This window comes from Ulvibacterium sp. (genome assembly GCF_965248315.1).
Lineage (GTDB): Bacteria > Bacteroidota > Bacteroidia > Flavobacteriales > Flavobacteriaceae > Ulvibacterium.
Genome location: NZ_CBDFIX010000002.1, coordinates 3709622 through 4170994 on the forward strand (window position 1 = coordinate 3709622; position 461373 = coordinate 4170994).

Consider the following 461373-nt stretch of genomic DNA (forward strand, 5'->3'; position numbering starts at 1 on the left):
GAGGACAACAGCCCGCCCCGTTTTTGATCCTTAATCTGTTGATAAATCTCCCCAAAGTACTCACCGGTTGCCGTGGGAAGGAACGATTCAAGAAAAGATAGAAACTCTGTATCAAAATCGGCATTTCCCAAACTGAGATAGGAAACCAAAAAAGGGACTAGCGTTACCATAAAAATCAAAAGGGGGAATAAGGCCATAAACAGACTAAATGCGATGGCGCTAGCACGGGTGGAAAGCGCTCCCTGAAAAATCCCGACAATGTACATTTCTATGAGATCGTAGGAAGAAAGCCCTTCAAAGCCCGGGAGCTTTATATGTTTTAAGAGGGTCGCCAATTTATTGATTATCGGAATCTTCTCGATTTTTTCTTCAATTTCCAACGACATCTAAACTGCTTTTAAGCTTAAATCCATATTATGGACCGAATGGGTCAACGCTCCCGAAGAAATGTAGTCGACCCCACATTCGGCATATTTACGAATGGTGCTTTCGTTTATGCCTCCGGAAGATTCGGTAAGGCAAGCATCTCCAATAGTAGCAACTGCCGTTCTCGTATCTTCATAATTAAAGTTGTCCAATAAAATTCGATACACTTCTGCGGATTCCAAAATTTGGTTTACTTCCTTCAAATTTCTGGCTTCCACAATGATTTTTAAATCTTTCCCCGTTTCTTTTAAATAGGCCTTGGTCTTTTGGATTGCCTGAGGAATACCACCGGCAAAATCAATATGGTTGTCCTTTAGCATAATCATATCATATAGGGCAAATCTGTGATTCTCGCCCCCTCCTATCTTTACAGCCCATTTTTCAAGGGCACGAATTCCAGGAGTAGTCTTTCGCGTATCCAAAATTTTGGTTTTTGTGCCTTCCAACAAATCGACATAAGATTTTGTTTTAGTGGCAATGGCACTCATACGTTGCATTGCATTGAGCACCAATCGTTCTGCCTTTAAAATATTTTGCGAACTTCCTGAAACATAAAATGCAATATCTCCATATTTTACTGCCGACCCGTCCTGTATTAAAACTTCTACTTCCATTTCCGTGTCCACAAGAGAAAAAACTTGTTTGGCAAAATCCACACCGGCCAAAATACCCGTGTCCTTTACTAAAAGTTTTGCTTTACCACTAGCTGAATCTGGAATACAGGCCAACGAACTATGGTCGCCATCGCCCACATCTTCTCGGATGGCATTCCGAATGATAATCTCCAACTCTTTTTGAAACTGTTCTTCTGAAATCATTAAGGAAAATTTGGTTCGGATAAAATTAGTGAAATGTTTTTTGGGTATTTTATTTAAATCCCAAAATGAATAAATGAGTTTTAAGTTATACTTTCAATCCTTAGCCATTACATTTGCAACGTGAAAATTAAAATGCTTGTCGTCGGGAAAACCGATAGTAAACCACTGTTCCAGCTAATTTCCGATTATGAAACTAGGTTGAAGCACTATATTAAATTTGAATTGGACATTGTTGCCGATGTTAAGAATGCTCAAAAGCTATCAGAGTCACAACAAAAGGACAAAGAAGGCGAGGCCATTCTAAAAAAACTAAGTTCCACGGATGTTTTGATTTTATTGGATGAAAAAGGGAAGGCCTACACTTCGGTCGAATTCTCCGAATTCCTGCAAAAAAAGATGAACTCCGGTATTAAACAATTGGTTTTTACCGTTGGTGGGCCTTATGGCTTTAGCGATGCACTCTATCAAAGAGCCCAAGGGAGTATTAGTCTTTCCAAAATGACATTTTCACATCAAATGGTACGTTTATTCTTTGTTGAGCAAATTTATCGTGCCTTTACGATTTTAAGGAACGAACCCTATCATCACAGATAAGTCCTTTAATACAGTACCCTAAATTTAATAGTATGTTCTACTTTCCGTAGCGCTTTCATCACATCTTTATTGTACTCCTTATCCAAATCGGTAATTACGTACCCCACCTCACTATCCGTAGAAAGATATTGCCCTACAATATTCATCTCATACTTGGCCAAAACTTCATTGATATGGGCCATGATACCCGGAATATTTTTATGTATGTGCAAAAAACGATGTGCATTGTTTTGTTTTGGCAAACGAATATTTGGGAAATTTACTGCATCCACACTATTACCCGAGTTGATGTAATCCATAATCTTGTTGGGTACAAAATCGGCGATATCACGTTGGGCCTCCTCCGTACTGCCCCCAACGTGAGGTGTAAGGATTACATTTGCAAGCCCCTGTAATTCAGTCTTGAATTCACCATTACTTCTGGGCTCCTCGGGATACACATCTACTGCAGCACCTGATAGCTTTCCACTTTTAAGTGCTTCGGTAAGTGCAGCAATATCAATAACAAATCCACGGGAAAGGTTAATTAGCATGGCCCCATCCCTCATCTGATTAATTTCCCGCTCACCTATGAAGTTTTTGTTCGCTTGATTGTCATCAATATGTACCGTAACTACATGGGAAACATTTAAAAGATCTTCCAGCGTTTCACATTTAACCGCATTGCCCAAAGCCAATTTATCCTCTATATCGTAATAGTACACACGCATACCAATGGCCTCGGCCAAAACGGACAATTGTTTTCCAATATTTCCGTACCCAACGATGCCCAAATTTTTTCCACGAACCTCCCGGGAATTTACAGCAGTCTTGTTCCATTGGCCTTGGTGTATCTCCGTACTACGTGGAAAAACATTCCGCATCAGCATAATAATTTCGCCAATGGCTAATTCCACCACTGAACGCGTATTGCTATAGGGTGCATTGAAGACAACTACGCCCTTCTTTTTGGCATAGTCTAATTCTATTTGCTTTGTCCCAATACAGAAAGCACCAACAACCAACAATTTATTGGCCGCATCCAGAACCCGTTTCGTAACCTGGGTCTTGGAACGGATTCCCAAAACATGGACGCCCTTTATCTTTTCTACCAATTCCTCCTCGCTAAGACTGTGTTTTACCAATTCTACGGAAAAACCATCTTCTGAAAGGTTATCGAAAGCTGCAGGATGAACATTCTCCAGCAATAGAATCTTGATGCGGTTTTTGGGATAGGATATATTCCTGGGTAAATCGTTTACAAATAAAAATTCGTCCAAATTAGGTGCAATATGATCGGCATTACTAGCCGCTTTCTCTCTGTGTACATTCTCCGTATATGCAAAGAATTTATGGGCTATTCCGGCCTCCCGCATTACATAATCGCTATATCCATCACCGATAACCTGTACCTCTCCATCCAGATCCAGTTCCTTTAGACATTCTATTTTTCCGTTATGGGAGGACAGCACGTTGGTTTCATCAAAACCGATGATACTTCCAGATTCGTCAAATTTGAAGGTATTGGCATATACCCGATCGGAAGGGATATTGTATTCCGCCACTATAGGATCTATAAATTCCTTAAAACCACAGGAAATTACATAAATATCGTCCGAAAACTTTTCAAAAAACTCTTTGTTCGATGCAATGGATTTAGAAATCTTTTGACGAAGTTCTACCACCAATCCATCCAAATCATCCTTTTTAGCATTTAGAAGCTTTATGCGACGTTCCAAGGACTCCGTAAAGGAAATATCCCCGTCTATTCCCAAATTGGTAATTTCCTGAATCTTATTAACGATTTCCTCCCGATCCGACCTTCCTTGCAAAGTCATTTCGGCAAGGACATCCAATGCCTCTACCCGTGTCAAGGTACTATCAAAATCGAAAACGTATTTTCGGCCCATTCGAAAACTTTTAAATAAATTAATGGGCAAAAATAAAGATTAATTTTGTCCTGTTGGGAAGAACCGGAAAATAAAACAAATTGCGCTTAGTTTTGTATAATTACAATATCGCATTCGCCTTCTAAAATACTACCTTTATTAAATTCTTAACCCATTCATAAAAACCAATCTAAGTCGTTTGGAACGATAGTTTTGGTTTATCAGCTTAATAAGAAAACCCAATACCTTTACTTACCAACTCTTTGTATTTGGCCTTATCAAAACGGTATAGGTAGGGCGCTTTATTTGCGGCACCGGTCAATTGCTTCTCCAAACGGATAAAAATTCCCAAACTCAACATTTTTCGTTGAAAATTGCTGCGTTCCAATTTTTTCCGCAGTAGGGCCTCATACAGTTTTTGAATATCTTGCATAGTGAATTTCTCGGGCAACAAAGAAAGGCCGATAGGCAAATAATTCAGTTGTATCCGAAGATGTTCCAAGGCTTTTTCAATAATTTGTCCGTGATCCAAGATCAATTCAGGTAAATCATCAAGAGCTTTCCACTCACATTTTTCACTGAGGAAGTCCGGTTGAGGACGGGTCTTTCCAATATTAGTGAGCGCAAAATAACCGGTTGTAATAAATCTACCCTGTATCCAACGGACAAAACTAGGGTTATCAATTTCCAATTCCCTAAGCATCTCTTGGGTTCGTTTTGCCTGTATAACTCCATTCATTTGCGAGCGCTCATTGCTTCCAAACGTATAAAACTGATTCAAAAAAATAGATTTTAAACCTGTTCGCTCCTCAAGGATGCGGTGAGCGGCCTGATCTATGTCCTCCTCTTTTAGAATAAACCCTCCTGGAAGGGACCAAACACCATTTTTCCATTGTAGCAACAAGGTCTTTAATTGTTGATTCTCATAACCTAAAATGACACAATCGATAGAATTTCCGGGAAGGCAATCATTTACCAATTGGGCAACGTGCTCTTTGAGTTTTAAATCCATGGGACAAATGTAAATTTTTATTGTGTCAAAATAGTACAATAATTCTTTTTTTAGTAATATTGTGTCATAATAACAAAATAAGAATAGAGATGAAAAAATTCCTCAAAATCCTGAAATATGCCTTGTTATCCATCATAGGTCTTCTGCTCATATCGGCATTAATCGTATACATCAACATGTCCAACTCATCAAAGAACAATATGGCTCTGTTAGGCGATGAAGCCCAGACACTAACGAAAAATGGTACTACTTTCCGGGATTTGAATAAAAATGGAAGATTGGATATCTATGAAAATCCTACTGCGAACCTGGAGGAGCGGGTAGACGATTTGGTTTCCCAAATGAACTTGGAAGAAAAAGCCGGTTCCATGTTCGTTACCATGATCGGCACTACTCCGGATGGTGAGCCCATGGAAACCCCTATTCTATCTACTGAACCACTAAATTTAATTATGTCCTTGGTGCTACCCTCAAATTCGGAGATGATTGCCAGAAAGAAAATGAACAGTTTTAATATTCTAGCATCATTGGATGCAGGTAAAATGGCCAAATACAATAATACCATTCAAAAAATGGCCGAGCGTACACGACTTGGTATTCCAATTACCATTGCAACCGACCCAAGACATGGTACTGAGAATAACCCGGGCGCTTCATTGTATACCCCCTCTTTTTCACAATGGCCAAGTTCCCTAGGATTGGCGGCGACTAGGGATACCCTATTGGTGAGGGAATTCGGTGATATTGCCCGGCAAGAATACAAGGCGGTAGGCATTAGAGTAGCATTGCATCCCATGGCCGATCTGGCTACGGAACCCCGTTGGGGAAGGTCCAACGGTACTTTTGGGGAAGATGCCCATTTGTCGGCGATAATGACCAAAGCTTATGTATTGGGATTTCAAGGTGATTCCCTGGACCAAAATAGCGTGGCCTGTATGACCAAACATTTCTCAGGGGGAGGTCCGCAAAAAGATGGAGAGGATCCGCATTTCCCTTATGGAAAGGAACAGGTGTACCCCGGTGATAATTTCGATTATCATATCATCCCCTTCACTGAAGGAGCCTTTAAAGCCAATACGGCCCAGATTATGCCATACTATGGAATTCCCGTAGACCAGACCAGCGAGAATGTGGCTTTTGGTTTTAACCGGGATATCATCACGGACCTGCTTAGAGATTCTTTAAACTTCCAAGGTGTGGTATGCACGGATTGGAACATCATTACCGATTCCAAATTGGGTGAGGGTCGCGCTTGGGGTGTGGAGGATTTAACCATAAAACAACGGGTAAAAAAAGTATTGGATGCGGGTTGTGACCAATTTGGAGGTGAGAACATACCTGAAGTAATAGTCGAATTGGTAAATGAAGGCCTTATACCGGAAAAACGATTGGACATATCTGTAAAACGCATTATGCTGGACAAGTTTCGTCTAGGGCTTTTTGACGATCCCTACGTAAATGAGAAAAAGGCAAGTGAAATTACCGGTAAAGCCGAATTTCGCAAAAGAGGACGTATTGCGCAAGGTAAGGCTACGGTTCTACTTAAGAATCAAGGATTGTTACCTTTAAAAGAGGGAACAAAAATATATGCCGAGGGTATGTTGACCCCTGAAGCTCTCAATACTTATGGAGCCTTGGTCAACAATCCGAACGATGCCGATATTATTCTCTCCCGGATACGAACCCCTTTTGATGAGCGTACTGAATACTTCCTTGAGAGCTTTTTTCACCAAGGTCGCTTGTACTATACGAACGAAGAGAAAAAGGAAATTCTAGATCTAATCTCCCAAAAACCATCTATAGTAGTGGCCAATTTGGAGCGCCCAGCTATATTAACGGAAATAGCGGAAGCCAGTAATGCCCTTTTGGCAGAATTCGGTACGAGTGATGAAGTCTTGGTCGATATTTTATTTGGGAAGAAAAGGCCTATGGGCAAACTTCCATTTGAACTGCCCTTGTCATGGGAGGCCGTAAAGAATCAAAAAGAAGATGTACCTTATGATTCCAAAAAACCGCTATATCCTTTTGGTCACGGTTTGAGCTATTGATTTTGGCCATATCTTTAGAAAGGACATCGGTTATTCATTTCCAAACGATTATCTATGGAATTTGACAGAACGGGGATTATACTTTTTACGATAAATTACGAAGAATGTGTACGTTTCTATAAGGACGTTCTCGGTTTACCAAAGCTTTTTGAAAAAGAAAAACTTACCTTTTTTGCATTTGGCGAATCCTATTTGCTAGTTGAAGTAGATGACGAATATGTAGGTCCGGAAAGTACGGATAACCGAGTAAAAACCTGTTTACGTATGAATGTTAAGAATGTCAAATCTTTGGTCGGGCGACTTGAAAAGGAAAATATTCAAGTGGACTATCAGGAGCATTCATGGGGCACTATTGCAAAATTCCATGACCCAGATGGCAATTTATGTGCATTCAAAGACTCCGAGAAGTTTGAACAACAAATTTTGGATTATAAAAATTGAGGCACCGTACGTCAATTCTTTGTTCCAATAATGTCCTTTATAAATTCAACTTCTTTTTGGGAATAGGGCGTGCCGTCTTGCCGTAAAATATCATGATGCCATATTTTAGGTTCTGATGTAAAGGTTGAATCCCAGCTCTTCCAGGGATAAATAGTATTACTTTTTCCTGAGACAAAACCCCAATTTATGGCCGCTATTTTGTTTTCCTTTAAAATGGGCATCACATTTTCAAAAGTATTTCCCGTTCCCCTTGCCACATATTCTGTACACAGAAGGGGCCTTTCATAGTTTTTCAATTGATCTATTTTTTTTTGAACGTTCCCCATATCACCATCATAAGCATGGAAAGACACCACATCCGAGTTTTCTATCATGTATCGATCTATGGCAGGCAAACTGTCCAAGTGACCCCAATGGTCAATATTTCCCCTCCAAATTCCGGTTGTCAAAGGCTGTTTTGGGTTTACCTCCCTGGTCCAGTGAAATACCTTTTTTAAAAGTGCCAAGGAGTAGTCATGCTTATTCTTCACTTCCAAAGAAGTTCGACCTGGTTGGCTGGCCACATTATCGGGCTCGTTGTATACATCCCAGACCAAGACCCTATCATCCGTTGCAAAATGCTTGGTTACGCCTTTTATGTAACCCTCTAGTTCCTTATGCCTTGTAGTATCCCCTAATATCTCCGCCCCAGGGGCCTGTACCCAACCTGAATTGTGAACATGGGGAACCGGTTCGGGCTGTTTGCCCAATTTAGGAACAGGGTGCCAAACATCATCCAAGAGTACAAACATCGTTTTAATCCCATATGAATCAGCGATTTTTAAGTAATCATCCAGTCGCTTCAAAAATCCTACGGAATCTTGTTCCCACAGTAAATTGTGTAGATATACTCTATGCAGGTTCATTCCCAAGTCTGCGGACCACTTCAACTCGCGATCAATAGTCTCGGGGTCAAAGGTGTCCTCTTGCCAAAATTCCAATTGGTTTATGGAAGTGCTTGGATTAAAATTGGTGCCGACCAACCAAGGTTGTTGGGCGTACCACGCCCAAGCTTTTTCTTTGGACCAGCGTTGGGCTATTTTTTGTTTTGTTGGCTCTGCTTTCGTTTCCTTCTTCTTCTCAGCACAGGACAAAATAAAAAGAGCTAATATGGCCAGGAGTATTCTTTTCATAATTCTAAAATTTTGTATAAATAATTCCGGTGACTATTGCGATACCGAAGCTTAATAGGGTACCTATCAAAATATACTCGGTAAGTTTTCGACTATTACTTTCCTTTAAGTCATTAAAACGAAAAACGGATTTTGCGGTTATCAGTAGGCCTATGACCTCCCATCGGCCTAGAATAATAAAAGCTAACACGAATAATCGCTCTATAATGCCAATATATTTCCCTGCACCAGGAAGGGATTTGTGATCCAGTTCAATCCTGTCCGACATTCCTTCCAGCAATTTGCCCATGATAATGGCCGCCGGATAGCTGACGAAAACTATGGCAGTGAGCAAGGCCCAGTCAATTTTTTCCAATAAAAAAATGGTTTGCCCGATTACATTTCCGGAGTAGGCACATATGTACAGAACTAGAATGTGCAATGCCTGATCCATAAAAAAAGGAATGCTCCTTAATTTAAAAAAGGGATTGGCGTACAACTTGGCCAGATCAATAAAATAATGGGATATAACAATGGCCAATACAAGTTTCCAGGATTGAAAATCCCATAATAATAGCATGGTAATTACAAAATGAACCAATACATGGAAATAAAGGTACTTGGAAGTCACTTTATTTACCTCCTTATGAATCACCCATCTATTGGGCTGCAATAAAAAATCCCCTATCAAATGGGCCAACACCAATTTTATAAAAAGAATCATGATCGTAACTCCTTTACAGTTTGGGCATAGTATTCCAAAAGTTCATACACCAAATCCAATCTGGCCCTTTTTTGGCGTTGGCTTACCGCAGATTGTTGAATTTTAAGTTGCTTGGCAATCTCTTGCTGTGAAGTTTGCGGGTTTTGCAAGGCCAAAGCCACGATTTCTGCCGAAACCGTACTCCAATCATCCATGAAATCCAAAGCTAGTTTCAGCATTAAGTTCAACGTACGGTCGTAAAATTCATGGCCAGTAGCAATAGTTAAATTGGTTTTGTCTTCCTTAAGGGATTCGAAAGTCCTGCCCGAGCGTTGATATGCTGGACCATTGGATTCACTTACTCGATTACTGGCATACGTTTCGGTACCCAAACCTATACCCATACGAACATCAAGGTTCTTTATAGCTTTAATCAATGCCTTTATGTGTATGGATATTTCCAGCGCCCGTTCTTCTGGAACCCTTAACTGAAACTCATCACCCCTGTAGATTTCCCAGTCATAGGGAGACTTGCCCAACTGTAATAGATAGTCTTTTAGAACACCCATCCACTCCGAGGCCTCATGCTCTTCCGAGTTTATGATGTCTCCTGTGATTATTGCAATCATATCTATATAAGCTAAAATGCTAATATATGAAAATATAAGTAAATTTGCTAATATTTAAAAATATAAGTGAAAAAGCTTATATTAAAGTGTTATAAGCGATATCGATTATATCAGAACCACCGCCGCACATCAATACAATACCGACTATACGCCTTACCAAAAATCTTGAGCAACGCTTGCTCCTCAGGTATGATTTGAAATCGGTTCATATAAGCTACAAATCCAGCAGCGACCAAAGTATTAAAAGCATTACCCAAAAGTAGGCCCAAAGCCAAGAGCAATAACAACATAGCCAAATACATTGGGTTTCTAGAATATTTGTAGAGTCCGGTCACCACCAAGGCAGAGGCCTTTTCAGGATTTGAGGGATCCACAGTGGTCCTTGCGCGATAAAACTGGAATATGGCCAAAACCGTAATAATGATAGCCATACCCAATAGGAAACTTATCAAGTACTCACGTCCAAAAAAATCAAAAGAACCAAAGGTCAGAAATTTGGTCACCAAATACATTAACAGTCCAAAGGATAAAAAGACAAGAACAGGAGGCACTTTCAACTTCACAACAAATAATTTTCAGATGGCTAAAATTAGTATTTTTGAACTTATGCGAATAGTATTTGCCACACATAATCCAAATAAAATAAGAGAAGTACTTCATTTACTGCCAAAACATATTGACCTATTGTCCCTCACCGACATAGGTTGTGTTGAAGAAATCCCGGAAACAGGACAGACCCTTGAGGAAAACGCCCTATTAAAAGCACAATATGTTGTTAGTAATTACGGATACCCATGTTTTGCGGACGATACAGGACTCATTGTAGATGCCTTGGACGGAGCCCCAGGGGTATACTCCGCCCGATATGCCGGAACAAATAAAAATTCCGATGCAAATATGGCCAAGCTTCTTTCGGAAATGGAGAAAAAATCAAACCGCTCGGCACGGTTCAAAACCGTTATTGCCTTATTCCTGGAAGGAAAACAAAAACTATTTACCGGAAAAGTAGAAGGTGAAATTATACATAAAAAAAAAGGCGGACAAGGTTTCGGCTATGACCCCATTTTCAAACCCCTAAATTTTGACAAAACCTTTGCAGAGCTGCCGCTCTCTTTAAAAAACCAAATTGGACATAGAGGAAAAGCCGTAAGAGAATTAATAGAATATCTAAAAAATACCAAGATATCGTCAAAGTAGAAGAAGTAGTTAAAAAAAGTCCAAGGCCTTCCAAAACTAGAGCCATCTTACAGAACCCAAAACAATATTTCTTCATCAAAAGCGATGTAATTCCCATATTAATAAATAGCTGTATCTTTGCCGCTTAATTAACGCCGCCGGTATGGCAGGTGTTGCGCTGAGTCCAATGGGTTATACACGATAATCGCTCTATGCAACACACATATTTGCGATTAAGTAAAACACATTATGACAACATTTGAAGCATTGGGGCTAGAACAGTCCCTATTAAATGCGGTTTCCGATATGGGTTTTGAGACCCCTTCGGAAGTACAGGAAAAAGCAATCCCTATTTTATTGGAAGGAGAAACCGATTTGGTAGCTCTGGCCCAGACGGGAACAGGAAAGACAGCAGCATTCGGATTTCCCCTGATACAAAAAATCGACAAGGAAAGTAGAACTACCCAAGGACTTATCCTATCCCCTACCCGAGAACTCTGTTTGCAAATAACCAATGAAATGCAATCGTATTCCAAATACGAAAAAAGCATAAACACGGTTGCCATCTACGGAGGAGCGAGCATTACTGATCAGGCCCGACAAATTAAGCGGGGGGCGCAGATTGTAGTGGCAACGCCAGGAAGAATGAAAGATATGATTGGCCGTGGTCTGGTGGACATTTCAAAAATTGATTATTGTATTCTGGACGAAGCGGATGAAATGCTCAATATGGGCTTTTATGAGGATATTAAGGATATCCTTTCCAATACGCCTAAAGAAAAATCCACATGGCTGTTTTCCGCAACCATGCCAAGAGAAGTGGCCCACATTGCCAAAAAGTTCATGCACCATCCACAGGAAATAACTGTTGGCGCCAAGAATTCCGGAGTGGATACCGTACAGCACGAATTCTATGTAGTTGGCGGAAGAGACCGTTACCCTGCCTTAAAACGATTGGCGGATGCCAATCCCGATATATTTTCGGTTGTTTTTTGTAGAACCAAAAGAGATACCCAGAAAGTAGCCGAAAAATTAATCGAGGACGGCTACAATGCAGGAGCGTTGCATGGTGACCTTAGTCAAAATCAACGTGACTTGGTGATGAACGCCTTTCGCAAAAAACAGATACAAATGCTAGTGGCAACGGACGTCGCTGCAAGAGGTATAGATGTTGATGATATTACCCATGTAATCAATTACCAACTTCCCGACGAAATTGAAACTTACACGCACCGAAGTGGGAGAACCGGGAGAGCTGGAAAATCAGGGGTTTCTATGGTAATTATTACCCGCAGTGAAATGCGTAAGATAAACGCCATCGAGAAAAAGATAAAGCAGCAGTTCATTTCCAAAAAAATACCTACAGGTATGGAAATCTGTGAAATACAACTATACCATTTGGCCAGTAAGATTAAAAATACGGAGATAAACAAGGATGTAGAAAACTATCTCCCTGCAATATATGATGTCCTTAACGGCATTGATCGGGAAGAGCTCATCAAAAAAATAGTCTCTGTAGAATTCACGCGCTTTTCCAATTATTATAATAAGACCAAAGACCTGAATTCATCCGATTCAGGGGAAAGAAGGGGAGGTAAGGATAAGAATGCTTCCTTTTCCTCAAATGGATCTGTTCGTTATTTCATAAATGTCGGCGAAAGAGATGGATACGATTGGATGTCCTTAAAAGATTTTTTACGCGATACTGTTGGTCTGGATAAAGAAGATGTATACAAGGTAGATGTAAAGGAAAGTTTTTCCTTTTTCAATACCGATACCGGTGTGTCCGAAAAAGTATTGTCCACCTTTACCGATTTTAAGGTAGACGGACGATTCGTGAACGTAGAAGTTTCCAACAACCCTGGAGGTGGTCGTGGCAATCGAGGCGGCAAGGACAAAGGTCGTAGAAGGGATAGGGACCGCGGACGTGGTAAAAGAAGAGATCGCGGTCAAGGCCAGGCCACGTATTCGGGCAAAAGAAGGAGTAAAAAGAGAAAAAGTGATTTCTTTTAGTTAATTGTATATTAAAAAATACGCCTAGGCGTATTTTTTTGTTTTGTTTCGTAGATTTATTTTGGAATTTTAAGGTTAATGCGGAAATATCAAATATTTATCTTCTTTGTCTTTTTAAGCCTTATGGGGATTTCCCAACAAGAGGAGGAACAGTTAGAAGATGGTAAAATATCCGCAACGGTCATTAATGCACAGACCAGTGTTCCTATGGAAAGTGTGCATGTAGTTAACCTTAACCAAGTTCGGGGTACCATAACCAATGAAAATGGGCAATTTTCCATTACTGCTGCGGTTAACGATACCCTGTATTTCTCTTTTTTGGGTTTTAAGTCACAGAAAATCCGGGTAACCAATGACATGTTCAAGTTCAAGGACACCAAAATTGCGCTTACGGAGTTGGCCTATGCATTGGAGGAGGTAATTGTTACACCTTACCAGCTCACGGGCTATCTGGAGATCGATGTGAAAAACCTTCCTATAAACAATGCGTATCAATATAGTATTTCAGGACTTTCCGTTAGCTACGAAGCGGGCAATAAAAACCCTAGCGCCGTTACCAAGGTATTAGGAGCCATATTAAATCCTGCCGATTTACTTCGAAACCTCTTTGGCAAAAAGCCCAACCAGATGCGAAAATTGCGGAAGATGAAGGAAGACGATGAAATACGGAATCTTTTGGCCTCCAAATTCGATAGGGAAACGTTGAGGGAATTCCTGCAATTGGAGAAGGTAGATATAGAGGATATCCTTAATAGTTGCAATTATTCCAAATCTTTTATAAGGACTGCAAACGATCTTCAGATACTAGATGCCATAAGCAGCTGTTACGAGGAATTTAAGGTCCTGAACAGAAAAAAATAATTTTTTTGATTTCCCCACTGCATTTTATAGCTTTAGACAAAATAGATGCCCATGAGAAAACTGCTTATTGCTAGTATCGTGCTCCCCATTTTTTTTGCCTGTAAAAACGAAAAAAAAGAATCCCCTCAAGAGACTATCGTTATGAGAGATTCCCTCCCCGAACCCAGGAGTGAAAAGCCCTTTGTTTGGGAGAGTGCCAATATTTATTTTTTATTGACCGATCGCTTTAACAATGGAAATCCAAAAAACGATATCAATTTTGAAAGAACCGATTCTACGGGTACGTTAAGAGGTTTTATGGGCGGTGACCTTGAAGGAATTACCCAGAAAATTGAAGAAAATTATTTTTCCGAGTTGGGTATAAATGCCATCTGGTTTACCCCAGTAATCGAACAAATTCATGGTGCTACGGATGAAAGTACAGGTAACACCTATGGGTATCATGGGTATTGGGCAAAGGATTGGACCGCTCTGGACCCTAATTTTGGGACAAAGGAAGATTTGGAAAATTTGGTCAAAACTGCACATAAGAAAGGTATTCGGGTCCTCATGGATGTTGTTTTGAACCACACAGGGCCGGTTACACCAAAGGATCCGGTTTGGCCCGAAGAATGGGTACGGACGGATCCCACCTGCGAATTTACTACGTATGAAAATACCACAGCTTGCACTTTAGTGGATAATTTACCCGATATACGAACAGAATCTAATGAACCGGTAGAACTTCCGGATGCCTTACTTGCAAAATGGAAAGAAGAAGGAAGATTGAGTCAGGAATTGGATGAATTACAATTGTTCTTTGAACGGACAGGATATCCCAGGGCTCCAAGATTCTACATTATAAAATGGCTTACGGATTACATACATGACCTGGGAATTGATGGATATAGAGTGGACACGGTGAAACATGTGAACGAAAGTGCTTGGGCCGATCTGTATAAAGAGGCTACGCATGCCTTTAATACTTGGAAGAAAAAACATCCGGATGATATTCTAGATGATGCCCCTTTTTATATGGTAGGTGAAGTTTACAACTATGGTATTTCGGGCGGAAGGGAGTTCGATTTTGGCGATAGGAAAGTGGACTTTTTTAACTATGGTTTTAAAAGTCTTATCAACTTTGAATTAAAAAAGGATGCCCTACAAGACTACGAAACAATTTTTAAAAAGTATAGCAGCCTCTTACATACCAAACTAAAGAATAAGAGCGTGGTAAATTACCTTACCTCGCACGATGATGGGGAACCGTATGACATGGAAAGGAAAGACCCCATTAGGGCGGCCAACGTACTTTTGCTTACTCCAGGCGCATCTCAAGTATATTATGGAGACGAAACTGCAAGAAGTCTTGTCATTGATGGAAGTGTGGGGGACGCTACCTTACGTTCATTTATGAACTGGGAAGAATTGGATAGTCTATCCACAACCCGAAACACTCTGGTTCATTGGCAAAAATTAGGGAAATTTAGACGAGATCATCCGGCAATTGGAGCGGGAAAACACAAAAGATTGGGCAAAAAACCATATGTTTTTAGCAGGACCTACATGGAAGGGGAATTCAAGGACAAGGTGGTAATAGGTTTGGATCTTCCCAAAGGGAAAAAATCGCTTTGGGTCAAAGGTTTCTTTGGCGATGGCACCAAACTTTACGACACCTATTCCGAAACAGAAGTTGAGGTACGGAATGGCAAAGTGCTTTTGGAAAATGACAATACTATTGCACTGCTCGAATTGGCAAACAATTAGGTGGAGTAGTCTTTTCCATTTATCCAAAAAAGAACCAAGTTGCTTAACTTATTTGCTAAAGTGCCTTTTCAGTCAATAAGTAACAAATGGACTATACGGGAACCGTTATAATTTTTGAATAAGGATTCGAAAATTTCTGCGGTGTCTCCTATTTCCAGAAAAGTTCAACTTCTGGAATGAAGGGCAATTCTATTGTTTTCAGTATCCTCTACAAGGGCCATAAAGCCATGACCGTCTCCTATTTCAGTTTTCGCCTTTAAAATTGTACCGCCTACCCCCTCTACCCTAGCGAGTTCTATATCAACATCTTTGCTCGAAAAATAAATCAAAGGGCCATGGGTAGGGCTGGCATTATACATTTCATGCTGGACCAAAGAACCTGTTGCACCAGGCTTGTTAGGTGCATTCGGAAACCATCCCATTATAAAACCATCCAGGTCATGGACGGAAATTGTGATATCAAAGACCGCCTCATAGAATTTCTTGGCCCGTTCCATGTTGGTCACCGGTATTTCAAACCACCCTACCATATTGTAATCCATACCTCTTATTTTTCCAGATTTGACTTCAGGGTAGCAAGCCCCTCTTCAAAATCCTTTCCTACCATTTTGTCCATACTCATAAATAACATCATGATACTCATTGGAAACTTGTTTTTACCAGTGAATCCCCAGGTAACTTTGGTTTGCCCATCTCCATCCTTAACCTCCATATAACAATCCGAGGTGGATTTCCATGGCTTTAAAAAACGTAATTCGGATTCTACTCGCTCACCTTCTACAATTTTGGTAATTTCCTGTTCTCCTTCCCCAACATCTTTATTACCGTTCCAATAACTCGTTGCTCCCACTTCTCCATCCGTTCCTGTGAATTTCTTCTCCATATTGGGGTCTTTCTTTGCCCATGGAGACCATTCATCCATCTTTTTCAATGATCTTAGGTATTCAAAAACTTCTCCTTTTGGTTTGGAAATATTGATTGATCTGGAAACATCATAGGTCTTTGGCGCCAAAAATGCCAATACTAAAAGTAATAAAATGATTCCCGCTAGAATGTACAGTACAATAGTCATTTGCTTAATTATTAGTTAGTTATTGGAACAATGTAAGAAAAAAATCAATTCTAGCTATGGTATCTTTTTAATATTTCCTCTACGCTTTTAATGGATTTTTTGGTCCAGTCCAACCGTTTTTCCAATTTTTCCTTTTCCGTCAATTGCCAGGAAAACTTTGATTTTCTTAACTTTTCGGTAAGGACTTGAAGCAATATCGCGGCGGATACCGAAACATTTAGGCTTTCGGTAAATCCGACCATAGGTATTTTTAAAAAACCATCTGCTGCCTGGACAACCTCATTGCTAAGTCCCTCCTTTTCGGTACCGAAGAATAGTGCGAGCTTAGTACTAATTTGGAAATTTTCCAATAAACAGGAATCTATATGTGGTGTCGTGGCAATAATTTGGTATCCGTCCTCCTTTAAACTCGCCAGGCAATCCTTGGAAACATCATAACGATGTACATCTACCCATTGCTGGGCTCCCATGGCAATATTCTTGTCCAATCGTTTTCCAAAACGATTTTCGATAACATGGGCCTCTTGTATCCCGAAAACCTCACAGCTACGAATTATTGCACTTGTATTGTGGAACTGAAATACGTCCTCAATGGCAACGGTTACAAATTTGGTGCGCTTTTCCAAAATTTCCAGGAATCGATTCTTGCGCTCAGGACTAATAAAACCCTCTAAATATGTCAAAAGTTTTGGGTCTGTCATATGTCGAATATAATAAAAACCTTATTTTTAAAATGATGAGGAAAAAAGTAGTCGTCCTGACCGGGGCAGGTGTAAGTGCTGAAAGCGGCATCAAAACATTCCGCGATGCCGATGGCCTATGGGAAGGACATGATGTTATGGAAGTGGCGTCCCCAAATGGCTTTGCCAGCAACCCGGAATTGGTACTGGATTTCTATAACCAAAGACGTAGACAACTTTTAGAAGTGTCCCCCAACCAGGCGCATATAGCACTGGCAAATTTAGAGGCACATTTTAAAACGACGATTATTACCCAGAATATAGACGATTTGCATGAAAGGGCGGGAAGCACTGATGTGGTTCATTTGCATGGAGAATTGTTTAAAGTACGAAGTACAGGAAATCAAAACCTGATTCTAGATTGGAAAAAGGATTTAAACTGGGGTGATGTTTGTGGGGATGGCCATCAATTGCGCCCCCATATCGTGTGGTTTGGGGAACAGGTGCCTATGATAGAAAAGGCCATCGAAATCACCCAAAATGCCGACGCATTGCTTATAATCGGAACTTCCATGCAAGTATATCCGGCAGCGGGGTTAATACAGTATGCTCCCAGCGGAATACCCATTTATTTCATCGATCCAAAGCCTAGCTTGGCCTCGAACAACTATGAAAATCTAGTAGTTTTAGCGGAAAAGGCTTCGGTAGGAGTGCCTATTGCGGTATCTCGTTTAATTGATAAAATAACCTAGTCTTTTTGGCCCATGCTACTATAGACTCCCGTTGCTCGTTGGTCAATCTGGCATTTTCATGGGTCCAGGTATATTCTTTTAACGGCATTTCGCCATTCTCTATCATCTCTATTACCTCCTCTAGTTTATGGTCCTTCTTTTTGACGGAATAACCATCCCAAGCAGAAAAATTCAAATGTTTTTTACCATCCTTCACATGGTTGGCCAACCAAAATGAAACCGGAGCTATGTTATTGTACCAAGGATATACGGTATTGTTACTATGGCAGTCATAGCAAGTTTCTTCCAATACAACCCTTAATTCTGTGGCCGGGTTGGTTTCGGCAAGAAAAATTTCGGTGTGATTTCCATTTGCCAAGTTCTTTTCTGGTCTAAAAAATTGAATGGCAATAAAAATCGCCAATAGTATTAAAGAAATTTTTTTTACTGTTTTCATGATTTTATATTTGAGGCAAGGTGAAAGTACAATTTTTGTGACCAAAACGGAATTATATCAATCTTTAAATTATGTGGATGCCACAAGAGAAAAACGTACCCAAATGGCTACACTTATTTCCGATGATCCGGATTTAATCCGTCCACTCCTCGAAATAATTTTTAAAGACGAGAATCCGATTTCCTGTAGAGGTTCTTGGGTATTGGAATTTACGCTCAAAAAGAGACTACATTACATTTATCCCCATCTCAACTTTTTAACTTCGAATATGAGTGGTGTCCGCTTGGACTCCTCGGTAAGGCCATTGGCCAAAATATGTGAATTCCTCGCAAAAGCCTACTTTTCAAAAACGAAAAACGAAGCGCAAAAAGCGCTACAGGAGAAGCATTTGGAAGCAATCGCCGCTGCTAGCTTTGATTGGCTCATAGGAGATTACAAAGTAGCCGCAAAGGCCTACTCAATGACTTCCTTGTTTTTACTAGGACGAAAATTTGATTGGGTACATCCTGAGTTAAAAATGGTGTTGGAGCAGAACTATGGGGAAGGCAGTGCGGCGTACAAGGCCCGAGCCAGAATGGTATTGGCCAAAATAAAATAGGAAGTCCCAAAAACTATTTCTTTAGAAAATGAACTTCCAAAATTCAACCCATCACAATTTAAAAGCATACACTTGGAAAGCTTAACTTATGGAGCATAAGCTTTTAAACTCCCTCGCTTATAAGTATCTTTGCAACTTGCTTTAACCCACCAATTTTAGAATACATGTCCTTGAATCCATTAAATGCAATTTCGCCCATAGACGGCAGGTATAGGGCCAAAACGGATGCTTTGGCCAACTTTTTTTCTGAAGAAGCCCTAATAAAGTATCGTGTTCGGGTAGAAATTGAATATTTTATTGCACTTTGTGAGATTCCTCTACCACAATTGCAATCGTTTGACCCTACAAAATTTGCTAGGCTCAGGGAAATCTATCAAAAATTTAACGCAGCACATGCGAACGATATTAAAGAGATAGAAAAAGTCACCAATCATGATGTAAAGGCTGTTGAATATTTCATCAAAAAAGAATTTGACGCGCTTGGATTGGAAAAATATAAGGAGTTCATCCATTTTGGTCTCACTTCCCAAGATATCAATAATACGGCCATTCCCTTATCCCTAAAGGAGGCTCTAAACGAAGTATATGTACCCCGGTACCTTGAGGTTTTTGAAAAGTTACAAGAACTGGCGAAAGAATGGAAGGCAATTCCAATGCTGGCCCGTACCCATGGGCAACCCGCCTCTCCTACCCGACTTGGAAAGGAGATAGCTGTTTATGTGGAACGATTAAAGGAACAGTTTAACCTTCTTAACGATATTCCCAGTGCTTCAAAATTTGGAGGAGCGACGGGAAATTATAACGCGCATAAGGTGGCATATCCAGATTTGGATTGGAAGCTATTCGGAAAGGAATTCGTTCAGGAAAAACTCGGACTACACCATTCCTTCCCCACCACACAAATAGAGCATTATGACCACATGGCCGCACTTTTTGATACTTTAAAACGAATCAATACCATTCTGTTGGATTTGGACCGGGATTTTTGGACGTATGTTTCCATGGACTACTTCAAACAGAAAATTAAGGCCGGGGAAGTTGGATCTTCAGCTATGCCCCATAAGGTAAATCCAATCGATTTTGAGAATTCAGAAGGCAACTTGGGCATTGCCAATGCTCTTTTTGAGCATCTGTCCGCAAAACTTCCCGTATCCAGATTACAGCGCGATTTAACGGACAGTACCGTTCTTAGAAACATTGGAGTGCCTTTTGCCCATACCGTCTTGGCTTTTCAATCCACTTTAAAGGGGTTGAACAAGTTACTGCTCAACGAGGACAAATTTAGGGAGGACCTAGAGAATAATTGGGCAGTTGTTGCGGAGGCCATTCAAACTATCTTGCGTCGAGAAGCCTATCCCAATCCCTATGAGGCGTTAAAAGGATTGACGCGGACCAATGAAAAAATCAATCAGGAATCCATTGCCAAATTCATAGATACGCTAGAAATCTCCAATGCCATTAAAGACGAATTAAAGGCCATTACCCCAAGTAATTATACAGGGATATAAAAAAATCTGCCCGCTTAAAACGGACAGATTTTGTGCAATAATAGTCTCCAAATAGGTGTCATCCTTCCTTATGAATCTCAACGGAATGTGGATATGGAATTTCAATACCTGCAGCATCAAGAGCCAATTTAGCGCCCTCATAAGTTGCGAAATATACATCCCAATAATCCTCTGGCTTGCAAAAAGGCCTAACTGCGAAATTGACAGAACTGTCCGCTAGTTCCATTACGTTTACCGAAGGGGCCGGTTCCGGCAACACCTTAGGGTTTGAGGTAAGCACTTCCATAAGAACCTCCTTGGTCTTTTTAATATCCTCGCCATAACCTACCCCAACAACGGTATCCACTCGAATCTTTCCTTCCTCGGTATAGTTAATGATGTTCCCATTGGCCATGGCCCCGTTAGGAACGATTGCTAGTTTGTTTTCTGGCGTAGTTAATTTTGTAGTGAAAATTTCTATTTCCTTTACCACCCCCAAAACACCTTGGGCCTCTATAAGATCGCCTATTCGGTATGGCTTAAATATCATAATCAGAACGCCCCCCGCAAAATTGGAAAGTGATCCTTGAAGTGCCAAACCTACCGCTAAACCGGCTGCTGCGATAACAGCAGCAAAGGTAGTAACATCGACACCAAGTGTAGAAATAACGATTATTATAAGCAGTACCTTCAATGCCCACAAAGCCATATTCAACAAAAAGCGTTGAAGGGACTCATCATAACTACTTTTGCTCATTACTTTACGGGCAGTACCAATAATCTTCTTGATAATCCAAGAACCGACAATGTAAATTAAAATAGCGCCCAATACTTTGGGGCCATATTCGATGACAAAGTCCATTCCCTTGTTCATCCAAACTTCAGCTTCTTCCATAATGGTATAATTTTAGTTAGTGTTAATAGTGCTCAATATAGCAATTTAGTCCTGAAAAGAAAACGCTTTTATTAACTACCAAATAGACTCAAGCCCGTACAAATAAAAACCGCTTTGGGAAATCCCAAAGCGGTTTTTATTCAGTGTTTTTAGTATTGATAATTAAATCAGTCTTTAAAAAAAGAGACGATATCTGCAAGGCCTTCGCCCCTGTAATCGGATTTTTCAAGAGCTTGTATAAACTGTACCAACTTCGCCGGATTCATATTTTTCCCCAAGATACGGACCAACATAAATCCTTTGTCATCACTATCCCCATAGATGACCACTTCATCAATGGCATCTTCGTCTCCAAGATACTGTACCGTACCCTTGCCATAACTCGTATTCACCTTCATTAATTCCGTGAACTTACCATTGCTGAGAATAGCCTTTACATTTGCCTTTTCCAAGGTGTAATCCGATGTGTTCTCAGGAGTCTTTTTGAATGCCAGAATATTCATCTTCCTCAAAGTTTCCAGTGCTTCCCGTTCCTCAGGGTTCAACTCCGCCTTTTCTACATTTAAAAGACTCACCGGAAGGTCTACTGATAAAAAATTAGGGTTATCCGCATTGTCCACATAATATTCCTGAAGGCTCTGATTGGACGAACAAGCAGCCAAACTCAAGAAAAGTGATAGTATAAAAATTGATTTTGTGATTTTCATATGTATTAGTTTAAATGGCCATAGCGTTGGCCTACGGTTCTTTGATATCTTTACTTATTACCTACTTTGTTCAATTCGTCCGGAAGATTCATTTTCTTGGTAAGGGCACTTACTTTGTTCAAATCAATATCACCTGTAAGTGACACCAAAATAGATTCAAATTTCCTGCCATCAATATTCATATGTGAATCATTGATTCCCTGGACAAACATTAACAGTTCATATACATGGTCATCATCCTTTCCATTTTTGATATAAAATTTCACATTGGCATCTTTATCCTTTACCCGCATCAATTCTTCCAGTGAGGAGGATTTTACATACTTTCCCATGGTTTTGTACATATCCTTTGAAACTCCTTTGTCCTCGGTAATAAAAACCTTTATGCCGTCCAGACCCCTGGCCACATCCAAAAAATCCTTGGCCTCCTGATCGCCATCGTCTATATCTATTGAACTTACAAGATTTATCAATCCCTTGTTGATGACCACGGACCCAACGTTGTCCATGTCCTCATACTTATCAAAAATCGATTGGGAAAAGCCTAACAAGGGCGCTACGGTCATTAAAAATACTACAACTACTTTTTTCATGATGATTGTTTTGATTGATGAATGATTCTATTAATTTCCTTTTTTTCCCGCCTTGTTCAATTCCTCGGGAAGGTTCATTTTATTGGTAAGGGAACCTATTTTGTTAAGATCTATATCGCCAGTCAAGGATAACAGCACGGTTTCTATCTGTCGCCCATTGATGTCTACACCTTTCATTTCTTCCCGGTTCTTTATACCGGTAACGAACATTAAAAGTTCTCGAACATGGTCGTCATCCTTTCCCGGTCTTATATAAAATTTCACATTGGTATCCTTATCTTTTACACGCATCAGTTCTTCCATGGAAGCTGATTTCAAATATTTATCCACCGATGACTTCATATCTGCAGAAACGCTATTATCTTCCGTAATAAAGACCTTAAGGTTATTCAAACTTTTGGCGATATCCATAAATTCCTGCGCTTCCGGGTCATCTACCTCTACGTCAATTTTAGCCAAGAGATTAAACATACTCTTGTTTACCACTACAGCGCTAACGTTGTCCAAATCCTCATATTTATCAAATAGGGATTGGGAAAATCCAATTAAGGGCAAAGCCGCTATTAAACTTGTTATAATTAACTTTTTACTATTCATGATCCTAATTTTAATTGTTGTTGAAAATTTTTTGTTTTGTTTCTTCAAACTGATTTAAATAGGCCATTTTTTCGGTGCCACGACCAAAGTTTTCGGCCAAGAGGTTCAATGCCTTCCTGGTTTCCTCGTAGGCAAATTCCGCTTCTTTTTGTTCTTGGTAATTCCGATAGCGATCGGGGCCAAAATAGATGCCAAAGGCAAGAACTGCTACCGCCGCAACGGAAATCCACTTGTAATAGTTTTTTCTAGGTTTTAGTGGAACCTGTCTCGTAAACCGTTCTTTTTTGGCATTGGAAAAATACTGGAACAAAGGGGCATACTGTTCAAGATGTGGTGCCACCTTATCTCCTGAAAAATAGATTTTTAGGGCCTCTTCCTCAGCTACCGTAGTGGAAGCCTCAAAGTATTTTTCCAATAACTTTTCTATATTATCCAATTCCATAACTATGTTTTTGCATCAATTTTTCCCTTACTGTTTTCCTAGCCCTGGATAAGGCCACCCTTACCGTACTGGGTTTCATATCAAGCATTTCGGCAATTTCGTCATAATCATATTCTTCCACATCCCTTAGCTGTAATACCATTTTTTGTTGTTCCGGCAATTCTTCCATTATTTTCTGTACCCATGAAGCACTGTCCTTTGCCTCTACCTGTTTTTGCAAGGGGGTACTAGTTTCTCCATAATTGCTATGGACCAGCTTCAAATTCCCTGCTTGTCTTGACTTTAATCGATCTAAACAGAAATTTTTTGTCATTGTCATAGCAAAGGCCTCTACATTATTATAACTCCCGATCTTTTCATTCTTTGACCATAGTTTCAAAAGGATTTCCTGTGTAGCATCCTCGGCCTCCTCGGTAGAGACCAACAAGCGCTTGGCAAGCCTATAAAGCTTATCCTTAAATGGCATTACCACATTTAAAAACTCCGATTGTCGCATTTTGGTTCGGTTATTGCTAATACTAGGCCATAACGGGTTACAATAGCAAGACGAAGCACATCTAGTTTTGTTACAAAAAAAGTTTTTTTGCCCAATATGTAAGTAATTTGGGCAACCGTAAACTAAATAACTACGTATATTATTCGTAAACGTACAATATAAATCCAATATTCTTTGTTATAATCATTGGAATGATTATTGGACGGGAATTTGTTTTAAAATATAGCTATGAAAAGAATATGGTTCCTGCTTTGGGCAGTGCTATTTGTATTTGCCTCCTGTAAAAAAAGTGATGATAACATTGTCCCCGAAAATATGGGGGAACAGGTGGAACAACCTCCAGAAAGTTCCAAGTCCTTGGCAGATTATCCAGCCCAAAATTTCATGTGGCAAACCATGAACGTCTATTATTTTTGGCAAGACGACGTTCCCGATCTTGCGGATACTAAAATCGATGATTTAGAGGCCTATGTGGAGTTCCTATCCTCGGAGGCAAATCCTGCAGATTTTTTTTACAACATATGCAACAATCACGAGGCGGTTGTGGGTGAGGATGCGGCCATAGACCGTTTCTCCGTTGCCGTGGAGAATTACAAGAATTTGGTAAATAGCCTACAGGGCGTTTCAAGAAGCAACGGCCTGGAGTTTCAGCTGTACCTATTCCAGGGTAGTAATGATATATATGGAGTAGTCACCTACGTAGCCTTGGATTCCGATGCTTCTACCAAGGATATTAAAAGAGGTGATATATTTGTAGGGGTAAATGGTCAAAACTTGAATCTCAACAACTATCTAGACCTTTTGTTCGGCAGCGAGGATACCTATACATTAAATATGGCAGATCTTGTTGATAATACCATAACCGATAACGGCAAGGAAGTAACATTGACGAAAATCGAGAATTTTGCCGAAAATCCAATTCTGGTCTCTACGGTAATTGAGCAAGCGGGCAACAAAATTGGCTATATCATGTACAATTCGTTTTTAGCTGCTTATGACGAACAATTGAACAATGTTTTTGGGGATTTTAAGAGCCAAGGGGTCAACGAACTTGTTCTAGACTTAAGGTATAATGGTGGTGGACGTGTTACCTCGGCCATTCAAATTGCCAGTTCTATTTATGGTGCAAGGACCGATGAAGTATTTATACGACCGCGTTTCAATAGCAAATTGCAACCGGGCAACGGTCAACCAAACAATTTTACCGCCACCACTTTGGAAGGGACAGCTATCAACGAACTAAATCTTTCCAGGGTATTTATCATCACCACTGGTGGCACGGCCTCTGCTAGTGAATTGGTTATCAATGGACTAGAACCTTATGTTGATGTTGTACAAATAGGTACAACTACCGTAGGCAAAAACGAGTTTTCCAATACCTTTGTGGATGACCCCGAAAATGGAAATTTCTACGATCCCAATCGGGAAGAATTTATAAATCCGGATAACCAATGGGGCATTCAACCCTTATTGGGCAGAAATGAAAATGCCGATGGTTTTTCCGATTATACGGCCGGTCTACTCCCTGATTTTGAGCTACAAGAAGATATTGCCAATTTGGGAACTTTGGGAAACCCTTCGGAACCGCTCTTGGCATTGGCATTGAGCCGTATTTCCGGCGAGAGTGCCAAAATAAGTTTACAACCCGCATTTACAGCGGAAGTATTTTCAAATTCTATTTGGTATAAACCTACAAACAACAAAGCATTAATGGATGGCTTACTGGAGCCTTTCAACTAAGACCCCAATAAATAACTGTATGATACATAATGCCCGCCCCTTGAGCAAGAAACTTAAACTACTTCTTTTTTTACTAACAGCCTTTTCCGGCGTTTCCTGTAACAATGACGATGGTAGTGGAGGATTTGTACTCCCCAAAACCGCCAAGGCAGACCAGAGTTTGGTGGAAACCAATATTACGGTACAGAACTTTATGTGGAAGGCTATGAATTTTTGGTATTTCTGGCAGGCCGAAGTACCTAATTTGGCCGATGATGCCTTTGCCTTGGATGCCGAAGGTTCACAAATGTATACTGAGTTTTTGGCCTCAGAAGACAACCCGGCCGATTTTTTCGATCAGCAATTACTTTTTAATCAGGATCGATTCAGTTTCTGGGCCGAGGATTACGAGACATTGACCAAATCCCTTGCAGGTGTATCACGAAGTAACGGCTTGGAGTTCGGCTTAATCAGTTTTTCGGATAATGATGATATTTTTGGATATGTCCGCTACATAGTACCCAATTCCGATGCCGCTACCAAAGATATTAGTCGCGGAGAACTCTTTACCGGGGTAGATGGCCAGACATTGAACAATGACAATTACGTTGACCTATTATTTGGGGACAATAATACGTACACCCTCAATATGGCCGATATAGATGGTGATGTAGTTACCCCAAATGACAAGGAGGTTACTTTGACCAAACAGGAAAACCTTGCCGAAAACCCGGTTTTTCTAACCCGTTCCTTCGATATAAACGGGGAAAAAATCGGATACCTTATGTACAATGGTTTCACCAATGAATACGATGAGGACTTGAACAATGCCGTGGGCGAACTTAAATCTGCAGGTATTACCAATCTGGTGCTCGATTTACGCTATAATCCGGGAGGATCGGTAAATACAGCCCGTTTGCTTTCCAGTATGGTTTACGGCTCAAACACAAGTGATTTGTTTTTGAGAGCCCGGTACAACGATAGGCTACAGCCATTATTCAATGCCGAAGACCTGGAACGCAATTTTACGGATAAGTCAAGTGATGGCTCGGCGCTTAATAGGTTGAATTTGACCAAGGTCTATATACTGACCACAGGAAGTACGGCATCTGCCAGCGAATTGGTCATTAACGGACTTGCCCCATACGTAGATGTGATACAAATTGGCGAGACAACCCGGGGAAAGAATGAGTTTTCCGTGACCATGGTCGATGACCCGGATCATACGGGAGCACCCTATGTGTATACTCCTGAGCGTGAAAATAAAATAAATCCAAGTAACCGATGGGCCATACAGCCCCTTATTGGTAGAAACGAAAATGCCGATGGTTTTTCGGACTATACCGCCGGACTTGTTCCGAATATTGCATTACAGGAAGACCTGGCAAATTTAGGAATACTTGGTGATTTGGACGAGCCGCTGCTGGCGAGGGCCATTCAGGATATAACGGGGTCCACATCAAAACGAAGTTTTGCCGTGAAAATGCCGGCAAATGTGATGACCAGCTCCAAAATGTTCACTCCCATTAAGGATAATATGTATGTGGATGATGTTCCAAAATTGGATTTGTCCCTTTTGGAGTAGTTTTGGGCTTGTAATAACAAAAAACGGCTTGTTTTTAACAAGCCGTTTTTTGTTTCGCAATTTTAACTCGATACCCCAATCCTTCCCGGGATACTTCTAAAGTTAAAAATCAAAATCCCCGTTGAAATAGACCCCGGTAGGAATTATGGAAACCTCCTCGGAGGTCAATAACGAATTGTCTCCAAGGTCATAAACTTCCAAGGAGCCATTGCTCAAAAAGTCCTTGGCATCCACTCCGAACAATTTACCTTCGTTAATGCTCATGTCATAAAAGTTCAAATCGGTGATATCAGCTGTAGTAGGAAGTGCCGTATCGGTTACGTCCATGGAAAAGATACTGTTGGACATGTAATAATACAGACTATCGTCGTCCTGGGATAAAAAACCAGGATGTTCCGTTTGGGCAAAAGTGAGGGTAGTTTCCACCGTATTGGAAGTGGTATTTACCTTATCCAACTGTCCTGCGGTTTCATTCCCCGTCCATGAGGGGTTCCCCCCGGAAAGCACCCAAAGTTCATCGTTTACCAATTGCATGGAGTTGGGACGATCGGCTACGGTAATGGTCGTTGTTACGGCATTGGTAACTGCGTCGATTACAGAAATAATATTGTTTTGGCCAAATCCCCCCTGATGAGCTACATACAATACATCATCTTTTGCCAATATCTTTTCTGGACCTTCAGCTACGGCAATAGTGGATTCTACAGTGTTGTTGTCCAAGTTCAGCACCGCCACAAAATCGTCATCTGGGTTGGATCCGTCCCCCCAGTTGGTTACGTAACCCTTGCCGTTGGCAACTGCCATGTAACGGGGATTCAAAAAGTCGGTCTCGCCAGGTCCGCCGATTGTACCCACCGATTCAAAGGTATATCGGTCGACAACCTCAATTTTTTGGGAATTGTTCACCACAATATAGGCCATATCAGCATTAAAGGTTATGCTTTGTGCCGTATCTCCCCAGGCGTCCACTTCATTGACCTCTTTGAAGATACCATTCTGAACCAAGGATAAATCATCGTTAACAAATGATACAGAAGCATTTCCGGCTCCAAAATTCCCTTCATGCAGAACCAGAATCCCATTTTCAAAAGGGAAGGAATCATTGTCTGTAAGTGTTAGGGTCAGAGAATTTGCAGAACCGATAAAATCCGTCCCTCCATCCACGGCGGTCAAGGTTATGACAATCGCCTCACTGGATTCCACCTCATCATCATCGTTCAGTGTTAATTCCAGGGTCGTAGAGGTCTCACCAGTGGCAAGGGTAAGCGTTCCTGGTAAGGCTCCAAAGTCTTCACCGGAAGTTGCACTACCGGCAACTTCATAAGTCAATACCACATCGGCGTCAAAGGCCTCGGTAGATGTAAAGGTAAGAGTAATGGGGCCTTCCGCTTCGGAAAACGTATCTCCGGAAACCGAAATTCCCACTCCAGGTGCAAAAGGTGTATCGTTGTCATCATCACTACATGAGGTAAACAACAATCCGGCCATGGCTGTAATCATAAAGAATCTGCTTTTTTTCATCATCAAAAGTTTACTATTAATTGGGTTTGAATGTTTCTATTGGGCATCGGTCGTAAGGCGATGTTCTCGTAATAGGTATTGAAAAGATTGTTTACGGTACATCCTATGCTATATTGTAATTTTCCTTTGGTGTTAGGAGAATAGGTAATTCCTGCATTGGCAACTTGATAACTCTCCAACGAGCCTCCAATGATGGATACCTCGCCGGTATACAAATGCTGGTAGAAAACGCCAAAATGTGCAATGCTGTAGGCAAGGGAAGCATTGCCGCGATGAAAAGGAACATAAATGAGTTGCTCCTTGGTTTCCCGGTCTTCGGAAACGGTATACGCATAGTTGACCTTAAAATCAATTTGCTGTTTTTTGTGGATGGGGTACGTTACACCGAGTTCTCCCTCAAAACCATAGATTCGCACTTGATCCACATTGGTAGGAGACCACAGCCCTTGACTATTGGGAAGCCAACGAATCATATCCTCGGTACGGATATAATAGCTGTTGAGATTAAATGAAAATCCGCCAAATTGTAGGCGATGTCCCAAGTCAATTTGATAGGAACGTTCCGGAACAAGGTTCAAATTACCCCCAGGCTGCCAGTATAAGTCATTAAAAGTAGGCATCCTGAAGTTTCTGGATGCGTTAATTTGTAGACCATAATGGTCGTTAAGCTTATAGATACCATCCAGGGAGAAAACTATAGGATTGGAAAAATCCGAAGAAAAGTCCTGTCGTAGGCTAAGATTATAGGTCATTTTTTTTGATACGGCATGCTTTAATACAGCGGTGACGGAAGCATCATTACGTTCGGGATTGCCGAAACTACTACCCTTGCCCTTGAAATGGTTATATTCCAAAAAGGAGTTTAATCGGAAAGCTTTTGAAAGTTCTACGTCCAAAGAATAACGGGCCAATAAAGTAGTAACCCTCCCGTCGGAAAAAATATCGGAATCCCTATTCTCAAAAAACTTGAACTCCTCATGCAAATGGGCCAATTTTACTTTTGAAGTCGCCTTTTCCCCAAAACGCCCCCACTCTACCTGTGTACGGTAATGATTATCCTTGTAGCGACTTCTGCCAGGAGCGACCAGCGTACCGGAAAGATTGCGATCCCCAATAAAGCTTTGGTGATACAAGCGCAAAACTTGTTTGTCGGAAAGAATATAACCTGAGTTAAAGTTTAGGTTGATATTTTCAAATTCACCGTTGCGATTGCGGTCATCGGTCTCCAAATACCTATAATCGTTGTCCGACCCGGCATAATTGATTCCAAAACTAGTGGACCATTTACCGGTTCCAAAACTCTGGTTATAATTGGCATTTCGAGTGTCAAAACTGCCGTAGCCCACAAACACCTGCTGGTCAAAATGCTTTTCAAAACGCAAATTATTATTTAAATGTACACTGCCGCCTATAGCACCGGTACCAAACTGGACACTACCTCCACCACTACGGATGCCCACGGAGCTATAGTTGAACGGATTTATGGTATTGAAATCCACTTGACCGTTCATTTGGGAGTTGATGTTTATCCCGTTCCAGATAACAGCGGTATGTGAGGCATTGGTGCCCCTAAATGCCGGGGAGGATACCATACCCAATCCGTTTTCCTTAAAATAAATATTGGAATTGAAGGCCAGCAGCGAGGTTAGAAAAGTACCGTTCCGTTGTATGGTACTATCCTTTAGCTCGGTCACCTTATGTCCTTCGGCATAACGTCTTATTCGAGTATCGGATACGACCACTTCCTCCAGTTCCCAAATAGGTGTTTCCTGGGCGGAAAGTTGTCCCGAATAGGACAATGCGAATAGTAATAGTATGAATACCTGCTTTTTCAATTTTTAAACCTTTATCCCGAAAGTTTAATACGACTTGTTTGAATTTGGCAGGTCTCCTGACTTGCTTCAAGTTGTTTGGCCTTCCCATTTGCACTGATTTTTTTTCAATGCGAACAGTGGCTTTGAAGAAACAACATCCTCTTTTTAGAGGTGCCGGAATACATTCGGCAGAAGCTTACAGTTGCGGGAACAGTTCCAGATTTTCACTGGATTCCCTTTTAATCCTATGGTCTTAAAAACCATAAGAACCAAAATTCAGGACGAAAGTAAACATTTTGTTTAATCTTTTAGGCAAAAAATTAAATAATACTACTTTTGAGGTGAACAAAAAATGATCCCTTTTGAGAAATATAACCCTTGGTGTGCTCTTAATTTTTGTACTCGCCTGTAAACCAGAAAAGAAAGAAACACTCCAACAAACCCCTCCCTCGGAACAAATTAAAATATCCCATGCCAAAGGTTTTTCAATCGAGAAAAGCCCTTCGGGAATTACGACCATACACATAACCTCGCCCTGGCCCAATGCAGAAACATCATATACCTATGCCTTGGTTCCTAAAGAAATATTGGCGCAAACAACCTTGAACAGGGACGAATATGATGCCATAGTCGCCATACCGGTAGAACGAATCATAGTAACATCCACTACACATATTCCGGCATTGGAAGCCCTAGGTTCTACGAATAAGTTGGTAGGGTTTCCAAACACGGACTATATATCCTCCAAAAATACGAGAGAACGAATCGATATGGGCCTTGTTAAAGAACTCGGAAACAATGAGGACATTAATACGGAAATGGCCATTGCCTTGGATCCGGAGGTTATAATCGGGTTTGGAATCAACAATCAAAATAGGGCCTATGAAACGATACAAAGGTCAAATATCCCTGTAGTATACAATGGGGATTGGACCGAAGAAACACCTTTGGGAAAAGCGGAATGGATCAAGTTCTTCGCTCCTTTTTTTCAAAAGGAAGCCAAGGCCGATAGCCTATTTAGGGCCATTGAAAAATCCTATAATAGCACCAAAACCTTGGCTAAAGAGGCCAAGGACAGACCTACGGTAGTAACGGGAGGTCTCTACAAGGATGTTTGGTACGTAGCCGGCGGGAATAGTTGGATGGCCCAATTTTTGAAAGATGCCCGGACCAACTATCTTTGGTCGGATACCAAGGAGACCGGAAGCCTTTCCTTAAGTATTGAGAGTGTGTTGGAAAAGGCTGACAATGCAGACTTCTGGCTGAACCCTTCAATGATCACATCCTATGAAGAACTGAAACAAGCCAACCGACATTACGAACAATTTGGTGCCTATAAAAACCGAAATGTCTATTCCAATACGATTACCAAGGGAGATACCGGAGGACTCATATATTATGAACTGGCCCCTCAGCGGCCCGATTTGGTTTTAAAGGACCTTATCCATATTTTTCATCCGGAACTCCTACCCGATCACGAACTTTTCTTTTTTAAGCCCTTAGAGTAATTGAAACGGAACAATTCATATTACATTTCATTCTTGATATTGATTCTGGCATTGATGCTATGTTTTGGGCTTAATATCAGTTTGGGTTCTGTATCCATTCCGTTTTCGGCGACTGTAAAATCGCTTCTAGGTTATCCGGTTCAAAATGATTCATGGAATTATATTATATGGAATTATAGGGTACCCAAAGCTTTTACCGCACTTTTGGTAGGTAGTGGACTTTCCTTAAGCGGATTGTTAATGCAGACACTTTTTAGGAATCCTCTGGCCGGCCCTTTTGTCCTGGGAATTAGTTCCGGTGCAAGCTTGGGAGCGGCCCTGTTGATTATGGGCATTTCGCTTTTTCCGGGATTGATAGCCTTCGGATTCGTTAACGATGTCTCTTTGGCCATTGCTGCCAGTTTGGGAAGTTTCTTGGTGTTGCTTATTGTTATGGTCGTTGCTTTGCGCGTTAAGGATACCCTAGCCTTGTTGATTATAGGTTTAATGTTCGGTAGCATCACAGCCGCTATAGTGAGTGTGCTGTCCTATTTTTCCGATGCGGAAAAGCTACAGCAATATATCTATTGGTCCTTTGGAAGCGTTGGAAATTTATCGTGGGCCCAGTTACTACTTTTATTTGGAATACTATTGATTGGAATCATCTTGAGCATAGCATCCATCAAGTCCTTGAACGCTTTATTGTTAGGTGAAAAATATGCCCAAAGCCTCGGAATCAATATGAAGAAATCCCGATATAGTATCATTATAGCAGCGGGATTATTGGCTGGAGGGGTAACCGCTTTTGCCGGGCCCATTGCCTTTATAGGTCTGGCCGTCCCTCATTTAACCCGACAAATCTTTAATACTACGGATCACAAGGTCCTCCTTCCCGCGGTTCTGGTATATGGGGGCATCCTGATGTTATTATGTGATACCGTGGCCCAAGTGCCAAACTCTGCCAGCGTACTGCCTATTAATGCCATCACAAGTATTTTAGGGGCACCAGTGGTAATTTGGTTGTTGGTACGAAAACGAAAAATGATTTTTTGAGAGCAAAGTTTGAAATCATGCCTTAACGAAAATATAAGCTTATGACCTCCAACTTTTTACCTTTACAAAACAAATTGTAAATTATTAAATCCGAAGTACAACATAGCGGCCTGGAAATCGAAAACCTATCTATTGGTTATCCGAACAAAAAAAAGGATATCCAAATAGCCAAAGACATAAGTTTTAGTCTGAATCCAGGCGAGTTATGTGCCATTATCGGTGTAAATGGTATTGGGAAATCTACCTTATTACGGACTATAGGGAAAGTACAACCCAAATTATCCGGTGAAATCCTGATGAAAGGAAAGCCCTTGAATACCTACAAAACCTTGGAATTGGCCGCTATGGTAAGCATAGTGCTTACGGAGCCTATCGCTTCAAAAAATTTATCGGTTCTGGAGTTGGTGGCTTTGGGAAGGCAACCCTACACCAATTGGATCGGCAAATTGACCCAAAAGGACAAGTCCAAGATTTTGGAAGCCTTAAATGTGTTGGAATTGATCGAACTTCAACATAAAAAATGCTATGAACTTAGCGATGGCCAGTTGCAAAGGGCCTTGATTGCCCGTGCCTTGGCCCAGGAAACTACTTTGATGCTATTGGACGAGCCCACTTCCCATTTGGACCTTTATCATAAGGTGCAGATTTTAAAACTGTTAAAATCCATTGCCTATAAAACCCAGACCACTGTTTTGTTCACGAGCCACGAGATTGAAATGGCCATCCAGTTGTGTGATAAAATACTTATTCTGGGAAAAGATGAAAACCATTTCGGAGATCCCTGTGAACTTATCGAGCAAAAAGCGTTCGAGAAATTATTCCCTACGGATACGGTTACTTTTGACGCCCGGTCCGGTTCATTTCGCATAGAAAAGTAAGGTATTGTATATTCCCATTTTAGCCTTCAAACCTGTATCTTTACTTTTAAGAACGAACAAAGGAAATGAATGAATCTTTGATATATCTTCTAATCGGACTCTTGTGTATGGGGCTTGGATACTTCCTGGGCCATTACATCCAAAACCTAAAAACAAAATCCAACCAAAGTGCTTTAGAGGAGCGTGAGCAGCAGTTGCGCAACAATGTATCGGTTCTTGAAGGGAGATTGAACAATGTGGAGGAACTTCGTACACAACTTCAATCCGAAAAGGAGGCCTTGGGGAACCAGATTGTGCGCTATCAGGCCGATTTGGAAAACCTGCAAGCAAAAAACGCCGAGCAAAAGGAAGAAGTAGAAAAGTTACAGGAGAAGTTCACCAAAGAATTTGAAAATCTAGCCAACAAGATCTTGGATGAGAAGAGCTTAAAATTTACGGAACAGAATCAAAAAAATATCAAGACCATCCTTAATCCCTTACAGGAAAAAATTCAGCTCTTCGAGAAAAAGGTAGAGGAAAGTCAAAAAGAGAATATCAGTATACATTCCGCCTTAAAAGAGCAATTGTTGAACCTACAAAATCAAAACCTGAAGATTACCCAGGAGGCCGAGAACTTGACCAAGGCCTTGAAGGGCGATAGCAAAATGCAGGGCAATTGGGGCGAATTGGTCTTGGAGCGGGTATTGGAAAAATCGGGCCTGGAAAAGGACAGGGAATATTCGGTTCAACAAAGTTTTACTTTAAACGATGGGACCCGGGTATTGCCCGACGTAATTATTCATCTTCCCGATGGAAAAAAGATGGTCGTGGATTCTAAGGTATCACTCACCGACTATGAAAGATATATTAATGCCGAGGATGACCTACAGGAAAAGTTTCTCAAAGATCATATTAATTCCCTCAGAAAGCACGTAGACCAATTATCGGCCAAGAAATACGAAGATCTCTATGAGATGGAAAGCCCGGATTTTGTATTGATGTTCGTACCCATCGAACCTGCATTTGCCATTGCAATAAACCGGGATAACTCTTTGTACAACAAGGCTTTTGAACAAAATATTGTCATTGTTACACCTTCTACGCTTTTGGCCACGCTACGTACCATTGACAGTATGTGGAACAATGAAAAGCAACAACGCAATGCCATAGAAATTGCAAGACAGGCCGGAGCCCTATATGACAAGTTTGAAGGTTTCGTATCCGACCTGACCAAAGTGGGCAAAAAAATGGATGATGCCAAAACGGAGTATAAAGGCGCAATGAATAAGCTGGTAGAGGGCCGGGGCAACATTATCACCAGCATAGAACGACTAAAGAAAATGGGGGCCAAGGCCAAAAAGTCCATTCCGGAACCGATATTAAAACGTGCCCAAGAAGACGATTTTGAAGAACCGAAATTAGAATTGTAAACCAATCTTCCCTAAACCTGTGCCATGAAAAAAGCATTGTTCATTACCCTAGGTACCATAGTAGCACTTTTTTTGATTGTGTATGCCTTTATCTATTTCGTTCCTTATAGTCAAGGCTATCGCTCCGGCGAACTGATCAAGTTTAGCAATAAGGGCGTATTGGTCAAAACTTGGGAGGGAGAGATAAGTCAGGGGATATCAGGAGCCCAAATTTTTTCTTTTTCGGTATTGGATAAGGAAAAGGAAGTAATCCAACAATTGAAGGACTACCAAGGCAGGTATGTTAAAGTTACCTATGTTGAGCGTTTCGCGACTTTCTTTTGGTTGGGTGACACCAAATACTTTATTACGGAAGTCCAGGAAGAGCAATCCCCACATTTTAGAAAATGAGTGGAACTAGGTACTGCGAACTTGGACTTGAACTTGATTTTGAACTTTAAATATGGAATCATTTAAAACCGCCCATGAATCCCAAGTATCCATTACAGAGTTGATGCTCCCCTCCCACTCCAATTTTGGAGGTAAAATACACGGTGGTCATATTTTGAACCTTATGGACCAAATTGCCTTTGCCTGTGCCTCAAAGCATTCGCAAACCTATTGTGTCACCGCTTCAGTAAACCGGGTAGATTTTTTAAACCCGATCGAGGTCGGTGAACTGGTTACTTTAAAAGCTTCTATTAATTATACAGGTCGTACCTCTATGGTCGTAGGGGTTCGGGTAGAATCCGAGAACATAACCACCGGGGAGCGAAAGCATTGCAATTCTTCTTATTTTACTATGGTGGCCAAGGATGAAAATGGAAAAAGTACACCCATACCAGGATTGATTGTACAGGGTGAACAAGGGATTAGGCGTTTTGCCCGAAGCAAAATCCGTAAAGAAGAGGCTTTTCAGCGTGATACCCACTTTGATGAAGCCACATTTGACCCGAAGGAACACCTAGGTTTATTGGAACAAGAAAATGTTAAGATTGATCTGGGCTAATGCCTTTTGCAGCGGCCTGATCCAAGAACCACCTAAGATTCCCTGAAATTGGGCCTACCAAGCTTGCCGGATACCTTTCATAATTTCCTTCTTTTTGGATGACCTCCCGTACCTTTTCGGCTTTGCTTTCACCCGTGACCAAGAAAGCCACTTCCTTGGCAATATTGATTACCTGGCCTGTAATCGTAATCCGCTTTTGCCCAGATTCTGGATGTGTCGCCACTACACAGTGTTCTTTGACATCCCAAAGGCCGATTTCATGAGGGAATATAGAAGCGGTATGCCCATCATCGCCCATTCCTAAAATAATCAAATCAAATTGAGGAGTACCATCTACCCGATCCAAATTGATTTCCAAGAGATTGGCATAGCGAAAGGCTTCCCGGGGTGGTTCGGCCTCGCCCAAAATCCGATGGATATTTTCCTCGGGGACTTCAATTTTCGAAAAGAGATGTTCCACGGTCATTTTGTAATTGCTCTGGTCATCCTCGGGAGGAACACAACGTTCATCTCCCCAGTAAAAATGTATCTTGGACCAATCGATTTTGTCTGCAAAATCCGATGCTAGCACATCAAAAACCACTTTTGGCGTACTGCCACCGGATAGAGCCACATGAAAAATCTCCTTTCCCTGTACCAAATCTGAAAAGAACTTCGAAAACTCTTGAGCCACTTCGTTCTTATCCTTATAAATATTCGTTTTCATATAAAACTCTATTCAAGTGTCATACCCCTTTTCCACGAACCATCGACCAACCTAACAAATCACACAGAACCCTGGATCATCGGCCAAATTTTCGCTTGGATTGCGCCACATACCTACGCCATCAATAAGCTCGTCCGCATTGGTCGGCCCCCACACCCCGGCGGAATACCCATAAGTACGCACATCCTTGCCATTCTTCCAATAGTTTAAAATAGGGTCCACAAATTCCCAGGCAGCCTCTACCTCATCCGCACGTGCATATAAAGTAGCATCTCCCTGCATGGCATCCAGCAAAAGGCGTTCATAAGCTTCCATCACGTGGTTTTCCACCAGACTGGAATAGTAAAAATCCAAGTTGGCCCGTTCTACCTTAAACCCTTGTCCAGGAACTTTTACCCCAAATTTTATCAACATGCCCTCATCAGGCTGGATGCGGATAATTAATTTGTTGTCCTTGTTGAATGCCCCGGAATCTTTAAAAATTTGATGATGTGGTGTCTTAAAATGAATGACCACTTCAGTAACCTTGGTAGGCATTCGTTTGGCCGTTCGGACATAAAAAGGCACACCGGACCAACGCCAATTATCCACAAAAAATTTGATGGCGGCGTAGGTCTCTGTAGTGGACTCTGGATCCACCCCTTCCTCTTCTCGATACCCCTTTACTTTTTCTCCATCAACCTCGGATGCCACATATTGGGCACGTATGGTGTTATTGTAGAGGGTCTCCTCGTCCTTCATGATACGCAAGGATTTAAGAGCCTTTACCTTTTCATTTCTGATTTCCTCCGCATCCGAACCTATAGGCGGCTCCATAATGACCAGGGAAACGATTTGCAACAAATGGTTCTGGAACATATCGCGTAATGCGCCGGATTTATCATAATATCCACCCCTCTTTTCCACCCCTACAGTTTCCGCATTGGTTATTTCAACATGATTGATGTAATTCCGGTTCCACAAAGGTTCAAAGATGCTATTGGCAAAGCGGGTAACCAATAGGTTTTGTACGGTCTCCTTGCCCAAATAATGGTCAATACGATATATCTGGGATTCCTTAAAGTATTTTTGAAGACCCTTGTTCAAATTCTGTGCACTACTTAAATCGTAGCCAAAGGGTTTTTCTACAATCAGCCGTTTCCAACCTTGAGATTCATCATTCAGGCCCTGTTCCGTTAGGTTCTTGGACACAATCTCGTATAGACTTGGAGGGGTGGAGAGATAAAAGATATAGTTGTTATCCGTTTTGAATGCTACATTCAAATCCGCTATCCGTTTTGCTAGGGCACCATAGTCTGTATCATAATCGCTACCCAGATCTTCATAAAACAATTGGTCTGCGAATGCATTGATAAAATCTTCCCCTTGGTTCCCTATCCGGTCGGCAAGATATTTGCTTTCGGTCACCACTTTTTTACGAAAAGCGTCATCAGAAAGATTACTACGACTTACGCCCAAAACCACAAAATTTTTGGGGAGATGTTTTCCCTTATAAAGATTGAAAAGGGCAGGCACCAATTTTCGGGCAGTCAAGTCCCCTGAGGCCCCAAAAATTATAAGCATTTGATTTTCTGTTCTGTTCATGGTTTAAAGCTCCATTTGGTTTTATTCTTTTCAGGCATAGTCGGAATTAATAAGGAATGCTAACCTTTGGTATGGGATCAGATGTCCTTCTTCCTTACTTTCGTTATCCGTCTAAATATAACTATCCTTTGGGAGTTTCCAAGAAGAATGCAAACAAAACCGGATAATTTCATTTATTTTTGAGTACATCCGATTTTCGGATGGATTTTCTTTGTAAAACACCAACAACTATACAACTTCATGGAAGATAAATACGATTTTGGATTGATAGGCCTTGGCGTTATGGGCCGTAATTTTATTCTCAATGTGGCCGATAATGGATTTACCGCCTTCGGGAACGATTTGGATGAAGTAAAGGTAAATGCCCTCAAGGAGGAAGGGGGGGATTTGGCCAAGGTTAATGCCACCTCGGATGTAAAGACCTTTGTAGCAGGATTATCAACGCCCAGAAAGATTATGATGCTTGTCCCTGCCGGAAAAATCGTGGATGCCGTTATCGAGGGAGTGCTTCCACATTTGGATAAGGGCGATATCTTGATCGATGGCGGCAATTCCTTTTTTACGGACACGGACCGTCGGGAGGCCTATCTACAGGAAAAAGGCATTCACTTTTTCGGTGCCGGGGTTTCGGGAGGGGCCAAGGGTGCGCGACTGGGGCCCAGCATTATGCCCGGAGGCTCAAAGGAGGGTTATGCTCCCGTACAGCCCATTTTTGAGGCTGTTGCCGCCAAATACGAGGGAGAGCCCTGTGTGGCCTATCTGGGGCCGAAGTCGGCCGGGAACTATGTGAAAATGGTCCATAATGGTATCGAATACGGCCTAATGCAGCTGACTTCCGAAATCTATGATGTACTCAAAAAAGGGGGCGATTTCAACAATGATGAATTGCATACCACCTTTGCCCAATGGAACGCAGGCCGATTACAATCCTTTTTAGTAGAGATTACGTCAGAGATTTTTGAAAAGGAAGATGATTTGGGCGAAGGCCGACTTGTAGATCAGATACTGGACAAGGCCAAGCAGAAGGGAACCGGTAAATGGACCTCCCAAAATGCTATGGATTTGGGCATTCCCGTGCCCTCCATTGATATTGCCGTCAGTATGCGGGAAATCTCGGCCCTAAAGGACGAACGCATAAAGGCGGATGCCCTATATGATCGACCCACAGTCGAAAAAATGGACAAGGTAACCTTGGAACGGATGGCCGAGGAAGCCCTATATTTTTCCTTTATCGTTACCTATGCCCAGGGGTTACATCAATTGGCGGATGCTTCCCGAGAATACGGCTATGATCTGGATATCGCCACCATCGCCAAAATCTGGCGGGCCGGTTGCATTATCAGAGCTGGACTTTTGGCAGATATTACCCAAGCCTTTAAAACGGATACTAAGCTGCCCAATCTGTTGCTCTCCCCCACCTTTGTGGAGAAAGTGCAAAGCACTGTGGGTGCAGCCCGGGAATTGGTGGCCTATGCGGCTAAAAACGGGATTCCCGTTCCGGGGCTTTCCAATTCCCTTACCTATTTTGATGCCTATACGGCTACCCAGCTCCCCTTAAACCTCATCCAGGCGCAACGTGATTATTTTGGCTCACATACCTATGAGCGGTTGGACCGGGAAGGTATCTTTCATACGGAATGGGAAGGGTAAATGGAGGAAGAGGTATAAACTAAATCCTGATATACATTTAACTTAACTAATATGAGTCCCTTAAAACTAGCTTTTTGTGTATTGTTTTTAATGTGTTGGAATGGCAATTCTCAAAAGTATAAGGTTGATAACCGTACTCAAGAACAAAAAGAGCATCCCTATGATACAGAAGACATAGGGTTAGCTGATCTGATTGAAATGTTGAAATTTCAAGGAATAGAAATTAATAAATTCAAGCTTGGTAAATTTGACAGACGTTATATAATATATATACTTGCTGACGAATACTTGGACGGAAAAATGATTTCAACCGACACCTTATTAAATACTAGCAATACCTATGTCTATTTTGAATCAGAAGAACCGTTGTACCACTATATTGATCAAATAACCATAATGTCCAGAGACTTTCCTGAAGAGAAAAAAAGTCAACTAATGATCAAGACCTATGGATTTTCAACGACTAGGTCCATAGAGATGAAGAACACAGAAAAAGAAAATGTACTTTACTGGAGAAAATACTTGGATACAGAATGGGAGTTAAATAAAAAAATTCCGCTATTGATATATGCCTCCTCATGGTTGGATAAGCGATACAACGTCAGAAGGTTTTGTGGTGTTCAATATCTAAAGGAAAATGATGAGGACACGAATGAGCTCCTTAATTCATCTCCAAACTATGTAAAAATTTCATATTTCGTAACCGAATAGAAATGTTCAACCACGAAGTCTATCTAATGTTTGGCACTTCATTCTAACTCGCCGTTATTACTGAATTTAAAAAAAGGTAAATAGATCTGTACATGCAGTTTTTTATTTAAAAACCCCTCCAATCAAGACCTCCACTCTTCAAACTAGTGATATCAAAGTGTACTTGTAAAGAATAAAGTCGGAGTTAAACCTCATAGGGAATGAAAACAAATCGAGAAATAATTTGTCTCCCAGAAAAAGACGACGAAAAACGATTTGTAATCGGAAAGTCAGGTAAACGGAATTTACTTTGCGTGGGTATCAATCCAAATAGCGCTGATGGGGAAAGGCTTGACCCGACTTCCCGGAATGTAGAAAAAATTGCACTAAACAATGGTTATGATGGCTGGATTCTGGTCAATCTATATCCCAGACGCGCAAAAAAAGTATCCTTTTTGGAAAGAGAGCCGGACAAAAAATTATTTGGGCAAAATCTGAAGCTAATCCAATCGATTGTAAGCAAAAACCAATTCGGATTTGACCAAGTTTGGCTCGCTTGGGGAAATGACATTGATGCTTTGCATCAACCCTATTTAAAAGAAGGTGCATACCATTTATGTACAATGTTACAGAGATTTAATCTGGATTTTATTTCGGCAGGAACCAATATTTCCGGGCATCCCACGCATCCAAGTCCACAGGCGATGGCCCAAAAGTTTGGAAAAAAATCACAAGATGTGAGGCTTACGTCTTTTGATGTTAAGAGCTATGTGACGAGAATAAGACAGGCAACGAAAATCGATTCGGCGACTATGATTGAATAAATTCTTTATCCCACAATCTGGATAGCGCAATATTCCTATGGGGTTCCAATAGCTTTCGAAATAAGGCAAAAGATCCCTTATCTTCGTTATACTTATAGAAGATATGTAGATTCTCTTGGTAATGCTGGACATCAATAAGAAAAGTAAAAAACTATTGCAATGACTAAAAAAGTAGCCTTGGTCACAGGAGTCAGTCGAGAAATGGGGCTTGGGTTTGAAACGGCCAAACAACTTCTGGATGTCGACTTCAATGTAATACTATCCGCACGAAATCTGGACAAAGCAACAAAACTTGCAGCGCGAATTGGAGCAACGGGAAGACAATTGGATGTAACCAATGAACAATCCGTTAATCAATTGTCATCTGAAATCGAGCAAAAGTTTGGAAAGTTGGATGTACTCGTTAATAATGCCGGTGCATATTTTGACCAAGGAGGACAGGCGCTGGAAGCCGATATGCAGTTTGTCAAGGATGCTTTGGATACCAACCTTTTAGGTGCATGGAGGGTATCAAAGGCTTTCATCGGTTTACTGCAAAAATCCGATAACGGTCGGATAGTAAATGTTTCAAGTGGTGCGGGGTCATTTACCGACCCGATTTTCGGAATGCAAAATCACCAAGGAAATGTTCCGGTCTATGCTATTACAAAACTAGCCTTAAACGGATTGACCGCAAAGTTGGCCAGAGAACTTAAGGAAACCAAAATAAAGGTCAATTCGGTTTGCCCAGGCTTCGTAGCAACCTATCCGGGTACTGAGCAATGGGGAGCTAGACCGGTAAGTGAAGGAGCCAAATCTATAGTATGGGCCGCAACATTACCGGAAAGCGGACCCAGTGGTGGATTCTTTAGGGATGGTAAAAGATTGAATTGGTAATGAATATAAAAGGATTCTTTTAATTATCAAATAGATAAACAGATCGATATTGAGCATTTTACAATGGTCACAGGTCTAAATAAAGCCCTTAAGGCCAGCGCATTGGCAAAGCACTATTATGAATGTTTCCCAAGCTCTTCAAAAATAAGTATTCCTGAATGGATAAAGAATGCCAAGCAAATACAGACATAATATGAAATTACAACTTGCCGTAGTCCTGGGTTTAGTGACAGTTTTATTGGTTTCCTGTAGCCCTAATCGCGAAGGAAAGCATCTTTTTATTCTTTCCGGACAATCCAATATGGTGGGGCTACTTCCCGAGGAATCCTTTACCCCTATCATCGAGACCCAATTTGGAACGGATAACGTGATTATTGTAAAAGATGCCCATGGGGGGCAACCCATCCGACGGTGGTACAGGGATTGGAAACCTTTGAAAGGAAACGAGCCCATAGCACAACCTGATTTATACGATTCCCTTTGGACCAAAACAAATACCGCAATTCAAAAAGGGAAAATAGAAACCGTTACGTTTATCTGGATGCAGGGCGAACGGGATGCACGGGAAAAACTGGGGGATGTCTACGAAAGAAGCTTGATCGGATTATACGATCAGCTCTCCGCAGACTTAAAACGAAATGACCTCAACTTCATCATTGGGCGGTTAAGCGATTTTGATATGCAGAACGAAAGGTATCCGCATTGGACGCTTATACGGGATATTCAGGTAAAGGTCGCAGAATCCAATCCGCGTTTTGGATGGATAAACACGGATGACCTTAATGACGGCTACAATAAAAATGGAAAGAAGATTAAGAACGATCTCCATATGTCCTCCGATGGTTATACGGAAATGGGGAAACGTTTTGCGGAACAGGCTATTCTACTTATGAGAGATGCAAAGAATCCATAGGAAGAAAGGCAGGACACCAAAATATTATGGATTTCAAATCCGTACTTAACCGATAAATTATTTTGGTGAATGATTAATCTAAAAAATGAAGTTGTCTGTAATTAAGTTATTGGGTTATTTTGTTGACACTTAATAATGCCCTAGTAACCCAATAACTCGGCAACTTTTGAAAATTGTACTATTAATAGAAACTGAAAGCCTTGCGGCCGTGTGCATACTTGCCTTTTCCAGGTAAGGTTTCAAATAACTATTTTTCCAATGAAAGCTGCCGTCCGCCGAAATTATGGTCCACCTGAAGGTATCCTTATCGAAGATTTGGAAAAACCGGTACCCAAGGATAATGAAGTTTTGGTTCGTGTAAAGGCTACCACGGTCAATCGAACCGATTGCGCCAATCTTAGGGCAAAACCTTTTATTATGCGCTTTGTCCTAGGGTTTTTAAAACCAAAAAAAATCATCTTGGGAACCGACTTTGCAGGCGATGTCGTCGCGACTGGAAAAAACATAAAATACTTTCATATCGGCGATAGGGTCTTCGGATTTAACGACACAGGGGTACAATCACAGGCCGAATATCTAACCTTGGCGGAAAATGGCAGTCTCTTCTCCATACCGGATGCGATAAGCTACGAGCAGGCGGCCGCCAGTTTGGAAGGGGCACATTATGCTTATACGTTTGTACACAAGGTGAATATCCAATCGGGCCAACGAATTCTGATCAATGGGGCTACCGGGGCTATAGGCTCGGCACTTTTACAGTTTGTTAGGCAGTATGATGTTCACATAACCGCTACTTGCAATACTAGAAATATCGAACTGGTTGAATCCCTGGGGGCAGATAAGACCTATGATTATACCCAAGAAGATTTCACAAAGGATACTGAAAAGTATGACTTTGTATTTGATGCGGTTGGCAAAAGTACCTATGGAAAATGCAAGCCCTTGTTAAAGCGCGAAGGCGTTTACATTTCCTCGGAACTGGGATCTTATTCCCAAAATGTGTTTTTTGCGCTCCTGACTTCCATTGCCGGAAAGAAGAAGGTTATTTTCCCTATACCCTACCCTACACAAGAAACCATACCCTATATCATAGACCTTTTGAAAACAAAAAAGTTCAGTCCGGTCATAGACCGGGAATATTCCTTACATGAAATCGCGCAAGCCTACGAATACGTCCTTACCGGAGAGAAAACGGGCAACGTTATCATTACCCCTTAAAAAAAGTAAAAACTACAAAGCACCAAATATGCCTAAAACCCAATATCGGATTTATGTGGTGGAACTATCCAAAAGGGTCTTTACCGAAAATAGACGGTTTCGAGAGGCCAATCCGCAATTCAATGGAGTATTGGAATGCCTGTACGTGGGCATGACCAGTAAGACCCCAAAGGAACGTTTTGCACAGCATAAAACGGGATACATCAATAAAAAAGGGCATAAACTTTCCTCCAACATCGTCCAGAAATACGGAAGCTATCTCCGCCCTAGCCTATACAATCATATCAAGCCTATGGAGAGTCGCGCTGAAGCACTAAAAATGGAAAGGCTATTGGCCATGGAGTTGCGACGAAAACGATATGCGGTTTGGTTCAATTGATATAATGAATGGAGTATCTTTATTCCGGAAAACCTCATATTTAAAGATAAAAATCCATGAACAAAAAGACTTCCGAAGAACCCTTCGAAACCTTGGACCCACAGGATTGGGAAAAATCAAAGGCCCTAATGCATCAAATGGTAGATGACGCCTTTGACTACATTTCTAAGGTCAGGGAGCGAAAGATTTGGCAGGATATGCCACCTGAAACCTTAGAAAGTTTTACCGCTTCGGTACCCCAACAACCCAATGATGCCAAATCTGTCTACGAGGATTTTGTACAACATGTACTACCCTATAACATGGGGAACCTTCATCCAAGATTCTGGGCATGGTATATGGGCAATGGAACCATTTCCGGGATTATGGGCGACTTCTGGGCCTCTGTAATGAACCCAAACCTGGGTGGGGGAAATCATGCAGCGCACAAAGTGGAGGGGCAGGTCATCAATTGGATGAAAGAAATCATCGGGTTTCCCGAAACGGCCAGCGGACTTTTGGTCAGTGGAGGTTCCATGGCCAATTTTACGGGATTGGCCATTGCCCGTAATGCGAAATGCGGCTACGATATCCGAAAAGAAGGCCTACGACCAGAGGATTCTGGAAAATTGAGGGTATACGCCTCAACCGAAATCCATAGCTGTAACCAGAAAGCCTTGGAACTTTTGGGATTGGGAGCGGACAGTCTTCAAAAAATTCCGGTCAATGCGGATTACACCATCAATTTGAAGGCACTGGAGTTGCAAATACAAAAGGATCGAGAAATCGGTTTACGGCCTTTTTGTATTATTGGAACTCCGGGTACGGTTAACACGGGAGCTATTGATGACCTAAATCGTCTTGCCGATATCTGCGAGACCGAAAATCTTTGGTTTCATGTAGATGGGGCCATTGGAGCCATTGCCATGTTATCACCACAGGTAAAACCCCTACTATCAGGTATAGAACGGGCACATTCCGTAGCATTGGATTTGCATAAATGGTTGCATATGCCTTTTGAATCGGGTTGTGTTCTGGTAAAAGATCAGAAAATGCATAAGGATACCTTTTCCCTGATTCCTGAATATTTGGCCAAGAATACCCGAGGAATCGCTTCGGGCGATAACTGGTTCAGCGAATACGGCCTACAATTATCCCGACGGTTTCGGGCGCTAAAGGTATGGATGTCCCTTAAGGAACATGGTACAGAACGCTTTGGGCGAATGATTACCCGAAATGTGGAACAGGCCCATTATCTGGGTGCGCTTATAGATTCCAACGAAAATTTGGAACTCATTGCACCGATTGGATTGGACATCGTGTGTTTTCGATACAACCCTGGAGGATTATCCTTGGAGGCTTTGAATGCCATCAATAAGGAAATTAAACTACAGTTGGAAGAAAGGGCCATCGCCTTGCCCGGGTACACCACTCTCGAAAACAGCTATTGCATCCGGGTAGCCATTGCCAACCATCGTTCTACAAAAGAAGATTTTGACGAATTGGCAAGAAGTGTTTTGGAATTGGGAAAGGAACTTCACCACTCCTATTGACCCTTCAAAATGCGATACTATTTTTCAATTTAAATTTTTTGCTTACATTTGTTGTGTACTAGTTAACTAATACACTAGATAATGTTACAGTTGGAAAACCTGTTTTACCACTATCCAAAATCCAAGACAATTTTGGAAAATGCTTCATTGACCTTTACCGAGGGCAATATTTATGGACTGTTCGGGAAAAACGGCGAGGGTAAAAGTACCTTGATGAAAATCATGGCGGGGCTGTTGTTTCCAAAATCAGGCCAGTGTACTATTCTGGGTCAGCAAACGGCCAAAAGATTCGCGAGCAGTCTACAACATTTGTTTTTAGTCCCTGAGGATTTTGAATTGCCTAACTTGACCATTGGGACCTATGAGAAAATATATTCTCCCTTTTATCCAGCGTTTTCCAAAAATCAGTTTTATAAACTTATACAACAGTTTAAACTCTATCCCCATGAAAGAATTACAAGGCTCTCGTTCGGACAAAAGAAAAAAGTACTTATTGCCTTTGGTATAGCTACACAGACCAAACTACTGCTTTTGGATGAACCTACCAACGGACTCGATATCCCTTCAAAAAGCCAATTCAGAAAGATAATGGCATCCGCAGTAGACCAAGGGAGGAGTATTATCATCTCTACCCATCAGGTTCGGGATCTGCACAGTTTGATCAATCACGTTGTAATCTTGGACAGTTGCAAGGTAGTTTTTGACCATTCCCTTTCCGAAGTCTCTGAAAACCTTTGGTTTGGACGAGCTTCGGAAATGGCCCAAGAAGCTATCCTTTATACTGAAACTTCTTTTGGAGGCAAGGCAGTAATGAGGCGTTCAGATCGTCCCGAAACCGAGGTAGATCTCGAGTTGTTGTTCAATGCCGTCCTCAATAATCCCAAAGGTGTCCAACTAGCCCTAGAACAAACATATCATGGAGTTTAATATCAAAAGAATAGGCTATGCGATACGAAAGGATGTGACCATCCTAAGGAATGCCGGTATCACAGCCTTGGCCGTAGCAGGTGGTATTCTTTTTATTGGTCTGTTTTTTATGACCCGAGGGGACGATTATCTATCCGCTGATGAATTTATGGGTCTATTTGGCCTCTGTTTTATTGTCTTGGGAGTGTTTTTCTGTTTTGCGGTTCTTAGGGAAAGTCATAATGTAAAATCCAACCATTTGTATTTCGCATTGCCCATTTCCCCATTGGAAAGGCTTACAGCCATCTGGTTGACCACCACTTTATTACACACCCTTGTTTTTACGGTGATGGCACTTTTGGTCGGGCAACTAGCGATCATTGCCGGAGGTATCGTTTTCGGTTCAGGTTTTCACTGGATATCCTTATTTTCTGATGGTTACGTAAAACTGGTCAAGGGATACTTCATCATACAACCTGTTTTTCTTTGTGGTGCTATGGCTTTTTCAAAAAATGGAATCGGAAAGACCCTTTTGACGCTCTTGTTGATTTTCATAGGAATGCTTTTTTATGGGCTCCTTCTTTTTTCGATACTCAACCATGGGCACGGGGTATATCCCGGGGATCTGATAGCGGACCAAGCCTTTGATAAGGCAAGCAAGGACTTTTCCGGAGTAGGCACTTGGTTTTTTATTCTCATTTTTGGCCCGTTGATGTTATTGGCCGCTTACTTTAAATTGGTTGAAAAGGAGGTGTAACCATGGATTTTGACAACGGCAAGCCCATTTATTTGCAAATCGTGGATTTTTTTTATGAGAATATCTTAATGAAAAAGTGGCTTGAAAATGAACGGATCCCTTCCGTACGGGAACTTGCCATGATGGTGGAAGTGAATCCCAATACGGCCATAAGGGCATTTAACCACCTGCAGGAGCTGGGGGTAATCCATAACAAAAGAGGTATCGGATATTTTGTTTCGGAGAATGGATATCAAAAAGTAATGGCCATTAAGAAGGGAGAGTTCATGGAGATAATCTTACCAGATGTCTTTAAAAAAATGAAAATGTTAGATGTGGAATTTGAAGAAGTAAAAAGCTCCTATACTAAATATAGAAACAAAACCGACCATGAAAACAAGTAATCTCATCGTATTGGGTGCATTGGGAGCCATCTTCGTTTTTATGACCGCTCTTCAGGTTAGAATGAGGGGTTATGTAAAAGAGGAAGTACTCCAGGATTATGGCAACTTCATCAAAAAAAACAGGGAAGTGTCCGAGTTTAAAAGAATTGTAATAAGGGATGGAATCCAAGTGGATTTTAAGCAAAGCCCTGAAACAACAATAAGCATTGAGGCACGTGAGGACTTAATGTCCTTTATAAAAACTGAGACTGTTGAGGAAACGCTGATTCTTGAAAAGACCAAGCAAATGCGGGGAAAGGATTCGGTAAAAGTGTTCGTTTCAAATGCTCGACTCAATTCTTTGAACGTAAGCTCGGGGGCATCATTTGTCACTCTGGGGATGGTCTCCGGCAATGATTTGAAGTTGGTCTTCCGAGGTGAAAGTGAAGGTAATCTAGAATTGAACTATGAATCGGTACAATGTACATTTTCCTCCGATTCCGAAGTAAGCCTAACAGGAAACAGCAAAAAAATAAATTTCTCAAAATAAAAATCAGAAAATGAACGGTTAGAGCCTGGACCCAACGGAACTATAAATCAGGCGAAATTGAAGTATCATCAATCATCAATCAAATTCATCAACCGATGCTGAGCGTAGGGAAAGCATCAAAAAACGAACAGTCATGATTTTAGCTAAAAACCAAAACCGCCCTTCGGAACAAGTATCAAAATTCCGATTGTATCTCATGCGCGGGCTTTATCTGCTCACATTTATCGGACTTGCCTTTCAAGCATGGGAAACCATTTTATTCCCTTCGGAGGCTTTGGATTACATTACTGGAGTCGCCTTTAGTTTTTGGGCAGCTTATGCAACGCTCATGGGACTTGGTATTAGGTATCCCATAAAGATGCTGCCTTTGCTATTTCTACAATTGTTTTATAAGGCGACATGGGCCTTAGGTGTGTATCTACCCATGAAAACAGCTTCCAAAGTTACGCCCGAAGCCGAATCGTTCTTCTGGATTTGTATTGTAGCCGTCATTCTTGATATAATAGTCATTCCATGGCCCTATGTATATAAAACTTATATCAAGAATTTTCTGAACCTAAAAATACATCTTGAATAAAGAAGGAAATCATTAATCATCAATCACATTCATCAACCCGTGCTGAGCGTAGTAGTCGAAGCATCAAAAAACGAACAATCATGAAAACAAATCAAAAAAAAGGTAGGATCATCGGGCTATTGCTTTTGTTAATTGTTGTAGCCGGGATTCCCTCGGTAAACCTTAGAGGGTTGTCCACTTCCATGGCGGCATCCCCGGAATTTTTAAATGAAGTTTTCCAAAAATCCATGCAGATGCGACTTGCAGTCTTATTGGATATTGTAGCAGGCGTCTTATGGCTTGTGGTAGCAGTCATACTTTTTCCTGTCATAAAGCAATATAAAAAAGGCATGGCCTTAGGCTTTTTTGGTATTTGGATAGTCTACTTCGCCGTTATTATATTCAGTAATATCAGTCATTTAACCCTGCTATCATTAAGTCAGGAATTTGTTAAAGCAGGAGCTACGGATATGAGTCATTTTGGTACATTGGGCCTTTTAAAAATTGAAGAATATTTCTGGGCACATTATATGGCCATAATGCTCTATGCCTCCGCAGCTTGGATATTCTATTACTTTTTATTCAGGACTAAGCTGATTCCAAGGTTTTTGTCGGCTTGGGGGCTTCTTGCCATTTCCCTAGCCTTTCTGGCATGCTGGCTGACTATTTTTGATGTCAGTATCAGCTTTTACTTCTTTCTGCAGAACGGACTACATATGATCGTTCTGTTGCTCTGGCTTCTGGTAAAAGGTTTCAATCCAACAGAAAAGGCCGTTCAATCGGCATAAATACAAATTCCATCATCAATCATCAATCATCAATCTAACTTGCCTTTGGCGAGTTCAAAAACGTACAGTCATGAATTCTAAACATCATTCCGTCCTGATTTCCCGAAGAAAAACTATATTTCCCAATAGGGCTTTAAGTTCAGCTGCTATTATTTGGTTTGTTACGGCAGTGCTAGGTCAGTGGATCTTTGCTTTTTATGTCGCCGCATTTTATGGCGGTGCCGCTATAAACGGAGACTTCATGAAATGGAACCGTGTGCTGCCACACGGTTATATTGAAGGTGATACAATCGGTAATACGGCTGTTGCGATACATCTTCTCTTCGCAATCGTCATTATGCTTGGGGGACCACTTCAATTTGTGCCTCAAATTAGAAACCGCTTTCCGTCATTTCATCGTTGGAATGGAAAATTGTATCTGGTTACTGCATTTATAGCCAGTTTTAGTGGTATTTATATGGTATTGACCAAAGGTACCATTACCGGGATCATAGGAGATATCAGCGTTAGTTTTAATGGGCTTTTAATTATGCTCTTCGCCCTGTTCGCATTGCGAATGGCGATGGTCAGAAAATTTAAGGAGCATGAGCGATGGGTACTTCGCTTGTTTTTGGTGGTCAATGGAGTTTGGTTTTTTAGGGTAGGCCTTATGCTATCCCTTTTTCTTAATGGAGGACCTTTTGGATTTGATCCCGAGACTTTTCGAGGTCCCTTCATTACTTTTCTGGGTATAGGCCAATATATGATTCCCCTTCTGATCTTGGAACTTTATTTTTTCACCAAGGACCGTACGGGTACATTCGGAAAGCTGACCATGGCCACCGCCCTATTTATAATGACCATTTTTATGGGACTTGGAATTTTTGCCGCGACCACGGGAATGTGGCTTCCACGTCTTTAGGCATTTACTAAATATTGTTTGTAACTAATTTGAAATTGCACCTACCAATAGTAGCCGTATTTCATTAAAAATTGAAAAAATGAACAACTCTGTTTTAGGAAGTAGACCGATTCAGGAAAAAGACGAATTGGAAAACGCTTATGAAAAACTCCTTGAAGTAGAAAAAGATAAAATGTATGAGCAGTTTTATGCTTTTCTAAGAACCACGAACCTACCTTACATCCCTTGTTTGGAGGATGATGTGGAGGTTGTATATCAAGAATGTTTCAAGACCTTACATAAATTGGGCGAGGTTTCAATTCCCGTTTCCGTCGCCTTATCCATGCATTATTATATTTTGGCATCCATTGCTACCTACCCATTCAAGAAAACAAGTCCACAATATTGGAAAAGGGAAATACTATTGAATAAAATTAAAAAGGAAAGGCTGCTTATAGCGAATACCGGTTCGGTCCGAACGTATGACAACCTATCTGGAAACAAGGGCATTTTGGCTATGAAAGAAAAGGATAATTATATTGTATATGGCCATGCACCCTTCATGTCCCTGGCCGGGATTGCAGATTATCTCGTCTTTACGGCAGAGTTATCCGATGGAGGCAAGGCCGTGTTTTTTGCTGCTTCGGACCATGCCCAAATCGAGTTTACCGATACTGTTTTTGGAGATACCATGCTAGGGTCGTTTACAAAATCCGTAAAATTTAAAAACTTACGGGTTCCGGTTTCAAATGTCATTAAATTAGATACCCAAACCAAGGATCGATCCGAGCTCTTAATATATCAAAGGTCATGGTTTCAGGCATTGGTATCGGCCCCATATCTAGGAGCTGCCAAATGCGTGATAAAGAACGTAAAGGGTTTTGGTGAACAAAAATTGAAAAAAGGGAAAAAACTATCGGAATCTGAACACTTTTTGAATAGCCTGGGAGAATTGGTCGTGAAATATAAAGGGGCGAGGCAACTATGCATGCAAGCGGGTCGCGCGCTATCAAAGTTCAAACAAGGAAACAAGGTCCTATTGGAAATGCTATTTGAAGCTTCCGTGCTGTCCAAATTCTTCGGTACGCATCATGCAGAAGAAATTGTGACCCAGGCCAGGTATATTATGGGGACCCAGTTTTTATCGCCCCAAACCATGACCCACAAAATTTACAAGGAGATTGTTTTTGGTCCTCTACAGCCTATGACCGATATTGATATTAAGGCCTATTTTAGCCAAAACCTATAAACCAGAACCATTTCATATGGGAGCCATAAATCATTCTAGTAATGGTTTGATTTGATAATAAAATCGTTTGTGGTTGTTGGATTATTAAGTTATTGGGTTGTTTTGTTGGTACTCGATAATAACTTTGTAACCCAATAACTGGACAACTCTTAAAAATCGAAATATTTCTAGATACTGAACCCGAAAATAAGGACGCACCAAAAGTATATAATTGCCTGCCGCAGGCAGGATTTCAACTAAAGATTGACTATGAAAGCCATGCGTAACGAAAAATATGGTTTACCCAACGTACTTCAATTGAAAGAAGTAGATAGACCTGTACCCAAAAACAATGAGGTCTTGGTAAAGGTAAATGCTTCGTCCATAAACTCCTGGGATTGGGACTACCTCACGGGGAAGCCCCTTGTATATCGGTTATTCTTTGGTCTGTTCAAGCCACGACACAAAATTTTAGGAGCCGATATCGCCGGACAGGTAATTTCAGTTGGTGGGGAGGCCAAACTGTACAAACCTGGGGATATGGTCTATGGAGACCTATCCGCATACCATTGGGGTGGTTTTGCCGAATTTGTGTGTGCCGATGAAAACCTTCTGTCCGCAAAGCCGGCCAACCTAACAGATGAAGAGGCCGCGGCCGTTCCCCAAGCTGGCGTACTCGCGCTCCAAGGATTACGTTACAATGGTGATATTAAGGAAGGGCAGAAAGTCTTGATCAATGGTGCCGGAGGTGGCGTAGGTACCTTTGCCTTACAACTGGCCAAGCTTTGGGGTGCAGAAGTAACTGCGGTGGATTGCCTTGAAAAACTGGAAACACTTCGCAATTTGGGGGCAGACCATGTAATTGATTACCAAAAAGAGGACTTTACGAAAACTGAAAAGAAGTATGATCTGGTACTGGATGTTATTGCTAAAAAACCGCTTTCGCGATACGAAAACACTTTAAATCACAATGGTGCGTTTGTCGTGGTGGGAGGCTCGGTAACATTGCTGTTGAAACTGGCTATCAAATCCATATTTTCCAAGAGTTTCAGTAAGAAAATGGGAATCCTTATGCACAAACCGAACCAACAGGATTTAAAAGTACTCCGAGAATTATTGGAATCGGAAAAACTAAAACCCATTGTAGACCAATGTTTTCCTTTGGCCAAAACCCGTGACGCTTTCACATACTATGGAAAAAACCTGGTAAAGGGAAAAATCGTTATTGCCGTTAGGTAGCCTTTAGGCTTAAAAAATATCATTTTCCAAAAAAACAAATAACCCTATATTCGTAAATAAGCTCGTCCTGTTTTGTCATTACCACAGTTGACCGAACCCCTAGACCATGACCATCTATATTGCCGATATCATTCCCCTCATCATCATTCTTCAAAGTATCCTTTTTGCATTGGTTCTCCTTACCGATAAAGGTTCCAAAAGAATAAGTAATGGTTATCTCGCTTCCTTTCTGATCATGCTTGCCTTACAGTTTACAGTGTTGTTAAATGAAACTTATGGAGCCCCCAATGCTTTTCTTAGTGCAACACTCTGTGTCTATGGATTTGCCTACGGCCCATTGTTATATTTATACTCCAGATCTTTGATGTATCGTAAGTTTCGTTTTTCTCTTCTACAATTGGCCCACTTCTTACCCTTTGTCATTTTGCTTTTGCTTGCAGCACTTGGCTATTCATTTTGCGGAAGATTTGGATTTTTGCTATATGTAAGTCTTCTTACCTATAGCACTTTGGCCATCCTAAAAGTTATCACCTACCGAAAAATTGTAAAAGAGACCCAATCATCATTGAGTCGCACCGACCTGGTATGGCTCCAATGGACGATTATTATTTTTTGCATCGCGCTGCTTTTGGATATGGTCGATCAGCTTTTTTGGAGCACCGATCTTAAAGCTGGTATTTCATCCATTCACGTAATGATCCTATTGCTTATCAATTGGATGTTCTACAAAGGACTTAAACAACCTCAGATTTTTTTGGGTGTTACGCCATTGGATGAAGCCGTCTTTATGGAAAAAAGCAAAACTCCTTCCAAAACAACTCCGGATACCTTCGAAAAACAAGATCTTGAACACATTCAAACTTTTATGAGGGAAAGCAATCCTTATACGGATCCGGACCTTAGTCTGAAGCAACTTTCAGAGCGGTTGCAAATACCGCCCAGAAGGCTGTCCTATTTGATCAATGCCTTTTTGGGGCAGAATTTCATGGGTTTCATTAATAATCATCGTATCGAAAAAGCAAAATCACGTTTGCAGTATCCAAAGGATAAAGGCGAAACTATATTGGAAGTAATGTACGAGGTGGGCTTTAACTCAAAATCCTCGTTCAACACCTTATTCAAACGAAAAACCGGTTTGACTCCTTCGGAATACAGGAAAAAATATCATTCTTCCTAGTTCATATTCCAGCGCACGAAAATCTAAATCCATTACCCGGTCAAAAATCGGTTCGAGTTCGTGAATGCGAACTTTTGGTACCTAAAAGTCTAATTTCTTTGTGTTTTATCATCAAACACATTTATGAAAAGAGTACGAAGATTTATAAGAAAACTTTTTAGGGTTATTGCCATTATTCTTCTAACCTTTTTACTAGGTCTGATTATCATTATTCTAGTCTCAAGGAAGGATTATGGCAATCTGGAATCAGGTATTGGACAAGAAAATAAGACATTGGCCCTTACCCAGGTTAACATCATCAGTATGGACCAAGGTCGCGAAATATTGGAAAAACACAAGACACTATTAATAGATAACGGCCTGATTACAGGTATTCTTCCAGATTCGGTTTCCATACCAAGTGGATATTCGGTCAAAAGCTTAGACGGGAAATACGTGATGCCGGGCCTAATTGACATGCATACCCATATCTTTGATCGATCCGATCTTGCCATGTACTTGGGGTACGGTGTAACCACAGTACGGAATATGATGGGTTTTCCCATGCATTTGAGGTGGCGGGAACAGGTAAACAATAGTACATATCCTGGAGCAACATTAATCACTGCTTCGCCGACCATAAACAGTGGAGCCAATACAGGTCCTTTCCATAAAAACATAAAAACACCTCAAGAAGGTATGGAAGCTGTGAATGCGTATAAAAAGAAAGGGTACGACTTCATCAAAATCTATGATGGGCTCGATCAACAACAATTTGAAAGTATTATGCAAGAAGCCGATCATTTGGATATGGACGTGGCCGGGCATCCGCCACATGCTATAGACCTGGATGTACTTTTACAATACCCCATTACCTCTTTTGAACATATTGAAGAAGTTATACAGGGGATGATGGATTACAAACTGGACACCGTTATGGGAAGGGAAATTGCAAAAAAATTAAAACAAAATGGTGCAAAGGTTACCGCTACCCTATCACCCTTTCACCATATTTATAAAACCACGGTTGAAGGGGAACCATTCATGAATTCAATCCCAAAAGTCCCGATAAATCCATTTATTGAATTTATAGGCAAGAAACAGCTTTCCCAATGGATCGACTCCAATGAAGGCACTTACAAATGGCATGTGGATAAATACCGTTGCATGCAAGACCTAGTCCGTATTTTAAATGAGGAAGGGGTAACCTTGTTACTTGGAACCGATACCGGACCGAATCTGACCGCTCCAGGACTTACCTTGCATGAGGAGATTGCATTGTTACACGAAAACAGCCTAAGCCCCTATGCCATAATAAAATCGGGCACCATAGATGCAGCCAATACCTTGGGTATGCAAAATGAAATAGGTTCCGTTACCAAGGGTAAAAAATCGCAATTGTTGATTTTGGATGATGATCCATTGACTAACTTGGATACCATGAGGAAGCCCTACGCTATAATCAACAATACCCAGTGGTACGATGAAGGGAAAATCGATGGCTTGAGAAAACTGGGAAGCAACAAATCCGGTATCCTAATGACCTTAGGCCGATTTCTTGACCATATACTTAGTAAGTAAACGTAATTCGGCATGAATCCTCCCATGTCCTGTTGCGCATCCTACTTGCTCAAATACATCTTTCTACGTCCATACAAATCGTAAAATTCGTCATCCTTTAAACTGTCTATGAATAGAATACTTTCGCCGGTACTTTTCATTTCAGGACCCAAATTCTTGTTGACATTGGGGAATTTATTGAAGGAGAACACGGGTTGCTTAATGGCAAATCCTTCCAATTGAGGATTGAATTTGAAATCCTTAACCTTATTTTCGCCTAACATCACTTTTGTAGCGTAGTTTACATAAGGCTCCTTGTAGGCTTTAGCAATAAAGGGTACCGTTCTGGATGCCCTAGGGTTGGCCTCTATGATGTAAACCATATCATCTTTGATAGCAAACTGGATGTTGATGAGCCCAACAGTCTTTAAAGCTAAGGCGATCTTCTTGGTATGATCCTTAATCTGCTGCATTACGAACTCTCCTAAATTAAAGGGAGGTAGGGTAGCATTGGAATCCCCGGAATGGATGCCGCAAGGCTCAATATGCTCCATAATCCCGATGATGTAAATCTCATCACCATCACAGATGGCATCCGCTTCAGCTTCAATAGCTCCATCCAGATAATGGTCCAAAAGCAGTTTGTTATTTGGGATTTTGCGCAATAGGTCCACTACGTGTGCTTCCAACTCCTCTTTATTGATGACAATTTTCATTCCTTGGCCACCCAATACGTACGAAGGTCGTACCAATAAGGGGAAGCCCAGTTCATCGGCCAATTGCAATGCTTCATCCGCCGTTTCGGCTACTCCAAACTTTGGATAGGGAATGTTATTCTCCTTGAGCAAAGTGGAAAAACTGCCCCGATCTTCGGCCAAATCCAAGGATTTAAAACTAGTGCCGATAATCTTTATTCCGTATTTATCCAATTTTTCCGCCAACTTCAAGGCAGTTTGGCCTCCTAATTGGACAATTACACCTTCTGGCTTCTCATGACGGATGATATCATAAATATGCTCCCAGAAAACAGGTTCAAAATAGAGCTTGTCCGCCGTATCAAAATCCGTGGAGACCGTTTCCGGATTGCAATTGATCATTATGGTTTCATATCCACATTCGGCAGCGGCCAACACCCCGTGTACACAACAGTAGTCAAATTCTATCCCTTGCCCTATCCTATTTGGACCCGAACCTAGAACTACTATTTTCTTTCGGTCCGTAACCACGCTATCATTTTCTACATACCGTTCCCCATCGGGTGTTTCTATCTCAGCCTCGAAAGTAGAATAGTAGTAAGGCGTCATTGCCTTAAATTCGGCGGCACAGGTATCTACCAATTTGTAGACGCGATTAACACCCATTTCCGCGCGCTTGTTATAAACTTCGCTCTCCCAACAATCCAGCATATGGGCAATCTGCCGATCGGCAAAACCTTTTTGCTTGGCCTCCAGCATCAATTCCTTACTTAAGGTTGCAATGGTATAGGTAGATATTTCTTTTTCTAGCTGATACAGTTCCTCGTATTGCTTAAGGAACCACATATCTATTCTAGTGATATCATGAATACGACTTAATGGAATTCCCATTTGAATGGCATCGTAGATTACGAATACCCTATCCCAGCTCGGAATGGTCAATTTGCTGATTATCTGATTATAATCCTTATACCCTTTTCCATCGGCACCTAATCCATTACGCTTAATTTCAAGGGATTGCGTAGCCTTATGTAACGCCTCTTGAAAGGAACGGCCAATGCCCATTACCTCGCCAACGGCCTTCATCTGCAAACCTAAAGTACGGTCTGAGCCTTCGAACTTGTCAAAATTCCATCGCGGTATTTTCACAATTACATAATCCAAAGTGGGTTCGAACAATGCCGAGGTAGATTTGGTAATCTGGTTTTCCAACTCATCCAAATGGTAACCGACGGCTAACTTGGCAGCTATCTTGGCAATAGGATAACCCGTGGCCTTGGAAGCCAAAGCAGATGATCTTGATACCCTGGGGTTGATCTCAATGGCAATAATATCCTCTTTTTCATCAGGGCTTACTGCAAACTGTACATTACAGCCTCCAGCAAAGTCACCGATACTGCGCATCATTTTTATCGCCATATCCCGCATGCGCTGGAAGGTCCTATCCGAAAGTGTCATGGCCGGGGCCACCGTTATGGAATCTCCGGTATGTATACCCATAGGATCCATATTCTCTATGGTACAGATAATGACCACATTATCATTCTTGTCCCGTAGAAGTTCAAGTTCATACTCCTTCCAACCCATCATGGCCTTGTCTATCATCACCTCATGGATAGGTGAAATCTCCAGACCCCGGCTTAGAAGTTCATCAAAATCTTCTGGTTTGTAAACAATTGCAGCGCCTGCTCCTCCTAGTGTGTACGATGCTCTTATAACCAAAGGAAAACCAAACTCCTGGGCAATTTCTTTTCCCTTTAGAAATGAGGTGGCCGTGGCCTGTGGCGCCATACCTATCCCTATCTCCATCATCAATGCCCTAAACCTTTCCCGGTCCTCGGTAATATCTATGGCATCAATATCTACACCTATAATCTCTACATCAAAATCTTTCCAAATACCCTTTTCATCTGCTTCAATACAAAGGTTTAATGCCGTCTGTCCGCCCATCGTCGGTAATACGGCATCTATTTGCGGGTGCTTTTTTAAGATTTCCAGAATCGATTTTGTGGTCAACGGTTTAAGGTAGATATGATCTGCCATAACCGGATCCGTCATAATAGTGGCCGGGTTACTATTGATCAATATGGTTTCAATTCCATCTTCCTTAAGGCTTCGTAAAGCCTGAGATCCGGAATAGTCGAACTCACAGGCCTGTCCGATGATTATAGGTCCAGAACCTATTATCAAAATCGATTTTAAATCTTTTCTTTTGGGCATTTTTTATGTTTAGGTTTTAATCAGTTGGCACCGAAAAAGGTTCGGTGTGGACAAAAAAAAGGTGCTACTTCCGAAAAAGTAACACCTTGGTATTGTTATAATGTTCAATCATTATTTTTTGTGTCTCGGCTCAGAGGATACGGATAATTTTTTTCTTCCCTTGGCCCTTCTTCTGGCAAGTACCTTTCTGCCATTGGCAGTAGCCATACGCTCCCTAAACCCATGTTTGTTCCTTCTCTTTCGCTTGGATGGCTGAAATGTTCTTTTCATTTTTGAGCCTTTAAATACTTATTATACGTTACCTTGGACATTTTGCCCATAAAATTCTGGGCGCAAATATACGAAGAGTTTTTGCTTTGCCAAATGGAAATATAAAAATGTTTCGGTTTGTTTTTATTACTTTTGCGGCATTGGATAATTTGGATTTTTTCCCACTATGAAAAAGGTTTTACTCCTATTATTTTTATTGTTTTTCGGGCCATGGGCCACGAGCCAAGTAAAATTGGAATACAAGCTGGAAAAGGATGATGTATTCACTATTAAGCAAGAGGCCAAACAGGTAATTACCCAAAAACTGGAAGGAGCAGAACATGAATTGACCAATGTAATCGATGGTGTTTTGGAATTTAAGGTCCTAGGTGAGGAAGATGATAATTACGAAATAGCGTTGACTTTTAAAGATCTTAATCTCAAAATGGTATCCAGCATACAGGGAGAATTGATGAATGTGGCCGCAAAGGAAATCGTAGAGGGTGATATGCAATCACACATTTTCAATAGCTTATTGGAGCATCCTATACAAATGACCCTTTCCAGGAATGGACATATCCTAAGGGTACGGGGCGGCGATAGTCTTGTGGCAAAAATGGCCCAAGCTTCTGGATTGGAAGATGAGTTTTCCCTTAATATGATGAAAAAATCCTTGGAAAAGGAATTTGGATCGGAAGCCTTATCCAACAGCTATGAACAAATGACCTATCTCTACCCCCAACAACAAGTTGGACCGGGAGATACTTGGGAAAATGAGTACACCGGAAAGCTAAGCACAAAAAATAAATGGACTTTAGAAACCATTGAGGACACCAGCGCAAAAATTACGGGAAAGGCCGAAGTAATTATGGACATTACCGAACCTGCCACCACAATGAATCTTTCCGGAACACAGGCCACCCATATCACCACGGATATATCATCTGGTTTTATAAAAAAAATGAAGGTAGAGGGCGAATCCAAAGGTACGGGCACTATGGCACAATTGGGAGATCAAAAGATTCCGACTACTATAACGTCCACAATTACATACGAACGAATCAATTAAAGTAAGAACATGTTCAACAAGAATATTAAGCTCGTTATTGCCGGACTAATTATAGCTTATGCCGTTTATCAGTTTACGGAAGGGTATATAGGCAACGGCATTGCATTGATTCTATTTTCGCTCATTTTCATCTTCCTATACTTTAGGAACGAGATGATTCTATTGGCCTTTTTGCGGATGCGGAAACAGGATATGGAAGGCACGCAAAAATGGTTGGACAAAATAAAGAACCCAGAGGCAGCCTTGATTACCAAACAGCAAGGGTATTACAATTATATGCACGGTATACTGCATTCACAAAAAAACTTGACCCAGGCCGAAAAATATTTTAGGAAAGCTTTAAAATTGGGACTTACCATGGATTATGATATAGCTATGGCCAAACTGAGCCTTGCCGGCATAGCCATGCAAAAACGTCGCAAAAGGGAAGCCACTACATTACTTCAAGAAGCTAAGAAGCTGGACAAGAACAACATGCTTACAGAACAGATTAAAATGATGCAGCAACAAATGAAGCGGATTTAAGGATTGCTGGATACCTTATAATAGCCTTTGTTGGGAATTTCTATGATATATTTTTTCTTGGAAGCATTATTTAGATGCGGTTCCCGAAGCCACGGATTATGGCGTTTTAGAATCTTGTAATTTATTTCATACTGTTGGGCAAAATCGGCAAAGCTAAAAACCGGTTCATCCACTTCTACACGAAATGTAGGTACGGTCGTATACATATCTTCCTTATCGATTTCAAAACCATACTTTTCCGGATGGGTAAGGATTTCCTTAATCGCCATAATACGAAATACATAACGTCCGGTTTCCTGGCCAAGTAAAAGGTCATAGTAATCTCCCACCTGCTGTATTCCCATAAATTTGTTGATGGCCCCAGGACCTGCGTTGTAAGCGGCCGCTGTTAAGGTCCAACTCCCATATTTCTCTTTCCACTTGTTCAAGTATTTGCAAGCAACCTCGGTGGATTTTTCCAAATGATAACGCTCATCAACATTCTTGTTCACTTCAAGTCCATACTCTTGTCCGGTTCCTTTCATTATCTGCCAAAAACCAGTGGCACCCGCATGCGAAACTACGTTCTGAAGTCCGCTTTCGGCAACGGCCAAATACTTAAAATCATCCGGAATACCATTCTTGGCCAGGATAGGTTCAATTATGGGAAAGTACTTATGGGCTCGCTTCATCAACAAAAGGGCATTGGACTGCCAATAGGTATTCACCAAAAACTCCCTATCTACGCGCTCCATCACTTCGGGATCATCTTGTGGTACGGGTTCCCCAGCAAAATTCAAATCTTCCGGGATATCTATTGCAGATATTTTATATTCCTTGGCAACGTTCTTGCCAGGGTCGTTTTCCGCTACATCCATAGCATCATCGCTTTGCTCTTCTACCCTATTTTGTACTGCAAATACTAATGTGCTCACTACGAAAAACACTCCTAAAAGCATTAAAACGTTCTTTATTATCTTCATTTTACCGGATTTGTTGTTATTCAAAGGTATTAATACAACTCTCTTATTCCAAAATAATTGTGGGCAGGTGTTCATTGAACCATTTGGCCCGATGTATGATCATAGTATGGGTCCCATTCTTTACGGTAATGCAATCTTTAATATTGCCGATAGGAAATACCGGGTCTTTTTCACCATGGATGTGCACGAGATGTTCTGGGCAATTTTGTTGATTCCAATTTATGATTTGATCTAGGGACCAATCTATATAATACTTGTCCCTAATGGAAAGATATTGTTCGTAAAGTTTTAGCCGTTTGGTGATGTTTTCTCCAAAGGCATACTTGGCCAGAAGTTCTACATTATTCACCAGACCCGTAGGCAGTAGTTTATGCGCTTTGGTGTACTTGGCAAAAATCATTTTTTTTGGTAATTCAGAAGTGCTTTTTACACTGGACACGATAATCGTTTTTTTTATTGGAATATACTTCGCCATTTCCTGAACCAGCATACCTCCAAAGGACACGCCCAAAAGCACAGGGTTTTCATGAACGATTTTTTTGTTCATTTCAACGGCATACTCGGATAACGTCATGTCCTTTTTAGGAACAAACCATTCCAACAAATGCTGTTCAAATTTTTCCTCGGGAAGTGCTATCTTTTCAAATATAGTTGGATTTGCGGCCATTCCCGGCATAAAATAAACATGGGTTTTATCATAGGGCATAATGGTCGGACTTTGTGTTTTACTAGGAAAACTCTATTTTTTTCCCTACTTTTGTACAATCATTGGAAGTTGACCCCAACATCTTAATCTCAAAGTAAAAATATAAAATTACGATTGTAGAACATCGTGATTTTTTTGTCTAAGACCAACATTAAAATCAAACTATATGAACGAAATGGAAATCAAGGACAATAGTTTCTTGCGCCAATTTGAAACTAGGCTTAATGGACATTTAGCTAAAATCGAATACTCCTCGCAGGAAAGAAAGGTCTTTTTGACCAAGCTGGTAGTGCCTGAAGAAATTACCAAAGAAGGCTTTAAGGAAGATTTTATAAAATCCGTCCTTCATCACATTCAGGAACAAAACCAAAGAGTTGTTCCAACCAGCCCACAAATAGCGGGTTTTCTACGGAAAAATAGACAATACAAGGAGATGTTGCCGGTAGGCATCAGAATTTAAAAAATGAAATCCCGCAATTAGCGGGATTTTTTATACCTCCACTTTACTTTCAATAAACTCAAATCGAACCAAACCGTCTTCATCGATTCGCGTCAGTTCAATTTCATGTAATGTATTTACCAATTTGGGATTCCAAGGGGCTTTAACCTTTACATAGTTTTCCGTAAACCCATGAATATATCCCTCCTTGTTCTCCCCTTCGAACAATACGGTTCTAACACTGCCCAACTGACCTTCATAAAAAGCCCTTCGTTTTTTGGCTGAAAGCCCGCGCAACATTTTACTACGTTTGTTTCTAATATTCTTGGAAACGGCACCTTTCATAACCGCGGCGGGCGTATTGTCCCTTTCTGAATAGGTAAACACATGTAGATAAGAAATATCCAATTCGTTAAGGAAATGGTAGGTTTCCAAAAAATGGGCATCGGTCTCTCCAGGAAACCCTACAATAACATCCACGCCAATGCAGGCATGGGGCATAATTTCCTTTATCCTTTGCACTCTTTCCACGTATAGGTTGCGTAGATAGCGCCGACGCATGAGTTTTAAGATCTCATCGCTGCCACTTTGTAATGGAATATGGAAATGAGGAACGAAGGAATTGCTGTTCGCCACAAAATCTATTGTCTCGTTTTTTAAAAGATTAGGCTCTATGGAAGATATCCGAAGCCGATGAATTCCCGCTACCCTATCCAAGGCCTTGATCAAATCCAAAAAAGTGTGTTCATGTTTTTTATTGCCAAACTCTCCCTTGCCATAATCCCCTATATTCACCCCTGTCAATACAATTTCCCGAATTCCCTTGGCAGCGATTTCAGCAGCATTGTCCAAAACGTTTTCAAGGGTATCACTTCTTGAAATCCCACGTGCCAGAGGAATGGTGCAATACGTGCACTTGTAATCACAGCCGTCCTGTACTTTTAAAAATGCACGTGTCCTATCCCCTATGGAATAACTACCAACATAAAAGTCGGCTTCCTCAATTTCACAGGAATGAATTTGGGCCATCCTTCCACTGCCTGCCCGACCATGCCATTCAGGCGGGCGCTCAGGGTGACTACTGAGAAGGTCGTTTATATAGTCCGTAATCTTGAATTTTTCAGTAGCTCCCAAAACCAAATCCACCCCATCCACGGCGGCCAACTCTTCTGGTTTTAATTGGGCGTAACAGCCAATGGCGGCTACAAATGCTTCGGGATTGGCTTTTTGTACCTGTCGCACAATGGTCTTAAAACGCTTGTCCGCATTCTCTGTAACCGAGCAGGTATTTATGACGTACATATCCGCCGGTTGCGAAAAATCTACCCGCTCAAATCCTTCCGATACAAAACCTCTTGCAATGGTAGAGGTCTCGGAGAAATTAAGCTTACAACCGAGTGTGTAAAAAGCGACTTTCTTTTTCATTTTAGGACTGCAAATATAGGGCAAAGTTGTTATAGATGCGTGAAGTTATAGGCTTTAAGTTCTTCAGAATCAACTTAAAATCGAAGAGTAAAACAGCCAAAACCATTCAATAGTTCCGCCACTTTTGGGTGAGTTCAAAAACATGGTTTAGGATATTGGCCTCCTTTTCATCAAACTCCACATGTCTTCTGGCCATCATTACTTTGGCCGCCTCAAACGCCTTTCTTGGAAGATAGGTGCTAAAACCGGAAGCCCCGCCCCAACTAAAACTGGGAACAAAATTACGGGGGAAGCCGGGTACATAAATATTGGAATTCACCCCGATTACAGTCCCTGTGTTGAACATGGTATTAATGGCCGTTTTACTATGATCACCCATCATTAAACCGCAAAATTGTAATCCCGTCCGTTCAAAGCTTTCCGTAGCATAGTTCCATAGTCGCACTTTGGCATAGTTGTTTTTTAAGTTGGAATTATTACTGTCGGCACCAATATTACACCACTCGCCCAATACGGCATTCCCGAGGTATCCTTCATGACCCTTGCTGGAATAGCCAAAGATTACCGAGTTGCTTATTTCACCACAAACTTTTCCATAAGGGCCAACTGTAGTAGGACCGTAAATCTTGGCTCCCATTTTCACCACGGCATTGTCACATAAAGCAAATGCCCCTCGAATAAGGTTACCTTCCCAAACCTCGGAATCCTTTCCCAAATAGATAGGCCCTTCCGAGGCGTTTAAGACACTATATTCCACTTTTGCCCCTTCTTCCAGGAATATCTTTTCTGGGCAGATCAATTGATTTGTATTGGGAATAGGCGCGCTTTTTCTTCCCCTGGTAAGAAAATCAAAATCGGCCTGTAGGGCTTCCCCATTTTTAGAAAAGATATCCCAGGTACGTTCCACCCGTAAAGCTTTCCCTGCATAAACCACTTGCTTGAAACTTGAAAAATCGGCTTCTTCCTTAACCTGGTTTGCACAATAGGCTATAACTTCATCCTTAAGATAAATCGCCTCATTTCGTTTTAGCCCTTTCACCAAGTTGGTCAATTCCATATTTGGCAAGAAGGAAGCATTGATGAAAGTATTCTCTTCCTCGAGCATCAAAGGAAACTTTTCTTGTAGATAGTCCTCGGTTTTGGAACTTGTAACTACACCTAGATGGCGTTCCCATTTCTCCCTAATGGTCAAAATTCCTATGCGGATATCAGCAACTGGCCTAGTATAGGTAAAGGGAAGCAAATGGTTTCTAACGTTTCCGTCAAAAAGGACATAATTCATCGTATGGGTGGTTTGGAACAAAATTAAAAAAATTACGCCCCCGATTTTGGTCGGAGGCGTTAACTATTTTTTGCAAGGGTGTATCCTTTATTCGCTTTTATCCTTTGAAGCGTCCTTTTGTGGAGCTGCCGGCTTCTTTTTGAACTTATCGTACTTGCTCTTAAACTTATCTATACGCCCTGCCGTATCCAAAAATTTAGCTTTGCCGGTATAAAATGGATGTGATGTTCTGGAAATCTCCAATTTCACCAATGGATATTCCACCCCGTCTACTTCCAAAGTTTCCTTGGTGTTGGCGGTGGATTTGGTGATGAACACATCGTCATTGGACATATCCTTAAAAGCGACCAATCTATAGTTTTCTGGGTGTATCCCTTTCTTCATCGGTATAGTACTTTAAATGCTTTTCCTAAAAGTGGTGCAAATTTAGACAATTTTCAGAAATCTGCAATTTTAATTCCCAAAAAAGAGAAACAAAATAGTGTATCTTTAAATGTAACAAAAATGTTAAAAAGCACACTAAACTAATAACAACCTAAAAACAAAATCAAATGGAAGAAAATCAACCGAAAACAGGGAAATATGCATTTCGATTTGGATTATTGCTAGGGCTCGTGTCCATTGTTTTTTCGATAATGCTCTTTACAATGGACATGCATTATGAACAAAATACTACTGTCCAAATTGTTTCCATCATTCTGGCGGCCGCGGCAATAACCTTGGGAGTTTCACAATTTAAAAAAGATAGCGGAGGGTTTTTAAAGCTTTCCGATGCCTTAAAAATAGGAACAGGAATAGCCTTGGTCGCGGGAATTTTAGGCTTGCTTTATTTTTTCATCCAATCTAACATCATAGAACCTGATTATTGGGACAAGGCGTATGAAATTGGAAAGCAAAAGGCGTTGCAGAACAATCCAGAACTTACGGAGGAACAAATAGATCAAGGGATAGAAATGCAGAAAAAATTCAAATGGCTGTTCTACCCTATTGGTCTTATTATTAACATCATCGTCGGGTTGGTATTGGGATTGATCGTTGGGTTGATCATGAAGAAGCAGAAACCTGCTTATTAATTGCAAAGTTGTATTTTTGGGCAGATGCTTAGCCATTTTATATGAATCTGTCCATTGTAATCCCCTTGCTCAACGAGGAAGAATCACTTCAAGAACTCCATGACTGGATTGTAAATGTCATGCAGAACCATGGTTTTTCCTATGAGGTCATCTTTATAGACGATGGCAGTACGGATAGATCATGGAAGGTTATATCAAGACTCTCGGACGATAACGACTATGTAAAGGGAATCCGCTTTTTAAGGAATTTTGGAAAGTCCCAAGCCCTGCATGCCGGCTTTAAGGCGGCTCAAGGAGACGTCATCATTACAATGGATGCAGACCTTCAGGATAACCCGGAGGAAATCCCTGAGTTATACCGTCTAATTACTTCGGAAGGATTCGATTTGATTTCTGGCTGGAAGAAAAAAAGGTATGACGCACTACTTTCAAAAAACCTGCCCTCCAAGCTTTTTAATTGGGCGGCAAGAAAGACCTCAGGAGTAAAATTGCACGATTTTAACTGTGGCTTAAAGGCTTTTCGAAAAGCCGTAGTAAAAACTATTGAGGTACGTGGGGAAATGCATAGATATATCCCAGTCTTGGCCAAGAATGCAGGTTTTTCGAATATCGGTGAAAAAGTAGTCAAGCATCAGGCCCGTAAATACGGTAAAACTAAATTTGGAATGGAGCGGTTCATCAATGGATTTCTGGATTTGATCACTATTTGGTTCGTATCCAAATTTGGCAAAAGACCCATGCACCTTTTTGGGGCACTTGGCGTATTGATGTTTATTGTCGGTTTTGGGTTTGCACTCTATTTGGGAGTAGACAAACTGTTTATAAACCCCTTCGGTCGTTTGATTACAGATCGCCCTCAATTTTTCATCGCCCTCACCGCTATGATTTTGGGAACCCAATTGTTTCTTGCCGGTTTTATAGGTGAAATTATGATTCGCTCCAAAAAAAATGAAGCGCGTTATACCGTTTCGGAAGAAATCAACTTCTCCAAGCAGGAAGAACAATATTCTTCTTAAATTTACCGCTTAAATACATATGCCTAAATGGACGCTATTTTAGAATCTGCCAAAAGCTGGTTGACCGATTTTTTTGACCCTTCCGTTAAAAAAGAAATCCAACACTTAATTGAAAACGATACCGACGAACTACAAGACCGTTTCTATAAGAATATGGAGTTCGGTACCGGCGGAATGCGTGGTGTTATGGGCGTCGGCACCAATCGCATTAATAAGTACACCTTAGGAAAAAGCACGCAGGGGCTGAGCAATTACCTCAAAAAAACATATGGTGATAGTGGTGTAAAAGTGGTCATAGCTTACGATTGCCGTCATAATAGCGATACCTTGGCCCGAACCGTGGCAGAGGTATTTTCTGCGAATGGTATTCAAGTATATTTGTTTTCAGCACTACGTACTACCCCGGAGCTCTCCTTTGCTGTTCGATACTTAGGTTGCCATGCGGGAATAGTATTGACCGCTTCGCATAACCCTCCGGAATATAATGGTTATAAGGTCTATTGGACGGATGGTGGACAAATTGTACCGCCCCAAGATGGAGAAATCATTGCCGAAATCAATACACTTTCTTTTGAAGATGTCAATTTTAAAGCCGATGAAAACTTGATCGAGCTTATCGATACCAAGGTGGATGAAGCATTTATTGAAGCTTCTGTTGCCAATGGGAATTTCAAAGCAGCTGGAAAGGACGATTTTAAAATTGTCTTTACCGCCTTGCACGGCACCTCCATTACGGCCATCCCGGAAGTCTTGGAGCGTTCTGGATACAAAAACGTGACCATCATTGAGGAACAGGCCAAACCGGATGGGGATTTCCCCACAGTGGAGTCACCCAATCCCGAAGAGCCGGAAGCACTTTCCATGGCCATCAAAAAGGCGAAGGAAATCCAAGCGGATATGGTCGTCGGCACAGATCCGGACAGTGACCGTTTGGGCATTGCCGTCCGAAACCTTGATGGGGAAATAGAATTGTTGAATGGGAACCAAACCATGGTCCTGATGACTAAATTTCTCTTGGAAAAACAAAAGGAAAAAGGTTTTAAGGGAAACGAGTTTGTCGCTACAACCATTGTATCCACCCCGATGTTGGAAAAAATGGCCACCGCCTATGAAGTGGACTTTAAGACAGCACTCACCGGATTCAAATGGATCGGTAAAATGATCAAGGATTTCCCGCAACAACAATTTGTTGGTGGTGGTGAAGAAAGTTTTGGTTATATGGTAGGTGATTTTGTTCGGGACAAGGATGCCGTAACCTCTACCCTACTAGCCTGTGAAATTGCCGCCGATGCCAAGGCCAAAGGAAGCTCTTTTTATAAGGATTTGATAGATTGCTATGTAGATTATGGTTTCTATAAGGAGAAACTGGTCTCCCTCACCAAAAAGGGAATGGACGGAGCTGCGGAAATCAAACAAATGATGGTCGATTTTAAGGAAAATCCAGTTAAGGAAATAGATGGTTCCAAGGTGATTATTGTGGATGACTATAACACCTCTACTTCCAAAAACCTGGTTACCGGGGAAGTATCAGAAATTGATATTCCAAAATCCAACGTATTGATCTATACCACCGAAGACGGTACACGGATGGCGGCCCGACCCAGTGGTACCGAACCTAAAATAAAGTTCTACTTCAGCATCAACGCTGCTTTGGACAAAGCGGAAAATTTCAAAAAAGTGAATCAGCAGTTGGATGCCAAAATAGGCCGTATCCTTAGTGAATTCAATTTGGGTTAATGGAGTATTTCAAAAAAATTCTTCGCTTTGCGAAGCCCTACAGGAAGTATGGTTTCCTGAACATTTTCTTCAATATCCTCTATGCTCTGTTCAGTGCACTCTCCTTTGCCGCCTTGATTCCCATGCTCAACGTTCTGTTCGATAAGACCAAGCAGCTTACCGAACCTCCTGTTTTTGAAGGAATCGGAAAGGCCAAAGACTATTTCATGGACTATATGAACTACCGGGTTACCCAATATTCCGGGGATGACCAGATGAAAGGATTGGTCCTGGTCATAGGTTTGGTATTGGCACTCTTTTTATTGAAAAATGTGTTCAACTACCTGGCCATGTATTTCATCACCTTTCTTAGAAATGGTGTTTTAAAGGATATCCGAAACAGGATGTATCAAAAAATTACGGAACTGCCCATCTCCTACTACTCTGAAAAACGAAAGGGCGATGTAATTGCACGGATTACTTCGGATGTCCTGGAAATTCAACATTCCTTCCTTTCGGTCTTGGAGCTTATCGTTCGGGAACCCTTGACCATTCTGTTCACCATTATTGTAATGTTCCTCATCAGCGTAAAGCTTACACTTTTTGTCTTTATTTTTATTCCCGTTGCAGGGGCCTTGATTTCACGAATAGGAAAATCCCTGAAAAAAAAATCGGATCGCGTGCAAAAAGAACAAGGCGAATTCCTGTCCATAGTGGAGGAGACCTTGGGAGGGCTTCGTGTAATAAAGGCCTTCAATGCAGAATCGCGATTTTATAAAACATTTAAATCATCCACCGATCGCTTTTTTAGATTTTCCAATACATTACTGAACCGCCAAAATTTGGCCTCGCCCACAGGTGAGTTTTTGGGTATTTTGGTCATCGGCGTGTTGCTCTGGTTTGGAGGAAAAATGGTTTTGGTAGATGAGACTTTAGACGCCGCTTCCTTCATTGCCTACATGGGGTTGGCCTATAATATACTAACTCCGGCCAAGGCTATTAGCAAAGCTTCCTACGGGGTAAAGAAAGGGAATGCCGCGGCGGAGCGCGTATTGGAAGTTCTAGAAACCGAAAATCCTATTTCGGATAAATCGGAAGCTCAGGAGAAAACAGATTTTGAAAAAGGAATCGTCCTAAAAAATATCTCCTTTAAATATGAGGACGAATATGTGCTGAAAAATTTTGACCTCGCCGTACCAAAGGGACATACAGTGGCCCTGGTCGGCCAGTCCGGCAGTGGAAAAAGTACCATTGCCAATCTCGTAACCCGTTTTTACGATGTAAACGAGGGCGAAATTTCCATAGACGGGACAAACATAAAGGACTTGACCAAAAAATCGCTCCGCAACCTAATGGGCTTGGTCACCCAGGATTCCATTTTGTTTAACGACACTGTAAAAAGCAACATTTCCCTAGGAAAGGAAAATGTCACGAATCAGGAAATCGTAGAAGCGGCAAAGATTGCTAATGCTCATGATTTCATTATGGAATTACCGGAGGGGTATGACACCAACATCGGTGATAGTGGCAATAAATTGAGTGGAGGGCAAAAACAGCGTTTGTCCATAGCCAGGGCGGTTCTTAAAAATCCACCTATTATGATTTTGGACGAGGCTACTTCCGCACTGGATACGGAAAGTGAACGTCTGGTACAGGATGCGCTGGAAAAAATGATGCGGAATCGTACTTCCATTGTCATTGCCCATAGGCTTTCCACTATTCAAAATGCGGACAGTATTGTGGTATTGCAAAAAGGGGAAATTGTTGAGCAAGGTTCCCATGCCGAATTACTTTCCAATAAGGGGGTTTACAAGAAATTGGTGGAAATGCAATCCTTGGCTTCTTAGAGCCATAGGGGAATAGGTTTTATTCCATGTTTTGTCTTTAGAAAGGCAGTTGATCGATAAGCTTAAACCTTTTCCTATTTTTATAGTCCAAAAGACATATCGAAGAAAATTAATTTGATTTCGGAAGAGACCTTAGTCCAGCAACTAAAACAAAAGGAAACCCAATCCCAGTCCTTTGAGGTGCTTATCAACACCTATAAGGAAAGGCTGTATTGGCATATCCGTAGGATTGTTTTAAATCATGACGATGCCGACGATGTGTTGCAAAATACCTTCATTAAGGTTTTTAAAAATATCGAAGGGTTTAAAGGTGACAGCAAATTGTATTCATGGATGTACCGTATCGCCACCAATGAAGCATTGACCTTTTTGAAGTCCAAATCGAGAAAATTAGGGCTGAGTGATGTTGAATTACAGGACAGAATGATAGGAAATCTAGAAGCCGATGTGTATTTTGAAGGCCATGAGATTCAACTGAAATTACAAAAGGCCATTGCCGCCTTACCGGAAAAACAGAAACTAGTCTTCAACATGAAGTATTTTCAGGAATTGAAATATGAGGAAATCTCCGAAATATTGGAAACCACCGTGGGCGGACTAAAGGCTTCCTACCACCTGGCGGTAAAAAAAATAGAGGCTTCCCTAAAGGAGGATTAAACTTTTTAAAGGGCTGAAAGTCAAAATAAAGGCATGGACAAAAAATATAAAAAACAAGATTTTAAGACCCCTGAGGGCTACTTTGACAGCTTCACCGATAAGATGAAGCAAAAGTTGTCCGAGGAAGAGATCCGGCTACCCATAAAGGATGGTTTTAAAGTGCCTAAAGACTATTTTGAAAATCTCAATGAGAAAATAACCCAAAAAATAGATGAGAAAGAGACAAAGGTCATAAAGCTGAATTCCTATAAAAAGTACTATTACGCGGCAGCTTCAATTGCCGCTGTGCTATTGGTCGTTTTCGGGTTGCGCTTAAATCAAGAGGATGAGTTTACCTTTGGGGACCTGGCCAATTCGGATTTGGAAACCTATTTGGAAAACAATGATATAGGATTAAGCTCTTATGAAATAGCCGAGGTCATTTCCGTGGAAGAATTGGAAATCAATGATATTTTGGAAAATCAAATCAACGATGAAAACATCATGGAGTATTTGGACGATACCGTGGATGATGTGGATGAACTAAACATAGAATTCGATGAATACGAACAATAGCATACGGATATTGATCTTGTTTCTGCTCACAACTACTTTCTTTTATGGGCAGAATAGACCCATTAGGGATAAGATCAAAACACTTAAAGTAGCTTTTATTACAGAGCGCTTAAGTCTGACTTCAGAGGAGGCGCAAGTTTTTTGGCCCATTTATAATGAACATGAAGCAAAAATTGAGGCCATAAAAAGAAAGGAAAGACAGGAGGTTCGCGCAAAGCTCATGAATTTTGACGAATTGTCCGAAAAGCAGGCCGATGCCCTTCTTAACGATTTGATCGCCTTGGAAAATGAAAAACATCAATTGAATGTAGACTTCATGGAGAAAATGAGTAAAGCAATTACTTCCAAAAAAACATTTCTCCTAATAAAGGCCGAGGAGGACTTTAAAAAACGATTGCTAAAAGAAATGCGGGACAGAAGGCGCAGTGGTGGCTAACGTGAGCAAAGAATTCGATGAAAAACATAAAAAGGGCGCTATATAGCGCCCTTTTCAATTAAACCATCCTATTCGGTAACAGTCAAAAAGATGTTAACCGGACTTGGGAAATTCATCCAAGTCGTAAAAATTTATGTTATGAAGAATCTAAAGTTAATTTTACTTATCATGGTATTGTTCGGAACCTTAACGACCGTAAATGCCCAAAGAAAAGTAGTTAAGGTATACCCTCGAATCGGTGCGGTGGTGACCACCGTTCATCAACCAAAACTTGTGGTACACAGAGGTGTTAATTTTCATGTTTCCAATGGAGTCTGGTATCGGTTTAGAGGCGGGAGGTATGTAGTCTGTGCAGCTCCAATAGGTGTTACCGTAAGGCATCTGCCAAGAGGGAACAAAGTTGTTCGCATCAATGGAAGGAAGTTGTACAAATACCGAGGTGTTTGGTACAAAAAACAGGGCAGGGGCTATACGATAGTGAATGTATAGTTGATACCCAATTCCGGGCAAAGTGAGGTTTGGTCAATGAAAAGACATCCTTATTTTGCCCGGAATGATAGTTTTGCCACTCTTCCCTTGCCTGCGGCATAGGCAATGGAATCATTAAAAAAACGAAAAGTGTAAAAAGGGGCATCGGATATCGTTTTCCAAGTTTCTCCTTGATCGTTGGAGTACGAAATTCCCGTAAAGCCAATCGCCACCATTTCCTTTCCACTAGAATTGGGGACAAATTGTACACAGCTTTTATATGGCGGATTTTGCCCATCGGCTATCAAGTACCAGGTTTCCCCACCATCTTTGGTCATGGCCTTATTCGCCTTGTTGCCTTCAGGGTTGGTGAAATCGCCACCAAAAACCACGCCTACGCTCTCATCATAAAAATCAATGGAATAGATTCCTTGGGTAGGTTCCTCACTCAACAATAGAGTTCCATGCACCTCCCAAGTCTTGCCCTTATCGGGTGAAAAATAAATACGCCCTTCCGTTGTGGCAATCCAAGTCTTATTTCCCACATTCGCTATATTGGAATTACTCGCAGCAAAGGCCCCTTCACCTTCAATACCTTCAGGCAAAAGGTCGCAAGGCAGCTTATTCCAGGTATTTCCTCCATCCCTGGTAATGATTATAGAAAGGCATCCCTCAACACTATCACCTATGGCAATCCCCTCCATATTATTCCAAAAGGTCATCGCATCATAGAAAACGCCTTCTCCTTTCTCTTGGTATACCAGCTCCATACGACCTTTATCACCTGTCTTGTAAAGCAAGGCCGGATCGGCAACGGAAAGCATAAAAAAATCCGTGGCCGTATGTGCTACGGCCCTAAATTCCGGGGTTATGGAATCAAAATGTTGTACGTTGGTCCGCACCGTTCCGGTACTTAAATCTATAGTCCCAAAAGTTCCCTTATTAGCTGCAAAGGCCAAGCTGTTGCCCATGATTTCGATTGCGCGAATACTCAAAGAATCCTCATAAATCACTTCAATACCGACAGATGTAAACGGCTTTCTTTCTTTTTCTGCGGAACAGGAAAACAACATTGGAAAAATCAAAGCAAATGTGAAGAATCGCATCATGATAAAGTTTCCCAAAAATAAAGGGAATACCCACTAAAACAATACCTTTGCAGCCTTATTTTTTAAGAATGAAATTGCATAGAAACTTGGTTTTTGCCGTAATCGATGCCCTTGATTTAATATTCACAAAAGGCCAGTACGCGGACAAGGCGATTGAAAAAACATTGAGGCGGGACAAAAGATGGGGCTCACGGGATAGAGGTTTTATTGCGGAGACCACCTATGAAATAGTACGCTATAAACGTCTTTATGCGGAAATTGCTGAGATAAAGGAACCCTACAGCAGAAGTAATTTGTTTCGAATGTGGGCCGTTTGGGCCGTATTACGCGGAATTGAACTGCCTGATTGGAAGCAAATCGCGCCTACTCCGGAACGCCGTATTAAGGGTAAATTTGATGAGCTCTCAAAAATCAGGAAGTACCGGGAATCCATTCCTGATTGGTTGGATGCTCTTGGGGAAAATGCATTAGGTGAAAAATTATGGACCGCGGAAATAGAGGCCCTAAACAAACAGGCTCATGTTGTTTTAAGGGTCAACACGCTTAAAACTACAAAAACCAAGTTGCAAAGAGAACTTCTAGATGCCGGTATTGCCACTGAGCCCGTAAAGGGATCTCCAGATGCCTTAAAGCTACAGGTACGCACCAATGTGTTTAGCTCGGAACCTTTTAAAAATGGATGGTTCGAAGTCCAAGATGCCTCTTCTCAATTGGTCGGAAATTTTTTGGATGTAAAACCGGGGATGCGTGTTGTAGATGCCTGTGCGGGCGCAGGGGGCAAAACCTTGCACTTGGCCGCATTGATGGAAAACAAAGGACAACTCATTGCGCTGGATATTTATGGCAACAAGCTAAAAGAATTGAAAAGGCGTGCTCGACGAAATGGTGCCCATAACATTGAACCAAGGGCGATAGATTCCACCAAGGTCATTAAGAAGCTTTATGGTAGTGCAGACCGCGTCCTTATAGATGCACCTTGTACAGGATTGGGTGTTCTGCGTCGCAATCCCGACGCAAAATGGAAATTACAACCAGAGTTTCTAAAAAAAATTACCAAGACCCAAAGAGAAATACTTTTTAGCTATAGCAAAATGGTGAGGCCAGGAGGCAAATTGGCCTATGTGACCTGCTCAATTCTTCCGGAGGAAAACGAAAAGCAAGTATTCGGTTTTTTAAAGTCGGAAGAAGGGAAAGGCTTTAACCTTATCGAAGAAAAGCATATCTACGCTTCCAAAAGTGGATTTGATGGGTTTTATATGGCCTTGATGGGCAAAGAATAAGGAGATTCTCCGGGTTTTAAAAACCCGGCCGGTCTCAAGAAAAAATAATCAACAATTCCCCTAAAACCTGTTAACTTTTCCCTGAAAAACTTAGCTTAAAAAGGTGTAAATTTGTGTTTTCTTAAATCAAACAACGTTTAAGTTCAATGGTTCACTTTTTCGGCGAGGTCAATGGCAAAGTTTTTGCGGTTCAGACCAAACGGGAGCTTTCTCCAAAGGATATAGAAAAATTAACCTGGTTGTTCGGGGACAAATCCAAGATAAACATGGCGTCGATTGACGCCTTTTTTGTTGGCCCCCGAGCGGCAATGGTAACTCCCTGGAGTACAAATGCCACGGAAATCACCCAAAATATGGGAATCTCCGGGATAGTCCGCATTGAGGAATTCCAATCGGTGGAAGCCGATTTCATGGATTATGACCCCATGCTTTCCCAAAAATTCAATGGACTGGAACAACATATTTTCGATATCGATATTGTGCCGGAACCCGTTTTGGAAATCGGTGATATTTCCAGTTATAATGAAAAGGAAGGGCTTGCATTGAATGATGAAGAAGTGGACTATTTGGAAAAGCTTTCTGAAAAAATGGGAAGAAAACTGACAGATTCCGAGGTGTTCGGATTCAGTCAAGTAAACTCGGAACATTGTAGACACAAAATATTCAACGGCACCTTCGTCATTGATGGAAAGGAGATGCCTTCATCCCTTTTTAAACTAATAAAAAAGACTTCAGAGGAAAATCCAAACGATATCGTTTCGGCCTACAAGGATAATGTCGCTTTTGTTAAGGGACCCAAAGTAGTACAATTTGCACCCAAAGTTGCGGACAGACCGGATTACTATAAAGAGGAAGAATTTGAGTCTGTCATTTCCCTTAAAGCGGAAACCCATAACTTTCCTACAACTGTAGAACCCTTTAATGGAGCGGCTACCGGATCTGGAGGTGAAATACGGGATCGGTTGGCAGGTGGTAAAGGTTCGCTCCCCTTGGCCGGAACCGCAGTTTATATGACGGCATACTCCAGATTGGAAGAAAATCGGCCTTGGGAGAAAGCATTTCCTGCACGTAAATGGCTCTACCAAACGCCTATCGATATTTTGATAAAGGCCTCTAATGGCGCTTCGGATTTCGGCAATAAATTTGGGCAACCCTTGATTTCCGGGTCTGTCCTAACTTTTGAACACCAGGAAGACAAAAGAAGACTAGGCTTTGATAAAGTAATTATGCTTGCCGGAGGCATCGGCTATGGAAAGGCAGATCAGGCCTTAAAAGAAACACCCAAAACAGGCGATAAAATTGTTATTCTTGGCGGTGATAATTACCGCATAGGCATGGGCGGTGCAGCTGTTTCCAGCGCGGATACGGGAGAATTCAGTTCGGCCATAGAACTCAATGCCGTACAACGCTCCAATCCGGAAATGCAAAAAAGGGCATCCAATGCTATCCGAGGCATGGTGGAGAGTAATCAAAACCCCATTGTTTCCATTCATGACCATGGTGCTGGAGGGCACTTAAACTGTCTTTCCGAGCTTGTGGAAGATACCGGCGGTAAAATTGACATGGACAAATTACCTATTGGCGACCCTACCCTCTCCTCCAAGGAAATTATCGGTAACGAATCCCAGGAACGAATGGGGTTGGTCATTGGCCAAAAGGATATCGATTTGTTACAACGCATAGCCGAACGGGAGCGCTCTCCCATGTATCAGGTAGGTGATGTTACCGGTGACCATCGATTCACTTTCGAATCCAATGTAAAAGGTGAAAAACCCATGGACGTGCAATTGACGGCCCTTTTTGGAAGTTCACCAAAGACTGTTATGGAAGATACAGTAATAAAAAGAAAATATACGAATCTTTCCTATACTTTGGAGAACTTTCATGATTATTTGGAACAAGTACTTCAATTGGAGGCGGTAGCCTGCAAGGACTGGTTGACCAACAAGGTGGATCGTTGTGTGGGCGGTAGAGTGGCCAAACAGCAGTGTGCCGGGCCTCTTCAATTGCCCTTGAACAACTGCGGGGTAATGGCACTGGATTTTAAGGGAACCGAAGGTATAGCAACAAGTATAGGCCACTCCCCTATTTCCGGATTAATAGATTCTGAGGCCGGAAGTAAAAACAGTATTTCGGAAGCCTTGACCAATATAATTTGGGCACCCTTAAAGGACGGGCTAGATTCCGTTTCTCTTTCCGCCAATTGGATGTGGCCCTGCAGAAATGAGGGCGAGGACGCTAGACTATATGAAGCCGTTGGGGCCGTCTCCAATTTTGCTATTGCGTTAGGGATTAATGTACCAACGGGAAAGGATTCCCTTTCTATGAAACAGAAATATCCGGATGGGGAAGTCATTGCCCCAGGAACGGTGATCATATCCGCAGCAGGACACTGCAATGCCATTACCAAAGTAGTAGAGCCCGTTTTGCAAAAAGATGGAGGTCCTATATATTATATTAATCTTTCAAAAGATGAATATAAGTTGGGTGGTTCCTCCTTTGGGCAGATACAGAATACTATTGGAACAGAGGCTCCGACCATTAAGGATGCATCCTATTTCAGATTAGTTTTTAATTCAATTCAAACTTTAATAAAAGAAGGTCAAATCCTTGCAGGCCATGATGTTGCCTCCGGAGGTTTGATAACCACACTTTTGGAAATGTGCTTTAGCGATACCGATTTGGGAGCAGAACTAGATTTAAAAGATTTGGATGAATCCGATACTATTAAACTCCTCTTTTCTGAGAATGGAGGGATCGTTTTCCAATTGGGTCCAGAGAATTCTAGCGCTATAGAACAACAACTAAGGGATGCTGGAATAACCTTCAGCAAAATTGGAAAGGTGGTTTCAGAAAGCAGACTATCCATTGAAAATGGAGTTGTGCAAATGGGATTGAACGTCAATTCCCTGCGGGATACCTGGTTCAAGACCTCCTATTTATTGGATGATAAACAGACGGCCAGCGGACTGGCAAAAGAGCGCTATGAAAATTATAAAAAGCAACCGTTGCATTATCAATTCCCGAATCAATTCACAGGGATTCTGCCAGAGCGCTCTGTTGCACAAGGCAGACCCAAAGCAGCCATCTTAAGGGAAAAAGGCAGTAACTCCGAGCGGGAAATGGCAAACGCCCTCTACTTGGCCGGGTTTGATGTAAAGGATGTGCACATGACGGATTTAATAAGCGGCAGGGAAACTTTAGAAGGTATCCAATTTATAGGAGCTGTGGGCGGTTTCTCCAATTCCGATGTGCTAGGCAGCGCAAAGGGATGGGCAGGGGCCTTTAAATACAACAACAAGGCCAATACCGTCCTTAAAGAATTCTTTGCTCGCCCTGACACACTTTCCATTGGGATTTGTAATGGCTGTCAGTTGTTTATGGAATTGGATCTGATCAACCCGGAACATGGGAAAAAACACGGTAAAATGACCTATAACGATTCCCACAAACATGAGAGCAATTTCACCTCCGTTAAAATCCAGGAAAACCGCTCCATAATGCTTTCCAATATGGAAGGTGCTACTTTGGGTGTGTGGATTTCCCATGGTGAAGGTAAATTTAGTCTACCCCTTCCAGAGGCGAGCTATGAAATCGTTGCAAAATATGGGTATGAGAATTATCCCGCCAATCCTAACGGAAGTGATTATAACACTGCTATGTTATGTGATAAAACGGGGCGGCATTTGGTTACCATGCCTCATATTGAGCGCTCTATCTTCCCCTGGAATTGGGCACATTACCCGAAGAAAAGGGAAGACATGGTTTCTCCATGGTTACAAGCTTTTATAAATGCCAAAAACTGGATCAAAGAATTTAATGCTTCTTGAATTAAAAACAGCCCTGTTAACCAGGGCTGTTATGTTCGTTCAAATAGTCTCACCATCACTATTTCACAAGTATTCTTCCACTCCAAATTCGTTTGCTACTACTTTCCAAACGATAAAGGTATAAACCAGCGTCCAATCCCTTTCTGCTAATTTGAATGTTATTTTGACCAGCTTGGACGTTTCCGGCCATCAGGTGCGAACCTATTGCCCTGCCATTCATGTCAAACAATTGGAATGTATAAGTACCCATCCCTTCATCATAGAAATATAAGGTGGTGTCGGTTATTACTGGATTTGGACTTACAATAGAACGGTTTAGGTTCTCGTCTATAAACTTCGCCGGTTTGCCGGCGTTGGTAAATTCCACAGCGGTAAGTTCCATTTGTTTTTGTTCGGCAATTCCCGAGCTGGCTTTTAAGTTAAACTGAATTACTTTCAAATTAGAAAAGTCTGTGCTTGCCCCGTTACTATTCCGGAACAACTCATGACCCAAGTAGAAAGTTTCTGTCTTTTCGCTCATAGAAACTTCATGGGTATACAAATCGCCATCAGCCTTGATCAATTGGATTTCCAATATTCCGGTACCAGTAGCATTAAAGACTAAGTTGTTATAACGAGAAAGATTCACGGCGGCAAATCTTGGACTCAAAGCTCTATAAACGCCCACATAGGAATTTGTAGTTGCCTTTAAATTAATGTTCCTTTCAACCGGATACCCTTCACCATAGTACCCTTGGGTACTGGCTACTACTTCGTATTGGGCAACCCGGGTTCCGGTTTGGCTATCATCCAATCCCCAAGGGGCATCAGCCACAAACAAATCGTCTGGAGTATCTCCATTTTCGTTCGAAATTCTGAAACCGAAATCGAAAATATTACCGGTTTCAACCACAACTTGGTAAATATAACCATCTATTTCAGATTCCAGACCAACAGACTCGGATTCACTTGTTTCACTTCGCTTTAATCCACCTTCCAAACGGATGTATTCAGTTTTATTGTTATTCACCACGTTCATATGTACCGCTCCGCGTTCATATTTCGCAGACTTTACGAATACCGGTGGAGGTGCAGAAGTTTTGTAATCAGAAATTGGCGCGTTAGCTTCCAAAAGGTTCAAAATTTCATCCGCCAGTTTTAATAGGTCATCCACCGAATTGGACCAAATTTGAAAGTTATAGTAGGATGAATTTGGGGAATACCTATCTATATTCCAGTGCGATTCCACAACAAATCTATCCTGTTCATTTAACCGTGCTGAGAAACTTAAGGCAAATTCTTTGGTTCCATCCGCTTGTTTGATGATAGATCTTATAAAATCTTTTTCTCTTAATTGCAACGTAGACACTGATAATAGTTGGGCTCCCAAAAAACGATCGCATATAAATTTGCTGTGCTCATATACTTGTTCTTCGGTCTTGATGATCATCAAGGCACTCATGGTCTCTGAACCATTTAGATAATCCACAGCATAAATATCCTTTGCATTGGTAAGGTCCAATAAATCCTCAGGGGCAGATTCTATGGTACTGCTTTCGCCAATTATGCCAAGTGGCACAAGGGCTTTTAGTTCAATTGCCGATGGGGCGTAGGCACCCTTTCGCAAGTAATTACTGGCTTTCTTTATCTTTTTTGCACTTAGTGCATCAAACTTGTAGTTATCCTTCGCTCTTTGATAGTTTCTTTTACTGATCAAGTTGGCCAAACGGTCATTGCTCTCCAATCCACCATCATTTCCGCTAGAAGTCAATTCAACTACCGGACAGGAAGCAACACCGGAACAGGAAGGGTCATCACAATCCACCAGACCATCACCATCATCATCCGAACCATTAATGCAATCTTCCTGTGGAACCGGGGCAGTGGGACAACGAGCTCCATCATTACTGGCGGAAGCTGGACCAAATGCAAAAACATTGGAGTTCATGGTTCCGTTTACAATATTTTGAACAGCCCTAATCACATACACCGTACCGGTTTGGTTAGCGGAAACATAGAAGTTACCATCCACATCAAAATAAACCGCACCGTAAGTATAGTTATTACCTGACAAAATAGGCACCACACCCAGATTTTCAACATTTCCAGTCTCTACATCAATTCGATACAAAATGTTGGTTTTCTTTTCCACAGTATACAACATGTTATCCGCCGCATTGAAGGCCCAATCATGTATACTAATACTATGGCTCAAATCCATGCTTCCGATATATTGCATATAGCTAGGGGAGTCTGGATTTAAATCCACATGATGGAATGTAGAAGTACCGGCCCTGAAGTAATATTGACCATAAAGGTCAATATCTCCGACATAGTTGTTGTTGGTGACGGGAATTTCCGGTATTGTATAAAGATCGGTTTCAAAATTCTTACCTATCCTTACGATAGTCTTTGCCGTTCCAGAAACATAACCCCACAGAAAACCATCTGCTGAATTATAGGCGGCTCCATTTATGGAACCCGAAACCACATTCTCCTTAACCAAATAAGAGCTACCTGATGCCAAGTCTATGGCATAAATATCATTATATTGGAAAAGATAGGCATTGTAAGTACAATCAAAGGGTTCTGACTGTGCATGGAGAAATCCTCCTAACTGCCGACTTCCGGAAAATAAAAAGAACATTACTAACGTAGCTAAGGTGTAAAAGTATTTCATAATTTATAATTTGAGACAGCTTAAAATTACAGCTATACCTAAGGTATTTTCCTACTTGAAATACAAATCCCAGAAATGTGTCGGTGAACGGGGAATTACCTTAGATGGATGGTTTTGAGCTAAATGGCCCGTTTTGAGTAACCGGATGAATATGAATTCTACATTCAAATTGCATCTTTGTTGCGGATATCATTTTAAAATACCGTTGGCTTTCACTATTTTGCAGTAACCTTGGAGAAACTAACTATGCAAAACATCACCAGACTATTCGATTTTCCATATTATCAATTGGAAAAATACAATATGGAAAAATGTTTGGTCACCAAATACGATGACCAGTGGGTGGCAACGTCCACTAAAGAATATATTGATAAGGCCAATGCTATTAGTCGGGGCCTGCTACGTTTGGGGGTTAAACCAAATGACAAGATTGCCCTGATTTCCATGTCCAACCGTACGGAGTGGAATGTAATGGATACGGGCATCTTGCAATTGGGCGCACAAAATGTACCCATCTATCCAACGATTTCCGAAGAAGATTACGCTTATGTCCTTAATCATTCCGAATCTTCTTATTGCTTCGTTTCCTGTACCGAGGTATTCCAAAAAGTAAAGTCCATAAAGGATAAAGTACCCGGCCTTAAAGAAGTCTACTCGTTTGATGAGCTAACGGATTGCAAAAACTGGAATGAAGTATTGGAATTAGGCAAGGACGATTCCAATCAGGAAGAGGTGCAGAAGCACATGGAGGCAGTAAAACCGGAGGATCTTGCCACCTTAATCTATACCTCTGGAACTACAGGAAAAGCTAAGGGGGTTATGTTGTCCCACGAAAATGTGGTAAGCAATGCGCTTGAAAGCTTTAAGCGATTGCCCTTGGATTATGGCAATGCAAAATCACTGAGTTTTTTGCCCGTATGCCATATTTATGAGCGTATGTTGATGTACCTCTATCAATATGCCGGGGTTACGGTTTATTTTGCCCCTATTGATCAAATCAGTGAATTTATTAAAGAGGTTGAGCCGCATGTCATGACAGCGGTGCCCAGATTGTTGGAAAAAGTGTATGATAAAATAATTGCCAAAGGGGCCGAATTGTCGGGTATTAAGAAAAGACTGTTTTTTTGGGCTGTGGACGTAGGTCTCAAATATGAGCCTTATGGGCAAAATGGATGGTGGTATGAACAGAAATTGGCTTTGGCACGAAAGCTAATATTTAGCAAATGGAAGGCAGGTCTAGGAGGTAACCTAAGTCTGATCGCTTCGGGAAGTGCTGCATTGCAACCCAGGTTGGCGCGGATATTCAATGCTGCCGAATTTGGGGTAATGGAAGGTTATGGGCTCACCGAAACCTCTCCGGTAATCTCGGTAAATGATATGCGCAATGGTGGATTTAGAATCGGCACAGTAGGCAAGTTATTGGATCGTACCGAGGTAAAAATAGCCGATGATGGCGAAATCTGTGTAAAAGGCCCCCAAGTGATGATAGGCTATTACAAAGACCAGGACCTAACGGATGAAGTGCTTAAAGATGGCTATTTTCATACAGGGGATATTGGTGAAATCGATTCAGACGGTTTTCTAAAAATAACGGATCGTAAAAAGGAGATGTTCAAAACCTCTGGTGGCAAATATGTTGCTCCCCAATTGTTGGAGAACAGGTTGAAGCAATCCCGGTTTATAGAACAGGTAATGGTAGTGGGCGAGGGAGAAAAAATGCCGGCCGCCCTCATTCAACCTGATTTCGAATTTTTGCACGAGTGGGCCAAAAGACATAACGTTACCGTTCCGGAAAATTCGGATATTGTGCTAAACAAAATGGTATTGGATCGATACGGGGAGGAAGTTAATCTGGCCAATGAGAACTTCGCAAAATGGGAAAAAGTAAAACAATTCCGACTAACCCCTGATGTATGGGGCATTGACAGTGGTCACCTTACCCCCACCATGAAGCTTAGAAGAAAAATTATCAAGGAAAAATATCTAGACCTATACAAAAACATTTATGGCCATGATTAATGGTCATCACATCATATATCACAAGATGTATACCCCAGTTCCTCAATAATACGTCTTCATATCAATGGTTCATCTGCCCGGATAACCAGTATCAACTTCTTTGGACAAGAAAAAACTCTATTTTTATTATGCATGCATAATAAATTTTTGTATCTTTGAAAACCCATAACCAATAACCATCCAATGAAAGAAATTACCATAGATTACGCGCTGCGAGCCACTTGGCAAGCAGTCGCGAGAATGTATAATGAAGAAGCCAAAAAATTCGGGTCCACCATGGCGGTAGGTTTTACCTTGTTGAGCATAGATCCCAAAACCGGTACTCCCTCCACGGCCCTAGGGCCCAAAATGGGTATGGAAGCCACAAGTTTATCCCGTATTTTAAAAAGTATGGAAGAAAAAGGATTGATCGAGCGTAGACCCAATCCCAATGATGGCAGGGGTGTTTTGATTCACCTAACAGATTTTGGACTTGAGAAAAGAAACGATTCAAAAAACGCCGTACTTCGATTCAACGAGGCAATACATGCGAGTGTTTCCGAAGAGAAATTGGGATGTTTTTTTGAAGTTATGGATACCATTAATCAAGTAATTATAGATAAGAAAATTTATCCTGAAGAATCTACCAATTAATACAGGGCGTAACCTATGAATAAACATATTAAGAAAGTAGCCGTTATTGGTTCGGGTATCATGGGAAGTGGAATTGCTTGCCACTTTGCCAATATCGGTGTTCAGGTACTGTTGTTGGATATTGTACCTCGTGAGCTCAACGAAAGGGAAAAGTCCAAAGGACTTACCCTTGAGGATAAGGTAGTGCGAAATCGTTTAGTAAACGATTCTTTGAACGCTGCTTTAAAATCCAAGCCTTCTCCTATTTATCGGAAGCAATTTGCCAAACGTATCGTTACGGGAAATTTAGAAGATGATATCTCCAAAGTTTCCGACGTCGATTGGATCATTGAGGTAGTTGTGGAACGTTTGGACATCAAAAAACAGGTATTTGAAAACCTCGAAAAACATCGTACCCAAGGCACTCTCATTTCTTCCAACACTTCGGGTATCCCTATCCAATTCATGAGTGAGGGTCGAAGTGATGATTTCCAAGCACATTTCTGCGGAACCCATTTCTTCAACCCTGCCCGTTATCTAAAGTTGTTCGAGATTATCCCTGGGCCCAAAACAAAACCTGAGGTACTGGATTTCTTAAATAGTTACGGTGAAAAGTTTTTGGGCAAGACCGCCGTAGTCGCCAAGGATACTCCTGCTTTTATAGGAAATCGTATTGGCATCTTTAGTATTATGAGCCTCTTCCATCTGGTAAAGGAATTGGGCATGACCGTTGAAGAAATCGATAAATTGACCGGTCCGGTAATCGGCCGTCCAAAATCTGCAACCTTCCGTACCGTAGATGTAGTAGGTCTGGACACTTTGGTCCATGTAGCCCAGGGTATCTATGAGAACTGTACCGATGACGAGCGACATGACCTTTTTAAGTTGCCTAGCTTTATTGACACTATGGTGCAAAACGAGTGGTTGGGCAGCAAATCCGGACAAGGGTTTTATAAAAAAATATCAGGGAAAGATGGAAAAAGTGAGATTCTTACCTTGGACTTGGATAAAATGGACTACCGTTCCAAGAAAAGTGCCAAGTTTGCCACTCTGGAACTTACAAAAACAGTTGATAAGGTCATAGATCGATTTTCAATTTTAGTAGATGGAAAGGACAAGGCGGGTGAGTTTTACCGAAAGAGTTTTGGACAGATATTCGCTTACGTATCCCATCGAATTCCCGAGATTACAAATGAGTTGTATAAAATCGATGATGCCATGAAGGCCGGTTTTGGTTGGGAACAAGGGCCCTTCCAAATTTGGGATGCTATCGGCATCGAAAAAGGGTTGGAATTCATCAAAGCCGAAGGACAACAAGCGGCGGATTGGGTTCATCAAATGTTGGCCTCAGGGCAAAAGTCCTTCTATACGGTCCAAGGAGGAGCTACCTATGCTTATGATATTCCCTCGCAATCCGCTAAAAAAGTTCCCGGGCAAGATGCCTTTATTATTCTGGATAACATCCGCAAATCCAATGAGGTCTTCAAAAATAGTGGTGTAGTAGTTGAGGACTTAGGCGATGGTATCCTAAATGTGGAGTTCCAGTCCAAGATGAATACCATTGGGGGAGATGTTATAGCCGGATTGAATAAAGCCATAGACCTTGCCGAAAAAGATTTTCAAGGATTGGTAGTAGGCAATCAGGCCGCTAATTTTTCGGTGGGTGCCAATATTGGAATGATATTCATGATGGCCGTGGAACAGGAATATGATGAATTGAACATGGCCATAAAATTGTTCCAAGACACCATGATGCGCATGCGATACTCTGCCATTCCCACAATTTCTGCACCACACGGGATGACCTTGGGTGGCGGTTGTGAACTTTCGCTCCATGCGGACAAAGTGGTGGCGGCGGCGGAAACCTATATCGGTTTGGTAGAATTTGGTGTTGGCGTTATTCCCGGAGGTGGCGGGAGCAAGGAGATGACGCTCAGGGCTTCGGATACCTTCCGGAAAAATGATGTGGAACTGAATGTTCTACAGGAATATTTCTTGACCATAGGAATGGCCAAGGTATCCACATCCGCTTATGAAGCTTATGACCTAGGTATTTTACAAAAAGGAAAGGACATTGTTGTTGTTAATAAGGATAGGCAAATCGCAACTGCAAAGACCTATGCCCAGTTAATGGCGGAACAGGGATACACCCAACCCATTCCAAGAAAAGATGTAAAGGTTTTGGGGAAACAGGCTTTGGGAATGTTCCTTGTGGGAACCGATTCCATGGAAGCGGGGCACTATATTTCGGAACACGATAAAAAAATAGCGAACAAATTGGCCTATGTAATGGCCGGTGGTGATTTATCCGAAGCTAGCTATGTAACCGAACAATACCTTTTGGAATTGGAAAGGGAAGCATTTTTATCCCTTTGTACCGAAAGAAAGACCTTGGAACGTATTCAGCACATGTTGAAGACGGGGAAACCGCTGAGGAATTAGAACTTGGGATGAAAAGAGGAAAGAACAAAGACTGGAGATGACCCACAATTTTCGAAAACTTAAAATTTGGACAGAAGGGATGTCAATGGTTAGTGAGACTTATAATCTGGCTAGGACCTTTCCCGACTTTAAAAGATACAACCTTTCTAGTCAAATGATTCGCTGTGCAGTCTCCATACCTTCCAACATTGCTGAAGGAAATAGTAAAAGTACGGACAAGCACTTTAGCAAATTTCTGGAAGTAAGCCTTGGTTCGGCATTTGAATGGGAAACACAACTTATCATTGCTTGCAATGAAACCTATATATCAGATAAAAAATTCAAGGAATTAGAGCTGAAAATTCAGCAATTACAAAAAATGATATCAGGATTTCAAGGAGGATTAGACAAGTAGTCTTTTGTCTTTGCTCTTTTAGTCCTTTATCTCAAAAGCAGCCTATGAACAAAACAGCGTACATCGTAAAAGCATATAGAACTGCAGTGGGCAAAGCGCCTCGAGGGGTATTCCGATTTAAACGGCCCGATGAATTGGCCGCGGAGACCATTGAACATATGATGAAGGAGGTTCCGCAATTGGACAAGAAAAGAATTGATGATGTAATTGTCGGTAACGCCATGCCGGAAGCCGAACAAGGTCTTAACGTCGCCCGATTGATTTCTTTAATGGGATTGGAAATTGAGGATGTTCCCGGCGTGACCGTAAACCGCTACTGTGCATCGGGAATAGAAACCATTGGAATCGCCACTGCTAAGATTCAGGCCGGAATGGCCGACTGTATCATTGCCGGTGGAGCGGAAAGCATGAGTTATATTCCTATGGGGGGATACAAGCCCGTACCGGATTATTCCGTAGCCAAAGAAGGAAATGAGGATTATTATTGGGGTATGGGATTAACTGCGGAAGCTGTTGCCGAGCAATTCAAAGTGTCCCGGGAAGATCAAGATGAGTTTGCTTTCAATTCGCACCAGAAGGCGTTAAGGGCTCAAGCAGAAGATCGTTTTCAAGATCAGATCGTACCCATTGAAGTAGAGCACACCTACGTTAATACTTCCGGTAAAAAGGAAACCAAAACCTATACCGTGAATAAGGATGAGGGGCCACGTGCAGATACTTCAAAGCAAGCACTGGCCAAATTACGACCTGTTTTTGCTGCTGGAGGAAGTGTTACTGCAGGAAACTCCTCCCAAATGAGTGATGGAGCGGCCTTTGTACTGATTATGAACGAGGATATGGTAAAGGAATTGAATTTGGAACCCATAGCTCGATTGGTTAATTATGCAGCTGCAGGCGTGGAACCTCGCATTATGGGTATTGGCCCCGTAAAAGCCATTCCAAAGGCACTGAAGCAAGCCGGATTGCAACAGGATGATATTGAATTAATTGAATTGAACGAAGCCTTTGCCTCACAATCACTTGCCGTTATTCGTGAATTGGATCTAAACCCAGAACTCGTAAATGTTAATGGAGGAGCTATTGCCCTTGGACATCCCTTAGGCTGTACCGGAGCAAAACTTTCCGTTCAATTGTTTGATGAAATGCGAAAACGAGACATGCAAGGAAAGTACGGTATGGTGACCATGTGCGTGGGTACAGGACAGGGAGCTGCGGGAATCTATGAGTTTCTTTCTTAAAAAGAAAAAGGAAAATAGAGTATAGACACGTATGGCCAGACGGCATAATTATAAGAATTTAAAGATATGGCAATTGGGCCTAGAAATAGCGAATGATGTTTCGGATATTCTAATACATTTTCCAAAACATGAAAGATATGACCTGAGTTCCCAGCTAAGTAGGTGCTCTGTTTCCATGCCAAGTAATATTGCGGAAGGTTCTGGAAGAACGGACAAAGGCTTTAAGAATTTTATTGATTATTCCTTAAGTTCTTCATACGAATTAGGAACACAATTACTGGTAGCATACCACAGAAATTATATAGACAATGAAACGTTAAAAAAATTGGAAAGTAAAATAGAAGAGTGGCAAAAAATGACGATGGGTTTTCAAAATAGATTGGACTAATTTTTCTTCTCTCTATTCTATTTTCTTTACTCTAAAGACGAAAAATTATGAGCACAAAAACACTAAATAAGGAAATTTTACGGGGCGGGCAATTTCTGGTAAAGGAGACCCAATATGAGGACATTTTTACCTTGGAAGATTTGAGCGAAGAGCAGCGAATGATGCGGGAAAGCACCAAAGAATTTGCGGATCGTGAGCTTTGGGCACATTGGGAACGTTTTGAGAAAAAGGATTACACCTATACCGAGGAATGTATGCGAAAGGCAGGAGAACTTGGCCTTCTAAGCGTAGCGGTACCGGAAAAATATGAAGGCCTGGGAATGGGATTCGTTTCTACCATGTTGGTCTGCGACTATATTTCAGGTGTAACGGGTTCCTTTAGTACGGCCTTTGGTGCGCATACCGGTATCGGAACCATGCCCATTACATTATATGGCACTGAGGAACAAAAGCAAAAATACGTACCAAAGCTGGCTTCGGGGGAATGGTTCGGGGCATATTGCCTTACAGAACCAGGGGCCGGATCGGATGCCAATTCTGGAAAGACCAAGGCAGTACTATCCGATGATGGAAAGTATTATACCATTAGTGGACAGAAAATGTGGATTTCCAATGCAGGCTTCTGTAATCTATTTATCGTTTTTGCCCGAATAGAGGATGATAAATACATTACGGGATTCATTGTAGAGAACGACCCAAAGAATGGGATTACCCTTGGTGATGAGGAAAAGAAATTGGGTATCCACTCCTCCTCTACCCGACAGGTCTTTTTCAACGATACCAAGGTTCCCATCGAGAATATGCTTTCTGAGAGGGGAAATGGATTTAAAATTGCAATGAACGCTCTAAATATTGGTCGTATTAAACTGGCTGCGGCCTGTTTGGATGCCCAACGCAGGGTACTTACCGAAGCTGTAAAATACGCCAATGAGCGTAGGCAATTTAAAACTCCGATAATCAATTTCGGGGCGATAAAGGCCAAAATAGCGAATATGGCGACGAATGCCTATGCTGGAGAATCGGCCAGTTATAGAGCGGCAAAAAACATAGAGGAAAGGATTGCATTGCGAGAGGCCAATGGTAATTCGCACCAGGAGGCGGAGTTAAAAGGGGTTGAGGAATATGCCATAGAGTGTTCTATTTTAAAGGTCGCGGTTTCCGAAGACCTACAGGAAACTACGGATGAAGGTCTCCAGATTTTTGGCGGTATGGGCTTCAGTGCCGATACTCCTATGGAATCGGCTTGGCGTGATGCCCGAATTTCGAGAATCTATGAAGGTACTAACGAAATTAACCGTATGTTGACTGTGGGAATGCTTGTAAAAAAGGCTATGAAGGGCCACGTAGACCTGCTTGGCCCGGCAACGGCAGTAGGTGAGGAATTAATGGGCATTCCATCTTTTGAGACACCAGACTTTTCAGAACTGCTTTCTGAAGAAAAGGATATGATTTCCCGACTAAAAAAAGTGTTTTTAATGGTTGCGGGAAGTGCCGTGCAAAAATTTGGTCCCGAATTGGAAAAACACCAACAACTGATGTTGGCCGCTGCCGATATTCTAATTGAAATTTATATGGCGGAATCCACCGTTTTGCGAACCGAAAAAAATGTCAGACGAACGGGGGAAGAGTCTCAGAAAACTCAAATTGCCATGTCAAAACTGTATTTGTACAATGCGGTCGAAACCATTATCAAAAAAGGCAAGGAGGCCATTATCTCTTTTGCCGAAGGCGATGAACAACGTATGATGCTTATGGGACTTAAGCGTTTTACAAAATATACCAATTATCCAAACATAACAACTCTACGCACGGAAATTGCCGATGTAGTGGCTGAGCATAATGGATATACCTTTGACTAATTCAGATTTAAATTCTGGTGAGACAGGAGGAAAGCCGTCCGCATAGTGCGGACGGCTTCAGTTTTGCTCAATAACGACATATTGTTTGCCGTTATTTCTGGTTTTTGGCCAAAAAACCAAACCTTTTCGTATAATCCAACATCTGATCCGTGAAGCTTTTGGGCTGTTTGACCTCAACATCTACTATTTCGCCTGAAGCATTGGTTTGCAGTTCCAATACCGGGTTTACAAATCCGCTATAAGGCGCGGACGTAAACTGTCTATTGCGCTCTAAAACTTGTGCATGCAAATCTTGATTTACTTTTACACCATATCCCTCTACCAAATCTTGGGCAGCCTTAAAATCACCTTCAGATTTTATGCGCTGTGCCTCTTTAAGCAACTCTCCAAAAAGATTACGCAATTTGGCATAGTCATTAATATTGTAAAACGTCTTACCATCCCGTTCCACTTTTTCGATGACGTTATCCGCTTGCCCTTTTTCAAAAGCCCAGGCAGAGACCCATTGTCTATTTACCATATGGTCCTCCTCAATATCATTACCGAGTTCAATCCGGATAAGCTGTGTAATCAAACCATTTCGGATGTAACCATCATAGGCGGCCTTGCCTACTTTTTCCCAATCCGCTACCAGACCCAATTCCTGTAGTTTGGGATCCATTAAAAAATAGAGCCCGACCAAATCAGCCCGACCCTCTTCCATAGTGGACGCGTAGTTCTTCAACGTTTCCTTGGGTTGACCGACCCCATCATTGATTTGTCCGGAAGCATGGCCTATCACTTCATGAAGTGCCGTATGTAGCTTGTCCGCCAGTTTTCCATGTTGCTCTTCCAGAGCAATTTCCTCTGCATCGTGTGCAAATTCCTTTAATCTACCACTCCCTCCGGCATTATTGTACGCATCAATGATATTACCCAAAGAGACCGATTTGCTACCATGCTTTTGGCGTATCCAATTGTTGTTCGGAAGGTTGACCCCAATGGGCGTACTTGGGGAAGCGTCACCCGCTTCTCCAGCTACGTTGACTGTTTTATAGGAAATACCTACTACATTATCCTTTTTATGTTCTTCGATTAAGGGAGAATTATCCTCGAACCATTGCGCATTTTCAGAAAGGACCGCCATTTGTTTGGACATCTCAAAATCCTTGATCTGAACAATGTTCTCATAAGAGCCCTTGTATCCTTTTGGATCGTTATATACCTCGACAAAACCATTGATCCAATCGATATTGCCATTTGTAGAGTTGACCCATGCAATGGCATATTCATCCCATGTACTTAGGTCCCCCGTTTTATAGTACTCGATCAACAACCCCAGTGTTGTGGCCTGTTGTTCATTTTCGGCGACGCCCTTGGCCTTTTCCAACCATTTTATGATTTCGTTAATAGCATCACCGTACATTCCACCGGACTTCCAGACCATTTCCATTAACTTTCCGTTTTCCTTTACCAGTTTGGAATTAAGACCTACTTCAATGGGCTCCCCCTTGGGTCCTTTGTCCATTTGGGCGTAAAAGGATTCCACATCGGCATCGGTTACTGTGGGGTCGTAAAAATTAATGGCCGAAGAGGCTACGTTGTCCACACCTTTTTTCTTATTGACCTTCTTGTTATCTTTTTCATTGAAGATTACATCAAAAGGCTCCCCAGTAAGTTCGGTATCCGTTTCCTTAAGTAAATAGGTCAAATACTCCGGAGTAAATTCCGGTTTAATCTTATCATTGGAATAATGGTGATGAATGCCGTTGGAAAACCAAACGCGTTTAAGATAGGTCTCAAAAGCCTTCCAGTCTACGGCATTCGTATCACCCTTATATAATGTGTAAATTCTTTCCAGCGCATTCCTAATTTGTAAATTATGCCGATAGTTTTGATCCCACATGATATCCCTGCCGGCCAAGCCGGCCTGTGTTAGATAATACACCAGTTGCTTTTCCTTTAAAGTTAGCTCATCAAAGCCGGGTATCTGGTAACGTAGAATTCGTAGATCCGCAAACTGATCGACAACATAATCAAATTCAGGGGTATCCACGGTCGTAGTTGGTTTTTCTTCTACTTTTTCAGCACATGACCATAGAACACCCACTATACAGAGACTGCTTGCGATAATTTTAAGTTTCATAATTAAGAGAAAGTTTAATTTATCTTTCAAATGTAACAAAACAAGTTATAATTGTTACAAATTCATACGGGAAGTTTCAAAGGAAGTAGAATGTTTTTTGTGCATTGTTTTGTTACCTTAAACCAAGACTTTATTTTTAAGGATGGACAAAAATCTTTTAAAAGCGGTCTACTCTACGGAGGATTTCAGGGAACTTGGTCATAAGCTTATCGATGAACTGACAAATCATTTAGAGGATAAAATCCAAGAAAAATCAGATAACGCTATAGCATGGAGTAATCCTGAGAACGAACTTGATTTTTGGGAAAACTTCCTCGTCAAAGAAGATGCGTCCCTGCTCTTTCCAGAGATTCTCAACCGCACCACCAATGTACACCACCCCAAATATATTGGACATCAGGTGAGCCCTACAGCTCCTATAACGGCATTATCCGGTATGCTAAGTGCTTTGTTGAACAACGGCATGGCCATTTACGAAATGGGAATGTCCCCATCAGCCATTGAGCGTGTCGTCATTGACAAACTTTGCAAAAAAATAGGTTATGATAAGGATTCGGGAGGGTTTTTGACTTCAGGGGGAACCTTAGCCAATTTAACAGCCCTACTTTCAGCCAGGAAAGCAAAGGTGTCCCATGATGTTTGGAATGAGGGACATCAGGATCAACTCGGTATTATGGTCAGTTCGGAAGCACATTATTGTATAGACCGTGCGGCCAAAATAATGGGATTGGGAGAAAAAGGAATTGTTAGAATCCCCACTACCCAAAACTTTCAAATGGATACTTCTTTACTTCAGTCCTATCTGGACAGAGCCAAACGGAAAGGAATAATTGTTTTTGCCATTATTGGAAGTGCTCCTTCCACAGCAACAGGGATTTATGATAACCTAGAAACCATTGGAAAATTTGCCCACACTAACCATTTGTGGTTTCATGTTGACGGCGCTCATGGAGCAGCGGCCATTTTTTCGGAAAAGTATGCGCACACGGTACGGGGTATACAACAGGCGGATTCGGTGGTCATAGACGGTCATAAAATGATGATGATGCCCACCATAACTACTGCCCTACTCTTTAAAAATGATAGGCACGCCACAGCTACTTTTAGCCAAAAGGCGGATTACCTGTTAACACCAACAGACCATGAGGATTGGTATAATTCCGGCAAGCGAACTTTTGAATGTACCAAGACCATGATGAGCATCCATTGGTATGTATTGTTAAAAACCTATGGAGAAGAAATTTTTGATGAATTCGTTACACGACTCTATGATATGGGACATCAATTTGGGAAAATCCTTCAAAATGATTCTCACTTTGAATTGGCGGTCCCACCCGAATCCAACATAGTATGTTTTCGTTATATAGATTCTAGTTTAGATACTATGGCACTAAACGAACTCAACAAAAACATCAGACAAAATCTTTTGGAGGATGGTGAGTTCTATATTGTACAGACCAAGCTAAGGGGTGTCCAATATCTGCGTACAACCATTATGAACCCTTTTACGACACGAGAACATTTGCGGCAATTATTGAGGAAAATCAAAGAATACTCCAAACAAAATAACGAACACTTGGACTAACCGATGGTAATCTTCAAAATTACCCAAATAGTGCGCTGCCTAATTTGCATTTGAATCTGGGAATACTTTTTAGGTCAAAAACTATTCCGTTAAATAGCGTAAAGAGGATTTCCATTTCCCGCCGGTCAACAAACTGGAATCATCGGTAGATGCATTCAAAAATACATTTTCGGAAAAATCCATTTCAAAGGATGCTACCTCACTATCCGCACTATAAAGTCGAATATTTATTGTCCGTTCCAGCTGCGTACTATTATTGGAAACTTCTTGCGCCATGAGGTTTGATTCCGATTTTCCATTTTTTGTCTTCTTTAGTGGAAAACTGATTTTGAACCTATTAAGGTTCTTAACATCAACGCAAGTTGTATTAATTACTGCAAGGACAGGAGGAGGAATAATACCACGTTAACCCATCCAACAGAGTTTTTGCACGAATTCTTTGTAGGTTGAAATACCTTGTTTAGGTATGTGGCAATAACAGGGAAGGTTCACCTTAACCCTACTCTCTCATAGATTCCAAAATACGTTCCTCGGTATTCTTTCTAGAAAAGTTGACTGCACATTCAATCATGGCCAAATGTGAATAGGCTTGGGGGAAATTCCCTAAAAGCCTTTTGGTCTTAAAATCAATGTCTTCGCTAAAGAGACCTAAATGGTTCCCATAAGTTAGGGTCTTTTCAAAAAGGGCTACCGCCTTTTCTTCTTCCCCTATTTTGAAAAGGCTATTGATAAACCAAAAGGTACAAATGGTAAAGGAGGATGAAGGGAGTCCAAAATCATCCTTGTTCTTATAGCGGTACAATAGGCCGTCATTGCTCAATTCCTTTTCAATAGCTTTGACCGTACTTACAAATTTGGGCGATTTGGCATGTATAAATCCATAAGACTCCATAAGCAGTACGGAAGCATCCAAATGTGTGGAACCGTAGGATTGAGTAAATGCGTTTACCTCGTCGTTCCAAGCATTTTCATGGATGTCGTTTTTAATTTCCTGCTCCAATTGTGTCCATTCCTCTAACTTTCGAGTCTTCTTCAATATGCGTGCAACCCTAACAGCCCTATCTATGGCCACCCAGCAGAGGACTTTGGAAAAGGTAAAATGTCGATCTTCGGTGCGCAATTCCCAAATCCCTTTGTCCGGCTCTTTCCAGTGCCTAGAAACAATCCATACAATCCCTTTGGTTATGCCCCACAGCTCTTCACCATTTTCGATGCCCGTACTGAACTTGGCCAATTGCGCATGAATGACATCCATTAAAATTCCGTAGATGTCATTTTGTTTTTGCTCGTACGCGGCATTGCCCACCCGAACAGGTTTGGAGTCTTTGTAACCGCTCAAATGATCCAAGGTTTTTTCCGTCAAGGTTTTCTCCTTGTTGATGCCGTACATGATCTGCAGTTTTTCATCCTTGTCCGGAATCAGGTCGATAATGAACTGAAGATATCTACGCGCTACATTCTTGTGGCCTAGATCGGCCATAACCTTGATGACCATAGAGGCATCCCTGATCCAACAAAAGCGGTAATCCCAATTCCGTACCTCCCCGATCGTCTCGGGCAAAGAGGTTGTGGCAGCCGCAAGTACGGCACCAGTACGGTCATAACTAAGCAACTTCAAAGTTATGGCGCTGCGCATAATCTGTTTGTTGTACTTGTTATAGGTAGGTGTCCTGTTTGTCCAATTAAGCCAATACACCTTGGTACGCTCTAAATCCAAGTAGATTTTTCGGGTGCTGGGCAGTAATATTTTTTCATTATACCCCACCAGAAAATAGCCATTCTGTTTTATTTCCAATTCCCTGCCTTCTACCACCGCATTCTTGTTAAAGGAGGTATAAAGGAAAATGGTGTCGAACTTTTCGGTTTGGGTAAGGCTAACCACAAAGTTTTTTTTCACGTACGTCTTCGTCTCTCCTAGGGCATATTCCAATTTGGGGTCATAGTGCACTCTAAATCTGGGCTTCCCCTTAATATGGCGCACATGTCTTGCTAATTCCGGAGGTGCGTGATAACCACCATTCTCGTTATAATAGCGTGGCATGAAATCATGAATCTCAAAAGTGTTTTCCCCATCGGAAAATCGGGTAATAAGTACTGCCGTGCTTTTTTTATAGCGTTGCTTTATGGCATATTCCTTAGCCACACGTATTTCAAAACTGCCGCCGATTTTGTCGTCCAACAACTTCGCGAAGACCGACGAAGAATCAAATTCGGGCAAACAGCACCAATCAACAGAACCTGTTTTTGAAATTAGGGCAGCACTCCTACAATTTCCTACTATTCCGTAGTCTAAATTATCCATTCAATAAAAATGTTGATGTAATCTGGTTTTGAATTGTTATTGCCATGCAATTTGACGAAATTTAGAAAAATTAAAAGTAAAACACGCTAAAAACATCCATTTCATGGGCAAAACTATCATAATCTCAAATAGACTACCCGTACAATTACAAATTAGCAATGGTGACATTACGGCCATACCAAGTGTTGGAGGGTTGGCCACGGGAATGAAATCTGTACATTCAGGCGGGGATAGCCTTTGGATTGGCTGGAGCGGACTTACCAATGAGGAAATTCCGGAAGAACTTGCCCCTAAAATTGACGAGGCACTTGCGAAACACGGTTCGTCCAAAGTAAAGTTGACCAAAAAAGAAGTAGACGGATTCTATTTCGGTTTTAGCAACCGTACCATCTGGCCTTTATTCCACTATTTTTTGGAATATTCCGAATTTGAACTGGACTACTGGAACGTTTACAAAGATGTGAATCAAAAATTTGCAGATACTATTCTGCAAAATGCAAGTGATGAGGATACCATTTGGATACATGATTATCAATTGATGCTTGTGCCCCAGATGGTAAGAAATGAGCGGCCGGATATATCCATTGGTTTCTTTCTGCATATCCCTTTCCCTTCGTTTGAAATTTTTAGGACATTACCTTGGCGTGAGGAAATTTTAGAGGGGCTTTTAGGTTCCGATCTTATTGGGTTTCATACCTACGACTATGAACGTCATTTTTTGAGCTCGGTCAGAAGGTTGCTTGGATTAGAAGTGAGCTTCAATGATATTTATTTGGACAATCGAATTATTAAGGTCGATTCCTTTCCCATGGGCATCGATTATAAAAAATTCAGCAGCGCGGCCCAAGAACATAGCCAAAAAAAGCCGGAGAGACAATCGGATCTGCAACAACGATTGGACAAGCATAAGAAGTCTACCCCTGATGGGAAGTTTCTTCTATCCATTGACCGTTTGGATTACTCCAAGGGAATTGCCAAACGCCTGAATGCCTTTGAATATTTTTTGAATAAATATCCCCAATACAAAGAAAAGGTCCGTCTTATTATTTTGGCGGTTCCTTCCCGATCTAACGTACCTCAATATCAGCTGCTTAAAAAGGAGGTAGATGAACTGGTTGGCCGTATTAATGGGGAGTTGGCTACAGTGAATTGGACACCGATATGGTACTTTTACCGATCGCTTCCCTTTGATAGTTTAATAGATCTGTATACTTCCTGTGACATCGCTTGGCTTACCCCCTTAAGGGACGGAATGAATCTGGTGGCCAAGGAATATATTGCTACGCGGACCGATCAGACTGGAGTGCTTATCCTCAGTGAAATGGCAGGATCTGCCAATGAAATGAATGAATCTCTTTTGATCAACCCTAACAACTTTGAGCAAATAGCGGACACATTGTATACAGCTATCAATATGCCCAAGGAAGAACAACAAGCCCGAAACAAAGTGCTTCAAAAACGTTTGGAGCGTTACAACGTGGAAAAATGGGCCAACAGTTTTATGAGCTCCTTAAAAGCTCAAAAAAATCGTGATGTCGCAAACATTTCCAAAAGGATGACGGATAATCTACTCAACGGAATTCTAAGCGATTATACGGCCGCGAAAAAACGACTTCTGTTCCTGGACTATGATGGAACCTTGGCGGGATTTCACAACGATCCCCAAAAGGCAAATCCCGATCAGGAGTTGTATCAACTTTTGGATCAGATACATGAGCAGGAAGATACCGAAATGTATTTGGTCAGCGGTCGTGACAAGGAAACTTTTACCCGTTGGTTCCTTCCCAAAAAATACAATATGATTGTGGAGCATGGGGTATGGATTTCCAAAGACGGGGAACCGTTCCGGATGCTCGAAAATGTAAAAAATGATTGGATGGAAAAAATCCGTCCTGTACTGGAGTCTTTTGTAGATCGCACTCCGGGAAGTTTCATAGAAGAAAAAAATTATTCCATGGCCTGGCATTATCGTAAGACCGATCCGGACTTTGGAAATCTTAGGGCTACCGAACTGAATACCGTGCTTACCAGTCTCATAGGCAATGATGACATTAGTGTACTTAACGGGAATAAGGTTATGGAAGTAAAGAGTAGCAATGTGAACAAAGGGAGAGCCACCGTGCGGGTTTTGGGTGAGGATGAATATGATTTTGTCTTTGCCATTGGGGATGATTGGACGGATGAGTTTATGTTTCAAGAACTTCCCAAAAGCACCATTACCGTAAAAGTGGGGCAACAAAAAACACAGGCTCGGTTTTTTGTAGAGAACACTAAAAAAGTACGGGAACTCTTAAGTAGGTTTGCGACTAAAAAGTAGGTTGAAGTCCAAATCTCATAGGCCCAAGTTGTTATGGCACATATTTTGGATTTAAAGCTTCCAAAGGAAATGAAAGAGCGAGTTGGGTATTCACAACGAATGATACAATAAATTCAAATACATTTGGAGCTCTAGTTGCATTAACACTCAAGATATATTATGAAAAATAGACATTTCCAGATATTTATAGTTGCATTGACATCAATGGCGACCTTTGGTCAGACTTTTACCGAACAAGATACGCTGCGTGGCAGTATTACACCTGAGCGAGCTTGGTGGGATCTCAACTATTACCATTTGGATGTAGAAGTACAACCGGACCACAAATATATTTCTGGCAGCAATACCATTCGTTACAAGGTTTTGGAGCCCAAGCAAACCCTACAGGTAGACCTACAACCCCCGCTCCACATTGAAAAAGTGACCCAGGACGGAAAAAAACTAAAAGTAGAATCTAATGGGAATGCCCATTTTGTACAGCTGGAAAAATCCCAGCAACCCGGTGAGTTCAATGAAATTGTCGTGCATTATTCAGGCTATCCCAAAGAAGCGGTCAACGCTCCTTGGGATGGCGGTTTTTCCTGGAAAAAGGATAGTAGGGGCAAGTATTTCGTAGCCACATCCAATCAAGGTCTGGGAGCGAGCGTTTGGTGGCCCAACAAAGACCATATGTACGATGAAGTAGACAGTATGGCCATTAGCATTACCGTACCCAAAAATCTTATGGACGTCTCCAATGGAAGGCTGCTTAAAATTGAGGAAGATGAAAGAACAAAAACCTATCATTGGTTTGTGGGCAACCCCATTAATAATTATGGAGTGAACATAAATATTGCCGATTATAAACATTTTGGAACTACATATCAAGGAGAGGCCGGGCCGTTAACTTTAGATTACTATGTACTACCACAAAACTTCGACAAGGCACAAAAGCAATTCCAACAGGCTCCCCAGATGATGAAAGCTTTTGAGCATTGGTTTGGCCCCTACCCTTTTTATAAGGATGGGTTTAAACTGGTGGAAGTCCCCTATTTGGGCATGGAACATCAGAGTTCGGTCACCTACGGCAATAAATATCAAAACGGGTATTTGGGACAAGATCTTTCGGGGACGGGATGGGGCCTAAAGTTCGATTTTATTATTATTCACGAGGCAGGACACGAATGGTTCGCCAATAATATTACCTATAAGGACATTGCGGACATGTGGATCCATGAGGGCTTTACGGCTTATTCCGAAAACTTGTTCCTGGACTATTATCATGGTAAGAAAGCCGCTGCCGATTACGTAATCGGGACCCGTTCCAACATTAAAAATGACCGTCCCATCATCGGTAAGTACGATGTCAACCATGAAGGTAGTGGTGATATGTACTACAAGGGGGCCAATATGCTGCATACACTCCGACAACTTGTGGAAGATGATGATGTATGGCGGAAAACCCTTCGTGGGCTAAACAGGGACTTTTATCATCAAACGGTCACTACGAAACAAATTGAGGATTATCTAAGTGAGAAAACGGAGAAAGACCTGTCCGCCTTTTTTGATCAATATCTGCGTACCACCATGATTCCAAAATTGGAATATACCATCGAGGGGGATACCATCAAATATAGATATACCGATATTGTTTCGGGCTTTGATATGCCCATTCGAATCTTGGTTGAAGACCAGCCTCATTGGCTTTTCCCAAACCAAGATTGGAAAACGGAAACTTTGGAAGGGGAACTATCGACTTTTAAAATCGACCGGAATTTTTATATAAGGGCTGAAAGAAAATAAAAGGTCTTGGCAAAGCTGGAACTTTACCAAAACCTGTTGTTAGTTTCTCTTGAAATTAAGGTGTTCCACTACCAAAAGTGACATTCATTAAAGCCACAGGTGCGGCGCCTCTGTCTTTACCATTGGGCTTATAGATAAAGTAGATTTCCTCAGCCTTAACATCAACTGCCCCATTGAAGGCAATAGGTACCATTCCACCAGGCTGTCCTGCCACTGGTGCAGGCATACTGCCCTTTCCTAGAAGTTTACCATCCGGAGTGTTTAGACGAAGTTCAAAATCGAGTCCGGCCTTAGGAGGTTCTTGCCATCCAGCCGTTAGGTTGGCGGAACGAACTCCCTTCAAATCAATATCCTCAAGGACAAACCATCCTTCCCCTTCCGGTAAAATGAGCATATCCATACCATTAAAGGCAATGGGTGTAAAACCGTCAGATTTTGTTTTATCGGAAAAAGGAACCGTACTTCCCTGTAAAGCTACCGACTTTACACCGGTAAGGGGAATAGTCCCATCCGCTCCATTGTCGGTATAACTAGCGGTCAAGACCATTACATTCGCCCCTTTTGTGGGTTTGGGGTTTAGCATTCCAGAAGTTGGCAGAGACTGCTCCTCGGCCTCATTTGCTGCCAAGGACATGATGTACTCCGTAATCTGACGGGCCTCGCTTTTTGTAACATTGGGGTGAGCAGGCATAACTACCTCTCCCCAAACACCGCCACCACCGGCAATGATTTTATTCTGCAAATAGGACATGGCATTAGGGTCTTTTAGATATTTCTTTGCCACATCCGTATAATTTGGACCGATGGAAGCTTCGGCTTCCTTATGACAGGTCTTACAGTCCATACCCTGGGTCAATGCCTTACCGGTTACCGCAGCCGAAACTTGTTGGTGCCCCAAAGACATATTAACCTCATCCAAACTTTCCATATAGTCCACCGAGACAAATATATTGGACTCGTCAATCGGGTCTCCATCCGCATCGCTTACGGACACTTCATAGCTTACGGGAACACCTTGAAGGAAAAATGAGGAATTGCCTCCCTTTAAATCGATAGCGACCTCTGGCCTGGAATTTCCAGCCACAACGGAGACTACTTCACTTTGGGCAGATTCCCCTTTGTCATCCTTTACTTCAACCGATACCTTATATTCCCCTGCTTCGGAATAGGTATGGTTTATTTCGGGCTCTTGGGTTTCCTTTTGTTCACCGTTGCCCAAATTCCAGATATAGGTGACCGAATCTTTTTCACGATCACGGGCTTCCACATTGGCCTTTATGCTAAGCGGTAATTTTCCGGATGTATGATCCACAATGAGATTATCGATAAGGGGAGGACGGTTTCCGCCATTGTATTCGATATAGCTCAGCCCAGAATCCTCATTCTGGCGGAACCATCCACTACCATATTCCAACAAATACATTCTACCGTCCGGGCCCATTTCCACGTCGATCAAGTTGTTCACTTCAATATCCGGGGCAAAAGGTTCCATTTTATTGAAAGTGCCGTCCTCAAAAAGTGTAACGGCCTTCATCCAGCCCCGCATCCAATCGTAAATAATTACCTTGCCATCATAATAATCGGGGAGTCCTCCTCCATTGGGATACATATCCGAATAGTAGGTCGGCCCTGCCATGGCGTTTCGGCCACCGGTACCTACCTGGGGAAAGTCATTGGTGTCCACATAGGGATAGAATACATAGGCGGGTTGAGCCGGCGGCAATTCCCTCAAACCAGTATTGTTCCTGGAATCGTTAATAGGCTTTTCGGGATCAAAGGTCATTCCACTATCCCCAGTCTCATAATCATAGTCCACATAGGGTTTGTTGTCCGCAATGAATAATGGCCATCCAAAATTCCCCGCCTCGCGGGCCTGGTTCATTTCATCATACCCTCTATGTCCACGGGTCTCCAGACTATCCGCTCTTGCATCCGGGCCCACATCGCCCCAATACAAATAACCATTCTTCTTATCCACGGAAATCCGGTAGGGGTTCCTATGACCCATGGTATAAATTTCGGGGCGAGTTTTTTCCATCCCGACCGGAAAAAGGTTTCCTTCTGGAATATCATAGCTACCATCTTCGTTAACCTTGATCCGTAAAATTTTCCCACGAAGGTCATTGGTGTTACCTGAAGAGCGACGAGCGTCGTATTGTTTATGCCCCGGAATATCATTTAAAGGCGCATAACCACTATTTACATATTTCACATCCTTTTCATTGAAAGGGGTGGAATTGTCTCCCGTGGAAAGATAGAGCAACCCATTTCCATCGAACGCAATGGATCCGCCGGTATGGCAGCAGATTTCCCGCTGACTTCCCACATCCAATATTTTTTGCTCCGAGGCCAAATCAAAAACCCCATCCTTGTATTTAAATCGGGACAGTCTATTTACTGACTCGTTACCTGTTGGGGCATAGAAAACATAAATCCAGTTATTCGCTGCATAGTTGGGATCTTTTTGTAATCCCATGAGGCCTTCTTCCGCATTTACCCCAGGTGTGTTCAAGGTCTTGTGATATACATCCAACTTTGCTACTTCCTTGAGTTCCTTTGTGGCATCGCTATACACCAATATTTCCCCTCTTCGCTGTCCTATTATCACATCATGGTTTGGAAGGATGGCCATTTCCGTGGGTTCAAAAAACTCCCCTACCGTTAAGGGAACCTTTGAAAAACGATCGATATCCGGTGGTATCTGAGTAGTTGCTTTACTATAATCCAATTGTGAGTTATCGCCAATAGCATATTGGATACCGCCTAAAACATGTTGCAGGAACTTTTCTTCGGAATAACTTTCCTCCGTATGACCGCCCCCAGTGTAGAATGCACGCCCCCCATCAAACTCATGGTGCCAGGCAATGGGGTGAAAATCACCATTAGTGCCCCCTTCATAGGTAGATTCATCCACGGTCATAAGAACATTGACTTCCGGGTTTATTTTTTTGTAATTATACAGTTCGTCCGTTCTACGCCAGATGGAATCCGTAAAATGTTGGGTAGCTATAAAACTCCTGTCCTTAATGATAAAATCGGCCTCTGGTGTCCCAGGCGGGTGACTTTGGAAATGAGCGCCGACCAATTTGTTGTACCAACCCCAATCATACTCGGTATCCGCAGCGGCATGTACGCCAACAAAGCCTCCACCTGCCTGGATGTAACGTTCAAAAGCGGCCTCTTGCTTATGGTCCAGAATATTACCGGTGGTACTTAAAAAAACTATGGCCGAGTATTGCTCCAAGTTTTCATCCGTAAATAAATCGGCATTCTTGGTACTGTCAACGGCAAAGCCGTTTTCCTCGCCCAGTTTTTGAATGGCCGCTATACCCGCAGGAATGGAGGCGTGCTTAAAGCCCATAGTCTTGGAGAATACCAGGACCTTTGGCTCTCCCTTGCGCTTGTTTCCACATCCCATAATCATAAGTCCCGCTAATGCCAGCATGGCCAAAAAAGAAGTTTTCTTCATCTTACTATAATTCGTTTCATTTTTTTATAATTTCTAAAAATAAGGATTACCGTTTCGATTTACCAAATTGATAAAGGATAATGTAGTATTTTTAAGAATAATGCCGCAGTTGGATAAAAATTATGAAAGATATTCAAGAGCACTATTTTAAGAACGATACCGAATGGCGGAATTGGTTGCATGAAAATCACTTAGTCTCAAATGGCATCTATCTGATTTTCTATACCGTGGCCCACGAGAAAGACAGTATGCGATGGGAGGAGGCCGTACGTGTTGCCTTGTGCTATGGTTGGATAGATAGTACCGTTAAAAGTCTGGGAAACGGCAAACGGCGACAGTATTTCTGCCCCAGAAAACCGAAAAGTGTTTGGAGCAAAATCAATAAGGATTACATAGAAGAACTGACCGGTAAGGGATTAATGCATGAGAGTGGTTTAAAAAAAATTGAAGCTGCCAAAAAGGATGGTTCATGGACTGCCCTGGATGATGTGGAAAACGGGATAGTGCCCCAAGATTTGCAAAAAGCCTTTAATAGAAACAAAAAAGCTTTTGAGAATTATCAAAACTTTACCCGGGGACAGCGAAAGAGTTATCTGTATTGGCTAAAACAGGCGAAAAGGGAAGAGACCCGAAAAATACGGATAGCGGAAATCATAAGACTTTGCAGAGCTAATATAAAATCAAGAAATCAAAATTCAAGGTCATGAAGAACATCAACTTCATTCTAGCCGCCCTACTTCTAGCGGCCTGTAATCAAGCACAGCAAACAACAAGTCCAACAGCGATCCTTGTATCGGATGTGAACATCGTAAACCTACGTAATGGCAAAATTTTGGAAAACCAACAAGTGGTCATTGATTCCGGTAAAATTCAAGGGATTTCCGGAAACATTGAAAATGCGGAGAGTTATCAAACCAAAATAGCCGGTAAAGGAAAATTTATGCTGCCGGGATTGGCCGAGATGCATGCCCATATCCCTTCTCCCCCAACCTCCAGCGAACGTACCGAAGATGTGCTTTTTCTCTATCTCTCTAACGGTATCACCACAATCCGTGGTATGTTGGGACATCCCTCCCATTTGGAGCTCCGGGAAAAAGCCAAAACTGGCGTAATAACTAGTCCCAGGATATTTACGTCGAGTCCGTCGTTAAATGGCAATACGGTCACCTCTAGGGAAGAGGCCATTTCCAAGGTTACGGCCTATCAAAAAGCGGGGTACGATTTTCTCAAAATCCATCCAGGTATCCAATTGGAGGTGTTCGATCAAATTGTCCGTACTTCAAATGAGGTAGGAATCCAATTTGCCGGACATGTTCCTGTAGATGTCGGTATCCGACATGCCCTAAAAAGCAAATATGCCTCCATAGACCATGTAGACGGATTTTTGGAAGGATTGGTCCCCGAAACGGCAAATGTCAAACCCGATCAAAACGGTTTTTTTGGTTACAATTTTACTCCTCTGGCCGATACCACCAGGATTGACCAACTGGTAAAGATGTCCAAGGAAAACAAGGTCTGGATCGTACCTACTCAAAGTCTGTTCACAAGATGGTTCGCCCCGACCAATGGTGAAGAACTTTTAGCGCAGCCAGAAATGCGATATATAACCGAAGAGACCTTGGATGAATGGAGAACGCGGAAAGAACAATCAACAGGACCGGACTCGGGATTTGATGCCGATCAATGGAAGCAATTTGATGCGATTCGCAGACAACTGATGAAGAAACTGCAGGATGGCGGCCACGGTATGTTGCTAGGTTCCGATGCTCCGCAATTGTTCAACGTACCCGGGTTCTCCATCCATCATGAAATCGATGCCATGGAAGATGCTGGGCTTACGCCTTTGGAAATTTTGCAATCCGGCACGATAAATCCGGCCATCTATTTTGGGATGGACGATCAATTTGGTGAAATCAAAGAAGGTTTGGACGCCGACGTAATTATCGTTGATGCCAATCCCTTGGAAAACTTGGATGCCTTACAGCAGATTTTCGGGGTAATGCGGCAAGGGAAATGGCATTCCAAAGAAGCTATTGACCAAAGGCTAGGGGAAATTGCGGAAAAAATGCGGAATAACTGAATATATACCTATCGGGTAGAATGCAATTTATTTTCCTTTTCTACCTCAAGTTTTTGAATCAATGATTTTATGCCACCGCCATTCAAAGGTTTAATACTCTTTTAATTACATAAACCCCATTCCTAGCAATGAAGTCGTACACGGCCCTTTTTGTAATTCTTTTGTCCCTGGTATTAAGTTGCAAGGGAAGTCCCGAAAACAAATCAATCGAACCCAATCATGTCCCAAAAGAACTGAATAGACCTAAAGTAAGTTTCACTTTCGACGATGGCATAACGACCGACATTTTGAATTATCCATTTAAGCAGTGGAACCAAATGATCTTATCCTCATTGGATAAGGCGGAAGTGAAATCTGTTTTTTTCGTTACCGGGGCCAACAAGTCCGATCAAAAAGGAAAATATTTGCTCCAGAGCTGGAATGACAAAGGCCATAGTATTGCGAACCATACGTTTAGCCACCCAAGTTTCCATTCGGAAGACCTTTCCATTGATGACTTTGAAAAAGAGCTTTTGGATACGGATGCTATTATATCCGGGTACAGCAACTATCAAAAGCTATTTAGATTCCCGTATCTAAAGGAAGGGGCTACATGGGAGAAAATAGATGGAATCCGAAATGTGCTTTCGAAACATGGTTACAGGAATGGACATGTAACCATAGATGCCTCCGACTGGTATATAAATGGGAGGCTTATTAGAAAAATTAAAAAGTTGGGAATCGATAAGGCCGAAGTATCAAAATTCAGGGAATATTATTTGGAACACATAATGGATAGGGCCAACTTTTACGAAACACTATCCTATGAACTCACCGGCAGAAATATAAACCACACCCTGCTTTTGCACCATAATCTTACTTCTGCCCTCTTCCTAGAGGATTTAATAGCCAGATTCAAGGAGGAAGGCTGGGAAATTATCGATGCCCCGGTAGCTTTCAAGGATAAAATTTTTGAAACACTTCCTTCCCGTGTTCCTGCGGGCGAAAGCCTGATATGGTCCTTAGCCAAGGAATCGGGCGGATATGAAAGTATGCTACGTTATCCTGCCGAGGACGGTAGGTATGAGGAATCAAAAATGGATAGTTTGGGGCTTTGATCTTATTAAAGCAAATGTATGCCAAGTAGCTTGTGCCCATCTTTTATACAATACATGGTCAAAAGCAAAGAAATCCTAAGCTAACCCATTCTGGCAGAGATTTTATTTTCGCTACCTTTTTGAAGTGATATTCTAAGATAAAGTGAATTCTGGTAGTTTAATTATCTCGCCGCCTTTTAAGGCCGATTCATGGGCCAATATCCCAACACAGGTTATATTTGCCGACTGTTTTGCATTGGGGTAAGGTGATTTATTCTCTAGCAAGGCATGTATAAATTCATGTACCAGATGCGGGTGTGAGCCACCATGTCCGGCACCTTGAGTAAAGGAAAGGTGCTGATGCTCATCCGAGTCATACACTCCTTGGGTGGTAAAGTGCTGTATTTCCGGCGGTAGCAATTTTGCGAAATCGGGACTCTCGATCTCTTCAGGTATTTCCGGTTCCGGTCTTTTCGCTGTGTGCACTACCAATGGCTTCCCCTCGATCAAAGGCCATTCAACGGACTTCTTGGAACCATATACTTCAAAACTTTCCCTATACTGGCGGGCCACATCGAACAATGAGCGATATACTTGTGCACTTAAATCGGAATTTCTAAACTTGATATGTGTAGTCTCCACTGCAAAAGGTGAGTTGTAATGTGCTATCAACTCTTCCCGGATCGTCCCCGAACCAAAACACGAAACGTATTCTGCCTCTCCCCTTGTAAGTGCCAAAACAGGTCCGACACAATGGGTTGCATAATGCATAGGCGGCAACCCGGGCCAATAATTGGGCCACCCGTCCATATCCTGTTGATGGCTTGCCTTTAAGAATTGTATCTTACCCAATTGCCCCTGCTCATAGAGTTCCTTCATATATAGAAACTCGCGCGCATATACCACCGTTTCCATCATCATATAAGTCAACCCCTTTTTTTGGGTCAGCTCTACAATTTCCATACACTCTTCAACAGTGGTGGCCATGGGTACCGTGCAGGCTACATGTTTTCCGGCTTTCAGGGCTTTTATGGATTGTAAACCGTGATCGGGAATAGGAGTATTGATATGTACGGCGTCGATTTCCATATCCAACAACAGATCATCGTAGGAAGTATATCTTTTTTTGATACCAAAGGTATCTCCCAATTCGTTCAACTTGGTTTCGTTGCGTTGGCAAATGGCCACCAGGTTTGCATTAGGGTGTTTTTGATAGATGGGGATGAACTCTGCCCCAAATCCTAGACCTATGATTGCTATGTTTACTTTTTTGGCATTCATAATTTTAAGAATTAAATATTTTTTTTAAAAATTGAAGGCCTTCTGATGCAAATTCGTCCTGATTGGCCGCTAAATTTTTCCAAATGCAGACAGCAGCTGCCAATTCCTTTATTTCAGGTGTAAAACTTTCTATTACAATGGCTCCTTCATAATCGATATCGACGAGGGCCATTTTAAAATCGTTCCAAGGTGTCAGACCGGTACCCGGAACTCCCCTGTGATTTTCGGAAACCTGCACATGGATCAGCCTATCACCTACCCTTTTTATGGCTTCTTTGATATTCTTTTCCTCGATGGTCATATGAAATCCATCCAACAACACTTTTGCATTGTTTTGATTGATATCCTTTATCAAATGCATTATATCCTCAGCGGTATTTATTAAATCGGATTCAAAACGATTCAGAGGTTCGAGTGCAATGGAAAGTCCATAACCATTAGCAATAGTGCATACCTTGTCGAGATTGGTCACTGCCCTCTCCCATTCAATTTTTCGCTGTTCCTTGGATATGTGTCTTGCCTTACCGACCGCTGCGTACATGGGGCCCGCCAAAAAATCCGTCTCCCATTGATTGCATAATCGAAAACACTTTTCTATGTACCTGAAGCAATTTTCATGAACACCAACGTCTTCATGGGTAAAATCCTTGGTCGGGCCAAAGACACCGCAAACAATTGCCTCCAATCCATTTGCCAGTAATGCCTCTTTCACCAAAACTCCATCTATTAATTCAGGGTCTTCCACTGGAATTTCTACCATATCAAAACCCATGGCCTTGATCTTTGGAAAAAGGGCCACAGATTCAGTTGTAAAAGGTGATTGCCATAGCCAGGTGCTTACACCATATCGAATTTTATTTATCATATTATTTGCTTGCCACAACTTTCATAACACCTTGCATAATCCGCCAATGTCCCGGAAATGTACAGATATATGGATAATTTCCTGGTTTGGTCGGAGCCATAAAGTGTAAGACCACTTTTTCTTCTGGATCCACGATGGCCGTTGCAAAAAGTACTTCGGGCATTTCAGGAATATAGTTTTTCTCCGCTCCGGAAGGGTGTGTCGCCAATTGGTCTGCTGCCTTCCCAACTTTTTCCTTATTCCCGGATTGAACAATGACCAAATTGTGTTGCATAAAATCAGTATTCTCAAAAATAAGCTCGACTGGTTTACCGGCTTCGACTACAAACTCGGTAATATCGAACTTCATTTCATTTTTTATGGTTCCAATAGTGATTTGAGTAGCTTTACTCAATGTATCTTCCGAAGTATTTCCTATTTTTTTGACCTTGTCAACATAGGTCTTTGCAAAAGTTTCCGCTAGCTCATCCCCCTTCAAAACTATTTTTTTCTGCTCATCAAGATTTTCCGAAGGGTTTTGAAAACCCGGATTATCGCTAAGATAGGCCGCTATAAAGCCCGAGGCATGTTTTGATGCCGCAACATATAAAGCTTCAGACAACCATTTGTCCTTCATAATAATTTCCTCCTGACTTAGCTCATAGAGCTTTCGTCCAATTTCTTCGGATGGGCTTCTTTCGGAAAAATAAAGTAGAGCGGCCATTTGAACCCCTGGATCTTTATCCCGTAAAACCATATACATCAACGAAGCCTCATCGACTTGTTCGCCTTTGGAAAGTATCTGAATTGCAGCCTTCCTAACTGCCGCCGCAGGATGTTCCAAAGCTCCCTGTACCACGGAAATAGCTTCTTGATCTGATTCCTTCACACCCAAACCTTGAATTGTCCATAGCGCATGTAACGCCCCATGGTTAAAGCCCTCCGAATCGACGCTGGTACTCTTTACCAATTTGTACAAATGGGGCAGAATATCCGTACTCCCGTTTTCGACCAACAGCCGTTGTGCGGTGAGCCGCCAGAACATATTGTCGCTAGAAAGGGCTTCCTTCAATTCCTCTAAATCATCCCCGTTCAAGGTTACGGGTTCTTTCTTTTTTCCTGTTTTGGAAACTACCCTCCATATACGTCCCCTTGACTTATCGCGCAGTGGGTTGACGTAGGCATTGCCTTTTCCATTTTCGGCATCGTATCCGCCCCTATCCACTTTTGGTGTTGGATTGTGCTGCACTATGAAATTGTACCAATCCGCCACCCAAACGACCCCGTCCGGACCAACTTTTGCTTCAACGGGAGATACCCATTCATCTGAGCTGGCAAACAAATTACCTCCATCCTCTTCGCTATATCCGGCACCGTCATTTTTAATTTTAGCAATATGTACCAACCCGCCTGTTGGTTCACAGACAAAGGCAACTTTATTCCAATAGGCCTCTGGATAATCACGTGCCGTGTAAAAATGATGTCCCGCAGCGGCTGTAAATCCACCAAAAACATCTACTTGCCTAACATTAGGGGTTATGGCTTGTATAGCATAGTGACCGTCTATTTTTGTACTTCCATGAATAGTAATTCCTTCTACATCCTTAAACAATTCATTGGGGATGCCCATGAATACGCTATGAGTATTATTGGCTGTTGAAGCGAAAATAGAGTTATCCTCCGTAATTCCCAATCCCCATGTATTGTTGCTTGTAGAGGTCAAAAATTCAAAATCTTTTAGGGAATGGCCAAAACGATAGATTCCTTGCCCAAATTCGTAATCTTCCCCAAAAATGGAGCCCTTGAACCCTGAATATCCTACAGCCCCATAAATCCTATTATCAATACCGTTTTGTAGGTTGGAAGGTCCTGCATGTGTATCGAAGGTGCCCCAACCATCAATTATAATTTCCCTTACGTCCGCCTTATCATCTCCATTTGTGTCCTTTAAGAACAAAAAATTAGGGGCTTGGGAAACAATTATACCGCCATTGGAAAAGGTAAAACTTGTGGGAATATTCAATTTGTCAGCAAAGATCGTGATCTTATCAGATTTTCCATCGCCATCAGTATCTTCCAAGATTTTTATTTTATCGTCGCCCAGTCCCTTATCGTCTCTAACCGTATTGGGATAATCGACCGTTTCAATGACCCAAAGCCTACCCCTTTCGTCCCAGTTCATAGCTATGGGGTTAATGATATCGGGTTCGGAGGCGAAGAGTTCAAGCCCAAACCCAGCGGGTACCTGAATCAACTTCATGGATTCTTCCGGAGATAATGGCATTTGATATTTGGGAACGGGATCGCGTTTTTCATAGTTAGGGATATTTGCCATTTCTTTATAGGTCAATTTTGGAATATCCTTTGAGAATTCTGCCCAATTTTTCTTGACGTTGGCATTTACGGACCATAGAATACCAGCTTTAATCAAATTTTGAAAACCAGGAGAATTCCATGTTCTTTCGTCATGGCCATAGGCGGTGTAAAAAACCTTTCCTTTACCATGCTCCTTTACCCAGGTCCACGGTTCATGGTGGTCTCCCTCCACTCTCTCCATTAAAACGGTAATGTCATCCACAATCTTATCATGCACATAAGTTTCGTCCCATGTTGAAAATTCATTTACCGATTGCATCGCCGGATGTGCCTTATCCTTTATGACGGCTGTAAAGGTTCCCGTTTTATGCTCTTTGAATTGGGCGCCGACCAAATTGATATACGCCTTCGAATTTTTAAAACAGAAACTAGCGGAATGTATGGGGATAAAGGCACGGCCCTTGGCCACAAACTCAAGAAGCGCATTTTCTTGGGATGGCGTTATACTTTCATGATTGGCATAAACAATCAGCCCATCGAACAGGTCCAAATTTTGCGGGTTAAGGTCGTCCACATTTTCGGTATACGTAATATTGATACCACTCTGCGTTAAGGCCGAGGCCAAAATCGGCATGTAGGCCCGGGAATTATGGTGTTCATGATTATGGCCAAGAAAAAGGATCTCGATCCTTCTAGGTGAATCGTCCGCTACTTTTTTCTTTGAAGAAGAATTACACCCAAAAAAGAAAAGTGTCAGTAGAAGAAATCGAAAAAGCCGTACAATAGAAGTAGTGACCATGGCCTAGATATTTTTATTCCAATTTTACCCATAAATCCATAAAAAAAAGAACCGTCTAATATCTCATCTTGACTGTATTATATCATATAATTGGTTTTATATCAAATTATCAGATAAATTAGTGGTTTATATGATAAAAAATCATCATCTATTTGAGGTCTGCTTTACAAAAATCACCGATTCCCCATACACATACCTTTGTGGCCAAAGTGTTAAAGGATCCTGTCTTTGATCCTAGCTGGCATTTTCATTCCGAGTATCAGCTTTTTGCTGTTCTAAAAGGAAGGGGCACCCGCTTTATAGGTGATAATATAAAACCCTTTAAAGAGGGTGATTTCACCTTTACCGGCCCCAATTTACCCCATCTATGGCGCAGTGAACATGAAGGTCCCCAGAAAGAGGGTTCCACTTGGTGCGAAGGTATCGTAGTGTACTTTCATTCGGGCTTTATTGGCGAAAACCTTTTACAAAAAGAGGAGGGCATTAAGTTAAGGCAACTCTTTAAAAAAAGCTTGCGTGGAATAGAGGTAAGTGGAAAAACGGCGGAAGTATCCAGAAAAATGCTTTTGAACCTTTTGACCCTGGATGGTTTTGATGGTGTTCTTGAACTGTTGAAACTACTCAATTGCATTGCCAACACTGATGAAATAGAGTTATTGGCGAGTCCGGGTTATACAAATTCCTTAAAGGAAGGTGATACCGAACGTATGAACAAGGTGTACGCGCACGTAATGAAACATTTCAAACGAAAGATAGCCGTATCCGAGCTAGCCGAACTGACCAATATGACACCTACGTCTTTCAGTAGGTATTTTAGGGTACACGCCAACAAGACATTTTCCGAGTTTATTAGTGAAATCCGCATCGGCCATGCCTGTAAGCTATTGATCGAAAAAAAAATGAACGCTTCCCAAGCTTGTTATGAAAGTGGGTTTCATACCTTATCCAATTTTAACAGACAGTTCAAGGCGATTACAAAAAGAACTCCTCTAGCCTATAAGAAAGAATATCTGGTTAAGTAAATCAATTACGGGCTATATGAAACTATTGCGGGCTTTACGTTTTAATTCGGACAGTGGACAAGAAATGTATTATTATTTTGAAAGTGTGGGGGTTAAAAACATTGTGCTTTGTGGGATGCATACCAATATGTGCATTTTGGGCCCAACCTTTGGTATTCGTGGCCAGGTAAAACTGGGACGTAATGTTGTCCTAGTACGGCACCTTACCAACGCCATGTACCACTCTGAGATGCCGCCATACGTATTCCATAATGCCGGCACGGCACTTGTAATCCGACATATTGAGAAGTACTGGCACCGAGTATTGAATGGAAAGACCTTTTTGATTAAGGATTTTATCCATTGTGCCAACTCCATCCATCGATAGAACTCCGTGGGTAGTTTATATTTGACCTTCTGAGCTTCCATAAACAATCCGAAACTTGACGACCTCAAAACAATTAACTAAAAATGCCCTATTTTTATAAGTGAACACTAGCATACAAAAAATGCGCCTTCGGCCTATACTTTTGGGGTTTCTTCTTATATTCTCAGCATGTTCGTCGGATATCCCAAGCGAAGTGGAAGTGGCATACACGGAACTTCCCGAGACCGTTGATTTCAATTTTCACGTAAAGCCCATACTTTCGGACCGTTGCTTTGCCTGCCACGGACCCGATGCAAATACCCGAAAGGCCGAATTGCGTTTAGACCTGGAGGAAGAAGCTTTTAGGAAATTGGGCAGTGGCAACCGGGCCTTTGTTTCTGGAAAACCAGGGAAAAGCGAAACCATTGTTCGTATTCTAAGCAATGATCCAGAATTCATGATGCCTCCACCGGAATCCCATCTCTCGTTGACGGCCAAAGAAAAAGCAATACTGTTTAAATGGGTGGAACAAGGAGCCGAATGGAAATCCCATTGGGCCTTTGACAAGCCGAAAAAACCTGATATACCTCAATCTACACCAACAGATTGGACAACTCATAATGAAATTGATTTGTTTGTTCAAAGTCGACTAAAACAAAACGGTTTTCAACCATCCCCCGCGGCGGACAAAGAACGCTTATTGAGAAGGGTGTCCGTTGATTTGACCGGATTGCCCCCTACCATTGCACAAATCGATTCTTTTCTGAAAGATGAAAGTCCCGAGGCATATGAAAAGGTAGTGGACCAATTGCTACTGACCGAAGCCCACGCCGAACGTTTAGCACTGGATTGGATGGATTTAGCCCGTTATGCGGATTCCCATGGAAAACATGCCGACGGATGGCGTATGATGTGGCCTTGGCGCGATTGGGTCATTAAAGCGTTTAAGGAAAACATGCCTTATGACCAATTTGTTACCTGGCAGCTCGCGGGCGACCTTTTACCCAGTGCTTCCCAAGAACAAAAATTGGCAACGGCATTTAATCGCAATCATCCGATAACCAGCGAGGGGGGTGCAATTGATGAGGAAAATCGCCTAGGTCATGTATGGGATAGAACGGAAACGGTGGGAACGGCATTTATGGGTCTAACCGTGGCCTGTGCACGATGCCATGATCATAAGTTCGACCCGATTTCGCAAAAAGACTATTTTCAGATGACCGCTTTTTTTGACAACATCAAAGAATTGGGTGTATCCGGTAATGATGTGAATTCTGGCCCTATGCTGCCCCTTATGGACACTGAAACGGAACAAACCCTGAAAAAACTAAAGACCAATATTATCAATGAGGAAGAAGTTCTATTAGCTACCAAAAAAGAACTGAGTGACCACAACAGTTTCACAAAACCATTGCCCAAAAGTTTTCAGGAAAATGGGCAAATTGGGCATTATAGGTTCAACAAAGTCTCCCAGAAAACCAATGCAAAAGGAAGGTTCATCATAGACGATAATCCTAAAGTTACCATTAAGGCAAAACCAGTCTTTATCGAAGGAAAGAAAGACAAAGCTTTTCAGTTTACCGGGGAATACGATGAAGTCTACATTGATGATGCCCGAAATTTTGAATGGACCGATCAATTTTCAACTAGCCTATGGATCAATACCTCCAAACGGGAGGCTGGAAAAACCCAAACCTTAGTAGGTACGGTGGGAGGTAAAAATAGCCTTTGGCGGGGATGGGATTTTTTTCTGGACAGTCTCAACCACTTAAATGCCAGATTAGTGAGTTCATTGCCCCACAACTACGTACATGTTAGATCGAAAGATTCAATACGAAAGCATAGATGGCACCATGTTGCCCTTAGCTATAATGGTTCGGGGAAGGCCGAGGGACTGAAACTATTTATAGACGGTCAAGAAGAATTGGTGGATGTTCCTTATGATCGCCTTTACAAAAGCATAAAAACGATTAAGGACAAGGAGCATACCTTATACACCCGTTCTATTAAAGTAGCTCAGAATTATAGTTTTTCAACAGGAGAGAATGGGCTTTTTCAAGGGAAGATCGACGATATTCGATTATATGACAGAGCCGTTACCCCTTTGGAGGTCAAATACATTTATAATCAAGATATGGGGTCGCCCATAAAAACAAATGAACCTGCAACGGACTACTGGCTTAACCAATCCGAGAAAGTAAAAACTGCTGAGCGGAGTCTTAAAAAGCTTAGAAATGAATGGTTGTCAATAATGAAAACCGTTCCAGAGGTCATGGTCATGGAGGAAATGCCAACAAAAAGACCTACTTATGCCTATAACCGTGGGGACTATGAACAGCCCACTTATCAAGTAGCTGCCGCTGTTCCTGAAGTGCTACCAGATTTTCCTGAAGGGTATCCTAAAAATAGGTTAGGATTGGCCCAATGGCTATTTTCAAAAGAAAATCCCCTCACGGCCAGAGTAGCGGTAAACAGATACTGGCAAATGCTTTTTGGTAAAGGACTCGTTAGTACCCCTGAGGATTTTGGGGTGCAAGGGGCTTTACCTTCCCATCCACAATTATTGGATTGGTTATCCCTATTTTTTGTTGAAAGTGGTTGGGACGTAAAAAAACTTTTAAAGACCATGGTCATGTCCCACACCTATCGACAATCCTCTTTTAAGACTCCTGAAATGATGGAAAAAGACCCGAACAACGAATACTTGGCCCGTAGTAACAGCTACCGTATGCCGGCCGAAATCATTCGTGACAATGCGTTGGTCGCTAGCGGGCTTTTGGTAAATCATGTTGGTGGGGAGAGTGTACGCCCCTACCAGCCCGGAAATCTGTGGATAGAGAAGAGTAATTTCTCCCATAAACTGTTGCGTTATAAGGAATCCACAGGTGATAGTCTTTACAGAAGGGGACTGTACACTTTTATAAGACGCTCCTCCCCGCACCCGGCCATGTTAGCTTTTGATGCTCCCTCTCGGGATATTTGTACGGTAAAAAGGGAAAATACGAACACTCCATTACAGGCTTTAGTGCTGTTAAACGACATACAGTTTGTAGAGGCATCCAAAGTTTTGGCCGAACGAATGCAAAAGGAAGGTGGGAATTCCTTGGACGAACAATTGGTTTACGGGTTTAGATTGGCAATAAGCCGATACCCAAAACAGGAAGAAACTGCAGTCTTAAAGGATTTGTTCAAAACCCAGTCCAAACGGTTTGAATTGAATCCTAACGAAGCTAAAGAGCTTTTGACCGTAGGAAAAAAACAAATTGATAAGTCTCTTGACCCCAATAAGACAGCCGCATTGACCATGGTTGCAAACACCATATTGAACCATAATGAAACCTATATGAAAAGGTGAGCCTACCGACCCAAAAGAAATGTGGTACACAAACTGAACCATTGGATTTTCTAAACCTTAAATTGCCCCAAATGATGATTAAGATGATAGATGGCCAAGCCCGTCCAACGCTTGTGGGTTAGTTTTCCAAAATAGGGATGTATAGCAAAATTATAGTCTTCTGGAAGTCTGGAAAATTCTAGGATGAAGTCCTTCAAGATCAGCTTGTCTTTTCCAAATTCAGTCGGTTTTGTTCCATTTCCCTCAACTTGTCCAAAACCTTTTGGTGCAGGTGCGGTCTTTCCTAATCTGGCCAACGATTTGATTTCCTCCGGATCTACCTTGCCATACTCCTCGGCTAGCTTTATGCCCTTTGCCATTCGGAAAAAATCAGCGCAATGGCAGACCATTTGATGTACGTTCATTTTCCCGAACAATGGTTTTTGATCCAAGGTCAATTTATCGATTCTTTGAAAAAAATGTAAGAGCTGTTCTTCGTTCAATTTTTATTGAATACGGTTTATGATACTACCAAAAATAGGGGTATCACTTCATTTATCACGATAAATTAAAACTGATTTTTAAAATCCGGGACAAACCTTTAGGACTATACCAATTCCTCTTTGTTTTTGATATCTTTGGCCGACAAATCTATAATCAAAAGCCGATGAAGAAATTACTTTTTTTATCTATACTTCTCGCATCATTTTCCCTTTTTGCCCAGAAATTTCCCATGGACCTGATCCAAGATCTAAAGCCCCGAAATATAGGGCCGGCCGGAATGAGCGGGCGGGTTACGGCTATTGATGTAATACATTCCAATCCAGATATTATGTACGTCGGTACTGCATCCGGCGGATTGTGGAAATCAACTAGCGGCGGTATCCGATGGGAACCTATTTTTGACAACGAGGTAACCGCTTCAATTGGTGCGGTCGCCATTCAGCAATCCAATCCTTCCGTTATCTGGGTAGGCACCGGGGAAGGCAATCCCAGAAACAGTCTTAATGGAGGATATGGGGTTTATAAATCCTTGGACGGCGGTAAAAGTTGGCAATCCATGGGATTGGAAAAAACCAGACATATCCATCGCATCAAAATCGACCCTATGGACCCAAATACAGTTTATGTCGGAGCTATCGGGTCACCTTGGGGCGAGCATCCGGAACGTGGTGTTTTTAAAACAACGGATGGCGGGGAAACTTGGGAAAACATTTTGTTCGTAAACAACAAGACCGGGGTGGCCGATTTGGTTATGGACCCCATAAACCCCAATAAGTTGATTGCCGCTATGTGGGAACACAAGCGAGACCCTTGGTTTTTTAAATCCGGCGGTGAAGGAAGCGGATTGTACATTACCCACGATGGGGGTAAAAACTGGAAAAGGCTCACGGAAAAGGATGGGTTGCCCAATGGTGAATTGGGCCGTATAGGTATTGCGATTGCGGCCAACAAACCAAATATTGTCTATGCCTTAGTAGAGGCTAAAAAGAATGCACTTTACAAATCCTTGGATGGTGGATTCAAATGGAAAAAAATCAACGACAAGCCGGATATTGGAAACCGACCTTTTTACTATTCCGAAATCTATGTAGATCCACAGAATGAAAATAGGGTATATTCTGTTTTCACCTATGTGAATGTTTCCGAGGATGGAGGAAAAAACTTCAAACAATTGATGCCTGCCTATCAGGTAGATAATGGCGTACATCCGGATCACCATGCTTGGTGGATACATCCCGAAAATGGCCAATTTATGTTAGATGGGAACGATGGCGGGGTAAACATTACCAAAGATGGCGGGAAGTCTTGGCGCTTCATCGGGAATCTTCCCGTAGCCCAGTTTTATCACATCAGCACGGACGATGAGTATCCATATAACGTATATGGCGGAATGCAGGATAATGGCTCTTGGCGTGGACCGGCCTATACATGGCGAAGGCAGGGCATCCGCAATAGTTATTGGCAAGAAATTGCCTTTGGCGATGGATTCGATGTGGTGCCAGATAAAGACGATTCCCAATTTGGCTACGCCATGAGTCAACAGGGTTATGTATCCAGATACGATTGGAAAACAGGGAATAACTATACCGTACGTCCTACGCCACCGGATCCAGAGACCAAATTACGTTTTAATTGGAATGCCGGAATAGGGCAAGATCCTTTTGATAATAGTACCGTCTATTTTGGCAGTCAATTTGTGCATAAAAGCACGGACAAAGGGCTTACATGGGAAATTATTTCGCCAGACTTGACGACCAATGACCCCGAAAAACAGAAACAGGATGAAAGTGGTGGGCTGACCATGGATGCGACCGGGGCCGAAAACCATTGTACCATTTTGGTGGTGGAACCTTCCCCGTTGGAAAAGGACATGCTGTGGGCCAGTACCGATGATGGAAGGCTACATTATACCCAAAATGGCGGCGAAAGCTGGACCGAGGTAACGGCCAATATCAAAGGACTGCCCAAAGGCAGTTGGATTCCCCAAATAAAGGCCTCCAATAAGAACAAAGGGGAAGCTTTGTTGATTGCCAATGACTACAGACGTTTTAACTATATACCTTACGCCTATCGTACCAAAGATTACGGCAAAACCTGGGAACGTATTGTGGATGCCAATGATGTGGAAAGCTATACCTTGTCCATTGTAGAGGATATTGAAAACCCTAACCTTTTGTTTCTTGGTACGGATGATGGCCTTTATATCTCACTGGACGCCGGTGCTAACTGGCAAAAATGGACCGAGGGTTACCCAACAGTTTCCACTAAGGATCTGGTCATTCATCCTCGGGAGCACGATCTGGTCATCGGTACTTTTGGACGTGCCGCCTGGGTGCTGGACGATATTCGCCCTTTACGTTCCTTAGCCTCCAATCAATCCATACTACAAAAGGATGCCAAATTGTTCCAACCGCCAGCGGCCTATCAGGCGGTCTATCAACAACCTACAGGGAGCCGGTTTGGAGGAGACGCACTTTACAACGCGGAAAACCGGAAAGAGGGTGCCATGATTACTTATTATTTGAAGGAAGGGAAAAAGAAGGATGAAAAAGAGAAAGCAAATGAAGATAAGAATAATGCCGGGGACGAAGAAGAGCAAATATCGACCACTGAAAATCAGACTGGAAACAAAACAAAATTGTCCGGGGTGCAGAAAAAGGATTCCATACAGTTTCAGTTCTATGACGGGGAACGGTTGATGCGAACCCTAAAATATAAGACGCCTGAAAAGGCCGGTTTCCATCGCATCTACTGGCAGATGGATGAAAAAGGGCCGGACGGCCCCTCACGTAAAATCAAAAAGGACAAAAATGAATCTGGTGGCATCTCCGTAAAACCTGGAGACTATCGAATACAAATGAGTTACGGCGATATTTCCGAAGAAACGACCATTACTGTTAAATCAGATCCCAGGTTGGACGTGTCCATGGCCTCAATCAATGAGGCATATGAGTCCTCTAAAAGCCTCGATAAAATGACGCAAGTTGCCGCAGACGCCGTACAACAATTGGTAGAAAGTAAAAATATCGCCAAGAAGTTTGAGAAGGAACTAAAGGAGATGGATAAGGAAAAATATAAGGAGGAAATAAAGGCCTCCAAAACCATTCAAAAACAAATAGATTCTACTATTGTCCTATATTTGGGAAAAGAAGACAAGCGACAAGGGATAACCCGAAATCCCGAGATTACGGTTGTACAACGCCTGAACACGGCACGAAACTATGTGGAGAGCCGAAAAACGGGAGTCACGGAAACCGAAAGAAAACTTATCCGATTTGCGGAGCAGGACCTAAAAAATGCCTTACAAAAGACCAATACCTTTTTTAATGATAAATGGAAGGCTTATAGAAATGAAATTCAACAATTGGAGGTGTCTCCATTTAAGGAAACTAAACGCTTTAGTTTTGAATAGATGAAAAAAGTTGTTCTCTTAATCGCCTTTATTTTTTCTTTTTCCCTTTTAGCCCAAGAAACAGGCGAGGACAATTGGGGCTCATGGCATATGTATTTCGGCACCAATAGAATATCCGAAAAATTAAGTATCCATTCCGAGGCCCAGGCCAGATATTACGAACAGCTAAGTAACTTTAATCAATTGTTGTTACGCACCGGGCTCAATTATCATATAAACCCAAATGCCATTGCTACATTTGGTTATGCCTATATCATAACGGACGGTACTTTTGATGAATTTCCAGGAGATAGGGATTCCAAGGAGCATCGGATTTTTCAACAATTCATATTAAAAAACAAAGTCGGGAAATTTGGATTTGAGCATCGTTACCGATTGGAGCAACGCTTTTTGGATTTTGGGGAGCAAACGGACACGCAACATAGGGCGAGATATCGTTTACAAGTAACCTTGCCGTTGACCAAGATTTTCTTTCTGAATTTTTACGATGAAGTATTTCTTAATCTACAAAACGAAATCTTTGGCCAAAATCGTTTATACGGTGCGTTGGGCTTTAATGTAACCAAAAATCTGAGTGTGCAGGCCGGTTATTTAAAAAACCATTTTCCCTCCGCCCATTTTGATCGACTTCAAATAGCACTTTTCTACAATCCGGATCTAAGAAAAAAAGGAGACTGACCTACCAACTATTTTTCATTTACAGTCCTCTAGATAGCCTTTTATTGTATGTATTAAAATGAACAAATGTACAAGACAGTAATCCTCCGTATTAGATATTACTATTTGTTGTATTTCCAATAGGATTTTTCGGTTGCTCCGCGTACATTTCCTATATCAATTCGTTGAAGGGTATGCGCTCGGTCTGTCTTTCATTGTCATGTATAGCACTTTTTCGGCCAAAAAATCCGTGGCCTGTTTTACATATTGTTTAGACATTAGTTATCGTAAAGGATGACCTTCTCCTATCCGAAAAATCTCTTTGCCATAAGGTCGATCAACGGCTTCATGACAAAGCCTACCACAATATATAGCGGTAGATATTTCCATGCCGATACGTGAAATCCGGCTAGGGCAACGAATACTATCAAAGCAATGTAACAGGATGTTTTAAATAAGGTCTGCATATTTGTATTAGACCCTTAAAACCGATTAAAGTAACTTTTTTCTTACATAAAATATGTATTTTCTATTTTATGGTCACCTATTGATATCCCCCTCTCCAAACAACAAGGTTTTTACTTCATATGTATTGGGGATAGGGATATCTTATGCTGTACCCAACCTAACCGCATGTGTCTCCATATTAGCCATAATTATGAAATCCCTAGTAGCAGAAATGGTTCTAAATTCAGGTATGGCCAAACTGTGTCATATACCACACAAAACATGACGGATGTCAGGCATTTGAGGCCACCGGTAGCGGTAATTTTGTCCTAATAAATAGTACCAGATGGCAACTCGATTACTTTGCCCAACAATTGCTCTTTTACTTGGCCTAAACATTTTTTCACAAAGAGAACGGGAAGAAATTCTTGGGACCTGGCTCGTGGCCTCGGGCAGTCATCAAGTTTCGGAGAAGGTTTCCATTCCCACAATTGGCATTTTACGGTATTATGAACCTTTTCATCATTACGAACTATCGTTTTTTCTAACCGGTGTGTGCTATGGTTTTAGTCCTAAGCTTTACGGTACCTTAGGTTATGCTTACCTAAATTCTGAACCTTTTATCCAAAGTAAGGAAGCCAAAGGTGCCTTTTATCAACATTGGCTCTACTCACAGCTTACTTTTAAGGATAAAATGGGCAACTTCAACATTTCGCATCGTTATCGGCTTGAAAACCGGTGGATCCACAGCACAACGGGAACCGATCTCAGACATCGAATACGCTACAGGCTAAAAGGTTCCCACCCCTTGGACAACAGGTTTTATCTTTGTGCTTCCAATGAGATTTTTATTGCACTACAAGAACCTCTATTCAATCAGAATAGATTGTATTTCGGAATGGGACATAAATTCAATTCCAGTTTAAAATTGGAAGTGGGGTTTATGAAGAATCACTTTTCTACGGCCAATTATGAATATTTGCGCATCGAATTCGTTTTTAAGACAGATTTTCGTAAAAGGCATAAGGCTTAATCGCATCTCTCTTCCAAACATTGGGGCCAAACTATTATCTTTAGGAAAGCTATGATCACTTAAGACGACTTAGCCCTAAAACGGACCCTATGAATCTTCAAAAAGTTACATTCCAGAATAAAAAAGGCCAAACATTGGTAGGTAGGCTGGAACTTCCCGTGGATCGACATCCTCATAATTTTGCCCTTTTTGCCCATTGTTTTACGTGTAACAAAAACCTTTTAGCCGTAAGGAATATTGGAAAAGCACTGACTTCCAATGGATTTGGTGTCCTGCGATTTGATTTTACTGGACTCGGGGAAAGCGATGGCGATTTTTCAGATACCAATTTTTCGGGAAATGTAGCTGATTTAGTGGCCGCTTCGGATTTTCTTGCACGGCAGTATCAGGCCCCTTCCCTACTCATTGGTCATTCCCTTGGCGGGGCGGCGGTTATTTTTGCCGCTGCGGAAATTTCATCGGTAAAGGCAATAGCTACCATTGGTGCACCTTCTAATCCCACTCATGTGAAACATCTGCTAAAAAGTAATCTTGAGGAAATTAAGTCCAATGGAAAGGCGGTGGTAAACCTTAGTGGAAGGGATTTCACAATCAAAAAACAATTCTTGGACGACCTGAATACCAAATCCTTACCGGAAACTGTGAAAAAACTTCGCAAACCTCTTTTGCTGCTGCACTCCCCCCAGGACGATACCGTGGGTATTAAAAATGCAGAGGAAATCTATGTAGCGGCCCATCACCCCAAGAGTTTTGTTTCACTGGACGGGGCCGATCACCTTTTATCCAACAAAACGGATTCACTTTATGTAGGCAAGGTCATTTCGGGATGGGCCCAACGTTATTTGGATATAGAAATTGAAATCGCACAACCAAAAACCAAGCATGATGTTGTCGCCAGCTTGGATGCCGATGATGGTTTTACCACTCAGATGAAAGTAGGCAGTCATTATATGACCGCTGACGAGCCGATAGACGTTGGAGGAAGTGATTTTGGCCCTTCGCCCTATGAACTGGTTTCCGCAGGACTTTCCGCCTGTACGGCAATGACCATTCAAATGTATGTCCGCAGAAAGGGCTGGAAGCTGGAAAATGTGGAAGTGCACACTTCCTATGGTAAGGAGCACGCCGTGGATTGCGAAAACTGTGAATCCGAGGTTTCTAAAATAGACACGTTCCAAAGGGAAATACGATTACAAGGAGATTTGGACGAAAAGCAGAAGGCCCGAATTATGGAAATTGCCGACAAATGTCCGGTACATAGAACCTTGCACAGCGAAACACAAATTATTACAAAACTGGTGGATTGATGCAAAGTAAAGTTTTTGAAATTTCGGTTACGGGAACGTATCATTCGTTGTTGCTTCCTGAGGAAATTGTTTTACCGTTTTTAGAAAAAAACTTGAAAAGGGTTAAGGCCAAGGCTACTTTTAAGGGAAAGGAGTTGACTTTTCACGGGGCCATCCAAAAGAGGAACGGCAAGTATTATATGATGTTCGGTAAGCGATACCAAAAGGAGTTGGGCGTTTTTCCCAACGATTATTTTCAGTTACAGTTTTTTGAGGATACGTCCAAATATGGTGTTGAAATGCCGGAAGAACTGGATGCCGTATTGAAGAGCGATTATGAGGCCAATGAAATATTCGAATCTTTTACCCCAGGAAAAAAACGAGGTATTATCTATATGATCTTGGGTTACAAAAATTCGCAGACCCGAATCGATAAATCCATTTTGGTCTGCGAAAATCTAAAAAGAGGTGTCAGAAACAATCCTGAACTCTTAAAATCATTTTAAATAGGGCTTGAAATGCCTTTTTTTATTGTGTAACTTTAGGGCCATTTAATAACTCATTTTTCGCTATCGCGGGAATACAAACAAAAAATACATCTATGAAAACAGTAAAATTGGCTATTCTGGGGCTTGTTCTTTTAGTGTCCTACCATTGCAAGGAGGCCAAAAAGGAAAGTGAGGAAAATGCCACCGAAGTAATGGCCGATTCCTCGGAAAAATTCAACTTAGTAAAGGATTCCACCAAAGTGGGTTTTACTGCCTATAAGACTTCCGAAAAATTGCCTGTTGGTGGAAAGTTCATGAAAATTGATATTACCAAAAGTGAATCTGGCAGCACGGCTATGGACGCCATGAACGGAACAGCCTTTACTATCCCCATAAGTAGCCTGTTCACCAACGATGCTACAGGGACCCGAGACCCCAAAATCATTGAATTCTTTTTTGGGGCAATGAAAAACACCACACTTATTTCAGGCATTTTTAAGGTATCCGAAGATGGGAAACCTTCCATTGATGTTACCTTGAACGGTGTAACCGAAAATATTCCCCTGGAATCCGAAAAAACATCAGATACCTCCTATGCCTTTAATGGGGTGATGAACCTCGAAAACTGGGATGCACTGGATGCCGTTGCTTCTATAAACAAAGCGTGCGAAGCTTTACATACCGGCAAGGACGGCATCAGTAAAACTTGGAGCGAGGTGGCCGTACAGGCAGAGGTATTGTTGGAGAAAAGTGAATAAAGACCGGTAAATCCGTTTTCGCTTCCTTACAGTATCTATGGGTTTTGCCTTTCTGGAACTGTAATTGCCTGTTTTACGGAGATATAAATGACCCTTCGGTTAAGCAAAACTTTCACCGAAGGGTTTTCTTATATGGATACCTTAAAGTTTAAGCCCTACTCCGAAGCCTATTATCCAAGGATTGATATCCACGTCGGCCACTACTGTAGCCCCCAAGGCGGTTGTGGCATTTACCGTAGCATCGGTGCCCAAGAATAATTTTTTAACATCCAGATTTAAAAACCATTTATCATTGAGCATAAAATCAAATCCTCCTTGTAACGCAAATCCGATTGCGGTATCATAATCTACATCATCAGCTGCTGGGCCCTCATCCACTCCATAAAATAAGGTTAAGTTGGGTCCCGCTCCGAGATAAGGAACAAAATCACCTCCGGTAAAATGGTATTGTGCCGTTAGTGTGGGGGGTAATAACCATACACGACCTAAGTCAATGTTTCCCGCTGTTGTTTCAATTGCTTCTACATCATGTTTCGCAGTCGCTAAAATCAATTCCGCCGACCAGTTTTCGGTAAAAAAATAAGTAATATCAAATTCTGGAACAAAGGCGGTCGCTATGGATACATCCCCGCCAATGGCTTCAATGCTTGCACTTTCATCCGGAGCGACAACTATACCCCTTAATCTAAATTGCCATTTGCTAAAATCATTGGTACCCGAATTTGCATCCTGTCCCATTGATACGTTTACAAAGCTCAATACCAGTGCCATCAAAGAAATTGTTGTTCTTATCATCATATCTAGTTTTAAATTTTGATCAAAACTATCCCACTGGTTCAGTAGAAAAAATGATCTTTATCATTGTAGAAAAGAATTTGGGGAAAGCCTGGATATGAAATGGTCCGGGCCAAGATAAAGAGGAAGCCTGTGCACAACGGTTTTATTGTATTCCTGTGAAAGCTATGGATGCATTTTTCGACCTAATCCATATCCACAATTCCGCGAACGTGTTTGAACCGTTAAGACATGACTATGAAACCAAATAGTATCGTATTGTTGCTTTTGGTACTGCTTTGCGGCTGTACGATACACAAGTCCAATGTTGAAAAAACTGCCATAACAACCTCGAATCTCAATACACTTTCAGAGGAATTTCTTCAAAACATAAAAACTGGAAAGAACACTAGGGCCATACAAAACAGGATTGCCAATCTTACCTTGAAAGAATTGAATAACTCATTGATTAGCGATGCACATAGGCTTGCCTTTTGGATAAATATCTACAATGCCTACATTCTAGCGATACTTTCAGAAAACCCAGAGTTATATGATGATAAAAAAGCCTTTTTTAAGCAAGAGCAAATACCTATTGCGGGAAGATTGCTTTCTTTTGAAAAAATAGAACACGGCATCATCCGAAAGTCGCAATGGTCATTAGGGCAGGGACGTATCCGAAAATGGCTCCCGAACAAACTTGAGCGTAAGCTAAGGGCGAGCAAACGTGATTACCGTGTTCATTTTGCCCTTAATTGTGGCGCCAAGGATTGCCCACCCGTAGCAATTTACAATCCAGAAAAACTGGATAGTCAATTGAACGAAGGCACCAAACTGTTCCTAAAGCAAAATTCCGATTATTATCCAGAGAAAAGTGAAGTTGCGGTAACCGCTCTTTTCAATTGGTTCAGGGGAGATTTTGGGGGTAAAAAGGGAATCAAGGAAATATTAAAAAAGTTTGAAATTATACCGACTACCAAGGATATCGATATTTCCTATAAAAACTACGATTGGACCCTGGATTTGGATAACTGGATAAACCTTTAAAGCTTTCCCTTAATTAAATTAGGTGGCCGTGATAGCGCCATTGTCCTAAAATTACATGTCAAAAATCTCCAATTGGGGAAGTACTACTTTCCAGTGAAGAATTACTCGTTGGGCTTTAGAATCTTTCGCAATGCCTTATGGGCTATTATCATTCTAAACACCAAAATGAACATAATTGTAATCCAAACAAAGAAGAGGAAATATTCCATAACATTCAGATATCATATAGGTTAATTATCTAGGTACATTCCGTAAGCTTGGGGCATCCAGAATTGTATTTTTTAAAATTGGGAGGATAAACATAATTAATTCGGTCTTAATTTCCTATAAAAAAGTTAATAAAATCACAGTACACCCTGGAAAATCAATCCGATAAAACATTAATCTAAGTACCTATGTATAAATAAAGTCCTATATTTTCCTTTAATTTGGGGTTCAAAATTCCCTGTCCATGAACCCATCCGCATCTGGTTGGATACAAAAATTCGGTTATCTCATTGAGGACAGACACTGGTACCCCGAAGATTTCCAGGTTCTTTACCAGGAAATGAAAAAAACCGGTTTTATCTACGGCATAAATGTCGGCACTATACCTTTAATAGAACTCGAGCATGTTCTTTCAGAAGATGAAAATGCCAAAATAAACCTTCTGGCGGCATTGTATTTTACGTATCACTTAGAGAAGCCGAACTCCAATTTCAAGGCCTTTACAGATTGTATCTTTGGTTTTTATAAGGTTTTGGATGTTGGCAGAATATCTTTTTTTAACAAAATCGTTACGGGTAAGAAAACATCGTCTCAACTGGAAAAACTTTTGAATTCCAGGATATACCTAGAAGACAATCTGATTAGCAAGACGTTTAACAGTATAATTACCAATTCACTCTTGTTCATTGATGTCCTCACCTTTAAGCGCTATTTGGAAAATAAGGATAGCATAAGGGATTATGCCCAGAACCTGGAGTATATAACCATCAATCTTACGTATCATACACTTAATTCCAAGGAAAAAAATGCCAAGGATGAAAAATTGGCGCAACTTTTTGCCTCATCCCTAACCTTTATTGATGGGGAACATCAAAACTTTGATGGATCTTATCGGGAAAAGTTGATGCGTGATTTTTCCATATTTGAGAACCAATACTTTTTAGATGTTGCCTGTTTGACAGTTTGGGAAGATCAATCCTTGGATTACAAGGAGTCTGATTTCATTTTTGGAATCGGAAAGGATATGGGAATCAAAGAACAACAGATTGCCCGATCTTTAGACGATGTGACCCGGTTTTTTGATGTCAATGCAAAAAAAATTCCCCATTTAAAAGACAATAATCTGGCGGTGCAATTTCATGATAGCATGTCTAAAATTGTGGACAAGCTTATTTTACGAAATAGCAAACGGCTTCAAAAAGAACTTTTTGAAAGTAAGGAACTTGTGTATTTATTATCCAAGTCCACTACACGGGAACTAAGCTCTGAAGAGAAGAAAAAAGTGCAAAATCAGCTGTTGGATATTTTCAAGAGCATACCTTCATTGGCTATTTTTATGTTGCCCGGTGGTGCTGTTTTGTTGCCAATTTTTATTAAATTGATTCCCAAATTATTACCTTCCTCATTTGACGAGAACAGAGTGGAAAAAAAACAGTGAATTTGATAAAATTATAACTATAAGAAAAATCTATTCCTCATTTTATAGTATTTATATTCAATGATTTAAATATTATTATTCCAACCATAACTTGAAATCTTTTACCCTTTCCCTGCTCACTATAATCTCTTGCCCATTATATCGTTTTAATTTAATTTTTAACCGCGAATTGGTATAGGAAACGATGTCCTGGATGTACTTTATATTGATGTAAAATTTTCTGCTTACCCGAAAGAAGGTCCGGGGTTCAAGTTCCGTTTCCAGATTTTCCAAGGTGGTCTCCAACAAATAATTCCTACCATCCGAGGTTGCAGCATAAGTTCCTTTGTTTTCACTATAAAAACATTCTACCTCATCTGCATTAATAATTTTAAGATGTTGCCCAACCTTTGTGGTAAATCTCTTTTTGTATTCCCGTTCCAAGGGGTCCATTAATAATTTTTTGATGTCCTCAAAATCCAAGGTCAGTTTTTGGGATTTCGGTTTTAGTGCCCTGAATTTTTTTACCGCTTGCTCCAATTCTTCATCATCAATAGGTTTCAACAAGTAGTCGATACTATTCAGCTTAAATGCCTGTAAGGCATATTCATCATACGCAGTTGTAAAAATAATGGCGCTTTGCACCTCAACATGTTCGAAAATCTCAAAGGAAAGTCCATCGGCAAGTTGAATGTCCAAAAAAATCAAATCCGGATGTTTATTGTCCTGAAACCACCGGATGGATTCTTCCACTGAGTGCAGCATCACTAATGCCTCAACGTCCAAGTCGTTTAAAAGTCGTGAAAGTCTTCTTGCTGCCGGTTTTTCGTCCTCAATGATGATTGCTTCCATAGATCTTATCTTCTCTGTTATTTTTCAGCATTGCAGTTCTTCTTTTCATTCATCTCCGGCATTCATATATTTTTGAATTTGACGTTCTTCCCAATCCCTTATGAACTTTGGTTTTAAGTTCTTTACAGAGAAAGGAGCAGATCTAAAGGCCAAAAACCCATGGAGAATGAGTCCCGACCCCCATAGTACAGGTGTTAAAATGATGTTTAATGTAAACCAATTCAAAACATCCTGATTCCCAATTCCCTGTAAGACCATATAATTAAATGCGTACCCCTTGAAAACAAACAACAGTACATTGGCAATAATATAAACACTTAGGTGTCCGTAAAAATCCTTTATTCTATCTACTCTTTTTTTTGCCTTAGCAAATTTTTCCGAAGGATATGCTTCCATAATTCTGGTTTTAAAATTCATCTATATTTTTCAGCTTCTCTTTTGTCTTCCTCCATGTACTTTTGTATCTGCCTTTCTTCCCATTCCTTGCTAAAAAACGGGTTGTATGAAAACACTTTCATGGCGTGGAACGCTAATCCTATCCCCCAGAAAAACCAAACAGCGAATGTACCAAAATCCCAAAAGGTTTCTCCAAAGGTCTCCCCATCGCCCATATCCCGAACGATTTTCATGGTACTTATAAATAGATTCACTACTACATACGATGCCAAATGCCAATAAAATCCCTTTAGCTCCTCGACCCTCTTTTTAGCCTTTATTTGTTTGTCCAGATATCTTGTGTCCATTGTAATTTATTGGTAAGTTTTTACTGATTTTCCTTGTATAGGCATTCTTCTATTCCCAGCGATCTCTATTCTCGTCTTCCTTCATAAATTCCTTAATCTTCCGTTCTTCCCAATCTCTTCCAAAAAATGGATTCAATCCAAAAGTTTTTGCCGCTTGAAATATAAGCCCGATGCCCCAACCAAAGGCGGCCCATAAAAACCACATATAATGCCATTGATCCAAGTAGTAGTTTATGGCAGCCAAAAGACTAATGACAATTACATATGACACCAAACTGGTATAGAATTTTTTAATTTCTTCTACCTTTTCCTTTGCTTTAAGATATTTATTCTCTTTATCCATCTCCCGTTTTGTTTTGATTTTTACTTGAACCAAATTTCCGGCAATCGTCTTAGTTTTGCAGATCTTATGTTCCGAATTGTATTTTTTTCAGGATGAATTGGGTTTTCCTTTGCCAGACACCTATTTCTGTGCTTACCGCCTGTAGTACTCCAATTAGGTAATCCCAAAAGGAACCCAGGTTAAAAATTGTCATCCTCCATAAACTTGCGCATTTTTTTCTCCTCCCAGCGTTTTCCCCAAATGGGATTGTATCCAAATGCTTCCATTCCATGGCCAACAACCCCTAATCCCCAAAAAACAAGAGGGAAAAACACCCAGGGGAAATCCGTGGTCCTATAATTAAGATAGGCTAGAAAGGGAAGTACTATGCAATAGGATATAAGATTACCATAGAAGCCTTTGATGGCCTCTACCCTTTCCTTGGCTTTTTTATATCTTTTATCCTCTATATAACTTTTTTGTGTTTCCATAACGGAAACTTGTCTAGTTAACATGGGTAGGCTAACACTAAAGTCCGAGGCCGATTTCTGAATATTCACTTCTTTGTCCGTAAGTATACCGTACCTCTGTTGAATATTTCGCAAGCCTACACCACTACTCTTTTTTACGACCTGTTTTTCTTGAAGGTTATTGCTAACTACCAATTTGTTATCTTTTTCGTACACCCGAATATGTAATGGTTTGGAAGCCGTAACCACGTTATGCTTGACGGCATTTTCCAATAGCAATTGCAACGATAATGGCACAATTTTGGCCTCCGGGTCATTTCCGGTTTCAGGAATATCAAAAATTATACTGTCTTCAAAACGCATCTTTAAAAGCCGTATATAGGTTCGAGCAAATTGAAGCTCTTCATCCACAGAAACGAGGTCTTTGTTCTTTTGTTCCAACACATAACGATAGACCTTGGAAAGGGAAGTGGTGAATTTCTGTGCCTGATCGGGATCTTCTTCAATTAAACTGGTCAACACGTTGAGGCTATTGAACAAAAAATGGGGATCCAATTGATTCTTAAGTGCATCGAATTTGGCCGATGCGGTACCTGCAATTACTTTTTGTTCCTTTACCTTCTTTTCCTGTAGTGCCTTGTAGAAATAAATGGCATGAAAAAAAACGGAGATCACTATGGTTATCAACAACGAAATTGCATAATAAATGGCCTTTTCCCCTGCTACAAAATTATTCCAGCTCTCACCTTCAAAGACCGTGAAAATAAGTACCCTCATGCCAAAAATACCTATCATGGTAAGTACTACACCTCCTGTTGCCCCAAGGACCAATCTATACCTTGCGTACTTTTTCCAAACTACTTTGCGGTTCAAATAATCAAAAAAGGCACCGTTCAATAGGGTAAGCGCAATGGCAAAAAGTAGATTATACCCTATTTCCTTAAAAAGTGCTCGGTCAAAATAAAGCTGTGTTCCGGCAAGTAAATCCAATCCTATTTGGATACCCGCCAGAACCATGCCTATTAATAATCCTACTGCTACTAATTTGCTCCAATACTTCATTTGGACCTATACATATTGCCGGAAATTCTATTTCCCGCAGTTTTCAAGGACAGTTTTTGCTCTATCCTCGCCCCAATTGGGATGAAATTCACTCTCTGGTTTAAAGTTAGCAAAAAGTTCCAACGAACGTTTTACGTCAACACAGTATGGGGCAGTATCCTGCCCAAAGTACTTGGCCGATCCCATGTCCCATTCCGCCTTGGAAAATACGACTCTTGGATTTTTAGGTGCCAATTGTAAGGCTTTTTCATAGAGTGCGGCAACTTTTCCGGACAACGTCATACCATAGGTAGCCCCGTCAAACGCAATCCAAGCCGTATGCACCATGGCCTGTTGTACCAATATTTCGGGGTTGTCGGGAGAAATAACCTTGGCCATATCTATGTACTCCTGGGCTTTTCCCAACAATTGACCCACTTTTTCTTTGTCCTTTTCCCCAAAAGCAGCTACCGTGTTTACCTGTGCCGCATAATAATGGGGTAACCAATTGTCCATTTCCACGGAAGCAATTCGCTCAAACATATTGGAAGCTTCCATTGTTTTTTGTTCGCCCCATAGTTGAAATGCCCTTTGCATTCCCTTGGTATATTGGTCTTGTGCCAAGGAATTTAGGGATACCATTAATGTTGCAATTACAATTACGTTTTTCATAATTTATAGTTTTAGAGTTTAATGACCCAAATCTGAGGTAAACCAACAATTCCGTAAAAAAAGAAGTGCCGAGTTGTTGTAACAAGGTGATAGGTTGTAAAAAATAACCCTACCTTCGCCGCTTATTCATTTTTATGACATTCAAAGACTTAGGTATTGCGCTACCTCTATTAAGGGCCGTAGAGGAAGAAGGTTATCACACCCCTACCCCCATTCAACAGCAAGCTATCCCTATTTTATTACGCGGAAAAGATTTATTGGGTGTGGCCCAGACAGGTACCGGTAAAACCGCGGCATTTGGCATACCGATCTTACATCACCTGTTCAATGCGCAAAACGGAGAACGTGGAAAACGTCGTATCAAGGCATTGATAGTAACCCCTACACGAGAATTGGCCATACAGATCGGAGAAAGTTTTACAGCTTATGGAAAGTTTACAAGCATCAGGAATACCGTCATCTTTGGAGGTGTAAAGCAAGGTAAGCAAACTCGGGAGCTACAGCGTGGTGTGGATATATTGGTCGCCACGCCAGGTCGGCTATTGGATCTTATGAACCAAGGATATATTTCCCTTCGTGATATCCAGTATGCCGTCTTGGACGAGGCAGATCAAATGCTGGATATGGGCTTCATCCACGATATCAAAAAAATAATCGCCAAACTCCCGTCAAAAAGGCAATCACTGTTCTTTTCGGCCACTATGCCCAAGGATATTGTAGAACTTTCACGAAAGATCTTAGGAGATTTTGAACGTGTAGCGGTAAAGCCAGAACAAGCCACCGCCGAAAAAGTAGAGCAAGGGGTCTTCTTCATTAGCAAAAGGCATAAGCCAAAACTATTGGTCCATCTTTTGAAGGAAAAGCCTACCGACTCAGTTTTAGTATTTTCCAGAACCAAACACGGAGCTAATAAAATTGTAAAAAAACTAGCTCAGGCCGATATCCCTTCAGCTGCCATACATGGAAACAAATCCCAGACCGCACGACAAAAGGCGCTGGGCGATTTTAAAGACGGTCGGTTAAAGGTATTGATCGCAACGGATATTGCCGCCCGAGGGATCGATGTAGATCAACTTTCGCTGGTCATCAACTACGATCTCCCAAACATTCCGGAAACCTACGTGCACCGTATTGGAAGAACAGGCCGAGCGAATGCAAGCGGCATAGCCCTGTCATTTTGTGATGTAGAAGAGCGGCCCTATTTAAAGGATATAGAAAAACTCATTAAACAAGCAGTTCCTAGGATGCCGGAACATCCCTTTGTTGACAATGAACCCGAAGAAGTGAAAAGGGAAAATAATCATCGATCACCAAAAAACAACAATCGGTCTAAAAATCGGAACAAAAGACGAAGACCTCTGCGGAGGTCAGGTCATAGAAGTGGTAATTCTCAAAATCACAGAAGAAATCATTCCAATAACAGCTCTAACCAAAAGAATTAGAAGTTCATATCCCTAATCGGAATAGTCCAGATAAATAGCTTTTTCAAGCGCTTCCCAGTGGGCGTCTGTCATTCTACCTGGTGTAAAGAGGCATATGCCCTTGGCTCCGTTTTCCATTGATTCTCGAATAGCGTCGCCCAACTCCTCCGGCAATAAGCCATGTCCTTCGGGATCCTCTTCATGAAACTTATCTTCGGGCCTAGGGCAAATAAACAATCCACTATAAACAGGTCGGTCCGGTACCGCAGCGGTTTCCTCCTTCACCACACTTCCGATCCATAAGGTATTGCCCATATAAAAGTCATTATAATTCATAGGGAAAAAGGCATCCAAATTCCATGTATTCCATTCTTGACGGACCAGTTTTTTGGCAATGGAAGGGCCCGGAAAAACAGCAGCATTGATTTTTTTGTTCTTTTTATGAACCATTTCGGCCAAACGATTGACCAATTTTGAGACAACATCATATCGATACTGCTTCCATTCCGCAATTTGGGAAGGGTCTTCCTCTTTTTTAATGTCAATGCCACTTTTCGACTTAAAATCTGAGGTACAGGTGTCGCAATAGCAAAAATCATACTGTGGAAATTCCCTGTCCTGGATAAGATCATATTTCTCCCATAGTCCACGGGCCAGAATAACATCGGGAAAGCGGATATAATCCAAATGAATACCATCCACTTCGGGGACATCGGCTATACTTCCATACAAATTCGCAAGGTATTGATATACCTCCTCTTTATTTGGGCAAAGAAATTTGTAGTAGGACACATACGGTTGTTTATCATATGCCGATTGGCCCAATCCGCTTACACCGTACCATTCGGGTTTTAATTTGGGATCTCCCTGTACCATGGTTGGAATCCAAGTGTGGAATTCCATTTGGGTCTCCTTCACCAGGCCACCGACCCTTTTATAGGTTTCCGGATCATGCCCCCCGTTATAAAGCAGTCCGTCTATTCCCTTTTTTTGCAGCCCTAAGAACATTTCCCGTAGTTCTGAATCTGTAGCGTTCCCAGGACCCCCCATCCATGCATATACCGGTATTTTGGATTTTTGGGCCATACTGAAAAAGGAAATTATGAGTAGGGATAGAATACAAAAGCGCCTCATTTGTTGCTATTTTGGAATGCGTACAAGTTAGGTAATTTCCTAAATGGTATGAAGACGTCCTAGCAAAAACTCACGTTGTGATTTGCTAAAGGGAATTACTATTCGACCAATTTCCAAATGGTTCTCGCCCACGACATCCAGTTTGGCTATGTTGACCATATAGGAACGGTGGACTCTTACAAATTTTGATGCTGGTAGACTTTCTTGCATAGTTTTAAGTGTGCTCGCCAAGACATAGTTGCTAATAGTTGTAACAATGGTGCAATAATTCCGGTCTGCCTCTATATAAAGAATATCATCAAGCAGCAATTTTGCCATCTTACCATTATGTCTAACAAAAATGCGGTCGTCCAAGATTTGAAGATCCATTTTCTCCCCAAATTCCTTTTTTCCTTCATTCTCCCTTAACCGTTCAACCGCCAAAGCAATAGTTCGTTGTAGGTTTAGTTTGATAAAAGGCTTGGTAATAAAAGCCAGGGGACGAGTCTCCTTAGCTCTTAAAAAAGAAGCCTCATCCGTATTTGCGGTAAGATATATGATCGGAATATCCGCTTTCTTTTGTATGGTCTGGGCCGTCTGCACGCCATCCAAGGTTCCTCTAAGGTTAATATCCATTAGTATGATGTCCGGGGGGTTAACGTTGGCATTCAGAATGGCCCCTTCACCCTTGGTCTCAATGCCGGTAACCTCATAACCTAGATTAGTTAATTGCAATGAAATATTGGCCGCTATGATCATATCGTCCTCCACCACTAAAATTCTGATTTTATCTGTCATGATTAAGCTGCTTTAACATATTGGAATTCAAAGGAAACAAGGGTTCCCTTATCTATAGTAACTTTTATTTTCCCGTCCAACTGTTGGGTCAACAATTGGATAAGTCTAGTTCCAAAACCTGTGTCCTGCATTTTTTCAAAACTTGTATTGCCTACACCGTTATCGGCCACTTTCATATATAATTGGGGGCCTTTTTTGTTTAATCCGATCCGTATGGTTCCTTCTTTTTTATTGGGAAATGCATGTTTTAGGGAATTTGTCAAAAGTTCATTTACAATAAGACCGATTGGAATTGCGGTGTCCACATCAAGTTCCAAACGATCCATTTCAAATAGCACCTTTACTTCACCCTCCACTCCGTAGGCATCCAAGACGTAATTAGCCAGATTCTCAAAATATCCTTTCATTTCAATTGAGGATAAACTCTTGCCCTGATACAGGTTTTGATGGATCATACTCATACTATGCACCCTATTTTGACTTTCCTGCATGGTCTCTACAATCTTGGGGTCATTGATTTCAGCGGATTGGAGAGCCAATAAACTGGATACAATTTCTAGATTGTTCTTAACCCGATGATGAATTTCTTTCAATAAAAATTCCTTTTCCCGATTCTGTTGCTGGAGCAACTTGTTTTTCTTCACATTGTTCTGAATGGCCTTATAGGACAAAAAGAGCAGCAACAGCAATAGACCGGAAATAATGATCACCATGGTCTGTCTGGAACGTTGTTTTTTAATTTCGGTTTCCTGTAGTTGAATGGTACCTTCCTTGGTCATTACGTCAAATTCCGTTTTGAGCAAGGAGATTCGCTGATCGGCCTCGGCGGTAAAAATTCTATTCTTCAAAATATCATATTCCGCAAATGCCTGATAAGCCTCCTTATAATTATGGTTCCCTGCATACGCCTTTCCCAATGTCTCGTAGGCTTGGCTTAAGTAATACTCATCCCCAAAATCCGAAGTGGCCACTTCAATGCATTTATTGAGGCTTTCGATAGCAGAAATATATTTCCCCTGTAAATTTTGCAATTTCCCAATAGAAAGCCATGAGCGCATGACCATAAAGTTGTTTTCAAGAAAATGGGCATATTTCAGGGCATTTTTACCCGCACGTTCTGCCTTATCAAATTGATTTAAGTAAGCGTACAGATCTACCAAGGAAATGTATACATCACTTAAATTATTGTAAAAACCGTAGCGTTCCCCAATGGTAATGGCGTGCTCATAGTAGGTTTTGGCCTTCTCATATTCCTTTAAGGCCAAATAATTGTTGCCAACAACATAAAGGGTAAAGTCATAATCCAGATCATTGAGGTTTCGCTCTTCAAATAGCCTCAAAGATTTGAGACCATACTCCAGTCCAGTGTCAAACTTGGATTGCTTCCAAAAAAGATTACTAAGGTCACTGTAAGCCAAGGCTATGGCTTTCTTGTCATTAAGACTTACCCCAAGGTTTAGCGAAGCTACGGCATAATCCGCTGCCCTATCCAACTGTCCCCTTCGCTCAAAAACATAGCCCAACTGGGTATTCAAAAAGGCCAAATCACTTTTGTGGACCTTAGTTTTTGCCACGTTCAATACTATCTCGGCACTATCCAACTTTTCCATGCGTAAAAGAATGGATCCTTCCGTAATTTGGAACCTTCCCTCCCAAAGTGTGTCTTTTACCTTTGAGGCCAACTGAAGTCCCACTTTGGTAAAGTCCAAAGCGGTAACAAGATTACGTGTATGCCAGTAGTAGGCCAAATCATTCAGTATTTCAAATTGAAGGGAATCCGGTTGGGCCTTTGGGTAGGTTTCCTCAAGAATATCCAGATAGGAAGGACCAAAGTTATCGGTGGCAACAAAAACCTTTTTGTAAGGGCTTTCGCGGTTGAGGTCAATTAATTGGGCAAAGAGTGGCCCGCAATTCAAAATAGAAAAGCCAAATACAAAAAATGCATTTAAAAAAAGGTCTCTCATTTCATGGGCTGGTCCTCACCGGGGGAAATGAGCAATGTTAAATATACAACAAAATCCACAAATCTTGTTCGGTAAATTGTACATGGGCTTGGGACAAAAAAAATGCCCATTCGTCCGGTAGTCCATGTTTAGCCTTTTGGAAGGAGTTATTTTGGTTATACCCATTCTTTATTTAAAACACTCATGTATCATGAAAATAGTGATTCTGTTACTAGCAGTTTTCTTTTTCTTTTTGTGCTCTTGCCATAAACTGGGAAAACGGGATCCACAATTTATGGATATGAATTTAAGGGATAGCACTATACGGGCGAATCTAAGTGTATTGGTGGATTCCTGTTGGAACAATCAGGACACTACTTTACTGACCGGGATTTCGGTGGAAAATTTTGTAAGACGCCTTAACGGAATACAGATTGCGGTCTCCAAAAGGGAGATGCAGGCCCATATGAATGTCTTTTTTACGGCCTTCCCGGACTTGAAGTTGACATTGGATACCTTGACTATCAACAACAACAAGGTATTTCTGGAATGGACATCTAAAGGTACCAATACTGGGGTTTACGGCGAAGTGGCTCCGACCGGTAAAAAAATCAAAATGAATGGTTTTTCACATTTATATTTTACGGATAACGGCGAATTGTCCAGAGAGGATGTCTATTACAACGAACTGGATTTTTTGCAGCAATTGGGCTATACGCTAAAACCTCCCATACTGGACTAAAACTCAAAACCCTTAAATAAAACAACTATGAGAACACTAAAAACCACCTTAATTATTGTATTGGCCTTAGTCGCCGCACCTTGTACTTCACAAGAGAATGACAAATCCCAAGCCTTTTGGGTCCATGAGGATGTCGTAAAACCTTCCATGGTATCGGAATACGAAACCGTCTGCAAGGAACTTACCGATAATATGAAAAAACATAATATCCAAGAAATGAACTCCATAGTGGCCAATCTTGCGGACAATCGCTATTTATGGGTCGGACCTATTGAAAACATGGCCCAATTGGATAAACCGCTTTTTGCCACCTTGGCCGAAAAAATGGGTGCCGAAAAAATGGGTGCTCTTTTTGACCGCATGGACAAGTGCTATGATATTGAACAGAACTATATAATACATTTGGACAAAGACCTTTCCTATATGCCCGGAGGAATTACACAAACTCCAGAAGGACAGGACTATAGAAAATTCCACTACTTCCACTATGCACCTGGTAATAGGGCTATCGTAAAGAAAAAAGTAGAGGCCATAAAGAATTTGTTCACAAGCAAGGGCTCTAAACTGGACTACAGGGTATACCGTAGTGGTTTTGGAACCAGAGGGGAGTTTTACATGGTAGCCATTGCCGCCAAGGATGCCGCCGACTACGCCAATAAAATATCCGCGAACAATGAATTAATGGGCGAAGAATGGTTGAAAACCTATACAGACTTTACATCAACTTTGGAGAAATATGAAGCTTTTGAGGGTAATATGAGGCCTGATATGGCCTATACGCCAGGAGAATAGATTTACAATAACCTCCTTTTAATACCAACAAAATACAAACTATGCCAAAAAAAGGACAAATTCTTGTAGATAAGTTTACCGGGGATTCATTCGAGTTTCTGGAAACAGGAAAAGATACGGATGGAAAAAGGGTTGTGATAAAGGTCATGCTTAAAAGCAAAGGTCAAACTGTAGATGATCATATCCATGTTTTACAGGATGAAACCTTCAAAGTAATTTCTGGGCGCATGACCTATTTTCTTAATGGAGAAAAGCACTTTGTAAAGCAGGGCGAGGAAGTTACGCTCCCAAAAAATGTGCCCCATAACCACTATAATACAGATGATGAACCCACAGAATATATACAGACCATTTCTCCGGCTATCGACGTAGATTATTTCATTGAAAATCTCTTTGGATTAATCAATGACGGTAAAGTAAAAAATGGAAAATTACCTCTTCTGCAGGCGATGGTGACCCTAAAATATTTAGAAAGTCCATCTTATTTGGCCAGTATGCCCAAAGGATTACAAAGAGGGCTTTCCAACCTCTTGTCACCTCTCGCAAGGGCAATGGGATATAGGGCCATTTATGAGAAGTATACAGGGGTAGAGAAATAACATTCACATATAATCCTAAAACTATTACAATTATGAGAAAACTCTTTTTATTCGGGCTTGCCTTAACCATGCTCACAGCTTGCAACACCAAACCGGTACGCTACACTCAAAATTCTCCTGAAATCGATGTGGTTAAAAAACACATCGCCAACTACAACAACAAAAATTATGATACCGGTATATATGCCGATAGCTCAAAAACATTCTTGAATACCAAAAAGAATGCGATGACACCCGGCGAGGCTATGGAATACCATAAACAAACCGACGCCAATTATTCCAATCGTGGCTTTATGGCTGAAGACCAGGAATATGAAATGGTGGTGACCGATGACGGGGAGACTTGGGTAAATTGTTGGTTGGACTGGAAAGGCACTTTGGCCGGAACAGGACAGGAAATTGAGATTCCCGTTCACCTTACGTATCGCTTCGTAGAGGGCAAGGTAGTCCGTGAATTGGGATATTGGGATCCCACCGAGATAGTACTGGCCCTTCAAAAAATTGAAGCTCAAAAGAATAGCTCTGAAGAAGAAAAACCATAAAACCTTCCTTGGATACCATTGTCAAAGCTTTTATAAAGAGGCAATGGTACCAGCAATGACATTATAAAACAGTTCAAATGGACACAGCCACTCTAAAACAAGTAAATCCTTCAAAAATCATGCAGCTCGGTACTGGGTTTTTTGCTACCAAGACCTTGCTCACTGCGGTAAATATGGAACTTTTTACCATCCTAGCAAAAAGAGAATTATCCGGTGATGAAATTCAGTCTAGACTTGGGCTCCACTCCCGAAACCTTTACGACTTTTTGGACGCCTTGGTGGCCTTGGGCTTTTTAAAAAGAACAGGCCTCCGAGAGACAGCATTGTATAGGAACGCAGAGGATGCCAATCTGTTCCTTGACAAGAACAAACCAAGTTATATTGGGGGCATCCTGGAAATGTGCAACAACCGGTTGTATCTTTTTTGGAACGATTTGGAAGAAGGCCTAAAAACTGGATTACCCCAAAATGAAACAAAAAACGGAGGGAAGTCAGTTTTTGAGGAAATATATGCCAATCCAGAAAAACTCCGGGAATTTGTGTCGGCCATGGCCGGGGTCCAAATGGGAAATTTTGTGGTATTTGCCAAGAGCTTTGATTTTTCAAACTACAAAACGCTATGTGATATAGGGGGTGCCGGGGGTTTCCTTGCGGCACAAGTAGCACTTCATAATCAACATATGCAATGTACATCTTTTGATTTGCCGCCCGTTGAGCCTATTGCGAAGGAAAACATTCAAAATATGGGTTTGGAAGATAAAGTAGCTATCGATTCCGGAGATTTTTTTACCGATGATTTTCCAAAAGCGGATGTGATTACCATGGGAAACGTATTGCACGATTGGGGAAAAGAGGATAAACTTATGCTCATAAAAAAGGCATATGAAGTATTGCCAAAAGGGGGTGCCCTTATTGTTATTGAAAGTATCATAGATGATAATAGAAGTGAGAACGCTTTTGGTCTCCTGATGTCAATGAATATGCTTATTGAAACCTCCGAAGGCTACGATTTTTCAATGTCGGATTTCAACGAATTGGTAAAAGAAGCAGGTTTTAGACAAACTTCGGTAATGCCGCTGACGGGCCCAACCAGTGCCGCGATTGCAATAAAATAATTGACCCTATAAAATTGTCTGCCGACCGCAATGGAAGTATTATAAGAGTATTAACCATAAAAACTATAAAAATGAGAAAACTAATGTATTTAACGTCCTTCCTGATTCCTTTCCTATTTGTAGCACAGGAGAGCCAACCCGCTCCCCTTTTCATGAACGTTATGATTACCCCGCAACCGGACAAAATTGAAGCATTTGAAGCCGGCGTAGCGGCACATAATAAAAAATATCATGCGGATGGAGCGGGTCAGATCAGTGTATTTTGGATAGCGAGCGGAAAAAATTCGGGCAAATATATATGGAGTATGGGACCAACAGCTTGGGCCGCTATGGACGAGGCAAACGACTATGGCGCAGAGCATACCAAAGACTGGAATACAAACGTTGCGGCCAATGCACATGCTGCAATGGAAACCACGTATTGGAAGGGCGATATGGCCCATTCCAACTTTTCCAAGGATTTTGCCTTAAAGAACCTTTCCATTTTTATGTTGGACATTAAGCGCTTTAAACGAATGGAATTCATGTCCGTTCTGGATAAGGTCTATAAGGTGTTTAAAACAAAGGATCCCGATCACCAGTGGGGAGTGTACTTCAACGAATTGAATAATTCCGATGGACAAGATATGGTTTGGGTCGATTTCTTTGACAAATCGGCTTGGATGGGCGAAGAAGATCAATTCCCACAATGGTATGAAGAAGTGCACGGTGCAGGAAGCTTTCCAGGGTTTTTAAAAGAGTTTGAGGCGACAACAGAGGCCGACACTCAAGAATTATGGGTGTTTAGGCCGGATCTTAGCAGCTCGGACGGGCAGGTCCAGTCTGCCGGTCAATGATTACATTGGGGATCTTCACTTCTTACACTAACCAATACTTTCAAGACCAGGGAGAATCTCCCTGGTCTTGTTCTTGGTTATAGTAAAAGATTAGCAATACATCTATTTTCTTATATTCATACATGCAACTAAAACGACCCATGAAACCGACCAAACGTACCCTTTTATTTGAAAAATCCGGCTACTATTTTATCGCCTTATTTGCTCTGGCCATAGCAGGCTTCTGGCCTTCCTATTTTTCTACCTTCTTTGATGGGTCTGCTGATTTTAATTTTTATTTCCATTTCCATGCCGTTTTGGCCGTGCTTTGGATTTTCATGCTCATCGCACAGCCTCTATTGATCCGGAGGAAACAGTTCGCTTTACATCGCACCATAGGCAAACTATCCTATGTTTTGGTACCTCTCATTTTTATCTCGATAATTTTGTTGGCACATAACAGAATAACTGGAGAAGAGGAAAACTTAGGTTTAAGTTTATGGATTCCTTTTAAAGATCTGCTCATCTTCGCGGTAGGTTACGGAATCGCTATCAAGTACCGTCATAGGATGCCCATTCACGCCCGTGGTATGATCGTAGCCGGTATTGTTTTGATAGAACCCGCCCTGGTTCGTTTAATCTTATATGTGTTTTTCCCTGATGCCGGTTTTGCTCCAGGCGGCTATATGGCCACACTAGTTATCCTATATGCATTGCTAATCGGATTAATTATAGCAGAACGCAACCAAAAACAGGGCAGATGGGTTTTTCCGCTCACATTAGGCCTATACCTGTTTGTCCATTCTGTCCTAATATTTGAGATAAGCATAGGGCCTTGGCAGACATTTTCGGAATGGTTTGCAACCTTGCCCTTGACCTGATAGAATAGGTTTAGAAAAATGTCCGTACATTTAAAACGCAACAAAACCAATATTATGAGAAAAAGTGTATGGGCCATATTGGGAATGGTCCTATTGTATTCCACACAAATTGCTGCTCAAGACCATGTGCTCAACTTTCTAAACTCCTTAAACAAAGAACAATTGACCAAAGCTCAATTGGAATTTGATGACCCTTTGCGTGAGAGCTGGCACTTTTTCCCTGCCTCCATGTGGCAACGTGAAGGTGTTTCCCTCAAAGAATTGAACGCCTCCCAAAAAACGCTGTTGCATGCCATGCTCAAAAAACACCTAAGTGAATCCGGTTATACCAAAGCCATGAAAATCATAGCTCTGGAAGATGTACTTTTGGAAATGGACGGGAACAGTACCATGAGGGATTCCGAGAAGTACTACGTAACCATTTATGGAAATCCAAAAAAGGACAAGTTATGGGGGTGGTCCTTTGAGGGGCATCATATATCGTTAAACTTTGCCTTAACCGAGGACAAGGTTTCTTTTACCCCACGTTTTTTTGGAGCTTCCCCGGCCATTATCAAACAAGGGAAAAGAAAAGGGGAGCGTACGCTTGAAAGAGAACAGGACATTGCACTGGAACTCATTAATGAATTAAGTCCTTCACAAAAAGAAGAGGCCATTTTTAATAAAACGGCACCGAACGAAATCATCACCTTTGTGGAAACATCCGTAGAACCTTTGGATCCCGTGGGCATTGTTTTTAATGATTTGGAAAAGAATCAAAAGAAACTGCTCCTGAGCCTTATCTATGAATATCTTTCTGCAATGCCCGAGGAATTGGCCAAGAAACGTATGGCCAACCTAAAGAAAGAGCAATTGGACGATATCCATTTTGGATGGGCCGGGGCCACAGTTTTAGGGCAACCACACTATTACCGGATACAAGGAAAGACATTTTTAATCGAATTCGACAATACCCAGAGCAATGCCAATCACATACATAGCGTTTGGCGAGACTTTGATGGTGACTTTGGAAAGAATTTAATCAAGGAACATTATGAGAATTCCAATCACCACTGATTGGTTTTGCACAGTTCCTTTGAAAATCAGACTATCCGAAATAACATATCCGATTAAATATCCCTATAAAAAGTCAACCCATTCTTAAACGGATCATAAAAGGCAAACTCTTTGGTGCCCCAGGCTGTCTCCCGTAGAAGTGTATGGGCATTAAAAACATCCTTTTCGGAATATTCCGCATAAAGCTGCTCTATATTTTCGGTAACAATGCGCAACATGGGCCGGTCTACCGCCAACTCCCATTCCGCAGCATCATGCCATTGCAAATGTATTTCTACGGCATCCTTTAAAATTCCTGCGTATTTTGGGTTTTTGGAATCATCGGCAAATGCAATTTTAAATCCCAATCGATTCACATAAAAATCCAAAGCTTCCACCACATCCTTTACAGGAAGTACAGGATGGATCTGATGTAAATATCCTTTTACTTTCACGAAATAAATTTACGGTATTATGACTAACTTACCATTCAATTTTTGGAAACATCCTTTGAAAAAATTAATTATTCTTTTCGCACTTCTCCTAGGCTTACCGGGTATCGCCCAATCCGTTCACCCTAAGCTGGTTTGGATACGTCCAGAAGGTGGGGAACGTAATGAATATGTATATTTCAGAAGGGAGTTCACCCTGGATGAAATGCCTCAAAAATCCGAATTTCATCTTTATGCCGACTCTCGGTACGCTCTTTATATCAATGGAAATTATATGGGTTTTGGCCCTGCACGTTCCTTTCATATTAACCCATATCATGACACTTACAACCTCCTGCCCTACCTAAAACAGGGCAAAAATGTAATTGCGGTAAAGGTACTTTCCAATGGAATGCTCACCTACCAGTTGTTTGATTACAAAGGTGGGTTTACAGCTTGGGGAAACATTGAATTGAAAAACAATAAAATAAATCTTTCCACCGACACCGGTTGGTTATGTAAAAAATCCAAAGGCTATGACCAAACCGCTCCCCGATTTTCCTTTGCCACCGGTGCCATAGAAAATTGGGACAGTCGTGAAGAATGGGATTGGAACCTGCCCCAAACCACTATTAAGGGCTGGACTGTTCCGGTTCCATTAAAAAATCAGACAATATGGGGAGCCTTTAAACCAAGGCCTATTCCAAAATTGACCAATACCCCCATAAACTCCTTACGGCTTAGGATGGCTTACCCCCTGTCCAACGAAGAGGATATTTATTCCTTTAGAATATCTACCCCTGACAGTGATATGAAAGAATACAATACTTCAAATCCTGCCATTGCCTGTACTTATATCCATTCCCCAACGGACCAAAACGTTTCCATAGGGCTTTGGTGGGGAGATCACTATCTAAATGGGCAAATATTAGAGAAAGATACCCTTCAAAAAAATGAAAGTCACCGCAGACAGTATACCCTAAATCTTAAAAAAGGATGGAATACTTATGTGGTTCGTTATGGTATTATTTGGGGGTCATGGGATTACTACATGGCCGTACCGAAAAATGCGGGATTAACACTTTCTTGCTCTAAGGAAAAAGGCTCTCAGGACCTTTTTAAGACCTACGGCCCCTTTTATGATGAAAAGGGAAAAAAGAGCATTGAACAGGCCAATCTTGCCGTTGCCATTCCCGAGTTGTTTCAAAATACGATTGCGGAAAAATGGAAGTTCCAAAATAGGGATAGTGATGCCGATCAACCGGCCCGGGATTTGGCATGGAAAGCCGTGGATACCCCTATGCTTTTTGTTCCTAAAACAACTATTGAAGGAAACCGTATCATTCCTATTTCCAAAAATGGAATCGCGCTTTTTTATGACATGTCGGAAACCCAATTGGGCAGGATTTTCATTGAGGGGGATTTCCCTACCGGAACACAAATAGATATTGGCTTTAGCGAGGAATTGGATAAAAATGGTTTCCCGTGGCTTTACAAACGTTTTCAGGTCGGTGCAGGTCTACGTTTCATTACTTCCGAATCCAAAAAAAGATATGAAAGCTTTAAGCCCTACGGATTAAAATATATGCATATTAATATCAGTGGACACGACCGACCGGTTATCCTGAACAAAGTAGGTGTAGTCCGGCAGGTATATCCTTTTGAAAAAATTGGTCATTTTGAATGTAGCGATCCCATACTCAATAAAATATGGGATGCCGGATGGCGCACGTTGCAACTCTGTGCTGAAGATACCTATACCGATACCCCTTTTCGGGAACGAGGACTATATGCTGGCGATATGTTGCCACAGACGGCTATAACCATGGCTGCCATTGGCGATTTACGTTTGGTAACGCATTCCTTAAAAGTGTTTCAGGATATGTACCGGGACGAAATGATGACCGGAAAGGAAAACCGTCACAACGATTTCCCCTTAATAACACAAGTGACTATGGATTACTATTGTAACTACACAAACGATTGGAACTTGGCCAAAAAGTATTACAACAATTACACCTCCCTCCTACGTAACCATATCCAAAAAAAGGACAAAAACGGATTGATTCCCGCTTCCAGGGTATTTCTGGAGTGGACAGATATCAACAGAGAGAACGCGGCAATGACGGCCTATCAGGCACTTTTAGCACATAGTATGCAGATTACCGCAAAATGGGCACAAAACTTTGGATTTACAGAGGATAAACTCTATTTTGAAAAAGAGGCCGGGCAATTAAAAAAAGACATAAATAAGGTGCTTTGGGATTCAGAGAAACAAGTGTATAGGGACGGTCTTAAATCCAATGTCCTCCTTACCGAAAGTCATCTCACTTCCAATATTTGGCCCCTACTTTATGATATTTCGGACAGTGAACAGGAGCAGTATGTGCTTGCTTTGCTGGAGCAGGAACTTACGGATATCGGGAACATTAGCAGAAAGCGTAAAATAACCCCTTATTCCTCATTCTATCTGTTCGCCCTACTTTATAAGAACGGGAAAGCCGATTTGGCCGAATACTTCATGAAAAAACATTGGGGACCCATGGCCCTACATTCGGCAAAACCAACGGTATGGGAAAATTTTGATATTTCCGGAAATCAGGGTACATCCAGTCATGCATGGAGTGGTCATCCCACGTATTTCCTTTCCACAGAAGTACTTGGGGTAAATCTAGGCTTCCAAACCCCTTTTGACCCAAATCGTATTGAAATAATGCCTCAATCCGCCACATTGGAATGGGCAGAGGGCACCGTGGCGCATCCACTTGGGCCGGTATATGTTAAATGGGAAATTGATGGTGAATTACTGCGGCTGAACTACAAAGCCCCTAAAGGGGCATTGGTAAAAGTATCCCCAAAAGGCAGATTGGGCAAGTTAAAATTGATTACTACCAAATTGAATTAAATATATGAAAACTAAAAAAGGACTACTTACTGTTTTTTCAATGTGCTTGCTATATGCCGTGGCAGCCCAAGATCTTAGATTAATAACATATAACATTAAATATGACAATACCCAGGATACTGTAAACAACTGGAACGATCGTAAGGAAGCTTTGGTTCAACTACTAAAACATTATGGGGCCTCTTTTATCGGCACGCAGGAGGTATTGCATAGGCAATTGACTTATATCGATAGCTCGCTTACCAATTTTGCCTATATCGGAGTTGGGCGGGATGACGGCAGGCAAAAGGGGGAGTACTCTCCTATTCTTTATGATTCTACCAGCTACAAGGTGCTGAAGAGCAATACCTTTTGGCTATCCGAAACCCCGGATAAAATTTCGGTGGGCTGGGACGCTGCCTTGGAACGTATCTGTACCTACGGACTATTCGAGGAAAAAGAGACCGGTAAGAGGCTTTATATCTTTAACACTCATTTTGATCATGTTGGGAAAGTGGCACGGGCAAAATCCGCCGAACTCCTAGTAAAAAAAATAGAGGATACAAACCAGGAAAAACTTCCGGTCGTAGTTATGGGCGATTTGAACCTTACTCCCGATACAGCGCCGATACAATATCTACAAAGTAAATTTTTGGATGGACAAGAGGTGGCTCAAAAGCCATTTTATGGCCCTACCGGAACTTCCAACGGATTTGATCCAGACAGGATTGTGGACAAACGTATCGATTACATTTTCGTAAAGGACCTCAAGGTCGAGAGATATATCCATATTGATGACCGTATGGAAAATAACAAGCACATTTCCGATCATTTACCCGTATTAATTTCCATAGAGACCCAATAATGTATATTCCGGAGCACAACAAAAAAGAAAATTGGGATGAAATCAAGGACTTCATCCGTCAAAACAGTTTTGGTATTTTGATAAATCGATACAAAGACAAACCCTGGGCAACGCATATTCCTTTGGAACTTGAGGTAAATGAACATGGAAAAGATATCCTAGTAGGTCATATAGCCAAAGCCAACCCTCAGTGGAAAACTTTTTCCGAGGACAAAGAGGTGCTCTGTATCTTTAATGGTCCACATGCCTATGTTTCCTCCTCCTGGTACAAGGAAGAGGAAGTACCCACTTGGAACTACATCGCCGTACATATCTATGGAAAACCAAAGATTTTGGACGAGGCAATGGTGATGGCCTCCTTGCACAGGCTAGTGGACAAATATGAACAAGGTTCAAAAAATCCCATTTCGTTACAAAATATGTCTCCCAAAACGTTAAGACAAGTTAAGGGCGTAGTAGGTTTTCAAATTGAGATTTCCGAGATACAGGCAAAGTACAAGCTATCCCAGAACAGGGAAAATGATCACGACCGAATCACTAAGGAACTTGGGGAACGACAAGATGCAGGAAGCAAGGCTATTTCGGAGCATATGAAAAAACCATAAGCCATTATTCTTTCATAAGCCTAAATTATTGACTACTTTGTAGTAATCAATACCAACTGAAATGAAAACTCGAAGAACATTTTTAAAACAAGCGGCCATGGGCGCCACGGCCATTTCCCTTCCCTCGGTCTCAGCTTTTGGCAATCCTCTATTACTTAACTCTACGGAAATGAAAGAACCTAAAATCTCCTTGGCACAATGGTCCTTGCACAGGGCTTTGGAAGAAGGAAATGTATTGGCCATAGACTTTGCCAGTATATCAAAAAATAGCTATGGCATCGATGCTGTGGAATATGTAAATCAATTTTATGTAGATCATGCAACCGATGAAGGGTTCTGGAATACTATGAAAGAAAGAGCCCATGATTCTGGGGTAAAAAGCTTGTTGATTATGGTGGACAACGAGGGAGACCTTGGAAATCCAAAGGAAGATGAGCGAAAGAAAGCAGTAGAAAATCACTACAAATGGATCCATGCCGCCAAGATCCTAGGCTGCCATTCCATTCGCGTTAACGCATTTGGCCAGGGAACAAAAACGGAATTAAAACAACCCTTAATATCCGGTCTCGGAGCATTGGCAGAATACGGGGCCATGGAAAACATCAACGTTCTCATTGAAAATCATGGACTTCATACCTCGGATGGAAAATACATGACCGATATCATCAAGGCTGTGGGCAATCCATATCTCGGAACATTACCGGACTTTGGCAACTGGTGTCTTAACAAGGAATGGGGAAGTACCCAGAACAATATGTGCGATCAGGTATATGATCGCTATCAAGGTCTAACGGATTTTTTGCCTTATGCGAAAGGTGTTAGTGCCAAATCCTATCATTTTGACGTGGCCGGTAACGAAACTATTATGGATTATAGTAGGTTACTCCAAAAAGTAAAGGATTCTGGTTTTGATGGTTATATCGGTATCGAATTCGAGGGTGAAACCATAAGTGAACCTGAAGGAATCAGGGCAACCAAGGCCTTGATAGAAAAGGTTTGGAAGGAACTGGAATAGGCAGTTACACATGTATGATCATCAGGAAAAATGGTATTGTTTAAGAATCGTTTACCATCCTTATGCTCCATTTGGTAAAGTAATTATCAAGCATCTAGACTGATGGACGTGCCCATACATATCGACTTTATAGCCATAATCATTATTCTCGGGATCTTTTTGGGGTTTTTTATTTCCTTTTTTATCATTAAGAAATCGTTAAGGAAAAACTTTCCCAATCTATTTATGGGTCTTTTTATTCTCTCCCTAGCGTTGGTTATGTTGGAGGGATGGTTAAACTATACTGGTTACATTTTCAAGTTTTTGTGGTTGTCCAATTTTTCCGAGCCCCTAAATTTTCTAATGGCCGCTTTACTTTATCTGTTTGTGGATGCGCAGCTAACTCCCAATAGAAAAAAAAGATATTGGCTACATTTCATTCCTTCAATACTTTGGTTTGGCATCTGTATGTTTTATTTCCTACAGCCAGAAGAAGTCAAATACAATGACTCTATTGAGGTCATGCAATTGAATATTCCCAAGATCAGGGAAAACCCTCCATTTTCCGATGACCCGTTGGGAATCCGATCCTATGTCAATGTTTTAACGGGAATCTATTTTACCATTTACATTGCCCTAGGGTCAAGGAAGCTTGTATTAAAAGCGAAAGCTATGGAAGAGTCCTTAGCAAGGACCACAAACAAAACGCTCAAATCCGTACGCAACATCTCTTATCACGCATTGATAGTAGTTGTAATCTTCATACTGGTTAAGCTTTTATTTAAAAATGATGCCGGGGATTATTTTATCTTCCTCTATTTATCCTTTATGATCTTTATTACCACGGTACAAATCATGAACCGGTCCAACTATTACGATGAAGTCTCTACTTTTTTGGAAGTGCCTATCCTGAAGTATAAAAAATCTTCTCTTGAGGAAGTCAAAAAAAATAATATCCTGGATGCCATTGTTTCCCAAATGGAAAATGAAAAGTACTATACTCGGAGTACCGCCTCGTTATCAGGATTGGCTAAGGCCATACATGAAACACCGCACCATGTTTCCCAAGTGATCAACGAGAAACTTGGGCAGTCTTTTTTTGAACTTTTGGCTACCTACAGGGTTAGGGAAGCCATGGCCATCCTCAAAACGGATATGGGCAAAAAATTGACTATTGAAGAAGTGGCCGAGCGGGTAGGATACAATTCCAAATCGGCCTTTAATTCCGCATTTAAAAAGATTACTTCAGAAACCCCCTCTTCCTTTCGAGATTCTTAACTAACTGATAATCAGTATTTTTTTGTGCTTCCCGATAAGGACGAACGCCGTACTTATAGGGGAAGTCGTTAGAAGGGTGGGTCGCATAATAGCTTTGTTACATAATTAAAAAAAAGACTATTATGGACACAAAAGTAACACCCAAAAAAACAAGAAAATATTTTGTTGATTGGCTGAGGATTGCCTTGATCATAAGTGTATTCTTTTTCCATGTGGGTATGATTTTTAGGCCTGAACAATGGCATGTGAATAGCACAGAATCTTTTGCTTTTTTAGACCCGATAATGTGGTGGTTACATATATGGCGAATGCCACTGTTGTTTTTGGTATCGGGTATCGGTACGTTCTACGCCATTGGTCATAGAACCAGTTGGCAGTATGTAAAAGAGCGACTTAGAAGATTGTACATTCCGTTTACTTTCGGCTTCTTTACCTTGGTTCCTCTTATGGTCTATGTAGAACGCATAGATAAGTATGGCTCTTTGTGGAACTTTATCCCCCATATGTTTGATGGTGGCCCTTACCCGGCTGGAAACATTTCATGGCATCACCTATGGTTTATTTTATATCTACTTTTGATATCCTTACTGATCGCCCCATTTTTAAACTATACCAGAAGCGGTCATTATAACATGATTAGAGGCAGGCTAATTCATATGGCATCTAAAAAAATGGGGTTGAACTTAGTCTTGCCGGTTATCATTTTGTCCCAAATCTATTTGAGACAGTATTTCCCAGATAGTACTCACGCTCTAGCAAACGACTGGGCCTATTTTGTCTACTATCTATTATTCTTTTTAAGTGGATTTATGCTGTTTACCAGTGACAAGGTAATTGAGACGTTGGCCCAGCAGCGGCGGTTATATTTAGCCCAGACCCTCATTAGTAGCGCCATCTACTTCCTTACCATTTATTTGATTGATAACGAAAGTGTTCGATATTACATATATATGGTGGGAAGTATTGTAACCGCTTGGTCCTGTGGGTTGACTGCCTTGGGATACTTCAAAAAGTACCTTGATCAGAACCATAGGTATAGAAAAGTATTAAATGAAGCCATTTATCCTTTTTATTTACTGCATCAACCCGCCCTGATTTTTGTGGGTTACGTTGTACTACAATGGGATATCTCCTATGGGGCACAGGCTGTTTTGATAACCCTACTCTCGTTGGTAGTCATCATTTTTTGTTATTGGTTCATCATAAGACGGTTTAATGTCCTCAGAGTTGTCTTTGGTATGAAAACAAGATCAAAAAGACAAGTGTCTGCAATCGGTCAAATTGTAAAACCTCACGTATTGAATAAATAACCGATCGCTCTGAAAATGCAAAAAAAGAAATTAACTGTTTAAAAGACCCTTCTAAAAGAAGGAAAATTGAACAGAAACGATTCGGTAATTCGTTCGATTCTATACAATGTAAAAATGTTAAAGGCTTTGGAAACAATCATAAAGGATCATTAATCATTTCAATGTTGGATTTATTTTGAAATTATTACTTTCATCCAATCAATGTAAAACCCTAAAGTCCTGTAAATGGAAGTCGGTCGACTCAATGAATCCATTGATAACTATAACAAGGGTTTAACCCAGAAATCTAGGGAAGGATTTGCCAAACTATGTGTTGAAAAGACCTTTTTGAAAGGCGACCTCTTGCTAAACCCCAACCAATCTGACAGCTGGGAATATATTCTGCTACAGGGTGTGGCCCGGACTTTTCTATTGAATACAGAAGGTGAAGATATTACACTTTCCTTTTTTGAGGATAAAGCCATTCTACCACCCTATGTAACCCGGACCAGGAATGGAAGGTCACTTTTGTATTGCGAAGCATTGACTCATTGTACTTTTGCACGTATGGACGCAAAAGCCTTTGAGGCCCTAATGGTGGAAAATCTAGAAATACGTGATTTTGGGAATATTGTATTACGCCAAGAGTTATTGCAAAAGGTAGATAAAGAGATTAGGATGGCCTCTTGGACCGCAAAAGCCCGTTTAGAGCAATTCCGAAAGGATTTTATCATGTTGGAAAACACTGTCCCCCACCCCATGATAGCCTCTTATCTAGGTATTACCAATGTTTCCCTAAGCCGGTTGCGAAAACAGCTCTAAATTGTTTTTTATCATTTGTTAATGGAAGCCTTAGGTTACTTTCATTCCTTTGTGAAAAGCAAGATTATGAAAAGCATACGAAGTATAATAAATACCAATCTGGTAGGGAAAAGAGTTTTGTTCATTTTTCTTCTTTCAACGCTGGTCTATATTTTCATGATCAGTGTAACCATTCCACATGTAACCCACTATGCACAAGGTATGCTACTATTGGATATGATGCCCATGGGCTATGATTTTGAATATGTTCAGGCTCTGTTCAATTCTCTGGGTAAATCGGGAAGGCAGGCCTATCTCTATCGCCAGATTCCCGTAGATATGGTTTACCCATTTCTTTTTGCCTATAGCTATAGCCTAGTACTTGCCTATTTTTTAAAAAAGCTGAACAAATTGGAAGGACCGTTTTTCTATTTCTGTTTACTGCCTTTTATTGCAGGATTGGCGGACTATGCGGAGAATTTCGGTGTAGTGGTGTTGTTAACAAATCATCCGGATTTTTCAATACTTTCCGTAACAATAACCCGTATTTTCAGTCTTATAAAAAGTTGTATTACCACAATATTTTTTTTAGTCTTAATCTGGATACTTATCCTAGTTGCATTTAAATTCATAAACAAAAAGAAATGAAAATACTTTTTACCTTATTTATAACAGCCGCATTGGTTTCTTGTGGGCCAAAATCAAAGAAAAAAGAAGCGGACAAACAAGGAACATTTAGCGGTGTTTTTACATATGGAAATTTTTCGGACATAATCTCTTTTGAAATTCAAAAAGATTCAGCTGATTGGAAAGTGTTTTTTACAAGTCTCGAACAAAATGCCGTTAGTATACCTGCGCGACAAGTAGAAATAAATGAAGATTCGATAAACTTCGTACTCCAGAGCGATCGATACACCTACAGTTTTAAAAACAAATGGACGGCTAATTTTGATGAACTTTCCGGAACACTGCTTGTAGATACCCTTAAAACAAAATATGCTCTAAAAAGAGACTCCAAAAATAATGGAAACGGATTAACGGCAGAAGAAACAATTTTCACATCAAATGGATTACAAATTGGTGGAACCCTATGGCAACCCGCCCAATCCAATGGGGAGGCCATAGTATTTATTTCTTCTTCAGGTGGGGCGGATCGCAGCGCTTCCAGGGCAGAGGCTATTCATTTTTCCAAAATAGGATATACCACATTTCATTATGACAAAAGGGGAACCGGGGTATCCGAAGGAAATTGGCAAGCTGCCACTATGGAGGAACTATTATCTGATGATATCCATGCCATCCAATACTTTTCAGAGCGAACAAGTATACCATTATCCAAAATCGGAATTAAGGGCAGTAGTCAAGGGAGCGCCAAAATACCTTATATTCTGAACGATGTTCCTGAGCTAAAGTATGGTATAGTGGTAAGCTGTCCCGGAAGTACGTTGCTTGAAAGTGATTTGAATTACTGGAAAAATAGAAATCATCAGGTTTTTGGAGAAGACTTGGAAAGTGCGGCCGAGCTACAAGGAAAGGTTTTTGAACACATTGCGGGCAAAATATCCAGAAAAGACTTGGAGAAAGCCCTGAAAAGTGAAAAAAATGAGTCATGGTCCGGTGATATCTGGGTGCCCAATTTAGACGAAGTCGAGGTAGATAAAAAGTTGCTATACAGCCCTGTTCCCCATTTTCAGAAAACACAACAACCCTTGCTAGTCATTCAAGGTACTGCAGATGAAATCATTCCCCTTAATAGTCATAAAATCATTGTAGAAGCTTTGGAAGAAGCCCAAAACGACCGCTATGAAATACTACTGCTGAAAGACGCCAACCATGCCGTGAACTATGTTGGACGAACAGATTTTCCATACTGGCCCAAATTACATCCGGAGTATCTACCGTCCGTTGAAAAATGGTTAAAAGCACGCTAAGGCAAATGCAGTCGAAAGAAAATTCTTGAGCTTCCTTCAAAGCTTCATAATAAATTTCCAACTTTATGTCCCATTCAAAGACATTGGATCGTCTCTCAAATAGATAACAAACAAAATTATAGGAATTATGAATGAATTTATGATGATTTTCAGAACCGAAAATGCCGACAATTCGGCCCGTACCCCTGAGGAAATGCAGGAGGTAATGCAAATCTGGCAAGATTGGATAGGAGGAATTGCCGCCCAGGGAAAATTTGTGGCCACCAATGCCTTGGGGACACAAGGAAAAACCGTAACCTCGGACGGTGTAGTAACGGATGGGCCTTATGCGGAACTTAAGGAAATAGTGGGAGGATATATCATTGTAAAGGCAAATGATCTGGATGAGGCCTTTAAACTATCCGAAGGATGTCCCATTCTTTCTATTCCGACAGGAAAAGTTGAAGTCCGTGATGTGATGGTTTTTAATACATAATTTTTAAGCGTCATTGCAAATGTTCTTTAGGGAACTGAACATGGGATATTTTTGTATACCGTGTTATGCCAATAGATTGCTCTTTCGAGCAGCCTAAAACTAGTTTTTTTGCAATGACGTTTTATGTTTTTTAATTCATGCCGACCAGAGAACTTATACCCCATTTGTTCCGTACCGAATTCAGTAAAATTGTTTCGGTGCTATGTAAGACCTTTGGTCTTTCAAATATCCAGCTTGCCGAGGATCTGGTCAGCGAGACCTTTCTAAAGGCTTCCGAAACTTGGGGAATGAAGGGAGTTCCCGATAATCCCACTGCATGGTTGTATACCGTTGCCAAAAACAAGGCACGTGATACCTTTAAGCGGGAGAAAATATTCCGGGAAAAAATAAAGCCTGAGTTATCACATAAAACCCATGTCTCCCAAGCTATTGAAATAGACCTGTCCGATTCCAACATTCAGGATAGCCAGCTCAAAATGATATTTGCCATTTGCAATCCGGTCATATCTTCCGAAGCCCAAATTGCCCTGGCCTTGCGGATATTATGCGGATTTGGGGTAGCGGAAATTGCGGGAGCCTTCTTAAGTAACCCGGAAACTATTAACAAGAGATTGTACAGGGCCAAGGAAAAAATTCGCCAACATCAGGTAGATCTGACCATGCCCGATTCCGGTCATTTAAAAAACCGATTACAAAATGTACTTTTGGTACTATATCTGCTTTTTAATGAAGGCTATTACTCCGTTAGTTCGGAGAAACGTCTTCGTAAGGAGCTTTGTTTGGAGGCAATGCGCTTAAATTACATGCTATTGAATTCCAAGTTGACCAACTTACCCCAGACCAATGCGCTGATGGCCTTGTTCTGTTTTCATTCCTCAAGGTTCGAGGCGCGGATGGACGAAAAGGGGGCACAAATTGTTTACGCAGACCAGAACGAATCCGTATGGGACAAGGAACTTGTTAAAAAAGGGGTTTTATTTTTAAGCCGTTCGAGAAATGGGGACGAAATAACCAAATATCATTTGGAGGCTATAATTGCTTATTGGCATACCCGAAGCAAAATGGATCCAAAAGAAAAATGGGAAAACATTTTGCGGATTTACAACAGATTGTTACAAATTGAATATTCTCCAATGGCGGCCCTAAATCGGACGTATGCCCTGGCCAGGGCCAGAAGCAAGAAAGAGGCTATTAAGGAGGCCCTAAAAATAGATTTGAAGCAAAACCATTTATACCATCTGTTGCTGGCCGAACTCTACTCAGGTTCCGATAAGGATAAGCAAAGGGATCACTTGCAAAGGGCGGCGGCTCTAAAAACTACGGAAAACGAACGGGAATGGATTCTTAAAAAATTAGAAAGTATTCGCAAGGGGTAAGATTAAGAAAATGGAATAACCTAAAATAGATAATATCATGGCTTATGACGAATTTTTAGCTGACCGCGCCCGACAGGTCCTAAAACAGAAATCTGTTCATTTTGAGGAAAAGAAAATGATGGGTGGCCTGTGTTTTATGGTCCATGAAAAAATGTGTTTCGGTCTGGACACGGACAAAAAAACCGATGCACCTCGATTGATGTGCCGGGTCGGAGACCTAAATTATGAAAGGGCTTTGCAAAGACCGCATTGCAGCCAGATGGACTTTACAGGGCGTGTTATGAAAGGCTATGTTTATGTTTCGGCAGAGGGCATCGATACCGATAAGGAATTGGACTATTGGATCCAACTATGTCTGGACTTCAATCCCTTGGCCAAAAGCAGTAAAAAAAGGGCTAAAAAGAAATAGGCAGTAGTTCATATTTTGTGATGGCCGTTTGGCTATTCATCATTTCAATGATGCTCCCATTGTAGCGAATAGCTATTTTTGAGTTCATTGAACGGTAAGAAAAGTGGTTTTTGTTTTTATATCTCATTAAAAATGAGTATATTATAATTCTACAACCCTGCCTTATCCGAGGGCAGACAACAACTTTTCGCCATGGGAACGATTAAAACCTTAAACAAATGGGCGAATGCCCATACCTATTATCCACTTGATCTTTTACGTGTTGCCTTGGGAGTTTTCCTTTTTATGAAAGGCATCGATTTTATGTCCAACCTGCAACAAATGGAAGAAGTTATTAAACCCTTTGAAAATATGCCCGGGGGTATGTTGATATTGCATTATGTGGCCCCGGCACATTTTGTCGGGGGATTCTTGATAGTCGTGGGACTACTCACCCGATGGGCGGTCATTGCCCAGTTGCCCATTTTGATCGGTGCCATATTGGTCAACTTTTTGGGAGAAATGAACGCAACAAACCTTATTCTGGCTTCCGTTGTGTTCTTGATTTGCCTATTTTTTGTGTTTTACGGTTCCGGTAAACATTCTGCCGATTACTACCTAAAAATGCAGAAGTAAATTGACTTTGCTTCCATTGAAGGCTATAAATTATCCAGTTGGTTGCTCTTTTTATCGGTGCTGATAGTCCAAAAGAAGCCGACAAAAAAGAAGGTGTCCGCGGGTGGACGAATGGTACGACGGTCAAAAACACCATCCATGTTCGGCGAGTCCGCATATTGGTATCCATTAATATTATTGAAACCCAATACATTGTTGACGGAGAAATACAGGATTTTCTGTTGTGAAATCAAATAGGCCCAATTGAAACTTAGATTATTGAATTCCTTGGTTTTTTCACCCATGAATTCTGGGGTATTAGGATTATCATACGGACGACCGGAGGCATGGGTATAAGAGAGTCCAACTTGAGAGCGCCATTTGTCCACCCAGTATTTAGTCACCACTGAGAAATTGTGTTTGGCCGCAAAATTTGGTGTTGCCCTTTCAGGGAAATTTTGAAAATCCCTTTCAGTATCCAAGTAAGAATAGGAAATCCAATAATCCAGATATTTTACGCTTTTGTTATCTCTCCAAAACACATCCAATCCTGCTGCGTATCCCTTCCCTTGGTTATTGAAACTGGAATTGAATTGGGCAAGCTCCGTATCAAACTTTACCAGATTATCATAATCCTTATAAAAAGCTTCGGCCCTAAAAGTCTTTCCATCACCCAAATATTGATAGTTTAAAATATAATGTGAGGTTTTTTCGCTCAAAAGTTCCTGGTCAAACCGTAAATAATCCGCTATTGGATTCTGATAAAAATCACCATAGGCCAATGAGAACTGACCTTTTTCGCTGCTTTTGTAGGCCAATGAAATACGTGGGGCCAGGTTAAAGTCGTTCAATACATCGGAATATTCCGCCCGCGCCCCCAGCTTCAGGGCAAAACGATTACTAAAGAAAATATCGGCCTCGGAGAATAGTGCTGCCAGATTATCGGAATAACCACTAGTAAAAACAAAACCATCCTGTCCGGTAAAGGTATCTTCATAGTCGGTCAAAAAGTACTCTGTTCCAAAATTCAATTGAAATTTTGAACTGAAGTTTTTATTCAATTTCAGTTTTATGTGAGAGGCCGTTTCCTTGGTATCGATAGCATCATCAATTATACCAATTGCATTGGTGTCCCATGAGATACTGGCACCTGTGGATAGCGTCCAGGCATTATCAAAAAAGTGTTTGTAGGTACTATTAAAATACAAGTTGTTGTTTCGAAGGCGAAAACGAACAAAATCCTCAAAATTGATATCTTCTTGATCTATGTCCAAATTGGCATGGTTAAACCCAGTGTAGAGCTTAAAAATGTTATTATCCCCCTTGCTCCTAAAAACGGCCTCCCCGGATAATGATGTGTACGGATCGTTCCATCGGACACCTTGATCGTCCGGAATAAGAGCCTGGTAGGGTGATAGGTTAATGTAAGAGGTGTTTATACTCAAGGATTCATTGCCCCAGATTTCGGTATGGCCCAATCCCCCACCGACCGACATCACTGCAATATCCGTCTTTTCTTGATCGGGGACATCGGTAGTATTCAGAAGCAGCACACTGGAAAGTGCCTGACCGTATTCAGCGGAGTATCCACCGGTACTAAACGTAATTCCCTTGAACAGAAACGGGGAAAATCGGCCTCTGGTAGGCACATTGTTTGCAGTCGCATTAAAGGGTTGAAACACGCGAAGTCCATCAATGAAGACCTGTGTCTCGTTTGCCGATCCTCCTCGGACGAACAAACGGCCATCCTCATTGACAGTGGATGTTCCCGGCAAAGTTTGCAAGGCTCCCACAAAATCCCCTGCAGCACCGGCCGTTGTAACGATATCCAAGGGTTTTAATACCGATACCTTGGAGTTGTCTCCTGCTTCAAAGGTGCCGGCTGTGAGGGTAACCCCGGTCAATTGGTTAATGGCCTCCTGTAATGTGATTTTTAGATCTTGAAAGTAGGAAACATCGGCTGCTTGCATAAAAGTTTCATAGCCCATTATGGAAATAATAAGATTATGGGTTCCTGTTTCGGTTGTCTCGAAATTGAATTCTCCACTTTCATTGGTGGAAGCACCATCATAGGTACCTTCCAAATACACATTGGCTCCAGTAATGGGTTGATCCCTGTTGTCCATAACTGTTCCAGAAACGATGGTCTGTGCCGGGAGTAGCGTAGAAAAAATAAACACGGTGCTTAGAATGAATTGTTTCATCATTTAGGATTTGATGAAACAAATTTGAGAAGGCACAACAGGCTTTCCCAAACCCTTTTACCGAACCGTTGGTTTTAAGGGGTGGAATGAAAATTAAAAAATAAGGAAACAATTCAGTAGTGGAAATCGACAATTCAGTAGTGCCGATTTTAAATTGAAGTATCCTGTAAAACCTCCCCTGTACAGAGGGGAGGTTCTATTGTTTTCGTTTTAACCTTTGGTTAGAAGATTCCGGATTTAGGTTATATTTCCTCTGCCAACCAGGCCTTCATCATCCAAACCGTTTTCTCTTGTTCGGTAATAAAATCACTCATCATGGCATTAGTGCCTTCATCATTGGCTTCGTCCGAAGCATCGAGAATCCTTCTTTCAATGATAAGCAATTCCTTAAGGGAGTCCACTATCAATCGAATGGCATTCTCATCCTTTGTAATATTTCTGCCAACAGGAACTTGGGAATTTTGAATATAGTCCTCAAAGGTATGTTGCGGAATTCCACCTAGGGTCAAAATCCGCTCCGCGACCATATCTACCTTTGCATTTGCATCCGTGTACAGTTCCTCGAATTTTACGTGAAGATCAAAAAAACCCTTTCCTTTTACGTTCCAATGTATCCCTCTAAGGTTTTGATAATATCGTTGAAAATTGGCTAATAAGGTGTTAAGGTCATTGCTCAACTCTTTTGATTTATCGGCATTTAGCCCAATACTATTTAGTTTCATATTTCTAGGTTTTTTAATTTAGTATAAAATTAATGTATAAAAAGAAGGCTTTAGTATAGATTTTATCAATAGTTTTTATAATTTTATATTATAAAATTATAGCTCATGACCATTACCCAATTACAATATGTTCTGGCAGTTGCCGAGTATCAGAATTTCACTTTGGCCGCAGAAAAAAGCTTTGTTACCCAACCCACTTTAAGTATGCAGGTACAGAAGTTGGAGGATGAACTGGATGTATTGATATTTGATCGCAAGAAAAAGCCCATCTCTATTACAGAGGTAGGTAAAAAAATCGTGGCCCAGGCTAAGAACATTGTAAACGAGGCCGAACGAATCAAGGATATCGTTGATCAAGAAAAAGGGTTTATCGGGGGAGATTTTACTTTGGGCATCATTCCTACCATTATGCCTACGCTTTTGCCTATGTTTTTAAAGACTTTCATAAATAAGTATTCCAAAGTGAATCTTATTATTCGGGAGCAAAGTACGGAACAACTTATCCAAAATATCCAAGATGGTCATTTGGATGCCGGAATCGCGGCAACACCATTGGCAACCGAGTTTATAAAAGAGCGACCCTTATATTATGAACCTTTTGTGGGCTACATACCCAAAAATCATAGATTGGCCAAGGCAAAAAAAATAAATCCCGAAGACCTGGATATTACGGATGTGCTTTTGTTAAAGGATGGTCATTGTTTTCGGGATGGGGTCATTAACCTATGTAATGCCCCAAAAAGTTTTACGGACGAACATTTTCAACTGCAAAGTGGTAGTTTTGAGACCTTAATAAACCTCTCCAATGAAGGGTTGGGAATGACGCTTCTACCCTATTTGAACACCTTGGAACTGGATGAAAAGAAAAAACAAAATCTTAAATATTTCGACAATCCGCCACCGGCAAGGGAGGTGAGTTTGATCTATCACAAAAATGAACTCAAAATCCAGATTACCGAAGCGATTCGCGATGTGATTTCCGGTATCGTTAGAGGGGCTATTGCGTTTCAGGATGTGAAAATTGTAAGTCCCTTGAACAAATAGCCTATTTATCCTTTAGACCTACCTGTACAAACAAGCACCTGTACAATGCGGAATTATCCTAACAAGAAAACTGTCTATAGCGCAAGAATCTTTTAATGGAGTTTTTTGTAGAAGATGAAAAATTACGGTAAGCTGAATAAAAAAACCACCTAAAGGTGGTTTTGAATTATGCTCTTAGATAAAGAAGCCCTTCTTGAAGCTCGGGCTTATCCGTTACAAATTGTTTTAACCAGAGTTTTAGTTCCTCAATTTCCTCGGGCAGTAATCTGGTGACTGCCTTTTTTAACTCCTTGAGGAAGAGTTTCGCATCAAAACTAACCTTTCTGAGTACAGTTTTAGAGTACTCCAGCATAGCTCTTGCCATATTCCTAAATGTTTTTAGAGATTAGATCGTATTCTCAAATTTAACAAGAAAAGTGAGGTTTTTATTGTACCGCGCAGTTAAAAATTAGATAATTTCTTGTTAAAACAGTATAGACGACCCATTTTGCATAATATCCTTATCTTGGATGGCTATGAAAAAGATAGTGTCTATAGGCCTCATTGTAATTGTTTTACTAGGCTGCACCAGTTCTCAAAAAATAGTTCAAAACAATGTTCGCCCAGTTCTTGACTCAGAGCTATTTGAAAATCACTTTACCGGATTCTTTGTTTTAGACCCCAAAAAAAGAGATACCATTTTTTCTCATAATAGTGCCAAATATTTTACCCCCGCAAGCAATACAAAAATTTATACGCTGTTTACCTCCTTACGGCTATTGCCGGATAGCATCCCTTCCCTAAAATATAATGTCAACAACGACACGCTGTTTGTGGAAGGCACAGGAGATCCTTCTTTTTTACATCCCTATTTTAAAGACAGTACGGCCCTAAATTTTCTTAAAAAATACGATATCATTTCCCTTTACCTAAACAATATCCTGGAAGAACGTTTTGGACCTGGTTGGGCCTGGGGCGATTATCAATGGTACTATTCCGCCGAACGTAGTTCACTCCCCATCTATGGTAATGTACTTACGGTTTACGAAAATGATGGTCTTCAGGTATCCCCTGCCCTTTTCATGGACAAGGTAATTCCAATTGATTATGCCCTGCAACGGGAAGAAAACGAAAACCTGTTTTATTTTAATCCCTCAAGAAGGGATACCGTAGAAATTCCATTGAAGTTGGATAGTACCCTGATTCGAAATCTTTTGGAGGATGCACTGAAGAGAAAGGTTTCCATTACCCATAATCCGATCAAAGGGAAAAAAAACATCCTATATAGTATGCCATCCGATTCCATTTATGCCAAAATGATGATGGACAGCGATAATTTTCTGGCCGAACAATTGCTTGTTCTAGCTTCCTCTACCTTATCCGACACGCTAAACACGGACAAGGTCCGTAACTTTGTTTTGGACAGCTTGTTGATCGACTTAAAACAACCCCCTAGATGGGTTGATGGATCAGGACTTTCCCGATACAACCTTTTTACGCCACAATCACTGGTACATGTACTTCACCTAATGTACCAGCGTGTCCCAAGGCAAAGATTGTTCAGTTTGTTCCCTGCCGGAGGCGTTTCCGGTACATTGGAAAACTGGTATCCAGGAGACCCCGAGCCCTATATCTATGCGAAAACCGGTAGTCTGGGAAACAACCATTGTGTAAGTGGGTACCTTTTGACCAAATCAGGCAAAACCTTGATTTTTAGCTTTATGAACAATCACTTTAGAGTTCCTTCTTCAGAAGTAAAAAAAAGAATGCAGTCTATTTTTGAAACTATCAGGGATACCTATTAAGGCATCCTTTCCGGAACCACCTGTCTTGAAAATTTTTCCCGAAGTAATCTCAATTTTGGGTCGATATATTTCTTACAAAAAGGTTTGGCTGGGTTCGAATAGTAATAGCTGCGAAACATTTCGTCCGAAGGATGGAAGGCCTTAAATGGAAGTATCTTTGTAATCAGCTTCTCTTTGAATTGGACCTGGAACTCGCTCCACATACTTTCCAGCTTCTCTTTATCTCCAGGATCTATCGTATAAATTGCAGATCGATATTTACTTCTAAAGGAATGGTTCGCCGTACTTTCATGGGTAAACAAATGGATAAGCACCAAGTCCTTTAACGCAATTTCGTCAGGGAAAAAAGAAACAATAACCGCCTCCGAAAAAGTTTCATTTCCGGCCTCCGAAGCTACAAATCCCTGTTCTACCTTTGCTACACCCTTTAATGACTGAAACACGGCCTCCGTGCACCAATGGCATCCGCCACCAAAAGCTATTTTTTTAATCGACCTCACCACACAATAGTCGGGAATTCCTTAGGAAAATAACGCATTGATCTGGGCATATTGCAACAGCATAATAGTCTTCGCATCCTTGATTTCCCCAGTCTGCATCATACGCAATGCTTTTTCAAAAGAATATTCCAGGACTTCAATATTTTCGGTCTCCTCATCTACACCACCACCATCACTTACCTTCATTCCATCCTCATATTCGGCAATAAAAAAATAAAGGATCTCGGTCACCGAACCGGGAGACATGTAGGATTCAAAAACCTTCCGTATATTATCCACTTTATACCCTGTTTCCTCCTGTACTTCTTTTTTAATGCAATCCTCCGGGTTTTCACCATCCAAAAGGCCGGCACAGACTTCGATCATCATCCCACTACTATTCCCATTTACATAAGTGGGCATACGAAATTGGCGTGTTAGGATTACGGTACCTTTCTTTTGGTTATACAACAATATAGCGGCACCATTGCCCCGGTCATAGGCTTCGCGATATTGGGTTTCCCAACTGCCGTCCGGTTTTTGGTATTCATAGGTAAATTTGTTGAGCGTATACCAATTGTCCGATAGCAGCTCTTTTTTAATATTGCGAATCCCGTCATTCTGCATCCGGTATGTCCTTTAAATTATAATAAATACGAAGTCCCAATTCTTTTGCGATTTCCACATCCTGGTCCGCTCCTTTTGATTCTCCTTGAATCCTTAGGACTGCGTCACATTTATGCAACAACCGATGTGCCGTTGGATATTGAATCTCCGTAAATATGGCATCCCCTATTTTGGTGGAACCCGCTAATCTCATTAGGGGGTTGGCTACCCATTCACCAATCATGGGAATATGTCCCTTTCGAAATATGGGCAATGCCATCGACTCTAGTTTGTCCATGTTTTTTTGGATCAACGCAGGGTCATTCCCCGTATTGCTTGCGTAAGGCCCCGCTATTAAGATCATCATCATTTTCTGTTTTGGTAAAGAAAATAAATTCCGATCAATAAAAGCTTAAGATAGTTTAAGAGACTCTTTATTTCTTTACACTACTTAAAAACTCTGGTGTAACACCAAGATAGGAGGCTATTTGTTTTTGGGTCACTTTTGAGGTAATTTGAGGATACTTTGTAACAAAACGGGCGTATCTATCCTCCGTGGTCCGCGATATCGCATCGAGTACCCTAAGTTGTTCCCTAACATAGGCTTTTTGGAACAGAATCCTAAAAAAGCGCTCCAGCTTGGGTATTTTCGTTAAAAGTTGCTCCAAAGCGAGGAAATCCAATGAATACAAACGACTATCCTCTAGCGTTTCCAGAGATAATAGGGCCGGTTTTTGATTTATGAAAGAATACATATCGGTAATCCACCAATCCCGTACTGCGAACATAATGGTAGATTCCTTGCCTTGTTTGTTTGAATTGTAAGCCCTTAGGCTTCCCGATTCCACAAAATACAGCTTTCTGCATATCCGGCCCTGCTCCACTACCCGTTCTTTCTTTGGAACGTCACTCAGTTCTAAAACAGCACTTATCCAATCCCTTTCCTCAGTTGTTAGGTCTATGTGTTTTTGAATGTTCAAAAAAATCTGGGAATCGTTCACAATAAACAATCTGGATTAAATAGTTCGGCATCGGAGCTCCTTTTCGATATTCTTAGGGAACTGCCCCAATGTCTACAAAAATAAATTTTAATGTCTTATCAGGTGCCGATTGCAAAAAATTATGCTCTTACCGAAGGTTTAGCCAATATTGCCACAATTTTATTTGAAGTTCTTGACATGCACATTAAACGAAAATCGTTCCATTTTAATATCTTCGAAAAGGCGTCATTTTTTGATAGACCTTAATTACCTTTTTGTCAAATCTTGACCAGATACTGGAATCGATTTACTCCTTATATGGTTTACATTTGTCCTATGTTCAACCAAAAAACGTAATCATGCATAGAAGAGTCGTATTTCTTTTTATTGGAATTGTACTTCTCCATACGATCGAACTCGAGGCGCAAAAACTGAAAGTAAGTGAAAATAACCGCTATTTGGTAACAGAGGATGGGGCACCCTTCTTTTGGTTGGCGGATACAGCCTGGGAACTATTCCACAGATGTGATCGGAAAGAGGCGAATATGTACCTGGAAAAAAGGGCGGAACAAGGTTTTAATGTAATACAGGCCGTAGCGCTAGCAGAAATTGATGGACTCAACGTACCCAATCCTTATGGCGAGACACCCTTGGTGAACAATGATCCAAAAACTCCCAATGACCAATATTTTCAACATGTGGATTACGTTATACGAAAAGCGGATTCTTTAGGAATTTACATCGCCTTATTACCTACCTGGGGCGACAAACTCTTTACGGAAAGTTGGGGCGTGGGACCAGAAGTCTTTACCACGGACAATGCTAAGATATTCGGTAAATGGATTGCGAATCGATATGAAGATTTTGATAATATCATTTGGATCGTAGGCGGTGATCGAAATCCGCGAAAGGGCTCCAATGATGTGATTGTTTGGCGGCAAATGGCGCAAGGCATTGTGGAAGCTGCCGGGGGCAATGAAAATGTGCTGATGAGCTTCCATCCGCAACCTACGGAGCTGGGTGGTTCTTCCACTTGGTTCCATCAAGATGCATGGTTGGATTTTAATATGCACCAAACCGGACATTGTGCCAATAAAGGTACCTATAAACATATAACACATGATTACAATCTGAGTCCAACCAAGCCTGTATTGGATGGAGAACCGCTTTACGAAGATCATCCCAATTGTTTTAACGCCAAAGAGTTAGGTTATAGCGCTGCCCGGGATATACGCCGAATAATGTATTGGAACGTTTTTGCCGGAGCCTTTGGACAGACCTATGGATGCCATGATGTTTGGCAAATGTTCAAATTGGATAAAGAAGGAATCAATGGTCCTCTGCGCCCCTGGCCCGAAGCACTGGACTTACCCATGGCCACCCAGGCCAAGCACTTAAAAAATTTAATGCTATCACGTCCCTTCCTTAGTCGTATCCCCGATCAAGAAATGGTGGTTGGGAACCAGGAGGAGACGGAAGACTACGTAATCGCCACTCGGGATAGTGATGGAACTTACGCAATGATCTATTTTCCAACGGGCAAGGAAACGGAGCTGAATTTTAGCAAGCTCAGTACGGATACTTTAAAAACTTGGTGGTATGATCCAAGAACCGGAAACGCATTTGAAGGTGAAATACTGGCAAGAAAGGAAAGCGTTGTAATTACTCCGCCAACTTCGGGGAAAGGAAATGACTGGGTACTTGTGGTGGATGCCAAGGAGACGAAATTCAAGGTCCCAGGGCAATAAATTTTTGAGATTCAAAAAAGCCTTTTTAGACGGTTACCGCTTTATTCAAATATCTTCGGAACGGTAACATTTCCTGATATGTCCCAATCACTTTTTGTTCAAAATCTTCCTGTAATACCTCAGAATTGGAAAACGAATGCATTACCGCAAAAGTCTTGTTTCGCAAAAGGTCTATATGGGGATGGTCATTGGAGAATCCCTTAGGGGCACTTTTTAGCTTTTCATCAAGGACCAAATCACCAAAGATTTCCTTAAACGACTTTTTATTGAGGATTTTTTTGAGTTCTTCCCCGTCATAATCAATAGCATCTCGAATACTTCGTAACGTCTTTGGGGCCGGTCGCCAAAATCCACCCGCTAACATGGATTCCTCAATGCCGATTTCTACGTAAAAATCCCCCGTGTAGGGGCGTTTATCCAGTCCCGCTCCAAAATGATCTTTATAAATTGGTTTATTGGGATGAAACATCAAATTGTTATTGATTCTATTGATGCCCTTCTTTCCTGGAGTGGAATAATACTGGTCATCTATTGCTGCAAGGGCCAAATCCATCTTGTCCAACCAGGATATGTAATCATCCCGTACTTCCTTGTACCATTTGCGATTGGCATCCATCCATTCCTTGGAATTGTTTTTGTTGAGCTCCGTTAAAAAATGGATAAGGTTTTTGAAGTTCATGGGCAGTTAGATGTCAGGTTTAAGGTTTAAAGTTTAAGGTTTAAGGTTCAGGTTAGTCTTAATACGCATGACACCTTGTTATTGTTCATTGCTCATTGTTCATTGTTCAAATCTCAAGTCTTATATCTTACATCTTTTGTCTTTCCGTCTCCCTAAAACCGATTATCCCCATCCAACAAATCTCCAATACCGCCTAAAAGACTACCTTCGCCCTTATCCTTTCCGCCTCTGGGAACCGAAGCCAAAACCCTTCCTGCCAATCGGCTGAACGGCAGAGACTGTATATAAACAGTTCCGGGACCGCGTAGGGTAGCAAAAAAAAGTCCCTCGCCACCAAATACCGTATTTTTGATCCCACCTACAAACTGAATGTCATAATCTACGTTTTGTGTAAAACCGACGATACAGCCTGTATCTACCTTTAAGACTTCACCGGCGGCCAACTCTTTTCGTGCCAAGGTTCCCCCAGCATGGACAAAGGCCATTCCGTCCCCTTCCAGTTTTTGCATAATGAAGCCCTCTCCTCCAAAAAGCCCCCTACCCAATCGTTTGGAGAATTCTATCCCAACGGATACCCCTTTAGCGGCACAGAGAAAAGCATCTTTTTGACAGATGAATTTCCCACCTTTTTCAGAAAGATCAATAGGCACAATCTTACCTGGATAAGGAGCCGCAAAGCTTACTTGCTTTTTACCTTGACCAACATTCAGAAAAGCGGTCATAAAAAGACTTTCGCCCGTTAGCAATCGCTTTCCGGCGGAAAACAATTTCCCCAAGACCCCGCTATCCTGATTGGAGCCATCCCCAAAAATGGTATCCATCTTAATATCTGAATCCATCATCATAAAGCTACCGGCCTCGGCCACTACCGCTTCTTGGGGATCTAATTCAATTTCTACATATTGCATTTCCTCCCCGTAAATGTCATAATCTATTTCGTGTGCGTTCATTTTTTGTTTTGAGTTTTGTTTTAGAGTTCATAGGCCATCTTTGGATAGACCGTTCCAGCAAATACTGCTGTTGCAATAATAGTCTGCGGTACCGTTCATTTGTTACAATTGGATAGTCTTGTAATGGGTGAACATGCCCAACTGAACTTCTACTTACAGTATTTCGAGACCAAAAATATCGAAAACAACAATACTCTAAAATAAATTTGGACTGGTATTACGAGATAAATCAGTATTACCATTATGGGAGTTAAGGGGGAAGGTAGATAAACTATAAATTCGGAAAGATAATTTCAGTGGATCAGACAAATGAGAAAAGGATTTGAGCTCCTAATCGGATTTCTGAAATGATTAATAAAAAAAGCGGGTTCCGCCTTTGTTATGTCCTAGCTTAATAAACTTCATGAAGATTACGCTAATAATTTTTCGAAGTGTTTTTTAGACATGGTCGTTAAGAACCCGCTTACCTTTATATGTCTTTAATAAATTCCCAAGCGCAATCTTTTATGGAACAAAATCTCTTTTCCCATAGAGACTCTTATGTGATACAAATCCTTTTTGGAATAGCCAAAATCAAAAATTTTGCCTACCACTACGGCATCTCCCAACACCTCCTTACGGATCAACTCATAATCAGACGAAAAAATCTCCACGGTATAGACCGCTTCTTCCTCATTGAAAAAGGTCATCATTACTTTATTGTTGCGTTGTTGCACCCTTGGATCTGAATTGTCATAAGGAAGGTCTGCAAAAGCTTCACTGGTAAACATGAAGATACTAATGGTGGTTATTATTCCGAAAATCTTTTTGATTTTTCCCATGGTCAAAGGATTTTAAGATTATACATTAGATTCACATCTAAATTAGAATCTTAATCCCCTCGACGGGATCTAAAATGCCCAATGGGCGTTTTTGCTATACGAACAGGTAGAACCAACATATCAAAATTATAGGCTGGTCGGGAAATAGAGCTAAATCCTGTTTTTATCCAATACTTCCAAAACGGCGTTTTTGTATACATTGCCCAACGGAAAGGATTTCCGGTCAATAACCACATAGGTGTTGGTATAGTTTTGAATATGGTTGAGATTGACCAAGAAAGACCTATGGATTCGAACAAAAAGATTTTTAGGCAATTTATTCTGCATTTCGCCAATGCTCACCATGGTGATGTGGTTTTTCTGGGAGGTAACGATTTTTACATGGTTTTTTAGGCTTTCTATATACCTAATATCCATCAAATTTATCTTTACGTTTTCCCGATCGCTCTTAACAAAGATGTAGGACAGCGGGTCAATTCCGTTGGGATGATACCCTTGGTCCGCCCGTAGCAAACGCCTCACCTTCCCTATCGCCTGCATCAAACGATCTAACGGAATGGGTTTTAACAGATAGTCCACCACATCCAGTTCAAACCCGTCCAAGGCAAAATTACGATGGGCCGTAGTTATCAAAACCAACGGGGGATCCTTAAGTGATTTTAGAAAGGAAAGGCCATCCAGTTTGGGCATCTCAATATCCAGGAAAATGAGGTCTATTTTTTCTTTACGGAGTACTTCAAAAGCCTCAGACGCATTTCTACAAGTTGCAACCACCTTAAGGTCTTTAAACTCCTTTAGGTGTGACTCGATAACCGTAATGGCAATGGGTTCATCATCCAAAATTAGGCAGCGTATGTTCTCCATTCACGTATAGTTTATACTAAGTTCAATTAAATAGGTCTCCCCTTGGGAAATCTGGAGTCCATAGTCCGATCCATAGATAAGATCTAGACGCTTACGTACATTGTTCAGCCCAATACCACTATTAACCTGGGACCTATTCCCCTCCCCTCCCTGATTTGGCAATGAAAGACTGTTCTCAACAATAAACAAAAACCTTTTCTCGGTTATTTCTGTCGAGATTCGTATCCAACTGGTCTCCAAATTGGAAGAGGGCCCATGTTTGAAGGCATTTTCAACAAAGGAAATCAAAACCAAAGGCGGGATTTTTTTATCTTTGGTTTCACCTGTTACTCTGTAATCTACTTGCAGTTCATCGCCGTACCGTATTTTTTCCAGGGCGATGTAATTCTTCAAATTGGCCAATTCGTCCTCTATGGGTACCAAGGTTTCATTAGATTCGTAGAGCATATAACTCATGATTTCTGATAACTTTACCACCATATCACCGGCCTTTTGGTTCTTGGTCAGGATTAAACCGTAAAGATTGTTTAAGGTATTAAAAAGAAAATGTGGCTGTAACTGGTGTTTTAAAAATTGCAGCTCGGTCTCCAGTTTTTGGGTAAGCAAGTTTTTGGTCTTCCGTTCATAGGCAATCTGCTGCTGGATAAATTTAATAATGGCCACCAAGGAGACCACAAACAATAAATCCAGGGCCTTATAGACCATTTTATAGACAAAAAAGGGTGCCTTCCCCCAAGCACAGCACAATTCTCCGGAAAGCAAAAGCCAAGAATGAAGGGAACATATTTCCATAGTCCTAAGTATCATGGCACCAAGAAAACAAAGTGTTAGGGTTAAGAACAAGAGCGAGAAATAGCGCCTCTTTGCAGAGAATCGCGGCAGCAGATAGTAGATAACAAAATAGGTAATGGTCAGTTTTACAGGAAGTACAAAAAGTTCTACTAAAAGCCAATCCGCATAACTGCCATCTGAATAGGAATTGGTGTTTACCAATGCATAAAACCCCCACCAACCACACCAGTACAGTACATGGCGAGATATGCGTTCCCATGTCCACTTTTCATATACCTTGGAAAACAAAAACATTGTACTAAAATACGCAACCTTAAATCATTCGCATTCCCAAAAGCTACCAACACGGATTTTATTCATATGAACGAAGCCTTTTTTAGTACAAAAATTTGGGGGCATCTCCTCCCCATTCATATTTTAAGCTTCACCGTCCATTCAAAACTAAAGGTAGATACCACCACACCATCTTCATTAACTCCTGTGGATTTCATCCAAAAGGTCTGGCCCTCACCGGTCTCGATGGTTTTTAGGAGGGCCTCCCCTATCAAATGACCGTCTTCACAAGTAAACGTAATCTTGCCCGTAGCCTTTTTTGAGAAGTTGGCCTTGTTACTGGCCACAAGCATGGAAATCCTTTGCCCGCTTTCCCGAATCTGGGTAATGACCATAGCACCGGTACTCAGTTCGGCCGCCATACCCTGAACGGCCCAAAACATACTTTTAAACGGGTTTTGGTTGAACCATCTATGCCGTACAGTAACAATTGCTTTATTTTTATCTATATACCGCAACCGAACCCCACACCACCAGGCAGATGGGAGTTTGAAGAACGTAAAAGTGTTGAATTTGCCTGTGGATACTGCCATTGTGCCCTAATTTTCCTTTAAAAGTATTGAAAATAATCAAGAATAAATTTGTTAATTTATTGTTAAATATTAGTACTATGTTTTGCAAAGTACCTTCTTTTGGCCATATATTTGCATAAGAAAATAATAGGTGATGGAAAATACTTTGAGCAAACACGAAAAAAATCTATCCGCAATTATACATGCGTCTACCTTCTCCAAGTTCTTTATTCCCTTTGGAAACTTCATATTGCCTTTGGTATTATGGACGGCCAATAAGAAGGAGCACGAATTTGTAGACTATAATGGAAAACAGGTCTTAAACTTTCAAATAAGCTTGCTTCTGTATTCCATTGTGGCCGGTTTAATAAGTATCCCCTTTTTCGTGGGCTTTCTTCCAGACCTTTTCAATTTTTCCCATTTCGGTTTTGATGGTCTCAATAGTCTCAACAACCTTAATTTCCATTTTGATAGTGATAATTTTAGGTTTGGAAGGTGGATCTGGCCCTTAGGTGCCGTTGGATTGTTACAGGGTGCCCTCTTTGTCGTCAATATTGTATATACCATCTTAGGGACTATTCGTACCAATGAAGGGCAGTCTTTTAAATACCCCATAACCATAAATTTCATAAAATGATATATCTCGTAAAATACATCATATTTTTTATCCTATTTCTTGTACACAGTTTGGTCGGTGCTCAAGTAAATCGCGAGTCGGAACTTTTCCAAGCGTTGAAGGAAAAGGATAGCATCTTATTTGATGCCGCCTTTAACCAATGTGATACGGAGACCATGGCTAGTTTGTTCAGCGAGGATTTTGAATTTTATCACGATAAGGTAGGAGTCACTTTTGGTAAAGGCAACTTCTTGAAACCCATGGAGGAAAATTGTACAAAGAGAAACTTTGATGATCCTCAACCGGCGAAGAGAATACTATTGGAAAACAGCTTAGAGGTTTTTCCGCTCTACAAGGAAGGTGAACTGTATGGTGCCATTCAACACGGTGTGCATCGGTTTGAATTTCTAAACGAAAACAAGGAGTACCAAAAAGGGGATATCGCAAAGTTTACCCATGTTTGGATCTTGGACCAGGACGCTTGGAAGATAAAGCGAGAATTAAGTTATGACCATCAATCAATGTAATAAGAATTACCAAAGGGTATTCATCACACCCTAAAAAAGGAGTTTAACCGTCAATCAAATCAATTAGGATGTTTATTCATCAGTCAAAAAACGAACAGTTAATCTATGCAGACTACAATTTCAAATACAGAAAAGAAAGCGTCGCATAAAAAGAAAAAAGAAATTATGAACGTAGAAAATACAAAAGCACAGATGCGCAAGGGGGTTTTGGAGTATTGCATACTGTCCATCCTCAATGGAAAGGACAAGTATGCCTCTGAAATTCTGGGGACGTTGAAGGATGCTAAAATGCTAGTCGTGGAAGGCACCATCTATCCCTTGCTCACCCGTCTAAAGAATGCGGGGCTGCTCAACTATCGTTGGGAGGAATCTACTTCCGGACCGCCACGAAAATACTATACGCTAACAGAAACCGGAAAAATGTTCTTAAAGGAGCTGGATACTACATGGGACGAATTGCGAAAGGCCACTAATCTGGTAACCAACAAAAAAAACAATTAAAAAATGAACAAGACAGTAAATATAAATCTCGCCAATATACTTTTTCATATTGATGAAGATGCGTACAACAAAATGCGACGTTATCTAGAGGCCATAAAACGTTCCTTTGCCAATACACCAGGAAGCGATGAAATTCTGGCCGATATCGAAGCAAGAATAGCCGAACTTTTCCAAGAAAAAATGGAAAATGAGCGCCAGGTCATTACTCAAACACAAGTAGACGAGGTCATTACCATCATGGGGCAGCCCGAAGACTACATGGTAGACGAGGATATCTTTGAGGACGAACCAAGGCCCAAGACCGAGCCCAGACGCGTAAAAAAGCTATATCGTGATACCGAACAGAAATATGTAGCAGGTGTTTCCTCTGGTCTGGGACATTATTTAGGGATTGATCCATTATGGATACGTCTCCTATGGATATTCCTTACCCTAGGTTCCGGTGGAGGTTTCATCCTTATCTATGGCTTGTTGTGGATATTGATACCCGAAGCTGCCAGTACCGCACAAAAATTGGATATGAGGGGCGAGGCTATCAATATCAGTAACATAGAACGAAAGGTAAAAGAGGGGTTTGAAGACGTTACGGAAAAGGTAAAAAGTGTGGATTATGAAAAGGTCGGGAACCAAGTAAAAAGTAGTGGGAAGACTTTTTTTGATACCCTTGGGGACATTGTTCTTTTCTTTTTTAAAATCATTGCGAAATTCATTGGGATCATCTTGATCATTGTGGGTGCGGCAACCATTATCGGATTGTTTATAGGCCTATTGACAGTTGGTATCGCCGATGTAGTGAATATACCTGGAATAGACTTTTACAACATTGTAAACTCTAGCAGTGTCCCTGTATGGCTCATGTCCCTGTTCGTGTTTTTTGCTATTGGCATTCCATTTTTCTTCTTGCTCTATTTGGGACTTAAGATTTTGGTTACCAATTTAAAATCCATTGGAAACGTTGCCAAATTTACCTTGTTGGGGCTGTGGTTGATTTCGATAATCATGCTTATCATATTTGGGATACGGCAGGCGGCAGCCCACGCCTATTCTGGCAGCACCACGGTAGAGGATACCTTTTATATGGAAAACCCCACGGATACTTTGAATATCGCCATTCTATCCTCAGAACTTATAGATCAAGGAAGGCATATTCGTATGGATGATATGCATCTCATCTATAATGATCAGGGCGAGGAAGTCTTACTTTCGGAGGATGTGCGTTTTACCATAAAAAAATCCAAGGACTCCGTTATACGACTAAAAATGCGTAAGGAGGCCAATGGGTCTTCCTTTAACGAGGCCAGGGAAACAGCCGAAAAAATACAATATAGCTATCGCATGGAGGGCAACAACCTTATTTTGGATAATTACCTGACCACCGCCCGAGATAACAAATTCATGGACCAGGAGGTAAGGGTGGAGCTTTTTCTTCCTGTTGGCACTGTCATCAATTACGAAAAGGATAACGGTCGTTGTTGGACCTTAAGGGCCGACAACGATCGTGATCTAAATGGATGTGACATGAGTGACTACACCTGGAAAATGCTACAAGACGGGGAGTTGACCTGTTTGGACTGCCCCGAAGAGCTAAACGAAGAAACCAGTGAAAATGGTGAAAATAAAATAATTATCAATGGGGATGGCATAGACATCAATATTGAGGAAGATGGGGAATCCTTCAAATTAAAAGTCAACGAGGACGGTGTAAAAATGAAGGCAAGTGATGGGGATAATGATAAGGTGGATATTAACATTGATGGTAATGGAGACAGTTTTGAAATGAAAATTGAGGAAGACGGGGTCACCACAAAAAAAACAATAACAAAGGATTAGTACAACCGTTATTAACGACAGTTTGGAACGCTAATAGCACAGTTCAGTAGAATAAATAGGTAACAATACATCATAAGAACGAATTTTACATCAATCTAAAGCAACAATCATGACAACACTAGTTAAAATTACAATCGCATTTTTAGTTACGCTCTTTTTATCATCCTGTGCCTTTGATATTAACCTTGGGGATTTTGGACCGGGGAAAAAAGGCAACGGAATTGTAGTGGAAGAAAGCCGTAAGGTAAAGGAGGATTTTACGGAAATTTCCGCATCCGAAGGTCTACATGTATATGTAACCCAAGCGGACGATTTTGAAATCACGGTAGAAGCCGATGAGAATGTAATAGACCTGATCGGTACGGATATCAAAAATGGAAGACTGCGGGTCCATGCCATAGAGAACATAGGCAGGGCCACAAAAAAAATATATGTTTCCCTTCCTGAAGTCACTGCTTTAAAAAGTTCTAGCGGAGCACATTTAAATACAAAAAACACTGTGGAAACAGATAAACTGGAAATAGATTCCAGCAGCGGATCCAATCTAAATGTGGAGTTTGTGGTCGGTGACGTGGATATAGATGCCAGTAGCGGAGCTAACCTCAATTTATTGGGAGAGGCTAATATTGCCTATATCGATGTTAGTAGTGGTGGTAATATTAATGCCAAGCAATTGGATACCAAAACCTGCCATGCAGATGCAAGTAGTGGTGGCAATCTAAGCGTCAGCGTGTCGGAATCCCTTACCGCGGATGCCAGTAGTGGTGGTAATATATCCTATTCCGGACAGGCTTCCGTGCAGAGCAAAAAAAACTTATCCGGTAGCATTACCAAACGGGACTAAATTTAACAACCTAGCGCAAACAACCCCGGTGATATCATCGGGGTTTTCATTTTATAGTAGGTCCTGTTTGTTTATCTTAGCAACAAAACTTTTGGATGCGATTGGAGCTAAAAAAATTCGTTCTACGATTGAAACATACATTTAGTATTTCCAGGGAATCCCATGATTTTCAGGATACTCTGATCGTTTCCTTAAACAAGGACGGAAAAATAGGTTACGGTGAGGCGACCTCCAATCCCTACTACCAAATTACGGTAGAGCGTATGATGATGGAAATTGAAGGGATAAAAAACGAAATCGAATCCTTTGATTTTACAATACCTCAGGAATTTCATCAATTCTTAACAGAAAAAGAATTAAGCAATTTTTCCATTTGCGCCTTGGATCTGGCCGCACACGACCTTTATGGAAAACTACTTGAAAAACCATTATATGAAATTTGGGGAACAAAACCCGAACCTTATCCCATTACCAATTATACCATAGGTATTGCGGAAATTGATACCATGGTAGCCAAAATGAAGGAACGGCCATGGCCTATTTATAAAATCAAATTAGGCACTGACAATGATGTGCATATTGTAAAGGAACTCCGCAAGCATACCGACGCCATTTTTAGAATCGATGCCAATTGCGCTTGGACAGCGGAAGAGACCATTTACAATGCTCCCCAGCTCAAGGATTTGGGTGTAGAATTTTTGGAACAACCCTTAAAGGCGGACGATTGGGAGGGTATGGAAAGGGTTATACACAAAAGTGTCCTGCCCGTGATAGCGGATGAAAGCTGTATTGTTGAAGCCGATGTGGAAAAGTGTGCGCTTCACTTCAATGGCATTAATATTAAATTGACCAAGTGCGGGGGCCTTACCCCTGCCCTACGGATGTTGAAAAAAGCTCGTGATATGGGGCTTAAGACTATGGTAGGCTGTATGACCGAATCTACTGTGGGCATTTCTGCCATAGCCCAACTATTACCACAATTGGATTATGTAGATATGGATGGTGCCCTGCTGCTTAAAGAGGATATTGCCGAGGGTATAAAAATTGAAGAAGGGGGAAACGTGGTTTTCCCAGACCTGCCCGGAAGCGGAATAACCCTGAGGTAATGGCACATTATATTGACAACTTCCCCGGGCGAGAAATAACCATAAAGGGCAAGAACTATCTCTATTTTGGAGGGACTTCCTATTTAGGTTTGCAAACGGATGAGAAATTCCAAGATACTTTAATTAAGAACATAAAAAAATATGGGACTAATTATGGTGCATCCCGTAATTCCAACATTCGTTTTTCTATTTATAAAAACGCAGAGGAACACCTAGCCTATCTTGCAGGCAGTGAGACCTGCGTTACTTTATCCTCAGGATATCTAGCAGGACAATTCGTAGCCCAATATTTCAATACTTCAAAATATAAACTCTTCTATGCACCCAACACCCACTCCGCTTTACATTTGGCTACCAACATCAAACAGGCGGTAACCTTCGCTTCGCTAAATATTGCCGTTCGTGAACATTTAGAAGGTAAAAGCAAAAGCACTCCTGTGGTTCTGTTGGATTCCATAGATTTTTCCGGAGCCCACTACCCAGATTTTGAAGGGTTAAAACAACTTCCTTTGGAACATGTAATATTAATAGCCGACGATTCCCATGGAATAGGTGTTGTAGGATCCAATGGCGGCGGCGTTTTCGGAATCCTAAAATCCTTGGAGCCCAAAGAACTGATTGTCTGTTGCTCCTTGGGAAAGGGGTTTGGCATACAGGCCGGGGCAATATTCGGCACGGACTACAGAATGGAACAATTAATGAAGACCCCATTTTTTGGTGGTGCCAGCCCGGCTGCCCCTGCCTACCTGGCAACCTTACTGGAAAGCAGCGGACTGTATTCCGCTAAGAGAAAATCCCTTGTAAAAAATAAAGCTTCTTTTTTAAATGTTTTAAAGGAAAAGAAACGCTTTAATTCCATGCAAGGACACCCGGCCTTTAGTTATTCTGATTCCACGTTCACGGACTATCTCTATGAACAAGGTGTTATTATAACCGATTTTAACTATCCAAACGAACATGCCGGGTTAAAGAGTAGGATCGTTTTAAGTGCCCATCATACCAAACAGGATGTTTTGAGCTTGGCGGCCCTGATCAATGCCTACAAATCCAGTTGATTTTCCATTCTTTAAAACGTTGATGATTTCGTATTATTAAGGTATTGATATTATGAATTTAACAAAAAAATTCGTAACTTTTGATACACTGAATAATCACTAACATTAAAGAACACAACCATGAAAAAGTTACTCACTTTAATTTTTTTGATGTTGTTCTTGGTATCCGCTACCCACATGACAACATCCGAACAAGAATCGGAACCCTCTTTGGAAGGAACTTGGGAACTCATTAACCGTTTTAATTATGATGGTATAAACGTATCCGACACCATTCCAAATGTAAATGGATATAGGCAGGTAAAAATCTATAGCAAAGGAAAAGTAATGTGGACACGCTTTTCTCCGGACGATCCAAACGAGTGGTTTGGGTTTGGCACCTATAGCAATAGCATGGATACATTACAAGAACGCCTGGAATATGGCTCCAAGATAATGATGGGTGTTGTGGATACTATTGAAGTGTTCAAGTTTGAACTTCAATTACATCCCAACTCCTATAGCCAGATATCCTTCGATGAAGACGGAAATCGTACGTTTTCAGAAAACTATCAACGCATTGATTGATTCCAAGTCCAAAAAAGTTGCAAAGGCCGCTGTTTATAACAGCGGCCTTTGCTTTATAATTACAAAATAGAACATTCCTAAACTACTTCTTCCGGAGTCTCGACGGTCGCCAGATAGCGCTCGGCATCCAAGGCTGCCATACAACCCGTACCTGCAGCAGTTACAGCCTGCCTATACTCCTTGTCCTGAGCATCACCACTAGCAAAAACCCCAGGTTTATTGGTTTTGGTAGATTTCCCTTTGGTAAGGATATAACCTGTTTCGTCCATATCCAATTGCCCTTTAAAAATACCCGTATTCGGTGTATGGCCTATGGCAATAAATAGACCTGTGATGGCTATTTCTTCCTTTCTTCCAGTCTGGTTGTTTACCATGCGAAGACCTTCCACAACCTGGTCGCCCAAAACCTCATCGATTTCCGTGTTATAACGAACATCAATATTCTTTAAACTATTTACCCGATGTTGCATGGCCTTGGAGGCCCTCATATGATCCTTTCGTATCAACATGGTAACCTTGTTACAGATATTGGCCAAATAGGAAGCCTCCTCGGCAGCGGTGTCACCTCCCCCAACAATGGCCACATCCTGCCCTTTATAAAAGAACCCATCACACACCGCGCAGGCGGAAACACCTCCACCTCGTAAACGCTGCTCGCTGGGAAGGTTAAGGTATTTGGCCGAAGCTCCTGTAGAAATGATTACGGTTTCCGCTTCAATTACCTTGTCGCTATCTATGGTTAATTTGTGAATGCCCCCTGTTTCGTCGCTCAATTCCACCGCAGTGACCATTCCAATGCGGACCTCCGTACCAAAGCGCTCGGCTTGTTGTTGCAATTGGACCATCATAGTTGGTCCATCTATACCCTCGGGATATCCCGGAAAATTGTCCACTTCGGTAGTGGTGGTCAATTGCCCTCCAGGTTCCATGCCTGTATACATTACTGGTTTTAAATCTGCCCTAGCCGCGTAAATAGCGGCGGTATAGCCCGCAGGCCCCGAACCTATTATTACCGTTTTTAATCTTTCTATTTTCTCCGACATAATCAAAAATCCTTATCTTAAATTTACCTAGGACAAAAGTAGGTTTTTTGCAAAAAACCTTACACTTAATTTATGAAAAGTTATTCTAGCCGATGTCGTCCCTAAAATGACTATAATCATAGGCATTAATGCGCGGCATTGTCTACCTTAACGCCTTCCAATTAGAGGTTTTATGTTTTTGACCGTACTAGTGGTATTATATCTTATTACAGCTATTGGTCTGGTTATGGGGTTATTGGTCAATGGTGCCAGGCCTACCAAGACCCTAGCCTGGTTATTGGCCATATTTACCATTCCTGTAGGCGGTATCCTATTCTACTTTGTCCTGGGAAGGAATAAAAGAAAAAATAAGTTTTTCGAATTAAAGAAGACTCCCGGAATATCCAAATATCTCAACAAAGTTGACAATTACTATCGGAAATTGGATGAGGAAAAGGTTCTCCCCGAGCATGTAAGAGAGCAGGTTAAATTGGTAAAACTTCTGACCAAAAGTTCAAAGTTCCTCCCGAGTGCTGGCAATGCCCTCTTTCCATTAAAGAATGGGCCTTCTACATATGCGGCCATTTTTGATGCTTTGGAAAATGCAAAAAAGTATATCCATATCCAATACTACATATTTGAAGAGGGTGAATTGGCAGATAATTTTCTGCAATTACTGAAGCGCAAGGTAAAGGAAGGAATCAAAGTACGCTTTCTATATGATGGTTTCGGAAGCTGGGAATTGAGCAGAGCCTTTATACAATCACTGGAAAGTTCAGGAATAGAAGTGGCCAGCTTTTTGCCTATGCGGTTCGGTAAATTTCTATCCTCCCTAAATTATAGAAATCATCGAAAAATTGTGGTAGTGGACGGTAAGATAGGTTTTACAGGCGGAATTAATATTTCGGATAAATACATAAAAGGCGACCCTGATCTAGGCATGTGGCTGGATACACATTTGATGATTAAAGGTCCCTTGGTCCGAAGTTTGCAAGCGGTCTTTGCCATGGACTGGTGTTTTGCTAGTGGGAAGGAGGACGTCTTTTCCGCAGAACATTTTTTAGAGGAAACTTCGGTAGGCCAGTCCTTTGCCCAAGTTGTTGCCAGTGGGCCCGATTCGGATTTTGCTTCCATTCGTCAGCTCTATTTTTCCATAGTCAATTCAGCTACGCAATATGTTTACATCATTAACCCGTACATTGTTCCTGGAGAAGCACTATTGGAGGCGTTACAGGTATGTGCCCTGGCCGGCGTAGATGTGCGTTTGCTTTTATCCAGTAAATCGGATAGTCTGTTGGTAAAATGGAGCGTACGCTCCTACTTTGAGGATATGTTAAGGGCGGGAGTAAAAATCTATCTCTACCCTGAGGGATTTCTACATAGCAAGGTCATTATTTCCGATGATCGGTTGACCTCCATAGGAACCGCAAATCTGGACGTTAGAAGTTTTGAGCAGAACTATGAAATCAATGTTTTGACGTATGGGAAGGCTATGGCATGTGAGCTAAAAAAGGATTTTATCCGGGACTGTGAAATAAGTAGTCAAATTGATTACAATGAATTTAAAAAAAGACCTCTGAACGAACGGCTTAAAGAGGGGGCTGCCAAAATTTTCAGTCCTCTATTATAATAAACTAAGGCTTTTAAGTGATAATGTATTAGTCCTTCAACCATTCGACCCCCCAAAAGTATAAGGGAAGGCCACTTACTAATTTTTACTTTCTATAAAAATTCCCGTTCAAAACTCCTGATATTAAAGACCGGTAACTTCATTCTTTGAACCTTTATAGAAAATGAGGTCCTGCTCTTCCATGGCCAGAATTACCAATTTTACATAATCATTGATTGTCTTTTCCATATTGGTAGGGTCTGTTATATCTATGGCTCCTCGCCAAATCAATTCCATTTCCTTATCAACACAAATGCAAAATAATGAGGTCTCCGCATGATATACGGTAAATCCATCGTAATAATCCTCGTCGTAATATATGTCCTGATGGCCCTTATAATCATCAGAAAAAGTTTGGAAAAGCTGGTTTATACCCTTTATCTTCTTTCTAAAGGTGTGTTTGTCCTGGGACCCTACTACCTTGTTGAACAATATGGCATCAAAGTCCTTATCCAGGAGCTGCTGCTCCACTCTTAAAATTTCTTCATCGGATCGTGCCGAAGCCGTGAACTCTACATCAAACAAATCTAGGCTCCGTACAGATTCTATCCCCCTTTTTTCAAATTCCTTTTGCATCCTGCTCTCGAAAGCTACCCTTGCTTCCTCACTGGGAGCCATACCCACAATAAGCACCTTATAGGCATGGAACAAAACAATATCCGGGTTTTTCCAATTACTGACCAACCGTGTTGACGAACAACCGATCAAAGCCAACAAAAAGAGTAGAAAAGTCCTTTTCATAGTTTAGTTGATTTATATGGGATTAATTAAGCAACCTTTTGCGTTTCTCTTTTTTCATTACTTGTGTGATAAGTTGGAACAGGTTACTTTTTAGGCTTCTGTATTCGTGTAAGTAGCCCTCTATTTCCGTTACCAAATCCCGATGTGTATCCCTATAAGCCTTTTCCATTTTAGGCTGATCTATATCGTCTACCATTATTTCCAACTGGTTCTCATGTGCCTGCACCTTCTTGAGCAAGACAACTACTTCTTTTTCGGCCTTTGAAATTGCAGAAATTATTCGCCTACTCTGCTCAAAGATATCCGTATCGGTTAACTGCAAGGTATAGGACTTCACCAAATCGTTCAGAAACAGTTGCTCATCCCGTACAAAACTTAACTCTGAAAACCAGGATAGTGAAACCTCGTGCATTTCCTGTGGACTGATCCACTTTATATATTTATATGTTCTTTGTTGTGCATTCATATCCGTAATCTTAAAAAGCGGCAAACAGGGACAGTTCTATTTACCGCTTTAAATAAGAGGTTAAATAACCTCAATCATTTTTTTGGGCTTCTGTTCGGTATCTTCCTTCTTTTGAAGATTTAACCTTAGAATTCCGCTTTTATATGAGGCCCTAATATCTTTGGACTCATCAATGGTTTTAGGTAATTGCAAAGCTCGTCTAAACGAACGGTAGTTGAACTCCTTACGGGCATACCCATTATCCTTCCCGGTTTCTTCTTTTTCCTTTTCGGCGGATATTTCCAAAACATGGTCTTTCAACGAAATCTCAAAGTCCTTTTTGTCAAATCCGGGAGAGGCCAATTCAATTTCAAAATTATTCTTGTGCTCCTTTACATTGATTGCGGGAGATGATTTTTCCAAATTGAAGAAATCATCATTAAAAAAATGTTCTCGTTCCAGGAAATCGGTTAAACCGTAGTTCCATGGCCATCGGTTTTTTGTGAATTCAATAAGTGACATAGCTTTTTGATTTTTTTGGGTTACTACTTATTCTGCTCCCTAAGTTATTGACATCCACAATTGTTTGAAATGATTTTGATCAGTTAAATCCGACTAATCTATTTAAATGCATAGCTCTGTAAAATTATGATTATCCTACAAAAAGCCCTAAACATCAATTAATCAGCTTTTCTTTCTTCAAACCTAAGATATCCGTGATTGTGGTTTTCGTTTTTTAAGAATACCTCCGGCATAATTAAAGATTTCTGACTTTAGGATTTGAAAATCGTTTACAAAATCCATAACCTCAAACCCTAATTTATCATGGCTTTGACAATATTCCTTATCGGCAATACCATCCTTGCATTCCAGCATTCCCCACAGATCGCCTTCGTGATTCAAAATGTTACGTTCAATCCGACTCTTTTTCGATTTTGATTTTTTCATCCGATTTAGATAGTTCTGTAACCGTTCAAAAAGATTAGGGGTATCCGGTTCAAAAACATAGGAGTGCAGCAATCGGTCTATAAAAATCATCTCGTCTTCTATGAATCGTAACATAGATTTCCATTGTTGGGAAGCTCTATGTAGTTCCTCCACTTTTGTATCCTTCTCCAGTGGATTGCTTTTAACCTTGGTTTTTCCCGTTTTCATAACAAGCTATTCTTAACCTTTGTCCTTATTAAAAAAATCCCGGATCAAAGCCTTTACCTGATTATTTGTCATGCTATCCGACCGGGTCACCGTTTTAACCTTCGAGGCTAACTTAGGATGCTTTTCCAAAAGTTCTTTTTCAAATTTTTCTCCTGTTTCGGCCGGACCAAAAATGGCCAGGGCATCTGCATCCGTTACCATTTTGACCAATTTTTTAAAGTAAGCCTTAAGCTGATGTTTTTCCCTTTCCAAGTATTTACTATCCTGTACTACGTCTTGAGGACCCCAACGGGTCTTGGACCTAGAGCCTCCTTTAGGGTTATAAAACTCCACATTGGACTGAAGTGTGCTCAATTTTTCACCATGTTCCGTACACACTACAATATGTGCCTTTTCCTTATCTATCCAAATTCCAATATTCTTCATATCCGCGCCAATTTTATGAGTAATCGTTCAAGGCCAGGACCGGAATACGGGAATGGTATCCCAACTGTTTCACTAAAGGTTTTGAGAGCATACTACCAAAAAAACGATGTTTTCTATTTACAAAGGCGATCATATCACTACCCCTACTTTCTATAAAAGCGGCAATTCCCTTATGCACCTTGATATCTTTGAGCATATGAAAACTGTGGTTTACGTCTTCCAATATAGCTTCCAATAGAATTTTATTGCTCTCTTGAATACGACTTAGCTCTGGATTTTCTTTTATGTGCAATACCCTAATAAAGGAACCATATAGCTTTGAAATTTCCTTAAGATGATTTAATTCCCTGCGCTTAAAACCAGTGGTATAATCTGTAGGGAAAACAATTTCTTTAGGTAAAATGAACGTAGTATGTTCCGGTATGGCCATCACAGGGCACTCCGTTATCTTCTCCATTACATCCACGGTGTTAGTACCAAATAAAATAGTGTCGGAGCCGGTGGATCCTTTTGTACCCATAATCACAATATCTATATCTTTTTTGGTAATGGTATTTTTTATGGCATAAAGCAGGGAATTATAGGTCGAAATCGTATGGTAGGTATGCTTTTCATTTTTTCCATGTAGTTTTAAGATTTCCATCAGTTTTTCAAATCCTTCTTCAGATTTTTTCCTTGCAGCTTCATAAAACTTTTCTCCAGGTTCTGGAACCATCATACTATCAATGGAGTAGCCATGCACTTGATAGGCATGTAAAAAATAAATATCGCAACGCTGATTCCCATACAGGTTTAAAGCATATCTGATGGCGTTCAGGGCATTCTTGGAAAAATCCGTTGGCAGCAAAATTCTTTTGTCCATGGCATTATTTTTATTGTTTCTATAAAATTAAAGCCAGGACAGGGAATATCCTATGATTTGAATCAGTCACCTGGGATTACCAAAAACGGAATCGTGATATGGAACGTCATTCTTTGAATGACCGGCTCTCGCAATAGAAGTTCCAAAAAACTATGTTCGTAGTTGACCATTGCCAACATTCCAATATTCAATTCGTCTAGAAACACCTGTATAGCCTTTGTTTTACTTGTGAAGTTAGGCATCCAATGTAAGGTATGCTCCATGGGTTTTAAATAAGCTATTAGTGTATTTAGATTTGATTCCTGAAACTTACTTAGGCGTTTCTCTTCGTTTATATGAACTATTCTTACGGCAGCACCGCATAGTGAAGTCATAAAACGTACCGGCGCCATAACCTCAGCGTCAAAAGTCCTTTTATAATTAGTGGCAAAGGCAATCTCAGAGGGAGTTGTAAATTCCTTATCGGCGGGAACGGCCAAAATGGGACATTCCTTGATACTGGTCATAACCTTAATAGTGGTGCTCCCCCAAAAAACAGAAACCAGACTGGTAGTTCCTTTATTTCCCAAAACCAACAAGTCTATCTTAAACTCCCGTATAGCTTTCTTTACGGCGGTCATCAAATCCATATTTTTAGAAAGCTTTTGGTATCGGTGTTTTGGATTGGGGTTGTCCAGGTTTATTTTGTGGAAGACATTCTCCAAACCTTCCTTTGACCTTCTTTTCTCCAAGGTAACTACTTCCTCTTCCCCATTTAAAAGTCTGCCTCCCCGGGATGATTCTTCTCCATAGGCATTCAATAGAAAAAAGTCACATCCATCTTGATCAAAAAGCTTGGACACATAAAACAATGCATTGTACGCATTATCCGAAAAGTCGGTAAGGACTAAGATATTTTTCATTTTTCATTTTTTTTGTAGGGTGGTATTACCATGAACGGAATGGTAACGTGAAAACCAATTTTTTTGATGATGGGCTCAACAAACAAACGTTCTAAAAAAGTGTGTTTGTTCTTGATCATCACCAAAAGATTCTTCCTCATTTTAAGCTGAAAATTGTTGATAGCCGTAATTATCTGTTGCTGTGGCAGGTCGTGGAACAAATGCTCAACATCCTTAAAAATAGCATCCAGCTTTTTTTTATGGGTCAGTTGTTCCTCGCTCAAATCCAAACCTTGCGATACGTGCAGCACTTCTATTCTACTTATATGCTCCCGGGCAATAGCTAATAGCTCCTCTAGATGTTCTTGCTGATAGTCCACTTCGTAATCCGTCGGGAATAAAACCTCTTTTGGCTTCTCATATTCAAAGCTTGAAGGTACAAGGATTACGGGACATGTCGCTTTCTTGATCACATGCACCGAATTGGTACCTATCAAGATTTCTTTGGCTCCTGTTGCGCCTTGTGTGCCCATGATGACCAAATCGGCATTTTCATTCTTAACAGTATCCAAAATCTCATCCACCAAAGTATTGAAGGCGGAATGTAGAAAAAAAGTATGCTTCGGATTTTTAAATTCCCTACAGATCCGGTCCCTTAATTCTTCCAACTGGGTCATGGTATCGGTCTGGTATAAATCCCCGAGACCGATCTGACCCGGACTATGCAACATATATTCCGAGTGATAAATTGCCGGAGTATAGGTGTGCAATAGATAAAAGGTACATTCCTTTTCCTTATATAGGTTAAGGGCATATTGTATGGCGTTATAGGCATTGTCCGAAAAATCCGTTGGCAATATAATTCGTTTCATTGTGGTATTCTTTAAATATTTAAATTCTTGGATTCCTTTTCACTTCTTTCCATAATCATGCCCATCTTTTCTGATGGTAAGGGTTACCTAAAAAGGTTTTGCATTACCATAAACGGAATTTTTATATGTAGTCCTATTCTATCTATGGTAGACTGGTACAACATATCCTCCAGATAAGAATGTCTGGAATTCACCAATACCAACATATCAATATCCTTATGTACAATGTATTTGGTAATGGCCATAGTTTTGTCCTTTTCGGAAACGGTCTCAAACATCAATTTGGCTTTGGAGAGACATCCTTCAAGAAATTGCTGGTTGTCCTCTTGACGTAGCGATAGCTTTTTAGCCGGATTAATGTATAGCAGATGTATCTTAGACCTAAAGGAGCCCGTGATTTCGCATAACAATTTGAGTTCCCTTCTTTTATAAGGGACCATATAATCGGTGGGAAAGAGTACTTCCTTAGGCGCCTGGTATTCATAATCCTCCGGAATCGCCAGAACAGGGCAATTGACATATTTGAGTACCTGTAGGGTATTTGTACCAAAGATTATTTTGCGATCATTGGTTTCCCCACGTGTCCCCATGACCACAATGTCCATGTTTTCACTATTTACAAGATCGTTGACTTCATCCGTTAACGAACCGAAAGCAGAAATGGTTTTATAACTGTGTTTGGGGTTGGGGAAATGGGTCTTTATCTTTAACAGAATGCTTTTTAAATGTTTTTCGGAATTCTTAAGGGTTGTTTCTTTCAGCTTCTCCAAAAAACTGCGCTTTACGGATGTTTCCTTTTCATAAACTTCATCCGCGTACGCGTGCACGATGAAAATTTCACTTTTTTCATACTTAAAAACGCTGCAGGCATACTTAAGTGCATTGAATGCGTTTTCGGAAAAATCCGTAGGAACCAAAATCTTTCTCATGATAACCGTTTGTTAACAAAAATAAGTTCGCCAACATCCAAAAACCATGATTTTGGTCAGTTTGGGATACACTAAAGCCTACTATTCATGTAATACCAAAAAAGGGATTTCTGTATGATAGCTGATTTCCTCAATTCTTGGTTTAAATAGAATTCGCTGAAAAAAGTTCAAGTTTTTGGCCACCATGGCAACAACATCCGTATCCCTGCTCTCGGAAAAACATTGTACGGCAGTTTCTAACTTTGTTCCCGTAAGCGAATGGAAGGTATGTTCTACATCATTCAGGTAATCGTCAAGAAACTCCTTGTTTTTAAGTTGCTCCTCGTTCAATTGCTCGCCCTTCTTGGAGATATGTAAGATTCGAAGGACTGATCCATGTGTATTCACCATCTCGATCAGAGTATTCAATACCTTTAAATCATAACCTAAGTGATAGTCCGTAGGAAAGACTATTTCCTTTGGGGTCCTATAGGTTGCATTCTCAGGCACGGCAAGCAAGGGACATTTTACCTTGGTGATCACATCCCCGGTATTACTTCCAACGGTCACCTTTTTTAGACCAGAGGCCCCTTTAGTTCCCATAACGATCAAGTCTATTTTTTTATCTTCTACTTGCCTTTTAATACTATCTACGAAAAAATCATACAACGCAATTGTGACAAAAGTATGTCCTTGATTTACAAAACGATTTTCAATGCGATTCAATAGCAATTGTAGATTCTTTCGGCTATCCTTTAATATGGTATCCTCAATAAGTTTAGGGGATACACGCACAGAGCTTCCGGCCCCGGAATAAGGGGGCACGGGATTAATATGCAAAAGGTAAAAAGTACATTTGGATTTTTTCAGTAATTCAAGGCCGTATACTATGGCATTCCAAGAATTCTCGGAAAAATCAGTGGGTAGTAAAACCTGTAACATGATTGGTCCGTTTTTGTAGTTTACCGTAAAACTACTTTAGCCCAACCTACCAAAAAATGATTTAGATCATGAAACCTCTAAAACTGTTTTTTTAAGAGATGCGACAAAGTCTTTCTTTATCGAGTATTCTAATGTTTCTATCCTCAATGGATATCAAACCTTCTTTTTTAAAATCGGAAAGCGTTCTAATTAGGGTTTCAGTGGCCATACCGGCTACTCCTGCAAGGTCGCTTCGTAAAATATGGATATTGCCCTTACCGTCCTTTTGAAGTTTTTCGTCAAACTTTAATATAGTGTGCGCGGTCTTCTTACGGACCGATCCGTAGGCCATTTGTAGCAATTGTTCCTTGATGTCAGAAAGACTCTCGGCCAGCAATCTAACCAACTCCAAGACCAGTTTATGGTTTTCCTCCAAGATTTGTTTCAACCGCTGTTTTGGAATACCGGCCACCATGGTGTTTTCTATCGCCGTAGCATACTCGTTATAAGGAATGTTGTCCGTAAAGCAGGTAAAACCAAAAAAATCATCCGGTTTATAGATTCCGGTTATAAGTTCCTTGCCGCGCTCGTCCAATTTATGGGTCTTCACAACCCCAGAAAGCACCAAATACACCCAGTTGGAGTTATTTCCTTCATTATAAATAGTCTCTCCTTGTGAATGTGAAAACTCCTCGCCTTCATCATAAATGTAATTCTTTAGTCCATTTAGGTTTCTAATGCCGTCCTCGAATAGTTGCATGTCCGCTTCAGCCTTTTTGCTGGACTCCCGAAGAATTTCAACCTTGGCCAATCTACTTTCGATTGCTCCAATCAGTTCGGACTCCTCATAAGGTTTGGTCAAATAGTCGTCAGCGCCCAATTCCATCCCTTGTCTTATATCCTTACGTTCTGTCTTGGCTGAAAGAAAAATGAAGGGAATGGACTTCGTAGTATCGTTTTCAAACAAAGTTTCCAGAACCCCGTAGCCATCCAATTCAGGCATCATGATGTCACAAATGATAACGTCCGGAAGATGTTTTTTGGCCATGGTCACTCCCTTTTTTCCATTGGAGGCGGTAATCACTTCATAATTGGACAGTTCTAGGAGCTCGGCCGTATTTTCCCTAAGAACGGTATCATCTTCTATTAAGAGTACTTTTTTTGACATCACGCGTTTTGGTTTTTAGGGTCTATATCTCATAAGGTCCAATAAAAATTTTATAGGTTGGTATTAGGTCTTTGCCAAAGGAAGTTCCATGGTAAAGACACTCCCGGCGTTCTCCTTACTTTTAAAGTAAATATTACCACCAAGATTTTCTATATGGGTTTTTATAATATTTAGGCCAATACCCGTACCTTGGGTCAACAGCACATTCTCTGCTCTGAAATATCTATCAAAAATGTGCTTTTGATCAGCTTTGGGAATGCCTATGCCTTGATCCTTGATATGAAACGTGATTTTGTTTTCCGAAAGGTTTACACGGAAGTCTATTTCGGTATCCTCAGGGGAATACTTTATGGCATTGTGCAAAAGATTGGTAAGTGCCAGCCCTACGATTCTTTCATCCTGGTTAATTATGGTATCATCGATATTTTGTGGATAGTTTATTTTTTGACCGTCCTTAAGGATCATATTGGCATCATAAATCACCTCATTAACTACCTTGCTTAAAGAAAAATCCGCCAATCGGTATACTTCCTTGCCCTGCTCCAGACGTTCTATGGAAAGAAAGTCGGTCAAAATGGTGTTGAGCCTTCGTACTTCCCCAATTATGGTTTTTAAATGTTTCTCCCTTTTTCCTTGTCCCTCTTCCGTATTGTATTTTCCGACCAAGGTGGCCGCTGTAAGGATACCACTTAAGGGCGTTTTGAATTCATGCGATACCAAGGAAAGGAATTTGGTCTTAAGGTCGTTCAATTCCCTTTCTCGCTGAAGGGCGTCCTTTATTTTGTTTTCGGCCTCTTTCCTTCTTTTCACTTCCCTTTTAAGTATGGCCACGGTATCCCGGAGCTCTTGGGTACGCAACCTTATTTTTTTTTCCAGTTGTGTATTGAGCTCATATATCTGGTTATCCTTTTCCTTGATCATGGAAAGATCTTCAATCAAAGTGAGCACATATTTATTTCCATAAAGTGAAAAAGGACTTAACCCCACTTGTAATGGAATTTGATCTCCGTTCTTATGAAGTCCCAATAAATTCCTTCCCTTCATTTCCCGCATTCCAACATCTTCCCAATAAACGCCTTCGGCCAATTTCCTATGCTTTTCCCTTTTCTCGTTGGGGATTAGAATAGATAATTGTTGGCCTAAAAGTTCATCCTTATCATATCCAAAAAGTTGATTGGAACGTTGGTTGGAAGCAACGATCTCCTGTCGTTCGTTTACCACAAGAATGCCTTGTGAGATTGATTCTGAAAGCAATCTAAAGATGTTGCTGTTTTTATCGAAGACCCGCATACTACAAAGTTAAATGTTTACTATTTGTGCAACGATATAAAGTCCTTTAAATCATACTACTTTTAACACATCTGCCAAAACTGCTTTTACCATTTAATCCGTGCCGTTGGTACCAATGTTGCCTCTATTTTTTGGAATGCAAAAGTTCAATAAAATAATATGAAAATGGTATGACGAAAATCATTTTTGAAACTTAAATTCCTACTTAATTTAGTTCATTATTTCACTACTAAAAATGGATCAAAACGATACTATGGATTGGCAAAAACTATACTGGGAGGCGGATAACTGGGTTAACCATCTGACATTTTATAAGGATGAGCTACTGTTTCTTCAAAGGCTTTTAGATCGTTATTTTGAAGATTTGATCCAATATCAGAATTTGGATGAAATTCGGGAAGAGGTCATGCGCTTTCAAGATTTAAAATACACTTGTAACAAACTCCTGGCCAATACCAGGGAACATAGGTACCAATTAGCTCTGGCCATAGATGAAAAGGATACTGAGCATGGTTTTACCCGGCGAACACATTTAGGGTTACAAGAAAAGCTTCAAGATTTTACTTTGGGTTTCAAGACCACAAAAAAGGAAATTCAAAGTATTACCCAGGAACTAATGGAAAGTTTAAAAGAATAGAGTGGTCCCTGAAATCCTTTGATCATATTTCTTTTTTCTTTTTACGCTCCTTATCCAACAAAAAGACCAAAAGACCCAAAAAGACAATATTCTTCATAATATATTGTCCTAAAAGTGTAAGACCAAAAGGAGCTTTGGTAAATGTAAGCTCCGGAAAAAATAGAAAGGGAGTAAAAGTGAGTATCATATGTACCAATGCCAGTGTTATGGCGAACCTATTCAATAAACCGAAAATCAAAAGAAGGCCCAGGCCTGTTTCCCATATCGCCAAAAGAATCAAGGAAATATCTGGGCGTATAAGACCCAAGGTAAGTTCATGGATGGTATCCATGGCTATGGTTTCGGCCGGACTCACTCCGGGAAAGAATTTTAACATCCCAAACCATAAATAAAGAATGCCTATACAGGCCAAAAGCACACTATTTTTAGATACCCTCTCCCTAAAGGTCAATACCAACTCCTTCATTGCATTCAGTTTTATAGGCTAATCTATACTTCCACAAAGATGTAAAAGATGACAAATATCATGTTTATTCACTTTTTATCACCGTATAATTCCGCTTTTAACAAATACACCCTCAAGTTTCGTAATTTTAAGCCCTTAAGGTATGTTATGCGAACACGAATTTCCATTCCTGTAATAGCTCTTCTCATTTTTTCTTGCAACCCTGATAACGAAGGGATTACTCCTGAAAAGACTACCTTGGTAGAATCAGTCTATGCCTCTGCACTGGTGCAACCGGACAGTCTATATGAAGTGTATTCCTCCGTAACCGGTATTTTGGACAAACAGTTGGTAGAAGAAGGAGATACCGTTTCCAAGGGGCAGGCCCTATTCCAAATCTTCAATAAGATGCCGGAACTCAACCGGGAAAATGCAAGGTTGAACCTGCAATTGGCACAAGAGGAGCTCAGTGGAAATGCAGCAATACTTGATGGGCTTGAAAAAGAACTGCATACGGCAAGACTAAAATTTTACAATGACTCCATAAATTTCATACGTCAAAAACGGCTTTGGGAACAAGGAATAGGCTCCAATGCCGAGTATGATACTAGGAAACTCCAGTATGAAAGTTCCCTGAACAATCTTCAGGCACTACAAAACAGTTTTGATCGTACCGAAAATGATTTACAGACACGGATGAAACAGGCCGAAAACAGTTTCCAAACTGCTATTGTCAATACCGCAGATTTTACCATAACCAGTAAGATCAATGGAAAGGTCTATGCCATTCATAAAAACGAGGGGGAAATCATTACGGCCCAGCAACCCCTGGCCAGCATGGGCAAGTCGTCCTTCTTCATTGTAGAGCTTTTGGTGGACGAGGTGGATATTGTAACGTTAAAAAAGGGGCAAAACGTGTTGATTACGTTAGACGCTTACTCGGATACGGTCTTTGAGGGCAAAATAGACAAGATTTATCCTCAAAAGGATGAGCGCACCCAAACCTTCAAGGTAGATGCAGTTTTTAACCAGATGCCCCAGGTACTGTACCCGGGGCTGGCAGGTGAGGCCAATATCATTGTTGCCCAAAAAGAAAATGTTCTAACCATCCCTCTGGAATATCTTACAGACGATAATATGGTTATGACGAATGATGGCCTACAAGAGGTAATCCTTGGTATTCGAAATTTAAAAAAGGTAGAAATTCTATCTGGTATTGATGAGCATACCAAAATCTATAAACCCGAACCATGATCAATTGGAGGGTCATATTGAGCATATCCCGGACGCATTTGCTTACCCGAATTAAACAAACGGCCATTGCTGCATTGGGAGTTACCTTTGGTATAGGGACATTTATCATTTTAGTCAGCTTCATGACCGGCCTTAATGGGCTTTTGGATGGTCTAATTTTGGACCGCACCCCACATGTACACATTTACAATGAGATAAAACCATCGGAAAAACAACCGGTAGATCTCTATGAAAAAATAAAAAACAGTTTTACCAAGGTGCGATCTATAAAACCCAAACTTACCCAAAGAAAAATCCATAATGCCCTACCCCTTATGGACCAGCTCAACAATGATTCCAGGGTAAAGGGAGCCATTCCTCAATTACAGGCCCAAATTTTCTATATCTCTGGTTCTATTGAATTGGGAGGAAATCTTGTGGGTATTGATGTTCTGGAGGAAGTACGTCTTTTTAACTTTGGGCAATATGTGGTAAAAGGAAGTCCGGAAGCCTTGGATAATTTGAACAACGGAATTCTCATTGGTGCCGGGGTGGCCAAAAAAATGTCCCTGGACGTTGGCAATACCGTTCAGATAAGTACGATCCAGGGCCATCTTTTCCCTTTAAAAATTGTAGGCATTTATCAAAGCGGCCTCGCTGAGCTGGATGATGTGCAGAGTTTTGCCAATCTTAAGACAACACAGCGCATTCTTGGGGAACCTAGAAATTATTTTACGGACATTAATGTAAAATTATATGACATTGAAGATGCGGTTCCCATGGCCAAGCAGATTGAAAAACAGTTTGATCTTACCGCGGTGGACATTAAAACGGCCAATGCCCAATTTGAAACAGGTACTTCTATTCGAAACCTTATTACCTACGCCGTCTCCATTACACTCCTCATCGTAGCGGGGTTTGGAATCTACAATATTCTGAATATGCTTATTTATGAGAAGATGAACGATATTGCCATCTTAAAGGCCACAGGCTTTTCCGGTAGGGACGTAAAATATATTTTTATCAGCCAAGCAATACTTATAGGTCTGGTAGGCGGTATTTTAGGACTCTTAATTGGCTATGGAATATCCGTGGTCATAGATAATTTACCATTTGAGACGGAGGCATTGCCTACCATAAAAACCTTTCCGGTAAATTATAATCCAGGGTACTACATCATCGGAATCACCTTTGCCATGGTATCCACATTCTTGGCTGGGTATCTTCCGGCAAGAAAAGCTCAAAAAATAGATCCCGTTGAAATTATAAGAGGGCAATAACTATGGGGACCAAGAATATATTGGAGGCGAGGGGGATCAATAAATATTTTAGGGAACCTGTCTTGTTCCATGTATTGAAGGACATTAGTTTTAGCATTAAAAATGGGGAGTTCGTCTCCATTATGGGAAAGTCTGGTTGTGGCAAATCCACCCTGCTCTACATCCTATCCACTATGGATACGGATTATGAAGGAGAACTTTTTTTGAACGGTGAAAAAATAACGGGCAAACATCATGAGGAATTGGCCAAGCTCCGGAATCAGAATATTGGTTTTGTTTTCCAGTTCCACTACCTCCTGTCCGAATTTACCGTTTTGGAGAATGTAATGTTGCCCGCCAAAAAGTTAGGGTTGAAATCCTTGCAGGAAATAGAGCATGATGCCATGGAAAAACTGAAACTATTACATATTGATGACCAGGCAAAAAAGTTGGCTTCCCGTATCTCAGGAGGACAAAAGCAACGTGTTGCAATAGCACGTGCCTTAATCAATGACCCGGCCATTATTATGGGCGATGAGCCCACAGGTAACCTGGATAGTCAAAATTCCGAGAATGTAATGGATATCTTTAAGGCATTGGCCCAAGAACGTAATTTGTCCTTGTTGATAGTAACACATGATACCGATTTTGCAGAGAAAACGGACAGAATCATTGAAATGGGAGATGGCCGGATTTTAAGTTGGTAAGGTTTACATGGACTATTGATATAGTTGTTCCCTAGCCCTTAGGGGATAAATTGAAATCCATTCGGAACAGTTGAATGGCCTTTGTTTTTCCTTTCAAAATTAAACTGCCGATTTTGGTAAACAAAAAAGTATCACTTTTGGGCAATACTTTTATCAAATCGTTTGAAACCAAGGTTTTTGCATTGTAGGTATTACATTCTTCCTGAATGCGTGCTGTTGTATTCAATATATCCCCAGTATAGATGATGTCCTTTTTTATAATCCCGATTTCCCCCACGGTAACCTCCCCAATATGATAGCCTGCTTTAAAACCAGGAACTACGCCAAACCGCCTTCTATAATACGCACTTCTTTTTTTGAATCTGTTATCTATTTTTCGAAAACACTCCAAACAATTGTTATTGTACAATCCGTTCTTTAATGACCAAGAGACGACTATTTCATCGCCGACATATTGATAGATTTCCCCTAGAGTTTCCAAAATGGGGTTTGTCATATCTGCATAGTACGTTTTTAGAAGGGTAAAATATTCCAGATGTCCCAACTGCTCCGCAATGAATGTAGAGGATTTCATATCCAAAAACATGAAGATCCTTTTTTCTTCTCTGGGTTTGTGATACTTCCCCAAGGAATAATTATAAATTGCTCCATTGCCCAAGTAGGCATTTACCTCTGAATAAAAAAGGGCAACATCCAAAGCCGCACCCGCATAGATGATTACGCTCCAAAATGCAAAATTCCCAACAAACTGAGATACATTTTCCAAAGCTATTGGGTCGTAAATAGGTATCCCAAGGCGGCGCGCATTGGTTATTAATGATAATAAAATCAAGAATAAAATTAGGAATAGAAGATAGAAAACACTTTTAAACAAGATCTTCACCCAAAACCTATTCTTTGCAAAACGTTTTCTTAACCAAGTAACCTCAATCCATCCCTGCACCAGGCCCGCTAAAAAACTGCCCACACCAATATAGATCAAAGCATTTTGAAAATCATACGCCACTCCTGTACTTGGATATTCGGTTAGTCTGCCCAAAATGCCCTTTTCCAAAAGAACATAAATCAGTCCAAAAGTCAACCATATGAGTCCAAAAGCCAAAGTTTGCCTAAAATATCGTTTGTACTTTGGGTGAACCATACGCTAAATGTAAAAAAATAAAGAGTAGGTCTAGGGAAATCACGATGTACATCCTGACAAAAGTCATATTAATCCTATACCATCTTCCCTACTTTTAAATAATTCAAAAAACAAGATCATGGGAAATTTTCGAAGCAGACCAAAAGGTGATTATATACAAAACACCAACTGGCAGGAACTCTATGTGTTAACGGAGCACTGGAAATCCGATCTACTTTTTTATAGGGACGATTTAAAATTTTTACATAAACTATTGCAGCGGTACTTCATCTGGATAACCAAAGAGGAAAATCTCGATGCCGTAAGGAATCTAGGACAAGGTATCCTGAGTGATTCAAAAACCTGCAATGACCTTTTAAGCAAGATCAAGGAACATCTTTCCCATTTGGCCAACATCATGGATGAGCCATTCAAGAATGACGCCCATGAGTTCCGCACCGAACACGAAGAATTGGAAGATCATATTTCCCAATTTATAAAAGGTGTACGGGAAAACAGAAAAAAAGTGTTTACATTAACGGAACATGTTCTGGATAGTGAACATTTAGAGCATTTGTTACAACGCTAATCTTTTGCTATTACTATAACAACGCCAGTGCTGCTGGTCCTAAAACGGAATGTGTACTGGGTGCATTGTAGATCAACACCTTTATTTTGTTTCGGTAGGCGTTAAAAAGGTTATGTTCCATGCTGGCAATGGTAGGATTTAATAGAATATCCCCTGCTTTGCTAAGTCCCCCGGATAGGATTATCGCCTCGGGATCCAGATGAGCGGCTATGTCCGCCATCTTATTGCCAAGGGTAAAGCCAGTCCGTTCAAAAGCCTCTAAGGCCACAGGATCCCCTTCCAGGGCGGCATCCGCGATCATTATACCGGTCATTTCGTCAAAACTGACCCCTCGTAATGGCGAATCCTCGGTCATATCGGCCAGAAGTTCAAAAACAGTTCGCTTTATCCCGGTTACCGAGGCGTAGGTCTCCAGGCAGCCCTGTAAACCGCAATTGCAATGTCTACCATTGGGATCTACATTTACATGGCCTAGTTCCGCTGCCATGGCATGTGATCCCAACAAAAGTTTGCCGTTTACGATAATACCGCTTCCTAACCCCGTCCCCAAGGTAAGCGCCACAAAATTCTTCATTCCCTTGGCCGGGCCAAATTGTAAATGGCCCAAGGCCGCAGCATTGGCGTCATTGGCGATGGTAACCGGCAATTCAAAAACCTCTTCTATAGACTTTGCCAAGGGGATTTTATCCCCCCATTTGAGGTTGGGTGGGTATTCTATATTTCCGGTAAGGGAATTGGCATTGGGTGCCCCTACCCCTATGGCCATGATTTCAGGTAATTCCTCAACTTGAGATTTTAGGCTTTCTATTTCCTGTTCCAAGTTTTCCATAAAAACAGAAAAAGGCTCCTTGGCACCCGTTCTAAACTCTTTGGAAGCCAAAATATCGCCTTCTTCGGTAATCAAGCCTACCTTGGTGTAGGTACCTCCAATATCTATGCCCCAAACCGCCTTACTTTTCCCTTTCTCCATCACAGTATATATTTACCGCAAATCAAAACAAATAAAAAATGAATCTGGCTGATATTTATCATTTCAAAAGAATTGTTTATCAAATAATTTAAACCTCATATATTCAAAAGTATGAAATGGCCTCCTTGAAAACTAAGGCTTGGGTACAAAAACTGAAATTGGAAAATTGCAAACATTTTTCTTTAATTTCAGCGAATTCTAAACAAAATAGTTACGACCATTACATTTATTTCTAAAATTGGATTCTATGTCATATCAAGAAAATATTCAGAACAAAATGTATCAAAACTTGGGTAAACTTTTCTATGCTGTCGCCATGGCAGATAAAAATGTAAGGCCCAGGGAGGTTAGCGCGCTACAGGAAGCCGTACGCGAACAATGGCTGGATGTAGACGATGCTGAGGATGAATTTGGAAGCGACGCCGCATATCAAATTGAAATCGTATTTGATTGGTTACAAAACGAAGAATCAGATGGTGATACCTACTTCAAGGAATTCAAATATTTCTTCAAGGAACATCGTTCCTTGTTTACAAAAAAAATTCGTGAACAAATCTATAAAACCGCCAGGGCCATTGCTATTTCCTTTGCAGGCGCCAATAAGTCCGAGCTTGTTCTCCTTTCTAAATTGAAAATGTTGCTGAAACAGGAATAAACCTTAAAGTACATTTTAGATTTTAAAGGTTACTACCGGTAAACTGGCACGATTGGCCAAATCCTCTCCAATACTCCCCTGAAAAAAATGCGACAGCCCCCTACGACCGTGGGTGGGAATAGCAATCAAGTCCGCACCACATTCCTCTGCGTAATTGTAAAGGCCTTCTTCCGTACTGTAGTCGTTCCTATGTTTTACATGTATATGGTTCGGAACATCCCCGTGATGTGCCACACGTAAAAACGAATCCTTTTCTTGGTCTATTTCCGCCGTACTCTTAAAATGGACATGGGGCAAGTTGATATATACCAAATAGACTTGTGTATTCCATGGCCCGAACATTTGTAGGGCCCTGTGATAAGCGGGCACTCCCTCTATCTTAAAATCGCAGGCAAAAACTACCTTGTTTACTTTAAAATCTGGAATGCGCTCTTTTATAACAAGAACGGGCACATTGGAAGTCCGTACTACCTTTTCCGTATTGGAACCTATAAAAAACTTTCCCAGACCACCTGTCCCATGTGAACCCATTACAATTAAATCGGCGCTTTGCTCAAGGGCAACCTTGTTCAACTCCTCAAAAATCTTATAGTTCTGCACCATCTCGGTCACCTTGAGACCCTTGAGATAGTCCTTGTCCAAAAACTCGGTAAACCTTTTTTTGGCAAGCATCATATAATACTTGGCTTCCATAAACTCCTGGGCCTCATTCTTGGTAAGGATAGCTTCCGATAATCCTAGCATATGTAACAAAAGGATACTCGCTCCCGAGTCCTTGGCCAAAGTGGCGGCCACCTCCAATGCATAGGAGGAACATTCCGAAAAATCTATAGGTACCAGAATCCTATTCATCTATTTTGAGTATTAAAAATACGGTGCCAAATTGCTAATGTTTCTGAAAAGTGGATTTTCTCTTGCTCAATTGCTTTTCCAATTCCTTAATGGTGGAAGCAGCTGCCTTTTCAAAGTCATCTTCATTGGATTTAGCAAAAATCCTTGGGCCAGGGACGCTCAGCTCCATTTCACAAATCTTTCCTTTTCCAGTAGGGTTTTTCTCTTGTTTAAACTGGACTTGGGCCCTAATGATCCAGTCATATTTTCGGGCAAGTGTATTTAACTTTTTGGAAACCAGTGCTTCCATGGCCTCACTAGTAGGCATTTGGATAAATTGAACATCAATAGTCATTACAAATCAAATTTATAGTTACCCTAAAGCTAGAGCTATGGCCCGGTTTAAATCATGATAAAAATCAGTATTTCAAATCCGGTCTAAATGAACCGTAGCAACCAGACCATATGTGGATATATAAAAAGAGCAATGAACTTCCATGGTATTCTTATAATACACCTTCATTGCATTTGCGCTTTAACAATAGAATCTATTCCCGGGCCAATAGATACATTCGTCAAAAGACCGGGGTACGGCAAGCATCCCGGTCTTTATTACAGTATCGTAAGTGTTCATGGACGCAGGTTGTAATACCGTACATACTTCCATCGCTGAAACGTATATGCTACTTACAAAACCTTGGAACACTCCCGATTCCTGCTTATTCTTTTGATTATCTGTAAATATTCTAGTCTAATGCCCAAAAATAATTTGAAGCAAATACAATTGAAATGACTTTGATCAGGTTATCCGAAAAACAATTAAAAAATCCTCTACGTATTCTTATGGCTTCACTTTTTCTCTTCCGAATACTACTGTGTTGACCCGGACAACATCCATATTTTCCATCCTACCGTAATTTTTTATATCCAGAATGGAAATAATCTGTTCATAAAATAGAATAATGACAAAAGTCATTTATCCCTACTATTTTGGAGTCTATTTTTATGTTTCCCAATGGACGGATAAATCGCTTTTCGGACATTATTAATCGATTCTGTCCCAAAATAAAACATCATGCCAAGACCCAAAACTAAAAAGGAACTCGTAGAATTAGGTAGGGCCAATTACAGGAACCTAATGAATTTTATTAGAGAGCTACCGAGGGAGGAACTGGAAAACGAATTCCCCCCGGGGTACCTAAACCGAAATATTAGGGATGTACTGGCGCATCTTCATCATTGGCACCTGATGATGCTGGAATGGTACAAAGTAGGTATGTCCGGTTTTAAGCCGGATATGCCCAGTAAGGGGTATACTTGGAAAACCGTGCCGGAACTCAACCGGAAAATACAGAATACCTATAGCAATGTTGACCTAAAGGTAGTAAAGGATGCCTTTGAGGAATCCTTCGAGAACCTCCAAGAAATTATTGCCCAGCATACGGAAGAAGAACTCTTTGAAAAAAAGCATTACCCCTGGACGGGCTCCACTTCTTTGGGCGCTTATTTTATTTCAGCCACTTCCAGCCACTACGATTGGGCATTAAAGCTCATTAAAAAATGTAGGAGGCAATTGGCTTAATGCTTAGAGCAAAAAAGAACCGGGCAAGCCAATTTAAAAAATGTCTTGGCCCGGTTCCATCGCTAAGATTCGAACTATTCTAAACTTCGGCAGTTTCCTTATTTCGGTTTTGGGCAATCTTTTCAATCAAGTCCGGTACTTTCTCAAAAGCGGCGGCAAGTCCTTGGGTCTTCCCAGCAGCAAGAAAGGAAATCTCCTCTCCCTTACTTACCAAAAAACCAATAGGTTCAATTCCTACGCCAGCACCGGCACCCGCGCCTTGTCCCTTTCCTGTTTTGGGTTCGGTGCTTTCACCACCACCGGAACCAAACCCCATGCCTACTTTTATGACCGGTACACATTTAAATGCCCCTAATTCAAATTGTTCACCGACAACGGTTTCTGTCTTTGCTTCGGACTTTATAAAGTCCGTAATCTTTCCTAATAATTCTTCAAAATGTAACTCCATAGTTGTATTTTTTAAAGGTTAACAAATGATTTAATAATATTCAATGGCCTGTTTTGAATGTAAAGGACCACATGGTTTCTACCCTGGAAATTGATGGAAAACTGTCCCATATTATGATTCAAGAAAGCAAATACCGGATACCATTTTGCATTCAAAAGACTATCTCCGGTATCCATATCTATGACGAGCCTCTTTATTGTAAAAGTTTTCAGGAGACGCATCACTTTTCCAATCCCAATTCTTTTCCTTTTCTTCTTTCTTACATTATTTTTTGTCTTTCCTTTTTGGGAAAAGCCTATCCTCCTAAGAGGATAGAAACAAAAATTTCCGAAAATGAAATTTAGCCGTATCTGTATAAGTTCTCTTTCATGTCCTTCTAAGTTAGCTTTTATCAAACCTCTCAATTGGAGATAATACTCCTTGGTGATAGTATTGATATACAATTCAATAGGAACAAATAACAAACTGATTATCAATAATAAAAGAAGTGAAAATAGAACAATCACCCACATCATTCCGTTTTTATGCAAAGTAAATGCAGGTAAGAATTCATTACAATGATTAAGATCATTCAAGCAAATTATTTATTGACCTCAGTTGGTTTGAGACCGATTTCAATCGTATTCATACTAGTCATTTGCATTTACCTTTGGATTTCGCCTTAAATGGAATCAAGAAATGTTGGATGAAAAACAGGAGAGAACAATGAACTTCGGTTAATTTCAAAAAATAAATGCATAGGCATATTTGAAAAACCCTACCAAGATTGTATGTGTAACTATAAGGTAAAAATAGATTGGTTTTTAGGAGATGGTGTGGCAATTCAATACCAAGTTCATAGGAATTTGCCAGCAATACATCGTCCCGATTTAAGAAGAGGGGTCGTATTGAAAGGTTGGGGAGCCGAATTCCGAATAATACCCAAAACCGTAAAGCTCCAATATTTCATGGCCTGAAAGTATATACGTCATCCATTTAAAACTATGAATCAAACCACAAGGGAAGTTCCTCCGCTAGGCCTGACCTCAAAAGCTTCCAAATCAATGGCAAAAGTATTTTTGTACGCTTTGGTGGCGGTGGTTATTAATTCATCGACACCCGCTTCATGAACTAAATTAAGGGTACAGCCTCCAAATCCTCCACCGGTTTGTCGAGCTCCGAGAACAGCATCATAGTCTTTGGAGAAGTCGACCAAAAAATCGGATTCCGGACAACTCACCTCGTACAATTTACTTATTCCCTCATGCGCCTCATAAAGTAAATCACCAGCCTCTTTTAACCTACCGGACTTGAGTGCTTCCGTCATGGCGAAAACACGTTTATTTTCATCTATTATAAAGGAACATCGATTAAAAACGGTTTGGCTCATTTCAGCCTTAAAAGACATCAACATATCCAAAGTAACATCGCGCAGCGAGTTTACCTCGGGATACTTTTGCTTAATGATATCCACCCCTTTCTGACATTCCTGCTTTCGTGTGTTGTACTCGCTAGAAGCCAAATTGTGGGAAACTTTGGTGTTGAGAAGTATAATTTTGTACGGACGGATATCAATGGGGACATAGTCGTATTCCAAAGATTTGCAATCCAAAAGGATCACATGTCCTTCCTTGCTCATAACCGATGCGAATTGATCCATAATTCCGCATTGGGTACCTACATAGGTATGTTCTGCGATTTGGGATAATTTTACCATATCCATTTTGGAAAGCCCCAAATTGAACAATTCATTTAATCCAAAGGCCAGCCCACATTCCAAAGCAGCCGAAGAGCTTAGACCAGATCCTGTTGGAAGGTTGCTCTCCACCGTGCAATCAAACCCTTTGACCCCATCTGTAAGCTTTGAAATCTCATTAAGAACACCTAAGATATAATTCTCCCACTCCACCTCGCTTCTTGAAATTTCGTTCAGATTCAACGTAAAACCGGTGTTGTAGGTAAGGCTATACAAATTACATCGGTTGACCGAATCGTTCTTTCGCAACTTAAATGTTATTTGGTTTTCTATTGCGGTCGGGAGTACATAACCCAGATTGTAATCCGTATGTTCTCCGATAAGATTAATTCGTCCTGGCGAATTCACAGTCAATTCGGGAGTGAAATCCGTAGTAAATTCCATAATTCTTCTCTTGATCAGTTTTCTTTTCCCCGTAACATATCTGCCGTAGCAACCGTTCTAAAACCCAGATGCTCCAAAGAAGAATCTAAACTGGTCGCCATTCGAGAGGATATACGATAGCTGGCACAATACGATTCGCTGCACAAGAACGAACCTCCTTTCATCACTTTTTCCCTGGCATAGGGATCTCTTTCGTTGTAAGGGGTATCCGCTCCCTTGGGATTCCTTAGAATTGTCCCCTTGGAACCGACCTCATCATAATAGTTGGTGTTGTACCAATCGCTCGTCCATTCCCAAACATTGCCCGCAATATCATAGAGATTGAAATCATTGGGCGGATAGGATTTAACAAGTGCACGTAGCTCGAAACCATCTATTAACGTATTGTTCACGGGAAATTCTCCCTCCCAGGTATTCGCCATTTGAGAAAGTACAGAAAGATCGTCACCCCAAAAATAAATAGTACTTTCCTTATTGCCCCTAGCAGCCCTTTCCCATTCGGCTTCGGTGGGCAAACGCCTTCCGGCCCACTCACAATAGGCTACGGCATCCTCATAGGCAACTTGTACAACCGGATAGTTATCCATGCCCTTAATGGAACTTCCTGGCCCGTTGGGGTGCTTCCAATTGGCCCCTATGGTCCATTGCCACCATTGGGAAAAATCGTATAGATTGGGCACTGAACTTTTGGCTTTTTTGAAAGTTAGAGATCCAGGTTGCATTATGCTATCATGGGGTTTGGGCGTACCCTCGGGCAATTGTTTTTTCATTTCTTCCCAATCAATTTCCCGCTCGGCTACGGTAACATACCCGGTCTCTTCAACAAATTCTTTAAACTCCCTATTGGTAACTTCGGTAATATCCATAAAGAATCCATCTACTGCTACCTTATGCGCCGGTTTTTCGTGTCCCATGGCCGTTTTATCCTGTGGAACGGCTCCTTTGCTAAAAATACCTCCGGGAATCCAGACCATTCCCTCAGGCGTTTTAATATCCTCAGGTTTTTTAACAAGAATATCCGAGGTATCTGCAAAAACCTCAGATTTTTCGGTTGTTTCGGCGGATGACTTAGCTTCAAGAACCTCTTTCTTCCTTTCTTTACATTGGGCTATAAAAAAAATAAATGGCAGTAAAAAAAGTAGTTTTGGAATCAATTTCATCGTAGATAAAAATTAAGGAGCAACAAAGGTAAAGCTATTTTTCTGTCAGCAATCCATTCTTAACAAGAGGTATCTTAAAATGTTCCAATTCTGGGGATTCCCTTTCTCGTGCAAAGATTTCCGCAGCCTTCTTTAATACCTCTGGATGTGCATCAGCCACATTTTTCGTTTCCGTGGGATCCTCCTTTAAATCATAAAGCTCCAAGGTGGGGGCATCGTTATTGAGCAAGTTACGGCGTACTACCTTCCAATCGCCCATCCTTACTGCGATTTGTCCTCCATAACTGGGAAACTCCCAATATAGGAATTCATGTGGTTCTTGTTCATCTTCGCTCATTAAAGTGGGCAACATGCTTATTCCATCCGTATCTTGAGGTTTTTCATAACCTGCTACCTGGGCCAGGGTAGCTACCATATCATAATGTGCCGAAATGTGATCACTTCTACTGCCAGCCTTTATTTTTCCAGGCCAGACAGCAATCATGGGTACTCTTATTCCGCCTTCATACAAAAATCCCTTTCCTCTTCCATAGGTGCCATCAAAGGGTTTGGCACTATCAAAATGTTCAGGATCGGCACCTCCTGCATAGCTAGGGCCATTGTCCGAAGTGAATACAATAAGTGTATTTTCGTAAATGCCTTCATCTTTCAATTGTTGTACCAGTTTTCCGATATTCTCATCCAAGTAAGAAACCATTGCCGCGTAGGCCGCATGAGGATTTTTATGTGAAAAATAACGATTTGCCCCGCCCGAAAGGTAGGGTTCCTCTTCTCCGAATTTTTCAATATAATAATCTACCCAGCGTTGTGGAGCTTGGAGGGCAACATGTGGAATAGGCGTTGCCCAATACAAAAAGAAAGGTGTTTCCTTATGGCCCTCTACAAACTGGGTAAGTTCTTTGAACATTAAATCGGGTGCATAATCAGTTAGGGTAAAATCTGCATAACTAGTAATGTCACTTGGATCGGCTCCTTCAGGAAAAGGAGTATTTGGGGCAATAGTATCATTGGCCAGATGTACCCGATTTGTATTCTTGTATAAATGCAGGGGGTAATAGGTATGCGCCTGACGTTGACAATTATAGCCATAGAAAAAATCGAATCCCATTGTATTGGGAATGGACGATGTATGGGGGGCACCGAGTCCCCATTTGCCAACCATGCCCGTGGTATAACCGGCTTGTTTTAAGCGATGAGCCAAAGTGATCGTATTTGTAGGCATAGGTCCCTGACCTTCCAAAGTAGAGTCCTTTGCCATGGCTACGTAGTTCCAAACGTCACCCCTTTCTCTCCATTCCGAATTGCTCCGAATATAAGCATGCCCGGCATGTTTTCCGGTCATTAGCATATAACGCGCCGGGGCGCATACAGGCGCACTGGTGTAATGTTGCGTAAACAACATACCTTCTTTGGCCAAGGCGTCGATATTTGGAGTTTCTATTTTCTCTTGGCCATAGGCACCTACTTCCGCATAGCCCAGGTCATCCGCTAGAATATAGATGATGTTGGGTTGCTGGGTTTTAGAAACTTCTCCCCTATCAATCGACTTTTCCTTACAGGCCAAAAAGAGTGTCCCTGCCAAAAGCAGGGACACGAAAATGTTTGTTTTCAATACACTTTTTCGTTTCATATAATTAAATTACCACAGTTTTTCCAGGAGTTGGAATTTCATACCATCCATCTGCATTAGGTTTGACCGGTGCCGGAGAATCCCAGGACAGGTTCTCAGGAACCAAGACCAGATTGGAAGCCATGGCCTCATCCCATTTTACTACTTTTCCAGAATACGTGGCCATTCTTCCCATAATGGCGGTCATGGTACTTTTAGCTCCGTTCTCCGCATCGGAAATCACCCCTCCATTTCGAATGGACTCAAAGAGTTTTACATGCTCTACTTCATACGGGTTTGGATCATCTTTGCCCCTGTGTTCAAAAATAGTACTTCCATCCCATCCTTTGATGGCCGTGTTATCCCCTTCTGTGGAAACGGTTCCTTTGGTACCTTGGAAAAATTCGGAAACCCGGCTCATGGTCTCTGGTTGGTGACGACACTGGCTTGCTATAACAGCTCCGCTGGGATAGGTAAATTCCACAAAATGATGGTCATAGATTTCTCCATGATCTTTCCCGGTACGAACTTGTCTTCCGCCCATTCCTTGGGCAGAAATCGGATATTCCCCTATAAACCAGTTGGCTACATCAATATTATGGATGTGTTGTTCTAAAATATGATCGCCACATAACCAGTTGAAATAGTACCAATTTCGCATCTGATACTCCAATTCCGTTTGTTCCGGTTTTCTTTCCCTCACCCAGACTCCACCACTATTCCAATATACCTGACCGGACACAATTTTACCAATGGCATCCTTTTTTAAATGATCTATTGCTGCCAAATAGTTGTCTTGGTAATGACGCTGTAACCCGACCACCACGTTTAATTTGCTCTCTTTGGCTTTTTTAGCGGCGGCCAAGACCTTGCGAACTCCGGGAACGTCAGTTGCAACCGGTTTTTCCATAAAGACGTGTTTGCCGCTATTTACCGCATATTCAAAGTGTTCTGGACGGAAACCGGGAGGTGTTGCCAAAATTACTACATCGGCCAAATCCATTGCTTTTTTGGCACCATCAAATCCCACAAACTTGTTTTTTTCCTTTACATTCAATTTCTTTTTGTTTTCCCCTAATGCCGTTGCAATGTTCATGAAGCTACTCTGCAAACGATCCTCGAAAGCATCGGCCATGGCTACTAATTCCACATTATCATCGGCATTTAAAGCCTGTACTGCGGCACCCGTTCCTCTACCACCACAACCTACCAAGGCAATTTTGAGTTTCTTATCATTGAGGACATTTACCATAGCATTCATTTGAAGGTTTGGTAACAACATGGCACCTCCAGTAAATAGAGCGCTTTTCTTTACGAAGTCCCTACGTGATTTTTTTTCCTGATCGGTAGAATTTTGATTCTTTCCTGAGTTTTTCATTATATCTAAATTTATTTTGTGTAATTTTTTGGGATAGGCAGTTAAGATAAAACTTTATTGGGAAATCGGCAATGATATGGATACCGCTTAACGCAAAAAGTCCTTTTAGTTAAAAAAGAAAAATACAGTGCTCTTATTTGGCGGTCCACCCACCATCTACGGTAAGCATAGATCCCACCATATAGCTGCCCGCATCACTTGCCAAGAAAAGTGCGGCCCCTTGAATTTCCCGAAGTTCCCCCCAACGTGCTAATGCTGTGGCCCCAACAATAAAGTTTTTGGCCTCTGCAGTTTCTGCAATAGGGATGTTCATTTCCGTTAAAAAGGGTCCGGGACAAATGGCGTTTACCGTAATATTGAACGGAGCCAGTTCCAAACCGAGGGCTCGAGTCATTTGTACTACGGCGCCCTTGCTGGTGGCATAGGGCGTACGATTGGCCAAACCAACCAGACCAAGGGTACTAGCCATATTAATGATACGCCCGCTGCCTTGTTTTTTCATTTGTGGCGTAACCGCCCTGGAAGCATTCCAAGTACCATCAACATTCACTTTCATCACCTGTTCGAACTCATCCGGAGTAAGCTCATCTATAGCCCCGCGAATGTTAATTCCCGCACTGTTGATCAAAATATCCAACCGCCCAAATTCATCAGCAATTGAAGCTACAACCGCCTCTACAGCCGCTAAATCGGTTACGTTGGCAGCATAAGCCTTGGCGCTAACACCATAGTCCTTGGTCAATTGTTCGGCAGCGGTCTCTCCTTCCTCCAAATTACGATTCAATAAACAGATATTGGCCCCGGCAGATGCCAGACCGGCGGCCATGGCATAGCCCAATCCTTTAGAGCCACCCGTAATCAAGGCACATCTTCCAGTGAGATCAAATTGTTTTATTCCAGGTAAAGGTGTTTTACTCATGTATTTCAGTTTTATTTAAATCCTAAATTTTGTTTGGCATATATCAGGCAAGTACGATTATTTTCCACCTCCAAGGCTAATTGTTCGTCCGTTGGCCTATTGGATATTCTGGGCAATTGTCCCTTTGATTTCATTGTCCTTATATTACGCAGATAGAGCGCAAGTTCCGGGGCGGATACTTGGTCAAAGGTGGCCCAATATTTTTCGGTCAGGCACGGAATTTTAAGAGGATCCCGGGTAATCATCTCCAAATTAAAGCGGACATTGGGTCGATGCTTTTTAATGGTCTTTATCATTGCATCGATATCCAAACTACCGGTTCCAAGATTAACCTCGGACAATAAAAACCCATCCTCGTATTCTTCAACCGCCATGTCCTTTAAATGAACTGAAAAAGCATAGGGAGCAAGAGCTTCCACCACCTCCATGGGGTCTTCCAAAAGCGATATATTGTTCCCGGTATCCAGGGTGACCCCTACCCATTCGCTGTCAATCATCTTCATAATAGCCGCCATTTCCTTGATACGCCAGTCTTTGTGGTTCTCCACCGCAAGTTTCACTTTATACTTGTCCATTATGGGCTCTGCCAGTTGTATGGAATTGATGGCGGCCTTCTTAAAGGTTTGGAAGGCTTGCATACTATTAAAACTCTCGTAACGCCTTCCCGATAAACAGGCTGTTCTGAAAACATCAATACCAGTTTCCTTTGCGGTTTTGACCTCATGATCAAAACGATTTATATCATTTTCATCTTTAGGCAGCCTAATCTGGGCCTCTAGAAAAATATCCAGTTTTTCTTTTCGCTTTTTGACTTTTTTGGAGAAATCGGAATCCCAGCCACCAACGCCAACTTGCATCCCCCCGAATCCAAGGGAATTGCAATGTTCTATCATTTCCAAGGCATTGGTAAATGGAGGATATGCCTCACTCTTCATTTTTCGATAACGCCGCATCATATAGGAAGCGTCGGCCACACCAAATCGTGTCTCCGCCACCACTTTCGAAAAGGTGGGTAGTACGGGTAAGCTCATGGCCATGGTACCCGCCAGGGAGCTTTTAACAAATTTTCTTCGCTTCATGTTACATCATGTATTACACCAGTACCATTTTCAATCCCTTGGGGCCTCATCCTGTAAGGAGAGCTTGCCACAGATTTAATGGACGCCAAGCCTAAAGGTAAACGAAAGCAACAAAATGGCAATAAAGTTCCAGAATAAAAAAGTTCCTACAGGTTATTTGGGAAAGGCAATATCCGTGCTCAATTGGGCTGAACAAAAATCTCCTTCAATCCATTTATGGTTAAAGGTCCGAGCCTTCCAGATCTCCTCTTCAGATATAACTTAGGGTTGCCCATCGTCAACTTATAGAATTCCGAGAACCTACCTGGGTAAGGTTTAAATCCATATAGCTAAAAATAACAAAAGATTATCATAATATTAAAAAACGCATCAAAAGGACATCAAGATGACAAATAAATACCCATTCCATTTTGTTAACTGTAGTAAAGATGATACCTTATTCCGAAATTTTTAAAACATCCAAAAGGGAACCTTGAACATAAATTAGGGTTAAAATTGAAACATGGGGAATAAAAACGACAAAAAATTGCGAAGTGAGGATTGGTTTAATCCGGATGATGAGAAATCGGCTTTTATACATCGATCTTGGCTCCGCAATCAGGGATATCCGAACGATTATTTTGAGGGACGTCCTGTTATTGGTATTTGCAATACTTGGTCAGAACTCACACCCTGCAATGGACATCTTCGTGAATTTGCGGAATTCGTAAAAAGGGGGGTACTGGAAGCCGGAGGCGTGCCATTTGAATTCCCTGTGACCAGCTTGGGCGAAATACTCATGCGCCCCACAGCGATGCTTTTTCGGAATTTGGCCAGTATGGATACCGAAGAAAGTATTCGGGCCAATCCACTGGATGGTGTAGTGCTATTGACCGGATGTGACAAGACCACCCCTTCTACCGTTATGGGTGCCTGTAGTGTAGACCTCCCAACCATAGTGGTGCCAGGTGGGCCTATGCTCAACGGTAAGTATAAGGGTGAACGTATTGGTTCGGGCACTTTTGTGTGGCAATTAAAGGATAAGATTAAAAATGAAGGTTTTACCAAAGAGGACCAAATAGAGGCCGAAATCTGTTCTGCACGAAGTGCGGGGCATTGTATGACCATGGGCACCGCATCCACCATGGCATGTATGGTAGAGTCCCTTGGGCTTACCCTTCCCGGCGCCGCGGCAATCCCGGCAGTGGATTCTAGAAAAAAAGTAATGGCCCAACTTTCTGGAAGACGTATTGTGGAAATGGTCAAGGAAGACCTAAAACTATCCAAAATATTGACCAAGGAAGCCTTTGAAAATGCCATAAAAATCAATGCGGCCATAGGGGGATCCACCAATTTCATTATTCACTTATTGGCCATAGCCGGGCGAATTGGGGTAAAACTTGACTTGAAAGAGTTTGACACCTTGGGAAGCAAAATTCCCTTATTGGTTAATTTGATGCCTTCCGGTAAATATCTTATGGAAGATTTCTTTGATGCCGGCGGCCTTCCCGTAGTCATAAAGGAAATGAAAGATCAACTCCATAAAAATGTAATTACCGCAAATGGCAAATCCCTTATTGAAAACAACGTTACCGCGGAATGCTATAACCCAGAGGTCATTGCTACATTGGACAAACCCTTTATGGAAGAGGCTGGTATTGCGGTTTTGTATGGAAATCTGTGTGAGGACGGGGCCGTGATAAAACCATCTGCGGCAACTCCGGAACTGATGACCCATAGGGGCAAGGCCGTGGTCTTTGAGACCATTGAGGACTTCCTATCATCTGTGGACAATCCAGATTTGGATATTGATGAAAACAGTGTTATGGTCCTTAAAGGTGTAGGGCCTGTTGGATATCCGGGAATGGCCGAGGTAGGCAATATGGATATCCCGGAAAAACTCCTAAAAAAAGGAGTTAAGGATATGGTACGCATCTCGGATGGACGGATGAGCGGTACTGCCTTTGGTACGGTAGTACTGCATGTATCTCCGGAATCTTCCATTGGCGGTCTTTTGGCCCTTGTGCAATCAGGTGATTCCATTGTTTTGGATGTGCCCAACCGTAAACTTCATTTGGAGGTGGATGAGGCCGAGATCCAAAAAAGAAAAGCGGCCTGGACCCCACCTAAACCGCCAATGAATCGGGGCTATACCAGTCTATATACCAAAACCGTTCAACAATCCCACTTAGGTGCCGACATGGATTTTTTAGTCGGAAAATCCGGGGACCAAGTAAGTAGGGACGCTCACTAAAACAACCAACCATGATCAATATTATTCTGTTATTGCTAAGTGTTCTAATTATAATTTTGCTGACCGTAAAGTGGAAGGTACATCCATTTCTATCCCTTCTGGCGGCTGCTCTCTTTTTTGCTCTTTTTTCCGGCATGACCTTGGATACCATAGTTAAGTTGGTCAATGATGGTTTTGGAATTACATTGGGAAAAATTGGTATTGTTATCGTTTTGGGGGTCATTATAGGGGCTTTTTTGGAGCATTCGGGAGGTGCCTATAAATTGGCCGAAGTCGTTCTACGTGTTATTGGGAAAAAACGGGTTCACGAAGCTATGGGTATTGTAGGTTTTATTGTCTCCATTCCGGTATTTGCTGATAGTGGGTTCATTATCCTAAATCCATTGAACAAAAGCTTGACCAAGAGGGCCGGGTTATCCATTGTTGGTACGGCCACGGCCTTAATTTTAGGTCTAATGATTACCCATGTCCTTGTTCCTCCTACCCCTGGGCCAATAGCAGCGGCCGGAATCATAGGTGCCGATGTGGGGCTTGTCATGTTGATAGGAATTGTAATTGGACTGTTATCCTTGATCATTGCCGTAATCTACTGTAAAAAGATGGGGGCAAAAAAGTACATTGATCCCAATCCCGATATTACGGAAGAGGTCATCCAAGAACGAATGAAACAGGCGCCAAGCGCCTTTAAATCCTTCTTGCCCATATTGATTCCCATTTTACTCATTGTTGGAAAATCCATATTGGAGTTTAATATGGTAGAAGGGGAAGAAGTATCGGGCCTCATGAAGTTTATCTCTTTTATTGGCTCTCCGATCATAGCATTGATGATCGGTATGCTTTTCGCTTTTCTTTTACCGAAAAAGTGGGACAATGAAATGTTGGCTACAACAGGTTGGGTCGGGAAGGCACTTTCGGATGCCTCAAATATTATTTTGATTACCGGTGCCGGAGGTATTTTTGGCACAATATTGCAGAATAGTGGTATTGCCGATACATTGGCAGATTCCCTTTCAGGTGCCAACCTCGGTATTTGGCTCCCATTTTTATTATGTGCGGCCATCAAAAGTGCCCAAGGTTCATCTACGGTTGCCTTGATAACCACAGCATCTATTGTAGCTCCCTTGTTGGCGACAATGGGCTTTACCACGGAAATCGATAAGGCTTTGGTAGTTTCGGCCATCGGTGCCGGTGCCATGGTAGTTTCGCATGCCAATGATAGCGGATTTTGGATTCTCACCCAATTTTCAGGTATTGATGTTAAAACGGGATATCGGGTGTATACCCTGGGGACATTGGTTGTAGGAACCAGTGCTGCATTTATGGTTTTTCTGGCTAGTTTTCTTTTCTAAACCATAGCCAAAATTAATATGGAAAATGATTGAATAGGTGTACGCTAAAATGTATGGGGATTTATTCTAAAAATATCGTATGGTTTACTATTATCTTGGCTTGTTTGCTATTAAGTTTATCTGGCTGTAAAAAAAACCCCTCCCCACCCCTATCTCCTGAAAGAGCTCTAGATTCTTTCGTTTTGGCCGATGATAGTCTACAAATTCAATTGGTCGCCGCCGAACCTTTGGTACAAGATCCCGTAGCCATTTCGTTTGATGAAGGTGGAAGACTTTGGGTTGTGGAAATGTTAGGCTTTATGTCTGATATTGATGGTACAGGAGAAAAAAATCGTGTAGGTCGTATTTCCGTATTGTTCGATGATGATAAAGATGGTCAAATGGACCGTAGCCAAATCTTTTTGGATAGCCTTGTGCTACCCAGGGCACTAGCAGTCATTCAAGGAGGTGCGCTAGTGGCCGAAAACATTCCCCTTTGGCATGTTCAGGATACTGATGGAGACTTTAGGGCGGATGCCAAAACCTTGATCGATTCTACCTACGGAGGTAGCGGTATGCCGGAACATTCCGCGAACGGGCTTTGGCGAGGAATGGATAACTGGCTCTACAATGCTAAATCCAAATACCGGTATCGAAACATTAGAGGAAAATGGGTCAAGGATGAAACTGAATTCCGCGGACAATGGGGCATTGTCCATGACGATGCTGGCCGATTGTTTTATAACTACAACTGGTCACAGTTGCATGCCGATCTTGTTCCTCCAAATGCTTTGCAGAAGAATAAAAACCATACCCCATCAAGCGGAATTGACCACGGTCTGACTTTGGAGCGCAAGATATTTCCCATTCGCAGCAACACGGCTGTAAATCGGGGATATGTTCCAGGTACACTGGACCAGGAAGGACGCTTATTGGAATTTGCATCAGCTTGTGGCCCACTTATCTACAGAGGGAATATTCTACCAAAGGATTACAAAGGCAATGCCTTTGTTTGTGAACCCACAGCCAACCTTATCAAACGCAATAAAATTACAGAAGAGGGCTTCATGCTAAGCGCTCAAGGTGTTTATAAGAATCGGGAATTTTTGGCATCGACCGATGAGCGATTCCGGCCTATTTCCTTAGCTTCAGGCCCTGATGGAGCCCTATATGTGGTAGACATGTACAAGGGAATCATTCAGCATGGTCCCTATATGACTCCCTATCTCCGAAAAGTAACCTTGGAACGCAAACTGGACAAACCCATCCATATGGGTCGTATCTGGAGAATAACCTCAAAAAAGAAGGTTAGGGAAAAACCAATCGACCTTTCCCTGGCCGATTCCAAAACTTTGGTCAATCTTTTAGGGCACCCTAATGGATGGACGCGTGACATGGCCCAGCGATTATTGATCGAAAAAGGAGAGCCTATTGCCTATGACTTGGAAGAAGTGATCCAAAAAGGAAATCCTTTGGCACAATTGCATGCCTTATGGACATTGGAAGGTTTGGGTTTGGCCCAACCTGAAGTGTTATTACCAGCTTTACGGTCAGAAGACCCAAAGGTGGCACAGACGGCTTTACGATTAATCATCGATAAAGATTCCGACCATGTGGATGTAAAAAAGGAAGTTACCAAATTTATAAAGGAAACCTATAATCAAGCTTCGCCTTTGTTACAGATGCAAATGGTACTGGAGAGTAGTGAAATCGATTCGGAAATTGCGTTCGGTATTGCACAGAAGTTCCTATCACGCTTTGGACAATTGCCTGTTGCTAGGGATGTCGTAATGAGCAGTTTGGAAAATAGGGAAGCCGCACTGTTGAAGATGCTTCTAACCGATTCGGGATGGAAGACCTACAATCAAGCTAGGGAAATATTTATTGAAATGTTGGCCACGGCCATTGCAAATAAAGGCGCTGAGGAAGAGGTCCAAGATATGCTGGGCTTTACCCAAGGTAAAATGCCTAAGGACAAACAATGGATGAAAAACGCAATGATAAATGGGTTGCTTAATTCCAAAGGTTCCAACGATGAAGGAGAGATTGCACTTTTAAGAAAGCCGGCTCTTTTAAAAAATGAAGCATTACCCGAAGAACTTCTTCAAAAATTGACTTGGCCTGGAAAGCCTAAAAGACAACTCGCTGCAAAAAAAGCCGAGCATAAGGTAGACCCCCAACAGTTTGCCTTGGGAAGACAAAAGTATTTAAACCTATGCGCCAATTGTCATGGCACGCAAGGGGAAGGCATTTCCCGTTTTGCCCCTCCCCTTAAAAACTCGGAATGGGTTACCGGGGCAAATTACCGATTGGCCATGATATTGTTACATGGTATGGAAGGCCCGGTTACCGTAAATGGCAAGGAGTACGGCATCCCGGATATTTTGCCCAGCATGCCCTCGTTCTCTACCTTACAAAACGAGGATATAGCCTCTATTTCCACCTATATTCGAAACACTTGGGGCCACTCGCAAAAACCTTTATCCGCTGGAGCTGTAGGTCATATCCGTTTTCGTACCCAAGGGCAGGTAACCCCATGGAAAGCAACTGAGCTGGATACTTTGGTTTTTGATATGGATTTATAAAACGATAACATGAAAGATGCGCTTAGGTATTTCATTTTTGTCTTGGGGTTTGCCTTTATAGCCGCTTGTCAAACTAAAAAAAGTAAGCAGCAAATCACTGAAAACGGCCAAGAGAATAGTTTTGTCATCAAAAAAGGAGACGACGTTATAGAAGTATTCACTTCCGATGGCGATTTAGCTTTGGTGACACAAAATATAAAAGCTGATTTCCGCCCGTTTATCCATCCTATTATAGCACCCGGTTCCACTACTGAGTTGACGCAGTACAGTCCTGGACATCATCCCCACCAAACCGGACTCTATTGGGGTTTCACCCGTGTAAACGGTATCGGAATCGATTCCGCTGGGCTAAAAAAATGGTTCTATGAACGGAACAAACCCGAAGACATCAAGAAAAAAATAGGAAGGGATTATTTTCATTTTCCCGGAGGAGACCATTGGCAAAAAGTATCGGCCCAGGTACTTATTGCCGAGGGGAAGGAAGTAAAATGGAAGACCGTATACCACATGTTGGATGAGGCAGGTATACCCATCTTAAAGGAGTCCCAGACCTGGACCTTTACCGAGAAATCGGATAGCTATCTTATGAGTCTGGAATGGCAAGGAGAAGCGCTTGCGGATATTACCATCAACGAATTTGATTATGGCGGATTGTTTCTAAGAATGCCTTGGAAAGAAGGAATCCAAGGTGAAGTGGAAAATGCCGCTCGGCAACGCAACGAAAAGGCCGAAGGACAAAGGGCCATGTGGGTAGATGCGGGTATGGAAATCGATGGGTTGGACGAATGGGGCCATATTGCCATTTTTGACCACCCGGACAATGAGGGCTTTCCCCAAACTTGGCGTGTGGACTCCCAGTTGGGTATCGGACCGGTACGTGCAAAAATGGGGGATTGGCATATTAAAAAGGGAGAAATTGAAACCATACGACATCAAATAGTGGCCTATACCGGAAAACTGAACGCCATTAAAATGGACGACCTATGGGGAGACTATGTGGGCGATAAAGGGATGTATAATACCGCTTCGCTTTGGGAGCTTGCCAAAAAAGAAGGACGGGATGCGAAATTATTAAGTCCAGAGGAAGCGGTTGAAGCGATGACCCTAAAAGAGGGCTATACGGTGAATGCATTTGCATCCGAGCCTATGATTACCCAACCCATGGCCTTCTGTTGGGATGACAAGGGCCGAATGTGGATTGCCGAGAATCGCGATTATGAATCCCGAGGCCATGGCTTTTCCAATTTCGGGGATAGCCGCATCCTAATTTTGGAGGATACCGATAAGGACGGAATTGCCGATAGCAAAAAGGTCTTTTTGGAAGGTATTCCATTCCCTTCAGCCATTGCCGTTGGTCATAGCGGACTTTTTTTAGGTGCGCCGCCCAATTTGTTATTTGTACCGGACAACGATTCCGATGACAAGGCCGATGAAGAAGACATAAAGGTCTTATTGACCGGATGGGGCATTCGGGATCGGCATGAAACCATCAACAGTTTGCATTGGGGACCAGATGGTTGGCTCTATGGTCTGGAAGGATTTGCTACACCATCGGTGATACGAAAACCAAAAGGCAAAGGTCGCATTTATAGGCATCGTGAGGCCTTCCCTGAAGATTTGCTGGATGCGGATGGTGTGGATATCAATGGGGGCGTTTGGCGCTACCATCCCATAAAGGATCGTTTTGAAGTGGTTTCGCACGGCTTTAGCAATCCTTGGGGCATCGATTATGATTCCAAAGGCCAACTCTTTATTTCCGCATGCGTTATCCCGCACTTGTTCCATATTATTCAGGGTGGCATTTATCATAGACAAGGCGGGCAACATTTTAATCCCTATGTATATGAGGACATAAAGACCATTGTAGATCACCGTCATCGGTCTGCCCACGGTGGTGCTAGAATTTATCAATCCGATGCCTTCCCCAATGATCAACAGGGTCGACTTTTTATGGCCAATATTCATGAGCACGCTGTGCTATCCGATATATTGACCCCGAATGGTTCCGGTTTTACAGCAAGCCATGGTGAGGATTTCATGTTGGCCAACAATGCCCAATGGGTAGGATTCAGCATGGAAGTAGGCCCGGAAGGTGGACTCTACGTCCTGGATTGGCATGATGCGGATATTTGTGGTGGAGAAGTGCTCAATAAGGAAACAGGACGTGTTTTTAGAATTATGCCCGAAAAATCGGCGGCTAAAAATTGGCCAGGGAGATTTGAGGATTTAAATGAAAAAAGCGACTTGAAACTTGTTGAATTACAACGTAGTAAAAGCAATTGGCATGCACAAAGGGCAAGGGTAATCCTTCAGTATAGGGCAAGCAAAAAAGAATTGGAAAAGGAGGCTATTACCCAATTGGAAAATATGCTGAAAAAAGAAAGAAACGAAGATCTTAGGCTACGTGCTTTATGGACGCTCTGGATCACAGGGAATATTACTTCCGATCAACTAATGGAACTCCTTGAAGATGGGCAGCAGTATGTCCGGGCCTGGGCAATTCAATTTCTAACGGAAGACGATTCACCTTCGAAGATAGTGGTAGCAGCCCTTACCCGATTGGCAAAAAATGAAAATTCTCCCGTAGTCCGTAGGTATCTGGCCGGTGCCTTACAAAGAATTGATAAAACCGATCGCTGGGATATAGCCACATCCCTTGTGCAATTTGAAGAAGATATGGACGACCCCAACATTCCGCTGATGTTGTGGTTCGGGATTGAACCTATACTAGCAGATCAACCCGAAATGGCATTAGTATTGGCCAATGGCTGTGCCATTCCATCGCTAGCAGAAAAAATTGCCCGGCGTTTGGTAGATGGGGACCAATTGCAAAAGTTGATTGCCGAAATTGGCAAAAATTCTAATAAAAAAAAGTATTTATTGAGGGGTATGTTGGCGGGTCTGGAAGGCAGATCTGATATAAAGGAACCTTCAAATTGGGCCTCGATCTACAAAACGTTGCAGTCCAATTCCGAACTGACTGCTTTATCAGATCAAATAGCACAGCATTTTGGTAATGCGGAAGCAGCCAAAAAAATGATGGTGGTCATAAACGATACTAGATCTAATCTTGAACAAAAACAAAACGCAATAAAAAACCTCGCCCTGCATCAAAGGGAAGAACTGGAAAAGGAATTACCCAAATTATTGGAGAATCCTAACCTTAGGATGGAGGCCATACGGGCCATTGCCGCCTATGAAAACGAAGACTTGGGCAGGACCTTGTTTCAAAAGTATCATGATCTTTCCTCCGAAGAAAAACAAGAAGCCATCCTGACCCTCGCCTCAAGAGGCACCTACGGCCAGATTCTGGCCAATGCTATCAAAGAGGAGACCATCCCCAGAAAAGATATTCCAGCTTATGTGGCCATGCAAATGCGGAGGGTGGTAGGAAGTGGTTTTGTAGAGATCTGGGGACCTATCGATGATATTTCAGGAGATATCCAAGGGCAGTTTAGTAAGTATCAGCGACTCCTCTCGGATGAGGCCATCGCCAAGGCCGATGCTTCTGAAGGAAAAAGTATCTATCAGCGTACCTGTGCAGCTTGTCACGTTATGTTCGGGGAGGGTGGGGTTATTGGACCCGATCTTACAGGTTCTAACCGTACCAATACAGCCTACCTTTTGAACAACATTCTAAATCCCAGTGGTGAAATTCAGGACGATTATAAACTAGTAGTTATCATTACCCAAGACGGTAGGACGTACAGCGGAAACATTATTGCTGAAAATGATAGGAATATTACCCTAAGGGTGGTAGGTCAAGAGCCCATCTCCATCAACAAATCCAAAATAAGGTCCAGGGATGTCACCGAGAAATCGATGATGCCCGAAGGCTTATTAAATACCCTAAGCGATTCTGATGTTTTGAATCTAATCGCTTATTTAAAAACATTGAATCCATCAACAAATCTATGATTGTTTGTTCGCAGATTTCTTAATTGTATATACCAAAAAATGAAATGATGAAAAATAAACTTTGGTTCAACAACATTAATTCCGTTTTGGTCAGAAGCACTTCTATAGTTTTCCTGTTTTTGACAACGGCTTGTAAGGAAAGTGTAGTTGAAACTAAAGTAACGGAAACTTCTGCCATCCAGCTAGATTATCCCATACAGCCGGTACCATTTACCTCGGTTACGATTAAAGATAATTTTTGGTCGCCCAGATTGGAAACAAATCGAAAAGTGACCATCCCCTATAACTTTCAAAAATGCAAAGAAACGGGAAGGCTCCGAAATTTTGCGATTGCCGGCGGACTTGAAGAGGGTACTTTTGAAGGTATCTTTTTTAATGATTCGGATGTATTTAAGGTAATTGAAGGAGCTAGTTACTCCTTACAGGTTCATAATGACCCACAGCTTGAATCATTCTTGGATAAATTGATAGCAAAAATAGCCGCGGCTCAGGAGAAAGACGGGTATTTATATACCAACCGTACCATAAATCCGGAAAAGGCAGCGGATGGCGCCGGTGAGAAAAGATGGACCAATCTCCAGACCTATCATGAACTTTATAATGTGGGGCATCTGTACGAGGCCGCAGTAGCCCATTTTCAGGCAACCGGAAAAAGATCCTTACTAGAAGTAGCCCTTAAAAATGCCGAGCTCATCGATAATGTTTTTGGCCCCGGTAAAAACATGGGGGTGCCGGGCCATCAGGAAATAGAAATCGGGTTGGTAAAATTATATCGCGTAACCGGTGAAAAAAGATATCTTAACCTTGCCAAGTTTTTCATCGATCAACGTGGAAATGCAGAAGGGCATAACACTACGGAAGGGAAGTATGCTGGAAAATATCAACAGGACCATGTACCACTTGCCGAGCAAGAAGAGGCCGTTGGACATTCCGTACGGGCCGGATATTTTTATGCCGGGGCTACCGACGTGGCGGCATTGACCGGTGAAACGGCCTATGATGAAGCCCTTGACAAAATTTGGAACGATATTGTATACCAAAAGATTTACCTAACAGGCGGAATCGGGGCCGAACCCAAGCACGAAGGCTTTGGACCCGATTATGAACTTCCAAATGCTACGGCCTATACGGAAACTTGCGCCGCTATTGCCCTTATGCTCTGGAACCACCGGATGTTTTTAAAGAGTGGTGACGTAAAGTATATGGATGTTTTTGAAAGAACACTGTACAATGGTTTTCTCGCCGGGGTTTCCCTTGAGGGGAACACCTTCTTTTACCCCAACCCCTTGGAAGTGGATGGCGTTTCAAAATTTAACCAGGGGGTATGTGGCAGATCACCGTGGTTCGACTGTTCCTGTTGCCCTGTAAACGTTGTACGTATTCTACCTTCTCTTCCTGGTTATATGTATGCTGTTAAAGGCAATGAAGTATATGTGAACCTATATATTGGCAACGAGACTGAAATTCCTTTGGGAAATGGAAATTTGCAGCTTTCCCAAACCACAAATTATCCTTGGGAGGGCTCGGTAGAATTGGAGGTTTTAAACAAAAAAGCTATTTCAGCCGTTCTTAAGCTGAGAGTTCCAGGATGGGCCAGGAACCAAGTAATGGATGGAGACCTGTACCGTTATAATGATAATCATACCCCTGACCTTGTAGTGACCATAAATGGCGAACCTTCCAAAACATTGATCAATAATGGTTATATAACATTGGAAAATGATACTTGGGCACCGAACGATAAAATTAATATCTCTTTTGAAATGCCCATTCGAAAGGTGATGAGCCATGAATTGGTGGTCGCCAACAAGGGTAAAATTGCACTGGAACGTGGGCCATTGGTGTATTGTGCCGAAGAAGTTGATAATCCTAAAGGCGTCCTTGACCTCCAGATACCTGAGGAAGGGGAGGAACTCAACTATTCCTTCGATGCGGAACTACTAGGTGGTATTGGCAAAATTAAAGGTCAAACGATTACCGCCGTTCCTTACTATGCTTGGGCACACCGGAAAATTGGGGAAATGTCCGTCTGGTTAAAACAAAAAAGTACGCGATGAAGAAAACAATCAGCTATATAGGTCTGGGTCTGGTACTACTTTTCCAAAGTTGCACATCCCCTACTCCATCAAAAAAGAATGATCTTCCGAACATTGTCCTCATTATGGGAGACGATATGGGCTATTCCGATATTGGATGCTATGGCGGTGAAATCAAAACACCAAGCTTGGATAAACTTGCAGCCAATGGCCTGCGGTTTACCCAATTCTACAATACCGCACGTTGTTGCCCTACACGAGCTTCCCTGCTCACAGGTCTTTATCCTCAACAAGCGGGAGTTGGTCATATGGTTAATGACCGGGGGACGCCAGCTTTCAGAGGGGACTTAAGTCCCAATGCAGTAACCATTGCTGAGGCCTTAAAAAAATCGGGATATTCCACCTATATGTCCGGAAAATGGCATGTAACCCCCTATGTCATAGATAATCCGGACAAACACAATTGGCCCAGACAACGCGGTTTTGATAGGTTCTTTGGAATGATTTCCGGAGCAGGAAGTCTATATGATCCGCGCTCCCTAACAGAGGATAATACGTATGTTGCGCCCCGTGAAGGCTTTTATTGCACCACCGGCTTTACCAATTATGCGGTGGAACGTATTGAGGAACATGATGACAATAATCCTTTTTTTCTGTATTTGTCCTACACGGCGGCACATTGGCCCATGCACGCACCGGAAGAGGCCGTCGAAAAATACAAGGGACGCTACGATGAAGGCTGCGACGAGATGCGAAAAAAACGTTTTGAACGGATGAAAAAAATAGGGTTGACCAAAACGGAATGGGAACTTACTCCCCGTGATTCCCTAATACAGCCTTGGTCCGAAGATATTCCGGACAAGGAATGGGAACTTGCCAATATGGAAACCTACGCCGCAATGATCACGCTAATGGACGAAGGTATTGGAAAAGTAGTGGAAGCTCTTAAGGCCAAAGGGGAACTGGAGAATACTCTAATCATCTACCTGCAGGACAACGGTGCCTGTGCCGAGGAATTGAAATGGGTATCAAAACGTACCGTGGAAAAGGACAGAGTGCCCTTAACCCCTGATGAGTTACAAACCGAAATGGTCCCCTTTTTTACTAGGGACGGCAAGCCCATTGGGATAATGAAAAATGGATGGCCAGGTCCACCGGATGGTTATACCGCCTATGGCCGTAACTGGGCCAATGTTAGCAATACGCCGTTTAGGGAATACAAGCACTGGGTACACGAGGGTGGTATTTCCTCACCTTTAATTGTGCATTGGCCGGAAAAAATTAATCCTGAAACCACAGGAATTGGGGGATTTAGAACCGAGCCCGCACACTTGATCGACATCATGGCCACCTGTGTAGATGTGGGTGGCGATCTTTACCCCACTACTTTTAATGGCAATGAAATACCACCCATGGAAGGTAAAAGTCTAGTTCCTGTATTTGAGGGAAAGCAACTGGAGCGAGATGCCATTTATTGGGAGCATGAAGGTAACCGTGCCATTAGGATGGGTAAATGGAAATTAGTTTCAAAAGCAGACAAAACACATTCATTCGTATGGGATCAAATTGATGATTTGGAGCTGGATTATTGGGAATTGTTCGATATGGAAAATGATCGAACAGAAATGTACAATTTGGCCCCAAAACATCCAGAGTTGGTACAAAAAATGGCCAAAATGTGGTCGGTCTGGGCAAAAAGGACAGGTATTGTCCCAAGGCCATCATAAAACTAATAAAATGATTTGTAAAGAATCAAGTTTCGAAAGCAGACAGGAATAGGTTCTTTATTCCTATATTTAAAACGGAATACATTTTTAATTACTATTTCTTCAAGAAGCAAACCATACTACCCAAAAGCACATTGAGCTTATGCAGATAAACCCCGAACTAAAGACCCAAGACCTTAAGGATAAGATTGAAAGACTCTGGATCCTATCCGGGCAGAAAATAAAAAGTATGGCCTCGCACCTGGAAGGAGTTTCCGGCTCCCCGGTTGTTACTGTAAACGGAACCTATGAACCAAGAAGTTGGACGGATTGGACACAGGGCTTCCAGTATGGTTCCGAACTATTACAATTTGATGCCACGAAAGATGCCCATTTCCTAAATCTTGGTATCGATCATACAAAGGCCCATATGCCACCCCATATCAGCCATTTTGGTGTTCATGATCATGGTTTCAACAACTTAAGTACCTATGGCAACTGGCTTCGTTTGTTAAATGAGGGCAAGGTTGAAGATAATGCGGGAGACAAAGAGTTCTGTACTCTGGCACTTAAACTTTCGGCCTCGGTCCAGGCACAACGTTGGACTTCCCTCCCAGAAGGAGGATTCATCTACTCCTTTAATGGACCGCATTCCCTATTTGTAGATACGATGCGGACTATTCGAATTTTGGTTGTAGGTCATATGTTGGGCCACTATTCTTCCGGTGAGAACGATTCCAAAATAAATTTGCTCAAAAGGGCCTATCAACATGCCTTGGCCTCGGCCAAGTATTCCATTTACTATGGCGAAGGACGTGATACGTATGACATATGGGGAAGAACAGCCCACGAAGTTATCTTCAATACAAATGATGGTAACTTTCGCTCTCCTTCTACCCAACAGGGGTATAGTGGTTTTTCTACTTGGACACGCGGTTTAAGTTGGGCTATGCTAGGTTTCGCGGAACAATTGGAATTTCTGCAAAATCAAGAACACCTACCTGAACTGGACGAGTTGGGCGGAAAAGCATATATAGAGGAAGTTTTTCTAAAGGCTGCAAGGGCCACCTGCGATTTTTATTTGGAAAATAGTGCCACCGATGGAATTCCATATTGGGATACCGGAGCACCGGGATTGTTTCATCTCCCTGATTGGCGAAATAAGAAATCGGACCCTTTTAATGATTACGAACCTATTGACAGCTCGGCGGCGGCCATAGGCGCTCAAGGTCTATTGAGGTTGGGCAACTACTTAAAAATGAGGAACGAAACCGATGCCGATACCTATTGGTCCGCAGGTTTGACCATCGCCGATAATCTTTTTGATGAGCCATACCTCAGTTCAAATGAAGATCATCAAGGATTGATTCTGCATGCCATTTATCATCGCCCAAATGGTTGGGACCATATTCCAAAAGGCAGTGCCATTCCCAACGGCGAGGCCTGTATGTGGGGGGATTATCACGCACGGGAATTGGCGTTATACTTGGGCGAAGTTATCAAAGGTGATTCATATTATACATTCTTTAAAGGTATAACATTATAGTATGGCCAAATCAAGACCAAAGTTTCCACGGATTGCACAATTGAAGACCGCTGAAAGTTTTGCTCAGCATCTCTCCAAAATTGGAGCCGATTTGCCCTTTAATGAAACCTTAAACAATGCGGGGCAATCTGTTATCGGCCAGTCTTTTAAACTCAAATCGGGTAGGGTTATCGGTAATCGATTTTGCATTCTGCCCATGGAAGGATGGGATGGAACGTTAGAAGGTAGGCCTTCGGAAATGACCAAGCGGCGATGGCATAATTTTGCCATTAGCGGAGCCAAACTACTTTGGGGATGTGAGGCTGTCGCCGTAAACCCGGAAGGCAGGGCCAATCCGAATCAATTGTTGATCAATGAAGCCAATTTAGATACGTTCAAACTTCTATACAACAGTTTGATCAAAGCCCATGAGTCAAAATTCGGAACAACATCTGACTTGTATATTGGTCTTCAACTCACCCATTCCGGTAGGTTTGCTATTCCGGATGAGGACAAAAAGCGGAAGCCCAAGATTTTATATAAGCATTCCATTCTGAATAAAAAATTCAATCTTCCAGAGGACTATCCCATATTGACCGACACTGAAATCGATACACTGGTAGAAGATTTTATAAAAGGAGCTAAACTTGCCAAAGAAGCGGGGTTTCATTTCGTAGACATCAAACACTGTCACGGATATTTGGGCCATGAATTTCTAAGTGCCTTTAATCGCGAAGGAAAATATGGAGGCTCCTTGGAGAATCGTATTCGTTTTATAACATCTATAGTGGATGGCATTAAAGCCACTAGCAATATACCCGTTGCGGTTAGGCTCAGTGCCTTTGATTGGATTCCGTTTACAAAGGATGAAAACGACATAGGAGTCCCCGAAAAATCCCCAAATACATACCGTGAAGCATTTGGGGGAACGGATCAAGGCCTTGGAATTGATCTTTCCGAAGTTTTCGAGATGATTGGTTATTTGGAAAAATTAGGCGTCGAAATGGTTTGCATCACAGCCGGAAGTCCGTATTACGTTCCCCATATCCAAAGACCGGCACTTTTCCCACCTTCGGATGGTTATCTCCCCCCAGAAGATCCGCTTCTTGGAGTTGCGCGCCAAATACAGGTTACCCATGAAATAAAAAGAAAATTCCCCAACCTTGCCATTGTGGGATCGGCCTATTCTTATCTTCAGGAATGGCTACCCCATGTAGCCGAGGCTGTTGTGGAAAACCATATGGCGGATTTTGTCGGTTTGGGGAGAATGGTATTGAGTTACCCCGATATGCCCGATGATATTTTAAACGGGAGACCACTAACTCGAGGTAAAATTTGTAGAACTTTTTCCGATTGCACCACGGCACCTCGTATAGGTATGATATCCGGTTGTTTTCCCTTGGATCCTTATTATAAAGCAAAACCGGAAGCTGCCCAGTTGAAAGCATTCAAAAAAAATTCTGGCTTATGACGAAAAATGTGTTGATTACCGGGGGATCGCGCGGGATTGGATTAGGTATTGCCAGAGCGTTGGCAAAAGGCGGTTGCAATTTGGCCATCAATGGAGTTAGGGAAGCAAAGAACATTGCTTTAGCCTTAAAAGAGTTAGAAGGACTAGGCGCCAAAAAGGCAATCTACTGTCAAGGAAACATAGCCGTTCGCAAGGAAAGGGAAAAAATAGTTACAGAAGTATTGGAAGTTTTTGGCCAACTTCATGTATTGGTCAACAATGCCGGTGTAAGTCCTTTAAAAAGACTTGATGTATTGGAGACTACGGAAGAAAGTTATGACCGGGTGATGGACATTAATCTTAAAGGGCCGTTTTTCCTTACCCAAAAAGTGGCCGATCATATGATACAATACAAAGATAAGAACACGGAAAACGTTCCTTGCATCATCAACATATCATCGATCAGTGCTACCACTGCCTCTATTAACCGTGGAGAGTATTGTTTATCCAAAGCCGGTCTTAGTATGATGACCCAATTGTTCGCTACAAAACTAGGTGAATACGGCATCCCTGTATATGAGGTAAGGCCAGGGGTAATTGAAACCGATATGACCGCAAAGGTACTTCAGAAATACCAAGAAATGATTAATAAGGGACTCACACTTCAATCCAGGATAGGGTCTCCGGAAGATGTGGGCCAGGCGGTCTTGGCCTTGGTAGAAGGGAAATTTCCGTACTCCACCGGCCAAGTAATTATGGTCGATGGAGGTTTAACTATGCCCAGATTATGAAAAAAAGACGTGTTGCCCTATTAAAGATTTTGGATGGCCTGGCCCTTCTCACCTTTATTGCCTCATTCAGTCCTTTGGTGACCCCCAAACATGTGGCCGAACCTTTTATATTGGGACTGCCCTATACCTTAGGGGCAGGCCTTTTGGTTAGTTTTCTTTTTGTAATCCTCGCTTATCTGGTATCCATCATAAACAAAGAAGAGAACCATGCTGACTAAGTTTTTAATTGCGGGCGCGATTTATCTGGGTATCTTGGTCTTTTTGGTAAGGCGCACACGTGTTAAGGAAAAAACCACATCAAGCTATCTACTAGGTGGTGGTAATATAGGGTTTGTTATTGGGCTTTTCACAACAGCGGCTACCTTATTCAGCGCTTTTACTGTAATAGGGATGCCGGACTTTTTCCGTACACATGGTATTGGGGCTTGGATTTTTTTGGCCGTTTCGGATACTATGATGGTCTATGCCCTGATCCGGGTAGGAGAAATGCTCAGAAGAAAAGCAAGAAAACTGGATTTTAAAGGAATGTCCGGTTTAATGGTAAATACCTATGGGGCAAAATTTGCAGGTTATGTAGCTTTTGGAGGAGCGGTGATTTTTTTGATTCCCTATATAGCGGTACAAATTAGTGGTATTTCTATATTTCTTAACGCTGCCTTTCCAAATGCGATTCCTGTCTGGGCGTGGAGCTTGATTATTGTAGGTATAATGATATTATATAGCGAAACAGGTGGTCTTAGGGCAATTATGTACAACGACACCTTGCAGGGGATTCTACTTTTTATAACCATATGGATCATTGGTTGGAACTGTGTAAGTCATTTTGGTAACATGACGTCCATGTTCGATAAGGTAGAATCTATCAGCAATGAATTACTTTCCGTTCCCGGTCCAAAGGGACTCTTTACCACTCAATTTTTGATTATTTCGGCCATTGCTATCATTTCACTACCTTTTACACAACCACAGATTTCTACTAGGGTGGTCATCATGAAAAGCAGTTCAGCTCTGCGGAAGATGGCCATTGGTCTGGGCGTTGTAGCCATATTGATTATTCTTCCCACGCTGTTTATGGGAATGTATGGGGCGGTATTGTATCCAGAGGCATCCACCCAGGAATTTATAGGACATGTACTTTTATACGATCAAGCTGAAGGTATAGCTGCATTAGGATTGATAGGGCTGATTGCAGCGGCCATTTCAACTTCTGATTCCCAAATATTCGCACTAGGTTCGGAGCTAAGGTCGTTACTTACTTTAGGGGATAAAAAAGCGATTTTAATAACCCGAGTCTTTATTTTCTTTTTTGGGATATTGGCCCTAATTTTTTCCATCCTCAGTACAGAACATTTGGTTTTGTTAGCACGTACCAGTTTTACGGGAACAGCCATGATGGGCCCTATGATTCTGGTCGGTATACTGAGTTCACGAAAACCATCGCTCCTAATGCCAATTGTAACCGTAATGGCTTTGATTACCTTCATTCTTGCCAAAATAGGAATTATTCCATCCAAAATAGGAGTCTTGGAAGTTGAGTTGTTTCTATTTTCAATACTGTTGATTGCCAGTATTTTGGAAGTTTTCCTTTTGGGTAAAGCCAAGAGTGATACCCCAAAGATTTGAATGCACTGCACATGCATCGGCAAAAAAATAATTACATTTATAGGACAGAGCTCCAATAAGATAAGAATAAAGAATCTGTTGCTCGGACCAGTTTAAAACGGTGATCATGAAAAAAACTATTTATGTCTTATTTGTACTAAGTGTTTTTTTTGCGTGCAAACCAAAGACGGAAAATCAATTCTCCAATAAGGAACCGGTAATTACCATGGACGAAGGAACGTTAAAAAAAATAGACGTCCATACACATTTTAAATATTCCAGGGAATACCTGCCCGAATTCTTTAAAAAATGGAATATGCAGGGTGTACTAGTGGATGTTTACCGAGAGGATTCTAAAGGTATCGTCAGAAGTTGGGACGAGTATTTGACCCATGCCCAAACCTATCCTGAAATGTTTCGTCTCTGTTCCGCTATTATAGGTGTAGGTATAGATGCTCCGGATTATGCACAAAAAACTATCGAACAGTTGAGTCGGGAAATCGATTCGGGGGCCAGAATGGTAAAGGTATGGAAGAACTTTGGTATGGTTACCCAAGATGCCTCAGGTAAATACATTCAAATCGACGACCCTCGTTTACAGCCCATATGGGACTTTTTGAAATCCAAACAAATTCCGGTGATGGCCCATATCGGCGAGCCTGAGCAGGCCTGGAGGGAACTAGATCCCAAAAATCCGCATTATGGATATTATATGGGACACCCGCAATACCATGCCTATAACTTTCCCGAGATACCATCCTACGAGACCATTATAGCCGCGAGGGACAATTGGGTCCAAAAAAATCCAGATTTAAACATCTTATGCGCCCACTTGGGCAGTATGTCCCACAATGTGGATATGGTAGCGGAGCGGCTTGATAAATTTCCAAATATGTACGTAGAGACCGCCGCTAGGTTTGGAGATTTGGCGAGTCAGGATAGCGATAAGGTAAAGGCTTTCTTTACGAAATATCAGGATAGGGTGTTTTTTGGTTCCGACTATGGAAATAGCACACCACAAGATTCCCTGAGAATCACCCAACCTGAAGAAGAACTACGATCACTTGATACCAATTACAGGTTGTTATGGGAATACCTAAGTGGCACGGATTCCTTGGAGATACGTGGACAAAAGACCCGTGGCTTGGGCTTGCCGGTTGATATTCTAAAAAAGGTATACTATCAAAATACAGTAGACTTTTTGAAACTAGATTCATAACAGGGTAATTAAACCCTGTCAATTTAAAACACATTATTCAACGCATTAAACGTACTAATCCATGAAAAGACACTGTTTGGCATTAGATTTAAAGAACGATGAGACCTTGATCGCAAAATATGAGGAATACCATAGGGAGGTTTGGCCAGAGGTATTGGATAGCCTCCAAGATTCCGGCATTGCACATATGGAAATCTATCGGGTCGGGAATCGACTGTTCATGATCATTGAGGTAGAGGATTCCTTCTCCTTTGAGAAAAAAGCCCAAATGGATGCGGATAACACAAAAGTTCAGGATTGGGAGGTACTCATGTGGGAGTACCAACAGGCGCTGCCTATGGCCAAACCCGGTGAAAAATGGTTACCCATGGAGAAGATATTCGACTTCAAGGCTTCCTGAATTTATTCCATAGGGTGTTCCTTTAGCAACTCCTCCGCCAAGTAAAAACCTTCTTTGTCCTTGACGCTTTCCCGAACTTCTTTTACTTTACTTGGAGAAATCGCAGAAGCTTTATTACCGAAACTATTCCTGACATAGGTAAGTACGGCAGCTATTTCATTATCATCCAGCATCCCACCAAAAGGAGTCATGGGAACTTGTCCGGGATAGGTTTTGCCCTTCACTTCTATTGGCCCCATAAGTCCCTTTAAGGTAAGTTTTATAAGACGGTCTTCATTTCCTGTGACCCAGGGTACCCCTGCCAATGGAGGAAATTGGGAAGCGGTAAGGCCATTGCCGTCCGGTTGGTGACAGGTAACACAAAAACCTTCCCGTTCGTAAATTCCTTGGCCTAAAATATAAAGTTCCTTCTCTGTTCCCTTAAGGCTGGTTTTTACGCTACCATCACCAAATTTTTCCGAATACTGGCCGCCCTCTCCTAAATTATATCCGTTAAGGTGGGCAACTGCCGCCTCATAAGGTAATTTCATCCAATCATCCAAAGGTTCATTGCCCGCTGCTTGCAAAATGGGGTTTCCGCTATCGGTGTCCAGCCAAGATGCCGCCACAAGGGCCTCCAACCGTACACGGGAATGACTATCCTGGGCCGCCTTCAATAACAATTCGTCTTGATTATCGATTTGGTGACCAACATAGCGCAATACCTTCACGGCTGCTGCCCTCGCGCGAAAATCGATAGCGTTCAACATTTGTTGTAGAAGCGCATCGTTGACCGTGTTTAATCCCCAACTTACCCATAAGGCTTCCAAAACATGATGTTCATATCTTGGGTCGCTCTTATCCAAACCTTTGACCCAATCCTCCAGTTTTGCCAATACCTCAGTTTTGTCCCTGGCACGCAGTTCCCTTTTGGTCCGATATCTTGTCCTAAATTCGGGTAGTTTTAAATTATCTAAAAGTTCATCAATACTCGCATCCACTATTTTGGCAGGTGTCACCAAAGGTCTGGATGGATAGGTTATCCGGTAAATTCTACCATGTACATGATCTCGTAAGGGGTCTCGTGCATTGTGCTGCATGTGACCTACCAAAACATTATGCCAGTCCACCACGTACAGTGATCCATCCGGAGCAAACTCCATATCAACCGGGCGAAAATTAGTGTCCGAAGAAGTCACCAAGTCCAATCTGTGTCGACTATTATATCCCGCGCTGTTCGGATCATCGACCATGGTATGTTGTTTGGTTCCCAAGAAACCTATAGTATTGTTAATGATTATATCCCCTTGGACCTCATCGGGGAAATGGCGACTGGAAATAAACTCCAGACCGGAGGTGGGCCTTACACGATGTTCTTCTTGTATGAGGTTTTTGGGTAAGGGAGAAGACCTTCCATAACGCGGTTTGATGCTACCTGGCATCATCCAGGTCATATCCGGACCCGAAGTATGGGCAAAGAAATTTTGTCCCCATTCGTCAAAGGCAATACCCCAAGGGTTAGGTATTGGCAATTGCGCCGTCCGTTCCAAATGATGCCGTTGTGGACTATATCGATAAAAGCCTCCGTTTGTACCTCTAACAGGCCCGTATGCCGTTTCCACATTCGTGTGCAGAAACACCCCTTCCCCCATATAAATAGCCCCTGAGGGATCAGCGGCAAATGCCCCGGCTGTATGGTGTGTATCGTGATCATCAAAACCACTTAGGATTATTTCGGTCACATCGGCCTTATCGTCCCCATCGGTATCCTTTAACAAAACGAGGTTGGTCCCCTGGGATACATATACACCCTCTGGGGCAAATTCAAATCCTATGGTCAGGTGAAGACCGTCCGCAAATGTGGTCTGCTTATCGGCTTTACCATCATTATCCGTATCCTCTAAAATAATAAGTTTGTCATTGGGCTTGCTGTCGCCGGGTTTATAGTGCGGATAAGATGGCATAACCCCTACCCATAGTCTTCCCTTATTGTCAAAAGATAACTGAACGGGATTGGCCAAATCAGTAAACTCTCCCTCCGAAGCAAACAACTCTATTTTATAACCCTCTGCAACTTCAATTTTATCCAGCGCATCTTGTCCATACAAATACCCAGCATCCACATCTCCTTGGCCTGGATCATAGTTTGTCTTAACCGGTGGCAGTATTCTAGTTTTGGCATCCGCCGCGGCCAAATCAATTGTTTTACCTTTGGCAGCTTCCCATATGGCACTATCGCGAATCGCAGTCATTTGGCGAATCTTTTCTATTTCAAACGGATAGTTGGCCGGCCCGAAAGGGTCATATCGTCTTCCATAGGCATGTACCCCATTCGGAATTTTAAAGTCATTATGCCAAAACCAGTTTTTATCCATTACCGCACTATGCACCAGGTCCTTATTATCCTCTACCCTTATTTTTTCCTTTCCAAATACCTGGTTCGCCAGAAAATTGGCGAATTTTTGATATCCCAAATCATTTAGTTGAAATCCATCAGCCGTTAAATCCTTACTCTCCTGTTCAAACCATTTTTTACTCGATTCGAAAGCATTGACAAACAACACACTGTCCTCAACCGCCACTTCCTTCATGGCCTGGGTATATAAGGCCAGATTTTTATTTTCATTTTGACCATTCGGTAAGTCCATTTTGGCAGAAAGATCTTCAAAGGCAATTGGGGATACCAAAGCCAATTGGGGTGCGGATTGGCCGTTATACTGTTGTTTCCGAGTATGGTCAATGAAAGCCTTTAACTCCGCCTTGTAGTTTTCCAACCCGTCCGGACCCTGAAAAGACTCACTATAGCCAAAAAAACCAATTACTATGTCAGCTTCCAATTGTGTAAGCCATTCATCCTCAGTTGGGAAGTGTCCAATACTACCCGATTTCTGTGCATACTCATCCTGAAATTTTTCGGCACCGGGAAAGGCCCAGGGAGAATTTCGCGAAGAATGAGGCCGAAAACCAGGAGTATTCCCTGGATCACACATATTTCGAATTAATAAAAGGCTATCTGGGTACCGTAACTGCATTTCTGTTTCGAAATGCCCAAAATTGAGCATTCTTGAACCTAAGTTATTGCCTATCAGCACAATGCGGGAATCTTTTTTTAATTCCAAGGTAGGGCCTTCATTTTTACTACAACTACCCACTACTAGGGCAAGGCTAAACAATACTGCTTTTCCCTTGCTCCAATCTATCCTTCTTCTCATCTAAACGTTACTTTGGTTTATTATTTTCTTATTTGAAAGTTATATGCAATCCTTCTTCTACCGACTTTTCACAGGCTTCAATAATTTGCTGACAGGTAATGGCATCGTCCAAACTGGAAAGTGGCTCTGCGTCTTCCCGTAAAACCTTATTGATAAAATGCGTAGTAGTATTCTTTATGGATTCCGGATAACAGTGATAAGTTTGAGAATGGGCACCATTCCGATCATTGATTACCCAATCGCGATAGCTATAGCGTGTACTACCCTTGGTACCGATTACCTTGATAATACAGGTCCAGGGGTCACCGGCATGGTCGTCATTGGCAAAACTGGCACATAAATGGCTTAGGGTTCCGTTTTGCATTTGAATATTGGCCATTGCCACATTTTCTTGTGGCGCCAGGGTATCATCAACCGTATGTTTTAAGCACGATATGGTCTTTGGCTTTCCTGCCAAATAGAGCATAGTATAGCTATGGTGAGTCAAAATCTGACGAATTACACCAGGATACCTGGCCCTAATCTCATCAGCATGATGAATATTGTACATCATATAAAACTGGGTTACATCTCCCAGCTTACCACTCTGAATCATATCCTTTGCACGCCGAATGCCTGTTTCATAAATATAGTTATGAACGGGCATGCACTTTACCCCGGCTTCGGTTACTGCTTTTTTCATGCGATCCAATTCCTCAATGGTAGAGGCTGCAGGTTTCTCCACCAAAACATGCTTCCCTGCTTTTGCGGCCCTAATAGTATACTCGCAATGGGTCTCCATATTGGTCAATATGAATACCGCGTCAATATCCGCGTCATTTAGCAAATCATCTACAGAAGCATAGATCTTGCAACCATATTGTGCTGCCTTCAACTTTCCTTTTTCAGGGGTGCGATTCCAAAGTCCGACCAATTCCGAGCCTTCCAGGCTATTGATGGCCTCTGCATGCAAATCGGCCACATCACCTGCGCCGAGTAAACCTATTCGTATTGTGTTCATGTGTTTATTGAAAAATCTAAAATATCCTTTTCTGCCATTTTCTTGAACTCTTGTAACGAAGTCCGTACCCCTTCGGCTATAGCCGTACGCGGTAAATCTTTGAACGTACCGTCAATTTTGGTATGATCCAAATCACAAATAAAAAGATTGGGAGGAGCATCATCGATTATGGAAAGTTTTGCAAACTCTCCCATTCCTAATGCATTGGCCTGTTCTTCAACAATTTGTAGAAAAGATTGAATAGGTATGGTTTCTCCTTTAATGTTAAAAGCACCAAAACCGGAATAGGGTTGTAGTGTACAAGCAGCAAAGTGCGCACCGACATCCTCTACAAAATGATAATTTTCGCGCCCTTGATACGGCATCTCAAAGGGCATCAGCTTCCCTAAGACCGACCCCATGGCTATAGCTTTCATAGCATTGGTTGGTGCCGAAGTCTTTCCCTTGTCCCTACCCTTGCCGTAGGTAGTATTAATCCGTAAACATACCGTTGGCACTTTAGTAGTATCATAAAACAAACGGGCCAAATGTTCTCCCGCCAGTTTCCAAATCCCATAGTGATTAGGCGGTGCCAGAGGTACATCCTCGGCAATGGTCTCTTGGGGATACATGGATCGCATGCCATACACTGCCCCGGAACTTGCGAATACAAACCTTTTTAAACTCGGAAGTTTCTCGGCGGCGTCAAAAAGGGCCATCGTACCTCCCGTATTAATTTCCATGCCGCGAATGTGATATTTTGAACAATCCGGACTTTGGTATGCACCCAAATGAATAATATGGGTCGGGTTAAGTTTTTGGAGCACTTCTTCAATGGCTTGGTAATCGGAAACGTCAAGGGTAATAAACTCTAAACGGGAATCCAACTCTTCACCTAACCATAATTTTAAGGGATTGGTATTGTTAGACCGTGTAGCGACGACTATTTTATCGACTTCGGAAGACTGCAATAACTTGTAAATGGTTACCGACCCTATACAACCGGTACCTCCTGTAATAAATATTGTATGCATGTATGTTGAATGCTAGATTATAGATATTAGACGCTAGATGTTATATGCTAGACCGTAGACTGGTTCTCAATTTGAATTGTTAGGTTTCATAAACTACTATGCTGGACAAAACAAAATGGAATGATTCCACAATCTGTCATAATTGTCTTGAATCTCATGTCGCTTCTTTCCTCTCATATCTCTTGTCTCTTGTCTCATTAAAAATCAGTTCATTTTTATTACGGCCTTTACGTTGTTTGCCTTTATTGAATCTTCAAAAGCCTGCGTAATATTCTCAAAATCATAGAAATTGGTATAGTGTTCCGAGGGAAATACTCCGGTGACCATCAACTTTTGGGCAACCATATAATCATCCCTGCAAGACCCCATAGATCCCCTCATATTCAAAGATGTACGCGTAAGGTGGGTGGCGTTGATTTCAACTTCCTTAGGATAGGTGGCAATAACACAGATATCCCCTTCCGGTCGCACAACATCTATGGCTTCGGTAAGTACTTGAGGTACCCCGGAGCATTCAATAAGTAGATCCACCTTCCCATTGGTTCCAAAAGGGATGCCCTTATCATCTACAACACCCTTGGACAATTGGGTGCTCAACGTATTATCCGGGGAGACTTCTATGGTGATAAAACCTCGTTCTTTTGCTTTTTTTAAGCGAATATCCCGATCATGGGCTATTCCGGTAACGGCCACCCTTGCTCCTGCAGCCCTTGCCAATTCGGCCGACATAAGACCGATAATTCCACATCCAGTGACCACCACATCCTGCCCCGGTTTTATGTTGCATTTATTATGAAGGGCATTTACAATAATGGATAGGGGTTCAACCAAGGCACCTTGCTCAGGCGTAAGACCATCAATCAAATGGACGACCCTATCGGACTCCAGCACTACCTGCTGACCAAAGCCTCCATTTCTATGAAAGCCGATAATTTGTTTCTTGGGGCACAAATTCCATTTGCCTACCATACAGGCTGGACAATTTTCGTCTCGGCAACCCAACATGGCCAAGGGGGTAAAAACATCGCCTACTTTTACATCACCGTGTTCCCCAGGCCCCAATTCCAGTACCTCCGCACTAAATTCATGGCCTATTATCCTTGGGCGCTGTACCCAATCAAAATTAGGCTTTCCCAAACTTGCACTATTATCCGAACCACAGATTCCAGTATAGAGGGTCTTGGCCAAAATTTCACCTTCCTTCAATTCGGGAAGCTCCATATCCACTACGGAAGTATTGCTTGTAACGGAAACCCCGGAGTTAGGGTATATTCTCTCCTTTCCATGGAGACAAAAACCTTTTATTGCATTGGTCATTATGAACAAATTCTTTATTAAATTTTTGAAATGGAATATAATTTGGTTTTGGAAATATTTCCAAAACCCCTACCAATTGACACCTGTTTCCTGCCAGCTTTTTGATGTCGCGGAATTCAATACGGCCTCGCAAACCTTTTGCGTTTCCTGGGCCTCTTTAAAGGTTGGGGAACAGGGTGTTCCATCCTCGATACTTTTGAAGAAATCGGCCACTTGGTGTACAAAGCTATGCTCATAACCAATGGACAGACCAGGAACCCACCATTTGTCCATATAGGGTTGGTCACCATCGGTGACATGAATGGATCGCCATCCTCGCTCCACGGATTCATCCCGATGGTCAAAATATTCCAATCGGGACAGGTCGTGCAGATTCCATTTAATTGAGGCGTGTTCTCCATTGATTTCAAAGGTATACAGTGCTTTATGTCCCCTAGCGTAACGTGTAGATTCAAAGAGACCTAAAGAGCCATTGTCAAAATGGCAATGGAAAATGCAGGCATCGTCTATACCTACCTTCTGCACCTCACCGGTACCCGTATGTACCCTTTCCTTGATAAATGTCTCCGTCATGGCCGAAACATCCTTGATGCCTCCATTCAGCCACATGGCCGTATCTATACAATGTGCCAAAAGATCTCCGGTAACTCCTGATCCGGCAGCATCGTTATCCAATCGCCATAATCCCTCACCGCCTTGGGGAAGCTCCGGACTGATGGTCCAATCCTGTAAAAAATTGGCCCTATAATGAAATATCTTTCCAAGCTTTCCAGCATCGATCAATTGTTTGGCCAAGGTTACCGCAGGAATCCTGCGATAGTTATAATACACCGTGTTGGGAACGCCGGCCTTTTCTACAGCATCTACCATGGGTTGCGCTTCGGCCACGGTCCTAGCCAATGGTTTTTCACATAATATCATCTTTCCGGCTTCGGCCGCAGCTATGGCAATCTCCGCATGCATATTGTTCGGGGTACAAATATCAATGGCATCTACATCATCTCGGGCAACCACGGCCCGCCAGTCGGTTTCTATGGATTCATATCCCCATTGGTCGGCAAAGGCCTGCAAACGTTCTTTGTTTCGGGCACATACCACCTTTAGAACCGGTTTGTGTTTCAATTCCGGGAAAAAATCACCCAAACGTTTGTAAGCATTGGTATGGGTCCTGCCCATAAATCCGTATCCTATCAGTCCTATTCTCAATTCTTTTTTGTCCGCCATTTACATTAACTAGTTATTGGGTTATTGATTATTGGTATTTTGGCATTCGTATAGGAGTCAATACTATTGCCTGATTAATTACATTTGCTTTATTCGGCCTCGTGCCATCCGTGAAGCTCGCGCACCTTAATCATAGCACCTAGAACATCATTCCAAGTTTTGGGCTGCATCATAACCTCGTTGGGGAACATACAACCATCCCAGCAAATATGCTTGAATCTTTTGGTAAGGCTACCATCTTCATTTCGTAGCCAATGTCCAGCATCAACCGGAATATCCAATTTTCCATTGGGATCCGCAGCCTGGCAATGCCTCCCGGTCTTGTCATGCGAGCCTGCCCCGAAAACAGTGCCATCGTTCTGGGCCACATGAAAATCTATGGTCCAAGGTCTCAAGGCTGCCGTAAGGGTTTTAAGGCCCCTAGTTAAAGTGGCCCTGTCTTCCCATTGAAAATCTTCGGGAAGAATCCGCTCATCCGGTTTGTTATATCCTAAAAGATACAATAAGGTATGTGCCATATCTGCCTGAAAACCAATGTTAGGTCGATCCACCGCTTCCAGGGTATTGACCATGGATTTCCATCCATGCATCCCGCCCCAGCAGATTTCACCCTCAGCCGCCAGGGATTCCCCATAATCCGCAGCTATATCGCAGGCCTCCCGAAACGTTTGGGCAATCAATTTTGTGTTTCCAACAGGGTCCTGGGCCCAACTTTCTGGATCTATGGAGGAATCTATTCGAATGATACCGTTTGGACGAACCCCTATTTCGCGAAGCTTTTGTCCTATCTTACAGGATTTGTGCACCTGTGTCACGAACTGCTTACGCTCTTCTGAACTGCCCATGGCAGATCCCCCTCCCGTAGGAGTCCACACGGGAGCGACCAGACTTCCGATTTCCAAGTTTTTGGACGTCGCCTTGTCCGCCATTCGTTTGATATCATCATCCGAAGCATCAATGTCCATATGCGGATCGAATAGAAATAAGTCAAAACCATCAAATTTTGTTCCGTCCACTTCCGCATTGGCGGTAAGTTCGATCATGGTATCAATGTCAATTGGGGGTTCGGAATCGGGTCCCTTACCCACTACACCAGGCCAAGAGGCATTGTGCAATTTGGGATAATTGTTCTGTTGCATTTTGTCTTAACTATTTAGGGTATTGTAAATTATCGGTGTGTACGTACACTAAGTGGACTAATTTAGCTAAAATCATGTATTTCATGAAATAAATGTTGTGGCTTTTTTAACAGCAACCTATATTTTGTGATAAACTGGTAAGACAACCATAAAATAATTATGATAATAGCAAAAAAGTAAGTAAACTTATACTTTGAATTTAAATTTTCTAGTATTGATTTTAATCAACCTAAACTAAAAACGTATGGAAAATACCGCTTCCACCTCGATGGTAAATGACAAAAGATTATTTTACGGTAGTTGTTTTGCCTTAATCACTACAGCCTTATCATTTAGTATTCGGGCCGGCATCCTTCCCCAATTAGGAGAAGAACTGAGTTTATCCGCTACACAATTGGGTTTCATCAACCAAATGTGGTTTTTGGGCTTTCCCATATCCATGGTTATCGGCGGACTCATCTATCATAAGGTAGGTGGCAAAGCTATCATGCAATTTGCTTTCTTCGCCCACGCCATAGGCATTATCATGACTATCTATTCAGGTAGTTATACAGGGTTGCTCATATCAACGCTTCTTATAGGGTTGGGTAACGGATGTACCGAAGCGGCCTGTAATCCTATGATAGCGGATGCCTATGAGGGCAACAAAATGAGTAAGATGATGAACCGTTTCCATATGTGGTTCCCCGGAGGAATCGTCATAGGAAGTATCGTTTCCAAAATTATGACGGATATGGGCATGAGCTGGGAATCACAAATTTGGGTCATATTAATTCCGACCTTGATTTATGCCTATCTTTTCTTTGGACAGACCTGGCCTAAGGCGAAAGTTAAGGAAGGTGCTACTCTTATGGGTAATTTAAAAGCTATGGTTTCCCCCTTGTTTCTTTTTATGATCGCCTGTATGTCCCTCACCGCAATTTCAGAGTTCGGGCCCCAACAGTGGGTAGGACTGATTTTGTCCAAAAGTGGGGCATCTCCCATGATTATATTGGCTTTGGTTACGGGAATTATGGCAGTGGCACGATATTTTGGTGGTGAAATGGTACATAAATTCGATCAAACTGGAGTACTTCTGGGCTCTGCCGTTCTAGCTACTATTGGTATTTATCTGTTCAGTACCCAAACAGGAGCTATGGCCTATGTGGCAGCCATCTTTTTTGCCTTGGGCATTGCCTATTTTTGGCCGAATATGGTTGGCTTCGTCGCAGACAAAATTCCAAAAAGTGGTGCCTTGGGCCTATCGATTATAGGTGCCGTAGGCATGTTCTCCTCATCAATTTTCCAGCCTATCATTGGTAGTTGGATCGATGCTGACAAAGCCGAAGCTGCGGCTGCAGGCCTTACAGGAGACGAATTGGAGTTGGTTTCCGGCCAGGCCACTTTGGAGACCATGACCTTGTTCCCCGGTATATTGATCGTACTGTTTACCATACTCTATTTTTGGATGAAGAATCGGAAACCGGAAGCTGTGGCAGCCGCATCCTGATAAAACTGAAATTTTGACCACATGGAATCAAAAACCAGGTCGAAAAAAATATAAGATTATATGCACCCCCTGCCTATTACAGGTGGGGGTTGTTTCTTTTAGGAAATGATTTAGAAAACTGAAATACCGCAATAAATTGATATAAATGAAAATTGGAATGAACCTTTTGCTCTGGACCAATCATGTAACAGAAGAGCATTATCCCATTATTGACGATTTAAAGGAAACAGGGTACGATGGCATTGAACTTTATATGGGTGAAGGTGATGTGACACACTATTCCAAATTGGGAAATCATTTGGCCCAATTGGGCTTGGGTGTAACAACAGTGACCGGATTAGGCCCTGAAGAAAATATCGCCAGTCCCGATGCCAAAATCAGGCAGGCCGGACTCGACCGATTAAAATGGGCCATCGACAATGGCGAGGCCCTGAAATCCGATACTATTTGTGGCCCTTTGCATTCTAGTTTTGCCCATTTTACAAGGCAACCACCTACCCTAGAGGAACGTCAATGGAGTGCCGAGATGCTTCGTAAAGCAGCGGAATATGCCGCACAAGCGGATATTGTGTTGGCCCCGGAGGCTTTGAACCGGTTTGAGTGCTACCTTTACAATACTATGAAAGACCTAAAAACTTTAGTAGAGGCCGTAGACCATCCCAGTCTGGGAGCAATGTATGATACGCACCACAGCAATATTGAGGAAAAAAGTCAGTCCCAGGCACTAATGACCATAGCACCCCATTTAACACATGTGCATATCAGTGAAAACGACCGTGGCACACCGGGCAGCGGGCAAGTACAATGGGACGATGTTTTTACGACCTTGAAGGAAATAAAGTACGACGGATGGTTGACTATCGAGGCCTTTAGCACCATAATTCCGGAATTTGCCAATGCCATCAACGTATGGCGAGATTATTCCCCTATGCAAGAAGTCTATCAAAAGGGATTGGAGTTTATAAAAAAAGGAATGGGGATTTGAAGTGGTAAGTGGTAAGTGGTAAGTGGTAAGTGGTAAGTGGTAAGTGGTAAGTGGTAAGTGGTAAGTGGTAAGTGGTAAGTAAAAACATCAAAATCAACCGGGCAACAAACAACAAAATAAATAACTTGAAAGTCAATCTATAAATATGAAGAAAATATATTCTCTTTTACTCCTTGCCCTATTAATGGCTTGCGGGCAAAAAACAGAAAAGAAAGAGACGGAAAAGACGGTAGAGGCACCTAAGCAGTTTCTAACGTTTGCAGGAAATAGTGCCAATGGCAAACACGTTGTTCTAATTTCAGGGGATGAGGAATATCGGTCTGAGGAGGCACTACCCCAATTGGCCAAAATATTATCCGAACATCACGGGTTTACTTGTACCGTGTTATTTGCCCAACATCCCGATAAACCCGGCGTGGTCAATGCCAATTATCTAAAGAATATTCCCGGATTGAAAGCTTTGGATACCGCAGACGCCATAGTGCTTTTCACCCGTTTTAGGGCACTCCCGGATGAGCAGATGAAACCTATTGATAGTTATCTCAAAGCAGGGAAACCGATTGTCGCCATTCGAACGGCCACCCATGCTTTTAACTTTACCGAGGAGGACTCTACCTCCAGCTATTCCCACTATAGTAATGCTTACAAAGGTGATATGACCGAATGGGCGGATGGTTTTGGTCGTCTGGTCCTGGGTGAAAAGTGGCATACACATCATGGTCACCATAAACACCAGAGTACACGCGGAATTATACCTGAGGAATCCGCCTCTCATCCCATTACCAATGGTATCGAAAATGGCGAAATTTGGGGTTCTACGGATGTGTATGGTGTTAGACTCCCTTTGCCCGGAGATGCGGAGCATGTGGTCTTAGGCCAGGTTGTCAATCGAAAAGGAGAATATGATGAGAACGATGTCTTTTATGGCATGAGGCCTACCGATGATGAAATCGCTACGGTTAATGACAAAGGAATTACGGTTAACGAAACCTTGATGCCGATTGCTTGGACTAAAAGCTATCAAATCCCAAATGGGAAAGTGGGCAAAGCTTTTACTTCCACTATCGGCTCCTCCAGTGACCTAATGAACGAAGGTGTCCGGAGACTTTTGATCAATGGGGTGTTTTGGGCGTTGGACATGTCGGTACCCGAAAAAGCCAATGTAAATCTGGTTGGTGCGTATGATCCCTCCGCCTATGGGTTTCAAACAGATGAGTACTGGTTGGAAAAACAATTGAAAATCGAAGATTTGGAATAAAAACATTAAAACACCATCAAAATCATTCTTGTTCTTGAATGTATTCGAGGATTTCCCCGGGTTGACATTCCAAAACTTCACAGATGGCCTGAAGGGTACTGAAGCGAATAGCCTTTGCCTTTCCCTTCTTTAAAATGGAAAGATTGGATATGGTAATCCCTACTTTTTCCGAAAGCTCGGTAAGAGACATTTTTCGTTTGGCCAACATCACATCAAGATTCACAACAATGGGCATGCTCTTTTCTTAAATAGTTAAATCATTTTCTGCCTTTAATTGTGCTCCGATACGGAATGCCTCCGCAATGACTAAAAGGAAAAGGGATATAAATAAAGAGTTTAGGGTAACCCAAGAAAACAGGTTGAAACTTGTAAATACCATGCCAGAAAATTCCAATCTATCACTGAAATAGGATGCAGAAATTACCGTTCCCAATCGGTCTAGAATAAAAAACACAATCCCTAACAACCCAATATACCTCAATCGAATAGCGTTTTCCACAATGAAAAATTTTCCTATTCGCACTGAATCCAGGATACGAATTGTCAACCGCAAAGAAAGAAGAAAAAGAACTTTGATCAAAAGGGCTATAAAGCTGTATATGGCCAAAAACCCTCTAGGAACTTCATCTGACATAATTGCCCCGGTTGCACCTCGCATATAAAACTTTGCGGCCGAACCATCATTAAGTGTTTTTAGAGAACCCTCATCGGCAAAGGAAAACATCACGGGAAAATCCATATGACGTGTTGGACCACCGGTAATAAAAATGAAAATGCTGTAAATCAGCCAGATAATTACTCCGTGTGCAAAAAGAAAAAAACCAATTCTAAGCACCCATAATAAAAACTGAATAAGAGCACCGCCATAAACCCTATTTTTCACTACCATAACAACGAATTTAATTATAAAAAAACAAAAAATTATTGAAAAACAATAAATAATTACTGTTTTTTAATAAAAAATGGCAATTAGCGGGAAGCTTTAGGATTGATGAAAACTTAAAGGGCAGCAATTGCTTACCTATCCATAATGAAATCCTTTTCTATATTATCCGGCTCAAATCAACGGATATAGCTCCGGATATTCTGAAAATCTTTTTCGAAGTGCTCTTATGGTATCCACGAATTGTTTGCAGGCTACCAAGGGGTCTCCCCCTATACGCCATCCTTGCGTGGAAATGGGACCGGTATAACCAAATTCATAAATTTTGGCAAGCATCCAGGCCATATCTATCTGACCTTCGTTAAAACGAACTGCCTGAAAATTGGCCGGTGAAAAAATCCCATTGGTGAGGACCACATAATTTAAGCGCTTCATATAGTCATTTTTTAGGACTTCATCCAATTCATCCGAAGCCGTATTGGCATACCAATGATGGGAGCAAAAAGCAGGGCCTATGGTGTTCGCCTTGGCGCCTTTCAATATCCTAAAGGCGGACTGGGGCGTGTCGCATATCCAATGGGTATGCGGATATAGTGCACCAACTATCCCGTACTCCTTACAGGCTTTATCGAAAGCAGCGATTATTTTATAGGCACGCTCCCAATGTCTGTCCTCGGCCCTGGCCGAACCACTTTCTGCAATAGTATCACCAATCAATTCCCCACGGCCACTCAAGGACAAGGAATAATAGGGCTTGATGGGCAGTTGGGACAAAGCCTTTACGTTATTTACAATTTTGGCGATTTCCTCATCAATTTCGGGAGCTTTCCCATCTATCACGGCCTGCGTGGTACCATGGAAACCCATAACTTTAAAACGTGTCTCAAAAAAAAGATCTGTAACTTCTTTCCAAGTATTGGAATCCGTATTTAGACCAACAAATTCAAATCCATCAAAACCGGCATGGTCGGCGGCTGCTAATTTTGCTTTCCAGGAATAGGATCTTCGGTTTCCCGCATGAAAATTGTCAAAGAGCACCAAAGGATTTTCGGGTAAATCCTTAATTCCCTTTGCTTCAAGAAATTCCTGGGCTTTTCTATTGGACGCCCTTATGTGCATAGGTACGCCCATGGCCATCCCCGCCGCGGTTCCGGCCATACGTTTTACAAACGTTCTTCTATCGCTCATGGTTCTCTATTTTAACTGACTTAGATATGTAATTAAATCATTGAATTCCAATGGTGTCATAGTCCTTTCCAGCCCCTCGGGCATCAAGGAACTTTCCATTACCCCATAAGATTCTGGGTTTTTGTATGTATCGTATTCCCCATCTGTATTCATCAACTCGGCATAGTTAAGGTGTACATCGATTTGTCTACCCGTATGCCTTGTCCCTTCCGCATCCACTAGATACCACCCCTGCCATTCCGGGGAAATCTCCAATGAGGGTTCCAAAACCGCCGATACCAATTGCGCGATGGATTTACTACCTCCAATGTTGGACAATTCGGGTCCAAAAGATCCTCCCCAACCGCTTATTTTATGACAAGTGGTACATAGACCTATCCTGTTTTCAAAAACCAATCGCCCGGTTTCGAAATTCCCATTGCCCTTTACCGATGCATAATCAGCTTCATTAAATGGCGTGGTAACACCTTTAACACAATTACTCCAAATGGAAAAAGCAGTTTCGGATATTTGGTTTTTCGAATTTTCTATCCATCCCTGGATTTCAGCCCGTGTTGCATCATCTAGTCGGGTCGTACAGAGATACTTTAGGGCAGCATATTGTAGAATTTGATTGTTTTCATTAAGTAGAGCCAGTACCTTCTTAGCATGTTTTTGGGGACTATAACTCAGTTCCTGCACGGCCATTGACCGTGCAATTGTTGTAAAATCGGTATTGAAAGCTATATTCTGGAGCGCATCGTTAAAATCAGTTCCGGGAATCTTTTTAGTGGCATGGAGTAAGGCAATTTGAAGGTCTTCATCCTTTGCATTCCCAAGAAGTTCGGCTATAAGTGTCCTGTTCGACTTAAAATCTGGCAAGTAGGGTAAAGCCATAGCTTTCACCTTATCGCTTATTGCTGGGTTTCTTAAAAGATCCTCGATAAACGATTTGGGTAATTCCCTCGGTATTTTGGAACTTCTTCCTGATCTTTTCCCGATCTCATTTATGAAATTAGGCTGCAAATGCCTAACAGTGGCCAAAAGAGTCTCAAAAAGTTGCGGCCGTATTTGGTTTTCCCTCAATACACTTAACAAATAAGGCTCCATTTCTGTGATGCCTTTTTTGGCAATATACATTAAGGTCATCCTTTGAACATCCTGATTTTCATCTTTCAATAAAGAAAGTATGGTCGCTTTATCCAAGGTTTCCTTTACCTTAAAAAGGGTCAATAGACCTTGTAAACGTAGATGGGAGTCATTATTTTTTATTAGGGAGAGCAACTTTTTAAGCCCTGCAATTTTTGCCAAGGAATGCCGGGTCATGGCCAATTCAAAAGGGTCTTTTTGTTTGAGGGCCTCAATAAGCTGGTCTACGCTCCTAGCGTCCTTTTTAAATCTATTGATTTTAGACTTTGCATTAGGTTGCTTTGCCGTAACCGATTTGGACCTAACTCGCCATAACCGCCCACTTCCATGATTGGGGTATTCCCTTAAAACCCAATCCGTAATATATAGGTCTCCAACACTATTTGAGGCCAATGCAACGGGATGAAAAGAGGGGTCCCCTTGAATTAAAACTTCCGGGCTACCTTTTATGGAAGAGCCGTTCTGTTCCAAAGGGACGCGAACCAAGTTGTTCTCCTCCCAAATATTCACCAACATTTGAGAAGCATATGGGTCTCCAAAATTGGTAAAGCTCCCATCGATCATGGCGCAGGGTGCTTCTCCCAAAGGAGCAGAAAAGGGTAATGTTCCCGGTAATTCGCCGTTCCATGCTGAAAAAGGATGGATACCACTTCCACCATATACCGATTTGTATCCGTAATCTCCACCGGGCACAATTTCAATCAATCGATTTGGGCCTCGGCTGTCCGGATCATTGTCCGTAACAAAGAGTCGACCTTCGCTATTGAACTTTAAATCGAACGGGTTCCAGAAACCGGTAGCTATTTCCTCCAATTGGCTACCATCCACTTTACATCTAAAGACATTACCCCCATCACCATACCCCTCAATTTGTGACCCATCGGTTCCCTGAATAGTCCAAGGGTTTCCCCCTACATTTCCCCTGGAGACATAAAGCCGATCATCTTCACCTAAGGCAAGTCCCAAAATTCCCGCATGGTCATAAACATTTTTGGGCTCTACCATGGTAACTATTGCCCTCTTCATATCACTCACACCATTTTTATCATGGTCAAGATATTGATAAACAACATCCTTGGTGGTCAAAAACAAACCATACTCCAAATCGTAATGCAGATTCATCCCATCTTCTATACTATCCGCGAAAATCATCCATTTCTCCGGGATACCGTCACCATTTTCGTCCACGGATTTTTTAATCAAATCAAACTTTGGTCCTTGATAGTTGTCCGGGGGCGTATGGGTGTGGGATTCCAAAACATAAATGGCGTCTCTTTCATCAATGGCCATCCCTATGGGCGTCTTAATACTTGGATGTTCTGCAATCAATCGCAACGAAAGATCAGGGTCATTGAGAATGATGTTGTTATGGGACGAAGGCTCTTCCGTGCAGGAAACGAAGAATACCGTAATGCAAATTGCACTCCAATTGAAACTATACTTTAATGAAGACATCATAGGAACAAAACTCCTGAGAATTAGTTTTTTAGTCTAGAGACTCTTTTGAAACGGTCTCTTATTCTATGCATGTTTAAAGTACAGGTTTCGAAATTGCCATCAAAACCTTTTTCTATCATAAGCCAACCATTTTTTTACATGGGAATCTATTCCATGGGAGGTATAATTATGCATCCAAACACTACCGAACCGGAGAAATTTCTTTTTTACTACACGAAGCTATTCATTCCAATCCAAGAGATAATTTAAGTCTAAAGTGGTTCTCTTTCCATATTCAAGGCATGTATTGTATTTTGAATGGTTCCCTTTATAGGGTCACTGTTTTGGGAAGTCAGATTGTAGTTAATCGTCATAACGTCCACGGGTTGTATATCCTTACTAAAGAGTTTCACTCCTTTCCCATTGGTGAGTAATTCCACTTTGGAGATGTCCCAGGTCTGTTCATCATAACGATCGGAACCGTATTTACTACTTCTAATGAGGTTCCAAGTCCTTATTTCAAAATTTCCAATATCCTTGGCTTTGTTTTGATCCAGAGGTAGTTCAAAAACCAACTGAACTGATGAAGTTGTTACTTTAAGGTCTATGGGAAGCGTTAGCGGTTTACCTATATAACGAACCCGGTACAGTCCTCCACCCCGTAACATTTGGTTGGTACCCCAAGCGGACATGCCACAGGCATACAAGTGTCCATCACCGGGGTTAAACCTTCCCCGCATAACACCCGTTAAAAATTTGACCCCGGGCAAATCAATGACACCACCTTGCATCTGGTCTTTCACTTTCTCATGAAGTACCAATTGGATTTTGCCATAACCATAAGAGAAACTCAAAAGTTTTCCATTTAGGGGGCCCCATTTTTTACTGTCTACCCACAGGAGTTCAGAGGGAGACCGGTCAAATTGCATGTCCACCCAGACCATGGGTTGTTCCATCGCCACCCTAGTGGTATCCTTGGGCGGGCCATACCCCCACATATTACCGTAGAATTTACCTTTTCCATCGACCCAATTAATACGATTCATAGGGTTCCAAAATCCTTGTTGATCGGTAACCAAAAAGCTGCCATCCGGATTAATACATACGCCATTGGCCGCCCTAAAACCAGTAGCAATGATATCAGTTTGGGAGCCATCCTTACTGACTTTTAGTAAAGTACCGTGCTGGGGTACCAAAGCTTCCCTTGCATGACGCCCACTCTTGGCATAATACAAATTCCCCTGAGCATCTGCCTGAAGCCCCATGGCGAACTCGTGGAAATGATCGGTTACCTGATGATCATGATTAAAGCTTTCATAGAAATCGGTTTCATTATCGCCATTAAAATCATGTAATAAGACCAACTGATCCCGACAAATTACATAGATATTATCATTTAGTACTTTGATACCCAGCGGCTGAAAAAGACCGGATCCAATCCTTTGCCATGTGAGTTGTCCTGTAGTATCGGTAAGTCCACTAATCAACCAAACATCGCCATCCGTGGAACAAACCACGGCCTTGTTGGCATCTCCCATAAAGTCGATACCGCTCAACTTCATCCTACAGGCCCATTGGTTATCAAATGGAGGGGTCAATTGATCTACCGAAAAAAGGCCATCTTCATTTCCCGAGGTAATTGTAGTTTTTATCTTCTCGGGATAATGTGCGGGACCACCTGAAGTATATTGCGCCAATGATTCGGGTGGGCTTGAAGCGGCCGAAGCGCTCAAATTCTTTACGGATGAATCTGCAATAAATAACTTGAGGTTCACTGACGTTCTATGTTGAACCTTAAGTATTATGTACCCCTCTTCCTCTTGGAGCACAGCACCTTCACCTACAAGAGCTACTTCATTAGCTACCGGTGCCACTTTCATTTTTAATTCACCGGTGGATGGACCAATATTCAATGTCCGGGTGAAAATGGTGTTCCCTGCTAGGTCTTCCAAACCCAATTCTTCCAAAATTTGGGCATTTCCCACGGTGTAGGAAACAATGGTATGATTTCCATAATGATACAAACCCTTGTAATCAGCCCAACTTTTGGGCAATGGGCCAAAAGCTCTACCATCCCGAGCCCGAAATCTCGGATCTTCAAAAGAGCCTGTTAGAGGATTGGCCCATCCGGGACCTACCGGGGTTTCAAAATGAAGTTTACCGATTGTCCTAGGATACGTCTCATGTTTGTCATTGAGAAGAATACCGTCCCAGTCTATAAATCCCTCTCCGGTCCATCCCCCGGCAACACGCATTATATCATGATCAAATATCATCCAGGCCTTTCCTTTGGACACTCCCCCATCTCCTTTGTCCAAACGGATGGCAATACCTTTATACGCAAAATTGTTCTTGCTATAATCCTCATCAGGATATGGGGCGGGCCCTGGGGAATGATATCGTTCCGGTCCGGTTTCCTCATCCACCAACTCATAGGTGTTGATTAAAAAATTTCCATAATCCATGTCAGACCAGGGTTGGTAGGGTTTGGCTTCAGGACCTTGTGAAGTTCCTTTGGGCAGACCAGCCAAATAACCTGGAGAATTGGCAATATAGTTTTCCTCTTTGTTTTCCTTGATGTATTTATGGCGTATATAGGAGATGACATCATATTTTTCCCGTGGGGTCAGCGTTGGTTGTGGTGGCATGGAACCATAACCGCGGCTTATGGTCTGGTACATGGAGAAAGCATCGCTACCGGCTTTAAACGGTTGCTCCCAAAACTTGGTGGACAACGGAATTGAACCTTCTACCTCATCTGTTCCGTGGCAGTTGATACAATTAGCGGAATATATCCGTTCCCCCCTTTTGTATCCTTCGCGATCCGCACTGGAAATGATACCGGAATGGTCAATATTGTTCTCGGATTCGGACAGATCTGACTCGGAAAGTACATATACAATAGTAGAGCGATCTACCTGAAAGGGTTCATTAGATAACTTCGTGGCCCTAAACGGGGATACCTCATCATTAATCCTAAGTTCCCCAGAAAACGTATTTTCTTTAAATGTACCCTCCAACTTGGCCGCATTTCCAAAAAGTTCGAAGTTTCCCGACATCCGGTCCGCGGTAATGGAAACATTTTCAAGTATAAATGTCCCCCAATCCAAAGAAACCATTAAGGCTTGATCATCTCCGCCCGATTTTACCAATTTAAGAATTCCTTGGGGGCTTTCATCGCCAAGATCTATTTCATAACTCCAAGATTCTTCGAGAACCTCCGATCCGCAACCGGTTAAATTGAGTAAAATTGAAAAAATCGATATCCAAAAGACATATTGGGGAAAGTTACTTTTTCGTGAATACCATTTTTCCCTTGTTTTGGTTTGGAGTTTCATATTTGTATTTTGTTGAATCGGTTCGTGAAAACGAGACTCTTTTTGAATCCTCATAAAGCCTATTCCCTAAAAATAAAAAAATAATGGACTTCCAATGGCAAAGACCGCATCAATGCTAATTGCAAATATGATTTTCCAATTGGTGAAAGACTTCGGTAGGTGGTATTTGCTCCTTTAAGTTTGCTGAGCTATTGTTTGTGATGAAAATAGGGTAATCGTCCATGTGCTCTGGAATCCTGCCATGAGACCCCTTTATTAAACTGGCATCCAAGGGAATGATATCCATCACAGTTCGGAAGCCCAGTTTCTTTTTGATAAGTTTGCCGATGACCTTTGCCATGACCCATTTGTCCCTGGGATCCGTATGCATTTCCACAGGGTCGTATCCCGGTTTTTTATGAATATCCACCATACGGGCAAAATCAGGGGCTTTGGCATCATCCATCCAAAAATAATAGGTAAACCAGGAATCCTTGTCCGCAATAACTACCAGATCACCGCAGCGGTCATGATTTAAATTAGTCTCCTTTATTTCCTCTCCCGATAGTACTTTTTCTACCCCCTCTAATTTTTCCAATGTTTCCCGTACTTTGGATTTGATGGAGTCATCGTTTAGATATACGTGTGCTATCTGATGATCCGCTACGGCAAAGGCCTTGCTAGCGCCGGCGTCCAAAAGCTCTAATCCCCTCTCCGTGCGAATGTTTACGTAGCCCGCTTTTCGAAGTATCCTATTTAAGTGCACTGGGCGGTTCACATTGGTAATTCCATATTCCGAAAGCAGGATAATATGTGCTTCTTGTTTCCGATAATGTTCTGCCAATTGCTTTACCACACTATCAATCTCTTGCAAATCCTTGGATATGATGTTGAAGTCAAGGCCATAACGTTGCAGGTTATAATCCAGATGGGGAAGGTAGATCAATGTAAGTGTTGGACTATAAATTTCATCCGTTCGCAGGGTTGCATCTGCTATCCATTGGCTGGACTTTATGGAAGTTTTCGGGCCCCAAAAATGGAACAGCGGAAAAGTTCCCAATTCCTCTTGTAGGGTATCCCTTAAGGTTGAAGGGTGGGAATAGATATCGGGTATCTTTCTTCCATCTGCCAAATAATTGGGCCGTGGCGTTACATTATAATCGGTATTGGCATACATATTATACCACCAAAATAAATTGGCGCAGGTAAAATTAGAATCTTGTTTTTTTAATTTGTCCCAGATTTTTTCACTTTGAACCAACTTATTGGATTGCCTCCAAAATTTCACCTCACATTCGTCCTTAAAATACCATCCGTTGCCCACGATACCATGCTCCGAAGGGTATTTCCCGGTGAGGTAGGTTGATTGTGCCGAACAGGTAACTGCGGGAAGCACGGGTTGGATAACCGTTGATTTTCCTTTTTCCAAAAAGGATTTTATAAAGGGCGTATGCTCACCAATGAGTCTTTTAGTCAATCCTACTACATTAATGACCACCGTTTTTCGCATGGGATTACAATCTATCCTTTAACCAATTGATCTCCCGTATAATCGATTCCGACAACTCGCGTTTTAACGCTTTTGGAAGTACGTCCCAAGTGTAGGTCTCGATTTCTAAATGCTCGGAAACCGAATGTTTTTTCAGATAGTCGATTACTTTCAAAATATGGTCCTGAGTGGAATACAAGGTATCAAAACGCTCCAAAAAAATTGGAACGTGAAAGTGGGCCCTTAACTCGGTAAAATCATTTTTTTGCTCTAAAACGATAGGCAAGTCGTTATAAGTCTTCACCTTGCCATCCTTTTTTTCAGTAACTTGATGCAAATAGGTGGGTTCATCAAAATGGGCAAGGGACTCCCAAATGGCATCTTGATTCTCTTCGTCAAAAAGTATTTTTAGGGCAGCGCTAACTTGAATCTTTCCAACTTGGATCCCAGCTTCAGCAAACTTTTGAAACGTATATTCCGGTTCTTCGTAAGCCAGGGAAAAATGACAAATGTCGTAACAGACCGTGATGTGTCTTTTGATCAATTTTTCCGCTTCTTCAGCGGCAATCCCAGCCTTATCCCGTAGTATCGGAACAGCTATCGGCAGTAAATATTCTTCAAAAAAATGAACCACCTCCTCACTATTCTCGAGAAGACCGTCCGGTTCGGGCTCAATGTCCAGATGTAAGTATTTGCCTGTAGTGGATTCCAAATCCCAAAGTTGTAAAACGATTTCAGCTAGGTGTTCGGCACCTGTTTCAAAGGCCTTTTTCTTTAGTTCTTCGCTAGCGTGCCAGTATTTATAACTGATGGGCGAGGTAGAAATCCCACCGGACATTCCCATGGGAAGTAATTCCACCAACTGCTCAAAAAGGCGTTTGGTATACGTTACCCTTTCCCGCGTTGTCCAATCCGGAGTATGCACCTCTTCCTTTACACGTTCATCATGGAAATTCCCATAGGGAAACCCATTCATAGTGAATACATAAAGGTCGTTTTGTGTCAACCATTCCTTGAATTCCAATACATGCTCCCCTTCATCAAGTTCTTCACTGGCCTTGTTGGACAAACGCAAACCTAATCCAAAAGGCCGATCGGGAGATACCTTTGCCTTAATACCGGGAACATATTCCTTTAGACTAGTAAACGTACTTTCCCAATTTGATCCTGGATGAATATTTGTGCAATAGGTAAGTTGAGTAGTGGTGTTTATATGCATTTTAGCTAGTCTATTTTTATTTTACAACCATCGTTTAGAACTTTAATCGCATGTTGCATAAGATTTAAATCGATTTTATTCACATCGTGCTTTTTGCCAATTTCAGAAATCAAGGTAATACATAGCTCCCCTCCCAAATGCTCCCGAAACTCCTCGATTCCTAGCAAAAGTTCCTTTATTTCTTTTTCGGTTTCTACGGAAATGTGTAAATCGAGCCCGATTTTTTGCATCACCTCTAAAATACACTTTTGGGTAGCTTCGGAAATAAGGCCTGTTAGCTGCGAATATGTAATGTCCAGGGCGATGCCCTTTGCCACGGCTTCCCCATGTCTAAGTGTATACCGGGACATCTGCTCCAGTTTATGGGCGGCCCAGTGGCCAAAATCCAATGGTCTGGAAGAACCACTTTCAAAGGGGTCGCCCCCTTGGGCTATATGATGCATGTGCATTTCGGCACATTTATAAATCACGTATTCCATAGTGGCCATATCCCTGTTCCTCAATTCTTGAGCATGATCTTTAAGGTAATCAAAGAACTTTTTATCTTTGATCAAGGCAACTTTTAAGGCTTCGGCTATCCCTGCTATCCAATCCCTTTGCTCCAAGGTTTTTAGAAAATCCGTATCATTGATTATGGCATAAGGCGGAGCGAAAGTGCCCAGAAAATTCTTCTTGTCAAAGCTATTTATGCTGTTCTTTACCCCAACGGCGGAATCGTTCTGGGAGAGTACGGTGGTAGGAACGCGAATTAGTTTCACTCCCCGATGTGCAATCGCGGCCGCATAACCCACCATATCTATTATGGCCCCTCCACCGATAGCCACCACAAAGGAATGTCTACAAATGGAGTTCGTATTGATTTTCTCCAATATGGCGGAAACATTTCCATAGTCATTTTTACATTGTTCCCCTCCTTTTATAATGAGACTTCCTGTATATTGTACGTGCGCGGAATACTGCGTGCAATAGTCCTTTATCTCCTTATCTAGCCCGGGATGAAGCTCATGGACACCCTTATCGATTACAAAAAATGCCTTTACCCTTCCATTCTTTTTATACCCCTCAAAAACATCCTTGAATAAAGTATTCTGGAGGTCGAACAGCTTTTGGGTAAAGTGTAATTTGTACGCATACTGTACGGCAAAGGATTGTTCTATAGTTTTTGAATGCATCGTTTTGGTTTAGGTAACTGCAAAAAGCTTGGACAAAAGTAGGGATAAAGGCAACAATAGTAACAACAAAAGGCCATACCACCAAACGGAAAAACCCACGGCCAATGAAGCGTCCAGAACAATTAGTGAAAGGACACCTGCTATCACGGCTTTTTTTATGTTTTGAGGAGAATTCAAGTTATAGGCACGAATAAGGGGTTTAAAGACCAAAAAAGCGAAGAGCGCTAAAAAAGGAATTACCTGTACTATATTGTCGGTTTTAGACATAACAATAGTTACAATGGCCAAAATAACCAGTATGTACAATATCCCTGCCCAAATGATATGGTTCTTATTATTTCCATGCACCTCACCTCTACTTATTACCGTTATGGCAAAGATATACACCAAAGGGATTCCGGCGTACCACCACTGGGAAAATGCTCCCAGAATGGACATGCCCAAGATTAGGTTCAAGCCCCTGCACAATCCCATATTCAAAGGCCCAAAAAAGCCATCTTTTTTCGAAAAAGCATCATAAAGGACAATAAAAAAAGCCAAAACCATGGAAATAATACCGCTAAAAAATCCGGAAAAATAGGCCAATACTATTCCCAATATCAATAAAAGCGCTCCGTAAAGTGCTGCAGATTTTAGAGGAATCAATCCACTTGGAATGGGTCTTTCCGGACGCTCCACTTTATCCAAATTTACATCGAAGACGTCATTAAGAACAACTCCGCCCGCATACAAAAAGACCGATGCAAAAACCAAGAAGATTATTTTATAAACGATTTCTAAACCAATAAAATCATTGGAAAGAACTCCGGCAATTGCAATACCGGCCAAAATATCAGCGGCGGCCGTAGGTAAATTAGCCGGACGAGCCAACCGTAGATATCCTTTTAGCACAGTGGACATCTATACAATTTTATCTGAATCCACCTTTGGGACCTGACCGCGCAATACGCTGTTCTCATTATATAATTGCGTCTGGTCGATACCCTTGGGGTTCAACCAATCGGATTCCTTCATCTTTCCATTTTTGCCATAGATATCCAGAGCGTTTTGGTAACAGGTCTTCACAACATCTTCCTTTGCGATACCCCGTTTCAACATTAGGTTGCCGGTTTTGGGGACCGCTAACGGATCGCTTACGCCCCAATCTGCCGAGCTATCCACAATGATATTTGTGCTACCGTATTTTCTGACCACTTCTACCATACGTTCATTCCCCATTTTTGTCTTGGGATAGATGGTAAAAGCCGCAATAAAGCCCCTATCCAGTACTTCCCGCACCGTTTCCTCATTATTATGGTCAATGACGACCATAGCAGGATCCAGGCCATGTTCCAAACATACCTCCATACTTCGGATGGTACCTGATTTCTTATCGCGATGCGGTGTATGCACCTGTACCACCATTCCTAGTTCTTTCGCCATTTCCAGTTGAACTCGAAAATATTTATCCTCTGCAGGGGTTTGGTCATCGTACCCTATTTCCCCAATGGCCACAACATTTTCCTTGTGGAGATACAAAGGCAATAACTCAATTACTTCTTCCGCCAAGGCTTCATTATTCGCTTCCTTGGAATTTAAACCGATAGTACAATAGTGCTGTATACCAAATTGACTGGCCCTAAAGGGCTCCCAACCTACCAAACTGCTGTAATAATCTTGAAATGAACCTACTTGGGTACGTGCCTGTCCCAACCAAAAAGAAGGCTCGATAACCGCCACAACCCCGGCTTCTGCCATAGCTTCATAATCATCCGTGGTCCTGGATGACATATGAACATGTGAGTCTATAAATATCATTTTTTCTTCCATATTCAATCTTTTAGGGTTTTCCAACTTAGTATTTTATTTTTAACCTGTTCCAAAAGGTGAGGATAGTCTTGCAATAGCTTTTTGGCTTCAGGGGTATCTGAATGATAACAGCATAAAGCTCCGGCTTTATTTTCTAAAGGATCGGCACTGTTCAACAGCCGTTTCATATCCGCTAGAAGGGTAGCATTCAGAAATCCGGAAACGGGACGCCAAAAATAAGGATTTATATCCCTAGAGGCCGCCCATCGTTCATGGGCATAATCAGAAATAATACGGGCCAGTTCTTGGTTCGCCCTTTTGTCGATATCCAAAATGGCATTCAAATCTCCTTGCATAAAAGCAGTTTTGAGATACATCTGGTTCCATTGTTGTTCATTAAAAAACAGTGCGGGATATGGATTATTTAGGGCTATAGCATTAAAAACCGTAGATACATTCGTCCGCAGTGCATCTACCGCCTGGGTCTTATAGGCCTCCGGATTGGGCAATACTATCAAAAATTTTAAAAAAGTCTCCAGTTCCCCGGTATCCGCCACCTGAATAATATTGGCAACCTTAGGTGTAAAAAATTCCATATCGGCCTTCAATACGTTAATCAACAGATAAATCCTTGAAATCTGTTGAATATTCGCTTTCTGAATGCGTAAATAATCTTCTAGATCATTACCGGAATTAGTACTTTGGATATTTTGAAGGCCAATCTTGGACGGGACAAGGCTGTAGGTTAAATACATATCCCGAACATTACCTTCGCGGACAATTTTTCGGATTTTTTCCTCCAACCAATTGCGGGCCTCCTGGTCGACGGTATTTTCAATAATAATTGACAGCTGTTCGCCTACATCATTTAACTGCATAAAACCACCTATTTTAAAGGTAATCGGTAGTTCTTGAAATTCCTACCACTTCTACCAAGCAAACTATTTTGCCAAACATCATCAAAAATAAAGCTAATTCTTATATAATAAAAGTGGTGGATATCGGTATTAGCCGCAATCCCAGTTTTTGTAACCTATGTTACCGGATTTTCAAGCAATAAGGTGATAAATATCATGAAAACACTTCTGTGAAGTCTATACTTTTGAGTGATCCAAAATTCAGGTAAACACCTTAAAAACAATAGTATGGAAATCATGGAAGAAGTTAAAAAACGGGTATTTCGATTTGGTAGCAAATCGGCCGATGGGGACAGTACAATGCGAAACCTACTTGGTGGAAAAGGTGCCAATCTGGCCGAGATGAGCGCTATCGGAATCCCCGTACCGCCAGGGTTTACCATAACCACAGAAGTTTGTACGGAATATAATAAGTTAGGAGAGGACACTACATTGAAACTGATCAGGAAGGATGTTGAGCAGGCCATTGCCAATATTGAAAAGATTATGGATACCGAGTTCGGTAATTCGGAAAACCCTCTTTTGATTTCCGTACGATCGGGAGCACGTGTTTCCATGCCCGGAATGATGGATACCGTTTTAAATCTTGGTCTAAACGATGATGTGGTAAAAGGCCTTGCGGCTAAGACAAAGAACGACCGATTTGCCTGGGATTCCTACCGCAGATTTATTCAAATGTATGGAGGCGTTGTCCTCGGAATGAAACCGGAATCCAAGGACGATATCGATCCCTTTGAGGAAATTATGGAACACCTTAAGGAAAAGCGCGAAATTGAACTGGACACCCAATTTACCGTACAAGACCTTAAGGATTTGGTCTACGATTTCAAGGATATTGTAAAGAAGCGTACCGGTCACGATTTCCCGACAGACCCATGGCAACAATTATGGGGAGCCATTATCGCGGTTTTTAATAGCTGGAACGGAGACCGCGCCCTGTACTACCGTAAAATGCATGGCTATCCTGCGGATTGGGGAACCGCTGTAAACGTACAGGCCATGGTATATGGAAACATGGGAGATAGTTCCGGTACCGGGGTATGTTTTACCCGGGATGCAGGAACAGGAGAAAATGTATTTAATGGGGAATATCTGATCAATGCACAGGGCGAGGACGTGGTCGCAGGTGTACGCACCCCACGACAAATCACCACGCTTGGGTCCAAAAGATGGGCGGAACTGGCCAAGATCAATGAAAATGAACGTTTGGTTGCCTATCCCTCCTTGGAGGAATTGATGCCTACCATATATAAAGAACTTCATGGGTATCAAGAAAAGCTGGAAAAGCATTATCGGGATATGCAGGACATGGAGTTTACCATTCAGGAAGGAAAACTTTGGATACTACAGACCCGTAACGGGAAACGTACCGGAGCGGCCATGGTAAAAATTACGATGGATTTGCTCAAAGAAGGGTTGATTGATGAAAAGGAGGCACTACTCAGTATAGAGCCCACTAAATTGGATGAGTTGTTACATCCGGTCTTTGATCCAAAAGCCCTAAAACGTGCACATGTCATTGCCCAAGGATTACCTGCCTCTCCTGGGGCCGCAACAGGACAAATCGTGTTTTTTGCCGATGAGGCCCATAAATTCCGCCATAGCATCTTAACCCGAATAGAAACCTCTCCAGAAGATTTGGAGGGAATGAATATTGCCAAGGGCATCCTAACGGCTCGGGGCGGAATGACTTCCCACGCGGCCGTAGTCGCCAGGGGAATGGGGAAATGCTGTATCTCCGGTGCCGGGGCCTTAAAGATCAGTTACAAAAGACGGACGTTGACCGTAGACGGAAAAGTATATCATGAAGGGGATTGGATTTCCTTGAACGGTTCCACCGGAAATATTATTGAAGGTAAGGTGGCTACGAGCGAACCTGAATTAAGTGGGGAATTTGGTGAAATTATGAAATTGGCGGATAAGTATGGAACTATGGAGGTACGTACCAATGCCGATTCTCCAAAAGATGCAAAGGTTGCTCGTAATTTTGGTGCAAAAGGCATTGGACTGGCCCGTACCGAACACATGTTCTTTGAAGTAGATCGCATCAAGACCATGCGTGAAATGATCCTGGCCGATACGGTAAAGGGAAGAAAACATGCCTTGGAAGATTTGTTGCCTATGCAGCGTAAGGACTTTGAGGGTATTTTTGAAGCCATGGACGGACATCCCGTTACCATTCGCCTCTTGGATCCCCCATTGCACGAATTTGTGCCCCACCAATTGGCTACACAAAAGGAGTTGGCCGAGGATATGCACATCTCGTTATTGGCTGTTAAGAACAAAGTGGCGGAACTGCAGGAATTCAATCCTATGTTGGGGCACAGGGGATGTAGATTGGGAAACACCTATCCAGAAATCACTGAAATGCAGACCAGGGCCATAATTGAAGCGGCACTAAACCTAAAGGAAAGAGGTATTATCTCCAAACCCGAAATTATGGTACCCTTGGTAGGCACATTAAGTGAATTCATGGAACAGGAAAAGGTAATACGGAAAACTGCCGACAAGGTATTTGAAGAGTATAAGGACACTATCGATTATCTGGTAGGTACTATGATAGAGGTTCCCCGCGCAGCATTAATGGCCGATTCCATCGCAGAGCGCGCCGATTTCTTTTCTTTTGGAACAAACGATCTTACACAAATGGCCTTTGGCTATTCACGGGATGATGCCGGTAAATTCTTGCCCATCTATCTGGAGAAAGGGATTTTGACCGCAGATCCCTTTGAGGTTTTGGATCAAAAAGGTGTGGGACAGTTGGTGAAAATGGGAACGGAACGTGGCAGAAGTACCAAGCCTGATTTAAAAGTAGGTATTTGTGGAGAACATGGTGGGGAGCCTAGTTCTGTAGAATTCTGTTATGCTACAGGAATGAACTATGTGAGTTGTTCTCCCTTTAGGGTTCCCATTGCAAGGGTAGCTGCGGCCCAGGCTGTCCTAAAGACTGATAGTTGATCCAATTATGGACTTCATCCCCTTACAAAAAGAGGCGAAACTATAGTAATTGCGAATCGTTAACTAAGACCAAGTTCTGGGTAACGGTTCGCAATACTTTTTTGTGCCCTTTCTGCTACAATTTGTTCTTCTTAAAAACCATCCCCTCCAGTTTCCGGTAACATTACATAGGCAGAAAATACAGTTAATCCATTGATTTTTAGATGATTTATGTAACAAATGTTACCAAGTTTTAACCCTTCAACTGATTTTTGTCATGTCTTTTGAACCCCCATCCCAATAACTTTATGTGTATAAAATTAGAAAGGATAAAGCTTAGAAAGCATGAAGCATTTGGTCATATTAGGCGCGGGGACATCAGGTACCATGATGGTAAATCATCTCATTGGAAAGCTTCCCAAAAAAGAATGGAAAATTACCATAGTAGATCAGTATAAAACACATTACTATCAACCAGGGTTTCTGTTTCTTCCTTTTGATATCTATACCACACAACAGGTAAAAAAGGACGGTAGAAAGTTTATTCCAAAACAAGCGAATTATATCCAAAAAAAAATTGAGCTCATCCTGCCCAAGGAAAATTTGGTAAAGCTTGAAGGTGGGGAGGAACTACCGTACGATATATTGATCGTCGCGACTGGTACAAATATAGCTCCTGATGAAATAGAAGGTATGGACGGCCCAGGGTGGTATAGGGATATCTTCGATTTTTATACCTATGAAGGAGCTAAGGCACTACGCAATAAGCTACGGGAATGGGAAGGTGGAAAACTGGTAGTGCATATTACCGAAATGCCGATTAAATGTCCTATCGCCCCTTTGGAATTTGTGTTCCTGGCGGACTCTTATTTTAAGAACAAGGGCATGCGGGACAGCGTGGACATTACCTTCGTAACCCCTCTAAGCGGTGCTTTTACCAAACCCAAGGCTACCAAGGCCCTACACTACCTATTGGAAGAAAAGAACATTACGGAGGTTACCGATTTTAATATAGAACGCGTCGATTATGAAAACAAAAAGATAATCGATTATGCCGATACCGAGGTTGAATATGATCTGTTGGTTACCGTACCCACCAACATGGGGGATGCACTTTTGGAACGCTCGGAAATGGGAGACGAACTGAACCATATCCCAACGAACAAGGCCACCTTACAGACCTTAGATCATGAAAACATATTTGCCATAGGCGATGCCACAAACTTACCGACCTCAAAAGCTGGATCGGTCGCTCATTTTGAAGCGGAGATACTGACCGAAAACATACTTCATTACATAAAGGGAGAACCTTTGAAAGAGGAATTTGACGGACATGCCAATTGCTTTATCGAGACCGGTAATGGCAAAGCCTTATTAATCGATTTCAACTATACCCATGAGCCGGTAGAGGGAACCTTCCCGTTTCCCGGCGTAGGCCCTTTGCAGTTATTGAAGGAAAGTAGAGCGAACCACATGGGCAAAATGGCTTTTAAATGGGTGTACTGGAACATGTTATTAAAAGGTACGCATATTCCGTTCGTATCCGCGAACATGAGTACAAAAGGCAAACATTTTGAAAAAGTGGAATCTAACTAAACTAAAACAAGGTAAAATGGAAAAATTAATCGCACAACGTACTATTTCAGTAAATGAAGAAGGTTATTTGACCGATTTTTCACAATGGACGAAGGAAATCGGAGAGGAGATCGCCAAGGAGCAGGACATCGCCATGACGGCTAGGCACTGGGAGGTCATAGATTATATCCATGGTAAATTCCAAAAGGAAGAACCGTTGTCCATTCGGGGCATAAAAAAAAGCGGGGTTATTAATGTCAAAGAATTTTATCAACTGTTCCCTGGTGGCCCTTTAAAAAAAGCTACAATGATCGCCGGGATACCCAAACCCAAAAGTTGTATCTAAACCGGTATTCTTAGAACTATTTAAATCAAAAATCATGAGTAAGACCAAAGTGCGGAAAATGATGTTCATCCTTTCCAAAGCTACCATAGAAAATGTATATGCAGCATTTATCATGGCCAATGGTGCCCGAATGGAAGGTATAGAGTCCGAGATATTCTTTACTTTTTTCGGATTAGAAGCCATCCAGAAGAAAAAACTGGAACATTTGCGTGTGGCCACGGTGGGTAACCCTGCCATGCATATTCCAACGATGTTGGGTGGTTTGCCCGGGGTGGAGGCCCTGGCCACCAGTATGATGAAAAAGGAAATGGAAAAATTGGATATGCCGCCTGTTGGTGAATTTCTGGAAATCCTATCCGATTCCGGATGTAGGCTTTGGGCCTGTAAATTGGCCGTGGATATGTTCCATTTAAAGGAAGAAGATTTGATCGATGAAATCGAAGGCATCCTTACCATAGGGGATTTTTATAATAGAGCCGATCAAGAAGGCACGCAACTGCTATTCATTTAATCGATTTACTACCCAAAGGGAAATGGTCTAGAATGAGTTGAAATTTAGCCTAAGCTTTACTCCACCATTGGTAAAATCGATATTTTCCCGTGTAACAGGGGAAAGCGAGCTATGAAGAAAGGGTTCAACGATAAGGGATTGTTTTTTGTTGTTAATGGGCAGCTCAATACCAACGGATATATTCAATATCCCGGCAAAATTAAAACTCCCTGATTCCGATTGTATATCCGTTATTTCCGTTCTAAGGCTTTCCTGGGTCCGAGCTTCCCTGACCCCATTTAATCCATCAACAATAACAATTTTGGTTTCCTGAAAGGTAGATTCATCTTCTTCCTTAAAATAGGTAGTGGAAGAAACCCCCAGAGTGGCAAACCATTGCCTTTCCCCAATCCTGAAATTGTACTTCAGGTTTAGTGGTAGTTCCAATCCCGTTAAAATTGCCTGTCTAGATTTCAGTTGGGTTCCTTCCCCTATCTCATTGAGTTGATTCTCCTCAAAGTGAATGCGTTGATTGATCAGGGAAAGTCCGGTATAAAGATCTATATTTTTAAGAACAGGTATTTCTACCACGGCCCCACCGGAAAAGGTTACATTGCTTTCACCAGTGCCCTGATTATAATTTACCATGGGGGATAATACTACCCCAAACCTGATTTTGTTCCTTAGTATCTCATCCAAGGTTTCTTCATCAAATTCCTCTTCAAGCAATTCCTTGGAGGCTTCTTCTTCCAATTGGGCAATTTTTTCTTCCTCATCGGTCTCCACCATCATTTTTTCATTCTCCAAATCGGTTTTTGGCAAGGTACCCCCCACCAAAACGGTACTGTCCGTTTCTTTGGAAAACAACGGCTCTTCCTTTGCAGGATTATTTCTGATTTCATTTGAGTTTTTGGCCGTGGTACTTTTTGCCAGAACACCTTTCTTGGTTAAATCTCTATCATTATTGCTTGCCGCCTTTCCGGAAAGAACCCCACTTTCGTCTTTTTCTTGGGAAACCGTTGCTTCTGTATTTTTTAATATATCAATTTGTTCCTCCGAATCTTTTCTTTTTTCGAATTGATTTCTCTCAACATTTTTCTCCCTAGGGATTCCCTCTTTATTTTGTTCCACAGGTACCGTAAACCCATTTTGGGCTTCGTTTTTCAAAAACTGATGTACAAGTAACACTGTGGTAAAAAGAACCAGCACCATGGCCGCATAACGAAAGGGAAGCCATAGGATTACCTTTCGGTTCTTTTTCTTCTTTTTCAGGAGCTTTTCCCAATCTTCCGGATTATAAGGCTCCTCCCAATGACCAAGAACTCCCTTGATCTGCTCCACAAATTTATCATCAATAATATCTTTCATTTTGCGGATTTTAATTGGTTTTGCAATACAATTCTCAATTTCTTTTTGGCCCTTGCCAAAAACGTCCTCGAACTACTTTCACCAATATCTAGCATTTCTGCAATTTCTCCATGGGAATACCCTTGGATCTCAAATAAGGCAAAAACCAGTCGGTGTAATCTGGGCAATTGATCTAAAGCCATTAAAATATCAGCTACATTCAGCAGGGAAATCGCTTCGGCATTAATTTGGGTGCCCACCATAGTCTCTGGTTCCAAACTCAGGAATTTTTCTTTTTTTCTCCTAAAATTGTCTACCGAGGTATTAACAATAATCCTTTTAAGCCATGGTTTAAAGGGCTTTCCTTGATGAAACTTGTTGATAGAATGAAAGACTTTGACAAAGCTGTCATTCATCAGGTCAATAGCCTCTTCCCTGGAATAGGTGTTCAACCTGCTTATCTTAAAAGCATAGCCGTAAAAATGTTTGTACAACAATTCCTGACTACCTTTTTTTTTGAGTTTACAGTTGGAAACGAGTAACTCTTCAAGCTTTTCCCTATGGGTTTCTTTTGGTTTTTTTTTCAAACGGGGGTTATTAAAAAAAACTACGGCCACAAAGGTCGTGGCCATGAATATACAAGCTATTTCATAGCAATAAAGGTATAAATGAAAATACAGTATCCATAGCCTTTCCAATTAGCGGAAACAACAAGAAATATCTGGGTCAATAGTTCCATTGATTATGCTATAAACGTCTATGGAACAAGGCAGAGCTTCTGCATTATCCTTACCAAAAAGTTCTTCAAGGTCTATTTCCAAGGTCTCATTGATTACCCTGTTACAGCCAAAATCGTCATTATCTGCCCTATGGGAAACGAGTAGGGTCGTCTTACAGGGAGATATCTCCTTTACAATTCCATCCCAGGCCACATCAAAATAGTGATTTTGGCAGCCTCCACCATATGAAACACTTAATTTAAGTAAGGTACCTACTCGTGCTACGCTATCAATTACAAAATCAGCGATTCCCTGTACACCAACACCAGATAACCTTTTGTTATTCATATCTTTAAATACTTTGGCATTGGTTATGTAATTAATCTTGTTTTTGCCTTGTAAGATGGGATTACCATCATCTTTGTTGCAGGAAAGCAACACTGCCCCGATCAATACTATAAAACAAAGATTCTTGATCATTAGATACATCGGTACCCATACACTATTTGACTTTTTCATTTTTTACTTTTTATTATTAATTATTTGTTGTTTTTCCATTCTATACCTACCTATACGGCCAATAGCAAGGAAACGCTACACTTGGCAGAAAAAAATGAGTCTATTTGCAACATCCGATTTAAACGTATTCTTTAAATATGGGCCCTATGAACCATGACCGCTGATATTTTGCCTACAGGTGGTGTTCAACGGGGACTTCCTGATCCGGAGAATCGGTCTCGTTAAGCATACTATAAACGTCTATGGAACAGGCCAAGGTTTCGGTGTTGTCTTTCCCAAAAAGTCTTTCAAGATCTATTTCCAAGGTCTCCGTAAACGGCCTTATCGTACCACTGCCACAACTGACATTACTGTCAAGAATCTTTCGTGAGAGGGTCAGGTTGGTCTTACAAGGGGACGTCTCCCGTATGATACCCTCCCAGACCACATCAAAAATACATTCGCGGCATCCTTGATAAGAAACACCTACCTTGAGTAAATTCCTTTCGCGCTCTAACCCGACGATTTCAAAATTCGCACTGTTCTCCGATCCCTTACCATTTAACCTTTTGTTTTCCATATCCTTATAAAGCTTGGCACCGATCAACAGGTTTATTCCATTTTCTCCCGGCAAAGTGGGATTACCATCATCTTTGTTACAGGAGAACAATACAATTCCCATAAACACTAGAAAATAAATGCCCCCTAATACAATGCCTTTGTGACCATAAACTCTTTGAATTTTTCATTTTTGTAAAATTTTGTTTGCTGCCTACCTATACGGCCTGTAGGAAAGAAACGCTACACTTCATGGAAGAATACATTGAATTTGGCCGCGGTGCCCATTTTAAAGCATGCTTTTGAAAAGCTTCCCGCAAACCGTAATTCACATCTTTAGACAAAAGCTTATGGTATGTCTAACTCTATTTATGAAGTTGACGACAAACCCCATCATTAGTCACCTATAATCTGACAGAACCTACCGTTTAAGGGATTTCGAATAGGTCAACCTTTTATTCTTCTTAATTTTTATACCGTAACGATTAACAATTTTTTAATCGAATCAGGTAAAAGAATATCAATAGTAATTCAATACAAGATATTTCTTAACATATATATTGATTAATTGATAAAATCATATGATTTTTTCAACTTTTATTAGTAAGAAAATATTTCCATTTTAGTATTTTTAAAAAAAATAAATCAGCATGAAGAAAAACTACATTATCATGATATCCCCATTTTTTTTTCTACTTAATCATGGAGAATTGCAAATCCAAAAGAGGTTTGATAACATCTATAATACTGGCAAGATTAAAGATAAACAAGAGGTTTTTTTTACAAGGAACTTACCACTAACTTCTGAAAATAATAATGTAGTCAGCCCTTTTATCAATAAACCTATAATACAGGAACCCGTTGGGGTAAAAGCTTTTCCTACGGCATATGGGGGAGGTTCCGGGATTATAGGAGGTCGCGGAGGTACAATAGTACATGTTACTAATTTAAGTGATGATGGTAACCCTGGTAGTTTAAGGTATGCTTTGTTACTAGAAACTCCCAGAACGATAGTCTTTGATGTATCTGGAATAATTGAATTAAATAATATTATAGAGATACCTCTTGCAGCTTCTAACTTTACCGTCGCAGGTCAAACTGCCCCGGAAGGTGGCATTACTATTAGTGGTTTCCCCATTTCAATGGGTGGTGGATGGATATTATCTCTACAACCATGTAACAATGGGATTTGGCGATTTATTAGATTTAGGAACGGGACAACTACCGGAATCCCAGACCAACTACTACACTCAGGGTTTATTTCTACAGGTACGGATGGACTAATAATGGACCACTGCTCCTTTGCAATGAACGACGACCAAGCGATGAGCTTGAACGCAAACTATGGTAGTCTCGCAAACCATACCATTTCTAGATGCTTATTCTCCGAGAATGCCACAAACATTGTCTGGGGAATTAATCCCCCCACTGGCTCCACAGGTAATTTTAGTTATTTATTTAATCTTCATTCCCATCAGGGATGGAGAAACCCAAATCTGGGATATGAAGGTAGGGCAGATGTGATAAACAACGTATATTTTAATTGGTCTTTTAGAAACATCAATATAAACGGTCGCAGTCCTGACTTGAACCACTATAATAATTATTATAAAGCCGGGAGTTACAGATCCTCTGACAATAAATTACAGACAGGGAACACGACTACGGATCCTACCATCTACACGTCCAATAATTATCATTCCATTCTGGCCACTACGCCAGTTTCGGATGATAGACAGTTATGGACAGATTTCAGCACAGGTAGTCCTGTGGCAAATCAATATTTTGTAACTACTCCACATGCCGCCATGATTAACCCTGCTCCATTACTCACCGCTTCAGAAGCATATGCGGAGGTGCTATCTGATGTCGGTGCAAACAGATATGTAGCCGACGCGGGAGTTAGAGGGGAATATCTTGACTCATATGATACACAAAGAATAAACGATGTTATAAATTCTATTAGTCGAGACCCATTAAATAAGTCATGGACACAACCCATATTACCCAATAACATCAGAAGTTCAAATTGGGATACTGATAATGACGGTCTTCCCGATTTTTTTGAGAACAGCCATGGAGTTTCAAACCCATCAGAAGTAAAAAACAATTATGATTTTCCCGAATATATTTATCCAAATGTGAACAATTATGCAGCAATAGAAGTTTATCTTGCTTATGCCGCGGGCGATTTGGACAAACTGGAAAAGGTCGGTGGTAATGATAATTTATTCAACATCAACGGGACACCCAAGACCGTGGATTCCTACGACCCCGCATCACAGGATTCGGGCAGCTTCGATATACAGGACGGAGGGAACACCCTCAGGCTCACTGGAAACGCATGGAAGAAAACGGCATTGGACTACAACATTACCGTCAATACCGTACTGCAGTTCGACCTAAGGGTCACCGGGACAGGGGAGATCCACGGCATAGCCTTCGACGACGACAATACGTTGGGCGGCGAAACGCTATTCCAATTCGCAGGAACACAGACCGACTACGGCATCCAGAACTACGCGACCTACTCCGGCAACGGATGGGTGAGCTTCTCCGTACCCGTGGGACAATACGTAACCGGGAGCCCAAACCATATCGTCTTCGTGGCGGACAAGGATTCGAATCCGGAAACGCAGGAGAGCTTTTTTAGAAATGTCACACTGAGTGAGCCGACAAGCTTCAACATCAACGGGACACCCAAGACCGTGGATTCCTACGACCCCGCATCACAGGATTCGGGCAGCTTCGATATACAGGACGGAGGGAACACCCTCAGGCTCACTGGAAACGCATGGAAGAAAACGGCATTGGACTACAACATTACCGTCAATACCGTACTGCAGTTCGACCTAAGGGTCACCGGGACAGGGGAGATCCACGGCATAGCCTTCGACGACGACAATACGTTGGGCGGCGAAACGCTATTCCAATTCGCAGGAACACAGACCGACTACGGCATCCAGAACTACGCGACCTACTCCGGCAACGGATGGGTGAGCTTCTCCGTACCCGTGGGACAATACGTAACCGGGAGCCCAAACCATATCGTCTTCGTGGCGGACAAGGATTCGAATCCGGAAACGCAGGAGAGCTTTTTTAGAAATGTCACACTGAGTGAGCCGACAAGCTTCAACATCAACGGGACACCCAAGACCGTGGATTCCTACGACCCCGCATCACAGGATTCGGGCAGCTTCGATATACAGGACGGAGGGAACACCCTCAGGCTCACTGGAAACGCATGGAAGAAAACGGCATTGGACTACAACATTACCGTCAATACCGTACTGCAGTTCGACCTAAGGGTCACCGGGACAGGGGAGATCCACGGCATAGCCTTCGACGACGACAATACGTTGGGGGGCCAGACGCTCTTCCAGTTCGCCGGAACACAGAACGATCTTGGCATCCAGAACTACGCGACCTACTCCGGCAACGGATGGGTGAGCTTCTCCGTACCCGTGGGACAATACGTAACCGGGAGCCCAAACCATATCGTCTTCGTGGCGGACAAGGATTCGAATCCGGAAACGCAGGAGAGCTTTTTTAGAAATGTAATTTTTTCTGAGGGTTCAGCAAGTTTAAAATCAAAAGTTTCAATCGAAGAGTCGGATGAGATACCCATAGTTTCTCTATACCCTAACGAAGCAGATAAATTAGTTACCTTAAAAAGTAAAGAAATACTTAAAAGTGTATCTATATATTCAATAGATGGACGTGTCGTCAAACAGATTCCACATCTTAATACATCTATATTGAATATAGATTTATATGATGTCCCAAATGGATTATATATAATTGAATTTTCCACAAATGATTTAACTCATACCAAAAAATTGATTGTGCAGCATTAATTTATTACATACCAATAGAAAAGCAATAGTCCAGCTCGTTGCGGTCAAAATCACTATTATCCTTTCCGTGGCAGGAGATTATTAAACATAGTTAGGGTGGACGTATTTTCTTTGTATATCCAGACCAAATAAAAACAATGATTTAGGATACCTCCGGCATTTAAAACATTTCGTTTTAAGTTGGACATCAACACGCACTACGCTAATTATGTCAAAGTCTGTTTTTTTGTTCCTGTGTCATTTAACTTCTTATATTTTAAATTGTTTTATAAACAAGTCGCCCTTAGGTTAATCCTTTTTCCTTGTAAGAGGATTATTGCCAATCTTGGTATATGAAAGCAACACAATCCCAATCAACCCCGTACACAAAGACTTTTGAACCAGTCTTTCCTTACTAGTACACCATTTGAGTTTTCATTTTTGTAAAATTTTGTTTGCTGCCTACCTATACGGCCAATAGCAAGGAAACGCTACACTTCATGGAAGAATAACGTTGAATTTGATTGCAACACCTGTTTAAAACATACGATTGAAAAGCCTTATAAGTGTGAAACAATACTTGCGGGCTAGGAAAACAAAGAACAAACATGTCAAAAGGCAACATCTACCGATAAGTTGACGGAACATATCACGAAAAAGATTACTTCACATCATAACTTTATTTTCAATATATTATGTTTTTTCTTAAAACTTTATAGGAATTTACGTTCAATTAATAATACATACCGATAATTTGACCGAACCTACCGTTTACTCGATTGCGGAAACATCCACCCACCTTTCCCTTTAGTTTTGATATTGTAAACACCAGCCTCTGTTTTGGATGTCCCTCCCAAACGGGTAATCTAAATCATGGAGAAAAGGCAGGTAAAAACGTATTGAAATGTCCCCTTTCAAAAAGCTCGACCTACTTTTAATATTCGTGCTATGTAGTGCACTAAGCCATACCCTTATCGCACAGGTAACCTTGACCCACAATGTTGGTGAAATAGTACCTAATACACCTTTTTCATGTAGTCCGACATTTACAGGGCGGACTTTTAATCTTCAGGATTTTGGGATTGCGGAAGATGAGGAACTTACCATCAACGCTGCCGAAATAGCCTATCAAATTAAGATGGAAAGGGAACTTCGTGCTTGGGTAACTTTCTATGTGTACGCGATAGATGAAAATTTTCCGGCCTCCTTCTCCCGGACTCCAAGCACATTACTAGGAAAAAGTCAACTTGTTGAATTGGAGACGTCGCCGACCCAAAATGGCTTGACCCCTTTGAAGACCTTGACCGCCAATTTCAATCTTCCGGTGACCGTGCCCCCAAATACCAAAAGGATTTTGGTGGAAGTAGAGGGAAGGTTGCATCCAAATAGCCTCCATTTGGCATCTACCGAGGGTGAAACCGATTCCACCTGGCTCAATGGTGGCTGTCCCCCATACGGCTATGACACTGCTGAAAATTATGGGTATCCGGATGCGAATGCGTACTTAAAAGTTTTCGGTGAGGCCAAGGTGCCCTCCGGCTGCTCGGACTACCCTGTTAGAGGCGCAGCCCGAATCTGCGATTCCGATGGCGATGGTATCGTCCAGTTCGACGCGTCACATGTTGGATCCTCATTGAGCGGATGGGGAAAGGAAATCACCTTATATGACAGTCAGGGATCACAACTTCCCTATCCTCTTCCTAATCCATATACGAATACCGTTCCTTATGAAGAAGTAATTACAATTCGAGCGGTAGATACCATTAATGGGGGCTGCCAGGAAACCACATTTACCATAAGAACCGAAGACCCTTTTGACGTAGAGCAACCACTCGACCTATATGCCTGTGATGAGGGAGGCGGATATGCCCAATTCGATGTCTCCTCTATAGAAACACAAGTAATCGGTTCACAGACCGGACTTAATATCTCCTATCTTGATGCCAATGGCGATGAATTACTCAATTTCCCATCCGCCTCCTATAGGAATCAAAACCCTCATTCACAGACCGTTTACATAAAGGTGGCACCTAGCGGAACCTACAGCAATGATCCACTATGCTACGAAGAGACCTCCTTTGACCTTATTGTTAGGCCTCGGCCACAAGCCCTGCCCTTGAGCGATCAGGTGGTCCAGGATAACGATGGTGATGGATTTGCTGAATTCGATACATCTGGTGTAGAAAGTACCGTGATTGGCAGTCAGACCGGAATCGACGTGTCCTACTTTGATGCCCAGGGATCTCCGCTTCCCTATCCCCTTCCAAACCCATATACCAACTCGACCCCAAATCTGGAAACGATTACGGTACGGGTCACCGATCCCATTACCGGTTGCTTTGCTGAGACCCCTTTAACCTTGCGCGCCTCAAATACCCCAATAGTGATGAAACCATCCGACATCTATGCCTGTGATGAAGGGAACGGTTTTGCACAATTTGATGTCTCTACGATCGAATCGCAAGTAATCGGTACACAGACCGGACTAAATGTTTCCTATCTGGATACACAAGGACAGGTACTGCAAAATTTCCCATCGGCATCCTATAGGAACCAAAATCCCTATTCCCAGACCGTTACAATCAGTGTAACGGACCAAAGCGACCCTACATTTCATGTGGAGACCGCCTTCGACCTTATCGTAAACCCAATGCCCGTTGCACATGCCCTCCCAGATCTTATCGTGTGCGATGATGATGGGTTTGCAGAATTCGATACCTCCGAGGTCGTAGGCGTCGTGGTCGGGAGTCAGACAGGAATGGAAGTTTCTTACTTTGATGCCCAAGGATCCCAACTTCCCCATCCACTTCCAGATCCGTATACCAATACAGTACCCCATCAGGAAACGATTACGGTACGCGTTACCGATCCATTAAGCAATTGTTACGCTGAAACCCCGTTGAACTTGCGTGTTTCGAATAACCCAACCGTTGGGAATCCACCTAATTTGTATGCCTGCGATGAAGGGAACGGCTTTGCTAAATTCGATGTCACCTCGATCGAAACGCAAATAATAGGTACACAGACCGGACTAAACGTATCCTATCTGGATACCCAAGGACAGGTGCTACAAGGTTTTCCCTCAATGTCTTACAGAAACCAAGAGCCCTACTCTCAGACGATTACGGTAAGGGTGGAGAATGGCAACAATCCTGATTGTTACTTGGAAACTTCCTTCAACCTGGTTGTAAATCCCTTGCCCCAAGCCCAATCCTTGGAAGATTTAATAGTCCAGGATGAGGATGGGGATGGATTTGCCGAATTCGATACCTCAGGTATTGAGAGTTCGGTGTTGGGCAGCCAGACCGGAATGGAAGTTTCCTACTTTGATACGCAGGGAGCCCCGCTCCCTTCCCCCCTTCCCGATCCATATACAAATACTACCCCCTATCAGGAAACGATCACGGTAGTGGTGACCAACCCACTTACCGGATGCAGTGTGGAAACCCCATTGAACTTACGGGTTTTGAACACTCCTACAGTTGAGAGTCCAACTGATTTCTATGCCTGTGATGAGGGGAACGGCTTTGCCCATTTTGACGTCTCTTCGATCGAATCGCAAATAATCGGTACACAGACCGGACTAAACGTATCCTATCTGGATTCCAATGGAACGGTACTACAAGATTTTCCCTCCGCATCCTACGGGAATCGAGAACCCTATTCACAGACCGTCACCGTAAGTGTGACTGACCAGAGCGACCCTACATTTCACGCCGAGACCGCCTTCGACCTTATCGTAAGTCCCTTACCCGTGGTACATGCCCTCCCAGATCTTATCGTGTGCGACGATGATGGTATCACAGAATTCGATACCTCCGGGGTCGAAGGCGCGGTAGTCGGCAACCAGACCGGATTGGAGGTTTCATACCTGGATGCCCAAGGATCCCAACTTCCCTACCCCTTACCGAATCCGTATATAAATTCGGAGCCCTATTTGGAAACGATCACGATAGTAATCTCCAATCCTCTTACCGGGTGTACTGTAGAAACCCTATTGAACTTCCGGACATTTGAAGCTCCGGACATACCGCCTCTTCCAAATTTATATGCCTGTGACACAGGCGATGGCCACTCGCTTTTCGACACCTCTTCCCTGGAGACCCAAATACTTGGAGAACGCAGTGATTTGCGAATCTCCTACCTGGATGTCAATGGACAGGAACTATCCGGTTTCCCCTCTGCTTCTTATAGGAACGAAGATGCCTATTCCCAGACGGTTACAGTTAGGCTGGCCGAGGAAGATAGCCCTAGATGTTATTCCGAAGCTTCCTTTGACCTGATCGTAATCCAACCCCCGGTCATTGATCTACAGGAAACCTATTACCTCTGCGACCAGGAACCTTCCAGGACCATTTCCGCAACCCCCGATGCGGACTCCTGGACATGGTTCGCCGATGACGGCACCATACTTTCAAGTTCCTCGGAGGTGGATCTTTCCAAAGAAGGTATCTATACCCTTGTTATGGGCAAGACCCAAAACGGAATCTATTGTGAAAGCTCGGCCCCCTTTCGTCTGATACGTACTGAACCGACCCTTATAGAACAATTGAACACAGGTGAGGACTTCTCCGGGGATAACCGTATCGAGGTCCTTGCCTCAGGGGACGGGGACCTTGAGTACTCCATAGATGGCGAGAGCTATCAGGACGATAACATGTTCTATGAGCTTCCAGGAGGAACCTATACCGTATACGTAAGGGACAAGGACGGTTGCGGAGAGGATTCCAGGGAAACGATCCTGTTGGACTATCCCAAATTCTTTAGCCCAAACAGTGATGGGATAAATGACCGTTGGAAAATCGAAGACCTAACGGACTTCCCCGATGCCGTGGTCCAAATCTTCGATCGCTATGGAAAACTATTGGGCCGGATACGGCCCGGTGATAGTGGCTGGGACGGTACTTTCAAGGGAAACCCTTTGCCTTCGTCTGATTACTGGTTTACCCTCAACCTTGGTGACGGCAGGGAGTACAAAAAACATTTTGCCCTGAAGCGATAACTGGGAGGCCTTCATAACTTCTTTCTTGACCGACTATAATGCATAATTAAAAATATTATTATTCCTATCCCTTTTGTTACGTATACAAGTCATTATGGAAAGGAAGGCGGCAAAGTCAGTATCGCTATGGGAACAGGTTTAGGCAAACTAATAATCCAAGGTAACCAATCCGTCTTTATCCGTTACCTATAAAAAGAGGAAAGCTACCGTTTAATAAATCATGCAAACATCCAGGCATTCTACTTCGTAATTTTATCCCATAATAAACAGTTTACCACTGTGAATTTATAAAAAACCTAAATCCAAATCGTAGATCTTGAAACCATCAAAGCACAACAACCACAGCCTTTTTGAAAAATCTAGACCTACTACTTATGCTCTTGACCTTTCTGGTATTTGGCAAGATAGTAATAGCAAAAATACCAACAACTCGAAATCTGTGTTCCCCCATCTATTTCACCCGAATAGCCAGCGAACAGATTTCACCGGTGACCGAGAATTTAGGGGATTCTGCCACAGTACTGAAAAATGTAAACACCGCTATTTCCCCAAGGCTGGTGTTTACTTCCAATGTGTTGTTTGCAGTTTCTCCACAGGTTGCCAAAATACAGGCCGCTAGTGCCATTCATAGTACTTCCGTTGAGTTTCCCACCCCAATAGCGATATATATCGTGGACGACCTTTTGATTTGTGTGGTCGTCCGGGGTTCGGGAACATTATTATTTTATTAATGCTTCAGGTGAATTGACCGTAGGATCTATTGACCCTAAAATGCTAACTAACAGTATTGCTATTTACCTTTTCCCAAGATAAACCGGCCACAAGAAGAAGTTACGTCCAATAGTCATGTCCAAATTAGTCTGCCCCTATCCAAATTATAAATATTTACTTACATTTCAGGGAAAATAACCCTATTCCAATCCGCCAATGTTTCCTGCCGATGCGCAAATGGGACCTACCGTTACCTGAATCTCACCAACTTTGGCCCATTTTCCCATTTAATTTTGACATGAAAACAATCGGCCTCCCTATTTGGTGTCTACCCCAAGGACATTCCAAAGTATGAAAAGGGGTTTAAAGCCGATAAATTATTGATTATGTTCCTTTTTAAAAAGCTTGACCTACTAGTGCCGTTGCTCCTTTTGATGTCCGGCCAGGTAATTATGTCGAAAATATCAACGGCTAGAAATCTGGATTCTTTAATCTATTCTAACCCAAAAGAAAACAAACAGGTTTCATCGGAGACGTATATGCCCGGAGATTCCATTGCATTGTCGGAAAACGTAAGCATTGCTATTTCCCCCAGACAGGTGTTAATGTTTGACGAAATATCTAAAGTTTTTCTTCGGGTCGCCAAAATACTAACCAACTGTGTCATGCTTGGTATTTCCGTTGAATTTCCCACCCTTTTAGCGATATCTACCGTGGACGGCCTATTGATTTGTGAGGTCGTCCGGGGCTCGGGAGCGAATTCACTTATTGATACTTCCAACAGTAAATCCAACACACTTAAAAAGGTACGACAAGAATACTACAGAAATCATAAACAGAACCCTATCCGCCAAGTAATTGTTATGTAATTATTGCCAAACCAACCTACCATGAAAAAAAAACCACATTCAACAAGCACCCCCATGCTGTTGTTCCTATTGGTTTTTACTTGCCAAATTATCAATGCGCAATGTGACGCGACCAACTTTACGGTGACGGCCAACTCTGGAACTTGCCCTGCCAATGGTTCAATTGATATAGAGCTTCCCGGTGGTTCTCCCTGTCTGGGATGGCAAGCCATTCTTACCAATCAGGGCGGGATAGAAACTATACAAAACATTCCCGTTAATGGAGAAGCGGTTAGTTTTAAAGCTCTATCCACCGGTAGTTATTCCATACGATTGATCAATGGGCCCACCGAAATACCTTATTCGGGAAACCCTGTAGTTATAACCACCTCCTACGAGGCTATGGATATTACCAGCAGTAATACGGCTCCATCATGCCCAACAGATGCTGACTTCTACAGTCCGGATGGAACTTTGAGCATAAGTGTAAACAGCGGTGGCACGGGGCCTTTTCTTTATGAAATCACCTCACAATTCGGTATACAGCGTTTTGGCCCCAGCACAGACACTTCCCATACTTTTGGCAACATGGTCGGGGGCGAATCGGTTTCCATGACCGTAACGGATTTGGGTTGTGGGGTAGCCGAAACACAAATTCCGATAATAGCCGATAATCTTGATAGAGCTTCTATATCACTGAATGGTGAATTTCTAAGGAGATGTGCCCCGGACTGTACTATGTACGATGCAACATTTAGGGCAAGGGTCTATTCGCAAGATCGCATAGATAACGTACTACTTTCTGGTAATGCTACCATCCGCATTAACGGGGGGGCACCACAGGATCTAACTCTAGAGAATGTTAACGAAACTACAGTTACTTTTAAACATCTTCCCGGGTTAATGGAAAACGATACCTATACCTTGGCGTTTGACGATGGATGCTATCAATTTGGTGAAAGTCATGTGGTACCAAGGATTGATAATGATTTTCTTGTTATAACTCCGGAACAAGGTCTTGACGTATCCACTTGTGCCCCCATTCATCAGATAAATGGTAGCGGTTCATTTTGCAGTACAAATTCGATTACCATAGAACAGGAAATTACACCTGGCGTATGGACAAATGTAACATCTTCCAATTCCTTGAATGCCAATAATTTTTTCTATATACTACCAGGTCCGGGACATTACAGGATTACCGCATCGGATGATTGCCATACGGTGGTCAGAGAATTCGATACCCTTCCGGAAACGAATTCCCTGGAAGAAATAAGCATACGGAATTCTCCTTCTGTTTTGGAAGGAACAGGTGCCGTAGTAATTGATAGAACGTCAGCGCCTAGTAGCAATATCACCGTTCCAAGTACAACTTACGAAATAAGTCCCGTACCTTTTGTTCCCAATAGTACTATTAATCCCACACATCCCTTTACCTTGGGAGGCTCCTATACCTTAAACTTCCCGATAACCTATACCACCACTATAAATCGCTCAATTATAGGAGATTTACCTCTGGGTGATTATGAACTAAAGGTCACCTCGTGTGGTGCCGAAAGGGTGATCCCCTTTGAGGTCACTGACCCGGCGCAATACAGCCCTATGCTACAGACCCTTAGTGGATGTTCCAATTCAGGTCGAGTTATTTATGACCTGGGAGCGCTGAACGTTGCCAACACTACCAATAATCGCATAGATGTGGAGTTATGGACCAACGACGGTAATGATGGATTGGGTGTATTGGTGACCAACGATATTCCTCCCGATGGCCTTTCCGGTTCTTTTAATAATCTCGCGGCAGGAGATTATGTCCTACGCTTTGCCGGTATTAGATTTCAATCCGGGAACGATACCGAAGTTTTCTCCGCCGTTACGCTCAGCAATGAGGAAAGGGAATATACAGCTCCGGTTAGTATTGACCCATTTCAAAATATAACCGCCACGACATCAGGTACTTTTTGCGATTTTACAGATCCCTCATCGGGAATAATCTTTACCGAGATTCTAAGTGGTACTGCTACCTATCCCATGGTTTACGAATTATTTGAAACCACAGATCTGGATATGGCCGTACAAACATTTACGGAAACTGAACCATCTGTTACTAGCCACCTTTTTCAGAATGTTCCCCAAGGTGACTACTTGATTCGGATTACCACTCCTTGTGATGCCCTGGATCTTAATTTAAACTTATTACCGGTATCCCTTCAGGTACAGGCAACGGCAGATAGTGTTTTTGTCTGTTCTCCGGGAACCGCCGTGGATTTGTCAATTAATCTGCCTGAAAGCCTATATGATATTGAATGGGCCGATAGCTTGGGGAACCCATTGGGCTTGGGAACTTCCATAACCGTGAATGTAAATACCACCTCGACTTATACGGCAAGTTATTCGCTAAAACCCGTCTTCTGTGCTGGAGTAGAGGTAGAAACCCTTTCTATTACGATCCCTTTACGACCTGGTCTTTCCCTTTTAGGGCCCGTGGTCGAGAATTGTGACACGCAAGGTGGCTTTTATACCTTGGTCGCCGAATTGGATGGTATTGCCCCCTATACTGCATCGGGAACTGGTGCCCCGGGTACGTTCAATGGAAATATTTGGACTTCGGATCCTATCCCTATCGGTACGGATTATAACATAAGCCTTGAAGATGTAAATACCTGTGGTATTACTATAGCCGATGTATCCCCGATTAGTTGCGTCTTTGATGATGTGTGCGGATTGGATAAAATTATCACCTCGGACACGGTTACTGCCAATGGTGATGGTGTTAACGACAGATTTGAAATTACAGGAGTAGAAAGCTGCAATTACATCTTTAAGTTGCGGCTTTTCAATAGATGGGGCAATCTTGTTTACCAATCAAACGATTACCGCAACGATTGGGGGGGATCCGCTCCTAATAATTCATTTGGTAGTTCTGACAAACTGCCTTCGGGAACCTATTATTACATCATTACTGTACAGGACCAAGAATTAAAACCTATAGATGGGTACATTTATTTTGGCTCCAATTAAAAGCATCCAATACTAGGATTTGTCATAGCACGAAGCAAAGTGATTGAATAGCAACTCATGACAGAAAATAAAACATAAAACGATTATTAAAAACGAAAACCAAATTGTAGCTCCATGACATAGATATCGTCTACCAAAAACCCCCAACCTCACAAGGCATGAAAAAACAAAGGAAATACCTAATCCTGATCACCATATTGTACGGCGCAGTCCTGAGTTCCCAGCAATTGCCCCAGTTTACACAATACCTGTACAATACAGTTTCAATAAATCCGGCATATGCCGGAAGTAGGGGCGTATTTAATGGGACCATCCTTCACAGAAACCAGTGGTCCGGTTTGGAAGGAAACCCCAGAACAAATACGGCAACGGTACACATGCCCATAGAATTTACACGTGTAGGTATTGGCCTGTCCTACATCAACGACAAGCTAGGTTTTGAAAGCACCAATTATATTTATGGTGATTTTTCATACTCCATACCTGTAAATGAAAAAGTAGAAATGTCGTTCGGACTTAAGGCCGGTTTTACGAGCTATTCCCTTGAGAACCCAGACCCAAATGACAGCTTCTTTGCGGACAATGGTACTGTGTGGTCCCCAAATTTTGGAGCAGGAATATACGTAAGTTCACAACGTTGGTTCCTAGGAATTTCCTCGCCCAGAATCCTCAATACGGACTTGAACCAAGGAGAGTTTATGGCTTTGGAAAGAAATAGTTACTATGCCATAGGCGGTGTGGTATTTGACTTGTCCAGAGACTTAAAATTTAAACCTTCCATAATCCTAAAATTCACGGATGGCGCACCAGCCACTTATGATATTTCAGCTAATTTTTTGCTATACGATAAGTTGTGGTTGGGAGCAACCTACCGCTACAATTTTGCGAACAATTTTGGAGCAATTATGGATTATCAGCTCACGAAGGAAATTAGGATAGGGTATGCTTATGACCTTCCAACCACAGAATTTAGAACGTCCAGCTCCGGCACCCATGAAGTGCTGTTGATCTATGAACCCTCCTTTCGAAGAAGAGGAGGTATAAAATCTCCTCGATATTTTTAATGGAGCGTATGCGTAAAAACTCCTTTATAAACAAAAAACATATGTCAGAAGCATCAACAAATGATATCTCCCAAGAAAGGACATATGCTTACATATTTCTGATAAACAATAAGTTAAAAACAATGAGTCTATTATAAAATGAAGCATGAAGATTCACTAAAATTTGCATACCGTCAGTTAGCGGTTTCCTTTTTGCTCACTGGAGATAACAAAAAGGCCATAGCGTATTTCCAATTATTTATTGATGACGAGGAAACCCATTCAGAATATCATGAAAAGTATATAAAAGCCCTTATCAAGGATGGTAGGCGCAAAGAGGCGGAATTGTGGTTAAAAAAACAAGAATAAAAGCATAGGTAAGGCCAGTAATTAACAAGGAAAACAAAAATGGACAACCTAATATAAGATAGATCTAATGAATTAAAAGTACACGATACAAGAATACGTCATATGAAAACGAGAAGAAATCTAATTATATATGATAAACAGGGCCCTTTGGGAAATACGATTGCGCGCTCTTTCCAAAAGACACCGATTACAGTTTATAAGAACAAAAAATTAACGCAGATACTGAATCTGGTAAAGCTCAAGCAAAAAATCAACTTTGTCTTTGTGCTATTCATATTCAACGAAGAGTTTGAATTGGTGGAATCTACCTTGTTGGCCCAACTTAATGTTCCTATCATTTTTGCTCCAACGAACAAGCATAGTTATAAAAACCTCATCAAGATGAAAGGTATTGAGGTGGTGGACGTTTCAAAACACAAGAGCTTGCATATTTCCCAAATTCTGGATTTTTTGGAAGCCCACGATACTTAACCCTACTTTTTAGCGTTAGATTAAAGCATTGATATTTAAGCTGTTGATTTTTAACTCAGACTTATATTGCAAATTCTAACTGATGAATGTAGTACTCATAGATGATGATCTTTCCGAAATAAACTACTGTAGGGAACTGTTTGTCAGGAACTTTTCCCATATTGGTGCTTTACAATGCTTTAGCAATTCTACGGAAGGTCTGCACTTTCTGAATGAAACCCGACCGGATTTGTTAATTGTTGATGTAGAAATGCCCAACTTAAATGGGTTGGACCTTTTAAAGCGGCTTAAATCTCCAAATACGGAAATTGTATTTTGTACCGCTCATGATAAGTTCGCTATAGAGGCGTATCGGAATTTTGCATTGGGCTTTCTCCTAAAACCGTATAATGAGGCCGATTTTATCGCCGTTGTATCAAAAGCCATCCAAAGATTGAAAGCGACCGCTAAGGAGACGGTACCGAATGAAAGGCAATTGGAAGCATTGGAGTTGGAAAACAAAAAAATTCCTATTCCTACTTTGGGATGCACCTATTTTTCAAGTATTCTGGATATTATCCGATTGGAAAGCGTGGACAGCTATGCAAAAATACATTTAACCGACGGTAGCATTCATATGAGTTCTTATGGCATCAAATTTTTTGAAAAGATTTTGACCATGCCTTTGTTTTTTAGGACCCATAAATCACATTTGGTAAATCTCAAAAAGGTTTCTAAACTCTTTACGGACGGTACTTTGGTTCTGGAGACTGGGGATCGTATCCCTGTGGCTAGGCGAAGAAGACCAGATTTAATGGCCATTTTTGACCAATTCTAAAACCCTGGCAAAGCCTATCTATGGCAAAACTAATAATAGGGTATTCCAATGGTAACCCGGGTCCCTTGCGCTCCCTTATCGCTTAAATCCTTCATTGCGATTTCATATTTGGACTCCCCGTAATAGTGCGTCTTGTTCATCAACATTAATCGCTCATACAATATTTGTGTGGCGTAGGATTGATGCTTTTGGGCAATATTCTGCTTCTTTCGTGTTTGGGAAATCCCAAGACCATTATCCTCTATTACGACCACTATTTGTTTGCCGATAGGGGATTTTTTGATATCCACTACAATAACCTTGTTTTCTTGATCCTTCATAAAACCATGTACAATGGAATTCTCTATTATGGGTTGTAAGATCATAGGGGGAATATAGGTGCCATGTATATCAATATCCGACATACATTTCATATGGAGTTCTATCGTATGTTCGTTCTGGGAATTGATCAAGGCAACATAGTTTTTAATGTATTCCATTTCTTTGGCCAATGTAATGTTCTTGTGTCGGGTCACATCCAAGGTAAGCCGCATAAGGTTTGAAAAATTGGATATATAATTGTGCAGATCCAGTAATCCCTTTTCCTTTAGCTTTAAGCGTATGCCACTTAATGAATTGAATATGAAATGGGGGCTCATTTGGGCCCTAAGGGCGTTGCGTTCCAGTTCTATAAGGGTAAGGTTCAAGGCATTTTTTTTCCGCTCCTTTGTGATATAGGAAACAAGCCATACGACAAACGTACCGATTAAAAAAAAGATCGCTAAAAATTGAAACCAAAGCCTTTTGTAAAAAACTTGGGATACATTTAGGGTATAGGACAATTCATTGGACGACTCCACCCCTGTGGCATTGAATCCCTTGATCTTTAAACCATAGTTGCCAGGAGGTATGGAAAACAATTTTAAAGTGGTTTGGTTGCCCAAGCTTATCCACTCATCGGCAAATCCTTCCAGTTTATAAAAATATCGGTTGTAGTCCGTATTAAAATTGTCATTAATACCATAGGATGTGGAAAATGAATTTTTATAATAGGGTAGATTAAAACTTGGAATGCTATCGTTGAAAACATCTATACCCACTTCCCTACCCTTGGTACGATCATAGTATTCAAATTTTGTAGGGAATATTTTGATATCCCTGGATTGATGGGGGATATTGATACTATCAAATGCAATGATTCCATTGATTCCTCCAAAAAACAACCGATCTTTGGACGACCTATAATATGAGTTTTGATTGAAATCATTAAACGCAAGTCCATCCTCGACAAAGAAAGAGGCAACTTCCTTGGAACTCCTATCATATCTAAAAAGACCGTAATAGGTGCTAAACCACATAATGCCATCTGCATCTTCCAAAATACCGACTACATTTAGATCCGTGAGGCCATCCGCCTTTCCGATAACCTTCATTTTCTTCAAATCCTTGTCCACATAAACTACCCCAATATTGGTGCCTATCCATAGATTCTCCCCTTGATCCACAAAAACCACATAGATTTTGTTGGTGGGAATTCTTAGGGTACTCTTGGCATCGTCCCTTTTTAAGGTCTGGAAGGTTTGGGAGGTCAGGTCTTGTATGAACAATCCATTTCGATCCGTAGCCACATAAAGCTTACCCTTGGTCCTGAGAAGATCCCTTACAAAAACTTCATCATTATTGTCCAAAGGCAATATGGGAAGCTCTAAGAATTGTTTTCTATAGGTGTCAAATTCCTGTAGACCAAAATTACTGGCAATCAACAAGGTAGAATCCGAGTACTTGGCTACATCATAGTATTGCATATGGGTCAATCTAGGATGGCCCTCAAATAAGTACTCTCCTATAATTTCATTTTCAAGAAAGTTTATGTGCGATATTTTTTTATGCTCTCCAACGCACCAAGCCGTGGAATCACTGATTGGCAAAAAGGACCTAAGGTAGTTTAAGGTCGGAAAAACCATTTCAGTTGAATAGGTACTTTCGCGGAAATCATTAACCGAAGTACTCAACTTAAACGTCCCCAGATAACTGGCCGCCAGGATTTCCGTATTCGGCAGCTCCAAAAAACCTCGTGCACTTACTTTTCGTTCCCCATAATCCTCGAGGATTTTATGGAAGGTATGACTATTGAATTTTATTTTACGGATACGGTCATAGCTACTTACATAAATGACGCCGAAATTGTCCACGACTACATCATCGATCATATAGGGAAATGAAATTTCATGGGCTTTGGTCAAATGGTCTTGCCCGTTTCTTTGCTGAAGTTTATAAAAACCCAATTTTTTTCCGGAACCATCGATCGCAATCAAATCCGCATGGTTCTTTAAATAAGGGGTATTGCTTTTATAGATTGGAATCATTTCTTGAAAAGGCAGATTCGTCACCTGAATCCCCAGATCTTCAACATACTGGGTCTCAAAAATTTCCCCTTCAAATTGGTAGTCGGTATCCTTGGATTCCGGAAAAAGGGCGCCATTGTCCGTAATCAATAGTCCATCCCCACCGTTAAAGGACCACTCCGGGTACAGGTAACTACTTTTTGTATAATTAAGGGAAGTGGTAAGGTCTGTATATAAAGTACTGTTTCCTTCCTCTAGGAGGTATAACTTACGGCCCAGTCTAAACAAAATCTTGTCGCAGTCAATTACTTTTTCGACAAACGAAAAACTTCTCTGAAAATACCCCGGATTTAAATTCCGATCCGCTTTAGGGGTTTTATATTTTGTGACCCTGAGTGAGGGGTCGATCTTTAAAATTCGGTCATTATAAGTCCCCGCCCATATATTGCCATTACAATCCTCGATCAAGGAACCCAACGACACCTTCTCCTCATCCAGAATCCTTTTGAAATGAACACGATCAAAACTGTCATCCAAACTATCGGATATAAAGACACCAATATCGGATACTATCCAAATACGATGTTTACTATCCATAAATATGACATCCAAATAGGTGGACAGGATTTTTTCATCCTTGTCCAAAAAAGTAGAAAGCACAGAATTGGTTTCAAACTCCTTTACGATTCCATTAAAGGTGGAGTACCAGAGGATTCCATCTTCATCAATGTATATTTTATTCCTGATTTTATGACTCTCGCCATTGTTATTGATAGGTATTTCCCGAATCTTATAGTCTTGGGCTTCCAAAAAATGAAATGCCAAAAACCAAAAGGGCAGTACTAACCACCTGTATTGGCTATACATTCTACAAAAAACAAATGACCGACTTCGGGATTTAAGGCGAATGAGAGCAAATACTACATCAATCAACATTTCATATAAAGTTCAGTTTGGTTACCTAGCTATTCAAGAATATTTGTAAACGAAATCCGATTATTTCGTTCTCCAACTAGTTTGGACACACAAACTGTATATAGGTAACTCCTTTATCCCATATTAATGACTAATTTTTGTATTGCATTCTCACGTAGGGGAAAAAACCTTTAAGACTATTGGGCAAGCCTGAGTGCTTAATAACCTACGCTTGGCGTAATCGTACAAGTTCCTTTCCAGGTTAGGGAAAGGTGGCTTCCCGCTAGGTGGGAAGTCGGAAAGGGTGAATCTTGAACCAAAACCAGTTTTGTGGGAAAAGAACAGTTTATCTATTTCATCTTTTCCAACGCCCTAAAAAGCAGGAATAAATGCAAATTGCCATCTTCTAAAGCCTCCCTTATTTTTTTAAAGGCAATCCGTATTTGGGATTCCACTGTTTTAATGGAGATTCCCAATTTTTCGGCAATTTCCCTATTTTTATACCCTTTCTTTTTGCTCAGTAATAAAATTTCCTTGCATCGATCGGGCAGGTTCTTTACAGCGTCCTTTATCCTTTCTGTTTTCTGGATAAATTCAGAATTGTCTTCCTCCAATAGATAGGACAATGCCTCATATTTGAGGGAATCCAGAAGCTTATCATTTTTTTTGTCCTGACGGATTTTTTGCAAGTACGCGTGGTAAACCGATTTATATAAATAGGATTTTACGGAAGTATGTATACTAAGTTCGCTTCGTCTTACCCAAAGTTTTACATATTCATTTTGAACAAGATCTTCGGCATCCAGCATGTTATGGGTAAACTGTAATGCATAGGAACACAGCGGCCTATAATACAAATCAAAAAGCATTTTAAGGGCATTATGATCGCCCATTTGAATACGGGACCATAAAATTTTATCATCCAACATTGGTTTCGGGGGGATTTGGTTTCATATGTTTTATATCATAAAGATTAAAAAAAACTCAGGAAGTTTAAGGGTAAATATGTGTTTTTGCATCTTCTTTACATACAATGTAACTTTATCAAACTTATTCCTGTGTGAAAAGTCTTATAGTCAGGTATTTAACCGATACAATTTCCGATCAAGAGCTTATTGAATTACACCTTTGGTTGCAAAATCCAAAGAACAAAGCGGTTTTTAAGGCCATGGTCCAGGCCAATGAAGAATTGGATTTTATCCATAGGCCCATTGATGTGGAGATGGCCTATAAAAAGGTGCTGAGTAATACCACCAATACTCAACGATCTCTACCAAAACGCTACCCTATTCTTAAATATGCGGCCGTAGCGGCTATCTTACTAAGTACTTCAGTGGGTCTGTACCACCTGGCAAAAAAGGACGGGATTGGCATAACCGCCCCTCCAGTTACGGAGACATCTCCCCAAATTACCTTGGAACTGGAAGACGGAAGCCTTTTGATTTTGGATGAGAAGCAACAGACTACCTTGACTAACAAGCAAGGCGATCAAGTGGTAAGCCAGGAGTATGATAAACTTAAGTACAAAAATGATGGAACAACCGAAGGTAAATTGGTCTACAACCAGCTTACCGTTCCCTATGGCAAACGATTTACCATAGAATTGGCCGATGGGACATTAGTATTCCTTAATGCCGGTACAAAGCTTAGGTACCCCAAGGCATTTACCGATCCCAAGAGTAGGGAAGTGTACTTGGACGGGGAGGCTTTTTTTGAAGTAGCGGAAAATGCGGCCCATCCTTTCATTGTACATACCGAAAAAATGAATGTCCGTGTCCTGGGTACCCAGTTCAACGTCTCCAGTTATAAAAATGAAAACAACACTTCTACGGTTTTGGTCAAGGGCAGTGTTGGCGTCTATAGACCTTCCGAAGCCTTTGATACGGAAAAAAGTATCGTCATTTCGCCACGGCAACAAGCCTCTATTCGAGACAAAGAGTTCACCATTAGGGAAGTGAACGTTCAAAAGCATATTGCATGGACCAAAGGCCAATTGTATTTCGTTAATGACCGTTTCGTAAATATCGTTAAGGAAATGGAACGCCACTACAACATAAAAATCGAAAACAACTATCCAGAATTGAACGATACGAGATATACCGGAACTTTTGAGTCCGAAACCATAGAACAGGTCTTAAATGTTTTTAAAAGAAATACCCAATTTGAATATCGCCTGGAAAAGGATAAGATAATAATTACCACCTCCCCCTAATTTTTTCGAGAAATAATAACCTAAAAAGCGGCCAATGATATAAACGAAACAACTAAAGAAAAGAAAATCGGGAAATGCAGCCACATTCCCCGATTCAACAATTGATTTTACAGCTGTCTGAAACAAACTAAAAATCGTTCAAAATTATGAAAAAACCGAACATCATGGAATGGTTATACAAAATCGTTCCAGAACTTGATTTGAAAATGAAACTTACCTTCTTTTTTCTCATCGTTGCCCTTTTTCAAATACAAGCAAATTCCGGGTATTCCCAAAACACGAAAATTAGTCTAGATCTAGCTCAGGTAACACTAGCTGAAGTATTCTCGGAAATTGAAAGTAAAACGGAATTTCGATTCTTCTATAAAAATGAGGATGTAAATCTAGACCGTAAGCTTACTTTAAAAATTAAGAAAGAGCGCATCCATGTCATATTAAATAGAATTTTTCAAGATGGCAAGGTCTCCTATGAAGTTTTCAACAAACATATTATATTAAAAAAAGCAACCTATCCCACTTCCTCCCAAAAGCAAGTGGACAGTTCACCGAAATTATATCAATTGCAAATAAGTGGTACGATATCCGATTCCAATGGAGCGCCCCTACCGGGTGCCAATATCGTGGAAAAGGGTACTACAAATGGTACGCAATCGGATTTTGATGGTAATTTTTCCATTTCGGTGGCCGATCAAAATGCCGTTTTGGTAGTATCCTATCTTGGTTTTACAACGCAAGAAGTCCAAGTTGCGGGTCAAACGGCCATTTCCATAAATCTACAGGAAGATGCCGGGGCCTTGGAGGAGGTCGTAGTGGTAGGTTTCGGCACCCAACGCAAGATAAACCTAACCGGGTCTGTAGAAGTCATTGATGACGCCGCCCTAGAAAATAGGCCAGTTAACAATGTATCCAACCTCTTGGCCGGCCAGGCCAGTGGGGTTACGGCCTTTTCAGGGGGCGGACAGCCCGGTCTGGATGAGTCCAATATCTCCATCCGTGGAAATACCACTTTTGGCGGTAGCAATTCCCCGTTGATCATAGTGGATGGGGTAGAGTCTACCTTGAACAACATCGACCCCATTGACATTGCCAGTATTTCGGTCCTTAAAGATGCATCATCAGCAGCTATCTATGGAGTAAGGGGCGGTAATGGGGTAATCATCGTAACTACAAAAAGAGGACGTTCAGGAGCCCTTATGGTAAATTACAGTACCTCCTTTGGGTTTCAGGAGTTTACGGAAACCCCAACGTTTACCAATTCCTTTGACTATGCTACATTGCGCAACGAAGCTTTGGTCAATGATGGCAATGCCCCAGAATTTACCGATGAACAATTGCAGGCCTTTCAAAATGGTTCGGCGCCCAGTACAGATTGGCTAGGGGCATTATTGACCCCGGATGGCTTTACCCAAAGGCACCATCTGGCCTTATCTGGAGGTTCGGATACCTTCAACTACAGTGCTTCGCTCGGCTATTTGGATACCGAAGGGCTCATACCCAATACCAACTACAGACGATACTCCTTCCGATTGAATTTGGACCAAAAAATAAACGATAGATTGACCTTAGGGTATAATGTAGCGTTGACCCGAAGGGATGTGGAAGAACCTCGGGGAGGTGTCGGTAGCATCTACAGCAAGAATTTTAGGGAACACCCTACTGTACCCATTCGAAATAGTGACGGCAATTTTGTAGCCTTCATCAACGAGCACAATTCCGTTGCGGAAGCCAATGAAGGGGGGCTTCAACGTACGCTGGAAGACAAATTGTTGGGGAGCGTCTCGGCCGAATTCAAGATCCTTGAGGGCCTCAATATCAAGGGCATTGCGGCCATAAACCAAGATTATAGGAATTTCAACGACTTTGACAGATTCCTGCAATTATACAACACCGATGGCTCTGAGGCCATTGGCCTCCCTAGCCGTATAGAGGTACAGGAATCCCGAAGGACCAATATAAATTTACAGGCTTTATTGACCTATGAAAAAACTTTTGGTAAACATTACATAAAAGCCCTGTTGGGGCATAATTCCATCCAAGATGATTTTAAGCTTACCCAAACCGCCAGAACTGGATTACCTTCCAGCAATGTTAGTGATGAACTGGCATTGGGCGATCCGGATACCGCCACTAATGATAGCGATGTAGAATTGTATCGTTTGGAGTCCTATTTCGGAAGGCTAAACTATAACTTTGATGACAGATACCTCTTTGAGTTTACCCTGCGCCAAGATGCCACCTCCCGATTTGCAGAGGCCAATAGAAAAGAGGTCTTCCCCTCTTTTTCTTTGGGTTGGAATCTGGCCAATGAGGAATTCTTCAGGATTGAGGAATTAAATCAATTGAAGCTAAGGGGATCCTGGGGCCAGTTGGGCAATCAGGAAGTGATCGTTAACGGTACAGTCTCCAATTTTGCCTACGCCCCTACTTTTAGGGCGGGCAGGGGTTATCAGGCCGGTGGTCAGTTACAGACCAGCTTTAGGGAAGGCCTTATTGCCAATCCAGATTTGAGATGGGAAACCATTACAAAGAGTAATGTGGGCCTTGACGCGGCTCTTTTCAATAGCAGTTTTCAATTCAGCTTTGATTATTTCTCTGAAAATCGGGATGATATTTTGGCCGTGGTTCCTCTGCCCGGTTCCTTCGGGGCATCCGCACCACCCTCCAACGTAGCCAGTTCCATTGCCCGTGGTATTGAAATGAGCTTTAATTATAACGGAAGTATCGGGGATGATTTCCGTTACTCCATTGGGTATAATATGACCAATTTTCTAAAAGCTCCAACGATTGATGCCCTTCCAGAGAACGGCGAAGTTCCGGGGCGTAGCGTGGGTGATCCCATAAACAATATCTTTGGATATGAAGCATTGGGGCTTTTTCAAAACGATGCGGAGATAGCAAGTGCTCCTGATCAAACGGCTTTGGGAGGAACCCCGGTTCCGGGTGACATCCGATACGCGGATATAAATGGCCGTGACGAAAATGGAAATTTGACCGGACAACCGGACGGTGTAATCGATCCCGATGATAGAACCTCCTTGGGAACCTTTACCCCAAAATTGTTTTATGGCTTTAATTTTGGAGCGGACTACAAAGGGTTAGATCTATCGCTGTTTTTTCAAGGGGTGGGGCGTGTACAGAACTCCCTGATCGATAGGGCGGCACATCCCTTTAGTAATGGTGGTAAAACCCTTGCCGTTCATTTGGATCGGTGGAGCCCGGAAAACACCAATGCCTCCTACCCTACCTTACATTCCGCCAATGCAGGGAGAAACCAGGTTACCAGTTCGTTTTTCACCTACAATGCATCCTATCTAAGGCTAAAGAACATACAACTGGGGTATTCCTTACCGGAGTCTTTTATCAACAAGTTCGGATTACAAAAATGCAGGGTCTATGTTACAGCGGACAACCTCCTAACGATTACAAATTCGGAGTTCCCAGATGGTTTTGACCCGGAAACCTTGGGTAACCCTGATCCGGATGCATTAAATCCAGGTAACAATGGCGAGATCTACCCTCAGGTAAAAACATACGCCATAGGACTCAATGTTACTTTTTAATCAATGAAAAACTGCGATATGAAAATTTTAAATAGTATAAGCTTTAAAAAATCCATCCTTTTGGGTGGGGTCACGATAGCGTTAATGGTAATTTCTTCCTGTAGTAAGGATTTTCTGGATGTCTCACCGGATGATACCATTAATCCCGATACTTTTTATCAAACGGAGGCCGATGCCATCGCCGGGGCCTTTAGTGTTTATGAGCTGTTATCCTCCAATGATCCTTACGAACGCTATCATATGATCGGAAGGAATATTTGGAGCGATGACGCCTGGGGTACAAGTTTTACGGCCGGCCAATACGAACCCATTGGGCAGGGAACACATTCCCCAAGTTTTGGAATGATCAATCAGGTATGGGGATTCTTTTACAATATGATCCGAAGGAGCAACGTTTTTCTGGCCAATGTGGACAATACGGAAATGGATGCCGGGCTACGTGAACGTTTAAAGGCGGAAGTGCGTTTCCTAAGGGCCTTTGCCTATCAAGAGCTTACCTTTTTATATGGGGATGTTCCACTGATAACGGAAGTAGTACCCGTAGAGGATGCCAAAAATACGACAAGGACGGCAAAGGCAGAAGTGATAAACTTTGTGCTAAGCGAGTTAGAGGCCACCGCGGGTGTTTTGCCGCCCTCCTATTCCGGATTGGACGTAGGGCGTGCCACCAAAGGTGCCGCAGATGCCCTCCGCTGCCGGGTATTGATGTTCGAAAACAACTTTACGGAAGCGATCAACGCCGCACAGGACGTTATGGCCGGGCCCTATAATCTGGAAACCAATTTCGGGGATATTTTTAAACTGGCCAATGAAAACAACGAGGAAGTCATTTTTGATATTCAATACCTTACCGCAGGGTGGGATTATCTAAATGCCCAACAGTTGTATTCATTACCGCCCAGTTTAGGAGGGTGGACCGGATCCTCGCCCAGTCAATCCTTGGTCGATGAATTTGAAACCTCCAACGGAATGGATATCGAAGATCCGGGAAGTGGCTATGACCCGGACAATCCTTTTGAAAATAGGGACCCGCGACTTGGGCAATCCATAATTTTCCCAGGGGAGACCATTGACGGTGTAACCCTGGATCCATGGAATACGGATGGTGCGGATCGCCTGGGAGGGGGAAACTCCACCACGACCGGATATTGGATCAAAAAGTTCTATGACAATACACTGCCGACCGCGCAGGACGGTACCAATTACATTTTAATACGCTATGCGGAAGTCTTGCTGAACTATGCGGAAGCCGTCAATGAAACATCTGGTCCTACCACGGAGGTTTATACCACCTTAAATTCCATTCGGTCAAGGGCAGGTATGCCAGATCTACCCGTAGGTCTAGGTCAGGATGAAATGCGGGAGCGCATTTTACATGAACGGCGGGTAGAATTGGCCTTTGAGGGTGATCGTTTTTACACGATCCGTAGGCGTAGGATAGCGGAACAAGTGGTACCTCAAGATGTGCTCGGAGCAGTGAATCCCGCCAGTGGTACAAACGTGTTGGCCAATACGGGACGTTTATTTGATCCGGCAAAGGATTACCTATGGCCTATCCCCCAGGAAGAAATAGATCTATCCGAAGGGATAATAACCCAAAACCCCAATTGGTAAGAGATAAAGAGCGTATTTAATTTAAGTTAATTTTTTGTTTATGTTAGTTTAAAATGGGGGTTGGGGTTAGTCGCTCAAACCCCCATTTTTTTAAATCAGAATGTACAGATTGTCAATTTTTATAAGGAAAAATGGAAATGCCCCGCTCTTGCTATTATGTCTTTGTACCCTAACGGGTTGTACAAAAAAAACAACGCCCTTGGAAAAATCCCTTGTTAAAAATGTGGACTCTCTGGCCTTATTTAAAATTCTCCCCCCAAGCTATACCGGAATCACGTTTGCGAATAGGATACAAGAAAGTATGTATATGAACGGGCTCACCTATGAATATATATACAATGGTAGCGGTGTCTCGGTAGGCGACCTCAACGATGATGGGCTTCAGGATATTTTTTTCGTTTCAAGCTTTGGGGGAAATGAACTATACTTAAATGGGGGCGATTTAAAGTTTAGAAATACTACTGAAACGTCAAATGTTAGGGGAACTTACGGGTTTTATACCGGAACCACTATGGTAGACATCGACCATGATGGGGACTTGGATATTTATGCATGCAGATCGGGCTTGTTCGATGATCCGGATAAAAGAAAAAATGAACTTTACATCAATCAGGGAAATGATCCGAACGGGATTCCCGTATTTAAGGAAGAAGCTAAAAAGTACAATTTAGATTTGCCCCATCAATCCACACAAGCGGCTTTTTTTGATTATGACAGGGATGGGGACTTGGATCTGTTTTTACTGAACCATGGTACGGATGCTTCTTATACCTCGGACTTTAAACAAGTACCGAAACTCCTTCAAAAAAAATCGCCCTATCAAAGCGATCGCCTGTTCAGAAATGATGAAGGTACCTATGTAGACGTCAGTGATGCTGCAGGAATTGTTAATAACACCATCAGCTTTGGTCTGGGCATTGCCATTGGTGACATCAATAATGATGGTTGGCCGGATGTTCTTATAGGGCAGGATTATGCGGAAAAAGACCATCTTTATATCAATCAGGGCAACGGTACTTTTAAGGAGGTAATACGGCAGGCCACCAATCATATTTCCAATTTTTCCATGGGCAATGATATGGCCGATTTCAACAATGACGGCCTATTGGATTTTATTTCGGTAGACATGGTCTCCGAACATAATTATGATAGCAAGACCAGTATGAGCGGTATGGCCCCCGAACGTTTTTACCAACTTATGGACTATGGGCTGCACCACCAATATATGTTCAACACCTTACAACTCAATAATGGTATCCCGGATGGTGATAACGTACCCGTATTCTCGGATGTGGCCCAACTGGCCGGGGTATCCAATACGGATTGGAGTTGGGCGCCCCTTTTTTTTGATATGGACAATGATGGGTTAAAAGACCTATTTGTATCCAACGGTATCAAAAGGGATTTTAGGAACAATGACTATGTACGCTATAAGAAAAAGCGGCTGGCCCAATACGTTCAGGACCAAAAGACCACCAAACAACCCAAAAAGCTTCTGGAAGATTACATTCGTGATCTCATGGGAAAGATTCCAAAAAGGAATAGGGACAATCTCTTTTTCCGGAATAACGGGAATCTCACCTTTGCCAAGAAAAATGTAAACTGGAACCTCAGCGCATTGACCAGTACCACCGGTGCCGCCTATGCCGATCTGGATAATGACGGTGATCTGGATCTGGTGACCAATAACGTGGACGATTACGGCTTCATCTACCGCAATAACACCAACGAGCTAAAAGTCGGAAACAATTATATACAATTTCAGCTAAAGGGCAGTGAAAAAAATCCGTATGGGATAGGTACCCGCATCCAAATTGAACATAGCAACGGGCAAAGGCAACTCTTGGAAAAGTATCCGACCCGTGGGTTTCAGTCCTCCGTTGGTGGACACTTGCACTTTGGAATCGGTACTGCGGAAAAGATTGACCAGATGGTGGTGAAATGGCCCGATGGCACCGAAGAAACCCTAAACGCCCTGGAGGTAAACCAGGTATATACATTACACTATAAAAACGCAGAGGTAGTTCCCCCAAAGCCTCTTAAAATCCAACAGCGCTTCACCGATGTTACCACAAAAAGCGGTATTGATTTTTTGCATCGGGAAAATGTATTTGACGATTTTGAACGTGAGGGCCTATTGCCCCATAAAATGTCACAATTCGGCCCGGCATTGGCCGTAGGGGATGTAAATGGTGACCTATTGGACGATTTTTATGTCGGTGGCGCCTTGGGGTATCCCGGAACGCTTTATGTACAAAAAATAGATGGAACCTTTCAGGAAGATAATCAAAATTCAAGCTTATGGAACAAAGAACAAGGTTATGAGGATACCGCGGCCTTGTTTTTGGATGTGGAAAACGATGGCGATCTAGATCTTTATGTAGTCAGCGGAGGAAACGAAAACAATCAAAATTCAAAAGGTTTACAGGATCGCCTCTACCTAAACAAGGGAAAAGGCCAATTTAGCCGCTATTTGGATATCCCAAAAATACGGAACAGCGGGTCAGTGGTCAAAGCTTTTGATTTTGACGGGGACGGGGATCAGGACCTATTCATTGGAGGACGACAAATCCCGGGAAAATACCCTTTCCCGGCGGACTCTTATGTATTACGGAATGATTCCTTCCCCAAAAAAATTGCACTTACCGATATCACCAAGGAGTGGGCCCCGGAGCTTTTAGGCCTGGGCATGGTTACGGACATGGCCTGGATAGAACTTAATGGGGACAACCGTACGGATATGGTCATTGTGGGTGAATGGATGCCCATTACCGTTTTTTACAATACCGATCGTGGATTTATCAAGGCAGACGGTACAGGATTGGAAAACCATACCGGATGGTGGAATACTATCAATGCGGCCGATTTTGATCAGGACGGGGATATGGATCTTATTGCCGGAAACCTGGGGTTAAATTACAAATACAAGAGCAGTCCCGAAGCACCTTTTGAAATCTATACCAAAGACTTTGATGGTAACGGATCTTTGGATATTGCCTTGGGATACTACGAAGAGGGGAATCTTTTCCCCTTACGGGGAAGGGAGTGCAGTTCTGACCAAGTACCCATGATCAAGGAAAAATTCCCTACCTATGATCTGTTTGCCAAGGCCTCCCTGGAAGAGGTCTATGGCCGAAAGAACATGGAAGGTGCATTGCATTATGCCGCTACCGATTTTGCCACCAGTTATTTGGAGAATAAAGGAGATGGAACATTTGCTGTAGATCCCCTACCCCATCTGGCGCAATTATCGGCAACAAATACCATCGAAATCCAAGATTTTAATCGGGACGGTTATTTGGATGTACTACTTGCGGGCAACCTATATGGGGCCGAAGTGGAAACCCCCAGAAACGATGCCAGTTACGGACTTTTGTTAACAGGTAATGGCAAGGGCAAGTTTAAACCTGTACCCCCCAATAAAAGTGGATTATACATCCCCGGGGATATCAAAGGCAGCCAACCTATCAATTTTTTAGGAAGGGAACAAGGTTTTCTTTTCGCCAAAAATGGAGATGCATTGCAATTGATCATGCTAAAACAACATCCTTAAATGCCCATCTATTTTATCCAAACCAATTGCCTGCGTAGTAATCCGGCCAAAGGAAGGGAAAAACAAACATGCGCACTTCTTGCATTTCTAAGTACCCTTCTATTGCTATCTACCAGTTGCCATAGATCTACCAAGGATTTTAAGACCGCTGACAAGGAACATTTTGCACCTCATAGCAATTTGGCCATGGCGGAGGAACTTAAATCCCTCGCAGAAAATGCAGATCCTGCAAACAACTATATGCTCAATGAGGAACGGGCCGTGTATTACTATAAAAATTACCTCAGGGCCGATCGGAAGGATACCCTATCCCTTTGGCTCCACACCCGGTATCTTGAAGAACTGATCAATGCAGGCTTTGTAGAAAAGGCCATTACCGAAATTGAAAACCGCCTTAAGGACCAAAAAGAAACGGAGGTTACCTCCTTAAATAAAGAGCTATATGATCTTTTGGCCCTTGCCTACCTTCAAAAGGGCGAGGAAGAGAACTGTGTGGAACACCATACCGCAAAGTCCTGTATTATTCCTATAGAAGAGGAAGGGCTCCATCATGATACCTCCAGTGCCGAAAAGGCCATTTTAATCTATACAAAAATTCTCAAGGCCTTTCCGAATGACTTGCAGGCCCGGTGGTTGTTAAATCTGGCCTATATGACCCTTGGGGATTATCCGGAGGGGGTCCCGAAGAATGTTCATATTCCGGATATTGTCAAAACAAAAACCACGGAAATCCCGAAATTCCGGGATGTGGCCATGCACTTAGGGATACATGCTACCGGACTGGCCGGTGGAGTGGTCAGTGAGGATTTTGACAATGATGGCCTTTTGGACCTCATGGTTTCTTCCTACGGTCTAAATGACCCGTTACGGCTCTTTAGGAATACGGGCAAAGGTAAGTTTGAGGATATTTCCGAAGCTGCAGGTTTAAAAGGCTTGACCGGGGGGCTTAATCTGCTCCAAGCCGATTATAACAATGACGGTTTTTCCGATGTTCTGGTAGTTCGGGGGGCCTGGTTGGGGAATTACGGGAGGTTTCCCAATTCCCTGCTTCGTAATAATGGGAACAACACCTTTACCGATGTAACCCAGGAAGCCGGACTGCTGTCCTATTTTCCCACCCAAACGGCCGCATGGGCGGATTTTAACAAGGATGGCTTTTTAGACCTTTTCATCGGCAATGAATCCCCGGACAGCCCACATCCTTGCGAACTTTATGTAAATAAAGGGGATGGTACGTTCGAGGAGGTCGCACAGCAGGTAGGCCTTTCGGTGGTCGGTGTCATAAAGGGTGCCGCTTGGGGCGATATCAACAATGATGGCCTCCCTGATCTATACCTGTCCAATCTGTCCGGTAACAATCGCCTGTTCCTAAATCGCTGTGGGATATCAAAATCCAGTTGGCAGTTTGTTGAGATAGCCGCTATTTCCGGGGTACAGGAACCCTATCATAGTTTTCCGACCTGGTTTTGGGATTTTAACAATGATGGCTTTGAGGATATTTTCGTCTCGGGCTATACCTTGGATCGTTTGGACAAGGCGGCGGAAGACGAGGCCCGGGCCCTATTGGGAAGAAAAACAATGGCCGAAACGCCGCGTCTCTATAAAAACAACGGGGACAATTCCTTTACCGATGTCTCCAGGGCATACGGCATCCACCGGCCCCTGTACACTATGGGGTGCAACTATGGTGATTTGGACAATGACGGTTTTTTGGACTTTTATTTAGGTACCGGTACCCCGAACCTAAATGCCATCGTACCCAACCGTATGTACAGGAACATGGAGGGGAAACGCTTTGAGGATATTACCTTCCAAGGAGGCTTCGGCCATATCCAAAAAGGGCATGGTATCGCTTTTTTCGATTATGACAACGATGGCGACCAGGACATCTACGAAGTCTTGGGCGGTGCGGTCTCAGGAGATACCTTCCAAAACATCCTGTTTGAAAACGGGGGCAATGCCAATGCCTGGATCACGCTGCGTCTGGTGGGGAAGACCGCCAATCGTTCCGCCATTGGGGCGCGGATCAAAATTACGGTCGAGGACAAGACCGGTACCGAGCGGTCCATCTATACTACGGTATCCTCGGGGGGAAGCTTTGGGGCTTCCAGCCTACAACAGGAAATAGGGCTGGGACAGATCAAGGAAATCAGGGAAGTAAAAATCTGGTGGCCGGACGATACCAATACCGTAAGCACCTTTCAACAACTGAGGCCCAATAGTTTTATCACCATCCAACAAGATGGGAACCGCATCACCTATGAAACGCGAAACCAGTAATCAGTAATCAGTAATCAGTAATCAGTAATCAGTAATCAGTAATCAGTAATCAGTAATCAGTAATCAGTAATCAGTAATCAGTAATCAGTAATTAGTAATTAGTAATTAGTAATTAGTAACACAATAACTCAATTATCAATAACCAATGATGCAATAAACAATAACCTGAAACCAGAAACCCGGAACCCATTGAACAATGAATCAATAACTAAATAACCAGTAACCCAATAACTGAATAACCAGTAACCCAATAACTGAATAACCAGTAACCCAATGAACAATGAATCAATGAATCAATAACCCAATAACTGAATAACCAGTAGTCCAACAACTAAATAACCTGAAACCAGAAACCGGTAATCAGTAATCAGTAATTAGTAATTAGTAACTCAATAACCAATAACTCAATAACCTAACAATCCAACAATCCAACAATCCAATAACTCAATGATCAATAAACAATAACCTGAAACCCAATAACCAATGAACAATGACCAGCAACCAACAACCAGTAACCAGTAATCAGTAATTGGTAACTCAATAACTAACAACCAATAACACAATAACCCGTAATGTATACACGAAGAAGATTTTTAAGAAACAGTACCTATGCCAGTGCCTATTTAGGTGTTTCGGCCTGCAGCCCTGACCAAAGGGATACGGGAAGGCCAATAGCCGAACTCCTGAACGAAATCACCAAAGAAAGGCCTACCCAAAACTCCTCGGTTATGAATCTTATGGTCCCGCCGATTCCAAAGGTACGGATAGGCCTTATCGGTTGTGGCAGCCGGGGATTGGGACTATTGTACCAATTTAACGCCCTATGCCCTGAGATGGCATCCATCGTTGCGCTTTGCGATGTCCGTGAGCCGAGGATACAAATCTGTATGAATTATCTACAGGCCCATGGCAATGAACGCCCGGAGACCTATACAGGAAGCCTAAATGCATGGAAAAAAATGACGGAACGGGACGATATAGACCTCGTCATTGTGGCCACGCCCTGGGAAGATCATGTACCCATGAGCGTCCATGCCATGCAACAAGGCAAGCATGTAGGGGTAGAAGTCCCCGCCGCCTATACCTTGGAGGGATGTTGGGCTCTGGTAGATACGGCCGAGGAGACCCAACGTAATTGTATTATGCTGGAAAACGTTTGTTATGGGGACGAAGAGCTTTGGCTGCTCAATATGGCACAGGCAGGGGTCTTGGGAACACTTAACTACGCAGAAGCGGCCTATATCCACGATTTACGGGAAGGACTGTTCCGTAAGGACTCCTACAACAATTGGCGACTGCAACACCATGTGGAACGAGACGGCAACCTATATCCTACCCATGGGCTGGGACCGGTGGCCCAGTATCTGGATATCCAAAGGGGCGATACCTTTGCGTATTTAGTATCCATGGGCAGTCCCCAAAATGCGTTGTCCGAATACGCCCGGACCCTGGATACCGATAATCCGTTTTACGGAAAGACCGATTTTGCCCATGGGGATATCAACAATAGTCTAATCAAGACCCATAAGGGCCGATCTATTTTACTACAGCATGATGTGGTGACCCCAAGACCCTATGATCGGAAAAATGTACTGTCCGGGACCAAAGGCTATCACGAAGGATATCCTAGCAGGTTGTCGCTAAACGGCGAGGGCCACCATTTTTTGGATGAACAAAACTATACAGCGCTGCGGGATACCTATAGGCACCCTATCTGGAACGAGTTGCAGGAACGGATCGCTCGGCACAAAGGCGGCCATGGGGGAATGGATTTTGTAATGGCCTACCGCGTCATTAGCTGTTTTAACCAAGGTATTCCCCAGGATATGGACATCTATGATGGGGTGGCCTGGTCCGTAGTGGGGCCCTTGTCCCGGATTTCCGTGGAAAACGGAAGTATCCCCGTACCCTTTCCGGATTTTACCCGTGGCAAATGGAAACGGAACAGAAAATTGGGCATAACCCAAGCCAGTTGAAATGGCCAGGGTTTACCCATAAACGTGGGTACCAATTCCCAAGAAAACAAGCATTTCAGGGCTAAGTGTAAGTGTTCCTTTCCCTGGCAGGGAAAGGAACATTCGGGAGGGCAGACCCCGGATCGGATAACGCTGACAGGTAGTAAGCCCCACACTCCCTGGCCTCCTTCCCGGGGAAATCCCTATTTGATCATCACCTTGGTATCTATGGGCGCAAAACCATTGCCGCGTACCTTTAGGGTATATAGCTGTTGCTTGCCTCCAAAACGCCGGGCAATCTCGCCCAGGTCTACACGGTTTGTCCCACGTTCCATCCGTGCGGAGCGGGCGTGGAACAATTGCTGCCCGGAGAGGTTAAAGAGATAGATGTCCAAGGGCGTGCTCTCTTCCAGTACCAGATCCAGGAAGAGCGAGGAACTGGCAGGGTTGGGGTAAACGTTCCAGCTATGGCGCAGCGTATCTTCCGTTAAGCTGTTCGTTGCCGAGGCATCCGGGGCCTCTTCGGTATGGGAAACTCCGGCGGAGCCGAATTCCAGGGTTGGATTGGCATTTAAAGGTTCATCCGTAATGGGGTCCACAATACTATCCAAGGCCTTGGCGGTATCCGCTACTTCTTTCTTGGCGGAACTTTCCGTTACCCAAGACCCCCATAGGTTAAGGCCATAGAAATAAGGTTTCCCATTCTCATCTAGAGCTTGGGTGTCATTTACGGCATGGGCATGGTATCCCGTACCTTCCTCAAATTGAAGATACCAACGGTTTTTTGCGGGATCGCTCCACTCAAAGCTGTCGTAGGAATCGGGCAACGTATAGTCGTTAGATGCAATATCCGAGCTAAATTGTTTTATAGCAGCACCCAAATCAAAAGGAGCATTATACTTATCTATCAAGTATATGCGCAATTCTTCAAGAGCAGAATGCCCAACTAAAAACATATAATTATCCACTTTCAAGTTGCTTTTCTTAGGTGTGAGATAATTTCCTTTTAAAGGGATAGCACCGATCATAGCATGGGTAACATCATTTAATTGGAAGAAATAACTGGGGTCCTCCAATGAATCAACTTCCCAAAGATATGCATCATCATCAAACGTAACTTCAATTCCATCGACATAGGTATATAAAGCATTTGACGAATAACCAGTATGATGTTGTTCATTATTATAACTAACCGTGAACTGATGCCATTTGCCGTCTAGATAATGGCTCCAGCTATTGGCTTTATCGAATACATAGTGGTAAATTTTGTTATTGTTAACCAGAATGGAATAAAAAGCCTGATTGTTATCTGTAAGATATCCTTCCCATGCCTCTTGTCGAGCGGTGGTGTTTGAATCGTAAAAGTGAAATTTTCCCAAAACTTTCCTCAACATTTCTGGCATCTTACCAACGCCAATTACAAAAAGAGATCCGGGATCGGTGAATATCTCTTTTGTGTCCAAATTTGTTTTTTCTTCCTTTCTCTTTGTATACTGCCCATTTTCTGAAAGCGCAAAAAGTATAGCTCCTTCTGTCCCAGAGCTTGCCAATCCCCCATTGAATGTTCCCGTAATAAGTCCGCCTTTATTAGCATCTGACACCTTTGTAAATTTATCAATGGACGGGGTAAGGCTCAAAGCTCTCACCTTAGGCCAATCGCGGTAGGGAATAATAGGAGCAATGGCATCCTCTGAGGGAGGACACCCATAAATGTGATGGTGTTGGAATCCAAACGATTCCGACTGCAAACCAGAATTGTCAAAATACAGGTGTCCTTGGTTTACATTTTTTTTTGGTTTGATGTTACCTTTAACAATTTTGGGCACAATCATCAGCGTGGTAGATAGATAGCGTTGCTGCATCGGGCCCTCGGCATGGCCGGCATAAGGTGTTTGAAGCATGCCCTTACCGTTAACGAAGAAGGTAGAGGAACCGCCCCCGTCCAGGTTGAGCAGGGCATCAAACTCCAGTTTTTGGGAAAGGTCCGACAATTCATCGATGGTAAGCCCCGGGGCCACTGTAGCATAGTACCTGGCGTCTTTACCTTTGTAGCCCTTGTATTCCAGTTGGCAGTTGAGATTGTACTCACCATCTGCAGTTATAATATAAAACTTTCGGCCCTTTTTGGCGATAAAGGTACGGCCCCGTTTCTGTATACCGAATTCATGTTTGTATCGCCTATAGTCCACAGTGGTATAGATTTTGTTAGCCTTTCCTCCAGTAAAATCTATCTGGTTGTTGTTAATTTTAACCATTCCGTCCTGGTGAAGGTATGCCGGATTAAAGGCGTCAGAAAAAGAAAAATGGTTTTCTGCAGTATCATACCTTTGACATGCTATCCTAGCCCAGATTCTGAATTCCGTGGCATTCCAGTTTTTGTATTTACTTTCAGTTATGTCATCTATATTGGGGTAGGTTCTCCTAGGATTCTCCCAGAAGTAATCGCCATTTTCTTTAAGTTCCTTAATAATTTCTGGTTCAAAAAAGCGATAGGGTTTGCCCAGTTCGGAAAAGTGCCCCCCTGACATAAGGTTGGGCCATCCACCTCCCTGTTCTAAATAAGCACTTTTGGCTGCATCATAGGAATACCCAGTCTTATCCCCAATAAAATCATACTCCCGATCATTTCTTAGAAACTTAAAATCATTATTTTTGTTAAATACCAGGGCCCCGGTATTGCGATGGTTAAAAATATCAGGTACATAGCGCCAAGTACCATCGACCTTTAGGGAGGTCTTTACTCCGGGCAAACAGTAATAGTAATAATCATAAAAGGCCCCGTTTACGGCAAAGAGTGCGCCGGCCCGGGCCGCCCGATGGGAGACCACATCGAACATCCCGGCCTGTGGTTGGTCAAGCATGATGGATTGAACTATATCCATAGATGGTTTGTCTTCAAGCTCACTTGCGCTCAGTATTCCAGGGGAACCATCATTATTTTTCAAGGTCTTGGGATTAAAATTCTCCGGATCGCTCCTGGGATCCTTAAAGACATAATCCAGTTGTAGTTCGACGTTACTGCTTGCGGAGAAATCCAATTCAGCAATGTTAAGGATATTGTTGGTAGTCCCATAAAGACGCTTACCTGAGTTCCAAGTCCAGCGGTCTATGGTTATACCAGTAGACTGAGGAAAGTCAACAACAGTTTCCTTTTTGCTTGGATCATTGAATACATTGTTGCTCTTTGCATAGAGCAATTGCTGGGGTTCTATTTCACCGAGCCCTTCAACTTGAAGATTCACTAATTTTCCCACTTGATGGAACGTCATTCGGAAAACAACCTTACCTTCAGTGGTATTTTTTAGTTTAGTAGCCAGGCCCAAATTCCAAAGTGCTTGCTTAATGCGATTTGAATCATAAGTCTTACTATTTGGAGCTTTCATCGATTCATTTTTAGAGGCTATAAACCTGCTGGTTTCCCCATCCCCTATTTCAAAATAGTTCAAATATCTATCATATGTCATGAAAATGCTTATAAGTTTTTGACCCTCATCATAGCCATGCTCTTCTTCTTCATCGTACAGAAATAGATCTACCTCGATAAAGCTATTTTTCCTGCTATTTTTGGGAATTTCACTAGCCTTTAGGGCTACTTTCATAAAGGCAGTGGGTTTTTCTGTACCCTGTTTTCCAAGAAGTTCCTTGAAATTTATGGTATACATATCTTCTTCCTCCCAAATAGGGTTCTTTTTGGGGTTCGGGGATTCATAAATCTTTACGTTATCCTGAAGCCAATCTGGGAAATCCGTGCTATAGGCAGAAAGCGATTGATCGGTAAGTGCCATAGGATCCAAACCGATTCCCTGGCCATAGATAGTTCCCATGATGGTCAACATCATTAATAAGGGAAGCCATTCCCCTAAGACCTTTATTTCTATATGTCTCATTTTGATATTTTATAATTTGGGTAGAGGGATTATTTAGTTTTGGTGAGTTGTTCCAAGGTTGCTTTTAATTGCTTTACCTCCTGGCCTAGATGTTCATATTCTTCCAGTTGGGCCTCTAACTCGTTAATTTTTTCTTCCTGGGTAATGGTATGCAAGGCGAGCTCTTCAATGTTTTTCAAAAATCCATAGTGCAAGTTCTTCAGGCTATACCCATGTTCGCGTACTTCACTTTCAGAAGGTACATCGGGCAGATGTTTATGGGTCTTTATAAAGGTTTTGAGCGTCTCCAGGGAGGGCAGGTCATAACTCTTTTCAAATACATGATCAGGCCATTTAGTTGCCGGTTGTATTGTGAAATCCTCTGAGGTAATACCTCCACTTGCCCATACGGAATGCGAATTAAACCTTTTTTGCTGTTCGGGGCTCAACTGGTCAAATGTATCGCTGACCTTTTTCCAAGCCTCGTAAGCGCTGGTTCCTATAAATACCAGTTCCCTACCGCTGGAAACATGAAATACCTGGTGATTATCATTCTCTACATGAAAGCTACCTTTAACATGTAGTTTACCCTTCCTATTTTCGCCTGTACCAGGGACAACCCCAATGCCCACATCGCCATTTTCTGCAAAGTACATGCTCTCCGAGATATTATTCAATTGTATTCCTTCCCCTGCTATAATCTTCCCAGTAGCTTTGATGTTGCCGTCTACTTGTAGTTTTTCAGTCAAATCTTCGGTACCTATGCCTACATTGCCAAATAGACGACTTGGTCCTTGTACTTGCAGTGGAACCAAAGGATTGTCCGTACCGATTCCCAACTTATCTGTTACCAACAAGTCCTTTGCTGCCCGTACATCACCATCTATAATAGCGTCTGATCCCACTCGGAATGTTGGTGCACCATTGACTAAAAAAGATAAAATCCCAGTTCCGTTACCGAGTTGTATTCCCCCTTCGGCAATAACTTTTCCTGTAGTTTTGATGTTTCCATTGACCTCCAGTTTTTCCGTTGGTTCCATGGTGACCCCTATGCCCACGTTGCCTCCATCCGGATTGAGGACCAGAGGAGTTTTCCCAAGAGAGCCAATGATACCGATATTACTTCTTCCCCCAAAATGAACCCCGGTATTGGTCGTTTCATTTTTAAACTGGCTTGTCCAGCCAGCTATTAATTTATTCTCTGGCGCAGCTACATCAAGCAAAAAGCCAGGGTCGGTTACCCCTATGCCCACGTTGCCGTGGTCTATAGTTAAACCCGTAGTAGTGATATGACCGGAGGTAAATTTTCCATGGGCGGTTATATTAAGATCGGAATTGTCTTGCGAACCAAAGTGTATATCACCTCCATCCGGATTGAGGACCAAGGGAGTCTTGCCAATACTACCAATGATGCCATGTTTAATTCCGTCTATCTCTCTACCACCAAGATGGATTCCAGAACTCGATGTCTTATTTAAAAATTGGGTCACCCAACCACTGGACCCGGAATGAGCCACATCCAAAGCAAATATGGGTTTGTTGTTTCCAATACCTACCAGGCCATCTGTGGTTATTCCAAACCGGCCCCCTATAACGCCGGGAGCATCCAACTCAAAGGTAACGGTGGGGTGTAGGGATAATGCCTCGGTATTTCCGTAATTGTTGTCCCCGTTGATCCGTATCCCTTTGTCAAAAACTTGGTAATTACTAAGGAAAGTTCTTTGTGCATGGGCCTGTATCCCTAAGAACGTCAGGGCCATGGTAATGAACAGAATACGGGAGAAGAATGGTGGGGGGGAACTTGTTTTTTTCATAGTATTTGCGTTTTAAAGAGTTTGTATTGGTTTTATATGTTCTCTATGTGTTGTCTCCGATCTCTGGAGAGGGTTCTTACAACGCTGGCAAAAGCCCTTGGGCCTTCTAAAAAATTATTGTCCCGTACCAGTTAGGACTAAAAGATTTTTCCTTTTTAGCATTCCATGAGCCTGTAGCCAAGGTACGATCGTGGTATATATCCGGGATACAAAACCCAAGGTTTACCCTTAAGCCTAGATTCTATTTTCCAGGAAAAACAGCGTATTTTGGCAATAAGACAGAAGAGTCATTATTCTTTGTAAGAAAAAAATTTTAACAAAGTTGAAAATTCCAAAAAAGAAGGTAAAATATACCTATGTATACTGCCCTTAAAGCAACCCCAAATGGTCCTTTCCGAGATAATAAGGAAAAAGAGGCTTTATGTGAAAGGGGAAAAATTCTTAAATAAACGTATAGGCCAATCGTGAGTGTTCCTTTCCCTGACAGGGAAAGGTGGCTTGCCGCGAAAGCGGGAAGTCGGAAAGGGTTCGTCTAAGGCTCCGGCAGAACAAATCCAATCCAAACGGCCCGCAACCCGTACAACACCCCCACCCCTTCCGCTCCGGCCCAGGGCCGGACCACCTTCCCGTTCTAGGGGAAGAACCCTGAACCGTAAATCCCATTGCCAATATATAAAACGGCCCAAACGCCTTACCTCCACACAGAGCACCCATTATCGAACAGGAACCGCCGTTGGTATGATCGCATCTTCACCGGAGCAATACCCTACTTAATTTTGTAGCGGAATACTACACTTTTAAGGACATGGGAATATCCATTCAATACCATAGGCCAAACGCTTATATCATGTCCATTTTCAAACAAAAACGGAAATACTGCAAAATAATGGGTTACCTGCTGCAAAAAGCGGGTCTAACCCTAAAACAAACAACCAATCTAAGGATACCATTGGAAATTGGCAGAAAACCCCGAACGCTTTCCGACGAGGAACTGGTACGCAAGATCGTTCAAGTGAACGATCCGCTGCTTTTCGGTCATCTCTACGATCGCTATGCCCAAAGGGTATACAACAAGTGTTATGGTTTTTCCAAATCAAAGGACGAGGCCGAGGATCTTACGCAGGACGTTTTTCTAAAACTGTACCTGAAGTTGGACACCTTCAAGGGAAAATCCAAGTTTTCCACATGGCTCTATGCCTTTACCTATAATTTTTGTGTGAACTATATACGCAGAAAGAACTTAAAAAAAATGGATCATCCCCTGGACAACGTGGGCGACCCGGATTTTATGCCCTTATTTGAAGTATCCGAAGAACAGTTGATGCAGGTAAAGGCCACACGGTTAAAAAAGGCCTTGGAACTCATAACCGCAGAGGACAAATCCCTATTGCTGCTAAAGTATCAGGACGATGTTTCCGTAAAGGAACTGGGCATACTTTTGGGCGTAACCGAAGGAGCCATAAAGATGCGTCTAAAAAGGGCAAGGCAAAAAGTAATACGAGCATACCATAAACTAACATAAATGACGGAAGAAAATAGAAATCCATTCAAGGAAATGGACCAATACCAAAAACCGGTTCCCCCGGAACTGAGGAAAAAAGTGATGCGAAACATAGCTCTGGCCAAGTTTATTATGGAAGTAGCATCACTTTTTTCTACTAATTATAGTTCGGCCTTGGAAAATCTGTTCAAGACCAGGGGCCGGTATTGAACCGGAATGGAATTTAAGAACCAAACTTACATACCATGGAAGAAATCACCAAATGGAAAACCCTTACTTTGGGGTCCTTAAAGGAAATGTTGGACGGTCTTGTTACCGTACTGCCCAATATTATTGGGGCAATCGTTATCCTAGCACTGGGATGGCTCGTTACCAAGATCATCGAGTTTTTGCTCAAAAGGATCCTGAAATTTGCCAAGGTAGACCGATTGACCGAAAAAATCAATGCCATAAACCTCTTTGAAAGGGCCCAAATAAAATTTAAGGTGTCCCAGGTCATCGTAAATTTTGTACGCTGGATTCTATTTCTGGTATTCCTCATTATAGCGGCGGACATCATGAACTGGACCGTGGTATCCGAGGAAATCGGAAACCTCTTGCGCTATTTGCCCAAACTTTTTAGTGCCATTGCCCTATTTATGATCGGGCTGTATATTGCGGATTTCATTAAAAAATCCATCAAAGGCCTTTTTGAGTCCTTTGATCTTAGCGGTTCCCGAATCATAAGCGAAGTGGTCTTTTATTTTATCACGGTTCTGATCACCATCGCTGCCCTAAACCAAACGGGGATAGATACTACTATAGTCACCAACAACTTTTCCATTGTCCTTGGAGCCTTTCTCCTGGCCATTTCCATAGGATTTGGCCTAGGATCCAAGGAGATAATAGGGAAGCTGTTATTTACCTATTACGCCCGGAAGAACTATGCCATAGGAGATTTGGTAAAGCTAAACGATATGGAGGGTGTGGTCGTAGCCATTGACAATATTTCCCTTACCATACGGACGGGTATCGAAAAAAGAACAATCATTCCGATCAAGGATATTATTGATGGAACGGTAGAAGTTACCCCCAAGTATGATATGCAGGATGACTAAATTGTAATAAGAGGTACGGGGTGGGTCATTTTTATTATTTTGAAAGTTTATTGTACCTCCTTATTCTCCTGTCCGTTGTATTGCTGATTGTCTTTTTGGATGAATATGATGATTGATCTATTGTAATCCAATCCCCTAAGACCAAGTTAAAAACATTTCCTTTAAAGGATAGTCCTACTCTTATACAGTATAGCCCTGAAAGAGATTTTCCAAGAGATTTTTAATAAGGTTCCCCCTAGCCCACCACACTACTCAACTTGAACATGGGCAGATACATGGATACCAGGATTACGCCGACAAAAATCCCTACGATAACAATAATCAAAGGTTCCATTAGGGTGGATAGCAACTTGGATTTTTGTTGTACCTCAATGGCATACTGCTGATTGAGGCGTTCAAAAATATATTCGGTTTGGTTGGTCTCTTCGGCCACTTTGACGAGGGAGACCATTTTATTGTCAAAAATCCGGGCACCGGACATACTTTCGTTTAGGCTTCGGCCTAAAAGTACGTTCATCTCCACATGGGTCAAGGCTTCATTCAAAGGATAAAAATCGATCATTTTTTTTACCAGCCCTATACTGTTCAAAACGGGCACCTTGGAAGCCGTCAACAAAGCGACCGCCTGGGTAAACTGCGCCAGATAGACCGAAGCGATGAAGTTCCCTACATAGGGCAATTTCAATAGCAGAAAGTCCTTTCGCCGCTTGAACCATACCTGGTTTGAAAATGTTTTTCTGAGTACAATAAGGGTGACGACTATTAAAAGTACGAGCCATCCAAAATCCCGGATAAAGTTGGACGCACTTACTACCATTTTGGTCATGGCCGGAAGATCTACATTGTTCTGCCTAAAAATATCCTCGAACATGGGTACTACCATCCGAAGCATAAAAATAACGACCAACACGGCGGTGATTAAGATAATGATCGGGTAGGTCAAGGCATTGATCAATCCCCTTCGCTGTTCATTTTTTCGGGCGAAGAACTTGCCCAATTCTTCCGCTATTCGGGGCAAGGTTCCGGTCTCTTCCCCTATTTTAACGGAATAGTATTCATACTCGGTAAACGCTTTCTTTTTCTTGAGTATCTCATAAAAACTGGTACCGGAGACCAATTCATCCACAATTTCCGCATAAAAGGACCGCATCTTCTCTTTTTTCTGATTTTCCTGTATCAAGGCCAGGGCATCCCTTAAGGTGATGCCCGCTTTGAGCAAAACCGCTATTTCGGTATAAAAATCCTCTTTTTTCCTATTGCCAAAGGTTTTTCCGAAAAAGGTAATCTCTTTTTTCAGGGTACTGGACAGCCAATCGCTATCCGCAGATTGTTTGGGTGCCCTTATATTATGTTCCAATTTAAAACCCATAGCTATTGATTCATGTACGTAGTTGCGGAATTATTCTTGTATACAAAAAGTGTCCGGTTACCAAACGCCTTGGTCGTTTGGAAGTGGATGGCATCGATTTCTCCCAAGGGACTGTCCCTGTTTTCAAAAAGAAAGCGCTGTGTTTCCCATTTGATTCGGAATGTATCGATATCCTTGGTCATAAAATCTTCCGTAAAACGATAGGTTTGGCCGCCCATTTCATTGACAAATTGCAATTCCCGGCTATTTTCGTTATAATAAATCCTATCGTATCGATTGAAATCGATCCATAAGGATTGGCGCAGTAGATCAAATTCCGTATTCCGTTCATAATTCCCGGCTATCCCGTTCATTTGGTTTTGTACCAATTGAAGCACGGAAAAGGCCATCCCCACTACCATGGTGGTAATGAGCAAGACAACAATCATCTCGCTTAAGGTAAAGGCCTGTATTTTTTTAACGCTAATCTGCATGTACAATTGATTTTCCGATGGTCTTTTTGGATACTTGATGTGTTGCTTCGAACCGTATGGTTTCCGTTCCATTTTGATTTAGGGCGGTGGCCGAAAGCGCCCAGTCCCCCATTTCTTCGTAATACGGCAAACCCAGCTTTCCATGGCCATACGCATAAACCAGTTGGTTCAATTGTTCTTCCATTTGATCATCCCTTCCCCTAAGGGAGTTGGAAAACAGATTGTTCAACAGCATACTACTGATCATAAAAATGACCACAATCAAGACCGTGGCGACCAAGGTTTCCATTAAAGTGGATGCCTTTATCTGTTTCAATACAACCATTTCATCGTTTTTTTGTCCCCAGAACCCGCTATGGGCAGCCCTACATAGGCCAAGGGTAGTTTGGCACTATCAATATGGCCATTGTACAAATGGTTCTGATAGATGCTACCATTCGCCAAGGCAATAAAGGCATCTGTGGTTGCGTTACCTAGTATAGTCCCTGGGAGTTCCAAGTTTTCGGTACAATATACCTGCCCACGTACCAAGGCATTTTCGGAAATTTTTAACTGTGGGGCGTAAGTACGTTCCTCGGATTCATCCAGATAGAGCACTATTCCGTTTACAACGGATTGGTCATCAACAAAAAGGTTGGCGGCCGGGTTCCTATTTTGGGGAGTTCTATTGCTCTGTTTTTCCTTTACGACAAGTGCGGACGGATAAGCCAGTTCGCAATGCTTTCCCATATGGATCTTTTTACTGGCAATGGCCTGAAAATAACCTTTTACCCCATCCCGAATCTCAATTTCAGGAGCAACAAGTACCACGTCCCTAAGCATCGCGGTGGGATGCACCACAAGTTTATGGGAAGCCATAATTTTGATATTGCCGGTCAATGAAACGCTTTCCAATTCTATGATATAATCATTGATATGAACTGTTGGGGAAGCAAAGGAGTTTTTTACTTCCATTTTAGGTCGTAAGGGAATCGTAGATTCCCCACTTTGATTCGCATTCAACAACCTATTGATTTCCCCAATCGTTTCTTCCGCCAACTTGGGCATGGTAGTCTTGCTTTGCCTCTCCCTACCATGGACCAACCTACTATGACGATAGGAGTTTCCCGAAATATTTCCCATTCGTATGCCCTGTTGTGGCAAATAGGCGTCCCCAGTAATTTTGGAATTCCCGGCAATAATCAACGGTCTTTGTTTGTCCCGAAGATATAGTGCAGGTAGACCATCGGGATATCGATTTCCCGAAAGGGCGAGTTTTGAAAAAGATTGTTTTCCCTGTTCGGCTATGGAAACATACTTTTCAAAAATGCCCCAATATGTTTTTTGAACCGTAATTGAAATGTCGGTATCCCTGTTGGTTGGTACTTGGAGAATTTCACCAACGCCCATATTTCTTTGATAGGCGTATTGGAGTCCATATTCCGTTTCTTGGATGATGTCTACCGTCAGATCCGTCTTTTTTCCGAAAAAACTATGGGTATAGGAAATCAATACAAAAGAAAAAAGGAGTATGGCTATGATGGCTCCTATAAAGAGTACGAACTGCAACGCCCCAGCCTTTATCTTTGCAGGAGCCTTCATTGGGTCAAGGGTATGGTCTTTGTTCTTCCATCAAAATGAACCTTGACCTTTTCCAGGTCGCCGGACAACAGTTTTACCTTCCGAAATACTTCATTTTTGGCCATGAGTTGTTGGTGGCCGTCAATGGTCAAAAAGAAAATCTCGTGACCGGAGGAACTTTCCGCAATAAAACCGGTGTATAGAATTTCCCGTTTGGGAAGGGTATCTTTTTTTTGAAGCGTTCTTTTTGGTTTTTTGGGTGTAAGCGATTTGGGAAGCGTACCCAAAAAAGGATCCCGATAGTGGGCCACGATACTAAAGGTGTCCCTTTCCTTGAATTCCATAGGCTTGAATTTTTTCGAAACGACGGCTTCTGCATTTTGATCGGAATCCGGATTTACGGTCTTTATAACTTTAAATCCAAGGATGCCCCAAATGGCGAGGACCACGGTCAACAATAGATATGTCTTTTGATTTTTCTTCATTTTAGGGAATAGTAATAGTTAACTCAAAGACCTCCGAAGCACTACTCTCGTTACCCGCACCATCAAAAGCCTTTACAAACCAGAAATAGGTATCATCGGCCAAATTGGTCGTATAGGTCTTATTGGCGCCCAGTCCTTTGACCTCCAATACTTGAAGGGTCTCATCCTTAAAAATGAAAATGCTGTCTCGCTCAGTAGTGCCAGAAATATCTTGGCGGGTCCAGACAAAGTCTACCTCGGCATCATCCAAGGAAGCACCATTGGAAGGTGAAGTGAGTGAAGGCACATTCGGTGGTATCAAATCTATGTTTTCATCGCCGTTAACGGAAAAAATGGCACTGCTAAAAGGGGTCTCAAAACCACTGTTCAACCCTTGTATCCGCCATTCATAGCCCCCATTGAAAAGTAAAAGGCGTTCCAGGCCCGTATCTATTTGGCCCAGGGTATCTCGAACAATTAGGCTATCCAATATAATTTGTGCCGCATTTTCAAAATTGGGCAAGGCTACCTGTATGCGATAGGCATCCACATCGGCAAGCTCGTTCCAGGTGAGGTTTACCGTGTTCTGGTTTACCACCGTATTGTTCAAGGGAGCCACCAATTCTACGCGCTGACCGGAAATATCCGGTACCTCCAGGATGTCCTCACAGGAAGTGAGGCCAACAAGAAAAAGGGCCAACCCCATAATCATAAACAGTACTCTCATAGCTTCAAATAAGATTTGGTCTCATCCAGTTTATAGGCTTTCCGTTGCGTATGCTTCGGGCAGGCGTCACCATCCTGTACCAAGGCCTCTATTTGTTTTTTCCCATATTGGGTCTCTCCCCAGCAGAATCCCAAGCTGTTATAGTCAAAAATCTCCGCTTTGGAAAGGTTTACTTCCTTGTCTAAATTTCTATTCCTCGCTATCAATGTCAAAATGCCACTTCGGTCGGTTTTCAAAAAAAGCCGATCCGATTGTATCAAGAGGCGATACGCTTCCAAATTAGGGAACAGAGCCACCTTATGGACCAAACGATAGGCATCATCCTTCTCCAAATAGCTTAGTACACTACTATTTTCCTTTCCGTTCAAAGCATCTCGTAACGCAATTTTATCCATAATTTCCAAGCATAGATAGCTAGCCTTAGTACCCAAGGAATCAATGAATTGCATTTCCGGAACCGTGCCCGAATTCTTCTTATAAGCTGTGTACTTCTTAAAGCTGGACTTCGTAAAGGGAACTTCCCGAACCGAAACGGCAATGGGGTGTTCCAAGGACGGATGCCCTATTTGCTGAAAACGGGTATGCAATAGGGATTGGCTTTGGTTTCCAATGGCTCCAAGTGATGGGGCATGCTGCCCTGAAGGGTTTGTATTCTTGAGCGAGGCACAAGAACATACCAATACCATGAGGGATAATAATACAGAATATATTCGCATAAGTAGGTTTCTTACAAATTATAACGAATTTATCTTTGAAGTGTTGTACAAATGGGAACAAAAATATCTCCTGACTACCGTTTTAAAGTAAAATGCCCGGTAAAGGCCCTTCCTCCTTGCAGCTCGTAGCGGAACCAGTAGTCCGAGGAGGGCATGGCAACACCTTTAAAGGTACCGTCCCAGCCCGGGCCGTCCGGGAGTACCTGGGCGATAAGCTTCCCGTAGCGGTCGTAGATATAGAGCTTGGATTCCAGATACCGTTCCGCCCCTATGATGTTCCAATGTTCATGGGAACCGTCCCCGTTCGGGGTAAAGAACTTTTGGTAGCCCAGGGCGATGATCTCTTTCTCCAGGGTACGGCACAGGAACCTGTCCCGCACATAAACGGTATATTCCCCGGGAAAGACCTCCAGACGGTTGCTGTCCTGATAGTTCTCCCCGTCCACCGAGTATTCGAACTCCCCAACCCCTGTGGCCGTCACTGCTATGACGACCCGGTCCCCGAAACCGATGATATCCGTAGTAAAATCGTCCGGGGCGCCCGAGGAGACCACCTCGAACGAAACCGTTCCTTCACAGGTGACCCCGTTTTGGGTCCGGGCGACAGTAAGCGAATAGTTGCCGAGTTCCGTAATATCCAGGGTACGGTCTATGCCAATTTCCGTATCACTTCCGTCGCGCCAGGACCAGCTCTCGAAATCGCCCCCGTCCAGGTTCAGCTCCGGGCTGTCCGGACAAATGACATAGGTTTCCTCCAATTGGGCCTGTGGCCACGGGTTGATGATGAGCTCGAAGCTGGTGGTATCATAACAGCTTTCATTATCATTGTTCTGGATGCGGGCATAGAGGGTCTCCCAGACCGATGCATTGGTATAGGTTGATTTCTGCAGTACGTTACTATTGGTGTCCGCATCAGTTTGGGTGGCAAAGTACAGGACCGTAAAACCGTCCGGGTCCTGACCGTCCAACACCTCGGCGTCCTTGACGGAAAGGTCAAGGGTACGTATCCCTGTACCATCTGTAGCGCAAGCGATAAGGGGCTGCGGGACGTGGGCCGTAGGGATATCGAAGACCTGCAATTGGAACGACCCCGTTCCATAACAGTCTGGATGGTCCGTATTCTCCATCCGATAATAAAGGGTCTGTGGGTTTGTGGTGTTCCGATAGGTACCGCCCAGGGCATTGATCGCGTTGTCGGCATCGTCCTGGGACAGATAGAAGGAAACGGAGTTGCCCATGGTTCCTGCCAATATTTCGTTGGCCTTTTCGGTAAGCTCAAAGGTATACCGCCCATCGTTATCATCGTCGCAGACCTGCCAGTCCGATGCCTCCGGAGGTACGGGCGTATCGAAGATGTTCAGTTGGAAGGAAGTGGTGTCATAGCAGCTGGCATCGGAGGTATTGGCTACCCGGACATAAATCGTATTTTGGTAGGCCGTGGACAGATAATTTGCGGTGTTTAGGGCATTGTTCCCGCTGTCGGCGTCCACCTGGTTTTCGTGGTAGCTCAGGACAAGCCCGGCCGGGTTCTGGCTCCCGATGATCTCCGCCTGCGCTGCCGTCAGGTCGAAAACGGCCTGGCCGTCGTTGTCATCGTCACAATGGTCCAGATCCTGGGGTGTATGGGCCACAACCTGGTCGATGACCTCCAATCGGAAACTTCCGGTCTCGTAACATTCGGGATAGGTGGTGTTGGCTATTCGGAAGTATATCATCTCCGGCGTCGCCGTGTTCGTATAATTGGGGCCAATCGGATTTGTGGCATTATCGGCGTCTGCTTGGTCGGTATAGTAGCTTACCGAGAAATCGGTCGCGTCCTGCCCGCCCAGTACCTCGCTATCCTTGGTGGAGAGGTCGAAGGCAAAAAGCCCGTCCGTGTCGGTATCGCAGACCGTCCAATCGGTTGCCGGATGTAGTACCGGGGCCTGTTTTACCACAAGGTCGAAACTCGTTATATCGTAACAGGCGGTATTGTTGCCGTTGGAGATGCGGGCGAAGACCGTCTCTACGGGGTCGGTGTTCACATACATCGTCGGCAAAGGGTTCGTCCCGCTTTGGGCATCCGCCAAGCTGAGGTAGTATCCCACCTTAAAGTCCGCCGCGGGTTGGGCGCCCAATACCTCCAAATCCTTGGTGGAGAGGTCGAAGCCGTAAGCCGAATCCAAGCTACAGACTTCGAAATCCGTCACCGGGTTCGCCGTCGGTGTTTCATAAATGGTAATGGTCTCGGATTCCGTTTTCGTCTCGGAGGCCGTAGTGGCCGTAACGTTTGCCGTATAGGTACCAGGGACTGCATAGGTATGTGTTGGGTCCTCCACATTCGAGGTATGGCCATCCCCGAAGTCCCAGGTCACCGAGAGAATGGGTTCGTTGATGTTGAGGGTAAAGGTCGTAGGAAGACCCAGGCAAAATTGTTCCACCTGAAAACCCAGTAAGAAGAAGGACTGGATAAAAGGAGGGAGTCCCAGGTCGGAACGTCGTCCGCCCAAATCTATACTACCCTCCACAAAATTACAGGCAAGGCCGGGATTATCCGGTGCATTGATAACGCTTAAATAGGGTTCTCTACGGTGTGCCATATAGATTTTTCCATCTAAAGCCAACTGAAGTCCCCCGAACCGATCACCCGGTTTTTGAAAGATGAGAACCTTGCTCGCTGCCAAGTCTGCCGCAGCAGTATCGTATTGAGCCACTTCTCCCCGGTAATTGGACACATAGAGCATTTGGCTATTTTGGGAAAATTCCAGGCCATAATAGGTCTTAGTGTCATCGTTCGTTGCCACCCTAAGATTGCTTAAAACCCCAGTGGCCGAATTGAAATCATAGACTTCTATGGCATTCAGATAAAAAGCTGCCCCGATTTTAGACCCGTCCGGTGAGGCCTTTAAATAGCCCAAAGCTTGATCCGGTATATAGGACATAGACAAATTGGTTCCGATATTGGTATCCACCGAAGTGGTGGTGACTCCCGCCGCGGTAACCAAATAAGCCATAAAGGTATCGTCCCATCGTCCATGGGCCAAGACCCAGATATCCGTTCCGTTGGCATGTTCCACCGCCGTAATTTTTTCGGTAACGCGCATGGCCAACTGCACGTTTTTTGTCCCAGTTATATCACCTAGACCGCCATCCAAGGTCATGTCTACCTCGGAAAACATAAGACCGTTACTACGTCCTTGTTCATCTACCGTAAATATGTAGTAAATCGTCGTAGATCCCGGACTTGGTACAATTATAGCCGATTGTGTACTGGAACGGTGTCCTCCTAAATTTGTACCATTGGGCATCACCTGATGGTTACGGTTCCATACCCGAACACCATCAGTATAGAACAAGAGGTTCCCATTGGGGTCGGATATGGAGGCACAGCCTTCCTCGGTGTTCAATGCGCCATCGGTAAGAGGCACCGGGGCCCCACTCCTAAAATCGAGGCCTGCATTCTGGCCAAAATACCAGATGGCCGCCTCTTGTTGGGCAGATGCTACAAAAGAAACAAACAAGGAAAAAACTAGGGGGAATACGTTTTTCAAGGCAAGGTTTGGTTTAAGTACTAAATTACGTTAAAAATACAAAAATAGTGGGTAAAATACTACAAAATGAATTCGTTTTAGATGAAATGCAAGGGATTTCGATAGGGGAATCTGATTGTTGGTGAGATTTGCACACATCAGCTTTCGTTCTTGGTAAAATAATTACTGGCTATGTTCTAAAAAAATAGATATCATTTTGAAACACCAAGGAAAAGCAAACGGCCTTTATAAGGGTGCCACGCTAAATGCCAATTCCTAGCAAATACCAAGAGGCCGCTGATAAGCGGCCTCCGATACTTCTATATTCATGACAATTAAAAACTTAAGAACCTGCTCCGGCAAAAGCGCCAATTTGGAACATTACCGGCTTCTGGCACTTCATATTATTAATAATGAATAACTTAAGAACCTACTCTGGAAAAAGCGGCAATTTGGAACATTACCTTATCTTGGCATCACAAATATTTCTTTTTCAAAATAATACTTCTTTACAGGAATAGTATCCAATGCTCCATCATCAATAGGTGGCATATCGCCTAAATACTCCATAATATAGCCCCTTATGGTATTTAGACCTGTTTGAGAAAACTTCTTTCCAAAGATTGCAGTTTTTTTGTTATCCATATTACGAACCCATTTCCGATTTGCGGTATCATGTTTTAAATTCAAAAAAACAGCCATATCTATATCATACTCATTTGATAAATCGGATTTTAAGGGAAGACTGTCGTTACTCTCCATTAAAACCATTATTTCGGATTCTTCGTTAGTAAAGTAAGGTTGCTTAAGTTTAGCAAATACCTTCGCGAATTTTCCTATTTGTACAGTATCCGAAGTAGCTGTTACAGAAAATACTACTTGTGGGTTATCCTTTGAGTTTTTCTTTTCTTTATTTTCTTCCAAACATCCAAAATGTATAGAAGTCACTAAAACTAATAGTATAGCCCATCTTTTTTTTAAAACCATGTTATTCGTGTATTTATCATTTACTGCCTTCTTATAACTGTATCTTTAACAGAGGATATACGATTTTGACTCCGTCCACGAATCACACTGGATTGAATACTAATTGAGTCAACATCAACATCATGCAAAATTATACTATCAGCTGCGTTTACCGCATTCTGATAAGCTCCTTCTACTCCATGTCTAGGAACAAAGAAGTCATGCGAAAAATCAAAGTCGATAAAGGATTCTCCCCTACGGAACTGTAATAATATGAAGGCATAGGGATCTACCACCGTAGGTTCCGGTATTGGTTGTAGCTCCATGGTGCTTTGGTTTGGATTATCGCCTACTATGTCTTGGACTGTCTTGACCCTTTTAGGTGTACCTGTTAAAAACCTTAACAATCGCGCAATCAAGTTCCCGCCTCCTTTTAGACTTCCACCAGGGCTTACTTCTTCTACATCAATACCTCCTCGCCGGTTGCCACTTCGTCCTCTATCTTCAGTTCCAAAACCCCATGTAGTGTTACCATCCCAAGTAGATTGGGCCTTGCTGGACTTGTCCTTAGCGGTTACCGTAACTCCATCCAAAGCTATTACTCCTGTCGAAGTCGGCACACCTCCTGGGCCCCAAAGGGTCTGCGTTTCAGCATTCCAGTAGTAGCGTCCTATATAGGTGGCGCCATCAGGCACGTCTCCCGGGCCATGTACGTTCGGATCATATACTATATTTCCTCTCCCATCATCGTAGTAATCCGTTATGTGATTGGGACCATTACCTGGCATCAATCCATCAATGTCAATATAATACACAGGATTGTTAAGTGCATAATTGTATGGACTTTGACTTTTCATCATACCCGCCAGATTATCGATGTTCATCCATCTACCCATTGCCACATCAAAATTTCTCCATCCATAGTCCAACCAGTTAAGTCCAAGGTTCTCAATAAGTTCCTTGCCACCAAACTTCCACTTTTGTGCCACATCATTGCCGAGTGCAGTGTCTCCACCAGAGTTGTACCCTTTATGTTTCATGCCGAAAGGATAGTAATTATTTTCTTCGATTATAGTCGGAGTGCCCGGATTCGAAGGGTCGTCCGTATAACTTAAGCGCACATTCCCCAAGTGGTCCTTGTACTGGTAGACATACTCGTACCCACTGCCATTGGCATTGACATAACCCTCGGGATGGTTGAAGAACTGTAACACCGCACCGCCACCAGTATCCTCGTAAACGTAGTTACCAGAATATTCGGTTGTACCCGTGCTGCTTCCCGTAACTATCTTTTTCAGTTTTATACCTGTGGCATCATAGGTATAGGTAATGGTACCTATGTCCGGGGAGTTATCAATGCTTATGGTGACTGGAAGGTTCAAATAGTTATAGGTTATGCCCGTAATTCCCTTGTTCCTGTCAATCTCCAGGTTGCCGTTGGCATCGTAGGCAAAGTCGTCGTTGGTATTGGTGCCGTCCTTAAAGCCATAATTGCCATTACCGGTGTCGCTTACCTTGGTCAGCTTGTTCCCTGCACCGTAATCATAATCCAGGATGTCCATATCGGGGTATGTGATGGTACCTCCGTTGTCCTGCCAGCCGTTCCGAGTTAGGGTCAGACTATTACCCATCTTGTCATTAGCACTAGCAAAAGGCATTTGAAACATTACTCAATGTGTCTTTGATTTCGTCTCAAACTTAAACTTCAGCCTAAATCATTTATCATTTCAATCGACTTTCCAGAGCCTTTTGCTAAGAATAATCCCATTTAAAAAACTTGTGAACAACCTGTACCCTTCTTCTTCCTTAACCAGCAAAAAATCAATTGGTTCGTTTTTAGCGTAATAATCTTTGAAAAAAGCTTCATCGCTATCTAAAAAAAACATCTTTTGCTTTGATTCGTTGGGTTTAACAGAAAAAGTAGTTGTGGTATCGTAACCTTTTTTTCTTTGTATCAAGGCATTTTCATCCATTTGTAAGTAAATGGTGTCTCCCACAAAATTACGGTACAAAAATTTTTTTTGCATTGTCTTTATTAAATCAACACTATTATTACTCTTCTTTAATTCAAAAAAGATATTTCGAGTTTCAAGCCTAATATCCGAATTTGGAGTTTTCGTGGAAAGTATCTCAATATAAGAATAACAGTTCTTCTGTAGATAAGTATCCGATTTTCTTAAATATAAATATCTCAATGAATCTGACTTAATGACAGACAAACCTTCTGCCATAGCACTGCTACAATCATTGATCCTTTCAAGGTTAGGTTGGCCGTTGTTCGAGTCCAAACAATCACAAATTATTTTGCCTATCTTCTCTACTTTTTGGTTATCGACCATTTGTCCAAAACACCATTTATAAGAGCCAAAAAAGATAAAAAGCCAAATACAAATTCTTCTAAGCATACACCTTTAAAAATATGAATGGAACTAAAACCGTGTAAAAAAGACAAAAACAGTAAAGAATTATCCTATAATTTCTACTCAATCCTCGAATATTCCTGATTATCTCAGATTTCACGCTCTCTTTTTTAAAGTACTTATAAGTCGCAAAAAACAGTATTAAAAAAGCGGATAAACTAACCAAAATAGGTATATCTCTAACGTCTAGTCCAAAAAAATTAGTGATTATACCTATTGCCATTAGATTAACTACAACAAAAATAAGACTTGCTGTGGAATCCTTATTTGTTGAACCATATCCAGTTTCGATAGCAAAAGATAAAATACATCCGTAATACCATTTCATCTATAATATTATTAAGCCTTGTTGATTATTTCTGATTAGTAAGCTCCTTTGCTTTGCTCCATTGTAAGGTAACACTGTACCAGATGAACATATCAAACTTATTCCTGCCGGTATTCTTATCAATATTTGCAGAGTTATCCCCACTATTAGCTGAAAAACTCTTGTGCCTATAAGCCCCCATTTGTCTTCCGGCCTGAGCAAAACTATTGGCCATATTACTAGTGTTCGTCGCACCATCTTCATCTTTGCCGTTTTCTAGAACTATGCCAGTCAATGGTTCGGCTGGGCCAGTCAGTTTAGAAACAACCTCACTTGCAGCAGTCTCGACAAAATCTTCAGAGGCCCCATTTTCAGAAAACTCTATTACCAGATCAGCACCAACCACCGCATCTCCTATAACACCAGCTTTATCGCCGATAGCTTTTATCTGCTTGTTAGAACTTATTTGAGTACCGGTCTCGGTGAAATCAGCACCTGTATCTAAAGTGCCTGCTTCTTCTTGGAATAAAGATTTAATATCATTTGCAGTGGAAGCCAAACTTCCTTTAATCTTATTACCAAATTCGTTTAATGCAGCCCCGGCTCTTGATACAAGGTTGGTAATACTATATTCTTCCTTAACTCTCTGAACTGGTTCCGGTATTTGTTCATCACAATCTCCATTCGGACACGGCATCATCCCATCAGGATCTATAAAGAATATCGGATTGTCGAACGCATAGTTGTAAGGGCTGTGCCTGTGCATCTGCTCGGCCAACGGGTCAAGGTTCATCCAACGCCCTATCCACGGGTCGTAGTTCCTCGCCCCGAAGTCATAGGTCTCGAGGCTCAATGATTCATCGAGTTCCTTGCCGCCAAACTTCCAACGTCGCGCCACATCGTTGCCCAAGGAATTGTCCCCGCCCATGTTATAGCCCTTATGGAGCCCGCCGAAGGGTCATGGCGCTTGCCATGACCCTCAACACTCTATTATTTACGCTGTCCTATTTATTGTGCCGCAGTAGTAACAACTGCGGAACGGGAGCCGGGGCCAATTTGGAACACTACACCCTATCGAGGGACATTATCAGATGTATCTCTAATGAAAAAAGTATCATCAAAAAACAATCTTCGTTCTACCCTGTATATGGAGTCAGGTTTTTTTGCATTCTCGAGTTTCTTGTAAACATACTCAACCAAAGCTCCCCTTAGACCATATTGGCCGGGTTCATCGTATTTTAATCCAAACTCTGCAATATGGTTAATTGGCATTTCCTTTGGTATTCCCGGACGTGGAATGCCATCATTCTTTAGGCTTTGAATAGTGTCTCTTTCTATTTCCAATAAATTTGAATAATCCTCTTTTAAAAGATTTTCATCTTTAGGTATTATAATAATAATATCCGAGTTCACACCATAAAACGATTCCATAAGGATAAACCGCAACCTGACTAAATCCCCAAGATTGAAACTATCTTTTTTAACAATTTCCGTATAATTCCCTCTGCCTAGTATTGTATCACCCTCGATATTCTTGTGCCATATTTGATTTACGTAGGATTTTCCGTCGACAGTAATATATTCGACAATACTATCTGTTTTGGTTTTTTGCTTATGAAAAGCCCATTTGCCTATCCTATAACTAGGGTCGTCCATGAGAGATTTCCCCTCTTTGGTCTTGTTTCCGTTACGGTCATATCCAACAATGCGGATACTGCTATCATTAAAATATCTGATTTCTTTAATCTGATTTTCGTAATCTTCAAAATAGTAAACGGATGAATCAACTTTTACATCGTTGTCATAAATGTCCACTTGCTTTATATTTCCGCTTTTGTAGTATTCCTTATAAATACCTTTTTTGGGGGTCTTGGTACCTATAAACTCACTTTTCAAAGCTCTGTTACCGTAATATTCCCTGTATTTAGCTCGATTACATGAAATTAATACGTTCGCCAAAACAAAAAATATGGGTAAGAGTTTAATATAAAATTGCATTTCACTTATCTCTTTTTTCCTCTACTAAATACCTTTATTGAATCTACACCATACCAGTTCCCCAGTCCCAGTTCCGCAGTAGTTGTACAGCTGCGGAAACTCCATTATGTTATAGTTTTCAACATTTGAGTCGCTACCATAACCTCTGGCACGATTGATTCTACCTCTAAATAATAGAATCCATTTGTCTTTATTTCATGTTTTACGCCCTGTTGCATGACCTGAATGTAATAAAATTAAGCAGCCGGGAAAAGCAATAAAGGGTCATGGCATTTGTCATGACCCTTAACACTCTATTGTTTACTCTGTCTTATTTATTGTGCCGCAGCTGTACAAATACTGCGGAGCTGGGTCGATTTTATTGAACGACTATTCCTCAAGACTAATTGCAGAAATTGTTGTACCATTAACGTCGCGATGATAATACACCTTCTTGTCTGGCAAATCCACCTCCTTTAGAAAAATAAGATCCTTAAGATTTCCTATGAAATCCATACTTAGGTTCTTTAAGTTAATTCTGCAAAGTACAAATCCTGTCTTGCAAAACTTCTTCACATACAAGGGAGATAGCATATATTCTTCATAAAACAAGGGTGGGCCTCCAAAAAAATACCTTAACGGTAGATTCTTACCATTTATTGAAACATTACCTATTTCTGGACTTCCCTGAGCTATTTCTCGCATGTTATAGTACTTGACAGTGTGGTTTTTATACTCTCTTTCTATATTAAAATCAGTAGGTGTTTCAAATATCATCTTGTTTTATTTGTCTGGTCAACAACTTCTTTTCACCAAAGCTTCCAAAATGGTTTGACAATCTTTTTTCTATATTTTTTCAAATATTTTAAGGAATCATCCTTCATTTTATTTTTCTCCGAATCTCGAAAATCGATATCCGAGATTGACCCAGCTCCTCCCCATATTGCTGTTGAGTTGTAATTTGTTTTAAATTTTTCCAAATCATTGGTTTCAATGGCATATATTAAATTCTTTACCTCTAGTGAATTGCGGGAAAACCCCTCTTCATTAAGTAGAGAATATAATATCTTTAATTCTTCCAGTACTTTTTCTTTGTTTATATCCATTTTAAAAATTTACCTTAAATACTTGACTCGGGTTCCATTTAACAGTATTCCAAGAATTTTTAATTATAAGTTCTGGCACCAACCTTCCAAAATCCCCAGTTCCGCAGTAGTTATACTGCTACGGAAACTCCATTATGTTATAGTTTTCAACATTTGAGGCGTTACCATAACCTCTGGCACAATTGATCCTTCCTCTAAATAATAGAATCCATTTGTCTTTATTTCATGTTTTACGCCTTGTTGCATACCTGAATGTAATAAAAATAAGCAGCCGGGAAAAGCAATAAAGGGTCATGGTGTTTGCCATGACCCTTAACACTCTATTATTTACTCTGTCTTATTTATTATGCCGCAGCAGTGCAACTACTGCGGAGCGGGGATCCTAGCAAATACCAAGAGGCCACTTATCAGTGGCCTCTTGGTATTTCTATATTCCTGATAATTAAAAACTTAAGAACCTGCTCCGGCAAAAGCGCCAATTTGGAACATTACCCGAGGTATTCGGTTCTGTACTCGTAGTTGTTCGGGTTGGTGGTGTCCAGATTGTTCATAAGTTTTCGCCTAAGCGTTTTCGCTTACAAACTTAGCGTATTTGGTTTATATAGTTAATCCTTTTTGATGGCGTTTATTCACAACATTGGTATTATTCGCTGTGTTTTTCGTAGCTTTGCATAGTGTTTGGGCGTTTTTTACGCTGTTGATAAGTTTAAAGACTATGGGTGATTTTGGTTCGATATTGAAGGATTTGAGGGGCAAGAGGGGCTTTGCCCAAGAAGCGTTCGCCAAAGAGGTGGGCGTTCACGTGACCAACCTTTCCAAGTACGAGCGCAACATTTCCATACCTTCTTTGGAGGTTGCCAAGCGCATGGCCGAAGTATTGGAGGTTTCCCTCGATAGGCTGGTGCACGGCGACAACAAAGCGGAAGCTACTATTGACGACAGTGATTTACTTAATTTATTCTCGAAGGCGCAAAAACTCTCCGACAAGCAGAAGGAGACCGTCAAGGATTTCCTCTCCCCTTTCGTGCTAAAGGCAGACCTTGCCCAGAAGCTGGCAGGTTAGCCAGTAAAAATGCCTTAATCTGAAACAACATGTCCAAAAGTCCACTAAGTGAAAAATTTATAGAGGATTTAGGTCTGATTCATATTGAAAATGAAAAACTTAAAAAAAAGAAACTACAGACATACTGCTGTTTTTTTGCCTATATGTCTATAGGGGGTGTTTTGATATTAGTAGGAATAAATTTGTGGGAAGACTCTAGTTTTAGTGATATAAGTTATTCAATACTAAAGAGGTCTTCGTTTCTATTGTTCCTTGGCTTTGGCTTATGTATTTTTGCTTATCGAATCTTGAGTAAATACATTAAAGAGACGAAAAAAGTAAAATCCGATCTGAATCAGATTAATGCCATTCTGGATGAGCACCAAATTGAGTATGACTGTGACGTTGAATTTGGAAAAAAATACCATGGGGTACAGGACGTAACAGTAGAATTAAAAAGCAATAGCAACCTTTTAAAAGGTTCAAAAATCACATATCAAATTTAGTCCTTTTCCGATTTCAATATTTTTTTAATTACTTGCTCCAATCCAGTAGAATCCAACCCTGGTTTCATTCTTGGATGATATAATAACCTTATAATATCTCTGTCAAATTGTGAATATTCCTTGATTCTGATTTCCTGATTGAATTTATCCTTGTAAAAAACACTATTTGAATACATCTTTGAATCAAATGCCAAACCTAAGCTTTGAGTTATTTCTTCTCGGATTGTGGATTCTTGGACTTCGAAAGTATATTCCGAATTTATGAAGATTAGAGATTTATCTATAACATTAGTTTTTGTATCAAACTCTGAATACGCAAGACCTGAAATATCATAATCAATGTCTTTTGTGAGAATTTCATAAAAAAAACGGTCTAATTCCGCAACCTTCTCTTTTTTGCACAAATAAAGAATTGAATTAATACGTGAAAGGTTGTTAGTAATTACAATTTTAAAACCGTCTGTTACTAATCGATTAATTTCCTCAATAGTCTTTTTTATAATGGACATCTGAGGTTTAAATTCTTGCTCTTTGAATATGAATAGAACCATTGGTTGTTCCCATTTAATTATTTTTTCTGGGTTACCATCATATTCGGATTGTAAAGCAATCTCTTTAAAATAACTGATCAGTTTCTTTTCATATGTTGTAGGAACATACTCTTCCGTTATTGTATCGATGTATTTAAGAAGTATTAGAAAAACAAATAATGATGTGAGAATTAGAGAGGCCTTTTTCCAATTAAACACTGTCATTTATTTATGCGAATTATTCCTAAAAAGTATAGGCAATACTTAAAACGATTGCCTATACTTTTAAATTTTTATAAGTTTAATTCAATCAGTCTCTTTTCGTCCCATCTCTGTTTAAACTAACTCTGTTTCCGTTCGAGTTAATATAGTATAAACCACCCTGCGGTCCACGAATGATATCCCTACTTTGTCCTGAAACCATCACAGTTCGACCTGTCCTGGTATGCCCAGCAGGCAATGCAGAACTTGTTGAGCTATTAGTTGATGGTGCCTCGCTGGTCGTTCTAGTGCTACTTCTAGGCAACTTCATTCGTCTTAAACGATTTAAAGTTCTTATTTCGGAGATGATGCGAGCTACTTCAGGGACATCAGGTGTAGGATCGGATAATTCCAACGCCTTTATCATTATTGTTGCCGCAGCTTTTGTCTCTATCCTGTCTTTATTTGGTAAAGATGACCCCATATCAACTTCACTAAGATCGGTTTCCTCAACATCAGCATCATTTGGGACAATTACTAGAGTTTGATCGCCTCTTATTCTTTTAACAAATTGGCCTTCGTCAACATCAGATTTATCCTCGCCAACTACGGTCACTTCATCGAATATCGTAATGTTGTTTTTATCGCTATCTCTGTAATCATCATAAATATCATCACTCGGACAAGCAATCTCATTTCCATTTACATCAACAGTCTTACCATCTTTGACTTGTTTCACATATGGGTTTTGTTGTGCGGGATTTGGACTATTTGGGTTACCCCTTTGGACACGAACATTATTTCCTGCTGGATTTTCAGGATCTTTAAAGATCGTGCCTTGGCTGTTACGTGTTGTCTTCATGTTTGACTGCATGTTTTTAGGTAATTGCCTAAGAACATCGCCTCCTGCATCACCAATTGGACCGATAGCCTTGACGGCGTCCTCCGCTACATCTGCAACCTTATTGGCAGTTTTTACGACTGCAGCTGTTTCGCCGGCAGGCGACGGATCAAACAGGGTTAAGACAGCACCCACCGCATAACCCTGGCCTTCGGGTAGGGAACACGTATTCGCAATGCTCGACGCCTTTATCAAACAGACCAAACTTCAGAACGTACTGCAATAAAAAAACCACAACTCTCGTCGTGGTTTTTGTAATGTTATGATTATTTAGCGGCTTACTTTAATTGGCAAATTGAAAACTAAATCCTGTTAATACCAAAATTGACAGCGCAGTCAAAAAACTCAACCAACCGTACTTGTCCTTTTCAGATTTTTGCATTTTCGCAAATTCCTTGAAGTAAACCATGTACTTGTTTCTTCTGAACAACAAAAAGTAGTTTATTAGAATCGAAGCTCCCAACATCAAAAAAAGATAGTTCAATTCCAAATTTATCCTAACGGCAAACAATCCGACGATAATATTGAAGATGCTATAGAGCAATAAGAACATTAAAACAACAGCCAAAGCCCCTGCTAAAAATACCCTTACCCCGCTATCTGGGTCATTTAGAGTACTAAATACAATCTTCTCCGGATTTTCAACGCCTCTTTCCGCATACTTTTTTTTAACATGCTCATTTCTAAGAATTTTCCTCACAGGATAAGTTATGATGTTACCTGCATAAACCTCCCATCTATATAGAGAGTAATGAAAAATATTCCAGAACCAAACAAATTTCCTCATAACTTTAATTTGCTATTTGTTCTCCTATGGCCTCACCTGCTTCCGCTCCGGCATAGCTACCGATAACACCTCCAACAATACCTCCAATAATCGCACCTGGCACCGCGCCTACGCCTCCGAACCAAACTCCAATGGCTGCACCTGCAGCTGCGCCTGCTTCTGCACCTGCCCAACCGCCAGCAATACTGCCCAAGGTTGTTGATGTTTGAACTTTGGTATTATAACCTATTGTGCCTCCATCTAATTTGTAGGCTTGATTTATATTATAAACCCCTATGGCTGCACTTACTCCAAGTGAACCCCTTCCAAGTACTTTGGCTGTGCCAGATGCACTATATGTCGTAATCCTTCCTCTACTTCCGCCTCGCCAACCAGAAGAATAATATTTTGGGCTAATCGCATTACCTCTGGTCACCCTATATGTACTTGTAAGGCTTTGGGCGCCAGCCATGGCACCAGCAAAGGTATCATTTACCCTTCCTTCTTCATCGAACATTCCCGCACCATTGTGTAGAATGTTACCATTAAAATTGGTTACGCTGTTTAATCCAGATTGTACTTGGTTACCAATCCTATTAAGAGCTAAAAATTCAGAACTTGGGCTACCAGCGGTAACAGTCACTCCGTCCAAATCCATTCCAAAATTCTCCGAAGTAAATATATGTTCTGATATATCAGCTACACTAGCTCCTTGATTGTTGTCAAGATAATTTAATAGATTCTCTATTTCAAGCTCGTTGGTAATAATTATATTCCCGTCTTCATCAACTTCATATAATCCAGATGGGTCAGACCAATATATTGGGTTATTGAAGGCAAAACGATATGGGGTAATATCATACGAAAACTCTGTAAATCTATCCATGCCATTAAACCTTCCAATAGCTGGATCGTACTGCCTAAAGGTCATCTCCGTAACATTCAATCCCAGAGCTTCTTCATTTTCCTGACCATTGTATCTCCACAGCTGGGCAGTACTGTTACCAAGCGAGCTTATATTGCTGTTATAGCCCTGATGTTTCAATCCGAAGGGATAGTAGTTCGATTCCTCGATTATCTCGTTGGTCGTGATGTCACCGTCCCCGTTCGCATCGGTGTAGCTTAACCTTACGTTGCCCAGATGATCTTTGTAATTATAGACGTATTGCCATCCATTGCTGCCATCGGGGGTTATATACCCTTCGGAATGGCCAATGAACTGTAATTCGTTGTTCCCACCCACGGTCTTATAAATATAGTTGCCATTATACTCCGTGGATATGGAAGAACCATTATCGTTTACGGTCTTCTTCAACTTTATCCCATTGGCGGCATAGACATATTGGATGTTATCGCTCCCGAAGCTCACTTGCTCCGGCAGGTTCAGATGGTTGTAGGTAATCCCCGTGATGCCCTTGTTACGGTCTGAGGTCATGTTGCCGTTGGCGTCATAGGCAAAATCATCGCCGGTATTGGTGCCGTCCACAAAACCGTAATCGTTGTTCCCTAGGGAGTCGTCGTCCTCCACAAGGTCCAGCTGGTTACCCGTATAGACATAGGTCAACCGGTCCATAGCACCAAAACTGGTGGCCCCGGCATTGGTATGGCCCTGCCTGTTCAAGCTAAGGATGTTCCCGTTCTTGTCATAGGTGACGCCGCTAAGGTTGTAGTTCCCCGTGTTGTCCACGGCACTACCGATACGGTTCAAAGCATCGTAGGCATAGTCATAAGATTTCAAAGAACTGTCTTGGTTGTCCGTTCTCCACTGTGTCCTGGATATATTACCGTTATACAATGGAGCTGGTCCTTGGTTATAACTAAGGCTAAAGTTAAACAATTTGTTCGGGATAGCATCGGAAATATCGTTGATATCCGTTAGCCATCCCCTTACGTTGTATTTGTAGTCCACTTCCTGTAGGCCTCCAGTAGCGGTATAACCGCTACCGGACGTACCGCCTACTTTTTTATGAGCCAATTGCCCCAATGCATCATAACTATTGTATACAATAAGCTCCTCGGCCCCGCCCGTTCCCGTAGCGTTGGGGTCTATATAGAGCCGGGCGTCCGGCAGGAGGGTGGCATTGGTCACCGTAATACTGGCCGTGGCTACCCGGCTATCCGTAACGGTCCCGCTTAGGGGAAGGTCGGCCACAACGCCACCACCACCTGTACAGGAGTCGCCCAAGGTCTCGTCCCCGATACATTGGGTCTGGGCCAACAGACGGCCGGTATGGTCATAGGTAAAATTATCTATCGTAACGATGGTAACACTACTACGTGTATGGCTTGCCTTTACCTTTACCGCCCTGCCCGAAAAGTCCAACGCGCTCTCCATCATATCCTGCGTACCCAAATACTCATTTTCGGTATAGGTATACACCGGCCTGGCCTTGGTATCATAAGCGGTTACGGAAGTTATCCAAGAGGTTGGGATAATATCCAATACCTTTACCTTGCTACCCGTGGCGAGTCCTTTGGTCGCTATCGGACTAAGGTTGTTATGGTTTTCCACGGCCTGCCCCAAAACGGTGGCAGGTAGGGAAATGCCCGTTTCACTGGCCAAGAAATCATAATTGTCATAATAATTGATGGTCAATACCTCGGTTACCGTAGCTACGGGATAGGCCGCATTGTTGTAATGGACATCCTCGCCACCAATGGTGGTAGCGGCCGTAGCTTGTTCCACCCAATGGGCACCGCCAATGCCGTTGGCCAAATCCTGTACCGCGGTCCTGGATCGGGGTACGGAGGCATCCATCTCCACCGCCTTGCCCGTATAGGCCACCCGGCCAAAGGCATCGTACTTGGTAAAGAGCCACTCCCCATTGACCCGTTGTACACTGTCCTGGGTCATAATGGGCCGATCTAGTTTATCGTAAACAATATGTTCCCTACCCTTTCCGGGCAGTTGCTTTTCCACCAGACGGTTGCGGTTATCGTAGACATATTGGTACCCTAGTTCCACCATTCCGGTATTGATCTCCGCCAAAGTGGCCGTACTGGCCTCCATCTTGGGGGGCAATACATAGGCAAGGTTTCCAAAATCATCATAGACATAATAGGTATCATGGGGAGCCTCAAGGATCTCGTTGGGATCTGTATTATTGCCATTACCGTTTAAATCGATGTCCGCATCGGCATAGGTCCGTTTCAGCACCACTCTGCCCTGTTTGTCCGTATACTCTTCAGTGGTGTGCAATTTGCCGTCCGCCGTATCATGATTCTCATCCTTGGTGATATTTTTAAAGAGTTCTCCAGGGGAATAAAATTCTATGGGATTGCCCTGTGCATCCTCGGGGAACTTAAGCTCGGGGATACGGGTGTTGTTGACAAATTCCGTCTCTATCCGGAACATCCGTATTTGTAGGGTGTCATTGGTCTCGTAATCGAATTCGATACTGCGATCGTCGGACAGTTTGTCCAGTTTCCAGTCCTCCCCGGGGGCGGCCTGCCGCAATACCCGGTTCAAGGGGGAGGTTTCAAAATAAGTTTCGGAATAGGCATTGACATCACCTTCCAAGAGTCCCGTAAAATCATCGGCATATACCGGATGGGTCTTGTAATACTGTTTTGTGGCCAATTCCACATCCCAATAGCGATAGCTCCCTAGGGTACTGTCCGGTTCATGGAAGGGCAACCATTCCTTGTCCTGCCGTCCATAGGCATCATACCCAAAATGGGTAACAAGGTCCAGACTATCCGCCGACTGACGGATACCGACTTGCTGCATGGGCCTGCCCAGCCCATCAAAATAGGTGATGCCCTGTACGTAATCGTTCTCTACATCGAACTGCCCGTTATCGCCCTCATCGAATTTTTGCGTTGGGACCGCGGTTCGGGGTTCCTGATAGGTTCGGGTATAGACATAGTTTTGGTCCGAGGAATTACTTGCGGGACAATCATTCGTCGGTGACTGTACGTTGGGGCAAAGATCGGACGCATTGGTCGCATAGCCACTGGGCTGGGTACACGCGATAATGCTAATATTGGGGTCTCCCAGACCGTCATTGTCCCCATCGTAATAATAGGTGTTGATACCGGAGTCTATGATGGCCTGAAGGGCATGCCTGGTCGATGAAAAGCAACCTGTGGTGGCATTGTAGCTTTCCGCATAGTAGGTGGTGTTGCTACTTATGCCCGGGGTGGTGTACTCCAAGGTATTGGCACTGACCCCATCGCTGAGGGGCAAACCTCCGGAGGCAACGGTATACCATCTGATTTCATCACCATGGGTACCAGGCGAGGCGATTAGCGTAACGACTCCCGAACCACAGCGGGAGACATCACTTCCCGTAGCCTCCAAAGGAACCTGATCAATAGTATAGTTGATGACCCGGGCAGGTCCCCAACAATCGGAAGTATCGTGCTTTGCCCTGAGGTAATATACGCTTCCACTGGTCAAGGTTACCGTCGCCGCCGAATTGGCCGGACCCGTACTCGTGCCCGTTTCTTCGGTCTGCCAATACCAAGTGGCATTGGAAGTGGGGTTCGGCTCGCCCCTAGTAAGGGTAACCTCTCCACAGACCGTGTCGTCGATGGTTGGGCTTAATGGAGCACCCGGTGCAAAGGGTTGCTCAAGTATCGTAACAGATTCGGATGCGATGGAAGAGCAGCCGTTGTTCGTAGCCGTAATGGTATAGGTACCCTGGAATGCCGTCACCAAATCCCCTTGAATGGTAACCCCTGTGGACGGGTTTGCACTATATGAGTAGGCAGCGTTGTAATTACTGATCCTAATGCTACCGCTTGGGGACGAACAGGTGGTCTGGGATTCGATTTGTAAGGTAGGTTGTAGCACATTGGCCTGGACCGTAACCTGCACCGTATTCGAATAACCGAACCTATTACAAGACAACGCCTTCCTGCGGTACCATCGGTTGCCTACTAGGACGCCCGAGGGATCATAGGAAGCCGAAGTGGCCCCCGAAATGTCATTCCAAATACTGTTATCGTCCGAATACTGCCATTCATAGGAGAAGGCACCGTCGCCTCCGGACGGCAAAGTGGAGTTTGCCATGTTCCCGGGGTCCGTACCATAACAGATGGTTGCTTGCGATGGGGCGGAAATCTGCCCTCCGTCAATCGAGTAATCGATATACTCGCCGGTAACCTCCACCAGGTCTCCTTCACAGTTGCCCACTTTGCTCGCGACCCAATAGCTGGCGCTTTGGCCCACTTGAAGTGTAATTATCTTTTCGGTGGCCAGGGTACCCGATGGCGTACCACCGACCACAGCATGGGAAACGACATTGTTACGCGTCTGGTCGGAATACCAAACGTGTACCATATCGTTATGGGTCTGCCCATCGACCGTTTTTGAACTTTGGGCGGAGAGCACTACGGTAGAGGTTGAGGTACAATCGCGTACAGGACTGTTGTTCAGAGGGGCGGGCAGGTCGATTACATCCACCTGGATGGTTCCCGCCGCGCTTTCACAACCTGCACTTGAAGTGACCCGTGCCGAATAAGTGGTAGAGCTACCGGGGGAGGCCGCGTAACTGGTACCCGTACCTACTTGGGTCCCCGAGGAATTGTACCAACGGTAGGTACCCGAAATCGGGCTGCTCACCGTCAATGTCGTCGTCTGGCCCGCACAGATCTCCCTAGGATTGCTCCCGGTAAAGGTAGGCGCCGAAGGCGTTGTGGGCAGGGTAACATCCACATACCCGGACCCGGCGCTCCATCCTCCGGTATTGTACTTGGCCCTGATGTAATATCTTCCGGAACCTTCGTCAGCCACATAGGTACTTCCGGAACCTTTGGTGATAGATGTCCCGGAACTGGTTCTTCCCTGCCAGTACCAAGTAATCCCCGAAGTTGGCGAACCGGTCCTGGTGAGGGTCACTTCGCAATTTGAAGTGGAAGCCGTGGGATTTCCCGGATTGGGCGGACCACTGGGGGTTACATTGACAAATAATGCCGAATAGCCAGGACCACCCGTAAAATTGGCCGATACCGTATAGTTGGAACTACCGGCGGTTACGCTAATGCTGCTACCGGATCCCGACCAACTGGCCGCCCCGGATACGTTCCAGGAGATATTGGAAGCCCCGGAAAGATAGTAATTGTTGGTCGTTCCCTCGTCCACGGAGGTCGGGCCCGTTATTTGTTGTGCCGAGGCCGCTGTCCCCATAAAGAGACATAGGAGTAGAACGGCCAAAGGGCCAAATGTCCAAATTCTATTGTTTTGTTTTGTTTTCATCTTGGGGTCTTTTATTTATTGTTCGTACTGGCAGTGACAGTGGTCATCGTAATCACTTTAATGTCATATCCAGAATATGGCTATATATTTTTGGGTAATGTTTTAGTTACAACTGTTTGCGGTCAAATCCACTTGGACATTGAAAACAGGAGTATCCGCATCGGTCTCAATAAAAATGGTAGACATACCATCCCAGGCATTGGGTCCGGTAAGTGGTTTTAATAGCTTCACTTTTACCGCCATCCAAGACTGTGTAGTGGGTGGAACATCATATGTGCCTAATAGTTGCAGTTCGTTTGTATCTATTCCCACATGGGTCACTTTTATGGGGGAGTTCCCATCATTGTTGAGAAGAATCCCTATTTCAGCAAAGCCGGATCCTACCTCATAACAGTCTTGGGGAAGACTTAAAATCCTTGTTTCTACGGCACTATTGGCCGAAAGGGATATACTAACGTTCCCATCCAGGTTGTCCGTGGTCTGTAAGATCATATTGCCACCTTCTATTCCTGCTCCCGGATTGGGCGAAGTATAGGTCACAGGCAAGCTAAAGGTATCGCCCGGTCGAATCAGAAAAGGCGTGCTCGCCCAGGTACTGCTAAAGTTGGTAGGTAGTGAAAGACTATTTATGGTAATGTCATAGTTTCCTTCATTTTTAATTCCGGTGTTTATGGTCCGGACGGAATCCGGGCCGACCACCCCAAAATTAATCCCGGTCCTAGAAGTAATTCCACCGTACCTTTCCGGTGTTTTATAGTGGTATTCATAGTCTTGTAGCAATTCGTTGTTCAAATCCTTGATCGTTTCCAATCGCCTAAAGGCATCATAGGAGTAGGTCGTTTTGCGGGCCGAGGGATCGTACATCGCTACCATTCCCACCATGGGGTCGAATGTATAGGTAGTGATCAGGGCCTTTTGGGCAACTGGATTGGAACGGATATTTTCTTCATAGGTTGTTGGATTACTAAGGGCAGTGGTATGGGCCTGAGCAAGGTCCGTATGTCCTATGTTCTCGCCCTTTACAATGGGGTACTCCTCGTTATAGCCCCAAACCAAGGATGTTGTTGGGCCATCCGCTACCTTATATTGCAATACGTTGCCTTCTGAGTCATAATCCTCATAGACCACCACCGAGCGGTACGCGGGGAACTCAAAACCATTGGCAGAACTTGTAAAATTGGCCTTGGAACCATCGTACTCCAAGACTTCCCGTAAAACAACATTGCCTTCTTCCAAATCATAGCGGTAGCCGGTTGCGGCAATTACCGAATCACCCACATAGGTAAGTTTTTCCAATACCGGGCTTACAATATTCTCATCATCCAAGACGCTGCCCAAGCATGTAACACCGTCACTGGCGTATACACAGGCTGCACCGGTGAACTCTTCTAGGCGTTTGTACTCCGTACGAAGCACTTCCCCTTTGCTATTGGTAGTGCTTTCCTCCTTTTGCTGTCCTATGGCATTGAAGGTATAATTGACAGTATTGCTTACGTCCCTGCTACCATAGGTGGTTTTGGTATTGATGGAGTCAATCTCGGCAAAACCCACAGGAAGGTGATACGGGTAATAGGATAAGGCGTAGCCATTGTTCCAGTACTTACGATTGGAATATGACAATCCTAAAATTGGTGAATCAAAATTTTCATAGAGTCCGTAGTGCTTGCTTTGGACTTGCAAACCGCTAATGTTTTCCAGGATTTGGTCTTCCAATTTGCCATTCTTATAGGTTTTTGGCTCATAGGGTACTGTATTATCGGCAACGGGTCTACGCGTCGGAATATTGGTAAAATAATGTTCTGTTTCATAACTTTCTCCATCCTTACCCTCGGCTATTTCCGTAACTTGGCTATATCCGATCTTCTTCCCTTCCGCAGTGTTTTGGCCTGAAATGCCACCTAGGGAAAACCAAACATAACTACATATATCATTACTGTTTAAAATACCATCTCCATTGGTGTCCAATAGAATAAGATTCTCTGAATAGTGTCCAAAGGGAGTAAGCATTATTCCCGTACTTTCATTTAGGTTTCTATATCCAAATGTTTTTTTGATCGAAACCATTCCAGGTTTTTCATAGGTGGTAAGTTCCTTAATTCTAAGCCCTCCGGCGATTGCATTACCACTGGCGCCACTGGCGTCCAAAGCCTCCGGGGTATAGTAGGCAGCGGCGGCGGAACCTCCCTCAACATAGTAATCGTGCGGTTCGTACACAAAATCGGTATAACCTCCTGTAGGGTATTGTACCCTTTTTAAGCTTCCCGCTATCCCGTAGGTAAAATCCGCTTTCCGTCCCTCCGTTTGATAATAGAACTTCTTGGTGATATCGGCTTCAAAAACGGAGCAAGCATCACTTAATATTCTTGGAGTCACCTGAAGCAGTTGATCATTGTCCTCCTCGCCATTGTAGAAACCAAAATGATCTATTCCCCTAGTGAACTTTGAGGGGATACCGTTGCTTCCTAAATTGTAAAAGAAACGATGGGTCTGGTCATCAACGGTTACAAAGTCCAAGCGGCTTCTGAGCCAGGCGTATTTGGCTGGTTCCGTATTGATGTTGTCTATGCTCTCGTCCAACAAGTATTCCAGATTAAAGTAGGATTGTCCAAAAACTATGTTCTTTTCAAAGGTAGATACCGGATCAAGTCCTTCAATATACAGACCTGTATACCGCTTTGGTTTTTGCGCGGTCAAGGGAAATGAGCTTTCGAAGAGAAAAGTATTGCTACGAAGATCCTCCCGGTCCTCTTGATTAAAGGTTATGGACAGTTCGTTAGGTATGATTATGGATTGTTGATATACATGCTCGGTTACCAAACGGGAAAAGGAAATTCCTTGAGAGCCCGGTTGTAATTCTGTTACATGAACATCTGAAAAAGAAGGTGCACCGACCGATACAAAAGGACTGTTCTGAGTTGATAGAATATTGTAATTGAATGAGATTTGCTTACCCCTAGGGCTTTGTATGCTGGACAGGTACCAAGCCGTTACCGTCCTAAATTGTCCACGATTCGTAGTATTGACAATATCTATGTAAGTCCCATCATAAGGTCCTCCAATTGGGTTGGGGCTATACCCGGCCATATTTGTGGTTCTTTCCTTTATATCAAAAGTACCTTCGAATCCCTCAGGTGTCTTTATGGTAAAATAGGGATTGGGGCCATCAAAATATTGAATAATTGTAGCGTCATTCTTCAGTTTGATGACTGTTATGGCATCTGTTGGAGCACTCTTTTTTGAAAGTATGAAGGAACCTTGAAACCCAAAAAAGTTATAATCAAAGGTATCCGGTTCCGTATCGTACCATGAACTTGTAAAATTCGTTACGTGTGAGTTTCTTTCAGTTAAGTTGAGACTAGTCCAGTTGTCAAGGTCATTTATAATATCCCCCACGGTTTCGGTATCATGGATATAGCCCTTTGCCAAATTAGGCACATTGTGAAAATCGTTGCCTTTTCTGATACTTCTGGAAATAACCGCAGTAGAGCTCAGGGACCAGCCCAAACCTACTTCCGTGGCTTCTTGGTTGGTCCGTATCCCCGTAGCATGATAGTTCAGCGTAATCGGCAAGGACCAACCGTCAAAATCTATAGTGTACAGAGGTATGGATGTATTGGCCGTACCCGTGTACAAAGCCGGTTGCTGCGCCGAGAATTGGGTCAGGGAATAAGCGGTTGGACTGGGAGGTGTAAAATCCAACAGTCTTGGGTCCGGATCTGGATCTTGTGCTTGAAGCTGTAGTATTCCTAACAAGAAAATTAAAGGGAAAACATTTTTCATTTTGTATGTTTTTGATTTGGGTCTTCTTTTTATTTATTGTTTCTCATAGATAGCCTATGGATTCTTTCTACTTTGTTCCAATACCTCTATTCGTTTTACCAGATCTACCTGGGTACGATTACTTTGTAAGAGATATAATGTCAACTCCTCGATCTTCTCCAGGAGCAGTTTGTTCATCTCCCCGAGTGCTATGCCGTTGGCCTCAACCTCGGCCGCGGAGGGGATATTGATCAGGTGGCCCTTTTCGTTGATGTAGGCTTCCACTTCCTCCAAGGTGGGCAGGTCATAGCCTTCGGCAAACACATAGTCTGCCCAACCGGTCTCCACCTTTACCTCCTCGGCCCGAATCTTGCCACCCACGGCCAATTTCCAACTACCTATATTGGTGGTACCGATACCGACATTACCCGCGGTGTAATCGATATCGTTCCCGGAAGTGTTCCAAACGGTCTGTCCGATACCACTTCCATTGGGATCAATAATTTCCGCAATGGTAGGCTCCTGACCGTTTACCTCGTAGAGAGTCGGATTCCAGAAGTAAATCTCGCTTGCGCCCCCGGTATCTCCCCATAAAATAGATTCTTCCCGCATAGTTACCGCAGCGGCCGAAAACTTGTAATCAGTTAAAGATCGTATCATCGTGCCATCCACAGCATATAAAGCACCCAAATGTGTGGTTGAGGTTTCATTACTTCCATGCGCAAAGCCCACCATTAAATACCAAGTATCCAAGGCCGGCAGGTCCGTATCATTGAACCAAGGGGAATTGTCAGTGCTCCCGTCAAGGTTTAAACTTGCCTCTTGGGAGACATTGTCATTCGCCTCAAAGCCGAATAATTCAGCTCCGTCATGGGAAATGGTTTTTTTCACCCAAACCGTAAACCGATAAGTTTTAGTATGATCGATATTGATAAAGGTTCCCCTCCATCCCCCATCTTGTCCACCATTTCCGCTTGGCATACCCTTCCAGACTACACTAGTATTGCCATGGGGGTCGGTGCCTACTATCCTTTCATTTTCGGAAGCTTCATTTTGGTAAACCCCGAAACTACCGACCGAACCGGTTCCTACGCTCCAACTAGAGGTATCCAAAAGATTGGTCTGGCCCCACATCAATGTTGGAAAAACCAAAAGTGCAAAAACAATGTTTTTCATCTTATTTATGATTTGAAGGTTGTGCGATTAGTTTTTTTAATCGATTGATTTCGTTTTCCATAACATCCAATCGTTTTAATCTACTTTCCTGTTCCAAAATATAGAGGGTCAATTCTTCGATCTTTTCCAAGAGTTTCATATTCATAATCCCAAGTTCAACCCCTTGCTCTTCCATTTCCTGCGCAGAGGGAATGTTGGGCAGATGCCCATTTTCTTGGATATGTTTTTGTACTTCCTCCAAGGATTTAAGGTCATATCCTTCCTTAAAGACATAGTCCGGTCCGGGAACGGAAAGATCCACCTTTACTTCTTCGGCATGGATCCTACCTTTTACCGTAAGCTTGTCGTCCGGGATCGTGGTACCAATGCCCACGTTGCCAGCGGTGTAATCGATATCATTACCGGAAGTGTTCCAAACGGTCTGGCCGCTACCACTTCCATTGGGATCAATAATTTCCGCAATGGTGGGCTCCTGGCCATTGACCTCATAGAGCTCGGGACCGTAATGGTATTGCCTGTTGGAGGTATTGCTCTCCCAGGCCAGTAAGGCCCTAGGGCTAAGGTCATCGGCGTCCGAGGCAAATTTCAAATCGATAAAGCCCGTGACCCCCGGAACCTTTTGCCCGGTGGCCGGATCGTATATGCCTCCATCTGAGGTAGTGCCTGTATGCGCACTAGGATGCACGAACCCTACCAACAGATACCAGGTATCCAACGATGGGAGGTCTCCGCCCCAAAGAATACCGCTGTTACTGGCGGTACCGTCCAGTTTAAGGATGGCATCTGCACCGGAGGAATTCCCGGCCCAGATACCAAAATCAGTCCGCCCGTCATTGGAATTGGTCTTCTTGATCCATACGGAGAACCGATAGGTTTTGGTATGGTCCATATTCATATGCAGCTTAAAACCTCCGTTTGCATAAGCGCTTGTAGCATCAGGTACGGCCGTCCACAACACGGACTGGTTGCCGTAGGGATTGGTCCCCAGTTCACGGACATTCTCCGCATCGGTTCCCAATCTATAAAAACCGGTAGCTGCCCCGGTGCCGACTGTCCAGGTAGAGGTATCGATCAAATTGGTCTGGGCATAGGAGAATGCCCCGATAAGCAACAAGGAAAATTTGAACATTGATCTCATTTCTAATTCTGTTTTGATTTTATTTTTTGTGGTTTGTTCGCATAAGGGACACCTCTTTTTGTAAGGCTTCCAAGTTTTTATACAATTGCTTTTGGTTCTGCTCTTGTTGTAAAATGTATAAGGTTAGTTCCTCTATCTTCTCTAGGAGCAGCTTGTTCATCTCTCCGAGTGCTATACCGTTGGCCTGTACCTCGGCCGCGGAAGGGATATTGATGAGGTGGCCCTTTTCGTTGATGTGTTCCTCTACCTCTTCCAAGGTGGGAAGGTCATAGTCTTTGGCAAAAACATAATCGGCCCAGTTGGTCTCCACTTTTACTTCTTCGGCGCGGATCTTGCCGCCCACGGCCAATTTCCAAGTACCGATATTGGTGGTACCGATACCCACGTTGCCCGCGGTATAATCGATATCGTTTCCTGAGGAGTTCCAAACGGTCTGTCCACTACCTCCGCTTCCCCCGGGATTGATTAGTTCCGCAATGGTGGGTTCCTGGCCGTTGACCTCGTAAAGGGTAGGCTCCCAGAAAAATTGTCGGTCCGATGTATTGGTATCGATATACAGATAGGCCCGGTGGCGCATCTGGGTCGAAGTGGATGAAAACTTATAGTCGGTAAGATTTTGTACTTTAACACCATTCAGGTCATAAATACCACCTTCACTTAACATGGATGAATATCCGCTCTCATGCAGAAACCCAACCAAGAGGTACCAGGTATCCAATTGGGGGAGATCTCCTGCAAAAAAATAAACATTGCCATTTACGGTTCCATCCAGAAGCCGGGTGTTCGCATTGTTGCCGGTATCATAAGCATAAGGGCCAAAATATGTTACGCCGTCATTGGAGTTCGTTTTTTTTATCCATACCGTAAAGCGATAGGTCTTGGTATGATCCGCCGCCATATAAGGTGAATTCCATCCCCCATCGGCGTCATAGCCCGCATCTGGGACCACTTTCCACAGTACCGAAGTGTTACCATGGGGATCTGTTCCCAGTTCCCTTACGTTTTCGGCATCGGTTCCAATTCTCCAAAATCCTGTTACCGTTCCATTGCCGACCGTCCAGGTGGAGGTATCGATCAAATTGGTTTGGCTCCATATCCAGGCTGGAAATACCAAAAGTGTAAATACAATTTTTTTCATCTTACTTATGATTCGTTGGTTGTACCACTATTTTTTTAATCGTATGATCTCATTTTCCATAATATCCAATCGTTTTAATCTGTTTTCTTGATCTAGGATATGCAAAGTCTACTCCCCGGCAGTCCTTTTGTATTGAACATCCGGCAGGCCCCATCCGAGGTTTATTGAACCCGCCAACAGCAATGGCCGACACAGTATTGTCCAAAGAAGGAAAATCATCGGAAGGGCTTTTCAAATGAAAAATCTTTTCATTTGTACCGGATACGGTACTAGAAACATTTGAGGTATCGGTCCGTGGAAGACCGAAGGCTGCAAAGAAGAAAATTAAAGGACAGCCGAGGGCACGTCCAGCGGGGGAAGCTTTCATATCAAGTAGGTTAAATTTGGGTTTATTGTTTAATTTTTTAACACTATTTCATTTATATATATTGTAAGATTTATAACTCAAATATATAGATCTTGTTCTATATAAATGCATGATTTTATGATTTTTCGATAAACTACTGCACATTTTAACAACATCAGTGCAAACACTTCATTCCTTTGGTCTGGGGTTGCTTTTTATTTTTCAGTGCTTTAATCTCCTTATCCATTTTCAGAATATATAGGGTAAGCTCTTCTATTTTTTCCAACAGCAGTTTGTTCATCTCCCCGAGTTCTATACCCTCGGCCTCTACCTCGGACGCGGAAGGGATATTGACCAAGTGACCTTTCTCGGTGATGTGCTTTTGTACTTCTTCCAGGGTTGGAAGCCTATATTCCGCGGAAAATACATAATCCGGCCAGTTGCCACTGAGCTGAACCTTCACCTCTTCGGTAATGAGTTTACCATCGATGGCCATCTGGTATCCGTTAGGTACGGTGGCCGTGCCTACGGCGACATTGCCCGTATAACTTGCAACCGAATTCGCCTCGTTCCAAACGGTGCTTCCACCACCGCCTGAACTGTTTGTGGTCACTGACACCGCATTACTGACCGAACTTTCATTACCGGCCGCATCCAGGGCAGTAGCCGTAAAATTGTAGCTTGTACCTGCGGTAAGGCCGGTGACTTGGTAGGTGCTTACATTGCCCAATGGAGCTTCCAATACCCCATCCTTGTATATTCTATAAGCAGTTACGGCAGTATCATCCGTGGCCCCTGTCCAGCTTAGATCCGTGGTGGTATCGGTCTGGCCGATGCTCGATAAGGTAGGGGCAGTCGGGGGTTGGGCATCCCCTCCCCCAGAAGTTCCGGTCAGGATTTCGATCAAGGCCATTTCGTTTCCGTTTACCTCCTCCAAGCGCGGTGCATAGGTGTATAGGTTATCCCCTTCCCCACAGCTATAAAGGGAAGTCATCGCCCTGGTATTCAACGTAGTTTCCGAGGAAGGTAATTTGTAACTTGTTATGACGTATGAAGGGCTGGGAAGATTGTTACCGATTACAAGGGAGGGGTCATAAATACCCCCTAGTTCGGGACCCGTATAATCATTGGCATGCAAATAAGCTACGGCTAAAAGCCATTTGTCATTGGAAAGGGCCACATTACTGAATTTGGGCCAGTCATGGATGACCCCGTCAAGCCTTTCATATTGTGTAAGCCGTTGTCCATCAGAGCCCTTATAACCAAAGAACCCGATACCATCCTTACAATTGCTGGAACCTTCGCTCCTGACCCAATAGGTCACACGATAGGTCTTATTGGTAGATAGGACCACTCCATTGTGAATCATCCCACCGTTTAGCCCATCAGTTGCGTCAGGCCTGGCTTGCCACGCCACAACGCTTTGGCCAAAGGGACCCAAAACGTCAACACGGTGATTCATAGTATCTGGCCCATACCCATGGTAATTGGTCGTGGGACCGTTTGTACCGGCTATCCAATCATCCATGTTGAGCAGATTTTGAGCGGAAACCATTTGGATACAAAACAGTATAGAAAGGGTAGCCGATGCTTTATGAATTATCTTCATTTCTTTATTCTTTTAAGAGGTTTATTTCATTTATCAAATATTGTATGGTCTTTTGTTGTTCAAGGGTATAAAGCGTCAACTCCTCTATCTTCTCCAAGAGCAACCTGTTCATCTCCCCGAGTTCGATACCATTGGTCTCCACCTCGGCCGCGGAAGGGATATTGATCAGATGGCCTTTCTCTTGGATGTGCTTTTGTACTTCTTCCAAGGTTGGAAGTTTGTAACCCTCTGTAAAGACGTAATCGGCCCAGCCGACAAGGTCTACTTTAACCTCCTTGGAATGCACCGTACCGTCCACGGCCAGGCGGTAATTGATCTGGGCCGTAGTCCCGATACCCACATTGCCCGCCGTATAATCGATATCGTTGCCCGAGGTGTTCCAGACCGTCTGGCCGCTACCGCTGCTTCCTCCAGGATTGATTAGCTCTGCAATAGAAGGTTCCTGACCGTTGACCTCGTAAATAGTAGGCCCCCAGAAAAATTGGCGGTCTGCAGTATTGGTATCGTAGTACAGATAGGCCCGGTGGCGCATCTGGGTCGATGTGGATGAAAACTTAAAGTCGGTAAGGCTTCCTACCTTAACACCATTCAAATCATAAATGCCGCCTTCGCTCGCTAAAGAGGAATACCCGCTCTCACGTAGAAACCCAACCAAAAGGTACCAAGTATCCAGTTGGGGGAGGTCTCCTACAAAAAAATAAGGATTGACATTTAGCGTTCCATCCAGAAGCCTGCTGTTCGCATTATCGTTGGCGTCATAGGCATATGGGCCAAAATATGTAGAACCGTCATTGGAATTCGTTTTTTTTATCCATACGGTAAAGCGATAGGTCTTGGTATGGTCAGCAGACATGTAGGGTGAATTCCACCCGCCGTCCTGATTACTGGCCGCATCTGGAACGGCCTTCCAAAGCACCGATGTATTGCCGTGGGGATCGGCCCCCATTTCCCTAACGTTCTCGGAATCAGTACCTAATCTCCAAAAACCATCTACGGAACCACTACCTACGGTCCATGTAGACGTATCGATCAAATTGTTCTGGGCATAGGAGAATATCCCTATAAGCAACAAAGAAAACTTTAATATGGATTTCATTTTTTTTTTGATTTTTTATTTAATTTATTTGGGGTTTGAAAATTTTCAGTTCCTAGATGTAATTCATCTGATAATTCGAAATACCTAGAAGATCATACTTAACTGTTTCTCTCCAGTACCGATCAGCGGAAGGCAACGATGCAATACTCCGCAAAAAATTCCCTATGTAGTCTACGATTGAATTATTGTACACCGCAGAGTAACAGACCTGGTCGACGGAATTTGCAGTGACCGCAACCAAGCGAACTAAAGAACAGTACAAAGTGCAGAAAATGGGGGAACTTTTCATAAGAAGATAGGTTATGTCAAAAACTGTATGCTAGATGACTTTTCTTGTTTACTAATAAAATTATTATAGTATTTAATCGTTATTTAATAGGATTTATTTTATTTAAACAAATTATTTTCTATGTTTTAGTAAATTATATGGGTCTGGGATTCGTTTCAAAAAGGCCGCGGAAAATTTCATCCTGTCCCGCCAAAGGCATCCCAAGCCAATCGCTCTATAAATCTGAACCATGTTCATATTAAATTCTAAACAGCCTTGTCCCATGGTCTCAAAAAGAACGGGTCCTTGTCGATTTCCTTCCAAAAAATCATTTGAAGTGTTCTGGATACGGTTAGCGCCCGAATTAGCAGTAGAGACTGTATTAAAACGGTACCAACAAGCAATCAAAAAAAGCCTAAGAAGGCCAAATGGCGAATAGAAGGACAGCATAGGTGCATGTCCATTGGGGAAAGCTTTCATGCAAGGTTAGGTTTGATCTGGGTCTCTAAAATACTACTATTATTCTGAAATAAAAGTAAGTATTAAGTGTCAAATAAATAAATTTTATTCTATAAAAACTAATGCTTTTTGATTAATTCGATGAAATACAAATAATATTAACATCTACATAATTTCTTTTATTCCTTATAATAATATCCTTGTTTTTCTGTTATTACCCTACCAGAATCTTAATTTACTTAACCTATGAAGAACTCTATCCTAAAGAAAAAGATTCCTGCCTTAAATCTACAGGAAACCCTTATAGTACTTGCTATCATCGGTATTTTACTACTGTTGGCACTTCCCAATTTAATGCCACTTATCTCTAAAGCAAAAAGTGTCGAGGCACAAACCCAGCTAAAAGCCATTTACAATGCCCAGACCACGCATCGTTACATGTACAGTAAATTTACTATGGATTTTAATGAGCTTGATTTTGAGGCACCACGTACTGTGAAAGAAAATGGTACGGCTAACTATCGGTATGAAATTACAAATGCAAGTGATGCCACTTTTAAGGCTCGGGCGGAAGCCATTACGGACTTTGATGGGGACGGCATCCTTAATGTCTGGGAAATTGACGAGAACGGCAACCCCAAACAAATCATAAAGGATTAATGGTACTCCTAAAAGTTCTTGCCCTGGCCGTATGCGGAACCATTGCCTATCAAGACCTTAAGGATAGAATGGTCATATGGGTGGCTTTCCCCATGATGGCCCTAATCCTTACCGGTATCCATTTGGCAAGCTCAGGATGGGAATTGGTACTTTGGTTTTCGGTCACTAACCTATTGTTGGTCAGTGGAATCCTTCTACTGCTTTTTCTATATACTCAATTTGTTAGCAAGAAAAAATTTCTGAATACCAGTTTAGGCCTTGGAGACATCCTGTTCTTTTATGCCTTTTCCCTGGGATTTCCCACCCTTACTTTTGTTATTCTATTTGTGGGGGCTCTGCTATTTTCCCTTTTCCTTTTTCTTCTGTTAAAATCGGTCCAGAACATGGAAACGGTTCCTTTGGCAGGATTCATGTCCCTGTTCCTCATTGGAACAATGACGGTAAGCTTTTTCATAAAAACCCCCAATCTCTATCAACTATGACACTAAACGATACGCACATTCCCCCGATACTGCGCCAACGTATTTCACCGGAACAAGCCTTTCATTACCGTATTGTCCCTATTGAGGAAACAGCTCAAGGTCTTGTTTGTAAGACCGATAATACCGTCCTTGAACAGCTATTGTCCGAACTTGAAATTGTTTTGGATACTCCAATTATATTGGAAAAATGCGAACAGGAAGAGTTACAAAAGCTCCTGACTACCAATTATAGACAGGGGCAGTCCTCCGGAAGCGATAGTCTGCACTACTCTACTGATTTTTTAGAACAACTTTTGACCAGTGCTAAAAACGTTGGAAGCAGCGATATTCATTTTGAACCTTATGAAAAACGATGTAGGGTGCGTTTTCGATTGGACGGGAAACTTATAGAGCAGTATACCATTACCTTGGAAGAATATCCAACCCTGGTCAATAAAATAAAGATTAAGGCGGATCTGGACATTGCCGAAAAGCGATTGCCCCAGGATGGGCGTATCACCGTAAAGGCTGGCGGTGATGAATTTGATATTCGGGTGTCCACCTTGCCCACGCTTCACGGTGAAAAATTGGTACTTCGGATTTTAAGCAAGGATGCTTCCCTCATCGACCTGAACGGACTCGGATTCTCAGAAAATGAATTGCTCGTTTATCGGGAAGGGCTACGGCAGCCCAGTGGTATTATACTCATTTCCGGCCCAACGGGATCAGGGAAGACCACGACTCTCTACGCTACCCTAAAGGAACTTAATACGGTAGAAGAGAACATACTTACCTTGGAAGATCCCATAGAATATACTTTGGAAGGGATAAACCAAGTACAGTTAAAAGAAAGTATCGGGCTGGATTTTATGCGAACCCTAAAAACATTTCTGAGACAGGATCCGAACATCATTATGATCGGGGAGATCCGGGATGTGGATACGGCCAATATAGCCATACGTGCTGCCCAAACCGGGCATCTTGTTTTGTCCACCATACATACCAACTCCGCCTGGGGTACCATTTCAAGGCTTATCGATATGGGGGTTCCTTCCTTTCTTATCGCCAGTACATTAAATATTAGCGTGGCCCAACGTTTAGTGCGAAAGTTGTGCAACACCTGCAAGGTGGAATCGGCAATTGAACCAGGGTTATTTCCCCAAAGCTTTAGCATACCTAAAAACCTAAAGACCCATTTTAAGGCTGTGGGGTGCAACAGTTGTCACCATACCGGATATTTGGGACGAAAGGCCGTCTACGAAATTCTTCCCATTACCAAGGAACTTATGGTCTCCATTAAGGACAACCATATGCATATTGACGATTATCTAAGAGAAAAGCAAATTGGCACCTTAAAAACCAATGCCATACAGATGATACACGAGGGCATAACTTCTATTGAGGAGGTATATCCATTATTGACAGACCAGCTATGAAACGATTCCTCCATATAATATCCCTGCTGCTTATCTTTGAGGTATGCGGCCAGGAACCTGACAGGATACAAAACATTCAAAATCATTTGGAGGTCTTGGCACTTGAGAATTCTGAATTGGGCAAAAACCTACAATTGGACATCAATGTTACCAATGTAACCTTACCGAACTTTTTAATCGCGGTATCTAAAGTACACAACCTCAACCTGACAGTTTCCCCAAATTTGGAAAATGTTACGATCGTAAACAATTTTTCAGAGGTTTCCGTAGCCGACCTTTTGGTTTTTTTATGTAAGGAATACGGACTTACCATAGATTTTACCGGGAATATTCTTTCCATTAAAAAGTATATTCCTCCTACACCTGAAGTCTTGGAAAAAAAGATTGGTGTAGACTATGACCGAACAGGAAATTTGATTTCCCTGGACCTTAAAAACGATCCCCTCGGAAAGGCATTCCGAGCTATTATGGATGCTTCCGATAAAAATTTATTATATGCTTCCGGGATGGAAAATAGAAACTTGAACCTCTACCTTTCCAATGTCCCCTTTGATATTGCCATGGAAAAACTGGCCGAAACCAATGGAATGGCCTATTCCAAATCCAAAGACGGCTTTTACCTTTTCGACACCTTTGCCGAAACTGCCAATGGGCCTGGAGTACCTTCCAGACGACTTGGAGGAAGAAACCTTCCGTATCAGGTCCTGGATACCGTTAACCGTATCCTAAACGTAGATCTGAAAAATACATCCATAGCAACCTTAGTATATGAATTGGCACATGACCTAAAATTGGATATCTATATGGCCACCCCCTTGGAAGAAGCGGGTCATGTTACCTTTACCGCCAAAAATATCCATTTTGATGCGCTGCTACGCCATATTTTCGAGAGCCAGGAAACCCATTCCCCTGCCCCAGTGGTACAAAATAGACCGAATAATAAGAACATACGGCAAAACGGAAACAACCCGCCACAAGCAAGTTTGCCTATAAACTTTACCTTTAAAAAAGAAGGTAATATCTATTTTTTTGGAACCGCGGACCAATTGAGCTTACGTGAAGTGGAAATCGTTCAAATGATGTACCGTTCCGTGGAACTTTTGGGAGATCCCTCCCAATCCAGTGGTTATCGTTCCTCGGGAAGGACCACTTCGTCCAATATCAGTTTTTTTGGTGCCGGTGGAGCCCAAAATAACCAGCAGGGATTCAATACGAACAATAACCGGAGAAGTGTGGACACCCGCTCCCAGAGTTTTGATACGTATCAGGATGGTGCGGAGGCCATTGTAAGTATTTTACCTGATGAGCTTAAGGCGGATCTGGATATCCGTGTGGACTATGAACTCAACAGCTTTTTTGTAAGTGGCCCTTCCAGCAATATTGAACGCTTTAAGGAATTTATTAAGGAAATCGATAGGCCCGTTCCTGTTGTGCTCATCGAGGTCATGATCATCGAGGTAAAGAAGTCCGCTACCGTAGAGACCGGTATTAGCTGGGGAATCGGCGATGCTCCGGTAAACACCCAGGGAAAATTGTTTCCCGAAGCTGACGTTACCTTGGGGGCCAATACCGTAAACAAAATCATAGGAGGTTTTGATGGATTCGGTTCGTTCAACATTGGACAGGTGGTGCCCGAATTCTTTGCCAATATTAAGGCCATGGAAGAAAACGGGAACCTGAAAATCCGTTCCACACCCAAGCTTTCTACCCTAAATGGACATAGGGCCAATCTTTCCATTGGGGAGACCACTTATTATGTGGTTACCAATCAAAACTTTTTTGGGTCTCAAATCCCTACTACTTCGGAAGTACGCAATTACCATCCCATTGACGCCGAATTGGCCATAAGTATAAAACCGTTGGTCTCTGGCAACGGGCAGGTTACATTGGACATTAACGTCATCCAATCCGATTTTAGCGGGGAACGCATCGAGGAAGATGCACCGCCGGGGCTCACGTCTCGGGAGTTCAGTTCCATTGTCCGCATGCAGAACCAGGATCTGGCCATTTTAGGAGGGTTGGAGGAGAAGTTAAAGAACGATTCCGGCAATGGGGTTCCATTTTTAGCCCGTATCCCGATAATAAAATGGTTGTTTAGTCAACGGAAGCGGGAAGATACCAAGCAAAAATTGACCATTCTTATCAAACCTACCGTAATCTACTGATGCTAAACCAATGGATAACATATTTGACCGAAGGTGCCTCCTATTCCGGACTGGAAATCCATGAAACCCATGGAGAGGAGCAGTATCATTATTTGGAAGTGCTCAAAAAAAAAGGAGAACTTTATTTAGTGAAGACCGAGCAATTTTCTGACCTAAGGGAATTACCCAAATCCTATAAAAGGAATACCCCTCTATTCTTATCCATAAATACGCCAAAGGTTTTGGTTAAACTGGCCCGTGGTACTCAAACTGAGAATCCAGAGGCATTGGTCCATACTACTTTCCTCAATTTGGATCTGGATAACTTTTATTATGAAATTGCGCAGATTTCATCCCACCCCATTGTAACCATTTCCAAGAAGGAGTATGTAGATGGCATCATTAAAAAATTGGAAGAGCTGGGATTGGATATCTTCCATTTTTCATTGGGCATTGGCCCTATGGCCCATAGCATTCCTTTTATGGAAGACAAGGTCGTAGCGATTTCAAATTTTCAAATGGCGTTGGAAAATGGAACGATCATGGAAATCAGTCACATAGAGCCTTCAGCACCTCAAGATTATCTTGTAAACGGGCTGGAGCTAACCAGTTCCAGTCTCTTGGGCTTCTCACATATCCTAGGTCATTTGGGAGGTAATGTTCATGCAACTAATTTTATAAAAGCCAATGGGCAATACCAATCGCGCTTCAAAAATCGGAGGGTCTTTGGTTATGGCCTAAAAGCTTCCCTGTCTTTTTTTATACTTCTGTTGTTGGCCAATTTTCTAGTATTTGAGCATTACCATACGGAAGTAAATCGTTTGAGTTCAGAATTGACATTGGACAGTTCACAAAAAGAAAATCTGGTCCGGCTTGAAGACCTTGTAAAAACCAAAAAGGAGCGGGTGGAAACTTTAAAAGCAGTTTCAAGTTCCAAATCTACTTTTTATCTGGATAGAATTGCGAAAAGTATACCGCAACACATTCTGTTGGATAGAATAAACTATTGTCCCTTGGACAAGCCCGTTCGGGATTCCAAACCTATACTGCTTAGAGAAAATACAATACTGATTTCAGGTATATCCAAAGATGATGCTGAATTTTCAAAATGGTTGGAGCATTTGGAAAAATGGGACTGGATTTCGAGTGTGGAAACCTTGGATTACGATTTTGTAAGTACCAACGTTTCCAATTTCCTGATTAAAACTAGTTTTTATGAAACTGGACAATAAAAATAAACTATTAATTGCGGGATGTCTGGTGTTGCTCTTTGCAACTTACAAATTGGCCTTGTCCAAAACTATGGCCATCCAAGAAGAATACGGGAATTTGAAATCCAAAAGAATACAGGCCCAGGATATTCCAGAACAGCTTGCACTCCTGGCGCAAAAAGAACAATACTATGACTCCATAATGCAACGCATGGATATTGGCGACACCTCAGTTCAAAACAATCTATTACGTACCATTAATGAGCAGGCCAAGGTTCGGAATGTAAAGGTAATTGACTTCAACCCGCCCCATACCCACTCCTTCGATGATCATAAATTATTGACCCATTCCATCGTATTGAACGGTAGCTATACCGATATACTCCAGGTAGCCTATATGCTAGAACACAAAGGGAGTTTCGGCGACATCGTCCATATGGATTTTGAGAAGAAAAAGGACTACCGTAAGCGGAAATCATTTTTGGAAGCCACCATTTTTGTACAGCATATAGAATAGTGCCTTCACCCTATGAACACCTTCCAAAATAAGTCGGCAAAATCGATTTCCCAAGATGATGACGACATGTTAACTCAACTTTTCGCTCTTATCCCATAGAATTGCACAATTACAGCCATGTTAGGTTCTCTGTATTCAGCGCCAGATAAAATCTATCCTGGAAACAACATGGACCAACAATTAATGTATGCCACGGCAATTGTTTTCCAGGGTTATCTTAAGTCTATCTATCTCGGTAGCCCCTGACGGTAATTCGTCTTGCTGTAATCCCACATAGTCATTGGCCGCTTTCCATTTTTCAATGGTCTCACTGAAAAATTGGGAAGCCAATGTATCGGTTTCGTATACGAACAGCTGATACGCTTCGCCCTGATCTCCCCCAAATCGGGTAACTACCTGCCATCTGCCATCTTCTTTGTATGAAGTATTGGTATAATCCGACTGTGGATAATATTTGTTATCCATGGGTTTTAACAACACCCAAATGTCTTTGTTATGCGTTTCGGGATATACACCTATAGTAAGAATGCGACATTTAACCGTGTCACCTTCAATTGGAGATATAACTTGTACTTTTTTTACAGGGTATTCCACTTGCAATTTGTTTCCGGTATGAAAAACTTCCATATGGGCCTTGGGCTGTACTACCCCATAACCAAAACCTCCAAAAAGCAAAAGCGCTGCCCCAATGATTGCCAAAACCATCTTAACATTGGCATTCTTGTTGTAGAATATTGCGGCCAGTACGCAAATAATACCTGCAATTACTGAAATTAAAACACTTGTTACCATCTCTAAATGATTTAAATTAAAACTATTGCTTTTACTAAATGGGGAAAACTGCATTTAGCAAATCACAATGATCTAAAAACAGATTCAAACAATTTTTTTAGAAAATGCTCCGATCTATTTTTATGCAAGATGTCCTTTTCGGCAAATGGACATCTTAATATTTAAGACTTTCGTTCTTGTCCCATAGTCCCCAATAGGCACCAACGTCGCCCTCGGCCCCTACTTTCCATGACTCGTCAAATGAAGAAAAATAGAACATTTCAATATTCTCCTTGGCAGACCACATCTGTGCATTGATGAAGTACTTCATGGCATTTTCTTCCGATGAAACCGCTCCTTTTAGGCTGCTGCCTGTGCTCGGCCAACCAGTCTCCGTAATAATTACTTTTTTGCCATTACCAGCATCGACGGCCTGGCCGAACATTTGTTGCATGTGATTCAAGGAATGTTCAATGCTACAGCCTTCCCAATAGGGATAACAGTTTGATAATATGACATCACAGGCCTCGGCAATACGCGGTCGATGTGAAAACTCATAATATGCATCCACATATCCAACCGTAATTCCCGGTAGGGCTTCTTTTACCAGATAAATATAGTCCAGCAATTGGTCTTCCGTCAAATCATTTCGATATAAAACCTCATTGCCTACTGCGGCAATGTCAACACAGCCCTCCTTTGCCAATGTGATCAGACTTTCTATTTCAGCTTCGTTCATGCCCAAATCATGGCCCAACCAAGCCCCTACCATAGTTTTCAAGCCATTTTGATGCGCCATACGCGGGATATGTTCATTTCCCTCTATACACGAAAAAGAACGTACCCATTTGGTATAGGGTTTTATGATTTGAATTCTACGTCTTACCTGCTCTTCGGTAATAATGTCTCCCGGTTTTTGTCCATCCTCATACATGCTAAAACATAGTCCATGCATCCCATTCTCCAAGGTGGCCCTCCATAATTTTCTTAACTCCTCTATGGAATACTTGCTAAAATCGACTCCCTGGTAATCTGTAAAACTAGCCGAACGGATCAAATAATCGTGTTCTCCTCTATATGACATTGTTTTTTTTCTTAGCTATTGTTGTTTATAATTTTCCCCTACGTGCTTCTAATTCTGCCTTAATTTCCCTAGCTCTCTTTTCAGTAAGGCTATACTTCCACATGGCCCAGACGGCGAGTGCCGCGGTAAGCGATGGGACCAGTATATCGGCCAACCTGAGATTATTCATAGTTTCTATGGACTGTTCGGCCGCATTGGGGTCAAACCCAACGATACTCAAAATCACTCCGCCCAAAACCAGTGCAATAGATTGGCCAATTTTAACCATGAGCCAATAGATAGCACCAAAGGTACCTTCCTTTCGGGGCATGCCATTTTCCAATTCATCCAAATCACAGACATCCGCGGTCATGGACATCATTAAGGTGAAAAGCCCCCCCATACCAAAAGCAAATAGCGGTATAGGCAAAAAAATCAGCCATGGTACTTCACTACCCGGATCTATACTAAACCATGACATTCCTACACTATCCAGAAATGGATTTAGAGTTTCGAAAATAGAACTTACCGTTGAATTTAAACTTTTACCAAAGCCTGTTTGATTAAATTGGTTGTTTAAATCTTTATCGAAGCCCCACCATTTTAAAAGATAGCCAACGATAGATAAAACTGTTGAAATAATAAAAGCTTTTTTCTTACCCCATTTATCCGACATTTTTGAAATAATGGGTATCACCAAAAATGCGGTTATCATCGCATTTATCGTATTGAACCAAGCGGGCCATGTACCTGCCATTTCATAACTGCCGTTATACATGTAAAACACAATGATGAAAACACCAAATGCCGCTACAAGCTGAAAGCCGTTAAAAACCAAGAAGGTAGCTCCACACAATTTCATAAAAGGCTTATTCTTAGAAACTTGAACAATTCCCGCCAACAAGTCTTTCATATTGGAAGCAAGTGATTTAAAATTAATTTCTTTTCGGTTCTCCATATTTGAGGAATCTATACCCTTGCAAAATAATGCAGGAAGAATTCCAAAAATTATACACATTGCTCCGACTATAAGGGCCATAGTCCGCACCCCTTCGGTTTGTGTATTAAAGGTGTTGGAATCCGGGATAATTACATATAACCAAGGTACGATCATCCATGCAACTTGTCCCATGGTATTGGAAAAGGCCATGAGTCGCGTACGCTCGTTATAATCCGAGGTCATTTCATATCCAAGACCCACCAATGGTGTTGCGAACATGGTGTTACCAATGAGGAATAACAACTGAAGGATCATCACATGCCAAATGATATAGGATTGTGATGCATTATCATCAATTTGCCACATTAAAAAGAAAAGTATCCCACTTATAATCGCTCCAACGAAAATATAGGGTCTTCTACGGCCCCATTTCGATTTGGTATTATCTGAAATAAAACCCATTATTGGGTCCGTTATCGAATCAAATATCCGTGGTAAACCACCTAAGAGTCCAGCCCATAAGGGATCCACGCCCCAAGCCGTCAATAAAAAGAATTGGATAAAGACCCCAAGTGTTCCAGGCAAAATATTCAATATGAAATGGCCCGCCCCAAAAGCAGCTTTTTGCCCAATGGGGACTTTATCTGTTGAAAGTGTTTTTACTTGACTCATGATTCCCTGATTTAATGGTTGGCGTTTTACATTGGTCGCACTCTATATTTTTATTTGATTACTATGGTTTGAATGGCTTGGCCACTAATTTTGAAATTGGAGCTTTTTTCCCCTAAAGACAGTTCTAAATTTTTGTTGTCCTGGCCTTGATTAAAGACTACCACTGCAATAGAACCATCAGGATTTTTGCAAGCCGTGGTCAAAAGAGACTCATCCGTATTTGTCAATTCTATTCTTTTGGATCCAGGACGGATAAATTTACTGAAGTGAGCCATGGTGTAGTAAATTGGGGTGAAATACACTTCATCATTTTCCGGGTCCACAATGACGGGGGCTACACACCAATTCTTAAACCAATTTGGGCCACCCTGCTTATCCAAAACCATATTCCAATCGATCCATCCATCTACCCAATTGTTTAAACAACCAATGATGTCCCGTGCATAGCGATACACCGGCGCATATTTTGGATGTAGGTGCTTATCCTTTTCAGGGGCCCAGTCCCATCCCCAATCCGTGGCTTCCTTGGACCAATACCATTGGTCATCCTGCCATTTGGGGACCTCCGCATCAACACAAGCTTCCGTTTGTATTAAATGTTTATCGGGTGCTTTGTCATGTGCGTATTGCAATGCCTCGGGGAAAACCTCATAGGTGCTCGCATACCAATGTATAGCCGTGCCATCGTAGTATTTTTTAGTGGCCGGAGTTTTATACATTTCATCTACCCATTCCTTTAGATGTTCACGGTTTTGGTCATAACCCAGTATTTTCACATTGTGGCCATCGCGCTCCAATTGGGGTCCAAGATAGTCCTTTACAAAATCCGTCATTTCTTGGGCGGTAAAATGCATGCTTTCCCAATTGCTATCATTTCCCAAAGGTTCGTTCTCTACGGTAAAGCCCCAAATATCAATTCCTTCTGCCTTGTACGCCTCTAAATATTTTGAAAAAAACAACGCCCAGGTTTCATTGTATTCCGGCAACAATTTGCCCCCACGCCAGTCTTTGTTGTCCTTCATCCATGGCGGTGCTGTCCAAGGGGAGCTTACAATCTTAAACCCATCCTTGGAAAGGGCCATAGCCTCCTTTATCATTGGGATAAGATCATCTTGGTCCTCATCAATGGAGAAGCTCTTCAATTCCACATCATCCTCTATTGGGGCATAGGAATAACTACCCAAGGAGAAGTCGCATGAATTCATATGCGTCCGTGTTAAAGAGTATTTTGCACCATCTTCACCAAAATAGGCGTTTAATACCTTATCCCTGTTTTCTTTGCCCAATCTATTTAGCAAAGAGGCCGATGCCTCTGTAAAGGATCCGCCAAACCCCGTTATGGTCTGAAATTCTTTTTCAGGAGATAGCTTTATCACGGTAGCATCCCCATCTGAAGAAAATTCCTTTACCTGCTTCAATTTGTTGCCACTAGCCGAAGTTTCATAGATTTCTATTTTCAATGATTCTCGTTTTTCACCACAACTAAACATTGCAAAGGCCAAAGGGATACACATAATGTAATTGAACATTTTCATAAGCGTTGGTTTTGGAATCCGTCTTATCTGTGAGCTGCAATTTCGTTCGCATTTGGGGGGACCAATACTGTTTTCATCAATTCTTCCTTATCTCCCTTATAGGTTTTGGTAATGGGATTTCCATTACGTGTCAATCCATTAAAAACACCCTTATCCACCAAATCCCAAAGCGCAAATTTTGCTTTTCCGTCAACGGTTATCAAACCAAAGTGGTTTTCAGAACCTTCGGGGTTTTTAGCGTCTTTCCATGGTTCGTCAAAACCTTCAAAATAGAAGCAGGATATACCGGCCTTGTCGGTCCAATCTCTCATGAGCCTGTGATACAATCCTTCTTTATATTCATCGGTAGCCCTGGAACCTGTAGATCCGTAATGGCCATTTGAAACGGTTGCCCACCCTGTTTCGCCGATATGGATAGGTTTGGAAACTCCCAGGCTTTTCATGTAATTGGATACACTATCATACTGCGATTTTGCAAACTCCAAGGCCCGGGACATTGCGGTATCTATTTTTTCCTTATCCGAAAGTCCCGTTTTTTCGTCAGGGACACCCCAAAATGCCGGATTGTAATGGGTATTATGATAGGGGTAGGTATGCATGGAAATATAGTCGACGGTTCTTACAAGTTTCTCCAAATCCTCCGTGTGATAGCCGGCATCTCCCCCACCCCAGGACGAAAAATCATCTGAACTGGTTATCCATAGACTTTTTGGCAATTTTCCGGTTTTCTTTAAATCCTGAAGGTGATTTACCCATTTTAGGATAACCCAAGGTTGTACATAATAGCTTGTAGCCCAGTTTACCATGGCCTCATTACCTACCGCAATTACTTTGACAATATCAGGATATAGATTTGCCAATCTAACGGCTTCTTCAATCTCTACCGCATTTCTTTCACTTTCTTGCGTATGGTCCGGTTCTAGATCCGTCCATGCATTTTTGCAATCTATCCATGCCCCCAACATCATGTACATTTCAAAGCTTGAATCCTCTTTTTTTAGCTCACTGATCGCTTTCAATACGTTAGAAGCATGAGGCAAATGCACTTTGTAGGTCCGTAATATTTTAATATTCATCGCCGCCAAAATCTTCATATCCTCTTTTAGCTCTTCCAAGGTGGGCTCCATATCATGATCTGCATGTCTGTACCCTCCATAGGAAATGGCCACATAATCAGGATTACCCAAAATATCCTTTGCACTTAAATCTGATGCTTCTTTCACAGTATCAATTTTGCTTTCTTTGGTTGTTTTATTTTTGCACGAGGAAACGGATGCCATCAGCAATATATAGATAATTGTTCTTATGCCATTTTTTACGTACTTCATGTCCTTTATTTTTTGATGAATACCATAATTCTATCAATTTCCCCGTTTCTATCAAAAACTTTTGTACTAGTTTGTAAATCAAGTTTTAAGGTATCGAATTCTAATGTAGAACTTGTATTGAATGTTACTTTAATACCCTTTTTGTCTGCCCATTGATAAATGACCGGAACCTGACAATAGGTAAAACAAAGCGAATTCCTTTCCAGTTCAATCTCCTTAAACTCCCCATTTACAGCAATGTATCTGAATACTGAGGGCTCCCTTAAAAATTCTGTTTTTCTCAACAATTGGGGATCAAAGCGTAGCTGCCCCTCATGAACAAAAATGCCCAATTCACCAAACCTACTTAGGATATCCTCTTTTACCTGGCCTGTCATACCGGGCTGTTGCGCTCCTTTACCGGCAGGTGTGTGGGAGTAGGGATCCGTTGGGAAAGCACCATATAGTTCAGGGGATTTATGTACTCCAATTCCCTCGTTGATTTCATAGTAATGCTCCAACAACCTACCTATAATTTCCTCACCTTCTTTTTTGGTAATGGCATTTAAACAGGTTTCTTGAACGGCAAGCAACAGCTTTGAGACCATATGCCAGTAGATGGACCCCAAACCTTCATAGCCAAAAAAGGTTCCTGAACGGCCGGTAAAAGCTTTATGATTAAAGACCCCTTCAAAAATTTCCAATAGTAATTGCCTGTCCTTTTGAACTAAACCTCGGTATTTTTCAGGTAGTTGGGACAAGGCCGTTTGCAGACTATTGGCATTATTAAAAGTTCCATTAAAATGATACTCCCCATTATTGTCTTTCTCAACGATCCGGGTATCGCCATCCTCCAAAAGTTTAAGCATCAAATCTGATTTCCCTACCTCGCTTGGCGGAATGTTGTTTTTATCCGAAAACCTTGGGAGTTCCTTATTGGGATATAGCAAATAGCTGTATTGGTCCGGCCTAAAAAGTCTGCTACTTTTAAGCGCATCCAAAAGTTCCAAAGAAGCTTCGGCCGAAATGTAACCTGAACTTAAGACCGCGACCTGACCTTCCAACATTTCGGCCAAATGGGCGATGGAAACCTCAGTATCACTTTCTACGGTCATTAAGTTATAGGCGTGGTACAAATTGTCCGAGCGTTTATTAACATCAATTGTATGCTCCAAATATTGTATCGTAACCTCAATAAACTGAACAACTTTCTCCTTGGAAATCCCACCCGTTTTACCACTAAAGCCGGAATCATAGATCTGATCTCGGTATTTGCTTCCCGCTTTTCCCAACCCATCCATAATGGTTTTTCTATCCGTATCGGAAATCCTATCGGACAATACGGATAGATTATTAACCAGCGCTAGACGTGTTTCATTGAAAAACTCAAGGAGTTCCTCGGAAATTTGATATTCAGCATCAGGAACTTCCCTGACAATTGTCCCAAAAAAGCTTAAAAAGCGTCTTAAATAACAAAGCGTCACCATAGAAACGCCGTTACCTACCAAGGCGTTGTTGGCATCGTTCCATTCAGGCCTTTGGGTATTCATCCAAATACCGCCTTCCGGAATAAAATTGGATACTTTTGCCAAGATCGTGGCCAGTAATTTTTCCAACAGGTTTACACTATAGATCGCTTTATTCGAATCCTTTAATAGGGCCGCATCGGCACCCAATTGTTCGCGCTCTTCATTGATGCTAGCATCCAAATCCGCATCAAAGACGATGGTATCCTTGGGATTAGCCAGAATGGCTTTATAACCCTTTATTTTGTAGGGTACATTGGCGTATACAAAAATATTCTCGTTGAAATAGGAAATCAGTTTATTGGGATAGTGCCGCTCCATAAATTCCAAGAACTTCAACAGGTAAATAATCTGATGATCGCCCCAATAGCCGATATAGGACCACGGATCGTCCGGTTCTATGATTTCCCAATCAAAACCGTCCTTGGTAACCCTATAGGGATTATAACCGTCAAAGGTGGTTGCATTGAGAAATTTATGGATCATACTTTCGATAAAGGCCGGATAGGAATAGGCCAACGCCTCCCAGTTCTGAAAAATATCGCGCCAGTTTCCCTCATAATCCAATACTTTTTTGCCGTCATCGGTTTCCGTATTTATGGAGAACTTATTCCATGGCCGACTTGGGTCACCGTGCCTTCTACTGAACTTTAAAGGCATATACTCCAAAGCCAACCTTTTAAAATTGCCGTCCTTATTATCGTTGGCAATTTGCTTTAGATGAGCTACCGTAAATCGCTCTGGGAGTTGTTCCAGACTTCCTTGCCTCTTTTGAAATACAATGTTATTTGCCTTCTCGATATATGCCAAGAAGTCCGATTTCTCGATTTCATAGTTGTTATCAAAAATACCGCCTCGCATGATGTTGAAAAGCGTGTTTGCAAAATGCCTTGTGTTGCGCATGGCATCCGCTGTCAATTGCATAGCATCCGCTGCACTGTTCAACATCATCAATTGTCCTGATCCTTTTTGAATATCTTCTTCGATTAAATCAAAAAGGTTTCTTTCTGTATTGATCAAGCGGTAAATTTCAGCGATATCCGCTTTGGATTGGTTCACTTCGGCAATCAGCATCCAATTGCGTTTTGTACCTGCAGCAAGAACCACATCGGCATTTACAAAATAGGCCCCTTTCTCTGCTTTTATGTCGACCTCTTGTTCAATTTCCCTTCCTTTTTTAAAGGCATCCAATTGAATGGAGGAAACGAGGTAGCTTGCCTTTTCCAATCCCGTAGACCAGACCGTAGTTGCTTTTAAGGCTTCACTTGGTTCCGCTTTGTCAACAATGATGGCGCTCAAGGCATAAATGCCCAAACCAATTTCAGCTTCCAACTCGTTCCTTTTGTACGCATCCACCAGATTGCTACTAGTATTCTGCATGGCGGAATTGACCCCATAGGGCATAATATTCTGGATACCGTCCAAAATGGTTATCCTAACCTCATTTTCGCTAGAGTTGATAAGGGTAGACTTCTTTACAAAACCAAACTGGCTACTGAAATTCCAATGGTATTGAAACGTCAACTTTAAATCCTCATTGATCTCCTCAAAAACAATTTTATTGCCATAGGCGTTCTTATAGAGGTTTCTTTGGATTTTGTAGATTCCCACATAGTTGCCCGAGAAAGGTTCCCATAGCAAGGTCTTCCCTTCCCAATGCACCTGAAATACTGTTTTACCACCAGTTATATCGGCAGATTCGGTGATTTTATCGTCCGTGTAATATGGAAATAATGCCGACTCCGAATTTCGCCTTCCAGCGGATAGCCCCCCATTACTGGAAATGAACATCCAATGGTTGGAATGGCTCACAATGCTCATAAAAAAAGGGCGCATCACGTTATAGTTTGAAATCCTGTAATATGCTTCATTTTCAAACTGAACCTGTTCTCCCTTAATCTCTTTTGAGGTAGTCGTTATCTTGGAATTTCCTATGTAAATATCGTTTCCAGACATTTCAGATTTTTAGATGGTTGATTATTGTACTTAAGCGAGAGGCCAGTGGGACCTGTTTCACCACCGACCCTTCCTCAACTTAAGCATATTTCATCTATTCTAGAACTAAATCGTCCAAATAATACGTGCCGCCTTCCGTTATGGGACTGTCCATTTCATCATTATCCGGTTTTATCACCAATTGGCTATACGAGGTTGGTGAAGCCGGCAGGTTGATGAACGTAAATTCAACCTCTGTCCACTCATTTGCATTGGGAATGGTTGCAAAAACAGCAGCGGGATTTCCAATACTTCCGTCATTTGGATTGGCCAGCAATTCGAACCGGAAAACTACATTTGCCTTTGTGGAATAGACTTTTACTTTAAACGTATCGGTAGTCGTTAAATCAAAGTTTGATGGGAATACATTCTGAATCCCCCCAAAGAATTCCGAACCGGTAGGTTTATCCACTCTTAAAACAAAGTCGGAGGTATTGATTCCAGTTTTGGATGGATTGGCTGCAAGTTCAGAAGTTAAACCTGCTCCAAAGTTTTGATTGGAAAGAAAGGTTTCACAACCTTCAAAATCCAAGGGTAACATAGTGGCCGCTACTTCGGTATCGGCACATCCACCTCCACCGCCGGAACCACCTGTATCCTGTACTAAGGACACATTGTCTATAATCACCGTACCTATCTCGGCACCCATATCAAAGAGTATGCGACTGTCCGATCCGCCAAATCCGGTAGCATTTAAGTTTAGTGTAAATGTTTGGGTATCCGTGGTCAGGTTCACAGTTTCATTAACATTGGTAAAAGGATCAACATTTAATCCAATACCGGCTATCATAGTCCGACTACGATCCGATGAAGCTTCAAAAGTCAGTATATAGTCAGCGTCTTGGGTGATATCGAGTACTTGGCTTAAATTCACATCAAATGCATTACCCGCCACCATTACGTCAACCGAATTAAAACTATTTCCGCCTTCATTAACAATGTTACGTCCGCTCCCGATCCACGGATCATCACCTCCCTCAAAGTCTCCGTTGGTCAACAGGCCATCATCAAATCCGCCACCAGTATTACTATCACTACCATCCCCACCTTCAACCAAAGAAACATTGTCAATGATTACGGCACCTACATCGGCGCCCATATCAAAGAGGATGCGACTATCGGCGCCTCCAAAATCGGCTGCACTCAACTGAAGCATAAAGGTCTGGGGCTCCGTGGTCAAATTTACCACGGGTGCCGTGTTGGTAAAGGGATCTACGTTTAACCCAATGCCGGCCAAGATGGTCCTGGCCCTGTCCGAAGATGCCTCAAAGGATAGAATATAATTGGTGCCCTGAGTAAGCTCTACGACTTGGCTCAAGTTCACCGTGAAGGGCTCCCCGGCCATCTCCACATTGGCAGAATTGAAGCTATTGCCGCCTTCGGCTACCACATTAAGGGCGTTCCCAATCCAGCCTGCCCCACCGTTTTCAAAATCACCATTGGTCAAAAGGCCGTCGTCAAAACCTCCACCCATATCACTCTCCACTTGTATTATATCATCCAAATAAAATGTGCTGGATATTCCGGGGTCGGCAGCAAAGCCCACAAACAGGTCCAAGTTCTCATATTGTCCATCCGGTACAAAAGCCTGTCCGTTTTCCAGATCGCCATCAATAAAACTTTTAACCCCATTTGTCAAAAAGTTAAAGGTTAGGTCTTCCCAGCCGCTACCGGTATGTACCGTAACCACTTCCACGTCCCTGGCACCATCAATACCACCAGAAAACTTTACTAAAAAGTTGGTTGCCACGGTCGAATATAGTTTTAAAGTTATGGTCTTATCAGTACCGCTAAAGTCTATGGGACTGTCCATGGGGAAAGTGACTCCTTGAAACGAGACCCCATTGGAAACAATTTCCCCTACCATAGAGGTTGTGGTATTGGCACCGGATAGTTGCGGGTTTTCCAGAATCTGAAATGACGTATCAAAAGTGACAATGGTAGAGTAATCCACATTCTCACCGTCAAAAGTAATGGGCAAGGCCAATACCTCTGGAACGTTAATAATAATTTCATCCTGAAATGTACCGGATGCCCCTGCTATATTGGATGCGGTAAGGATTACCGTGTATGTGCCGTTGGCCGTATAGATTTTGGTAGGGTTTATCTCTTCCGAATCAGTTTCGTCACCAAAATCCCAGGCATAACCATTGACATTTGTAGAGGTATTAATAAAGGTGACCGCACCTGTGCTTTGGTCCAGGGTATATGTAAAACCAACTTCTACTTTTGGTAATTCGGTATCATCATCATCTTCGCAGCCTACCAATGTTAGTGCCAGAAAGAAGACCGAAAGAATTTTAATTCTATCAATAATCTGTTTCATAGTTAATTTGTTTTTTATTGTTGATACACACGTACATAGTCTACGAGCATGGTCTGGGGGAAAACAGTTTCGTTATTCGGTGGTCCGGGTAAGTTACCCCCAATAGCTACATTAAGAATGATATAGAACGGACGATCAAAGACCCATTCACCTTGGCCATCCGTTTCCTCATCTATATCCTCAGGTGTAATTTGTTGATACAAATCACCGTCTACGTAGTAATTAATGTAATCCGGGGCCCACTCTATTCCAAAGATGTGGAATCCGGTATCAAAACGATCATTGGCCAATTCATAGTCCTTGCCAATTGAATCCCCACCGAAAAAACCTGGGCCATGGACACTACCAAAAGCAATGGTGGGTTCATCACCTACATTCTCCATAATATCAATCTCGCCGCAAGCAGGCCAGGGATTATCATCACAATTGTTGCCCAATAAAAAAAATGCCGGCCAATAGCCTTTTCCAAAAGGTACTCGAATACGTGCCTCAAAACGCCCATATGCCTGCTCAAACAATCCTTGGGTGGTAAGTCTTGCGGAGGTAAACAAGGCCCCATTAAAATCCTCTTGCCTTGCGGTAATCAATAGGAATCCGTTTTGAACGGTAACATTTTCCTGCCTATCCGTATAGTACTGTAACTCATTGTTGCCCCAACCCGGGATACCTTGTTCCGTACCATCGCCAATATCAAAACGCCAACGACTGGAGTCTGGCGCACCATCTACATCAAAATTATCCTCCCACACCAAGGTATTGAAGGTGGCTACGGTCTGGGTATCATCAGTTTCGCAACCCATAACCAAAAGGAACAGGCTTGCGAAAAACGTTTTGTAGCCCCACATTGATTTTATGTTCGTATTTAAAACTTTATGTTTCATAGCTTCTTAAGGATTTACATATTATTCAGCGGAGAAAAAGATGTTATCGATCGATACGTTGGATATGGTACCATCTGAGACAAAGAATAACTGGCCAATAGCATTTCTTGCGCCAAGACCCGTAAAATTGGAGAGTGGGATTTGGAATTCTACCCATTCGTTGGGGACTAGATCACTACCCTCAATTCTAAACGTACCGGAAGTCAAATCTGGGTTTCCTACAGAGTTGATCAATTGTATATTAATGAAGTCCCCTGCATCAATGGATTCATCCACTCTGATTGAAATGCGCAATTCTGTCATTTCAGTAATGTCTATTGGAGCTACATTTTGAAAGAAATTAATAGAGACAAAGTCAAGTTCGGTATATCTAATGATTTGCCCTCCATTTTCTTCCACTAGGCCTCCTTTTGTATTTTGACCTAGAAAAAACCCATTGTAGTTGTCCACAGGAATGTCAGCGAACAAATCAGTAAAAATTGAGACGATTTGTGCTGATTCAGAGGATTCTACAAGCAATTTACCCTCTGCAAGCACCCCTGCAATAGAGGCTGTTATTTCTGTTGAACCTGTGCCTGCAACAGTAACCTCGCCAAGTTCATCTACAAAAGCTACGTTGGGATCAGAGCTTTCAAAACTGAAGTAAGAAGGTGTAAGGTTGATTGTCTGATCAACTCCCGACCCCAAATTAAATGTTTGTTGCAACTGGCTAATGGTTACAGTTTGCCCCACCGTTGTCGGGAACCGGCTGTCATTGCCTCCCAAAATGGAAGGTCTGGATTGCGCTACAGTCCCTAAACTTTCGAACCGTAACTCGTCGATCCAAAAAGTGAACCCCACACCGTTAGTGCTTAGTGTCCCGGCGGAGAATCTAAACATACCACGTTCTTGAACCAATTTTGAAGGATCCGGAATAGGAATTATAACTTTTTTCCAATCTGTGGATAAACGAATGTTTTGCAGACCTACCGCAAATTTATCCTCTTCAAAATCGGACCCAAAACCTACTTCATCGATAGTGGCGGTGGTAGAACCTTTTACATAAAACGTTAAAGCATCAAAACCCGTTAAGTCCCTACCGGGCCCGCGATCGAGGAAAATGCCGCCAATAAAGCTCCCATTAGGGTCATCTGGTGCAGGTACATCAATTCGGATAGAGGACGAACCTTCAAAAGCGATATCATCATCCGTACCAAAGCCTTCGGTATTCGCCCCGATAGCTGGATCAAAAGACACGAAAAACTCATCGGTAAGGCTTACGGGAGTATCCGTAAATATGTCTGCATTAGCCGAAAACGTAGCAAATTTCACCTCATCCGAAAAATCTCTTTCACAAGATGAAAAGGCAACAAAGCCCAAAACCAGAAGAAGTATAAAACGTAAATTGGTGTATATATAAATTTTCATTTTTCAATCTTTTTATTTCCCGATATTGATATGTATATATGTCATAATTTCCCATTCATTACCATTGTCAAAACCAACCGGACTTAAAATGGGCTCAGGAGGAAATGTACCAGTTGATACGGCGGTCGGTGCATAGCGGGGGGAGAACTCGTTTAATGATCGCCATATACCCCGTATACCTATTTGGGTACTGGGTAAAATAAACCAATCAGGTTTGCCCAAGGTGGTAGAGATATCCAACATCAACTGTACCGGGTATGTTAAGTTAAAATCCCTATGGTAGTCATAAGGTCCCCAGTCGTTAATCTTTTGGGAGTACTGCAGTTTGTATTTTTTATAAAGTATACGGACATCTCCGCCAAAACGCTTTATCAATCGATCACTATCGCCATTACCTTGTCCATTGCCATAGTAGAAATTTCCAATGATTCCTAGATCTGCGCCTAGTTTGGAAACCATCCTGGAATGGACTTCCCATAAGTCCTCGGCAGGTGCAGAATTGGGAAAAGAAAAAATGGTCCGATCCGCCAAAAATCCAATATGGGCGTCCATAGTGGTGGGAAGGTGGCGGTATACAAAGCCCAGGTTCATGGCAAACTTGGCATCTTCCGACCGGTCATTGTCCCATTCGTACATCCATGTACCCGGCGTGGGGTCATAGGTAAAGAGTATCTCCCCGGCAGTGGTCTCACGATTCCAACGTACGGCAAAAGGATCATCAATAATATTCCTTAGTCGACCAGGAGCTTGTACATCTTGAGGTATAGCATCTACCAATGGTTTTTGCCATAAGAAATTGGGTGCAATTTGAAAATTTCCTGTGGCCAAAGTAAATCCAGATAATACATTTACCTGATTACCGCTTCCGGTATCTTTTAGCTTCCATCCAGTGAAAGTCAAAGTTTGATCAGCTCCTCCATTGGCAATCAAGCCCATAGCCGCAGCTTGGCCGTACCAATTAAATTTTCCGCCTTCATAGGTAAGTTTCACTTTACCACCCCAGTTATCACTTGCTTGAATCCTGTCCTCAAAAACGGTATAGTTTCCGGGCGTACCCCTCACATCTTGAAAAGCAGTACCGTTCAATGGGCTTCCGGCCCAAATTCCGCCTAACATAACACCAAACTTGCCAAATTCTCTTTCTACTGCCAGTGTTGCTCTTTCCGTTGGCCATGGTGGAACCACACCACTTCGTAATTGATTTATATCCAGGACCCGTCGTCCATTTTCATCAAAAACAATGTTGGTTTCAAAATCCCTGTGATAAATACCGGTTACGTCGAATTTTCCAAAATGTCTTTTGTACTTAAAAAGCATTGTTGGGTTGGCGCCCCACCATAGTTGGGGACCTATGGCCGCTTTTAAACCTTTAAGCACTCCTTTGCCATCAACTTCCGCTCCTAATATTTCACCGTTATAGATATCCAGGTTAGGACCGTAATTGGCTTCTGGATAGAGACCAAAAAAATCACCCTCGTATCCCCAGTGATAATGGCCGGTCCGGTAGAACCCCCTTAAATCGAACTCTTTTGCGTTCCATTCAAATTCAGCTTGGTATACCCGTACCCTATTTACGTCCTGGACCACTACATTTCCTTGATCGGTATTCACCTCTATTGGACGGGAGTTGTTCTCATAAAAAATTTCATTGATCGGATTCTGTGCTACATTTCCGACTATATTAAAGTTTACCTCTGCCCGCATGTTGGAAGCAGGGTTGCCCTCTACCCCAAAAAAATAGGATTGCATATGATCAAACCCCAATTGATTTGGAAACGTATTGGGATCGTCCGGGTCGGCATTATCCGGAGTCGTTATTAGACTACCTCCCGTACTGAACGTAGCAAGCCTTGCCGTGAGATTACTTATACGAAGTAGTTTGCTTTGCTCACCGCTTAAGGCGGCCTTATCGCCACGTGCCTTGAGCACGGCATCCATTAGTTGAATATTGTTGAAATAATTGTCTACAAAGTCTAAGTCTACACCTTCCCCATAAGGGTTCAATTGATGTGCTTCCTTCAATGCATAGTAGGCCGCCCGTGGATAGAGCTCGTACAGCCCCCTGGGATTGGTGGCGCCTTTGGCACAAATTCCAAACCATTCCTCGTTCATGTTATTGGCTCCGGGGGCTGCCAAATCCCTGGCGTATCCTCCATTGGACCATGAGGCATTGTTGTCGTGGACATCTGCGTTTTCTCGATCATCAAAACCGAATTTCCACCAGCCATCACTAAATTGAAATGTAAAACCTCCTATGGAATTATCGGCCTTGCCCAAACCAGCGGCATTTTCATAGATTTCCTTCCAATTGCCCACCATATAGTAGGCCTGTGAAAATTGGTCTTCCTTGTTTTCAACAGCATTGTAAGCATCTGCCCCAAATTCCGTAAACATGACCGGTTTATTGAGTTTTTCCTTTACCACTTGGAACATATCCCCAAAGGAAAGACCGCGATAGGTGTTTGTTCCATATATATCAACATCTTTACATTCTTCGGCAACGATGTCGATGAACAAAACATCCCCATTGCATATGGCCACGGGATGCGATGGGTCCATGGCCTTCATTTTTTTAGCGGCCTCGTTCATCAATCGATACATGGGCCTTCCCCTGCTTTCGCCTATAAATTGTATTCTTTCTTCATCGTCCGGAAAATCTTCCGTCTCCGCTCCTGCCCAGAACAATCCATAGTTATTCTCATTTCCCAATAGGTAAAGTAACAGGCCAGGTGTATCTTTATAACCTTTGACCAATTCCTCCATTTCGGACATTAAGAACTCCTGGGTCTTTGCGTCGTCGTAAATGGTCACCGGAGTCCAGACACCGTCCAACGTTAACCCGTAGCGACCAAAAGAATGATTAAGCATGGTATAGATACCATAGTTTTCGTAGATGTATTTTATCCACCTTGCCGGAACTCCTGTGTACTGTCTAATAACATTAACATTCATGTTTTTAAGAAGCGACATTTCCGTATCAAGTCCGGCTTTAATCACATCATCGGACTTTTTCCAGAATTCTGCGTTCACCGTATTGGTGCCGATAGGGATATAATCCCAGTTCATACCATTGATCATGAAGCTTTCGCCATCAACGACCAGTTTTGTTCCTTTTTCGTCGCTTACTACAGTTACATTGCTGGATTGCGCAAAAACCATCGCGGTAAAGAAGAAAAAGGTTAGTTTGAGTAATTTTTTATGAAGTGTATCCATAGAGCAATTTTTGATTCTCTAAACTTATTATCAAAAATTATGGATACCATAAGATTTACCCCTACAAAAAATATACATGATAAAAAATAGGGGTAATTTCTACCGATATGACAGAAGGATGTGCTTTAATCTACCATTATTGCTGATATTTTGGCCAATTGTTAAAAAACTAGTTTTCATAGGATTACAAAAGGGGAAAACACTTTTGTATAGGTCATGTTGAGGCATAAACCAAGCATGTTGAGGAAAAAAACAGAATTGTTGACCGGATTAGAGCTCCAAGATGTAGTTTACTAGATTGTCCTCATGCTGCAATCCCAGTTTTTTGCGAAGTCGGTACCGTTTAATTTCAACACTTCTGGGAGAAATATGTAGAAGTTGTGCTATCTCCTTAGAGGATAAATTTAAGCGTAGATACGCACATAATTTAAGATCGTTGGGTGATAGGGATGGGTGTGTCGTTTTTACTTTCTTTAGGAATTCACTATCGGCATTGTTGAACGCTTCCTGAAAGAGTTCCCAGTCATCAGTTTGTCTTAGACTTTTATCAATGATTTTTATCACCGGTTTCACCACGTCTTTGTTTCCCATAGCGTTCAGTTCATCCTTTATGGTGGTGAGCAATTCATTTTTCCTGATGATACTCATTGTGGAGACGGCCAATTCCTTACTCTTACTTTTATTTTCCAACTCCAACTGCTCATTTTTGATTCGTATAATTTCCTTTTCATTCTGAACTTGGGCCAGTTCCAATTCCTTTTTATTTTTTTCTATGAGTTTTAGACGCTGTTTTTTGTAATACTGTTTATACACATTGTGCATAAAGAACGAGAACAGTAGTATTCCCAATATGTAAACGGCAATCATTACATTGGATATGTACCAAGGTTTGGCTATAGCAAAGGTATACGAGGCTGTATTGCTCGAAACCGAATTCCCAATCCTTCCCCGTACCTCAAATACATAATCCCCAAAAGGCAAGTTTTCATAAAACACCCCAGTGTTCGGAGACCAATCACTCCATTCATCATAAATTCCTTGTAATCGATATTGGTATTGCGTCTTTACATATTTGTTGTATTCCGGGGCATAAAAGGAAAATTTAAAGTTGTTCCTATTACTTGTAAAACTGCCTTTTAAACTGTGATCCGACAAATTTTGATCTATCCTATTTACCCCATTGGAAACGGTAGCAATATGTACTTGAAAGTCTTCAACTTTTACTTCATTGATATTCAATGTAATATAACCTGATGTTTTCCCCAACAAATAGTTTCCGTTGTCATCGAGTTTTATAATATTTTCATATCCCAAGATACCCTCCCTCATCTCCTTGGTGAGCGGTATATTCCTAATTTTAGGAGTATTTGTTAATCCTGTTGGAGTCACAAAACTTACGTTGGATTTTGTAAAGATCCATAATTTATTATCCGCCTCATCCGCAATCAGTTTTCCTGATTCATAGTCCCCCTCATCGTACAGCACGCTTAAAAGGCTGTCCTTGGTGAATTCCCTAGAGTGGGTATCGAATTTGAAAATCCCGTTTTTATAAGCGTACAATACATCCCCATTATACTTTACAAGACCCGAATTGGAACCTTTGATGGCGGTATCCTTTACCACGTTTTTTATTTCAAGGAAGGAATCATCCGCTTTTAATTTGAAAACCCCGTTATACTCGTGATTTACAAAGATTTCATTACCCAATGTCTCAAAATATCTGGATGAATTATCAAACCCTCCTATTTTATTTTTAAGTCGCCATGAGGTGCCCGATTTTTCCAATATATATAGACCATCGTAGTTACCTTGAAGCAATACATTTGGGTCGTCGTTTAGCGCAGCGATATCCCATGTACCCTGAACATCGAATATTTTTTGAATTTGATTATCCTCAATGAGAAAAGTACCCGAATTATGCCCACACAACAGTTTGGTATCGATTTTACGCAAACTCCAAACCTGGCCTTGCGTACCCGCAATAAAGTTAAACCTAGTACTACTCTTCAATGGTTTGTAGAACAATCCCTGATTTGTTCCCAAATACAAATTCTGATCGTATACAGCAGCGGCGTAAACACTCCCCAAAATACCTTTGTAATCATTAAAGACTTTATAGGGCGACTTTCTATTTACATAACTAATACCATGATCTAAGCCTAGCCATAAGTTATGGTCCACATCCTCAAACAATGATAATACCGTGTTATTGGATAGGCCATTGTCCTGATCTATTTGAAAAACCACTTCTCCAGTTGAACTCAAATGAATAACGCCATTGGATATCGTACCCAATAGAAAACTATTATCCTTTAAGCGAATACCGTCATACAAACTAAAATTTGATAGAACTATATTAGGATGCTTGTCAGATTGAACCAATACATCATCTTGTACAGTGTAGAAACCATTGTCCCTGGTAAGAATCAACAAATCCTTTTCACTTCCAAAAACATGGATTATCTCGTAATTTCTAAGTACTTCATCATCCAAAACCAAAAAGTCCTTCCCGGAATTAATTCTAAAGAGCCCTTCTCCCAGCCTTTGAAAATATACACTTTGTCCAACCTTGAACACTTTGGTAATTGTACTATTTGAATCGATAGTATTAACGCTCCCTTTACTTATATCATAGATGTAAATCCGTTTTAAGGATTGAAAAACCATATAGTCATCTACATGTAGAATATTCCAAAACTCTTCATCCTCAATAAGGTCCGTGTTAATCTTTTGAGATAGCGATGTATAATTTAGCGTACCTAGGTCGTCCTTTTTCCAGTACCCAAATTCCATAAAACAGCCTGTGTAAATTCGATCTCCCACTACCTTAACCGACCTCATGATCGTCTCGTTAGGTGAAGGGTAAAGCATCCAGCGGGCCCCGTTGAATTCCAACAGACCTTTGCTGTTGGCTACATAGATCAATTTATCCGAAGCTTGGGAAATATCCCAATTTTGATTTTCACCATTATAATCTATAGGATAAAAATTCTGAATTGGGGGAAGTTCCTGGGAAAAAAGCCCAAAGGTTATCAGGAGAAAAAAGAAGAATACGTATTTCAAATCCGGGTTTTCAGTAGTTAAAGATATAATATAGGAAATTTACTCCTCCAATCCGTATTTTTTAAGTGATTCATTCCAAGATACCGATTGAATTTGGGTAATGAGCTGTTTGTTCACCTCGCTAAAAAAAGGCTGGGACTTAGGCATTATGAAGCTTCTATACTGTTTCTGAAAAGTTAACGGAAGTAGCCTTACGTGATTTCCCATATTGTTGGTTTTAATAAGGTATTCAGTGGTAGTTCTATCAGAAACCAAAATCTCGATTTCCTTACGGGACAAAGCCCTTAAAGCTTGTAACGGGGTTCTATAAATCTGTGATGGTTGTAGGTCTTGTTGCTGTACAAAGAATTCACCATCAGAAGCGCCCACAACACCAATTTTCTTCGCATTCTGCAGGTCTTCCAATCCGTTGATATCTGCTTCAAGGGTATTTACCGTTAGTGTTGAGGCTATGGTAGCCGTAAATCCGGAAATGATGATGATAGCCGTAAACATCCAGACAATGGCAATGGTCTTTCCCAAATGCGTCTTTGGAGCCTTGTCTCCATAGCCGACGGTGGTCATCGTAACCGCAGCCCACCAAAGACCATCAAATAGGCCCATGATACCAGGCCTAAATTGGTATTTGTTCGTTTTTCGTTCCGCAAACCAAAGAATGGTTCCGAAGGTTAACAAAATAGCAAGCAAGAGCAGCACTATATTTAGAAAATCACGAGAGAAGAAATTATTGATAAAAATCTGAAACTGACTTTGACTACTAATGGTGGTGGCCACACCTACACTGGAAATATAGAAGGGTTGGCTAACCTGAAAGCGCTCGATCCGACTTGGACTATTACTTAAGGGATTAATCGAAATATCTAGTTCATCATAGTCCAGGGAACGAACAATACCTACCGCATCGCTAAACTCAACATATTTATAAGGCACATCCATTTCCAATGCTATATGCTCCCAAAGATCGATCGAAACCCCGGCATAGCCTCCCGATTCCTTTACTACAAAGGGAGGATCCTGATAAATGCCCACGAGCAGGGTGTCCCTATAGATATTGGCGTTACCCGCAAGACCGGTGAGAAGCATTGTAAGCAAAAATGATATCGAAGGTATTTTGTACATACTAATTGAGTTCATCACTTGCGTTTATCGACAAAAACCTAACAAGGATTCCTAACAAAGCACTGGTTTGCTGTGAAAATCCATTTTTTTCCTTGGAATAAACACAAAAAATTGTTGTGCCTCCAACTTTTTGTTCAAAGGGCATATACATTCTTGAAAAATACCCCATACTATCTTTTTTGCCTATGTATCTACCCACTTCTTTATTGAAATCATTGATCAAAAGTGGTTTCCCCGAACACATAACATAACTGGATAAGTTGCTCTTTTCATCAAATGCCTCCTCTCTATGAATCATTTCATGATTTCCCCTTAGGTAACCCTTATAATGGATAGCCTCTCCCTTTTTAAAAGCAAGTTCAAATACATCAATTCCCGTGGGAAGCTCTACCAATTTGTTAAGAATAGGCAAAATTACTTTCCAACTGGAATCCTTTGGGATCTGTCTAACCAGCTTATGAAGCAAATAGATGTTGATCCCCGTACTTTTTAGTTCGTTCTTTTTAAGCAAGAGTGCATCGGTCTGTATGACCAATTCAGCCTCCTTTTGCTCAAGCTCACGTTGTTTTTGATATAAAGATGCCTGCAACCCGCCAACTTGTTGCAACAACCAACGCCTTGCAAGAAACCAAAAGAAAAAGAGCCCCAAGGCTGTCATTAAAATTATGCCCCACCATGTATAAAACCATTTTTGGGTAACACCCATATTTATAGATACCGGAGTACTCCATTTAAATCCCCCTGCCTTTTGGCCCCGAACCAGTGTCGTGTAGTTTCCATCCTCCAACCCTGCTAGAACGAATTCATTGTTTTGCATATCCGACCATGGAACGTCATCCATGTCTTCTTGGGATAACCCTTCTTTGAATAGCTTATATTGATATCTCATATCTTCACTCGGAAAAGTAAGGGTTGCCATGGTAAACCCTACTTTTTGGGATTCCTTCAGTTGGATGGTATTTTGTCCTTTGATCACATTTCCATCTACCACAAACTTTTTTATGATGGGGGTTTTTGTTTGGTAGGGCTCAGGATTTGCCTGTGAAGAATATACAATGCCTTCCGGCGTGCCCACCCAAAGCTGGGAATTTTCATAGAGTACCATACAACGATAAGAGGAAATCTTGGATGGTGTTCCACTTGTCTCATCAAAAACTACATAGTTGTCCTCCTTATCCAAATGTATAAGGCCATTGGTATCGGTAGCCAACCAAAGGGTTCCATTGGGCATATCGGTTATCGCTCTTATCTCGCTATCGGTAAATGCTCCAAGGTTTACCTTTCGTATTGTCTCGGTATCGTATTTTAAAAGTCCGTCGGTAGTCGCCAGCCAAACAATGCCCAAACGATCCACGGCCATATCATGTACTTCAAAATTACCGCTAACCTTAAAAGGAAATGGCAAGCTTTTATTTTGAAAGCGATCGGATGATCGATCATATTTATAGAGATAGGATTCTATTCCAATACCGGCGGCATACAATTCGTTTTTGCCCCCTTCTCTAATTACCAATATGCGCGTATCAAAGCCCTTGTCCCTACCATATTCAATGATATTCCCTTTTGAATCAATTTTGGCTGCCCCAGTAATTGGTTTATCCGAGGCCGCTTGGCAGAACCATATATCCTCGGTATGGTCCGCCAAAATAAAAAAGACACCACTACCACGATTGTTCAAGTCATATGTTCTCTGCAGTTGGTGCCCCTGATATTGAAATATCTTGCCTTCTGCCGAGCCATACCAAATCTTTTCCTTTAATGAGCCAATACCGACAATGTCATTGAGATTGACTTCTTTTTCAAAACGCGGGGCCTCATCCTCACTACTGATCCATGAAACAGCCCCTTGCGAGATAACAGTAGGGCCTTCCCGGGAGGGGTTTATCGCCCTTATATTATCATGGCCCAAACCCGAAACGTTTTGAAAAAAACTGGACCACATTATGGCAAGCCCTTTGTCCGAACATACCCAGATTACATCATCAAGTCCGGTTTCATTTTTTGTGAATTGCAATTGATTTATAGTGCCGAGAGAAAGTTCCTCTACGCGATGTGGATCATTTGCGCCAAATACCTTGGACACACTTGTCCGATTTCCTTGGGCTTGAAATGTATAGATTCCCGAGTCCGAACTTAGGAACAAAATACCCTTATCGTTCATTGATATATTCTGGAATTTCTCATCCACATGGAACAATTGCCTATTGGCAATGGTCTGATTATGGGTAATCTTAAGTTTTTCCAACTGTTCCCCTACCAACCACATATTATCGCCCTTTATTAAAAAGTCATTGCCAAAAGCATAGCCTTTAAGGGGTATAAATTTTTGGGAAGATTCGTTAAGGTAAAAGAGTCCGCGTCCTGGAACCAAGACCCAAATAGTACCAAATTTATCCTCTCCGAAGATCATTTTAGGGGTTTTTTCCCGAGATATCAGATCAAATGGCTTACCATAATTACTAAGCTCCGGAAACATCATTATGGAACCGTTCATCAGACCCGTCCACAATCTGTTTTGGCTATCCTTAAAAAGTTCTGTGGGATAATGTAGTGTTGCACTTGACCCAATTGACTCAATTTTCGGTTGTCCGTTGACATAAATAATCTTGTGAATTCCCGTATCATTGGTGAAAAGCAAATCATTTTCATTCCATGAGACAAAAGACCTTATGGTCTTGCTTCTCAAGGTAGTATTAAAATCCTCGAAGGTATCGCCATCAAACCTAAACAACCCTTGGTCCGTTGCCAACCAGACATAACCCTGATAATCCTGTATGGTCTCATTGACATTTTTAAAAGGAACTTCCTCCCCATGATAGTAGTTATATTTAAACTTTTGTCCATAAGATAGCCCTGCAAAAAGGAGAAATAAATAAAAGAAGATGAAGGTTTTGAATCGCATGGCAAATGGTCGGATTCTTAAAGATAAAAAAAGCTGGTGACTTGTTTCTTGGGTTAAGGCAAGACCAAAACCTATCCCGATACCATTTTAAATGAAATAGGGTACCTTACCTAAATTGTATTTTGAAGCTCATCCACTATTTGCCCAACAACCATAAAACGCGATCATAAGAAAAAATATAATGTACCAAAACTACTATAGCCAAAATTAGGCTCTGTTTGCTCCAACCCATATCGTATAGGGCCCATAAGGCAAATCCAAAAAAGCCAAGTTCGATCAATAAGCGGAAAATCCCAGGGACGGGTACTGGTGCGAACCCTGACCGACTAGGATCATTTGGAACAGCAAAAGTCCCCCAAATAATTGCCAAAGCCATTGGAATACCTATGGCAAGAACAAATCGGAACCAAGTCTCGTTCTGTCTCCACCCCCACAGTCCGACAGAAACAAGCGCAGCTAGTTCCAACAAGAACCTTAAGGCTAAATTCGCAGGATGGGATCCCATAAGACTTTTTCCATTATTTACAATTTAGAAATAGGAATTGTAATCCATACATACTAGTGAATAAAGATAGCGTGTTCCGGTATGATAGGTACCACCATTTACCAATTGTTCGTATATTACTCTTTCGCCAAGTTACTTAAACTTTGCATCCCTGTATGAACTACATTTCGATAAGTCTCTATAAAAAGGTCATTGATCATGCCATTCATGAGGGCATGAATAGGGGTGATTTTAATAATCTGCCCACTTCCATCGATACCATTGAGAAACTTAAGGCAGTACCTGCCGAACACTTTTTTGAGTTGCACGAAATCCTTGATGAAAAATTAGGCCCCGGGTTTTCGATTAGGGTTGGGCAGGAAATGAAAATAGAGGATTATGGGGTATTGGGCCTTTCCTGGAGAACCTGTTCGTGGGCAGGCGAAATATTCGAAAGGAGCGAGCGCTATTTTAAACTACTTTCCAACACCTATGTTTTCACAGTTGAGAAAAAAGTGGATCAATCCCATATTTATCTACATAGGGAGCCTCATCGAAGGGGTCTGGAACTATCCAATGAAGCTACCTTATCGGCCACGGTAGTTGTTCTTCAAGCAATGACGGAGACCCATATGGCCCCTATCCAAGTGACCTTTAAGCACGATCCCCCAAAAAATATCGATAGTCACCAGAAAGCTTTCCGATGTCCCATTTTGTTCAATCAGCCTCATTATTCGATTACCTACAGAACATCAGATCTTGAAACGCGCACTGCCAAGGCGGATGCAAGTATCAATAAGTTTTTGGTGGAAAGGGTGGAAGAGGAAACCAATGGGCTGCAGGTAAGCGTTGGCAAATTATCATCGGACGTAGAGTCGTTGATCAAGGATGCCCTGCCCAGTGGCATTCCAAGCATCCAACAAATTTGTGATCTTCTAGGGATGAGTAACCGGACACTTACGCGAAGGCTCTCCGAGAATGGGGTATCCTTTCGAGACCTAATCGGGAAGACCCAAAAAGAACTGTCCAAAAACCTCCTTAAAAATTCCAATAGAAGTATTGCCGAAATCGCATTTGAAACCGGCTTTTCCGAGCAAAGTGCGTTTAATCGTGCCTTTAAGCGATGGACCGGCCACTCCCCTACAGAATTTAGGAAAATCTCCCTTTAAGTTGGCTTTGGCCTAAACTGTCAAAACTTTGGCCTAAACTGTCAAGCATGGCATCCTGGTCCCAGCTAGTTTTGCTCCATAATTAATCAATAACTACTAATCATGGAGCTATCTATTAAATCTTTTGTCCTGTTCGGAGCGGTTATCCTAACCGGGCTTTCAGCAGGGTTGTTTTATGCCTGGTCGGTTTCCGTAATTCCCGGCACACAGAATCTGGGTCACTCCAATTACCTGACAACAATGCAATCCATTAATCGGGCCATCTTGAATCCGGCCTTCTACGCTGTTTTTTTTGGAAGTATATTATTTCTAAGTGTGGCCAGCATCTATGAATTCAACCTCAATACGAACGCTTTCTGGTTGATTCTGGCGTCCTCAATTTGTTATATGATAGGTACTGTAGGCGTCACGGGGCTTGGGAACGTTCCACTTAACAATCAATTGGATGTTCTTCAGATTACCGAACTAAGTAGTACTAAAATTGCTGAATTCCGGGCGTTCTATGAACAAAAATGGAACAGACTGCATAGCATACGTACCATTTGTGCTGTAATCTCATTTGTCTTGGCCGTATTGGCACTGTTCGCTCAAGTTAAACCATTCAGATAATACCCATTTGTTTAATTAATCTAAAACCATAATAAAATGAAGCACAACATCTTAGTAATCGGAGGTACCGGTAAGACCGGTCGCCGAGTAGTAGAAGGACTAAAACAACAGGGACACCATGTTAGGGTCGCCTCTAGAAATAATACCCCTGCGTTTGACTGGGACGACCATTCCACTTATGCGCAGGCACTTAAAGGAATGGACAGAGCCTATATTGTATACTATCCCGATTTGGCGGTACCCGGGGCAAGGGAAGCGATTGGCGCAGTGACGGAAGCGGCCCTTAAGGAAGGACTTGAAAAAGTGGTACTTCTTTCCGGAAAAGGAGAAACAGAAGCGGAGGCCTGTGAAGAAATCGTAGCGAATTCCGGTCTTAATTATACCTTGGTTAGGGCTTCTTGGTTCAATCAAAATTTTAGCGAAGGTGCCTTTCTGGATACCGTTTTGGCCGGACATGTGGCACTTCCTATGCCAGAGGCAGAGATTCCTTTTGTGGATACCGATGATATTGCAGAGGTAGTGACACAAGTGCTGGTTGATGATTCCTATAACGGAAAGACGATAACGGTTACCGGCCCAAGGAAAATGACCTTTAAGGAAGTGGTGGAGACCATAGCGGAAGGTGTTGGCAGGGAAATCCATTACCAACCCATTTCCTTGGAGGAATTCAAAGCGGGAATGAAAGCCGCCGGTCTGCCGGACTCCTATGTTTGGCTCTTTGGCTACCTATTCAAGGAGGTATTGGGAAATCCGGAAAATCAGGACATATCCCATGATGTTGAACGGGTATTGGGCAGAAAGGCAACTGACTTTAAGTCGTATGTGGAAAAAACGGTTAAGAGCGGTGTTTGGAACCAATCACTTCCTCAGACTATTTAGAACCCGTTTGCAAAAGCACATAAGAATTGTTTTAGCAAAAGTGTTCTGAATGGGGTAACCTTAATAATTCATTTTACTATAAAACCGATTATTTTTAAAGGAATGAAAAAAGGTGATCTGCCTAGGCAGATCACCTTTTTTTGGTCGGGATGACTGGATTTGGAGAATCCTTTTACATCGCATTGCTTGCAAATAAACGCCAAATGCTGTCGCATCTTAGGTCGTTTTTCGTTTGCGGGCATCGCTCAAGTTTCACTTGGCTCTCGCCGAAACGAAAAACACCCGACTTCTACGAAGTCGGGTGTTTACTTGTCGGGATGACAGGATTTGAACCTGCGACCCCACGCCCCCCAGGCGTGTGCGCTACCGGGCTGCGCTACATCCCGAAATTGGATTGCAAAAATATAAAAGTTGTACAGATTTGGTTCTATGTTTCCATAAAAAAAATACCAAAACTATTCCAGGCTTTCCATCCACTCGAACAGCCGCTCCGTCCAACCTCTTAAATGGGGGTTCTCCCTGGCCAACGAGAATCCATGCCCACCTTCCGGATAAATGTGCATTGCGGCTGATACCCCATTATCCTTCAAAGCCTTGAAAAATAGCAAGCTGTTCTCTACTGGAACCCCTGCATCGTCCGTGGCATGAATCAATAGTGTTTTGGGCGTTTCAGAAGTCACTTGCAATTCATTGGAAAAGTGCTTTTCCAATTCGGGGTCCGGGTTTTCGCCAAGTAAGGCTTTCTGGGAACCGGAATGCTTTTCGACCTGAGTAAACGTAATAACGGGATAGATTAGGGCCATAAAATCCGGCCGGGCACTGATGGCATCCACAGCATCTTGTTCCTTATACACCTTTTCGTTAAAGTGGGTGCCCAGAGTGGAAGCGGCATGTCCTCCTGCGGAAAAGCCCATAATCCCTATTTTATCAGGGTCTATATTGAATTCCTTGGCCTTGCTCCGCACCAAGCGCATGGCACGTTGCCCATCGATCAAGGGAACATTATGCTTTTCCCTAACCGATTTCGAAGTCGGCAAGCGATATTTGACTACTATACCGGCAATACCTTTTCCGTTTAAGAATTTGGCTATATCCGTTCCTTCCCAATCATAGGCCAAAATATGATAGCCTCCACCAGGAAAAATTAGCATGGCCTGTCCCGTGGCGTTACTTTGGGCTGGCAAATACACTTCAAGAGTAGGCTCTTGTACCTTGCTTATCCTTAGGATACCATTACGTTCATGGATTTCCTTTTCATCGGTCTCAACCCGATTGGGAATCTTATCCTTGGGCCATAATGGAATAATAGTGTCCTGTGCTTTCATCTCCATGGAAAATTGTGTTAAGACTAAAAGTGATGCGAAAAAAAGTATTCTCATAATCCAAATGTTTTTCATATTCCAGGTATGGGGTCTTCCGATAGAATACTCTTTCCTTGCCAAAAAGGTTGCCCATCCCTGTATTCCAAAATTCTAAGATAGTTTCCAACATGTGGAAGCGTGTTTGTTTCTGGCAACCACCGCCGAAGACTATCCACTATAGAATTGTGCTTTCCGTCAGAAATTACATTATACCATTCATTGGGGTCCTTCTTCATATTATATAACTCCTCACTGCCGTCGGCATAACGTATATACCGCCAATCTTTAGTTCGTATGGTATGGTTGTTCCAATTGTTGGTAGTAATGGCCGGCCAAGGCCTTTGCGTGTCCGGATTCCCCAATTGAGGCAACAAACTATGGCCCTCCAAATCAGTTTTTTGAGGAAGTCCGCATAAGCCGTTCAATGTGGGATAAACGTCCAGAAGTTCAACTGGATAATCATAAGTTCCGCCTTCCGCGATATTGGGACCGGCAAAAATTAAAGGTACCCTTGTAGAACGTTCCCACAGGGTATTCTTACCCGTAATTTCCTTTTCTCCCAAGTGGTATCCATGATCGGACCAAAGTATTACAATCGTATTCTTGGCCTGTCCGTTGGCTTCAAGTGCATCCAGTACCCTCCCAACTTGGCTATCCACAAAGCTAACAGCCGCCAGATAAGCTTGTACTAAATTCTTATGTTGTCCATTTTCGAGCGTCCACTTCAATCTTGGTTCGGGTACATCCCAATGGTTATACCAGGAAGACCGGGGAGTATCCTCCCTGTCATTCTCCAAAATGGGAGGAAGCTGTAAGTTTTCCATGGGATATAGATCGTACCATTCCTCAGGGGAGTATAAAGGGACATGGGGCAGAAAAAAACCAACGGATAAAAAATAGGGTGACTCTGGCCCGCCGTTCAAAACATCTACGGCCCAACTAGCTACCTCCCAATCCGAAGTCTCCTCGCCCTTTAAAGGAAACTTGCCCCAATCCATTAACGGATTGTTGCCGCCAGGAGTGGTTCCAATTATTTTTGAGGACGGTTTGGTCTTTACCCTGGACCCTGGTCCCAAACTATCGAATTCAGCATCGGTATCCCTCCTGCCATATCCGCCATGAAAAATTTTTCCGGCAGAAAAGGTAGTATACCCATGTTTGGAAAAGTATTGCGGTAAGGTCACAATATCCTTTAATTCCGGGACATCTCTAATTGAGGGTGAAAGACCGTACACTCCATTGGTTGAGGGCCTATACCCCGTAAGTATACTGGTCCGTGACGGATTGCAGATGGGGCTTTGGGAATGTGCATTGGTAAACAAAATACCTCTGGATGCCAATCGATCTATGTTAGGGGTCCTTACCTGCGGATGTCCCTTTAAGCAACCTACCCAATCGTTCAGGTCATCGATAGCAATAAAAAGTACATTGGGATTTTCACCTGATGGCGGCGCTTCACTTTCTACTGGGGTATCCTTACAGGAAGCATATAGCATAACAGTAATACAAATAAGAGTTCCATAAATCAAATCTCTATTCATCACAGGGCCATTTAAAATTGGCTATCTTATCATTGGAGGCTGTTCCTAAATTGTAATGCCACCACTCGGTTCTAATACCCCAAAAGCCATGTCGTTCCATGGTCCCTTTCAACAACTTGCGATTGTCCAAAATTTCCTGGGGTAGATCGGTATTGTCATGATAGGCCTTTTTGCCAAAGAAATCAAAATCGGTTCCCATATCCAGTTCCTCGCCATCCAATGTCTCTAAAGTGATATCAACAGCGCCGCCTTTATTATGGATCGATCCCTTTTTTGGGTCGGCCACATACTGTGGATTTGGAACAATTTCCCACATCTTGTACTGAACGGAATTGGGTCGATAACAATCGAAGAATTTAATTCTAACGCCCTTAGTTTTAAACTCTTTATTGGCAACCAACAATGCCTTGGCGGTCTTTACCCTGGTATAACATTCTGCACAATCGTACACTTTTTCTTTTAAAAAATTATTGGACGTCGCATAACGGAGGTCATAGGCAAACCCATCACTAAAATCGGCAAGGCGTACAAAGGTAGTGTCGGCCAGACCCTCAAAAGAGCGAAAGGCCTTTTGGGGCACGGATTTTTCAGGAATAATAGTATCCAACATATGCACTTTTGATCCTTTGGGTTCCTGAGTTTTTGTATTTTTTGACGGGTTTTGTTTGCACGCAATAACCAGCAGAAGAAACCACAACACATATTGAAAGTACTTCATCAAAAATCGGATTATATCATTTTATAAAAGCAATTCATCTCAAGCGGAGGTGGTCCATCGAAAGACTTGGAACACACAGGTGCCCACTGAAGCAAGATCAATTTTTCTTGGCAACTTTGGGTTCCCCATTAACTATGGTTTGATGTATCGTTGTTCAATATAGGTATATTTTTAAATTCCGCGATGACGCATCCCATCATTTTCATACTTGAAAATGTCGGAATCCCATTAGTTATTTCGGGCATTTTTAATGACTTTTATAATTTAATGAATGGAATACAATTGAAAAACCATATGCTAAAATTTCCGAAAGACTTTGTCTGGGGCTCTGCGACCTCTAGCCATCAAATAGAAGGAGGTGCCACTCAGGATGGCCGGTCCTGGAGTATCTGGGATGCACATTCCCATACCCCAGGTAGAACCAAGAAGGGCGATACCGCCGATGTTGCGTGCGACCATTATAACCGATACAAGGAGGATGTACAGCTCATGGCAGATATAGGGCTTAAGGCCTATCGGTTTTCCATATCATGGAGCAGGATACAGCCCGATGGGCAGGGCAGCATAAACCCTAAAGGTATTGCCTTTTACAACAATCTTATCGACGAGCTGCTTAAACACAATATAACGCCTTGGATTACCTTGTACCATTGGGATCTGCCCCTAGCGCTACAGACAGAAAAGGACGGTTGGCTCAATCCCAAAATTGCCGACTCCTTTACCCAATATGCCGGAATCTGTTTTGAACATTTTGGCGACCGTGTAAAAAACTGGATTACGCTCAATGAACCCTGGGTCGTTGCCATATTGGGACATGGTGAAGGTATTTTTGCTCCGGGCCGAAAGTCCAAGAACGAACCCTACCAAGTAGCCCATCAATTGCTTCGTGCCCATGGAAAGGCCGTACAATTGTACCGAAAGAAATATCAGACCATACAGAAGGGACAAATCGGGATTACCAATAACTGTGATTGGCGTGAACCGCTCACCAGTTCCGAAGCGGATAAGGATGCCGCCCAAAGGTCCTTGGAATTTTTTCTGGGATGGTTTGCCGACCCTATATATTTTGGGGATTACCCTCAGGTAATGAAAGATCGGGTCGGTGATAGGCTTCCAAAGTTTACCGAAGAGGATATCGCTTTAATCAAAGGGTCCTCGGATTTTTTTGGATTAAATCACTACACGGGCCTATATGCATCCGATGTGAATCCAGATGCAGATGTTCAAAATGAAGTTTATGGAAACGGCGGCATTTTTGAAGATCAATATGTGCAGCTCACCGCTGATCCAAAATGGGAAATGACCACCATGAAATGGGCCATCGTGCCTTGGGGTTGCCGTAAATTAATAGAGTGGGTCAGCGCTCGTTATGGAAACCCTCCCTTATACATCACAGAAAATGGATGTGCCTTGGATGACAAATTAAAAAATGGGGAAGTAAAAGATACCGTTCGCAAGGAATATATTGAGGGTTATCTGGCCGCTTGCCATAAGGCGCTGCAAAAAGGAGTGAACTTAAAAGGCTACTTCGTATGGTCCTTTATGGATAACTTTGAATGGGCACACGGCTACTCCAAACGTTTTGGTATCCACTATGTAAATTATGAAACCTTGGAACGCACCCCTAAACACTCAGCCCTTTGGTTCAAGCACGTAATAGCCGATAATGGTTTTGAATTATCTATACCCGATGTTAAAATATGATTATGTTTAAAAAGTCAATATTTCTTCATGCAGTAATTTTGTTTATAACCGTTAGTTGCAAAACGGATCAAAAAGAATCCGCGCCCCTAGCTAATTCCAAAAAACCTAACATTATCTTAATCATAGCGGACGATCAAGGCTGGGGCGATCTGAGTAGCAACGGCAATACCAACCTTAGCACTCCCCATATCGATGCACTTGCCAAAAATGGGGTCTCATTTAAAAATTTCTACGTACAACCCGTCTGCTCCCCCACTCGAGCCGAATTACTAACAGGTCGTTACTTTCCAAGATTAGGGGTATTCGATACCTCAGCAGGTGGGGAACGTATGAATCTAGGCGAGACCACTTTGGCAGAAATCCTAAAAAACGGTGGTTATGCCACCGCGGCTTATGGTAAATGGCATAATGGAATGCAACCGCCTTACCATCCCAATTCCCGTGGATTTGATGATTACTATGGATTTACCTCAGGGCACTGGGGCAACTACTTTAGCCCCATGCTGGAACACAATGGTGAAATTACCAAAGGTGAAGGCTTTTTGGTTGACGACCTTACCAATAAGGGATTGGAATTTATCACAAAACACCAAACCGAATCTTTTTTCCTATACCTACCTTATAATACCCCGCATAGCCCAATGCAGGTACCCGACTCCTATTGGGACCGATTTAAAAACAAAGACTTGGCCTTGACTTATCACGGGGAAGAAACCGAGGACTTGAATTTTACCAAGGCAGCCTTGGCCATGGTGGAGAACATAGATCATAATGTAGGTAGGATTACCCAAAAACTTCAAGAATTGGATTTGGAGGAAAACACCATAATTGTCTACATGACGGATAATGGGCCCAACGGATTCCGATGGAATGGAGGTATGCGTGGCAAAAAAGGGTGGGTGGACGAAGGCGGGGTACGAAGTCCGTTCTTTGTACAGTGGAAGGATTCATTACCTGCCGGAAAAGAGATTAACGAGATTGCCAGTGCTATCGATATTCTGCCCACATTGGCCAACATGGTCGGACTCGAATCAAAAACCGAACAACCTCTGGATGGTCGAGATCTTACCCCTTTATTATGGTCCAAAAACCCTAGTTGGCGGCCTCAATTGGTCTATAATCATTGGGCCGGAAAGACAAGTGTCCGTTCCCAAAAGTATCGTCTGGATAATGAAAATCGACTATACGATATGGAAAACGACCATGCACAGACCACGGATGTTTCCAAACAGCACCAAGAGGTTGCCGACTCCCTCATAAAGGCCAAAAACAAATGGTTGGCAGAGGTAAATCCCAAATTGCCCAAGGAAGAAGATCATCGCCCTTTGACCTTGGGAAGTCCCGATCATCGATTTACACAAATACCTGCCAGGGATGGGATACCTCATGGGAATATTAAACGTAGCAACCGATTCCCTAACAATACTTTTTTCACCAATTGGAGGAGTGAAAGAGATTCCATTACCTGGAATGTGGAAGTATTGTCGGATGGCGAATTTGACGTGACACTCTATTATACCTGTGCCGCAGAAAATACAGGTTCCACCATTGAACTCAGCCTGGGACATAGTAAAGTTTCGGCCAAAATTATGGAAGCCCATAACCCGCCCCTTACCGGAATGGAAAATGATCGTACCCCGCGAATGGAATCCTATGTCAAAGATTTTAAACCTATAAAATTGGGGACCATTGCCCTAAAAAAAGGTCAAGGTAACTTAACGCTAAAAGCTTTGGAAATTCCAGGGGATCAAGCTATTGATGTACGGCTTTTAATGTTCAGCAAATGATATAAAATGATAATCTTATTCTGGAATGACAATATATTCGTTAGCAGTTAATAGGTATTGCTCAAATTTAATTTTGCCATTGGTCTTATTAATTTCCAGTTTGATCCAGCCGACCAAAAAGTCTTCGTTCTCTTTTACCCGAATTCCGAGGTAGTAAGGGTTGGTATTGAATTCACTATTTATACTCCATTCATCCGGCCAAATCCCATCTGCTGCCTGCCTAATTTCTGTTATTGTTATTGGATTGGAATCGTCATTCCACTTAAAAGGTTCCCGAGGTACGCTCCAAATAGTATCCTCAGGTCTGTTGAAAAGAATTTGGGCAGGCAGATTCTCCCCAGACCTTACAAGAAGGGTACTTTCATTTAAAGCTTCTAAAGAGCCCAATATGAGCAGTCCACTTGCATCAACCCCATCCCAACTTCCCAAAACATAATCAATTTGGAAATCGTCTATCGAATCTGCATTGAGATCATAGTTGACAGCATCCGGCATCTCCGGATTGTTTTGCTCAGATCCTTCAACTTTTTGGATACCGTCACCATTGTCGTTTTTCCCGCAGCTTACAATTATTAAGGGTAGAAGTGAGAAAAGCAATACATACGCCTTTTTCATAGATCTGTTTATGCATTGGATTACGCTACTAAGATAACAGATTTACTTTTTGGTTGCGTTTTGCATTGTCTTTCCCAAAATTGTCCTGGTCCTAGATTTTTAGGTTTCTGTGCACTATTCCTGTTTTTGAAGTGTGTATTCCTTTTTTGAGGTGCCATTCCGGATTAATGCCATATACATAAGGCTATCCGCAGGGTTTTTCTCAAATTTTATCTTGTGCGGAAATTCGTCGATTAAAAAAGTGGAATCTCCAATATATATAAATTCCGTATACTCCTTTCCTAAAAGGGAAGGGACCATGCGGATTTTTTTATCCTTTGAAATAATTTCAATTTCTACATCGAACACGACATCCCGGTATTTCCCCGTGGCCCAACTTATGAAATCGTCGGGAACTTCCTGTTCATTTTTTCTATCCATTGGCAAATACCATCCATGGGCCTCGATAATACTGCTCCTAAACTTATCCAGCACGGGAATTCTAATCGCATTAGGACCGTTCCCAAAAAATGCAATGCCGTTACCTCCATCCATTGTTGCATAGATATGGCCTCCTATACCCGTGTTGGCCCCACCATGGGAAAACCATTCATAATTCCCAAAGCCATATCTTCTCTCCCAGCCCAAGCTCCATCCCCCCATAACCTTGGTTGTCACTATTTTTGTTACCCTTTGGGCGACATTGTGGGAAATCACCCTATTACCTTCATTTCGTAATGCATTTTGCATTTCAATTAAGAAGAGTGCCATTTCCGTAGGTGTAGACCACATTCCGGATGCGGATACCTGCGGGGTAATTGGAATACCGGTACGGATAGTTTTGCCATTTTCATCATGGGCCTTTGCCACATTGCTTAGAAACCCCGCTTCATCGGGCTGGCGCATCGTAGTATTTTTTAAACCCAAGGGCATAAATAGGTGTTCTTCGGCCAAATGGGCCAACGATTTTCCCAGATGGTCTTCTATTGCCATTTGAGCAATTACATACCCACCTCCACTGTACTTCCACCATGTACCCGGATCAAATACAAAATCGATTTCTGTATCGTATCCAGGAATTTGACCTTTTAAACTATGGACTATTGTTGGGATGGTGTCCCCTTCATAAAAATCCGCAAACCCGCCCTGTGTAGTACCTGCCGTATGACTTAGCAGATGCTCAAGGGTAAGAACGGTATCCTTCAAAAACGCACTGTCCGGAAGTTTCCATCTTTTTAGATAGCCGGACACCGGGGCTTTTAGATCAATCAAGCCCTTTTCCTCTAAAATAGCGCATAAGGTAGCCGTTATGGATTTTGAAATGGAAGCTGTTGAAAACGCCGTATTCTCATCAATTTTTTCATCCGTTCCTACTTCTTTTATCCCCCATGATTCTTTCCAAACTATTTTATAGTCTTCAAATACGGCCACACTCAATCCGATTAAACCGGATTCTTCCATGGCTTCCACAATAGAATAATACGTGGTATCATTCTTTAAAAGGTTATGAATGGCCCTTTCTTTTTTTTGTGTCGAAGCTTCTCCGGAATTATGGGATGTACATCCAAAAATCAATGCCAAAAGCATTAAAATAATTCGACGAAAATCCTTCATTATTCTGGCACCTAAGCAATTTGTGTCAACTTTCATCTATCAATGCCTCCATTGACCAATAGATAATCAACAACTCCCTTATGTCCATTCTTACGGGCCATTTTTAGAGCGGTGCGTACCCTGGGAGGATCGGTGGAGGTGTCCGTGCAAATTTTGTTTACATCGGCACCATTTTTTACCAGAAACTTAACCACTTCCAAGTGTCCTTGTTCAGAGGCGTTGATTAAGGGAGTCTCATCGCCCATAATTTCATAGTTCACGTTGGCCCCTTCGGTCACCAAATATTTTACAATTTCTAGATGCCCGCCTTTGGAAGCCATAATTAGTGGGTTTCCATCGCCTTTAACACCCCTTTCAATATCTGCGCCCATCTTTTGTAGTGTCTTTACCATAGCTAAATTTCCATTACTAGAGGCGTGGATGATAGCATTGCCATTGCCAGGGAAATCTTTATTCATATCTGCTCCCTTGTCCGCTAAAAGTTGTAGCAATTCCATATTATCGGCATCGGCGGCCAGCCATACAGGATGACCATCCGCCTGCGACCCAAGATTAGGATCGGCTCCGTTATTCAATAAAAATTTAGCAATTTCAAATTTTCCATGGATAACTGCGTTGGTTAACGCAGTGCCATCTCCCTTCACCAACTCATTTACATCCTCTCCTTGTTGTACCAGTGTTTTCACTTTTTCCAAATTCCCTTTTCTTACGGCTCGCAACAGCGCAGTTAAATCTCCGTACCCCACATCAACATTAACATCATGGTCAACATCAATAGCTAAGGAAACATCCGTTTGGGTCACTACGGAAACATCGGTTTGAGCTACTGCGGAAAATGGTTTGTTCAATGCCAAAAGTACAGTAAATAGTACAGGTACAACAAAGGTGTACTTCCAACAATTATACGGGTTAGATTTTCTTGTGTTCATCATAATGATTCGTTTTTTGATTAATGATTGATTATAATTTGATGTAATTGAAAGCGGTTCTTGGGTGGTTGCTATGTTCAAAAGGTTCATCTGATATTCTTGAGGAGGTATGTCCGAATTGCGCAACACATAACTATCGGTAAGGTATTCCAGATTTTTTTCTACGTCCTTTCGGAATAACCACACTATTGGATTGAACCAAAACACGATAGTAGCCATTTCGGCCAACAATAAATCAATAGAATGCCATTGATACACATGGACTTTCTCATGCGCCATTATCTGTTCATATTCTTTATAATCATGCTTCTTGGGATCGACAAATATGAAATTGAAAAAGGAACAAGGTTCAACAATACGGTCGGAATTAACGATTACGGCTTTACCTTCACGGATTGTATCAGCGTTCCTTCCCGTTTTTCGTAAAATCCCGAATACCTGGAAAATGAAATGTAACATTAGAACAAGAACTCCAAATCCATAGAACAATACTACCCAAAACCAAAACCCTTTCTTCATGTCCTTAGGTGTATTCTCATTTGCAAACTGTAGGCCAGTGTCTTGGATATTTGGGTTGGGCCTATGCACCCCTATAGTGGGCTTTTCATTTGTAACGATAGGGTCAATAGTGTTTTGGGCTTTTTCTACAAAGGAGTTCACCACCCCTTGATGGTTTACCAATTCTGGAAGTGCAATAAATGGAACTACCAAAGTCAGCATTAAAGATCCCAATAAATACAAGCGATTAAGACCAAAAAAGCTTTCCTTGGAAAGAAAGAGTTTATAGAATGCCCAAAGGACCAAGAGTACTAGCGATGCCTTTATCAAAAATACTATCATGACCGCTTGCTGTTTTTGGATTTGATAATACCTATCAGTTCCTCTATCTCTTGATCCGATAGATTTTCCTGTTTGGCAAAATGCGCCATCATTTTTGGCAACGAATTCCCAAAATATTTTTCCTTTATGCCCTTTATCTGCTCCTGCCGATAGACTTCCATGGGGATTACGGCGCTGTACCGATCCGTATTGCCCAACTTTTCGGATGTTAGAAAGCCTTTCTTCACTAAAATCTTTATCAACGTAGCAACGGTATTATAATGGGGTCTGGGCTCTTGGAGTTCCGCGACCACCTCACGGATAAAAGCATTTTCCAGACGCCATATCACTTGCATAATCTGATCTTCTTTTTCCGTAAGTTTTTTCATGATGGTAGTTTAACAAATCAAATCTACTAATTTTTTAGTAATTCTACTAATTTTTTAGTAGATTAAATTATGAGTTTTCTATTTCAGAGGGTTGAATAGAAATTAAGGGTTATATTCTAAAATCTCACTGTCCCTATATCCTATCCTTTCGGCTTTGGCCTCAAAAGATAGTGTCTTGGGCAATGGACTTGTATAAATACTCCAGATAGAGTCCTGGTCTTTTTTCCAGACAATGGTGGCGTCCGCCTTTTTGGCTATTAAACGAATACTATCGTTCCTTTCCTCCACTTCTAATGCACGCAACTGTAGTTGTTCCCCATCAGGCAGCCATTTGGAAATCAAATCCGTTTCGGGATATCGGCCTAAATCATTCGTCTCTTTCATCCAATCTTCAAGCACAGCTCTTAGATGGACCAGGGTATCTTTAAACTCAGGGTGGTCCACCAAGTTATTCAACTCATAGGGGTCATTTTGTAGATCATACAATTCCTCCTCGGGCTTTGGGGCCTTTAACCAAAGGGATTGCGCTTCATTTAGTTTGCCTTCCGCATACAATTTATTGAGCTCCTGCATTAGTGGCATTTGCTCCCGATAGGATACGGGTATGGCATGTGGTAACTCCGTGTTGAAACTTTTAATATACTTGTATCTCGCAGAACGTACCGCACGTAGCCTATCATACAGTTCATCAAAACGGTCTGAGGAATGAAAGGTGTATTGAGGTTTTTCCGTGACCTCAAATTCTCCAAATTGCGCCACCCCCTGCATCACCTTAGGTGGCTCTATACCCGCTAGGGAAAGTACGGTGGGAGCGAAATCAATAAAACTGATCAAACGATTATCGAAACTACCTGCGTTCTTATTTTTTGGAAATTTAACGACCAAAGGCACTTTAAGCCCGGTATCGTACAACGCACGCTTATGCCTCGGGAAAGGCCCACCATGATCACCGTAAAAGAAAATGATACTATTCTCATATAGCCCATCTTCTTTTAAATCTTGGATAATCTCCCCGACCTGATCATCCATACGCTTAAGGTTGCTGTAATTTACCGCGATATCATGACGAACAATATCGGTATCCGGAAAATAACGTGGAACGGAAACGGATTCGGGTGAAACAAATAGCGTACTGTCCCCCTTCTTCCAAATACCGGATTCATGGCAAACGGAGAAATTAAATACCGTAAAAAAAGGTTGTCCTTCTCTCCTTTTTCGCCAATGTCTTTCATTACTACTTTCGTCCCAGGCCGCATCGGTCTTTTCAAAATTGTAGTCTTCTTTGGGGCCATTGGCCGTATAGTATCCTTGTTTTCTCAAATACTCCGTAAACATCCGTGTGCCTTGGGGTACTATGGGGGAATAACTCGGGATACGTATGGTAGGTTCGTTGCCTTCCTGTTTCCACGGGGCATAGGTCCGCATGTTATGAGTTCCCAAAGTGGTCGGGTACATCCCTGTAATGATGGAACTACGGGCAGGAGCACAAACCGGCACCGGAGCAACTGCATTGGTAAAGGTAATTCCATCTTGTGCCAAGCTCTCCAGATTTGGGAGTGAAATGGTACTGTCCCCATACATGGCAAAGCGCTCTGGGGATTGGTCTTCAGCCACAAGCCAAACAATATTCGGCAGATTTTGCTTCTTTTCGTTTGTAATGTTTTTTTTCCTTTCTGTGCAGTTTAAAAGAAAAAGTGCGAGTAAAACTAGGGTTGAATATTTTTTCATTCTTTATAAAATTGATGCCAGACTAAAACTTGCCTTTAGCTTTTTAGTAAAAAGCCCTTCCCTTTTAAAAAGGAAAGGGCAAAAATCTGATATCCGTGATACGGTATTAGTTCTTCAAATCCTTTAAATAATCAAAACTTTCAGGTATTTGTTCTTCGGAACGGGAAGATTCGTCCTCAATGAAAATATAATCGATATCCATTTTTTTGGCTTCTTCGACGATGGCTTCAATATCAATTTGTCCCGTACCCAAAACCACATTGGTCTCTACATCTGATTTACCGTTCTGATTTCCTTTAACTCCCTTTTCACAGTCCTTAATGTGCATCAACTTGAATTCCTGAGGATACTTCCGCAACCACGCTATGGGATCCTCACCCGGATGCGCAAACCAATACACATCCATCTCAAAATCGAAATAATCGGAATTCTTGACCATATAATCCAATAACAATTCCCCTTCATACGGACGAAACTCATAACCATGGGGATGATAGGCCAGCGTAATGCCTTCTTCCTCTAACTTCTTCCCTGCCTTGTTGAAAACGTCCAGCGCCAATTTTGTTTCCTTGATGGTGAAAATGGTATCTTTATGTGGGATCCAAAAACAAACCGCGTATTTGGCCCCGTATTCCTTAGCTCTTTCGATTACCGTTTCGGGTGAATTTTGGAGTTCCTCAAAAGGTGCACTTACGCTGACTATTTTCAAGTCATTTTTAGCCAACATCGCCTTGTATTTTTCCATGGCATAACCATAGGTACCATCGTTTCCGTCCTCCAAATTATGAATACCCCAACTTTTGATCTTGGCAAAGGTACCGGACACATCCGTTGGGAACACATTGCGCAAACTGTAGATTTGCAACCCAATTTCCGGTTCATCCAAGCTCCTTAGATATTCAAGGCTAGGGGGCACCTGTTCCACCACCCTGGATGATTCGTCCTCAATGAACATATATTCAATACCCAGTTTTTTGGCTTCTGCCACGGTTCCCGCAATATCAACTTGACCCTGGCCTAAAATTACATTGGTTTCCACATCTTCATGTCCGGTATTGTTCCCTTCAATACCGTGCTCCATATCCTTTAAGTGCATTAAGGTGAACTTATCTGGATACTTTTTCATCAGTGCAAGGGGATCGGCACCGCCGTGGTGTGCCCAAAATACATCCAGTTCAAAAGTATAGTCCGTAGCATTTTGAGCCATATAATCAAACAAGGTACCATCCTTCCAAGGCCGAAACTCATAACCATGCGGATGATACGCCAATATTAATCCATGCTCTTTTAGTTTTTTTCCGGCCTCATTGAAAACTTTTGTAGCGTGCTCGGTTTCTTCCAAGTCCCATTTGTTATCGTCATGGGGTACCCAGGCACACATTACATATTTGGCATCGAAATTCTTAGCATTTTCTATAACCTTATCCACATTGTTCTCCAAATCCCCAAAGCCGGCTCCCACACTTACCACATCCAGATTGTTCTCTGCAAGCATTTTCTTAAAATCTTCCAAAGAAAGACCATAAGTGCCCCCTCCTTCAATCTTGGTTATCCCCCAACCTTTTATAATTTTCAAGGTCCCGGGAACATCTTCTTTAAATTGGTTCCGAAGGCTATACAGTTGCAAGCCTACTTCTTGGGCCGATACGGGAATAACAAAAGCCAATATCCCCACCAAAGTCAATACCTGTTTCATATTACATATCTCTTTAAATTTATGGAAATCCTTCCGAATCCTTTTTTACGGGATGGTGTCTTCTTCTGAATACGCAATATAACGAATCGTTACATGCAAAATCCACGCGTTGGGCAAGAAAAATGGGGCTTTGTTGTTATGTCAATAGATTGCCCTTATCGTCCCATTCAGCTAGTACACCACGTTTGCTTTGATCTACACATTTGGCTATCCATTCCGGGTCATAGGCCACGCCGTGCTGGTCCAGTACATCTTGGGGAACGCCGTCCCATACATTGGGCTGGTTTCCTTTATATCCTAAATCGGCTATGCCTACTTTTGAGGTATAGTATCCTGTCATGGTAAGTGCCCGCATCAAATGGAAAAATTGAATTTCAAGAGGTTGTTCATCCAAAGGAACTTCCATATCATGAAAGCAAATGGTATCCAAAATCTGTTTCTGTTGCTCCAAGGTGGCCGATTTGAATTCGGTACCGAATTCCGTATTGCTTTTATGATCCAGCCACATTAAACCGCCCAACAAGGTATTCTGCATTTCCGGAATATCCTTGCCCATAAATTCAATGAACTCGGGCACCTCTGCTTCTATGGGGCCACCATGCGGTTCCTTTGGCGGCAATATTACCGTACTCAAAACGGCTATGGTCTCCATCTCATGGTCATTGAACAACTGTTCTGCATTCAATTTTTCTATACGTTCCAGCTCTTCCGGTGTTCTACCAAAATATTTGGTGTCGCCCGCAGCCGGTATTTCTTCGGTTGCCGTATCACCTTCCGTGTTACAACCATGGAAGGCCAAAGCTGATGCGCCGGCCCCAAGAATAATGGTCTGTATACTTTTTCTTCTATCCATGCCTAAATATTTTGTTGTTTCAATTGCTCAATAATGTAATCACTCGCCCTCCATGACAAGGCCATAATCGTCCAAGTACAGTTTTTATCAGCTTGGGAAACAAACGGTCCTGCATCCACTATAAATACATTGTCCACATCATGCAATTGTTGGAATTTATTGGTAACGGAAGTCTTAGCATCATCACCCATCCTAGTGGTTCCCACTTCATGTATAATTTTCCCAGGTGCTTCCAAACCATAATTGCTTTCAGAACCAGGTTTATCACCTAAGGGTTCGCCTCCCATGTTGTGTATGATTTCCTCAAAAGTATCCTGCATATGCTTGGCCTGTTTTACCTCAAAATCGGACCATTTATAGTTGAATTTCAGCACCGGAATGCCAAACTGGTCCACTGTAGTAGGATCTATTTCACAGTAGTTTTCCTTTCTAGCAATGCCTTCTCCCCGGCCTGCCATACCAACCACTGAGCCATAGTATTTCTTAACATCCTTCCTAAGGCCCTCTCCGTAACCTCCTACCGGCAATCCAAAAAACTTATTGAATTCATTCGGGTTCATGGCAAATCCATAATTGGGCTGTCCCATACCGCCCCAAACTTCAATATGATAACCGCGAGGAAAGTCCAATTTGGAATTATCGCCCCACCACGGCGAATATACATGCATACCTCCCACCCCATCTTCATTATAGGATACTTTTCTGTTCATCAAAGCCGGAATAAAACCTCCGCGACTAGAGCCTGTGGAGTCATGTAAATATTTGCCTACAACATCACTGCTATTGCCAAGGCCATTAGGATGCTGTTTGCTTTTGCTATTCAAAAGTATACGGGCAGAACTACAGGCGGATGCCGCCAAAACAACTACCTTGCCCTTTAGCTTATATTCTTTTCTGTCATCTTTGCTAATATAAGATACCCCGGTTGCCTTGCCTTCTTCATTTGTAGTTACTTCACGCACCACGGAGTTTACAAAAATCTTCACCTTGCCTCCATTTTTCTGCGCCGGGAAAATTAAACAGCTGCCTGCCGAAAAATCAGCATAGACCGAACAGGAACGTCCACACTGTCCACAATAAAAACATACCCCGCGATCATTGTTAATTTTCTTAGTTAACATTGAAAGCCTCCCAGGAATAACGGGGACTCCACTTTTTTTGGCCCCTTCAATGTAAAAGAGTTCATGCAACCTAGGCTTGGGTGGTGGAAGAAAAAAACCATCGGGGTCATTCTCAAGACCTTCATTGGTGCCAAATACCCCGATCAGTTTATCCACTTTGTCATAATAGGGTTTAACATCTTCGTAACCAATGGGCCAGTCCTCACCATGCCCGTCCCGGGTCTTGCCCTTAAAATCCTTTGGTCCAAAACGCAATGAAATGCGTCCCCAATGATTGGTTCGGCCGCCTAGCATATGTGAACGAAACCAGTGAAATTCGGTGCCTTCCGTGTGGGTATAGGGCTCGCCTTCTATCTCCCATCCGCCATAGGCCATGTCCCATCCGCCGAAAGCCCTATCCGTTCCTGCACCTCTTCGTGGAGATTCATAAGGCCACTTCAACTGGGTCATGGTCTTTGGATCTGCCGGATCAAAAAATGGGCCAGCTTCAACGACCGCAACATTGAGTCCGGCATCTGCCAGCTGTTTAGTAGCCATTCCGCCACCTGCTCCCGAACCTACGATAATAACGTCATATACTTCGGAGGATTCTTTAATCTGCATCATGTAATTTATCTGATTGGTTTACGAATTAATTTTGTGTGGTATAAGTTACATCTTTTCTCCAAAGATGAAATAACGATTTCTGGTTTGAAAAAAAAATTGCAATAAAAGATAAAAAACGATAAAAAGTATTCATTAAATTTTGATGTGAACGACCAAATGCCGAGTATTCTTCCCTATTCCCATAACTCTCCAATTATTGACTCAATATCTTTTATTTCAAGGGTATTTTCTAGTATCATGCATTGATTATAACACGCGTTTGATTCCTGAAAAATCCTGACGATATTGGGTCGGGGTACGGCCTTTGCTTTTTCTGAATACCCTGTTAAAATTTGCAATGCTATTGAAACCGCACATAAAGGCGATTTCGGAGATGCTCAAATCCTTTTCGATCAACCAACGGGAAGCATAGCCAATCCGTACATCGTTTAAATATTCAACAAAAGTCTTCCCGGTTCTTTTCTTAATAAATCGATTGAAGGAAACATTACTCATATTAAGTAACTCTGAAACTTCCGATAAGGTTATTTTTGAGGGGTAGTTCTCTTGGATATATTCATAGAGTTGTTTGATCTTGTCGCTGTTTTCAAAATTTTCCAGATGTATGGTCGATGTGGACAGTAGTCGCTGGTTCCTGGAATTAGCAAGATCGTACAATATGGAAAGTAGTTCCAAAAAATAATCGATTCCGCCCAATTTAGATACCTTGATTATCCTAGGGGCCATTGCCCTGGTGGTTTCCTCCGAAAACAAAATACCATGTAAGGAACGGTCAAACAAGTCCTTTAAAGGTTTCATTATAGTCCTTCTCAAAAAAGCGCCATCAAACAAGTCTTCATGAAACTGTATGGTAACCTCACGAATGTCCTTTTGGGTGCATTTGTGCTGTTCCCAACCATGATATAGGCTGGAGCCGATAAGGACAAGCTCTATATCTTCTATTTCTTCAATACTATCCCCAACGATACGTTGCACACCTTTTCCTCCCGAAATAAAGTTAAGCTCCATTTCTGGATGGAAATGGACCGGGAAATCAAAAAAATCCTTGGTCCTATCAAAGACCAAAAAACTATCCAAACTGGATAAAGGGGTAATCTCGCGGTGTATTTTTTTTAGAATTTCCAAGAATTATCTTATTATTTTGCCGGATTTAGTCATTCAAATGATAAAATCCTATCAGGACAATATTAACAATTTTTTTAGATTTGAAATTAGATTTAGCCTAAAAATATCGTCTAAAATTGTCAATACTTTAAAAATCAATATTTTGATTTATTGTTTTAACAATCTTTTTCTGTCCCTCATCGAACAAAACGTCAATAACGTATGCTACAAGGCGTAGATATTGTAATAATACTTGCCTATCTCCTGGCCACCGTTATTATAGGTCTGGTACTGCGTAAGAAAGCGCAAAAAAGCAAGGATGATTATCTCCTAGGGGGTAAATCCCTGCCCTGGTATATGTTAGGCCTGTCCAACGCTTCTGGAATGTTTGATATTTCAGGGACAATGTGGCTGGTGACCCTAACCTTTGTTTATGGGCTAAAAAGTATTTGGATTCCTTGGCTATGGCCGGTTTTCAATCAAGTATTCTTAATGATATACCTCTCTGCGTGGCTAAGGAGGTCCAATGTCACTACGGGAGCGGAGTGGATTTTCTTTCGCTTTGGAGAGGGAAAGGGCGGTAAATGGTCACATACTGTAGTGGTCCTATTTGCCATAGTCAGTTGTTTGGGATTCCTTGCCTATGGATTTATAGGTTTGGGGAAGTTTGTAGAAATCTTTATTCCTTGGGAAGCTGTAAGCGCTTATATTCCCTTTGACATCGCTCCAAAATTTGTCCCTCATTTTTACGGTACGGTATTTACCTTGTTCGCGGTTTTCTATTCTGTTTTGGGCGGAATGTCCGGAATTGTATGGACCGACCTTTTACAATTTACAATAATGACCATTTCTTCCATCGCCATTGCTGTAATCGCCTGGGTGGCTATGGGAGAGCATACGTTGACCGTACCGGAAGGTTGGATGGATCCCTTTTTTGGATGGAACTTGGACGTAGATTGGACCGGGATTATTTCCGAGGTGAACGAGAAAATAACTTCCGATGGTTTCTCCTTATTTACCATTTTCTTCATGTTATGCGTGTTCAAAGGAATCCTTTCCAGCGTTGCCGGACCGGCACCGAATTACGACATGCAAAAGATACTATCAACCAAATCGCCCAAGGATGCGGCCAAGATGAGCGGTTTTGTCTCCTTGGCCCTTATGCCTACCCGTTATCTAATGATAGGTGGATTTGCCATCTTAGGCATTCTTTTTTACGATCAGTTGGATCTACAGCGCGGAGGGGTTATTGATTTTGAGCAGATTTTGCCTTCGGCCATTAGCCAATTTGTGCCTGTTGGATTAATGGGGCTATTATTGGCTGGTCTCTTGGCAGCATTTATGAGCACTTTTGCAGGGACTTTGAATGCTGCCCAGGCCTATTTGGTGAATGATATTTATTTGCGTTATAAAAAAGATGCCAAACCCAAGCAGGTCAACAGAATGAATTACGCCAGTGGAATTGTAGTTGTCATTGTGAGTATTGTTCTTGGCTTTTATGTAAAGGACGTAAATTCCATAACACAGTGGATCGTATCAGCACTTTGGGGTGGCTATATCGTGTCCAATATTCTAAAATGGCATTGGTGGCGTTTCAATGGGGAAGGCTATTTCTGGGGTATGTTGTCCGGGTTGGTGCCAGCCATACTTTTCCCCTTGGTATTCCCTGAGACCTTGGAATTGTACCTCTTTCCCTTGTTGCTTGTTATTACAGCACTAGGTTGTATCATCGGAACCTATACAGGAGCTCCCACGGAAGAGTCAAAACTTATCGATTTTTACAAGAAAACACGTCCCTGGGGCTTTTGGAAACCTATTGAATCCAAGGTTTTGGCCAAAGACCCCAATTTCAAAAAGAATACGCTCTTTAAAAGGGATATGTTCAACGTTTTTGTAGGTGTTATTGCCCAAACCTTATTGGTCATCATACCGCTGTACCTTATCCTTAGGGAATATTACTCCTTATTGATATGCATGGCACTTCTGGCCTTATGTGGAATCTTGCTTAAAAAACTATGGTGGGACAAATTAGACCAACAACTTTAAAATATCCAACAAACTATGATAACCGTTAACAGTGCAAAAAAAATCAAGAACTATAACACCTTGATGGAAAGTCACAAAACGCTTATCCAAAAAAGGAATACGCCCATTAGCGAGGGCAACGGAATTTACAACCGATATGAAAACCCCATTATAACTGCCGCTCATACCCCAATACACTGGCGCTATGACCTTAATAATCAAACTAATCCGCATGGATTGGAACGTATAGGTATAAATGCCGCCTTTAATGCCGGGGCTATTAAATGGCAGGGAAAATATCTCTTGATGGTTAGAGTGGAAGGTAATGACCGAAAATCGTTCTTTGCCTTTGCGCAAAGTGACAATGGACTGGATAATTTCGAATTTTGGAACAAACCCTTTTTACTTCCGCAAAATGCAAATCCGGACATTAATGCCTATGATATGCGTTTGGTTAGGCACGAAGACGGTTTTATCTATGGTATTTTTTGTTCCGAACGAAAAGACCCCAATGCCTTGGAAACCGATACTTCGGCGGCTATAGCCAACGCAGGAATCATTAGATCAAAGGATTTGAAAAATTGGGAGCGTCTCCCGGATTTAATCTCGAATTCCAAACAACAACGTAATGTAACCCTTCATCCCGAGTTCGTAAATGGAAAGTATGCTATTTATACCAGACCACAGGACGGTTTTATAGAGACAGGTTCCGGAGGAGGAATAGGTCTAGGATTTATTGAAAAGATGACCCATCCTAAAGTAAAAGATGAAGTAATCATCAACAACAAACAGTACCATACCGTTTATGAGCTCAAAAATGGTCAAGGACCTTCACCCTTAAAGACTAAGAAAGGTTGGTTGCACCTGGCGCACGGTGTACGTAATACCGCTGCAGGACTGCGTTACGTACTCTATATGTTCATGACGGATTTAAATGATATTACCAAGGTCATACATCAACCAGGGGGATACTTTATGGCCCCTAACGACACGGAAATTTATGGGGATGTGGGCAATGTCCTGTTTTGCAATGGGTGGATTGCCAATGAAGATGGTAAGGTCTTTATCTATTATGCCTCCTCGGATACGCGGATGCATGTAGCCACTTCCACTATAGATATTTTGGTAGACTATTGCAAAAATACCCCGCAAGATAAATTGAGTACCAATGGTTCTGTTGAAAATATTCTTTCATTGATCGAAAAAAACAAGGGATTGTATTAAAATATTCCCCTTTATTTGTTTAGTTTTTTGAGTTTGCAAACGGCACCCTTGAACACTTTGTCAAGGGTGTTTTTTTGAATAATCAGAAGTCCCGCAACTGCACCATGGCTTCATCTACGGTCTTCACCGGGAGTTTACAGGTACTGTTCTGACAAACATAAATAAAGGTACCATCCTCTTTATATCGGTCCTTAAACAAAGGAAAGTCACTTTCAGATAGACTCCCCACTACCAAAGAATTTGGAATGGATTTTTGGTTCAGGTTATTTACCAAGGGAAGTGCATTTTTGCCAACCACGGCAATCTCATAATAGACAAAGGTGTTGTGCAGCAATAAGGTATTCCATTTGGAATAGCTTGCCGCACTTTCCCCGATCAATGGCATCATGGAAGAAAGCATAGATTTTGATTTTTCTAAAAACCCAGTATCGTAATGTAGATGCCCCAAAACAAACAGATTATGCGCCATTACCGCATTGGGCGAAGGCAAGACCCCATCATCCGTTTTAATGATCCGAGCGATAAGTTCATTATTCTTGTTATAGTGGTACATTCCCGAAGCTCGATCCAGGAATTGGTCCTGTGCTTTATCGGATAAGGCCTGAGCAAAATCCAGATATGAAGTTTCCAAGGTTACACCGTATAATTTCAGCGATGCATCTGCTAAAAATGCATAATCCTCCAAAAATCCACCAATATGCTTTCCGCCTTCCTTATAGGAATGGATAAGTTCACCATTTTGATAACTTTTTTCCGTGAGAAATCTAAATATGGCCTTGGCCTTTTCCAAATGCCCTTTCTGACCAAATGCCTTATACGCATCCACAAAACCATTGATCAAAAGGGCATTCCAGGAAGTAATGACCTTATCGTCCAAACTTGGACGTATTCGCAGCTTCCGGGCATCCAGAAGCTGTTCTTTCCAGCTTTTTTTAGCGGAATTCAACACGTTCCGTGGCACATCATTTTCTTTGGAAAAATCCACATCCTCCACCGACTTATGGAGCACATAGGTATCCTCCTGCCAAGCATCTTCTGCCTTAATATTGTAGTATTTGGCAAACAGTTCAAAGTCTTCATCCAAAACAGATTCGAGCTCCTCCTTTCCCCATATATAAAATTTCCCTTCTTCTCCCTCACTATCCGCGTCCATAGCAGCATAATACCCCCCTTCCGGATGCTTCATCTCCCTTTCCAAAAAAGCTATGGTTTCCAGGACCTTATCCCTATATTCCAACTCGTTGTAGACTGCAAAGGCCTTTGAATAAAGACTTAAGGCCTGGGCATTGTCATACAACATCTTTTCAAAGTGCGGCACTTTCCAGCGTGTATCCGTGCTATAACGAAAAAATCCACCTCCGATATGGTCATAAATTCCGCCCAATATTATTTTGTCCAATGTATTTTTTACATGGGCCTTAACCAGATCGTCCTTGGCCAAAAGTGCATAATCCATTAGAAAATTCAGATTTACCGGAATCATGAATTTTTGTATTCCTTGATCTCCGCCCCATTCCAAATCCCAAAAAGGCTTCCAGCTATCCACACTTTTGTGCAGGGCATCTTCGTTCAATAGTTCAAAATCCGTTGACGGTGCTATCAAATTGACCTCTTGTATACCCTGGGCTACCATATTCGAATATTCAGCAGCTTTCTCCGGGTCATTTTTATACATATCGCTGACTTTGGACAAGACTTGCATCCATTGATCTTTTGTATGGTATGTATTTCCGTATAGTGGTTTCCCATTAGGCAATATAATCACGTTCAAGGGCCATCCGGAGTTACTATCGATCAGTCTCACAAAGGTTTGGTAGATATTATCTATATCGGGGCGTTCTTCTCGATCTACCTTTATGCTAATAAAGCTTTCGTTCATTATTTTGGCGACCTCCTCATCCTCGAACGTCTCTTCCTCCATAACATGGCACCAATGACAAGATGAATATCCTATACTGACCAAAACCAACTTATTTTCCTTTTTGGCCTCGTCCAAGGCTTCTTGGCTCCATGGGCGCCAATTTACAGGGTTATGGGCATGCTGTAATAAATATGGACTGGTTTCATTGGCCAGGGCATTGGTATATTTATGTATCGTGGATTGCTGCTTGGCCTTTTCTTCACATGAAGATATAAGAAGTAAAAGCACAAGGAAAAAGGTTCCCTGAAGACGTCGTATCATAAGTACCAAACTAATAGTAATCGCTAAAATACCGTTTTGCCATACAAGGAAATGTTAATGGACTGCTATTGTTTTTTGCTTGTAAAACTAGAAGCAGGTAGACCTGCACCATTGAACAAGTTTGGTTCCGCAATATTGTCCCAAGCAAAACGCACCTTGCTGGGCACTTTTACCTCTTTTGAAGACAGGATCACCTTATCATTTTTAATAATGGCCTTGGCCGGATAAAATTGACCACCCTCACCGGCCATTTCAAAATGGGTGATCTTTTTCCCTTTGGAAAATAGGCCTTCCGCATTGTCAAAGGTAACTTCTACTTTTTTACCTTGAATGGTCATCGTATTAAATAACGGACTATGAACAACACCCTCAATTTTTTTATAGTGCTCCTTCAGGGCAATGTTTGCCATCCGAAGTCCAACATCCTGTTTATTTGGTGGATGAATGTCATCTATGGTAGCAATATCGCTGGTAACTACCATTCCGCTATTGGGAATCATTTTTAAGGCCCTTCGTTGCTGATCGCGAATCAATACACCCACTTCCTCGGTACCGTATTTATAAGGTGCGATCTGTACATAATAAAATGGAAACTCGTATCCCCATGCATTTCTCCAGGAAGCTACCATTTCAGAAAATAGCTTTGCATAGGTATTATAGTTTGCCGTATTGGACTCTCCCTGATACCATATGGTACCGGCAATCGTATACGGCACTATTGGGTAAACCATAGCATTATAAAGGGCCGCTGCAAAACCTGGGCTCCATTTATTATTTTCCACAGCTTTGGCAGCTTCCCTAAGATCCGAATGATCCTCAAATACCGATACCGGTGTCCAAACTTCGGCTGGAGTGCCGCCCCAGGCATTGTCTATTAAGCCTATTGGCACATTCAACTCCCCTTGAAGCCTCTGTGCAAAAAAGTAGGCCACAGCACTAAAATCCTTCATGGTATCCGGGGTACAGACTTCCCAGCTTCCGGGAACGCTCTCCTGTGGAAATTCTGAAGTACGCTTGGGAATGGTAAGCAATCTGATGTTCGGGTAATGCGCATTTTTAATCTCCTCTTCGGCATTATCGATCCCTGCACCGGTCGTAGCACTCCATTCCATATTGGACTGGCCGGAACAAAGCCATACCTCCCCTACCAAAACGTTTTGCAGCACAATTTCATTTTCTCCTTTAATGGTAATTGTAAAGGGACCACCAGCCTGCGGGGTAGCAACAAGAACCTTCCACTTAGTATCCAAAGCGGTCTTTACCGTATATTGTTTTTGGTCCCATCCCGTGGTAATCGTAACCTCTTCGTTCAAATTGCCCCATCCCCAAAAGGCTACCTCTGTATTCCGCTGTAAGACCATATTATCCGAAAAGATATCGGGAAGCGTTACCTCTGCGGTTGATAAATGTATGCCCGATAGGAAAATCAGCAGAATAAAAAGTTTGGTCTTCATAATTTAAAGGTTTAGCACAATTGTTATTAAATATACTTATTTGACACAAATTGTTAACATTATATTTTCTAAAATGATTTCAATATCTTTAGTACCAAACAGATAACCGATACAATGACAAATAAAGATTCAAACATTAAAAGAAGACAATTCCTAAAAGGTACAACGGCGGCCATGGTGCTCTCCTCTTTCGGAGCGTATGGTTTTGATTTAATGAACAAGGAAAAACCGGTCCGTGTTGGACTCATAGGAACGGGATGGTATGGAAAGAGCGATCTTTTTCGTTTGATTCAAGTGGCTCCTGTAGAAGTGGTTTCCCTGTGCGATCCGGATAATAACTTGCTTACGGAGGCTGCAGAATTAGTAAGCCAACGCCAGAAATCAGGTAAAAAACCCAAACTCTACTCCGATTATCGAAAAATGCTTGCGAAAAAAGATTTGGACTTGGTCCTTGTGGGAAGCCCAGATCACTGGCACGCATTACATGGTATTGAGGCCATGAAATCCGGTGCCCATGTATACTTGCAAAAGCCTATCAGTGTGGATGTTATGGAGGGCGAAGCCCTGGTAGCCGCAGCAAGAAAATATAACCGCGTGGTTCAAATTGGTACCCAGCGTAAAAGTACCCCCCATCTCATCGATGCAAAAAAACGGGTTGTAGAAGCCGGATTGTTGGGGAAAATATCCCATGTGGAAATGTGTTGTTATTTTCACATGAGGGCCAACGGTAATCCCCCTGAACAGGAAGTGCCCGAGTTTTTGGACTATGAGATGTGGACAGGTCCTGCGCCATTACGCCCATATGATGGCCTGCCCCATAAACGATGGTGGCGTACCTTTATGGAATATGGCAACGGCATTATGGGTGATATGTGCGTGCACATGTTGGATACAGTCCGTTGGATGCTGGATTTGGGCTGGCCCAATAAAATTAGTTCTACTGGAGGTATTTATGTTCAGAAGGATGGAAAATCCAATATTGCGGATACCCAAAGTGCCGTATTTGAATATGATGGCCTTAACTGTGTTTGGCAACATCGTTCTTGGGGGGCTCCAGCAGATCCGGAATATCCTTGGTCCTTTAAATTATATGGCGACAAAGGAACCCTGGCCGGGAGCACCATGCAAGCGGATTTTATTCCCTATGGTGATGATGAGGAACCCATACATTTTGATGTTTTGTACGAGAAAGAGAAGTACCCGGAAGATGTTACCGAAAAAGATATTGAATTAAATGCGGCTCCCGCAACGCGTTGGCATATGAATGATTGGCTATCGGCCATCGATAAAGGTACTTTGCCCGTGGCGGATGTTTTGGACGGACACATCTCCACGGCCAGCTGTATTCTCGCCAATATGGCCATGGATCTTAAAAGGCCCTTGGTATACGATCCGGAAAAACGAATAGTGGTCAACGATCCGGAAGCCACAGCATTATTGCAAAGACCGTATCGGGGCGGTTGGGAACATCCACATCCCGATCAATTTGAAAACTGATCACTTATTGTGGTCCCGGCCTTTTAGATTAAATCAGCAGCGGTTTGGATTCCTATTACTTATTCTGCCCAAATTGGGAGTTCGACCGTAATACCCATAATGGGCAATATAAAATAGTATAGTAGCAACGGAAGTACCACGATACAAATGAGGTTTAACCAAAAACCTGTCTTTGCCATATCCGATACTCGAATCCGGCCACTTGCAAAAATAACGGTATTTGTACCCGTACCGGAAGGCATCATAAACGCAAAAGAACACGCAAAGGTTGCTGGGACCATGATTAATAGTGGATTTATGCTGCCTGCCACCCCCATTGCCGCTAATACAGGTAGAAATATCGTAGCTGTAGCCGTGTTGGAATTTACCTCTGTAATGAAGATAATAAGGGCAACAATACCCAATAAGATCAGGAATTCAGGAAGGTTGCCAATAACTAAAAAAGAGTTCCCCATCCACTCCGCCAGACCTGTACTTTTGAACCCGGAACCCAAGGCTAAGCCACCTCCCAAGAACATGGCCACTCCCCAAGGTACACTACTCGCAGTTCTCCAATCCATTAGTTTGCCATCTTTCCCATCACTAATTAAAAACAAAAGGATAGCTCCAAAAAGTGCCACCGTACTATCATGTACATAATCCGCTACTCCTAAAAGGCTGCCCCATCCAGAAAGAACAAAATCGCCGATAATCAAGTCTTTTCTAAAAACCCAACCCAAGGCAGTAAGTAAAAAAAGAATCAATACTCTTTTCTCCCCACCACTCATTTTTCCTAAACGATTTATTTCATTAGTAAGCCCGAAATTGACCAATTTTGCATCCTTTCGTATTCCTAGGAACAAGACTAGATAGACCCAAATAACGGGAATGAAGATAATTACCAGCGGCAAAGCTATTTTCATCCAGTCCACAAAATCGATTTCCGGTGCACCCGGATATAGTTTGTCCATTAATCCTGCAAAAACCAAGTTGGGCGGGGTCCCGATAAGGGTACCGGTTCCTCCAACACTGGCAGCATAAGCAATTCCTAAAAGGAGTGCCAGTCCAAAATTCCCTACATTGTTTCCTTTCTGTTTTTTAATGAGTGATGTAGCAATGGGTAACATGATCAGAACGACGGCCATATTGGTAATCCACATGGATAAAAGTGCCGTTGCCACCATAAAACCTAAGATAATCTTCCGTTGACCCGTGCCTAAAAGACCTATGGTACGCAACGCTATTCTTCTATGAAGATTTTGCTTCTCTACACCTTTGGCCAAGATAAAAGCTCCCAAAAGCATAAGCACATAATCGTGGCCGTAGACCTTGGTAGTCTCAGCTGAATTCAGAATACCCAAGATAGGAAACAATACTACTGGCAAAAATGCAGTAATATAAATGGGAATAGCTTCGGTAACCCACCAAACAATCATTAATAGAGCAATGGCCCCCATCTTTTTTCCTTCCAAGGAAAGTCCATCCGGAGTAGGCAGGACCAAGATTGCCAAAAACAATAGTATGCCAAGCCAGAGACCGATTCTATTGCTAGATTTCATTGATGTGACTTAAAACCCGAGCTATTGTTTTGAAAATATACCATAAATTTTGCTTGTACTTTGCTCTGCTAAAATCGTTATAATTGAAATTGTACGAGCAGCTCTTTTCACTAGCAGGTACCGAAAAACTAAAGATGGGATAAATTAAAGTTTTTCTAACTTGGCCACGATACGATCAAAACAATCGTTTAGAAATTTTTCCTTGTCAATATCTTTATAAAGGTATACGTCTTTGTTCTCAAAGACATCTACTTTCACTTCGGTCACCCATTCTGGATGTAACATGGCCTCTATCAAGGCAATATCCCATAGCACACGTTCTTCCCTACCTCCATCATCATGATCAAACCAATGTTGTACCAGATAATCACCCAAGGCATGCTTGCCTTCCAAACGTTCTTTGGTTTCCGAAAACTTGGATTTCATCTGATTCACCTCACTTACGGGAAGAATATGCATTTCTACCTCAGAGGATAATAGTAATGCAATAGCTTGCGGATCCATCATGGGATTAAAATCGGTACGCTTGGAGATATTGTTCTCAAAGTCATAGGTGGTACCCAACCAATACAGTTTTATTTTTGAACTGATGGTAGGGTCAATAAAAACAGCGGAAGCAACATTGGTAAGGGCCCCAAGGGCAACAATGGTTAATTTTTCTCCAGCCGCCTGAAGATGTGCCCCCTTAATAATGTTATAGGTAGCCGCCGAATGCAAGGCCATATCTCCCCAATCATACATTCTTCTGTGCCCTCCCCGTAAAAGTTTTGTATTCTCCGGTTTTAAATAGGCGGCCAATACTTGGTTTATTCTATGGCCTTCTTCCATACTACGATCCGAAGTCCATTGGCTGGCCTGCCATTGTGTAGCATTCAACGCCTGAATTTCCCAGGTGGGCTCGGCAAAGGCACGAACTATGGCAAAAGGGTCGTCCACTTCATTGGCCGTATCCGCATCCAAAATGATCTTGGTCTTTTCCTGGGCCTGTCCTATGGATATGAAAAAACAAACAAAGGCCAATAGAGGTAATAGGTAAAGTTTCATAGTTGGTAATGTGCGTTATTATTAGTTTATCGCTAATATATCCAATACTTTTAGAAAAGCTTTTCTGGATAATATCAAAAAAATAGGTTTTGGTAGTTTTGTAACAGAAAATGTCAAAAACAAGTTAACCCTTATTGTTCATAGCCATTACTTGTTCTGCAATTGGTTCTGTTTAGGGGAAGGGCAAATTTTTAAATCAAGAACGTATCAAGCAAAACCAAAATGAAAAATCTATTTGTATTAGTCTTCATATTGATTCAAGTTTCATGTCAACACCAAGTTTCGGAAAAAGAGGATATTGCTGCCATACGCAATCTTTTGGAGACGCAGGCAAAATCCTGGTCCAACCATGATATTGAAGGTTTTATGGAAGGGTATCAAAAATCCGATTCCGTAGCCTATTTTGGGGGCGGCAATGTACGGTATGGTTATCAGGCCATGTTGGATGGTTATAAAGAAAGGTATCCCACCAAGGCCCATACCGGAACACTTGCGTTTACGCTTCATGATATTTCAAAAATTAGTGAAGATGCCTATTGGGTAATGGGCGAATATCATTTGACCCGAGAAGTTGGCGATGCCAATGGAACCTTTATGATCGTTCTTAAACGAATCAACGGTGAATGGAAAATTATAGGTGACTCTTCCTGTTAACGGTGTCTCAAGAAATCAACTGAATTTTCGATCTGGGGTAAACGGGTTAAGATCCATATCCGGTTTTTCATCATCTACGAGCTGTTGTACAAATTTACCCGTTATAGGCCCCAAGCTCCACCCCATCATGGCATGGCCGGTGGCAATAATGAGGTTGGAAAAGCCCTTGAACTTGCCTATGTAGGGTAACCCGTCCGGTGAAACAGGACGTAGTCCCATCTTGGCCTTACTTTTTTCTTCGGCTGTTATTTCAAGTTCTGGATAAAACCGATGTGCACCCTTGGCAATGGCTTGTACCCGCTCCTTACGTATGGTGTGGTTTATACCGGAGAATTCCATGGTTCCTGCAAACCGTGTAAACCCGCGCATTGGGGTGACTGCCATTTTGGCTTCCATAAGGATGGCGGGTAGGGTAATTCCGGTATCCCTAGACACATTTATACTATACCCCTTACCCGCTTGAAGCGGTAAAACTTTTCCCAGTAATTTGGCGAGCTTGCCACTCCAAGACCCTGCGGCAAGTACTATTTCATCTGCCCTATAGGCGTTTTTCGAGGTTTGCACTTCGGTTATTTTATCGCCCTTCACCGTTATATTCTGTACCTCTTCATCCAATTTCAAGTTTACACCAACACGTTTTAGATGTTCTACCATTTTGGGCATGAACTCTGTGGGGGTAGTATGTCCATCGCATTCATAATAAATTGCTCCCTTCGCATCGATCTTCACATCGGGTTGCAGTCGTCCAAGGCCTTTAGCATCTAATTCGGAAACTTCCAGACCTAATTTTCCAGCCTTCTGTGCTACAAGTAGTTCATGTTCCTGAGCGGCCTTTGTTTGATAGAGCATTAATAATCCTTGGCGTTCCAGCTGAAAATCACCTAAGTCTCCAGAGTTCTTGATATCTTGAAAGAGTTCCCTACTCAATACGTTAATATCTTTAATGACCGGAATGGCCTTTTCCACTTTCGCCCTGGTCGAAGACCTGTGGAAATACCAAGACCATTTTAAGAAATCCAGATCCCAACGGGGTTTAATGAACAAAGGGCTGGAAGAGTCCATCATCCATTTCAATCCCTGCATGAGAACACCTGGTGCTGCCAACGGGATAATGTGACTAGGTGTTAAATACCCTGCATTTACAAAGGAAGCTCCAGAACTTATGTTGGATTTATCGATTACTATAACCTCATGGCCCGCCTTGCTTAAAAAGTACGCCGAGCACAGTCCTATAATTCCACCTCCAACAATGATAACTTTTTTTCCCATATCAAATTACCTGAAACCCATAAGCATAGGGATCGTCCTCATCTATGGTTATGGTATTATGCCCATAGATTCTTGCCCAGCCCTTTATACTAGGCCTAATGGCAGTTTCTCCCAACAGTGTTGTTTCCTGCTCTACCCTTCCCTCAAATTTGGATCCGATAAAACTTTCATGTACAAAGGGTTCTCCAACGGAAAGTCTCCCTTTGGCATACCATTGGGCCATCCGTGCGGAAGTACCCGTTCCACAAGGTGATCGGTCAATGGCCTTATCCCCATAGAATACTGCATTGCGTGCCGTGGCATCCGGTGATAGGGTGTCTCCCGACCACATGATGTGACTCACATCCCTGATTGTATTATCTTCGGGATGGATGAATCGGTCAGGGTATTTAAGATTGATTTTCTCCCGGATTTCTTGGCTAAATCGTATCAATTCATTTGCCGAAAAATCCTGAAGGCCTGAAAAATTAGGCTGATTGTCAAAAATGGCATAGAAGTTACCTCCGTAAGCTACATCAAATTCCAACTCCCCTAGAACGTTACTGGTAATGGTAAGCCCTGAAGCTGCGAGATAGGATTTCACATTGGTCAGCTTTACCCATTCTACTTTGGTATCCTTGAGTCCATATTCAATTTCAACAAGACCTGCCGGAGTTTCCAAACGTATTTGTCCCGGAACTTTTGGCGTAATAATGCCCTCTTCGAGTGCTATAGTTACGCTACCAATAGTACCATGGCCACACATAGGTAGGCAACCGCTCGTTTCTATAAAAAGAATGCCTACATCGTTATTGGAATCCATCGGTGGGTACAGGATGCTTCCACTCATCATATCATGGCCACGGGGTTCGAACATGAGCCCTCTTCGAATCCAGTCGAATTTCTTTATGAAGTGTTGCCGCTTCTCGGCCATATTGGAACCCCTTAGTTTTGGCCCACCGGTCATGACCAATCTTACTGGATTTCCACAAGTATGAGCATCGATACAATCAAATCTGTGTACGGACATGTCGAAATAAGTCAAAATTTACTGGGCTATTTAATCTAGGAGATGGCATAGTTCCTTTACTTTCGCCAATCACCAAAACCATAAAGATTTTTGCCAAGTAGTCAAATTTTTGAAGTAGTATATTTTCCATCCACCAAGCGCATTATGTCCAAAGGATTACCATCTTTTAAGGCATCCGGCAAATGTTTTTGCGGCCAATTCTGATAGGAAACAGGTCTTACCCAACGTTGAATAGCAGCAGTTCCGACGGAAGTAAAACGACTGTCGGTACTCGCCGGAAAGGGTCCACCATGTTGCATTGAGGGGCAGACTTCCACACCTGTAGGAACCCCATTAAAAATCAAACGCCCTACCCTATTCTTTAGCGTCTCAACAACAGGGCCATAATTCTCCAGCTCTTCCTCATTTCCCAAAACAGTCCCCGTCAATTGACCTTCCAGTAGATCGATTACTTTCTCCAGTTCATTCGTGTTCTCGCATTGCACCAGAACTGAGAAAGGTCCAAAAACCTCCTGATGCAATTTGGGGTTGGCCATAAAATCCGAACTGTCTACCTTTAATATCCGTTGCTTTCCATAGTTGGGCGGTACTTCCGTATCAAAGGAAGCCACTACTTCAGTTTTGGATTGGGAAGAGAGTTCTTCTTTTCCTTTTTCGTATCCCTTGTGAATATTAGGGTGCAACATGCATCCCGGTTCAATTTTTTCTATCTCTTTTCCCAAAATGGAACCAAACTCTTCAAATTCTTTGCCTTTAACACCTAAAAGCAATCCCGGATTGGTACAAAATTGTCCTGCTCCCAAGGTAATGGAGCCCGCGTAACTCTTTGCCCAATCTTCGCCGTTTTCCCCTAATGCTCCCGGTAGTGCCACAACAGGGTTGATACTGCCCATTTCCGCAAAAACCGGTATAGGTTCCTTGCGCTCATTGGCCAATTGGTACAGTGCGGTTCCACCTCGGATACTGCCTGTAAAACCAACACCTTTAACATTGGGGTGCATCACCAACTTTTGGCCCACTTCAATTCCACTACTATTCAGATTGGAAAAGACACCATCCGGTATTCCTGTACGTTCAACCGCTCGGATAATGGCAGAGGCCACCAGTTCTCCAGTACCGGCATGCATGGGATGACTTTTTACAATGACAGGGCAACCGGCCGCTAGTGCACTGGCCGTGTCCCCACCGGCCGTTGAAAAGGCCAAGGGAAAATTACTGGATCCAAAAACAACTATGGGACCAATAGGAACCAACATTTTTCGAATATCCGTTTTAGGCAAAGGCTGACGCTCCGGCTGTGCGGTATCTATGGTAGCATCTACCCAGGAACCTTCTTTCAACAAATCGGCAAAGGCCCGTAATTGCCCCATGGTACGGCCTCGTTCACCTTTTGCACGACCTTCGGGAAGTCCGGATTCTTGCATATAAACCCGTATCAATCCATCTCCGAGGTTTTCTATTTCCTCGGCAATCGCAATAAGAAAATCAGCTTTTTGTTTTCCAGACGTATTCCTGAAGGCTTTATAAGCGGATTTTGCCTTCTCTGCAGCAGTATTGATTTCCCCATCCGTTGCTTCGTGAAAATTCCATTCCGTCGGTATGTTCAATTTTGGGTCGAACGTGCTATAGGTAATATTACCTTTGGCCGAAAGCTCGTTACCCACAAAGTTTTTCCCTGTTATCATGAATAATCTCTATAAAATTATTTTCCGTGAACGATTTCGTGTAGTCGGTCGAAGATAAAAAACAAATGCTAAAAGAAGGTGCATTATCTAAAATTTATCTTGCCAATGAAGTCGTTTGAATTTTAGATTTCTGTAACTGGAAAAACCTAAAATTCCAATTCGATTATTAGAGGGATTTGGCCAATGACCTATACTCCGGTAATTCCGGTCGTGTGCGAAGTCCCTCATCTATAACTTGTAGAACGCGATTTCGTTCCCGGCCCTCCAATTTCAATCTTGGGGCCCTTACATGTTCAGTACCGATACCCGTAGCCACTTCGGCCAACTTAATGTTCTGCACCAACTGTGGGCTAATGTCCAGCTCCAAAAGCGGAAGGAACCAGCGGTATATTTCAGTGGCTTTCTTAATCTTGCCCGCTTTGGCCAGCTCATAAATAGCCACCGTCTCCGAAGGGAAGGCACATACCAATCCGGCTACCCATCCGTCCGCGCCTAGCAAAAGGCTTTCTAAAGCAAGTGGATCTACCCCAGTAAGAATTTTTAAACGCTTCCCAAATCTATTACGTAACCTACCAATGTTAATGATATCCCTTGTAGATTCCTTTACCGCTCCAATATTTTTAAGCTCCAACAGTTCCTCGAACATATCACAGGTTACCTCAATTTTGTAATCGACCGGGTTATTGTATATCATTATGGGCAAGCTGCTGTTTTGGGCCACTTCCTTAAAATAAACAACAGTTTCATGATCCGTGGCCTTATAGCGCATAGGTGGTAGCACCATCAAAGCATCTGCTCCATGCTTTTCCGCATTTTGGGCCGCTGCAATGGCTGCCTTGGTCGCCTGCTCCGCTATGGTCATTACTACAGGTATATTACCGGATACGGTTTGTAGGGTCTCCTTTATCAAAACCTCCTTTTCATCTTCAACGAGTGTACTGGCCTCTCCCAAGGATCCTCCTAAAACAATACCGTGTACCCCGGCATCCATTTGAGCTTGGATGTTCTTATTGAACATTTTTAAATCCAGTGTATCGTCCTCGGTGAATTTAGTAGTTATCGCAGGCATCACGCCTTCCCATTGTACTTTCATGATTATACTATATTGGAATTTATGGTGAAACTAATTCTTACCTAAAAGATACGCAAGGAAACTAGGGTTCAAAATTGAAATATTTACATCCTTTTCTTGATAAGGGCATAAATTTAGTTTCATTGTCCGGCTTCTACTTGTTTTTTGGAAAGGGAAAGGGTGCAAATCTACAGACGTCTTGCCATTGGGGGATTAGAGGGAAGGTCAAATCAAATTACAATTCTTGATTTAGTTTCTGTTTGTCCTAAAGGTTATTCTCCTGTTGGTAATTACGTTTGTAGGTGGTATAAGGTTCACCTGTACATCCACGGAAGGATTGTCCGCTGTGTTATTTGAATCTGTTTGGTCTTGGGTATTCGTAATGGTGTTGGTGTAGGTCATGGAGGTAAGATGAATATTTGTAATGTATGCCTTGGCTACAAGGGTCATAGTAACCAATTCACCTCCTGTCATTGTTCCTATGCTCCAATTGGGATAACTGAAAGATCCCTTTGATACCGTAGCGGAAACAAAATCCAGCCCGTTGGGCAATATGTCCGTAATCTGAAGATTTGTCAACGGATCAAACCCTAAACTTTCGACCGTTATATCAAAGGACACCAAATCGCCATCATTTACTACCAAATCTGTAGTTGACTTATTCAAAACAATGTCAGGATCACAGTAATATACTTGAATTGCGTTGGAGTCATAGCTACAGGAACCTTTGGTGACCCTCAAAAAATACTCCCCGGCAGTTGTGGCCAAATAGGAAGATGATGTCGCCCCCGGAATCAAAACACTATTGCCATACCATTGATAAGCGTCAAAAACCTCGCCTCCAGAGACTTCCAAAGTAGAGCCCGGCAAACAATTGCTACCGCTTATCTGGAGATTTACGTTCGGCAAAGTGTCGAATCCTGAGAAATATCCGGCCAATCCCCTGGCCCCATTAAAACCAAAAAAACCGACCGCAATAGGGCCCGTAGATTGAACGCTTACATCCCCGGTCAAATTGGGGACATAGAAGGTCTTCCAATCCGAAGTTCCTGCCACCGTGTTCGATGAAGGCAAAGTAACGGTACCCGTTCCATCAGTAACAGTAATATTGCCGTCGGGTGTCGTCGTCGATGCAATTATGGTAACACCTCCGGAAACGTTTATACCTGCTGCATCCCTAATATCAGGGATGTTGTCCATTGTATCGGGTAGCAGGCAGTTAACCGGTGCCACAAAATTCAGCCCTTGCGTATAGACCTGGCTGGAACCGGCCATACATTGGTAGGCATAGACATCCTGTGAAGTCTGTACGTACATATTGGCCCCTACTGAATTGGATGAATAGTTGCTGCTGGGTATCTCAAAATAGTCGCCGTTATTAATCGTCGCTATGGGAGTGGCCGATCCGTTTACGTAGATTTCCGTATTGTTCTGCGTACCTATAATCAGTGGAAACTCGGTCTCTCCACCTGATCCTCCATTTCCGCGAACAAACACATAATCCCTACCAAGACTGCTCTCGGGTACGGGTTGATCAATCCCCGCATCCCGATTACTTGCTCCGGCTTGTCGCCCATAATTCAGCGAACCGTTACTAATGACAATATCCTTGTCGGAAACGATCGAGGCCCCAATCCAACCATCTTCATGGGCCGGAGTCGGGGAATTACCGATATAGGTTTCAAAGACAAAGGATTCATTGGCATCCAGAACAATTTGATAGGTGTCCGCAGTAATTCCGGCAGCATTAGATCCTACCCGAAATTCACAACCAGGATCATATCCAAAGACATCTATTGTGGTATTGTTCTCGGTAGCCATAATACCTAAAGTATTGGATTTTGAAACATGACTTCCTAGGTTGGGAACACCGCCCCATTTAAAGCTTGTCCCCAAGGCAGCTCTTCCCTTGGAAGTTAACGAAGCCGCTTGGGAACCTGATCTTCCTCTATAGTTTACATAGAAGCTGTTGCCCCCCGGAGCTTCAAAACGCAATCCACTGTTCGTTAATGTTACACCTGTATTCGTGTTGTTTACCAAGGTTACATTATTATCACCATTCGCAAGGTTGTATGTGGCTGGACTAGTATTCGAAATTGTAAAGGAAGTAACCGGCGTGGCATTGGTCCCCTGATATACATTAACCGTAAAAGAAGTGGTCTCCGGTGTGGAGAGGTAGACGGCCTGCTGCTGGATTGCACCGTTGTTCTGACCCTGTTTAAGAGGAGGCAAGTAATGGAGATCACTCAGCTGACCGTAAGAAATGAATCCTACAAACCAAAAAATAATGCAAAAATGTCTTTTTAGAGCCAACATCCAGAAAAAAGAGACTTTCAGTTTTAACGATAGAGGGTGAAATTACCTACAAACTCACGCTCATCCTCAATACCGTTAAGTTTAATTATGTACCAGTAGTCGCCCGTGGGTAGACCATTGAACTTATATTGTCCATCCCAACTATCTTGATTGCCTTTAAATTGAAAAATAGTTCTTCCATAGCGGTCAAAGATCTTTATGAAAATATTGGGGTATTGTTCTATATTTCGTGGAGCCCATGAATCATTATTGCCATCTCCATCCGGCGTAAAGAAATTCGGAATTTCAATATCTATAAATTCCATAAAGATCTCTTGGGTAATGCTACATCCGTTCTCATCGGTTACCGTTACGGTATATGTTCCGGTTTCGCGAATGTAATATTCCTGATCTGCGGTAGGAGGCTCATCATTGAAAATAAAAGTGTAATTGCCCGATCCACCCAATGCCTCGGCACTTATTTGGTTGATATCGCCTTCTCTGAGTTGCAATTCCAAGGGGTCAAAAATAGTGACCTCGAATGGAAAGGTCGTGGAACATCCATTACTATGAATTACGGTAATTACGTGAGGTCCACCCGTAAGGTTTTCAAAAACCGGTTCCAACTGCATATCCAAGGGTTCATCGGTGTCTAGACCGTAAAGTACTTCATTGGAAATACTTGGATCTTCAAAAACGATCTGAACGGAATTTGATGTGGCTCCTTGAGGATCGCATTCATACTGGACTACCGCCTCACCAGCTAGGTTAACACCGCCCTGTACTTGGAAAACTTCTGTGATTTCGCATCCATTCGCGTCTTTGATAAAAACAATATGGTTGCCACTGGGTAGCCCGCTATAATCCAATACATCTTGGGCAAAATCCGCATCCTCATTGCTATTTAGACTTGTAGAATAAGGTGCCGTTCCTCCTGTGATTTGCAGTGCTATGGTTCCATCATTACTTTGATAGCATATCTCATCGGACACGGTAGAAGTAACGGCCAAGGCATCAGGTGGGGTCAATGAAAACTCCACAAGCTCAAAACAACCGTTCCCGTCCTGAACAATTATCGTATAATCTCCGGGAGCCAGTTCATCAAAACTATTTTCATCATCAAACTGGTTTAGATTTGGTGAAATGGCGAATTGATAGATTCCACTTCCTCCAGTCACCTCTAAGAATATGCTTCCATCATTGGAATCGGCACAACTAATTTCAGAGATAATAGGATCTACTACCAAGGGTTCAGGTTCCGCTATTGGTACTATTTGGGAAATTGCCTCACAATCCCCACTTTGGACCCGTACATAGTAGTTGCCTGCAGATAAATCAGTAAACAATCCATTAGGTTGGTTAGGTAAAATCTCTGTGCTTGAATCCGCATCGAAAAGCGCATACTCATAGTTCCCCAACCCTCCATTGGCATTGGCTTTAATAGCCGCAGTAGCGTCACTATTACAATTTATGTTTGCAGCGGATGTATCTAAGGGTACCGAAAGGTCCGCCACGGGATCTACAGAAACTTCATTGGATATTATGGAAACACAATTAAAACTATCCCTAATATAGTATTGGTAATCATTACCAGATGCCACGTTGGTGAATAGATGTGTGCCTGCTCCCTGGACATTGTTCGTAGGAATAAAGTTGCTATTGTCCTCACTCCATTCGTAGGGTCCGGTTCCTCCGGATGCCACCAGAAGTAGTTCCGCATCCATTTGACAGCTTAGCGCCTGATGGGTAAACAGTTGTGCCTGCACATCAACGGGGTTCTCTATTTCAACTATTGAACTCGTTTCAGTACATCCAAAATCATCGGTTATCTCAATACTATAAAATCCTGCGCCTAAATTGGTAAAGGTACGGTCGTCTTGGGACACCGAGGTACTAAGCAGTGTACTTCCTGCCGCATCGCTATAGGTGTTCAGCACATATCTATAATTAATATTCCCAGGGCTTATGGATACCGACGCATTTGTATCTCCTTGGCAAACCAAAGTAGTATTTGAAATGGTACCGGTAATAGGACTTGGCAATGCCAAATTAAAGACACTGTTGAATACTTGGTTACAAGTAAGTGCATCGGTAATGCTAACATTATAATCCCCATCGCTTAATCCTTGGAAGAGGTGGCTGCTCACCGATGTTTCCACGGTAGTTGTACCACTACCTACATGGGTCAGTGCTATGGTATAAGGCCCTTGACCCCCCGTCGGGGCTATCAAGGCACTACCCTGGTCGTTGCTACAGCCCACATTGGTCAAATCAATAGAGCCTAAGGTAATTGGGGCCGGAGGTGTTGTAATACTGAAAGACCGTACCTGGTTACATTCCGGAAAAGCATCCTGAAGCACTTCTACCAAATAGTTACCGGCAGGCACGGCGATAGGACTCGTTGGGCCTAGGTTTGCAGAATTTCCATGGACAATGGCCGGGCCGTCATCGGAACGGTCGGACGGAGTTCCATTGGTGTCAAAAATACCCCATGAGAACCCTCCGCCATAGGTAGCATCCACCAGGGTAAGTCGGATACTGCCATCAGTTCCAAAGCATACAACATCCGAAAGTTTTTCTACAACAATGTCAAAGGTGTTCGGTTCTTCAACAACATGGTTTACAATTATTTCGCATTCTGTTGCAATATTCCTTACGGCAAAAGTATGAGTCCCTGGCTGTAGCTCGGTAAATACATTTTCGTGGATAGCATCTTGGGTGTAAGTACCCGATGAGAGTACCGTAAATTGGTAATTCCCCAGATCGGTGGTACTATTGGTTATACTTCCCGTAACATCTATACGGATTTCCTCTCCTGTGTTCGAACAGCTTATGTCTTGACTCACATGAATTGTGGGTGTGGTCATTTCGTCAAAAGGCACTATAGTAGGGCTTGTGCTCCCCATACAGCCATTTTCATCATAGACATTGATAAGATAATTGCCCCCTGCAAAATCGGTTTCGATCCAAGTGGGGTTTGTACCATCCTGTACCAGATTTCCGTCGCGTATGAATTCATATCGCACATAATTTCCAGATCCACCGTTTGCCCCTGCAAAGGTTAGACTTGCATTTCCAGAGGTATTTCCGGAAGAGCATTCATAAGGTACCGGAGTAATGGCATTAACAGTAATGACATCTGGTTGAGAAATCACTTGGGTGGTCTCGGCGAAACAACCATTGGACGAGGTCACCCTAATGGTATAGTCGATACCTGAACTTGTTGCCTCAAGGTTCTGGAAGGTAACCGTATGGCCACCATTTGGTGCACTAATTGGGAAAGTACTTAGTACGGCCCCAGTTCCTGAAACTATTTCAATGGTATGTGTACCGGCCAACAAGTTGGTGGCAGTCACCGTTAGAGTACCATCGTTTGCCCCATTGCAGGTTGCATCGGTGAAAGCATCTACCGATATGCCAGGTACTACGGCCGGGTCGATTACCACGGTGAACGTTCGAGAGCATTCTGGCCCATCGACTCCAATATCGTAGATATGAACGGTATATGTATCCGCTGTTGGTACTGGAACAGTAGTTGGGTTGACGGCCAAGGCCTGTCTTGAAATCAAAGTGCTTGAAGTACCTATTATTTCGTATTCATAATTTCCCGAACCATTGGTGGCTTCCACCAATATTTCCGCTTCGTTGCCTACACCACAGCCTAAAATTTGCTCCAAACTTGCATTGGCCTGTAAGCTAGGGTGTACGGTTACGGTATCCGTATCTCCACAACCATTGCCGTCCAAAATGGTTGCCGTATAGGTACCCAAGGGTACATTGGTAAACAGACCCGTATTATTACTTGCCGTGTAACCGGCTCCATTATCTATACTATAATGAATGGGTGCCGCTGAAAATGAAGTAACCGTAATACTGGCTTGGGAGCCACAATTGTTAACTTCAATATTGTGGATGTCCGGATTAGGTGAGAGGTTCAAGTTTACGCTGCCCAACGAGCTTGAACAGCCGTATTGATCGGTTACTGAAACCGTATATGATCCGGAAGGCGAATTTGCCGGAATTTCTATCGGATTGTCCAATGTACCCGTAATCGATGTAAATGGAGCAGGGCCTGTAACATCATAGTAATAGATGCCCCCTCCACCGGAAATATCCGGAATCTCTATAAGTCCTGGGCGGTCACAACTGATATCCCGAAACATGCCGGGAGTTCCGGTAATTGCATCCAACTCTTCCAGTAATTCGTTTTCCGAAGCACTGACACAACTGGAAACAGCACCATCCATTTTCGTAACTTCTATAAAATAACTCCCAGTTCCCAAAGAATTGAAGGTCAATGTCTGGGGAGCGGAGAAGGGAACATTTCCGCCACTATCAGTAACCAATACAGGTGTTCCCGAGGATATATCGTAAAATGACCATTGCATTTCCGTACCCGGTGATACTATATTCTCAACAATGGTATAGGTAATGCTACCGTTATTACTTCCGTTACATGAGGGTGTAAGCGAAGAGGTAATTCCCAAAGGCTGGGTTATCAAGTTGTTTACATTTACGTCACTCTGTCTTGTACAGCCGTTGTTGTCCTGTACATAAAAAACATAGGTTCTACCGGGAACCAAGCCCAACCATTCATATCTGCCATGTCCGGCCAGTACCGGGCTACCGTCTTTATGTGTACTTTCTCCTGGAAACCAAGTAGCGGTTGTAGGATCAAAATTTGCGGGGTCATCACTAAACGCGTACTGGTAAGGGGCCACACCTTGGGAACCTTGTACTACGACCTGAAGCTCATTACAATTCACTACCAATGCGGATAGGGTAATGTCAAGATTGTCCAGTGGATATGGAATGATGAACTGAGGTAAATCGGTTTGACAGATAGTATTCCCGGAACCATCTACTGTCCTTAAGGAAGGATGGACGATTTGGCCGGAATTATATCCCCTGAATTGATCCGAAGACTGCCAGGTTGCACCGGCATCATCACTAAACTCAACTGTACCAATCGTTGTTGGATAGCCAGTAACATCAAATCCAAAATCAGTTGGCAATCCTGTACAATCACCAGGGGTTTCCCCTGTAACAGTAGCTGTTAGCTCATCTGGATTGTTCAAGGTCAACGGTGTATCGGTCATGGGACAACCATGCGTATCTGTTACGGAAATGGTATAATCGCCTGGATTTAGATTGAAAAATGTATAATCGTTGGCCAGTACATTGTTTACGGTTTGATCAGAGGCTCCTCCATTGTCCAAATCAATAATCTCTATCGTAAAGGGTGCATCCCCAGCCGTAATGGTAATATCTATTGAACCTAGACCATCATGGCACTCTGGATCGGTCGGGGCGGTCGTAAATGCCAAAACGGGAGCGTTGCCCACCGTTACCGTTTCCATATATTGGCAATACGGATCAGGTGTACCAGACCCATTGTTATCCCTTACGTAAACATCATAATTACCAGCGGTGGCATTGGTTACCGTAAAGGTGTCTGCCGCGCCAAAATCAGAATCCGCTACGGTTGAGCCTGTTGGCAAAAACGCATACACATAATTGCCATCACCACCAGAAGGAGTAACCGTAATGCTACCATCCGCACAATCGGTAACATCAACGGCATCTATTTGCGCCAAAAGGACTTGATCTATAATAACAGGAGTCGCTGTATTTGAAGCGGAACACCCATAGGTATCGAATACCTCAATGGTATAGGTACCGTCTCCTAAATTAGTAAAGGTGTAATCGGTGGGAGTCGCCAGGGATGGACTCATTGGTGCGCCTCCATTAATGCTAAACGTGTAATCTCCATTTCCTGAGGTTACCTGAACGCTTATGGTAGCATTGTTTTGGCCATCATAACAATTGGTATGGGATGTTGTGAAAGCTATGGTTTGTGGTAGGGATACCGTAACTGCCATTGCAGATTGCAATAGTACTTCGCAACTATTGTTATCCCTTACCCGAACTAGGTAATCTCCAGCAGCAATATTTGAGAATACAGGACCAGTTTGATATGATGTAACAATATTTCCTAGGGTATCCTCCAGTTGGTATTCATATTCAGGGCTTCCACCAGTGGCCGAAGCTTCCAGCGTTGCACCGGTATTCGAACACGTAAATTCGGAGGTTAAGCCTAATGTAGGCACTATAACCGAAGGTTCCGTAATTGTAGCCGGGAAGTCTACCGAACATGTAGTCTCATTAGCTTTTCTTACCCGAACGGTATAATTTCCGTCGGCCAAGGTAGTTGTTGTGGTAACCGGTGAGGTCATTGAAGCAATCCAATTGGTCCCGTCCAAAGAGTATTCAAAACCTGCCAAAGCATCAAAATTGGAAACCTCAAAACGAATGGATCCATCTGCGACCCCGTTACAACTTGGATCAATAACGTTTAGCAATTGGGCATCAAACGCTTGATCAGTCTCCACCAAAATTGCCAGATCTTGGGTTTTTGGACAAACAGAGGGCACTTGGAAAGCTGTAATATCATCCAAAATTAAATCATTACCGTCGTTACTGTTAACATTAGTTCTAAACACAATGTCAATATCCGTGTTGGTTCCAGGGTCGAAAGTGATGGTACGTTCATGCCAATCCGTATCATTGGTGTTTTTTGGAATCTCCGGGGCTACTTCACTATAAATTAAAGCTCCCGTATTGTCTAAAATCTCGATAAGTACCTCGGGATTGTTACCAGCTCCTGATAGATTCATGAGGTTATAGGCCCAGAAATTAAGGGTGATTTCCTCATTGGGCAGTACTTCTATATCCCGCCTTGCCCATAAAATATTATTGAGTTGTGGGTTACCTGTATCCGAGAAGTTACTTACGTCTATGGCCAAGAACCTGCCATCCGTAAGATTTGTATGGTCTTGTGGGCTCGTCCAAAAAGGAACGGGATTGGTGACCCGGTCGGTAACCGTATATTCACCGTTCACTAAAATTCCCGCGGGGCCCCTATTGCAGGTTGTCACTGAACCGTCTTGCGGTTCATAACAATAGTCTGGTCCAATTTCACCTATTTGAGTGGTGGTTCCCGAACCAAAATCCTCGAAGAACAGGATACTTTGATTCGGCGCTATACTGCTTGAATAACCTACCGTTACGGTTTGTGTTCCAGCGGCAACGTTGGCAAATATGTTATTATCGGCAGGCGTGTTTTCTGTTCCATTTAGACTATAGGTATAGTCGAAATCCGTAGTGTTCGATGTTGAGATGGTAATAGTCCCTATACCATTACAATCATAGTCGACGGCGTATGATAAGTTAGGATCCGATACTTGAGCCGGAACCGTCAAATTCATATTGAAGGTACATTCCAAAGCATCCCTGACCACCAATTGATGGGTTCCCGCTAAAAGGTTTCTTTCGTTTACCGGGCCAAAATTACTGCCTCCATCAAAACTGTATTCATAAGGTGCCTGCCCACCGTTGGCATTCAAGATCTTGACCAATGCCCCGCTCGGATTACAAGAAGCGTCCTCTACTATGGCCGCCGATGCCGTTAATCGAAACGGTTGATCAATTTCATAGTCCGAGCTTACTACGCAACCTGTCACTCCGCTTCCACTGGAATCCATAACGGTGATGGTATACAAGCCTGCGGAAAGGTTTGGAAATGTATCGGCCGTCTGGTAATTGGTCCCACCGTCCAGACTATACTGGTATGGCGGAGTACCTCCGGTAACCGAAACGGTAAGGGACGCCGTTGAGTCGTCCGCACAAACAATGGCCGAATGTGAAGCCGTAATGGATGGACTATCCAAATACTCCACAGTAACCAAATTTGAGAACTCATGACAACCATTGTCATCAAAAACAATGAATTCATAATCCCCTGCCTCCAAAGGAGAATTGAAAAGAAACGTAGAAGCCGTTTGCACAGAGCCTGCAGGAATATCGGAAAGACTTGGCGGACTTGGATAAAGATCCGTTCCATCCTTGCTCCAAACTGCCATTCTATAATCCGGGTTTGGAGTTCCTCCACCTGGTGTCAGGTTTACTATCCCTGGGTCGCATGTTATGTTTTCTTGAGTAACGGCAGTCAAGGTCAATTCCGGAATTTCACCCACGGTTATGTTTTGGGTATCCGTACAACCATCGACCGTGGTGGTAATAACCATATAGTTTCCCTGATTAACATTGGTAAAAGTGTAGGTATTATCGTCAGATACCAGATGACTGTCCACAAAAGTTCCCTGTCCTCCATTGCTACCATCGTCCAAACGGATTTCATAGCTGTACTGAGGCAATACGTTTAGGGCTTGAATCGCTATCGTACCCAAGGTATTACAATCGGCAGGGGTAGTCGTAATATTAACTTGATAATCACGTTCAAGGATACCTATGTCCTCTGTTTCAAAGATACAGGCCCCATCAATTGGATTCCCGCTGAGAGGATCTAATTGGGTAACCTGAACTTTGTAGGTGCCGCTGTCCGCAATATCAAAATTGGGTCCATTATTACTGGAAAATGGGACAACGATAGCATTATTTGCAGTATTCACCAACTGGAACCCATAGCCCGCACCAATATTGGTTACCCTTATGTTCCCCGGAGTACTACAAAGAATATCCGAAGCGGTGTGTTGGATATCCAAGGTGTTTTTGAATACATTAAAATAAAAGCGGCTGAAGCAACCGTTTTGGTACGTGATGACCACACGATATTCACCACTATCGGTCACCGTGAAGTTATTTTCAGTAGCGAGATCGTTCCAGGTACACCCAAAATTCTTATTGGCACAATCATCGCCATTGTCGGAACAACTGGTCTCGTCCAACTTTTGCCAGATAATGCTTTGAGCATCGGTTATGCCCAATTGGATTAGAGCCGAATCATTTTCACCACATAGGAATATCTTTGGCAGTAAATCCCCATCCAAGGAACAGGCAACGATCTCACCGTATAGGTCATTGTCCAAATCGCCATCCGAATTAACCTGGTTAAAATAGGCGATTATGGGATTGGTCTGTGTTGTACCAAATCTTTCAACGGTAATTAATTCGGTCAGGTCCGGACAACTACCTCCTGCCGATTTTTCAACAATGTAATTACCTATGTCCGTAACCAACAAAGTACTCGGGTCGTTATCGGGATCACCGTCATTTAAAACGGTATCGGAGCCGTCAATCTGCCCATTGCCATTATTGTCGAGTGCCCATGTATATGTGCCGAACCCAGAACCGGCTGCAAGAAGAACATCATCACCGCACAACTGTACAGTTCTCGCTTGGCCACAATTGGCCAAGTTATTCAAAATATTGTTGTTAGCAACCTCTGGAATACTGTTACAAGGAAAGTTGGAAGTGCCTAATTCATCAGTAAATACGGTTGGATTTAGGGTGCCTTGAAAAGTAGAATATGCCAAATTCTGCAATTGTGAAGAACAGGCATCCACAAAATCTGAGCAGTTGGCCGAGATTGTCACTATAATCCTAATGGTATATTCTGGATCTCCGACCTCCACCAGGTTATTGGGAACCTGAAATTCAATGATATTGGTGTTGATATCGTAAGTGTTCGTAGTACCTGGCGCATCGGATACATCAATATTATCCAAGGTTACGTTATTGGGCAATATATCCCTTATAACATAGTTAACAGCATTGTCATCCCCGGTATTTTGAAAGCGTAGTACATACTGAAAAGTCTGTCCAAGACTAATACCTTGTCCATTAATATCTAGTCCGCCCAGGTTTTCTGAGGTATTGCCCAATAAAATCTCAGGAGCAAAGACCTTTGTATAGGTAGCATTGTTTACGGTACCGTCATTTGGGTCTACAACTGGTACCCCGGAACCATATTCCCCGCCATCGCCACCATCTGCAGTATTATCCTTGTAATATTCGTTGGCATCACTACAACCGTCATCATCGCTATCCAAATCCAAAGGATCGGGAAAACCATCGGAATCCGTATCACAGCCCGCCGTTAGAAGTACACCCCGCATATTGGTCGGGCCTACTACGGCTTGACCGATGGTAACATCGTTATTACCCGATGGGTTCCAATTTACAATGTTGGCCGGGGTTGTTAGCATCATGGGCTCCAATGGCCCATTGGAGGATCGTGTACCGAAAAGTCTAAACTCACCTGCTTGATCAACAATTACCCGAAGCAGTGGACTATCGTGTGTACCGGTTATGGTCCAAATGTCCGGATTGCCGTTTTCTCCATAACCTGTGCCATCGATAAAATTAGCTGTATTCCCAGAGGCACCATCCTGGAACTGAATTTCTCCGGCAATATCATTTCCGTTGATTTGTAGGTTGAAGGAATTGTCTATACTAAAAACATCGAGTACCAAATAATTGTCAACGGTTATAAGGCCACTGTTATGAGGGCTTCCGTTTGAAATATTGAATAGCAATGTGGCGCACTCTTCCTCATCATATATTCCATCGTTATCATCATCCAAATCCGTAATATCATTTATACCGTCGTTGTCAAAGTCATTATGAACCGTAAGTAGAGCAGTTGGATTGTCCGGGGTTATGTTGGTATCCGTTTGATCCTGGGTATTGGTTACCGTATTGGCTAAACTTAACAAGGGAAGTACATCTATTTCATCGGCACGCACCTCAAGTTCCAATTCGGCCACTTCACCTCCGTTTAAGGTTCCAATATTCCAAGTGTTGCCGCTCCAACTTCCGGATATGGTAAAAGCATTTGTTAAAGTAAGTCCTGTTGGAATGTTATCCGTGATTTGCAGGTTGGTCAAAGGTCCAATGCCCAAGTTTTGAACCCGGATGGTAAACGTGGCCGTCTCGCCTTCCATAATCTCAGCCTTATCTACTGTTTTCTCCAATACAACATCGGGATCACAGTATAGGGCTTGGATCAGGTTACTATCATAAGTACAGGGTCCTTTGGTACCCCTTAAAAAATAATCGCCAGCTCCCGGCGGTGAATAGCTTGGACTATTGGCGCCTGGAATAGGTTGTCCATTTTCATACCATTGGAAAGCATCGAAATTATTGTTCGTCGCTTCATAGATTTCTGATCCTACAAAACAGCCACTACCTCCTCTAATTGCAAGGGTTACCTCTGGCAAGGTGTCAAATCCGGAGAAGTATCCGGCAACTCCCCTCGCACCATTATATCCAAAAAATCCAACAGCCATTGGCCCTGTGGATTGTACACTTACATCCCCATTAAGATTGGGAATAAAAAAAGTTTTCCAGTCTGTAGAACCGGAAACAGGATTTGAAGCTGGTAAAGTTACCGCACCGTTTCCATCGGTAACCTGAATGTTGGCATCCGGGGTATTTGCGGCCGCTATAATGGTCATCCCCCCGGTTACATTTAAGCCAGCCATATTCCTTATGTCCGGAATATTGTCCATAACATCAGGCAATAAACAGTTTACGGGGGCAACAAAATTTAGTCCTTGGGTGTATACTTGACTTGCCCCGGCCATACACTGATAGGCATAGACATCTTTCGAGCTCTGTACAAACATATTGGCTCCAACGGCATTGGCGGAGTAATAGCTATTGGGGACTTCAAAATAATCCCCATTGTTAAGTGTAGCTATCGGTGCGGGATTACCGTTTACAAAAATTTGGGTGTTATCCGCGGTAGCTATAAGTAGTGGAAACTCCGTCCAACCATTAGTATTTCCATTGCCACGGATAAATACATATTCCTTGCCCAAACGATTTTCAGGTACAGGTTGATCAATACCGGCATCGCGGTTGCTGGCACCTACTTGTCTACCAAAGTTTATGGAACCATTGCTAATAACAATATCCTTATCGGAAATTATGGAAGCACCGATCCACCCATCTTCGTGAGCCTGGGTGGGGCTGTTTCCAATATAGGTTTCAAAAACAAAAGATTCGTTGGCATTTAATGTAATGGTATAGGTATTGTCCGTAATTCCCGCCCTATTGTTTCCCACTCTAAATTCACAACCCGGATCATAACCAAAAACGTTGATCGTAGTGTTGTTCTCCGTGGCCATAATGCCCAAGGTATTCGATTTGGACGAGTGGGCCCCCAGGTTTGGAACCCCTCCCCATTTAAAGCGGGTTCCCAGAGCCTGTCTTCCCTTTGCGGTCAGTGAAGCAGCTTGAGCATTGGAGTTACCCCTATAATTTACATAGAACCGATTTCCGCTTGGGGATTCAAAACGTAATCCACTATTGGTAAGCACTACCCCGGTATTAGCATTGTTTACCAAGGTAATATTGTTGTCCCCATCACCTAGGGTCCATACTGCAGGACTAACGTTAGAAATGTTAAAGGAAGCTACAGGGGCTGGATTGGTACCTCGATACGCGTTAACCGTAAAGGTTGTTGGTTCCGGGGTTGATAGATATATTGCTTGATCCCTGATACCTTGATTATTTTGACCTTGTTTTAACGGAGGTAAATAATGAAGGTCACTTAGCTGTGCGGTAATAAAATTGCAAGAAATAAGTAACAGGAACAGAAAGCACCTCTTGCACAATTTTATTTGATACCGGTCAAAACTGGGGGCCATGAGCACTGTAATTGTAGTTGTTTATAACAAAGAAAATCGCTTTGGCAGTCAATACCAGATATTTGTTGTTAACTGCAAGAGGATAGTGGTGAGGCCCATGGCATTTGTTGTTTTGGCTTTATGAATAACCTATTCTTGGAGAAACCAAATACGTTGTACCGCAAATAATATGGTTGAAGGAGAGCTTTGGGTCTTTGGTATAGACTCGATATTTCCAACGAAATTCATAGGTTCTCCAGACCTACGTAGTTAGACCGGCTTCAGTCCACTTTTAGTTGAAGACTTACATTTTGTTTTTGAGTAATTTCCAATTTCGTAATAGGTGACTTTTGGCTCTTCAATCTTTTTGAGCCTGGATTTCCTGTTTGTTGGTCCCAAATGTCAAGGAAAACGTTCTCCATTCCCAAACTAATGAACCTGGAAAGAATTATCTATTTCTTTAGGATATCGTTGGGTTTGCTTTTTCCACCAGTTATCGAGTTCCGTCTTAAGTTCTGCCTGAAGCTCCTTATAGACGGGATCGTCCCAGACATTCTTGGTCTCGAGCGGGTCTTTGTCGAAATCGTAAAGTTCGTAAACAGCACCACCATCGACCATTGCCTTACGAATAACTTTTAGATTGCCCGAGCGCAACATACATAGGTTCTTATCTGGGTCTTTCCCGATTATGGAATACACCTTGTTCTTCCACTTTGGAGCGGTATCATTACCTATCTCAAAAAATGGAAGGAGGCTTCTGGACTCCATTTCAGGAAGCTTTGCCCATTCCTTATCTCCAGCAATATCCAGTATGGTCCCATATGTATCAAGGGAATTGACCAGTTCTTCCTTTGTTCCATCCCTCATATATCCCGCAGCGGGTTTTATAATCAAAGGAATCTTGGCGCTTACATCGTACATCTCCCCTTTAAAGAAAGTTCCATATGCCGTGTTAAAGTCGCCATGGTCCGCCAGAAATACGACCCAAGTGTTTTCCCACATTCCCTTTTTCTTCAATTGGTCAAATATTTTCCCCATATAGTGATCTATCATCGAGATTTGGCCATAATAGGCGGCAAGGGTCTCCTTGTATTTTCGTTCAGTCCAGGTAGCACGTAGTTTCTTCGACAGTTTGCCGAAGGGACTATTTTTGAATATTGGGCTGTCTTCCATATTGGCATAGAACCTTGGTCCGAGTTCCATATCATCAGGATTGTACATGGTGTCCCACGGTGCAGGTGCCAAGTAAGGTTGATGCGGGCCAAAAAAGGAGGTGAACAGAAAAAATGGGTCATTTGGATCGCTGTTTTCGATAAATCTAATGGATTCTTCGGCTGTCCAAGGAATGTCATGCTGCTCTTCGGTCCTCCAGCCGCTTCCCATAACGAATTTATAAATATCATCAGGATAGTAACTTTCGTCCCTGTCAAATATTTCTACAATGTCCTTTTCACTATGCTTGTAATGGGTTTCCCTTAACCATTTTACGTAATCTGATTTTTTATCGTCATTGGCATATACGGAATAGGGTGCGTCATTGAGTGCCCTATGACCAAAGCCGTACATGCTGTCAGCAGGGACAAAATGTAACTTTCCAACAAGTCCTGTTTTGTAGCCCAGTGATTTAAGTCGCTTAGGTAGCAAATACTGGTCGATACTAAAGGTATCGGTCACCTTTTCCTTAAAGGGTACCCAATTGGTGACCATTCCATTGCCGGGAGGGAACATCCCGGTCTTTACCGATGCCCTTGAAGGGGCACATACTGGTGAAGGGCAATACGAGTTTTTGAATTGCAGGCCCGCTTGGGCCAGGGCATCAATATTTGGAGTTTTAACCACTGAATCCCCTGCGGCACCAAACCTATCAAAGCGCATCTGATCCACCATGATCATAACGATATTGGGTCGATTTCTTGTTTCATTGGCTTGTTCAGGCGAATTCTTACAGGATAACGATACCATTACAATTAGGCTTAATCCCAGTTTTAATTGAATTCTACATATCCTTTGATTCATCTTCTATTTTAAGTGGTTACTAGACTCTTAATTTAATAATTTAAACTTTAAGAGGTATTGTCTTGATTGCCATCCTTCAAAGGATGCACATATTAGATTTTAATTTCATCGCTTTATATACTTAATTTGGATCTATATAGATGACTTTTAACTTAAGCAGTGACCTATCAATTCTCCCTACAAACTTTTATATGCTCATCCTTTCTTCAACCATGACCTAAAAGAAGATGCCTTGCTCCGGCTTACATAAATGCTTCTATTCAAATCGCCAATACTGTTTGTATTTAAAGAAATTTCCACTTTACCATTTGCCACACTCTTATATGAATCTATAATGGCCAAGGTGACCAGAAACTGCCTGTTGGCTCTAAAAAAACGTTGGGAAACCAGTTCCTCAAACTCGCCCAGAGTCTTTTCGGACACAAACCTATTGTAACGGCCATCTACCACATAGGTGTTGCCCAAGGAGGTATAGATACAAACAATATCATTTAAGTCCACCAATTTATGGGCCATGCCCTTAAAGACTTTAATTTTTTTTATACCCTCTTCCTGAGGCGGTTTCTTGACCGACAGCAAGTACAGTCCCAGATACAGACAATGGAACAGCAAGGTGAACACCAGGGCCAATACCGTATCCTGTGTATAAAATTGAAAGGAAAGTGAAAGACGTTCCCCTTTAAAAAAGAGATGGTCCAAAAACTCGTTGATCAAGATGCTAAAAATGACCACGCCCAAAGTGTGCAAGGTAAATTGATACGTAACCCTTTTCACAAAATCACCGTGCAATGGCGCCTTCCTATTCAAGATCTGGATACCATAGGCATAAAATGTAATGATCAGGTAGGTGGTCACCAAATCAATGATGTAGAAATATACATACTTAACGGTTGTACCCTGAAGGTTATAGGTAATCAAAAAATTGAGCGTGGTAATGGAAAAGGTAATAAGTCCCACGTAGGGCCACTTAAAAAGTAATTCCTGCGCTTCCGATACATCTTGTTTTCTTTGTCTAAAGAAGGACAGTCCCATTTTTACAGTTACTATTCCGTGATTCTTTGAAGTCTATAACCCGAAGATTTCAACTCAAAATTATCCTTTACCTTGATTAGCTCAACCGTTTCTCCTCCAAAAAAATCAAAGTTATAACCTGGGATGATGGCCAAGCTATCCGACAGGGGTGAAAGCCCCAATTGAAAATCGACGGTGCCGGGGTAGGATGCGTGGAACCTTAGTTCCAAAACACCAAACTCGTTCACCAACAATTCCGCTTTTTCGATGGTTCGGTAATCAATTGCATCGTAATTGATCACTTTATAGGTTCCGACGGCCTGTTTCCATGATTGCGGAATCTGGGTATTGTCGATTTTTGCCCCTCCAATGTTCCGTTTTCCGCTTTCGTATTGTTCCCCGACCACAAGTTCATTTCCGACCTTATCCCAAAAAATGTCCATTGCATGAATTTTGATGCCCATCTTCTTTACCGATAATTTAAGTAAATTATCTTCATGAACCGTGGCAATTCCTTTTTGCTTGTCCAGACCAAGGGTCACATTAAACTTTTTGCCAGCAGGTTGTAGGTCCAAGATACCAAGATCGGTGCTATACGCGCCCCCCAATTCCTTCATTTGGCTATTGGTCAAAGTTACTTTGCCCGACTTCCTCTTTATTTGGGGCATACCCCCTTTTAAACCATATCTTTTGGATAGAAAATCAAATGTTTTTGACCAAATATCCCAGTGCAAACGGCTTGAGGCATTGGAGTTGCTGCATACGATCACTGCAGTCCGTTGCTCGGGGATATAAAAGATATAGCTGTAGAAAGGTTCGTGGATTCCCCCTTTTTTAATCCTCTTGAACCCTTGAAACGGTTGTATTTCCCACATTAGGCCTATCTGGGTGCCATAGGCCATTGGGGCGTCCACAAAATGCAGGGTATGGGCTTCCTTCACTATTTCAGGTTTCAAAAAAACATTGCCATCGCCATCATTTTTAATAAAATAGACCTGGCATAATTTGGCAAGGTCGGAAGTAGTGGAGTACACCCCGTCCGATCCAGGCCAACTGTATTCATAGGTCGGGGTTTCTTTTCCGTTTACATACCCTTTAGTGTCCACAGGGCCAAAACCTGAATGATCCATCCCCAAGGGTTTAAATACCTTTGTAGCTACAAATTCCGAGTACGGCATTTTAGCCACCCGTTGTACCAATAAGGCCAATAGATCTACCCCCCAATCCGAATATTGGTATACCTTTCCTGCTGGGGCAATAAGATACTCGTTACGACTATAGATCAAAAGACTATCCAAAGGCAACGGTTGCTTCTTTAAAAACCCTTTGGCCCTCAGCCGTGGCACACCTGCATAATGGGACAATAAATGTCTTACCGTGAAATCAATGGGACCAGAAAAGTGTTTCTTCATTATAAATTCGGGAACGTAATCGGTGTAAGGCCTATCGATGTCGATTCTGCCATCGGAATAGAGTTTGAGCACTGCAGTTGCAGTAATCACTTTGGACACCGATCCTATGGGATATGGGGTGTTCAAATCAGCCTTTGAACCATTTTCCAGGTCGGAAAAACCGAATCCTTTGTCCACCACGACTTCGCCGTTCATGATTACGGTCACATTTGCTCCGACTACATGATACTTTTTCATTTTTTTTGGGACGAATTTGTTATATGACTGCTGGAAACTGGTAAGTTCTTCGCTCTGTTTTTGGGAAAAAACCATTGACCAGGCTAGGAAAATGGGTATGTACAAATAATTTTTAATCGTTCTTCTCATGATTGATGTTTTTACCAAAACAACAAACAATCTGAGCTTTAAAAGGTGAAATTGTATTAAAATTGGATGAAACGATATGTTTTTCTACTTGAAATGCATATAGGAGCAAAACGTGTCGGGAATTGTCTCGACCAATTTGATAATTCTTAATGTTATCATTGCACAAAACGCATTGCAACTAAGCCACACTAAGAAGTTGTTTGCTTATTCTTACTACTTGGTTGCATTTAAAACATTGCGGATGCATGCCAAAAACTTCAGAAAACAGTGGAATCTTGATAATGATAAACTTACTCTACACACTGCGCTGACTAGTTTATCCTATAATGCGTAAAAGGCAATTGTACGATTCCCAGTAATTCCCCGTGGGTACTGGATAAATATAAATGGGCAAAGGTTTTCATTTCTTTTTATTTTAGTACCGTTACAACAATGGTGCTCGTATTAAACTCTAAAGTTGAGAATAAATGAGAAAAGTAAAAATTGGTATTATCAATGTATCAGATAGGGCCAGTCGTGGTGAATATGAAGATTTACCTGGTAAGGAGGTAAAGCGGCTTCTGAGATTATGGCTGTCCAGCCCATGGGAAGCGGAGTACGCCGTGATTCCCGATGAACAAACCTTGCTGGAAAAAGAATTGATCCATATGGCCGACAATAAGGCCTGTTGTCTAATCGTAACAACGGGTGGCACCGGACCTGCCATACGGGACGTGACTCCGGAAGCAACGATTACCGTCTGTGAAAAACTACTCCCCGGATTTGGTGAGCAGATGCGACAGGTAAGCCTGCAATATGTACCCACTGCCATTCTCTCCCGTCAAACCGCTGGAATCCGTGGAAGCACGCTGATTGTCAATCTACCAGGCAAACCAAAATCCATTCGAGAATGTCTCGAGGCCGTATTTCCTGCTATTCCCTACTGTATCGATCTTATTGGAGGGCCTTATTTAGAAGTAAATCAAGAGGTAATGAAGGTATTTCGACCCGGGCAAAGATTAAAGAAGTTATAAGTTAAATTAGCCTCTAAGAATAGTTTTGAACCATGAAACTTATCGGTTTAGGGCTCTTGATTTGGCTTTTTAACTTCGTAAATCGTCCGATTGATAACACGGAATATATATACCGGGGATTCTTCCACTACTGTCAATGCAATTCAAACATAGCTTCTATTTCCACGGGAATACCGTCAGGTAGCATCATACCTACCGCGCTCCGCACACCTATCCCAAGTTCGGCACCGAAGATATCGGCCATTAACTCACTAAAACCATTAATTACAGAAGGCTGATCTACAAAATCCGGAGTACAGTTTACCATACCCAGTACTTTAACCACTCGTTTAACCCTATCGATACTTCCAAAATGCGTAATTATTGATGAAAGGACAGTTAATCCTACTTGTCTGGCCGCTAAATATCCACCATCTATATCCACAGTATCACCTAACCGCCCTTGTACTAAACTTCCATCGTTCCTTACGGGTCCATGACCTGAAACATATAGGAACTTATCAACTACGAGCACAGGTATGTAAACCCCTTTGGGTTTTGGTGCAGGGGGCAAAACCAATCCCAACTCCTCAATTCTTTCTGAAGGTGATTTTTTCATATTAAGTTAAAATTGTATCCAATAACAGAACTCCTCCTATACCAATAATGCCCACTATGGTCTCCATTACTGTCCATGTAGAAAGTGTTTCTTTTATAGAAAGGTTAAAATATTCCTTAAACATCCAGAATCCGCCATCGTTGACGTGGGACAACATTAAACTACCGGAACCTACGGCCAGTACCATAAGTTCCGGGTTGACACTTGTTCCGGATACAAGGGGTAATGCTATTCCCGCGGCCGTAAGTCCTGCCACCGTTGCGGAACCCACGCAAACTCTAATGATTGCGGCTATCATCCATCCTAAAAATAAAGGAGAAACGTCGGTGCCCTTGAGCAGTTCCCCGATATAATCACTTACACCACTATCCACTAAAATCTGTTTTAATGCTCCGGCACCCGCAATAATCAACAAAACCATGGTAATGCTGGAAACTGAATTGGAAATGGATTGCATCAGTTTGCCCATTTTTTCACCTTGGTAAATTCCCAGAGTATAAATAGCAACAAGAACGGAGATAAGCATGGCTATGACAGGATTGCCAATAAAACCCATAATAAGATGTAGCGTACCACTTTCCGGAATGAAGTTCATCAAAACGGTTGATATCATAATTAATAGTACCGGAAGTAATGCAGTAAAAATGCTAATAGCCATACTGGGCATTTCATTATCCTTTAAAATTACCGGGTTATAAAACTCCTTAAGAGGCGTTGCCTCTATGTTTTTAATTGTTCTTGCAAACAATGGCCCTGCGAGAATGATGGCAGGAATAGCAATTACGATTCCATACAATAGTGTTTTTCCCGTATCTGCTCCAAACATTCCTACAATTGCGGTCGGGGCCGGATGTGGTGGTAAAAAACCATGGGTAACGGACAATGATGTAAGCATAGGAAGGCCCACATATATTAAGGGCAAACCCGTGGAGGCCGCGACGGTAAACACCAATGGGATTAGTATTACAAAGCCTACGGAATAAAACATGGGTATACCGACAATAAAACCAGCTAGTACAACCGCCCATTGAATGTATTTCAAACCAAAGGCATTGACAAGCTTTGATGTAATTCTCTGTGCAGCACCACTATCTGCTACAAGTTTGCCCAACATAGCACCTAAACCAATAATCATTACCAAAAAACCAAGCGTATCGCCAATGCCTTTTTGAATAGATTGTACAACACTGTCCAATGGCATACCTTGAAATATGCCGACAGTGATACATACTATTAGAAATGAAATAAAGGTGTCTAGTTTTACTACGATTATTAAAACAAAGAGCAATAGGATTCCGGCAATTATGATTAAAAGAGGCATATCTATTTTTAATTCTATTATGGCTATGATTAAGCCCTCTAAAATAGCCGTGTTTTAGGTTATAAAAAAGTTCTTTTTTGATATAAAATTTTTTGGAAACAAATACCCAAACTTTTACAGGCTCCACCCTTGTAACCGAATTATGCATAGGTGGAATATTGATCCTAGTTTTAAATGATCCATAAGAGAAGGAATATTTGTTTTCAACCACGCAAATTGAGACTATTTTAAAAGTGTCAAACAACGAAAATTGAATTGTGAGATAACCTATGACCATGGCAATAGCTCTACCACTTTCAATGAGTGTTGCTGCTAGTATGGCGGAATGTATGGAAAAGTATTCAAGCGGATTGATTAGCTTGTGGAGTGGAGCAGAAGTTCATTGCCGACCTAACGAAACCATGAAGTCAAAATCATGGAATCGAACTTAGGAACATGTGGCTTAGGGAGAGGAGTAACGAATTAAAGCTAATCTCTTGTTGCTGTAAAAACAAAAAGTTCTCTTTAGAAAGTAATCCTTTCATGAGAACTTTTTAGTTTTTGTTCGTCGGGGTGGCAGGATTCGAACCTGCGACCTCCTGCTCCCAAAGCAGGCGCGATAACCGGGCTACGCTACACCCCGAGTGGTGTAAATTCAATACTTCAAATTCTAAATCCCAAGTCCCAAAACATACTACCTTTGAAAGTAGTCCGGGAACCGGACGGAGTTTATCCCCCGAAGTTGGCCTTCCCAATTTAAAAGTCGGCCTTCGCTTTCAATGGCTCAGGCCGACGAAGGCGGAGAGACTGGGACTCGAACCCAGGCGACACTTGCGCGTCGACAGATTAGCAATCTGCTCCGTTACCACTCCGGCACCTCTCCAAAATTTCAATTTGTTCCACATCCTCTAAAATGCGGACCTGCCCGCCGAAAAAATTTTCTGCATTCAGGCGGGTGCAAATGTAATTCTTCAAAGGATGGAACGCAACTATTTTTGTTAGTTTTTTACCTATGCTTATCCCTACAATTATTCTGGATATTCTACTCTTAAATGATAGATATTTGTCAGCTTTTGCTTAAAAACTTTTTTGATCATCTCTATTTCCTTAAAGGTAATATTGGCATTAAGGAATTGATCGGCCTGCATTTGCCCGGCAATTATCTTGTCAACAAACTCATTTATTATAGGAAATGTGGGATTCTTAAGGCTCTTTGAAGCGGCCTCAACGGAATCTGCCATCATAAGGATTGCTGTTTCCTTCGAAAAAGGGGTTGGCCCGGGGTATTTGAAATCATCTTTATTGATCTCACCTGATATCTCCTGTTGTTTCTTAAAAAAATAATAGACCAAAGTAGTTCCATGATGGGAACGTATAAAATCAATTATCCTGTCTGGTAAATTGTTTTTACGGGCAATGTCTATCCCTTGAATAACATGATCAATAATAATCTTTGCACTATCCTTTGGGGACAGATCATGATGCGGATTTACATTGGTAACTTGATTTTCCGTAAAATACGTAGGATTGTTCATCTTCCCGATATCATGATATAAGGCACCTACCCTTACCAACATAGCACTGGCACCAATCTCATTGGCCGCCGCTTCGGACAAATTTGCCACTTGTAAAGAATGATGAAAAGTACCCGGAGCTTTATTGGACAGCTCCTTCAATAATCGAGAATTGGTATCGGAAAGCTCCAACAATGACACATCGGAAACTAACCCGAATATTTTTTCATAAATGTAAATCAAAGGTTGAACAAAAAGCGTAATCATACCATTTAACAGGAACAAGCCAAGGGTAAACCAAGCAATGTTATCCAAATTACCCTCATGTATAATATGAAAGGCCAGATAACCAATGATATATATTAGGGTAATCTGGCTAACGGAAATAAACAGATTGGCCCTTTTGTACAATTCGGATACGGTTAATATGGTCACGATGCCAGCTATGGTTTGTAAAAAAATGTATTCAAAACTGTTGGGTACCACAAAACCAAGGATGAGTACAGTCAATACATGGGCAAAAAGTCCCAACCGTGCATCAAAAAAGGTCTTTAGGATAAGTGGTAAAATACAAAGCGGAACTACAAAAACATAAGCCTCGTTATACTTTACCATCAACGTGGTGATAAATACCATTAATAGGATATTGAAGAAAATAAAGGTGACCTTGGTGTTATTTTCAAAAATGTGCTTCCGATATTTTTTAAGAAAAAGGAACAGCATCATTAACACAAGCGCCACTAGGATGGTATATCCAAAAAGAATAAAATACTGATTGCTATCTGTCCAAAGTTCCGATTCATACTCTTCCTTTAAGGAATTTAGAAGTTGTAAATTATCGGATTCCACAACCTCGCCTTTGGCAATTATCAACTTTCCTTCATCAACTGTTCCCCTAGTGTACGATATGCTGGAAAGCTCCTCATCCAAAGCCCTTCTAGAAAGGTTTTCATCGTAGGATACATTTGGTTTAACAAGGTCGAATAAAAGGTCTTGGAAAAAAGAGTAAAAGTCCGAGAGGCCCTTATTGTCCAGAATCGATCTGGTCACTTCTTCAACTCCTTGTAACCGGTACAGATCATTAACATAAATTTGTTCGGCCTCGTTATTTTTCACCAAATAAATATACCTGCCAGGCCTATCTTTGCTTGTCTTCTTTTCAATACCGTTCTCATAGAGCTTTCCTAGGATCTCCTTGCCCGTTTCCTTTAGCGTAGGCAATTGATCTTCGGTAAACCGTTCTTTGGAGAAAACGCTTTGAAACTGATTCTCAAATTCCCCATATACTACATCCACAATAGCTTGATCATACCTATAGTAATCTATTTGAGCGTTTTTAATCCGGGTTTTTTCTTGCTCAATTTCTTCAATACTTTTCTGGATCGAAAAATCAAACGGGGCATATAGGTTTTCATATTGCCACGGCTTGCCTTTTTGAAATTCATACTTAAACTTTCCTCCTTTGGGAAAGAAAAAAACAATACAAAATATGGAAAGGAAGTATAGAAAATATTTGTAAATAAGCGATTGGTTTTTATAGAGTTTGTCCAGGAATTTTCGCATGCGGCAAGTATCTATATCAAAAATAGAAAATATAAATTCATCATAAGTCTTTTGAAAAAGTAAACTATAGTGTTGCGCTTTAATTTCTTAATTTCGCAGCAGCAAAGAATTCCCGTTATGAAGGAGGTTGTTATAGTATCTGCAGTAAGGACACCCATTGGAAGCTTTATGGGTAGTTTATCAACGATTCCCGCACCTAAATTGGGTGCCATTGCCATTCAAGGTGCACTCGAAAAAATCAAACTCGACCCCAAACTTATTCAAGAGGTACTCATGGGCAATGTGGTACAGGCAGGTACCGGTCAGGCCCCGGCAAGACAAGCGGCTATTTTTGCCGGTATCCCGGATACCGTTCCCTGTACTACCGTAAACAAGGTTTGCGCTTCGGGCATGAAAGCCGTTATGCAAGCTGTCCAGGCTATTGCCCTAGGCGATATTTCAATAGCTGTAGCTGGAGGAATGGAGAATATGAGTCTTATCCCACATTACGTCCATATGAGAAATGGTGTGAAATTTGGTCCCAGTTCTTTGGTAGATGGAATGCAGAAGGATGGTTTGGTAGATGTATATGATCAGAATGCCATGGGTGTATGTGCTGATTCCTGTGCTTCCCAATATGGATTTAGCCGAGAGGATCAGGATGCGTTTGCCGTCCAATCCTACCAAAGATCTACAGAGGCCTGGAAATCAGGTAGATTTTCAAATGAGGTAATTCCTGTTGAAGTACCTCAGCGCAGGGGCGAACCCATTTTGGTCAATGAGGATGAGGAATACAAAAATGTAAAGATGGAAAAAATCCCCTCCTTAAGACCAGCATTCTCCAAAGATGGTACCGTAACCGCGGCCAATGCCTCTACCATCAATGACGGTGCCGCTGCCTTGGTTTTAATGAGTGCGGATAAGGCAAAGGAACTAAATATGGAACCATTAGCTACTGTTACAGGGTATGCCGACGCAGCCCAAGAACCAAAATGGTTCACCACGGCCCCGGCCAAAGCCCTCCCCAAAGCATTGGATAGGGCAAACATATCCCTCAATGATGTTGATTATTTCGAATTTAATGAAGCCTTTGCCGTTGTGGGATTGGCCAATATGAAATTATTAGGGCTAACGGATGCCAACGTCAATGTTAATGGAGGAGCGGTTTCCCTAGGGCATCCCTTGGGATGTTCAGGGGCCAGAATACTGGTTACTTTGCTCAATATTTTGGAACAAAGAAATGGCAAAATTGGAGCCGCAGCCATTTGCAACGGCGGTGGAGGTGCTTCAGCAATGATCTTGGAAAGAAAAAATTAATTAGCCTTACCGCTCAATGCCTATGCAATACGGTATTTGCCACCTTAGTATAGTCGCTGTGAAATCCTCCGCGGAAGATACCTCACCAATGATTTCCCAGTTATTATATGGCGAACACTTCAAAGTTTTGGAACGAAGAAAACTATGGGGTAAAATCCGTAATGCTTTTGATGGATGCGAAGGTTGGGTAAGCAATAATCAGATTTCCCTAATTAATGAAACGGAATATAAAGAAATCGATGCCATTGAAACTCCGAAATACAGTTCAGATCTGGTTTCTTATTTAATCCAGGAAAATTCTACCCTAATCCCCGTGGTGTTGGGGTCTTGTATTGTAAGTACGCCTACCCTACCTTATGTTTTTGATGGGTTTTGTATGGAGGGCAAAATGGAAAAATCCAATATCGTGAGTACCGCATTGATGTATCTTAATGCGCCATACCTGTTGGGAGGCAAAACTCCATTTGGTTTGGACTGTTCCGGATTCACCCAATTGGTTTATAAGCTCTGTGGGTATCAATTGTTCCGAAATGCAATTGAACAATCAGGGCAAGGTGCTGCCTTAAGTTTTATAGAGGAGAGCGAACCTGGGGATCTTGCCTTCTTTGATAATGCTGAAGGAGAAATTTTCCATGTGGGCATCATTATGAAAAATAACTATATTATTCATGTTCATGGAAAGGTACGTATGGATAGATTGGACCATACCGGTATCTTCAACACTGATATGGGAAATTACACTCATAATCTTAGAGTAATCAAAAAGATTATATAAAAAAACCCAGGTTGCCTAACCTGGGTTTTTCAAGGAGAGTGTTAGGATATTGCTATTCCCCTAACAATTTCTTGACTCTCATAAAATTATCGTTGTCGCCCATGGCGCCATAGATGTTCTTCAACTGCGTTAAAATACCTTGATTGTCCGGATTTGACTTCAAAGCTTCTTCCAAAACATTGGCACCTTGATTAAACAAGCCATCTTTTTTCTCTTTTAGCTCCTCGTAACGCGCAATATCCGCTTTGGAGTTCCCCAATGAATTCATTTCATCTATAAGGCCATTACCCTCGTTTACGTAGGTTGTAGAAAGATTCAATTGTGCATTGGTATAACCAGGATTGATATCCAAGGCTTTTTTATAGGAAGCTCTAGCTTCTTCCAAATTACCTTGTTCCATATTGATTACACCAATATTATAATGCAAATCTGCATTATCGGGAGCCATATCGGCTGCTTCTGCCATAAGGGTCTTAAACATTTCCTTGTCACCCATCTTATAATATAGATTCGCCTCGCTAAGGACAAGGTTTACATCATCCGGATTGTCCGCTCTGGCTTTCTTAAAGGCCTCCACCGCTTTGTCATTTTGCCCCAATTGAGTATAAATTAGAGCGGCATTCTTAACGATTTCTGCTTTTTTTGAAGGAGTGTTTTCATCTATGGGATCTTTGTATGATCCCGACTTAACCATTAGGTCACGCTGTACCTTGTCCATGGTCTCGACTTCTCCAGTAGAAACGTTTGTGGCCTTATAAACAATACCACCACCATCATAACCTATACTTTGTAGTTCATCGTAATACTCCAAGGCCATCTCATAATGGCCCCCATTTACTGCACTACTGGCGGCATAATAAAGATAGGTAGTATCCTGAGGGCTGATCTTATAGCCCATATATAATTTTTCCGCTGCTTCCTTGAACTTTTTGTTGCCATTATCCTCCACGGCAGAGTTCACCAAATCCGCCGTTATGGCTTGTAAATGCTGCCGTGTTTCACTAGTGTACTTAAGCTTCCTACTCGCATTTTCTACTTCAATCACCTTTTGAAAGGAAGAAACCGCTTCATCAAAGGCATCGTTATCTCCCTTTTTAGCTAAGTCCGCAAAAGTCTTTCCCCTTAAAAAATAATACTGTGCCTGTACTTTTTCATCCGTACCGGAAATCATTCCCGAAATACCGTCCAAGGCAGTTTTTGCGGCAACGGCGTCACCACCCTTTAAAGCCTTCTCCGCGGTTTTAATTTCGCTCTTCTGAGCTAATCCGACCAATGCAAAGGACATGGCCGCCATTAATATAACCTTAGTTTTCATTTTTGAATTAATTAAATTATTAGTGTTTATTGATTATTCCTCTTTTGTTTCTTCGGGACTTCCATTATCAAGAGCCGTGCCATCTTCCGTATTTACCTCAATATCAAGGATATCCGTTTCGTCCAATTCATCTTCGTCCTTCATTACCTTGGCAACGGCCGCAATGGAATCGTTATCTTTAAGATTAATAAGTTTAACACCCTGCGTGGCCCTTCCCATTACTCTTAAATCCTCTACACCCATCCTGATGGCGATACCCGATTTATTGATAATCATCAGATCATCAGAATCCGACACATTTTTTATAGCAACCAGGCCTCCTGTCTTTTCGGTAATGGAGATGGTCTTTACTCCTTTTCCTCCCCTATTGGTAATCCGATAGTCATCGATACTAGACCTTTTTCCATAACCGTTTTCAGAGACCACCAAAATATCCTCATCAAAATTATGAACCGACACCATACCGATTACCTCATCGGTTTCATCCGCCAAAGTAATACCCCTTACCCCGGAGGCATTTCTACCCATAGGCCTAGTCTTGCTTTCCTCAAACCGTATGGCCTTACCGGATTTTAAGCCCAATAGAATCTGACTGGTCCCCGTGGTAAGCTTGGCTTCCAAAAGCTCATCTCCTTCTCGGATACCAATTGCGTTGATACCATTTTGTCTAGGTCGGGAATATTGTTCCAAGGAGGTTTTCTTTACGGTTCCTTTTTTGGTGGCCATTATCACATAGTGGCTATTAACATAGTCCTCATCCTTAAGGTCTCTGGTACAAATGAATGCCTTTACATTATCGTCCTGTTCAATATTTATAAGATTTTGTATGGCCCTTCCCTTGGAAGTTCTACTTCCCTCCGGTATTTCATAGACCCGCATCCAAAAACATTTTCCTTTCTGGGTAAAGAACAACATATATTGATGGTTGGTCCCAACAAAAAGATATTCTAAAAAGTCCTCGTTTCTTGTGGAGGATGCTTTTTGGCCAACGCCACCTCTATTTTGGGTTTTGTACTCCGTAAGCGGAGTTCTCTTGATGTAACCGGCATGTGAAATGGTAATGACCACCTGTTCATCCGGAATCATATCCTCTATGCTAAGGTCCCCTCCCGCAAAATTGATTTCAGACCTTCTTTCATCTCCATACTTTTCCTTTACCTCTAAAAGCTCGTCCTTTATGATCTGCATCCTTCTTTCCTTTTTGTCCAGGATGTCCTTAAGATCTGCAATGGTCTTAATTATCTCATCGTATTCGGAACGTAGTTTATCTTGCTCCAGGCCGGTCAGTTGTCGCAAGCGCATTTCTACAATGGCCTTGGATTGGATTTCGGTCAACTTAAACCGTTCCATCAAATTCTCCCGGGCCTCATCGGCATTTGAAGATGCACGTATAATAGCGATAACTTCGTCTATATTGTCAGAGGCTATAATTAGACCCTCTAAGATATGGGCCCTGTCCTCTGCTTTTTTAAGCTCAAACTTTGTGCGCCTCACTACAACATCATGCCTGTGTTCCACAAAATAATGGATCATTTCCTTGATGTTGAGCAATTGTGGCCGTCCGTTTACAAGGGCTATATTGTTTACGCTAAAGGAAGACTGTAATGCAGTGTATTTGTAAAGGGTATTCAATACAATATTGGGAATGGCATCACGCTTTAAAATATATACGATACGCATGCCTTTTCTGTCAGATTCATCACGTATACTGGAAATACCATCTATTTTCTTATCATTGATCAAATCGGCGGTCTTCTTGATCATATCCGCCTTGTTGACCTGAAATGGAATTTCGGTGACCACGATACATTCCCTGCCTTGGACCTCCTCTATATTAGCCTTTGCCCGCATCTTTACCCTTCCCCGACCTGTGTGAAAGGCTTCCTTTACACCATCATAACCATAAATGATTCCCCCAGTCGGGAAATCGGGTGCTTTGATATGGGTTATGAGCTCATCAATCTCTATTTCCGGATTGTCTATAAAGGCGACTGTCCCATCTACTACTTCGGAAAGGTTATGGGGAGGCATATTGGTAGCCATTCCTACAGCAATACCCGATGCGCCGTTCACCAATAAATTGGGTACGCGTGTCGGCAGTACCGTAGGTTCTTCCAGGGAGTCGTCAAAATTGAGTTGATGATCCACGGTATCCTTATCGATATCCGCTAACATCTCATCGGCAATTTTGCGCATACGTGCTTCCGTATAACGCATTGCGGCCGGACTGTCTCCATCTATAGAGCCAAAGTTTCCTTGGCCGTCCACCAACATATAGCGAAGACTCCACTCCTGTGCCATCCGGACCATAGTGTCATAAACCGAGGTGTCCCCATGTGGATGGTATTTACCTAGAACCTCTCCGACAATACGAGCGGATTTTTTATGGGAACTATTTGACCTGACCCCTAATTCGTGCATGCCGTATAACACCCTTCTGTGTACCGGTTTTAAACCGTCCCTGACATCGGGTAAGGCACGTGACACAATGACCGACATTGAGTAATCAATGTAGGCAGATTTCATTTCGTCCTCAATGTTGATAGGAATCAATTTTTCTCCTTCCGCCATTATTAAAATCTTGTTGTTTTAGTTCATCAAAAAAGCATGCCAATATACGGAAAATAGAGGCTTTTAAAGCATATTGAAAAGACTTTATTCAATTATTTATCAACACTTTCACCCCCTCTTTTCGTTGATAATTACCCTGTTAATTATTTTGTAAATCAATGCTTTTTTCGTCATTTAGGACTAGTTTATCGAATATAGGTACGGTATTTGTCCGAGATAAGGCTAGATTTACTAATTTTATAGATGAAAGAAAATTTCTATGGATGATAATTTTTCACCTCGGGTAAAGGATGTCATTGCTTACAGCAAGGAGGAAGCATTAAGACTCGGGCATGATTTTATAGGTACCGAACATTTAATGTTGGGACTTTTACGAGATGGTAACGGAAAAGCCATCAGTATATTGGACGCCTTGGACGTAGACCTGGACCATCTACGACGAAAAGTCGAGATTCTAAGCCCTTCCAACCCAAATCCCAGCGGCATACAAAAAGACAAGAAAAATCTGCATTTGACCAGACAGGCGGAGCGGGCCCTTAAAACAACGTTCCTTGAGGCCAAACTTTTTCAAAGTTCTTCCATAAACACGGCACATTTGTTATTGTGCATTTTGCGCAATGAAAACGACCCCACCACCAAACTTTTGCATAAGTTAAAAGTTGACTATGATGGGGTAAAGGAGCAATTCAAATTCATGATCACCAGTGATGATGACATTGTGGATGCGCCTACTTCCGAATCATTTCCAAGCGATTCGGATGATGCTGCCGAAGGAAAGGAGAGTACCTTTGGAACTTCTTCAGGACAAAAAGGGAACAAAAAATCCAAAACTCCGGTTTTGGATAATTTTGGGAGGGACCTTACCCGATTGGCGGAGGAAAACCGGCTTGATCCCGTGGTAGGCCGGGAAAAGGAAATAGAACGGGTATCCCAGATTTTAAGTAGACGCAAGAAGAACAACCCCCTTCTGATAGGAGAACCTGGAGTAGGAAAAAGTGCTATTGCGGAAGGCTTGGCGCTTCGTATCATAAACAAGAAAGTATCCCGAATTTTATATAACAAACGTGTTGTGACATTGGATTTGGCATCCCTGGTAGCCGGCACCAAATACAGAGGCCAGTTTGAGGAACGGATGAAGGCGGTAATGAACGAGCTTGAAAAGAACGACGACGTTATACTTTTCATAGACGAGATTCATACTATAGTTGGTGCTGGAGGAGCAACTGGAAGTTTAGATGCTTCCAATATGTTCAAGCCCGCACTTGCCCGAGGAGAAATTCAATGTATAGGAGCCACCACCTTGGACGAGTACAGACAATACATTGAAAAGGACGGTGCACTCGAAAGGCGTTTCCAAAAGGTGATTGTTGAGCCCACTTCTGTAGAGGAGACCATTGAGATTCTTCAGAATATCAAAGAAAAGTATGAAGATCACCATAATGTAGAATACACGAACGAGGCTATTGTTGCCTGTGTGAAACTGACCAATCGCTATATGACAGATCGGTTCCTTCCGGACAAGGCCATCGACGCCATGGATGAAGCAGGATCGCGTGTGCATATTGTAAATATGGATGTTCCTAAACAGATATTGGAACTGGAAAAACAATTGGAGGACGTCCGCGAGCTCAAAAATAGTGTAGTCAAAAAACAAAAATATGAGGAGGCCGCCAAATTAAGGGATGATGAAAAGCGATTGGAAAAGGATTTGGCCACTGCTCAGGAAAAGTGGGAGGAAGATAGCAAGCAACACAAAGAAACAGTAAGCGAAGACAATGTGGCAGATGTTGTTTCCATGATGAGCGGCATCCCTGTAAATCGTATAGCCCAAACGGAAAGTAATAAGTTGGCCGAATTGCCCGAATTGATAAAAGCCAACGTGATTGGCCAGGATGAAGCGGTAGCTAAAGTGGCCAAGGCCATCCAACGAAATAGAGCCGGACTTAAGGATCCCAATAAACCAATTGGCTCCTTTATCTTCTTAGGGCAGACCGGAGTGGGCAAAACACAATTGGCCAAGGTATTGGCCAAGGAATTGTTTGATTCCGAAGACGCGCTTATTCGAATAGATATGAGCGAATACATGGAAAAATTCGCCATATCACGATTGGTAGGAGCACCACCAGGGTACGTGGGTTATGAAGAAGGTGGGCAGCTTACGGAAAAGGTTAGAAGAAAACCATATTCTGTGATTCTACTTGATGAAGTGGAAAAAGCACACCCGGACGTTTTCAATATGCTATTGCAAGTATTGGATGATGGTTACTTAACGGATAGTCTTGGAAGAAAAATTGATTTTAGGAATACTATTATCATTATGACTTCTAACATCGGTGCCAGACAGTTAAAGGATTTTGGACAAGGTGTAGGTTTTGGAACCGCGGCTAAAAAAGCCCAGGAGGACAGTCACCACAAAAGTGTAATAGAGAGTGCCCTTAAAAAGGCCTTTGCTCCCGAGTTTCTGAATCGTATTGACGATGTTATCGTGTTTAATCCGTTAGAGCGAGAGCATATTCACAAAATCATCGATATTGAATTGGACAAGCTTTTTGCAAGAATAAAGGATATAGGCTACAACCTTAAACTCACGGTAAAGGCCAAGGATTATATCGCTGAAAAAGGATTTGACAAACAATATGGAGCCAGACCTTTGAAAAGAGCCATTCAAAAGTATATAGAAGATGCACTGGCCGAGGAAATTGTCAACTCCAAATTGGAAGAGGGCGATAGTATCCAAATGGATTTGGACAAAAAGAACGATGAACTTACCATAACGATTAAAAAGGCAGAAAAATCTTCAAAAACCTAAAGAATAGATAGTAAATATTGGATAAGGGAGTCATACAAAATGACTCCTTTTTTTATGACTCCTATTTAAGGGGTTTAAGAATAAAAAAACCTAAAACACCTGTGAAAAGCAATATAAACGATATTTAAGCCTTTAATCTAATTTTTTGTAGAAAATCTAGGCTTACATCTACTTTCGTTCCAGACACTATTAAACATACGTAATGAAAGTGGGACAGCCAAAGAAGACAGTTATTGTCAGAGAGTATCAATTGGAGATTGGAAAAGTGCAGGTGTACGATAATTATATGGTATCCATTTTTGACGAGGGGGCTACATTGACATTGGAGCGAGCCTATCAAATTATTGGAATATCGGAAATTCATTTTAGGGGTAAAAACTTTGGCTTTATCAGTCTACGGAAGCATTCCTATGCCATAGACCCTACTATTTACAATTACTTGAGGGAGTTGGAAAATCTAAAGGCCTTTGCCATCGTCTCGGTAAAGGAAGTGGATATGCACAATTTTAAAATAGAAAAACTTTTCTACAAAAAACCAATGAAGTTCTTTATAGAGTTTGATAATGCCCTGGCCTGGGTTAGGCAAAGGGTAAAAGCAAAATAGAAACTTTCCTTGCGGTTACCTTTGTTTATTCTTCTTTTTCTTGAGGAGCATGTTCCGACCTGTTTTCAGGTGTGGTGAACAAATCCAAATAAGCTTCACCCATATGTGTTATGATATCTGAAGCGGTAAGGGCTTGATACCCCGTTTTTTCGACAGCAATATCCCCCGCCCTGCCATGTAGGTAAACACCGAATATTGCAGCGGATAATGGTTCATATCCCTGGGCGATCAAGGCTGTTATGATTCCTGCAAGTACATCACCGCTCCCAGCCGTGGCCATTCCAGGATTCCCCGTAGTGTTTACATATCCTTTATCTTTATAAATCGTAATGGTATGGGCCCCTTTTATGACCAGGACGCAATCATACTTCTTTGAGAAGGCCTTCGCCTTTACAAGTTTATCAAAATCGTCCTTCCAAGTGCCTATTAACCTTTCCAGTTCCTTGGGATGAGGCGTAAGGACAGTTTGAGCCGGTATTTTTCCGATCAATCCCAAATGCTTGGAAAGAATGTTCAATCCATCCGCATCAATAACCAAGGGCTTTTTATTCTTAGACAAAAAATCTGAAAACGCTTTTACCGTTTTATCCGAGATGCCCAAACCGATGCCTATCCCTATTACGCTCGGTTCAATTTCAAAATCTATATGTTCAATGCATTTCTCTCCTTCATCGGTTGCGACCATGGCTTCAGAAAGAAAAGTCTGTAGAGGAATATATCCACATTGCGGTACGTAAGCTGTAACCAGGCCACTTCCTGCCTTAAGACAGGCCTTTGCAGCAAGGGTGACCGCTCCGATCTTACCATGGCTTCCGCCGATAATCAAAGAATGGCCGAAGGTCCCTTTATGTGAGAATTTTTCCCGGGGAATATATAAGGGCAGCACCTCACTTTTTCCTATAAGTTCATAATCCGTTTCGGTAGATGCCATAAAACTAGGATCTAACCCAATATCCAATACCTCCCAGTTATTGCTATAGATTCCGGTACCGGGAAGGAAAAAAATCAACTTGGGTGCCTGAAAGCTCAGCACATAATTGGCCTTGACCACTGCTTTACTATCCCCTACTCCCCTATCCAAAAATAATCCGGAAGGAACATCTATCGAAAGAATAAAAGCATCCGAATCATTTAGATGCTGTATTAATCCACCAACCCAATCATCAGGATTTCTATTTAACCCTATTCCAAAAACTGCGTCTATGATAATGTCGTCCCGCCCAATCCCTGGAAATTCGGAACCTTCTTCCAAAAAAACGGGCCATATTTTTCTTTCCTTCAACCGTTCTAAATTGGTAAGAAAGTCCTGAGATCGTTTTTTGCTGTAGTTCACAACATAAACACCAATATTGTAACCGTGATCTTGTAAATGCCTTGCAACGGCAACACCATCGCCACCATTGTTGCCAATACCACAGAATAAATGAATTTTTACCTGGGCACCTTGCATACGCCTGTGTATCCAATCAAAAATTCCCGTCGCCGCCCTTTCCATAAGCTCAGTACTGGAAATTTGCTGGTTCTTAATTGTGGATTTATCCGCCAAATAGATTTGTTCAGCAGTGAAAATCTTCATTCAATAAAGGTTTTTGTTTAAAATTGTCAATTCCATAAAAATTCATCCGAACATTTGATTGGGTTGCTAAAAGTACTACATTTGAACCTATCTAAGAAGTGTGCTTTTTAACACGTAGGACAAACAAATGCTAGTTTCTTCATTCAATACATATTGTGTTTTTACCTTTGGTATCACCACCCCTTTGGGGTAAGCAATTCTATATTTGTCCGTTTTCGCATTTTCTATACCTTAACACAATAGCAAACTTCAAGCAGTTTATCAGATGAAAGTTTTAAAATTTGGTGGCACATCCGTAGCCAGCGCAAAAAATATAGCCCTTGTAAAGGATATCGTCTCCCAAAGTGATAGCCTTAAAAACATAGTAGTTGTCTCCGCATTTGGAGGAATAACGGACTTACTTTTGCAGGCTGCCCATTTGGCTTCCGAACAGGATGAGAAGTATAAATCTGTTCTCAAGGACATAGAGGAGCGGCACTTAAATACTATCAAGCAACTAATTCCTGTTCACGGCCAAAGTAGAATTCTCAGCAAGGTAAAAAGTGACCTCAACATATTGGAAACTCTTTTGGAAGGTTCCTTTTTGATAGGGGAAATAACTACCAAATTATCCGATAAAATCGTTAGTTATGGCGAATTGCTCTCATCTTACATCATATTCGAATTCTTCAAGCAGGAACAAATAGACGTTGCGTACAAGGATAGCAGGGAACTGATCAAAACCAATGACCTGAATGAAAAGGCCGTTGTGAATTTTGAGGTTACCGATACGCTTTGTAAAACTTTCTTTGAAAGTGTACAAAAAAGCGTTGTGGTAGCCCCTGGGTTCATTTCATCCTCGGAAAAGGGAAATTCCACTACCCTGGGAAGGGGAGGTTCAGATTACACTGCGGCCATTTTCGCAGCGGCCATGGATGCGGATATTTTGGAAATCTGGACAGATGTAAGTGGTATGTATACCGCGAACCCCAAACTTGTAAAGCAAGCTAAGGCATTACCCCATATTTCTTATGAAGAAGCTATGGAACTATCCCATTTTGGTGCCAAAGTACTATACCCGCCAACAATTCAGCCCGTGCTTTCCAAGGGGATTTCTATATTGATCAAGAATACCTTTGAACCCAACGATAGGGGCACGCTTATTACCCAAAATAAGAATGGCAAGGGCAAGACCGTCCGGGGTATCAGTCATGTGGAGAACATTGCCCTACTTTCTTTAGAAGGTCCCGGCATGGTGGGTATTCCAGGTATTTCAAAACGTTTTTTTGAAGTGCTTTCCCAGGCAGGTATCAGCGTTGTATTGATTACCCAAGCCTCGTCCGAGCACTCGATTTGTGTGGGTATTTCGGTGGAGGATACCGATGAGGCCGTGAATACCGTAAATACCGCTTTTGAACACGAAATTGATAGAAATAGAATTAAACCGGTAATCACTGAAGGGAACTTGGCCATTATTGCCTTGGTAGGTGATAATATGAAAAGTCATCAAGGGTTAAGTGGTAAAATGTTCAGTACTCTAGGGAGAAACAATGTGAATATTCGGGCTATAGCCCAAGGAGCCTCGGAACGTAATGTTTCTGCCGTAATCAAAAAAAACGATGTAAAAAAAGCGTTGAACGCCCTCCACGAAGAATTCTTTGAAGAGAACATCAAACAATTGAATCTCTTTGTCATGGGGGTTGGCAATGTTGGTTCCAAGTTTTTGAAACAAGTACAACAGCAGAAAAAGTACTTGAAAGAAAATTTGAAGCTGAACATCCGGATTATTGGAATATCAAATTCGCGGACCATGGTATTTGATGAGGATGGTATTGCCCTTAAGAACTGGGAAGGACTATTGGAGAAAGGCAAAAAGGCAGACAAAAATAGTTTTTTTGATACGGTCCAAGAATTAAACTATCGGAACAGTATTTTTGTGGACAATACGGCCAGTGATGAAGTGGCATCTACTTATAATTCTTACTTGGGCAATAGCATTTCCGTGGTTACCTGTAACAAAATTGCATGTTCTTCGGATTACGAAAACTACAAAAGCCTTAAAAACCTGGCCCGGGAATACAACGCGCCTTTTTTATTTGAAACCAACGTTGGTGCCGGTCTACCCATAATCGACACTTTAAAGCACCTAATAGCATCCGGGGATAAGGTCCTAAAAATTCAGGCCGTCCTGTCGGGAAGTCTTAATTTTGTATTTAACAATTTCAATGATAAGACTACGTTCCATGATGTTGTTAAACAAGCTCAAGAGGAAGGTTATACCGAGCCAGATCCAAAAATTGACCTTAGTGGAATAGATGTGATGCGAAAAATCCTGATCTTGGCCAGGGAAAGTGGAAACCGATTGGAAATTGACGATATCGAAAATAAATCCTTTCTCCCCAAAGAGAGTCTCGAGACAAAAAGCAATGAAGATTTCTTTGCTTCCTTGAAAAAGTATGAAAACGACTTTCAAGATTTGTATACACAAGCCAATGACGCGGATTGCAAATTAAAATATGTAGCCCAATACGAAAATGGAAAAGCCAACGTGGGGTTGCAGCAAATTCCAAAAAATCATGACTTTTATAATCTACAAGGAAGTGATAACATTGTTCTGTTCTACACGGAACGGTACCCGGACCAGCCTATGATTATAAAGGGCGCGGGCGCAGGTGCTGAAGTAACCGCCTCTGGAATTTTTGCGGATATTATTCGGGTAGGGAATTTTTAAACCTCCTTAGGGTCAATAAAAAGAAATTGCACATCAAATAGGAACATATGGATACCAACGAAATTAAAATATTCTGTCCGGCTACCATCGCCAATATTTCCTGTGGATTTGATGTACTCGGTGTTGCGTTGGACGCCGTTGGGGACGAAATGGTAATTCGGAAAACAAAGGAAAAAGGTATAAAAATCACCAAACTGGAAGGACAGGACTTGCCATTGGAAACCCATTTGAATGTTGCAGGGGTAGCAGGTATGGCATTATTGGAACATGTTGATTATGAGGACGGCTTTGAAATAGAGATTTATAAGAAAATCAAGGCCGGAAGCGGGATAGGCAGTAGTGCGGCCAGTTCTGCAGGAGCCGTTTGGGGCATGAACCAGTTATTGGGCAGACCATTTGCCAGTGTGGACCTGGTGAAGTTCGCCATGGAAGGGGAACGATTGGCCAGTGGTGTGGCCCATGCGGATAATGTTGCCCCAGCCCTTTTAGGTGGATTTACCTTGGTACGTAGCTATGATCCCTTGGATGTTATTTCCATACCCAGCCCTTCTGAATTGTATGCTACGGTAATCCATCCACAGATAGAAGTGAAGACCTCTGATTCTCGAAAGATATTGAAGACCAACATTACCTTGGCGGACGGTATCAAACAATGGGGCAATGTAGGTGGATTGATCGCAGGGCTTTTCCAAGAAGATTATGAATTGATCGGACGATCATTGGTAGACCATATTGTGGAACCCATTCGTTCCATTCTAATTCCGGGATATGACACCATTAAATCCGAATCATTGGAAGCAGGGGCACTGGGTTGTGGAATTTCGGGTTCCGGTCCTTCCATTTTTGCGTTTAGCAAAGGTGAGACCCTTGCGAAAAGCGTAGCCAACACAATGAAAGAAGTATACCTAAAAATCGGGGTCGATTATGATGTACATGTTTCAAGAATAAATACATTGGGTATTAAGCCATTAGATCAATGAATTTTTACAGTTTAAACGAGAAAGCTCCTAAAGTGTCCTTTAAGGATGCAGTTGTCAAAGGCATAGCCCCAGATCGTGGATTATATTTTCCGGGAAAAATCACTTCTTTGCCCATTGGATTTTTTGAAGGCATTGAAAGTTTGTCAAATCATGAAATCGCCTTTAAGGCCATCCATCAATTTGTTCGTGAGGACATTTCCGAAAACGTTCTAAATATTATACTAAATGATGTTCTAGACTTTGACTTTCCCGTAAATGAACTGGAGGATAACATAGCTGTATTGGAGCTTTTCCATGGTCCTACTATGGCATTTAAAGATGTCGGTGCTCGGTTTATGGCGAGATGCCTTGGCCATTTTTCAAAAGAAAAGGCCAATGAAGTTACTGTTCTAGTAGCTACTTCAGGAGATACAGGAGGTGCTGTTGCGAACGGATTTTTAGGGGTAGAAGGTGTAAATGTGGTTATCTTGTATCCCAGTGGCAAGGTAAGCGATATTCAAGAGCGACAACTAACCACATTGGGCCAAAACATAGTAGCTTTGGAGGTTGACGGCACCTTTGATGATTGCCAAAAAATGGTGAAGACTGCTTTTTTGGACACAGAGCTCCTCAAAAATATGCAGTTAACATCGGCCAATTCCATTAATGTGGCCCGATGGTTGCCCCAAATGTTCTATTTTTTATTCGCTTACAAACAATTGAAATCCAAAAACAAGGAAATAGTATTCTCTGTACCCAGTGGTAACTTTGGAAATATTTGTGCGGGAATGGTAGCCCAAAAACTGGGAATGCCGGTAAACCATTTTGTAGCATCCACCAATGTAAACGATACCGTACCCCAATTTATGGAATCACGAAAATACGAGCCTAAACCTTCCACAGCCACCATATCCAACGCCATGGACGTAGGAGATCCCAGTAATTTTATCCGTATTCGACATTTGTATAAGGACAATTTTGACATGTTGAAACAAAACCTCTCCTCTTACTCCTTTACGGATGCAGAAACTAAAGAGGCCATGCTTAAAATTTATATGGAAAATAGGTATGTAACGGATCCGCATGGTGCGGTAGGCTACTTAGGTCTGAAAAGATTTAGGGAAAACCATCCAAACACATATGGAATCTTCCTGGAGACCGCGCACCCGGTAAAATTTTTGGATGTGGTGGAGGAAACTTTGGGAAAATCTTTGGAGATACCATCACAAATCCAAAAAGTAATGGATAAGAAGAAAAAGTCCATCAAAATTTCTACGTATCAAGAAGTAAAAGACTACTTATTGGACCGGCGATGATTCAATCATCATTCGTGCCAACACTTTATAAAAAACATAGCATAAACAAGCTTTCCTATCGCTAAATTATTCTATAGCTTTGCGCTTCAAAATTGAAGCGAGATGAAAGATACCGCACTTACCGAAACGCATAAGGCACTTGGTGCCAAAATAGTGCCTTTTGCAGGCTATAGCATGCCTGTTTCCTATGATGGGGTGAATTTAGAGCATGAGACCGTAAGAAAAGGTGTGGGCGTTTTTGACGTGTCCCATATGGGCGAATTTTTAATTGAGGGTCCAAAAGCACTGGAACTCATCCAAAAAGTGAGTTCCAACGATGCATCAAAATTGGCTATTGGGAAGGCACAATACAGTTGCTTGCCCAATGAAACGGGTGGAATCGTGGATGATCTTATCATCTATCGAATTAAGGAAGAAACCTATCTTTTGGTGGTGAATGCATCCAATATAGAAAAGGACTGGGCGCATATCTCAAAATATAACGAAACGTTGGGTGCCGACCTTAGAAATATCTCTGATGACTATTCCCTTTTGGCCATTCAAGGTCCAAAGGCTGTAGCTGCAATGCAAAGCTTAACATCGGTGGATTTATCGCAAATCAAGTTCTACAATTTTGTCGTCGCCGATTTTGCCGGTATCGATTACGTCATCATCTCGGCAACAGGATATACAGGCTCCGGGGGATTTGAAGTTTACTGCAAGAATAATGAAGTCCAACAGATTTGGGACAAAGTGCTAGAAGCTGGAGAGGGCTTTGGAATTAAACCCATTGGGTTAGCTGCCCGTGATACACTTCGCCTAGAAATGGGTTACTGCCTATATGGTAACGATATAGATGAATCCACTTCACCCATAGAGGCAGGTTTGGGATGGATTACGAAATTCACCAAGGACTTTGTCAATGCAGAAAACTTGGCCAAAGAAAAAAAACAGGGCCCAGAGCGTAGGCTTGTCGGTTTTGAACTGGACGACCGGGGAATTCCACGCCAAGGTTACGATATTGTTGATGGGCAAGGGAAAAAAATCGGTTCCGTAACCTC

365 protein-coding genes, 3 tRNA genes and 1 riboswitch (2 of these 369 only partly in view) are annotated in these 461373 nt (G+C 42.1%); of the genes, 179 read left to right on the forward strand and 189 right to left on the reverse strand.

Annotated features, from left to right (window positions below; translation table 11 throughout):
• Positions 1–386: the start of a YihY/virulence factor BrkB family protein gene (locus ACP2AF_RS17545; protein WP_425237443.1), read on the reverse strand. Its footprint begins 589 nt before the window's first position; the window shows 386 of its 975 coding nt (coding positions 1–386); its start codon is at positions 384–386; its stop codon lies off the left edge, out of view.
• The gene (gene nadC / locus ACP2AF_RS17550) at positions 387–1244 is read right to left on the reverse strand and encodes a carboxylating nicotinate-nucleotide diphosphorylase (protein WP_425237444.1); all 858 of its coding nucleotides are present in this window, start codon (positions 1242–1244) and stop codon (positions 387–389) included. It lies immediately after the preceding gene.
• Positions 1245–1364: 120 nt separating this feature from the next.
• Between nadC and rlmH the strand changes: the two genes are divergently transcribed.
• The gene (rlmH, locus tag ACP2AF_RS17555; RefSeq protein WP_425237445.1) at positions 1365–1838 is read left to right on the forward strand and encodes a 23S rRNA (pseudouridine(1915)-N(3))-methyltransferase RlmH; all 474 of its coding nucleotides are present in this window, start codon (positions 1365–1367) and stop codon (positions 1836–1838) included.
• A 5-nt stretch (positions 1839–1843) separates the two neighbouring features.
• Here rlmH and serA read toward each other — a convergent pair whose 3' ends face one another.
• Entirely contained in the window at positions 1844–3727 is a 1884-nt protein-coding gene (serA, locus tag ACP2AF_RS17560; protein WP_425237446.1) for a phosphoglycerate dehydrogenase, read from the reverse strand.
• A 205-nt stretch (positions 3728–3932) separates the two neighbouring features.
• Positions 3933–4718: an NUDIX hydrolase gene (locus ACP2AF_RS17565; protein WP_425237447.1), complete on the reverse strand. Its 786-nt coding sequence runs from the start codon at positions 4716–4718 to the stop codon at positions 3933–3935.
• Between the two features lie 89 nt (positions 4719–4807).
• Between ACP2AF_RS17565 and ACP2AF_RS17570 the strand changes: the two genes are divergently transcribed.
• Together ACP2AF_RS17570 and ACP2AF_RS17575 are read left to right on the forward strand one after the other, a co-directional pair.
• Entirely contained in the window at positions 4808–6766 is a 1959-nt protein-coding gene (locus ACP2AF_RS17570) for a glycoside hydrolase family 3 N-terminal domain-containing protein (RefSeq protein WP_425237448.1), read from the forward strand.
• Positions 6767–6820: 54 nt separating this feature from the next.
• Positions 6821–7207 (forward strand): VOC family protein, encoded by a 387-nt coding sequence (locus tag ACP2AF_RS17575; protein ID WP_425237449.1) that lies wholly within the window; start codon positions 6821–6823, stop codon positions 7205–7207.
• 11 nt (positions 7208–7218) lie between these two features.
• On the opposite strand, the gene ACP2AF_RS17580 is transcribed toward ACP2AF_RS17575, so the two are convergent.
• The 4 genes from ACP2AF_RS17580 to ACP2AF_RS17595 all read right to left on the reverse strand — a co-directional run bounded on the left by ACP2AF_RS17580 (position 7219) and on the right by ACP2AF_RS17595 (position 10253).
• On the reverse strand, positions 7219–8379 hold the full coding sequence (locus tag ACP2AF_RS17580) for a 1,4-beta-xylanase (RefSeq protein ID WP_425237450.1): 1161 nt from the start codon (positions 8377–8379) through the stop codon (positions 7219–7221).
• A gap of 4 nt (positions 8380–8383) precedes the next feature.
• Positions 8384–9082, reverse strand: coding sequence for a DUF3307 domain-containing protein (locus tag ACP2AF_RS17585; protein ID WP_425237451.1), 699 nt, complete (start codon positions 9080–9082; stop codon positions 8384–8386).
• The gene (locus ACP2AF_RS17590) at positions 9079–9690 is read right to left on the reverse strand and encodes a SatD family protein (protein WP_425237452.1); all 612 of its coding nucleotides are present in this window, start codon (positions 9688–9690) and stop codon (positions 9079–9081) included. The genes ACP2AF_RS17585 and ACP2AF_RS17590 overlap by 4 nt, the downstream gene beginning before the upstream one ends.
• 110 nt (positions 9691–9800) lie before the next feature.
• Complete coding sequence (locus ACP2AF_RS17595; RefSeq protein WP_425237453.1) at positions 9801–10253, reverse strand: methyltransferase family protein; 453 nt, start codon at positions 10251–10253, stop codon at positions 9801–9803.
• A 43-nt stretch (positions 10254–10296) separates the two neighbouring features.
• Here ACP2AF_RS17595 and ACP2AF_RS17600 point away from each other — a divergent pair, with 43 nt between their 5' ends.
• From ACP2AF_RS17600 to ACP2AF_RS17615, 4 genes are all read left to right on the forward strand, one after another.
• Positions 10297–10887 (forward strand): non-canonical purine NTP diphosphatase, encoded by a 591-nt coding sequence (locus ACP2AF_RS17600; protein WP_425238044.1) that lies wholly within the window; start codon positions 10297–10299, stop codon positions 10885–10887.
• A 228-nt stretch (positions 10888–11115) separates the two neighbouring features.
• Positions 11116–12879: a DEAD/DEAH box helicase gene (locus ACP2AF_RS17605; RefSeq protein WP_425237454.1), complete on the forward strand. Its 1764-nt coding sequence runs from the start codon at positions 11116–11118 to the stop codon at positions 12877–12879.
• 123 nt (positions 12880–13002) lie between these two features.
• On the forward strand, positions 13003–13740 hold the full coding sequence (locus ACP2AF_RS17610; RefSeq protein ID WP_425237455.1) for a carboxypeptidase-like regulatory domain-containing protein: 738 nt from the start codon (positions 13003–13005) through the stop codon (positions 13738–13740).
• A gap of 51 nt (positions 13741–13791) precedes the next feature.
• Positions 13792–15486: an alpha-amylase family glycosyl hydrolase gene (locus tag ACP2AF_RS17615; protein ID WP_425237456.1), complete on the forward strand. Its 1695-nt coding sequence runs from the start codon at positions 13792–13794 to the stop codon at positions 15484–15486.
• A gap of 164 nt (positions 15487–15650) precedes the next feature.
• Here ACP2AF_RS17615 and ACP2AF_RS17620 read toward each other — a convergent pair whose 3' ends face one another.
• From ACP2AF_RS17620 to ACP2AF_RS17630, 3 genes are read right to left on the reverse strand one after another with little or no spacing between them, the layout of a single operon-like run.
• Positions 15651–16028: a VOC family protein gene (locus ACP2AF_RS17620; protein WP_425237457.1), complete on the reverse strand. Its 378-nt coding sequence runs from the start codon at positions 16026–16028 to the stop codon at positions 15651–15653.
• A gap of 5 nt (positions 16029–16033) precedes the next feature.
• Positions 16034–16558, reverse strand: coding sequence for an SRPBCC family protein (locus tag ACP2AF_RS17625; RefSeq protein WP_425237458.1), 525 nt, complete (start codon positions 16556–16558; stop codon positions 16034–16036).
• Positions 16559–16608: 50 nt separating this feature from the next.
• Positions 16609–17259, reverse strand: a complete 651-nt coding sequence (locus ACP2AF_RS17630) for a TrmH family RNA methyltransferase (protein ID WP_425237459.1) — start codon at positions 17257–17259, stop codon at positions 16609–16611.
• 32 nt (positions 17260–17291) lie between these two features.
• Here ACP2AF_RS17630 and ACP2AF_RS17635 point away from each other — a divergent pair, with 32 nt between their 5' ends.
• Entirely contained in the window at positions 17292–17990 is a 699-nt protein-coding gene (locus ACP2AF_RS17635) for an SIR2 family NAD-dependent protein deacylase (RefSeq protein ID WP_425237460.1), read from the forward strand.
• Here the strand turns inward: ACP2AF_RS17635 and ACP2AF_RS17640 are convergent.
• Positions 17953–18426: a heme-binding domain-containing protein gene (locus ACP2AF_RS17640; protein WP_425237461.1), complete on the reverse strand. Its 474-nt coding sequence runs from the start codon at positions 18424–18426 to the stop codon at positions 17953–17955. The two genes, ACP2AF_RS17635 and ACP2AF_RS17640, sit on opposite strands and share 38 nt — an antisense overlap.
• Before the next feature lie 103 nt (positions 18427–18529).
• Between ACP2AF_RS17640 and ACP2AF_RS17645 the strand changes: the two genes are divergently transcribed.
• Together ACP2AF_RS17645 and purB are read left to right on the forward strand one after the other, a co-directional pair.
• A complete protein-coding gene (locus ACP2AF_RS17645) occupies positions 18530–19024 on the forward strand; it encodes an adenylosuccinate lyase (protein WP_425237462.1) in 495 nt (164 codons plus the stop codon).
• Between the two features lie 164 nt (positions 19025–19188).
• Positions 19189–20532: an adenylosuccinate lyase gene (gene purB / locus ACP2AF_RS17650; RefSeq protein ID WP_425237463.1), complete on the forward strand. Its 1344-nt coding sequence runs from the start codon at positions 19189–19191 to the stop codon at positions 20530–20532.
• A gap of 58 nt (positions 20533–20590) precedes the next feature.
• Here purB and ACP2AF_RS17655 read toward each other — a convergent pair whose 3' ends face one another.
• From ACP2AF_RS17655 to ACP2AF_RS17680, 6 genes are all read right to left on the reverse strand, one after another.
• Entirely contained in the window at positions 20591–21406 is an 816-nt protein-coding gene (locus ACP2AF_RS17655; RefSeq protein ID WP_425237464.1) for a mechanosensitive ion channel family protein, read from the reverse strand.
• A gap of 167 nt (positions 21407–21573) precedes the next feature.
• Positions 21574–22113: a DUF4252 domain-containing protein gene (locus ACP2AF_RS17660; protein WP_425237465.1), complete on the reverse strand. Its 540-nt coding sequence runs from the start codon at positions 22111–22113 to the stop codon at positions 21574–21576.
• 50 nt (positions 22114–22163) lie between these two features.
• A complete protein-coding gene (locus ACP2AF_RS17665) occupies positions 22164–22706 on the reverse strand; it encodes a DUF4252 domain-containing protein (protein ID WP_425237466.1) in 543 nt (180 codons plus the stop codon).
• Positions 22707–22736: 30 nt separating this feature from the next.
• On the reverse strand, positions 22737–23303 hold the full coding sequence (locus tag ACP2AF_RS17670) for a DUF4252 domain-containing protein (protein WP_425237467.1): 567 nt from the start codon (positions 23301–23303) through the stop codon (positions 22737–22739).
• 10 nt (positions 23304–23313) lie between these two features.
• Complete coding sequence (locus ACP2AF_RS17675) at positions 23314–23745, reverse strand: hypothetical protein (RefSeq protein WP_425237468.1); 432 nt, start codon at positions 23743–23745, stop codon at positions 23314–23316.
• Positions 23732–24241 (reverse strand): RNA polymerase sigma factor, encoded by a 510-nt coding sequence (locus tag ACP2AF_RS17680; RefSeq protein ID WP_425237469.1) that lies wholly within the window; start codon positions 24239–24241, stop codon positions 23732–23734. Before ACP2AF_RS17680 ends, ACP2AF_RS17675 begins: the two co-directional genes overlap by 14 nt.
• A gap of 228 nt (positions 24242–24469) precedes the next feature.
• Here ACP2AF_RS17680 and ACP2AF_RS17685 point away from each other — a divergent pair, with 228 nt between their 5' ends.
• Positions 24470–25981 carry a S41 family peptidase gene (locus tag ACP2AF_RS17685; RefSeq protein WP_425237470.1) on the forward strand — a complete coding sequence of 504 codons (1512 nt, stop codon included), beginning with the start codon at positions 24470–24472 and terminating at the stop codon, positions 25979–25981.
• A gap of 19 nt (positions 25982–26000) precedes the next feature.
• Positions 26001–27545 (forward strand): S41 family peptidase, encoded by a 1545-nt coding sequence (locus tag ACP2AF_RS17690; protein ID WP_425237471.1) that lies wholly within the window; start codon positions 26001–26003, stop codon positions 27543–27545.
• A 102-nt stretch (positions 27546–27647) separates the two neighbouring features.
• Here the strand turns inward: ACP2AF_RS17690 and ACP2AF_RS17695 are convergent, their stop codons facing one another.
• Together ACP2AF_RS17695 and ACP2AF_RS17700 are read right to left on the reverse strand one after the other, a co-directional pair.
• A complete protein-coding gene (locus ACP2AF_RS17695) occupies positions 27648–29066 on the reverse strand; it encodes a DUF5074 domain-containing protein (protein WP_425237472.1) in 1419 nt (472 codons plus the stop codon).
• A gap of 2 nt (positions 29067–29068) precedes the next feature.
• Positions 29069–30901 carry a TonB-dependent receptor plug domain-containing protein gene (locus ACP2AF_RS17700; protein ID WP_425237473.1) on the reverse strand — a complete coding sequence of 611 codons (1833 nt, stop codon included), beginning with the start codon at positions 30899–30901 and terminating at the stop codon, positions 29069–29071.
• Between the two features lie 29 nt (positions 30902–30930).
• Positions 30931–31169: riboswitch (cobalamin riboswitch) on the reverse strand.
• A 73-nt stretch (positions 31170–31242) separates the two neighbouring features.
• Between ACP2AF_RS17700 and ACP2AF_RS17705 the strand changes: the two genes are divergently transcribed.
• From ACP2AF_RS17705 to ACP2AF_RS17730, 6 genes are all read left to right on the forward strand, one after another.
• Entirely contained in the window at positions 31243–32388 is a 1146-nt protein-coding gene (locus ACP2AF_RS17705; RefSeq protein WP_425237474.1) for an ABC transporter substrate-binding protein, read from the forward strand.
• Positions 32389–33420 carry a FecCD family ABC transporter permease gene (locus ACP2AF_RS17710; RefSeq protein ID WP_425237475.1) on the forward strand — a complete coding sequence of 344 codons (1032 nt, stop codon included), beginning with the start codon at positions 32389–32391 and terminating at the stop codon, positions 33418–33420.
• A 176-nt stretch (positions 33421–33596) separates the two neighbouring features.
• Positions 33597–34298, forward strand: a complete 702-nt coding sequence (locus ACP2AF_RS17715) for an ABC transporter ATP-binding protein (RefSeq protein WP_425238045.1) — start codon at positions 33597–33599, stop codon at positions 34296–34298.
• Positions 34299–34363: 65 nt separating this feature from the next.
• The gene (rmuC, locus tag ACP2AF_RS17720; protein ID WP_425237476.1) at positions 34364–35707 is read left to right on the forward strand and encodes a DNA recombination protein RmuC; all 1344 of its coding nucleotides are present in this window, start codon (positions 34364–34366) and stop codon (positions 35705–35707) included.
• A gap of 24 nt (positions 35708–35731) precedes the next feature.
• On the forward strand, positions 35732–36097 hold the full coding sequence (locus ACP2AF_RS17725; RefSeq protein WP_425237477.1) for a 6-phosphogluconate dehydrogenase: 366 nt from the start codon (positions 35732–35734) through the stop codon (positions 36095–36097).
• Positions 36098–36149: 52 nt separating this feature from the next.
• Complete coding sequence (locus ACP2AF_RS17730; protein WP_425237478.1) at positions 36150–36695, forward strand: acyl-CoA thioesterase; 546 nt, start codon at positions 36150–36152, stop codon at positions 36693–36695.
• Here ACP2AF_RS17730 and pgl read toward each other — a convergent pair.
• Positions 36676–37401: a 6-phosphogluconolactonase gene (gene pgl, locus ACP2AF_RS17735; protein ID WP_425237479.1), complete on the reverse strand. Its 726-nt coding sequence runs from the start codon at positions 37399–37401 to the stop codon at positions 36676–36678. The genes ACP2AF_RS17730 and pgl overlap by 20 nt on opposite strands.
• 51 nt (positions 37402–37452) lie before the next feature.
• A complete protein-coding gene (gene zwf / locus ACP2AF_RS17740) occupies positions 37453–38985 on the reverse strand; it encodes a glucose-6-phosphate dehydrogenase (RefSeq protein WP_425237480.1) in 1533 nt (510 codons plus the stop codon).
• Between the two features lie 240 nt (positions 38986–39225).
• Between zwf and gndA the strand changes: the two genes are divergently transcribed.
• The 19 genes from gndA (at position 39226) to ACP2AF_RS17835 (ending at position 57070) form a co-directional block, all read left to right on the forward strand.
• Entirely contained in the window at positions 39226–40635 is a 1410-nt protein-coding gene (gene gndA, locus ACP2AF_RS17745; RefSeq protein WP_425237481.1) for an NADP-dependent phosphogluconate dehydrogenase, read from the forward strand.
• A 51-nt stretch (positions 40636–40686) separates the two neighbouring features.
• Entirely contained in the window at positions 40687–41346 is a 660-nt protein-coding gene (locus ACP2AF_RS17750; protein ID WP_425237482.1) for a hypothetical protein, read from the forward strand.
• Between the two features lie 200 nt (positions 41347–41546).
• Positions 41547–42149 (forward strand): DUF1643 domain-containing protein, encoded by a 603-nt coding sequence (locus ACP2AF_RS17755; RefSeq protein WP_425237483.1) that lies wholly within the window; start codon positions 41547–41549, stop codon positions 42147–42149.
• 159 nt (positions 42150–42308) lie between these two features.
• A complete protein-coding gene (locus ACP2AF_RS17760; protein WP_425237484.1) occupies positions 42309–43025 on the forward strand; it encodes an SDR family NAD(P)-dependent oxidoreductase in 717 nt (238 codons plus the stop codon).
• Positions 43026–43218: 193 nt separating this feature from the next.
• Positions 43219–43938 (forward strand): sialate O-acetylesterase, encoded by a 720-nt coding sequence (locus ACP2AF_RS17765; protein WP_425237485.1) that lies wholly within the window; start codon positions 43219–43221, stop codon positions 43936–43938.
• A 258-nt stretch (positions 43939–44196) separates the two neighbouring features.
• Positions 44197–45156, forward strand: a complete 960-nt coding sequence (locus ACP2AF_RS17770; RefSeq protein ID WP_425237486.1) for an NAD(P)-dependent alcohol dehydrogenase — start codon at positions 44197–44199, stop codon at positions 45154–45156.
• A 28-nt stretch (positions 45157–45184) separates the two neighbouring features.
• Positions 45185–45535, forward strand: a complete 351-nt coding sequence (locus ACP2AF_RS17775; protein WP_425237487.1) for a ribose-5-phosphate isomerase — start codon at positions 45185–45187, stop codon at positions 45533–45535.
• Between the two features lie 56 nt (positions 45536–45591).
• Positions 45592–47067, forward strand: a complete 1476-nt coding sequence (locus ACP2AF_RS17780; RefSeq protein ID WP_425237488.1) for a pyridoxal phosphate-dependent decarboxylase family protein — start codon at positions 45592–45594, stop codon at positions 47065–47067.
• 81 nt (positions 47068–47148) lie between these two features.
• Positions 47149–47994, forward strand: a complete 846-nt coding sequence (locus ACP2AF_RS17785; protein WP_425237489.1) for an ATP-binding cassette domain-containing protein — start codon at positions 47149–47151, stop codon at positions 47992–47994.
• A complete protein-coding gene (locus tag ACP2AF_RS17790; protein WP_425237490.1) occupies positions 47984–48730 on the forward strand; it encodes a hypothetical protein in 747 nt (248 codons plus the stop codon). Before ACP2AF_RS17785 ends, ACP2AF_RS17790 begins: the two co-directional genes overlap by 11 nt.
• A gap of 2 nt (positions 48731–48732) precedes the next feature.
• Positions 48733–49113, forward strand: coding sequence for a GntR family transcriptional regulator (locus tag ACP2AF_RS17795; RefSeq protein ID WP_425237491.1), 381 nt, complete (start codon positions 48733–48735; stop codon positions 49111–49113).
• Positions 49100–49642 (forward strand): GIN domain-containing protein, encoded by a 543-nt coding sequence (locus tag ACP2AF_RS17800; RefSeq protein WP_425237492.1) that lies wholly within the window; start codon positions 49100–49102, stop codon positions 49640–49642. Before ACP2AF_RS17795 ends, ACP2AF_RS17800 begins: the two co-directional genes overlap by 14 nt.
• A gap of 133 nt (positions 49643–49775) precedes the next feature.
• Positions 49776–50219, forward strand: a complete 444-nt coding sequence (locus ACP2AF_RS17805) for a hypothetical protein (RefSeq protein ID WP_425237493.1) — start codon at positions 49776–49778, stop codon at positions 50217–50219.
• 80 nt (positions 50220–50299) lie between these two features.
• Positions 50300–50986 carry a DUF4386 domain-containing protein gene (locus tag ACP2AF_RS17810; RefSeq protein ID WP_425237494.1) on the forward strand — a complete coding sequence of 229 codons (687 nt, stop codon included), beginning with the start codon at positions 50300–50302 and terminating at the stop codon, positions 50984–50986.
• Positions 50987–51056: 70 nt separating this feature from the next.
• On the forward strand, positions 51057–51887 hold the full coding sequence (locus ACP2AF_RS17815; protein ID WP_425237495.1) for a DUF2306 domain-containing protein: 831 nt from the start codon (positions 51057–51059) through the stop codon (positions 51885–51887).
• A gap of 79 nt (positions 51888–51966) precedes the next feature.
• Positions 51967–53115 carry an acyl-CoA dehydrogenase family protein gene (locus ACP2AF_RS17820; RefSeq protein WP_425237496.1) on the forward strand — a complete coding sequence of 383 codons (1149 nt, stop codon included), beginning with the start codon at positions 51967–51969 and terminating at the stop codon, positions 53113–53115.
• A gap of 249 nt (positions 53116–53364) precedes the next feature.
• On the forward strand, positions 53365–54333 hold the full coding sequence (locus ACP2AF_RS17825) for an NAD(P)-dependent alcohol dehydrogenase (protein ID WP_425237497.1): 969 nt from the start codon (positions 53365–53367) through the stop codon (positions 54331–54333).
• 106 nt (positions 54334–54439) lie between these two features.
• Entirely contained in the window at positions 54440–55510 is a 1071-nt protein-coding gene (locus ACP2AF_RS17830) for a helix-turn-helix domain-containing protein (protein WP_425237498.1), read from the forward strand.
• A gap of 123 nt (positions 55511–55633) precedes the next feature.
• A complete protein-coding gene (locus tag ACP2AF_RS17835) occupies positions 55634–57070 on the forward strand; it encodes an amidohydrolase family protein (protein ID WP_425237499.1) in 1437 nt (478 codons plus the stop codon).
• A gap of 41 nt (positions 57071–57111) precedes the next feature.
• On the opposite strand, the gene carB is transcribed toward ACP2AF_RS17835, so the two are convergent.
• Together carB and rpmH are read right to left on the reverse strand one after the other, a co-directional pair.
• Positions 57112–59964, reverse strand: coding sequence for a carbamoyl-phosphate synthase large subunit (gene carB, locus ACP2AF_RS17840; protein WP_425237500.1), 2853 nt, complete (start codon positions 59962–59964; stop codon positions 57112–57114).
• A gap of 111 nt (positions 59965–60075) precedes the next feature.
• A complete protein-coding gene (rpmH, locus tag ACP2AF_RS17845; protein WP_120711769.1) occupies positions 60076–60234 on the reverse strand; it encodes a 50S ribosomal protein L34 in 159 nt (52 codons plus the stop codon).
• Positions 60235–60400: 166 nt separating this feature from the next.
• Here rpmH and ACP2AF_RS17850 point away from each other — a divergent pair, with 166 nt between their 5' ends.
• Together ACP2AF_RS17850 and ACP2AF_RS17855 are read left to right on the forward strand one after the other, a co-directional pair.
• The gene (locus ACP2AF_RS17850; protein WP_425237501.1) at positions 60401–61282 is read left to right on the forward strand and encodes a DUF6263 family protein; all 882 of its coding nucleotides are present in this window, start codon (positions 60401–60403) and stop codon (positions 61280–61282) included.
• A gap of 9 nt (positions 61283–61291) precedes the next feature.
• Positions 61292–61807: a DUF2892 domain-containing protein gene (locus ACP2AF_RS17855; protein ID WP_425237502.1), complete on the forward strand. Its 516-nt coding sequence runs from the start codon at positions 61292–61294 to the stop codon at positions 61805–61807.
• On the opposite strand, the gene ACP2AF_RS17860 is transcribed toward ACP2AF_RS17855, so the two are convergent.
• Positions 61804–62769, reverse strand: a complete 966-nt coding sequence (locus tag ACP2AF_RS17860) for a lytic transglycosylase domain-containing protein (RefSeq protein WP_425237503.1) — start codon at positions 62767–62769, stop codon at positions 61804–61806. The two genes, ACP2AF_RS17855 and ACP2AF_RS17860, sit on opposite strands and share 4 nt — an antisense overlap.
• Positions 62770–62812: 43 nt before the next feature.
• A complete protein-coding gene (locus ACP2AF_RS17865; RefSeq protein ID WP_425237504.1) occupies positions 62813–63475 on the reverse strand; it encodes an alpha/beta hydrolase in 663 nt (220 codons plus the stop codon).
• A gap of 166 nt (positions 63476–63641) precedes the next feature.
• Here ACP2AF_RS17865 and ACP2AF_RS17870 point away from each other — a divergent pair, with 166 nt between their 5' ends.
• A complete protein-coding gene (locus ACP2AF_RS17870; RefSeq protein ID WP_120711773.1) occupies positions 63642–63935 on the forward strand; it encodes a GNAT family N-acetyltransferase in 294 nt (97 codons plus the stop codon).
• A 30-nt stretch (positions 63936–63965) separates the two neighbouring features.
• Here ACP2AF_RS17870 and mtaB read toward each other — a convergent pair whose 3' ends face one another.
• The 3 genes from mtaB to ACP2AF_RS17885 all read right to left on the reverse strand — a co-directional run bounded on the left by mtaB (position 63966) and on the right by ACP2AF_RS17885 (position 67005).
• Positions 63966–65339 carry a tRNA (N(6)-L-threonylcarbamoyladenosine(37)-C(2))-methylthiotransferase MtaB gene (gene mtaB / locus ACP2AF_RS17875; protein ID WP_425237505.1) on the reverse strand — a complete coding sequence of 458 codons (1374 nt, stop codon included), beginning with the start codon at positions 65337–65339 and terminating at the stop codon, positions 63966–63968.
• A 106-nt stretch (positions 65340–65445) separates the two neighbouring features.
• A complete protein-coding gene (locus tag ACP2AF_RS17880) occupies positions 65446–66621 on the reverse strand; it encodes a GlmU family protein (RefSeq protein WP_425237506.1) in 1176 nt (391 codons plus the stop codon).
• An 87-nt stretch (positions 66622–66708) separates the two neighbouring features.
• A complete protein-coding gene (locus ACP2AF_RS17885; protein ID WP_120711776.1) occupies positions 66709–67005 on the reverse strand; it encodes a type B 50S ribosomal protein L31 in 297 nt (98 codons plus the stop codon).
• Positions 67006–67172: 167 nt separating this feature from the next.
• Between ACP2AF_RS17885 and ACP2AF_RS17890 the strand changes: the two genes are divergently transcribed.
• The 8 genes from ACP2AF_RS17890 (at position 67173) to ACP2AF_RS17925 (ending at position 74410) form a co-directional block, all read left to right on the forward strand.
• Positions 67173–67694 (forward strand): DUF4199 domain-containing protein, encoded by a 522-nt coding sequence (locus ACP2AF_RS17890; protein WP_425237507.1) that lies wholly within the window; start codon positions 67173–67175, stop codon positions 67692–67694.
• Between the two features lie 41 nt (positions 67695–67735).
• Entirely contained in the window at positions 67736–68710 is a 975-nt protein-coding gene (locus ACP2AF_RS17895; protein WP_425237508.1) for a glycosyltransferase family 2 protein, read from the forward strand.
• Positions 68711–68737: 27 nt separating this feature from the next.
• Positions 68738–70447 (forward strand): phospho-sugar mutase, encoded by a 1710-nt coding sequence (locus ACP2AF_RS17900; RefSeq protein ID WP_425237509.1) that lies wholly within the window; start codon positions 68738–68740, stop codon positions 70445–70447.
• Positions 70447–72273, forward strand: coding sequence for an ABC transporter ATP-binding protein (locus ACP2AF_RS17905; protein ID WP_425237510.1), 1827 nt, complete (start codon positions 70447–70449; stop codon positions 72271–72273). Before ACP2AF_RS17900 ends, ACP2AF_RS17905 begins: the two co-directional genes overlap by 1 nt.
• A gap of 114 nt (positions 72274–72387) precedes the next feature.
• Positions 72388–72930, forward strand: a complete 543-nt coding sequence (locus ACP2AF_RS17910; protein ID WP_425237511.1) for an RNA polymerase sigma factor — start codon at positions 72388–72390, stop codon at positions 72928–72930.
• 33 nt (positions 72931–72963) lie between these two features.
• A complete protein-coding gene (locus ACP2AF_RS17915; protein WP_425237512.1) occupies positions 72964–73485 on the forward strand; it encodes a hypothetical protein in 522 nt (173 codons plus the stop codon).
• The gene (locus ACP2AF_RS17920) at positions 73469–73921 is read left to right on the forward strand and encodes a hypothetical protein (RefSeq protein ID WP_425237513.1); all 453 of its coding nucleotides are present in this window, start codon (positions 73469–73471) and stop codon (positions 73919–73921) included. Before ACP2AF_RS17915 ends, ACP2AF_RS17920 begins: the two co-directional genes overlap by 17 nt.
• A 138-nt stretch (positions 73922–74059) precedes the next feature.
• Positions 74060–74410, forward strand: coding sequence for a DUF6515 family protein (locus tag ACP2AF_RS17925; protein WP_425237514.1), 351 nt, complete (start codon positions 74060–74062; stop codon positions 74408–74410).
• Between the two features lie 50 nt (positions 74411–74460).
• On the opposite strand, the gene ACP2AF_RS17930 is transcribed toward ACP2AF_RS17925, so the two are convergent.
• Positions 74461–75495: a WD40/YVTN/BNR-like repeat-containing protein gene (locus ACP2AF_RS17930; RefSeq protein WP_425238046.1), complete on the reverse strand. Its 1035-nt coding sequence runs from the start codon at positions 75493–75495 to the stop codon at positions 74461–74463.
• Between the two features lie 71 nt (positions 75496–75566).
• On the opposite strand from ACP2AF_RS17930, the gene ACP2AF_RS17935 reads away from it, so the two are divergent.
• Both ACP2AF_RS17935 and purL read left to right on the forward strand, forming a co-directional pair.
• On the forward strand, positions 75567–76778 hold the full coding sequence (locus ACP2AF_RS17935; protein ID WP_425237515.1) for an RsmB/NOP family class I SAM-dependent RNA methyltransferase: 1212 nt from the start codon (positions 75567–75569) through the stop codon (positions 76776–76778).
• Positions 76779–76924: 146 nt separating this feature from the next.
• The gene (purL, locus tag ACP2AF_RS17940) at positions 76925–80608 is read left to right on the forward strand and encodes a phosphoribosylformylglycinamidine synthase (RefSeq protein ID WP_425237516.1); all 3684 of its coding nucleotides are present in this window, start codon (positions 76925–76927) and stop codon (positions 80606–80608) included.
• 58 nt (positions 80609–80666) lie between these two features.
• Here purL and ACP2AF_RS17945 read toward each other — a convergent pair whose 3' ends face one another.
• Entirely contained in the window at positions 80667–83267 is a 2601-nt protein-coding gene (locus ACP2AF_RS17945; protein WP_425237517.1) for a DUF6923 family protein, read from the reverse strand.
• Positions 83268–83513: 246 nt separating this feature from the next.
• Here ACP2AF_RS17945 and ACP2AF_RS17950 point away from each other — a divergent pair, with 246 nt between their 5' ends.
• From ACP2AF_RS17950 to ACP2AF_RS17980, 7 genes are all read left to right on the forward strand, one after another.
• Positions 83514–85286 (forward strand): AMP-dependent synthetase/ligase, encoded by a 1773-nt coding sequence (locus ACP2AF_RS17950; protein WP_425237518.1) that lies wholly within the window; start codon positions 83514–83516, stop codon positions 85284–85286.
• Positions 85287–85469: 183 nt separating this feature from the next.
• Positions 85470–85919, forward strand: coding sequence for a MarR family winged helix-turn-helix transcriptional regulator (locus ACP2AF_RS17955; protein WP_425237519.1), 450 nt, complete (start codon positions 85470–85472; stop codon positions 85917–85919).
• A gap of 15 nt (positions 85920–85934) precedes the next feature.
• Positions 85935–88340, forward strand: coding sequence for a 3-hydroxyacyl-CoA dehydrogenase/enoyl-CoA hydratase family protein (locus ACP2AF_RS17960; protein WP_425237520.1), 2406 nt, complete (start codon positions 85935–85937; stop codon positions 88338–88340).
• Positions 88341–88377: 37 nt separating this feature from the next.
• Positions 88378–88734, forward strand: coding sequence for a four helix bundle protein (locus ACP2AF_RS17965; RefSeq protein ID WP_425237521.1), 357 nt, complete (start codon positions 88378–88380; stop codon positions 88732–88734).
• A 44-nt stretch (positions 88735–88778) separates the two neighbouring features.
• Positions 88779–89972 (forward strand): acetyl-CoA C-acyltransferase, encoded by a 1194-nt coding sequence (locus ACP2AF_RS17970; RefSeq protein ID WP_425237522.1) that lies wholly within the window; start codon positions 88779–88781, stop codon positions 89970–89972.
• A gap of 31 nt (positions 89973–90003) precedes the next feature.
• Positions 90004–90360 carry a four helix bundle protein gene (locus ACP2AF_RS17975; RefSeq protein ID WP_425237523.1) on the forward strand — a complete coding sequence of 119 codons (357 nt, stop codon included), beginning with the start codon at positions 90004–90006 and terminating at the stop codon, positions 90358–90360.
• Positions 90361–90407: 47 nt separating this feature from the next.
• On the forward strand, positions 90408–92219 hold the full coding sequence (locus tag ACP2AF_RS17980; RefSeq protein WP_425237524.1) for an acyl-CoA dehydrogenase family protein: 1812 nt from the start codon (positions 90408–90410) through the stop codon (positions 92217–92219).
• A gap of 91 nt (positions 92220–92310) precedes the next feature.
• Here ACP2AF_RS17980 and ACP2AF_RS17985 read toward each other — a convergent pair whose 3' ends face one another.
• Positions 92311–94344 (reverse strand): dipeptidyl-peptidase 3 family protein, encoded by a 2034-nt coding sequence (locus ACP2AF_RS17985; protein ID WP_425237525.1) that lies wholly within the window; start codon positions 94342–94344, stop codon positions 92311–92313.
• Positions 94345–94486: 142 nt separating this feature from the next.
• Between ACP2AF_RS17985 and ACP2AF_RS17990 the strand changes: the two genes are divergently transcribed.
• A complete protein-coding gene (locus ACP2AF_RS17990; protein ID WP_425237526.1) occupies positions 94487–95929 on the forward strand; it encodes a pyridoxal phosphate-dependent decarboxylase family protein in 1443 nt (480 codons plus the stop codon).
• An 81-nt stretch (positions 95930–96010) separates the two neighbouring features.
• On the opposite strand, the gene ACP2AF_RS17995 is transcribed toward ACP2AF_RS17990, so the two are convergent.
• Both ACP2AF_RS17995 and ACP2AF_RS18000 read right to left on the reverse strand, forming a co-directional pair.
• On the reverse strand, positions 96011–96205 hold the full coding sequence (locus tag ACP2AF_RS17995; protein WP_425237527.1) for a hypothetical protein: 195 nt from the start codon (positions 96203–96205) through the stop codon (positions 96011–96013).
• Positions 96206–96428: 223 nt separating this feature from the next.
• On the reverse strand, positions 96429–98231 hold the full coding sequence (locus tag ACP2AF_RS18000) for a glycoside hydrolase family 15 protein (RefSeq protein WP_425237528.1): 1803 nt from the start codon (positions 98229–98231) through the stop codon (positions 96429–96431).
• A 103-nt stretch (positions 98232–98334) separates the two neighbouring features.
• Between ACP2AF_RS18000 and ACP2AF_RS18005 the strand changes: the two genes are divergently transcribed.
• Together ACP2AF_RS18005 and ACP2AF_RS18010 are read left to right on the forward strand one after the other, a co-directional pair.
• Complete coding sequence (locus ACP2AF_RS18005) at positions 98335–100548, forward strand: bifunctional alpha,alpha-trehalose-phosphate synthase (UDP-forming)/trehalose-phosphatase (protein ID WP_425237529.1); 2214 nt, start codon at positions 98335–98337, stop codon at positions 100546–100548.
• Positions 100549–100707: 159 nt separating this feature from the next.
• A complete protein-coding gene (locus ACP2AF_RS18010) occupies positions 100708–102330 on the forward strand; it encodes a M1 family metallopeptidase (RefSeq protein ID WP_425237530.1) in 1623 nt (540 codons plus the stop codon).
• A gap of 55 nt (positions 102331–102385) precedes the next feature.
• Here the strand turns inward: ACP2AF_RS18010 and ACP2AF_RS18015 are convergent, their stop codons facing one another.
• The gene (locus ACP2AF_RS18015; protein WP_425237531.1) at positions 102386–105799 is read right to left on the reverse strand and encodes a ThuA domain-containing protein; all 3414 of its coding nucleotides are present in this window, start codon (positions 105797–105799) and stop codon (positions 102386–102388) included.
• 122 nt (positions 105800–105921) lie between these two features.
• Here ACP2AF_RS18015 and ACP2AF_RS18020 point away from each other — a divergent pair, with 122 nt between their 5' ends.
• From ACP2AF_RS18020 to ACP2AF_RS18030, 3 genes are all read left to right on the forward strand, one after another.
• Positions 105922–106506, forward strand: a complete 585-nt coding sequence (locus tag ACP2AF_RS18020; RefSeq protein WP_425237532.1) for a YdeI/OmpD-associated family protein — start codon at positions 105922–105924, stop codon at positions 106504–106506.
• The gene (locus tag ACP2AF_RS18025; RefSeq protein WP_425237533.1) at positions 106503–107879 is read left to right on the forward strand and encodes an amidohydrolase family protein; all 1377 of its coding nucleotides are present in this window, start codon (positions 106503–106505) and stop codon (positions 107877–107879) included. The genes ACP2AF_RS18020 and ACP2AF_RS18025 overlap by 4 nt, the downstream gene beginning before the upstream one ends.
• Positions 107880–108007: 128 nt before the next feature.
• Positions 108008–108976: a polysaccharide deacetylase family protein gene (locus ACP2AF_RS18030; RefSeq protein ID WP_425237534.1), complete on the forward strand. Its 969-nt coding sequence runs from the start codon at positions 108008–108010 to the stop codon at positions 108974–108976.
• Positions 108977–109108: 132 nt separating this feature from the next.
• Here ACP2AF_RS18030 and ACP2AF_RS18035 read toward each other — a convergent pair whose 3' ends face one another.
• From ACP2AF_RS18035 to ACP2AF_RS18045, 3 genes are read right to left on the reverse strand one after another with little or no spacing between them, the layout of a single operon-like run.
• Positions 109109–110236, reverse strand: coding sequence for a Gfo/Idh/MocA family protein (locus ACP2AF_RS18035; RefSeq protein WP_425237535.1), 1128 nt, complete (start codon positions 110234–110236; stop codon positions 109109–109111).
• A 4-nt stretch (positions 110237–110240) separates the two neighbouring features.
• Complete coding sequence (locus ACP2AF_RS18040; protein WP_425237536.1) at positions 110241–111101, reverse strand: sugar phosphate isomerase/epimerase family protein; 861 nt, start codon at positions 111099–111101, stop codon at positions 110241–110243.
• 1 nt (position 111102) lies between these two features.
• Positions 111103–114195: a PVC-type heme-binding CxxCH protein gene (locus ACP2AF_RS18045; protein ID WP_425237537.1), complete on the reverse strand. Its 3093-nt coding sequence runs from the start codon at positions 114193–114195 to the stop codon at positions 111103–111105.
• Positions 114196–114347: 152 nt separating this feature from the next.
• Here ACP2AF_RS18045 and ACP2AF_RS18050 point away from each other — a divergent pair, with 152 nt between their 5' ends.
• The 3 genes from ACP2AF_RS18050 (at position 114348) to ACP2AF_RS18060 (ending at position 118918) form a co-directional block, all read left to right on the forward strand.
• On the forward strand, positions 114348–115217 hold the full coding sequence (locus tag ACP2AF_RS18050; RefSeq protein WP_425237538.1) for an AraC family transcriptional regulator: 870 nt from the start codon (positions 114348–114350) through the stop codon (positions 115215–115217).
• A gap of 16 nt (positions 115218–115233) precedes the next feature.
• Positions 115234–115584 (forward strand): hypothetical protein, encoded by a 351-nt coding sequence (locus ACP2AF_RS18055; RefSeq protein WP_425237539.1) that lies wholly within the window; start codon positions 115234–115236, stop codon positions 115582–115584.
• 199 nt (positions 115585–115783) lie between these two features.
• The gene (locus tag ACP2AF_RS18060) at positions 115784–118918 is read left to right on the forward strand and encodes a DUF1553 domain-containing protein (protein ID WP_425237540.1); all 3135 of its coding nucleotides are present in this window, start codon (positions 115784–115786) and stop codon (positions 118916–118918) included.
• Between the two features lie 50 nt (positions 118919–118968).
• On the opposite strand, the gene ACP2AF_RS18065 is transcribed toward ACP2AF_RS18060, so the two are convergent.
• Positions 118969–119400, reverse strand: a complete 432-nt coding sequence (locus ACP2AF_RS18065) for a DinB family protein (RefSeq protein ID WP_425237541.1) — start codon at positions 119398–119400, stop codon at positions 118969–118971.
• A 164-nt stretch (positions 119401–119564) separates the two neighbouring features.
• On the opposite strand from ACP2AF_RS18065, the gene ACP2AF_RS18070 reads away from it, so the two are divergent.
• The 6 genes from ACP2AF_RS18070 to ACP2AF_RS18095 all read left to right on the forward strand — a co-directional run bounded on the left by ACP2AF_RS18070 (position 119565) and on the right by ACP2AF_RS18095 (position 127482).
• Positions 119565–122813, forward strand: a complete 3249-nt coding sequence (locus ACP2AF_RS18070; protein ID WP_425237542.1) for a VPS10 domain-containing protein — start codon at positions 119565–119567, stop codon at positions 122811–122813.
• Positions 122814–123491, forward strand: coding sequence for a DUF2490 domain-containing protein (locus ACP2AF_RS18075; protein ID WP_425237543.1), 678 nt, complete (start codon positions 122814–122816; stop codon positions 123489–123491).
• 772 nt (positions 123492–124263) lie between these two features.
• Positions 124264–124950 carry a DUF2490 domain-containing protein gene (locus ACP2AF_RS18080; RefSeq protein ID WP_425237544.1) on the forward strand — a complete coding sequence of 229 codons (687 nt, stop codon included), beginning with the start codon at positions 124264–124266 and terminating at the stop codon, positions 124948–124950.
• An 89-nt stretch (positions 124951–125039) separates the two neighbouring features.
• Positions 125040–126257: an alpha/beta fold hydrolase gene (locus tag ACP2AF_RS18085; protein ID WP_425237545.1), complete on the forward strand. Its 1218-nt coding sequence runs from the start codon at positions 125040–125042 to the stop codon at positions 126255–126257.
• Positions 126257–126742, forward strand: coding sequence for a YdeI/OmpD-associated family protein (locus ACP2AF_RS18090; RefSeq protein ID WP_425237546.1), 486 nt, complete (start codon positions 126257–126259; stop codon positions 126740–126742). The genes ACP2AF_RS18085 and ACP2AF_RS18090 overlap by 1 nt, the downstream gene beginning before the upstream one ends.
• 95 nt (positions 126743–126837) lie before the next feature.
• A complete protein-coding gene (locus tag ACP2AF_RS18095; RefSeq protein ID WP_425237547.1) occupies positions 126838–127482 on the forward strand; it encodes a hypothetical protein in 645 nt (214 codons plus the stop codon).
• 141 nt (positions 127483–127623) lie between these two features.
• Here the strand turns inward: ACP2AF_RS18095 and ACP2AF_RS18100 are convergent, their stop codons facing one another.
• Positions 127624–128280, reverse strand: coding sequence for an OmpW/AlkL family protein (locus ACP2AF_RS18100; protein ID WP_425237548.1), 657 nt, complete (start codon positions 128278–128280; stop codon positions 127624–127626).
• A 234-nt stretch (positions 128281–128514) separates the two neighbouring features.
• Here ACP2AF_RS18100 and ACP2AF_RS18105 point away from each other — a divergent pair, with 234 nt between their 5' ends.
• Together ACP2AF_RS18105 and ACP2AF_RS18110 are read left to right on the forward strand one after the other, a co-directional pair.
• The gene (locus ACP2AF_RS18105) at positions 128515–129303 is read left to right on the forward strand and encodes a DUF547 domain-containing protein (protein WP_425237549.1); all 789 of its coding nucleotides are present in this window, start codon (positions 128515–128517) and stop codon (positions 129301–129303) included.
• A 451-nt stretch (positions 129304–129754) separates the two neighbouring features.
• Positions 129755–130948 (forward strand): LETM1-related biofilm-associated protein, encoded by a 1194-nt coding sequence (locus tag ACP2AF_RS18110; RefSeq protein WP_425237550.1) that lies wholly within the window; start codon positions 129755–129757, stop codon positions 130946–130948.
• A gap of 75 nt (positions 130949–131023) precedes the next feature.
• On the opposite strand, the gene ACP2AF_RS18115 is transcribed toward ACP2AF_RS18110, so the two are convergent.
• The 6 genes from ACP2AF_RS18115 to ACP2AF_RS18140 form a co-directional block, all read right to left on the reverse strand.
• On the reverse strand, positions 131024–131779 hold the full coding sequence (locus ACP2AF_RS18115; RefSeq protein ID WP_425237551.1) for a LytR/AlgR family response regulator transcription factor: 756 nt from the start codon (positions 131777–131779) through the stop codon (positions 131024–131026).
• A gap of 45 nt (positions 131780–131824) precedes the next feature.
• Positions 131825–132175 (reverse strand): 2TM domain-containing protein, encoded by a 351-nt coding sequence (locus ACP2AF_RS18120; RefSeq protein ID WP_425237552.1) that lies wholly within the window; start codon positions 132173–132175, stop codon positions 131825–131827.
• A gap of 17 nt (positions 132176–132192) precedes the next feature.
• Positions 132193–132522 carry a 2TM domain-containing protein gene (locus ACP2AF_RS18125; RefSeq protein WP_425237553.1) on the reverse strand — a complete coding sequence of 110 codons (330 nt, stop codon included), beginning with the start codon at positions 132520–132522 and terminating at the stop codon, positions 132193–132195.
• Between the two features lie 49 nt (positions 132523–132571).
• Positions 132572–132865 carry a 2TM domain-containing protein gene (locus ACP2AF_RS18130; RefSeq protein WP_425237554.1) on the reverse strand — a complete coding sequence of 98 codons (294 nt, stop codon included), beginning with the start codon at positions 132863–132865 and terminating at the stop codon, positions 132572–132574.
• Positions 132866–133044: 179 nt separating this feature from the next.
• Positions 133045–134376 carry a 2TM domain-containing protein gene (locus ACP2AF_RS18135; RefSeq protein WP_425237555.1) on the reverse strand — a complete coding sequence of 444 codons (1332 nt, stop codon included), beginning with the start codon at positions 134374–134376 and terminating at the stop codon, positions 133045–133047.
• Between the two features lie 27 nt (positions 134377–134403).
• Complete coding sequence (locus tag ACP2AF_RS18140) at positions 134404–135027, reverse strand: hypothetical protein (protein ID WP_425237556.1); 624 nt, start codon at positions 135025–135027, stop codon at positions 134404–134406.
• A gap of 134 nt (positions 135028–135161) precedes the next feature.
• Between ACP2AF_RS18140 and ACP2AF_RS18145 the strand changes: the two genes are divergently transcribed.
• A complete protein-coding gene (locus tag ACP2AF_RS18145) occupies positions 135162–136469 on the forward strand; it encodes a DEAD/DEAH box helicase (protein WP_425237557.1) in 1308 nt (435 codons plus the stop codon).
• A 12-nt stretch (positions 136470–136481) separates the two neighbouring features.
• On the opposite strand, the gene ACP2AF_RS18150 is transcribed toward ACP2AF_RS18145, so the two are convergent.
• Genes ACP2AF_RS18150 through ACP2AF_RS18160 form a run of 3 tightly spaced genes read right to left on the reverse strand, consistent with a single transcriptional unit; the run spans position 136482 to position 140323 of the window.
• Complete coding sequence (locus ACP2AF_RS18150) at positions 136482–137582, reverse strand: hypothetical protein (protein ID WP_425237558.1); 1101 nt, start codon at positions 137580–137582, stop codon at positions 136482–136484.
• Positions 137583–137621: 39 nt separating this feature from the next.
• Entirely contained in the window at positions 137622–138359 is a 738-nt protein-coding gene (locus ACP2AF_RS18155; protein WP_425237559.1) for a LytR/AlgR family response regulator transcription factor, read from the reverse strand.
• A gap of 2 nt (positions 138360–138361) precedes the next feature.
• Positions 138362–140323, reverse strand: coding sequence for a histidine kinase dimerization/phosphoacceptor domain -containing protein (locus ACP2AF_RS18160; protein WP_425237560.1), 1962 nt, complete (start codon positions 140321–140323; stop codon positions 138362–138364).
• Positions 140324–140513: 190 nt separating this feature from the next.
• Here ACP2AF_RS18160 and ACP2AF_RS18165 point away from each other — a divergent pair, with 190 nt between their 5' ends.
• From ACP2AF_RS18165 to ACP2AF_RS18200, 8 genes are all read left to right on the forward strand, one after another.
• Complete coding sequence (locus ACP2AF_RS18165) at positions 140514–141044, forward strand: ester cyclase (RefSeq protein ID WP_425237561.1); 531 nt, start codon at positions 140514–140516, stop codon at positions 141042–141044.
• Between the two features lie 27 nt (positions 141045–141071).
• Positions 141072–141836 carry a hypothetical protein gene (locus ACP2AF_RS18170; protein ID WP_425237562.1) on the forward strand — a complete coding sequence of 255 codons (765 nt, stop codon included), beginning with the start codon at positions 141072–141074 and terminating at the stop codon, positions 141834–141836.
• Positions 141837–141877: 41 nt separating this feature from the next.
• Positions 141878–142435 carry a cupin domain-containing protein gene (locus ACP2AF_RS18175; protein WP_425237563.1) on the forward strand — a complete coding sequence of 186 codons (558 nt, stop codon included), beginning with the start codon at positions 141878–141880 and terminating at the stop codon, positions 142433–142435.
• Between the two features lie 32 nt (positions 142436–142467).
• Positions 142468–142977, forward strand: a complete 510-nt coding sequence (locus ACP2AF_RS18180) for a nuclear transport factor 2 family protein (protein WP_425237564.1) — start codon at positions 142468–142470, stop codon at positions 142975–142977.
• A 77-nt stretch (positions 142978–143054) separates the two neighbouring features.
• Positions 143055–144092, forward strand: coding sequence for a methyltransferase (locus ACP2AF_RS18185; protein WP_425237565.1), 1038 nt, complete (start codon positions 143055–143057; stop codon positions 144090–144092).
• Between the two features lie 71 nt (positions 144093–144163).
• Positions 144164–144928, forward strand: coding sequence for a hypothetical protein (locus ACP2AF_RS18190; RefSeq protein WP_425237566.1), 765 nt, complete (start codon positions 144164–144166; stop codon positions 144926–144928).
• 140 nt (positions 144929–145068) lie between these two features.
• Positions 145069–145788 carry a hypothetical protein gene (locus ACP2AF_RS18195; protein WP_425237567.1) on the forward strand — a complete coding sequence of 240 codons (720 nt, stop codon included), beginning with the start codon at positions 145069–145071 and terminating at the stop codon, positions 145786–145788.
• A gap of 54 nt (positions 145789–145842) precedes the next feature.
• Entirely contained in the window at positions 145843–146844 is a 1002-nt protein-coding gene (locus ACP2AF_RS18200; protein ID WP_425237568.1) for a DUF3500 domain-containing protein, read from the forward strand.
• Positions 146845–146897: 53 nt separating this feature from the next.
• Here the strand turns inward: ACP2AF_RS18200 and ACP2AF_RS18205 are convergent, their stop codons facing one another.
• Positions 146898–147278 (reverse strand): glyoxalase superfamily protein, encoded by a 381-nt coding sequence (locus tag ACP2AF_RS18205; protein WP_425237569.1) that lies wholly within the window; start codon positions 147276–147278, stop codon positions 146898–146900.
• Positions 147279–147333: 55 nt separating this feature from the next.
• Here ACP2AF_RS18205 and ACP2AF_RS18210 point away from each other — a divergent pair, with 55 nt between their 5' ends.
• The 13 genes from ACP2AF_RS18210 (at position 147334) to ACP2AF_RS18270 (ending at position 160776) form a co-directional block, all read left to right on the forward strand.
• Positions 147334–150159, forward strand: a complete 2826-nt coding sequence (locus tag ACP2AF_RS18210; protein WP_425237570.1) for a trehalase family glycosidase — start codon at positions 147334–147336, stop codon at positions 150157–150159.
• Positions 150160–150163: 4 nt separating this feature from the next.
• Positions 150164–151003 (forward strand): endonuclease/exonuclease/phosphatase family protein, encoded by an 840-nt coding sequence (locus ACP2AF_RS18215; RefSeq protein WP_425237571.1) that lies wholly within the window; start codon positions 150164–150166, stop codon positions 151001–151003.
• Positions 151003–151608 (forward strand): FMN-binding negative transcriptional regulator, encoded by a 606-nt coding sequence (locus ACP2AF_RS18220; RefSeq protein WP_425237572.1) that lies wholly within the window; start codon positions 151003–151005, stop codon positions 151606–151608. The genes ACP2AF_RS18215 and ACP2AF_RS18220 overlap by 1 nt, the downstream gene beginning before the upstream one ends.
• Positions 151609–151669: 61 nt before the next feature.
• Positions 151670–152623 (forward strand): sugar phosphate isomerase/epimerase family protein, encoded by a 954-nt coding sequence (locus tag ACP2AF_RS18225; RefSeq protein WP_425237573.1) that lies wholly within the window; start codon positions 151670–151672, stop codon positions 152621–152623.
• A 102-nt stretch (positions 152624–152725) separates the two neighbouring features.
• Positions 152726–153880, forward strand: coding sequence for a helix-turn-helix domain-containing protein (locus tag ACP2AF_RS18230; protein WP_425237574.1), 1155 nt, complete (start codon positions 152726–152728; stop codon positions 153878–153880).
• A gap of 122 nt (positions 153881–154002) precedes the next feature.
• Positions 154003–155190 (forward strand): acyltransferase family protein, encoded by a 1188-nt coding sequence (locus ACP2AF_RS18235; protein ID WP_425237575.1) that lies wholly within the window; start codon positions 154003–154005, stop codon positions 155188–155190.
• A 225-nt stretch (positions 155191–155415) separates the two neighbouring features.
• Entirely contained in the window at positions 155416–155991 is a 576-nt protein-coding gene (locus ACP2AF_RS18240) for a Crp/Fnr family transcriptional regulator (protein ID WP_425237576.1), read from the forward strand.
• A gap of 66 nt (positions 155992–156057) precedes the next feature.
• Entirely contained in the window at positions 156058–156618 is a 561-nt protein-coding gene (locus ACP2AF_RS18245; protein ID WP_425237577.1) for a hypothetical protein, read from the forward strand.
• Positions 156615–157901 carry an alpha/beta hydrolase family protein gene (locus ACP2AF_RS18250; protein ID WP_425237578.1) on the forward strand — a complete coding sequence of 429 codons (1287 nt, stop codon included), beginning with the start codon at positions 156615–156617 and terminating at the stop codon, positions 157899–157901. The genes ACP2AF_RS18245 and ACP2AF_RS18250 overlap by 4 nt, the downstream gene beginning before the upstream one ends.
• A gap of 127 nt (positions 157902–158028) precedes the next feature.
• Positions 158029–158376, forward strand: a complete 348-nt coding sequence (locus ACP2AF_RS18255; RefSeq protein WP_425237579.1) for a YciI family protein — start codon at positions 158029–158031, stop codon at positions 158374–158376.
• Positions 158377–158513: 137 nt separating this feature from the next.
• The gene (locus ACP2AF_RS18260) at positions 158514–159752 is read left to right on the forward strand and encodes an RNA polymerase sigma factor (RefSeq protein ID WP_425237580.1); all 1239 of its coding nucleotides are present in this window, start codon (positions 158514–158516) and stop codon (positions 159750–159752) included.
• A gap of 37 nt (positions 159753–159789) precedes the next feature.
• Complete coding sequence (locus ACP2AF_RS18265; protein WP_425237581.1) at positions 159790–160161, forward strand: TfoX/Sxy family protein; 372 nt, start codon at positions 159790–159792, stop codon at positions 160159–160161.
• Between the two features lie 192 nt (positions 160162–160353).
• Positions 160354–160776 carry a DoxX family protein gene (locus tag ACP2AF_RS18270; protein ID WP_425237582.1) on the forward strand — a complete coding sequence of 141 codons (423 nt, stop codon included), beginning with the start codon at positions 160354–160356 and terminating at the stop codon, positions 160774–160776.
• A 23-nt stretch (positions 160777–160799) separates the two neighbouring features.
• Here the strand turns inward: ACP2AF_RS18270 and ACP2AF_RS18275 are convergent, their stop codons facing one another.
• A complete protein-coding gene (locus tag ACP2AF_RS18275; RefSeq protein WP_425237583.1) occupies positions 160800–162959 on the reverse strand; it encodes a TonB-dependent receptor in 2160 nt (719 codons plus the stop codon).
• A 242-nt stretch (positions 162960–163201) separates the two neighbouring features.
• Entirely contained in the window at positions 163202–163681 is a 480-nt protein-coding gene (locus tag ACP2AF_RS18280; protein ID WP_425237584.1) for a Dps family protein, read from the reverse strand.
• A 105-nt stretch (positions 163682–163786) separates the two neighbouring features.
• Between ACP2AF_RS18280 and ACP2AF_RS18285 the strand changes: the two genes are divergently transcribed.
• Positions 163787–164725 carry a LysR substrate-binding domain-containing protein gene (locus ACP2AF_RS18285; RefSeq protein ID WP_425237585.1) on the forward strand — a complete coding sequence of 313 codons (939 nt, stop codon included), beginning with the start codon at positions 163787–163789 and terminating at the stop codon, positions 164723–164725.
• Positions 164726–164891: 166 nt separating this feature from the next.
• Here ACP2AF_RS18285 and ACP2AF_RS18290 read toward each other — a convergent pair whose 3' ends face one another.
• Positions 164892–165089, reverse strand: coding sequence for a hypothetical protein (locus ACP2AF_RS18290; RefSeq protein WP_120711857.1), 198 nt, complete (start codon positions 165087–165089; stop codon positions 164892–164894).
• A 151-nt stretch (positions 165090–165240) separates the two neighbouring features.
• Here ACP2AF_RS18290 and ACP2AF_RS18295 point away from each other — a divergent pair, with 151 nt between their 5' ends.
• Complete coding sequence (locus ACP2AF_RS18295) at positions 165241–166509, forward strand: D-alanyl-D-alanine carboxypeptidase/D-alanyl-D-alanine-endopeptidase (RefSeq protein ID WP_425237586.1); 1269 nt, start codon at positions 165241–165243, stop codon at positions 166507–166509.
• Here ACP2AF_RS18295 and ACP2AF_RS18300 read toward each other — a convergent pair.
• From ACP2AF_RS18300 to ACP2AF_RS18315, 4 genes are all read right to left on the reverse strand, one after another.
• Complete coding sequence (locus ACP2AF_RS18300) at positions 166506–167009, reverse strand: peptide-methionine (S)-S-oxide reductase (RefSeq protein WP_425237587.1); 504 nt, start codon at positions 167007–167009, stop codon at positions 166506–166508. The genes ACP2AF_RS18295 and ACP2AF_RS18300 overlap by 4 nt on opposite strands.
• Before the next feature lie 21 nt (positions 167010–167030).
• Complete coding sequence (gene nudK, locus ACP2AF_RS18305) at positions 167031–167615, reverse strand: GDP-mannose pyrophosphatase NudK (protein WP_425237588.1); 585 nt, start codon at positions 167613–167615, stop codon at positions 167031–167033.
• Positions 167605–167961, reverse strand: coding sequence for a DUF4406 domain-containing protein (locus tag ACP2AF_RS18310; protein ID WP_425237589.1), 357 nt, complete (start codon positions 167959–167961; stop codon positions 167605–167607). Before ACP2AF_RS18310 ends, nudK begins: the two co-directional genes overlap by 11 nt.
• Positions 167962–168028: 67 nt before the next feature.
• Complete coding sequence (locus ACP2AF_RS18315; protein ID WP_425237590.1) at positions 168029–168595, reverse strand: Crp/Fnr family transcriptional regulator; 567 nt, start codon at positions 168593–168595, stop codon at positions 168029–168031.
• Positions 168596–168933: 338 nt separating this feature from the next.
• On the opposite strand from ACP2AF_RS18315, the gene ACP2AF_RS18320 reads away from it, so the two are divergent.
• On the forward strand, positions 168934–170322 hold the full coding sequence (locus tag ACP2AF_RS18320; RefSeq protein ID WP_425237591.1) for a glycoside hydrolase family 140 protein: 1389 nt from the start codon (positions 168934–168936) through the stop codon (positions 170320–170322).
• 25 nt (positions 170323–170347) lie between these two features.
• Here ACP2AF_RS18320 and ACP2AF_RS18325 read toward each other — a convergent pair whose 3' ends face one another.
• The 6 genes from ACP2AF_RS18325 to ACP2AF_RS18350 form a co-directional block, all read right to left on the reverse strand.
• Entirely contained in the window at positions 170348–171001 is a 654-nt protein-coding gene (locus tag ACP2AF_RS18325) for a DUF2461 domain-containing protein (protein WP_425237592.1), read from the reverse strand.
• Positions 171002–171153: 152 nt separating this feature from the next.
• The gene (locus tag ACP2AF_RS18330; RefSeq protein ID WP_425237593.1) at positions 171154–171951 is read right to left on the reverse strand and encodes a TIGR00266 family protein; all 798 of its coding nucleotides are present in this window, start codon (positions 171949–171951) and stop codon (positions 171154–171156) included.
• Positions 171952–172430: 479 nt separating this feature from the next.
• A complete protein-coding gene (locus ACP2AF_RS18335) occupies positions 172431–172772 on the reverse strand; it encodes a hypothetical protein (RefSeq protein WP_425237594.1) in 342 nt (113 codons plus the stop codon).
• Positions 172773–172922: 150 nt separating this feature from the next.
• The gene (locus ACP2AF_RS18340) at positions 172923–173636 is read right to left on the reverse strand and encodes a LytR/AlgR family response regulator transcription factor (protein ID WP_425237595.1); all 714 of its coding nucleotides are present in this window, start codon (positions 173634–173636) and stop codon (positions 172923–172925) included.
• Complete coding sequence (locus ACP2AF_RS18345) at positions 173637–174722, reverse strand: sensor histidine kinase (RefSeq protein ID WP_425237596.1); 1086 nt, start codon at positions 174720–174722, stop codon at positions 173637–173639.
• Between the two features lie 116 nt (positions 174723–174838).
• Positions 174839–175294, reverse strand: coding sequence for a DUF4442 domain-containing protein (locus ACP2AF_RS18350; RefSeq protein WP_425237597.1), 456 nt, complete (start codon positions 175292–175294; stop codon positions 174839–174841).
• A gap of 133 nt (positions 175295–175427) precedes the next feature.
• Here ACP2AF_RS18350 and ACP2AF_RS18355 point away from each other — a divergent pair, with 133 nt between their 5' ends.
• The 8 genes from ACP2AF_RS18355 (at position 175428) to ACP2AF_RS18390 (ending at position 182319) form a co-directional block, all read left to right on the forward strand.
• Complete coding sequence (locus tag ACP2AF_RS18355) at positions 175428–175910, forward strand: DUF4870 domain-containing protein (RefSeq protein WP_425237598.1); 483 nt, start codon at positions 175428–175430, stop codon at positions 175908–175910.
• Positions 175907–176416, forward strand: a complete 510-nt coding sequence (locus tag ACP2AF_RS18360; protein ID WP_425237599.1) for a nuclear transport factor 2 family protein — start codon at positions 175907–175909, stop codon at positions 176414–176416. Before ACP2AF_RS18355 ends, ACP2AF_RS18360 begins: the two co-directional genes overlap by 4 nt.
• 165 nt (positions 176417–176581) lie before the next feature.
• Positions 176582–176917 (forward strand): PadR family transcriptional regulator, encoded by a 336-nt coding sequence (locus ACP2AF_RS18365; RefSeq protein ID WP_120712061.1) that lies wholly within the window; start codon positions 176582–176584, stop codon positions 176915–176917.
• Positions 176918–176920: 3 nt separating this feature from the next.
• Positions 176921–178747 (forward strand): PspC domain-containing protein, encoded by a 1827-nt coding sequence (locus ACP2AF_RS18370; protein ID WP_425237600.1) that lies wholly within the window; start codon positions 176921–176923, stop codon positions 178745–178747.
• Positions 178748–178856: 109 nt separating this feature from the next.
• Positions 178857–179591 (forward strand): head GIN domain-containing protein, encoded by a 735-nt coding sequence (locus tag ACP2AF_RS18375; protein WP_425237601.1) that lies wholly within the window; start codon positions 178857–178859, stop codon positions 179589–179591.
• Between the two features lie 95 nt (positions 179592–179686).
• Positions 179687–180697, forward strand: coding sequence for a dipeptide epimerase (locus ACP2AF_RS18380; protein ID WP_425237602.1), 1011 nt, complete (start codon positions 179687–179689; stop codon positions 180695–180697).
• Positions 180697–181752, forward strand: a complete 1056-nt coding sequence (locus ACP2AF_RS18385) for a pyridoxal phosphate-dependent aminotransferase family protein (protein ID WP_425237603.1) — start codon at positions 180697–180699, stop codon at positions 181750–181752. Before ACP2AF_RS18380 ends, ACP2AF_RS18385 begins: the two co-directional genes overlap by 1 nt.
• 120 nt (positions 181753–181872) lie before the next feature.
• Positions 181873–182319: a hypothetical protein gene (locus ACP2AF_RS18390; protein WP_425237604.1), complete on the forward strand. Its 447-nt coding sequence runs from the start codon at positions 181873–181875 to the stop codon at positions 182317–182319.
• Between the two features lie 77 nt (positions 182320–182396).
• Here the strand turns inward: ACP2AF_RS18390 and trxB are convergent, their stop codons facing one another.
• Positions 182397–183362 carry a thioredoxin-disulfide reductase gene (trxB, locus tag ACP2AF_RS18395; protein ID WP_425237605.1) on the reverse strand — a complete coding sequence of 322 codons (966 nt, stop codon included), beginning with the start codon at positions 183360–183362 and terminating at the stop codon, positions 182397–182399.
• Positions 183363–183534: 172 nt separating this feature from the next.
• Between trxB and cls the strand changes: the two genes are divergently transcribed.
• Positions 183535–184971 (forward strand): cardiolipin synthase, encoded by a 1437-nt coding sequence (gene cls, locus ACP2AF_RS18400; RefSeq protein WP_425237606.1) that lies wholly within the window; start codon positions 183535–183537, stop codon positions 184969–184971.
• Between the two features lie 123 nt (positions 184972–185094).
• Here the strand turns inward: cls and ACP2AF_RS18405 are convergent, their stop codons facing one another.
• From ACP2AF_RS18405 to ACP2AF_RS18460, 12 genes are all read right to left on the reverse strand, one after another.
• Positions 185095–185751, reverse strand: a complete 657-nt coding sequence (locus ACP2AF_RS18405) for a hypothetical protein (protein WP_425237607.1) — start codon at positions 185749–185751, stop codon at positions 185095–185097.
• 22 nt (positions 185752–185773) lie between these two features.
• Positions 185774–186217, reverse strand: coding sequence for a hypothetical protein (locus ACP2AF_RS18410; RefSeq protein WP_425237608.1), 444 nt, complete (start codon positions 186215–186217; stop codon positions 185774–185776).
• 60 nt (positions 186218–186277) lie between these two features.
• The gene (locus ACP2AF_RS18415; RefSeq protein WP_425237609.1) at positions 186278–186718 is read right to left on the reverse strand and encodes an Hsp20/alpha crystallin family protein; all 441 of its coding nucleotides are present in this window, start codon (positions 186716–186718) and stop codon (positions 186278–186280) included.
• A 183-nt stretch (positions 186719–186901) separates the two neighbouring features.
• Complete coding sequence (locus ACP2AF_RS18420; protein ID WP_425237610.1) at positions 186902–187351, reverse strand: hypothetical protein; 450 nt, start codon at positions 187349–187351, stop codon at positions 186902–186904.
• A gap of 12 nt (positions 187352–187363) precedes the next feature.
• Complete coding sequence (locus tag ACP2AF_RS18425) at positions 187364–187777, reverse strand: hypothetical protein (RefSeq protein WP_425237611.1); 414 nt, start codon at positions 187775–187777, stop codon at positions 187364–187366.
• Between the two features lie 13 nt (positions 187778–187790).
• Complete coding sequence (locus ACP2AF_RS18430) at positions 187791–188639, reverse strand: universal stress protein (protein ID WP_425237612.1); 849 nt, start codon at positions 188637–188639, stop codon at positions 187791–187793.
• A 62-nt stretch (positions 188640–188701) separates the two neighbouring features.
• Positions 188702–189541 carry a universal stress protein gene (locus ACP2AF_RS18435; RefSeq protein WP_425237613.1) on the reverse strand — a complete coding sequence of 280 codons (840 nt, stop codon included), beginning with the start codon at positions 189539–189541 and terminating at the stop codon, positions 188702–188704.
• Positions 189538–190392, reverse strand: a complete 855-nt coding sequence (locus tag ACP2AF_RS18440; protein ID WP_425237614.1) for a universal stress protein — start codon at positions 190390–190392, stop codon at positions 189538–189540. Before ACP2AF_RS18440 ends, ACP2AF_RS18435 begins: the two co-directional genes overlap by 4 nt.
• 83 nt (positions 190393–190475) lie before the next feature.
• Positions 190476–191321, reverse strand: coding sequence for a universal stress protein (locus tag ACP2AF_RS18445; RefSeq protein ID WP_425237615.1), 846 nt, complete (start codon positions 191319–191321; stop codon positions 190476–190478).
• Positions 191322–191402: 81 nt separating this feature from the next.
• Positions 191403–192242 (reverse strand): universal stress protein, encoded by an 840-nt coding sequence (locus ACP2AF_RS18450; RefSeq protein ID WP_425237616.1) that lies wholly within the window; start codon positions 192240–192242, stop codon positions 191403–191405.
• A gap of 91 nt (positions 192243–192333) precedes the next feature.
• The gene (locus ACP2AF_RS18455) at positions 192334–193389 is read right to left on the reverse strand and encodes a response regulator (RefSeq protein WP_425237617.1); all 1056 of its coding nucleotides are present in this window, start codon (positions 193387–193389) and stop codon (positions 192334–192336) included.
• Between the two features lie 63 nt (positions 193390–193452).
• On the reverse strand, positions 193453–194643 hold the full coding sequence (locus ACP2AF_RS18460; protein WP_425237618.1) for a PAS domain-containing sensor histidine kinase: 1191 nt from the start codon (positions 194641–194643) through the stop codon (positions 193453–193455).
• Between the two features lie 271 nt (positions 194644–194914).
• Here ACP2AF_RS18460 and ACP2AF_RS18465 point away from each other — a divergent pair, with 271 nt between their 5' ends.
• Positions 194915–195316 carry a hypothetical protein gene (locus ACP2AF_RS18465; RefSeq protein WP_425237619.1) on the forward strand — a complete coding sequence of 134 codons (402 nt, stop codon included), beginning with the start codon at positions 194915–194917 and terminating at the stop codon, positions 195314–195316.
• Positions 195317–195338: 22 nt separating this feature from the next.
• Here ACP2AF_RS18465 and ACP2AF_RS18470 read toward each other — a convergent pair whose 3' ends face one another.
• Positions 195339–195782, reverse strand: coding sequence for a DoxX family membrane protein (locus tag ACP2AF_RS18470; RefSeq protein WP_425237620.1), 444 nt, complete (start codon positions 195780–195782; stop codon positions 195339–195341).
• A 147-nt stretch (positions 195783–195929) separates the two neighbouring features.
• Here ACP2AF_RS18470 and ACP2AF_RS18475 point away from each other — a divergent pair, with 147 nt between their 5' ends.
• The 3 genes from ACP2AF_RS18475 to ACP2AF_RS18485 are packed head-to-tail and all read left to right on the forward strand — an operon-like array spanning position 195930 to position 198960.
• Positions 195930–197015 (forward strand): efflux RND transporter periplasmic adaptor subunit, encoded by a 1086-nt coding sequence (locus ACP2AF_RS18475; RefSeq protein WP_425237621.1) that lies wholly within the window; start codon positions 195930–195932, stop codon positions 197013–197015.
• Positions 197012–198274: an ABC transporter permease gene (locus ACP2AF_RS18480; RefSeq protein ID WP_425237622.1), complete on the forward strand. Its 1263-nt coding sequence runs from the start codon at positions 197012–197014 to the stop codon at positions 198272–198274. Before ACP2AF_RS18475 ends, ACP2AF_RS18480 begins: the two co-directional genes overlap by 4 nt.
• A 2-nt stretch (positions 198275–198276) precedes the next feature.
• Positions 198277–198960: an ABC transporter ATP-binding protein gene (locus tag ACP2AF_RS18485; protein ID WP_425237623.1), complete on the forward strand. Its 684-nt coding sequence runs from the start codon at positions 198277–198279 to the stop codon at positions 198958–198960.
• A gap of 31 nt (positions 198961–198991) precedes the next feature.
• Here ACP2AF_RS18485 and ACP2AF_RS18490 read toward each other — a convergent pair whose 3' ends face one another.
• Positions 198992–200101 carry an adenylate/guanylate cyclase domain-containing protein gene (locus ACP2AF_RS18490; protein ID WP_425237624.1) on the reverse strand — a complete coding sequence of 370 codons (1110 nt, stop codon included), beginning with the start codon at positions 200099–200101 and terminating at the stop codon, positions 198992–198994.
• A 118-nt stretch (positions 200102–200219) separates the two neighbouring features.
• Here ACP2AF_RS18490 and ACP2AF_RS18495 point away from each other — a divergent pair, with 118 nt between their 5' ends.
• Entirely contained in the window at positions 200220–200669 is a 450-nt protein-coding gene (locus ACP2AF_RS18495; protein ID WP_425237625.1) for a hypothetical protein, read from the forward strand.
• A 13-nt stretch (positions 200670–200682) separates the two neighbouring features.
• Here ACP2AF_RS18495 and ACP2AF_RS18500 read toward each other — a convergent pair whose 3' ends face one another.
• A complete protein-coding gene (locus tag ACP2AF_RS18500; RefSeq protein ID WP_425237626.1) occupies positions 200683–201639 on the reverse strand; it encodes an ROK family protein in 957 nt (318 codons plus the stop codon).
• A gap of 247 nt (positions 201640–201886) precedes the next feature.
• On the opposite strand from ACP2AF_RS18500, the gene ACP2AF_RS18505 reads away from it, so the two are divergent.
• Complete coding sequence (locus tag ACP2AF_RS18505; RefSeq protein ID WP_425237627.1) at positions 201887–202294, forward strand: hypothetical protein; 408 nt, start codon at positions 201887–201889, stop codon at positions 202292–202294.
• Between the two features lie 15 nt (positions 202295–202309).
• On the opposite strand, the gene ACP2AF_RS18510 is transcribed toward ACP2AF_RS18505, so the two are convergent.
• Both ACP2AF_RS18510 and hpf read right to left on the reverse strand, forming a co-directional pair.
• Positions 202310–203146, reverse strand: a complete 837-nt coding sequence (locus tag ACP2AF_RS18510) for a universal stress protein (RefSeq protein WP_425237628.1) — start codon at positions 203144–203146, stop codon at positions 202310–202312.
• 34 nt (positions 203147–203180) lie between these two features.
• Complete coding sequence (hpf, locus tag ACP2AF_RS18515; RefSeq protein ID WP_425237629.1) at positions 203181–203480, reverse strand: ribosome hibernation-promoting factor, HPF/YfiA family; 300 nt, start codon at positions 203478–203480, stop codon at positions 203181–203183.
• A gap of 720 nt (positions 203481–204200) precedes the next feature.
• On the opposite strand from hpf, the gene ACP2AF_RS18520 reads away from it, so the two are divergent.
• Entirely contained in the window at positions 204201–204707 is a 507-nt protein-coding gene (locus tag ACP2AF_RS18520; RefSeq protein WP_425237630.1) for a ClbS/DfsB family four-helix bundle protein, read from the forward strand.
• A 79-nt stretch (positions 204708–204786) separates the two neighbouring features.
• Here the strand turns inward: ACP2AF_RS18520 and ACP2AF_RS18525 are convergent, their stop codons facing one another.
• The 8 genes from ACP2AF_RS18525 to ACP2AF_RS18560 form a co-directional block, all read right to left on the reverse strand.
• Positions 204787–205155, reverse strand: coding sequence for a GerW family sporulation protein (locus ACP2AF_RS18525; protein ID WP_425237631.1), 369 nt, complete (start codon positions 205153–205155; stop codon positions 204787–204789).
• An 11-nt stretch (positions 205156–205166) separates the two neighbouring features.
• Entirely contained in the window at positions 205167–205730 is a 564-nt protein-coding gene (locus ACP2AF_RS18530) for a hypothetical protein (RefSeq protein WP_425237632.1), read from the reverse strand.
• 413 nt (positions 205731–206143) lie between these two features.
• On the reverse strand, positions 206144–207274 hold the full coding sequence (galK, locus tag ACP2AF_RS18535; protein WP_425237633.1) for a galactokinase: 1131 nt from the start codon (positions 207272–207274) through the stop codon (positions 206144–206146).
• 14 nt (positions 207275–207288) lie between these two features.
• A complete protein-coding gene (locus tag ACP2AF_RS18540) occupies positions 207289–208434 on the reverse strand; it encodes a formylglycine-generating enzyme family protein (RefSeq protein ID WP_425237634.1) in 1146 nt (381 codons plus the stop codon).
• Positions 208435–208468: 34 nt separating this feature from the next.
• A complete protein-coding gene (locus ACP2AF_RS18545; RefSeq protein ID WP_425237635.1) occupies positions 208469–210064 on the reverse strand; it encodes an arylsulfatase in 1596 nt (531 codons plus the stop codon).
• Positions 210065–210068: 4 nt separating this feature from the next.
• Positions 210069–211421, reverse strand: a complete 1353-nt coding sequence (locus ACP2AF_RS18550) for a Gfo/Idh/MocA family protein (protein WP_425237636.1) — start codon at positions 211419–211421, stop codon at positions 210069–210071.
• 133 nt (positions 211422–211554) lie between these two features.
• Positions 211555–212340 carry an SDR family NAD(P)-dependent oxidoreductase gene (locus ACP2AF_RS18555; protein WP_425237637.1) on the reverse strand — a complete coding sequence of 262 codons (786 nt, stop codon included), beginning with the start codon at positions 212338–212340 and terminating at the stop codon, positions 211555–211557.
• An 11-nt stretch (positions 212341–212351) separates the two neighbouring features.
• Complete coding sequence (locus ACP2AF_RS18560) at positions 212352–213419, reverse strand: sugar phosphate isomerase/epimerase family protein (protein ID WP_425237638.1); 1068 nt, start codon at positions 213417–213419, stop codon at positions 212352–212354.
• A gap of 502 nt (positions 213420–213921) precedes the next feature.
• On the opposite strand from ACP2AF_RS18560, the gene ACP2AF_RS18565 reads away from it, so the two are divergent.
• From ACP2AF_RS18565 to ACP2AF_RS18625, 13 genes are all read left to right on the forward strand, one after another.
• Positions 213922–215652, forward strand: coding sequence for an IlvD/Edd family dehydratase (locus tag ACP2AF_RS18565; protein ID WP_425237639.1), 1731 nt, complete (start codon positions 213922–213924; stop codon positions 215650–215652).
• A gap of 11 nt (positions 215653–215663) precedes the next feature.
• Positions 215664–217001, forward strand: coding sequence for a GntP family permease (locus ACP2AF_RS18570; protein ID WP_425237640.1), 1338 nt, complete (start codon positions 215664–215666; stop codon positions 216999–217001).
• 53 nt (positions 217002–217054) lie between these two features.
• Positions 217055–219565, forward strand: coding sequence for a DUF7133 domain-containing protein (locus tag ACP2AF_RS18575; protein ID WP_425237641.1), 2511 nt, complete (start codon positions 217055–217057; stop codon positions 219563–219565).
• 9 nt (positions 219566–219574) lie between these two features.
• On the forward strand, positions 219575–223483 hold the full coding sequence (locus tag ACP2AF_RS18580) for a PVC-type heme-binding CxxCH protein (protein ID WP_425237642.1): 3909 nt from the start codon (positions 219575–219577) through the stop codon (positions 223481–223483).
• 47 nt (positions 223484–223530) lie between these two features.
• A complete protein-coding gene (locus ACP2AF_RS18585) occupies positions 223531–225540 on the forward strand; it encodes a glycoside hydrolase family 127 protein (protein ID WP_425237643.1) in 2010 nt (669 codons plus the stop codon).
• Positions 225537–227246, forward strand: a complete 1710-nt coding sequence (locus tag ACP2AF_RS18590) for an arylsulfatase (protein ID WP_425237644.1) — start codon at positions 225537–225539, stop codon at positions 227244–227246. The genes ACP2AF_RS18585 and ACP2AF_RS18590 overlap by 4 nt, the downstream gene beginning before the upstream one ends.
• A gap of 142 nt (positions 227247–227388) precedes the next feature.
• On the forward strand, positions 227389–228771 hold the full coding sequence (locus tag ACP2AF_RS18595) for a hypothetical protein (protein WP_425237645.1): 1383 nt from the start codon (positions 227389–227391) through the stop codon (positions 228769–228771).
• Between the two features lies 1 nt (position 228772).
• Complete coding sequence (locus ACP2AF_RS18600) at positions 228773–230221, forward strand: hypothetical protein (RefSeq protein WP_425237646.1); 1449 nt, start codon at positions 228773–228775, stop codon at positions 230219–230221.
• On the forward strand, positions 230218–230991 hold the full coding sequence (locus tag ACP2AF_RS18605) for a 3-ketoacyl-ACP reductase (RefSeq protein ID WP_425237647.1): 774 nt from the start codon (positions 230218–230220) through the stop codon (positions 230989–230991). The genes ACP2AF_RS18600 and ACP2AF_RS18605 overlap by 4 nt, the downstream gene beginning before the upstream one ends.
• Positions 230988–231209 (forward strand): hypothetical protein, encoded by a 222-nt coding sequence (locus ACP2AF_RS18610; RefSeq protein WP_425237648.1) that lies wholly within the window; start codon positions 230988–230990, stop codon positions 231207–231209. Before ACP2AF_RS18605 ends, ACP2AF_RS18610 begins: the two co-directional genes overlap by 4 nt.
• Positions 231199–232614, forward strand: a complete 1416-nt coding sequence (locus ACP2AF_RS18615) for a sodium:solute symporter family protein (protein WP_425237649.1) — start codon at positions 231199–231201, stop codon at positions 232612–232614. The genes ACP2AF_RS18610 and ACP2AF_RS18615 overlap by 11 nt, the downstream gene beginning before the upstream one ends.
• Positions 232615–232720: 106 nt before the next feature.
• Positions 232721–233812, forward strand: coding sequence for an amidohydrolase family protein (locus ACP2AF_RS18620; protein WP_425237650.1), 1092 nt, complete (start codon positions 232721–232723; stop codon positions 233810–233812).
• Between the two features lie 61 nt (positions 233813–233873).
• Positions 233874–234212 (forward strand): L-rhamnose mutarotase, encoded by a 339-nt coding sequence (locus ACP2AF_RS18625; protein ID WP_425237651.1) that lies wholly within the window; start codon positions 233874–233876, stop codon positions 234210–234212.
• A 2-nt stretch (positions 234213–234214) separates the two neighbouring features.
• Here ACP2AF_RS18625 and ACP2AF_RS18630 read toward each other — a convergent pair whose 3' ends face one another.
• The 6 genes from ACP2AF_RS18630 to ACP2AF_RS18655 all read right to left on the reverse strand — a co-directional run bounded on the left by ACP2AF_RS18630 (position 234215) and on the right by ACP2AF_RS18655 (position 243096).
• Entirely contained in the window at positions 234215–237403 is a 3189-nt protein-coding gene (locus ACP2AF_RS18630) for a PVC-type heme-binding CxxCH protein (RefSeq protein WP_425237652.1), read from the reverse strand.
• Between the two features lie 28 nt (positions 237404–237431).
• Positions 237432–238403 (reverse strand): Gfo/Idh/MocA family protein, encoded by a 972-nt coding sequence (locus tag ACP2AF_RS18635; RefSeq protein ID WP_425237653.1) that lies wholly within the window; start codon positions 238401–238403, stop codon positions 237432–237434.
• The gene (locus ACP2AF_RS18640; protein WP_425237654.1) at positions 238400–239416 is read right to left on the reverse strand and encodes an NAD-dependent epimerase/dehydratase family protein; all 1017 of its coding nucleotides are present in this window, start codon (positions 239414–239416) and stop codon (positions 238400–238402) included. The genes ACP2AF_RS18635 and ACP2AF_RS18640 overlap by 4 nt, the downstream gene beginning before the upstream one ends.
• Positions 239417–239620: 204 nt before the next feature.
• Complete coding sequence (locus ACP2AF_RS18645; protein ID WP_425237655.1) at positions 239621–240733, reverse strand: zinc-dependent alcohol dehydrogenase; 1113 nt, start codon at positions 240731–240733, stop codon at positions 239621–239623.
• A 69-nt stretch (positions 240734–240802) separates the two neighbouring features.
• Positions 240803–241957, reverse strand: coding sequence for a Gfo/Idh/MocA family protein (locus tag ACP2AF_RS18650; RefSeq protein ID WP_425237656.1), 1155 nt, complete (start codon positions 241955–241957; stop codon positions 240803–240805).
• Positions 241958–242046: 89 nt separating this feature from the next.
• The gene (locus tag ACP2AF_RS18655) at positions 242047–243096 is read right to left on the reverse strand and encodes a sugar phosphate isomerase/epimerase family protein (RefSeq protein ID WP_425237657.1); all 1050 of its coding nucleotides are present in this window, start codon (positions 243094–243096) and stop codon (positions 242047–242049) included.
• Positions 243097–243340: 244 nt separating this feature from the next.
• Between ACP2AF_RS18655 and ACP2AF_RS18660 the strand changes: the two genes are divergently transcribed.
• The 3 genes from ACP2AF_RS18660 (at position 243341) to ACP2AF_RS18670 (ending at position 246828) form a co-directional block, all read left to right on the forward strand.
• Positions 243341–244585 carry an MFS transporter gene (locus ACP2AF_RS18660; RefSeq protein WP_425237658.1) on the forward strand — a complete coding sequence of 415 codons (1245 nt, stop codon included), beginning with the start codon at positions 243341–243343 and terminating at the stop codon, positions 244583–244585.
• A gap of 145 nt (positions 244586–244730) precedes the next feature.
• Positions 244731–245570 carry a sugar phosphate isomerase/epimerase family protein gene (locus ACP2AF_RS18665; RefSeq protein WP_425237659.1) on the forward strand — a complete coding sequence of 280 codons (840 nt, stop codon included), beginning with the start codon at positions 244731–244733 and terminating at the stop codon, positions 245568–245570.
• A 145-nt stretch (positions 245571–245715) separates the two neighbouring features.
• On the forward strand, positions 245716–246828 hold the full coding sequence (locus ACP2AF_RS18670) for a ThuA domain-containing protein (RefSeq protein ID WP_425237660.1): 1113 nt from the start codon (positions 245716–245718) through the stop codon (positions 246826–246828).
• Positions 246829–246850: 22 nt separating this feature from the next.
• Here ACP2AF_RS18670 and ACP2AF_RS18675 read toward each other — a convergent pair whose 3' ends face one another.
• The 11 genes from ACP2AF_RS18675 to ACP2AF_RS18725 form a co-directional block, all read right to left on the reverse strand.
• A complete protein-coding gene (locus tag ACP2AF_RS18675) occupies positions 246851–247063 on the reverse strand; it encodes a helix-turn-helix domain-containing protein (RefSeq protein WP_425237661.1) in 213 nt (70 codons plus the stop codon).
• Positions 247064–247072: 9 nt separating this feature from the next.
• Positions 247073–247717 carry a DUF2975 domain-containing protein gene (locus tag ACP2AF_RS18680; RefSeq protein WP_425237662.1) on the reverse strand — a complete coding sequence of 215 codons (645 nt, stop codon included), beginning with the start codon at positions 247715–247717 and terminating at the stop codon, positions 247073–247075.
• Between the two features lie 168 nt (positions 247718–247885).
• Positions 247886–248899, reverse strand: a complete 1014-nt coding sequence (locus ACP2AF_RS18685; RefSeq protein WP_425237663.1) for a sugar phosphate isomerase/epimerase family protein — start codon at positions 248897–248899, stop codon at positions 247886–247888.
• A 6-nt stretch (positions 248900–248905) separates the two neighbouring features.
• The gene (locus tag ACP2AF_RS18690) at positions 248906–251485 is read right to left on the reverse strand and encodes a PVC-type heme-binding CxxCH protein (RefSeq protein ID WP_425237664.1); all 2580 of its coding nucleotides are present in this window, start codon (positions 251483–251485) and stop codon (positions 248906–248908) included.
• A 251-nt stretch (positions 251486–251736) separates the two neighbouring features.
• A complete protein-coding gene (locus ACP2AF_RS18695) occupies positions 251737–254802 on the reverse strand; it encodes a DUF6797 domain-containing protein (RefSeq protein ID WP_425237665.1) in 3066 nt (1021 codons plus the stop codon).
• 115 nt (positions 254803–254917) lie between these two features.
• Positions 254918–256291: an alkaline phosphatase family protein gene (locus ACP2AF_RS18700; protein WP_425237666.1), complete on the reverse strand. Its 1374-nt coding sequence runs from the start codon at positions 256289–256291 to the stop codon at positions 254918–254920.
• 4 nt (positions 256292–256295) lie between these two features.
• Positions 256296–257489, reverse strand: coding sequence for a metabolite traffic protein EboE (gene eboE / locus ACP2AF_RS18705; RefSeq protein ID WP_425237667.1), 1194 nt, complete (start codon positions 257487–257489; stop codon positions 256296–256298).
• A gap of 5 nt (positions 257490–257494) precedes the next feature.
• Entirely contained in the window at positions 257495–258661 is a 1167-nt protein-coding gene (locus ACP2AF_RS18710) for a 3-dehydroquinate synthase (RefSeq protein WP_425237668.1), read from the reverse strand.
• A 9-nt stretch (positions 258662–258670) separates the two neighbouring features.
• Positions 258671–259561, reverse strand: coding sequence for a UbiA-like protein EboC (gene eboC, locus ACP2AF_RS18715; RefSeq protein WP_425237669.1), 891 nt, complete (start codon positions 259559–259561; stop codon positions 258671–258673).
• Positions 259562–260470 carry a TatD family hydrolase gene (locus ACP2AF_RS18720; protein ID WP_425237670.1) on the reverse strand — a complete coding sequence of 303 codons (909 nt, stop codon included), beginning with the start codon at positions 260468–260470 and terminating at the stop codon, positions 259562–259564. It lies immediately after the preceding gene.
• Positions 260471–260472: 2 nt separating this feature from the next.
• Positions 260473–261327 (reverse strand): EboA domain-containing protein, encoded by an 855-nt coding sequence (locus ACP2AF_RS18725; protein WP_425237671.1) that lies wholly within the window; start codon positions 261325–261327, stop codon positions 260473–260475.
• A gap of 267 nt (positions 261328–261594) precedes the next feature.
• On the opposite strand from ACP2AF_RS18725, the gene ppdK reads away from it, so the two are divergent.
• The 4 genes from ppdK (at position 261595) to ACP2AF_RS18745 (ending at position 266735) form a co-directional block, all read left to right on the forward strand.
• Positions 261595–264324, forward strand: a complete 2730-nt coding sequence (ppdK, locus tag ACP2AF_RS18730; protein WP_425237672.1) for a pyruvate, phosphate dikinase — start codon at positions 261595–261597, stop codon at positions 264322–264324.
• A 324-nt stretch (positions 264325–264648) separates the two neighbouring features.
• A complete protein-coding gene (gene sqr / locus ACP2AF_RS18735; RefSeq protein ID WP_425237673.1) occupies positions 264649–265899 on the forward strand; it encodes a type III sulfide quinone reductase, selenoprotein subtype in 1251 nt (416 codons plus the stop codon).
• Positions 265900–265915: 16 nt separating this feature from the next.
• Positions 265916–266224, forward strand: coding sequence for a TusE/DsrC/DsvC family sulfur relay protein (locus tag ACP2AF_RS18740; RefSeq protein WP_425237674.1), 309 nt, complete (start codon positions 265916–265918; stop codon positions 266222–266224).
• A 34-nt stretch (positions 266225–266258) separates the two neighbouring features.
• Complete coding sequence (locus ACP2AF_RS18745; RefSeq protein ID WP_422079462.1) at positions 266259–266735, forward strand: DsrE/DsrF/DrsH-like family protein; 477 nt, start codon at positions 266259–266261, stop codon at positions 266733–266735.
• A gap of 27 nt (positions 266736–266762) precedes the next feature.
• On the opposite strand, the gene ACP2AF_RS18750 is transcribed toward ACP2AF_RS18745, so the two are convergent.
• The 4 genes from ACP2AF_RS18750 to ACP2AF_RS18765 form a co-directional block, all read right to left on the reverse strand.
• Complete coding sequence (locus ACP2AF_RS18750) at positions 266763–268082, reverse strand: outer membrane beta-barrel protein (RefSeq protein WP_425237675.1); 1320 nt, start codon at positions 268080–268082, stop codon at positions 266763–266765.
• Positions 268079–268648: an RNA polymerase sigma factor gene (locus tag ACP2AF_RS18755; RefSeq protein ID WP_425237676.1), complete on the reverse strand. Its 570-nt coding sequence runs from the start codon at positions 268646–268648 to the stop codon at positions 268079–268081. The genes ACP2AF_RS18750 and ACP2AF_RS18755 overlap by 4 nt, the downstream gene beginning before the upstream one ends.
• 111 nt (positions 268649–268759) lie before the next feature.
• Complete coding sequence (locus ACP2AF_RS18760) at positions 268760–269299, reverse strand: hypothetical protein (RefSeq protein ID WP_425237677.1); 540 nt, start codon at positions 269297–269299, stop codon at positions 268760–268762.
• Between the two features lie 172 nt (positions 269300–269471).
• The gene (locus ACP2AF_RS18765) at positions 269472–269960 is read right to left on the reverse strand and encodes a hypothetical protein (RefSeq protein ID WP_425237678.1); all 489 of its coding nucleotides are present in this window, start codon (positions 269958–269960) and stop codon (positions 269472–269474) included.
• A gap of 526 nt (positions 269961–270486) precedes the next feature.
• Here ACP2AF_RS18765 and ACP2AF_RS18770 point away from each other — a divergent pair.
• The 9 genes from ACP2AF_RS18770 (at position 270487) to ACP2AF_RS18810 (ending at position 285951) form a co-directional block, all read left to right on the forward strand.
• The gene (locus ACP2AF_RS18770) at positions 270487–273693 is read left to right on the forward strand and encodes a T9SS type A sorting domain-containing protein (protein ID WP_425237679.1); all 3207 of its coding nucleotides are present in this window, start codon (positions 270487–270489) and stop codon (positions 273691–273693) included.
• Positions 273694–274576: 883 nt separating this feature from the next.
• Entirely contained in the window at positions 274577–278674 is a 4098-nt protein-coding gene (locus ACP2AF_RS18775) for a T9SS type B sorting domain-containing protein (protein ID WP_425237680.1), read from the forward strand.
• A gap of 350 nt (positions 278675–279024) precedes the next feature.
• Entirely contained in the window at positions 279025–279405 is a 381-nt protein-coding gene (locus ACP2AF_RS18780) for a hypothetical protein (protein WP_425237681.1), read from the forward strand.
• Positions 279406–279837: 432 nt separating this feature from the next.
• Positions 279838–280254 carry a hypothetical protein gene (locus ACP2AF_RS18785; protein WP_425237682.1) on the forward strand — a complete coding sequence of 139 codons (417 nt, stop codon included), beginning with the start codon at positions 279838–279840 and terminating at the stop codon, positions 280252–280254.
• A gap of 21 nt (positions 280255–280275) precedes the next feature.
• Entirely contained in the window at positions 280276–283251 is a 2976-nt protein-coding gene (locus tag ACP2AF_RS18790; protein ID WP_425237683.1) for a gliding motility-associated C-terminal domain-containing protein, read from the forward strand.
• Between the two features lie 158 nt (positions 283252–283409).
• Positions 283410–284315 carry a PorP/SprF family type IX secretion system membrane protein gene (locus ACP2AF_RS18795; RefSeq protein ID WP_425237684.1) on the forward strand — a complete coding sequence of 302 codons (906 nt, stop codon included), beginning with the start codon at positions 283410–283412 and terminating at the stop codon, positions 284313–284315.
• Positions 284316–284453: 138 nt separating this feature from the next.
• Positions 284454–284663, forward strand: a complete 210-nt coding sequence (locus ACP2AF_RS18800; RefSeq protein WP_425237685.1) for a hypothetical protein — start codon at positions 284454–284456, stop codon at positions 284661–284663.
• Between the two features lie 102 nt (positions 284664–284765).
• Complete coding sequence (locus tag ACP2AF_RS18805; protein ID WP_425237686.1) at positions 284766–285134, forward strand: hypothetical protein; 369 nt, start codon at positions 284766–284768, stop codon at positions 285132–285134.
• Between the two features lie 82 nt (positions 285135–285216).
• Positions 285217–285951, forward strand: a complete 735-nt coding sequence (locus tag ACP2AF_RS18810; protein WP_425237687.1) for a LytR/AlgR family response regulator transcription factor — start codon at positions 285217–285219, stop codon at positions 285949–285951.
• A 29-nt stretch (positions 285952–285980) separates the two neighbouring features.
• On the opposite strand, the gene ACP2AF_RS18815 is transcribed toward ACP2AF_RS18810, so the two are convergent.
• Both ACP2AF_RS18815 and ACP2AF_RS18820 read right to left on the reverse strand, forming a co-directional pair.
• A complete protein-coding gene (locus ACP2AF_RS18815) occupies positions 285981–289142 on the reverse strand; it encodes a histidine kinase (RefSeq protein WP_425237688.1) in 3162 nt (1053 codons plus the stop codon).
• Between the two features lie 398 nt (positions 289143–289540).
• Positions 289541–290119, reverse strand: a complete 579-nt coding sequence (locus tag ACP2AF_RS18820; protein WP_425237689.1) for an RNA polymerase sigma factor — start codon at positions 290117–290119, stop codon at positions 289541–289543.
• Positions 290120–290250: 131 nt separating this feature from the next.
• Between ACP2AF_RS18820 and ACP2AF_RS18825 the strand changes: the two genes are divergently transcribed.
• The 6 genes from ACP2AF_RS18825 to ACP2AF_RS18850 all read left to right on the forward strand — a co-directional run bounded on the left by ACP2AF_RS18825 (position 290251) and on the right by ACP2AF_RS18850 (position 304385).
• Positions 290251–291402 (forward strand): FecR family protein, encoded by a 1152-nt coding sequence (locus tag ACP2AF_RS18825; protein WP_425237690.1) that lies wholly within the window; start codon positions 290251–290253, stop codon positions 291400–291402.
• A gap of 146 nt (positions 291403–291548) precedes the next feature.
• Positions 291549–294962 carry a SusC/RagA family TonB-linked outer membrane protein gene (locus ACP2AF_RS18830; RefSeq protein WP_425237691.1) on the forward strand — a complete coding sequence of 1138 codons (3414 nt, stop codon included), beginning with the start codon at positions 291549–291551 and terminating at the stop codon, positions 294960–294962.
• 18 nt (positions 294963–294980) lie between these two features.
• On the forward strand, positions 294981–296576 hold the full coding sequence (locus tag ACP2AF_RS18835; RefSeq protein ID WP_425237692.1) for a RagB/SusD family nutrient uptake outer membrane protein: 1596 nt from the start codon (positions 294981–294983) through the stop codon (positions 296574–296576).
• 199 nt (positions 296577–296775) lie between these two features.
• Positions 296776–300129 (forward strand): VCBS repeat-containing protein, encoded by a 3354-nt coding sequence (locus ACP2AF_RS18840; protein WP_425237693.1) that lies wholly within the window; start codon positions 296776–296778, stop codon positions 300127–300129.
• Positions 300130–302409, forward strand: a complete 2280-nt coding sequence (locus ACP2AF_RS18845; protein WP_425237694.1) for an FG-GAP-like repeat-containing protein — start codon at positions 300130–300132, stop codon at positions 302407–302409. It abuts the gene before it with no gap.
• A gap of 572 nt (positions 302410–302981) precedes the next feature.
• A complete protein-coding gene (locus ACP2AF_RS18850) occupies positions 302982–304385 on the forward strand; it encodes a Gfo/Idh/MocA family protein (protein ID WP_425237695.1) in 1404 nt (467 codons plus the stop codon).
• A gap of 182 nt (positions 304386–304567) precedes the next feature.
• Here the strand turns inward: ACP2AF_RS18850 and ACP2AF_RS18855 are convergent, their stop codons facing one another.
• On the reverse strand, positions 304568–308251 hold the full coding sequence (locus ACP2AF_RS18855; RefSeq protein ID WP_425237696.1) for a phosphodiester glycosidase family protein: 3684 nt from the start codon (positions 308249–308251) through the stop codon (positions 304568–304570).
• A gap of 29 nt (positions 308252–308280) precedes the next feature.
• On the reverse strand, positions 308281–310044 hold the full coding sequence (locus ACP2AF_RS18860; protein WP_425237697.1) for a hypothetical protein: 1764 nt from the start codon (positions 310042–310044) through the stop codon (positions 308281–308283).
• 847 nt (positions 310045–310891) lie between these two features.
• On the opposite strand from ACP2AF_RS18860, the gene ACP2AF_RS18865 reads away from it, so the two are divergent.
• The 3 genes from ACP2AF_RS18865 to ACP2AF_RS18875 are packed head-to-tail and all read left to right on the forward strand — an operon-like array spanning position 310892 to position 312642.
• Complete coding sequence (locus ACP2AF_RS18865) at positions 310892–311566, forward strand: RNA polymerase sigma factor (RefSeq protein ID WP_425237698.1); 675 nt, start codon at positions 310892–310894, stop codon at positions 311564–311566.
• The gene (locus ACP2AF_RS18870; protein WP_120711962.1) at positions 311567–311755 is read left to right on the forward strand and encodes a hypothetical protein; all 189 of its coding nucleotides are present in this window, start codon (positions 311567–311569) and stop codon (positions 311753–311755) included. It abuts the gene before it with no gap.
• A 35-nt stretch (positions 311756–311790) separates the two neighbouring features.
• Positions 311791–312642, forward strand: coding sequence for a mechanosensitive ion channel family protein (locus ACP2AF_RS18875; RefSeq protein ID WP_425237699.1), 852 nt, complete (start codon positions 311791–311793; stop codon positions 312640–312642).
• Positions 312643–312877: 235 nt separating this feature from the next.
• Here ACP2AF_RS18875 and ACP2AF_RS18880 read toward each other — a convergent pair whose 3' ends face one another.
• The 15 genes from ACP2AF_RS18880 to ACP2AF_RS18950 all read right to left on the reverse strand — a co-directional run bounded on the left by ACP2AF_RS18880 (position 312878) and on the right by ACP2AF_RS18950 (position 328236).
• Positions 312878–314011: a type II secretion system F family protein gene (locus ACP2AF_RS18880; protein WP_425237700.1), complete on the reverse strand. Its 1134-nt coding sequence runs from the start codon at positions 314009–314011 to the stop codon at positions 312878–312880.
• 2 nt (positions 314012–314013) lie between these two features.
• Positions 314014–314484, reverse strand: a complete 471-nt coding sequence (locus ACP2AF_RS18885; RefSeq protein WP_425237701.1) for a PulJ/GspJ family protein — start codon at positions 314482–314484, stop codon at positions 314014–314016.
• Positions 314474–314809 (reverse strand): hypothetical protein, encoded by a 336-nt coding sequence (locus tag ACP2AF_RS18890; protein WP_425237702.1) that lies wholly within the window; start codon positions 314807–314809, stop codon positions 314474–314476. The genes ACP2AF_RS18885 and ACP2AF_RS18890 overlap by 11 nt, the downstream gene beginning before the upstream one ends.
• A complete protein-coding gene (locus ACP2AF_RS18895; RefSeq protein ID WP_425237703.1) occupies positions 314797–316065 on the reverse strand; it encodes a hypothetical protein in 1269 nt (422 codons plus the stop codon). Before ACP2AF_RS18895 ends, ACP2AF_RS18890 begins: the two co-directional genes overlap by 13 nt.
• Positions 316062–316529 carry a hypothetical protein gene (locus tag ACP2AF_RS18900; RefSeq protein ID WP_425237704.1) on the reverse strand — a complete coding sequence of 156 codons (468 nt, stop codon included), beginning with the start codon at positions 316527–316529 and terminating at the stop codon, positions 316062–316064. The genes ACP2AF_RS18895 and ACP2AF_RS18900 overlap by 4 nt, the downstream gene beginning before the upstream one ends.
• 1 nt (position 316530) lies before the next feature.
• Positions 316531–317235 carry a hypothetical protein gene (locus ACP2AF_RS18905; RefSeq protein ID WP_425237705.1) on the reverse strand — a complete coding sequence of 235 codons (705 nt, stop codon included), beginning with the start codon at positions 317233–317235 and terminating at the stop codon, positions 316531–316533.
• On the reverse strand, positions 317232–317951 hold the full coding sequence (locus tag ACP2AF_RS18910) for a hypothetical protein (protein ID WP_425237706.1): 720 nt from the start codon (positions 317949–317951) through the stop codon (positions 317232–317234). Before ACP2AF_RS18910 ends, ACP2AF_RS18905 begins: the two co-directional genes overlap by 4 nt.
• Positions 317952–318025: 74 nt before the next feature.
• Positions 318026–321481 (reverse strand): T9SS type B sorting domain-containing protein, encoded by a 3456-nt coding sequence (locus ACP2AF_RS18915; protein WP_425237707.1) that lies wholly within the window; start codon positions 321479–321481, stop codon positions 318026–318028.
• A gap of 444 nt (positions 321482–321925) precedes the next feature.
• Positions 321926–322447, reverse strand: a complete 522-nt coding sequence (locus ACP2AF_RS18920; RefSeq protein WP_425237708.1) for a hypothetical protein — start codon at positions 322445–322447, stop codon at positions 321926–321928.
• Between the two features lie 20 nt (positions 322448–322467).
• Positions 322468–324084: an RHS repeat domain-containing protein gene (locus tag ACP2AF_RS18925; RefSeq protein WP_425237709.1), complete on the reverse strand. Its 1617-nt coding sequence runs from the start codon at positions 324082–324084 to the stop codon at positions 322468–322470.
• Positions 324085–324153: 69 nt separating this feature from the next.
• The gene (locus ACP2AF_RS18930) at positions 324154–324831 is read right to left on the reverse strand and encodes a hypothetical protein (RefSeq protein WP_425237710.1); all 678 of its coding nucleotides are present in this window, start codon (positions 324829–324831) and stop codon (positions 324154–324156) included.
• A gap of 368 nt (positions 324832–325199) precedes the next feature.
• On the reverse strand, positions 325200–326081 hold the full coding sequence (locus ACP2AF_RS18935; protein WP_425237711.1) for an RHS repeat domain-containing protein: 882 nt from the start codon (positions 326079–326081) through the stop codon (positions 325200–325202).
• 143 nt (positions 326082–326224) lie between these two features.
• Positions 326225–327112, reverse strand: a complete 888-nt coding sequence (locus ACP2AF_RS18940) for a hypothetical protein (protein WP_425237712.1) — start codon at positions 327110–327112, stop codon at positions 326225–326227.
• 408 nt (positions 327113–327520) lie between these two features.
• On the reverse strand, positions 327521–327907 hold the full coding sequence (locus tag ACP2AF_RS18945) for a hypothetical protein (RefSeq protein ID WP_425237713.1): 387 nt from the start codon (positions 327905–327907) through the stop codon (positions 327521–327523).
• A gap of 32 nt (positions 327908–327939) precedes the next feature.
• A complete protein-coding gene (locus ACP2AF_RS18950; protein WP_425237714.1) occupies positions 327940–328236 on the reverse strand; it encodes a hypothetical protein in 297 nt (98 codons plus the stop codon).
• A gap of 715 nt (positions 328237–328951) precedes the next feature.
• Between ACP2AF_RS18950 and ACP2AF_RS18955 the strand changes: the two genes are divergently transcribed.
• Together ACP2AF_RS18955 and ACP2AF_RS18960 are read left to right on the forward strand one after the other, a co-directional pair.
• Positions 328952–329299, forward strand: coding sequence for a helix-turn-helix domain-containing protein (locus ACP2AF_RS18955; protein WP_425237715.1), 348 nt, complete (start codon positions 328952–328954; stop codon positions 329297–329299).
• Between the two features lie 29 nt (positions 329300–329328).
• Positions 329329–329784: a hypothetical protein gene (locus ACP2AF_RS18960; protein WP_425237716.1), complete on the forward strand. Its 456-nt coding sequence runs from the start codon at positions 329329–329331 to the stop codon at positions 329782–329784.
• Here the strand turns inward: ACP2AF_RS18960 and ACP2AF_RS18965 are convergent.
• From ACP2AF_RS18965 to ACP2AF_RS19020, 12 genes are all read right to left on the reverse strand, one after another.
• Complete coding sequence (locus ACP2AF_RS18965) at positions 329781–330539, reverse strand: DUF2927 domain-containing protein (protein WP_425237717.1); 759 nt, start codon at positions 330537–330539, stop codon at positions 329781–329783. The two genes, ACP2AF_RS18960 and ACP2AF_RS18965, sit on opposite strands and share 4 nt — an antisense overlap.
• A gap of 85 nt (positions 330540–330624) precedes the next feature.
• Positions 330625–331551 (reverse strand): hypothetical protein, encoded by a 927-nt coding sequence (locus ACP2AF_RS18970; RefSeq protein ID WP_425237718.1) that lies wholly within the window; start codon positions 331549–331551, stop codon positions 330625–330627.
• Positions 331552–331699: 148 nt separating this feature from the next.
• Positions 331700–332203 carry a hypothetical protein gene (locus ACP2AF_RS18975; RefSeq protein WP_425237719.1) on the reverse strand — a complete coding sequence of 168 codons (504 nt, stop codon included), beginning with the start codon at positions 332201–332203 and terminating at the stop codon, positions 331700–331702.
• A gap of 4 nt (positions 332204–332207) precedes the next feature.
• Complete coding sequence (locus ACP2AF_RS18980; protein WP_425237720.1) at positions 332208–338384, reverse strand: DUF6443 domain-containing protein; 6177 nt, start codon at positions 338382–338384, stop codon at positions 332208–332210.
• Positions 338385–338486: 102 nt separating this feature from the next.
• The gene (locus ACP2AF_RS18985; protein ID WP_425237721.1) at positions 338487–342164 is read right to left on the reverse strand and encodes a hypothetical protein; all 3678 of its coding nucleotides are present in this window, start codon (positions 342162–342164) and stop codon (positions 338487–338489) included.
• 54 nt (positions 342165–342218) lie between these two features.
• Positions 342219–343319 (reverse strand): hypothetical protein, encoded by a 1101-nt coding sequence (locus tag ACP2AF_RS18990; protein ID WP_425237722.1) that lies wholly within the window; start codon positions 343317–343319, stop codon positions 342219–342221.
• A gap of 1 nt (position 343320) precedes the next feature.
• A complete protein-coding gene (locus tag ACP2AF_RS18995) occupies positions 343321–344448 on the reverse strand; it encodes a hypothetical protein (RefSeq protein WP_425237723.1) in 1128 nt (375 codons plus the stop codon).
• 28 nt (positions 344449–344476) lie between these two features.
• Positions 344477–345595 (reverse strand): hypothetical protein, encoded by a 1119-nt coding sequence (locus ACP2AF_RS19000; protein WP_425237724.1) that lies wholly within the window; start codon positions 345593–345595, stop codon positions 344477–344479.
• Between the two features lie 49 nt (positions 345596–345644).
• The gene (locus ACP2AF_RS19005) at positions 345645–345962 is read right to left on the reverse strand and encodes a hypothetical protein (protein ID WP_425237725.1); all 318 of its coding nucleotides are present in this window, start codon (positions 345960–345962) and stop codon (positions 345645–345647) included.
• A 154-nt stretch (positions 345963–346116) separates the two neighbouring features.
• Complete coding sequence (locus ACP2AF_RS19010) at positions 346117–347550, reverse strand: fibronectin type III domain-containing protein (protein ID WP_425237726.1); 1434 nt, start codon at positions 347548–347550, stop codon at positions 346117–346119.
• 4 nt (positions 347551–347554) lie between these two features.
• A complete protein-coding gene (locus ACP2AF_RS19015; protein ID WP_425237727.1) occupies positions 347555–348646 on the reverse strand; it encodes a hypothetical protein in 1092 nt (363 codons plus the stop codon).
• A gap of 400 nt (positions 348647–349046) precedes the next feature.
• Entirely contained in the window at positions 349047–349394 is a 348-nt protein-coding gene (locus ACP2AF_RS19020; RefSeq protein WP_425237728.1) for a hypothetical protein, read from the reverse strand.
• 225 nt (positions 349395–349619) lie between these two features.
• Between ACP2AF_RS19020 and ACP2AF_RS19025 the strand changes: the two genes are divergently transcribed.
• The 6 genes from ACP2AF_RS19025 to ACP2AF_RS19050 are packed head-to-tail and all read left to right on the forward strand — an operon-like array spanning position 349620 to position 355802.
• On the forward strand, positions 349620–350033 hold the full coding sequence (locus ACP2AF_RS19025) for a type IV pilin-like G/H family protein (protein WP_282160887.1): 414 nt from the start codon (positions 349620–349622) through the stop codon (positions 350031–350033).
• Positions 350033–350515: a hypothetical protein gene (locus ACP2AF_RS19030; RefSeq protein WP_425237729.1), complete on the forward strand. Its 483-nt coding sequence runs from the start codon at positions 350033–350035 to the stop codon at positions 350513–350515. The genes ACP2AF_RS19025 and ACP2AF_RS19030 overlap by 1 nt, the downstream gene beginning before the upstream one ends.
• Entirely contained in the window at positions 350512–351930 is a 1419-nt protein-coding gene (locus tag ACP2AF_RS19035; protein WP_425237730.1) for a GspE/PulE family protein, read from the forward strand. Before ACP2AF_RS19030 ends, ACP2AF_RS19035 begins: the two co-directional genes overlap by 4 nt.
• A complete protein-coding gene (locus tag ACP2AF_RS19040) occupies positions 351927–354095 on the forward strand; it encodes a type II secretion system protein GspD (protein WP_425237731.1) in 2169 nt (722 codons plus the stop codon). The genes ACP2AF_RS19035 and ACP2AF_RS19040 overlap by 4 nt, the downstream gene beginning before the upstream one ends.
• Positions 354095–355306: a hypothetical protein gene (locus tag ACP2AF_RS19045; RefSeq protein ID WP_425237732.1), complete on the forward strand. Its 1212-nt coding sequence runs from the start codon at positions 354095–354097 to the stop codon at positions 355304–355306. Before ACP2AF_RS19040 ends, ACP2AF_RS19045 begins: the two co-directional genes overlap by 1 nt.
• Positions 355290–355802, forward strand: a complete 513-nt coding sequence (locus ACP2AF_RS19050; RefSeq protein ID WP_425237733.1) for a hypothetical protein — start codon at positions 355290–355292, stop codon at positions 355800–355802. Before ACP2AF_RS19045 ends, ACP2AF_RS19050 begins: the two co-directional genes overlap by 17 nt.
• Positions 355803–355982: 180 nt before the next feature.
• Here the strand turns inward: ACP2AF_RS19050 and ACP2AF_RS19055 are convergent, their stop codons facing one another.
• The 14 genes from ACP2AF_RS19055 to ACP2AF_RS19120 all read right to left on the reverse strand — a co-directional run bounded on the left by ACP2AF_RS19055 (position 355983) and on the right by ACP2AF_RS19120 (position 381027).
• Complete coding sequence (locus ACP2AF_RS19055; protein ID WP_425237734.1) at positions 355983–356594, reverse strand: hypothetical protein; 612 nt, start codon at positions 356592–356594, stop codon at positions 355983–355985.
• Positions 356595–356748: 154 nt separating this feature from the next.
• Entirely contained in the window at positions 356749–357657 is a 909-nt protein-coding gene (locus tag ACP2AF_RS19060) for a glycosyl hydrolase family 17 protein (RefSeq protein ID WP_425237735.1), read from the reverse strand.
• 25 nt (positions 357658–357682) lie between these two features.
• Positions 357683–359248: an MFS transporter gene (locus ACP2AF_RS19065; RefSeq protein WP_425237736.1), complete on the reverse strand. Its 1566-nt coding sequence runs from the start codon at positions 359246–359248 to the stop codon at positions 357683–357685.
• Between the two features lie 50 nt (positions 359249–359298).
• Positions 359299–360783: a glycoside hydrolase family 30 protein gene (locus tag ACP2AF_RS19070; RefSeq protein WP_425237737.1), complete on the reverse strand. Its 1485-nt coding sequence runs from the start codon at positions 360781–360783 to the stop codon at positions 359299–359301.
• A 23-nt stretch (positions 360784–360806) separates the two neighbouring features.
• A complete protein-coding gene (locus ACP2AF_RS19075) occupies positions 360807–362111 on the reverse strand; it encodes a glycosyl hydrolase family 17 protein (protein WP_425237738.1) in 1305 nt (434 codons plus the stop codon).
• A gap of 5 nt (positions 362112–362116) precedes the next feature.
• Positions 362117–365572 (reverse strand): hypothetical protein, encoded by a 3456-nt coding sequence (locus ACP2AF_RS19080; protein WP_425237739.1) that lies wholly within the window; start codon positions 365570–365572, stop codon positions 362117–362119.
• A gap of 94 nt (positions 365573–365666) precedes the next feature.
• On the reverse strand, positions 365667–367937 hold the full coding sequence (locus ACP2AF_RS19085; RefSeq protein WP_425237740.1) for a carbohydrate binding domain-containing protein: 2271 nt from the start codon (positions 367935–367937) through the stop codon (positions 365667–365669).
• A 14-nt stretch (positions 367938–367951) separates the two neighbouring features.
• On the reverse strand, positions 367952–368818 hold the full coding sequence (locus ACP2AF_RS19090) for a glycoside hydrolase family 16 protein (protein ID WP_425237741.1): 867 nt from the start codon (positions 368816–368818) through the stop codon (positions 367952–367954).
• Positions 368819–368839: 21 nt separating this feature from the next.
• A complete protein-coding gene (locus ACP2AF_RS19095; RefSeq protein ID WP_425237742.1) occupies positions 368840–370225 on the reverse strand; it encodes a carbohydrate-binding protein in 1386 nt (461 codons plus the stop codon).
• A gap of 12 nt (positions 370226–370237) precedes the next feature.
• Positions 370238–373438: a glycoside hydrolase family 2 TIM barrel-domain containing protein gene (locus tag ACP2AF_RS19100; protein WP_425237743.1), complete on the reverse strand. Its 3201-nt coding sequence runs from the start codon at positions 373436–373438 to the stop codon at positions 370238–370240.
• Positions 373439–373708: 270 nt separating this feature from the next.
• The gene (locus ACP2AF_RS19105; protein WP_425237744.1) at positions 373709–376501 is read right to left on the reverse strand and encodes a triple tyrosine motif-containing protein; all 2793 of its coding nucleotides are present in this window, start codon (positions 376499–376501) and stop codon (positions 373709–373711) included.
• Between the two features lie 39 nt (positions 376502–376540).
• A complete protein-coding gene (locus ACP2AF_RS19110; protein WP_425237745.1) occupies positions 376541–377635 on the reverse strand; it encodes a transporter substrate-binding domain-containing protein in 1095 nt (364 codons plus the stop codon).
• Positions 377622–380522 (reverse strand): ligand-binding sensor domain-containing protein, encoded by a 2901-nt coding sequence (locus ACP2AF_RS19115; protein WP_425237746.1) that lies wholly within the window; start codon positions 380520–380522, stop codon positions 377622–377624. The genes ACP2AF_RS19110 and ACP2AF_RS19115 overlap by 14 nt, the downstream gene beginning before the upstream one ends.
• A 136-nt stretch (positions 380523–380658) precedes the next feature.
• Positions 380659–381027 carry a YrdB family protein gene (locus ACP2AF_RS19120; RefSeq protein WP_425237747.1) on the reverse strand — a complete coding sequence of 123 codons (369 nt, stop codon included), beginning with the start codon at positions 381025–381027 and terminating at the stop codon, positions 380659–380661.
• A gap of 155 nt (positions 381028–381182) precedes the next feature.
• Between ACP2AF_RS19120 and ACP2AF_RS19125 the strand changes: the two genes are divergently transcribed.
• The 3 genes from ACP2AF_RS19125 to ACP2AF_RS19135 all read left to right on the forward strand — a co-directional run bounded on the left by ACP2AF_RS19125 (position 381183) and on the right by ACP2AF_RS19135 (position 383663).
• A complete protein-coding gene (locus ACP2AF_RS19125; RefSeq protein ID WP_425237748.1) occupies positions 381183–382175 on the forward strand; it encodes an AraC family transcriptional regulator ligand-binding domain-containing protein in 993 nt (330 codons plus the stop codon).
• 102 nt (positions 382176–382277) lie between these two features.
• A complete protein-coding gene (locus ACP2AF_RS19130; protein WP_425237749.1) occupies positions 382278–382784 on the forward strand; it encodes a DUF1772 domain-containing protein in 507 nt (168 codons plus the stop codon).
• A gap of 36 nt (positions 382785–382820) precedes the next feature.
• Positions 382821–383663 carry an NmrA family NAD(P)-binding protein gene (locus tag ACP2AF_RS19135; protein WP_425237750.1) on the forward strand — a complete coding sequence of 281 codons (843 nt, stop codon included), beginning with the start codon at positions 382821–382823 and terminating at the stop codon, positions 383661–383663.
• A gap of 312 nt (positions 383664–383975) precedes the next feature.
• Here the strand turns inward: ACP2AF_RS19135 and ACP2AF_RS19140 are convergent.
• The 4 genes from ACP2AF_RS19140 to ACP2AF_RS19155 form a co-directional block, all read right to left on the reverse strand.
• Positions 383976–384049: transfer RNA gene (locus tag ACP2AF_RS19140), tRNA-Pro, on the reverse strand.
• 69 nt (positions 384050–384118) lie between these two features.
• Positions 384119–385042, reverse strand: coding sequence for an alpha/beta hydrolase (locus tag ACP2AF_RS19145; RefSeq protein WP_425237751.1), 924 nt, complete (start codon positions 385040–385042; stop codon positions 384119–384121).
• Between the two features lie 14 nt (positions 385043–385056).
• Positions 385057–386565: a sulfatase gene (locus tag ACP2AF_RS19150; protein ID WP_425237752.1), complete on the reverse strand. Its 1509-nt coding sequence runs from the start codon at positions 386563–386565 to the stop codon at positions 385057–385059.
• On the reverse strand, positions 386558–387175 hold the full coding sequence (locus ACP2AF_RS19155; protein WP_425237753.1) for a M15 family metallopeptidase: 618 nt from the start codon (positions 387173–387175) through the stop codon (positions 386558–386560). Before ACP2AF_RS19155 ends, ACP2AF_RS19150 begins: the two co-directional genes overlap by 8 nt.
• Positions 387176–387577: 402 nt before the next feature.
• Between ACP2AF_RS19155 and ACP2AF_RS19160 the strand changes: the two genes are divergently transcribed.
• Together ACP2AF_RS19160 and ACP2AF_RS19165 are read left to right on the forward strand one after the other, a co-directional pair.
• Positions 387578–388987, forward strand: a complete 1410-nt coding sequence (locus ACP2AF_RS19160; RefSeq protein ID WP_425237754.1) for a GH1 family beta-glucosidase — start codon at positions 387578–387580, stop codon at positions 388985–388987.
• A gap of 2 nt (positions 388988–388989) precedes the next feature.
• Positions 388990–390774 carry an arylsulfatase gene (locus tag ACP2AF_RS19165; RefSeq protein ID WP_425237755.1) on the forward strand — a complete coding sequence of 595 codons (1785 nt, stop codon included), beginning with the start codon at positions 388990–388992 and terminating at the stop codon, positions 390772–390774.
• A 15-nt stretch (positions 390775–390789) separates the two neighbouring features.
• Here ACP2AF_RS19165 and ACP2AF_RS19170 read toward each other — a convergent pair whose 3' ends face one another.
• From ACP2AF_RS19170 to ACP2AF_RS19210, 9 genes are all read right to left on the reverse strand, one after another.
• Entirely contained in the window at positions 390790–391389 is a 600-nt protein-coding gene (locus ACP2AF_RS19170; RefSeq protein WP_425237756.1) for a hypothetical protein, read from the reverse strand.
• A 114-nt stretch (positions 391390–391503) separates the two neighbouring features.
• Positions 391504–392982 (reverse strand): serine hydrolase domain-containing protein, encoded by a 1479-nt coding sequence (locus ACP2AF_RS19175; protein WP_425237757.1) that lies wholly within the window; start codon positions 392980–392982, stop codon positions 391504–391506.
• Between the two features lie 32 nt (positions 392983–393014).
• Positions 393015–394751, reverse strand: coding sequence for an ankyrin repeat domain-containing protein (locus tag ACP2AF_RS19180; RefSeq protein ID WP_425237758.1), 1737 nt, complete (start codon positions 394749–394751; stop codon positions 393015–393017).
• The gene (locus tag ACP2AF_RS19185) at positions 394748–395119 is read right to left on the reverse strand and encodes a BlaI/MecI/CopY family transcriptional regulator (RefSeq protein ID WP_425237759.1); all 372 of its coding nucleotides are present in this window, start codon (positions 395117–395119) and stop codon (positions 394748–394750) included. Before ACP2AF_RS19185 ends, ACP2AF_RS19180 begins: the two co-directional genes overlap by 4 nt.
• Positions 395120–395221: 102 nt before the next feature.
• Positions 395222–396847, reverse strand: a complete 1626-nt coding sequence (locus ACP2AF_RS19190) for a sulfatase family protein (protein ID WP_425237760.1) — start codon at positions 396845–396847, stop codon at positions 395222–395224.
• Positions 396848–396953: 106 nt separating this feature from the next.
• Positions 396954–398543, reverse strand: coding sequence for a sugar phosphate isomerase/epimerase family protein (locus ACP2AF_RS19195; RefSeq protein WP_425237761.1), 1590 nt, complete (start codon positions 398541–398543; stop codon positions 396954–396956).
• Between the two features lie 136 nt (positions 398544–398679).
• Complete coding sequence (locus ACP2AF_RS19200; protein WP_425237762.1) at positions 398680–399396, reverse strand: gluconate 2-dehydrogenase subunit 3 family protein; 717 nt, start codon at positions 399394–399396, stop codon at positions 398680–398682.
• Positions 399397–399398: 2 nt separating this feature from the next.
• A complete protein-coding gene (locus tag ACP2AF_RS19205; RefSeq protein ID WP_425238047.1) occupies positions 399399–401120 on the reverse strand; it encodes a GMC family oxidoreductase in 1722 nt (573 codons plus the stop codon).
• Between the two features lie 249 nt (positions 401121–401369).
• Positions 401370–402248, reverse strand: a complete 879-nt coding sequence (locus tag ACP2AF_RS19210; protein WP_425237763.1) for a helix-turn-helix domain-containing protein — start codon at positions 402246–402248, stop codon at positions 401370–401372.
• Positions 402249–402449: 201 nt separating this feature from the next.
• Here ACP2AF_RS19210 and ACP2AF_RS19215 point away from each other — a divergent pair, with 201 nt between their 5' ends.
• Together ACP2AF_RS19215 and ACP2AF_RS19220 are read left to right on the forward strand one after the other, a co-directional pair.
• Positions 402450–404273: a sodium:solute symporter family protein gene (locus ACP2AF_RS19215; protein ID WP_425237764.1), complete on the forward strand. Its 1824-nt coding sequence runs from the start codon at positions 402450–402452 to the stop codon at positions 404271–404273.
• 15 nt (positions 404274–404288) lie between these two features.
• Positions 404289–405476 (forward strand): glycosidase, encoded by a 1188-nt coding sequence (locus tag ACP2AF_RS19220; RefSeq protein WP_425237765.1) that lies wholly within the window; start codon positions 404289–404291, stop codon positions 405474–405476.
• 82 nt (positions 405477–405558) lie between these two features.
• Here ACP2AF_RS19220 and ACP2AF_RS19225 read toward each other — a convergent pair whose 3' ends face one another.
• A complete protein-coding gene (locus ACP2AF_RS19225; protein WP_425237766.1) occupies positions 405559–407658 on the reverse strand; it encodes a thioredoxin domain-containing protein in 2100 nt (699 codons plus the stop codon).
• A 65-nt stretch (positions 407659–407723) separates the two neighbouring features.
• On the reverse strand, positions 407724–409112 hold the full coding sequence (locus ACP2AF_RS19230; protein ID WP_425237767.1) for a sialate O-acetylesterase: 1389 nt from the start codon (positions 409110–409112) through the stop codon (positions 407724–407726).
• Positions 409113–409226: 114 nt separating this feature from the next.
• Here ACP2AF_RS19230 and ACP2AF_RS19235 point away from each other — a divergent pair, with 114 nt between their 5' ends.
• The gene (locus tag ACP2AF_RS19235; RefSeq protein WP_425237768.1) at positions 409227–410609 is read left to right on the forward strand and encodes a Gfo/Idh/MocA family protein; all 1383 of its coding nucleotides are present in this window, start codon (positions 409227–409229) and stop codon (positions 410607–410609) included.
• A gap of 59 nt (positions 410610–410668) precedes the next feature.
• Here the strand turns inward: ACP2AF_RS19235 and ACP2AF_RS19240 are convergent, their stop codons facing one another.
• The gene (locus ACP2AF_RS19240; protein ID WP_425237769.1) at positions 410669–412147 is read right to left on the reverse strand and encodes an SLC13 family permease; all 1479 of its coding nucleotides are present in this window, start codon (positions 412145–412147) and stop codon (positions 410669–410671) included.
• A 144-nt stretch (positions 412148–412291) separates the two neighbouring features.
• Entirely contained in the window at positions 412292–413191 is a 900-nt protein-coding gene (locus ACP2AF_RS19245; protein ID WP_425237770.1) for a nucleoside hydrolase, read from the reverse strand.
• Positions 413192–413413: 222 nt separating this feature from the next.
• On the opposite strand from ACP2AF_RS19245, the gene ACP2AF_RS19250 reads away from it, so the two are divergent.
• Positions 413414–413845, forward strand: a complete 432-nt coding sequence (locus tag ACP2AF_RS19250) for a YybH family protein (RefSeq protein WP_425237771.1) — start codon at positions 413414–413416, stop codon at positions 413843–413845.
• Positions 413846–413860: 15 nt separating this feature from the next.
• Here ACP2AF_RS19250 and ACP2AF_RS19255 read toward each other — a convergent pair whose 3' ends face one another.
• The 9 genes from ACP2AF_RS19255 to ACP2AF_RS19295 all read right to left on the reverse strand — a co-directional run bounded on the left by ACP2AF_RS19255 (position 413861) and on the right by ACP2AF_RS19295 (position 438414).
• On the reverse strand, positions 413861–415114 hold the full coding sequence (locus tag ACP2AF_RS19255) for an NAD(P)/FAD-dependent oxidoreductase (protein ID WP_425237772.1): 1254 nt from the start codon (positions 415112–415114) through the stop codon (positions 413861–413863).
• Between the two features lies 1 nt (position 415115).
• A complete protein-coding gene (locus tag ACP2AF_RS19260) occupies positions 415116–416123 on the reverse strand; it encodes a 4-hydroxyproline epimerase (protein WP_425237773.1) in 1008 nt (335 codons plus the stop codon).
• Between the two features lie 101 nt (positions 416124–416224).
• Entirely contained in the window at positions 416225–417808 is a 1584-nt protein-coding gene (locus ACP2AF_RS19265; protein WP_425237774.1) for an aldehyde dehydrogenase (NADP(+)), read from the reverse strand.
• A 166-nt stretch (positions 417809–417974) separates the two neighbouring features.
• Complete coding sequence (locus ACP2AF_RS19270; protein WP_425237775.1) at positions 417975–418901, reverse strand: dihydrodipicolinate synthase family protein; 927 nt, start codon at positions 418899–418901, stop codon at positions 417975–417977.
• A 228-nt stretch (positions 418902–419129) separates the two neighbouring features.
• Entirely contained in the window at positions 419130–421112 is a 1983-nt protein-coding gene (locus ACP2AF_RS19275) for a DUF11 domain-containing protein (RefSeq protein ID WP_425237776.1), read from the reverse strand.
• Positions 421113–421219: 107 nt separating this feature from the next.
• A complete protein-coding gene (locus ACP2AF_RS19280) occupies positions 421220–433630 on the reverse strand; it encodes a T9SS type B sorting domain-containing protein (RefSeq protein WP_425237777.1) in 12411 nt (4136 codons plus the stop codon).
• 408 nt (positions 433631–434038) lie between these two features.
• Entirely contained in the window at positions 434039–435625 is a 1587-nt protein-coding gene (locus ACP2AF_RS19285; protein WP_425237778.1) for a sulfatase-like hydrolase/transferase, read from the reverse strand.
• A 195-nt stretch (positions 435626–435820) separates the two neighbouring features.
• Entirely contained in the window at positions 435821–436657 is an 837-nt protein-coding gene (locus ACP2AF_RS19290) for a LytTR family transcriptional regulator DNA-binding domain-containing protein (RefSeq protein ID WP_425237779.1), read from the reverse strand.
• Between the two features lie 11 nt (positions 436658–436668).
• A complete protein-coding gene (locus ACP2AF_RS19295) occupies positions 436669–438414 on the reverse strand; it encodes a serine hydrolase domain-containing protein (protein ID WP_425237780.1) in 1746 nt (581 codons plus the stop codon).
• A 467-nt stretch (positions 438415–438881) separates the two neighbouring features.
• Here ACP2AF_RS19295 and mog point away from each other — a divergent pair, with 467 nt between their 5' ends.
• Positions 438882–439427 (forward strand): molybdopterin adenylyltransferase, encoded by a 546-nt coding sequence (mog, locus tag ACP2AF_RS19300; protein WP_425237781.1) that lies wholly within the window; start codon positions 438882–438884, stop codon positions 439425–439427.
• A 133-nt stretch (positions 439428–439560) separates the two neighbouring features.
• Here mog and ACP2AF_RS19305 read toward each other — a convergent pair whose 3' ends face one another.
• The 5 genes from ACP2AF_RS19305 to ACP2AF_RS19325 all read right to left on the reverse strand — a co-directional run bounded on the left by ACP2AF_RS19305 (position 439561) and on the right by ACP2AF_RS19325 (position 444402).
• Positions 439561–440025, reverse strand: coding sequence for a RidA family protein (locus ACP2AF_RS19305; protein WP_425237782.1), 465 nt, complete (start codon positions 440023–440025; stop codon positions 439561–439563).
• A 1-nt stretch (position 440026) separates the two neighbouring features.
• Positions 440027–441346 carry a gluconate:H+ symporter gene (locus ACP2AF_RS19310; protein WP_425237783.1) on the reverse strand — a complete coding sequence of 440 codons (1320 nt, stop codon included), beginning with the start codon at positions 441344–441346 and terminating at the stop codon, positions 440027–440029.
• A gap of 547 nt (positions 441347–441893) precedes the next feature.
• Positions 441894–441968 (reverse strand) — tRNA-Pro (locus ACP2AF_RS19315).
• A 156-nt stretch (positions 441969–442124) separates the two neighbouring features.
• Positions 442125–442208: transfer RNA gene (locus tag ACP2AF_RS19320), tRNA-Ser, on the reverse strand.
• Between the two features lie 145 nt (positions 442209–442353).
• On the reverse strand, positions 442354–444402 hold the full coding sequence (locus tag ACP2AF_RS19325; protein ID WP_425237784.1) for an HD family phosphohydrolase: 2049 nt from the start codon (positions 444400–444402) through the stop codon (positions 442354–442356).
• Between the two features lie 117 nt (positions 444403–444519).
• Between ACP2AF_RS19325 and ACP2AF_RS19330 the strand changes: the two genes are divergently transcribed.
• Positions 444520–445698, forward strand: coding sequence for an acetyl-CoA C-acyltransferase (locus ACP2AF_RS19330; RefSeq protein WP_425237785.1), 1179 nt, complete (start codon positions 444520–444522; stop codon positions 445696–445698).
• Positions 445699–445756: 58 nt separating this feature from the next.
• Positions 445757–446473, forward strand: coding sequence for an NlpC/P60 family protein (locus tag ACP2AF_RS19335; RefSeq protein ID WP_425237786.1), 717 nt, complete (start codon positions 445757–445759; stop codon positions 446471–446473).
• Between the two features lie 52 nt (positions 446474–446525).
• Here the strand turns inward: ACP2AF_RS19335 and ACP2AF_RS19340 are convergent, their stop codons facing one another.
• Complete coding sequence (locus tag ACP2AF_RS19340; RefSeq protein ID WP_425237787.1) at positions 446526–447788, reverse strand: tetratricopeptide repeat protein; 1263 nt, start codon at positions 447786–447788, stop codon at positions 446526–446528.
• Between the two features lie 33 nt (positions 447789–447821).
• Positions 447822–450359, reverse strand: a complete 2538-nt coding sequence (gene gyrA / locus ACP2AF_RS19345) for a DNA gyrase subunit A (RefSeq protein ID WP_425237788.1) — start codon at positions 450357–450359, stop codon at positions 447822–447824.
• 259 nt (positions 450360–450618) lie between these two features.
• Between gyrA and ACP2AF_RS19350 the strand changes: the two genes are divergently transcribed.
• Both ACP2AF_RS19350 and ACP2AF_RS19355 read left to right on the forward strand, forming a co-directional pair.
• Positions 450619–453168, forward strand: a complete 2550-nt coding sequence (locus tag ACP2AF_RS19350; RefSeq protein ID WP_425237789.1) for an ATP-dependent Clp protease ATP-binding subunit — start codon at positions 450619–450621, stop codon at positions 453166–453168.
• A 202-nt stretch (positions 453169–453370) separates the two neighbouring features.
• Positions 453371–453772 carry an STAS/SEC14 domain-containing protein gene (locus ACP2AF_RS19355; RefSeq protein WP_425237790.1) on the forward strand — a complete coding sequence of 134 codons (402 nt, stop codon included), beginning with the start codon at positions 453371–453373 and terminating at the stop codon, positions 453770–453772.
• 25 nt (positions 453773–453797) lie between these two features.
• Here the strand turns inward: ACP2AF_RS19355 and ACP2AF_RS19360 are convergent, their stop codons facing one another.
• Positions 453798–455348, reverse strand: coding sequence for an NAD(P)H-hydrate dehydratase (locus tag ACP2AF_RS19360; protein WP_425237791.1), 1551 nt, complete (start codon positions 455346–455348; stop codon positions 453798–453800).
• Between the two features lie 265 nt (positions 455349–455613).
• On the opposite strand from ACP2AF_RS19360, the gene thrA reads away from it, so the two are divergent.
• From thrA to gcvT, 4 genes are all read left to right on the forward strand, one after another.
• On the forward strand, positions 455614–458058 hold the full coding sequence (thrA, locus tag ACP2AF_RS19365) for a bifunctional aspartate kinase/homoserine dehydrogenase I (RefSeq protein ID WP_425237792.1): 2445 nt from the start codon (positions 455614–455616) through the stop codon (positions 458056–458058).
• A 47-nt stretch (positions 458059–458105) separates the two neighbouring features.
• On the forward strand, positions 458106–459038 hold the full coding sequence (locus ACP2AF_RS19370) for a homoserine kinase (protein WP_425237793.1): 933 nt from the start codon (positions 458106–458108) through the stop codon (positions 459036–459038).
• Entirely contained in the window at positions 459035–460333 is a 1299-nt protein-coding gene (gene thrC, locus ACP2AF_RS19375; protein WP_425237794.1) for a threonine synthase, read from the forward strand. The genes ACP2AF_RS19370 and thrC overlap by 4 nt, the downstream gene beginning before the upstream one ends.
• Before the next feature lie 102 nt (positions 460334–460435).
• Positions 460436–461373, forward strand: the 5' portion of a protein-coding gene (gene gcvT / locus ACP2AF_RS19380) for a glycine cleavage system aminomethyltransferase GcvT (RefSeq protein ID WP_425237795.1). Its footprint extends 148 nt past the window's final position; the window shows 938 of its 1086 coding nt (coding positions 1–938); the start codon lies at positions 460436–460438; its stop codon lies off the right edge, out of view.

Excerpts from the sequence above, each read along its gene's own strand:
- nadC (WP_425237444.1), bottom strand. The coding sequence starts at position 1,244 with ATGATTTCAGAAGAACAGTTTCAAAAAGAGTTGGAGATTATCATTCGG.
- serA (WP_425237446.1), bottom strand. The coding sequence starts at position 3,727 with ATGGGCCGAAAATACGTTTTCGATTTTGATAGTACCTTGACACGGGTA.
- ACP2AF_RS17565 (WP_425237447.1), bottom strand. The coding sequence starts at position 4,718 with ATGGATTTAAAACTCAAAGAGCACGTTGCCCAATTGGTAAATGATTGC.
- ACP2AF_RS17570 (WP_425237448.1), top strand. The coding sequence starts at position 4,808 with ATGAAAAAATTCCTCAAAATCCTGAAATATGCCTTGTTATCCATCATA.
- ACP2AF_RS17575 (WP_425237449.1), top strand. The coding sequence starts at position 6,821 with ATGGAATTTGACAGAACGGGGATTATACTTTTTACGATAAATTACGAA.
- ACP2AF_RS17580 (WP_425237450.1), bottom strand. The coding sequence starts at position 8,379 with ATGAAAAGAATACTCCTGGCCATATTAGCTCTTTTTATTTTGTCCTGT.
- ACP2AF_RS17585 (WP_425237451.1), bottom strand. The coding sequence starts at position 9,082 with ATGATTCTTTTTATAAAATTGGTGTTGGCCCATTTGATAGGGGATTTT.
- ACP2AF_RS17590 (WP_425237452.1), bottom strand. The coding sequence starts at position 9,690 with ATGATTGCAATAATCACAGGAGACATCATAAACTCGGAAGAGCATGAG.
- ACP2AF_RS17600 (WP_425238044.1), top strand. The coding sequence starts at position 10,297 with ATGCGAATAGTATTTGCCACACATAATCCAAATAAAATAAGAGAAGTA.
- ACP2AF_RS17605 (WP_425237454.1), top strand. The coding sequence starts at position 11,116 with ATGACAACATTTGAAGCATTGGGGCTAGAACAGTCCCTATTAAATGCG.
- ACP2AF_RS17610 (WP_425237455.1), top strand. The coding sequence starts at position 13,003 with ATGGGGATTTCCCAACAAGAGGAGGAACAGTTAGAAGATGGTAAAATA.
- ACP2AF_RS17615 (WP_425237456.1), top strand. The coding sequence starts at position 13,792 with ATGAGAAAACTGCTTATTGCTAGTATCGTGCTCCCCATTTTTTTTGCC.
- ACP2AF_RS17620 (WP_425237457.1), bottom strand. The coding sequence starts at position 16,028 with ATGGATTACAATATGGTAGGGTGGTTTGAAATACCGGTGACCAACATG.
- ACP2AF_RS17625 (WP_425237458.1), bottom strand. The coding sequence starts at position 16,558 with ATGACTATTGTACTGTACATTCTAGCGGGAATCATTTTATTACTTTTA.
- ACP2AF_RS17630 (WP_425237459.1), bottom strand. The coding sequence starts at position 17,259 with ATGACAGACCCAAAACTTTTGACATATTTAGAGGGTTTTATTAGTCCT.
- ACP2AF_RS17635 (WP_425237460.1), top strand. The coding sequence starts at position 17,292 with ATGATGAGGAAAAAAGTAGTCGTCCTGACCGGGGCAGGTGTAAGTGCT.
- ACP2AF_RS17640 (WP_425237461.1), bottom strand. The coding sequence starts at position 18,426 with ATGAAAACAGTAAAAAAAATTTCTTTAATACTATTGGCGATTTTTATT.
- ACP2AF_RS17645 (WP_425237462.1), top strand. The coding sequence starts at position 18,530 with ATGGCTACACTTATTTCCGATGATCCGGATTTAATCCGTCCACTCCTC.
- purB (WP_425237463.1), top strand. The coding sequence starts at position 19,189 with ATGTCCTTGAATCCATTAAATGCAATTTCGCCCATAGACGGCAGGTAT.
- ACP2AF_RS17655 (WP_425237464.1), bottom strand. The coding sequence starts at position 21,406 with ATGGAAGAAGCTGAAGTTTGGATGAACAAGGGAATGGACTTTGTCATC.
- ACP2AF_RS17660 (WP_425237465.1), bottom strand. The coding sequence starts at position 22,113 with ATGAAAATCACAAAATCAATTTTTATACTATCACTTTTCTTGAGTTTG.
- ACP2AF_RS17665 (WP_425237466.1), bottom strand. The coding sequence starts at position 22,706 with ATGAAAAAAGTAGTTGTAGTATTTTTAATGACCGTAGCGCCCTTGTTA.
- ACP2AF_RS17670 (WP_425237467.1), bottom strand. The coding sequence starts at position 23,303 with ATGAATAGTAAAAAGTTAATTATAACAAGTTTAATAGCGGCTTTGCCC.
- ACP2AF_RS17675 (WP_425237468.1), bottom strand. The coding sequence starts at position 23,745 with ATGGAATTGGATAATATAGAAAAGTTATTGGAAAAATACTTTGAGGCT.
- ACP2AF_RS17680 (WP_425237469.1), bottom strand. The coding sequence starts at position 24,241 with ATGCGACAATCGGAGTTTTTAAATGTGGTAATGCCATTTAAGGATAAG.
- ACP2AF_RS17685 (WP_425237470.1), top strand. The coding sequence starts at position 24,470 with ATGAAAAGAATATGGTTCCTGCTTTGGGCAGTGCTATTTGTATTTGCC.
- ACP2AF_RS17690 (WP_425237471.1), top strand. The coding sequence starts at position 26,001 with ATGATACATAATGCCCGCCCCTTGAGCAAGAAACTTAAACTACTTCTT.
- ACP2AF_RS17695 (WP_425237472.1), bottom strand. The coding sequence starts at position 29,066 with ATGAAAAAAAGCAGATTCTTTATGATTACAGCCATGGCCGGATTGTTG.
- rmuC (WP_425237476.1), top strand. The coding sequence starts at position 34,364 with ATGAATGAATCTTTGATATATCTTCTAATCGGACTCTTGTGTATGGGG.
- ACP2AF_RS17725 (WP_425237477.1), top strand. The coding sequence starts at position 35,732 with ATGAAAAAAGCATTGTTCATTACCCTAGGTACCATAGTAGCACTTTTT.
- ACP2AF_RS17730 (WP_425237478.1), top strand. The coding sequence starts at position 36,150 with ATGGAATCATTTAAAACCGCCCATGAATCCCAAGTATCCATTACAGAG.
- pgl (WP_425237479.1), bottom strand. The coding sequence starts at position 37,401 with ATGAAAACGAATATTTATAAGGATAAGAACGAAGTGGCTCAAGAGTTT.
- zwf (WP_425237480.1), bottom strand. The coding sequence starts at position 38,985 with ATGAACAGAACAGAAAATCAAATGCTTATAATTTTTGGGGCCTCAGGG.
- gndA (WP_425237481.1), top strand. The coding sequence starts at position 39,226 with ATGGAAGATAAATACGATTTTGGATTGATAGGCCTTGGCGTTATGGGC.
- ACP2AF_RS17750 (WP_425237482.1), top strand. The coding sequence starts at position 40,687 with ATGAGTCCCTTAAAACTAGCTTTTTGTGTATTGTTTTTAATGTGTTGG.
- ACP2AF_RS17755 (WP_425237483.1), top strand. The coding sequence starts at position 41,547 with ATGAAAACAAATCGAGAAATAATTTGTCTCCCAGAAAAAGACGACGAA.
- ACP2AF_RS17760 (WP_425237484.1), top strand. The coding sequence starts at position 42,309 with ATGACTAAAAAAGTAGCCTTGGTCACAGGAGTCAGTCGAGAAATGGGG.
- ACP2AF_RS17765 (WP_425237485.1), top strand. The coding sequence starts at position 43,219 with ATGAAATTACAACTTGCCGTAGTCCTGGGTTTAGTGACAGTTTTATTG.
- ACP2AF_RS17770 (WP_425237486.1), top strand. The coding sequence starts at position 44,197 with ATGAAAGCTGCCGTCCGCCGAAATTATGGTCCACCTGAAGGTATCCTT.
- ACP2AF_RS17775 (WP_425237487.1), top strand. The coding sequence starts at position 45,185 with ATGCCTAAAACCCAATATCGGATTTATGTGGTGGAACTATCCAAAAGG.
- ACP2AF_RS17780 (WP_425237488.1), top strand. The coding sequence starts at position 45,592 with ATGAACAAAAAGACTTCCGAAGAACCCTTCGAAACCTTGGACCCACAG.
- ACP2AF_RS17785 (WP_425237489.1), top strand. The coding sequence starts at position 47,149 with ATGTTACAGTTGGAAAACCTGTTTTACCACTATCCAAAATCCAAGACA.
- ACP2AF_RS17790 (WP_425237490.1), top strand. The coding sequence starts at position 47,984 with ATGGAGTTTAATATCAAAAGAATAGGCTATGCGATACGAAAGGATGTG.
- ACP2AF_RS17795 (WP_425237491.1), top strand. The coding sequence starts at position 48,733 with ATGGATTTTGACAACGGCAAGCCCATTTATTTGCAAATCGTGGATTTT.
- ACP2AF_RS17800 (WP_425237492.1), top strand. The coding sequence starts at position 49,100 with ATGAAAACAAGTAATCTCATCGTATTGGGTGCATTGGGAGCCATCTTC.
- ACP2AF_RS17805 (WP_425237493.1), top strand. The coding sequence starts at position 49,776 with ATGATTTTAGCTAAAAACCAAAACCGCCCTTCGGAACAAGTATCAAAA.
- ACP2AF_RS17810 (WP_425237494.1), top strand. The coding sequence starts at position 50,300 with ATGAAAACAAATCAAAAAAAAGGTAGGATCATCGGGCTATTGCTTTTG.
- ACP2AF_RS17815 (WP_425237495.1), top strand. The coding sequence starts at position 51,057 with ATGAATTCTAAACATCATTCCGTCCTGATTTCCCGAAGAAAAACTATA.
- ACP2AF_RS17820 (WP_425237496.1), top strand. The coding sequence starts at position 51,967 with ATGAACAACTCTGTTTTAGGAAGTAGACCGATTCAGGAAAAAGACGAA.
- ACP2AF_RS17825 (WP_425237497.1), top strand. The coding sequence starts at position 53,365 with ATGAAAGCCATGCGTAACGAAAAATATGGTTTACCCAACGTACTTCAA.
- ACP2AF_RS17830 (WP_425237498.1), top strand. The coding sequence starts at position 54,440 with ATGACCATCTATATTGCCGATATCATTCCCCTCATCATCATTCTTCAA.
- ACP2AF_RS17835 (WP_425237499.1), top strand. The coding sequence starts at position 55,634 with ATGAAAAGAGTACGAAGATTTATAAGAAAACTTTTTAGGGTTATTGCC.
- carB (WP_425237500.1), bottom strand. The coding sequence starts at position 59,964 with ATGCCCAAAAGAAAAGATTTAAAATCGATTTTGATAATAGGTTCTGGA.
- rpmH (WP_120711769.1), bottom strand. The coding sequence starts at position 60,234 with ATGAAAAGAACATTTCAGCCATCCAAGCGAAAGAGAAGGAACAAACAT.
- ACP2AF_RS17850 (WP_425237501.1), top strand. The coding sequence starts at position 60,401 with ATGAAAAAGGTTTTACTCCTATTATTTTTATTGTTTTTCGGGCCATGG.
- ACP2AF_RS17855 (WP_425237502.1), top strand. The coding sequence starts at position 61,292 with ATGTTCAACAAGAATATTAAGCTCGTTATTGCCGGACTAATTATAGCT.
- ACP2AF_RS17860 (WP_425237503.1), bottom strand. The coding sequence starts at position 62,769 with ATGAAGATAATAAAGAACGTTTTAATGCTTTTAGGAGTGTTTTTCGTA.
- ACP2AF_RS17865 (WP_425237504.1), bottom strand. The coding sequence starts at position 63,475 with ATGCCCTATGATAAAACCCATGTTTATTTTATGCCGGGAATGGCCGCA.
- ACP2AF_RS17870 (WP_120711773.1), top strand. The coding sequence starts at position 63,642 with ATGAACGAAATGGAAATCAAGGACAATAGTTTCTTGCGCCAATTTGAA.
- mtaB (WP_425237505.1), bottom strand. The coding sequence starts at position 65,339 with ATGAAAAAGAAAGTCGCTTTTTACACACTCGGTTGTAAGCTTAATTTC.
- ACP2AF_RS17880 (WP_425237506.1), bottom strand. The coding sequence starts at position 66,621 with ATGAATTATGTCCTTTTTGACGGAAACGTTAGAAACCATTTGCTTCCC.
- ACP2AF_RS17885 (WP_120711776.1), bottom strand. The coding sequence starts at position 67,005 with ATGAAGAAAGGGATACACCCAGAAAACTATAGATTGGTCGCTTTTAAG.
- ACP2AF_RS17890 (WP_425237507.1), top strand. The coding sequence starts at position 67,173 with ATGGAAGAAAATCAACCGAAAACAGGGAAATATGCATTTCGATTTGGA.
- ACP2AF_RS17895 (WP_425237508.1), top strand. The coding sequence starts at position 67,736 with ATGAATCTGTCCATTGTAATCCCCTTGCTCAACGAGGAAGAATCACTT.
- ACP2AF_RS17900 (WP_425237509.1), top strand. The coding sequence starts at position 68,738 with ATGGACGCTATTTTAGAATCTGCCAAAAGCTGGTTGACCGATTTTTTT.
- ACP2AF_RS17905 (WP_425237510.1), top strand. The coding sequence starts at position 70,447 with ATGGAGTATTTCAAAAAAATTCTTCGCTTTGCGAAGCCCTACAGGAAG.
- ACP2AF_RS17915 (WP_425237512.1), top strand. The coding sequence starts at position 72,964 with ATGGACAAAAAATATAAAAAACAAGATTTTAAGACCCCTGAGGGCTAC.
- ACP2AF_RS17920 (WP_425237513.1), top strand. The coding sequence starts at position 73,469 with ATGAATACGAACAATAGCATACGGATATTGATCTTGTTTCTGCTCACA.
- ACP2AF_RS17925 (WP_425237514.1), top strand. The coding sequence starts at position 74,060 with ATGAAGAATCTAAAGTTAATTTTACTTATCATGGTATTGTTCGGAACC.
- ACP2AF_RS17930 (WP_425238046.1), bottom strand. The coding sequence starts at position 75,495 with ATGCGATTCTTCACATTTGCTTTGATTTTTCCAATGTTGTTTTCCTGT.
- ACP2AF_RS17935 (WP_425237515.1), top strand. The coding sequence starts at position 75,567 with ATGAAATTGCATAGAAACTTGGTTTTTGCCGTAATCGATGCCCTTGAT.
- purL (WP_425237516.1), top strand. The coding sequence starts at position 76,925 with ATGGTTCACTTTTTCGGCGAGGTCAATGGCAAAGTTTTTGCGGTTCAG.
- ACP2AF_RS17945 (WP_425237517.1), bottom strand. The coding sequence starts at position 83,267 with ATGAAATACTTTTACACCTTAGCTACGTTAGTAATGTTCTTTTTATTT.
- ACP2AF_RS17950 (WP_425237518.1), top strand. The coding sequence starts at position 83,514 with ATGCAAAACATCACCAGACTATTCGATTTTCCATATTATCAATTGGAA.
- ACP2AF_RS17955 (WP_425237519.1), top strand. The coding sequence starts at position 85,470 with ATGAAAGAAATTACCATAGATTACGCGCTGCGAGCCACTTGGCAAGCA.
- ACP2AF_RS17960 (WP_425237520.1), top strand. The coding sequence starts at position 85,935 with ATGAATAAACATATTAAGAAAGTAGCCGTTATTGGTTCGGGTATCATG.
- ACP2AF_RS17965 (WP_425237521.1), top strand. The coding sequence starts at position 88,378 with ATGACCCACAATTTTCGAAAACTTAAAATTTGGACAGAAGGGATGTCA.
- ACP2AF_RS17970 (WP_425237522.1), top strand. The coding sequence starts at position 88,779 with ATGAACAAAACAGCGTACATCGTAAAAGCATATAGAACTGCAGTGGGC.
- ACP2AF_RS17975 (WP_425237523.1), top strand. The coding sequence starts at position 90,004 with ATGGCCAGACGGCATAATTATAAGAATTTAAAGATATGGCAATTGGGC.
- ACP2AF_RS17980 (WP_425237524.1), top strand. The coding sequence starts at position 90,408 with ATGAGCACAAAAACACTAAATAAGGAAATTTTACGGGGCGGGCAATTT.
- ACP2AF_RS17985 (WP_425237525.1), bottom strand. The coding sequence starts at position 94,344 with ATGAAACTTAAAATTATCGCAAGCAGTCTCTGTATAGTGGGTGTTCTA.
- ACP2AF_RS17990 (WP_425237526.1), top strand. The coding sequence starts at position 94,487 with ATGGACAAAAATCTTTTAAAAGCGGTCTACTCTACGGAGGATTTCAGG.
- ACP2AF_RS17995 (WP_425237527.1), bottom strand. The coding sequence starts at position 96,205 with ATGGCGCAAGAAGTTTCCAATAATAGTACGCAGCTGGAACGGACAATA.
- ACP2AF_RS18000 (WP_425237528.1), bottom strand. The coding sequence starts at position 98,231 with ATGGATAATTTAGACTACGGAATAGTAGGAAATTGTAGGAGTGCTGCC.
- ACP2AF_RS18005 (WP_425237529.1), top strand. The coding sequence starts at position 98,335 with ATGGGCAAAACTATCATAATCTCAAATAGACTACCCGTACAATTACAA.
- ACP2AF_RS18010 (WP_425237530.1), top strand. The coding sequence starts at position 100,708 with ATGAAAAATAGACATTTCCAGATATTTATAGTTGCATTGACATCAATG.
- ACP2AF_RS18015 (WP_425237531.1), bottom strand. The coding sequence starts at position 105,799 with ATGAAGAAAACTTCTTTTTTGGCCATGCTGGCATTAGCGGGACTTATG.
- ACP2AF_RS18020 (WP_425237532.1), top strand. The coding sequence starts at position 105,922 with ATGAAAGATATTCAAGAGCACTATTTTAAGAACGATACCGAATGGCGG.
- ACP2AF_RS18025 (WP_425237533.1), top strand. The coding sequence starts at position 106,503 with ATGAAGAACATCAACTTCATTCTAGCCGCCCTACTTCTAGCGGCCTGT.
- ACP2AF_RS18030 (WP_425237534.1), top strand. The coding sequence starts at position 108,008 with ATGAAGTCGTACACGGCCCTTTTTGTAATTCTTTTGTCCCTGGTATTA.
- ACP2AF_RS18035 (WP_425237535.1), bottom strand. The coding sequence starts at position 110,236 with ATGAATGCCAAAAAAGTAAACATAGCAATCATAGGTCTAGGATTTGGG.
- ACP2AF_RS18040 (WP_425237536.1), bottom strand. The coding sequence starts at position 111,101 with ATGATAAATAAAATTCGATATGGTGTAAGCACCTGGCTATGGCAATCA.
- ACP2AF_RS18045 (WP_425237537.1), bottom strand. The coding sequence starts at position 114,195 with ATGGTCACTACTTCTATTGTACGGCTTTTTCGATTTCTTCTACTGACA.
- ACP2AF_RS18055 (WP_425237539.1), top strand. The coding sequence starts at position 115,234 with ATGAAACTATTGCGGGCTTTACGTTTTAATTCGGACAGTGGACAAGAA.
- ACP2AF_RS18070 (WP_425237542.1), top strand. The coding sequence starts at position 119,565 with ATGAAGAAATTACTTTTTTTATCTATACTTCTCGCATCATTTTCCCTT.
- ACP2AF_RS18075 (WP_425237543.1), top strand. The coding sequence starts at position 122,814 with ATGAAAAAAGTTGTTCTCTTAATCGCCTTTATTTTTTCTTTTTCCCTT.
- ACP2AF_RS18080 (WP_425237544.1), top strand. The coding sequence starts at position 124,264 with ATGGCAACTCGATTACTTTGCCCAACAATTGCTCTTTTACTTGGCCTA.
- ACP2AF_RS18085 (WP_425237545.1), top strand. The coding sequence starts at position 125,040 with ATGAATCTTCAAAAAGTTACATTCCAGAATAAAAAAGGCCAAACATTG.
- ACP2AF_RS18090 (WP_425237546.1), top strand. The coding sequence starts at position 126,257 with ATGCAAAGTAAAGTTTTTGAAATTTCGGTTACGGGAACGTATCATTCG.
- ACP2AF_RS18095 (WP_425237547.1), top strand. The coding sequence starts at position 126,838 with ATGAAAACAGTAAAATTGGCTATTCTGGGGCTTGTTCTTTTAGTGTCC.
- ACP2AF_RS18100 (WP_425237548.1), bottom strand. The coding sequence starts at position 128,280 with ATGATGATAAGAACAACAATTTCTTTGATGGCACTGGTATTGAGCTTT.
- ACP2AF_RS18105 (WP_425237549.1), top strand. The coding sequence starts at position 128,515 with ATGAAACCAAATAGTATCGTATTGTTGCTTTTGGTACTGCTTTGCGGC.
- ACP2AF_RS18110 (WP_425237550.1), top strand. The coding sequence starts at position 129,755 with ATGAACCCATCCGCATCTGGTTGGATACAAAAATTCGGTTATCTCATT.
- ACP2AF_RS18115 (WP_425237551.1), bottom strand. The coding sequence starts at position 131,779 with ATGGAAGCAATCATCATTGAGGACGAAAAACCGGCAGCAAGAAGACTT.
- ACP2AF_RS18120 (WP_425237552.1), bottom strand. The coding sequence starts at position 132,175 with ATGGAAGCATATCCTTCGGAAAAATTTGCTAAGGCAAAAAAAAGAGTA.
- ACP2AF_RS18125 (WP_425237553.1), bottom strand. The coding sequence starts at position 132,522 with ATGGACACAAGATATCTGGACAAACAAATAAAGGCTAAAAAGAGGGTC.
- ACP2AF_RS18130 (WP_425237554.1), bottom strand. The coding sequence starts at position 132,865 with ATGGATAAAGAGAATAAATATCTTAAAGCAAAGGAAAAGGTAGAAGAA.
- ACP2AF_RS18135 (WP_425237555.1), bottom strand. The coding sequence starts at position 134,376 with ATGAAGTATTGGAGCAAATTAGTAGCAGTAGGATTATTAATAGGCATG.
- ACP2AF_RS18140 (WP_425237556.1), bottom strand. The coding sequence starts at position 135,027 with ATGAAAAACGTAATTGTAATTGCAACATTAATGGTATCCCTAAATTCC.
- ACP2AF_RS18145 (WP_425237557.1), top strand. The coding sequence starts at position 135,162 with ATGACATTCAAAGACTTAGGTATTGCGCTACCTCTATTAAGGGCCGTA.
- ACP2AF_RS18150 (WP_425237558.1), bottom strand. The coding sequence starts at position 137,582 with ATGAGGCGCTTTTGTATTCTATCCCTACTCATAATTTCCTTTTTCAGT.
- ACP2AF_RS18155 (WP_425237559.1), bottom strand. The coding sequence starts at position 138,359 with ATGACAGATAAAATCAGAATTTTAGTGGTGGAGGACGATATGATCATA.
- ACP2AF_RS18160 (WP_425237560.1), bottom strand. The coding sequence starts at position 140,323 with ATGAGAGACCTTTTTTTAAATGCATTTTTTGTATTTGGCTTTTCTATT.
- ACP2AF_RS18165 (WP_425237561.1), top strand. The coding sequence starts at position 140,514 with ATGAAAATAGTGATTCTGTTACTAGCAGTTTTCTTTTTCTTTTTGTGC.
- ACP2AF_RS18170 (WP_425237562.1), top strand. The coding sequence starts at position 141,072 with ATGAGAACACTAAAAACCACCTTAATTATTGTATTGGCCTTAGTCGCC.
- ACP2AF_RS18175 (WP_425237563.1), top strand. The coding sequence starts at position 141,878 with ATGCCAAAAAAAGGACAAATTCTTGTAGATAAGTTTACCGGGGATTCA.
- ACP2AF_RS18180 (WP_425237564.1), top strand. The coding sequence starts at position 142,468 with ATGAGAAAACTCTTTTTATTCGGGCTTGCCTTAACCATGCTCACAGCT.
- ACP2AF_RS18185 (WP_425237565.1), top strand. The coding sequence starts at position 143,055 with ATGGACACAGCCACTCTAAAACAAGTAAATCCTTCAAAAATCATGCAG.
- ACP2AF_RS18190 (WP_425237566.1), top strand. The coding sequence starts at position 144,164 with ATGAGAAAACTAATGTATTTAACGTCCTTCCTGATTCCTTTCCTATTT.
- ACP2AF_RS18195 (WP_425237567.1), top strand. The coding sequence starts at position 145,069 with ATGAAACCGACCAAACGTACCCTTTTATTTGAAAAATCCGGCTACTAT.
- ACP2AF_RS18200 (WP_425237568.1), top strand. The coding sequence starts at position 145,843 with ATGAGAAAAAGTGTATGGGCCATATTGGGAATGGTCCTATTGTATTCC.
- ACP2AF_RS18215 (WP_425237571.1), top strand. The coding sequence starts at position 150,164 with ATGAAAACTAAAAAAGGACTACTTACTGTTTTTTCAATGTGCTTGCTA.
- ACP2AF_RS18220 (WP_425237572.1), top strand. The coding sequence starts at position 151,003 with ATGTATATTCCGGAGCACAACAAAAAAGAAAATTGGGATGAAATCAAG.
- ACP2AF_RS18225 (WP_425237573.1), top strand. The coding sequence starts at position 151,670 with ATGAAAACTCGAAGAACATTTTTAAAACAAGCGGCCATGGGCGCCACG.
- ACP2AF_RS18230 (WP_425237574.1), top strand. The coding sequence starts at position 152,726 with ATGGACGTGCCCATACATATCGACTTTATAGCCATAATCATTATTCTC.
- ACP2AF_RS18235 (WP_425237575.1), top strand. The coding sequence starts at position 154,003 with ATGGACACAAAAGTAACACCCAAAAAAACAAGAAAATATTTTGTTGAT.
- ACP2AF_RS18240 (WP_425237576.1), top strand. The coding sequence starts at position 155,416 with ATGGAAGTCGGTCGACTCAATGAATCCATTGATAACTATAACAAGGGT.
- ACP2AF_RS18245 (WP_425237577.1), top strand. The coding sequence starts at position 156,058 with ATGAAAAGCATACGAAGTATAATAAATACCAATCTGGTAGGGAAAAGA.
- ACP2AF_RS18250 (WP_425237578.1), top strand. The coding sequence starts at position 156,615 with ATGAAAATACTTTTTACCTTATTTATAACAGCCGCATTGGTTTCTTGT.
- ACP2AF_RS18255 (WP_425237579.1), top strand. The coding sequence starts at position 158,029 with ATGAATGAATTTATGATGATTTTCAGAACCGAAAATGCCGACAATTCG.
- ACP2AF_RS18260 (WP_425237580.1), top strand. The coding sequence starts at position 158,514 with ATGCCGACCAGAGAACTTATACCCCATTTGTTCCGTACCGAATTCAGT.
- ACP2AF_RS18265 (WP_425237581.1), top strand. The coding sequence starts at position 159,790 with ATGGCTTATGACGAATTTTTAGCTGACCGCGCCCGACAGGTCCTAAAA.
- ACP2AF_RS18270 (WP_425237582.1), top strand. The coding sequence starts at position 160,354 with ATGGGAACGATTAAAACCTTAAACAAATGGGCGAATGCCCATACCTAT.
- ACP2AF_RS18275 (WP_425237583.1), bottom strand. The coding sequence starts at position 162,959 with ATGAAACAATTCATTCTAAGCACCGTGTTTATTTTTTCTACGCTACTC.
- ACP2AF_RS18280 (WP_425237584.1), bottom strand. The coding sequence starts at position 163,681 with ATGAAACTAAATAGTATTGGGCTAAATGCCGATAAATCAAAAGAGTTG.
- ACP2AF_RS18285 (WP_425237585.1), top strand. The coding sequence starts at position 163,787 with ATGACCATTACCCAATTACAATATGTTCTGGCAGTTGCCGAGTATCAG.
- ACP2AF_RS18290 (WP_120711857.1), bottom strand. The coding sequence starts at position 165,089 with ATGGCAAGAGCTATGCTGGAGTACTCTAAAACTGTACTCAGAAAGGTT.
- ACP2AF_RS18295 (WP_425237586.1), top strand. The coding sequence starts at position 165,241 with ATGAAAAAGATAGTGTCTATAGGCCTCATTGTAATTGTTTTACTAGGC.
- nudK (WP_425237588.1), bottom strand. The coding sequence starts at position 167,615 with ATGCAGAATGACGGGATTCGCAATATTAAAAAAGAGCTGCTATCGGAC.
- ACP2AF_RS18310 (WP_425237589.1), bottom strand. The coding sequence starts at position 167,961 with ATGATGATCTTAATAGCGGGGCCTTACGCAAGCAATACGGGGAATGAC.
- ACP2AF_RS18320 (WP_425237591.1), top strand. The coding sequence starts at position 168,934 with ATGCATAGAAGAGTCGTATTTCTTTTTATTGGAATTGTACTTCTCCAT.
- ACP2AF_RS18325 (WP_425237592.1), bottom strand. The coding sequence starts at position 171,001 with ATGAACTTCAAAAACCTTATCCATTTTTTAACGGAGCTCAACAAAAAC.
- ACP2AF_RS18330 (WP_425237593.1), bottom strand. The coding sequence starts at position 171,951 with ATGAACGCACACGAAATAGATTATGACATTTACGGGGAGGAAATGCAA.
- ACP2AF_RS18335 (WP_425237594.1), bottom strand. The coding sequence starts at position 172,772 with ATGGGAAAAATCAAAAAGATTTTCGGAATAATAACCACCATTAGTATC.
- ACP2AF_RS18340 (WP_425237595.1), bottom strand. The coding sequence starts at position 173,636 with ATGGAGAACATACGCTGCCTAATTTTGGATGATGAACCCATTGCCATT.
- ACP2AF_RS18345 (WP_425237596.1), bottom strand. The coding sequence starts at position 174,722 with ATGTTTTTGTTTTCCAAGGTATATGAAAAGTGGACATGGGAACGCATA.
- ACP2AF_RS18350 (WP_425237597.1), bottom strand. The coding sequence starts at position 175,294 with ATGGCAGTATCCACAGGCAAATTCAACACTTTTACGTTCTTCAAACTC.
- ACP2AF_RS18355 (WP_425237598.1), top strand. The coding sequence starts at position 175,428 with ATGGAAAATACTTTGAGCAAACACGAAAAAAATCTATCCGCAATTATA.
- ACP2AF_RS18360 (WP_425237599.1), top strand. The coding sequence starts at position 175,907 with ATGATATATCTCGTAAAATACATCATATTTTTTATCCTATTTCTTGTA.
- ACP2AF_RS18365 (WP_120712061.1), top strand. The coding sequence starts at position 176,582 with ATGAACGTAGAAAATACAAAAGCACAGATGCGCAAGGGGGTTTTGGAG.
- ACP2AF_RS18370 (WP_425237600.1), top strand. The coding sequence starts at position 176,921 with ATGAACAAGACAGTAAATATAAATCTCGCCAATATACTTTTTCATATT.
- ACP2AF_RS18375 (WP_425237601.1), top strand. The coding sequence starts at position 178,857 with ATGACAACACTAGTTAAAATTACAATCGCATTTTTAGTTACGCTCTTT.
- ACP2AF_RS18380 (WP_425237602.1), top strand. The coding sequence starts at position 179,687 with ATGCGATTGGAGCTAAAAAAATTCGTTCTACGATTGAAACATACATTT.
- ACP2AF_RS18385 (WP_425237603.1), top strand. The coding sequence starts at position 180,697 with ATGGCACATTATATTGACAACTTCCCCGGGCGAGAAATAACCATAAAG.
- ACP2AF_RS18390 (WP_425237604.1), top strand. The coding sequence starts at position 181,873 with ATGAAAAAGTTACTCACTTTAATTTTTTTGATGTTGTTCTTGGTATCC.
- trxB (WP_425237605.1), bottom strand. The coding sequence starts at position 183,362 with ATGTCGGAGAAAATAGAAAGATTAAAAACGGTAATAATAGGTTCGGGG.
- cls (WP_425237606.1), top strand. The coding sequence starts at position 183,535 with ATGTTTTTGACCGTACTAGTGGTATTATATCTTATTACAGCTATTGGT.
- ACP2AF_RS18405 (WP_425237607.1), bottom strand. The coding sequence starts at position 185,751 with ATGAAAAGGACTTTTCTACTCTTTTTGTTGGCTTTGATCGGTTGTTCG.
- ACP2AF_RS18410 (WP_425237608.1), bottom strand. The coding sequence starts at position 186,217 with ATGAATGCACAACAAAGAACATATAAATATATAAAGTGGATCAGTCCA.
- ACP2AF_RS18415 (WP_425237609.1), bottom strand. The coding sequence starts at position 186,718 with ATGTCACTTATTGAATTCACAAAAAACCGATGGCCATGGAACTACGGT.
- ACP2AF_RS18420 (WP_425237610.1), bottom strand. The coding sequence starts at position 187,351 with ATGAAAACGGGAAAAACCAAGGTTAAAAGCAATCCACTGGAGAAGGAT.
- ACP2AF_RS18425 (WP_425237611.1), bottom strand. The coding sequence starts at position 187,777 with ATGAAGAATATTGGAATTTGGATAGATAAGGAAAAGGCACATATTGTA.
- ACP2AF_RS18430 (WP_425237612.1), bottom strand. The coding sequence starts at position 188,639 with ATGGACAAAAGAATTTTGCTGCCAACGGATTTTTCCAAGAATGCCCTG.
- ACP2AF_RS18435 (WP_425237613.1), bottom strand. The coding sequence starts at position 189,541 with ATGAAAAATATCTTAGTCCTTACCGACTTTTCGGATAATGCGTACAAT.
- ACP2AF_RS18440 (WP_425237614.1), bottom strand. The coding sequence starts at position 190,392 with ATGAAACGAATTATATTGCCAACGGATTTTTCGGACAATGCCTATAAC.
- ACP2AF_RS18445 (WP_425237615.1), bottom strand. The coding sequence starts at position 191,321 with ATGAGAAAGATTTTGGTTCCTACGGATTTTTCCGAAAACGCATTCAAT.
- ACP2AF_RS18450 (WP_425237616.1), bottom strand. The coding sequence starts at position 192,242 with ATGTTACAGGTTTTACTACCCACTGATTTTTCCGAGAATTCTTGGAAT.
- ACP2AF_RS18455 (WP_425237617.1), bottom strand. The coding sequence starts at position 193,389 with ATGTCAAAAAAAGTACTCTTAATAGAAGATGATACCGTTCTTAGGGAA.
- ACP2AF_RS18465 (WP_425237619.1), top strand. The coding sequence starts at position 194,915 with ATGGATCAAAACGATACTATGGATTGGCAAAAACTATACTGGGAGGCG.
- ACP2AF_RS18470 (WP_425237620.1), bottom strand. The coding sequence starts at position 195,782 with ATGAAGGAGTTGGTATTGACCTTTAGGGAGAGGGTATCTAAAAATAGT.
- ACP2AF_RS18475 (WP_425237621.1), top strand. The coding sequence starts at position 195,930 with ATGCGAACACGAATTTCCATTCCTGTAATAGCTCTTCTCATTTTTTCT.
- ACP2AF_RS18480 (WP_425237622.1), top strand. The coding sequence starts at position 197,012 with ATGATCAATTGGAGGGTCATATTGAGCATATCCCGGACGCATTTGCTT.
- ACP2AF_RS18485 (WP_425237623.1), top strand. The coding sequence starts at position 198,277 with ATGGGGACCAAGAATATATTGGAGGCGAGGGGGATCAATAAATATTTT.
- ACP2AF_RS18490 (WP_425237624.1), bottom strand. The coding sequence starts at position 200,101 with ATGGTTCACCCAAAGTACAAACGATATTTTAGGCAAACTTTGGCTTTT.
- ACP2AF_RS18495 (WP_425237625.1), top strand. The coding sequence starts at position 200,220 with ATGGGAAATTTTCGAAGCAGACCAAAAGGTGATTATATACAAAACACC.
- ACP2AF_RS18500 (WP_425237626.1), bottom strand. The coding sequence starts at position 201,639 with ATGGAGAAAGGGAAAAGTAAGGCGGTTTGGGGCATAGATATTGGAGGT.
- ACP2AF_RS18505 (WP_425237627.1), top strand. The coding sequence starts at position 201,887 with ATGTCATATCAAGAAAATATTCAGAACAAAATGTATCAAAACTTGGGT.
- ACP2AF_RS18510 (WP_425237628.1), bottom strand. The coding sequence starts at position 203,146 with ATGAATAGGATTCTGGTACCTATAGATTTTTCGGAATGTTCCTCCTAT.
- hpf (WP_425237629.1), bottom strand. The coding sequence starts at position 203,480 with ATGACTATTGATGTTCAATTTATCCAAATGCCTACTAGTGAGGCCATG.
- ACP2AF_RS18520 (WP_425237630.1), top strand. The coding sequence starts at position 204,201 with ATGCCAAGACCCAAAACTAAAAAGGAACTCGTAGAATTAGGTAGGGCC.
- ACP2AF_RS18525 (WP_425237631.1), bottom strand. The coding sequence starts at position 205,155 with ATGGAGTTACATTTTGAAGAATTATTAGGAAAGATTACGGACTTTATA.
- galK (WP_425237633.1), bottom strand. The coding sequence starts at position 207,274 with ATGGAATTTACTACGGATTTCACTCCCGAATTGACTGTGAATTCGCCA.
- ACP2AF_RS18540 (WP_425237634.1), bottom strand. The coding sequence starts at position 208,434 with ATGAAATTGATTCCAAAACTACTTTTTTTACTGCCATTTATTTTTTTT.
- ACP2AF_RS18545 (WP_425237635.1), bottom strand. The coding sequence starts at position 210,064 with ATGAAACGAAAAAGTGTATTGAAAACAAACATTTTCGTGTCCCTGCTT.
- ACP2AF_RS18550 (WP_425237636.1), bottom strand. The coding sequence starts at position 211,421 with ATGAAAAACTCAGGAAAGAATCAAAATTCTACCGATCAGGAAAAAAAA.
- ACP2AF_RS18555 (WP_425237637.1), bottom strand. The coding sequence starts at position 212,340 with ATGAGTAAAACACCTTTACCTGGAATAAAACAATTTGATCTCACTGGA.
- ACP2AF_RS18560 (WP_425237638.1), bottom strand. The coding sequence starts at position 213,419 with ATGAAGCGAAGAAAATTTGTTAAAAGCTCCCTGGCGGGTACCATGGCC.
- ACP2AF_RS18565 (WP_425237639.1), top strand. The coding sequence starts at position 213,922 with ATGGGGAATAAAAACGACAAAAAATTGCGAAGTGAGGATTGGTTTAAT.
- ACP2AF_RS18570 (WP_425237640.1), top strand. The coding sequence starts at position 215,664 with ATGATCAATATTATTCTGTTATTGCTAAGTGTTCTAATTATAATTTTG.
- ACP2AF_RS18575 (WP_425237641.1), top strand. The coding sequence starts at position 217,055 with ATGGGGATTTATTCTAAAAATATCGTATGGTTTACTATTATCTTGGCT.
- ACP2AF_RS18580 (WP_425237642.1), top strand. The coding sequence starts at position 219,575 with ATGAAAGATGCGCTTAGGTATTTCATTTTTGTCTTGGGGTTTGCCTTT.
- ACP2AF_RS18585 (WP_425237643.1), top strand. The coding sequence starts at position 223,531 with ATGAAAAATAAACTTTGGTTCAACAACATTAATTCCGTTTTGGTCAGA.
- ACP2AF_RS18590 (WP_425237644.1), top strand. The coding sequence starts at position 225,537 with ATGAAGAAAACAATCAGCTATATAGGTCTGGGTCTGGTACTACTTTTC.
- ACP2AF_RS18595 (WP_425237645.1), top strand. The coding sequence starts at position 227,389 with ATGCAGATAAACCCCGAACTAAAGACCCAAGACCTTAAGGATAAGATT.
- ACP2AF_RS18600 (WP_425237646.1), top strand. The coding sequence starts at position 228,773 with ATGGCCAAATCAAGACCAAAGTTTCCACGGATTGCACAATTGAAGACC.
- ACP2AF_RS18605 (WP_425237647.1), top strand. The coding sequence starts at position 230,218 with ATGACGAAAAATGTGTTGATTACCGGGGGATCGCGCGGGATTGGATTA.
- ACP2AF_RS18610 (WP_425237648.1), top strand. The coding sequence starts at position 230,988 with ATGAAAAAAAGACGTGTTGCCCTATTAAAGATTTTGGATGGCCTGGCC.
- ACP2AF_RS18615 (WP_425237649.1), top strand. The coding sequence starts at position 231,199 with ATGCTGACTAAGTTTTTAATTGCGGGCGCGATTTATCTGGGTATCTTG.
- ACP2AF_RS18620 (WP_425237650.1), top strand. The coding sequence starts at position 232,721 with ATGAAAAAAACTATTTATGTCTTATTTGTACTAAGTGTTTTTTTTGCG.
- ACP2AF_RS18625 (WP_425237651.1), top strand. The coding sequence starts at position 233,874 with ATGAAAAGACACTGTTTGGCATTAGATTTAAAGAACGATGAGACCTTG.
- ACP2AF_RS18630 (WP_425237652.1), bottom strand. The coding sequence starts at position 237,403 with ATGAGAAGAAGGATAGATTGGAGCAAGGGAAAAGCAGTATTGTTTAGC.
- ACP2AF_RS18635 (WP_425237653.1), bottom strand. The coding sequence starts at position 238,403 with ATGAACACAATACGAATAGGTTTACTCGGCGCAGGTGATGTGGCCGAT.
- ACP2AF_RS18640 (WP_425237654.1), bottom strand. The coding sequence starts at position 239,416 with ATGCATACAATATTTATTACAGGAGGTACCGGTTGTATAGGGTCGGTA.
- ACP2AF_RS18645 (WP_425237655.1), bottom strand. The coding sequence starts at position 240,733 with ATGACCAATGCAATAAAAGGTTTTTGTCTCCATGGAAAGGAGAGAATA.
- ACP2AF_RS18650 (WP_425237656.1), bottom strand. The coding sequence starts at position 241,957 with ATGGCGGACAAAAAAGAATTGAGAATAGGACTGATAGGATACGGATTT.
- ACP2AF_RS18655 (WP_425237657.1), bottom strand. The coding sequence starts at position 243,096 with ATGCAACAGAACAATTATCCCAAATTGCACAATGCCTCTTGGCCTGGT.
- ACP2AF_RS18660 (WP_425237658.1), top strand. The coding sequence starts at position 243,341 with ATGGAAAATACCGCTTCCACCTCGATGGTAAATGACAAAAGATTATTT.
- ACP2AF_RS18665 (WP_425237659.1), top strand. The coding sequence starts at position 244,731 with ATGAAAATTGGAATGAACCTTTTGCTCTGGACCAATCATGTAACAGAA.
- ACP2AF_RS18670 (WP_425237660.1), top strand. The coding sequence starts at position 245,716 with ATGAAGAAAATATATTCTCTTTTACTCCTTGCCCTATTAATGGCTTGC.
- ACP2AF_RS18675 (WP_425237661.1), bottom strand. The coding sequence starts at position 247,063 with ATGCCCATTGTTGTGAATCTTGATGTGATGTTGGCCAAACGAAAAATG.
- ACP2AF_RS18680 (WP_425237662.1), bottom strand. The coding sequence starts at position 247,717 with ATGGTAGTGAAAAATAGGGTTTATGGCGGTGCTCTTATTCAGTTTTTA.
- ACP2AF_RS18685 (WP_425237663.1), bottom strand. The coding sequence starts at position 248,899 with ATGAGCGATAGAAGAACGTTTGTAAAACGTATGGCCGGAACCGCGGCG.
- ACP2AF_RS18690 (WP_425237664.1), bottom strand. The coding sequence starts at position 251,485 with ATGATGTCTTCATTAAAGTATAGTTTCAATTGGAGTGCAATTTGCATT.
- ACP2AF_RS18695 (WP_425237665.1), bottom strand. The coding sequence starts at position 254,802 with ATGAAACTCCAAACCAAAACAAGGGAAAAATGGTATTCACGAAAAAGT.
- ACP2AF_RS18700 (WP_425237666.1), bottom strand. The coding sequence starts at position 256,291 with ATGCGAAAAACGGTGGTCATTAATGTAGTAGGATTGACTAAAAGACTC.
- eboE (WP_425237667.1), bottom strand. The coding sequence starts at position 257,489 with ATGCATATAAACACCACTACTCAACTTACCTATTGCACAAATATTCAT.
- ACP2AF_RS18710 (WP_425237668.1), bottom strand. The coding sequence starts at position 258,661 with ATGCATTCAAAAACTATAGAACAATCCTTTGCCGTACAGTATGCGTAC.
- eboC (WP_425237669.1), bottom strand. The coding sequence starts at position 259,561 with ATGTCCACTGTGCTAAAAGGATATCTACGGTTGGCTCGTCCGGCTAAT.
- ACP2AF_RS18720 (WP_425237670.1), bottom strand. The coding sequence starts at position 260,470 with ATGGAAGAAAAAATGATATTTATAGACTCACATGTTCATATGTCATCC.
- ACP2AF_RS18725 (WP_425237671.1), bottom strand. The coding sequence starts at position 261,327 with ATGCAGTTAAATGATGTAGGCGAACAGCTGTCAATTATTATTGAAAAT.
- ppdK (WP_425237672.1), top strand. The coding sequence starts at position 261,595 with ATGGAAATCATGGAAGAAGTTAAAAAACGGGTATTTCGATTTGGTAGC.
- sqr (WP_425237673.1), top strand. The coding sequence starts at position 264,649 with ATGAAGCATTTGGTCATATTAGGCGCGGGGACATCAGGTACCATGATG.
- ACP2AF_RS18740 (WP_425237674.1), top strand. The coding sequence starts at position 265,916 with ATGGAAAAATTAATCGCACAACGTACTATTTCAGTAAATGAAGAAGGT.
- ACP2AF_RS18745 (WP_422079462.1), top strand. The coding sequence starts at position 266,259 with ATGAGTAAGACCAAAGTGCGGAAAATGATGTTCATCCTTTCCAAAGCT.
- ACP2AF_RS18750 (WP_425237675.1), bottom strand. The coding sequence starts at position 268,082 with ATGAAAGATATTATTGATGATAAATTTGTGGAGCAGATCAAGGGAGTT.
- ACP2AF_RS18760 (WP_425237677.1), bottom strand. The coding sequence starts at position 269,299 with ATGAAAAAGTCAAATAGTGTATGGGTACCGATGTATCTAATGATCAAG.
- ACP2AF_RS18765 (WP_425237678.1), bottom strand. The coding sequence starts at position 269,960 with ATGGGAATTGTATTGTTCTCCTGTAACAAAGATGATGGTAATCCCACT.
- ACP2AF_RS18770 (WP_425237679.1), top strand. The coding sequence starts at position 270,487 with ATGAAGAAAAACTACATTATCATGATATCCCCATTTTTTTTTCTACTT.
- ACP2AF_RS18775 (WP_425237680.1), top strand. The coding sequence starts at position 274,577 with ATGTCCCCTTTCAAAAAGCTCGACCTACTTTTAATATTCGTGCTATGT.
- ACP2AF_RS18785 (WP_425237682.1), top strand. The coding sequence starts at position 279,838 with ATGTCGAAAATATCAACGGCTAGAAATCTGGATTCTTTAATCTATTCT.
- ACP2AF_RS18790 (WP_425237683.1), top strand. The coding sequence starts at position 280,276 with ATGAAAAAAAAACCACATTCAACAAGCACCCCCATGCTGTTGTTCCTA.
- ACP2AF_RS18795 (WP_425237684.1), top strand. The coding sequence starts at position 283,410 with ATGAAAAAACAAAGGAAATACCTAATCCTGATCACCATATTGTACGGC.
- ACP2AF_RS18800 (WP_425237685.1), top strand. The coding sequence starts at position 284,454 with ATGAAGCATGAAGATTCACTAAAATTTGCATACCGTCAGTTAGCGGTT.
- ACP2AF_RS18805 (WP_425237686.1), top strand. The coding sequence starts at position 284,766 with ATGAAAACGAGAAGAAATCTAATTATATATGATAAACAGGGCCCTTTG.
- ACP2AF_RS18810 (WP_425237687.1), top strand. The coding sequence starts at position 285,217 with ATGAATGTAGTACTCATAGATGATGATCTTTCCGAAATAAACTACTGT.
- ACP2AF_RS18815 (WP_425237688.1), bottom strand. The coding sequence starts at position 289,142 with ATGTATAGCCAATACAGGTGGTTAGTACTGCCCTTTTGGTTTTTGGCA.
- ACP2AF_RS18820 (WP_425237689.1), bottom strand. The coding sequence starts at position 290,119 with ATGTTGGATGATAAAATTTTATGGTCCCGTATTCAAATGGGCGATCAT.
- ACP2AF_RS18830 (WP_425237691.1), top strand. The coding sequence starts at position 291,549 with ATGAAAAAACCGAACATCATGGAATGGTTATACAAAATCGTTCCAGAA.
- ACP2AF_RS18835 (WP_425237692.1), top strand. The coding sequence starts at position 294,981 with ATGAAAATTTTAAATAGTATAAGCTTTAAAAAATCCATCCTTTTGGGT.
- ACP2AF_RS18845 (WP_425237694.1), top strand. The coding sequence starts at position 300,130 with ATGCCCATCTATTTTATCCAAACCAATTGCCTGCGTAGTAATCCGGCC.
- ACP2AF_RS18850 (WP_425237695.1), top strand. The coding sequence starts at position 302,982 with ATGTATACACGAAGAAGATTTTTAAGAAACAGTACCTATGCCAGTGCC.
- ACP2AF_RS18855 (WP_425237696.1), bottom strand. The coding sequence starts at position 308,251 with ATGAGACATATAGAAATAAAGGTCTTAGGGGAATGGCTTCCCTTATTA.
- ACP2AF_RS18860 (WP_425237697.1), bottom strand. The coding sequence starts at position 310,044 with ATGAAAAAAACAAGTTCCCCCCCACCATTCTTCTCCCGTATTCTGTTC.
- ACP2AF_RS18865 (WP_425237698.1), top strand. The coding sequence starts at position 310,892 with ATGTCCATTTTCAAACAAAAACGGAAATACTGCAAAATAATGGGTTAC.
- ACP2AF_RS18870 (WP_120711962.1), top strand. The coding sequence starts at position 311,567 with ATGACGGAAGAAAATAGAAATCCATTCAAGGAAATGGACCAATACCAA.
- ACP2AF_RS18875 (WP_425237699.1), top strand. The coding sequence starts at position 311,791 with ATGGAAGAAATCACCAAATGGAAAACCCTTACTTTGGGGTCCTTAAAG.
- ACP2AF_RS18880 (WP_425237700.1), bottom strand. The coding sequence starts at position 314,011 with ATGGGTTTTAAATTGGAACATAATATAAGGGCACCCAAACAATCTGCG.
- ACP2AF_RS18885 (WP_425237701.1), bottom strand. The coding sequence starts at position 314,484 with ATGCAGATTAGCGTTAAAAAAATACAGGCCTTTACCTTAAGCGAGATG.
- ACP2AF_RS18890 (WP_425237702.1), bottom strand. The coding sequence starts at position 314,809 with ATGGTTGTATTGAAACAGATAAAGGCATCCACTTTAATGGAAACCTTG.
- ACP2AF_RS18895 (WP_425237703.1), bottom strand. The coding sequence starts at position 316,065 with ATGAAGGCTCCTGCAAAGATAAAGGCTGGGGCGTTGCAGTTCGTACTC.
- ACP2AF_RS18900 (WP_425237704.1), bottom strand. The coding sequence starts at position 316,529 with ATGAAGAAAAATCAAAAGACATATCTATTGTTGACCGTGGTCCTCGCC.
- ACP2AF_RS18905 (WP_425237705.1), bottom strand. The coding sequence starts at position 317,235 with ATGAGAGTACTGTTTATGATTATGGGGTTGGCCCTTTTTCTTGTTGGC.
- ACP2AF_RS18910 (WP_425237706.1), bottom strand. The coding sequence starts at position 317,951 with ATGCGAATATATTCTGTATTATTATCCCTCATGGTATTGGTATGTTCT.
- ACP2AF_RS18920 (WP_425237708.1), bottom strand. The coding sequence starts at position 322,447 with ATGGTTTTAAAAAAAAGATGGGCTATACTATTAGTTTTAGTGACTTCT.
- ACP2AF_RS18925 (WP_425237709.1), bottom strand. The coding sequence starts at position 324,084 with ATGCCTTTTGCTAGTGCTAATGACAAGATGGGTAATAGTCTGACCCTA.
- ACP2AF_RS18930 (WP_425237710.1), bottom strand. The coding sequence starts at position 324,831 with ATGCTTAGAAGAATTTGTATTTGGCTTTTTATCTTTTTTGGCTCTTAT.
- ACP2AF_RS18935 (WP_425237711.1), bottom strand. The coding sequence starts at position 326,081 with ATGGGCGGGGACAATTCCTTGGGCAACGATGTGGCGCGACGTTGGAAG.
- ACP2AF_RS18945 (WP_425237713.1), bottom strand. The coding sequence starts at position 327,907 with ATGATATTTGAAACACCTACTGATTTTAATATAGAAAGAGAGTATAAA.
- ACP2AF_RS18950 (WP_425237714.1), bottom strand. The coding sequence starts at position 328,236 with ATGGATATAAACAAAGAAAAAGTACTGGAAGAATTAAAGATATTATAT.
- ACP2AF_RS18955 (WP_425237715.1), top strand. The coding sequence starts at position 328,952 with ATGGGTGATTTTGGTTCGATATTGAAGGATTTGAGGGGCAAGAGGGGC.
- ACP2AF_RS18960 (WP_425237716.1), top strand. The coding sequence starts at position 329,329 with ATGTCCAAAAGTCCACTAAGTGAAAAATTTATAGAGGATTTAGGTCTG.
- ACP2AF_RS18965 (WP_425237717.1), bottom strand. The coding sequence starts at position 330,539 with ATGACAGTGTTTAATTGGAAAAAGGCCTCTCTAATTCTCACATCATTA.
- ACP2AF_RS18975 (WP_425237719.1), bottom strand. The coding sequence starts at position 332,203 with ATGAGGAAATTTGTTTGGTTCTGGAATATTTTTCATTACTCTCTATAT.
- ACP2AF_RS18980 (WP_425237720.1), bottom strand. The coding sequence starts at position 338,384 with ATGAAAACAAAACAAAACAATAGAATTTGGACATTTGGCCCTTTGGCC.
- ACP2AF_RS18985 (WP_425237721.1), bottom strand. The coding sequence starts at position 342,164 with ATGAAAAATGTTTTCCCTTTAATTTTCTTGTTAGGAATACTACAGCTT.
- ACP2AF_RS18990 (WP_425237722.1), bottom strand. The coding sequence starts at position 343,319 with ATGAAAAACATTGTTTTTGCACTTTTGGTTTTTCCAACATTGATGTGG.
- ACP2AF_RS18995 (WP_425237723.1), bottom strand. The coding sequence starts at position 344,448 with ATGTTCAAATTTTCCTTGTTGCTTATCGGGGCATTCTCCTATGCCCAG.
- ACP2AF_RS19000 (WP_425237724.1), bottom strand. The coding sequence starts at position 345,595 with ATGAAAAAAATTGTATTTACACTTTTGGTATTTCCAGCCTGGATATGG.
- ACP2AF_RS19005 (WP_425237725.1), bottom strand. The coding sequence starts at position 345,962 with ATGAAAGCTTCCCCCGCTGGACGTGCCCTCGGCTGTCCTTTAATTTTC.
- ACP2AF_RS19010 (WP_425237726.1), bottom strand. The coding sequence starts at position 347,550 with ATGAAGATAATTCATAAAGCATCGGCTACCCTTTCTATACTGTTTTGT.
- ACP2AF_RS19015 (WP_425237727.1), bottom strand. The coding sequence starts at position 348,646 with ATGAAATCCATATTAAAGTTTTCTTTGTTGCTTATAGGGATATTCTCC.
- ACP2AF_RS19020 (WP_425237728.1), bottom strand. The coding sequence starts at position 349,394 with ATGAAAGCTTTCCCCAATGGACATGCACCTATGCTGTCCTTCTATTCG.
- ACP2AF_RS19025 (WP_282160887.1), top strand. The coding sequence starts at position 349,620 with ATGAAGAACTCTATCCTAAAGAAAAAGATTCCTGCCTTAAATCTACAG.
- ACP2AF_RS19030 (WP_425237729.1), top strand. The coding sequence starts at position 350,033 with ATGGTACTCCTAAAAGTTCTTGCCCTGGCCGTATGCGGAACCATTGCC.
- ACP2AF_RS19035 (WP_425237730.1), top strand. The coding sequence starts at position 350,512 with ATGACACTAAACGATACGCACATTCCCCCGATACTGCGCCAACGTATT.
- ACP2AF_RS19040 (WP_425237731.1), top strand. The coding sequence starts at position 351,927 with ATGAAACGATTCCTCCATATAATATCCCTGCTGCTTATCTTTGAGGTA.
- ACP2AF_RS19045 (WP_425237732.1), top strand. The coding sequence starts at position 354,095 with ATGCTAAACCAATGGATAACATATTTGACCGAAGGTGCCTCCTATTCC.
- ACP2AF_RS19050 (WP_425237733.1), top strand. The coding sequence starts at position 355,290 with ATGAAACTGGACAATAAAAATAAACTATTAATTGCGGGATGTCTGGTG.
- ACP2AF_RS19055 (WP_425237734.1), bottom strand. The coding sequence starts at position 356,594 with ATGGTAACAAGTGTTTTAATTTCAGTAATTGCAGGTATTATTTGCGTA.
- ACP2AF_RS19060 (WP_425237735.1), bottom strand. The coding sequence starts at position 357,657 with ATGTCATATAGAGGAGAACACGATTATTTGATCCGTTCGGCTAGTTTT.
- ACP2AF_RS19065 (WP_425237736.1), bottom strand. The coding sequence starts at position 359,248 with ATGAGTCAAGTAAAAACACTTTCAACAGATAAAGTCCCCATTGGGCAA.
- ACP2AF_RS19070 (WP_425237737.1), bottom strand. The coding sequence starts at position 360,783 with ATGAAAATGTTCAATTACATTATGTGTATCCCTTTGGCCTTTGCAATG.
- ACP2AF_RS19075 (WP_425237738.1), bottom strand. The coding sequence starts at position 362,111 with ATGAAGTACGTAAAAAATGGCATAAGAACAATTATCTATATATTGCTG.
- ACP2AF_RS19080 (WP_425237739.1), bottom strand. The coding sequence starts at position 365,572 with ATGTCTGGAAACGATATTTACATAGGAAATTCCAAGATAACGACTACC.
- ACP2AF_RS19085 (WP_425237740.1), bottom strand. The coding sequence starts at position 367,937 with ATGAAACAGATTATTGATAGAATTAAAATTCTTTCGGTCTTCTTTCTG.
- ACP2AF_RS19090 (WP_425237741.1), bottom strand. The coding sequence starts at position 368,818 with ATGAAACATAAAGTTTTAAATACGAACATAAAATCAATGTGGGGCTAC.
- ACP2AF_RS19095 (WP_425237742.1), bottom strand. The coding sequence starts at position 370,225 with ATGAAAATTTATATATACACCAATTTACGTTTTATACTTCTTCTGGTT.
- ACP2AF_RS19100 (WP_425237743.1), bottom strand. The coding sequence starts at position 373,438 with ATGGATACACTTCATAAAAAATTACTCAAACTAACCTTTTTCTTCTTT.
- ACP2AF_RS19110 (WP_425237745.1), bottom strand. The coding sequence starts at position 377,635 with ATGAACTCAATTAGTATGTACAAAATACCTTCGATATCATTTTTGCTT.
- ACP2AF_RS19115 (WP_425237746.1), bottom strand. The coding sequence starts at position 380,522 with ATGCGATTCAAAACCTTCATCTTCTTTTATTTATTTCTCCTTTTTGCA.
- ACP2AF_RS19120 (WP_425237747.1), bottom strand. The coding sequence starts at position 381,027 with ATGGGATCCCATCCTGCGAATTTAGCCTTAAGGTTCTTGTTGGAACTA.
- ACP2AF_RS19125 (WP_425237748.1), top strand. The coding sequence starts at position 381,183 with ATGAACTACATTTCGATAAGTCTCTATAAAAAGGTCATTGATCATGCC.
- ACP2AF_RS19130 (WP_425237749.1), top strand. The coding sequence starts at position 382,278 with ATGGAGCTATCTATTAAATCTTTTGTCCTGTTCGGAGCGGTTATCCTA.
- ACP2AF_RS19135 (WP_425237750.1), top strand. The coding sequence starts at position 382,821 with ATGAAGCACAACATCTTAGTAATCGGAGGTACCGGTAAGACCGGTCGC.
- ACP2AF_RS19145 (WP_425237751.1), bottom strand. The coding sequence starts at position 385,042 with ATGAGAATACTTTTTTTCGCATCACTTTTAGTCTTAACACAATTTTCC.
- ACP2AF_RS19150 (WP_425237752.1), bottom strand. The coding sequence starts at position 386,565 with ATGAATAGAGATTTGATTTATGGAACTCTTATTTGTATTACTGTTATG.
- ACP2AF_RS19155 (WP_425237753.1), bottom strand. The coding sequence starts at position 387,175 with ATGTTGGATACTATTATTCCTGAAAAATCCGTGCCCCAAAAGGCCTTT.
- ACP2AF_RS19160 (WP_425237754.1), top strand. The coding sequence starts at position 387,578 with ATGCTAAAATTTCCGAAAGACTTTGTCTGGGGCTCTGCGACCTCTAGC.
- ACP2AF_RS19165 (WP_425237755.1), top strand. The coding sequence starts at position 388,990 with ATGTTTAAAAAGTCAATATTTCTTCATGCAGTAATTTTGTTTATAACC.
- ACP2AF_RS19170 (WP_425237756.1), bottom strand. The coding sequence starts at position 391,389 with ATGAAAAAGGCGTATGTATTGCTTTTCTCACTTCTACCCTTAATAATT.
- ACP2AF_RS19175 (WP_425237757.1), bottom strand. The coding sequence starts at position 392,982 with ATGAAGGATTTTCGTCGAATTATTTTAATGCTTTTGGCATTGATTTTT.
- ACP2AF_RS19180 (WP_425237758.1), bottom strand. The coding sequence starts at position 394,751 with ATGATAGTATTTTTGATAAAGGCATCGCTAGTACTCTTGGTCCTTTGG.
- ACP2AF_RS19185 (WP_425237759.1), bottom strand. The coding sequence starts at position 395,119 with ATGAAAAAACTTACGGAAAAAGAAGATCAGATTATGCAAGTGATATGG.
- ACP2AF_RS19190 (WP_425237760.1), bottom strand. The coding sequence starts at position 396,847 with ATGAAAAAATATTCAACCCTAGTTTTACTCGCACTTTTTCTTTTAAAC.
- ACP2AF_RS19195 (WP_425237761.1), bottom strand. The coding sequence starts at position 398,543 with ATGAAACAGGTATTGACTTTGGTGGGGATATTGGCTTTTGTTATTCCC.
- ACP2AF_RS19200 (WP_425237762.1), bottom strand. The coding sequence starts at position 399,396 with ATGGATAGAAGAAAAAGTATACAGACCATTATTCTTGGGGCCGGCGCA.
- ACP2AF_RS19205 (WP_425238047.1), bottom strand. The coding sequence starts at position 401,120 with ATGCAGATTAAAGAATCCTCCGAAGTATATGACGTTATTATCGTAGGT.
- ACP2AF_RS19215 (WP_425237764.1), top strand. The coding sequence starts at position 402,450 with ATGCTACAAGGCGTAGATATTGTAATAATACTTGCCTATCTCCTGGCC.
- ACP2AF_RS19220 (WP_425237765.1), top strand. The coding sequence starts at position 404,289 with ATGATAACCGTTAACAGTGCAAAAAAAATCAAGAACTATAACACCTTG.
- ACP2AF_RS19225 (WP_425237766.1), bottom strand. The coding sequence starts at position 407,658 with ATGATACGACGTCTTCAGGGAACCTTTTTCCTTGTGCTTTTACTTCTT.
- ACP2AF_RS19230 (WP_425237767.1), bottom strand. The coding sequence starts at position 409,112 with ATGAAGACCAAACTTTTTATTCTGCTGATTTTCCTATCGGGCATACAT.
- ACP2AF_RS19235 (WP_425237768.1), top strand. The coding sequence starts at position 409,227 with ATGACAAATAAAGATTCAAACATTAAAAGAAGACAATTCCTAAAAGGT.
- ACP2AF_RS19240 (WP_425237769.1), bottom strand. The coding sequence starts at position 412,147 with ATGAAATCTAGCAATAGAATCGGTCTCTGGCTTGGCATACTATTGTTT.
- ACP2AF_RS19245 (WP_425237770.1), bottom strand. The coding sequence starts at position 413,191 with ATGAAACTTTACCTATTACCTCTATTGGCCTTTGTTTGTTTTTTCATA.
- ACP2AF_RS19250 (WP_425237771.1), top strand. The coding sequence starts at position 413,414 with ATGAAAAATCTATTTGTATTAGTCTTCATATTGATTCAAGTTTCATGT.
- ACP2AF_RS19255 (WP_425237772.1), bottom strand. The coding sequence starts at position 415,114 with ATGGGAAAAAAAGTTATCATTGTTGGAGGTGGAATTATAGGACTGTGC.
- ACP2AF_RS19260 (WP_425237773.1), bottom strand. The coding sequence starts at position 416,123 with ATGTCCGTACACAGATTTGATTGTATCGATGCTCATACTTGTGGAAAT.
- ACP2AF_RS19265 (WP_425237774.1), bottom strand. The coding sequence starts at position 417,808 with ATGATAACAGGGAAAAACTTTGTGGGTAACGAGCTTTCGGCCAAAGGT.
- ACP2AF_RS19270 (WP_425237775.1), bottom strand. The coding sequence starts at position 418,901 with ATGAAAGTACAATGGGAAGGCGTGATGCCTGCGATAACTACTAAATTC.
- ACP2AF_RS19280 (WP_425237777.1), bottom strand. The coding sequence starts at position 433,630 with ATGGCCCCCAGTTTTGACCGGTATCAAATAAAATTGTGCAAGAGGTGC.
- ACP2AF_RS19285 (WP_425237778.1), bottom strand. The coding sequence starts at position 435,625 with ATGAATCAAAGGATATGTAGAATTCAATTAAAACTGGGATTAAGCCTA.
- ACP2AF_RS19290 (WP_425237779.1), bottom strand. The coding sequence starts at position 436,657 with ATGGGACTGTCCTTCTTTAGACAAAGAAAACAAGATGTATCGGAAGCG.
- ACP2AF_RS19295 (WP_425237780.1), bottom strand. The coding sequence starts at position 438,414 with ATGAGAAGAACGATTAAAAATTATTTGTACATACCCATTTTCCTAGCC.
- mog (WP_425237781.1), top strand. The coding sequence starts at position 438,882 with ATGAGAAAAGTAAAAATTGGTATTATCAATGTATCAGATAGGGCCAGT.
- ACP2AF_RS19305 (WP_425237782.1), bottom strand. The coding sequence starts at position 440,025 with ATGAAAAAATCACCTTCAGAAAGAATTGAGGAGTTGGGATTGGTTTTG.
- ACP2AF_RS19310 (WP_425237783.1), bottom strand. The coding sequence starts at position 441,346 with ATGCCTCTTTTAATCATAATTGCCGGAATCCTATTGCTCTTTGTTTTA.
- ACP2AF_RS19325 (WP_425237784.1), bottom strand. The coding sequence starts at position 444,402 with ATGCGAAAATTCCTGGACAAACTCTATAAAAACCAATCGCTTATTTAC.
- ACP2AF_RS19330 (WP_425237785.1), top strand. The coding sequence starts at position 444,520 with ATGAAGGAGGTTGTTATAGTATCTGCAGTAAGGACACCCATTGGAAGC.
- ACP2AF_RS19340 (WP_425237787.1), bottom strand. The coding sequence starts at position 447,788 with ATGAAAACTAAGGTTATATTAATGGCGGCCATGTCCTTTGCATTGGTC.
- gyrA (WP_425237788.1), bottom strand. The coding sequence starts at position 450,359 with ATGGCGGAAGGAGAAAAATTGATTCCTATCAACATTGAGGACGAAATG.
- ACP2AF_RS19350 (WP_425237789.1), top strand. The coding sequence starts at position 450,619 with ATGGATGATAATTTTTCACCTCGGGTAAAGGATGTCATTGCTTACAGC.
- ACP2AF_RS19355 (WP_425237790.1), top strand. The coding sequence starts at position 453,371 with ATGAAAGTGGGACAGCCAAAGAAGACAGTTATTGTCAGAGAGTATCAA.
- ACP2AF_RS19360 (WP_425237791.1), bottom strand. The coding sequence starts at position 455,348 with ATGAAGATTTTCACTGCTGAACAAATCTATTTGGCGGATAAATCCACA.
- thrA (WP_425237792.1), top strand. The coding sequence starts at position 455,614 with ATGAAAGTTTTAAAATTTGGTGGCACATCCGTAGCCAGCGCAAAAAAT.
- ACP2AF_RS19370 (WP_425237793.1), top strand. The coding sequence starts at position 458,106 with ATGGATACCAACGAAATTAAAATATTCTGTCCGGCTACCATCGCCAAT.
- thrC (WP_425237794.1), top strand. The coding sequence starts at position 459,035 with ATGAATTTTTACAGTTTAAACGAGAAAGCTCCTAAAGTGTCCTTTAAG.